At 44.6% G+C, this 461,373-nt stretch carries 452 protein-coding genes, 6 pseudogenes, 7 riboswitches and 1 other annotated feature (2 of these 466 cut by a window edge); of the genes and pseudogenes, 328 read left to right on the forward strand and 130 right to left on the reverse strand.

The window, feature by feature from the left end; genetic code table 11:
• The 3 genes from glmS to PO771_RS07330 all read left to right on the forward strand — a co-directional run.
• Positions 1-651, forward strand: the 3' end of a protein-coding gene (glmS, locus tag PO771_RS07320; RefSeq protein WP_272562607.1) for a glutamine--fructose-6-phosphate transaminase (isomerizing). Its footprint begins 1,191 nt before the window's first position; 651 of the gene's 1,842 nt are visible here — the last part of the coding sequence; its start codon lies off the left edge, out of view; it ends in the stop codon at positions 649-651.
• Between the two features lie 636 nt (positions 652-1,287).
• Positions 1,288-1,563 carry a hypothetical protein gene (locus PO771_RS07325; protein ID WP_272562608.1) on the forward strand — a complete coding sequence of 92 codons (276 nt, stop codon included), beginning with the start codon at positions 1,288-1,290 and terminating at the stop codon, positions 1,561-1,563.
• Positions 1,564-1,943: 380 nt separating this feature from the next.
• Positions 1,944-3,140, forward strand: a complete 1,197-nt coding sequence (locus PO771_RS07330; RefSeq protein WP_272562609.1) for a glycosyltransferase family protein — start codon at positions 1,944-1,946, stop codon at positions 3,138-3,140.
• Positions 3,141-4,278: 1,138 nt separating this feature from the next.
• Here the strand turns inward: PO771_RS07330 and PO771_RS07335 are convergent.
• On the reverse strand, positions 4,279-4,785 hold the full coding sequence (locus tag PO771_RS07335; protein WP_272562610.1) for an RDD family protein: 507 nt from the start codon (positions 4,783-4,785) through the stop codon (positions 4,279-4,281).
• A 166-nt stretch (positions 4,786-4,951) separates the two neighbouring features.
• On the opposite strand from PO771_RS07335, the gene PO771_RS07340 reads away from it, so the two are divergent.
• On the forward strand, positions 4,952-5,293 hold the full coding sequence (locus PO771_RS07340) for a zinc ribbon domain-containing protein YjdM (RefSeq protein ID WP_272562611.1): 342 nt from the start codon (positions 4,952-4,954) through the stop codon (positions 5,291-5,293).
• A 72-nt stretch (positions 5,294-5,365) separates the two neighbouring features.
• Here the strand turns inward: PO771_RS07340 and PO771_RS07345 are convergent, their stop codons facing one another.
• Complete coding sequence (locus tag PO771_RS07345) at positions 5,366-5,974, reverse strand: undecaprenyl-diphosphatase (RefSeq protein ID WP_272562612.1); 609 nt, start codon at positions 5,972-5,974, stop codon at positions 5,366-5,368.
• Between the two features lie 279 nt (positions 5,975-6,253).
• Here PO771_RS07345 and PO771_RS07350 point away from each other — a divergent pair.
• The 4 genes and pseudogenes from PO771_RS07350 to PO771_RS07365 form a co-directional block, all read left to right on the forward strand.
• Positions 6,254-8,371, forward strand: a pseudogene (locus PO771_RS07350) (heavy metal translocating P-type ATPase); the annotation flags it as partial.
• 40 nt (positions 8,372-8,411) lie between these two features.
• Positions 8,412-8,738: an ArsR/SmtB family transcription factor gene (locus PO771_RS07355; RefSeq protein WP_272562613.1), complete on the forward strand. Its 327-nt coding sequence runs from the start codon at positions 8,412-8,414 to the stop codon at positions 8,736-8,738.
• A 160-nt stretch (positions 8,739-8,898) separates the two neighbouring features.
• On the forward strand, positions 8,899-9,618 hold the full coding sequence (locus PO771_RS07360; RefSeq protein ID WP_272562614.1) for a YebC/PmpR family DNA-binding transcriptional regulator: 720 nt from the start codon (positions 8,899-8,901) through the stop codon (positions 9,616-9,618).
• 220 nt (positions 9,619-9,838) lie between these two features.
• On the forward strand, positions 9,839-10,624 hold the full coding sequence (locus PO771_RS07365; protein WP_272562615.1) for a sulfite exporter TauE/SafE family protein: 786 nt from the start codon (positions 9,839-9,841) through the stop codon (positions 10,622-10,624).
• 43 nt (positions 10,625-10,667) lie between these two features.
• Here PO771_RS07365 and PO771_RS07370 read toward each other — a convergent pair.
• Both PO771_RS07370 and PO771_RS07375 read right to left on the reverse strand, forming a co-directional pair.
• A pseudogene (locus tag PO771_RS07370) lies at positions 10,668-11,708 on the reverse strand (alkene reductase); the annotation flags it as partial.
• 17 nt (positions 11,709-11,725) lie between these two features.
• Positions 11,726-12,229 carry an RrF2 family transcriptional regulator gene (locus PO771_RS07375; protein WP_272562616.1) on the reverse strand — a complete coding sequence of 168 codons (504 nt, stop codon included), beginning with the start codon at positions 12,227-12,229 and terminating at the stop codon, positions 11,726-11,728.
• A gap of 335 nt (positions 12,230-12,564) precedes the next feature.
• Between PO771_RS07375 and PO771_RS07380 the strand changes: the two genes are divergently transcribed.
• Positions 12,565-13,404 carry an MBL fold metallo-hydrolase gene (locus PO771_RS07380; protein WP_272562617.1) on the forward strand — a complete coding sequence of 280 codons (840 nt, stop codon included), beginning with the start codon at positions 12,565-12,567 and terminating at the stop codon, positions 13,402-13,404.
• Positions 13,405-14,148: 744 nt separating this feature from the next.
• Here the strand turns inward: PO771_RS07380 and PO771_RS07385 are convergent.
• Positions 14,149-14,889: an MBL fold metallo-hydrolase gene (locus PO771_RS07385; protein ID WP_272562618.1), complete on the reverse strand. Its 741-nt coding sequence runs from the start codon at positions 14,887-14,889 to the stop codon at positions 14,149-14,151.
• A gap of 326 nt (positions 14,890-15,215) precedes the next feature.
• Positions 15,216-15,447 (forward strand) — a binding site (T-box leader).
• Between the two features lie 97 nt (positions 15,448-15,544).
• On the opposite strand from PO771_RS07385, the gene PO771_RS07390 reads away from it, so the two are divergent.
• Positions 15,545-17,305 (forward strand): aromatic amino acid hydroxylase, encoded by a 1,761-nt coding sequence (locus PO771_RS07390; RefSeq protein ID WP_272562619.1) that lies wholly within the window; start codon positions 15,545-15,547, stop codon positions 17,303-17,305.
• Between the two features lie 101 nt (positions 17,306-17,406).
• On the opposite strand, the gene PO771_RS07395 is transcribed toward PO771_RS07390, so the two are convergent.
• A complete protein-coding gene (locus tag PO771_RS07395) occupies positions 17,407-18,057 on the reverse strand; it encodes a DsbA family oxidoreductase (RefSeq protein WP_272562620.1) in 651 nt (216 codons plus the stop codon).
• A gap of 236 nt (positions 18,058-18,293) precedes the next feature.
• Here PO771_RS07395 and htpX point away from each other — a divergent pair, with 236 nt between their 5' ends.
• The 18 genes from htpX to PO771_RS07485 all read left to right on the forward strand — a co-directional run bounded on the left by htpX (position 18,294) and on the right by PO771_RS07485 (position 39,592).
• Positions 18,294-19,178 carry a protease HtpX gene (htpX, locus tag PO771_RS07400; protein WP_272562621.1) on the forward strand — a complete coding sequence of 295 codons (885 nt, stop codon included), beginning with the start codon at positions 18,294-18,296 and terminating at the stop codon, positions 19,176-19,178.
• Positions 19,179-19,377: 199 nt separating this feature from the next.
• A complete protein-coding gene (locus tag PO771_RS07405) occupies positions 19,378-20,721 on the forward strand; it encodes a cytochrome ubiquinol oxidase subunit I (RefSeq protein WP_272562622.1) in 1,344 nt (447 codons plus the stop codon).
• The gene (cydB, locus tag PO771_RS07410) at positions 20,711-21,739 is read left to right on the forward strand and encodes a cytochrome d ubiquinol oxidase subunit II (protein WP_272562623.1); all 1,029 of its coding nucleotides are present in this window, start codon (positions 20,711-20,713) and stop codon (positions 21,737-21,739) included. Before PO771_RS07405 ends, cydB begins: the two co-directional genes overlap by 11 nt.
• A 54-nt stretch (positions 21,740-21,793) precedes the next feature.
• Positions 21,794-21,986, forward strand: a riboswitch (cobalamin riboswitch).
• 150 nt (positions 21,987-22,136) lie between these two features.
• Positions 22,137-24,395: a ribonucleoside-diphosphate reductase subunit alpha gene (locus tag PO771_RS07415; RefSeq protein WP_272562624.1), complete on the forward strand. Its 2,259-nt coding sequence runs from the start codon at positions 22,137-22,139 to the stop codon at positions 24,393-24,395.
• An 18-nt stretch (positions 24,396-24,413) separates the two neighbouring features.
• Positions 24,414-25,445: a ribonucleotide-diphosphate reductase subunit beta gene (locus PO771_RS07420; protein WP_272562625.1), complete on the forward strand. Its 1,032-nt coding sequence runs from the start codon at positions 24,414-24,416 to the stop codon at positions 25,443-25,445.
• A 162-nt stretch (positions 25,446-25,607) separates the two neighbouring features.
• Complete coding sequence (locus PO771_RS07425; RefSeq protein WP_272562626.1) at positions 25,608-26,273, forward strand: PspA/IM30 family protein; 666 nt, start codon at positions 25,608-25,610, stop codon at positions 26,271-26,273.
• A 101-nt stretch (positions 26,274-26,374) separates the two neighbouring features.
• Positions 26,375-26,881 carry a DUF4178 domain-containing protein gene (locus tag PO771_RS07430; RefSeq protein ID WP_272562627.1) on the forward strand — a complete coding sequence of 169 codons (507 nt, stop codon included), beginning with the start codon at positions 26,375-26,377 and terminating at the stop codon, positions 26,879-26,881.
• A 12-nt stretch (positions 26,882-26,893) separates the two neighbouring features.
• Complete coding sequence (locus tag PO771_RS07435; protein WP_272562628.1) at positions 26,894-27,667, forward strand: DUF4247 domain-containing protein; 774 nt, start codon at positions 26,894-26,896, stop codon at positions 27,665-27,667.
• A gap of 202 nt (positions 27,668-27,869) precedes the next feature.
• Positions 27,870-29,384: a class I adenylate-forming enzyme family protein gene (locus PO771_RS07440; protein WP_272562629.1), complete on the forward strand. Its 1,515-nt coding sequence runs from the start codon at positions 27,870-27,872 to the stop codon at positions 29,382-29,384.
• 231 nt (positions 29,385-29,615) lie between these two features.
• Entirely contained in the window at positions 29,616-30,371 is a 756-nt protein-coding gene (locus PO771_RS07445) for an IclR family transcriptional regulator (protein WP_272562630.1), read from the forward strand.
• 21 nt (positions 30,372-30,392) lie between these two features.
• On the forward strand, positions 30,393-31,088 hold the full coding sequence (gene pxpB, locus PO771_RS07450) for a 5-oxoprolinase subunit PxpB (protein ID WP_272562631.1): 696 nt from the start codon (positions 30,393-30,395) through the stop codon (positions 31,086-31,088).
• On the forward strand, positions 31,073-32,050 hold the full coding sequence (locus PO771_RS07455) for a 5-oxoprolinase subunit C family protein (protein WP_272562632.1): 978 nt from the start codon (positions 31,073-31,075) through the stop codon (positions 32,048-32,050). Before pxpB ends, PO771_RS07455 begins: the two co-directional genes overlap by 16 nt.
• A gap of 11 nt (positions 32,051-32,061) precedes the next feature.
• Entirely contained in the window at positions 32,062-32,820 is a 759-nt protein-coding gene (gene pxpA / locus PO771_RS07460; RefSeq protein WP_272562633.1) for a 5-oxoprolinase subunit PxpA, read from the forward strand.
• Positions 32,821-32,848: 28 nt separating this feature from the next.
• The gene (locus PO771_RS07465) at positions 32,849-34,039 is read left to right on the forward strand and encodes an NRAMP family divalent metal transporter (protein ID WP_272562634.1); all 1,191 of its coding nucleotides are present in this window, start codon (positions 32,849-32,851) and stop codon (positions 34,037-34,039) included.
• 25 nt (positions 34,040-34,064) lie between these two features.
• Entirely contained in the window at positions 34,065-34,856 is a 792-nt protein-coding gene (locus tag PO771_RS07470) for a putative hydro-lyase (RefSeq protein ID WP_272562635.1), read from the forward strand.
• Positions 34,857-34,966: 110 nt separating this feature from the next.
• On the forward strand, positions 34,967-37,081 hold the full coding sequence (locus tag PO771_RS07475; RefSeq protein ID WP_272562636.1) for a sigma 54-interacting transcriptional regulator: 2,115 nt from the start codon (positions 34,967-34,969) through the stop codon (positions 37,079-37,081).
• 159 nt (positions 37,082-37,240) lie between these two features.
• Positions 37,241-38,386, forward strand: coding sequence for an acyl-CoA dehydrogenase family protein (locus tag PO771_RS07480; RefSeq protein ID WP_272562637.1), 1,146 nt, complete (start codon positions 37,241-37,243; stop codon positions 38,384-38,386).
• A gap of 24 nt (positions 38,387-38,410) precedes the next feature.
• Complete coding sequence (locus PO771_RS07485; RefSeq protein ID WP_272562638.1) at positions 38,411-39,592, forward strand: thiolase family protein; 1,182 nt, start codon at positions 38,411-38,413, stop codon at positions 39,590-39,592.
• 322 nt (positions 39,593-39,914) lie between these two features.
• On the opposite strand, the gene PO771_RS07490 is transcribed toward PO771_RS07485, so the two are convergent.
• Positions 39,915-40,769: a fumarylacetoacetate hydrolase family protein gene (locus PO771_RS07490; RefSeq protein ID WP_272562639.1), complete on the reverse strand. Its 855-nt coding sequence runs from the start codon at positions 40,767-40,769 to the stop codon at positions 39,915-39,917.
• A 139-nt stretch (positions 40,770-40,908) separates the two neighbouring features.
• Positions 40,909-42,051, reverse strand: a complete 1,143-nt coding sequence (locus tag PO771_RS07495; RefSeq protein ID WP_272562640.1) for an SLC13 family permease — start codon at positions 42,049-42,051, stop codon at positions 40,909-40,911.
• A 484-nt stretch (positions 42,052-42,535) separates the two neighbouring features.
• On the opposite strand from PO771_RS07495, the gene map reads away from it, so the two are divergent.
• Positions 42,536-43,285, forward strand: coding sequence for a type I methionyl aminopeptidase (gene map, locus PO771_RS07500; RefSeq protein ID WP_272562641.1), 750 nt, complete (start codon positions 42,536-42,538; stop codon positions 43,283-43,285).
• Between the two features lie 356 nt (positions 43,286-43,641).
• Positions 43,642-46,530 (forward strand): hybrid sensor histidine kinase/response regulator, encoded by a 2,889-nt coding sequence (locus PO771_RS07505; RefSeq protein WP_272562642.1) that lies wholly within the window; start codon positions 43,642-43,644, stop codon positions 46,528-46,530.
• Between the two features lie 77 nt (positions 46,531-46,607).
• Here PO771_RS07505 and PO771_RS07510 read toward each other — a convergent pair whose 3' ends face one another.
• Positions 46,608-49,667, reverse strand: coding sequence for an ATP-binding protein (locus PO771_RS07510; RefSeq protein ID WP_272562643.1), 3,060 nt, complete (start codon positions 49,665-49,667; stop codon positions 46,608-46,610).
• A 313-nt stretch (positions 49,668-49,980) separates the two neighbouring features.
• On the opposite strand from PO771_RS07510, the gene PO771_RS07515 reads away from it, so the two are divergent.
• The 12 genes from PO771_RS07515 to PO771_RS07570 all read left to right on the forward strand — a co-directional run bounded on the left by PO771_RS07515 (position 49,981) and on the right by PO771_RS07570 (position 63,352).
• Positions 49,981-51,447: a 4-hydroxyphenylacetate 3-hydroxylase family protein gene (locus PO771_RS07515; RefSeq protein WP_272562644.1), complete on the forward strand. Its 1,467-nt coding sequence runs from the start codon at positions 49,981-49,983 to the stop codon at positions 51,445-51,447.
• A 117-nt stretch (positions 51,448-51,564) separates the two neighbouring features.
• Positions 51,565-52,953 carry an APC family permease gene (locus PO771_RS07520; RefSeq protein WP_272562645.1) on the forward strand — a complete coding sequence of 463 codons (1,389 nt, stop codon included), beginning with the start codon at positions 51,565-51,567 and terminating at the stop codon, positions 52,951-52,953.
• 641 nt (positions 52,954-53,594) lie between these two features.
• On the forward strand, positions 53,595-54,092 hold the full coding sequence (locus PO771_RS07525; RefSeq protein WP_272562646.1) for a MarR family transcriptional regulator: 498 nt from the start codon (positions 53,595-53,597) through the stop codon (positions 54,090-54,092).
• 183 nt (positions 54,093-54,275) lie between these two features.
• Positions 54,276-55,751 (forward strand): aldehyde dehydrogenase, encoded by a 1,476-nt coding sequence (locus PO771_RS07530; protein WP_272562647.1) that lies wholly within the window; start codon positions 54,276-54,278, stop codon positions 55,749-55,751.
• A 32-nt stretch (positions 55,752-55,783) separates the two neighbouring features.
• A complete protein-coding gene (locus PO771_RS07535; protein WP_272562648.1) occupies positions 55,784-56,665 on the forward strand; it encodes a DODA-type extradiol aromatic ring-opening family dioxygenase in 882 nt (293 codons plus the stop codon).
• Between the two features lie 25 nt (positions 56,666-56,690).
• A complete protein-coding gene (locus PO771_RS07540; RefSeq protein ID WP_272562649.1) occupies positions 56,691-58,046 on the forward strand; it encodes a glutamine synthetase family protein in 1,356 nt (451 codons plus the stop codon).
• Entirely contained in the window at positions 58,030-58,782 is a 753-nt protein-coding gene (locus PO771_RS07545) for a gamma-glutamyl-gamma-aminobutyrate hydrolase family protein (RefSeq protein WP_272562650.1), read from the forward strand. Before PO771_RS07540 ends, PO771_RS07545 begins: the two co-directional genes overlap by 17 nt.
• 113 nt (positions 58,783-58,895) lie before the next feature.
• Complete coding sequence (locus PO771_RS07550; protein ID WP_272562651.1) at positions 58,896-59,690, forward strand: acetoacetate decarboxylase family protein; 795 nt, start codon at positions 58,896-58,898, stop codon at positions 59,688-59,690.
• A 34-nt stretch (positions 59,691-59,724) separates the two neighbouring features.
• Entirely contained in the window at positions 59,725-60,537 is an 813-nt protein-coding gene (locus PO771_RS07555; protein ID WP_272562652.1) for a fumarylacetoacetate hydrolase family protein, read from the forward strand.
• 185 nt (positions 60,538-60,722) lie between these two features.
• Complete coding sequence (locus PO771_RS07560) at positions 60,723-61,355, forward strand: TetR/AcrR family transcriptional regulator (protein WP_272562653.1); 633 nt, start codon at positions 60,723-60,725, stop codon at positions 61,353-61,355.
• A gap of 90 nt (positions 61,356-61,445) precedes the next feature.
• Positions 61,446-62,951 (forward strand): 4-hydroxyphenylacetate 3-hydroxylase family protein, encoded by a 1,506-nt coding sequence (locus PO771_RS07565; protein ID WP_272562654.1) that lies wholly within the window; start codon positions 61,446-61,448, stop codon positions 62,949-62,951.
• A gap of 26 nt (positions 62,952-62,977) precedes the next feature.
• Positions 62,978-63,352 carry a hotdog family protein gene (locus PO771_RS07570; protein ID WP_272562655.1) on the forward strand — a complete coding sequence of 125 codons (375 nt, stop codon included), beginning with the start codon at positions 62,978-62,980 and terminating at the stop codon, positions 63,350-63,352.
• Positions 63,353-63,527: 175 nt separating this feature from the next.
• Here the strand turns inward: PO771_RS07570 and PO771_RS07575 are convergent, their stop codons facing one another.
• Entirely contained in the window at positions 63,528-63,854 is a 327-nt protein-coding gene (locus tag PO771_RS07575; protein ID WP_272562656.1) for a YnfA family protein, read from the reverse strand.
• A 309-nt stretch (positions 63,855-64,163) separates the two neighbouring features.
• Entirely contained in the window at positions 64,164-65,471 is a 1,308-nt protein-coding gene (locus PO771_RS07580) for a glycosyltransferase family 2 protein (protein ID WP_272562657.1), read from the reverse strand.
• Positions 65,472-65,683: 212 nt separating this feature from the next.
• Between PO771_RS07580 and PO771_RS07585 the strand changes: the two genes are divergently transcribed.
• The 24 genes and pseudogenes from PO771_RS07585 to PO771_RS07700 all read left to right on the forward strand — a co-directional run bounded on the left by PO771_RS07585 (position 65,684) and on the right by PO771_RS07700 (position 87,086).
• The gene (locus PO771_RS07585) at positions 65,684-66,574 is read left to right on the forward strand and encodes a hypothetical protein (protein WP_272562658.1); all 891 of its coding nucleotides are present in this window, start codon (positions 65,684-65,686) and stop codon (positions 66,572-66,574) included.
• Positions 66,575-66,745: 171 nt separating this feature from the next.
• Positions 66,746-67,621: a polysaccharide deacetylase family protein gene (locus PO771_RS07590; RefSeq protein ID WP_272562659.1), complete on the forward strand. Its 876-nt coding sequence runs from the start codon at positions 66,746-66,748 to the stop codon at positions 67,619-67,621.
• A 131-nt stretch (positions 67,622-67,752) separates the two neighbouring features.
• A complete protein-coding gene (locus PO771_RS07595) occupies positions 67,753-68,073 on the forward strand; it encodes a metal-sensitive transcriptional regulator (RefSeq protein ID WP_422664986.1) in 321 nt (106 codons plus the stop codon).
• 21 nt (positions 68,074-68,094) lie between these two features.
• The gene (locus PO771_RS07600) at positions 68,095-68,295 is read left to right on the forward strand and encodes a copper ion binding protein (RefSeq protein WP_272562661.1); all 201 of its coding nucleotides are present in this window, start codon (positions 68,095-68,097) and stop codon (positions 68,293-68,295) included.
• Positions 68,296-68,368: 73 nt separating this feature from the next.
• Positions 68,369-70,783, forward strand: coding sequence for a heavy metal translocating P-type ATPase (locus PO771_RS07605; RefSeq protein WP_272562662.1), 2,415 nt, complete (start codon positions 68,369-68,371; stop codon positions 70,781-70,783).
• 188 nt (positions 70,784-70,971) lie between these two features.
• Positions 70,972-71,535 carry an NAD(P)H-dependent oxidoreductase gene (locus PO771_RS07610; RefSeq protein ID WP_272562663.1) on the forward strand — a complete coding sequence of 188 codons (564 nt, stop codon included), beginning with the start codon at positions 70,972-70,974 and terminating at the stop codon, positions 71,533-71,535.
• Between the two features lie 7 nt (positions 71,536-71,542).
• Entirely contained in the window at positions 71,543-71,923 is a 381-nt protein-coding gene (locus tag PO771_RS07615) for a hypothetical protein (RefSeq protein WP_272562664.1), read from the forward strand.
• 147 nt (positions 71,924-72,070) lie between these two features.
• On the forward strand, positions 72,071-72,508 hold the full coding sequence (locus PO771_RS07620; protein ID WP_272562665.1) for a GNAT family N-acetyltransferase: 438 nt from the start codon (positions 72,071-72,073) through the stop codon (positions 72,506-72,508).
• A gap of 129 nt (positions 72,509-72,637) precedes the next feature.
• Positions 72,638-73,576, forward strand: a complete 939-nt coding sequence (locus PO771_RS07625; RefSeq protein WP_272562666.1) for a DMT family transporter — start codon at positions 72,638-72,640, stop codon at positions 73,574-73,576.
• Between the two features lie 80 nt (positions 73,577-73,656).
• On the forward strand, positions 73,657-74,103 hold the full coding sequence (locus tag PO771_RS07630; protein WP_272562667.1) for a MarR family winged helix-turn-helix transcriptional regulator: 447 nt from the start codon (positions 73,657-73,659) through the stop codon (positions 74,101-74,103).
• Positions 74,104-74,164: 61 nt separating this feature from the next.
• Positions 74,165-74,244, forward strand: a riboswitch (ZMP/ZTP riboswitch).
• Between the two features lie 68 nt (positions 74,245-74,312).
• Positions 74,313-75,518 carry a benzoate/H(+) symporter BenE family transporter gene (locus PO771_RS07635; RefSeq protein WP_272562668.1) on the forward strand — a complete coding sequence of 402 codons (1,206 nt, stop codon included), beginning with the start codon at positions 74,313-74,315 and terminating at the stop codon, positions 75,516-75,518.
• Positions 75,519-75,714: 196 nt separating this feature from the next.
• Positions 75,715-76,395: a response regulator transcription factor gene (locus tag PO771_RS07640; RefSeq protein ID WP_272563124.1), complete on the forward strand. Its 681-nt coding sequence runs from the start codon at positions 75,715-75,717 to the stop codon at positions 76,393-76,395.
• Positions 76,392-77,744, forward strand: a complete 1,353-nt coding sequence (locus PO771_RS07645; protein ID WP_272562669.1) for a HAMP domain-containing sensor histidine kinase — start codon at positions 76,392-76,394, stop codon at positions 77,742-77,744. Before PO771_RS07640 ends, PO771_RS07645 begins: the two co-directional genes overlap by 4 nt.
• Positions 77,745-77,914: 170 nt before the next feature.
• Positions 77,915-78,454 (forward strand): hypothetical protein, encoded by a 540-nt coding sequence (locus PO771_RS07650; protein ID WP_272562670.1) that lies wholly within the window; start codon positions 77,915-77,917, stop codon positions 78,452-78,454.
• Positions 78,455-78,657: 203 nt separating this feature from the next.
• Positions 78,658-78,882 (forward strand): annotated as a pseudogene (locus PO771_RS07655) (IS5/IS1182 family transposase); the annotation flags it as partial.
• 38 nt (positions 78,883-78,920) lie between these two features.
• Positions 78,921-79,883 carry a helix-turn-helix transcriptional regulator gene (locus tag PO771_RS07660; RefSeq protein WP_272563125.1) on the forward strand — a complete coding sequence of 321 codons (963 nt, stop codon included), beginning with the start codon at positions 78,921-78,923 and terminating at the stop codon, positions 79,881-79,883.
• 86 nt (positions 79,884-79,969) lie between these two features.
• On the forward strand, positions 79,970-80,596 hold the full coding sequence (locus tag PO771_RS07665) for a type 1 glutamine amidotransferase family protein (protein ID WP_272562672.1): 627 nt from the start codon (positions 79,970-79,972) through the stop codon (positions 80,594-80,596).
• 47 nt (positions 80,597-80,643) lie between these two features.
• Entirely contained in the window at positions 80,644-81,168 is a 525-nt protein-coding gene (locus tag PO771_RS07670; protein WP_272562673.1) for a VOC family protein, read from the forward strand.
• Between the two features lie 95 nt (positions 81,169-81,263).
• Positions 81,264-81,680 (forward strand): RidA family protein, encoded by a 417-nt coding sequence (locus PO771_RS07675; protein ID WP_272562674.1) that lies wholly within the window; start codon positions 81,264-81,266, stop codon positions 81,678-81,680.
• 564 nt (positions 81,681-82,244) lie between these two features.
• Positions 82,245-83,291, forward strand: a complete 1,047-nt coding sequence (locus tag PO771_RS07680) for an acyltransferase family protein (RefSeq protein WP_272562675.1) — start codon at positions 82,245-82,247, stop codon at positions 83,289-83,291.
• Positions 83,292-83,295: 4 nt separating this feature from the next.
• Positions 83,296-84,675 carry an efflux RND transporter periplasmic adaptor subunit gene (locus tag PO771_RS07685; RefSeq protein WP_272562676.1) on the forward strand — a complete coding sequence of 460 codons (1,380 nt, stop codon included), beginning with the start codon at positions 83,296-83,298 and terminating at the stop codon, positions 84,673-84,675.
• Positions 84,672-85,868, forward strand: coding sequence for an ABC transporter permease (locus tag PO771_RS07690; RefSeq protein WP_272562677.1), 1,197 nt, complete (start codon positions 84,672-84,674; stop codon positions 85,866-85,868). The genes PO771_RS07685 and PO771_RS07690 overlap by 4 nt, the downstream gene beginning before the upstream one ends.
• A 19-nt stretch (positions 85,869-85,887) precedes the next feature.
• Positions 85,888-86,412: a hypothetical protein gene (locus PO771_RS07695; protein WP_272562678.1), complete on the forward strand. Its 525-nt coding sequence runs from the start codon at positions 85,888-85,890 to the stop codon at positions 86,410-86,412.
• A 2-nt stretch (positions 86,413-86,414) separates the two neighbouring features.
• A complete protein-coding gene (locus PO771_RS07700; protein ID WP_272562679.1) occupies positions 86,415-87,086 on the forward strand; it encodes an ABC transporter ATP-binding protein in 672 nt (223 codons plus the stop codon).
• A gap of 58 nt (positions 87,087-87,144) precedes the next feature.
• Here the strand turns inward: PO771_RS07700 and PO771_RS07705 are convergent, their stop codons facing one another.
• Positions 87,145-87,534 (reverse strand): DUF2512 family protein, encoded by a 390-nt coding sequence (locus PO771_RS07705; protein ID WP_272562680.1) that lies wholly within the window; start codon positions 87,532-87,534, stop codon positions 87,145-87,147.
• Between the two features lie 166 nt (positions 87,535-87,700).
• Between PO771_RS07705 and PO771_RS07710 the strand changes: the two genes are divergently transcribed.
• Positions 87,701-88,120 carry a hypothetical protein gene (locus tag PO771_RS07710; protein WP_272562681.1) on the forward strand — a complete coding sequence of 140 codons (420 nt, stop codon included), beginning with the start codon at positions 87,701-87,703 and terminating at the stop codon, positions 88,118-88,120.
• A gap of 121 nt (positions 88,121-88,241) precedes the next feature.
• Positions 88,242-89,633: an aldehyde dehydrogenase gene (locus tag PO771_RS07715; RefSeq protein WP_422665002.1), complete on the forward strand. Its 1,392-nt coding sequence runs from the start codon at positions 88,242-88,244 to the stop codon at positions 89,631-89,633.
• A gap of 99 nt (positions 89,634-89,732) precedes the next feature.
• Here the strand turns inward: PO771_RS07715 and PO771_RS07720 are convergent, their stop codons facing one another.
• Positions 89,733-90,311, reverse strand: coding sequence for a cation efflux transmembrane domain-containing protein (locus PO771_RS07720; RefSeq protein ID WP_272562683.1), 579 nt, complete (start codon positions 90,309-90,311; stop codon positions 89,733-89,735).
• Positions 90,312-90,490: 179 nt separating this feature from the next.
• On the opposite strand from PO771_RS07720, the gene PO771_RS07725 reads away from it, so the two are divergent.
• Complete coding sequence (locus PO771_RS07725; protein ID WP_272562684.1) at positions 90,491-90,805, forward strand: rhodanese-like domain-containing protein; 315 nt, start codon at positions 90,491-90,493, stop codon at positions 90,803-90,805.
• Positions 90,806-90,983: 178 nt separating this feature from the next.
• On the forward strand, positions 90,984-91,676 hold the full coding sequence (locus PO771_RS07730; RefSeq protein WP_272562685.1) for a protein kinase family protein: 693 nt from the start codon (positions 90,984-90,986) through the stop codon (positions 91,674-91,676).
• A gap of 59 nt (positions 91,677-91,735) precedes the next feature.
• Here the strand turns inward: PO771_RS07730 and PO771_RS07735 are convergent, their stop codons facing one another.
• Positions 91,736-92,548 (reverse strand): cytochrome d ubiquinol oxidase subunit II, encoded by an 813-nt coding sequence (locus PO771_RS07735; RefSeq protein WP_272562686.1) that lies wholly within the window; start codon positions 92,546-92,548, stop codon positions 91,736-91,738.
• 282 nt (positions 92,549-92,830) lie between these two features.
• Here PO771_RS07735 and PO771_RS07740 point away from each other — a divergent pair, with 282 nt between their 5' ends.
• The 15 genes from PO771_RS07740 to PO771_RS07810 all read left to right on the forward strand — a co-directional run bounded on the left by PO771_RS07740 (position 92,831) and on the right by PO771_RS07810 (position 107,591).
• Positions 92,831-93,943: an ABC transporter substrate-binding protein gene (locus PO771_RS07740; RefSeq protein ID WP_272562687.1), complete on the forward strand. Its 1,113-nt coding sequence runs from the start codon at positions 92,831-92,833 to the stop codon at positions 93,941-93,943.
• Positions 93,933-94,766, forward strand: a complete 834-nt coding sequence (locus tag PO771_RS07745; RefSeq protein ID WP_272562688.1) for an alkaline phosphatase family protein — start codon at positions 93,933-93,935, stop codon at positions 94,764-94,766. The genes PO771_RS07740 and PO771_RS07745 overlap by 11 nt, the downstream gene beginning before the upstream one ends.
• A gap of 110 nt (positions 94,767-94,876) precedes the next feature.
• The gene (locus PO771_RS07750) at positions 94,877-95,722 is read left to right on the forward strand and encodes an ABC transporter permease (protein ID WP_272563126.1); all 846 of its coding nucleotides are present in this window, start codon (positions 94,877-94,879) and stop codon (positions 95,720-95,722) included.
• Positions 95,719-96,591, forward strand: a complete 873-nt coding sequence (locus PO771_RS07755) for an ABC transporter permease (protein ID WP_272562689.1) — start codon at positions 95,719-95,721, stop codon at positions 96,589-96,591. Before PO771_RS07750 ends, PO771_RS07755 begins: the two co-directional genes overlap by 4 nt.
• Entirely contained in the window at positions 96,591-97,604 is a 1,014-nt protein-coding gene (locus tag PO771_RS07760) for an ABC transporter ATP-binding protein (protein WP_272562690.1), read from the forward strand. Before PO771_RS07755 ends, PO771_RS07760 begins: the two co-directional genes overlap by 1 nt.
• A 27-nt stretch (positions 97,605-97,631) precedes the next feature.
• On the forward strand, positions 97,632-98,414 hold the full coding sequence (locus tag PO771_RS07765; RefSeq protein ID WP_272562691.1) for a DeoR/GlpR family DNA-binding transcription regulator: 783 nt from the start codon (positions 97,632-97,634) through the stop codon (positions 98,412-98,414).
• Between the two features lie 25 nt (positions 98,415-98,439).
• A complete protein-coding gene (locus PO771_RS07770; RefSeq protein ID WP_272562692.1) occupies positions 98,440-99,324 on the forward strand; it encodes a Cof-type HAD-IIB family hydrolase in 885 nt (294 codons plus the stop codon).
• Entirely contained in the window at positions 99,325-99,669 is a 345-nt protein-coding gene (locus PO771_RS07775; RefSeq protein ID WP_272562693.1) for a DMT family transporter, read from the forward strand.
• 26 nt (positions 99,670-99,695) lie between these two features.
• Complete coding sequence (locus PO771_RS07780; RefSeq protein WP_272562694.1) at positions 99,696-100,016, forward strand: DMT family transporter; 321 nt, start codon at positions 99,696-99,698, stop codon at positions 100,014-100,016.
• A gap of 46 nt (positions 100,017-100,062) precedes the next feature.
• Positions 100,063-101,433: a D-serine ammonia-lyase gene (gene dsdA / locus PO771_RS07785; RefSeq protein WP_272562695.1), complete on the forward strand. Its 1,371-nt coding sequence runs from the start codon at positions 100,063-100,065 to the stop codon at positions 101,431-101,433.
• A gap of 243 nt (positions 101,434-101,676) precedes the next feature.
• Positions 101,677-103,017, forward strand: a complete 1,341-nt coding sequence (locus tag PO771_RS07790) for a sodium-dependent transporter (RefSeq protein WP_272562696.1) — start codon at positions 101,677-101,679, stop codon at positions 103,015-103,017.
• Positions 103,018-103,471: 454 nt separating this feature from the next.
• The gene (locus tag PO771_RS07795) at positions 103,472-104,020 is read left to right on the forward strand and encodes a helix-turn-helix transcriptional regulator (RefSeq protein ID WP_272562697.1); all 549 of its coding nucleotides are present in this window, start codon (positions 103,472-103,474) and stop codon (positions 104,018-104,020) included.
• A 2-nt stretch (positions 104,021-104,022) separates the two neighbouring features.
• Positions 104,023-105,786, forward strand: coding sequence for a DUF8725 domain-containing protein (locus tag PO771_RS07800; protein WP_272562698.1), 1,764 nt, complete (start codon positions 104,023-104,025; stop codon positions 105,784-105,786).
• A complete protein-coding gene (locus PO771_RS07805) occupies positions 105,787-106,713 on the forward strand; it encodes an ABC transporter ATP-binding protein (protein ID WP_272562699.1) in 927 nt (308 codons plus the stop codon).
• A complete protein-coding gene (locus tag PO771_RS07810) occupies positions 106,710-107,591 on the forward strand; it encodes an ABC transporter permease (RefSeq protein WP_272562700.1) in 882 nt (293 codons plus the stop codon). Before PO771_RS07805 ends, PO771_RS07810 begins: the two co-directional genes overlap by 4 nt.
• Before the next feature lie 82 nt (positions 107,592-107,673).
• Here the strand turns inward: PO771_RS07810 and PO771_RS07815 are convergent, their stop codons facing one another.
• The 3 genes from PO771_RS07815 to yidD form a co-directional block, all read right to left on the reverse strand.
• A complete protein-coding gene (locus PO771_RS07815) occupies positions 107,674-108,753 on the reverse strand; it encodes a hypothetical protein (RefSeq protein ID WP_272562701.1) in 1,080 nt (359 codons plus the stop codon).
• A 12-nt stretch (positions 108,754-108,765) separates the two neighbouring features.
• Positions 108,766-110,235 (reverse strand): S-layer homology domain-containing protein, encoded by a 1,470-nt coding sequence (locus PO771_RS07820; RefSeq protein WP_272562702.1) that lies wholly within the window; start codon positions 110,233-110,235, stop codon positions 108,766-108,768.
• A gap of 125 nt (positions 110,236-110,360) precedes the next feature.
• Positions 110,361-110,585, reverse strand: a complete 225-nt coding sequence (gene yidD / locus PO771_RS07825) for a membrane protein insertion efficiency factor YidD (protein WP_272562703.1) — start codon at positions 110,583-110,585, stop codon at positions 110,361-110,363.
• A gap of 113 nt (positions 110,586-110,698) precedes the next feature.
• Here yidD and PO771_RS07830 point away from each other — a divergent pair, with 113 nt between their 5' ends.
• Entirely contained in the window at positions 110,699-111,655 is a 957-nt protein-coding gene (locus PO771_RS07830; protein ID WP_272562704.1) for a CobW family GTP-binding protein, read from the forward strand.
• Here PO771_RS07830 and PO771_RS07835 read toward each other — a convergent pair whose 3' ends face one another.
• Positions 111,656-111,994 (reverse strand): DUF1516 family protein, encoded by a 339-nt coding sequence (locus PO771_RS07835; RefSeq protein WP_272562705.1) that lies wholly within the window; start codon positions 111,992-111,994, stop codon positions 111,656-111,658.
• A gap of 185 nt (positions 111,995-112,179) precedes the next feature.
• Between PO771_RS07835 and PO771_RS07840 the strand changes: the two genes are divergently transcribed.
• The gene (locus PO771_RS07840) at positions 112,180-112,515 is read left to right on the forward strand and encodes a phage holin family protein (RefSeq protein ID WP_272562706.1); all 336 of its coding nucleotides are present in this window, start codon (positions 112,180-112,182) and stop codon (positions 112,513-112,515) included.
• Between the two features lie 57 nt (positions 112,516-112,572).
• Here PO771_RS07840 and PO771_RS07845 read toward each other — a convergent pair whose 3' ends face one another.
• Both PO771_RS07845 and tlp read right to left on the reverse strand, forming a co-directional pair.
• Positions 112,573-112,767 (reverse strand): hypothetical protein, encoded by a 195-nt coding sequence (locus tag PO771_RS07845; RefSeq protein WP_272562707.1) that lies wholly within the window; start codon positions 112,765-112,767, stop codon positions 112,573-112,575.
• Positions 112,768-112,928: 161 nt separating this feature from the next.
• Positions 112,929-113,138 carry a small acid-soluble spore protein Tlp gene (gene tlp, locus PO771_RS07850; protein ID WP_272562708.1) on the reverse strand — a complete coding sequence of 70 codons (210 nt, stop codon included), beginning with the start codon at positions 113,136-113,138 and terminating at the stop codon, positions 112,929-112,931.
• A 196-nt stretch (positions 113,139-113,334) separates the two neighbouring features.
• Here tlp and PO771_RS07855 point away from each other — a divergent pair, with 196 nt between their 5' ends.
• A complete protein-coding gene (locus tag PO771_RS07855) occupies positions 113,335-113,556 on the forward strand; it encodes a hypothetical protein (protein WP_272562709.1) in 222 nt (73 codons plus the stop codon).
• An 81-nt stretch (positions 113,557-113,637) separates the two neighbouring features.
• Here PO771_RS07855 and uptA read toward each other — a convergent pair whose 3' ends face one another.
• Positions 113,638-114,234: an undecaprenyl phosphate transporter UptA gene (uptA, locus tag PO771_RS07860; protein ID WP_272562710.1), complete on the reverse strand. Its 597-nt coding sequence runs from the start codon at positions 114,232-114,234 to the stop codon at positions 113,638-113,640.
• Between the two features lie 220 nt (positions 114,235-114,454).
• Here uptA and PO771_RS07865 point away from each other — a divergent pair, with 220 nt between their 5' ends.
• The 3 genes from PO771_RS07865 to PO771_RS07875 all read left to right on the forward strand — a co-directional run bounded on the left by PO771_RS07865 (position 114,455) and on the right by PO771_RS07875 (position 115,784).
• Positions 114,455-114,676, forward strand: coding sequence for a hypothetical protein (locus PO771_RS07865; RefSeq protein WP_272562711.1), 222 nt, complete (start codon positions 114,455-114,457; stop codon positions 114,674-114,676).
• Between the two features lie 125 nt (positions 114,677-114,801).
• The gene (locus tag PO771_RS07870; RefSeq protein ID WP_272562712.1) at positions 114,802-115,563 is read left to right on the forward strand and encodes a ClpP family protease; all 762 of its coding nucleotides are present in this window, start codon (positions 114,802-114,804) and stop codon (positions 115,561-115,563) included.
• Positions 115,560-115,784, forward strand: a complete 225-nt coding sequence (locus PO771_RS07875; RefSeq protein WP_272562713.1) for a YlzJ-like family protein — start codon at positions 115,560-115,562, stop codon at positions 115,782-115,784. The genes PO771_RS07870 and PO771_RS07875 overlap by 4 nt, the downstream gene beginning before the upstream one ends.
• Positions 115,785-115,835: 51 nt before the next feature.
• Here PO771_RS07875 and PO771_RS07880 read toward each other — a convergent pair whose 3' ends face one another.
• From PO771_RS07880 to PO771_RS07895, 4 genes are all read right to left on the reverse strand, one after another.
• Positions 115,836-117,107: a hypothetical protein gene (locus PO771_RS07880; RefSeq protein WP_272562715.1), complete on the reverse strand. Its 1,272-nt coding sequence runs from the start codon at positions 117,105-117,107 to the stop codon at positions 115,836-115,838.
• 657 nt (positions 117,108-117,764) lie between these two features.
• Entirely contained in the window at positions 117,765-118,169 is a 405-nt protein-coding gene (locus PO771_RS07885) for a DUF5367 family protein (RefSeq protein WP_272562716.1), read from the reverse strand.
• On the reverse strand, positions 118,166-118,753 hold the full coding sequence (locus PO771_RS07890) for a TetR/AcrR family transcriptional regulator (RefSeq protein ID WP_272562717.1): 588 nt from the start codon (positions 118,751-118,753) through the stop codon (positions 118,166-118,168). The genes PO771_RS07885 and PO771_RS07890 overlap by 4 nt, the downstream gene beginning before the upstream one ends.
• 390 nt (positions 118,754-119,143) lie before the next feature.
• Positions 119,144-120,379 carry an MFS transporter gene (locus PO771_RS07895; RefSeq protein ID WP_272562718.1) on the reverse strand — a complete coding sequence of 412 codons (1,236 nt, stop codon included), beginning with the start codon at positions 120,377-120,379 and terminating at the stop codon, positions 119,144-119,146.
• Positions 120,380-120,683: 304 nt separating this feature from the next.
• On the opposite strand from PO771_RS07895, the gene PO771_RS07900 reads away from it, so the two are divergent.
• From PO771_RS07900 to PO771_RS07930, 7 genes are all read left to right on the forward strand, one after another.
• On the forward strand, positions 120,684-121,238 hold the full coding sequence (locus PO771_RS07900; protein WP_272562719.1) for a cysteine hydrolase family protein: 555 nt from the start codon (positions 120,684-120,686) through the stop codon (positions 121,236-121,238).
• A gap of 87 nt (positions 121,239-121,325) precedes the next feature.
• The gene (locus tag PO771_RS07905) at positions 121,326-122,258 is read left to right on the forward strand and encodes a transglutaminase domain-containing protein (RefSeq protein WP_272562720.1); all 933 of its coding nucleotides are present in this window, start codon (positions 121,326-121,328) and stop codon (positions 122,256-122,258) included.
• A 137-nt stretch (positions 122,259-122,395) separates the two neighbouring features.
• On the forward strand, positions 122,396-124,975 hold the full coding sequence (locus tag PO771_RS07910) for an FtsK/SpoIIIE family DNA translocase (RefSeq protein ID WP_272562721.1): 2,580 nt from the start codon (positions 122,396-122,398) through the stop codon (positions 124,973-124,975).
• A 10-nt stretch (positions 124,976-124,985) separates the two neighbouring features.
• Positions 124,986-125,459, forward strand: a complete 474-nt coding sequence (gene mscL, locus PO771_RS07915; RefSeq protein ID WP_272562722.1) for a large conductance mechanosensitive channel protein MscL — start codon at positions 124,986-124,988, stop codon at positions 125,457-125,459.
• Positions 125,460-125,486: 27 nt separating this feature from the next.
• Positions 125,487-125,933: a cyclic-di-AMP-binding protein CbpB gene (gene cbpB, locus PO771_RS07920; protein WP_272562723.1), complete on the forward strand. Its 447-nt coding sequence runs from the start codon at positions 125,487-125,489 to the stop codon at positions 125,931-125,933.
• Positions 125,934-126,439: 506 nt separating this feature from the next.
• A complete protein-coding gene (gene pepF / locus PO771_RS07925; RefSeq protein WP_272562724.1) occupies positions 126,440-128,347 on the forward strand; it encodes an oligoendopeptidase F in 1,908 nt (635 codons plus the stop codon).
• Between the two features lie 83 nt (positions 128,348-128,430).
• Positions 128,431-128,613 (forward strand): hypothetical protein, encoded by a 183-nt coding sequence (locus PO771_RS07930; protein ID WP_272562725.1) that lies wholly within the window; start codon positions 128,431-128,433, stop codon positions 128,611-128,613.
• Between the two features lie 59 nt (positions 128,614-128,672).
• Here PO771_RS07930 and PO771_RS07935 read toward each other — a convergent pair whose 3' ends face one another.
• On the reverse strand, positions 128,673-129,272 hold the full coding sequence (locus PO771_RS07935) for an ECF transporter S component (protein WP_272562726.1): 600 nt from the start codon (positions 129,270-129,272) through the stop codon (positions 128,673-128,675).
• A gap of 7 nt (positions 129,273-129,279) precedes the next feature.
• A riboswitch (FMN riboswitch) is annotated at positions 129,280-129,434 on the reverse strand.
• Positions 129,435-129,566: 132 nt separating this feature from the next.
• On the opposite strand from PO771_RS07935, the gene PO771_RS07940 reads away from it, so the two are divergent.
• The 6 genes from PO771_RS07940 (at position 129,567) to PO771_RS07965 (ending at position 134,714) form a co-directional block, all read left to right on the forward strand.
• On the forward strand, positions 129,567-130,565 hold the full coding sequence (locus PO771_RS07940) for a YncE family protein (protein WP_272562727.1): 999 nt from the start codon (positions 129,567-129,569) through the stop codon (positions 130,563-130,565).
• 38 nt (positions 130,566-130,603) lie between these two features.
• Positions 130,604-131,230: a response regulator transcription factor gene (locus PO771_RS07945; protein WP_422665003.1), complete on the forward strand. Its 627-nt coding sequence runs from the start codon at positions 130,604-130,606 to the stop codon at positions 131,228-131,230.
• Positions 131,231-131,233: 3 nt separating this feature from the next.
• The gene (locus tag PO771_RS07950) at positions 131,234-132,655 is read left to right on the forward strand and encodes a sensor histidine kinase (protein WP_272562729.1); all 1,422 of its coding nucleotides are present in this window, start codon (positions 131,234-131,236) and stop codon (positions 132,653-132,655) included.
• Between the two features lie 12 nt (positions 132,656-132,667).
• Complete coding sequence (locus PO771_RS07955) at positions 132,668-133,081, forward strand: FixH family protein (RefSeq protein WP_272562730.1); 414 nt, start codon at positions 132,668-132,670, stop codon at positions 133,079-133,081.
• A gap of 23 nt (positions 133,082-133,104) precedes the next feature.
• Positions 133,105-133,509, forward strand: a complete 405-nt coding sequence (locus tag PO771_RS07960) for a hypothetical protein (protein WP_272562731.1) — start codon at positions 133,105-133,107, stop codon at positions 133,507-133,509.
• A 113-nt stretch (positions 133,510-133,622) separates the two neighbouring features.
• Positions 133,623-134,714, forward strand: coding sequence for a YheC/YheD family endospore coat-associated protein (locus tag PO771_RS07965; RefSeq protein WP_272562732.1), 1,092 nt, complete (start codon positions 133,623-133,625; stop codon positions 134,712-134,714).
• An 80-nt stretch (positions 134,715-134,794) separates the two neighbouring features.
• On the opposite strand, the gene PO771_RS07970 is transcribed toward PO771_RS07965, so the two are convergent.
• Positions 134,795-135,427, reverse strand: a complete 633-nt coding sequence (locus tag PO771_RS07970) for a GerMN domain-containing protein (RefSeq protein ID WP_272562733.1) — start codon at positions 135,425-135,427, stop codon at positions 134,795-134,797.
• 227 nt (positions 135,428-135,654) lie between these two features.
• Between PO771_RS07970 and PO771_RS07975 the strand changes: the two genes are divergently transcribed.
• The 5 genes from PO771_RS07975 to PO771_RS07995 all read left to right on the forward strand — a co-directional run bounded on the left by PO771_RS07975 (position 135,655) and on the right by PO771_RS07995 (position 141,698).
• Positions 135,655-136,326 carry a LytTR family DNA-binding domain-containing protein gene (locus tag PO771_RS07975; protein WP_272562734.1) on the forward strand — a complete coding sequence of 224 codons (672 nt, stop codon included), beginning with the start codon at positions 135,655-135,657 and terminating at the stop codon, positions 136,324-136,326.
• A gap of 206 nt (positions 136,327-136,532) precedes the next feature.
• Positions 136,533-138,056, forward strand: coding sequence for a succinyl-CoA:acetate CoA-transferase ScpC (locus tag PO771_RS07980; protein WP_272562735.1), 1,524 nt, complete (start codon positions 136,533-136,535; stop codon positions 138,054-138,056).
• Positions 138,057-138,228: 172 nt separating this feature from the next.
• Positions 138,229-140,361 carry an ATP-dependent helicase gene (locus PO771_RS07985; protein ID WP_272562736.1) on the forward strand — a complete coding sequence of 711 codons (2,133 nt, stop codon included), beginning with the start codon at positions 138,229-138,231 and terminating at the stop codon, positions 140,359-140,361.
• Positions 140,358-141,227: a CvfB family protein gene (locus PO771_RS07990; protein WP_272562737.1), complete on the forward strand. Its 870-nt coding sequence runs from the start codon at positions 140,358-140,360 to the stop codon at positions 141,225-141,227. Before PO771_RS07985 ends, PO771_RS07990 begins: the two co-directional genes overlap by 4 nt.
• A 201-nt stretch (positions 141,228-141,428) precedes the next feature.
• Positions 141,429-141,698 (forward strand): hypothetical protein, encoded by a 270-nt coding sequence (locus PO771_RS07995; RefSeq protein WP_272562738.1) that lies wholly within the window; start codon positions 141,429-141,431, stop codon positions 141,696-141,698.
• A 77-nt stretch (positions 141,699-141,775) separates the two neighbouring features.
• On the opposite strand, the gene PO771_RS08000 is transcribed toward PO771_RS07995, so the two are convergent.
• Positions 141,776-143,077, reverse strand: coding sequence for a stalk domain-containing protein (locus PO771_RS08000; protein ID WP_272562739.1), 1,302 nt, complete (start codon positions 143,075-143,077; stop codon positions 141,776-141,778).
• Positions 143,078-143,219: 142 nt separating this feature from the next.
• A complete protein-coding gene (locus PO771_RS08005) occupies positions 143,220-143,969 on the reverse strand; it encodes a LysM peptidoglycan-binding domain-containing protein (protein WP_272562740.1) in 750 nt (249 codons plus the stop codon).
• A gap of 269 nt (positions 143,970-144,238) precedes the next feature.
• Between PO771_RS08005 and PO771_RS08010 the strand changes: the two genes are divergently transcribed.
• Positions 144,239-144,823 (forward strand): SEC-C metal-binding domain-containing protein, encoded by a 585-nt coding sequence (locus tag PO771_RS08010; RefSeq protein WP_272562742.1) that lies wholly within the window; start codon positions 144,239-144,241, stop codon positions 144,821-144,823.
• Positions 144,824-144,890: 67 nt separating this feature from the next.
• Here the strand turns inward: PO771_RS08010 and PO771_RS08015 are convergent, their stop codons facing one another.
• Complete coding sequence (locus PO771_RS08015) at positions 144,891-145,103, reverse strand: hypothetical protein (protein WP_272562743.1); 213 nt, start codon at positions 145,101-145,103, stop codon at positions 144,891-144,893.
• A 252-nt stretch (positions 145,104-145,355) separates the two neighbouring features.
• Here PO771_RS08015 and PO771_RS08020 point away from each other — a divergent pair, with 252 nt between their 5' ends.
• The 6 genes from PO771_RS08020 (at position 145,356) to PO771_RS08045 (ending at position 155,155) form a co-directional block, all read left to right on the forward strand.
• Positions 145,356-146,828 (forward strand): APC family permease, encoded by a 1,473-nt coding sequence (locus tag PO771_RS08020; RefSeq protein ID WP_272562744.1) that lies wholly within the window; start codon positions 145,356-145,358, stop codon positions 146,826-146,828.
• Positions 146,829-147,002: 174 nt separating this feature from the next.
• Positions 147,003-147,785 carry an N-acetylmuramoyl-L-alanine amidase family protein gene (locus PO771_RS08025; protein ID WP_272562745.1) on the forward strand — a complete coding sequence of 261 codons (783 nt, stop codon included), beginning with the start codon at positions 147,003-147,005 and terminating at the stop codon, positions 147,783-147,785.
• A gap of 335 nt (positions 147,786-148,120) precedes the next feature.
• Complete coding sequence (locus PO771_RS08030) at positions 148,121-150,526, forward strand: 3-hydroxyacyl-CoA dehydrogenase/enoyl-CoA hydratase family protein (protein ID WP_272562746.1); 2,406 nt, start codon at positions 148,121-148,123, stop codon at positions 150,524-150,526.
• A 15-nt stretch (positions 150,527-150,541) separates the two neighbouring features.
• Entirely contained in the window at positions 150,542-151,723 is a 1,182-nt protein-coding gene (locus tag PO771_RS08035; RefSeq protein ID WP_272562747.1) for an acetyl-CoA C-acyltransferase, read from the forward strand.
• A 28-nt stretch (positions 151,724-151,751) separates the two neighbouring features.
• Positions 151,752-153,548: an acyl-CoA dehydrogenase FadE gene (locus PO771_RS08040; protein ID WP_272562748.1), complete on the forward strand. Its 1,797-nt coding sequence runs from the start codon at positions 151,752-151,754 to the stop codon at positions 153,546-153,548.
• A gap of 89 nt (positions 153,549-153,637) precedes the next feature.
• Positions 153,638-155,155 (forward strand): long-chain-fatty-acid--CoA ligase, encoded by a 1,518-nt coding sequence (locus tag PO771_RS08045; RefSeq protein WP_272562749.1) that lies wholly within the window; start codon positions 153,638-153,640, stop codon positions 155,153-155,155.
• Positions 155,156-155,667: 512 nt separating this feature from the next.
• Here the strand turns inward: PO771_RS08045 and PO771_RS08050 are convergent.
• Positions 155,668-155,889: a hypothetical protein gene (locus tag PO771_RS08050; RefSeq protein ID WP_272562750.1), complete on the reverse strand. Its 222-nt coding sequence runs from the start codon at positions 155,887-155,889 to the stop codon at positions 155,668-155,670.
• 116 nt (positions 155,890-156,005) lie between these two features.
• On the opposite strand from PO771_RS08050, the gene nth reads away from it, so the two are divergent.
• The 5 genes from nth (at position 156,006) to PO771_RS08075 (ending at position 162,923) form a co-directional block, all read left to right on the forward strand.
• On the forward strand, positions 156,006-156,662 hold the full coding sequence (gene nth, locus PO771_RS08055; protein ID WP_272562751.1) for an endonuclease III: 657 nt from the start codon (positions 156,006-156,008) through the stop codon (positions 156,660-156,662).
• 272 nt (positions 156,663-156,934) lie between these two features.
• Positions 156,935-157,090: a hypothetical protein gene (locus PO771_RS08060; RefSeq protein WP_272562752.1), complete on the forward strand. Its 156-nt coding sequence runs from the start codon at positions 156,935-156,937 to the stop codon at positions 157,088-157,090.
• 841 nt (positions 157,091-157,931) lie between these two features.
• Entirely contained in the window at positions 157,932-159,752 is a 1,821-nt protein-coding gene (pepF, locus tag PO771_RS08065) for an oligoendopeptidase F (protein ID WP_272562753.1), read from the forward strand.
• 550 nt (positions 159,753-160,302) lie between these two features.
• Positions 160,303-161,949, forward strand: coding sequence for an N-acetylmuramoyl-L-alanine amidase (locus tag PO771_RS08070; protein ID WP_272562754.1), 1,647 nt, complete (start codon positions 160,303-160,305; stop codon positions 161,947-161,949).
• A 107-nt stretch (positions 161,950-162,056) separates the two neighbouring features.
• Complete coding sequence (locus PO771_RS08075; RefSeq protein WP_272562755.1) at positions 162,057-162,923, forward strand: YitT family protein; 867 nt, start codon at positions 162,057-162,059, stop codon at positions 162,921-162,923.
• Between the two features lie 720 nt (positions 162,924-163,643).
• Here PO771_RS08075 and PO771_RS08080 read toward each other — a convergent pair.
• Positions 163,644-164,300, reverse strand: a complete 657-nt coding sequence (locus PO771_RS08080) for a phosphatase PAP2 family protein (RefSeq protein WP_272562756.1) — start codon at positions 164,298-164,300, stop codon at positions 163,644-163,646.
• Between the two features lie 146 nt (positions 164,301-164,446).
• On the opposite strand from PO771_RS08080, the gene PO771_RS08085 reads away from it, so the two are divergent.
• A complete protein-coding gene (locus tag PO771_RS08085) occupies positions 164,447-165,592 on the forward strand; it encodes a phosphodiester glycosidase family protein (protein WP_272562757.1) in 1,146 nt (381 codons plus the stop codon).
• Positions 165,593-165,642: 50 nt separating this feature from the next.
• Here the strand turns inward: PO771_RS08085 and PO771_RS08090 are convergent, their stop codons facing one another.
• Positions 165,643-165,819, reverse strand: coding sequence for a YjfB family protein (locus PO771_RS08090; protein WP_272562758.1), 177 nt, complete (start codon positions 165,817-165,819; stop codon positions 165,643-165,645).
• A gap of 90 nt (positions 165,820-165,909) precedes the next feature.
• Here PO771_RS08090 and rarD point away from each other — a divergent pair, with 90 nt between their 5' ends.
• The gene (gene rarD, locus PO771_RS08095; protein WP_272562759.1) at positions 165,910-166,860 is read left to right on the forward strand and encodes an EamA family transporter RarD; all 951 of its coding nucleotides are present in this window, start codon (positions 165,910-165,912) and stop codon (positions 166,858-166,860) included.
• A 61-nt stretch (positions 166,861-166,921) separates the two neighbouring features.
• Here rarD and PO771_RS08100 read toward each other — a convergent pair.
• Positions 166,922-167,350, reverse strand: a pseudogene (locus tag PO771_RS08100) (glycosyl hydrolase family 18 protein); the annotation flags it as partial.
• A 221-nt stretch (positions 167,351-167,571) separates the two neighbouring features.
• On the opposite strand from PO771_RS08100, the gene PO771_RS08105 reads away from it, so the two are divergent.
• The gene (locus PO771_RS08105) at positions 167,572-167,772 is read left to right on the forward strand and encodes a cold-shock protein (protein ID WP_096465689.1); all 201 of its coding nucleotides are present in this window, start codon (positions 167,572-167,574) and stop codon (positions 167,770-167,772) included.
• Positions 167,773-167,883: 111 nt separating this feature from the next.
• On the opposite strand, the gene PO771_RS08110 is transcribed toward PO771_RS08105, so the two are convergent.
• Both PO771_RS08110 and PO771_RS08115 read right to left on the reverse strand, forming a co-directional pair.
• A complete protein-coding gene (locus PO771_RS08110) occupies positions 167,884-168,378 on the reverse strand; it encodes a CarD family transcriptional regulator (protein ID WP_272563127.1) in 495 nt (164 codons plus the stop codon).
• A gap of 103 nt (positions 168,379-168,481) precedes the next feature.
• The gene (locus PO771_RS08115; RefSeq protein WP_272562760.1) at positions 168,482-169,951 is read right to left on the reverse strand and encodes a recombinase family protein; all 1,470 of its coding nucleotides are present in this window, start codon (positions 169,949-169,951) and stop codon (positions 168,482-168,484) included.
• Between the two features lie 301 nt (positions 169,952-170,252).
• Here PO771_RS08115 and PO771_RS08120 point away from each other — a divergent pair, with 301 nt between their 5' ends.
• Positions 170,253-170,438: a hypothetical protein gene (locus tag PO771_RS08120; protein ID WP_272562761.1), complete on the forward strand. Its 186-nt coding sequence runs from the start codon at positions 170,253-170,255 to the stop codon at positions 170,436-170,438.
• Between the two features lie 337 nt (positions 170,439-170,775).
• The gene (locus tag PO771_RS08125; protein WP_272562762.1) at positions 170,776-170,949 is read left to right on the forward strand and encodes a hypothetical protein; all 174 of its coding nucleotides are present in this window, start codon (positions 170,776-170,778) and stop codon (positions 170,947-170,949) included.
• Here the strand turns inward: PO771_RS08125 and lepB (PO771_RS08130) are convergent.
• Complete coding sequence (gene lepB / locus PO771_RS08130; protein WP_272562763.1) at positions 170,936-171,424, reverse strand: signal peptidase I; 489 nt, start codon at positions 171,422-171,424, stop codon at positions 170,936-170,938. The genes PO771_RS08125 and lepB (PO771_RS08130) overlap by 14 nt on opposite strands.
• Before the next feature lie 509 nt (positions 171,425-171,933).
• On the opposite strand from lepB (PO771_RS08130), the gene PO771_RS08135 reads away from it, so the two are divergent.
• The 10 genes from PO771_RS08135 to PO771_RS08180 all read left to right on the forward strand — a co-directional run bounded on the left by PO771_RS08135 (position 171,934) and on the right by PO771_RS08180 (position 178,108).
• The gene (locus PO771_RS08135; RefSeq protein ID WP_272562764.1) at positions 171,934-172,230 is read left to right on the forward strand and encodes a YopX family protein; all 297 of its coding nucleotides are present in this window, start codon (positions 171,934-171,936) and stop codon (positions 172,228-172,230) included.
• 728 nt (positions 172,231-172,958) lie between these two features.
• Positions 172,959-173,498 (forward strand): signal peptidase I, encoded by a 540-nt coding sequence (gene lepB / locus PO771_RS08140; RefSeq protein ID WP_272562765.1) that lies wholly within the window; start codon positions 172,959-172,961, stop codon positions 173,496-173,498.
• A gap of 152 nt (positions 173,499-173,650) precedes the next feature.
• Positions 173,651-173,779: a hypothetical protein gene (locus tag PO771_RS08145; protein ID WP_272562766.1), complete on the forward strand. Its 129-nt coding sequence runs from the start codon at positions 173,651-173,653 to the stop codon at positions 173,777-173,779.
• Between the two features lie 26 nt (positions 173,780-173,805).
• Entirely contained in the window at positions 173,806-173,994 is a 189-nt protein-coding gene (locus PO771_RS08150; protein ID WP_272562767.1) for a hypothetical protein, read from the forward strand.
• 120 nt (positions 173,995-174,114) lie between these two features.
• Entirely contained in the window at positions 174,115-174,813 is a 699-nt protein-coding gene (locus tag PO771_RS08155) for a hypothetical protein (RefSeq protein WP_272562768.1), read from the forward strand.
• A 274-nt stretch (positions 174,814-175,087) separates the two neighbouring features.
• Positions 175,088-175,738, forward strand: a complete 651-nt coding sequence (locus PO771_RS08160; protein ID WP_272562770.1) for a hypothetical protein — start codon at positions 175,088-175,090, stop codon at positions 175,736-175,738.
• A 104-nt stretch (positions 175,739-175,842) separates the two neighbouring features.
• The gene (locus tag PO771_RS19430) at positions 175,843-176,310 is read left to right on the forward strand and encodes an IS3 family transposase (RefSeq protein WP_422664987.1); all 468 of its coding nucleotides are present in this window, start codon (positions 175,843-175,845) and stop codon (positions 176,308-176,310) included.
• On the forward strand, positions 176,289-176,405 hold the full coding sequence (locus PO771_RS19435) for an IS3 family transposase (protein ID WP_422664988.1): 117 nt from the start codon (positions 176,289-176,291) through the stop codon (positions 176,403-176,405). Before PO771_RS19430 ends, PO771_RS19435 begins: the two co-directional genes overlap by 22 nt.
• Before the next feature lie 211 nt (positions 176,406-176,616).
• Positions 176,617-177,261, forward strand: a complete 645-nt coding sequence (locus tag PO771_RS08175) for a hypothetical protein (protein ID WP_272562771.1) — start codon at positions 176,617-176,619, stop codon at positions 177,259-177,261.
• A 253-nt stretch (positions 177,262-177,514) separates the two neighbouring features.
• Complete coding sequence (locus PO771_RS08180) at positions 177,515-178,108, forward strand: stalk domain-containing protein (RefSeq protein WP_272562772.1); 594 nt, start codon at positions 177,515-177,517, stop codon at positions 178,106-178,108.
• A gap of 408 nt (positions 178,109-178,516) precedes the next feature.
• On the opposite strand, the gene PO771_RS08185 is transcribed toward PO771_RS08180, so the two are convergent.
• Both PO771_RS08185 and PO771_RS08190 read right to left on the reverse strand, forming a co-directional pair.
• Positions 178,517-178,984, reverse strand: a complete 468-nt coding sequence (locus tag PO771_RS08185; RefSeq protein WP_272562773.1) for a DinB family protein — start codon at positions 178,982-178,984, stop codon at positions 178,517-178,519.
• A gap of 162 nt (positions 178,985-179,146) precedes the next feature.
• The gene (locus tag PO771_RS08190) at positions 179,147-179,692 is read right to left on the reverse strand and encodes a hypothetical protein (protein WP_272562774.1); all 546 of its coding nucleotides are present in this window, start codon (positions 179,690-179,692) and stop codon (positions 179,147-179,149) included.
• Positions 179,693-179,890: 198 nt separating this feature from the next.
• Between PO771_RS08190 and PO771_RS08195 the strand changes: the two genes are divergently transcribed.
• Positions 179,891-180,034, forward strand: a complete 144-nt coding sequence (locus tag PO771_RS08195; protein ID WP_272562776.1) for a hypothetical protein — start codon at positions 179,891-179,893, stop codon at positions 180,032-180,034.
• A gap of 67 nt (positions 180,035-180,101) precedes the next feature.
• Here PO771_RS08195 and PO771_RS08200 read toward each other — a convergent pair whose 3' ends face one another.
• Positions 180,102-181,019, reverse strand: coding sequence for a LysM peptidoglycan-binding domain-containing protein (locus PO771_RS08200; RefSeq protein ID WP_272562777.1), 918 nt, complete (start codon positions 181,017-181,019; stop codon positions 180,102-180,104).
• Between the two features lie 188 nt (positions 181,020-181,207).
• Between PO771_RS08200 and PO771_RS08205 the strand changes: the two genes are divergently transcribed.
• Positions 181,208-181,468, forward strand: a complete 261-nt coding sequence (locus PO771_RS08205) for a GlsB/YeaQ/YmgE family stress response membrane protein (protein ID WP_272562779.1) — start codon at positions 181,208-181,210, stop codon at positions 181,466-181,468.
• 68 nt (positions 181,469-181,536) lie between these two features.
• On the opposite strand, the gene PO771_RS08210 is transcribed toward PO771_RS08205, so the two are convergent.
• On the reverse strand, positions 181,537-182,490 hold the full coding sequence (locus PO771_RS08210) for an MBL fold metallo-hydrolase (RefSeq protein ID WP_272562781.1): 954 nt from the start codon (positions 182,488-182,490) through the stop codon (positions 181,537-181,539).
• A gap of 86 nt (positions 182,491-182,576) precedes the next feature.
• Between PO771_RS08210 and PO771_RS08215 the strand changes: the two genes are divergently transcribed.
• From PO771_RS08215 to PO771_RS08225, 3 genes are all read left to right on the forward strand, one after another.
• Positions 182,577-183,710, forward strand: a complete 1,134-nt coding sequence (locus PO771_RS08215; RefSeq protein WP_272562782.1) for a THUMP domain-containing class I SAM-dependent RNA methyltransferase — start codon at positions 182,577-182,579, stop codon at positions 183,708-183,710.
• Positions 183,711-184,299: 589 nt separating this feature from the next.
• On the forward strand, positions 184,300-184,611 hold the full coding sequence (locus tag PO771_RS08220; protein ID WP_272562783.1) for a hypothetical protein: 312 nt from the start codon (positions 184,300-184,302) through the stop codon (positions 184,609-184,611).
• 62 nt (positions 184,612-184,673) lie between these two features.
• Complete coding sequence (locus PO771_RS08225) at positions 184,674-186,812, forward strand: bifunctional diguanylate cyclase/phosphodiesterase (protein ID WP_272562784.1); 2,139 nt, start codon at positions 184,674-184,676, stop codon at positions 186,810-186,812.
• Positions 186,813-186,848: 36 nt separating this feature from the next.
• Here PO771_RS08225 and PO771_RS08230 read toward each other — a convergent pair whose 3' ends face one another.
• Complete coding sequence (locus PO771_RS08230; RefSeq protein WP_272562785.1) at positions 186,849-187,040, reverse strand: hypothetical protein; 192 nt, start codon at positions 187,038-187,040, stop codon at positions 186,849-186,851.
• Positions 187,041-187,244: 204 nt separating this feature from the next.
• Between PO771_RS08230 and PO771_RS08235 the strand changes: the two genes are divergently transcribed.
• Positions 187,245-187,700, forward strand: coding sequence for a DUF6884 domain-containing protein (locus tag PO771_RS08235; RefSeq protein WP_272562786.1), 456 nt, complete (start codon positions 187,245-187,247; stop codon positions 187,698-187,700).
• A 106-nt stretch (positions 187,701-187,806) separates the two neighbouring features.
• Here the strand turns inward: PO771_RS08235 and PO771_RS08240 are convergent, their stop codons facing one another.
• Positions 187,807-188,406, reverse strand: coding sequence for a TetR/AcrR family transcriptional regulator (locus PO771_RS08240; RefSeq protein WP_272562787.1), 600 nt, complete (start codon positions 188,404-188,406; stop codon positions 187,807-187,809).
• Positions 188,407-188,543: 137 nt separating this feature from the next.
• Here PO771_RS08240 and PO771_RS08245 point away from each other — a divergent pair, with 137 nt between their 5' ends.
• Positions 188,544-190,664 carry a phytoene desaturase family protein gene (locus PO771_RS08245; protein WP_272562788.1) on the forward strand — a complete coding sequence of 707 codons (2,121 nt, stop codon included), beginning with the start codon at positions 188,544-188,546 and terminating at the stop codon, positions 190,662-190,664.
• A 24-nt stretch (positions 190,665-190,688) separates the two neighbouring features.
• Here PO771_RS08245 and PO771_RS08250 read toward each other — a convergent pair whose 3' ends face one another.
• Genes PO771_RS08250 through PO771_RS08260 form a run of 3 tightly spaced genes read right to left on the reverse strand, consistent with a single transcriptional unit; the run spans position 190,689 to position 194,997 of the window.
• Complete coding sequence (locus PO771_RS08250; RefSeq protein ID WP_272562789.1) at positions 190,689-192,140, reverse strand: sigma-54-dependent transcriptional regulator; 1,452 nt, start codon at positions 192,138-192,140, stop codon at positions 190,689-190,691.
• The gene (locus PO771_RS08255; RefSeq protein WP_272562790.1) at positions 192,118-193,815 is read right to left on the reverse strand and encodes a GAF domain-containing sensor histidine kinase; all 1,698 of its coding nucleotides are present in this window, start codon (positions 193,813-193,815) and stop codon (positions 192,118-192,120) included. Before PO771_RS08255 ends, PO771_RS08250 begins: the two co-directional genes overlap by 23 nt.
• Before the next feature lie 33 nt (positions 193,816-193,848).
• Positions 193,849-194,997: an iron-containing alcohol dehydrogenase gene (locus tag PO771_RS08260; RefSeq protein ID WP_272563128.1), complete on the reverse strand. Its 1,149-nt coding sequence runs from the start codon at positions 194,995-194,997 to the stop codon at positions 193,849-193,851.
• A gap of 256 nt (positions 194,998-195,253) precedes the next feature.
• On the opposite strand from PO771_RS08260, the gene PO771_RS08265 reads away from it, so the two are divergent.
• The 3 genes from PO771_RS08265 to PO771_RS08275 all read left to right on the forward strand — a co-directional run bounded on the left by PO771_RS08265 (position 195,254) and on the right by PO771_RS08275 (position 198,130).
• Positions 195,254-196,411 carry an iron-containing alcohol dehydrogenase gene (locus PO771_RS08265; protein WP_272562791.1) on the forward strand — a complete coding sequence of 386 codons (1,158 nt, stop codon included), beginning with the start codon at positions 195,254-195,256 and terminating at the stop codon, positions 196,409-196,411.
• A 10-nt stretch (positions 196,412-196,421) separates the two neighbouring features.
• The gene (locus tag PO771_RS08270) at positions 196,422-197,072 is read left to right on the forward strand and encodes a carboxymuconolactone decarboxylase family protein (RefSeq protein WP_272562792.1); all 651 of its coding nucleotides are present in this window, start codon (positions 196,422-196,424) and stop codon (positions 197,070-197,072) included.
• Positions 197,073-197,215: 143 nt separating this feature from the next.
• Positions 197,216-198,130 (forward strand): proline dehydrogenase, encoded by a 915-nt coding sequence (locus tag PO771_RS08275; RefSeq protein WP_272562793.1) that lies wholly within the window; start codon positions 197,216-197,218, stop codon positions 198,128-198,130.
• A 63-nt stretch (positions 198,131-198,193) separates the two neighbouring features.
• On the opposite strand, the gene PO771_RS08280 is transcribed toward PO771_RS08275, so the two are convergent.
• On the reverse strand, positions 198,194-198,637 hold the full coding sequence (locus PO771_RS08280; protein ID WP_272562794.1) for a CBS domain-containing protein: 444 nt from the start codon (positions 198,635-198,637) through the stop codon (positions 198,194-198,196).
• Positions 198,638-198,988: 351 nt separating this feature from the next.
• Between PO771_RS08280 and PO771_RS08285 the strand changes: the two genes are divergently transcribed.
• Positions 198,989-199,531 (forward strand): hypothetical protein, encoded by a 543-nt coding sequence (locus PO771_RS08285; protein ID WP_272562795.1) that lies wholly within the window; start codon positions 198,989-198,991, stop codon positions 199,529-199,531.
• Positions 199,532-199,598: 67 nt separating this feature from the next.
• Here the strand turns inward: PO771_RS08285 and PO771_RS08290 are convergent, their stop codons facing one another.
• A complete protein-coding gene (locus tag PO771_RS08290; RefSeq protein ID WP_272562796.1) occupies positions 199,599-199,901 on the reverse strand; it encodes a HesB/IscA family protein in 303 nt (100 codons plus the stop codon).
• A gap of 303 nt (positions 199,902-200,204) precedes the next feature.
• Between PO771_RS08290 and thiM the strand changes: the two genes are divergently transcribed.
• The 13 genes from thiM (at position 200,205) to PO771_RS08360 (ending at position 217,817) form a co-directional block, all read left to right on the forward strand.
• Positions 200,205-201,005 (forward strand): hydroxyethylthiazole kinase, encoded by an 801-nt coding sequence (gene thiM, locus PO771_RS08295; RefSeq protein WP_272562797.1) that lies wholly within the window; start codon positions 200,205-200,207, stop codon positions 201,003-201,005.
• 9 nt (positions 201,006-201,014) lie between these two features.
• A complete protein-coding gene (gene thiE, locus PO771_RS08300) occupies positions 201,015-201,659 on the forward strand; it encodes a thiamine phosphate synthase (RefSeq protein WP_272562798.1) in 645 nt (214 codons plus the stop codon).
• Between the two features lie 28 nt (positions 201,660-201,687).
• On the forward strand, positions 201,688-203,778 hold the full coding sequence (locus PO771_RS08305; protein ID WP_422664989.1) for a DNA gyrase/topoisomerase IV subunit B: 2,091 nt from the start codon (positions 201,688-201,690) through the stop codon (positions 203,776-203,778).
• 7 nt (positions 203,779-203,785) lie between these two features.
• Entirely contained in the window at positions 203,786-206,269 is a 2,484-nt protein-coding gene (gene parC / locus PO771_RS08310; protein ID WP_272562800.1) for a DNA topoisomerase IV subunit A, read from the forward strand.
• A gap of 144 nt (positions 206,270-206,413) precedes the next feature.
• A complete protein-coding gene (locus tag PO771_RS08315) occupies positions 206,414-206,815 on the forward strand; it encodes a S1 RNA-binding domain-containing protein (RefSeq protein ID WP_272562801.1) in 402 nt (133 codons plus the stop codon).
• A 93-nt stretch (positions 206,816-206,908) separates the two neighbouring features.
• On the forward strand, positions 206,909-207,832 hold the full coding sequence (pyrB, locus tag PO771_RS08320) for an aspartate carbamoyltransferase (protein WP_272562802.1): 924 nt from the start codon (positions 206,909-206,911) through the stop codon (positions 207,830-207,832).
• Positions 207,833-208,134: 302 nt separating this feature from the next.
• Entirely contained in the window at positions 208,135-208,716 is a 582-nt protein-coding gene (locus PO771_RS08325; protein ID WP_272562803.1) for a TetR/AcrR family transcriptional regulator, read from the forward strand.
• A gap of 37 nt (positions 208,717-208,753) precedes the next feature.
• Entirely contained in the window at positions 208,754-211,936 is a 3,183-nt protein-coding gene (locus tag PO771_RS08330; protein WP_272562804.1) for a bifunctional cytochrome P450/NADPH--P450 reductase, read from the forward strand.
• Positions 211,937-212,725: 789 nt separating this feature from the next.
• Complete coding sequence (locus tag PO771_RS08335) at positions 212,726-213,322, forward strand: MORN repeat-containing protein (RefSeq protein ID WP_272562805.1); 597 nt, start codon at positions 212,726-212,728, stop codon at positions 213,320-213,322.
• A 506-nt stretch (positions 213,323-213,828) separates the two neighbouring features.
• Complete coding sequence (locus PO771_RS08345; protein ID WP_336297952.1) at positions 213,829-215,157, forward strand: DUF4261 domain-containing protein; 1,329 nt, start codon at positions 213,829-213,831, stop codon at positions 215,155-215,157.
• Positions 215,158-215,248: 91 nt separating this feature from the next.
• The gene (locus PO771_RS08350) at positions 215,249-216,304 is read left to right on the forward strand and encodes an ankyrin repeat domain-containing protein (RefSeq protein WP_272562806.1); all 1,056 of its coding nucleotides are present in this window, start codon (positions 215,249-215,251) and stop codon (positions 216,302-216,304) included.
• Positions 216,305-216,545: 241 nt separating this feature from the next.
• A complete protein-coding gene (locus PO771_RS08355) occupies positions 216,546-217,058 on the forward strand; it encodes a leucine-rich repeat domain-containing protein (RefSeq protein WP_272562807.1) in 513 nt (170 codons plus the stop codon).
• Positions 217,059-217,082: 24 nt separating this feature from the next.
• Complete coding sequence (locus tag PO771_RS08360) at positions 217,083-217,817, forward strand: hypothetical protein (protein ID WP_272562808.1); 735 nt, start codon at positions 217,083-217,085, stop codon at positions 217,815-217,817.
• 366 nt (positions 217,818-218,183) lie between these two features.
• On the opposite strand, the gene PO771_RS08365 is transcribed toward PO771_RS08360, so the two are convergent.
• Positions 218,184-219,014, reverse strand: coding sequence for a 1,4-dihydroxy-6-naphtoate synthase (locus tag PO771_RS08365; RefSeq protein WP_272562809.1), 831 nt, complete (start codon positions 219,012-219,014; stop codon positions 218,184-218,186).
• On the reverse strand, positions 219,014-219,682 hold the full coding sequence (locus tag PO771_RS08370; protein ID WP_272562810.1) for a futalosine hydrolase: 669 nt from the start codon (positions 219,680-219,682) through the stop codon (positions 219,014-219,016). Before PO771_RS08370 ends, PO771_RS08365 begins: the two co-directional genes overlap by 1 nt.
• A gap of 190 nt (positions 219,683-219,872) precedes the next feature.
• Between PO771_RS08370 and PO771_RS08375 the strand changes: the two genes are divergently transcribed.
• Both PO771_RS08375 and PO771_RS08380 read left to right on the forward strand, forming a co-directional pair.
• A complete protein-coding gene (locus tag PO771_RS08375; RefSeq protein WP_272562811.1) occupies positions 219,873-220,244 on the forward strand; it encodes a hypothetical protein in 372 nt (123 codons plus the stop codon).
• A gap of 82 nt (positions 220,245-220,326) precedes the next feature.
• On the forward strand, positions 220,327-220,773 hold the full coding sequence (locus PO771_RS08380; protein WP_272562812.1) for a universal stress protein: 447 nt from the start codon (positions 220,327-220,329) through the stop codon (positions 220,771-220,773).
• Positions 220,774-220,821: 48 nt separating this feature from the next.
• Here PO771_RS08380 and PO771_RS08385 read toward each other — a convergent pair whose 3' ends face one another.
• Positions 220,822-221,886 carry an acetate/propionate family kinase gene (locus PO771_RS08385; protein WP_272563130.1) on the reverse strand — a complete coding sequence of 355 codons (1,065 nt, stop codon included), beginning with the start codon at positions 221,884-221,886 and terminating at the stop codon, positions 220,822-220,824.
• A 108-nt stretch (positions 221,887-221,994) separates the two neighbouring features.
• Positions 221,995-222,543: pseudogene (locus PO771_RS08390) on the reverse strand (phosphate propanoyltransferase); the annotation flags it as partial.
• Between the two features lie 204 nt (positions 222,544-222,747).
• On the opposite strand from PO771_RS08390, the gene PO771_RS08395 reads away from it, so the two are divergent.
• Complete coding sequence (locus PO771_RS08395) at positions 222,748-223,068, forward strand: hypothetical protein (RefSeq protein ID WP_272562813.1); 321 nt, start codon at positions 222,748-222,750, stop codon at positions 223,066-223,068.
• Positions 223,069-223,349: 281 nt separating this feature from the next.
• Here PO771_RS08395 and leuD read toward each other — a convergent pair whose 3' ends face one another.
• Complete coding sequence (leuD, locus tag PO771_RS08400) at positions 223,350-223,955, reverse strand: 3-isopropylmalate dehydratase small subunit (RefSeq protein WP_272562814.1); 606 nt, start codon at positions 223,953-223,955, stop codon at positions 223,350-223,352.
• On the reverse strand, positions 223,942-225,381 hold the full coding sequence (gene leuC / locus PO771_RS08405; RefSeq protein ID WP_272562815.1) for a 3-isopropylmalate dehydratase large subunit: 1,440 nt from the start codon (positions 225,379-225,381) through the stop codon (positions 223,942-223,944). Before leuC ends, leuD begins: the two co-directional genes overlap by 14 nt.
• A 144-nt stretch (positions 225,382-225,525) precedes the next feature.
• On the opposite strand from leuC, the gene PO771_RS08410 reads away from it, so the two are divergent.
• The 3 genes from PO771_RS08410 to PO771_RS08420 are packed head-to-tail and all read left to right on the forward strand — an operon-like array spanning position 225,526 to position 227,163.
• A complete protein-coding gene (locus PO771_RS08410) occupies positions 225,526-226,434 on the forward strand; it encodes a LysR family transcriptional regulator (protein ID WP_272562816.1) in 909 nt (302 codons plus the stop codon).
• 60 nt (positions 226,435-226,494) lie between these two features.
• Positions 226,495-226,911 (forward strand): hypothetical protein, encoded by a 417-nt coding sequence (locus tag PO771_RS08415; RefSeq protein ID WP_272562817.1) that lies wholly within the window; start codon positions 226,495-226,497, stop codon positions 226,909-226,911.
• A gap of 36 nt (positions 226,912-226,947) precedes the next feature.
• On the forward strand, positions 226,948-227,163 hold the full coding sequence (locus PO771_RS08420) for a hypothetical protein (protein ID WP_272562818.1): 216 nt from the start codon (positions 226,948-226,950) through the stop codon (positions 227,161-227,163).
• Positions 227,164-227,626: 463 nt separating this feature from the next.
• On the opposite strand, the gene PO771_RS08425 is transcribed toward PO771_RS08420, so the two are convergent.
• The 3 genes from PO771_RS08425 to PO771_RS08435 form a co-directional block, all read right to left on the reverse strand.
• Positions 227,627-228,508 carry a DMT family transporter gene (locus tag PO771_RS08425; RefSeq protein WP_272562819.1) on the reverse strand — a complete coding sequence of 294 codons (882 nt, stop codon included), beginning with the start codon at positions 228,506-228,508 and terminating at the stop codon, positions 227,627-227,629.
• A gap of 198 nt (positions 228,509-228,706) precedes the next feature.
• The gene (locus tag PO771_RS08430; RefSeq protein ID WP_272562820.1) at positions 228,707-228,925 is read right to left on the reverse strand and encodes a hypothetical protein; all 219 of its coding nucleotides are present in this window, start codon (positions 228,923-228,925) and stop codon (positions 228,707-228,709) included.
• A 157-nt stretch (positions 228,926-229,082) separates the two neighbouring features.
• Complete coding sequence (locus PO771_RS08435) at positions 229,083-230,240, reverse strand: RNA-guided endonuclease InsQ/TnpB family protein (RefSeq protein WP_272562821.1); 1,158 nt, start codon at positions 230,238-230,240, stop codon at positions 229,083-229,085.
• A gap of 88 nt (positions 230,241-230,328) precedes the next feature.
• On the opposite strand from PO771_RS08435, the gene PO771_RS08440 reads away from it, so the two are divergent.
• Positions 230,329-230,475, forward strand: a complete 147-nt coding sequence (locus PO771_RS08440) for a ribbon-helix-helix domain-containing protein (protein WP_272562822.1) — start codon at positions 230,329-230,331, stop codon at positions 230,473-230,475.
• Between the two features lie 297 nt (positions 230,476-230,772).
• Positions 230,773-231,024: an AbrB/MazE/SpoVT family DNA-binding domain-containing protein gene (locus tag PO771_RS08445; RefSeq protein WP_272562823.1), complete on the forward strand. Its 252-nt coding sequence runs from the start codon at positions 230,773-230,775 to the stop codon at positions 231,022-231,024.
• Positions 231,025-231,391: 367 nt separating this feature from the next.
• On the opposite strand, the gene PO771_RS08450 is transcribed toward PO771_RS08445, so the two are convergent.
• The 5 genes from PO771_RS08450 to PO771_RS08470 form a co-directional block, all read right to left on the reverse strand.
• The gene (locus PO771_RS08450; RefSeq protein ID WP_272562824.1) at positions 231,392-231,655 is read right to left on the reverse strand and encodes a hypothetical protein; all 264 of its coding nucleotides are present in this window, start codon (positions 231,653-231,655) and stop codon (positions 231,392-231,394) included.
• An 88-nt stretch (positions 231,656-231,743) separates the two neighbouring features.
• Positions 231,744-232,082, reverse strand: coding sequence for a DUF1360 domain-containing protein (locus tag PO771_RS08455; protein ID WP_272562825.1), 339 nt, complete (start codon positions 232,080-232,082; stop codon positions 231,744-231,746).
• A 96-nt stretch (positions 232,083-232,178) separates the two neighbouring features.
• The gene (locus PO771_RS08460; protein WP_272562826.1) at positions 232,179-232,466 is read right to left on the reverse strand and encodes a hypothetical protein; all 288 of its coding nucleotides are present in this window, start codon (positions 232,464-232,466) and stop codon (positions 232,179-232,181) included.
• 97 nt (positions 232,467-232,563) lie between these two features.
• Positions 232,564-233,688, reverse strand: a complete 1,125-nt coding sequence (locus tag PO771_RS08465) for an HD domain-containing phosphohydrolase (protein WP_272562827.1) — start codon at positions 233,686-233,688, stop codon at positions 232,564-232,566.
• Between the two features lie 31 nt (positions 233,689-233,719).
• Positions 233,720-235,771: an ATP-dependent DNA helicase gene (locus PO771_RS08470; protein WP_272562828.1), complete on the reverse strand. Its 2,052-nt coding sequence runs from the start codon at positions 235,769-235,771 to the stop codon at positions 233,720-233,722.
• Between the two features lie 106 nt (positions 235,772-235,877).
• Here PO771_RS08470 and PO771_RS08475 point away from each other — a divergent pair, with 106 nt between their 5' ends.
• The 8 genes from PO771_RS08475 (at position 235,878) to PO771_RS08510 (ending at position 243,498) form a co-directional block, all read left to right on the forward strand.
• Complete coding sequence (locus tag PO771_RS08475; protein WP_272562829.1) at positions 235,878-236,216, forward strand: DsrE family protein; 339 nt, start codon at positions 235,878-235,880, stop codon at positions 236,214-236,216.
• A 19-nt stretch (positions 236,217-236,235) separates the two neighbouring features.
• On the forward strand, positions 236,236-236,931 hold the full coding sequence (locus PO771_RS08480; protein WP_272562830.1) for a hypothetical protein: 696 nt from the start codon (positions 236,236-236,238) through the stop codon (positions 236,929-236,931).
• A 107-nt stretch (positions 236,932-237,038) separates the two neighbouring features.
• The gene (gene nadE, locus PO771_RS08485) at positions 237,039-237,869 is read left to right on the forward strand and encodes an NAD(+) synthase (protein ID WP_272562831.1); all 831 of its coding nucleotides are present in this window, start codon (positions 237,039-237,041) and stop codon (positions 237,867-237,869) included.
• A gap of 203 nt (positions 237,870-238,072) precedes the next feature.
• Entirely contained in the window at positions 238,073-238,621 is a 549-nt protein-coding gene (locus PO771_RS08490) for a nitrous oxide reductase accessory protein NosL (protein WP_272562832.1), read from the forward strand.
• A gap of 728 nt (positions 238,622-239,349) precedes the next feature.
• Positions 239,350-240,255: a TIGR01777 family oxidoreductase gene (locus PO771_RS08495; protein ID WP_272562833.1), complete on the forward strand. Its 906-nt coding sequence runs from the start codon at positions 239,350-239,352 to the stop codon at positions 240,253-240,255.
• Positions 240,256-240,902: 647 nt separating this feature from the next.
• Positions 240,903-241,346 (forward strand): MaoC family dehydratase N-terminal domain-containing protein, encoded by a 444-nt coding sequence (locus tag PO771_RS08500; RefSeq protein ID WP_272562834.1) that lies wholly within the window; start codon positions 240,903-240,905, stop codon positions 241,344-241,346.
• A 20-nt stretch (positions 241,347-241,366) separates the two neighbouring features.
• Positions 241,367-241,798 (forward strand): MaoC/PaaZ C-terminal domain-containing protein, encoded by a 432-nt coding sequence (locus PO771_RS08505; protein ID WP_272562835.1) that lies wholly within the window; start codon positions 241,367-241,369, stop codon positions 241,796-241,798.
• Between the two features lie 140 nt (positions 241,799-241,938).
• Entirely contained in the window at positions 241,939-243,498 is a 1,560-nt protein-coding gene (locus tag PO771_RS08510) for an S-layer homology domain-containing protein (RefSeq protein ID WP_272562836.1), read from the forward strand.
• An 84-nt stretch (positions 243,499-243,582) separates the two neighbouring features.
• Here the strand turns inward: PO771_RS08510 and PO771_RS08515 are convergent, their stop codons facing one another.
• On the reverse strand, positions 243,583-243,885 hold the full coding sequence (locus PO771_RS08515; RefSeq protein WP_272562837.1) for a hypothetical protein: 303 nt from the start codon (positions 243,883-243,885) through the stop codon (positions 243,583-243,585).
• A 254-nt stretch (positions 243,886-244,139) separates the two neighbouring features.
• Here PO771_RS08515 and PO771_RS08520 point away from each other — a divergent pair, with 254 nt between their 5' ends.
• The 3 genes from PO771_RS08520 (at position 244,140) to PO771_RS08530 (ending at position 246,930) form a co-directional block, all read left to right on the forward strand.
• Entirely contained in the window at positions 244,140-244,697 is a 558-nt protein-coding gene (locus tag PO771_RS08520) for a peroxiredoxin family protein (protein WP_272562838.1), read from the forward strand.
• Positions 244,698-244,773: 76 nt separating this feature from the next.
• Entirely contained in the window at positions 244,774-245,682 is a 909-nt protein-coding gene (locus tag PO771_RS08525; RefSeq protein WP_422664991.1) for a DMT family transporter, read from the forward strand.
• Positions 245,683-245,718: 36 nt separating this feature from the next.
• The gene (locus PO771_RS08530; RefSeq protein ID WP_272562839.1) at positions 245,719-246,930 is read left to right on the forward strand and encodes an MFS transporter; all 1,212 of its coding nucleotides are present in this window, start codon (positions 245,719-245,721) and stop codon (positions 246,928-246,930) included.
• A gap of 117 nt (positions 246,931-247,047) precedes the next feature.
• Here PO771_RS08530 and yedF read toward each other — a convergent pair whose 3' ends face one another.
• The 5 genes from yedF to PO771_RS08555 form a co-directional block, all read right to left on the reverse strand.
• Positions 247,048-247,293 (reverse strand): sulfurtransferase-like selenium metabolism protein YedF, encoded by a 246-nt coding sequence (gene yedF, locus PO771_RS08535; protein WP_096465823.1) that lies wholly within the window; start codon positions 247,291-247,293, stop codon positions 247,048-247,050.
• Positions 247,293-248,540: a selenium metabolism membrane protein YedE/FdhT gene (yedE, locus tag PO771_RS08540; RefSeq protein ID WP_272562840.1), complete on the reverse strand. Its 1,248-nt coding sequence runs from the start codon at positions 248,538-248,540 to the stop codon at positions 247,293-247,295. Before yedE ends, yedF begins: the two co-directional genes overlap by 1 nt.
• A 175-nt stretch (positions 248,541-248,715) precedes the next feature.
• Positions 248,716-248,904, reverse strand: a complete 189-nt coding sequence (locus PO771_RS08545) for a hypothetical protein (protein ID WP_272562841.1) — start codon at positions 248,902-248,904, stop codon at positions 248,716-248,718.
• 800 nt (positions 248,905-249,704) lie between these two features.
• Entirely contained in the window at positions 249,705-250,193 is a 489-nt protein-coding gene (locus PO771_RS08550; protein WP_272562842.1) for a GNAT family N-acetyltransferase, read from the reverse strand.
• A gap of 458 nt (positions 250,194-250,651) precedes the next feature.
• Positions 250,652-250,969 carry a hypothetical protein gene (locus PO771_RS08555; protein ID WP_272562843.1) on the reverse strand — a complete coding sequence of 106 codons (318 nt, stop codon included), beginning with the start codon at positions 250,967-250,969 and terminating at the stop codon, positions 250,652-250,654.
• A 566-nt stretch (positions 250,970-251,535) separates the two neighbouring features.
• On the opposite strand from PO771_RS08555, the gene PO771_RS08560 reads away from it, so the two are divergent.
• Complete coding sequence (locus PO771_RS08560) at positions 251,536-251,691, forward strand: hypothetical protein (RefSeq protein ID WP_272562844.1); 156 nt, start codon at positions 251,536-251,538, stop codon at positions 251,689-251,691.
• 118 nt (positions 251,692-251,809) lie between these two features.
• On the opposite strand, the gene PO771_RS08565 is transcribed toward PO771_RS08560, so the two are convergent.
• The 3 genes from PO771_RS08565 to PO771_RS08575 all read right to left on the reverse strand — a co-directional run bounded on the left by PO771_RS08565 (position 251,810) and on the right by PO771_RS08575 (position 256,288).
• Positions 251,810-253,768, reverse strand: a complete 1,959-nt coding sequence (locus PO771_RS08565; RefSeq protein ID WP_272562845.1) for a methyl-accepting chemotaxis protein — start codon at positions 253,766-253,768, stop codon at positions 251,810-251,812.
• Positions 253,769-253,840: 72 nt separating this feature from the next.
• The gene (locus tag PO771_RS08570) at positions 253,841-255,268 is read right to left on the reverse strand and encodes an alanine/glycine:cation symporter family protein (protein ID WP_272562846.1); all 1,428 of its coding nucleotides are present in this window, start codon (positions 255,266-255,268) and stop codon (positions 253,841-253,843) included.
• Between the two features lie 24 nt (positions 255,269-255,292).
• On the reverse strand, positions 255,293-256,288 hold the full coding sequence (locus tag PO771_RS08575; RefSeq protein ID WP_272562847.1) for a glutaminase: 996 nt from the start codon (positions 256,286-256,288) through the stop codon (positions 255,293-255,295).
• 295 nt (positions 256,289-256,583) lie between these two features.
• Between PO771_RS08575 and PO771_RS08580 the strand changes: the two genes are divergently transcribed.
• Both PO771_RS08580 and PO771_RS08585 read left to right on the forward strand, forming a co-directional pair.
• The gene (locus tag PO771_RS08580; protein WP_272562848.1) at positions 256,584-257,900 is read left to right on the forward strand and encodes a sensor histidine kinase; all 1,317 of its coding nucleotides are present in this window, start codon (positions 256,584-256,586) and stop codon (positions 257,898-257,900) included.
• Between the two features lie 5 nt (positions 257,901-257,905).
• Positions 257,906-258,838 carry a DNA-binding domain-containing protein gene (locus PO771_RS08585; protein ID WP_272562849.1) on the forward strand — a complete coding sequence of 311 codons (933 nt, stop codon included), beginning with the start codon at positions 257,906-257,908 and terminating at the stop codon, positions 258,836-258,838.
• A 58-nt stretch (positions 258,839-258,896) separates the two neighbouring features.
• Here PO771_RS08585 and PO771_RS08590 read toward each other — a convergent pair whose 3' ends face one another.
• Positions 258,897-259,409 carry a DUF2867 domain-containing protein gene (locus PO771_RS08590; RefSeq protein ID WP_272562850.1) on the reverse strand — a complete coding sequence of 171 codons (513 nt, stop codon included), beginning with the start codon at positions 259,407-259,409 and terminating at the stop codon, positions 258,897-258,899.
• A 209-nt stretch (positions 259,410-259,618) separates the two neighbouring features.
• Here PO771_RS08590 and PO771_RS08595 point away from each other — a divergent pair, with 209 nt between their 5' ends.
• The 4 genes from PO771_RS08595 to PO771_RS08610 all read left to right on the forward strand — a co-directional run bounded on the left by PO771_RS08595 (position 259,619) and on the right by PO771_RS08610 (position 262,452).
• Entirely contained in the window at positions 259,619-260,197 is a 579-nt protein-coding gene (locus PO771_RS08595) for a pyridoxamine 5'-phosphate oxidase family protein (RefSeq protein WP_272562851.1), read from the forward strand.
• A 15-nt stretch (positions 260,198-260,212) separates the two neighbouring features.
• Entirely contained in the window at positions 260,213-261,079 is an 867-nt protein-coding gene (locus tag PO771_RS08600) for a polysaccharide deacetylase family protein (RefSeq protein ID WP_272562852.1), read from the forward strand.
• 43 nt (positions 261,080-261,122) lie between these two features.
• Entirely contained in the window at positions 261,123-261,581 is a 459-nt protein-coding gene (locus tag PO771_RS08605) for a hypothetical protein (RefSeq protein WP_272562853.1), read from the forward strand.
• Between the two features lie 154 nt (positions 261,582-261,735).
• A complete protein-coding gene (locus PO771_RS08610; protein ID WP_272562854.1) occupies positions 261,736-262,452 on the forward strand; it encodes a class I SAM-dependent methyltransferase in 717 nt (238 codons plus the stop codon).
• A 16-nt stretch (positions 262,453-262,468) separates the two neighbouring features.
• Here PO771_RS08610 and PO771_RS08615 read toward each other — a convergent pair whose 3' ends face one another.
• Together PO771_RS08615 and PO771_RS08620 are read right to left on the reverse strand one after the other, a co-directional pair.
• A complete protein-coding gene (locus PO771_RS08615) occupies positions 262,469-263,155 on the reverse strand; it encodes an LrgB family protein (RefSeq protein ID WP_272562855.1) in 687 nt (228 codons plus the stop codon).
• Positions 263,130-263,516: a CidA/LrgA family protein gene (locus PO771_RS08620; protein ID WP_272562856.1), complete on the reverse strand. Its 387-nt coding sequence runs from the start codon at positions 263,514-263,516 to the stop codon at positions 263,130-263,132. Before PO771_RS08620 ends, PO771_RS08615 begins: the two co-directional genes overlap by 26 nt.
• 187 nt (positions 263,517-263,703) lie before the next feature.
• Here PO771_RS08620 and PO771_RS08625 point away from each other — a divergent pair, with 187 nt between their 5' ends.
• On the forward strand, positions 263,704-264,282 hold the full coding sequence (locus tag PO771_RS08625; protein WP_272562857.1) for a thermonuclease family protein: 579 nt from the start codon (positions 263,704-263,706) through the stop codon (positions 264,280-264,282).
• A gap of 46 nt (positions 264,283-264,328) precedes the next feature.
• On the opposite strand, the gene PO771_RS08630 is transcribed toward PO771_RS08625, so the two are convergent.
• Positions 264,329-264,898, reverse strand: coding sequence for a hypothetical protein (locus tag PO771_RS08630; RefSeq protein WP_272562858.1), 570 nt, complete (start codon positions 264,896-264,898; stop codon positions 264,329-264,331).
• A gap of 441 nt (positions 264,899-265,339) precedes the next feature.
• Between PO771_RS08630 and PO771_RS08635 the strand changes: the two genes are divergently transcribed.
• The 8 genes from PO771_RS08635 (at position 265,340) to PO771_RS08670 (ending at position 271,933) form a co-directional block, all read left to right on the forward strand.
• On the forward strand, positions 265,340-265,684 hold the full coding sequence (locus PO771_RS08635) for a lmo0954 family membrane protein (protein ID WP_272562859.1): 345 nt from the start codon (positions 265,340-265,342) through the stop codon (positions 265,682-265,684).
• A gap of 22 nt (positions 265,685-265,706) precedes the next feature.
• Entirely contained in the window at positions 265,707-266,354 is a 648-nt protein-coding gene (locus tag PO771_RS08640) for a PspA/IM30 family protein (protein WP_272562860.1), read from the forward strand.
• A 92-nt stretch (positions 266,355-266,446) separates the two neighbouring features.
• Positions 266,447-267,181: a cell wall-active antibiotics response protein LiaF gene (gene liaF, locus PO771_RS08645; RefSeq protein WP_272562861.1), complete on the forward strand. Its 735-nt coding sequence runs from the start codon at positions 266,447-266,449 to the stop codon at positions 267,179-267,181.
• Positions 267,178-268,224: a sensor histidine kinase gene (locus PO771_RS08650; protein ID WP_272562862.1), complete on the forward strand. Its 1,047-nt coding sequence runs from the start codon at positions 267,178-267,180 to the stop codon at positions 268,222-268,224. Before liaF ends, PO771_RS08650 begins: the two co-directional genes overlap by 4 nt.
• Positions 268,217-268,849: a response regulator gene (locus PO771_RS08655; RefSeq protein WP_272562863.1), complete on the forward strand. Its 633-nt coding sequence runs from the start codon at positions 268,217-268,219 to the stop codon at positions 268,847-268,849. The genes PO771_RS08650 and PO771_RS08655 overlap by 8 nt, the downstream gene beginning before the upstream one ends.
• Before the next feature lie 141 nt (positions 268,850-268,990).
• Entirely contained in the window at positions 268,991-270,448 is a 1,458-nt protein-coding gene (locus PO771_RS08660) for a PAS domain-containing sensor histidine kinase (protein ID WP_272562864.1), read from the forward strand.
• A 64-nt stretch (positions 270,449-270,512) separates the two neighbouring features.
• Complete coding sequence (locus tag PO771_RS08665; protein ID WP_272562865.1) at positions 270,513-271,250, forward strand: VCBS repeat-containing protein; 738 nt, start codon at positions 270,513-270,515, stop codon at positions 271,248-271,250.
• Positions 271,251-271,411: 161 nt separating this feature from the next.
• Positions 271,412-271,933 carry a PadR family transcriptional regulator gene (locus PO771_RS08670; RefSeq protein ID WP_272562866.1) on the forward strand — a complete coding sequence of 174 codons (522 nt, stop codon included), beginning with the start codon at positions 271,412-271,414 and terminating at the stop codon, positions 271,931-271,933.
• A gap of 53 nt (positions 271,934-271,986) precedes the next feature.
• Here PO771_RS08670 and PO771_RS08675 read toward each other — a convergent pair whose 3' ends face one another.
• The gene (locus tag PO771_RS08675) at positions 271,987-273,642 is read right to left on the reverse strand and encodes an outer membrane protein assembly factor BamB family protein (RefSeq protein ID WP_272562867.1); all 1,656 of its coding nucleotides are present in this window, start codon (positions 273,640-273,642) and stop codon (positions 271,987-271,989) included.
• Between the two features lie 403 nt (positions 273,643-274,045).
• Between PO771_RS08675 and pdxR the strand changes: the two genes are divergently transcribed.
• Positions 274,046-275,491 (forward strand): MocR-like pyridoxine biosynthesis transcription factor PdxR, encoded by a 1,446-nt coding sequence (gene pdxR / locus PO771_RS08680; RefSeq protein WP_272562868.1) that lies wholly within the window; start codon positions 274,046-274,048, stop codon positions 275,489-275,491.
• Between the two features lie 129 nt (positions 275,492-275,620).
• Here the strand turns inward: pdxR and PO771_RS08685 are convergent, their stop codons facing one another.
• The 3 genes from PO771_RS08685 to PO771_RS08695 form a co-directional block, all read right to left on the reverse strand.
• Complete coding sequence (locus PO771_RS08685) at positions 275,621-276,916, reverse strand: ABC transporter ATP-binding protein (RefSeq protein WP_272562869.1); 1,296 nt, start codon at positions 276,914-276,916, stop codon at positions 275,621-275,623.
• Positions 276,917-276,926: 10 nt separating this feature from the next.
• The gene (locus PO771_RS08690; protein ID WP_272562870.1) at positions 276,927-278,654 is read right to left on the reverse strand and encodes an ABC transporter permease; all 1,728 of its coding nucleotides are present in this window, start codon (positions 278,652-278,654) and stop codon (positions 276,927-276,929) included.
• Between the two features lie 331 nt (positions 278,655-278,985).
• A riboswitch (M-box (ykoK) riboswitch) is annotated at positions 278,986-279,156 on the reverse strand.
• A gap of 54 nt (positions 279,157-279,210) precedes the next feature.
• On the reverse strand, positions 279,211-280,410 hold the full coding sequence (locus tag PO771_RS08695; RefSeq protein WP_272562871.1) for an iron-containing alcohol dehydrogenase: 1,200 nt from the start codon (positions 280,408-280,410) through the stop codon (positions 279,211-279,213).
• A 139-nt stretch (positions 280,411-280,549) separates the two neighbouring features.
• Here PO771_RS08695 and PO771_RS08700 point away from each other — a divergent pair, with 139 nt between their 5' ends.
• Positions 280,550-281,008 carry a hypothetical protein gene (locus tag PO771_RS08700; protein ID WP_272562872.1) on the forward strand — a complete coding sequence of 153 codons (459 nt, stop codon included), beginning with the start codon at positions 280,550-280,552 and terminating at the stop codon, positions 281,006-281,008.
• Here the strand turns inward: PO771_RS08700 and ilvA are convergent.
• The 3 genes from ilvA to PO771_RS08715 all read right to left on the reverse strand — a co-directional run bounded on the left by ilvA (position 281,001) and on the right by PO771_RS08715 (position 283,615).
• A complete protein-coding gene (ilvA, locus tag PO771_RS08705; protein WP_272562873.1) occupies positions 281,001-282,209 on the reverse strand; it encodes a threonine ammonia-lyase in 1,209 nt (402 codons plus the stop codon). The genes PO771_RS08700 and ilvA overlap by 8 nt on opposite strands.
• An 11-nt stretch (positions 282,210-282,220) precedes the next feature.
• Positions 282,221-283,195, reverse strand: coding sequence for an aromatic acid exporter family protein (locus PO771_RS08710; RefSeq protein ID WP_272562874.1), 975 nt, complete (start codon positions 283,193-283,195; stop codon positions 282,221-282,223).
• A gap of 120 nt (positions 283,196-283,315) precedes the next feature.
• The gene (locus tag PO771_RS08715; protein ID WP_272562875.1) at positions 283,316-283,615 is read right to left on the reverse strand and encodes a hypothetical protein; all 300 of its coding nucleotides are present in this window, start codon (positions 283,613-283,615) and stop codon (positions 283,316-283,318) included.
• Between the two features lie 277 nt (positions 283,616-283,892).
• On the opposite strand from PO771_RS08715, the gene PO771_RS08720 reads away from it, so the two are divergent.
• From PO771_RS08720 to PO771_RS08795, 16 genes are all read left to right on the forward strand, one after another.
• Positions 283,893-285,026, forward strand: coding sequence for an MBL fold metallo-hydrolase (locus PO771_RS08720; protein ID WP_272562876.1), 1,134 nt, complete (start codon positions 283,893-283,895; stop codon positions 285,024-285,026).
• 109 nt (positions 285,027-285,135) lie between these two features.
• Positions 285,136-285,531 carry a DsrE/DsrF/DrsH-like family protein gene (locus PO771_RS08725; protein ID WP_272562877.1) on the forward strand — a complete coding sequence of 132 codons (396 nt, stop codon included), beginning with the start codon at positions 285,136-285,138 and terminating at the stop codon, positions 285,529-285,531.
• A gap of 24 nt (positions 285,532-285,555) precedes the next feature.
• Positions 285,556-286,125, forward strand: a complete 570-nt coding sequence (locus PO771_RS08730; RefSeq protein WP_272562878.1) for a sulfurtransferase TusA family protein — start codon at positions 285,556-285,558, stop codon at positions 286,123-286,125.
• 13 nt (positions 286,126-286,138) lie between these two features.
• Complete coding sequence (locus PO771_RS08735; protein ID WP_272562879.1) at positions 286,139-286,366, forward strand: sulfurtransferase TusA family protein; 228 nt, start codon at positions 286,139-286,141, stop codon at positions 286,364-286,366.
• 150 nt (positions 286,367-286,516) lie between these two features.
• Positions 286,517-288,736, forward strand: a complete 2,220-nt coding sequence (locus PO771_RS08740) for a DNA topoisomerase III (protein ID WP_272562880.1) — start codon at positions 286,517-286,519, stop codon at positions 288,734-288,736.
• Positions 288,737-288,778: 42 nt separating this feature from the next.
• Complete coding sequence (locus PO771_RS08745; RefSeq protein ID WP_272562881.1) at positions 288,779-289,843, forward strand: NAD(P)/FAD-dependent oxidoreductase; 1,065 nt, start codon at positions 288,779-288,781, stop codon at positions 289,841-289,843.
• A gap of 176 nt (positions 289,844-290,019) precedes the next feature.
• Positions 290,020-291,714, forward strand: coding sequence for a putative bifunctional diguanylate cyclase/phosphodiesterase (locus PO771_RS08750; RefSeq protein ID WP_272562882.1), 1,695 nt, complete (start codon positions 290,020-290,022; stop codon positions 291,712-291,714).
• A gap of 159 nt (positions 291,715-291,873) precedes the next feature.
• Positions 291,874-292,992 carry a PepSY-associated TM helix domain-containing protein gene (locus PO771_RS08755; protein ID WP_272562884.1) on the forward strand — a complete coding sequence of 373 codons (1,119 nt, stop codon included), beginning with the start codon at positions 291,874-291,876 and terminating at the stop codon, positions 292,990-292,992.
• Between the two features lie 130 nt (positions 292,993-293,122).
• Entirely contained in the window at positions 293,123-294,676 is a 1,554-nt protein-coding gene (locus PO771_RS08760; RefSeq protein WP_272562885.1) for an ABC-F family ATP-binding cassette domain-containing protein, read from the forward strand.
• Between the two features lie 59 nt (positions 294,677-294,735).
• The gene (locus PO771_RS08765; protein WP_272562886.1) at positions 294,736-294,954 is read left to right on the forward strand and encodes a hypothetical protein; all 219 of its coding nucleotides are present in this window, start codon (positions 294,736-294,738) and stop codon (positions 294,952-294,954) included.
• Positions 294,955-295,039: 85 nt separating this feature from the next.
• On the forward strand, positions 295,040-295,678 hold the full coding sequence (locus PO771_RS08770) for a hypothetical protein (RefSeq protein WP_272562887.1): 639 nt from the start codon (positions 295,040-295,042) through the stop codon (positions 295,676-295,678).
• A 75-nt stretch (positions 295,679-295,753) separates the two neighbouring features.
• Positions 295,754-296,425 carry a reverse transcriptase-like protein gene (locus tag PO771_RS08775; RefSeq protein ID WP_272562888.1) on the forward strand — a complete coding sequence of 224 codons (672 nt, stop codon included), beginning with the start codon at positions 295,754-295,756 and terminating at the stop codon, positions 296,423-296,425.
• Positions 296,426-296,486: 61 nt separating this feature from the next.
• Entirely contained in the window at positions 296,487-297,881 is a 1,395-nt protein-coding gene (locus PO771_RS08780; RefSeq protein ID WP_272562889.1) for an aspartate kinase, read from the forward strand.
• A gap of 69 nt (positions 297,882-297,950) precedes the next feature.
• Positions 297,951-298,172, forward strand: a complete 222-nt coding sequence (locus PO771_RS08785) for a hypothetical protein (protein ID WP_272562890.1) — start codon at positions 297,951-297,953, stop codon at positions 298,170-298,172.
• 172 nt (positions 298,173-298,344) lie between these two features.
• The gene (locus PO771_RS08790) at positions 298,345-298,674 is read left to right on the forward strand and encodes a hypothetical protein (protein ID WP_272562891.1); all 330 of its coding nucleotides are present in this window, start codon (positions 298,345-298,347) and stop codon (positions 298,672-298,674) included.
• Positions 298,675-298,754: 80 nt separating this feature from the next.
• Positions 298,755-299,525 (forward strand): DUF3050 domain-containing protein, encoded by a 771-nt coding sequence (locus PO771_RS08795; RefSeq protein WP_272562892.1) that lies wholly within the window; start codon positions 298,755-298,757, stop codon positions 299,523-299,525.
• Between the two features lie 58 nt (positions 299,526-299,583).
• Here the strand turns inward: PO771_RS08795 and PO771_RS08800 are convergent, their stop codons facing one another.
• Positions 299,584-300,357 carry a DUF4931 domain-containing protein gene (locus tag PO771_RS08800; RefSeq protein WP_272562893.1) on the reverse strand — a complete coding sequence of 258 codons (774 nt, stop codon included), beginning with the start codon at positions 300,355-300,357 and terminating at the stop codon, positions 299,584-299,586.
• A gap of 127 nt (positions 300,358-300,484) precedes the next feature.
• Here PO771_RS08800 and PO771_RS08805 point away from each other — a divergent pair, with 127 nt between their 5' ends.
• On the forward strand, positions 300,485-301,600 hold the full coding sequence (locus PO771_RS08805; protein ID WP_272562894.1) for a DUF3900 domain-containing protein: 1,116 nt from the start codon (positions 300,485-300,487) through the stop codon (positions 301,598-301,600).
• Between the two features lie 69 nt (positions 301,601-301,669).
• The gene (locus PO771_RS08810) at positions 301,670-302,605 is read left to right on the forward strand and encodes a beta-ketoacyl-ACP synthase III (RefSeq protein ID WP_272562895.1); all 936 of its coding nucleotides are present in this window, start codon (positions 301,670-301,672) and stop codon (positions 302,603-302,605) included.
• Positions 302,606-303,005: 400 nt separating this feature from the next.
• Here the strand turns inward: PO771_RS08810 and PO771_RS08815 are convergent, their stop codons facing one another.
• Together PO771_RS08815 and PO771_RS08820 are read right to left on the reverse strand one after the other, a co-directional pair.
• Positions 303,006-303,596, reverse strand: a complete 591-nt coding sequence (locus tag PO771_RS08815) for a hypothetical protein (protein ID WP_272562896.1) — start codon at positions 303,594-303,596, stop codon at positions 303,006-303,008.
• 384 nt (positions 303,597-303,980) lie between these two features.
• Positions 303,981-304,847, reverse strand: a complete 867-nt coding sequence (locus PO771_RS08820; protein WP_272562897.1) for a hypothetical protein — start codon at positions 304,845-304,847, stop codon at positions 303,981-303,983.
• 554 nt (positions 304,848-305,401) lie between these two features.
• Here PO771_RS08820 and PO771_RS08825 point away from each other — a divergent pair.
• The 3 genes from PO771_RS08825 to PO771_RS08835 are packed head-to-tail and all read left to right on the forward strand — an operon-like array spanning position 305,402 to position 307,436.
• Entirely contained in the window at positions 305,402-305,542 is a 141-nt protein-coding gene (locus PO771_RS08825) for a hypothetical protein (protein ID WP_272562898.1), read from the forward strand.
• 53 nt (positions 305,543-305,595) lie between these two features.
• On the forward strand, positions 305,596-307,149 hold the full coding sequence (locus PO771_RS08830; protein WP_272562899.1) for a recombinase family protein: 1,554 nt from the start codon (positions 305,596-305,598) through the stop codon (positions 307,147-307,149).
• Positions 307,150-307,181: 32 nt separating this feature from the next.
• The gene (locus tag PO771_RS08835) at positions 307,182-307,436 is read left to right on the forward strand and encodes an IDEAL domain-containing protein (protein WP_272562900.1); all 255 of its coding nucleotides are present in this window, start codon (positions 307,182-307,184) and stop codon (positions 307,434-307,436) included.
• Between the two features lie 22 nt (positions 307,437-307,458).
• Here PO771_RS08835 and PO771_RS08840 read toward each other — a convergent pair whose 3' ends face one another.
• Entirely contained in the window at positions 307,459-307,686 is a 228-nt protein-coding gene (locus tag PO771_RS08840) for a hypothetical protein (protein ID WP_272562901.1), read from the reverse strand.
• 132 nt (positions 307,687-307,818) lie between these two features.
• Positions 307,819-308,025 carry a YrzA family protein gene (locus PO771_RS08845; protein WP_272562902.1) on the reverse strand — a complete coding sequence of 69 codons (207 nt, stop codon included), beginning with the start codon at positions 308,023-308,025 and terminating at the stop codon, positions 307,819-307,821.
• Between the two features lie 126 nt (positions 308,026-308,151).
• Between PO771_RS08845 and PO771_RS08850 the strand changes: the two genes are divergently transcribed.
• A complete protein-coding gene (locus tag PO771_RS08850) occupies positions 308,152-308,580 on the forward strand; it encodes a hypothetical protein (RefSeq protein WP_272562903.1) in 429 nt (142 codons plus the stop codon).
• Positions 308,568-308,867 carry a YxcD family protein gene (locus PO771_RS08855; RefSeq protein WP_272562905.1) on the forward strand — a complete coding sequence of 100 codons (300 nt, stop codon included), beginning with the start codon at positions 308,568-308,570 and terminating at the stop codon, positions 308,865-308,867. The genes PO771_RS08850 and PO771_RS08855 overlap by 13 nt, the downstream gene beginning before the upstream one ends.
• Positions 308,868-308,941: 74 nt before the next feature.
• Here PO771_RS08855 and PO771_RS08860 read toward each other — a convergent pair whose 3' ends face one another.
• Positions 308,942-310,111, reverse strand: coding sequence for an MFS transporter (locus PO771_RS08860; RefSeq protein ID WP_272562906.1), 1,170 nt, complete (start codon positions 310,109-310,111; stop codon positions 308,942-308,944).
• Between the two features lie 180 nt (positions 310,112-310,291).
• On the opposite strand from PO771_RS08860, the gene PO771_RS08865 reads away from it, so the two are divergent.
• Positions 310,292-311,482: a CapA family protein gene (locus tag PO771_RS08865; RefSeq protein WP_272562907.1), complete on the forward strand. Its 1,191-nt coding sequence runs from the start codon at positions 310,292-310,294 to the stop codon at positions 311,480-311,482.
• A gap of 151 nt (positions 311,483-311,633) precedes the next feature.
• Positions 311,634-313,373 (forward strand): DUF4855 domain-containing protein, encoded by a 1,740-nt coding sequence (locus PO771_RS08870; RefSeq protein WP_272562908.1) that lies wholly within the window; start codon positions 311,634-311,636, stop codon positions 313,371-313,373.
• Positions 313,374-313,426: 53 nt separating this feature from the next.
• Here the strand turns inward: PO771_RS08870 and PO771_RS08875 are convergent, their stop codons facing one another.
• Entirely contained in the window at positions 313,427-314,419 is a 993-nt protein-coding gene (locus PO771_RS08875; RefSeq protein WP_272562909.1) for a hypothetical protein, read from the reverse strand.
• 125 nt (positions 314,420-314,544) lie between these two features.
• Here PO771_RS08875 and PO771_RS08880 point away from each other — a divergent pair, with 125 nt between their 5' ends.
• The 4 genes from PO771_RS08880 (at position 314,545) to PO771_RS08895 (ending at position 321,008) form a co-directional block, all read left to right on the forward strand.
• Positions 314,545-315,960 (forward strand): methyl-accepting chemotaxis protein, encoded by a 1,416-nt coding sequence (locus tag PO771_RS08880; protein WP_272562910.1) that lies wholly within the window; start codon positions 314,545-314,547, stop codon positions 315,958-315,960.
• A gap of 109 nt (positions 315,961-316,069) precedes the next feature.
• Positions 316,070-317,410: an amino acid permease gene (locus PO771_RS08885; RefSeq protein WP_272562911.1), complete on the forward strand. Its 1,341-nt coding sequence runs from the start codon at positions 316,070-316,072 to the stop codon at positions 317,408-317,410.
• A gap of 125 nt (positions 317,411-317,535) precedes the next feature.
• A riboswitch (Lysine riboswitch) is annotated at positions 317,536-317,726 on the forward strand.
• A gap of 112 nt (positions 317,727-317,838) precedes the next feature.
• Positions 317,839-319,284, forward strand: coding sequence for an amino acid permease (locus PO771_RS08890; protein ID WP_272562912.1), 1,446 nt, complete (start codon positions 317,839-317,841; stop codon positions 319,282-319,284).
• A gap of 338 nt (positions 319,285-319,622) precedes the next feature.
• Positions 319,623-321,008, forward strand: coding sequence for an amino acid permease (locus tag PO771_RS08895; RefSeq protein ID WP_272562913.1), 1,386 nt, complete (start codon positions 319,623-319,625; stop codon positions 321,006-321,008).
• 74 nt (positions 321,009-321,082) lie between these two features.
• On the opposite strand, the gene PO771_RS08900 is transcribed toward PO771_RS08895, so the two are convergent.
• Both PO771_RS08900 and PO771_RS08905 read right to left on the reverse strand, forming a co-directional pair.
• A complete protein-coding gene (locus PO771_RS08900) occupies positions 321,083-322,474 on the reverse strand; it encodes an alpha/beta hydrolase (protein ID WP_272562914.1) in 1,392 nt (463 codons plus the stop codon).
• A gap of 190 nt (positions 322,475-322,664) precedes the next feature.
• Entirely contained in the window at positions 322,665-323,357 is a 693-nt protein-coding gene (locus tag PO771_RS08905) for a DUF2711 family protein (RefSeq protein ID WP_272562916.1), read from the reverse strand.
• Between the two features lie 200 nt (positions 323,358-323,557).
• On the opposite strand from PO771_RS08905, the pseudogene PO771_RS08910 reads away from it, so the two are divergent.
• Positions 323,558-324,588: pseudogene (locus PO771_RS08910) on the forward strand (IS1595 family transposase).
• 56 nt (positions 324,589-324,644) lie between these two features.
• Positions 324,645-325,214 (forward strand): dihydrofolate reductase family protein, encoded by a 570-nt coding sequence (locus PO771_RS08915; RefSeq protein ID WP_272562917.1) that lies wholly within the window; start codon positions 324,645-324,647, stop codon positions 325,212-325,214.
• 454 nt (positions 325,215-325,668) lie between these two features.
• Here the strand turns inward: PO771_RS08915 and PO771_RS08920 are convergent, their stop codons facing one another.
• Positions 325,669-325,842 carry a hypothetical protein gene (locus tag PO771_RS08920; RefSeq protein ID WP_272562918.1) on the reverse strand — a complete coding sequence of 58 codons (174 nt, stop codon included), beginning with the start codon at positions 325,840-325,842 and terminating at the stop codon, positions 325,669-325,671.
• A 308-nt stretch (positions 325,843-326,150) separates the two neighbouring features.
• Here PO771_RS08920 and PO771_RS08925 point away from each other — a divergent pair, with 308 nt between their 5' ends.
• Entirely contained in the window at positions 326,151-326,756 is a 606-nt protein-coding gene (locus PO771_RS08925) for a helical membrane plugin domain-containing protein (protein WP_272562919.1), read from the forward strand.
• 51 nt (positions 326,757-326,807) lie between these two features.
• On the opposite strand, the gene PO771_RS08930 is transcribed toward PO771_RS08925, so the two are convergent.
• Positions 326,808-327,134 (reverse strand): hypothetical protein, encoded by a 327-nt coding sequence (locus PO771_RS08930; RefSeq protein ID WP_272562920.1) that lies wholly within the window; start codon positions 327,132-327,134, stop codon positions 326,808-326,810.
• A gap of 104 nt (positions 327,135-327,238) precedes the next feature.
• Here PO771_RS08930 and PO771_RS08935 point away from each other — a divergent pair, with 104 nt between their 5' ends.
• The 7 genes from PO771_RS08935 (at position 327,239) to PO771_RS08965 (ending at position 334,545) form a co-directional block, all read left to right on the forward strand.
• The gene (locus PO771_RS08935) at positions 327,239-329,221 is read left to right on the forward strand and encodes a XylR N-terminal domain-containing protein (protein ID WP_272562921.1); all 1,983 of its coding nucleotides are present in this window, start codon (positions 327,239-327,241) and stop codon (positions 329,219-329,221) included.
• A gap of 963 nt (positions 329,222-330,184) precedes the next feature.
• Positions 330,185-331,237, forward strand: coding sequence for a ferritin family protein (locus PO771_RS08940; RefSeq protein ID WP_272562922.1), 1,053 nt, complete (start codon positions 330,185-330,187; stop codon positions 331,235-331,237).
• A gap of 16 nt (positions 331,238-331,253) precedes the next feature.
• Entirely contained in the window at positions 331,254-331,550 is a 297-nt protein-coding gene (locus PO771_RS08945; protein ID WP_272562923.1) for an MmoB/DmpM family protein, read from the forward strand.
• Between the two features lie 12 nt (positions 331,551-331,562).
• Positions 331,563-333,062: a YHS domain-containing protein gene (locus PO771_RS08950; protein WP_272562924.1), complete on the forward strand. Its 1,500-nt coding sequence runs from the start codon at positions 331,563-331,565 to the stop codon at positions 333,060-333,062.
• Between the two features lie 14 nt (positions 333,063-333,076).
• A complete protein-coding gene (locus PO771_RS08955) occupies positions 333,077-333,301 on the forward strand; it encodes a phenol hydroxylase subunit P4 (protein WP_272562925.1) in 225 nt (74 codons plus the stop codon).
• A gap of 17 nt (positions 333,302-333,318) precedes the next feature.
• Complete coding sequence (locus tag PO771_RS08960; RefSeq protein WP_272562926.1) at positions 333,319-334,230, forward strand: catechol 2,3-dioxygenase; 912 nt, start codon at positions 333,319-333,321, stop codon at positions 334,228-334,230.
• A 30-nt stretch (positions 334,231-334,260) separates the two neighbouring features.
• A complete protein-coding gene (locus PO771_RS08965) occupies positions 334,261-334,545 on the forward strand; it encodes a 2Fe-2S iron-sulfur cluster-binding protein (RefSeq protein WP_272562927.1) in 285 nt (94 codons plus the stop codon).
• Between the two features lie 299 nt (positions 334,546-334,844).
• Here PO771_RS08965 and PO771_RS08970 read toward each other — a convergent pair whose 3' ends face one another.
• From PO771_RS08970 to PO771_RS08980, 3 genes are all read right to left on the reverse strand, one after another.
• Complete coding sequence (locus tag PO771_RS08970) at positions 334,845-335,657, reverse strand: metallophosphoesterase (RefSeq protein ID WP_272562928.1); 813 nt, start codon at positions 335,655-335,657, stop codon at positions 334,845-334,847.
• A gap of 21 nt (positions 335,658-335,678) precedes the next feature.
• On the reverse strand, positions 335,679-335,855 hold the full coding sequence (locus PO771_RS08975; RefSeq protein ID WP_272562929.1) for a hypothetical protein: 177 nt from the start codon (positions 335,853-335,855) through the stop codon (positions 335,679-335,681).
• 321 nt (positions 335,856-336,176) lie between these two features.
• Positions 336,177-336,611, reverse strand: a complete 435-nt coding sequence (locus tag PO771_RS08980; RefSeq protein WP_272562930.1) for a GlcG/HbpS family heme-binding protein — start codon at positions 336,609-336,611, stop codon at positions 336,177-336,179.
• Positions 336,612-336,944: 333 nt separating this feature from the next.
• Between PO771_RS08980 and PO771_RS08985 the strand changes: the two genes are divergently transcribed.
• From PO771_RS08985 to PO771_RS09020, 8 genes are all read left to right on the forward strand, one after another.
• The gene (locus PO771_RS08985; RefSeq protein ID WP_272562931.1) at positions 336,945-337,856 is read left to right on the forward strand and encodes a catechol 2,3-dioxygenase; all 912 of its coding nucleotides are present in this window, start codon (positions 336,945-336,947) and stop codon (positions 337,854-337,856) included.
• 101 nt (positions 337,857-337,957) lie between these two features.
• Positions 337,958-338,236 carry a 2Fe-2S iron-sulfur cluster-binding protein gene (locus tag PO771_RS08990; RefSeq protein ID WP_272562932.1) on the forward strand — a complete coding sequence of 93 codons (279 nt, stop codon included), beginning with the start codon at positions 337,958-337,960 and terminating at the stop codon, positions 338,234-338,236.
• 31 nt (positions 338,237-338,267) lie between these two features.
• Positions 338,268-339,053 carry a 2-keto-4-pentenoate hydratase gene (locus PO771_RS08995; protein ID WP_272562933.1) on the forward strand — a complete coding sequence of 262 codons (786 nt, stop codon included), beginning with the start codon at positions 338,268-338,270 and terminating at the stop codon, positions 339,051-339,053.
• A 24-nt stretch (positions 339,054-339,077) separates the two neighbouring features.
• Entirely contained in the window at positions 339,078-339,977 is a 900-nt protein-coding gene (locus PO771_RS09000) for an acetaldehyde dehydrogenase (acetylating) (protein ID WP_272562934.1), read from the forward strand.
• The gene (gene dmpG / locus PO771_RS09005) at positions 339,958-340,992 is read left to right on the forward strand and encodes a 4-hydroxy-2-oxovalerate aldolase (protein WP_272562935.1); all 1,035 of its coding nucleotides are present in this window, start codon (positions 339,958-339,960) and stop codon (positions 340,990-340,992) included. Before PO771_RS09000 ends, dmpG begins: the two co-directional genes overlap by 20 nt.
• Positions 340,992-341,783: a 2-keto-4-pentenoate hydratase gene (locus PO771_RS09010; RefSeq protein WP_272562936.1), complete on the forward strand. Its 792-nt coding sequence runs from the start codon at positions 340,992-340,994 to the stop codon at positions 341,781-341,783. Before dmpG ends, PO771_RS09010 begins: the two co-directional genes overlap by 1 nt.
• 10 nt (positions 341,784-341,793) lie before the next feature.
• Positions 341,794-341,985 (forward strand): 4-oxalocrotonate tautomerase, encoded by a 192-nt coding sequence (locus PO771_RS09015; RefSeq protein ID WP_272562937.1) that lies wholly within the window; start codon positions 341,794-341,796, stop codon positions 341,983-341,985.
• 19 nt (positions 341,986-342,004) lie between these two features.
• Positions 342,005-343,483 (forward strand): aldehyde dehydrogenase, encoded by a 1,479-nt coding sequence (locus tag PO771_RS09020; protein ID WP_272562938.1) that lies wholly within the window; start codon positions 342,005-342,007, stop codon positions 343,481-343,483.
• 65 nt (positions 343,484-343,548) lie between these two features.
• On the opposite strand, the gene PO771_RS09025 is transcribed toward PO771_RS09020, so the two are convergent.
• From PO771_RS09025 to PO771_RS09035, 3 genes are read right to left on the reverse strand one after another with little or no spacing between them, the layout of a single operon-like run.
• Positions 343,549-344,685: a Ger(x)C family spore germination protein gene (locus tag PO771_RS09025; protein ID WP_272562939.1), complete on the reverse strand. Its 1,137-nt coding sequence runs from the start codon at positions 344,683-344,685 to the stop codon at positions 343,549-343,551.
• Positions 344,669-345,772, reverse strand: a complete 1,104-nt coding sequence (locus tag PO771_RS09030; RefSeq protein ID WP_272562940.1) for a GerAB/ArcD/ProY family transporter — start codon at positions 345,770-345,772, stop codon at positions 344,669-344,671. Before PO771_RS09030 ends, PO771_RS09025 begins: the two co-directional genes overlap by 17 nt.
• Positions 345,769-347,307: a spore germination protein gene (locus tag PO771_RS09035; RefSeq protein ID WP_272562941.1), complete on the reverse strand. Its 1,539-nt coding sequence runs from the start codon at positions 347,305-347,307 to the stop codon at positions 345,769-345,771. Before PO771_RS09035 ends, PO771_RS09030 begins: the two co-directional genes overlap by 4 nt.
• A gap of 194 nt (positions 347,308-347,501) precedes the next feature.
• Here PO771_RS09035 and PO771_RS09040 point away from each other — a divergent pair, with 194 nt between their 5' ends.
• Complete coding sequence (locus tag PO771_RS09040) at positions 347,502-348,062, forward strand: FAD-dependent oxidoreductase (RefSeq protein ID WP_272562942.1); 561 nt, start codon at positions 347,502-347,504, stop codon at positions 348,060-348,062.
• Positions 348,063-348,120: 58 nt separating this feature from the next.
• Positions 348,121-349,143, forward strand: coding sequence for an NADH:flavin oxidoreductase/NADH oxidase (locus PO771_RS09045; RefSeq protein ID WP_272562943.1), 1,023 nt, complete (start codon positions 348,121-348,123; stop codon positions 349,141-349,143).
• Between the two features lie 61 nt (positions 349,144-349,204).
• Here PO771_RS09045 and PO771_RS09050 read toward each other — a convergent pair whose 3' ends face one another.
• Both PO771_RS09050 and PO771_RS09055 read right to left on the reverse strand, forming a co-directional pair.
• A complete protein-coding gene (locus PO771_RS09050) occupies positions 349,205-349,549 on the reverse strand; it encodes a rhodanese-like domain-containing protein (RefSeq protein WP_272562944.1) in 345 nt (114 codons plus the stop codon).
• 23 nt (positions 349,550-349,572) lie between these two features.
• Positions 349,573-350,487, reverse strand: coding sequence for a LysR family transcriptional regulator (locus tag PO771_RS09055; RefSeq protein ID WP_272562946.1), 915 nt, complete (start codon positions 350,485-350,487; stop codon positions 349,573-349,575).
• A 145-nt stretch (positions 350,488-350,632) separates the two neighbouring features.
• Between PO771_RS09055 and hpaB the strand changes: the two genes are divergently transcribed.
• From hpaB to PO771_RS09075, 4 genes are all read left to right on the forward strand, one after another.
• The gene (gene hpaB, locus PO771_RS09060) at positions 350,633-352,108 is read left to right on the forward strand and encodes a 4-hydroxyphenylacetate 3-monooxygenase, oxygenase component (RefSeq protein WP_272562947.1); all 1,476 of its coding nucleotides are present in this window, start codon (positions 350,633-350,635) and stop codon (positions 352,106-352,108) included.
• Positions 352,109-352,190: 82 nt separating this feature from the next.
• On the forward strand, positions 352,191-352,982 hold the full coding sequence (locus tag PO771_RS09065) for a fumarylacetoacetate hydrolase family protein (protein WP_272562948.1): 792 nt from the start codon (positions 352,191-352,193) through the stop codon (positions 352,980-352,982).
• On the forward strand, positions 352,979-353,737 hold the full coding sequence (locus PO771_RS09070) for a fumarylacetoacetate hydrolase family protein (RefSeq protein WP_272562949.1): 759 nt from the start codon (positions 352,979-352,981) through the stop codon (positions 353,735-353,737). The genes PO771_RS09065 and PO771_RS09070 overlap by 4 nt, the downstream gene beginning before the upstream one ends.
• A gap of 34 nt (positions 353,738-353,771) precedes the next feature.
• On the forward strand, positions 353,772-354,158 hold the full coding sequence (locus tag PO771_RS09075) for a 5-carboxymethyl-2-hydroxymuconate Delta-isomerase (RefSeq protein WP_272562950.1): 387 nt from the start codon (positions 353,772-353,774) through the stop codon (positions 354,156-354,158).
• A 25-nt stretch (positions 354,159-354,183) separates the two neighbouring features.
• On the opposite strand, the gene PO771_RS09080 is transcribed toward PO771_RS09075, so the two are convergent.
• A complete protein-coding gene (locus tag PO771_RS09080; protein WP_272562951.1) occupies positions 354,184-354,792 on the reverse strand; it encodes a trimeric intracellular cation channel family protein in 609 nt (202 codons plus the stop codon).
• Between the two features lie 209 nt (positions 354,793-355,001).
• On the opposite strand from PO771_RS09080, the gene PO771_RS09085 reads away from it, so the two are divergent.
• The 9 genes from PO771_RS09085 (at position 355,002) to PO771_RS09125 (ending at position 365,378) form a co-directional block, all read left to right on the forward strand.
• Positions 355,002-356,420: a hypothetical protein gene (locus tag PO771_RS09085; RefSeq protein ID WP_272562952.1), complete on the forward strand. Its 1,419-nt coding sequence runs from the start codon at positions 355,002-355,004 to the stop codon at positions 356,418-356,420.
• A gap of 120 nt (positions 356,421-356,540) precedes the next feature.
• On the forward strand, positions 356,541-357,368 hold the full coding sequence (locus PO771_RS09090) for a C40 family peptidase (protein ID WP_272562953.1): 828 nt from the start codon (positions 356,541-356,543) through the stop codon (positions 357,366-357,368).
• A 244-nt stretch (positions 357,369-357,612) separates the two neighbouring features.
• Complete coding sequence (locus tag PO771_RS09095; protein ID WP_272562954.1) at positions 357,613-358,161, forward strand: hypothetical protein; 549 nt, start codon at positions 357,613-357,615, stop codon at positions 358,159-358,161.
• Positions 358,162-358,311: 150 nt separating this feature from the next.
• A complete protein-coding gene (locus tag PO771_RS09100) occupies positions 358,312-358,968 on the forward strand; it encodes a PIG-L deacetylase family protein (RefSeq protein ID WP_272562955.1) in 657 nt (218 codons plus the stop codon).
• On the forward strand, positions 358,965-360,287 hold the full coding sequence (locus PO771_RS09105) for a glycosyltransferase family 4 protein (protein WP_272562956.1): 1,323 nt from the start codon (positions 358,965-358,967) through the stop codon (positions 360,285-360,287). Before PO771_RS09100 ends, PO771_RS09105 begins: the two co-directional genes overlap by 4 nt.
• A gap of 15 nt (positions 360,288-360,302) precedes the next feature.
• The gene (locus tag PO771_RS09110; protein WP_272562957.1) at positions 360,303-361,484 is read left to right on the forward strand and encodes a carboxylate--amine ligase; all 1,182 of its coding nucleotides are present in this window, start codon (positions 360,303-360,305) and stop codon (positions 361,482-361,484) included.
• A 57-nt stretch (positions 361,485-361,541) separates the two neighbouring features.
• Complete coding sequence (locus PO771_RS09115) at positions 361,542-362,609, forward strand: phosphotransferase (protein ID WP_272562958.1); 1,068 nt, start codon at positions 361,542-361,544, stop codon at positions 362,607-362,609.
• Between the two features lie 27 nt (positions 362,610-362,636).
• A complete protein-coding gene (locus tag PO771_RS09120) occupies positions 362,637-363,200 on the forward strand; it encodes an AarF/UbiB family protein (protein WP_272562959.1) in 564 nt (187 codons plus the stop codon).
• A gap of 207 nt (positions 363,201-363,407) precedes the next feature.
• The gene (locus PO771_RS09125) at positions 363,408-365,378 is read left to right on the forward strand and encodes a methyl-accepting chemotaxis protein (protein WP_272562960.1); all 1,971 of its coding nucleotides are present in this window, start codon (positions 363,408-363,410) and stop codon (positions 365,376-365,378) included.
• 66 nt (positions 365,379-365,444) lie between these two features.
• Here the strand turns inward: PO771_RS09125 and PO771_RS09130 are convergent, their stop codons facing one another.
• Positions 365,445-367,421 carry an acetoacetate--CoA ligase gene (locus PO771_RS09130; protein ID WP_272562961.1) on the reverse strand — a complete coding sequence of 659 codons (1,977 nt, stop codon included), beginning with the start codon at positions 367,419-367,421 and terminating at the stop codon, positions 365,445-365,447.
• A 94-nt stretch (positions 367,422-367,515) separates the two neighbouring features.
• Positions 367,516-367,612: riboswitch (guanidine-I (ykkC/yxkD leader) on the forward strand.
• 78 nt (positions 367,613-367,690) lie between these two features.
• Here PO771_RS09130 and PO771_RS09135 point away from each other — a divergent pair.
• The 3 genes from PO771_RS09135 (at position 367,691) to PO771_RS09145 (ending at position 368,734) form a co-directional block, all read left to right on the forward strand.
• A complete protein-coding gene (locus tag PO771_RS09135; protein ID WP_272562962.1) occupies positions 367,691-368,038 on the forward strand; it encodes a DMT family transporter in 348 nt (115 codons plus the stop codon).
• Positions 368,038-368,352, forward strand: coding sequence for a DMT family transporter (locus PO771_RS09140; RefSeq protein WP_272562963.1), 315 nt, complete (start codon positions 368,038-368,040; stop codon positions 368,350-368,352). The genes PO771_RS09135 and PO771_RS09140 overlap by 1 nt, the downstream gene beginning before the upstream one ends.
• A 118-nt stretch (positions 368,353-368,470) precedes the next feature.
• Positions 368,471-368,734, forward strand: a complete 264-nt coding sequence (locus PO771_RS09145) for a hypothetical protein (protein WP_272562964.1) — start codon at positions 368,471-368,473, stop codon at positions 368,732-368,734.
• A gap of 281 nt (positions 368,735-369,015) precedes the next feature.
• On the opposite strand, the gene PO771_RS09150 is transcribed toward PO771_RS09145, so the two are convergent.
• Positions 369,016-369,453 carry a DUF2935 domain-containing protein gene (locus tag PO771_RS09150; protein WP_272562965.1) on the reverse strand — a complete coding sequence of 146 codons (438 nt, stop codon included), beginning with the start codon at positions 369,451-369,453 and terminating at the stop codon, positions 369,016-369,018.
• 263 nt (positions 369,454-369,716) lie between these two features.
• Here PO771_RS09150 and PO771_RS09155 point away from each other — a divergent pair, with 263 nt between their 5' ends.
• Both PO771_RS09155 and PO771_RS09160 read left to right on the forward strand, forming a co-directional pair.
• Positions 369,717-371,006, forward strand: coding sequence for an ATP-binding protein (locus PO771_RS09155; RefSeq protein WP_272562966.1), 1,290 nt, complete (start codon positions 369,717-369,719; stop codon positions 371,004-371,006).
• A 128-nt stretch (positions 371,007-371,134) separates the two neighbouring features.
• Positions 371,135-371,395, forward strand: coding sequence for a phage holin family protein (locus PO771_RS09160; RefSeq protein ID WP_272562967.1), 261 nt, complete (start codon positions 371,135-371,137; stop codon positions 371,393-371,395).
• Between the two features lie 73 nt (positions 371,396-371,468).
• Here PO771_RS09160 and PO771_RS09165 read toward each other — a convergent pair whose 3' ends face one another.
• From PO771_RS09165 to PO771_RS09175, 3 genes are all read right to left on the reverse strand, one after another.
• Positions 371,469-372,272: a PhzF family phenazine biosynthesis protein gene (locus PO771_RS09165; RefSeq protein WP_272562968.1), complete on the reverse strand. Its 804-nt coding sequence runs from the start codon at positions 372,270-372,272 to the stop codon at positions 371,469-371,471.
• 194 nt (positions 372,273-372,466) lie between these two features.
• The gene (locus PO771_RS09170; RefSeq protein ID WP_272562969.1) at positions 372,467-372,661 is read right to left on the reverse strand and encodes a YozQ family protein; all 195 of its coding nucleotides are present in this window, start codon (positions 372,659-372,661) and stop codon (positions 372,467-372,469) included.
• Between the two features lie 128 nt (positions 372,662-372,789).
• Entirely contained in the window at positions 372,790-374,061 is a 1,272-nt protein-coding gene (locus PO771_RS09175; RefSeq protein WP_272562970.1) for a bacillibactin exporter BcbE, read from the reverse strand.
• Between the two features lie 444 nt (positions 374,062-374,505).
• Here PO771_RS09175 and PO771_RS09180 point away from each other — a divergent pair, with 444 nt between their 5' ends.
• From PO771_RS09180 to PO771_RS09195, 4 genes are read left to right on the forward strand one after another with little or no spacing between them, the layout of a single operon-like run.
• On the forward strand, positions 374,506-375,309 hold the full coding sequence (locus PO771_RS09180) for an ABC transporter permease (RefSeq protein WP_272562971.1): 804 nt from the start codon (positions 374,506-374,508) through the stop codon (positions 375,307-375,309).
• A 4-nt stretch (positions 375,310-375,313) separates the two neighbouring features.
• Complete coding sequence (locus PO771_RS09185; protein ID WP_272562972.1) at positions 375,314-376,126, forward strand: ABC transporter permease; 813 nt, start codon at positions 375,314-375,316, stop codon at positions 376,124-376,126.
• A gap of 41 nt (positions 376,127-376,167) precedes the next feature.
• Positions 376,168-377,151 carry an ABC transporter ATP-binding protein gene (locus PO771_RS09190; protein WP_272562973.1) on the forward strand — a complete coding sequence of 328 codons (984 nt, stop codon included), beginning with the start codon at positions 376,168-376,170 and terminating at the stop codon, positions 377,149-377,151.
• On the forward strand, positions 377,148-377,849 hold the full coding sequence (locus PO771_RS09195; protein WP_272562974.1) for a 3'-5' exonuclease: 702 nt from the start codon (positions 377,148-377,150) through the stop codon (positions 377,847-377,849). Before PO771_RS09190 ends, PO771_RS09195 begins: the two co-directional genes overlap by 4 nt.
• 68 nt (positions 377,850-377,917) lie before the next feature.
• Here PO771_RS09195 and PO771_RS09200 read toward each other — a convergent pair whose 3' ends face one another.
• Positions 377,918-378,343, reverse strand: a complete 426-nt coding sequence (locus PO771_RS09200) for an SPOCS domain-containing protein (protein WP_272562975.1) — start codon at positions 378,341-378,343, stop codon at positions 377,918-377,920.
• 23 nt (positions 378,344-378,366) lie between these two features.
• Here PO771_RS09200 and PO771_RS09205 point away from each other — a divergent pair, with 23 nt between their 5' ends.
• Positions 378,367-378,915, forward strand: a complete 549-nt coding sequence (locus PO771_RS09205) for a hypothetical protein (RefSeq protein WP_272562976.1) — start codon at positions 378,367-378,369, stop codon at positions 378,913-378,915.
• Between the two features lie 571 nt (positions 378,916-379,486).
• Here the strand turns inward: PO771_RS09205 and PO771_RS09210 are convergent.
• Positions 379,487-380,197 (reverse strand): hypothetical protein, encoded by a 711-nt coding sequence (locus PO771_RS09210; protein WP_272562977.1) that lies wholly within the window; start codon positions 380,195-380,197, stop codon positions 379,487-379,489.
• Between the two features lie 51 nt (positions 380,198-380,248).
• On the opposite strand from PO771_RS09210, the gene PO771_RS09215 reads away from it, so the two are divergent.
• Positions 380,249-380,710: a hypothetical protein gene (locus PO771_RS09215; RefSeq protein ID WP_272562978.1), complete on the forward strand. Its 462-nt coding sequence runs from the start codon at positions 380,249-380,251 to the stop codon at positions 380,708-380,710.
• Positions 380,711-380,795: 85 nt separating this feature from the next.
• Here the strand turns inward: PO771_RS09215 and PO771_RS09220 are convergent, their stop codons facing one another.
• Positions 380,796-382,091: a glycosyltransferase gene (locus PO771_RS09220; RefSeq protein ID WP_272562980.1), complete on the reverse strand. Its 1,296-nt coding sequence runs from the start codon at positions 382,089-382,091 to the stop codon at positions 380,796-380,798.
• 339 nt (positions 382,092-382,430) lie between these two features.
• On the opposite strand from PO771_RS09220, the gene PO771_RS09225 reads away from it, so the two are divergent.
• From PO771_RS09225 to PO771_RS09290, 14 genes are all read left to right on the forward strand, one after another.
• Positions 382,431-383,906 carry a protein adenylyltransferase SelO gene (locus PO771_RS09225; protein WP_272562981.1) on the forward strand — a complete coding sequence of 492 codons (1,476 nt, stop codon included), beginning with the start codon at positions 382,431-382,433 and terminating at the stop codon, positions 383,904-383,906.
• A gap of 230 nt (positions 383,907-384,136) precedes the next feature.
• The gene (locus tag PO771_RS09230; RefSeq protein WP_272562982.1) at positions 384,137-386,461 is read left to right on the forward strand and encodes a PEP/pyruvate-binding domain-containing protein; all 2,325 of its coding nucleotides are present in this window, start codon (positions 384,137-384,139) and stop codon (positions 386,459-386,461) included.
• 21 nt (positions 386,462-386,482) lie between these two features.
• Positions 386,483-386,695, forward strand: a complete 213-nt coding sequence (locus tag PO771_RS09235; protein ID WP_272562983.1) for a hypothetical protein — start codon at positions 386,483-386,485, stop codon at positions 386,693-386,695.
• Positions 386,696-386,798: 103 nt separating this feature from the next.
• Entirely contained in the window at positions 386,799-387,647 is an 849-nt protein-coding gene (locus tag PO771_RS09240) for a MerR family transcriptional regulator (RefSeq protein ID WP_272562984.1), read from the forward strand.
• 55 nt (positions 387,648-387,702) lie between these two features.
• The gene (locus PO771_RS09245; protein ID WP_272562985.1) at positions 387,703-388,911 is read left to right on the forward strand and encodes a multidrug effflux MFS transporter; all 1,209 of its coding nucleotides are present in this window, start codon (positions 387,703-387,705) and stop codon (positions 388,909-388,911) included.
• 125 nt (positions 388,912-389,036) lie between these two features.
• The gene (locus tag PO771_RS09250) at positions 389,037-390,503 is read left to right on the forward strand and encodes a spore germination protein (protein ID WP_272562986.1); all 1,467 of its coding nucleotides are present in this window, start codon (positions 389,037-389,039) and stop codon (positions 390,501-390,503) included.
• 15 nt (positions 390,504-390,518) lie between these two features.
• Positions 390,519-391,616 (forward strand): GerAB/ArcD/ProY family transporter, encoded by a 1,098-nt coding sequence (locus tag PO771_RS09255; RefSeq protein ID WP_272562987.1) that lies wholly within the window; start codon positions 390,519-390,521, stop codon positions 391,614-391,616.
• Complete coding sequence (locus tag PO771_RS09260; protein WP_272562988.1) at positions 391,600-392,772, forward strand: Ger(x)C family spore germination protein; 1,173 nt, start codon at positions 391,600-391,602, stop codon at positions 392,770-392,772. The genes PO771_RS09255 and PO771_RS09260 overlap by 17 nt, the downstream gene beginning before the upstream one ends.
• 104 nt (positions 392,773-392,876) lie before the next feature.
• Entirely contained in the window at positions 392,877-393,944 is a 1,068-nt protein-coding gene (locus tag PO771_RS09265) for a branched-chain amino acid aminotransferase (RefSeq protein WP_272562989.1), read from the forward strand.
• Positions 393,945-394,209: 265 nt separating this feature from the next.
• Entirely contained in the window at positions 394,210-395,076 is an 867-nt protein-coding gene (locus PO771_RS09270) for a DUF1002 domain-containing protein (protein ID WP_272562990.1), read from the forward strand.
• Between the two features lie 73 nt (positions 395,077-395,149).
• Positions 395,150-395,263: riboswitch (SAM riboswitch) on the forward strand.
• A gap of 69 nt (positions 395,264-395,332) precedes the next feature.
• Positions 395,333-396,616: a homoserine dehydrogenase gene (locus PO771_RS09275; RefSeq protein WP_272562991.1), complete on the forward strand. Its 1,284-nt coding sequence runs from the start codon at positions 395,333-395,335 to the stop codon at positions 396,614-396,616.
• Between the two features lie 195 nt (positions 396,617-396,811).
• Entirely contained in the window at positions 396,812-397,402 is a 591-nt protein-coding gene (locus PO771_RS09280; RefSeq protein WP_272562992.1) for a non-ribosomal peptide synthetase module, read from the forward strand.
• Between the two features lie 175 nt (positions 397,403-397,577).
• Entirely contained in the window at positions 397,578-397,979 is a 402-nt protein-coding gene (speD, locus tag PO771_RS09285) for an adenosylmethionine decarboxylase (protein WP_096466099.1), read from the forward strand.
• A 171-nt stretch (positions 397,980-398,150) separates the two neighbouring features.
• Positions 398,151-399,437: an acetyl-CoA hydrolase/transferase family protein gene (locus PO771_RS09290; protein ID WP_272562993.1), complete on the forward strand. Its 1,287-nt coding sequence runs from the start codon at positions 398,151-398,153 to the stop codon at positions 399,435-399,437.
• Positions 399,438-399,539: 102 nt separating this feature from the next.
• Here the strand turns inward: PO771_RS09290 and PO771_RS09295 are convergent, their stop codons facing one another.
• Positions 399,540-399,788, reverse strand: coding sequence for a hypothetical protein (locus PO771_RS09295; protein ID WP_272562994.1), 249 nt, complete (start codon positions 399,786-399,788; stop codon positions 399,540-399,542).
• Between the two features lie 156 nt (positions 399,789-399,944).
• Between PO771_RS09295 and PO771_RS09300 the strand changes: the two genes are divergently transcribed.
• The 9 genes from PO771_RS09300 (at position 399,945) to PO771_RS09340 (ending at position 410,389) form a co-directional block, all read left to right on the forward strand.
• Positions 399,945-400,481 carry a D-glycero-alpha-D-manno-heptose-1,7-bisphosphate 7-phosphatase gene (locus PO771_RS09300; RefSeq protein ID WP_272562995.1) on the forward strand — a complete coding sequence of 179 codons (537 nt, stop codon included), beginning with the start codon at positions 399,945-399,947 and terminating at the stop codon, positions 400,479-400,481.
• Positions 400,482-400,547: 66 nt separating this feature from the next.
• Complete coding sequence (locus PO771_RS09305) at positions 400,548-400,739, forward strand: hypothetical protein (RefSeq protein ID WP_272562996.1); 192 nt, start codon at positions 400,548-400,550, stop codon at positions 400,737-400,739.
• 110 nt (positions 400,740-400,849) lie between these two features.
• Entirely contained in the window at positions 400,850-401,956 is a 1,107-nt protein-coding gene (gene ispG / locus PO771_RS09310) for a flavodoxin-dependent (E)-4-hydroxy-3-methylbut-2-enyl-diphosphate synthase (protein ID WP_272563132.1), read from the forward strand.
• A 634-nt stretch (positions 401,957-402,590) separates the two neighbouring features.
• Positions 402,591-403,865: a cation:dicarboxylate symporter family transporter gene (locus PO771_RS09315; RefSeq protein ID WP_272562997.1), complete on the forward strand. Its 1,275-nt coding sequence runs from the start codon at positions 402,591-402,593 to the stop codon at positions 403,863-403,865.
• A gap of 139 nt (positions 403,866-404,004) precedes the next feature.
• Positions 404,005-404,694, forward strand: coding sequence for a TrkA C-terminal domain-containing protein (locus tag PO771_RS09320; protein WP_272562998.1), 690 nt, complete (start codon positions 404,005-404,007; stop codon positions 404,692-404,694).
• A 25-nt stretch (positions 404,695-404,719) separates the two neighbouring features.
• Positions 404,720-405,871 (forward strand): PASTA domain-containing protein, encoded by a 1,152-nt coding sequence (locus tag PO771_RS09325; RefSeq protein ID WP_272562999.1) that lies wholly within the window; start codon positions 404,720-404,722, stop codon positions 405,869-405,871.
• 195 nt (positions 405,872-406,066) lie between these two features.
• Entirely contained in the window at positions 406,067-408,172 is a 2,106-nt protein-coding gene (locus PO771_RS09330) for an S-layer homology domain-containing protein (RefSeq protein ID WP_272563000.1), read from the forward strand.
• Positions 408,162-409,055, forward strand: coding sequence for a GNAT family N-acetyltransferase (locus PO771_RS09335; RefSeq protein ID WP_272563001.1), 894 nt, complete (start codon positions 408,162-408,164; stop codon positions 409,053-409,055). The genes PO771_RS09330 and PO771_RS09335 overlap by 11 nt, the downstream gene beginning before the upstream one ends.
• Before the next feature lie 164 nt (positions 409,056-409,219).
• Positions 409,220-410,389, forward strand: a complete 1,170-nt coding sequence (locus tag PO771_RS09340; protein WP_272563002.1) for a CaiB/BaiF CoA transferase family protein — start codon at positions 409,220-409,222, stop codon at positions 410,387-410,389.
• Between the two features lie 7 nt (positions 410,390-410,396).
• Here the strand turns inward: PO771_RS09340 and PO771_RS09345 are convergent, their stop codons facing one another.
• On the reverse strand, positions 410,397-411,206 hold the full coding sequence (locus PO771_RS09345; RefSeq protein ID WP_272563003.1) for a DUF2935 domain-containing protein: 810 nt from the start codon (positions 411,204-411,206) through the stop codon (positions 410,397-410,399).
• Positions 411,207-411,372: 166 nt separating this feature from the next.
• Here PO771_RS09345 and PO771_RS09350 point away from each other — a divergent pair, with 166 nt between their 5' ends.
• Complete coding sequence (locus PO771_RS09350) at positions 411,373-411,717, forward strand: thioredoxin family protein (protein WP_272563004.1); 345 nt, start codon at positions 411,373-411,375, stop codon at positions 411,715-411,717.
• 3 nt (positions 411,718-411,720) lie between these two features.
• On the opposite strand, the gene PO771_RS09355 is transcribed toward PO771_RS09350, so the two are convergent.
• Positions 411,721-412,719 carry a GIY-YIG nuclease family protein gene (locus PO771_RS09355; RefSeq protein ID WP_272563005.1) on the reverse strand — a complete coding sequence of 333 codons (999 nt, stop codon included), beginning with the start codon at positions 412,717-412,719 and terminating at the stop codon, positions 411,721-411,723.
• A gap of 87 nt (positions 412,720-412,806) precedes the next feature.
• Between PO771_RS09355 and PO771_RS09360 the strand changes: the two genes are divergently transcribed.
• A complete protein-coding gene (locus tag PO771_RS09360; protein ID WP_272563006.1) occupies positions 412,807-413,316 on the forward strand; it encodes a MogA/MoaB family molybdenum cofactor biosynthesis protein in 510 nt (169 codons plus the stop codon).
• Positions 413,317-414,102: 786 nt separating this feature from the next.
• On the opposite strand, the gene PO771_RS09365 is transcribed toward PO771_RS09360, so the two are convergent.
• Both PO771_RS09365 and PO771_RS09370 read right to left on the reverse strand, forming a co-directional pair.
• On the reverse strand, positions 414,103-414,507 hold the full coding sequence (locus PO771_RS09365; RefSeq protein WP_272563007.1) for a hypothetical protein: 405 nt from the start codon (positions 414,505-414,507) through the stop codon (positions 414,103-414,105).
• Positions 414,508-414,582: 75 nt separating this feature from the next.
• Positions 414,583-415,581, reverse strand: coding sequence for a hypothetical protein (locus PO771_RS09370; protein WP_272563008.1), 999 nt, complete (start codon positions 415,579-415,581; stop codon positions 414,583-414,585).
• 440 nt (positions 415,582-416,021) lie between these two features.
• Here PO771_RS09370 and PO771_RS09375 point away from each other — a divergent pair, with 440 nt between their 5' ends.
• The 3 genes from PO771_RS09375 to PO771_RS09385 all read left to right on the forward strand — a co-directional run bounded on the left by PO771_RS09375 (position 416,022) and on the right by PO771_RS09385 (position 418,959).
• On the forward strand, positions 416,022-416,468 hold the full coding sequence (locus PO771_RS09375; protein ID WP_272563009.1) for a MarR family winged helix-turn-helix transcriptional regulator: 447 nt from the start codon (positions 416,022-416,024) through the stop codon (positions 416,466-416,468).
• 40 nt (positions 416,469-416,508) lie between these two features.
• Positions 416,509-418,092: an MDR family MFS transporter gene (locus tag PO771_RS09380; RefSeq protein WP_272563010.1), complete on the forward strand. Its 1,584-nt coding sequence runs from the start codon at positions 416,509-416,511 to the stop codon at positions 418,090-418,092.
• Between the two features lie 168 nt (positions 418,093-418,260).
• A complete protein-coding gene (locus PO771_RS09385; protein WP_272563011.1) occupies positions 418,261-418,959 on the forward strand; it encodes a DUF421 domain-containing protein in 699 nt (232 codons plus the stop codon).
• 269 nt (positions 418,960-419,228) lie between these two features.
• Here the strand turns inward: PO771_RS09385 and PO771_RS09390 are convergent, their stop codons facing one another.
• The 3 genes from PO771_RS09390 to PO771_RS09400 form a co-directional block, all read right to left on the reverse strand.
• On the reverse strand, positions 419,229-420,485 hold the full coding sequence (locus PO771_RS09390) for a transposase (protein WP_272563012.1): 1,257 nt from the start codon (positions 420,483-420,485) through the stop codon (positions 419,229-419,231).
• A 193-nt stretch (positions 420,486-420,678) separates the two neighbouring features.
• Positions 420,679-421,080, reverse strand: a complete 402-nt coding sequence (gene tnpA / locus PO771_RS09395) for an IS200/IS605 family transposase (protein ID WP_272563013.1) — start codon at positions 421,078-421,080, stop codon at positions 420,679-420,681.
• A gap of 176 nt (positions 421,081-421,256) precedes the next feature.
• A complete protein-coding gene (locus tag PO771_RS09400; RefSeq protein ID WP_272563014.1) occupies positions 421,257-421,475 on the reverse strand; it encodes a hypothetical protein in 219 nt (72 codons plus the stop codon).
• Between the two features lie 194 nt (positions 421,476-421,669).
• Here PO771_RS09400 and PO771_RS09405 point away from each other — a divergent pair, with 194 nt between their 5' ends.
• The 3 genes from PO771_RS09405 (at position 421,670) to PO771_RS09415 (ending at position 425,079) form a co-directional block, all read left to right on the forward strand.
• Positions 421,670-422,362, forward strand: coding sequence for a response regulator transcription factor (locus tag PO771_RS09405; RefSeq protein WP_272563015.1), 693 nt, complete (start codon positions 421,670-421,672; stop codon positions 422,360-422,362).
• Positions 422,359-423,438 carry a sensor histidine kinase gene (locus tag PO771_RS09410; RefSeq protein WP_272563016.1) on the forward strand — a complete coding sequence of 360 codons (1,080 nt, stop codon included), beginning with the start codon at positions 422,359-422,361 and terminating at the stop codon, positions 423,436-423,438. The genes PO771_RS09405 and PO771_RS09410 overlap by 4 nt, the downstream gene beginning before the upstream one ends.
• A gap of 75 nt (positions 423,439-423,513) precedes the next feature.
• Positions 423,514-425,079 (forward strand): multicopper oxidase family protein, encoded by a 1,566-nt coding sequence (locus tag PO771_RS09415; protein ID WP_272563017.1) that lies wholly within the window; start codon positions 423,514-423,516, stop codon positions 425,077-425,079.
• Between the two features lie 51 nt (positions 425,080-425,130).
• On the opposite strand, the gene PO771_RS09420 is transcribed toward PO771_RS09415, so the two are convergent.
• The 4 genes from PO771_RS09420 to PO771_RS09435 all read right to left on the reverse strand — a co-directional run bounded on the left by PO771_RS09420 (position 425,131) and on the right by PO771_RS09435 (position 429,061).
• Positions 425,131-425,832, reverse strand: coding sequence for an ABC transporter ATP-binding protein (locus PO771_RS09420; protein WP_422664992.1), 702 nt, complete (start codon positions 425,830-425,832; stop codon positions 425,131-425,133).
• Positions 425,832-426,929, reverse strand: coding sequence for an ABC transporter permease (locus PO771_RS09425; protein ID WP_272563018.1), 1,098 nt, complete (start codon positions 426,927-426,929; stop codon positions 425,832-425,834). The genes PO771_RS09420 and PO771_RS09425 overlap by 1 nt, the downstream gene beginning before the upstream one ends.
• A 75-nt stretch (positions 426,930-427,004) precedes the next feature.
• On the reverse strand, positions 427,005-428,387 hold the full coding sequence (locus PO771_RS09430; protein WP_272563019.1) for a HAMP domain-containing sensor histidine kinase: 1,383 nt from the start codon (positions 428,385-428,387) through the stop codon (positions 427,005-427,007).
• On the reverse strand, positions 428,384-429,061 hold the full coding sequence (locus PO771_RS09435; protein ID WP_272563020.1) for a response regulator transcription factor: 678 nt from the start codon (positions 429,059-429,061) through the stop codon (positions 428,384-428,386). Before PO771_RS09435 ends, PO771_RS09430 begins: the two co-directional genes overlap by 4 nt.
• A 338-nt stretch (positions 429,062-429,399) precedes the next feature.
• On the opposite strand from PO771_RS09435, the gene PO771_RS09440 reads away from it, so the two are divergent.
• The gene (locus PO771_RS09440) at positions 429,400-430,554 is read left to right on the forward strand and encodes a D-alanyl-D-alanine carboxypeptidase family protein (protein ID WP_272563021.1); all 1,155 of its coding nucleotides are present in this window, start codon (positions 429,400-429,402) and stop codon (positions 430,552-430,554) included.
• A gap of 150 nt (positions 430,555-430,704) precedes the next feature.
• Here PO771_RS09440 and PO771_RS09445 read toward each other — a convergent pair whose 3' ends face one another.
• Entirely contained in the window at positions 430,705-431,295 is a 591-nt protein-coding gene (locus PO771_RS09445) for a guanylate kinase (RefSeq protein WP_272563022.1), read from the reverse strand.
• 359 nt (positions 431,296-431,654) lie between these two features.
• Here PO771_RS09445 and PO771_RS09450 point away from each other — a divergent pair, with 359 nt between their 5' ends.
• From PO771_RS09450 to PO771_RS09510, 13 genes are all read left to right on the forward strand, one after another.
• Complete coding sequence (locus tag PO771_RS09450; RefSeq protein WP_272563023.1) at positions 431,655-432,521, forward strand: tyrosine-type recombinase/integrase; 867 nt, start codon at positions 431,655-431,657, stop codon at positions 432,519-432,521.
• 63 nt (positions 432,522-432,584) lie between these two features.
• A complete protein-coding gene (locus PO771_RS09455; protein WP_272563024.1) occupies positions 432,585-433,649 on the forward strand; it encodes a type III polyketide synthase in 1,065 nt (354 codons plus the stop codon).
• A complete protein-coding gene (locus PO771_RS09460) occupies positions 433,646-434,206 on the forward strand; it encodes an isoprenylcysteine carboxyl methyltransferase family protein (protein ID WP_272563025.1) in 561 nt (186 codons plus the stop codon). The genes PO771_RS09455 and PO771_RS09460 overlap by 4 nt, the downstream gene beginning before the upstream one ends.
• An 85-nt stretch (positions 434,207-434,291) precedes the next feature.
• Positions 434,292-435,485, forward strand: a complete 1,194-nt coding sequence (locus PO771_RS09465; protein ID WP_272563026.1) for an aminotransferase-like domain-containing protein — start codon at positions 434,292-434,294, stop codon at positions 435,483-435,485.
• 81 nt (positions 435,486-435,566) lie between these two features.
• Positions 435,567-436,163 carry a molybdenum cofactor guanylyltransferase gene (gene mobA / locus PO771_RS09470; RefSeq protein ID WP_272563027.1) on the forward strand — a complete coding sequence of 199 codons (597 nt, stop codon included), beginning with the start codon at positions 435,567-435,569 and terminating at the stop codon, positions 436,161-436,163.
• Positions 436,160-437,413 (forward strand): molybdopterin molybdotransferase MoeA, encoded by a 1,254-nt coding sequence (locus PO771_RS09475; protein WP_272563028.1) that lies wholly within the window; start codon positions 436,160-436,162, stop codon positions 437,411-437,413. Before mobA ends, PO771_RS09475 begins: the two co-directional genes overlap by 4 nt.
• A gap of 12 nt (positions 437,414-437,425) precedes the next feature.
• Entirely contained in the window at positions 437,426-437,932 is a 507-nt protein-coding gene (gene mobB / locus PO771_RS09480) for a molybdopterin-guanine dinucleotide biosynthesis protein B (RefSeq protein ID WP_272563029.1), read from the forward strand.
• Positions 437,929-438,396: a molybdenum cofactor biosynthesis protein MoaE gene (locus PO771_RS09485; protein ID WP_272563030.1), complete on the forward strand. Its 468-nt coding sequence runs from the start codon at positions 437,929-437,931 to the stop codon at positions 438,394-438,396. Before mobB ends, PO771_RS09485 begins: the two co-directional genes overlap by 4 nt.
• 3 nt (positions 438,397-438,399) lie before the next feature.
• Entirely contained in the window at positions 438,400-438,642 is a 243-nt protein-coding gene (gene moaD / locus PO771_RS09490; RefSeq protein ID WP_272563031.1) for a molybdopterin converting factor subunit 1, read from the forward strand.
• A gap of 50 nt (positions 438,643-438,692) precedes the next feature.
• Entirely contained in the window at positions 438,693-440,189 is a 1,497-nt protein-coding gene (locus PO771_RS09495) for a diguanylate cyclase domain-containing protein (RefSeq protein ID WP_272563032.1), read from the forward strand.
• Positions 440,190-440,281: 92 nt separating this feature from the next.
• Positions 440,282-440,806: a hypothetical protein gene (locus PO771_RS09500; protein ID WP_272563033.1), complete on the forward strand. Its 525-nt coding sequence runs from the start codon at positions 440,282-440,284 to the stop codon at positions 440,804-440,806.
• 20 nt (positions 440,807-440,826) lie between these two features.
• The gene (locus PO771_RS09505) at positions 440,827-442,986 is read left to right on the forward strand and encodes an ATP-binding cassette domain-containing protein (protein WP_272563034.1); all 2,160 of its coding nucleotides are present in this window, start codon (positions 440,827-440,829) and stop codon (positions 442,984-442,986) included.
• Positions 442,987-442,994: 8 nt separating this feature from the next.
• A complete protein-coding gene (locus tag PO771_RS09510; protein ID WP_272563035.1) occupies positions 442,995-443,519 on the forward strand; it encodes a GNAT family N-acetyltransferase in 525 nt (174 codons plus the stop codon).
• Positions 443,520-443,799: 280 nt separating this feature from the next.
• Here the strand turns inward: PO771_RS09510 and PO771_RS09515 are convergent, their stop codons facing one another.
• The 3 genes from PO771_RS09515 to PO771_RS09525 form a co-directional block, all read right to left on the reverse strand.
• On the reverse strand, positions 443,800-444,081 hold the full coding sequence (locus tag PO771_RS09515) for a DUF3817 domain-containing protein (RefSeq protein ID WP_272563036.1): 282 nt from the start codon (positions 444,079-444,081) through the stop codon (positions 443,800-443,802).
• Positions 444,082-444,269: 188 nt separating this feature from the next.
• Complete coding sequence (locus PO771_RS09520; protein WP_272563037.1) at positions 444,270-444,596, reverse strand: ArsR/SmtB family transcription factor; 327 nt, start codon at positions 444,594-444,596, stop codon at positions 444,270-444,272.
• 1 nt (position 444,597) lies between these two features.
• A complete protein-coding gene (locus tag PO771_RS09525; protein ID WP_272563038.1) occupies positions 444,598-445,023 on the reverse strand; it encodes an SRPBCC family protein in 426 nt (141 codons plus the stop codon).
• Positions 445,024-445,324: 301 nt separating this feature from the next.
• Between PO771_RS09525 and PO771_RS09530 the strand changes: the two genes are divergently transcribed.
• Genes PO771_RS09530 through PO771_RS09540 form a run of 3 tightly spaced genes read left to right on the forward strand, consistent with a single transcriptional unit; the run spans position 445,325 to position 446,997 of the window.
• Positions 445,325-445,648 (forward strand): PadR family transcriptional regulator, encoded by a 324-nt coding sequence (locus PO771_RS09530; RefSeq protein ID WP_272563039.1) that lies wholly within the window; start codon positions 445,325-445,327, stop codon positions 445,646-445,648.
• Positions 445,641-446,201, forward strand: coding sequence for a DUF1700 domain-containing protein (locus tag PO771_RS09535; RefSeq protein WP_272563040.1), 561 nt, complete (start codon positions 445,641-445,643; stop codon positions 446,199-446,201). The genes PO771_RS09530 and PO771_RS09535 overlap by 8 nt, the downstream gene beginning before the upstream one ends.
• Positions 446,194-446,997, forward strand: coding sequence for a DUF4097 family beta strand repeat-containing protein (locus tag PO771_RS09540; RefSeq protein WP_272563041.1), 804 nt, complete (start codon positions 446,194-446,196; stop codon positions 446,995-446,997). The genes PO771_RS09535 and PO771_RS09540 overlap by 8 nt, the downstream gene beginning before the upstream one ends.
• A gap of 64 nt (positions 446,998-447,061) precedes the next feature.
• Here PO771_RS09540 and PO771_RS09545 read toward each other — a convergent pair whose 3' ends face one another.
• Complete coding sequence (locus PO771_RS09545) at positions 447,062-447,664, reverse strand: LysE/ArgO family amino acid transporter (protein WP_272563042.1); 603 nt, start codon at positions 447,662-447,664, stop codon at positions 447,062-447,064.
• A 100-nt stretch (positions 447,665-447,764) separates the two neighbouring features.
• Here PO771_RS09545 and PO771_RS09550 point away from each other — a divergent pair, with 100 nt between their 5' ends.
• Entirely contained in the window at positions 447,765-449,186 is a 1,422-nt protein-coding gene (locus PO771_RS09550; protein WP_272563043.1) for an aminotransferase-like domain-containing protein, read from the forward strand.
• 37 nt (positions 449,187-449,223) lie between these two features.
• On the opposite strand, the gene PO771_RS09555 is transcribed toward PO771_RS09550, so the two are convergent.
• Positions 449,224-450,093: an alpha/beta fold hydrolase gene (locus tag PO771_RS09555; protein ID WP_272563044.1), complete on the reverse strand. Its 870-nt coding sequence runs from the start codon at positions 450,091-450,093 to the stop codon at positions 449,224-449,226.
• A 228-nt stretch (positions 450,094-450,321) separates the two neighbouring features.
• On the opposite strand from PO771_RS09555, the gene PO771_RS09560 reads away from it, so the two are divergent.
• The 4 genes from PO771_RS09560 (at position 450,322) to PO771_RS09575 (ending at position 453,276) form a co-directional block, all read left to right on the forward strand.
• Positions 450,322-451,056 carry a CPBP family intramembrane glutamic endopeptidase gene (locus PO771_RS09560; protein WP_272563045.1) on the forward strand — a complete coding sequence of 245 codons (735 nt, stop codon included), beginning with the start codon at positions 450,322-450,324 and terminating at the stop codon, positions 451,054-451,056.
• 14 nt (positions 451,057-451,070) lie between these two features.
• Entirely contained in the window at positions 451,071-451,664 is a 594-nt protein-coding gene (locus PO771_RS09565) for a TetR/AcrR family transcriptional regulator (protein WP_272563046.1), read from the forward strand.
• Positions 451,665-451,733: 69 nt separating this feature from the next.
• Positions 451,734-452,357 (forward strand): hypothetical protein, encoded by a 624-nt coding sequence (locus tag PO771_RS09570; RefSeq protein WP_272563047.1) that lies wholly within the window; start codon positions 451,734-451,736, stop codon positions 452,355-452,357.
• 238 nt (positions 452,358-452,595) lie between these two features.
• Positions 452,596-453,276, forward strand: coding sequence for a DUF4253 domain-containing protein (locus PO771_RS09575; RefSeq protein ID WP_272563048.1), 681 nt, complete (start codon positions 452,596-452,598; stop codon positions 453,274-453,276).
• Positions 453,277-453,570: 294 nt separating this feature from the next.
• On the opposite strand, the gene PO771_RS09580 is transcribed toward PO771_RS09575, so the two are convergent.
• Entirely contained in the window at positions 453,571-456,693 is a 3,123-nt protein-coding gene (locus PO771_RS09580) for an efflux RND transporter permease subunit (protein WP_272563049.1), read from the reverse strand.
• On the opposite strand from PO771_RS09580, the gene PO771_RS09585 reads away from it, so the two are divergent.
• The 5 genes from PO771_RS09585 to PO771_RS09605 all read left to right on the forward strand — a co-directional run bounded on the left by PO771_RS09585 (position 456,668) and on the right by PO771_RS09605 (position 460,558).
• On the forward strand, positions 456,668-457,057 hold the full coding sequence (locus PO771_RS09585; RefSeq protein WP_272563050.1) for a FlxA-like family protein: 390 nt from the start codon (positions 456,668-456,670) through the stop codon (positions 457,055-457,057). The two genes, PO771_RS09580 and PO771_RS09585, sit on opposite strands and share 26 nt — an antisense overlap.
• Before the next feature lie 216 nt (positions 457,058-457,273).
• Positions 457,274-457,747: a GNAT family N-acetyltransferase gene (locus PO771_RS09590; protein ID WP_272563051.1), complete on the forward strand. Its 474-nt coding sequence runs from the start codon at positions 457,274-457,276 to the stop codon at positions 457,745-457,747.
• 431 nt (positions 457,748-458,178) lie between these two features.
• On the forward strand, positions 458,179-459,825 hold the full coding sequence (locus tag PO771_RS09595) for a YcdB/YcdC domain-containing protein (RefSeq protein WP_272563052.1): 1,647 nt from the start codon (positions 458,179-458,181) through the stop codon (positions 459,823-459,825).
• Positions 459,826-459,943: 118 nt separating this feature from the next.
• Positions 459,944-460,078, forward strand: coding sequence for a hypothetical protein (locus tag PO771_RS09600; RefSeq protein ID WP_272563053.1), 135 nt, complete (start codon positions 459,944-459,946; stop codon positions 460,076-460,078).
• Between the two features lie 108 nt (positions 460,079-460,186).
• On the forward strand, positions 460,187-460,558 hold the full coding sequence (locus PO771_RS09605; RefSeq protein ID WP_272563054.1) for a hypothetical protein: 372 nt from the start codon (positions 460,187-460,189) through the stop codon (positions 460,556-460,558).
• Positions 460,559-460,824: 266 nt separating this feature from the next.
• Here PO771_RS09605 and PO771_RS09610 read toward each other — a convergent pair whose 3' ends face one another.
• On the reverse strand, positions 460,825-461,373 hold the 3' portion of the coding sequence (locus PO771_RS09610) for a YcxB family protein (RefSeq protein ID WP_272563055.1). 21 nt of this gene lie beyond the right edge of the window; only the last 549 of its 570 coding nucleotides appear in the window; the start codon falls outside the window, past its right edge; the stop codon is at positions 460,825-460,827.

A 461,373-nucleotide genomic window follows, 5' to 3' on the forward strand; every position in this document is an offset into this window, starting at 1 on the left:
GAGCTAGCGGTTGCATCGACAAAAGCGTACACCACACAAATTGCAGCGATGCTGTTGCTCGCGGTCTGGACCGCGCAGCGCATGAGCAGTCTCCAGCCAACACAGGTAGCTGATTTATTAGCTGCTCTTCGTCAGTTGCCGACAGATGTAGAATCTACGCTTATTATGATTGACGAGGCGATTGATCAGTTCGCACAGATGACGTATGATCAGGAAAGTTTGTTCTTGATCGGACGCGGGCTGGATTATGTGCTGGCGCTGGAAGGAGCGCTTAAGCTGCAGGAAATCGCGTACATTCATGCGGATGCGTACGCAGCGGGTGAGATGAAGCACGGAACGATGGCACTTATTACGCCAGGGATGCCGGTTATCGCGCTGGCCACTCAGATGGGATCTGTGTTTGATAAGACGGTCAGCAATATTAAGGAAGTGAAAGCACGGGATGCGTTCGTGGTCGGGATTACGACGGTGAGTGATGATGTGTTGGCGGATGAAGTGGATGAGGTTATGTATATTCCGGAGACACACCCGTTCTTGATGCCGGTGCTAGCGGCGATTCCGCTGCAGTTGCTGGCTTATTATGCGGGAACGGTGCGCGGGCATGATGTGGATAGACCGAGGAATTTGGCGAAGAGTTTGACGGTGGAATAGGTGTTTGAAGGTTTTACAAATGTTTGTCAAAAGAAAATAAAGTCGTGTACTGAAAAATAAAGTTGTATACCAGGAGTGTATTTCACACAGTATTTATTCGTTAGAGCATTCTGAGTGTACGGCTTTATTTTCTAACATGATACTGAATATTTGACTATTCTCTTATCACAAAAAGGAGCAGAGTATACAGATTTATTTTCTTTGAACAATGTTGTGTAGATTTACAATAAAGTCGTGAAAAATAAAGTCATGAAGCATGGGTAAAAGAAGGTGTAAGAGCTTAATTTTATCCATGCTTTTTCTTTTATTTAAAAAGTTACAAATACCTTCCCGTGTTTCGTCTTGTTACATTGTATAAGTCAAAATCATCAAGATTGCAATTTTCTAAAGTTCTCTCTACATGATAATTTAATTGAATTCACTCCATCTTCTTCAAACTAGGGATGAAGTCCCCATAACACTTTAAAAATGTGCCATTATTTTCATATTACAATTAGGCTCATTTCTAAAAGAAAGTAATGATTAGTGGTTATCCTCTGCCAATACGCATAACAGGGTCTTGGTCATGAAAAGCAATACAGATAGAAACCTTACTGTCCACTTTTTTACAAGCATTAGCAAAATATATAACGAGTTATGTGGGGGATAGAAGATAATCAAGATATTGCTGAACACCATTCGTTTAAAGAATTTTTAAATGTGAAATGGGGTCCATTTTTGTTCAATATGCATGATGGTCATTTTAGTCGAACTTTAACAATACATGAAGCAATATTAACTGTTACAACAGATACAAACAATTTAAGGAATTATGGTGCTGGGGTATTTGCCTTAGCAACTTCTGGTTTGGCTTCTTTAGTATTTGAGGACAGAGTTTTAATAGCTTTCTATCAACTAGCCGCTTTACTTTAATTAGGGCAGAATAAATCAACTTATTTGAATTGTGTAAAAAAATTACATTTATGCGAACATCCATATTTATTGGAAATTTCCTTATGGAATTATGCTAAAATTTTCATGCTTGTGAACTTTTAATAGAGTTTTTAGACTGAATAATAATTGAAAATGAATAGATCTACCTAGAGGTAGTTTTAAAAAGACACTAGTAATAGATTGGATATATAATAAAATAGGAAAATAAGGAGATATATATAAGAAATGTAAAATGGGGGATGTTAGTGAAAGTAAAAGTGGTTTTTTTGAATGATAGACATGTTAATTATTAATTAAAGAGGGAATACTATGAAGTTTTATAAGGGTTAAAATAGTAAGAATAATATTAGGAGGTAGTAATGAGAGTATTAGTTTTTACGGCAACAAAAGGGTTTCAGTATGAAGTAGTACATGTTTTTGCACAAGAAATAGTTGATGGATTTAAAGAATTAGGATGGGAAACAGAGTTAATAGGGGTTAATCAGCCGAAAGAAATATTAATTAAAGAGACAATTAACGCTATTCATAGAGGTATAGATTTCGTACTGCATTTTAATGGTTATTTATGTAATAATATAAATGGAACGAATATAGTATATGAGTGTCTAAAAGCTTGTAATATACCAGTAGGTGTTATTTTAGTAGATCACCCATTTTATCATATTAATAGAATTCGTGCATTTGATAAAAGTAAGACATTTATATGTATGTATGATGAAGGTTTTTTGTATTCATTTGAAAAGTATATAGACAATTTGATGCCAATTGCACAACTTATGCACGGTGGGAGTTATGCAGAAAATGTAGACCCTGAAAAAATATATGATGTAGTAATTGCAGGTACAATAAATAAACCTACAGATTTTCTTGAACAAATAGATATGGAAGAGGGCATTTTAAAAGATACATTAGTAACGATTTATAAAAGAGCAAAGAATAATTATACAGTACCAGTTTATGATTATTTTGAAGAAGAGTTAAAAAAAATAGGTGTAAGCTGTAATATGATTAAGGAAGATGCAAATATTAATAGCTTTTTAACAAAAATGTATTTATTAATAGATAAAAATTTAAGACAAAGTTTTCGATATAATGTACTTAAAGCCCTTTTAGAAGCGGGAATAGATGTACAGCTATATGGTAACTGCAATGTTAAAGAATTGGAAGTATATGATAATTTACATATACATGGAGCTATAGACTATAAAGAACTTCTTGAAGAAATGGCTAAAAGCAAGATTGTAGTACAAGATTTACCTGCATTCTTAAACGGTTCCCATGAAAGAGTTTTAAGTGCTATGCTAAATAAAGCTTTAGTATTAAGTAACATTAATAATTATTGTAATGGCGAAATTCAAGATAGAGATAGTATTGTATACTATGATGTAAATAATTTAGATGACCTTGTACAACAAGTAGAATTTTATTTGAAAAATGATATAGAAAGACAAAAAATAGTTAATAGAGCATACGAGATTGTAAATGGAAAACATACCTGGAAAAATAGAGCAGAGGAACTAATAGGTATTTATGAGAGTTTTAAAAATATAAACTGATGTATACAGGAATGGCTTTTGTAGAACATCCTTTAGGATTAAATCCCAAAGGATGTTCTTTTTTGAAAGGAACATAGAAGCTAATATTTAAAAAGACATAATTAAAATGTGTGGCTTTCAGTAGACTTTAAAAGTAATTTAAAAAATTGAAAAAACAAATTGTTCTTCTTTCTACAGATATAAGAGCTTTATTTATCTTTTAGTTAATTTCTTTATTGAGATATCTGAAAATCGTTGAAGTTGTAGGGTTCAAGCATATTCTAGGCTTGTCCAAAATAAACATTCATGGCTTTTCAGCCGCAACTCCGACATGAAAACCAGAGATCTTCACAGAAAAAAATTACCATATAAAATAAACCGAGGGTTCACCTATGCAGCCTATAACTGTTTTTGAATAAAAGTTAGGGATTTTCCTGCTTTGGCTGCATCATATACAAATTGAATCCAACCCTTGTTTTTCTTGGCTCGCTAGTGTTTCAGTCCCTCCGTAATCGTTGAATATCCAGTAAGGGTACAGAACGAGGCGGTAAAAGAAAGCAGTGCCCAGAAGCGATCAATCCTTATTCCTTTTCGTAATCATATTTGTAATAGTAACTTTACTATTTATTCTGTTATTTCATATTAAAGATGATAGTAAGAAATGGAGCAATCCAAAAGAATACAGATATTATTGGGTATACAGGATTAGATACATAGGATTTATCGTTGTAGCTTTTATGTGTTTTGGTGCGTTTTATAAATTTTTATTTAATTTTCAAAATGTTATTTCCGTAATTTATATGAACGGTTGTTGAGGATCAGGTGCGATCACTGCTCCTCTTTTCGTTATAGAGATAAACCGTTATCTAGTTACATGCAGAGAGAGGTATGGCTGACTAGCTCCCAAGAAAACTCAACCCCCGTTCCTTTTGGACTAACGAGGACGCTATCGCGGACTTGTACTGGAGCACCCATAGTAGTTCGGTAGAGAACATCTACACAGTTCCCGGCTTTAATAATAGCTATTTACCGATCATTCCTTTTTTGTTTATCTTATGAAAGACAAGGGACGATGCTATAAGCATTTGTCACGTAGTTTTTCTGCCCAAAAAAGAGACACCTGGAGGCACTTGTGCCTTCGGGTGTTCAAGTACGTTTTCTAGCTATTTTTTTTAGATGAAGATCCAACACCAAGAGTGGCATTGTTTTGTGAATCGTAAGCATCACTATTTACTACTAAACATCCTGACATCATATCGTGAAGCCCTTGTTTTTTTCCAGTGAATGCAATCATGATATAACCAATGCAAAAGATGCTAGAAAAAATTTTTCCAAAGTATCTCCCGGTAGCCTTGCCGAATGAAATACGTTCTCCATTCAGAGCTACCACTTTGATACCAAGTGCCCTTTTGCCAAAAGTGGCCTGCTTTTTCGAACTTTCCATTAAGGCGAAGTACAACCAGGTCACAACAGTAGTGAAAATGAATACAACGAATTGAAATAGTGCCATAATGCCATTCGCTACGCCTTCACCATAAGGATCTGCTGAATAAGCAGCAAAGCCCAAAAGAAACGATATAGGAATGACAATGATATTAATCGGAATCCCAACAATAAGTCCGTCAATAAATGACGCCAAGAACCGTTTCCAGAAGCCAGCGTACATAGCTCACTCTCCCCTCATATAGTCTTTACGTGACTCACTTATACATATGAAGGTCTACCTGGAATAATTACATGGATGCGATCGAGTGTTTGAACAATCGTGGTAAACATGGTAGACTTTTGGCTTGATATTAGAATGAGCAATAACGAATGGAGGAAATGAAAGTATGGTTAATTTGCCAAATTGCCCGAAATGTAATTCAGAGTACACGTACGAAGATGGAAGCCTTTTGGTTTGCCCGGAATGTGCGCATGAGTGGAGTGTAGAATCAGAAGGCGAAAATAGTGAAGATCAAAAGGTTATCAAAGATGCGAACGGAAATGTCTTACAAGATGGTGATTCTGTAACCGTAATCAAAGACCTTAAAGTAAAAGGAACCTCATCAGTCGTAAAAATAGGTACAAAAGTGAAAAATATACGATTGGTTGAGGGAGACCATGATATTGACTGTAAAATTGATGGTTTTGGAGCGATGAAATTAAAATCTGAATTTGTTAAAAAGGTATGATGATAGCTATTATATAAAAATAAGCAAGCAGCTTCCTGATCGGAAAGCTGCTTGCTTATTTTTGCTCCTTGTTTACGAAGACTTATTTTTGCTGTTCATCGTTAAAATACCATTTTCAACTTTAGTAGCAAAAGAAAGAATCTCATTCATAGTTTGGTACATAAATTTTACTTTTGGTAACAAATAATGAACGGTAAGAGCTGTCAATGTTCCGAGAATACTACCGACTAATACATCACCTGGATAATGTACCCCGACCCAAACACGCGAAAATGCAATGCCAAGTGCTAACAGCAGCCAGGCCCAGCTCATCTTTTTGCGGAACAGCCAAAAAGAAACAGCGATGACAAGCGCTCCTGTAGCATGATTGCTAGGAAAAGAGGCATTATTGGCGTGATCAATTAATTGAATGACATCATGTGTGGCAAACGGACGTGGACGATAAAAGAAATGTCCGATTACCCCGCTTATTCCTAAAGCTACACAAGCGGATAATAAAGCCTGGAGAACCATCTGGCGATTTTTCTTCGTACCAGAAAACCAATACACAACAATACCGAGATAAAGAATGTACGCTCCGTATAAAGAAAGAAATTTCATAACCAGGCTAAGTATAGGATGAGAAGGGCAAAGCTGATTAATCGTTTGAAATAGAGAAAAGTCAATTTGTGAAAGTTTCATATTCGGTTTGTACTCCTGATTAAAATGTAAATGTATATTGTAACGTTTTACGTTCGTCTCGATGCTAGCACCATTAAACTATAATCATATCATACTAGCTGTTACTCGCATAGATCATGCTCGGCCAACTTTGCTTGGACAACAGCTGTATATGATGATTGTATCAATTGACAAACAAGTAGCATACCGTATAATCAAGTATATGAATTAGTGCTCATATACTCAATATACGCACATGGGAAATCAGGAGGGGAGACTGTGGCAACACGAACGGAATTGTTACTAGAGGGATTAGACTGCGCCGGTTGTGCGAGCAAAATACAGGAAAAAGTAAACCGGTTGGATGGTGTGGAAGAAGCAAATGTTGATTTTGTTTCACGCCGCTTGATTATACATGTAGAAGACGAAAATAATGCACAAAAAATAGTGGGGCAGGCAAAAGTAATCGTAAATGAGTTGGAACCCCACATAGAAATCATCGAAGCAAGCAAGCATGCTCCTAAAGAACGCGCGGAACATGACCATCATCATGCAAACTCTACCAAAAAAATGATGATTCGACTGGCTGCTGGCGGTTGCATTGCCTTATTTGCAGGGTTAACAAAGCTACCCTTGCCGATTGAACTTGCTTTATTCTTGCTTAGTTATGTCATTGTCGGTGGAGATGTAGTGCTTCGTGCCGTTAAAAATATGGCAAGAGGGCGAGTGTTTGATGAACACTTCCTGATGACCATTGCGACAGTCGGTGCGTTTGCTGTGCAACAATTCCCGGAAGCGATTGGCGTTATGCTTTTCTACCAAGTAGGGGAATGGCTGCAAGGAATTGCGGTGAATCGCTCACGTAAATCGATTGGTGCGTTGATGGATATTCGACCGGATTACGCAAATGTAAAAGTAGGAACTGAAATAAAAACGCTCTCTCCCGAAGAGGTAAAAATCGGAGACATCATTGTCGTCAAACCCGGCGAAAAAATTCCACTGGACGGGAACGTTATCGAGGGAAGTGCATTGGTAGATACTTCTGCGTTAACAGGTGAATCCATGCCGAGGGACGTAGAACCGGGAAGTGAAGTATTAAGTGGGTTCATTAACAAAAATGGTGTCATCACGATAAGCGTCACAAAAGAATATGGCGAATCGACCGTTTCAAAAATCTTGGACCTTGTCCAGCATGCAAGCAGTCGAAAAGCACCGACGGAAAACTTCATTACAAAATTCGCGCGCTATTATACACCAGCCGTCGTAATCGGTGCATTGTTACTGGCGACCATTCCGCCGTTATTCATTTCAGGGGCGCATTTTTCTGATTGGGTGTACCGTGCATTAATATTCCTTGTCATTTCTTGCCCATGTGCGCTCGTCATTTCCATTCCGTTAGGGTTTTTCGGTGGGATTGGTGCAGCGTCCAAAAAAGGGATTCTTGCAAAAGGCAGCAACTATCTAGAGGCACTTAACGACGTAAAATATGTAGTCTTTGATAAAACAGGCACCTTAACCAAAGGGGTATTTACGGTAACGGATATTCAGTCAAAAGGAAAACTGAAACAAGCTGAGTTGTTAGAATACGCTGCGTATGCAGAAGCATATTCTAACCATCCGATCGCGCAATCCATTCGTCAGGCGTATGGAAAAGAGATTGATAACAGCCGTATAGAAGCGTATGAAGAAATTTCAGGACATGGCATTCGCGTAAACATTCATGGCAAAAAGATTATTGCAGGGAATGCTAACTTGATGAAGAAAGAGGGAATTGACTTTATTACTCCAGAAACGGTCGGTACGGTTGTTCATATTGCCGCAGATGGTGTATATGAAGGGTATATCGTCATTTCTGACGAACCAAAAGAAGATGCCAAACGAGCCATCCAACAATTAAAGCAGCTCGGAATTAAAAAAATTGTAATGCTTACAGGTGATGCACAAAACGTAGCCGAAAAGGTTGGCCGTCAATTAGGACTGGATGAAGTGTATGCGGAATTACTTCCACAAGATAAAGTCAAAAAGCTAGAAGAGTTAGAGACGCAAAAAACTACGAAAGAAAAATTGATCTTTGTTGGAGATGGAATTAATGATACCCCTGTTTTAGCAAGAGCGGATGTTGGGGTTGCGATGGGGGGGCTTGGTTCGGATGCGGCTATCGAGGCAGCTGATGTTGTGATTATGACAGATGAGCCAGCAAAAGTGGCAACAGCGATTGCCATCGCCAAACGTACGCGGAGAATCGTATGGCAAAATATCGGATTCGCGCTCTTGATCAAAGGATTTTTCCTGCTGCTTGGCGCATGTGGGATTGCGACAATGTGGGAAGCTGTATTTTCTGATGTTGGTGTCACGATCCTTGCGGTACTAAATTCGATGCGAGTGTTACGAGTAAGCAGCATAGACGAAACGATGTAGCGCATGATTCATTCTTTATGGGACAGAAAGGAGAATGAGGATGGAGCATAAGGGGCATCGTAGCCCAGCAACGTGCGACAGTTTGGATGAGGAAACGTTATTTATGGTTTCGCAAACCTTTAAAGCACTATCTGATCCTACACGTATTCGAATTTTATACTTATTATCACAAAAGGAATGTGCGGTTAGTGAAATTGCAGAGGAGCTTGGGCTATTGCAGTCCACTGTTTCACACCAGCTTCGGTTTCTAAAAAATTTACGGTTGGTAAAGTTTAGGCGAGCAGGGACTACCTTGTATTATTCGCATGATGATGATCATGTTATGGATTTGTTACGTGAGGCGATTCATCATGCATGCCATGATTAGCTTGACAAATCCATCACACAGGAATACCGCTCCCGTAGGTATCCGACGAAAAAGCCTTGTTTTCTAGTGTACAGCTTTATTTTACCGATACAATTGAGGTATAATATACCCGGATAAATAAATGCAGTGTAGATTCAAAGTTGAAAGAGAGTGGAACAGTATGGGGCGTAAGTGGAACAATATTAAGGAAAAAAAAGCGTCAAAAGACGCAAATACGAGTCGGATATATGCGAAGTTCGGAAAAGAAATTTATGTAGCAGCCAAACAGGGTGAACCAAATCCAGAATCAAATCGCGCTTTAAAAGTCGTACTCGAGCGTGCGAAAACGTACAGTGTACCGAGAGCAATTATTGATCGTGCGCTGGAAAAAGCAAAAGGCGGTTCTGAAGAAAGCTATGACGAGCTTCGTTATGAAGGCTTCGGACCAAGTGGATCGATGGTAATCGTAGATGCACTGACAAATAACGTGAACCGTACGGCATCTGATGTGCGTGCTGCTTTTAGTAAAAACGGTGGCAACATGGGTGTAAGCGGTTCGGTAGCGTATATGTTTGATGCTACAGCGGTCTTTGGTTTTGAAGGAAAAACAGCAGATGAAGTGCTTGAAATTTTAATGGAAGCAGATGTAGATGCACGTGATATTTTAGAAGAGGATGATGCGGTTGTCGTATATGCGGAACCGGATCAATTCCATGCCGTACAAGAGGCGCTCAAAAATGCTGGTATAACGGAATTTAACGTTGCAGAGCTGACAATGCTTGCACAAAATGATGTAACACTTCCGGAAGATGCACAAGCACAGTTTGAAAAAATGATTGATGCATTAGAAGATCTGGAAGATGTGCAGCAAGTGTACCATAATGTAGATTTGGGTGAATAATAGTAAGAAAGAGGCTGTCCAGAAGTTACTTCGGGACAGCCTCTTTACTATTTTTTCAGGACATCCATTACATTTTCTACTCTTCTATATATAAAAAAGAGTTGACAAAAAATATTTTCAGGTTGATACTGTACATATCTCCACATACCCATAGGGGTAATGAAGAGAGCGTAATGAAATGGATATAAGTATAGTTTTAACAAGAAAGGGGGATGAACCTATGACAGTTGGCCTTGTGATCACTTTACTCCTGATCGGCTTTATCGGTTCGTTTCTTTCTGGCATGTTGGGGATTGGTGGGGCCATCATTAATTATCCGATGCTGCTCTTCTTACCTGCCTTGCTAGGTGTAGCACACTATTCAGCACATGAAGTTTCCGGGATGATTGCCATACAAGTGTTTTTTGCGAGTTTGAGCGGCGTATTGGCGCTCCGCAAAGAAAATGTGATGAATTATCGACTGATTGGTTATATGGGAACCGCTATTATTATCGGCAGTTTGGCGGGAGGATATGGTGGACGGTATTTACCAGAAGAGATTGTAAATATGATTTATGCAATTCTTGCAACGATTGCTGCTGTTATGATGTTGATTCCGCGTAAAGGGAACGATGATAAGCGTGAAATGGAAAAGATAGAATTCAATCGCGTAATTGCGGTGATTTCTGCTTTTATTGTCGGGATTTCCTCGGGAGTTGTCGGGGCAGGTGGCGCTTTTATTCTGGTGCCGATTATGCTGACGGTTTTAAAGATTCCGGCTCGTATTACGATTGCCTCTTCGCTCGCTATTACTTTTATTTCATCGATCGGGTCAAGTGTTGGTAAGTTAATGGCAGGACATATTTTGCTCTGGCCAACAGTTGTTATTGTACTAGCTAGTGTTCTTGCGGCACCTTTAGGAACAAAGGTAAGCAAGCGAATGAATGCAAAGGTGCTACAGTTGATTCTTGCTATTCTCATCGTTGGAACCGCAATAAAAATCTGGTTCGATTTGCTAAGTAAATAAAAAACGGGAAAACAGTGATGTCTTCCCGTTTTTTTTTGTTGCATTAACGTAGAGTTACGAGATGCTGTTTGGCGTCATATGTGACAAGGGATTCATCATGTTGAACCCGATGTAGAAAATCAGGATTTGCGATAAGCGGACGACCAACCGCAGCTACGTCAATCGTACCTTCCTCTAATGCTTTTTCCGCAGTTTCTACATCCAAACTACCTACCCCGACAATGATGCCCTTCCAATGCTTGCGTACGAGTTGGTGCAGCGTTTTATTGTCTGCGATTACTTGTGTAAAATTCATCGTAGAAGGATGAATCATCGTTACGCCGACTTCGTTAAAGGCTGCAATAAATGTTTGAATCGCAGCTTCCGGGTCTTCCCACATGTAGTTCGGGTTATCCATTTTCAACGCGGAGAAACGGATGAGTGTGCGGTCTGTTCCGATGGCATCGATAACGGCACGCAGAACTTCTTTCATAAAGGTAAGGCGCTCGGCAAGGTCTCCACCGTATTTGTCAGTCCGATGATTCGAAATATCGGAATTAAATTGGTCGATGAGATAGCCGTGTGCCCCGTGGATTTCCACACCGTCAAAGCCTGCTTCGATCGCATTTTTTGCAGCCTGCGCGTATTGAGCAATTACTTCCTGAATGTCGCCCGTGGTCATCTCTTCCGGGACATCATACGGTTTGCGGAAACGCGGTACGACTCCTTCGGCTTGAATCGCGGACGGAGCTTGCGGTGGAAGACCGCCGGCTAGTTCATGGTGAGTAACGCGACCTACATGCCAGATTTGTGCAATAATAGTGCCGCCTTCGCTGTGAACAGCGTCGGTTACTTTTTTCCAGGATTCAATTTGTGCGGGAGAATATATACCGGGAACACCAGGATTTCCTTTCCCGCGCGGGCTGATAACGACCCCTTCGGTAATAATCAGGCCAATCCCATCTGCTGCTCGCTTGCGATAATATTCTACGACATCCTCGCCGACTACCCCGGTTTGATCATCAGCAAAGCAGCGCGTCATCGGAGCCATCGCTGTGCGGGTTTTTAGATTCCAGGCACCGATTGTAACAGGTTCAAATAATTTGTCATATGTTTTGTTTGTCATTGTGCAGTCCCTCCATTTATTTGTTCATGTATCCACGTTTCAAGTGCGAGGAGTTTATGCTGTGGATACGTGTTTGTAACTTTTTCCTGCAAGCTGGCCAGCGTTTCGGTTTTTAGTACGTCTGTCCAGGCGTTTTCTGCGTCCTTCATCAGGATCTCAAGGGCGCATGATTCGTGGGAAGAGCAGGTCTTCTCATCTGCGAACAGATGGGAGGATACACCTTGATTCAGATACAACGATTGGCAGCCTTCCACAGCGACATAGATGTCGTACACGGTAACATCCTCTGGCTGTTTCGCGAGAGAAAATCCGCCGCGAATACCTGGTGTAGAGTGTACGAGCCCGGCATGAACTAACTTTTGCATTAATTTTTTTAGATAGGAAGGGGAAACGCCCAGCCGTTCGCTAAGTGGTTCTGCCGGAAGGCTTGTGCGCTTTGGAAGCCGAACGAGAATAAGCAGTGTGTAGACGGCTTGTTCCATTCCTGTTTTCATTCGCATTTTTTATTCACCTATTCAAAATATAATATTAAGGATAAACATTATCCTTAATGAGGATGATAAATTGAAAAAAGAAAAAAAGCAAGCCTTTAGAGCCTGCTTTTTTTCATATAGTTGTTTATACTTTGAATGTGCTCAGTTCACGGTGAAGTTCATCAGCCAATTGGCTGAGCGAGTGGGCGGAGGGTCAGTACCCAGAATAGCAGTGCTGAAGCGCTTAGCGTGATGATGAAATCTCATCCGGAACGCTCATTTGTTGATAATTCTATGGCGGCAATACTCTTATTGCTTAAATAGCATGTCGTGTATCTGTACATTATAGGGGGAGATAAAATATGAAGGTGTCTGTTCTGCTTGACAATAACACATTGATTGACCGCTATTTTTTTGGGGAGCCAGGGGTGTCATTTTACATAGAAGATAACGGAAAGAAAATTTTGTTTGATACGGGATACTCTGATGCTTTTGTACGAAATGCAGAGAAAATGTGCATTGACTTGCGCCAGCTTGATCATATTGTTTTATCACACGGACATGTCGATCACAGCTGGGGGCTGACGTATCTGGCTCGAATGTATATGGAAGCCAAAATTGAGGATGTGCCGCATACACAGCCATCTATTATCGCCCATCCTGCTGTATGGGAAAGTAAAAAGTTTGGTGACATGGGGGAGATCGGAAGTTTATTTAGCGAGCAAAAGATTCAAATGCACTTTGCTACTCATACGTCTATAGAACCTGTTTGGTTGACTGAAAATTTGGTGTTTCTTGGTGAGATTCCAAGGCATTTTGAGTTTGAAGGAAAAGAAGTTATTGGAACCGTTAGTAGAAATGGAGAAGAGACCGATGATTTCGTAATCGATGATACTGCCTTAGCGTACCGCTCACCTAACGGATTAGTGATTATAGTAGGTTGTGCTCATTCCGGAATTTGCAATATTGTCGAGTATGCAAAGCAGGTGTGTGGAGATGAGCGGATTATAGATATTATCGGGGGGTTCCACCTTCAGCATCCGTCCAAGGAACAAATGGAGCAGACTGTGGAATACATGAAAGGACTGCGCTTGCCTGTTATGCATCCGTGCCATTGTACAGACTTTTCGTCTAAAGTAGCACTGACTAGGGCAGCGTCTATTCAGGAAGTGGGGGTAGGGCTCCGGCTTCAATATGAGTAAATGACCGAGGTTGTCTCAAAAGCCAGAACGTGGTGGGTGGGACAGCCTCTTTTTTTGTAGAATCGACAACGTGTGGTGGGGAGGGAGTGGGAGAAGGAAGGAGCCGTTCGCTTCGGTACGCTGGCAGGGAAGTGGGGGCTGTCCGCTCCGGGAGCCCGACAAACTCGCCCGCAAAGAAAATCTATGATGTTGATTCATAGAAGGATTGCGGGCAAAGGTCCGTTCGTTGTTCTCCCTCCGCTGAGTAGGCGCGTACAGGCGCTCTTGCTCCTCCCTTCTCCCACTCCCCGCACAACGTTTTGTTTTACAAAAAACATGCGGCGCCAGAATGGATTTACTCGATAGACATTGGCTTTTTGAAAGCATGCTTTCTTTATTTTTTACCCGCATAGCAAAGCTTAGCATCTTAATATTGCTTGATGGTGTTTAACCAAAGTGTGCTAGGAGTGGGATTGGGCGGGGAAGCGGAACGCCTGTACGCGACTTCCTAGCGGAAGGGGCCGGGCGAACGGGCCTTTGCCCACAATGCTTCGATGCATATACATCGCGGTCATCTTTTGTGGGCGAGTTCGTCTGGAACCTGAAGCGGGCAGTCCCCACTTCTCTGTAAGCGTACCTAAGTGACGAGGCCCCGCCCGATCCTGCTCCTCCACCACACATTGGAAAAAATCGCCCACCAAGAAAAGAAAGAGGCTGTCTCAGCCGCTATGCTACAGCTTTTGAGACAACCTCGGTTATCGCCAATCAATGGTCTTTGATAATAGCTCGGAGTTGATCTTTAATGTTCCCGGTACATACGCCCCCGTGATAGCAAATCACGGTTTCGATATCGAGCGGTAAGAATTTTTCGAGAGAGCGAAGAGCGGTATCCATATCAAGTGTAGTTCTTTGTACGGGTCCATGTAAGATGCCGTCCACACTAACCATAGCATCTCCGACAATAAGTGTTTTACTTTGCTTCAAATATAAACTAATATGACCGGGAGTATGTCCGGGTGTAAACAGAACGAGAATTCCTCCGCAGTACGGAAGTTCTTGACCGTCCACCAATGTTTTGTCTACTTTCGCTGTCGGTGGATTTTCGCATAATGCCAGCAATTTTTGGCGTTCGTTTTCGGGGAGGGAGGCTGCGACTTTAGCAATGCTGCTTGGGTTTGTTTTGATCAAGGGCAGTGTGCCTTCGATATATGGCTTGTCTAGTTCGTGGGCATATACTTCAATACGCCCATTGGACTCGTGCACGATGTCAGCAGTACTACCGATATGGTCAATATCCTGATGTGAGAGAATAATGGCTTTTACTTTGTCAAATGATACACCAGACTCAATCATGGCTGCGCGTAATTTTTCCATATCCCCAGGCATGCCTGTATCAATCAAGATGGCTGTTTCATCATCCCAAATGAGTGTGGGATTCAAGAACATACGACCGCCGAATCCCTCCGCTTGTAATTCGAGCATTTCTACTCCGTTCGCAATTCTCATTGGCTATCCCCCTTGTGGATTGTTTTTGTACAGATGAATCGTACATAGTATATTGTATCACATTCTTTTTATTATTTTTAGTTTAAATAATTTATCATACCATATAAAATTTATTTTGTCAAGAACAAAAGAGGTTTAGACATACACAAAAAGAGTAGTTCGAAGCATTTCTGGAATTTTATGTCGTGGGTTCACGATACGTGTCCTCTCTTGCAAGGCGAGATCATTGTGATTTCTCTGTTAAAATAATGAAAATCTGTTGACAATTATGTTCAGGCCCCTTTATAATTCAACGTATTCAAAAAAACGTACCTGTTACAGGTGTATATAGAGCATTGAAAGGAATACAGTAGTGCCTGGAATTTTTGTCTCAGAGAGCTGATGGTCGGTGCGAATCAGTACATATCCAAGCATGAATTACACTCCCCGAGCTTCTTTTTCGTAGTAAAGATCTGGTCTTTATGAAGGGAAAGACGGCAATAAAGCCGTTATCAAAATAAGAGTGGTGAGCACTTGCTCGCAACTAGGGTGGTACCGCGATGTTTATTCGTCCCTACTGGTTTTCCAGTAGGGATTTTTTGTGTTTATCAAATAACGAATGGAGACAAGCATTATGCTCCCTGAGCTTCTTAATGCAGAAAGGAAGGAATCTAGTATGAAACAATTAGTAAAATCTACAGCACAAATTCCGGCACACTTGAGACAATTTGTCTCTCAACAGCATTATGAAGACTATACCCCTGTTGATCACGCTGTATGGCGCTACGTTATGAGACAAAATCATCATTTTCTTAAAGACACAGCACATCCTGCATATGTCGAAGGGCTTTTAGCATCAGGGATTGATATCGAAGCGATTCCAAAGGTATCGGACATGAACGAGCGCCTTGCGAAAATCGGCTGGGGGGCTGTGATTATCGATGGACTAATCCCTGGCGTTGCCTTCTTTGATTTTCAAGCTCACGGTATTTTACCGATTGCCGTAGACATTCGAAAAGTGGAAAACATTGAATACACACCGGCTCCAGATATTATTCATGAATCTGCGGGACATGCGCCTATTTTGTTTGACGCTAAATATGCATCATATGTAAAACGGTTTGGAGAAATTGGAGCGAAAGCATTTGCAACAAAAGAGGAACATGAGGTTTTCGAAGCGGTAAGACACTTATCGATTGTAATGGAAGACCGCGATTCTACACCTGAACAAGTTGCAGAAGCAAAACAAATGCTAAGTGAAAAACAGAAAGCTGTAAAAGGGATGTCCGAAGCAGAGCAAATCTCACGCATCTTTTGGTGGACAGTAGAGTACGGACTAATCGGAACGGTAGAAAATCCGCAAATTTATGGTGCTGGACTCTTATCATCGGTAGGAGAAAGCAAGCACTGCTTATCCGAAGAGGTAGTGAAGCTACCGTTCTCCGTAGAGGCTTGTATTCAAACAAGTTACGATGTGACAACGATGCAGCCGCAATTATTTGTATGCGAGAGCTTTGACCAATTGATAGAAGGAATTGAAGAGTTTTCAAGAACAATGGCATTTCAAACAGGTGGAACGGAGAGCTTGGATAAAGCGTTACGATCAGGCAGCACGGCTACATTTGTGCTAAATTCCGGATTGCAAATTACAGGGTCTATTACAAACATTCATAAAGATTCAAACGGAGAAGCCATTTACGTAAATACAATGGGGCCTACAGCTTTAGCTATCGATAACAAGGAACTTCCAGAACATTCAAAAGATGTTCATAGAGATGGCTTTGGAACACCGATTGGTTTATTGGACGGCAACATTTTACTCGAAGAATGTACAGACGAACAACTTGCTGCGTTAGGAATTGTAAAAGGCCAACTAACGACGCTATCGTTTAAAAGCGGTGTTCAAGTAACTGGGACAGTCTCAAATATTATCCGAAATAAAGAAAAAGTAGCGCTGATCTCTTTTGAAAGCTGTAATGTTGTAGTAGGGGATACCGTATTATTTGCAGAGCAGTGGGGAACATTCGACATGGCGGTAGGATCTGCAGTCATCTCTGCTTTTCCGGGGGCTGCGGATACAGAAGCCTTTTTCGATACAGTGGAAATGGAAGAAGATAGTTTAACAACACCAAAACAATTAACAGAGTTAGAAAGTATGTACCAGACAATCAGAGATACTCGTGAAAAAGCAATATGGGATGAACAGAGTATAGCTGCTGTTCAAGAAGTTCTTCAAACATTGAGAAGTTTTTACCCGAAAGAATGGCTGTTACGCTTAGAAATTCTCGAGTTATTTGTCATTCATCATGTACAAACTTCAAACAAAGAACAGGTTCTTGAGGAATTACTCAATCTTAGTAAAACAAAAGAGCTTCAGCGTCTCATCAAAAATGGCCTAGAGTTACTTCCGCTTCGAGTTGGGAATCACGGGTGCTAAACAGATTTTAAAAAAAGGTTTTTACTCCGTCAAGAGTAAAAACCTTTTTTGTGTAGTGGTGGCTTGATGTGTCGTTAACGTGCTATGAAGCATTTCTAAGATTAGCAATGTCCATTCATGTCACAGTGCATTCCATCAAATTCGGTTGTTTTATTTTTCTCTAATTCCTGATCAATAATTTGGGCTAATCTTTCTTTGCTAGCCAGTCCTTGAACGACTTCTTTACCAATCACAAACGTTGGCACCGCCATAATTTGAGCCTCTTCATAGGCATGTTTCAGTGCTTCTTGATGCACTTCACGATACTTTCGTGATACTAATGCTTCTTTAAATGCATCCTTAGAGAGACCGACTTCATCCGCTAATTTTGTTAACACCTCAATGTCTTCAATGTTTTGTTCTTCTTGGAAGAAGGCAGTAAACACTCTGTGGTGATACTCGTTTCCTTTCCCATGTTCCTTTGCGAAATGGTACCCTTCAAAAGCCAAATGCGTATATGGATGTGGAGAGACACGTGGTAAACGCATGTCAATTCCTAACTTTTTCGCAGCAGGGAGAATAAAGGAATCCCATGAACTTAATTTTGCAGGATCTTGCCATGGGTCAATTTTTTCATGAGGGCTAGGACGTAATTCAAATGGCATCCATTCTACTTCTACATCTTTTTCCTTGATGATTTCATCTAATGGGCCTGTACCTAAAAAACAAAATGGACAAATAAAATCAGAGTAAGCTTTAATTTTTATCGTCATGTATGACCGCACCTTTCCTTTTTAATTCTTTTGTTGTAACTATAATAGTTACAACTAGGATGAAAGTCAATTCATTTATGATAAAAACTTTAACGGATACTTTATTCAAAAAAATGAAACTATGAATAAATTTTTTCGTATAAAAACTATAGCTTGTTGGATGCAGAAGGAAGCAGAGTTGTCTAAACTGCTTTCTTTATTTGTTAGCAGGGCAAAAGTAAAGAAGGAGTGGAAATGTGTTTAAAAGAATTGGTTTATTCATGCTTGTGAACATCCTCGTAATGGTCACAATCGGGGTCATTACAAGTTTACTAGGGGTGCAGTATTACGTTACATCTCGAGGAATTAACTTTGGAGCGTTACTCGTATTCAGCGGCGTGGTCGGCTTTTCTGGCGCATTGATTTCGCTTTCGCTTTCACGTATCATAGCGAAATGGTCGATGGGTGTGCAAGTTATTGATCCGAATGGTCCGCTTCGATCACACGAAAAAGCGTTGCTTGAAGAAGTATATAGTTTAGCTCGCAAAGCAGGATTGCGTGTTATGCCGGAAGTTGGGGTGTATGATTCACCGGAAGTAAATGCTTTTGCGACAGGTCCGAGCAAAAGTCGTTCCCTTGTAGCGGTGTCGAGTGGTTTGCTAGAAGAGATGGACGAGGATGCGGTGAAGGGCGTATTAGCGCATGAGATCGCACATATTGCCAATGGGGATATGGTGACGATGACATTATTGCAAGGTGTCATTAATACATTCGTCGTATTCTTATCGCGCATATGTGCCTATGTAGCGTCTCGCTTTGTTCGAGAAGATATGGCTCCGATCGTGCAGTTTATTGCGTCGATTATCTTTGATATTTTGTTCTCGATTTTAGGTAGCATTGTGGTGATGGCGTTCTCTCGTTATCGTGAATATCAGGCAGATGCCGGGGCGGCTCGCCTGACAGGTAAGGACCGAATGATTCATGCACTGCAATCACTAAAGCATACGGTAGAGTTGGTAGATACGGAACAGAAATCGGTGGCGGCTTTTAAAATCAGCAGCGGTAGAAACGGATTTCTTAGCTTGTTTGCGAGCCATCCGGATTTGGATGATCGCATTCAGCGTTTGCAATCTATGAAGTAGTATACAAAAAATAAAGGCCCGAGCTTTGCCGGAAAATGGCAGGCTCAGGCCTTTTTCATGACAATCTAATGAACAGGAGATTATTTCATCCTGTTATCACGAATGATTCACTATGTCTACACGATTTCAACACACTTTATAGGTATATTGCGCTTGTAGCACCAATACAGCAACGCGTAAGCCAAGGAGGAGTGTTGGTATGACAAGTGTTATCATGTTGAGTCGGATTCAGTTTGCGGTCACGGTGTTTTATCATTTCCTGTTCGTCCCTCTTACGATTGGTCTGGTTATTTTAGTAGCGTATATGGAAACGCAGTACGCTCGCACACGTCAGCCTTTGTATCGCCAGATGGCTGATTTCTGGGGTAAGTTATTTTCGATTAACTTCGTGCTTGGAGTGGTCACAGGGATTACGATGGAGTTTCAATTCGGAACGAACTGGTCGGAGTATTCGAAGTATATGGGGGATATTTTTGGCTCACCTCTTGCGATTGAAGCGCTCGTTGCCTTCTTTTTAGAATCAACCTTCATGGGGCTCTGGTTATTTGGGCGCGATAAAATTTCGCCGAAGATGCGTGCTTTCTCGATCTGGATGGTTGCCATTGGTACGAATATTTCGGCCTTATGGATTATTACGGCTAATGGATTTATGCAGCATCCGGTTGGTTACGTGATCCGCAACGGTCGCGCGGAGCTGAATAGCTTTTATGAATTGGTGACGAACTCGTATGCATGGTATATGTTTTTCCACACGGTTGTAGCCAGCTACATTGTCGGTTCCTTCTTTGTGATGGGTATTAGCGCGTATCATCTGATTCGCAAGCAAAATGTTCCATTTTTTGAAAAATCATTTTCGATTGCACTCGCTCTTGGATTGTTGGCCGCTACGGCTACTCCATTTATTGGTCATGAGCATGGGGTGCATACAGCAGAGAAGCAGCCAGCGAAAGCCGCCGCGATGGAGGCAGTATGGGAAACGCAACAATCAATGCCGTTCTCGATTATTTCGATTCCTGATCCGAAGAATGAACGGAATATTGAGGCGTTATCAATTCCGTATATGGGCAGTTTCTTTTATACGAATAACTTTACCGGAAAAGTGACAGGTTTAAAGGATATTCCGGCTGATGAGCGTCCGAATGTAAATCTCGTATTTTATAGCTTCCGATCGATGGTGGCACTTGGGATGTATTTCCTGGCACTTGTCTGGTACGGATTTTATCTCGTGCGGAAAAATCAGCTTGTGTCCTCATCTCGTTATTTAAAAGTAGTGTTATACAGTATGCTGCTTCCATATGTGGCGATTAATCTCGGTTGGGTCGTGGCAGAAGCGGGTCGTCAGCCATGGGTTGTATATGGCTTAATGAAAACGGTCAACGCTATCTCACCGATTTCAGTATCACAAGTTATATTCTCGCTCTTAGGTCTCGTATTGTTCTATAGCATTCTGATTATCGCAGATGTCATCCTTCTTGTGAAATACGCCAAGTCTGGTCCGAAGGCTTACAAGGAAGGAAAGGGGGAATTGCAGCATGTCTCATGATATGTTAGCCATGATCTGGTTTGGACTGTGGGGAGTAATCTGGACGGTATATTTCGTGCTTGATGCATATGGACTCGGAACCGGAATGCTGTTTCCGTTTCTTGCAAAAGATGAGCGAGAGCAGCGCCAGCTTCAGGAGTCAATCGGACCGTTCTGGGGCGGAAATGAAGTCTGGCTGATTACAGCAGGTGGGGCGACGTTTGCGGCGTTTCCCCTGACGTATGCGTTGATGTTTAGCTATTTGTATACACCGCTGATGTTGATTTTGTTCAGCTTGTTTTTTCGTGCGGCGGGACTTGAGTTCATGCACAAAATGGATCATCCGCGCTGGAAATCGTTTTGGAAGTGGAGTTTTTTCACAGGCAGTTTTGCCATTGCGCTGTTGTTTGGGGTAGCGTTTGCCAATTTGTTTTATGGATTGAGAATTGATGAGACGGGCTATCACGGTACGCTATTGTCCTTGCTGCATCCGTATGGCATAGCTGGCGGACTCGTATTCGTGACACTGTTTCTGCTATCTGGAAGTTCGTGGATTGCGTTTAAAACAGTCGGGGAGATTCGGACGCGTGCGCTGAATGTAGCAAAGAAAGTATGGTTTTTTGCGATGGCGCTGCTTGCCATTTTTATGGTAGCAACAAACAATCTAACGCCGTTGTTCGACAAGTTCGTCCAGTATCCCGCGCTCTGGCTTCTGCCTTTGCTGTCTATGACATTCCTCTTGTTTGTCATGATTGCACTGAATCAAGATCGTCCGGGAATCGCCTTCGGTGGTGTGTGTGCTTCGATTGCGTTGCTGATGGCGGGAGGATTTGCGGGAATGTTTCCGAATATGCTTCCATCTGCTTTGGACCCTGCGTCGAGTGTTACGTTATTTGAAGCGGCGGCAAGTAAGTTGAACTTGACGATTATGCTCGGTGTCGCACTTGTCATGGTTCCGATCGTCCTGACGTATCAGCTCTGGTTGTACCGCATTTTTCGGGAGAAGATCTCACCTGAGAATGCAAAAGGATATGAATAAAGAATACAACTCTTGTTTATTTGGATATGTTGTTGTATCGTATAACTCATACAACTACATATAGTGCTTTGTGGTGTGCCTGTGAGAACGCTCCAGGTACTTAAAAGGGAAGTTCGGTGCAAGTCCGACACGGTCCCGCCACTGTAAAGGGGAGTATGCTTCTACGATGCCACTGTTTGAAAAAAATGGGAAGGCGAAGCATGCAATGAACCTGAGTCAGGAGACCTGCCGCAGAGTAAGACACAGGAAGTAGCCACGGGAGATGGTGAAGTGTCAGTGAAGAGTAGTTTTCAACATCATAAGGCTCTTTACTTTGACATGAACAAGCATCTTTCTTGGACGACGGGAAAGATGCTTTTTTGCGTGGTTCTATCCTGATGAACAGGAGGAGAAATAAATGATCGTATATAAGCCTGACAACCGTGCTCTGCAATTTGATAAAGAAAGGCTATTGCGCTCGATTGATCGTTTGACAACAGGGATAGCCGGTGTAAAGTCGGATGTACTAGGGAAATATGTATTGGCTAAGCTTGCGGAGGGCGAGCTTCATGCAGAGGCGATTACCCGCACGATTTATATGACAGCACTGGAGCTTGTATCGAAGGAAGAAGCGAACTGGACGTATGTAGCGGCCCGTGCTTATTTGAACGGGTTATATAAACAGGCCGCGCGCAATCGTGGCTATAAGGCGTATCCAGATCGTCCGTATGGTTCCTTCTCTCGTCTAGTAGCGCAGCTTGTGGAACAAGGGATTTATCAGGAGCAGCTGCTGACTACATACAGCTCAAGAGAGTTAGAGGAATTAGGAGACATGATCGACCATGAGCGAGATCATTTGTTTACCTATATTGGCGTTGTGACGTTGACGGAGCGATATTTGGCATGTGACTTTGCGGGACGAATCTATGAATTGCCGCAGGAACGCTTTTTAATGATTGCGATGCAGCTGATGATGCAGGAACAGCCGGAGAAGCGACTTGCGCTCGTAAAAGAAGCGTACTGGGCGCTTAGCAATCATTATATGACGGTCGCGACACCGACGATGGCAAATGCAGGCAAGGCAAGGGGCGGGCAATTGTCGAGCTGCTTCATTGATACAGTAGATGATTCTCTTCAGGGGATTTATGATTCCAATACGGATGCGGCGCGCTTGTCCAAGATGGGCGGCGGAATTGGTGTGTATATGGGGAAGGTAAGAGCGCGAGGGTCGTCCATTCGTGGCTATGAAAATAAATCAAGCGGCGTAATCCCATGGATTCGCCAGCTGAATAATACGGCGGTGAGCGTCGATCAGTTAGGGACACGCAAGGGAAGTATTGCGGTGTATTTGGACGTCTGGCATAAAGATATTTTGGCGTTCCTCGATATTAAGCTGAATAACGGAGATGAACGCATGCGGGCGCATGACATATTCCCTGGGGTGTGCATTCCTGATTTGTTTATGGAAGCAGTGGAACAGCGGGCGGAGTTCCATTTGTTTGATCCGCATGAAGTCCGGCAGGTGATGGGTTTCTCGCTAGAGGACTATTATGATGAAGAGCCGGGGCAGGGAAGTTTTCGTGAGCGATACGAAGCGTGCGTGCGCCATGCTAAGCTCAGCCGCATTACAGTCCCGGCGATTGAGATTATGAAGCGGGTAATGATTTCCCAGCTAGAGACCGGCACACCGTTCATGTTTTATCGTGATACGGTGAATCGGGCGAATCCGAACAAGCATGCTGGAATGATCTATGCGAGCAACTTATGTACAGAAATTATGCAAAATATGTCGGCGACAACGGTTGTGGAAGAGACGATGGAAGATGGCGAGATCGTCATTCGCAAGAAGCCAGGGGATTTTGTCGTGTGTAACTTGTCAAGCGTTCATCTTGGACGAGCCGTGCCAGATGGTGTGCTGGAGCGTCTGATCCCCATTCAAGTTCGTATGCTGGATAATGTAATTGATAATAACAAAATCGACGTCCTGCAGGCGCAGCATACGAATCGGCGCTATCGTGCGGTCGGTCTTGGGACGTTCGGCTGGCATCATCTGCTAGCGAAGAAGAGAATTTCCTGGGAAAGTGAAGCGGCTGTGCAATTTGCGGATGAGTTGTATGAGCGCATTGCTTATTTAACCATTCAGGCATCGTGTGAGCTAGCGCAGGAAAAAGGCGCATATCCGCTCATCCACGGAAGCGAATGGGAGAGTGGTACATATTTTACCCGTCGGGAATATGAATCAGCGGCATGGCAGGAACTTGCGGCAAGAGTTGCTCAGCATGGGGTGCGGAACGGATACATGATGGCGGTGGCACCGACTGGCTCGACATCGATTATCGCTGGTTCGACCGCTTCGATTGATCCGGTATATGAGCTAATCTCATATGAAGAGAAGACGACGTATAAAATTGCCAATCCAGCACCGGATTTATCGCCAGAGACGATCTGGTACTATAAAACAGCCTTTCATCTGGACCCACATGCAGGCATTCAGCAGGCGGCGGCCCGACAGCGCCACATCGATCAGGGACAGAGCGTGAATTTGTACGTACGCCCGGACATTCATGCTCGTGATTTTCTCGGGCTGCATCTTGCGGTGTGGAAGCAAGGGGTTAAAACAACGTATTATGTGCGCAGTCGAGCGGTCGAAATCGATGTGTGCGAGGCGTGTGTATAAAGAAAGTAGGGAGAAAATATGTTACAGACACAACAAGTTTTTAATACAGAGGCACCAAATAAATCAAACCGAATTATTAACGGGCAGTGCTCCGGTGTTCTGAATTGGGATGACATTCGGCGCCCTGAGATGTACAAGCTGTATCGCGTACTGATCGCCAACCACTGGATTCCGTCTGAGATTGCGATGAATAAAGATAAGCAGCAGTTTGCGGAATTGAGCGCTGTCGAGCAGGAAGCGTACAAAAAAATCATCGGATTATTAGCGGTACTTGACAGTATGCAGACAAACTTTGTTACAGATGTAGGGCAGTATTTGACAGATTCATCGCTTGTTGCGATTGCGGCGATTATTAATCAGCAGGAAGTGATTCATAACCAATCGTACTCGTATGTGTTATCAAGTATTGCGGACTACCAGACGCAGAAAGAAGTGTTTGAATACTGGAAGCATGATGAGGTGCTACAGCGGCGCAATTTGTTCATTGCCCGCATGTACCAGCACTTCCGGGAGGAGAAAACGCCGCAGACATTTCTTGAAGCGCTTGTAGCGGATATGATTCTGGAGGGAATTTTCTTTTATAGCGGGTTTGCTTTCTTTTATAACCTTGCTCGCCATCAAAAAATGCTTGGCACAAGCCAGATGATTAGTTACATTCAGCGGGATGAGGCACAGCATGCGTACTTTTTCGGGGAAGTGTTCAAGATGCTGTTGGAGGATTTCCCGGAGCTGAATACAGACGCGAACCGTGCTTTCGTCTATGAAAGAGTCGAGGAAGCGGTTCAGCTAGAGACGGAGTGGGCGCATGAAGTGCTTAGTGGTATAGAGGGCATTGATCTGGTAGAGTTCCAGGATTATATTCGTTACATTGCGAATAAACGATTGCAGACGATGGGATTGGATAAGGCGTACGGCGGGGTGGATAACTGCATGCCGTGGATTCGCCCGTTTTCAGACGAGGCGCTCAATCAGACGAAGACGGACTTTTTCGAAGGAAAGTCGCGCACGTATGCAAAAGTGACGACGATAAATGGATTCGACGATTTATAAAAAAATTTAAATATAGCCCTTCCTATCTTTTTATAAGGATAGGAAGGGTTATTTGGTATTTAACTAGAATTTTTTATGATGAAAAAAGAAACCAAAAAAATTGTATCTCGTATATACTGGTGAGCATAAAAATTTGGCCTGAATTCGAGGAGGAACTATACGATGTCACTATTTAAACGATTGCGTGATCTTACTCTTTCAAATGTGTATGCTTTAATTGAAAAAGCGGAAGACCCGGTAAAAATGCTGGATCAATACATTCGAGATATGGTAGAAGACTTAGAAGAAGCAGAAAAAGCAGTTGCGGCGCAAATCGCGATTGAGAAAAAGTTTAAAGTTTTGTATGAAGAGCAGGAAGCACTCGTACAAAAACGAGCTGAGCAGGCAGAGAAAGCGGTACAGGTAGAAAATCTTGATCTAGCACGCCGTGCGCTGGAAGAGAAGAAAAGCGCATCGCAAAAAATGGATGAATATAAAGCTGCATACGAGCAAAATAAAGCGGCAGCTGAGCAGCTGCGCGAAAAACTGCGCGAGATGCAAAAGCAAGTAACCGAGATGAAAAATAAACGGGAGACACTCGTTGCTCGTGCGAATGCAGCGAAAGCCCAAACAGAAATTAACAAAGCGATGGCAGGCTTCGGCTCTGATACGGCACAGGCTGGATTAAAACGTATGGAAGAAAAAGTGCTCCAGATGGAATCGCAAGCGGAAGCATCAAACGAACTGTCACGCAAAGAGAAGTCGCTTGATGATGAATTTGCGGCTTTGACAAAAGATGCGGATATTGAGAATGAATTAGCCGCTTTGATGAAAAAACATCAGAAGTAAGGCACAGCATGTTATAGCACCCCTTACCATAAACATGGCAGTATCCATGTTTAGGCAAGGGGTGTGTTTTGTAGGTAGCAAATAGGGGGAGGAAGATACAAATGAGTTTATTTGAGCGCATTGCGAACATCTTAAAAAAGCCTGAGCCACCGAAACCGGAGAAAAGTGTCCGGGATTTAGGACCGGGAGATATTGTAGAAGTATCCCTGGTCACATATGAAGTGGTTGGAAGTACACAAAGTCCAAAGCGCAAGGCGGTTTTTCTAACATTACAGGATGGTAGCACCGTGAATTACTTGAAAATCGAAGAGCGGGAACGTGTGTATTACGAGTTGTATACCGCTATCGATGGCCGCCTGGATTCGGTGGATGAGATTCCGACCACAATCGAAATGGAAGATACGGTTTATCATATGGAAGAACAATACTCAGGTAATGTGCTCAGCCAAGGAAAGACGCCTTTCTCAAGCGGTAGCGAACAATACGTCTGGGAATTCCAGTCAGACAATCGGAAATTACTTCGAATCGAATGGCAGGATGGACGCATGATGATGTATGAAGGGGAGTCAGTTATTCCTGGTGATGTAAAAGTCATACGGGCAACATAGGAGGGAAAAGCGATGGTAACAAGGCTCCTCACATCGGTCAAGGTTATTTTGATAGGTGCGTTACTCGCTTTAACACTAGCAGGATGCGGAGGTGAAGCGGCAGAGAATTCGTACCCGCTGGAGTCGATTACACAAAACGGTCAGCAGCAGTCTAAAGTATATCGCGCGGAAAATAAGACAGTTCCACAAGTAGCAGAAGAGCTTAGGCAGCAGGAAGAGCCAAAAGAAATCTCCAAAACAGATACCGAGCGAATGTTCCTTGTTTACCCGGATAAGTGGTACCATCTTCAAAAAGATCCCAAAAAGCCAGAAGATACATTAATTGAGGTCAGCAATAATGAATTTGTCCGTCAGAATTATAGTCCTTCCTTTTTAGAAGGATACATTTTAGCCAGCGTACTAGATAACTTATTTGATTCACATAAACGATATGATGGCAAGTACCGTGGATATACGGAGCGGGATATCTATAGGCCAAAAACTACGTATCATACACCTACAGCACAAGAGAAGAAAGTGACGCCACCGATTACAACACAGAGCAGTGGATCGATTATTAAGCGAAGTGATCGACCGTCATCTACCTCAAACAGTGGGAAAACATCGGTTGGCACAAATGAAAGTCCTACGAAAAAAGGGAAGATTGTAAAGTCATCTGATGAGGGTGCTTCGTACAATAAGAGGAAGGAAATTAGGCCGAGCAGTTCGAGTTTTTCCAGACCACAAAGCAATTCTCCACCTCGAGTTAATAGTGGAGGATCAGGGAAAATTACAAAACGAAGATAAGATCGTAAACAAGGCATCGCCCCGGTACAGTAGGCGATGCCTTGTTGTCTGATATCAGGACGCTTTTGTTTTGAAAGATGTCTATATTTCGTACATTACATTTATCATACAGGATGATTTGGACTGGCATAATCTTTGCTTGTTTAGAGTAAAGAAAGAAGTAGATGTTAAGCGCTTACAAAGTAGTGGGAGGAGAATGGACATGTTACTTTCAAATGTATTGCAGCAGCATGCTGTGAGGCAGCCGGATCGACTGATTACCGTTTTTCAAGGACGTGAAACAAGCTATGCGCATATGCAGGAGAATTGCCGCCGTCTAGGGGGATATTTTCATAGACAGGGGCTTGTTCAGGGTGATGTTGTTGCTCTGTTGCTCAATAACTCAGATTCGTTTGTAACATGCTATTTCGCTTGCCAGTTTGCCGGGCTTGTTGTACTTCCGATTAATACTCGCCTTGCTCCGCGGGAAATCGAATACATCCTGAATCATTCAGAAGCTCGCATGCTTGTGTATGATCATGATTTGTCAGGGATCGTTGAACAGGTGATTCCACAGGTGCCGCATTTGCAGCACTTCGTTCACGTAGGAGAAGGCGGAGGTGGATTTGAGCTGAACGAGGCGATCAAGCTAGGAGGCGAGATTCCGAAGCTTCAGCAGCAGGAAGATGATACCGCTGTCATTTTTTATACGTCTGGCACAACCGGGAAGCCAAAAGGGGTAATGCTCACCCATCGCAATTGTGTGGCGGTTGCATCTATGTGGAACGAGGCGCTTGGCATGCAGAAGGAAGATCGTGTCATGATTGTCGCACCGCTGTTCCATTGCGCAGCAGCGCACGTTTTTATGCTACCGCTGATTTATGGGGGCGGGACACTTGTGATTGAATCAGGGTTTCATCCGCAGGGGACGATTGAATCGCTGCAGAAGAATGAAGTGTCCATCTTCTTTGGTGTTCCAGCCATGTATATGATTTTGTTAAACACACCTGGCATTGAAAGCATGGAAGTTCCAAACCTGCGCAAATTTATGTACGGGGCAGCGCCAATGCCGTATGAATTAATTAGAAGAATTAAGCAGCTATTCCCGCAGACTGGAGTGCAAAATTTGTACGGTCAGACCGAAAATTCACCAGGTACGACCACATTAGGGGATGAGCATGCATTAAGTAAAGCTGGATCAGTAGGGAAACCACTTCCGCGCAGCGAGGTGCGCGTTGTGGACGAAGAGGGGAACGAAATGCCGATTGGACAAGTTGGAGAGATTGCGATTAAAGGCGATCATGTAATGAAAGGGTACTTGAAAAATCCGGAAGCGACAGCGCTTGCGATTCGAGGTGGCTGGCTGTTCAGTGGGGATCTGGGCAAGCTGGATGAAGAAGGATTTCTGTATATTGTTGACCGCAAAAAAGATATGCTGATTCGCGGCGGTGAAAATATTTATCCGATTGAGGTCGAAGAAGTATTGTATGAGATGCCGGAAGTGCTCGAAGCGGCTGTCGTCGGCGTACCGCACGAAGTATACGGTGAGATTCCCAAGGCATGCGTTGTTGTAAAGGATGGGTATTCGCTGACTGAGGAGCAGGTGGTATCGTTTTGTCAGGAGCGTCTAGCGAAGTATAAGGTGCCAACTCTCGTAGAATTTGTGAGTGAGCTGCCGCGCAATGCAAGTGGGAAAGTGTTGAAAACAGTTTTGCGTGGAGAGATCAAGTTTTCGTAAAACCGTAAGATGTAGGAAAGCCGTTGACTTGGAGTCGGCGGCTTTTTGCTTGTTATGGAACGTGTAAATAAGTGAGAGAGAGAAGGTAAATAATTAGCATTGTAAGCTTTTACAAAAAAATTCTAGATAAAATTTTATTTATACGCTTGTTTTTTTATTCGGATAATTCTATCATGATAGTATAATCCAAAAACGGAATCGATGTTCCGAAATTCGGAACGAAAGGATAGTATGAGCGCAAACAAAACAATTATTAAATCGCTAGATGTATTGCAATTATTTTATAGTCATAAAGAGCTTAGCTTGCAAGAAATGGTAGCGCTTTCAGGCATGCCTAAAACATCGCTTCATCGCTTGCTTGGATCATTGGAAGAAATGGGATTTTTGCAGCGGAATGAAAGCGGATTGTATGAGCTGGGACTAATCTTTTTACGATTGGGTCATCTTGTGGCGGAGCGGTTGGATATCAGGAATGTTGCTTTGCCAATTATGCGACGTGTACGTGATGAATTGGAGGAGGCTGTAAACCTTGTTGTTCGTGATGGGGACGATGTGATCTATATTGAAAAGGTTGATACAAGGCAGCCTGTTCGTGTTTATACCCGGATCGGACGACGAGCCCCACTGTATGGAGGCGCCTGCCCGAGAGCTTTGCTTGCCTTTTTAACCGATGATGAACGGAGTCGCTACATCGATCAGGTAGATCTGATCAAAGTTGCATCTGGAACGATTACGGATCGAAATCAGTTGAAGACGATAACGGAAGAAGCAAGAGAAAAGGGATACACAGTCAGTCACTCTGAACTGGAAGATTACTCATCTGCGGTAGGGGCTCCGATTTTCGATTATACGGGAGGTGTTGTCGCCAGTTTGAGTATTGCAGGATTGACAACACGGTTTAGTTCTGACCGCTTGCCGTTGCTGATCGAGAAGGTGCAGGAAGCAGCGACGGAAATCTCGGAGAAGCTAGGCTGGGTACAAAAATAGCACGGAAGGAGGAGAAGGAACATGCGATATTTTTCATTAGGAGACACCGCGGTTGTGGTGGAGTTTGATACGGTTATCGGGTCATCCTCTCATGAAAAAGTTCGGCTGCTGTCGTTGTATCTCGATCAGTACCCGTTTTTGGGAATGATTGAATATATCCCGGCTTTTACAACGGTGACCGTATTTTATGACCCGTTTGTTTTGCGATATGCAGAGGCGGAGGCGGAGTTGGAGCGGGCTGTATCACAGGTGGAACATCTATCATTGAAACAGAAAGCGCGTACAGTGGAAATACCGGTATGTTATGGAGGGGAATTCGGACCCGATCTGGAGGATGTTGCATCGCATAACGGGCTGACAGCAGAAGAAGTAGTACGCATCCACAGCGGCGGAGAGTATCTGGTCTATATGATCGGTTTTGCACCAGGATTTCCATATCTAGGCGGCATGTCTGAGCGGATTGCAGCACCGAGACGCTCATCCCCGCGCCTATCAATTCCAGCAGGAACGGTTGGAATTGCCGGGATGCAGACTGGGGTATACCCAATTGAGACACCGGGCGGCTGGCAGCTGATTGGTCGGACGCCGGTTCCGCTATTCCGTCCAGATCGGAACCCTCCGACATTGTTGATGGCGGGGGATGTGATTCGCTTCCGACCGATTACACAGGACGAATATGAAAATTGGGAGGGGGATATTGTATGTGTATCCGGGTAAAGAAGCCGGGGCTGCTTACAACCGTACAAGATACCGGGCGCTTCGGACTTCAGAAGTATGGTGTGCTGGCAAGTGGTGCCATGGATACGATGGCGCTTCGGCTGGCTAATCTTCTAGCAGGCAATGAGGAGCAAGCAGCAGCTCTTGAGATTACGCTCTTAGGGCCTGCGCTTGTCTTTGAGAAAGCGACGCTTGTTGCGCTTGCGGGTGGCAATCTTTCTCCTGCTGTTGACGGTATGCCCATACCACTCTGGCGACCTGTATACATACCTGCAGGAAGTACGCTGACATTCGGAGGCGCTGTGTCAGGATGCCGGACGTATCTCGCAGTCGCTGGCGGGATTTGTGTACCAGATGTGATGGAAAGCCGAAGCACGTATTTGCGAGCTGGAATCGGCGGATTTCATGGACGGGCACTTCAGGCGGGAGATGTGCTCAAGACAGGAGAGAGCACGGGCTGGTTGAAAGCGCCATCAGATGAGGCTGTCGTTTTGCCGTGGGGAGTTAGTCATGAGCTTCGTCCGGTATACGAGGAGAATCCGGTGCTTCGTGTTGTACGTGGACCAGAATTCGAGTGTTTTGCAGAAGAGAGTAAGCAGAAGTTCTGGAAGGAGCCATTCCGTGTCACACCCCAGTCTGACAGGATGGGGTATCGGCTGGCAGATGTGTCGCTAGAACTGACCGAGCCGCTTGAGATGGTATCGTCAGCTGTTAGTTTCGGAACGATTCAGGTGCCGCCGGAAGGAAATCCAATTGTGTTGCTGGCAGACCGGCAGACGGCTGGCGGATACCCGCGTATCGCTCAGATTATTAGTGTGGATCTGCCGTTGATTGCTCAGGTAAAGCCAGGCGGATACGTACGGTTTGAAGAAGTTTCACTTGAGGAAGCGCAGGCGCTGTATGTGAAGCGGGAATTCGACATGAAGCAATTCAAGCAGGGATTGACTCTGCAAGTTCGATAGGAGGGATTTGCATGTACAAGGTAGACATAAACTGTGACATGGGGGAGAGCTTTGGCGCATACCGGATGGGGACAGACGAAGAGATATTACCGTTCGTTACATCGGCGAATATCGCCTGTGGGTTTCATGCCGGTGATCCATCCATCATGAAGAAAACGGTGGCAGCGGCGCTTGCACACGGGGTTGCAATCGGGGCGCATCCTGGATTGCCTGATCTGGCAGGATTCGGACGCCGCAATCTCGATCTAACTCCGGAGGAAGCATATGACATTGTCGTCTATCAGGTTGGTGCCCTCTATGGATTCGTTAAGGCGGTAGGCGGGAAGATGCAGCATGTTAAGCCGCACGGCGCACTCTATAACATGGCCGCTAAAAATCGTGCGTTGTCAGATGCGATTGCGCAGGCGGTATATGATGTAAACTCGGAGCTGGTGCTGTTCGGCCTATCGGGCAGTGAATTAGTTAAAGCTGGTCAGGCAGTGGGGCTTCGAACTGCACATGAAGTGTTTGCGGATCGGACATATCAAGTGGATGGGTCACTGACTTCGCGCCGGGAAGTAAACGCACTCATTACAGATACAGAGGAAGCAGTCGAGCAGGTCATTCGCATGGTAAAAGAAGGTGCCGTTCGCTCCGTGCAGGGACAGGACGTAGCGATTCAGGCGGATACGGTATGTATTCATGGCGATGGTGCGCATGCGCTTGCATTTGCCCGAAGCATTCGGCAGCTGCTGGGGCAGGCGGACATCGCTGTCCAATCGATCATATAAAGAAGGCATCTTAGAAGGGGGAAGTAGTATGGGCAAAGAAAGTAGAACAAGTGTGTTGCTGGGCGCTGCATTTTTGATGGCGACTTCCGCAATTGGACCTGGATTTTTAACACAGACAACGGTATTTACCAGCAAGCTTGGTGCAAGTTTTGGTTTTGTCATTCTGATGTCGATTTTGCTTGATATCGGAGCTCAGATGAACATTTGGCGCATCATTGCGGTTTCTGAAAGACGGGCGCAGGATATTGCGAATATGGTATTGCCTGGCCTTGGTTATCTGCTTGCGTTTCTCGTTATAGTCGGCGGTCTTGCATTTAATATTGGGAACGTCGGTGGTGCTGGTCTTGGTACGAATGTAATGTTTGGCTTATCCCCTGAGAAGGGTGCGCTTTTGAGCGGGGCAATCGCGATTGGGATTTTCCTCATTCGAGAAGCCGGGAAAGCGATGGATCGTTTTGCACAGCTTGCGGGTGTTGTTATGATTCTTCTTATGATTTATGTGGCTGTGACATCTCATCCTCCGGTTGGAGAGGCTGTTGTTAAATCGTTTGTGCCAGATAAAATTGATATGCTGGCCATTGTGACACTAGTAGGTGGTACGGTAGGCGGTTACATTACATTTGCAGGTGGGCATCGTCTCATTGATGCCGGAATTAAAGGGCGTGATGCACTGCCAGAAGTAACGCGCAGTGCTGTATCAGCAATCGGTATTGCATCAATCATGCGGATTTTTCTGTTCCTAGCTGCGCTTGGTGTTGTTACGCAAGGATTGGCACTTGATCCAGGTAATCCACCAGCCTCTGTGTTCCAGCATGCTGCAGGGAATATCGGATATAAACTATTTGGGATCGTAATGTGGGCTGCTTCGATTACATCCGTAATTGGCTCTGCTTATACGTCAGTATCTTTCATTCGGACGCTTAGCCCGGTGATTGAAAAATATGAACGAGCTATTATTGTAGCGTTTATTGTGATTTCTACAGCTGTATTTGTTATGATTGGCAAGCCGGTTAAAGTCCTCATTCTCGTTGGTGCGCTTAACGGTCTGATTCTTCCGCTTGCACTTGGCGTGATGCTGGTGGCGGCACACCGTAAAAATATTGTCGGAGATTACAAGCATCCGATGTGGATGACTGTATTTGGTCTTTTCGTTGTGATTGCGATGTCCTATATGGGCTTTAAGACATTAACGACAGAACTTCCGAAATTGTTCTTATAATAGGCAGCAGGGGGGAGCAACGAATATGCATCATGCTTCATTGTTTACACCGGAAGAAGCGCGCGCGCTGATTCGCACAGGGGAATGGACGCGTCCTACATCGGGTATGGCGGCTGGCTACACGCAGGCAAATATGGCGATTTTGAAAAAAGAGCTGGCGTTTGATTTTCTACTGTTTTGCCAGCGAAATCCGAAGCCGTGTCCGGTGCTGGATGTGACGGAAGTCGGTTCACCGGTGCCGAAGTTGATCGCTCCGAACTCTGACCTGCGTACAGACCTGCCAGGTTACCGGATTTACCGGAACGGGGAACTGACTGAAGAAGTGACGGACATTACACCGTACTGGGAAGACGATATGGTAGCATTTCTAATTGGATGCAGCTTTACGTTTGAGCGGGCGATGCTCCAGAATGGTCTTCCGGTTCGCCATATTGAGGAGAACTGTAATGTAGCGATGTATAAAACAAACATTCCGTGCGTGAAGACCGGTCATTTCGAAGGTCCGATGGTTGTAAGTATGCGTCCACTTCCAGTGCGTGATGTTGTACGAGCGGTGCAGATTACAAGTCGTTTTCCAGCAGTACATGGAGCACCGGTGCATATCGGTGACCCGTCCGCGATAGGGATTGCCGATATTAATCGCCCTGATTTTGGAGATCGGGTTACGATTAAGGATGGGGAAGTACCTGTGTTCTGGGCTTGCGGTGTGACACCACAAGCAGTGGCAATGCATGTGAAGCCGGAAATTATGATTACGCACGCGCCGGGTCATATGTTTATCACGGATATGAAAGAAGAGCATTATAGCGTTTTATAAAGGATACGTAAAAACGTGCAGCCCTTATTTACGAGGAGAGGGCTGTACGTTTTTTGTTTTCCAAAAAACCTGTATATGTGTGGTTTCTACCGTATAATAAGAGCATACATATGATTCATAGAATAGGTGTGATAGCTGTGATTCAATTACGAGAGATTATGACGCCTGTGACCGACTATTTGAGTCAGGCAAGCACGCTAGAGCAGGCGATCACTATTATGAAGCGAAAAAAATGGAACATTGTCCCGGTAACCGATCAGGATGGACGCTTACGTGGTGTATTTACACGCAGCATTCTCTATCAAATGGTACTTGCAGGACACCCCTTGCATACGCCGATTCATCCGTTTATGAAAAAAGATGTGGTAGCGTTTTCAGTCGATACGCCGTATGACATCATCGAAAAGGTTGTAGAGAATAGTAATGTCGGCTCCGGGGTTGTGCTTGACAGTGAGCAGCGTCCTATCGGTTTGATTACATCGATTGATATTGCCCGGACATTGCTTCTTACAAGCTACTCGCTGCGGGAACAGCTTGAAGCGATACTAGCTACGTCACAGCTAGGGGCGGTTATGACCGATGAACAAAACCGGGTTATTTTTGTGAATGCACGGTTTTGTGACATGCTCGGCTGTGTAGAGAAACAGATCATTGGGTGCAACATAAAGGATGTAATCCCGGATATCCATACAACTGAAGTACAAGAGATGGAACAAGAAGTTCACCAGCGAATTGCAGTAGGAAATTATCGTACGATTGTTCGTCTGTCCAAATATAAGACGGTCAAAGGACAGGAAGGGTTTATCGCTCTGTTTCAGAATATTTCGGAAGTAGAGCGAATGGCAGAAGAACTTGAATCGGTCAAGCGTTGGAAATCGATGCTTCAGACCGTAATCGATAAAGCGTACGATGGCATTGTGATGATTAACCAACAGGGCCGTATCTCATTCGTAAGCCCGTCTCTTATTGAATTGTTTGAGCTTGACGAATCCAGGACGATTCATCAAGCGATTGATGGCGTATTGCCGCAGCTTGGATTAACACGAGTTATCAAAAGTGGACTTGCGGATATAAGCGATTTTATGGAAGTAAACGGCATTCAGTATATCGTACATCGGATTCCGGTTTTGCAAGATCAGCATGTGGTAGGTGCGATCGGAAAAATTATGTTTCGCCAGCTACAGGAGGTGCGAGAGCGCTTCAAACGATTTGATCGTCATGAAGGGAAAGACAGCATGACGAGACAGCAGCGACGGCAGACGGAATCATCCCGTTTTACGTTTGATGAGATCATCACGGGCGATTATCAGATGGAGAAGCTTGTGCACAGCGTAAGCAAGGCGGCAAAAGGGCGTTCGACGATTTTAATCCGGGGGGAAAGTGGGACTGGCAAAGAGTTGTTTGCCCATGCGATTCATAGTATCAGTCCGCGTGAGGAAAAGCCGTTTGTAACGGTGAATTGTGCTGCGATCCCAGAGCACCTGCTGGAATCAGAATTTTTCGGCTATGAGGAAGGGGCGTTTACTGGGGCGAAGCATAAAGGGAAAGTCGGCAAATTTGATCTTGCACATGGTGGGACGCTGTTTCTTGATGAGGTGGGGGATATGTCACTTCCACTACAGGCGAAGCTGCTGCGGGTATTGCAAGAAGGAGAGTTCTATCGGGTAGGGGGAACGGATCGCATTCATGTCGATGTGCGGATTATTTCTGCGACGAATCGCCCGCTTGAGGATATGGTAGAGAAGGGGACATTTCGTGAAGATTTGTTTTACCGCCTGAATGTCATTTCGTTCGAGATTCCTCCTTTACGTCTGCGAAAAGGCGATATTCTTTTATTATGTGAGTTGTTCATTAAGGATTTAAATAAGAGTAACGGAACGAGTGTGACGAGCATTGATGCGGAGGCACAGCGAGTGATGCTCGAATATGAATGGCCAGGGAATGTGCGGGAATTGCGCAATGTGTTAGAGCGGGCCATGGTATTTGCTGAATCGGGAAAAATCCAGCTTGCTGATCTGCCGGATTATGTGTTGAAGAAAGCATCGCTGCCGAGTAGCCAGCTCCCTGTTTTGCAGCATAATTTGTTAAACAAGGCCGAGCAAGATACGATTCAGATGGCTTTGCAGAAAACAAACGGCAATAAATCGCAAGCAGCTCGCTTGCTGGGCATCAGTCGCTCTGTTCTGTACGAAAAATTAAAGAAGTATCAGATAAACTGTCTGTAATCGAGTCATCTCCTGTTTTGTATGTGTCCGGATTTAAAACATATTGTCCGAAAAACTACCGCTAGGATAGGAGAGTACGAGGGTTTTCCTGCTGGCATGGAAGTTGCTTTTGTATGTAGGTACAGGCAAATAGCAATGATCATGTTTGGAGGGAGACACATGGCAGGCAGATACATGCAGGAAGAACATAAAATATTTCGAGATGCGTTTCGTAAATTTTTGGAGAAGGAAGCGTATCCACACTATGACACGTGGGAAAAAGACGGTATCATTCCCCGCGAATTCTGGACGAAGCTGGGGGAGAACGGATTTTTATGCCCGTGGCTGGATGAACGGTATGGTGGGCTAAATGCGGATTTTGTGTATGAAGTGATTATTAACGAAGAATTAGAGCGTGTTGGATCGAGCTTGATCGGAGTGGGGCTGCATAATGATATTGTCGTTCCGTATCTTGATACATTCGGAACCGAAGAGCAGAAAGAGCGCTGGCTTCCTGGCTGCATTAGCGGGGAGCTAATTACGGCGATTGCGATGACGGAACCAGGGGCGGGATCAGATCTGGCCGGAATCCGGACAACAGCGGTGCGCGATGGTGACCACTACATTCTAAACGGAGAGAAGACGTTCATTACAAACGGCATTCACGCTGATCTGGTCGTTGTCGTATGCAAAACAGATCCAGCGGCTAAACCGGCGTATAAAGGTATTAGCCTGCTCGTCGTAGATCGCAACACGCTGGGCTTTTCACGCGGCAAAAAGCTGGATAAAGTCGGGTTGCACAGTCAGGATACGGCGGAGCTTATTTTTGAGGATGCACGTGTTCCGGTACAGAACTTGCTGGGGGAAGAAGGCCAAGGCTTCTATTATTTGATGGATAAGCTGCAGCAGGAGCGGTTGGTTGTAGCTATCGCTGCACAAGTTGCTGCCGAGGAAATGCTGAAGCTGACAATGGAATACGTCCAAAATCGCAAAGCGTTTGGCCAGTCGATTGGTAGCTTCCAGAATACCCGCTTTAAAATTGCAGAAATGGCAACGCAGATCGAAATTGGACGTACATTCCTAGATGATCTTATCGTCAATCATATGGCAGGCAAAGATGTTGTTACACAAGTGTCGATGGCGAAATGGTGGGTCACTGACATGGCAAAGCAGGTCGCGTCTGAATGCATGCAGCTGCACGGTGGCTACGGGTATATGGAAGAATACGAAATCGCTCGCAGATACCGCGATATTCCGGTAGCGGCGATTTATGCCGGTACAACGGAAATTATGAAAACAATTATTGCGAAAAATCTGGGACTATAAAACATAATAATGGAGGGGTTTTGGATGCGCGATGTCGTAATTGTAAGCGGGATGCGAACACCAATTGGTGATTTTTCCGGGGCATTAAAAAGTTTGACTGCGGTAGAGTTAGGGATTATTGCACTGAGGGCAGCGATTGAGAAAGCAGGCATTGTCGCCGAGCAAATTGAAGAAGTGCTTGCAGGGCATGTCTACCAAGCTGGATGTAAAGGGAATCCAGCTCGTCAGGTCGCACTTGGAGCAGGATGCAATGTAGAAACCGTGGCGGCCACCATTAATCAGCAGTGTCCGTCCTCCATCCGGGCAGCGGAAATTCTCGTACAGGAGATTATGCTCGGCAAGGTTGAGATCGGGGCTGCCGTTGGCTTTGAAAGTATGACAAACGTGCCGCATTTGCTGCCGAAAGCACGGGACGGTTTCCGTATGGGTGGCGGAGAAATTGTTGATTCGCTGTTATATGATGCACTTATTGATCCATACAACAATTATCATATGGGCGTAACGGCCGAAAATCTTGCCGAGCAGTATGAGATTTCTCGTACGGAGCAGGATGCGCATGCGCTGCTCAGTCATCAGCGTGCCTGCCAGGCGATTAAAGAAGGAAGGTTTAAAGACGAGATCGTTCCGGTGGAAGTGAAGACGAGAAAAGGAACCGTTGTAATCGACACAGATGAGCATCCGAATCAGGATACTAGTCTCGAATCACTTGCAAAGTTGCGCCCGGTGTTCAAAAAAGACGGAACGGTGACAGCTGGCAATGCATCCAGTCTGAATGACGGAGCAGCCGCCCTTATTATTATGTCTGCGGATAAAGCAAAAGAACTTGGGCTCAAGCCTCTTGCCCGTATCGTGGCAACCGCATCTGCGGCGGTTGATCCGAAGGTGATGGGGATCGGTGTCGTTCCAGCGGTTGATCGTGCGCTCAAGTTTGCGAATCTGAGCGTAGGGGATATTGACTATTGGGAGGTTAATGAAGCATTTGCCGCCCAGTTCCTTGCGGTGAACAGGGAGCTGAAGATTGATATCGAGAATGTAAACGCAAATGGCTCCGGTGTATCACTTGGTCATCCGGTCGGTTCGACAGGTGTTCGGTTGCTGGTGACGTTACTTAATGAAATGAAGCGCCGTGGTGTTCGATACGGCTGTGCGTCTTTATGCGCAGGTGGGGGTCCTGCGGCAGCTATGATTGTGGAGGCGCTTGAGTAGCACAATAGATGCGGGGAGTCCACCTGTTTGATGGGTGGGCTTTTTTGCGATTCCAGACTTTGGTGGTGGGAGGGGGAGAAGAGAGAATCTGTTCGCTTCGGTACGCTTTGCGGGGAAGTGTAGACTGTCCGCTCCAGGAGCCCAATGAACTCGCCTGCAAAGAAAAGCCCCACGACGTTTTTTTCATGAGAGGATTGCAGGCAAAGGCCCGTTCATTGTTCTCCTTCCGCTGAGGAGAAAGCGTACAGGCGCTTTCTTGCTTCTCTCTTCTCCTCCTCCACTACACGTTGGATAATATCAACCATCAAGAACAAGCTTTTAGCTACACTAACACATTCGTCAACGTCCCAATTTTTTCGATGGAAACCGCAACCGTATCCCCTGGCTGGAGCCACTTCTGCTGACCTTCCGGATATCCAAGGATAACTCCCTCCGGCGTACCAGAGTAAATGATATCGCCAGGCTGCAGTGTCATATGGTGTGATACATAACTGATGATGGCGGCACAATTAAAAATCATGTCTTTCGTATTAGCAGACTGGCGCACTTCTCCATTTACTGTGCATTGAATATGCAAATTCCCGGCATCGCCTACCTCATCAGCGGTGACCAGATAAGGTCCGACGGGAGCGAATTGATCGCATGTCTTGCCGAGCAGCCACTGACCGGAGCGGAATTGGAAATCACGGGCGGAAAGATCGTTGCCTGCACTGTAGCCATATACGTACTGGAGTGCCTCTGCCTCTGACACATCTTTTGCTGTTTTTCCGATCACAATCACAAGCTCTGCTTCATAATCGATTTTTTCGGAGTCGCGAGGGATACGGATTGGTTCTTGATGAGCAGCTAATGCGTTTGCAAATTTGCTAAACAAAACAGGTGAGGCCGGAATCTGCATATTTGATTCTTTCGCATGGCTAATGTAGTTTAGACCTACACAAATAATTTTTTCTGGCTTTGATACAATCGGTGCGTAGCTAATGTTTGTTTCATCTATGTACGAAAGATTCTGGTAATTCAGTAGAGATTGTAGCTGGGCAAGCCCAGCATCTCCTTGTTCAATTAATTGTTCCATCGTAAGATTTTCCTTAAGAGCAGCACATACATCAATGATTCCGTATTCTGTTTTGATTCCGAGGTGAATTTGAGCGTTTCGTTTAAAGTTTAAAAGTTTCATTAGTTCTCTCCTTTTTCGTTGTTTTATATCCGGTTTTGGTAGTGGGAGGACATCGCCACCAAGTTGAAATTTTATCGTTTTGGGGTGACTTGTTTTTTTAGGTTGATGGTGATGTGACTGAACCACTTAGTGAATGTTTTTACATCAAAGCCAATATAAAGTAATGAACTATAGTTAAAAATCCTAAAACCGAAAAGTTGTATAGGCTAAACTTTATTAGGTAAATTTTACTTTCCTGTGGATTCTTTTTAATAAACAGCTTATATGAGATTACACTAGCTAGAGAGGCAATAATCGTACCAAGTCCACCTATATTGATTCCTAATAATAGAGGCTGCCAATTCATACAGAATTTCGATAAAAGGATTGCAGCTGGTACATTACTTATAAACTGACTTAAAAGTATTGAACTGAGGTATATGGAAGTTGGGCTTTTTAGGTTTTCGCTCGCATATGTGTGTACAACTGCTAGATTGGATATATTTCCTATAAATATAAAAAAACATATAAAGGTAATAAGTAATAGATAATCTATCTTTCTTAATAATTTTATGTCAAAAATACATGCTGTTACCAATGTGATGATGAACGTAAGTTTGTAGCTTATAACTCCAAGTATAGATGCAGTTATCATAAAAAAAACAATTCCCCATACAATTGTTTTTTTTCTATCTGCCATAGGAATAGAAGGGAGCTCCATTTCTAGCACTTCACTATTCAGCCTATGATTTAGAAGATATACAGAAATCATTCCTAGTATCACTAGTAAAAGGACAGTTGTAAAAAACTGCATCGGCTTAATTCCATAATAAGAAAATATAAACAGGTTTTGAGGGTTACCCATAGGAGTTAGACTGCTACCGATATTAGCAGCAATAGTCTGAAGTATAATGGTATCTAGCATCCGAATTTTTGTTTTTTTACTAATAATAAGAGTTAATGGTACAAAGGTTATTAATGCCACATCATTGGTTACTAACATAGAACTAAAAAAACATAATAATATCAGAATAGCCGAAACCCTTTTGCTATTAGTGCATTTATTCAGTATAGCAACTGCTAGCTTATCCAATATTTTAAGTTCTTCAAAGGCCTTTACTGCGAGCATAAGATTAAATAAACTAATTAATACATTAAAATTAATATACTGTAGTTTTGGAGCCTGTATGAAACAGCTCATAATTGCTAACACAAGTGATATAGTAAATACAATGTCTTTTTTTAAGATGCCAAATTTCAAGTACAGTTCTTTTCTATTTTGGGCATATGTATATTCTCTCATAATTCCTCACTTTTTTGTTGTTTTCATTTTCCCCGACTATTTTATATTATTAATCTGTTAAATTCATTATTATCTCATTTCCATCAGGTACAACCATCGTTTCTATTGTTGCTACCTTTTCTCCGGGATCGTAGAAAAATCCGAGCAAATTTTTCTATGCAAATCTTATTGGCATTGTGTGTATGGCTAAGCCAGAAAGTAGCGAGTACTTCCCTAGCACAGCTATGCAACTGTATCGTTTCTCCAGCATGTTTTGTCTGATCTTCTTACACAAAATAGGAATGTATCCGGTATGTTGCCTCATCATTATAAAACCTTTATTCAGCAATGTCATACGATTGTTTCGTTTCATATTCTTTATTGGTGGAGAGGAAAATAGCTGGCTTATTCCATGTATGCGGTATGTTGCTTGTTCACGATCGGAGTGCTACAGTTGATAGGAATAGTTTTTTGAACGTCACGGATAACAGAGGAGCGTTACGACATGATCATATTGAAGAATGAAAAAGAAATTGAACGGATGCATGAGGCAGGTAAACTCCTTGCTTCGTGCCACCAAAAAATCGCTGCGATGATCAAACCGGGAATTACCACATGGGAGATCGAAGCATTTGTGGAGAAGTTCTTAAAAGCGAATGGTGCAACACCGGAGCAAAAAGGCTATCAGGGTTATAAATACGCGACATGTGCATCCGTAAACGATGAGATTTGTCACGGGTTTCCGAATAAAAAACCGCTAAAAGACGGCGATATCGTTACAATTGACATGGTCGTGAATTTGGATGGAGCATTGGCTGATTCTGCCTGGACGTATGCGGTAGGAACGGTTTCACCCGAAGTGGAGCGATTGCTGGATGTAACGAAAGAATCATTGTATAAGGGAATTGAACAGGCGACAATCGGCAATCGACTCGGCGATATCGGGCACGCGATCCAGTCATATGTCGAGGCAGCCGGATTTTCGGTTGTGCGGGACTTTACCGGTCACGGCATTGGGAAAACGATTCACGAGGACCCGGCTGTACTTCATTACGGCAAACCAGGCAAAGGAATGCGCTTGAAAGAAGGAATGGTCATTACGATTGAGCCGATGGTCAACATAGGCTCATGGCATAGCAAGATGGATGCGAACGGCTGGACGGCGCGGACGACAGATGGCAAATTTTCGGCACAGTATGAACACACACTGGCGATTACCAAAGATGGCCCACGTATTCTGACGGAACAACAATAATAGGCAAGCGGTGAAAAAGTTAGGCGCTGCACATTATTTGTTCAGAAAATGTTTAGAAGCATTTGGTAAGATGAAAGTGGGTACGAGTAGAGCCGACTATAAGCAAAAAAGGTTGGAGCCTCAACGTTCCAGCCTTTTTTGTTGTGGCGATATTTTACTGTGAAAAAGTTGCGGTACAGGGGGCATGCATGAGAACAAGGCTACTGGCATTTGGAATATGTCTTTTATCTTTTGCTGTAATTTTTACTCTTTTTTGGGCAGTTATTGAAAAAAATAAGTCAAAAGAGATACCATCCGCCCACCATGGTATCCTTGATTTATCAACATGGGATATTGGGAAACAGGAGGCCATTCCTTTGAATGGGGAGTGGGCGTTTTACCCAGATCAATTGCTTGTACCAGAAGACTTTACAAGAGAAGAAAAAACGCCGACGTATGTCCAAGTCCCTTCTTTCTGGAATCATTATAGCATCAATGGCAAAAAGCGTTCTTCTTATGGTAGTGCAACGTATCGTCTGCAAATTAAGCTAAAAGGTCGTGAACAGATCGTTGGGATTAAAACATCGAACATTCGTATGGCAAATAAAATCTATGTGAATGGGCAGCTGGTAGGATCGAGTGGAGTGCCAGGAAGCCCCGAAACCTATTCGCCGAAAAACACGCCATACGTGCGCTATGTGAATGTATCAGGCGCTAAGCTGGATATTATTGTTCAAGTTTCTAATTATGTGTATGCACCTAACGGCGGAATTTCACATGCGATTTATTTTGGAAGCCAGGCGGCTATTTCCGCATTACGAGAAAAGGCACTTCTATTCGATTGGATTATGCTGACGAGCTTTTTTCTTATGGGTGTGTACTTTCTTGGATTATACATACAAAGAAGAAAAGATAGATCGGTATTATGCTTCGCTCTTTTTTGTTTTTTTTCAGCACTCTATACTGTTACACATGGGGAGAAGGTGTTGTATACGTTCTTTCCCCACATTGATTACTTTTTGTTTCAAAGACTGCAAGTTATTTCAGGTACGATTTCTGCTGTCAGTCTAGTTTTGTATACGTATTTCTCTTTTCCAAAACTATGTTTTTTGTGGTTTGTTCGGGTGATTGTCTTTATAGGCAGTGTGCTTATGATTATGTTTCTTATTTTTCCGATGACCGTTTATACACAGTTGGATTTCAGTTTCGCATTTTTGGGGAGTATCCCGTACTTTTATATGATTTATATCTCCGTATTGGCAGCTGTTAGAAGAGTGGAAGGAGCCGGCTACGTTACAATTGGAGCTCTTTCATTAATGATTGCAATGGTGGAGACAACGCTTAATGTAGATGGATATTCATCTATGAATCTCTTACCTCCTTTTGAGCCGCTCTTATTTATGGTTATGCATTCTTTTTGGATATCACTTCGGTTTTATAATGTGTTTAAAAAGAATGAAGAGTTGTCCATGAAATTAGTAACGGCTGATAAGGTAAAGGATGAATTTCTCGCCAAAACCTCGCATGAGTTACGAACGCCGCTGCATGGAATTATTAACCTGACGCAGCTATTGTTAGACGACATCGGGAAAGAGATACATCCTAGACAAAAAGAGAGCTTATACTTGATTCATTCAACAGGAAAGCGCCTCTCTAACCTTATTCATGATATTATCGACGTTTCGAAAATGAAGCAGGGTGAATTATCTATTTATCCATCTTGTATTGATGTAAGAACGAGTGCTCAGACGGTGCTGGCTATTTTCTCTACGTTACAGCACGAAAAAGGAATCAGGATTCTTAACCATATTCCTCAAGACTTACCCCCTGCTTATGTAGATGAGAATCGTCTGCATCAGATTTTTTATAATTTAGTTGATAATGCTCTGAAATATACGTTACATGGAAAGGTTGAACTTTTGGCTTACGTACAGGGTGAGTGGCTGGAGATTGTTGTGGAAGATACGGGAACAGGAATTCCGGAAGATAAATATGATGAAATTTTTCAGTCGTTTCATCAATTAGAGGCACATATGACCCGGGAGAATAGCGGAATTGGCCTTGGCTTAAACATTACCAAGCAATTAGTCGAATTACACGGGGGGACAATTACGGTAGCGTCAAATATAGGAGAAGGAACGCGCTTTACATTTACGCTACCAATCGCAAAAGAAGAAAGGGAGAAAGAAATACATGAAGAAAACGTGTATTCCCTAAAAAATATAGGAGGACGAGACGTCTCTTTTTCCACTCCGCACAAAATGATCAAGAACGGCGCCTATACAGTATTAGCCGTAGATGATGAGTATTCGAATTTAACAATTGTGATGAATGCCATGAACTCGATGGGGTATTCGGTGATTGCGGTAAAAAATGGAGAGGAAGCGATTGAGGTACTGCAAAGTCATCCGAATATTGATTTGGTTATTCTGGATCTTATGATGCCGCGCTTGTCTGGGTTAGAGGTGTGTAGGCACATTCGACAAACGTCTAGCTTAAGTGAACTGCCTATTCTTATGCTTACAGCAACCGGACAAGTCGGGGATATTCTTGCTTCGTTTGAAGCGGGGGCCAATGACTTTTTGCAAAAACCTGTAGAGCTTGCGGAATTGAAGGCTAGAGTCGATTCTTTGCTGCTTATGAAAAAATCAGCGCAACATGCGATTCAGAACGAACTGGATTTTTTACAAGCGCAAATTACCCCGCATTTTTTATACAATACGCTGAATACCATCGTATCGCTCTCGTATAAGGACAGTGAAAAAATGCGCGAGATCATTCATGATTTAGCGTACTATTTACGTGCCAAGTTTGATTTTAATCGTACAGAGCGATTCGTCCCGATCCAGCGAGAAATTGAACTCGTACGAGCCTACCTGGAGATTGAACAGGTACGGTACTCGCAGCGGCTTCAGATTGTATTTGATATTGACGAGGCTGTTGCATGCTTTATTCCTCCGCTAACCATTCAACCGCTTGTAGAAAATGCAATTCAACATGGAATTGCCCCACAAGTTTCCGGGGGAACGGTGAAAGTTTCCATTCAACAAATGAGAGACGAGGTTTGTATTACGGTAGAAGATGACGGAGTTGGAATGCCGCAAGAACGCATTCGTCAAATTCTTGACGGGCAATACGATGGAGTTGGATTTAGGAATGTCAATAAACGCCTGCAAACGATGTATAATTGTCAGCTGCAAATCGAAAGTGCAAGTGGAGAAGGGACAAAAGTAGTCATGTTAATAAAGGAAGGGGGAATGCGATAATAAGTAGTACAGAAAGGAAAATAACAGGGCTAGCCTCAAGAGGACATGAAACATGACTTCTCAAGGCTAGCCCTTCTTTATAGTAGTTTTTCCTTTGGTAATGCTATTGTAATTGTTGTCCCTGTCTGATCAGAACTTTCGATTTGCAGGCGACAGTGATAGAAGCTTTGTAAACGCCTATCCACATTTCGGAGACCGACCCCTTTGTACTGACCCACAACAATTTCTTTCAGGCGGGATTCCGCAATTCCCACCCCGTCATCAGCAACAGTAATATAAATCATATCTACCGTTTGAGAGATCGAGAGTGTAATCGTTCCACCCGAAAGTTTCGGAGCAATCCCATGGCGGACTGCGTTTTCGACGAGTGGTTGAATCGTGAGAGGAGGTAATAAACATTGAACCGTCTCATCGATCTCAAAAATAACACGTAGTCGTGTTCCATAACGTACTTGCTCAATGCCAAAGTAAGCCCGTACTAGTTCAAGCTCCTGGGCAAGTGGGATAAGTCGTTCCTGGTTATGGAAGTCAAACTTGGCTCGCAAATAATACGTGAGATCATTAATAATATCGCGCATTTTCTCTACATCTTTGTAGGAGAGAGAGATAACCGTATTGAGCGCATTATACAGAAAATGCGGGGTAATCTGCGCTTGTAAAAAGTCCAGCTCATGCTGCAGGGCTTCTTGAACAGATTTTTTCAGTAAGAGCAATGACTCTACTCGTGCTTTTAACTCAGGAAGTTCTACAGGCTTTTGTAAGAAATCATTAGCCCCTGCCTCAAAAGAAGCGATGATGTCACCAATTTGTCCCGCTGCTGTTAGGATAAGAACCGGGATCTCTGTTAGTTTATGAGTAGCCCGGATTGTACGGCATACGTCTAAGCCGGACATGCGCGGCATCATGAGATCTAGAATCACCAAATCAATCGTCGGATGGCTGTGAAGCATATCCAGTGCCTCTTGCCCATTTTTGGTTGCAATGACGGAATGGCCCATCGAATCGAGCGCGTCGAGCAACACTTTTAAGTTCGAGTATTCATCATCGACGACAAGTACGGTATAAGTCGATTCTTTCAATAACTTATATGGCGTAGAAAATGATAGAGTAGCAGTAGCCGCAGCCGCAGGCTCGGCATTGGTGAACAAAGTGTGTTCCTGTATGTCTTTATCCCCTTCATTTACTACTGGTAATGTAAAAGTAAAGCATGAACCTTCTCCTACTGTAGACTGAACGCGAATCGTCCCACCATGTAATTCAATGAGCTGTTTCGTAATGTTTAACCCAAGACCGATTCCCGGATTCTCACTTGTCATATGATCTTCAAGTTGATGGAAGGAGTCGAAAATTTCCTCGAATTTTTCTGCTGGAATTCCTGTCCCGGTATCTTTTACGGAAATCGTTACAAAATTTCCTTCTACATAGCCCAAGAGCTCCATTTTTCCGCTACCTGTATATTTTATTGCATTATCCACTAGATTATAAAAAATTTGCTTCAAGCGATTTTCGTCCGCATAGGCAAGAGGAAGATCGTTTGGAATTTGGTTGAGGAGGAGAAGCTGCTTTTCTTTTTGCATCATTTCGAAGAAAGATATAATCATCTGTGCTACGGCTCTCGTATCAACCGGAACGGGATAAATGCGCAGTTCACCGTGTTTGATTTTCGATATATCAACAATATCATTAATAAGTGTGGCAAGCCGCTTTCCGATCAAGTGAATAGCGACGAGGCCTTCTCTTTGCTTTGGCTCTAGTTCTTCTTTTTTGTCTTGCAGCAATAGTTCGGCAATGTTAATAATTCCATGTAACGGCGTTCGCAGTTCATGAGAAGTTTTAGCGAGAAATTCATCTTTACGTTTGTCAAATGTTAATAGTTTTACAGATAGCTCCTCCACTTTTTTGAATGCGTTGGAAAAGCGTAGCGACATCCAGAGCGAATGCAGCAAGATAAATAGAACAGGCCAAAAGGGTGGCACAATGTTCAAAGGTAAATATCCCATAATATTAAGCGCGATCATGATCGTATACACAATTAAGAAAAGCGAGCTAAAAATCAGATAGAAAGCCCCTTCTACCTGACGAATGGACGCTAGTATTGATATGTATGTGAGATACATCCATATGTAAAGAACAAACATAATTTGCAAAATCTCAAAACGACTATGAACGGATAACGGGCAAGCAACTACAGCTACCAGGAAGATTCCGACTGCCAGACAGATTCGAATCACCCATTTGGAGCATAGCTCTCGGAAGGAATAATACGTGTACATTGTTAGGCCAATCCCGCTGAGCGAGGTAGAGAGAAATTGTAGTTTGGCAAATACATAATAATTGATGGATGGGACGAACATGTACAATATTTTCTCGCCGTGTGTAGCCTCATAAAAGATCGCAGCCAAGCAATACAGTGCGAAATATAGTAAAAATAAATCGCTTCTTCTTTGTGTGTACAGACCAAACAAATACAGCCCCATTATGATGAAGCTCGTCATGACAATGGAATCGAACAGCAAGGCCTTATTTTGCAAAGACGAGATGGATGCCTGTTCCCCGAAATAAATCGGATCGATGATTCCTCCGCCAGGAGTGTAGTCATAGTTTGCGACATGAACGAGTATCTCCACGATCCCACCCGATAGTTGCGTATAGCGGGCATACGGTGTATTTTCGGGAGAATAGGTAGCATCGGTTTTCGGAATGCCGCTTGCTCCGAGCTGTTTGCCATTGATATAGATACGATTTGACATACGGATGATCGATGTTTTAAGGCCGAATACTTTTTCTGCATGCGGCAGCTTTATCTGTAAGCGATAGGTGGCACTTCCAAAGGGCGAAAGCGACTTTCCGTTACGGATATAACGATTCCAGGGAGATGGAACAGGCACGTACTCTGGTGTAGGCTGTGAAACTACAAAGTCATGATGGGTCAGCAGTTGGTTCGGATAAAACTCCCATTCCCCTGTAAGAGGAACAGCGCCATTTTTCGTGAAATCCCATGTGGATAAATCGAGGAGACCATGCTGTGCTCGTGGGGATGCCTGATGGTTGAATTTATTCGTCATCCACCATATCCCATAAAAAATCCCGATGAAAGCAAGGATACAGAGAAAAAAAGCGAGTAGTCGTGTTTTCATGTATACACCTCAACTAGATATAAACAAATAGCCTTTGTAGGATTATTGTATCATAAAATGATGGATAAATAATGAGTATAGTCCTTATTACCTCTCAATAGTTATAGTTTTGAAAATGTTTAGATAATTAAAAATATTATATTGACATGGGAGAACACCCATATTATTATTTTGGTATCAAACGTTAAGTATTTAACGATTTAATAAATTCTAACAATGGCAAGGAGGAACGTGGAAAAGGTAGAGTGTGCGGTATATTTCCACTAAAAATGTAAGCGTTATTATTTCATCTTTATTATAGGGAGGGTTTAGTATGGCAGTACGGACAGGGCAGCAATTTCTTGAGGGTTTGAAAAACGATGGACGTGAGATTTGGTTAGACGGAGAGTTAATACAAGATGTAACGACTCACCCGGCGTTTAAAGGAGCAGCCGAGCATATCGCAAAATTGTTCGATTTGCAGCATAAATATCCGGAAGTTATGACAGCTACTTGCCCGGAAACAGGTGAAAAATTTGGAATTACTCACTTGATCCCGAGAAGCAAAGAAGATATTAAACGAATTCGCAAAGCGATGAAAGTATGGGCGGAAGCGTCTGTTGGCTTAATGGGAAGAAGCCCGGATTATATGAATACAACATTTGCTTGTTTTGCAGGTCATGCGGACGTATGGGCTCGTCGTGGGAATGAGCAAGGTGCACAAAATATGATCAAGTATCAAAAGTACGTTCGGGATAACGATTTAATTATGACCCACTCTATTATTAATCCACAGGTAGACCGTTCCGTATCGGAAGCCGAGCAGGGTGGCGGAGAAGTGTCCCTACACAAAGTTGGGGAAACAGAAGACGCCATTATCGTACGCGGCGCGCGAATGCTGGCGACATTAGCACCGTTTGCGGATGAATTAACAGTATATCCGGGAAGCGATATTCGCCTGCAGGATAAGAAATATGCGATTTGCTTCGCGGTTCCGATGAATACGCCAGGACTTAAATTTATCTGTCGTGATTCTTACAGCAAAGAGAGAAATAAATTTGACTATCCGCTGTCCGCTCGCTTTGATGAAATGGATGCGGTTGTTATTTTCGATGATGTACACGTACCAAAAGATCGCGTGTTTATGGACGGGGATACAGTAGGTTATTCGGAAGTTATTGGAGATGGATACTGGAGAAACTATATCATCTTCCAGGCGATGAACCGCGCCTTAACAAAACTTGAGTTTGCATTTGGCCTTGGCCATATGATTGCTGATACGACAGGGGTAAATACATTCGATCATGTGCAAGAAAAACTCGGGGAAATTTGGAACATGATGGAGATGACACGCGCAGGTGTAGTGGCTGCCGAGGAAGGGGCGTTTGAAGTTGATGGCAAAGGAATCTGGGCACCGAATGATAAGCCGCTGATTGCGCTGCGCGGTTTGATGCCGAAATGGATTCCACGTGCTACTGAACTGCTGAAAGTGATCGGCGGCGGTGGATATATGCTTACGCCATCTTTGAAAGACATGAACGGACCGCTGGCGAAAGATATTACAAAATATTATCAGGCACGAAATTCTGATGCCGAACAGCGCATTCGCTTATTCCGTCTCGGCTGGGACTTTATCGGCTCAGAGCTTGCTGGACGCGGTGATTTGTACGAGCGGTTCTATCTCAGTGACGCTTATCGGATGACAGCTCTAAACTACAAAATTGCAGAAAAAGAACATGCCAAAATGCTAGTTGAGCAGTTTTTGAATGAGCCGGTAGCCGAATTACAGACCACAAAGTAAAATAGCTTGGGATCGCTTCTTCCTGATATAACCAGATACAAGGAAGAAGCTTTTCTCGTATGTAGCTGCTAGAATAGCCAGAATAGATAATCCTAGCAAAAGAGGGGGAGCTTTTCTATGGAAACAGAAACGACTTCTATTAATGGGTCGGTTACGGTTGGAGCATCTGGTCACAAGGCAGAATTAAAACGGGTATTAAAGACGCGTGACTTGGTTATATTTGGAATGGTTTTTATGGCACCTGTTTCCGCTCAGACTCTTTTTGGTTCGCTTGCACAAGTATCACAGGGGCATGCTGTTTTGTCGTATATTGTTGGACTGGTCGCGATGATATTCACAGCGTATTCGTATGGTAAAATGGCAGAGGCCTTTCCGATTGCAGGGTCTACGTATAGTTATACATCACGGGCGATTCATCCGTATGTAGGTTTTATTGCGGGCTGGTGTATGCTGCTCGATTATGTGCTCATTCCTATTTTGTTATATAAACTGAGCGCAATCTATGCGATGGAATTGCTGCCATCTATTCCACTTTGGTTAATGCTGCTTTTGTTTGTCGTTCCAGTAACGGTGTTTAATTGTATCGGAACGCAGATTGCTTCAAGGGTAAATACCTTTATGACTGCAATTATGGTCATAAGTATTGTTTTGTTTGTCGGTTTTGCGATAAAAGCATTGCTTCATGGAGTAGGTGTCGGAAGTGTTTTTTCGATGCAAGGGATTTACAATGCACAAACCTTTACGTGGCCTTCTCTGATCGGGGGAGCATCGATTGCGGTTCTTTCTTTCCTTGGCTTTGATGCAGTAACAACGATGGCAGAAGATTCAAGTGTTTCAGGGAAAATGGTGGGAAAAGCTGCGGTACTAGCCTGTATTGTAAGTGCGGTGTTGTATGTGGCCCAAGTTTATTTTGCTACGTTAACATTCCCGAATTTCACCGCTTTTCAGTCCCCAGATACAGCCTTTTTCGAGATTGCAACGCTTGTGGGAGGGAGCGGGCTGGCTACGCTTTTGGCGTTAATTATTTCGCTTTCCGGTATTTCAACAGCTCTGGCAGGGCAGGCAGCCGCTTCTCGCTTGTTATACGGAATGGGGCGTGAACGTGTACTGCCCAAGTTTTTCGCACATATTCATCCGAAATACAAAACACCAGCCTACAGTATTTTATTTATGGCAGCTGCCGGGTATATCGGTGCCGTTTTGATTGATTTAAGCGTGCTGTTTTTGATCATTGTGTTCGGTGCGTTAATCGGATTTCTCTGTGTGAATTTATCTGTATTCATCGAGTACTACATCAAGAGAAAAGAGCGTTCGTTTACGGCATTTGTTCCGTACGTAGTATTTCCACTGGCTGGATTGGTTGTATGCGCTTACATCATGTGGGGGATGGATCGTATTGGGCATATTGTAGGGGGAAGCTGGCTTGCGCTCGGGATTATTTATCTGGCTATTATGAGTAAGGGCTTCACGAAAAAAGTCGAGATGTTTAAAGAGGATTCGTTTTAGCTGCGTTACAATAGTGGGCTGTCTCGGAAGCCAGAACATGGCGGCGGGGCAGCTCTTTTTTTGTAATGTCGACAACGTTTGGTGAGAGGGAGTTGGAGAAGAGAGGAGCCGTTCGCTTCGGTATGCTTGCAGGGAAGTGGGAACTGTCCGCTCCGAGAGCTCGACGAACTCGCCCGCAAAGAAAGGCATGTGATGTTGATTCATAGAAGGATTGCGGGCAAAGGCCCATTCGTCGTTCTCCCTCCGCTGAGTAGGCGCATACAGGCACTTGAGCTCCTCCCTTCTCCCACTCCCCGCACAACGTTTCGTTTTACAAAAAACACGCGATGTCAGAATAGATTTGCTCGATAGACACTGGCTTTTTGAAAACATGCTTCTTTTATTTTTTTACCTGCATAGCAAAGCTTAGCATCTTGATCTTGCTTGATGATGTTTAACCAAAGCGTGCTAGGAGCGGGAGCGGACAGTCCCCACTTCTTCGTAAGCGTACCAAAGTGACGAGGCCCCGCCCGATCCCGCTCCTCCATTACACTTTGGATAAACCATCCACCAAGAAAGAATAGTTTTATCAACTATCAAATGATATAATGAGTTCATTGTATGGAATCATTTTACATCGCAGATGGTAGGAGGATATACATATGTTTGAAGACGATTTTCTGCCTGAGGAAAAAGATATTATAGACCGACTCAATGGTCAGCCATATAATTTTGAAGCGATGACCGTTGTAACGAATTTATACCGGGCTGCCCAGCGCATGCGAGTAAAAATGGAGCGGGAAGTTCTCTCTGCTTATAATCTTTCTTGGACTGCATTTGACTTGTTACATAACCTTTGGATATGGGAGCCGCTTGAGATGAGAAAGGCAGCCAAGCTGATGGGAGTAACGGTAGCGACTGTCAGCAGCATTACAAACACATTAGAGCGGAAAGAGTTATGTATGCGGCTAGTAGATCAGCGTGATCGTCGACTGGTCCAACTAAAGCTGACGGATCAGGGGAGAGAAGTCATTGAAGATTTATACCCTAAGTTTAATAAGGGAGAAGTTGAAATTATTGAAGGGTTAACGGAACTCGAACAAAAAATTATTACAAATTTGCTTAGAAGAATCATTCGAAATATGGATGACCCTGAATGAAAAGCCAGTCTCAATCGTCATGTACGACTTTTGAGACCGGCTTTTTTTTACAAAAAAACAGAAATATATTCATAGATATCGTTAGATAACAAATGACTTGACAGTGGAATATTCCTGTAATAATCTTAAAGTATCAAAAGGTTCTAATAATTTAAAATTTTCAAGAAGATAGGGGTGCTTGTGTTGGTAACAAAAGCGAGAGAGAAAATCATCGTTGCGAATGTGCCTGTATCACCAGACCATTATATTGGGGGACAGCGTATTTCCTCGACAAAATCGTTTACAGTTATTAGCCCGATAGATGAATCTGTGTTAGGAGAAGTGGCAGCGGGGGGAGCGGAAGAAGTAGATGCCGCAGTACGCGCAGCTTTGAAAGCGTATCCAGAATGGGCGGCATTAGGCCCAAAAGGGCGCGGTGTCTACCTGCGCCGCTTTGCTGATGTTCTTGAAAGTCGGGTTGAAGAGCTAGCAGCAGTAGAGACGATGAGCAACGGATCACTGCTAGAATCGGGCCGCAAGCGTGTCATGAAACGCGCTGCGCTTAATATTCGTTTTTTTGCCGAATGGGCGGAAAATCTAAAGGGAAAAACGTGGGAGTCGAATGGGACCCAGTATAGTGTTCATTATCAACCATCGGGGGTGTCGGCTCTAATTACGCCGTGGAACGCACCGCTCATGTTAACAACCTGGAAAGTAGGTCCGGCATTAGCCGCGGGAAATACCGTCGTTGTGAAGCCGCCGGAATGGGCACCTTTCACCTGTTCTCTGCTTGCTGATTGCGCAGAAGAAGCAGGCCTTCCTGCTGGTGTATTAAATATTGTGCAGGGAATTGGCGAAGAAGCGGGAGCGGCGTTGACCGGACATCCAGGGATTAGCCGTATTTCGTTTACGGGCTCTGTTGAGACCGGACGCATCATCGGAAAAGTAGCAGCGGACCGCATCGTTCCTGCCAGCATGGAACTAGGTGGGAAATCTCCGCTCATTGTCTTCGCGGATAGTGACTTTGAGGCGGCCGTTCGGACCACGATCGGACAGTACGATAATGCGGGGCAAGTATGCTTGGCAGGTACCCGGATTCTTGTTGAACAGTCCATTGCCGATCGCTTTTTAGCGGCGATGACAGAAGCGGCGAAAAAGATTGTACTCGGTGATCCGCGTAACGAAGAGACGGATGTAGGGCCGTTAATCACACGCGAACATATGAACAAAGTAGAAGGCTTTGTCGAGCGTGCGAAAGCGCAAGGAGCACGACTTTTGTACGGTGGTAACGTATCTGAACAACTGGGCGGGCTGTATTTTGAACCGACATTGTTTACAGACGTTCCAGAACATGCGGAGATTTTAAAAGAGGAAGTATTCGGCCCTGTGCTGACGTTCCAGACTTTTAGCACAGAAGAAGAAGCCATTCAAATGGCAAACAATACGGAGTACGGATTAGCTGCTACGATCTTTACGGGAAATGAAGCACGAGCGAAAAGAGTTGGAAGCGCAATCACAGCCGGAACCGTATGGATTAATACATTTTTTGCCCGTGACTTATCGGCTCCGTTTGGCGGAAGCAAGAAGTCAGGGATCGGACGCGAAGGTGGGGATTGGAGCTTTGATTTCTTCTGTGACATTGTCACGCTAGCTCATAAGACAGATTCATTCAATTCATAAAAAATCCTAGTAAAAAATAAGGAGTGATATAAATGGGTGAAATTATTGGGGCTGCTATTTTGTCGCATGTTCCGACGATTATGTTACCGGAGCGGGTTCGACTGGAAATGAACAAAGGAAAAGGCGATACAACGCTGATCGAAGGATTGAAACGACTGCGTTCTGAAGTGCTTGATCAACTAAATGCGGATACATTCATTATTTTCGATTCACACTGGCATACGACATTTGAAATGGTCGTAGACGGGCGTGAGCATTATGAAGGGCTTCACACATCAGATGAAATGCCGCGCAGTTTGCAGGATATTCCGTACAACTATGACGGCGACCCTGAACTGGCGACGATTATTGAAGAAACAGCGAAAAACTATGATGATGTGTGGGTTCATGTAAGCCGGAATGCAAACCTTCCGATCCATTATGGCACGGTCAATCTGGTACACCATCTGCATCGTGGGGAACGAGTGCTTTCTATTGGGACATCACAAACAGGAGAACCGGAAGATTTCCTGCGATTCGGAGAAATGCTGCGGGAAGCGATTGAAAAAAGCAACCGGCGCGTTGTGTTGCTAGGCTCTGGCGGACTTTCACACAAGTTTTATTCGCTGCGTGATATCAGGGTGTATGAAGAATATGATCCGAAATACCTCATTTCTCCAGAAGCGCGTGAAATTGATGAAAAAATCATCAGTTTATTCCTGGAAGGGAAACATGGTGACGTGATTGATCTTGTGCCTGAATTCCGCACATTCAGCCCAGAGGGGCGCTTCGGACATTATCTCATGATGGCAGGCGCACTCGGGCAAAAAGCATGGACGGCTCCGGGGCAGAAGTTCTCTGAGTATGAGGCGTCAGCAGGAACAGGCCAGGTGAACATCTGGTTTCCAAGACCAGCAGCAGGATGGGAAGGATAATCTATACGGATAGGGAGGCGAATCCATGGCAATCGGTGCAAATTTCATAGGCAATAACAAAGGGCGCCAGTCCGCTATCGAGCAATCGATGCAGGAATTGGAGCAAAAAGGGGTTAAGTTTGTCCGTCTGCTGTATAGTGATATTCACGGATTTCCGCGTGGAAAGGATATTCCGTTAGAATTCTTCCCTTCTGTTGTGGAAGAAGGGCAGGCATTTTGCTACTGGAATATTGTAGATGGCCTTGATGGAAGTCCGCTGCATGCTCCCGAAATGCCGGATCGTGGCTACCCGGATATGAAAGCGATTCCGGACTTATCGACTCTAGCGATGATCCCGTGGGAGAAGGATACAGTACAGTGTCTGGCTGATCTGGTTGATCATGAGGGACGGAAAATCGATATTTCGCCCAGGCAATTTTTAAAAAGGGTAACGAAGCTATTTAAGGAGAATCTTGCGGTCACGCCTATTCTTGCACACGAATTAGAGTTTTATCTGTTACAAAAGTCGGGGAATAGCTGGGAGCGATATAGCGACAAGCAGGGCTTGATTTATACAGTAGGATACCGTTCGGATGAGCGGGGGCTAATGCAAAAATTTATGGAAGCGGGTAAAAGTTTGCATTTGCAGGCGACCGCTGCGAATCATGAGCATGGTGGCGGTCAATTTGAAGTGAATATGCTGCACGGAGAAAGTGTTGCTGCGGCTGACCGGGCATTCAGTTTTAAAAACATGATCAAAGAAGTGGCAGCTTGTAACGGCTTGATGGCCACATTTATGGGCAAACCGTTTACGGATCAGCCAGGATCGGGCTTTCATCTTCATCTTAGTTTGGTAGATGAGCATCATCATCACAATGTTTTCTCCGACCCATCTGCACGAGATGGAATAAGCAAAAATATGAAACATTTTATGGCAGGTATATTGCATCATGCGCCGGCTCTTACTGCCTTCCTGGCTCCGACCATTAATGCGTATAAGCGGCTCATTCCGAATAATATTGCGCCGGTAGCGGCCGATTGGGGCTATGACAATCGCCATCGCTTCATTCGGATTCCTCCAGAACGTGGTTCTAGCAGCCGGATGGAAATACGGGGTGGCGATGGGGCGGCGAATCCGTATTTGATTTCTGCGGTATGTCTGTTAGCCGGTTATAACGGAATCATAAAGGAAATGGAATTACAGCCAGAGACGGAACCAGGGAAATCACTGCCGCGAACATTGACAGAAAGTCTAGAAAAATTACATGCAGATAAAGACTTGTGTGATTTAATCGGGAATGCGATGGTTACGGCATATACGGCTGTAAAAAGAACGGAAATTGAACGGTATCAAACATATGTAACAGACTGGGAGCTTAACGAATATGTCTACCACTTATAAACATGCAAAGAAGCCGTTAATCGGCATTACTACATGGAGACGAGATTTACCTACTTTTTTAGGTGAGAAGACGGATTTATATACGATTGGACCAGAATACGTGGAAGCCATTGAAGAGGCAGGAGGAATGCCTATTCTTCTGCCTCATGCCAAACCTGAGGCTGCCCCCTTGTATTTGGATTTGCTAGATGGGTTGCTTGTGTCTGGCGGGGGAGATGTCGATCCTGCTAGTTACGGTCAGACAAATGAGGGCAAGTCTTACGATGTAAAGTCTGGTGCCGACGCTTTTGAGATTGCTTTATTGCACGAGGCGTATAAAAGGAGATTACCGACACTTGGAATTTGCCGGGGCTTTCAAATTATGCAGGTCGCTTTTGGGGGGAAGATGCTGCAAGATCTGCATGAAGTATTTCCGCTTCATCCGAAAAACGAGGGGAAGCCGGAGTATATCTTAAGTCAGAATCATATCGTGTCGTTTGCAGAAGATTCGATTCTAGCCGATGTATACGGAAGTGTAACCCGGACAGTAAACACCATTCATCACCAATGTGTACAAACAGTAGGAGATGGCTGGACTCCGATCGGCTGGAGTGAAGACGGAATTATTGAGGCAGTGCAAGCAAGTGGCGACTGGCTGGCATTAGGTGTGCAGTGGCATCCGGAAAAGTTGAAGGATGAAGTGGAGCATAAGCTGTTTGCGTATTTCATTCAAGCGGCGGGGAAGGTAGAAAAGTAAAGAAACGAAAACCATCTTAATAAGACTAAATATTTAAAATTATTTGATATAAAACGTTAGATATGATAAATTCATTGTAAACGATTACCTTGCATGGAAAGGAAGATGAACGTATGTCAAAGTTAAATGGCTTCTCCTTGCCGCTTTCTCCTGAAGGAAAAGCAAATCTGTTACCGGCTCCTCCCTGGCATTATTCGGGTGATATGCTGCTGGTTGAATATCGCACAGATCCAGATGCGGTAATCGCCCTTCTGCCCGACGAATTGGAACCGGCAGATGATCCGGGGGCTGTCTCGGTTATTTTTGCAGACTGGCAGTCGTGCACGGATAACGGACAGGAATGGCTTGATCCATACCACGCTCAGTACAAAGAAGCGATGGTGTATGTAGGGGCGAAATACAAAGGACAGCCGATTTGTCGTTGCGTCTACATATGGGTGGACAAAGACTTTGCCATGCTGCGCGGCTGGGTTCAAGGATTCCCGAAAAAACACGGAGATGTATGGATGTCCCGTCCGGTTACAGTAGGCAAAGCAGGCCCGCGTCTTGCTCCAGGTGGCAAGTTTGGCGCTACGCTTTCGGTGGGAGGCAGACGCCTTATCGAAGCGCAAGTAAACTTGACTGGTCTGTCTGAAAAAGGCCCGCAGGTGAATAATCCGCCGCAGTACAACAGCCGTCATTTCCCGAGATGGGATAGCCTGGAGCCTGCTCTTTATGAAATGGTAACGGTAAAAGGGGTCGATAAAGAATGCAGTCCGATCTGGGAAGGAACGGCAGACATTAAAGTATTTGATTCGCCATTTGAAGAATTGAAAGCGCTTGAACCAAAAGAAATCATCGGTGGTTTCTATCATTCGTTTGGCTACACGATGATTGGTGGCGAAGTAGTGGAGCAACATAAACGCTAAAAAAGGTTCATCTGTGATAGAAGGAGGAAAATGAATGCAATTCGTTCGTGTAAAGCGTGGGGAGCAGATTGTAAAAGGATATAAAGAAGGCGAGATTCTCTTTTTAGAGAATGGGGAAAAAGTTCATGAATCGGAGGCGCATTTTCTAACACCGATCGAGCCGACAAAAATCATTGCGATGCACTTGAATTTTCCAAGTCGTATTGAAGCGTTTGGGATCAAGGACCCGCGCTGGCCGTCTTACTTTATGAAGCCTCTTTCCTCTCTTGCTGGACACCGTGCAGAAGTGGCCCGACCTCGTAACACCCAGTATTTGAACTACGAGGGAGAGATTGCGCTTGTCATCGGTAAAAAAGCAAAAGGGGTATCGCGCGAGGAGGCGTGGGATTATATTGCCGGATACAGCCCGGTGATTGATTACGGCCTGCATGACTTCCGCACTTCGGATGCTGGATCGATGCTGCGGGTAAAAGGACAGGACGGGTTCTGTCCGATGGGGCCGACGCTTATTCCAGCGCATGAAGTAGACCCGCATAATATGACGGTTCGGACGTATGTGAACGGCAAAGTGGCGCAGGAAGGGAATACAGGCACATTTAAATTTGCATTCGACTATATTATCGCAGACTTGTCTCGTTTGATTACACTGGAGCCAGGCGATGTGATTTTGACCGGGACTCCGGCTAACTCTCGTCCGGTTCAACCAGGTGACGTAGTAGAAGTGGAAATTGAAGGCTATCCACGCTTGACTACGACAGTTGTGGAGAGTGAAGTGGATTTTGCTGATTTCGGTGCGCAGCCGGAAGACTCGGATAATGCGCGGAATACAGCGTTTGAAATTGAATAGCAGCCCGAATCCCTTTCTGCTTTGTGTAGAAAGGGATTTTATTTATGCTCTCCGGCTGGTACTAGTTTGACAGATACTGCTGCGCAACATTGCAAACTGTAAATAATCATTGACAAATACAAAAATAAAAAAGTAAAATTATTTTAAAAAACTGACTAATCAGTTAATTTTGCAGAGGGAATAAAATGAGTGAAGTATACACAGAAGAATACATTGTAGAAACCTCAGTCAAAGATATAGAGCGAGTCAAGAAAAGAAGAGCGGAAATCATTGATGCAGCAGTAAAGATTTTTTCGGAAAAAGGATATCATGCAACTACCACCAAGGAAATAGCAGATGCAGCAGGAATGAATGTGGGGACTATGTTTCAATATGTAAAAAATAAGCAGGATATTTTGTATTTGGTCTGTTGTCATATTCATTCATTGATTGAGCAAGCTTTGTATGCAGCTACTCCAGAGACTGCCGATCCTATGAATGTAATCGCACAAGATGTGACTGCGCTTTATCAAATTATCGATCAAGTGTCCGATTATGTTCTCATTATGTACCAGGAAACTGCTTCGTTAGATAAAGCAGCTCGTAGATCATTCCTCAGCAGGGAACAAAGGTTATGCAGCTATCTTGAGAATCAGATTAAAAAAGGAATAGAGGTTGGTATTTTCAACGTTGAGCCCGAATCAGTACCTCTTATAGCAGAAGATATTCTTGTTCAAGCTCAAATGTGGGCTTTTCGGAGGTGGTCTTTATCGAAGAAATTTACCTTGGAGAGCTATATTGCCGCGCGAATTGAATTATTAAAAACGCTGCTTCAGTAACCAATACGTTTTTGGTAGGCAAATTTCCAACTAACTAGTCAGTATTCTTAAGAGGAATATTTTGATTAGTAAGTAACGGGGGGATCGAGTATGAAACGTATGACAGGTAAAGAGTATGTGTTAAGCCTAAGAGAGTACAAACCTGATATTCAAGTAAAGGGGAAGAAAGTGGAGAGCGTTGCAGACGAACCACTATTTAAACCTGGAATCAATGCAATCGCTGTAACATATGAATTAGCCCAACAGAAGAAGCATCAGGATATTATGCTAGCTACCTTAGAAGATGGAACGAAGGTAAATCGACTAAATGCGCTTGATTTTACGAGAGATGACTTATTGAAAAAGTTAGAAATGACTCGTCTGATTTGCAAATGGACCGGATGTGGACAGCGTTACCTTATGCACGATGCGCTTGCTGCACTTGCCGAGGTAACTGCTATGATGGATGCGGATAAAAACACGGACTATTTTGCTGTGTTTACTGAGTATCTTCACCATGTTCAAAAGCATGACTTGACATGTGGAACGGCTGTGACAGATGCCAAAGGAGACAGGAGCAAACGGCCCCATGAACAATCCGATCCGAATTTTTATGTGCATGTAGTTGAAAAAAATCAGAAGGGGATTATTGTAAGTGGGGCAAAAGCGAATATAACAGGTGCTCCGTACGTCCATGAATTTATCGTTCTGCCTACTCGTGCAATGAATAAGGAAGATGTGGACTATGCTGTGTCTTTTGCCGTTCCGATCGATGCCCCTGGTTTGAAAATCATCGCAAAACCGGCAGGTCGACCAGAAGATACTGAAGCACCTTTTAGCTCTAATTTTGGGCAATCGACTGCACTTGTAATATTCAACGATGTATTTATTCCATGGGAGCGAGTTTTCCTGTGTGGTGAATGGGAATATACGGGGACGTTAGCTGAGGCATTCGCGAATCACCACCGACATTCTTGTATTGGTGCCCGTGCTGGATTGGGCGATATGATTATTGGGGCCTCAGCTCTTATGGCAGAATATAACGGTCTTCCACATACGGACGTTTCTCACATTCGCAGAAGTATGAGTGAACTGATCCGGATTACCGAAGGGTTTTATGCAACAGGGGTTGCAGCCTCTGTTTATGGACGTAAAACGGTAGCCGGAAATTTCGTCCCGGATTCCGTGCAATCCAATATTGGAAAACTGATGCTAGCGGAACAAGTATATGATATTTTTCGTATTGCCCATGAAATCAGCGGAGGAATCGTGGCAACTGCTCCTACTCCAGAAGATATTGGTGATCCAGAATCTGGAGAGTTGATTGATCGCTACCTGACTGGCAGGAATGGGGTAACAGCGGCTGAGCGTATAACGATGGCGCGGTTTATTGAAGATTTGACCGCCTCGAAGGAAGGTGGATTTTACGCCCTTATCAGCCTGCATGGTGGAGGATCACCAGAAGCAATGCGAATGTCAGCGGTACGAAATTATGATTTTGAAAGCCAAAAGAAACATGTTTTACACAAACTGGCGTGTTTTGCTAAGCTGGATGGAACGTGTAAGGATTGTGAAACATGTGTTAACGATGAGCTTTGTGAAGATAAATGTGAGTAAATAATAGTTTTAGGTGGAGGGAAATTATGAGTTTGCAGGTTGGGGATGTTATCAGATTCGAGAGATCGTTTACAGTAGAGGATGTTGAATTATTTACTAAGGTGTCAGGTGATGAAGGTGCTCATCATGTTGCCCCTGATGAACAGGGAAGATTAATCATTCAAGGACTACTGACGGCTACGCTGCCAACCAAAATAGGAGGCGACTATAATGTGCTAGCTCGTAAGATGACGTTTGAGTTTTTAAGACCCGTATTTACGCAGGATACTATTATTTGTGAAGTGGAAATTGAGCAATTCGAAAAACAAGGGGAGAGAATCCTTATTACTGCAGCTTTTTTATGCTGGAATCAGAATGAGAAAGAAGTATTGAAAGGGTATTTTTCAGGAGTGATTGTTTGAATTTCTCGTAGCTAAAGTTAAGAGTATTCTCGGCTATTTATATCAACAGATATACAAAAAAAGCGTCTGCTTACTAGAATCCGTTCGGGCAAGCAGACGCTGATCGGTGATGTACTTCGTATACCGGATACTTTGCGCTAAATAAAGATCGGTCGAAGTGTTGAAAGTTGTTGAATTATGTTCTCGGTGCCCAGAGCATAATGGAAACACCGAGCAGGCAAATGAGTGATCCGATCCAATCATAAAGGTCAGGTGTTTTCTTATCGATTCCCCATCCCCATAGTACAGCAAGAATAATAAATACGCCTCCGTATGCAGCATACACTCTCCCGAAAGACGGAAAGGACTGGAGAGTTGGAATCACGCCATATAAAACAAGAACCAGGCTTCCAATTATACCATACCAATAAGAGGTCCCTTCACGTAGCCACAGCCATACGAGATAGCCTCCGCCAATTTCTGCAAGACCGGCCAGTATAAAAAGAATGATCGCTTTTGTCATACTATTTCCCTTCTTCGCTAGTACTGGTTTGATAGATAGTGATACGATCTACTATATCTTTTATTATGTTTTAACGCTAGAAAAAGTGGAAAGTTGGTGAGGAAAATATGCAACGTGACTATCATTGCTGTGCCACATGTCAGCATTTTCGTGTAAGGAAGGAGGCTGGACAGAAAACGCAGTATATGTGCCAGCGCCTTGGTTATGCGACACATCCAACCTATACATTCAACTGCTGGGCACCAAACGAAACGGTCACCCGTCGATTAAAAAATGAGAGATAGTCTGTTTGTCGAGGTATCGCAAGCATTATTTCCATACACGTTTAAAGTGAAGAAGCTCTTGAATATATCCGTACACGGAGATAGGTGCCATAATCATTTGATAGATGAGCACATACGCGATGAAACCGACGATGTTTTTTCTGACAGCTAAATGTAAGGCTTTAAATACCCGGCGTTGATAGACGTAGAGTATATAATAACTAATTAATGTAAGGGGAAGAACGAGCAGGGTAGTCAGCCCGATGATCCAGAAGTAGCCAAAAAAAGCGAGTATCAAGCCGGGTATCCAGAAACATGTATACGAAAAGTCAATATACGGAATAAGCAAGTCAATGCCGGTCAAAAACTTCGAAAATAACCGGGGCTGCTTCCATGGTCGCACTTGCTTGAGCGCTTCAATCATGCCGCGTGCCCAGCGATTACGCTGTCGGACAAAATGGGTAAACTTTACAGGTGCATTAGTAAAAGCAACGGCTAATGGTTCAAAATAAACACGGTAATGCTGCTCGAAAAATTTCCACGTTAGCACAATATCTTCTCCGATCGCATCTGGCCATCCCCCTGCTTTTACGATCGCTTCTGTTTTGTATAAACTAAACGCGCCTTGGGCCACTAATGTTCCTTGATACAGTCCTTGCAATCGTTTAATGGAAGCGATCCCGAGAAAGTAATCCCATTCTTGCAACCGCGTCCAGAATGTTTGTCGGCTATTGCGGACTAAGATGGAACCTGCAACGGCGCACACGTCGTCCGGTGCGCTGCGCAAGCGGGATACTACATACCGGACGGCCGCTGGATGCAGAAGCGTATCCGCATCTAATGTAATGACGAGATCCGTCTGTACACGGTCTAGACCTGTGTTTAGCGCTATATGCTTGCCGGGTCTTTCTTCATCTAGAATCGTTAGCTGCATATTTAAGTGTCTCGCTGTTTCACTAGTGATCTGAACTGTATCGTCTGTAGAGCCATTGTTCACGAGGATGACGTGAATCGTTCCTGCGTAATCCTGTCGGGAGATGTAGTGCAGCGTGTCTTGAATGTTGGTGGCTTCATTGCGTGCTGCAATCAGAACCGATACGGCTTCCTGCGAATTATTTATTTTAAAATCCGGTTGCCTGTCAAAAAGTAGACTTATAACTAAAAATGCATTTAAATAGCCCGGTACATAGGCAAGCCCCCCAACAATAAAGAAGGCCCAAAAATGTCCAACGATTTGTTCCAGATCATATACCCACGGAATGGAGAACCAGAGAGAAAGTGCGGTCCAACTGATAGCGACTGCCTGACTAATCCAGAATTTCCATAGTACAGGTATGTATATATTTTTCCGCATACTACACGCTCCTAAAAGTGTATTACTGTAGCATATGTATTTCTGTTTGTTGGGTGCAATAATCTGACTTGATACGTAAAAGAGGAGTAAATCTGAGACTTTATCATTAATATGCTCAATAAAAAAGGGGTTTTATTGATTTTATCGAATACTATCATAGTTGACTGAGCGTTCGCTCATGAACATCATCGTATAACAGAGGAGGATTAGGTATGTCCCATCCATGGTACATTTTATCGTATCCACTTGCTAGCGAGAAAATCGCGCTGGCTAATGTAGTTGAACAGCTTTCTTCTATAGAAGAGGGAGCTATTGTCGTCCTTCCCGAATATTTAGCTTATACTCGTGATAATTCCGAGTTGGCACTTGAATATCTGGTGGACGTATGTCGAAAGAGAAAAATCAGTGTAATGACGACATTAAATCTTGTACCAGATCATCTTCCATACGCTGAACCAGGCCGTAACTACAATGTGTTAACGATTGTAAACCGACAAGGAGACGTATATACACCACAGGCGAAGATCACACCGCAGTCGTTTGAACGTGTTCAATTCGAAGAAAAATTTCCAGCGATGAATGTAGGCGATTATACGCATCTGAACCGAGTGACCCTTGATATTCATGGACAGGAGCATACAGCCTTCTTTGTGATCTGTTCCGATATGTATTCGCTTCTGCTTGGCGTTCAGCACATTGAAGATCTTAAAGCCGATTATGCGATTGTGCCGGGGAACTTTGGAAACAAAGCGGAGCGGGCGGTAGATCGCATCTTGCACCGTTTCCGAGAGGGCGGTGTGTTTGGCACGACGATTTTCTCCAATCCGTATCAGGTAATAAAAGATCCGTCAAAAGCACCGCTTGTACAGCGGGCAACGGAGTATACGGAACGAAGTGAGGATGCACCGATTATACCGCTTACGGACTGGGATCGTATTCAGTTATTTAAAGAAAATGTCGCGGTGTATCCAGACGAATTCGTTCCGAGTTTCGTTCATATGGCGGGCCTTACGGTAAAAGATGAGGGCCGTTTGACGGTTGGTTTGAATCGTTTTGCCGCAAATGTAACCATCGGGACATACTCTCCAATTATATCTTTGTAATAAATAATGGATGCCTTTCAATAGAAGGGCATCCATTATTTGTTTATTTATCCAGTATGTCTGATTTTATGTAAGAAAGTCGACATAAAAAACATATTTCCACGATACTTTAGTGAAAAAATACTTTATGATAGAAAGGAGTGATTTTTAGTAGAGAGGATGAAAATAGGAGTGAAAGGTGTAAATAAGAGGGTCGTTTTGACTTGGTCTGCCATCACATGTCTTGGAGTTATTATTCTAGTAAATATAGTTTTCCATCCATTAACGAAATCGTTAGCTCAAAGCGATTCATCTCAGGCTTCATTACCAGGTGACACGAACAAACAACAACAGCAGCAGCAAGCGCAGGAGAAAACACAGGAGGAAATTGTACCGCCTAAGGATATTCCGCATCAGGAAGAGAGCTATCCGTTACCTCTTGGAAAATTAATTGATAATATCCCGACCAAAGATAATAAAACAGTTTACATAACGTTTGATGATGGTCCTGGTGAGTATACGAAGGAGATTGCGGCGATTCTGCAAAAACATAACGCCCACGCCTCGTTCTTCTGGATTGGCAAACAGGTCACAGATGAGCTGGGACAATTCGGTCATCAAATGATCGAGCAGGGAAATATTATTGGTTCTCATACCATGCGTCATGATGCACTTGGTAAGGAAAATGGAGCCAAGCAAAAAAGTGATTTAACACAGACAGCTAAACTTATTTCAAATAAAGTTCAGCATCCGATTGTGTATATGCGTCCCCCGTATGGATCGGTAAATAAGGAGACAAGAGTAGTAGCGAAAGAATTGGGTGAGTACATTATGTTTTGGCAGGTTGATAGTTTAGACTGGAGCTTAGCTCATCATCCAGAAAAGATTCTGGCAAATATCAAAAATGGAGGCGTAAAGCCTGGTTCGATTATTTTGATGCATGAGCGTAAGCAGACCGTTGAAATGCTGCCTAAAGTGATTGAATATTTACAAGGCCAGGGCTATACTCTTGCAGCGTTGCCGTCTTCTCCTGTACCAAAAGAGACAAAGCCAAAACCAAAACAATAGAATTCTGTTCCAAGTAGTTTTGGAGTAACGATTCAGCCTATGGATTGTTACTCTTTTTTTTACAGAAAAAATGATAATTTAAAACTTTGACATAGGGTGGTGGGGTATGGTATATTCAGATTGAGGAGGTGATGGAAATGGAGAACCAGAACCACTGTTGTGAGGGAGAGGGCCGCAAAAGCCATCACTCCGATAAAGTAAAAAGTAATCTTGTCACTCGGTTGAACCGTATTGAAGGGCAAATTCGCGGGGTAAAGGGCATGATTGAGAAAGACACCTATTGTGATGATGTTCTGAACCAGATCGCAGCCATTCAGTCCGCATTAAACGGTGTCGGCAGAATGCTGCTTGAAGGTCATATGAAAAGCTGTGTCATTGAACGCATTCAGGAAGGCGATCATGAAGTGATTGATGAGCTACTCATTACAATGAACAAGTTAATGAAAAAATAATCAATCGAAAGGAGAATTACGATGACAACTGTAACATTACAAGTAGAAGGCATGTCCTGCGGTCACTGTGTGAAAGCGGTGGAAGAAGCGCTTAAGGAAGTAGGGGCGACAGGGAAGGTAGATCTTGCGAGCAAGTCGGTAGCGGTTTCGTTTGAAGAAGGCAGTGTAACGCTGGATGCGATTAAAGCCGCGATTGAAGATCAAGGGTATGATGTGAAATAACAACGGGCTGCCAGTGGCAGCTTCCTTTTTTATGAATAATATACCCTACATAGGTATAGTAAGGAGTGCGGGTATGAGTGAGAAACAAATCACGATGCAGATTACGGGGATGACATGTGCCGCCTGTGCGAACCGAGTTGAAAAAGGGTTAAACCGAATGGAGGGCGTAACACACGCAGCAGTAAACTTTGCCTTAGAGCAAGCGACTGTTACGTATGATCCAGCGAAAGTAGATGCAGCCCAGCTTGAAGAAAAAGTAGAAGCGCTCGGATACGGAACGGTTAAACAGTCTGTCGAGCTGCAAATTACGGGGATGACATGCGCTGCCTGCTCGGCACGGATTGAGAAAGGACTATCTCGCATGCCGGGGATTTCGCAGGCAAATGTGAATTTGGCACTGGAAACTGCTCACATCGAATATTCTCCGGCTGATGTAAGTGTAGAGGAAGTCATCCAGAAAGTGGAGAAGCTCGGATACGGGGCGATCATAAAGCAGGAGACACAAGAATCGGGGGATCATCGGCAAAAAGAAATAATGAAGCAGAAACGCAAATTATGGATTTCGGCACTGCTGTCACTGCCGTTGCTCTGGTCGATGGTCGGTCACTTCTCATTTACGTCTTTTATCTGGGTACCCGACTTGTTTATGAATCCGTGGTTTCAGCTTTTGTTGGCGACTCCGGTGCAGTTTATAATCGGACGTCAGTTTTATGTGGGGGCCTATAAGGCACTCCGCAATGGCAGTGCGAATATGGATGTGCTCGTCGCACTTGGAACATCTGCTGCGTATTTTTATAGTTTGTACGTAACACTTGAATGGAACCGAATGGGTGGGCAGCATCAGCCTGAGATGTATTATGAAACGAGTGCGGTTCTTATCACGCTCATTCTTCTCGGTAAGTTGTTCGAAGCGCTTGCGAAAGGCCGCTCCTCAGAAGCGATTAAAACACTAATGGGGTTACAGGCAAAAACCGCTCTTGTGATTCGAGATGGTCAGGAAAGTATGATTCCGATTGAGCAAGTTATGCCGGGAGATATTCTACTTGTCAAACCAGGTGAGAAAATTCCGGTAGATGGTGACGTAGTAGAAGGACATTCGACTGTAGATGAATCGATGCTTACAGGTGAAAGTATCCCGGTGGAAAAACAGGCGGGAGATGCAGTGATTGGCGCGACATTAAATAAGAGTGGTGCCCTTAAAATAAAGGCAACTCGCGTCGGTCGTAATACAGCGCTTGCACAAATCATTAAAGTTGTCGAAGAAGCACAAGGCTCAAAAGCTCCGATTCAGCGAGTAGCCGATGTAATCTCAGGTATTTTCGTGCCGGTTGTTGTCGGGATTGCAGTTGTAACGTTTTTTATCTGGTATATCTGGCTTGCACCGGGTAGCTTTGCGGATGCTTTGAAGTGTGCCATTGCAGTACTTGTGATTGCATGTCCGTGTGCGCTAGGATTGGCTACACCAACTTCGATTATGGCTGGGTCCGGTCGGGCGGCAGAGTTCGGGATTTTGTTTAAAGGTGGAGAACATCTGGAAGCGACACAGCAGACTAACACGGTCATTCTAGATAAGACGGGAACGATCACGAAGGGTAAGCCAGAATTGACGGACGTCGCTATGGAATCGGGCATTACGGAAGAGCGGTTCCTCACATTAGTAGGCGCTGCCGAGCGAAATTCCGGCCATCCACTTGCGGAGGCGATTGTAGCAGGTATTCGCGAAAAAGGAATCGACTTACCGGAAGCGCAGGAATTCATCGATATTCCAGGCTTCGGCATTCGTGCGGTAGTCGAAGGCAGTGAGGTTCTCGTTGGAACGCGCCGCCTGATGGAGCGGTATGAAGTAGACGCAAGCGCTGCTTACAGTAATATGGAAGAACTGGAGGCAGCGGGCAAAACCGCGATGCTTGCTGCGGTAGACGGTACGTATCAAGGAATCATTGCCGTGGCGGACGCAATCAAAGAAACATCGAAAGAAGCGATATCCAGGCTGAAAGCGCTTGGGATTGAAGTCGTTATGATTACCGGTGACAATGAGCGGACAGCAAGCGCAATTGCCCGGGAAACTGGCATTGATCGTGTGCTAGCAGAAGTGCTTCCAGAGGGGAAGGCAGAGGAAGTGAAGAAGTATAAGCAGATTGGCAGAAAAGTTGCCATGGTCGGGGACGGCATTAACGATGCACCGGCGCTTGCGACAGCCGACATCGGGATGGCGATTGGTACTGGTACCGATGTGGCGATGGAGGCGGCGGATATAACGCTGATGCGTGGGGATTTAAACAGCATCCCGGACGCGATTGCGATGAGCAAGAAAACAATGCGTAACATCCGGCAGAATTTGTTCTGGGCGTTAGCGTACAACGTGATCGGTATTCCAGTTGCGGCAGCAGGGTTTCTGGAGCCGTGGCTTGCAGGTGCGGCGATGGCGCTCAGTTCGGTGTCTGTTGTGTTGAATGCCCTGCGGCTGCAGCGGATCAAACATTTATGAGAGTAACAAAAAGATGAGAAGAGAAAATATAAGAGCGATCAAAGGAAGGGAAAGGTGTTCGCCACCTCCTACTGTACAATCGTTCTTGTATGTTCTCTTCTTTCTTTTTTCCGAACCCGGCAGCAGATCATGATTGTTTTATTTGGCATTGGGTATCTTATGAACAGGAATAAAACGGGAGGGTTACGATGAAAATTTATGTGGTGTATGACAGTGACAACGGACATACAGAAGCGCTGGCCCGCTCTATCACGGATGGGGCTGGCACAGTTGCTGGAGCAGATGTGTACATGGATCATGTACGAGAGGCGGATGTGAATCGGCTGCCTGACATGGATGCGCTTATTTGGGGTTGCCCAGGCCATTTTGGTACGATCAGTGCCGGAATGAAAACGTGGATTGATAAACTTGGGTATTTATGGGCGCGTGGCGAATTAATCGGGAAAGTTGGCGGAGTATTTTGTACAACGGCAACGGTTCATGGTGGTGTAGAGGCAACGATGCTTAACCTGATTACTCCGATGCTGCATCAGGGGATGATTATCGTTGGGTTGCCAGCTAGCATTCCGGAAAATGCATTATATGGCTCATATTACGGAGTAGGAGTCACCTGTCCGGTTGAAACATCCGCGAATGATCCGATTAACCTGCCAACCGAAAATGATCTGGCTCTCGGCAGAGCGCTTGGACAGCGGGTAGCTGTAGTAACGGGCAGGATGATTGGACAATCGCATCCAATAACAAAAAGGTAGTAATGATATGATCATACCTACTATTCTCGGTATATTGGCTGTAGTTATCTTAATCTTGATCATATTTTTCAATACGAAGGCAATGTCGAATCAGCCAGAAAACAAACCGGATAAAACGAAACCGCACAAGGATGAAACAAAGCAGCAGGAGACGGTCATCATAAAAGATGAAAAACCTATGGAGAAAAATCCTACCAATATGTTAGATGAGGATTACAGGGATGCTCTCCGGCAGTTCCAAACACAAGGTAACAAGAGCAGTCAGGTAACGGCTGCAGCAGAGCCAACCACAGAACGGATACAGGACGAGGAATATCGGAATGCTCTGCGTTCTATGACGAACCAGAAGCAGCCAAATCATTCCGATGACAGAGAAAGTGAGCGCTAGCAGGAAAGAAAGTGATGCGGAAACGGTAAACATCTAGAGCGAATCTAGGTGTCTACCGTTTTTTATGTGGGAAAAGTCAAGCTGTCGGACATGAAAAAATATGGTAGTATGAAAAGCATACAAACATCAAGTAAGGGTGGGAGCAGCGTGGAAGTAATGGTTGTCACAACAGAAGAGCAGCAAAAAGCAGCATTTGATATTCGCATTCGTGTGTTTGTGGAAGAACAAAATGTACCATTGGAAGAAGAGTTAGATGAATTCGAGAGCGAGTCAACGCACTTTCTTCTATATAAAGACGGGATACCAGTCGGTGCGGGCCGATTCCGCGTTGTAGACGGCATGGGAAAAGTAGAACGGATTTGTGTTCTGCCTGATCACCGTAGCGGGGGCAGTGGTGGAGTGATCATGCGATCGATTGAGAAATACGCAGGGGAACAAGGCATTCGCAAACTCAAGCTGCACGGACAAACGCATGCGGAAGGTTTCTATAAGAAGCTTGGATATGAAACAGTTTCCGAGGTTTTTATGGAGGCAGGAATTCCGCATGTTGTGATGACGAAAAATCTTGTAAAGAATACAGACTAGGTGAGTAACCTTGGTCTGTATTTTTCTTTATAGAGTGGTACTGTCAAATTGGTCGACTAATGGAACTACAACCAACCAGCTGCTCTTTGCTACAGTATACATGACCAAAAAGTAGAGGAGTTGCTGAATTTGATTACCCTTCGTATGAGCGCGTATTTCGAGTTAGCGATTGCGGCTGTTCTTGTCGGAAGTTCCGTTGTGGTTGGCAAAATAACAACGATGCAGATGCCAGTTTTTTTATCACAAGCTGTTAGCCTTGCAATTGCCTTAATGCTATTAATTCCTATTGTAGTAATGAACCGGAATGAGTCGATTTTAGTAGGAAAGAGAGATTTTCTTTTCCTATTTTTACAATCATTTCTCGGGATGTTTCTGTTCCGTGTATTTCTGCTTTATGGCTTACGATCCGCACCGGCTGCAGAAGCTGGTATCGTAACCAGTTTGACTCCAGCGGTTGTGGCCTTGCTCTCATTTGTTTTCTTAAGAGAAAAAATAACAACAAGGCTTGTGATTGGTATTTTTTGTTCATTACTAGGGGTTGTCAGTATTCAGGTACCTAGTTGGTTTTTTCCAGATCCTTCAATCCAATCGTATGCCTCATACGGTGGACTTTTTCTCATTCTAATGGCCGTCATCGGGGAGGCCATGCTCACCATATTGCGTAAGATGACAACAAGTAACGTTTCCTCTTTGTTAGGAACAACGTACGTAACGTTGTTTTCCTTCCTGATGTTTCTGCCCTTTGCTCTTGCTGAAGCAAGACAATTTGAATTCGTCCATATAAGTTTTGGGGATATCGGTCTGTTGCTTTACTATGGAATTTTCGTCACAGCATTAGCATACCTCTTATGGTTCCGTGGGGTTTCGAAAGTATCTGCCGGGACTGCTGCCGTCTATACAAGCTGCATCCCTGTCAGTACCTTACTGCTTTCTTATGTCGTATTACATGAGCCGTTTTCTTTGGCTCATATCGTGGGGGTGTTATTCGTGTTCGTAGGGATTTGGCAGGTATCTAGGAATCCCGCGCCAGAAACGTGTTCTGTTTTGGGGAATGAATTAGATTGCTGACCCTTCTCTCTTCCTTGACCAATTAGGAGAAGGAGAACTATTATGGGTATAACATGCATATGAGAGGGGTTTTTTGTTCGGTGTCTTATAAAATTGATGAGTCGCTCGGGTTTATTCTGAGTAACACTCAGCGGAAATTAAGTCATTTTTTGTTATCCAAATTCAAACCGTATGACATTACGACAGAACAATGGGTTTTAGTCGCCAAACTAGGAGAAGAGAACGGAATTACGCAGAAGGATTTAGCCGAGCGAACGGAGAAAGACCAAGCAAACGTGACCCGGATTATTGATCTGTTAGAAAAAAAGGGACTGGTTAGACGGGAAAAAAACAGTACCGATAGAAGATCGATGCTCGTACATCTGACTGATGAAGGAGAAAAATTACGAGAAATGCTGGCGCCAATCGAAGAGTCAGTCGTGAATGTATCGCTATCGGGCATGTCTGAGGAAGAAAAGGCGTTATTGAAAGATTTTCTTGCCCGCATCGCGGCTGCTATACAGAATGAGTGTCAAGATCAGGATTAGATGTTTATTATATAAAATATTGAATTTTCTCTATTTTTGTTTTATCATTTACATAATGAAGGTTGTTGTACGTAACTGGCGAAGCGTGGATTACCACGAGGAAGCGTACAGATTATATAGCCGTACGCCTGGGCGAAAGTATTTGATTAGTTTACAATCAAATACTTTTTTTGTTTGTAACATACATAGTGAAGCGGGAGGAGAGAGGAATGGAGAAGACAAGTATAATGCGAGATGTTTCGATGTCGGCTGTGGTAGCCGGGTTCATTGCTACGATTGTATCGTATGCGGGACCTTTGTTAATCGTATTTCAAGCAGCGAAGGTAGCAAATCTAGGTGATGCATACGTATCTTCCTGGATATGGGCGATTTCGCTTGGGAGCGGTCTGACATGTCTGCTGCTTAGCATCTGGTTTCGTTCACCTGTTATTACGGCCTGGTCAACACCGGGGCTTGTGCTGCTCGTGTCTAGCTGGTCAGCGTATAGCTATTCAGATGCGATTGGTGCATTTGTTTTTTCTGCCGTTATGGTTACGATTTTAGGTGTAACTGGTGTTTTTTCTGCTGTGATGAATCGGATTCCGTATGCGATTACAACGGCCATGCTGGCGGGAATTTTGCTGAAGTTTGGAATTGAGGTGTTCGTGTCGCTACAGAAACTGCCCACACTTGTTCTGCCGATGATTGTGTGCTATTTAGTGGCAAAGCGTTTTTTGCCGCGGTATGCCGTAGCGCTCACGCTATGTGTAGGGTTGCTGCTAGCGTATGGTCTTACGGAGTTCACGTTTAGCACGATACATGCAGCGATGGTTAAGCCAGTTTTTACAAAACCGACCTTTTCATTTGATGCGATAATAGGGCTGGGTATTCCGTTGTGTGTAGTGGCGATGGCTTCTCAAAATGCGCCGGGGATTGGGGTGCTGCGAGCTGATGGATACAATACGCCGATCAACCCGCTTATTACAACGACAGGGATTGCTTCGCTGCTTTTCGCTCCGTTCGGTTCGCACGGAATAAATCTGGCTGCCATCACAGCGGCGATCTGTACAGGAAAAGAAGCGCATCATGATAGTAGAAAACGCTATATTGCTGGAATTTCCTGCGGCGTGTTTTATATCATATTCGGTACGTTTGGTGCCACGATCTCATCGCTCGTCTCTTCCTTGCCAGGAGAATTAATTGCTGTACTTGCCGGATTAGCTTTATTTGCTTCCTTAAGTGCAAGTCTTGCATCTGCAATGAAGGAAGAAGCACAGCGAGAAAGTGCGCTTATTACATTCCTAGTTACCATATCGGGTATCTCAATCGCGGGGATTGGCTCCGCGTTCTGGGGATTGATCGCAGGAGTGGTAACCAGCTTTATTCTAACAGGGGATGTACGTACGGCTTTACGGAAAAAAAGCCGGGCAGCATAATGTTTTACAATTTCCCATGATTTATTGATAATTTCTCCGCAATGTCACCGTATGCTAAGAAACATCAAAGGTGTGTCAACAGGGAGAAGCGCACGGTCACAGTGGAGAAGGTGAAAGGTGACCAGAGGGGTCTGTTGCATAAACAGGCCTTTTTCTTTACTCTTAAGAAATAATAGAAAACAGTGGGGTGAGACGATTGCCATACCGCATCTATTTAGTAGAAGACGAACAGAACTTAAATCAACTTTTGGCAACGTATTTACAAAACGAGGGGTGGGACGTTACCTCTTTTTTGAATGGTGGCGATGCCCGGCAGGCGATTGCTCGGCAGCCTGATTTGTGGGTTCTTGATATTATGCTCCCGGATGTGGATGGATACCAGCTTATCCGGGAGATTAAAGCACAGGCGCCAGATGTTCCGGTTATTTTTATCTCCGCGCGAGATGCAGAACTTGACCGTGTGATCGGGCTTGAGATGGGAAGTGACGACTACCTGCCGAAGCCTTTCCTGCCGCGTGAGCTGGTCATTCGGGTTAAGCGGCTGCTTAATCGGGTATACAATGTGGTTTCGAATGCAGTGGAGGCGGGGAATGTACTTCATATTGCGCCGTATACAATCGATGAAACGAAGCGGATTGTGACGCGGGACGGTCAAGAAATTGAGCTGACATCGAAAGAGTTCGATTTACTTTTGCTGTATGCCAAAAACCAGGGGCAGGCGTTTGCGCGGGAACAAATCTTGCGCCGCGTCTGGGGGGAAGACTACTTCGGTACGGATCGGGTAGTGGATGATCTGGTGCGTCGGGTACGAAAGAAAATGCCAGAGCTGCGTATTGAGACGATATATGGATATGGCTATCGGATGGTACAGATATGAAAAATCAGCCGCTTGCCATTCAAATCTGGACAGCGTTCGCTGCCTTTATGCTCGGGATTGCGGTCCTTGTTGTGCTGCTTGTACCGTGGATGCTGCGGCCATTTTTTGTGGACGATATGTATGCCCGTATTTCGGATGCGCAGAACATTCTTTGGGAACACCGGGTTGTGAACGGAGAAAATCCGGAAAAACGACCATCACCACCTGATCGTGAAAAGCGGGATGTGAAGCATCTTATTTTCGTTGATAATGAACTTGTGATGCTGACACCGCATCGCCTGCCACCAGAAGTGCTCACGAAGATTACGGACCAAATTGTCAAGCAGAAGACAGGTACGAAGAAGTATCAGCAAAATATACAGGATCAACAGTTTTACTATATGATTCGGAGCGAGAAGGTCGGTGGACATTCTGTCTCGCTCGTTTCGTATATAACAGGTGCGTATGAGACAGAGATGAATCGTTCCTTGCTGCGCCAGCTCGTTAGCATTATGGGGCTCGTCCTTCTTGTCGGTGTTCCGTTCGCACTCTGGCTTGCCCGCTATTTATCCCGCCCGCTGCGCACGATGGAGAGGCATGTGAAGCAGATCGCAGATCGGAAATGGCACGAACCGCTTGATGTGAACCGTAAAGACGAGATTGGAAGACTGGGTCAGTCGATTGAGCGGATGCGCAGGCGGTTGATCAAGCAGGATGAAGCCCAGCAGTCCTTTCTCCAGCATATTTCTCATGAATTAAAAACGCCGGTCATGGTGATTCGCAGCTATGCGCAGGCGATTCGGGATGGAATTTTTCCGAAAGGTGACCTGGATGGCTCGGTTGGTGTGATTGAAGAGGAATCAGAACGGCTTGAGAAGCGTATTCGCAGCTTGCTGTACTTAACGAAGCTCGATTATCTGGCCAGCCGCGAACATGAGATGGAAACGGTAGATTTAAGTTTGCTCGTCGAAGATGCCATCACTCGTCTACGTGTGCGCAGGCTTGACATTGAATGGGAGATTGATATAGTCCCGGCCTGTGTACGGGGGGACGACGAACAAGTAAGTATTGCGATTGAGAACTTGCTTGATAATCAGATTCGCCACGCTGCCCAGAAAGCATCCGTGACGTTGAAAAAGGTACAGGAAGAAGGGAAGTCGTATGTCTTGCTTCGGTTCTGGAATGATGGTGGTTCGATTGAGGCAGATGTGAAGGATACGTTGTTTATGCCGTTTTATAAAGGAAAGAAAGGACAGTTCGGTCTCGGCCTGACGATTGTGCGGCAGATTGCCGAGCTGCATGGTGCAGATGTGTGTGTCGAGAATGAGGATGAGGGAGTGGCGTTTTATTTGCGGATGATAGTTGAGTAGGGTGATCTTTGTATCGAAGAGATAATAGTTTTGGAACTTACTATTTACAAACTAATTAGTAGACCGTATACTAAAAATTATTTAAAATGAAAAGTCTATCTGTTTACTTTGTTTTATGATTGCATCATATCGTTTCCTAATTATTTCTCTAAGTCAAAGGATACTCTACCATGCTTATCAAATCTGTCATCATTTGTATTTATCTTTTATTCACGTATTGGCTTTCCTTTCGTGCGCCTGAGCTGCATATGGTTTTTTATCCTACTTTAGCTGCCTTCAGCTTTCTGTTCATGTCCCGTTCAACTGATAAAAAAAACGTATACAAGATTGTTGGTGGGGCCATATTGGCATCAGCAATTGGCAGTTCGTTATATTTTGTGAATGCTGGTTTCGTCTCATTTTTTCTGACATCGTTTGTTATCATTTGGATGATCCAAAAGTTTAATTGGAATGCTGCGCCTATTTTAGCAGTATCCTTAGTTCCCTATTTTTCGAAGCCGCCATCTGTTTGGATTTTTCCATTATCGGTATCGTGTTCTTTACTCGGTCTTTTAGTAACATTGTGCGTGATTCAACAAGTTGAAAAAACAAAAGATGCCGTGAATGTAATCCCTATTTTAGCGCATAAACAACCACAATATCACTGGTATGGAATTTTTGGAGAAGGAAGCATCAATCTTATTGTTGGAGCGCTATACTCGTTACTATAGGAATTTGTAAAAGAAAGCAACTGGCTTAGGTAAATTAGTCAGTTGCTTTCTTTGTTTTAACAAAATGCCCACTTATTTGAATCAATTTCATAAATCCGGGACCAGTAACTATAAGGGTTTCTAGGCATAGGAAAAGGAGTACCTCCCCAAATCTCGAATAAGTTAAGCACGACCAAAACTTTATAGATAGGATGGTGACCCCCTATGTCCATTATGACAAGAAGTATAAAACAATCAAATTTGTACGGCCCAAAGCGTGCATAGATTGCCCATTGGCTTACGATTCGTTGTACCAAAAAGTATACAAGGTACGAATCGAAACAGATTTACGTCGCTATACAGCACCGGCTTGTGGAAGTCAGAAGTGGAAGATCTCTATGACCAACGCACAGCCGTAGAACGAGTCATCGCCTATTTGGAGGTATTTGGAAGGGTAAACGTAAGATTAAGAAAGGAGGGGAGTGCTGTGTCAAAAAACGATAATATGCTGGCAATTCTTTGGATGCTGAATTCAGGAGCAAAAATAACTGCGAAACAAATTGCGGAAAAGTTAGAGATAAACGTGCGAACCGTATACCGTTATATTGATTCGCTTTGCGCTAGTGGAGTACCGATCGTATCTGATGCAGGACAGAATGGCGGGTATAGCTTGCTGAACAATTTCATCAGTGCGCCTTTGTTCTTTGATGTTGAAGAACAAAAAGCAATTATTCATGCTGCCGTATTTGCAAAAGAAGCAGGGTACCCTTTCAGTGAGGTATTAAGCAAAGCTACAGAAAAATTGAAAATGTATTCAAATCGGGAACAGGAAAGCATTCTCAAGCGCCATTTAACTGGCTTTGAAGTGATAAGCCGTAACATGGCCCCTTCTGTTAAGCCAATATTAGTAGAACTGGAGCGGGCTGTAGCAAACGAGTATTCTGTAGAAATTGAATATCGCACAAGCCATGAAGAACAACCCAAGCAAAGGGTGATTGATCCTTATGGTGTGATTTATTGGAATAATAAATGGTATACGATTGGGTTTTGTCATCTGCGGAATGAAATCAGAAGTTTCCGGGCTGAACGGGTTTTACAGATAAAACAAACGCAAAGGGTGTTTAAACGGCCTGAATTTTTTTCTGCCAAGGAGTTTTTTTTACAAAGTCTATTGCCGGACCTGACGGATAAGGATGGAGTGATTTCATTAATTATAAAGGGTAGGGCAGAGGCTTTGGACGACTTGTGCATTCATTGGTTTTTAGGTCATCATCTGAAAGAGAGGACAACAAATCAAGCTGTCTTTTTACTTGACGAAAGAGCAATTCATGCATATGTGCCGTATTTTCTTTTATCCTATGGGAAGGCTATTCAGGTAATCGAACCACAGAGTTTGAAGATAAAACTTGTTGCTGTCGCATCAGAGTTAATGGAATACTATAAGATTTAAAAGCTTCACTGACAGCCGTTGTCAGTGAAGCTTTTTTATAATGAGAAAAAGGCATCAATGAACTGTAAAAGATGGAGGACATGCAAATGAATAATACTGTATATCTCTATGTATTTGATACGATGGCAGACTGGGAAATAGGTTACTTATCTGCCGAACTGAATTCGGGAAGATATTATAAGAAAGGGCTGACACCATCAAAAATAGTTACTATGGGAATTGAAAAGACCCCTGTTATTACAAAGGGGGGATTGAAAATATTACCTGATAGTAAGCTGGATGAGTGCAGTATTAAAAACGCAGATGCTTTGATTCTACCGGGTGGAGATACGTGGGCGGAAACAATTCACGAACCTATAATAAAAATAGTAGAGCAGTGTTTAAAGGAGAATATTGTTGTAGCGGCGATTTGTGGTGCTACAGTAGGACTGGCTAAGAAAGGATTGTTGGATTCACGATGGCATACGAGCAACGACTTGGACTACCTTAAAATGATATGTCCTACCTATACCGGAGAAAAGTACTACAAGAAGGAGTCCGTCGTAACTGATGGAAAACTGATAACTGCTTCCGGAATAGCTCCATTGGAATTTGCTTTACATGTCTTGAAGTCCTTAGATGTATTTACACCACAGACATTAGACGCTTGGTATAATCTTAATAAAACTCATGAACCGAAATATTTCTACGAGATGATGAATTCAATTCAATGAAGGCATACTTCACAATTTTTAGGTCTTATTTTAAAGGAGAGATAAAAATGGCTGATAACATAAAATATTTAGGAGTGTCGGGTAAATATACAAAGAATGGGATACCCAACGGATTTACAACGATAACACCATTCATAGTAGTGAAGAATCCTTCTGAAGCAATAGAGTTCTATAAGTCTGTTTTCAATGCAAGGGTTAAGGATGTTACTGAATTTTCCGATGAAAAAGGTAATAAAATAGTTGTTCACGCGGAATTGGATTTTGGAAATGGCTTTTTGCAGTTGGGCGCAGCGAATCCGTCTTATAAACTGGTTTTACCGCCAACTGGGGATAATGCATGTTATTCTTTAGCAATTTATGTTACTGATGTTGATCAGGTGTTTGAAAATGCAGTGGCAGGAGGAGCAAAAGTTAGGGAACCGATTGGTAACTTTGTTTCAGGTGATCGATTCGGCAGCATTTTGGATCCATTTGGAGTAAGATGGTCCATTATGACTAGGATCGAGGATTTACCAGAAGAAGAAAGCAGTCGGAGAGTGAAGGAATGGGCTAAAAGTTTAAGTGGGAATTAAATCATGTAAGATAACCTTCTCTATAGGTCAACTTGTAGCCAAAAATGAATGTAGCTATATTTAAGGCAGATTTTTATTTGAAAGGAGTCAAAATCATGACTGATTTTAAAGTAGAACATAAGAATCCAGACTTTTTATTTTCATCAAAAATATTCAGTCAAATGATTACTGTCAGCGGTAATGCTAAAACAATCTATATCGGCGGGCAAAATGCAACAAATGCAGAGGGAGAACTGGTTGGACAGGATGATCTTGAATTGCAGACCAAACAAATCCTGAAGAATATCGAAATCATCCTGGCTTCTGAACAAGCAAGCTTTAAGGATCTTATTAAGCTTAATATCTATTTGTTAAATGGATGTAATCCGCAAATTGGTCTTAAAGCATTTCAAGAATCCATTGGAGTAATGGAGAATCCGCCGTTAATTACAGTACTGTTCGTTTCTGGTTTTGCACGTCCGGGATGTTTAATTGAAATAGACGGAATTGCAGCAGTAGAAAGCAAGAAATGAGGTGGTATCGTATGGATTAACAAAGCTAAAATGCAAACGACGAGAGAAAAGTGAATCCAGCAAATGATAGAGGAACTTCGCAATGTCAACAAATATATGAGCATGGGCTATCGAATAAGATAAACGCTTCTAGAAACTTAAAACAATGATGGGAAACAAGTAGCCTGTGTTTCCGCATATGGTGCATGTAGAGTATTTTTTATACCACTAAAAATCACGTAAAGTATTTGAAAAAGAGCGGCCACCAGTGTCGCTCTTTTTCATTGTGTTGTGGAGTAGCGGTACCAACTATAAGTCTAAAGCTCTGAGCAATGCAGACGGTAGTAGTCATTGATATCTAATGAAAACAAATCATAAGACTAAATCTGAAGAGAGCCAGCGAAAAACAAGAACGTAATTCCCATAGAAATCAAGCCAATTTGCGCTTGGCAGTTGCCCACCCAACATTGCCTCCCCACTTTTCATAATTTCCCATAATATTTCGATAATTGTCCCACACTTCCTCCGTACACTACTAACATCTAACCCATTATACCAGTAGCAGAACAGTACGGGAGGACTACCATGCAAGAAGACAGACAACCACTCGCAGCCCTTTACCTCATCCAGCTCATCTCCGCATTCCTCGTTCTTGCCGGACATTATACAGCCGATGTCGACGACTTCATCATCTGGACCACATGGGAAGAAAAACTTAACCAGTTCAGCCGCTATGGCACTGTTATACTAGCCATTCTGACCGGCTACTTTACAGCCTACAGTCTAGAACGGAAGCAAGTTACCATGCACACATTTTTTCGTGGGAAGCTCGTGCATATTTTCCTACCATTTATCGTCTCCGGGATTGTATACACACTTGTTTTAAAAAGAACGATTCCATACACAGCGCAATATTGGACGCGCATTTTATCCGGTGATGCGGCGGGACACTTGTATTTTGTGTTCATGCTTGCTCAATATTATGTGTTTGCCTACGTGTTTCAGCGCTGGATTAAACGTTCGAATATTCTGGTCGTTTGTGCCGTGTTCGCAGCCTTCCAGTATGGATTCATCAACAACACACCAGCAGGCTGGTTGGCGCTTGGTGTCCGCCACTTTCTTCCTGCCTGGATTTTCACCTTTTATACCGGGGATATTCTATACCGATATCGCAGCATGATTTTTACTTTTTTTCGAAAGCATTCATTCGTTTGGTTCGGGCTCGCTGTTGCCGCTACGTCCAGTACGATCTATGTGCTCATGTCGCCTAAACTGTATACAGCTAATCATCTTTCATTCGTACTTGGCACGTGGGTATGGCTTGTAGTCGTACTGTATGTACTCGCTCGCTGCGAGGAGTGGCTTCGCATCATCCCGTTCCGCAAAGGTTTGACTTTCCAGATTTATTTATGGCATCCGCTGTTCATTATTGTAGGCAATAAGCTGTTTCAGCGAGTAGGAAGGCTGGAATGGGTATTGGCTCACAAATGGGCATCTGCTATATATCTCGGCAGCCTGTTTATCGCGACGTATAGTATGTCTGCGTTATATATAGAAGGACTAAAATGGATTCACAGGCGGACAGCAGAGAAGAAAGAAGAGAAAGAACAAACTGTTGCATGGGGGAGTTAGACAAATGAAGACAAAATGGATGTACATGACTGCCGGACTGCTTGTTGTGGTAGCGCTTACCGGATATTCCACACGAACGCTGTGGATGAAGCCTACACAGGAGGCTTCGGCACAGATGAAAGAACAGCGGGTCATGCAGGGCGATTTAAAAATTGACCAGGTCGCCGATGGCAATATTACGCTGCCGCTTTACAATGTGGACTTTGAGGTAAATGGAACACTAGCCCGTATTGCCGTGAAGTCCGGACAGATGGTGAAAAAAGGAGACATTCTCGCAGAGCTAGATAGTGACGCGTATACCCAGGCGATCAGTAAGGCCGAACTTAGTCGCAAAAAGGCAGAAACCAGTCTTGCGAATGTCCAGCAGCAAACATCAGTAGACAACGTAACCGGAAAGCAAAAGATAGAAGAGTTACAGCTTGACTACGAAAAAAGCAAAACCGACCAAAATGCACAAATTGCGACGGAAGAACAAAAGGTTCATGATCTACAGACACAGTTTAAAAAGCTAGAGCAGGAATATACGGCAATGACCAAGCTTGCGGATGCGTATCCGAAAAACGACATTGAAAGTAAGCGCCTCGATTATGAAAACGCGAAAAAAGCATATGAATCGGGACTTGCCCATTACAAAATGGTGAAAGTACAAGCCGAAGAGGCAATTAACAAGGCAAAAGTAAGCTATGAGAATCAGAAGAAGCAATACGCAATGACATCTGGTACGGCCGGTCAGGTAGCAACCGCTCGCGTTGAAGTGGAGAGTGCGCAAAACGACCTTGTAACAGCTCAAACGAACCTGAATAAAACAGTGCTGCGTGCGCCGATTGATGGAAAAGTCGTATACATATCGAAAAAAGTAGGCGAGCAGACAGGACCTGTACAGGATGATGGCAGTACAACAACGGTAGATACGAAGCATTTCATTGTTCTAGCTGATTCTGGAACGGTCCAGGTGAAGGCTGATGTGGCCGAGTCGGATATTAAGAACATTACGCTCGGTCAGCCAGTAGAAGTGACAGTTGACGCAAATGAGGGTGAGGCAATACGAGGAAAAGTGACGGCGATTAATAGTCTGCCAAAAGTGGATTCGAATGGTGTCGTAACGTATGAAGTGACAGCCGATCTTACGGGCGCGGGCGATACGTTGAAAGAAGGCATGACGGCTGTAGTTTCTTTTATTCTCAAGGAGAAGAAAAACGTGCTGTATGTTCCGAATAAGGCAGTGAAGGCGGAAAACGGAAAGCAGTATGTGCAAGTGAAACAGCCGGACGGAACGGTAGCGAAGAAGTACGTACAGGGTGGAATGACGGATGGTGAGAATATGGAAGTCGTGAGCGGTCTAAGCCGGAATGACATTGTTCTGGTGAAGGAGGACAAAAAGTGAGTCTGATTGAAACCATCCGCTCGGTTCTGTTAAACATTCAGGCGAACAAGTTCCGGGTGTTTCTCACTTCGCTTGGAATTATCATCGGGACGCTTACGATTGTGCTGGTGGTAGCCATCGGCAAGGGGAGCGAGCAGGCAGTATCTGAGCAGTTCAAACGGCTAAGTGTCGAAACAATTGTCATTCGTCCGGGCCGGGATGCACCCCCTAACAGTGAACTAACCAAGGAGCAGGCATTTAAAATGAAAGAACTTGAACATGTTCGCGATGTGAGTGCCGCGATCCGTTCCCAAAGTCAGGTGAATTACCGATCAACGTCAGAGAGTGCTTCTATTATGGGGATTAGTGAATCGTACGCTTTGATGAATAATCTTGCGCTTGAGACTGGCTCCATGTTTAGTGATCGGGATGGTGAGAAGCGAAACAAGGTGGCGTTGCTTGGCTATACTTTGGCCCAGACACTGTTCGGGGAAGATGTATCCGAGGCGATTGGAAAACAGATTACGATCAAGGGCCGCAAGTATGAAGTGAAAGGGGTGCTCAAGCGAGTGGGTGACACCGGACCAGGGGGTGGACCTGGTGGTGGCAGTACGGATGATAGTGTGTTTGTGCCCTATGATGTAGCGGTCAAATACACGGCGGGCAAACAGTCCAAACCAAATTATACTGCGCAGGCAACGGACATTAACTCAGTTGCCGCCGCGATGCAGGAGATGCAGACGTATATCGAAAACACGACTGGCAAGACGGATGCGTATACGTTGATGGATGCAGGGAGTCGGCTGAATTCGGCTAAGGAAACAGCCCGTACGATGTCTGCATTATTAATTGGGGTTGCAGGGATTGTTCTGCTAGTTGGTGGGATCGGTATTATGAATGTATTATTTGTATCCGTCAAGGAACGCACAAGAGAGATTGGGATTCTGAAGAGTATTGGAGCCAAACGGCGGGATATTCTACTAGAGTTTTTGCTCGAATCAATTTTGATTAGCTTTGGTGGCGGGATAGTCGGTATTGTGCTTAGTATGATTGTGATGCCACTTATGGCGTATACCAGTATCCGCGTACTTTCCTCGGCACAAGGCATGCTGCTTGGTCTTGCCTTTGCGGTGTTGACCGGCACGTTTTTCGGCTACTATCCAGCATTGAAAGCATCGAAGCTAACGCCGATTGAAGCGTTGAACCATGAATAAAAATAATGGGGGAATACAAATGAAGAAACAGGTGAGAACGATGGGGATATTATTAATGTTTGCCCTTGCGGCGACAGGTTGTGGCAATGCAGCGGAACAAGCAACGGCTACTTCGGATCAGGCGCAAGGAGCAGCAAGCATGAATGGGGACAAAAAACCACAAGGAAAATTTAGTCGTCCTGACCTAATGGGAGAAGTGGAATCGATTGTCGGCAATGAAGTGAAGCTAAAGCTAATTGAAATACCGGAGCGAACGGGAGCGCAACGGCAGTATTCGGGTTCCGGGCAAGGTCAGGGAGGAGGAAATACGAGCGGTTCCGGACAAGCACGTACAGTGAAATATACCGGACAAACAGAGACAGTTACCATTCCGGTAGGGGTTCCGCTGATTACGATGTCACGTGGCAACAATGGATTGGAAGAGACGGAAGTCGAGTTAAAAAGCATTAAGAAAGGCTCGATCCTTAGCATTACGTATGCCGATAAGACAGCTAAAACCATTTCGCGCGTTACCATTCGAACACCAAGACAGAGTGGGCAGTAAGTATGAGTGCGATTATTGAGCTTATCGATATCAAAAAATCGTTCGGCTCGGGTGAGGGCCGGGTAGACATATTGAAAGGCGTATCGCTTATGGTAGAAGAGGGCGATTTCCTGGCGATTCTCGGTCCATCCGGCTCGGGAAAGACAACGCTGATGAACATTATTGGCTTGATTGATACGGCTGATGCAGGAGAGTATTTGCTAGAAGGTGAGTCAGTTAGCCAGAAAAGTGAAAACGAATACGCGACGATTCGTAATCAAAAGATCGGGTTTATTTTTCAACGGTTTAATTTGATTGCAAAGTACTCTGCGCTGTATAATGTCGCGCTGCCTTTGCTGCTGCGCGGGGAAAAGCGAGATGTGGCGATGCAGCGGGCAGAAGAGATGTTGACGCGCGTTGGGCTTGGAGAACGATTAAAGTATCGGCCCGTCCAGTTATCCGGTGGGCAGCAGCAGCGCGTCGCCATCGCACGGGCACTGGTCGGCGAGGCGAATATCTTTCTTGCCGATGAACCAACCGGCGCACTTGATTCCCGCACGGGCCAGGATGTGATGAATATGCTCAAAGAACTGAATCAGGCAGGCAAAACGATCATCATTATTACGCATGATACAGGCATTGCTGCTCAAACGAAGCGTGTCATTCATGTGCGCGACGGATTAATCTACGCATAAATTACACAGAGGCTGTCCTAAAAGCCAAAACATGGCGACTGAGGCAGCCTCTGTTTTTTCACATGTTATTAATCATATCCATAAGGCTAGGACGATTACGACCAAACACCTTCCGCTCGACATAAATGTGATACGCGAATTCCTCCACGCAAAGGGCAACGGTGACCAGGGTGAACAGAAAGGCTTGACGATAGCCAACAGGAAAGCCAAGAAGTACATGCAGGCTCCATAGTCCACCTACTACAAGCAGCGCATCTGACAGCAGGCCGACTGTATTACCGAATTTCCGTAAAATTACCAGATCCCCCAGCAGGAATGTTACCGTACCAATAACAAGTATAAGCGTAGCTACGAGATGGAAGGGCTCGTGGTAAACAAGACCGATAAACAAAGAAAAGTTAGCTGTAACGCGGAGAAGTTTAATGAGATAAGCTTTTATGTAGTTCATCGAAAACAATCGCTCCTTTCCTTTTCCTCATCTGAATTATACCATAGCACGTTTGGTATGCTTCAATGATATGCTGGGGGAACTCCCCTAATTTTACTGTCATTGCCCGAATTCTTTTTTTATGGTAAAATTTTCAGAAAATAATAAAAACTGAAGAGGGGAATGTATGGTTAAAACAAGAGTAGAAGGGAATGTCATTTATGTAACATGGGAAAATGCATGGCGCACGCTCGGAATTGGTCTGTGCATTCTGTCTCTTATGCTAGTAGGGGTTCATGTATCAGGTGCGTACGGCAATCCATTCACCAAGGAAGAATTGAGAGATGAGGTGCGTAATCGCCTACTCGCAAGTGGAAAGTACAAAGAGAGCGACATTGTAGAACTGACTTGCACATATAGCAGCAGCGGCGCGTATACAGTCCACGTAACATTCACAGATGAAACCATTCATTCGTATCAATATGATTTGGACGAAAATGGAACCGCTTTCGTTTTAGCAGATGAAGCAAAAAAGACAGAGCAAAAAGAGAAGGATAGGTCGCAAGATACGATTACAGTAGAAGACATGAGCCCGTATCAAGATTGAAGTGTTCTAAAATGTAAGCGGTAACAAATTACAAGCGAATAGCATCGTCTCATCTTGCTGAATCGGGGAAGATATCGATACAATAGGCTATACGACTATCATGCAGAAAGATGGGACAATGATGCACACTACTTACATAAACCAGGTAAACATTTCGGAAATGGTGGCACGCCAGCGCGAGTATTACCAGAGTGGACGGACATATGCCGCTTCTGAACGTCGCACACATCTTAAGGCTTTGCTTGATGCGATCAAGCGATATGAGCCGAAGATTATGGAAGCGTTGCGATATGATTTGAACAAAGGCGAATTCGAAGCGTATACGACAGAGATCGGAATTCTGTACGAAGAGATTCGGTTTAGTATAAAGCGAATTGGCAGATGGATGCGGCCGAAGCGAGCGAGAACATCCCGTATTCATCTCGGAGCAAAAAGCTGGATTGTACCGGAGCCATACGGTACTGTGCTTATTGTTGCACCGTGGAATTATCCGTTTCAACTGGCGATTTCACCTTTGATCGGCGCGATTGTGGCAGGCAACACGGCCATTTTGAAGCCGTCTGAGTTGACACCACATGTGTCAGCGCTGCTTGCCCAGCTAATCCGTGAGACATTTGCCCCGGAACATATTAGCGTAATCGAAGGTGGTGTAGAGACAAGCACAGAGCTGCTCCAACAGAAGTTTGACTACATTTTCTTTACAGGAAGTGTTGCGGTTGGCAAAGTTGTCATGGAGGCAGCCGCTAAGCAGCTTATCCCAGTCACGCTTGAACTCGGAGGGAAAAGCCCGTGCATTGTTCATCACGATGCAAATGTAGAACTTGCGGCGAAGCGTATTGCATTCGGTAAATTTACGAATGTAGGGCAGACGTGTGTCGCGCCTGATTATTTGTTCGTTCATACGAGTGTAAAAGATAAGCTGCTTGCTGCTCTCAAACAGACCATTGAAGCATTTTATGGTGGTGAACCTCTGCATCATCCAGATTACGGTCGTATCGTTAGCCGACGACATTTTGATCGACTGGCCGGGTTCTTACGTGACGGAACGATTGTGACAGGCGGGCAGACTGATGCGGAAAAACTACAGATTGCCCCGACGATTCTTGAGGATGTGCAGTGGGAGTCGGCGGTTATGCAGGAAGAGATTTTCGGTCCGGTGCTTCCCGTATTGACGTATGACACGATCGAGGAAGTGATTGCAGCGGTAAACGCCAGGCCGAAGCCGCTTGCGCTTTATTTGTTCACGCGGGATAGCAATGTGGAGGGACAAATTGTCAAGCGTATTTCGTATGGTGGCGGCTGCATTAACGATACGCTTATGCATGTGGCAAGTCCGTATTTGCCATTTGGCGGTGTGGGCGAAAGCGGTGTGGGGAGCTATCACGGCAAGAGAAGCTTCGATACATTTACACATTATAAAAGCATACTGAAACAGACAAACTTGTTTGACTTTTCATTTCGCTACCCGTCTTCGAAAATCGGGCTTAGCCTTATCCGGAAACTGTTAAAGTAAAAATCGTGTAACTTGTAGATAGGGTGAGGGGCTGTTTCGCATGTAGGCGGGAGAGCTCCTTTTCCGCTCCCCCACCACGCATCGGAAGATCAAAACTTATCAAGCAGAAGTTCGGGTCACTTTCCACGCCTGCCAACTGGTAAACAGCACAATGGCGAGCGCGACGACAGCGTCAAGCCGATACAGCTGCGTATTATTGATAAGGAGCAACGCAATTGCTGCGGCGATTGATACATAGCCTGCCGTCAAAAGTCGAGCAGCGTTTGCGACGAGTAGGGGAGGAGTTTGCGCATCACTCATGTTCTGCATGGTTTTGCCGAAGCTCCCATTAATCAGTGCACCGATACCGGCTACGACAGCACCAACTACAGGCAAAAGCACAGGGCTAGGGTGTAAAATGTTTTGCACAGACGCGAAGGCGATCCAAAGTCCGCCGCCCACTACAAATACGAGTGCGGCAAGAAGTATTTTTTTAGACGGCTCGGTATAGTGGGAATCGCCGCTGCGCAGGGTAAGAAAAACAGCGGCAGAAGCTGCTGCACACAGGAGTGAATACAGTCCGGCAGCAGCTACAGAAAGTGAGCCAGTTAGTAGTGTAATAAATCCTGTCATACAGAAGACGAATAAATTACAGGCAATCGATAAACCCGCAAAGCGGATAGCAGTAGCAATGTTCATTTTCTTAGGACGTCCTTTCCTGAAATCTTTAGTAGCTAATTGAGCTTATTTGTAGTTCCATTCTCTATTGAACCACAGTCGCGCTGGATTTGGAATCATAATCCCGGTTGACAGAAACATAAGTTGCGAGCATAATCTAAATATATCATATACCCCATAGGGTAAAAGGAGAGAGACAAATGTCACGTATTGTCAATATTTTGTCACAGCAGGTACAAGAGAGACAACAGCAAGGAGAAAAACTGCGAATTATTGATGTACGAGAACCGGAAGAAGTCGCACAAGGAATCATTCCAGGTGCTGTTCATATCCGACTGTCTGAGTTGCCGAACCGGCTTAGTGAAATTGATAAAAGTGCAGAAACGATTTTCGTCTGTCGGGGTGGCAATCGTAGCAGCATGGCTTGTGAGTATTTGTTGGACCTTGGTTATACGAATGTTAAGAACTTAATGGGTGGAATGATCGGCTGGGATGGGCCGATTGAAAAACGCTAATTATGATACACAATGTAGAAAAAAGCTAGTCTGATTTTATTCAGGCTAGCTTTTTTTGGAAATATATAAAACAAGTATGAAACTTCATTGCTTTTGTACCGTATAAGCATACAAAATACATAAAATATGAAGAGCGCATCGTAGGAACTGGTGAGGAAATGGGGGAAAGAGGTGACAAATGGACTGGAAAAAGCCGATTCAACTTTTTCAGGAGATAAATATTCAAGAAGAAGAGGGAAACCAACTTGTTCGGATCGGAGGTGTTCCACAAGGCATTGTGTGTGTAGGGCGCGGGACAGATGCAGCTGTGTTTGTGCATGAGGACCATCCAGGATACGCCTATAAAGTATATGCAGCCACAACGGATGCAAAACGTAAAAATGAAGAAGAGGCTTACCGAAAGCTTGGGAATAATCCATATTTTCCGACATATTACGGATCAGCCGAGCGATGCCTGGTGTTAAGTTACGAACAGGGAAAGAGTTTGTATGATTGCCTGATCGAAGGGGTTGAAATTCCGGCTCATGTGATTACACAGGTGGATGAAGCAATTGCATATGCACGCAGTGTCGGACTAAATCCGCGTGACGTTCATGTGAAAAATATTTTGTTACAGGGTGAGGTATGCCGAGTAGTCGATGTATCTGAGTATGTAAAGGAGGGGAATGATAGACGCTGGGAACATCTTAAGGAAGGCTATCGCCTGTATTATCCACTTATTGCAGCCCGTAAAATTCCTCCTGCTTTGCTCGAGTTTGTAAAGAAACAGTATTGGAAAAAAGCATCTTGTACGTTTTCGGTGCAGGCATTCGGACGCTTTTTGCTTCCGTTGCTTGGAATCGACAAGCAGCGAAAAGCTTTTTTCCTCTGATAAGAAGCTTATAAAAAACGTATGCAGCCTTATGTGGCTTGCATACGTTTTTTTGTTGGTTAGTGTTGGCTTCGTGTGCATTTATGATGAAGCAAAAAGAGTTGTCTGGCAGCGTATAGTACCGGAAGCAGTAAAAACAGTGCTCCCACACAAAGCGTAGTAAGGATAAAGGACGGGCTGATTTTTCCATCATATACAGTAACGTATGGATACAATACGTACGGATAATGAGATACAGCATAGCCAAAAAACGCGAGCCCGTACTGTATGGTAATCAGAAAAAAGGAGACACCATACGCTTTTTTCTTGTAAACAAGATACACAGCTACAAGAAATGCCAGAAATGAAAGTGGGAATACCCACATCACCGTTAGCATGTCGATGAAGTGCAGGCGATTGTGCAGCTTGAGCATAAAGAACACAATGACAGAAGCAAGAATAGCAGGAAGACTCCACATCAGTGTATATACGCGGAGCATCGCTTCTGCCCCCACATCTTTGATCCGTCTGGCATAGTAGGTCAGAAAACTAGCAGAAATAAATAGAATGCTTACAACGGCGAGGAGAATCACACTCCAGGAAAACGGACTAGTAAGCAAATCATTCAGCAGTAGTGTAAGACGACCGTTTTGAATCGTAAAGAAGTCTCCTTCAGAAATAGCAAGCAAAACGGGAATGACCAGACCGATCATGCCGTAAATGATCCAGAATGGAGACGAATAGCGCTGAATGGCAGCATAAAGCGGAGGCACCTCGCCGGACCAATCGCTGTACAGACGAAAAAATCCCGCACCGGAATGAATCGCTCCTACAATTACATAGCCGAACAGCATAAACCAGAGCACCGAAATAATGAACAGATCAAGCGGCATATTTTTCCCTCCGCACGATAAAATAAATCTCTATTTAGCATTGTACTGAAAAAATGTGCGCAAATGATGAAAAGGATATGACAAATTTTAAAAAACTTATGTTTCCATTGTGAAAACCTCATTTGTGAAATGAGAGCATTAGTAATAAAGAAGCAGGTATGTAAGACAACTTACAAAGCTTTAACATTGGCTTAATGTGTGGTTTATATTACCGAAGTATGATGAAACAGTAAACAATCAACATAAAAACAAATGAAACAAGAACAATGGGAGGTTTTTTTGATGAAACGTCAATGGAGTAAGAAATCTTTTAAAGCAATTCAAGCTGGAATACTAGGAATGAGCTTACTAGGTTTAACGGCTTGCGGAACAAAAGAAGAATCTGCTGCTCCTGTTGTTAAAGATCCTAGTTCATTAAGCGTTGGAGAAATCGAAGCAAAAGCAAAGACAGAAGGAGAAGTCAACAGTGCTGGTATGCCTGATACATGGGCGAATTGGGGAGAAACATGGGCTGACGTGACCAAAAAATATAATTTGAAGCATACAGATACAGATATATCGAGCGCTGAGGAGATTGCTAAATTCGAAGCTGAAAAAGAGAATGCAACCGCTGATATCGGTGACATGGGAATTTCTTTTGCTCCAATTGCTGAAAAGAAAGGATTAACTCTTCCATATAAAACTTCTCATTGGAATGAAATACCTCAATGGGCGAAAGACGACAATGGGGATTGGGTTGTTGGATACCAAGGAACGATTGCATTCCTTACGAATAAAAAATTGGTGAAAAACCCGCCGAAATCCTGGGACGACATTTTGAAGGGGAATTACAAAGTGACAATTGGGGATGTGCAGCGCGGAGCGCAAAATCAGATGGGCGTTCTTGCTGCGGCGATGGCTTACGGCGGTAGTGAATCGAATATTAAGCCAGGACTTGACTTTTTTGCTAAACTTGCGAAGCAAGGCCGCCTTAGTCTAACGGACGCAAAGCCAGCCAATATTGAAAAAGGCGAAGTAGAAGTTGCGATTGTGTGGGATTTCAACGCACTTAATTATGCTACTCAAATAAACCGTGACCAATTTGATATATGCATTCCAAAAGAAGGTTCGGTAGTCAGCGGCTATACAACGATTATTAACAAATATGCAAAACATCCATATGCAGCGATGGCAACTCGAGAATATATCTTGAGTGACCAAGGACAAATTAACCTGGCTAAAGGATTTGCTCGTCCAATTCGTGATGTAAAACTTCCAAAAGAAGTAGCTGACAAAATGCTTCCAAAAGAGCAATACAACAATGCAAAACCAATCAAAGATCCACAAGCTTGGGAAAAAACAGCCAGTACTTTACCACAACTCTGGCAAGAAGAGGTGTTAGTCAATGTCAAATAAAGTGATCGCGATTGTTGTTGATGGCATGCGATACGATAAAGCCTGTGAGACGCTCGGATTTATTCAACATCTGGTTGAAACGAATCAGGCGGCACTGTACAAGGTAAAGTCAGAGCTTCCAAGTCTGTCCCGTCCATTATATGAAGTATTATTGACAGGTACGCCTGTATTCATGAATGAAATTACGTCAAACCAAACCGTTCGTCTATCTACGGAAAAAAGTCTCTTTCATCTTACGAAAGAAAACGGCTTAAGAAATGCAACAGCATCGTATTACTGGGTAAGTGAACTTTATAATCGTGCGCCATTCGACTTTATTGAAGATCGTGAGCAAGAAGATGAGTCTAAGCCGATTCAATATGGCAAGTTCTATTGGGACGAAGACTATCCGGACAGTCATTTGATAATGGATGCCGAGGTTTTGCGCAGAAAGTATGATCCGGACTTTTTATACATTCATCCTATGGGTGTTGACGTAAAAGGAGAAAATTATGGTTCGGAATCGAAAGAATATCGTGAGCAAATTTTGAAAATGGGCAGCTTATTAGCACAACTTCTACCGATTTGGATGAAAGCTGGTTACCACATTTTAATTACGTCTGATCATGGCATGAGTGAATATGGCAACCATGGCGGCATAACGGATGGTGAACGCGACGTACCGCTGTTCATCATCAGCCCAAGAGTGGAAGCTGGAATTCACGAAGAAGTCGTTCCACAATTGGCTTTTGCACCACTCGTTTGTGAACTCTTAGGGATTGAGCGGACCGATAAAATGATTTCTTATCGATTGCCTGGATTGAAGGAAACAGTCGCTCATTAGAAAGGACAGATGAGAAGTCTACTTTTATCATGTGAATCGATCTGGTGATAGAGCCAGATCGATTCAAAAAATTGTGAGCACATATAGAGGAGCGAAAACTCTTGCAAAAAATGAAAAAACCAAAATGGTATGCTTTAGCTCTTTTACTGCCCTTTATCATTCTTGTGATTGGCTTTGAAATTGGACCGTTAGTTTCCATGATTAAAAATAGCTTTTATGCAGACGATGGAATCAAGCTTACAATCGACCAATACGTAACGATATTCAAAAGTAAATTTTACTTACAAGCCATTTATAACAGCGTGCTTATTTCACTGTTTTCTGCCATAACTTCGATCATTGTGGCTGTTGTTGTCGCTTTTTCGTTTACAAAGTTCTCGCAACAAGTACAAAACCGTTTACTTATGATTGCCAACATGACTTCGAATTTTGAAGGGATTCCCCTTTCTTTTTCATACATTATTTTACTCGGAAACAATGGTCTGTTTACGCTGCTTTTTGCCAAGCTTGGCTGGGATGTGTTTGCAAAGTTTAATCTCTACTCCTGGACCGGATTAATTCTCGTTTACGTTTACTTCCAAATTCCTCTGGCTGTTATGCTTCTTTATCCTTCTTATCAGGGGATTAAACAACAATGGAAAGAAGCAGCAGCATTATTAGGAGCTTCAAAACGACAGTTTTGGTTCCATATTGGGCTGCCGGTTCTGTTACCTAGTATTGCAGGGATATTCAGCATTTTGTTTGCGAATGCCATGGGTGCTTATGCTACCGCTTATGCCTTAGTCGGCAGTAACTATAATTTATTGTCGCTGCAAATTGCGTCTCTAGTTGCCAGCGATGTTACATTAAAGCCACAGCTAGGTAGTGCATTAGGTGTTTTGCTAGCTTCCACTATGATTGTCGCGATGTGGTTTAATCAACGAATGATGCGCCGCATTAGGAGGGATTTACGATGAAGTCTTCATTGACCGTTCATAAAATAATTGTTGGATTACTTATCATCTATTTGGTAATTCCGCTTCTCGGAACATTTTTATTTTCCATTGCGGGTAAGTGGGATCATACGATTTTACCTGAGTCTTTTACGATGAAGTGGTACATTCAATTGTTCCAGGATGAAAGATTTTTTACTGCCTTTGAACACACATTGTTTTTGATTGTTATGTCTGTAGGGCTTAGCACTCTGATTATGCTTCCAACAATCTTTATCATCAGCGTATATTTTCGTAAATGGGAAGGGCTGCTTCAAGCAACGGCTATGCTTCCTTATGGAATCCCGCCAATTGTTGGAGCGGTAGGATTAATCAAGTTATATTCGGATGGACCGATTCAAATTTCTGGAACACCTTGGATTTTGATCGGCGCCTATTTTGTTACGATTCTACCATTTATGTATCAGGGGATTCGGAACAGTCTTCGTACAATTAATGCAGTAGAACTTGTTGATGCAGCTGAGTTATTGGGAGCATCAAAGCTCCAGGCTTTTCGAACGGTAGTGTTTCCAAATATTCTATCAGGTATCTTAGTATCAACTCTATTATCCGTTGCCCTTTTGTTTAGTGAGTTTTCTTTCGCTAATTTACTCGTTGGAGGTCGATTTGAAACCTTGCAAATTTATCTTTCCAACAAATTAAATACGAGCGGTCACTTAACAAGTGCCATTGTGATTACGTATTATTCCGTGATTTTAGTAGTAACCGGTGCCGTCTTAAAACTCACGTTTAGAGACCAAAAAAGTCCGATGCTGTTAAATAAGAAGCGAGTGTTTTCGATTTTCAAGAAGAAATCTTCTCAAAAAATTACGGTCTTGGAAGGTGAAAATTAATGAACTATGTAAGCATTGACCAAGTAACGAAGCGATATGAAAATCAGGTCGTTTTAAATAATATTTCTTTAACCTTGCAAAAAGGAGAATTCGCTACGCTTCTTGGACAAAGTGGATGCGGAAAAAGTACGTTATTACGTTCTATTGCAGGACTTGAAGAAGTTGATACGGGGAGCATCCTGGTAGATCAAAAAAACATTACCCATTTATCACCACGTCAGCGTGATGTCGGGATGGTGTTTCAATCGTATGCGCTTTTCCCAAATATGACGGTTTTTGATAATATTGCATATGGCCTCAAAATGAAAAAAGAGAAAAATATCAAATCAAGAGTGCAGAATATGATTGATATGGTCGATTTAACTGGAAAAGAAGGATCTTATCCGCATCAATTATCTGGCGGGCAGCAGCAGCGGGTTGCTCTTGCACGAGCACTTGTAATGGAACCGAAAGTGTTGCTTTTGGATGAACCGTTAAGTGCATTGGATGCAAAGATCAGAAAAAATCTACAAAAAGAATTAAAGAGAATCCAAAGAGAATTAGAGATTACAACGATTTTTGTTACGCATGATCAGGAAGAAGCGATGACTCTGTCTGATAAGATTTTTATTATGAATGAAGGGAACATCGTACAATATGGTTCGCCATCAGAAATTTATACGTCCCCGATCAATACATTTGTGGCAAAATTCATTGGAAATTATAATGTTCTAGATATAGAGGTCTTTAATAAGCTTGTTCACAGTACAGAATTAACAGGCTATGAGGTAGCGATTCGTCCTGAAGTTTTACAATTGATTCCTGATGGGCAAGACATCCAGTCTTTACAAGATAATTGGACAGTACAAGGTTTGATTCGGGATATTTCAATGACAGGGAATGTTTTACGATACGAAGTAGAAACAGATGGTTCGATTTTTTATGTGGATTCTCTTCACCATCAAGGTGGAATGCTAGAGCAAGGTTCACGCGCTCATATACTTATCCCTAAGAAAGAATGCATTGCTTTATAAATTATAAAGAAATAATAAGGTGATGAAATGTTGATTTTACCGGAGGAAAGAAAGCATGAAATTTTAAATGAACTTAAAAGTATTGGAAAGGTAAAAGTCGTTGATTTAGCTAAGCAATTCAATGTTTCAGAAGAAACCATCCGCCGTGATTTAACAATGCTAGAGGAAAGTGGGCTACTGAAAAAAGTTTATGGTGGGGCGATTAAAACGACCTTTCAATCTGGAGAGCCTCCGTTTACACAGCGTACTACTGTAAACCAAGCAGAGAAAATCAAAATCGGCCAAAAAGCAGCCGAGCTTATTTCCGATGGAGATGTAATTGTCATTGATGTAGGGACAACTACGGTTGAGTTTGCTCGTTCTATCCAGAACAAAGATAATATTACGATCTTAACAAACTCGATCCCTGTCTCAGCTGTATTAACAGAATCTCTTAACCAAAAAAAGTTTACAGGAGAGATTTTATTGTTGGGAGGACAAATTGATCCGAAACAACAATCTGTAAGCGGTCGTCTCACAGAGCAAATGTTAAATCAATTCAATATCGATAAGGCATTCATTTCAGCGGGCGGTGTTTCGATTAAAAATGGTGTGAGTAATTATCATTTAAATGAGGCATTAGTTTCCCGTACCATGGTCGATGTATCAAAACAAATTATTATGGTAGCTGACCATTCAAAATTGGGTGTTGATACATTCTGTAAGGTTTGTCCTTTAGAAAAGGTTGATGTAATTGTCTGCGATCAGTCACTTCCAAAGACATGGGAGAGCCATTCAAAATTAAACGAAATCGATTGGATTGAAGCGTAGTAGTCTATAAAAGGAGCCGGACAACATGAGTTTAATTGCAATAGACATGGATGGAACACTATTAAACCATCAAAATGAAATTAGTGAAGAAAATATAAAAGCAATTCGAGATGCCCAGGAGAAGGGCATTGAAGTAGTCATTTCGACAGGTCGGGCTTATTTTGATGTGCGAAAAATTTGTGAAAAGGCAGGGCTTTCTACCATTGTAATTGGCACAAACGGTGCGACTATTCATGCGAAGGATGAAAAGCGTATTTCTGCTACTACAATAGAGAGAGATCATGTCCAATCGATTCTCCAATGGCTGGACGAACGGGCTTATTATTATGAAGTGTTTACAGACACGGCCATTTATACCCCTAGACAAGTACGAGAACATTTCTATCATGAGATTCAAAAGATGAAAAGCGCAGATTTAGATGCAGATATGAAAGAAGTAGTGGAAGAGGCAGAACGACAATTCGATCAGTTCGGGTATGTTTTCGTTGAAAACTATCAAGATATTTTAAAACAAGAGGAAGACGTTTATAATATTTTGGTTTGTTCGTTTGATAAAGGGAAATTAGCTGAAGGATGGAAACAATTCGCAGCCTTTGATGCGCTAACAGTCGCTTCATCTGCCCATCATAACATTGAAATTACGAGTAAGAACACATCTAAAGGAATTGCTCTTGAAAAATTGGCTACTTTGATCAATCGTTCCTTAGATCAGGCGATGGCAATCGGAGACAGCAACAATGATTTATCGATGCTTCAGAAGGTAAAATACAGTGTGGCGATGGGGAATGCGAAGGATGAGGTAAAAGAGGTCTGTACAATGACAACGCTAAAAAATAATGAGCATGGTGTGGCCCATGCCATTTATCAATATCTTGAAAACCTTATGATTACAACAGGAGAGAATCTTTAAATGGCCTGGATCTACATTATGATTGCAGGTCTTTTAGAAATCGTCTGGGTTATAGGTCTTAAATATTCACACGGGTTTACCGAGCTCATCCCTAGTATACTCACGGTGGGAATTATCATTTTTAGCTTTTTTTTATTGTCAAAGGCGTTACATTCAATTCCGGTGGGAACAGGGTATGCTATTTTTACGGGGATGGGTACGGTAGGAACGGTAGCGATTGGTGCGATCTTTTGGGGAGAGACAATCAATTGGCTCAAAATTTTTTTTGTTGTCTTAATGATTGTTGGAATCATTGGACTGAAAATCATTTCAAACGATGACCACGTGCAACAAGAAGTGAAATGATGCGTACAAGGTTAGGTGATGTGTAGATGGCGTGGTTTTTCCTGCTTATTGCTGGTTTTGCCGAGATTGGCAGTGTCATAAGCCTTAAACTTGCTGATGGCTTTACAAAATTTTTCCCTTCTGTAGCCTGTCTTTTGTTTGGAAGTCTCAGCTTTTATTTCCTTTCTCTATCATTAACGGTTCTTCCAGTCGGGACGGCCTACGCAATCTGGACCGGTATCGGCTCGATTGGGAGTGTTTTAGTAGGAATGCTTTTCTTTAATGAACCGAAAGATCGTAAAAGAATAGTTTTGATTGCTTGTATTACAATAGGAGCTGTTGGTGTTAAAATAACTTCTGGCCAGTGAGAAAAACCGGGCAAAACAGCACCGTTGCTATGAAAAGAGGAAAAAGATGAGAACCACTAAGATCGAAGGAAAATGTGTACAAGATTGGATAACAGAATATCCCTTACTACATGAGCTAATTGCAACAAAAGAAGTGTTTTGGTCAAACCCTAACTATGAGTTGTTTCAGGCAGGAATTAAAAAAATTCTACTTAATGAAAACGGTGTAAAAGATGCAGAAGAAAGATTGACGCGTTTTGCTCCATATATCGCCAAAGTGTTTCCTGAAACAAGAGAATTGAATGGGATTATTGAATCTCCTATCGTTCAAATTCCTTCGATGCAAAAACATGTAGAGGAAATCCATGAGCTGGAATTACCAGGTAGATTCTTGTTGAAATGCGACAGTCATCTTCCTATTTCAGGTTCGATTAAAGCAAGAGGCGGGATTTATGAGGTTCTCAAACATGCGGAGGATCTAGCGCTTCAACACCAGCTAGTAACACTGCAAGATGACTATTCCATAATGGATAGTGAGAAATTCAGAAACTTCTTCTCACAATATTCAATTGCAGTAGGATCAACGGGGAATTTAGGACTTAGCATTGGAATTATGAGTGCGAAAATGGGCTTTAAGGTAACGGTTCATATGTCAGCAGATGCGAAGAAATGGAAAAAAGATCTTCTGAGAAGCAAAGGGGTAACCGTTGTTGAATATAAAGAAGATTATAGTAAAGCTGTAGAAGAAGGCCGCAAACATGCGAATAGCGAACCAAATTGTTATTTCGTTGATGATGAAAATTCCAGCGACCTATTTTTAGGATATGCAGTAGCAGCTTCCCGGGTAAAAAAACAACTAGAGGATATGAATATAACGGTAGATGAAGATCATCCCCTGTTTGTGTATCTTCCATGTGGAGTAGGCGGTGGTCCTGGGGGAGTTGCCTTCGGATTGAAATTACTATATCAAGATCATGTACATTGTTTCTTCGCAGAACCTACGCATTCACCGTGTATGCTACTTGGTTTAGCAACGGGATTGCATGATAAAGTTTCTGTACAAGATTTTGGTATTGACAATATGACAGCAGCAGACGGCCTTGCAGTTGGAAGACCATCTGGGTTTGTTGGTAAAACAATCGAGCCTTTATTAAGTGGATGTTATACTGTGAGTGATGATGAGTTGTATAAGCTATTATATGCATTGATTGAGACAGAAAATATTTATTTGGAGCCTTCTGCCTTGGCAGGTGTATTTGGTCCTGTTCAGTTGATGAAGGAGAAAGAGGGACAGGAATATTTACAGAACCATCAACTAACAGATCGAATCAAAAACGCTACGCACATCATGTGGGCTACCGGCGGCAGTATGGTTCCTGCTGAAACGATGGAAGAATATCGACAAAAGGGCTTGAAATTATCACGTAAGAAAAATTGAACAAACGCGCGTAGTTGAGTTGTACAAAACTTACGCTTGAGCGTTGACTGCTTTTCTACAGCGATGGTTATTTACGGAAAATAGCCATCGCTTTTTGTTGTTCTTACATACTTTCACCATTAACTTTCTGCCCTTATACATGAGATAAAAAATGTGATTTGTAAAAAACAAAATATTTATACATAACATATGGTAGAATGAGTACGGACTTTCTAACATACAAACAGAGGAATGGAGAAAAATATGCAACAGTCAGAGCAATGGACATCAAGACTTGGCTTTATTCTTGCTGCTGCCGGGTCGGCGATTGGACTCGGGGCAATTTGGAAGTTTCCGTATGTAGCGGGAACGGGTGGGGGAGGAGCTTTCTTCCTAATTTTTATTTTATTTACGGTATTGATTGGTTTACCGCTTCTGCTTGGTGAGTTCGTAATTGGCCGCAATACGCAGAAAGAAGCGGTTAGTGCCTATGCAGCGATTGCACCGCACACGGCCTGGCCCTGGATTGGGCGCCTTGGCGTTATCACTTGTTTTATTTTGCTTTCGTTTTATAGTGTCGTGGGTGGATGGATTCTGCTATATTTATTCCGCAGTGCGACTGGACAGCTATTTAAAGTGGGCGGCGGATACGAGGCGCTGTTCGGTCAGGTGATTTCGAATTCATGGCTTACGGTTGGAGCTCAGCTTGTTTTTATGCTGCTTACGGTTATCGTAGTCGCACGCGGCGTGCAAAATGGGATTGAAAAAGCGAATAAATATATGATGCCTGGCCTGTTTATTTTGTTTATCGCAATTATTATTCGTTCCGTAACGTTAGATGGAGCATGGGCAGGGGTCACGTTTTTTCTGAAACCGGATTTTACGAAGCTGACATCGGAAACGGTGTTGTATGCGATGGGACAATCGTTCTTCTCGCTTAGTGTCGGTGTGTCGGTTATGGTGACATACAGTTCGTATTTATCGAAAAAAGAAAGCTTGCCGCGCTCGGCCGTATCGATTGTTGTGATGAATTTGCTCATCTCTTTACTGGCGGGGCTGGCAATTTTTCCAGCAACATTCTCACTTGGTATGAAGCCGGAAGCGGGTCCGGGGTTGTTGTTTATGGTACTGCCTGCCGTGTTTGAGCATATTCCGTTTGGTCAGTTGTTTCTCACGGCATTTCTAGTTTTATTCCTATTCGCAACACTGACGTCGGCGTTTTCGATGCTTGAGATTATTGTTGCTTCTTTAACGAAAGGCGTGCAGGAGAAGCGGGTGCGGGCGAGTTGGATAGCTGGTCTGCTTATTTTTGCAGCGGGCGTTCCATCTGCGCTGTCTTTTGGTATATTGAGCGATGTGAAGCTATTTGATAAGTCAATTTTTGACGCGGCAGATTTTTTAGTGAGTAACATTTTGATGCCGCTTGGCGCACTGTTAATTGCCGTATTTGTTCCGCTTAAAATGAAGCGTGCTGTACTGCTTGAAGAGATGAGCGCAGGATCTAGTACCGGCGCGCGTCTATTTGCAGGCTGGTTGTTTCTGCTTCGGTATATAACGCCAGTCGCGATTGTGATTGTGTTTCTTAATGTATTGCATATTATTTAAAAGACGAAGAAAGTATGGCAAAAAGGCCGTCTCAAGAGCTAGAACATAGCGATTGAGACGGCCTTTTTTTGAGAAAACTACGGAGCTTAGGCATATAAAATTTGTGTTTGAGTTATCTCCCAACTGTCGGCAGGAGCGGAGAAGGAAGGCGCTGTGGAACGCTTTTACGCTCTACCCAGCGGAAGGGGGCAGGCATACGGGCCTTTGCCCATAACTCTTCTGCGCCCAAACATCTCGTTCTTTTATGGGCGAGTGTGCCTGAACCCTGAGGCGGACAGTTTCCGCTTCCCCGCAGAGCGTAACCAAGTGACAAAGCGCCTTCCTTCTCCGCTTCTCCACTACACGTTGGGCAGATTCAACCCATCAAACCCATTTTTTGTATTGACTTATACTCTCTAAAAGTGTAATTTTACACTATAAGAATAAATTTCAACACAAAAGAAAGGAGAATGTTATGAACGGATACGAGCCTGTGCAGTTTACGCAAGACATGCTTGATCGGATGATTTCCGAAAAAGTGCGGTTGATCCGCACCGAAGCGAAGCTGACACAGGAACAGATGGCGGATGTGCTCGGCCTGTCTAAAAAAACGCTCGTCCAGGTAGAAAAAGAGCGAAAAACGCTCGGCTTCACAGCGGCGGCCCTCGTTGGCGCCTTGTTCCGCGACAGTGAGATTATGCAAGGCATGTTTGGAGAGTCAGCGCTTGAAGTGATACGACTGACTGCTTTTAATGGGATCGAACACGGTGACGAGAGCGGAGCGGACTGGATTTCCCGCGCCCGCACACAGGCACGCTACAAGTCGATGGGACGACGTGTCTGGTGGAAAGATGAGCAAGAAGGGGATATGTATATCTTGCAATCACATATTTTGACCGGGCACTGCCGTATCATTGACCGAGAAGATGCGTTGCAGTATTACGGGGCTGATCTAGAAGAGGCGCAAGTGCGCTTGCGTGAGCTCGAAGAGATGGCACGGGATCATAGAGAGAAGGGGATATGAAAATGAGAGGACGAAAACGGAGCAGGCAGCTTGCCTGGGTCGGTGTGCTTATGCTGCTGTTCGTATGGAGCAGTTGGTATGTTCCGGTACAGGCAGCTTCCGAACCGGTTGAACTAAAAGTAAGCGTTGGGTTTGATGGTACGTTTAACGGTTCCAGTATCGTACCGATTACTGTAACCGTAAAAAATATAACGGATCAGGCAGCAGAGGGCGACGTCATGCTGCATATGCAGAATTCGAATCAGCTTGGTGGTACATATATTCAGCATGTGCAACTGCAAAAAGGCGAGAGTAAGCGGCTTACGTTCCGTATGTACGGTCAAGAGATTGGTCAGGGAGTTAACCCAGGACGTGACTCATATGTCCAATGGGTGCAGGGGGATGTACCCGGCGTGAAGTATCCGCTTGAAGGACACGGGATATCAGGAAGGGGGGAGCATGATCGTATTGTTGTTGTACTCGGAAACGATACCGATACGAAAGCCATCCTCAAAGCGAAACCGCTACAGCCAAAAGAGGATAATACGGTGCCGATGGAGTTGTCTACGGCAGCTGTATCGCTTGAGATGATGCCGACCGATCAGATTTTGGACAGCGGAATTGATGTGTTGATGGTGACGAAAGAGACGGCGGCTCGGCTTCCTGTATCCTTTCGGAAAGAAATTGATCTCTGGACAAAAGCAGGCGGTCAGTATTTGATCGTAGAGCCGGGGAGTGAATCTGCTGCCTGGGCAGCGGTTGTGAAGCGGGCCAACCAGCCGGCTTTTGGCTGGGGTGATCCGGTTGGTAACTTCTATGGATTAAGTGAAGCGTCATCAACGCTTCGTTCGCTTACACTTCCTGATGTTCCGCTTGCAGCACTTTTGTTTACCGGGTATATCGTACTGATCGGGCCGCTCGTCTTTTATGTGATGAAAAAACGGAACGCTCGCGAGTGGAATTGGCTGCTCATTCCGGTGTTGGCACTTAGTGTTACCGGTGCGGTGTACATGTATGGAAGATGGCAGCACGGAGATCAGGTAAAAATGCAGAGTGCATCACTTGTGAATTTGCTGGGAAACGGGGATGCGAGTGTCGAGCAAGCTACGACATTTTTTGTGCCGCATGGCGGGGATTATACACTTTCGTATCCGGTGCAGGCAGATGTATTTGCTGTTGGAGAACGAAACAATACACCGCGTAAACCTGAAGAAAGCAATGTGATCATTGGTGTACAGCCAGAGCGAAAAGATGTTTGGTTCCGGAAGGCTGATTTCTGGTCGATGCATACGGTATATGCACGGCAGCGGGAGCAGGCTGCAGGAACGATAACCGGGCAGTTAGAAGCACGTGGTAATCAAATTATCGGAACGGTGCGCAACAACACGAAATATACGCTAAAAGATGTGCGCATCGCGAGCGGCAAGGGCATACAGGAAGTGACGAAGCTTGCGCCAGGTGAAACAGTACAAGTGAAGCTTGTGGCTGAGCCAGCGGTAGGGGATCGACCATTCTTGCAGACCGATGCAGGAAAGCGCATGTTGCCAGTACATGTGCGAACAGCAGAGCAGGATGTGACACGTTCACCGGAAATACGACTGCTTGAGATGGCATATAACCCATCTTTCAATCCGGATGTAGCACCTGATGTATATGTGCTTGGTTGGGTCGAAGAACCTGTCTTGAAACCGAGTATGTCAGCATCTCATGAGTCAACGAACCTTACGTTAGTAAACGCAAAACTTACTACTGTGAAGCAAGCAGATGTGAAAGGAGGTACGAAGTAGATGATTGAGATGATAGACGTAACCAAGCAGTTTGGTCGTACGATGGCGCTTAAGGGCATCACGATGACCATTGAGAAAGGGCAAATTTATGGCTTTGTTGGCCCGAATGGCGCGGGCAAAACGACGGCGATGTCAATCCTTGCTACGCTGACAGCTCCGACAAGCGGTACTGCTCGGGTTGGCGGTTATGACTGCGTAAAACATCCAAAAGATGTGCGCCGCCTGATTGGCTATATGCCGGATTTTTTTGGCGTGTATGATAATTTGACTGCTTATGAATATCTTGATTTTTACGCAGCAAGTCACGGGTTATCTGTTACTGAGCGCGAGCGCGTCATTCCCCAGATGCTTGAACTTGTCAATTTGACGCACAAAACGAATGACTATGTAGATATGCTCTCACGCGGCATGAAGCAGCGCCTTGGCTTAGCTCGTAGCCTTGTCCACAATCCGGAGGTGCTTATTCTCGACGAACCAGCATCTGGACTTGATCCACGGGCGCGTATTGAGATGCGCGAGATCGTCAAGGCTCTGCGTGATACAGGCAAAACCATTTTAATTAGTTCTCATATTCTCCCGGAATTAGCAGAGATGTGTGATACGATCGGCATTATTGAAGCAGGTCAGCTTGTAGCGGCTGGTACGGTTGCGGATATTGATCGCCACATGCGCGGTCATCGCCTGCTGAAAATTCGTCTGCTTGATCGCCAGGCAGAGCTGCTTACTCGGCTTCGTACTGTATCTTCTGTTTCGAATGTAGTGGCAGAAGACGATCATGTTATCGCCGGATTTACCGGAACGGACGTTGAACAGGCGGGATTGCTTGCTAGTCTGCTTGCTGAAGGGTATCCGATCGTCGCATTTGGTGAGACGGAAGGCAACCTTGAAGACATCTTCCTGGAGATTACGAAAGGAGTGGGATCATGAACATGCGTCAACTGCTTGTCAATCCGGTGCTTAGCAAGGAATTCCGGGTACGGATGCGCTCCAAAAAGACACCGGGGATTATTAGCTTTTATTTAGCTGCGCTTGCGATTGTCGTGTTTACCGTTATGTATTTTGCAATAAAAGATCGTCCAGGTTATCAGGCATCCAGTGCACAAGGATTTTTTATATTGTTGTCGGCCTTGCAGTATGGTCTGATTATTTTTGCTACACCAGGCTTGACTGCCGGTGTCATTAGTGGGGAGCGTGAACGGCAGACGTTATCACTTCTTTTGACGACGAATTTGTCGGCTTGGCAGATTATTGTCGGCAAGTGGATGTCATCACTTAGCTTTATGATTTTGCTCGTACTTGCCTCGATGCCGTTGTACAGTCTTGTATTGTTGTTTGGCAGTGTGTCTCCACTGCAAATGATGCAGACATTCGGCGTGTATTTCGTTACAATGATTTCAATTGGCGCAATGGGAGTGCTTATGTCGACGCTTATTAAGCGAACCGGAGCAGCAGCGGTTGCGACGTATTCGGTGGTGTTTGCTTATACGACATTGCTATCGATTGTTACATGGATCATGGTGAAGTCGATAGATGATGATTTGCGAGCAGCTGCCCAGACAACAGGTCATATGGCGAGTATCATAACACACCCATTGTTTGACTGGCTGAATTTTTTGGTAGCGATCAATCCGGTGAATGCAGTGGTATATGTATTTCTTAACGATAAGTGGATGATTAACGATGTGACAGTGCAAGAGATGATGTTTCATCCGTATACAACATTTATTGTGTTCTATGTGATTCTTACGGTGCTCATTCTTGCACTTGCTTCGTTTCTGATTCGTCGTATTCAGATTCGCCCGTAGAATGATTATCATAACAGAGAACCCCCCGACCACTAAGGTAGTCGGGGGGTTCTCTGTTTAGTAACTCTTTTCAGATTTAAATCTAAGGGGTATATACAATGCTGTCACCTGTTGTCGTATCAGTGTCTAACCCTGCACCAGTAAATGTGCGTGTTTCTGTTGTAGGCATTCGGTTGCCCAGTACATCTTGAATAGCGGTCGTACTTGAACCAGAAGCAAGAACGGTGACTTTGCTATCATTACTTTTATTTGTCATTATACCTGCTGTAGTGAGAATAACTGTTTTCCCATCAGGTTGGAGTATAGCAGAAACCGGTGTCACAGAGGTAGCACCTGAAAGCGGTGAGCCATCTGCTTTACTGAGTTCATAATTGGTCTTGGTTTCAGCAGATGCTTTTGTTACTTTTTCACTGAAAGTGACAAGCATACGCTTTTGGTCGATCCCTACGGCACTTATTACAGAAGGGCCTTTAAAGTCATAACCAAAATCAGAACCTGGGATAGATGCGGCTCTACTATTTACACTAAGTGAACCCTCTTTCCCGGCAAGTGAAGAGATGGTTAGGTTATATTTTTTCTTATCGCTTCCCACTTGAGTCACTTTTGAAATTGTTGTCAAAGAGCCATCTACCTTTACACTAAAACGAGCTGCATCAGGAACAGAAGAAAGTACATCAGATAAATCCACTTGTACAGTCGTCTCATTTAGTACGGTAACATTGGTGATCGTGATATTCCAAGTGGATCCGGTTTGACGATCTACTTCTATAATCTGACCATTAGAAGAAAGGGTTGCTGTCTTAATTGTTTCAGGAAGTGCACTGTATAGTAGAGCATTGTTTTCTGTGTATTCTTTTAGGTTACGTGAAGAAGAATAGGCGCTTAGAACATCTTTGTAATCCACATAGCCCCGTTTTGAGTCATAAAGAGCAACGGCTTGACCAGAGATGAAGTGCTGCCATAGTTTACTGCCGGTTGACTTTGGATCAATGATGTAGTCTGTTCCAGACCTAACTAAATCATCGACTGAATAGTAGTAAAGTGTATTGTTTGATTTTGCTACGTATCCTTCAATTTCGGCTGATGTAATGCCGGTACTGCCTGACCATAACAGTGTAGTGGCACCCAGCAGTGCTAAGAAGGTTTTTTTTTGTTTTTTCACGTTGTAGCCTCCTTACTTATTTTCTTCGACTGAAACATATAGGTCGTCAGCATTTAATGTTGTTTTAACAAGCCCGAAAAACTTCTTTTTATCAGGTGAGTAGATTAAGTAGCTACCTTCTACTTTGACACGGAAGTCACGCGGTGATTGTGTGCCGCTTAGTGTAACGGTAATTTCTTTATAACCAAGTAGCTTGGAATCTTTCACTTGCGCTTTAGCTGTCGGTAGTCCGGCTCCCATGTTAGGTAACACTTTGCTTGTACCTTCGACTTTAATACCGGATTTGACTTGTTTGAATCCCTTTGCCGTATCTTTAGGGTCAAGTAGGCGAAGCGAATACGTTTGATTTGGTAGAACGGTAATAGCATAATCTCCGTCAGAATCGGTTTTGCCGGTAAACGTTATATTGTTAGCTGTGAACGCAATTTTTGCGTTTTTTACCGGGTACGCATACTGACTGAGGAGTTTTCCTGAAAGCTGGACTCCTTGCTTCATACGGAGATTGACTTCTTTCGTAGTATTCGCTGTAACTTTTACATTCGTTTCATACGCGACGTATCGGTCTTTGATTGCAACTACTGTATAAGTGCCAGGAGCTGGGCTAAGCGTATAATTACCACTAGGATCCCCTGAAACTTCTTGTTCCGGTTCAAAGGCACCGGATTTGATAACCTTAACGGTAAAAGGTGTAGCAGATTTGTCGTCAAGCGTCACCTTGCCCCGCACGGTTCCGGAAGTCGTTTGTGTTTTGGTCGACTGTGAACTTTGACTTGAACTAGTAGTCTGATTTGATTTCGTAGTTTGACCTGAACTAGTAGTTTGACCTGAACTAGTAGTCTGACCTGGTTTCGTAGTTTGAGTCGGTTGCTGCCCGGAAGAAACTGGCTTGAATGCGCGTGCTTTGTTCAGCATGACAGCCGCCTCTGCTCGCGTCATATATTTAGTGGGACCGAATGTACGATTTGCATAGCCGTTCATAATTCCTTTAGCAGTCAGTCCATTTACGCTTGTACGCGACCAGTCAGGTACAGTCACTGCGTCTGTAAAGGACTTGCTTGAGTTCTCTTCTGTAATCCCAAGTAAATTCCCTAACATAGCGGCTGCTTCTGCGCGCGTGACAAGCTTACTTGGCTGGAACGTGTTATCTGGATAGCCGGACACATACCCGGCTTTTTTAGCGATTGCAATCTGAGAGTGAGACCAGAGAGAAGAAGGAACGTCTGTAAAGTCTGCGTTTCCATCAGTCGCTGTCAATTTAAAAGTTTTATTTACCATCGTCACGAATTCCGCACGAGATATGCGAAGATCCGGTCGGAATTTCCCATCTGGATAGCCTGTGACTGCCCCGATACTAACCATGCTATCGATTGATGACTTCATCCATGGAATATTCGTATCGCTAAAGCGTGCAGCTGACACAGGAGCAGCCAAGCTGGTAGCCAGGCATGCAGAAAGAAGGATGGCTGCAGATTTTTTTCTCATGATAGCTAAAAAACCCCCGTTTTTCTAAAATATGTTCTCCTTCATTATATATCGGATTGGAAAGGGGTGGTAGAAAAATAAATAGAAAAAAACAGGACATACGTCCTGTTATACGCCTTATGAGCTTATGATTCTTTTTTCTTTGGAACCGGGTCGATGCCGCCGGGGTGGAAGGGATGACACTTCAGAATTCGCTTTATTGTGAGCCAGCCGCCTTTGAACGCTCCGAATCGCTGAATGGCTTCTAATCCATAGTGGGAGCAGGACGGATAGAAGCGGCAGGAAGGAGGCAGGAGAGGAGAGAGAATTCGTTGATAGGCGCGAATTAAAAATAGTAGAATGGTTTTCATCGTATCGTTATTCCTCCGCTGCAACATATATGGCTCATTATACAGGATACATGGTGAATGATCACGCCAAAGAGGTATAATTGTACTACATCGGCAAGAAAGGAACGACACATATGGCACAAGGACAAATTGAATTGTATATACTCACGGGATTTCTCGGCAGCGGGAAAAGTACACTGCTCGCTCGCTTGTTGGAAGCAGAACACAAGCAAGAGCGGCGAGTTGGTGTCATTATGAACGAAGTGGGCGAGATTAGCATTGATTCGGCATACATACCAGACGGCATGCCGCTTGCAGAATTGCTCAATGGCTGTGTGTGCTGCAGCATACAGGGAGAGCTGACGATGCAGTTATATCAGATGGCTCAGACGTATGAGCTAGACGCAGTATATATCGAGGCGACAGGAGCTGCACACCCGCTTGAAGTGCTCGAAGCTTGCACACATCCATCGCTTGCGCCACTGTATGAGATGCGTGCGATCGTAGGCGTGATTGATATGAAGCAGTGGCAAAATCGCCAGGAACTAAAAAAGCCTGTGCAGCAGTTGCTAGAAGCACAGGCAAAATATGTGGATATTATCATTGGTACGAAGCAGGATCGGCTTACGGAAGCGGAACGAGTAACGGTAGCTGAGACCATAACATCATGTCAGCCAGAAGCGATACATACTTTTACAACGTATGCACGGATTGATCCTGATATCATAACTAGATCGCGACCACGCTACCGGACAGATCAGCCGCATGAGAAGACGCACGTTCATCACCATTTGCATCTGCGTACGTATACTCGGTTTTTGTCGGGGGCGCTGCCGCGTATGGCGTTTGAAAACTGGCTGCGCAGCTTGCCGCCTACGGTGTATCGAGCCAAAGGCTTTATTCATGTGACGGATACGTCGCGCCTGTTTTTATTCCAGTACGCATATGGCGAACCGATGCTCATTCCGTACAACAGCGACCGTCCGTGTGAGGATGTGCTTGTGTTTATTGGAGATAATCTGGATACGGATCGGATTGAACAGGCGTTGAATGAGCTTGAGAATGCGGCGAGACGAGAGGGAACTTTGTAGTTATCCGATCATTTTATACCCGATATACATGACCACGAGCAGGTCAATGATAAATAGCACCCATAGTATAGGTCTGCGCTCGCCTTTATACGCATCGAGCAGGATCATCTCCATTAACCCGATCAAGAAAAGTGCCAGTGAGCCTTTTACAAGCGTAATCGGGATGAAATTGTAGGCTGAAACGAGCATAAAACCGCTGACGATGACAAGCAACATGACGAGGCGGGTGAGCATATGAAGAATTTTATACCCTTGTTCATTTCCTAAGCGCAGGATAATAAAGCTGAGAACGAATAAAATGAGAAGCAGAGACCATAATCCGGTATGTATGTGTACCATAAGTAATCACGTCCTTTTTATAACATTTCTTTTACTATACCATGCCGTATTAGCCTTGCAAGTGAGAGGGCCGATTGAATGTGTTGAAGCGTTGTGGAGAGCAGCTAGGCGGATAGAAAAAGTATGAAACGAAAATTAGTCGTCTACGTATAAGTAGCAAAGAGGAAAAGAGAGGGGGAGACGAGATGAAATGGATCTGGCACTGGGTATTGTCGGCTGTCGCTTTATTGATCGTTGCCTGGTTATTTAACGGAATCTGGTTTGATACAGTTGGTGCTGCATTTATGGCTGCTCTTGTATTAGGGGTTATCAATACCATTCTACGTCCGATTTTGAAGCTGCTCGCTTTACCAATCACCATTTTGACCTTTGGAATTTTTTCGCTCGTTATTAATGCGGCGATGCTTACTCTAGCCGGGCATCTAGTCAGTGGGTTTCATGTCAGCGGCTTTTTCACAGCCTTTTTTGCCTCCATTGTGCTGTCTATTGTGAGCAGTGTGTTGTATGCGGCGCTGGAATAGCACAAAACAGGAGCTATCCCACCATTTGGGACAGCTCCTGTTTTTGTATGAAGAAGACTACGCCATCAGCTTCAGGCTTTGCGTAATCACACGAGTTTCTTCTTTTGTCAGTTGTTTTCCATTGTAGTGAACTTCATGCTGGTCGAGAAAATCAGCCAGGTTCATCGCAATATTCCATTCAAATCGGTCATCAAAAATATCCGTCAGTTCTACAGGTTCACCAGAGCACAGAACGTCACGAATTGTTTTCATACGTAATAAAACACCTTTCTTTAGGCAAAGTCATTGTTATGCACGCGTTCTATCGTACGTCATCCTTCACATAAAGTCCATAGGCATGAAAGTGTTGGTTTCGCTTTCAAATATGTATAAATTGTGAACCGGGATAAACCCGGCTCATGGAAACAAAAAAGTTATTTGCGTGCTTCATCCTTAATCTCACTACGCATCGATTCGATGCTGTTGCGGCGGCGTTCGTTTTTCTCTTCAACTTTATGACGCTGCTCTTCGCTCATATGCGTATTGCTCATCGTCTCTTCTGCGGCTTCGATGTTTCCGATCGTGTTTTGAATCATTTCCTGTAGTTTTTGCACGTTGTCCTGACGGTTATCTGGTTTCGCCATCGAAATTGCCCCCTTACAGAGAATGTAGATGCAGACTGCATCCGAAACTATTGTGCAACAACGAAACAAAACATATGCAGCACTAACAAAATATAATGATAAATATGCAAAATTTGCATTTTTTAACAAGTGTATTCATCGTTATAATAAACTTACATAAGTTATGAAATATTCAGAAGACTGAGGAGGAGCGGGGATGCACGATCCGCGGAAGTGTGAGAATTGCTGGTGGATATGTGGAAATACAAATCAATGTCTGTTTTTAGAGGAACTGCAACAGTTACAGAAAACGCCCAAACAAACCGTATGCTGGGGATGGCGCCCGATTGAAACAGAAGAACGCCATGCTTATCTGGCTTCACACGGGCGAGAAGTGGACCGAATCGGACGCTTGCCTGTCTGGACAGAATGTTTGTAGCTGCATCCAGCCTCAGTCATACAAAACAAGGCCCCTGTTGTCCAAAATGGACAGAGGGGCCTTGCTTTGTAAGGAAAGTAATTAGGCATTTTTCCGTTTTTTACGAAGAATGTTAAGTATGTATAACACGGTAGCGATGATTGCAATCCAGACTAGCGGCTGTACATAAGGGGCAGCTTTCTCATTGATATGTTCCCACTGTGCACCGAGCTCTCTGCCTAATGTTACGAACAGAATGGACCACGGGATAACCGCAAGCGTTGTATACAACGTAAACTTAGTAAATGACATACGGGCAATACCAGCGGGAATCGAAATTGCATGGCGCACAACGGGAATGAAACGAGCGGTAAAAATTACGCCGACACCGTATCGATTAAACCAGTATTCCGCGAGGTCGATTTGCTTGCTGTGAATAAACAAATATTTCCCGTATTTTTCAAGGAACGGGCGTCCGCCATAATAGCCGATCCAGTACAAAAATAACTGGGCGATTGTGCCCCCGATCGTGCCCGCGATGATGGCACCGACGAACGTGATAGAACCTTGGGAGACAAGAAACCCTCCATAAGCGAGTACAATTTCACTCGGAATTATTTCAATCATTAATCCGATCGCAATGCCGAAATAGCCGAGATCGCTTAAAAACATAAGCACGGAATGAACAAATTGTTGCATGACTCCTCCTCCTTGTTTGCTACTTTACATTGTACTGCGCAACGAAATTCCCGACAAGGATAAGATTGGAACTAGGACCATTCAGGAGTTATGCAAGTCTATTCTCCTCTTTTAGATAGCGAAAAAAGTAACAAGGCATGGTGTCTATCGCTCTATTTTATACCAAAAATTTAACAGGTATAATGAAACTAACGATAATGAAAGCAGGAGGCGAGTGTTCATGAAAAAGCAGCGGACAGCCGTGCTAGAAAAGCCTAGCTCCGGAACGAGATCAGCTGTGTTGTATGGGATGCAGTCGGATGCTGAAGTAGATATGTACCGCAAAGTACGCGCATACCTGCTTCAAAATCCACGGGCCAATGCGATGCAGGTAGCCAATGCGACGAATGTATCTGTCTATAAGATTACACAGTTTGTACGCGAAGGACTTCTTCGCCATTAGAAGCTATACGTACTAAAAGCCGGATGATTGCTCCCGGCTTTTTTTTGTGCTGTATGTGCATGTATGATTTACCGAAGCTGTTTCATACTAGAAAGAGCCAACGTATAGAGGAGGGTCTTTCTAGTATGCGAGAGCAAATGAATGAATTCGAACCGCAGCCGATGCCGCAGGACCCGGAGAAAGCTCCGGTGCAAGAACCACGCAAGGCTGTTACTGAGATGATTCAGCAGTTCGGTCAGACCAATGTGCCAACGATGTCAGAGAACAATATTTTCTGTTTGCCGATCATTGGTCAGATTGAAGGTCACCTGCAGCTGCCGCCCCAAAACAAAACGACAAAATACGAACACCTTATTCCACAGCTTGTCGCAGCCGAGCAAAATCCGCAGGTGGAAGGTGTACTTTTGATTTTAAATACAGTCGGCGGTGATGTGGAAGCAGGATTGGCGATTGCGGAGATGATGGCTTCGATCTCGAAGCCTACCGTATCGCTCGTATTAGGCGGTGGTCATAGTATTGGTGTACCGATTGCTGTATCGACAGATTACTCGTTTATTGCCGAAACCGCGACGATGACGATCCATCCTGTGCGCTTGACTGGACTTGTCATAGGAGTGGCCGAAAGCTTTGAGTATATGGAAAAAATGCAGGATCGCGTTGTGAAATTTGTGGTTAATCATTCGAAGATAGGGGAAGAGCAGTTCCGTTCGCTTATGCTGAAAGTCGGTGAACTTAGCCGTGATGTTGGCACAAATGTAGTCGGTACGAAAGCAGTAGAGTACGGACTAATTGATGAAGTGGGTGGACTTGGTCAGGCTATTGCAGAGTTGCGCAAACGCATTGAGGCGAATCGTCCAATCAAGGAGCAGGAGCAGGTGGTTCAATGATCATCTATTCTGCGATGCCACTGGAATTGATTTTTCAAAATGACCATCAGGAAGCATATGAGCATACGGAAGTGCAGCTAAATGGTGTGACGATGCTTGTCCAACCATGCGGCGTGAATGAAGCAAGGATTGTCCGGCTAATTAGCCCAAATCCGTACGATTATATGAATCCGAATTATGCACCAGGACAGAAGATTTATTTTAGACCGCAGTTTGAGTAAAATGCAAAAAGGGGCTAACTCAAAAGGTTATGAGTTCACCCCTTTTCATTTCTATACTTCATCTAATTCAATTACATCTCCACTAGTCGCAAGTACGCCGTATTGGCAATCAAGTTTCCCGCACAATATATATCGTTTTTGTTCAAAATCATATACATATACCGGGGTTAGTTCGAGTTTTGATTGTATTTTTTCAAAAGCATCTTCTTTGCTGGTTGTAACAACATCAGATGCAGTATACTGTTCGAACATTTTTAAAAACAGTTGGTTATCAAAATAGTTCACAGCCTCATAATGCATAGAATCAATAAAAACTTTCAATTTTCGTTGAGGTACCCGTATATTCTCGATTTGTTTTAACTCTGCAATGATATATCGTTTATCACGGTGTAAGCTGATTAACATCCAATTAGCAGTATCGTTAGGAAACTCTTTTCGTAAAAAAGCTAAAACTCCTGCGATCGCCATTTCCTGATCATGCTTTGTTAAAGGAAGCGTGTCGGGGTGAGGCATGAATGAGAAAGCTTGATCCGATGTTACGCAATCGTTTGTTACATTCAATGGTCGTTCTTCAAATTTTTCATGAATCGGGGTATCCCATTCCATCATTTTTTCTATTTTTAAGTACGATCGTCTGTCTACCATGACCTCAAAAGGAATGGTTGTTTTTTTGTCATTGGAAACGTATAGTTCCTCCATCGCATAGATGGGGAGCCACTTTTCTTGTTTTTTTGAAGGGAATTCAAAAAGTTTCCATTGTTCATACGCGACTTGTTTTATATCAGAATCTAATGTAAGCGTGTAATTGACTTTTTCTACGGGGTCATTTGAGGGGAAATCTCCAAAAATAGAAAACGAAAGCAACTTCCCGGTATCATCAAGTTGTATTTCTATATGTCCCGGTGGTGAAACAGGAATTCCGTGAAGGCATGACTGAAATAGCATTTTCGTTTCTTCTTCTTTTTTAATTTGAAATTGATGATGATACGTTAAACCTGTTTCCTTCTCAATCCAATGTATTATGTCATGAGAGTCATGTTTATCGAACGCTAACGTAGTTGCTCCTGCTTTTCCACCTACAAAAATAATACTTTTCAAACGGCGGCTTCTCAGGTCCAGATCTACAACAGCGGTACCTGTTGGATTAAGCCCATCTTCTGTTCGCTCCGTGATATGTTCTGGAAACCATTCCATCGATAACGTATAATCCGTACCATTAAAAATATTTTTGTGGGAATATATGTTTGCTGTATGTAGACCATAAGAGTGTAAACCGATTTTTTCCTTTGTAAGGTCGACTAATTTTTTTAGTTGTAGGTCCATGGTATCTCTCCTGCATTGGTGTCTTAGTGGTGTTCGGCTGCAAAGGTAGAGTGATTGACTTAAACAAGCCAGGTACACAATCATAGCCTGTCTTGTACTAAGAACAGAAGATAATTACGTTGTGCATATCTTTTTTCAAAATATATACGTCTTCGCCAACGACTTTATATGTAATATGGTTTTTCTCAAGACATTGGGTGAATGTTTGTCTGGATTCATCATTTGCGTATGAAGCTATTTTTATATATGTGTTGGAATCGGATTCGCTCTTTTCATACCACAAGATACATCCGCCTAGTAATAGTAACAGAGCCACTAGCGTGTATATTTTCTTCAAGTGACCATCTCCTTGCAGTTCAAAAAATCCCCTCATTTAACCATTTTATAAATATTATACCTATTATGTATATTATTAATTTTGAAAGGGGATTGCAATGAAAAAACATATATTCAAAATTATAAGTGGAAGAGCTTTCGGTATGCTGCTGACGTTTCCGAGGCATAGAGACTTCTGTCCATTCATTATTCTGCTTTATCCAAAAAAAATGAGTCAGCTACCCTGGCGAAACAGGGTAGCTGACTTGATTTACATAGACATGATTATCGAACGTAGTATGGTTCCATCTTTGTTTTACTTCACGTAAGTATTAACCTAATTTAACAGCACTTTGTTTTCTTTATTTTGTTAATCATTATAGGTATCACTAAATACAAAACGTAAGCAAAAGACATCCAAGCAGTAAAAGCGATAACTTGTGAATCGTCCAGCTTTGGAAAAATAAATTGGTGATTAGATAAAGAAAATGTATCTAATGTTAACCCAACAGACGTACCGATTACTCCAAATTTAAGTGGCGCGTTCTCTGATCTATCAAATAGTAAATATAAGTATGTAACACCGAATAATAAAATACCTGTCCCAACTATTAGCAAGGAGATACTAACTGTGAATGCATTGGTGCCAGGACTAAAGAGGACATATTCTCCAAAAACCACAAAAAACAGTGTAGCAAAGAACCATACTAAAACACCCCATAATGCTGTATATAAGTATTTTTTCATTTGCTATCCCCTTGATTTGCTAGGTTATTTAACCCTATAAATAATTGTTCAAGTTCCGCATACGTTTTTTCTACTGAGAAGTCTTTTGACAGTAAGGCCTGTAATGCTAGTCCGTCTACAATTGCGTTTAGAAGTATTCCCCATGTTTCTAATGAAACTCCCTTTACTGGTGATGCAGGCCATAGTTTTGATAAATTATCAGATAGAGTTCTGTTTTCTTTCATAATAATATCCCCAAGTTGTTCCTTTATTTTTTCATTAGTAAAGCCTGACACAACTAACAGTAAAAACAGTTTATGAAAAAAGGAATCGTGAGAACAACGACTTTTTGCTGACTCCACTGCCAGTCTTATGACATTCTCATTGCTCTGGGACAATTCATTCCATGTACGATCGCAGGTATCTTTTACAATCTCTAATAACAATTGTTCTTTTGTTCGAAAGTGATAATAGACAGTCCCTTGTGTCACTCCCGCCATCTCTGCAACGGCTCTTAAAGTGAATTTTTCAATTCCGTTAACAACTAGGCAATTCTTTGCATACGTAATTAACTCTTGCTTACTAATAATATTTGGCTTTGCCATATGTTCACCACCGCATAAGTTATTCAAATGACTAACTCCGTTTAAGGAGATTTTACCATTTGTTGTTTGTGATTTCAATGCAGATGCAGGATAATCTTTGCCTAGTTAAAGTGTCAAATAGAGGGCGTGTAAGTGTGGTGAGAAAAGAGAATGTGACAGTATATTTTCCTTTATAACAAAGGCAAAAGATTTATTTGTGCCCGTAGTTTGGGAGGGGAGCAGAAAACCTTTGATAGCAAATTTTTGGGGGAACATGCGAGTATGTTCCAAGTGTGATTGAAATGTTACGATGACTTAATCGTTTGAAGTGAATTTTCGATATCTCAACATACTCGCATGATTTTTATCGTTTCTTATGGACTTACAGAATAGAGAAATAAACCTCGTTTTTTACATCGTTTGCTCCAGTTCACCAGGTTTTTTTAGCTTAAACAGTGGAACGACAAATAGAAGACCAATAATGAACATAGCTGCCGCCCCTTCAAATACGATAAGAAGTGAAAACTTGTCTTTAAGCCATCCTGCTGTGCTCATCGAAATGACCATCATTCCTAAGAAAAACGGGTTTAGCACCCCATTGACGCGGCCGATGAACGACTGCTCTGTATTTTGCAAAATCAGCGTACTGATACCGACCATAAAGCATGGGAAGAAAAAGCCGACCATGAACTGTGCGACAACCGTCAGTGCAATTGAGGTTGAGAATCCCATCGTCGCCATCGCAATCGAGTCTGCCAGCATGCCGATAGCCAGCAACTTTTGCGGTGCGATTTTCTTCGACAAGACAGCGATCAGACCGCCACCAATCAGCATTGCAGCGCCATGTACCATCATGAACCACTGCAGATTCTCCTTCGGTAGGTTGAGACGCTCCGTCAGCAAAAATACGCCGAGCGGCTGCGTAACACCACTTGCGAGTCCAATAGCAGCAAAAGTTCCTGCTAAAGCGGTCAATACGTATTTGGATTTCACATATTGAATACCGTCACCGAGATCCTGCCAAAATCCAGTAGAAGCTTTCTCTTGAACATTGCTAGGATCATTCGGCAGTCGGGTTAGTACGGCAGCGGATAAGAGGAACGTGATGCCTGTCACAACAATTGACGTTTGAATGCCGAATGACTGAAAAATGAGTGAGCCGAGTACTGGACCTACTATCATGAAAACCGCTATGTTTGTCTGGAGTAGCGCCATTCCTTGTTGAACCTGCTCGGTTGGCACATGCTGCTTGAACAGCTTCATGCTTGAAGGTTGAGAAAACTGAGATAATATCGCCGATACGAGCGTCGCGAAGAATATAGTCTTCCATGATCCGAACAAGAGTGTGACGAAGACAGCAAACACAGAAGCAGCGCTTAGCATGTCGCACCAAACCATCGTTCGCTTAGGGCGCCATCGGTCTGCGAAAGTACCACCAATGAAAGAAAACAAAAAGATCGGGGCGTATTCCGCTACGGAAATGAGCGAGACCGCGTAAGGGTTATTACCTGTCTGCTCCATTACAAACAGTAAAATCGAAAAATTTCGTACCCAAATGCCGATTTGTAGCAATACGTTGGACAACAAAATTGTCCGGACAAATCGGTTTTGGAAAAGGCTTAATTTTGCAGGCTGATTGCTATTCATTATTCCACACCTTTCTTTATATCCATTTCTTTTCCTTCTACGTTATCGCCACAAACAAATCCTAATTCCACATCATCAAATTAAGTGTCTATAATATAAAAAAATGTAGACTTTAATGATTTTTGTTTGTTCTTTTATAGATATAATATAATTATGTTTGTTTTTAGTCAATGAATAAAACTAGATGTTTGTATGTTTTGTCTAGTATACAAAAACGAATTTTATCCATGAAACATGAAATTTTCTCATCGTTACTAACGTACTAATAACAAAGCGAAAAAAATGAGAGGGAGGAATTTCAAATATGAAAGCTTTCATTAATATTGACTATACTGTAGACTTCGTGGCAGATAACGGGGCGCTGACATGTGGAGAGGCGGGGCAGGCTATTGGAGATCGGCTCGCCGAGCTGACCAAACAGTTTGTTCAAGCCGGGGATTTTACTGTTATGGCGATTGATCTTCATTTCGCAGACGATGTACATCATCCTGAATATCGGCTATACCCGCCGCATAACATCAAAGGAGCGCCGGGACGAGAGTTATATGGTGCAGTACGAGAAGTATACGAAACACATCGTAGTTCAATTATGTGGCTGGACAAAACACGATACAGCGCATTTTGTAATACTGGATTAGCAGACGAACTCCGAAAACGCAGCATCACAGAAGTTCACCTAGGAGGAGTTTGTACGGACATCTGTGTTTTACACACTGCTGTGGATGCATACAATCTCGGTTTTACGGTTGTCATTCATGAAGATGCTGTAGCAAGCTTTGATCCGGTCGGTCATACGTGGGCATTGAATCATTTCAAAAATGCACTTGGGTTTACTGTTGTGCATTCATCAAACAGATAGAAAATAAGAAAAGGAGTTTACTATCTTCTTGTAGAATCTAAAATTTGGGAACTTCATTTCTCGGAGGGAGAAAATAGGGAGGAAAAAGTGGGGATAAAAAAAGCAGCGGTACTGTTTCTTAGCCTGGTTCTGTTATTTGGAAGTGCACCGACTGCATCAGCGGCCGTAGAAGCAAAAAACCAAAAGGCGTACGAACAGCTCAAAACGGCAATCCACGGGCATCTTACCAATCGGGACACGAGTTTCAAACTCGTTTTTCAAGGGCCGGGGGTGTATAAAATAAAAGGACTTGTCGAACAGGCTCTTGAAGAGATTTATAATCAAGATCAATATTTATATCATTCGATGGAGAGCAGCCAGATAGGAGCGAAAGTAGGGTCTAATAATAAGGTTACGCTTTATTTTACGATGGAATATCAGACAACAGCCCAGCAGGAAGCATATGTAACAGAGCAGGTGAAGAAAATTACAGCTTCAATTATCAAGCCGAGAATGAATGCACACGAAAAAGTGCGGGCCATTCACGATTATATCGTTTCTACGGTGTCCTATGATGAAAGCTTGAACCGATATTCAGCGTATGATGCTCTTGCATCAGGCACAACGGTGTGCAATGGCTATGCACAGCTAGCGAACAGGCTTTTGACCCAGGCGGGTGTTGAGAACCAGATCATTAGTGGTGAGGCGTCAAGTGGGACAGGCGAGGCGGAACCACATGCGTGGAATCTCGTCAAATTAGACGGAAAATGGTATCACCTCGATTGTACATGGGATGATCCGGTGCCGGATAGGAAAGGATCTATAGAATACATGTACTACAATCTGTCTGATAACCAGATAAAAGCAGATCACACATGGAAGACAGACAAGTTTCCACGCGCCTCCACTTCATATATGCAGACACTAGCATCACTTCGTATAAAGGATGCGAATCGGAGTGAGTTTTATAAAGATATGGAAGCAGAAATTCGGGAGGGTGAGGCTCTGCGCCAGTACAGCCGTAATAGAGGGAATAAGTAGCCATGACGGTCGCGTTCTGCTGTGATATACTAGGCGTACGCATGTGCGTATAAATCGGTAAAAAAGGCAACTGTGCCCATTGGAGCACCGGCTGCCTTTTTGTCCGTGATGAATATATACAGTAAGGTGGTGGAGCAATGGCAGGGAAACGATCGGCGAAGAAGAGTCAGGGGCAGGCGAAGCGTAGCTTTGGAGAGACGATGCGGTACGAATTGTACGGCCTAAGTGTCATTACGGTGTCGCTTCTTGTTCTGCTTACCTTTTCGAATCCGAGTTGGTTTGGCCGATATGTGTCCTGGATGTTCCGCATTGCTGCCGGATCATGGGATTTTCTCATTCCGCTTGTTGGGATTGGGACAGGCATATATGTAATGGTGCAGCGCAAATGGCCAAATTTTCTCAGCCAGCGCTGGATTGGTATTTTTCTGTTGTTTTTTGCCGTGTTGATCTGGAATCATATGCTGCTGTTTGAGCAGGTGACGGCAGGCGGACGGTTTGCAGACCAGTCGGTGATTAGCGTGACGTGGGAGCAGCTGCTCAAGGAAAATGCACAGATTAGCGCAGGTAAGCCGTCGACAACGGATGTCGGGGGCGGGATGCTTGGAGCGCTTGGCTACGGACTATTTTCATCCGGGGTCGGTAATGCCGGAACAACGCTTGTTGTGGTGTTTCTCGTACTTATTGGATTGATGCTGACGTTTAACATTTCGTATGTACGCATTCTTGCAGCGGTGCGTCGCCTGCTCGGTGCAGGTGGGGTGCGGATGAAGGAAGCGGGAGAAGATGCGCTGGCATTGCTAAGTGAGCGCCGAGAACGACGCCAGCAGGAGAAGGAGGCACAAGCAGCTATCGAAGCGGAGTTCGCAGAGGAAGAGGAGAATGACGGTTCAGCAGATGAAGCGAAGCCAGGTCTATTCACACGCTGGATGGATAAGCGTCGGGCACAGGAAGAAGAACCTGCACAACCGAGCAGACAGGGGCGTACCCGTACAGAGCGTAAGAAAGTGAGCGAACCGGCTGTTCTGCCGGATATGGATGACTTTATAGAACCGCAGGAAGAGATTATCGTCGACCATTTTGCAGATCGTGCATATGGAGAAAATCATGTGCCGCCGTTTATGCCAGAGACGGAAGAGAAGCCGGAAGCGCTGTACACACCACCTAGCGAGCCGACGGTGCAAATGGCAGGGTCGCAGATGAAGGTTATGCTTCGGGAACGCACAAAGCTAGAAACGAAAGAACCACCGATGCAGCAGGCGCCTGTGTCCGATGTGTCGCTCGCGTTTGACGAAGTGGAGCAGATGAATCAGCGGTATATGATGCCGAAACTTGATCTGCTTGACCGAGGCAAAGGTATGAAGCCGAATGCATCAGCGAAGGATGCGCAGCATAACGCACAGAAGCTGGTCGCAACATTAGAAAGCTTTGGCGTGCAGGCAAAGGTAAGTCGCGTGCAGCAGGGCCCAACGGTTACGCGCTACGAGATTCAGCCAGCGATTGGCGTCAAGGTTAGTAAGATTGTGAATTTGACCGATGACATTGCGCTGGCACTCGCAGCGCGCGGCATCCGGATGGAAGCTCCTATTCCGGGCAAATCTGCGATTGGCATCGAGGTGCCAAATGATGAAGTGGCACTTGTGACGTTACGTGAAGTGCTAGAAAGCCTTGAATATCAGAAATCAGAAGATAAGCTTGGCATTGCGCTCGGTCGGGATATTTCCGGGCAGCCGATCATTGCAAATCTAGCTCGCATGCCGCATTTGCTTGTTGCAGGAGCGACGGGCAGCGGGAAATCTGTGTGCATTAACGGCATTATTATGAGCATTTTGTTTAAGGCTAAGCCATCAGAAGTAAAGCTGATGATGATTGATCCAAAAATGGTTGAATTGAACGTGTATAACGGTGTGCCGCATTTGTTATCGCCCGTTGTAACCGATCCGCGCCGAGCTTCGATGGCGCTCAAAAAAGTGGTGCAGGAAATGGAGCGCCGCTATGAACTGTTCGCGAAAGCGGGGACACGTGATCTGGAGCGGTATAATGAACAGGCGCACCGCGAAGGGATTCAACCGCTGCCGCTTATTGTGGTCATCGTGGACGAGCTGGCAGATTTGATGATGGTAGCACCGGGGGATGTGGAAGATGCGATCTGCCGTCTTGCACAGATGGCGCGTGCCGCAGGCATCCACCTCATTATCGCTACACAGCGTCCGTCTGTTGATGTCATTACGGGTGTGATCAAAGCTAATATTCCGTCACGTATTGCGTTCGGTGTATCATCAATGGCGGATTCACGTACGATTCTTGATATGGGTGGTGCTGAGAAGCTGCTCGGCCGGGGAGATATGCTGTTTTTGCCGATGGGTGCATCGAAGCCCGTGCGTATTCAAGGCGCTTTTATTAGCGATAGCGAAGTAGAGCGTGTGGTAGAATACGTGAAAGGACAGCAGGAAGCGCATTATAGTCCGGAGATGGTGCCAGGTGAAGAAGCGGAAGCGGCCTATGATGAACCGGAGGATGATATGTATGAATCCGCAGTCGAGCTGGTACGTGAGGCGCAGACTGCATCGGTGTCACTGATTCAGCGCCGCCTGCGCGTCGGTTATACACGGGCAGCTCGCTTGATTGATATGATGGAAGCGCGTGGTGTTGTGGGCCCGTACGAGGGCAGTAAGCCGCGTGAAGTACTCATTCCGCGCCACGACCCGCAAATTTCGTAGCAGGAGGTTTATGGTGAAGTTTGTTGAGGAGTTTCGTAAGTTTATTAGCAAAGGAAATATTATTGATCTCGCGGTGGGGGTCGCACTCGGAACTGCGTTTAATAAAATTGTGACTTCGCTTGTCGAAGATATTTTGATGCCACCGATTGGAAAAGTGCTGGGTGGCGTAGATTTTTCGGCTCTTTATATTAATCTGTCCGGTACGAACTATGCTTCGCTCAACGCTGCCAAAAATGCGGGAGCTGCGACGATTAATTACGGGGTTTTCTTGAACAACGTGCTTCACTTTTTTATTATTGCGCTGACACTTTTTATAGTGGTGCGTGTATATAGTAGAATCGGAGTGCTGCGCAAACAGGAGGAAGCGGTGCAGGCACCGAAGAAAAAGGAATGCCCGTACTGTTTGTCTGATATTCCAGTGGCGGCGGTACGTTGTTCGGCCTGCACGTCTCATCTGGAGCCAGTAGCTGAGAAAAGTATGTAACCTACGACAAAAGGGATGGATCGATATATGGGGAAACTAGAAAAAGCAGTCCGACCGGAAGAAAGTATTGCGGATCTTGTTATTCCAGGAAGCAAAGTAGCGATTGTCCAGGAAGGCAATACGCTTGAACACGCCTTGCTTGTACTTATTAAATCGGGTTATACTGCGATTCCAGTCTTAGATCGGGATTATAAGCTTAAAGGGTTAATCAGCATGCCGCTTATTTTGGATACAGCGCTTGGCATTGAGCGAATCGAGTTTGAGCAACTTGGAACGCGTCGCGTAGAAGAAGTGATGAATACGAAAGTAGGCTGGATGCGGGAGAGCGGAACATTTTTCCGTGGGCTGGAGCTTTCGATTAATCATCCGTTTTTATGCGTAGTAGATGAAGAAGGTGTGTTCAAAGGTATATTGACACGCAAATCGATTCTAGCCACGCTCCATAAACAGATGAAAAACGCGCCAAAAGAATAAAAGTGTGAAACCGGGGAATGCTATATAGGCATTTCCCGGTTTTTTTTGTAATCACATAACTTTGTGTGGTGGGAGGGAGAGAAGAGAGAAGCCGTTCGCTCAGGTATGTTTGGCAGGGGGGGATAAACTGCCCGCTCCAGGAGCCCGGCGAACTCGCCCGCAAAGAAAAGCCCCACGATGTTTCTTCATAGAAGAATTGCAGGTAAAGGCCCGTTCACCGTTCTTCTTCCGCTGGGGAACAAGCGTACAGACGCTCTCTTGCTTCCCTCTTCTCTCCCTCCCAAACAAAGTTTGGATTCAAAAAATAAAAATATAAAAACATGTGGAGCGAAGCCGTACAAAATTTGCGCTTGAGTGGAACTGCCCAACTGTCGGCAGGAGCGGACAGTCTTTGCTTCTTCGCAGAGCGTAACCAAGTGACAAAGCGACTTCCTTCTCCGCTCCTCCACTACATGTTGGGCTACTCCTCATCTCCCAAGCCAAAATTGAAAGGAGAACTACTTACTGTGAAACAACGAACCATGCAAACAATCAGCGCCATTATGTTAGCGCTTACTTCTGTTTCTGTACCGTCCTCAATTCCGATCCGGGTCGTTTATGCGGCAGAAACTACAGTTCCGTCATATCAGACACGGGACGAGATTCCTGACATGTATAAGTGGAAGCTTGCACAAATATATGCGAGCCACAGAGCTTTTGAAGCAGATGTGAAAAAGGCAGAGAAGATGGCAGGCGTGATCGCATCGTATCAGGGCCAGCTGGCTTCGTCTCCACAGAAGATGAAGCAGGTGCTAGATCAGTATGTAGTGATGGCGCGGATACGAGACAAAGCATCACTATATGCGGGTGCTGGACTTGATGTACATACATCTGATTCGTCCTTGCAGGCGCTCTCAGATCGGGCAAGCAATATGAACCGATTCATAGGAGAAAAGACAGCTTGGATGACCCCGGAGATTGTAGCGATTTCTGATGAACGTATGAAAGCATTACTTGCCTCATCTGATCTTGCTCCATACCGCCTTTTTCTTGAAGACGTGCGTCGGAGCAAATCGCATATTTTATCACGCGACATGGAACGGCTGCTCGCTCAGACGTCTCCGCTTGCCGGAACTGCCGAGTCTGTATATAACATGCTGGTCAAAGATATCAAATTCCCGTCCATCAAAAACGAAGCAGGTCAGGATGTTCCGTTAACTCGTTCTAACTATGTGTCGTATCTCGAAAGTTCCAATCAATCTGTTCGTCGCGATGCGTTCCAGACATACTACAGAACGCTCCAAGGATTTCAAGACACATTTGCCCAGACACTAGCTGGCCAGGTGAAGGTGCATAATGCGTATGCGAAGGCGCGTCACTATAATAGTGCGCTTGCTGCAAGTTTGGAAGCGAATAACATCCCTGTACAAGTATACGATGAACTCATTGCAACCGTTCATGAGAATTTACCGCTCTTGCATCGGTATGTAGCTTTGAAGAAAAAAATGCTTGGTGTGCAGGAGCTGCATATGTATGACATGTATACGTCAACCGTGCCGCACAAGGAACGCTATATCCCGTACGAGGAAGCGAAACAGATTGTGCTAGACGGTTTGAGCGTTCTCGGGGAGGATTACACGACTGTACTGACGCAGGCGTTTGGGGACGGATGGATCGATGTGTATTCAACCGCTGACAAGCGCTCTGGAGCTTATCAGACCGGGGCGTATGATACGCATCCGTATGTGCTGCTTAATTACCAGGGAACAGCCGATGACGTGTCGACCATTGCTCATGAGCTCGGTCACGCGATGCAGACCTATTACTCCAACAAAAAGCAGCCATATATTACGGCAGGCTACCCAATTTTTACTGCGGAAGTTGCCTCTACATTGAATGAGCAGCTACTGTTTAAAAGTCGCTATGCCAAGGCAAAGACAAAAGAAGAAAAAATGGTATTGTTGAACGGCTATCTTGATAATTTCCGCAATACTTTGTTCCGTCAGGCACAGTTTGCAGAATTTGAGAAGCTTCTGCATGAGAAGGAACAGGCTGGTGAGTCACTAAACGCGGAAGCGATTAAAAAGCTGTATGTCGATCTTAACCAGAAGTATTATGGAAAAGCAGTTGTCAATGACCCAGAGATTGCGATGGAATGGGCGCGTATTCCGCATTTGTACTACAATTTTTATGTATATCAATATGCGACGAGTTTTGCTGCTTCCGCTGCACTTGCTGGACAAATTGAAACAGAAGGAAAAGTGGCTGTTGAGCGCATTCGCACGAAATTCCTGGAGGCCGGAAGCTCAGCGCCGCCGCTTGAGGTGCTAAAAGCAGCCGGTGTTGACATGTCTACTGCCAGACCTGTACAGGAAGCGATGAAGCAGTTCGAGCGAGCCCTTACGGAAATGGAAGAACTGGCAGCACAAAAATAATAAAAAATTTCACTTTCCCCCCACAAATGGGAAAAGAAACACGAATTATATGGTACAAAAAACATACGGACAGGGTGAATGAGATGAATCATGTAGACATGTATAATGCAGGGCGCATAGAGCTGCACGTAAGCTCCGCTGATGAAATGTACGAGACGATGACACGATTTCACATGACATACCCGAATGCGGTATTTGAGGATCTTGAATACATAGGCGTGGAGAATGGCAGTCTCGCCATTAAACTTTCCTACTCTGTAATATAAAGCAACATTACAAAAAAGGAGCCTCCTGTTAACGGAAGCTCCTTTTTGTATTGGATATCTCATTGTGAGACTGTCTTAATCGTAGGGCGAAGTCGCTGATAGATCGGGTACGTAATAATGGCTTCGATGATCCCTTTCATCAGGTTAAATGGGAACACCGCATACAGAATCAGCGCCCACAGGCTAGTAATGCTAGAATTAGCTGACTGTGACCAGGCCACAATCTCGGGTACGGACTTGCCAAGCAGTACTCCATAAGCCGGGATAAAAATAAAGTAGTTCGCAATCCCCATCACGCAAGCCATAACGATCGTGCCTGTAATCGTACCGACCCAGTAGCTAAGCTTGCTCTCGCGCATGAGCTTCATGAACCAGACCGAGACGACGACGAACGTACTACCAGCAATAAAATTCGACAATTCCCCGACGCCCATACTGTCCTGACTATATAAAATTGCATGAAGGACGTTCTTAAGTAATTCTACGATGACACCCGCCAGCGGCCCAAACAGTGTGGCTCCGACTAAAGCTGGAATCTCGCTAATCCCAAGTTTAAGAAACATGGGGAAAATCGGTAGCGGAATTTCTATGAACATCAATAGAAACCCGATTGCAGACAGCAGTGAAAGCACTGCCATTCGGCGTGTTTTTCCTCTCATTATGAAGTTCTCCCTTCTTCCATCCAGACTATACTGTCGGTCCCGGAATTACACCGGGTCAGCCGGACGCATACGATTTGCATCCGGGTCGCGGACTGCGGAACGAGTAAGAGGTGTTCCATCACCGCCGGTCGGGAATTACACCCTGCCCTGAAAGGAGTTGTGTTTTTGTTCACAACCTATGTAGAACTATGCCACGAAAATAGAAAATCGTCAATACTTCACATATTTCACACAATTTTTTTTTATAATGAATGTATTATGTAATGGAAGTGATCATAAGGAGAGAAAATCATGAAGGGAATACAGATGGCATGTCTGATCGGTATCATGTTCTTTCTGGCCATCGGTGTTACAGGCTGTGGATTTCGTTCGTTTGCAGCGGTTCCACTCGAAGACGATGTGCTCATTGTAGCGGGCACACAGTCTCGTACTGTTTCATTTTTGCAGGCGAATACGGGAGAGGTCATAACCGAGTGGAAGCCTCAATTTGCATTTAATCGGATGCTTCTTCTGCCCGATCACCACAATATTCTGCTCTATCATAAAAATGAAGGACAAGCACATGTCATTGATATGCGTGATGGAAAGGAAAAGGCGGTCTGGAAGATAGGGACTGGCATTGTAAACGCGGTTGCGTCAACGGATGGACAGACGATTTATCTGGCAGATCGGGATCATGGCTTACTGCGGTTCTACGGACTCGATGGTCAGGAGCGGATGAAAGTAAAGGTTGGTTCGTACCCGCTTACGATTATTCCGGACCCGAGTGGAAAATGGGTATACGTATACGATTTGCATGAAGCGAAGGGATATACGGTTGATGCGAAAGTCGGGCATGTAACGCGTACATTTGCTACGAATGAATCACCAATGGGTGGTCTGTTTATTCCGAAGCAGCAGGAGCTGTGGGTAGGTGGACATGGTGAGGGAGACGTGCCGGAAGAATCTATTACAGTGCTGAATGCTATGACCGGCCAGAAGCAGGGGAAAATACAAGCACCCTCAATGCCGGTTGATTTTGTACCATATAATGAAGATACAGTATTTGTGCTCAGTCATGGATCGAGTACATTGCGGCGCATTCGAGTCACAGACCATGCCATAACCGGAACGCTGCCGCTCGGTACGAGTCCGTTCGGAATGGCGATGGGGCGAGAGAAACTGTATATTTCCAGCTTTGAGGGCGGTCAGGTGTATGTTGTCGATCCGAAGCAGATGAAAGTGAGCAAGACAGTGCGGGTCGGTGGCGGGCCGATGCAGATAGTTGTACGGGAAGGTGGGCAATCGTGAGTCAGTTTTCAATATTGGTGGTAGATGATGAAGCACCGATGCGTGAGTTAATCGCCATGTATTTGATAAAAGAAGGCTATGAATGCGTGGAAGCAGAAGATGGAGAGGAAGCACTCGCACGACTTGTGGAACGCAGGTTTGATCTGCTTGTGCTTGATGTCATGATGCCGAATATGGATGGGCTTTCTGTATGTATGAAAGTGCGGGAAAAATCGGATGTGCCGATTATTTTTGTGACGGCACGAGGGGATGAATGGGATAAAGTAAACGGCCTTAAGATTGGGGCGGATGATTATATTGTCAAGCCGTTCAGCCCGCGTGAGCTCGTAGCCCGAATTGAAGCGCTACTGCGTCGTACGCATCGTCAGGTGGATGACATTGCAAGCATCGGTCCGCTTGAGATGGACATTAAGGGGCACAAAGTGCGAATTAATGGCATTGATTTGTTCCTGACATTAAAGGAGTTTGATTTGCTTGCCTGCTTTACTCGCCATATTGGACAAGTATTAAGTCGCGACCAGCTTCTCGAGATGGTCTGGGGCTATGAATATTACGGCAATGCCCGTACAGTCGATACGCATGTTAAAACGCTCCGCATGAAGCTTGGAGAGTATGCAAGTCTCATCCAAACCGTCTGGGGAATCGGCTATAAGTTTGAGGTGTAAGCAGTGAGAGGATTTACGTTAAAGCTGAATCAGCGGCTGTGGCTGCTCATTACATCCGGCATTGTGTTCACCGTACTGATGTCGTATGGGCTAACAGAATATTTATATGAAAAGTTGTATGTCCAGCAGGTTGAATCATCTCTGCGCTATCAGGGAGAACAAGTGGCCGGGATGTATAAGGGAGGACCGTTGACGGCTGCGTTTCGCCAGCAGGCGGAAAAGTTTAACACCGTATCGGGAGCAGAAATTTATGTAACGGAAAATCAACGTGAGCTGGGAGCCTGTCTGCCGTTTGAAGTGGAGTACAATGCCCTTATTACCGAAGAGGAGCGGAGCCGACTGTTAGCGGGGCAAACGGTAAGGAAGATCGGGTACGAAGAGAAGTTTGGTCGGAAGATTATGGCGGTAATTGTGCCGCTTTTAGATGGTAAGCGTCTGGCTGGGATTGTGTATTTGTATGTACCGCTTGCGACGATTACAGAGGCGTTCAGTGAAGCGCGTTATATTGTGCTGGCGACAGGCGGTCTGTTTATTCTTGTTTCCATGTATGCAGGTTTGCAAATCGTTACCCGTCTGACAAAGCCGTTGCGGGCGATGGAGGCGGCGGCAGGGGAGATGGCACGGGGCAATTTTGCCGCCCGTGTCGATGTCGGGATAACAGATGAAGTCGGCAGGCTCGGTCATGCGCTCAATCATATGGCGTCTGAACTTGCGGAAGTGGAGCAGCAGCGCAAAGAATTTCTCGCCAATGTGTCACATGAACTTCGCACACCACTTAGCTACATCAAAGGATACAGTGAGGCGATGATTGAAGGGGTTGTACAGACAGAAGCCGATAAGCAGCGATATGTCACGCTCATTTATCGAGAAGCAGGTCGTATGCAGCGGCTTGTGCATGATCTGCTTGATCTCGCACGCCTTGAAGGAGAGGCGTACCCGCTTGCGTTGATGCCGCTCCCGCTTGCCCAGCTGGTAGAAGATACACTGGCAAAGTTTTGTCCGTTTCTTGAAGAAAAAGGAGTACGGTTGACGATGGAGCTTGATCCCGATATGATCGTTAAGGGAGATCAGGATCGACTTGAACAGGTGATTCACAACTTGTGTGATAATGCGCTGCGGTACCTACCGGAAAATGGTCAGCTTACGGTAACCCTTATGAAGGCGGAAGGTGGACGTTGTCGACTCACGGTAGAAGATAACGGACCGGGCATTCCGCAAAATGAGCTGGCTCGCATCGGCGAGCGGTTCTACCGTGTAGATAAAGCACGTAATCGTCGAAATGGCGGAAGTGGTCTTGGATTATCGATTGTGCGGCAGATTGTTCATCTGCATGGTGGAACGTGGACGATCGAAAGCACCGTTGGAGTTGGCACAGTTGTGTCGATTTACTTGCCGTTGTATGAATATGAGGAGCAACAATCGTAAGGAGTGGGACGTATGATGAAACAACATGTATGGATTAGACGAGTATTGCTACTTGTCTTTCTGCTGGTAGCGCTCGTTGGCTGCTCAGCAAACAATACGCAAAAGCCAAGTGCGAATGCGGAACCTGCACCGATTGAAGTGGAATTCCAGACGAAGACATGGGCGCCAAAAGTTGGGGACACGCTGACATTCAAGTTGGTTGTCACACAAAATGGTCAGCCTTTGGACAAGCCGGACGACGTGTATATCGAACTTTGGAAAGACAAGCAGCGCGAAAACCATGAGACTGTTAAGCCGAAAAAAATTGGAGCAGGTCTATATGAATTGACACAAACGTATAAGGAGCCAGGCACTTATTATTTGATGTATCATGTCGAAGCAGGCGAAGTACATGAGATGTCAAAACGAAAAGTTGTCGTGGAGTAAAGAAGCTGTCCCGAAGCCAGAACATGGCAAACGGGACAGCTTTTTTTGTTGTGAAATCGAAAGTGTGGGGGGCGGGAGCGGGAGAAGGAAGGAGCCGTTCGCTTCGATACGCTTGCGGGCGCAAAGGTTCGTTCGTCGTTCTCCCTTCGCTGAGTAGGCGCGTACAGGCGCTCTTACTTCTCCCACTCCCCGCACAACGTTTCGATTTACAAAAAACATGTGATGCCGGATTGATGGTTTTCGTTCAAAAAGCGGGATCGGGTGGGGCAGCGGAACGCCTGTATGCGACTTCCCAGCGGAAGGGGGCAGGTGAACGGGTTTTTGCCCACAATGCTTCGATGCAAATACATCGCGGGCTCTTTTGTGGGCGAGTTCGCCTGACACCTGGAGCGGACAGTCCCGACTTCATAGCAAGCATACCTAAGTGACGAGGCCCCATCTGATCCCCCTTCGCCCATCCTTGCATTCAGCTTTCGCATACAAGCACCCGCCCTTTTGCTATCTCATACTGTATAGAGGAAAGCAGACAAGGAGGCGTGTGATGAAAGTTCCGTATGTAGGCGTCCTGCTGAATCGGGCAATGTATAAAGGGATTCCAGCAGGAAAGACACAGACCGAAGTCCTTGCGTTTTATGAAGAAGGAGGCAAGCTGCATGGTCTAAAACCGTGTTATTTCCGGCTGGAGGACGTACAGCCTGGCAAATCGACGTTGTGGGCATACGTTAAGAAAGGCGAGAAATATCGGCGGATGATTGTGCCTGTGCCGAAGGTGATTCATAATCGGGCGCTGTATTTTTCAAATACAGAGAAAGGGAAGCTAAACAGTTTGACGAAAGACAACATTATTGTGTTTAATCGCTGGAACCGTTACAGCAAACCGTATGTTCAGGACTTATTGTGGAGCGATGCTCTTCTGCGTCCGCATCTCGCTTATACAGTGCGAGGGACCGTAGAGAATTTGCAGATGATGATGAAGAAATATCGTCAGTTATTTATTAAGCCGAACAGCGGGAGCATTGGATTTGGCATCATGCGTCTGGCGCGTCAAAAGGATGGCTGGCGGCTTTCGTATGCTGTATATGAAAACAAAAAGCGAATCTGGCGCAATCTAGATTTTAAAGGTCAGATCCCTGCTTTGCTTCGGACGAAGCTGCGTAGTGGAAAGTATCATATTCAGCAGCAGCTTCCGCTTGCCACATATAAGGGAAGACCGTTTGACCTGCGGGTATCTGTGCAGAAAGATGCGACTGGGCACTGGCAGGTAACGGGGATGGTAGGGAAGGCAGCACCGCAGGGTCGATTTTTAAGCAATGTTGGGCAGGGGGGACGGGTATATCCGTTGTCTGTTTTGCTAACCGATCATCCGAAATTAGAACGTAAAGCGGTCGAGAAAGCAGTAGAGATGTTTGCGTTACGTGTAGTGTATAAATTGGAACGTTCGATTGAAGGTCTGGCAGATGTGGGGCTTGATATTGGGCTGACAGAGGGAGGGACTCCACTTTTCATTGAATGCAATGGACGGGATCAGAGGTACAGCTTCCGCAATGGAAAAATGACCCGGGAGTGGAAGGCAACGTATGCCAACCCGATAGGATATGCACGCTATTTGCTTAGCCGTGCGCGTGAGGAGTAATCATGAATACCTCTCTAAAAGAAGAGGCTGCCCCGTTGCCATCTTTCGGCTATGGGGACAGCTTCTGTTCTTTTACATCATTATTTTATTTGCGGTACATTAGATAGAGTAAGCGGATCGATTGGAGTGGAAGCATCCATGTGTCCAAGGATCGTGTCTGTTTCCTTACCATCGAGGACAATTTTTGCATTCTTGAATCCAAACTGGCTCATGATCGTAGCGATTTGCTCCATAAGGAATTGTTCGCCCGTAGACCCAAGATTGGCAGCTTGCTTAACATTGGACGATAAGCTAACGATCGCTGTATGACCATCCTTTTTCACGGATTGAATCTCAACACTAGCTGGGAGCAGGCTGACAAGTTTTTTGCTTTTTGGACCGTTTTGCCATGCTTTTAGCGCGAGCAATGGAAGGTCGTCTTTCTTCTCATAAGAGATGGTATGTGTTTCTTTATATTCGGTCATCAAATTATCATCGCTGAATACAAGCTCGACAGTTTTTTTCTGAACAGTTGGTTTATCGGATTGTACAGGCTCAGTTGCTTTAGGGGTTGGCTGATTTACGGCTCCCTCTGTCTGTGTCTGAGTTCCGTTGGCCGGTACATTTGTAGTCGTTGGTGCTGGCGCATTTGTTGGTGTACTGGACGTATTTGTGCAGCCAGCCAGTCCGATTGTTACAGTCGCAGCGGCGAGTAAAGCATAAGGTAAACGCATAGCGTAATCCTTCCCTTCTGACATAATACTTGCTGTTTATATGATCTTATTGTTACATAATACTTTACCACAAAACACCTGCATAAGTCCTAACTGGTAAAAACAGTTTAGAGAATAAAAAGAATGCACAAAAATGTACGAAAATACTCGTTTTTTATGCCGAAGAGGGGCAAAATCAAGTATAGTGTAGATATAAAAAAGCAATACGATATACAGGAGTTGAATGTATGGATCAATCATCGGTGCATTCGATTGTTCAAGCAATTAGCCAGACACTTCCACAGGAAGCCTCGATTGCCATTGCAGACGAATCGAAATTTATTTATTACCAGCCGAGTCGGATGATCGATTTGAAGATCAAGCCGGGAGATATAGTGAAAGAAGGAACTCTTACACGCCGAGCCTTGTCGGACAAGCAAAAGCTTGCTCAATATCTTGAGGAGAGCGTATTTGGCGTGCCGTATTATGCGATGAGCACCCCAATCATTACACACGGGCAGGCAGAAGGATGTGTGACGACGATTTTTCCGTCTTCTATCCAGCAGATCGACCGCTCGCTGCCGCGTCATCATTTTTTGATTGGACGTGGAGAAGATCGGTGGATTCCGATTCCGCTGTTTGATATTCAGTTCATTGAGTCGGATAAGGGAAAAACATTTTTGCACACGGAGCGCGGCGTGTATTTAAATAAATACAGCCTGATTGAGCTTGAACGACTGCTGCCATCTGATCGATTTATACGGTGTCACCGTGCCTATATGGTAAATGTACATTCGATTATGGAGATTCACCCGGATTTTCATTCTACGTTTGTACTTATTATGAATGACCCGACACGGAGCCGCGTGCCAGTTAGTCAGAAATATGCCAGTATGTTCCGACGCATGCTCGGCTTTTAGAGAGGAGGACCATATTCCTTCTCTTTTTTTATTGGATTTTTTCTGGGATTTTGAAAGGGTTTTATCGTTATTTTTTCTGTTTTATCGTTAAAAATTCTGCTTTATATCGAATATAAGGAGCTTATTGTACGGGCATGCTATCGTTAATGTATAAATAATTTAAAAAAAATAGATAAAGAGAATCGTTTTAGTGGGAGGCTTTACTAATGTTTTCTCAACGAATTCGCAACGAAGAATTACTCAATCGTCTTGTTACAGCAGAAGAAGCTGCTACATGGATTCAAGATGGTATGACACTTGGATTAAGTGGATTTACCCGTGCCGGAGACGTTAAACAGGTTCCGCGTGCTCTTGTAGATCGTGCTAAAAAAAGTGGAGAATCATTCAAAGTTAACGTATATACAGGGGCATCAATGGGTTCTGAAATCGATGCAATCATGGCGGAAGCTGGCATCGTAAACATTCGCTTGCCATTCCAGGCAGATGGCCAGATGCGTGCGAAAATTAACGGTGGCGAGATTAACTACATCGATCAGCACTTATCGCACACATCAGAAGCTATTCGCTCCGGCTCCATTCCACCGATTGATATCGCAATTGTGGAAGCGGTTGCAGTTACCGAAGATGGAGGAATTGTTCCAAGTACATCAGTTGGGAACTCAGCTATTTTTGCTGAATATGCGAAAGAAATCATTATCGAGCTGAACTTGCGCCAATCTCCAGCGCTTGAAGGAATTCATGATATTTATACACCGGCTGAACAAGGGGAGCGTGGGCCGATCCCATTGACCCAGGTAGATCAGCGTATTGGAACAGCGGCTATTCATGTTGATCCGGCCAAGATTAAAGGTATTGTTGTGACGGATGAATCTGATTCACCATCAACAATCGTTCCACCGGATGAAGAAACAGCCCAAATCGCAGCACACCTGCTTGAACTACTGCGTGCCGAAGTAGCGGCAGGTCGTTTGCCGAACACACTTGCACCGATGCAGTCGGGAATTGGCTCAGTAGCGAACGCAGTATTCCATGGCTTCCTTGATTCAGAGTTCACAGATCTAGAAGTGTATTCAGAAGTACTGCAGGATGCGGTATTCGATCTGCTTGATGCCGGTAAAATCCGTTTTGCATCTGGTTGCTCAATTACACTTTCACCAGAGAAGAGTGAGCAGGTTATGAAGGATCTGGATAAATACAAAGACCGTCTGCTGCTTCGTCCACAGGAAATTTCGAATCATCCAGAAATCGTGCGTCGTCTCGGTTTGATTGCGATTAACACGGCACTTGAGTTCGATATTTACGGCAATGTGAACTCAACACATGTAATGGGTACGAATATGATGAACGGTATCGGTGGCTCTGGTGACTTTGCTCGTAACTCTCGTCTTGGTATTTTTGTTACGAAGTCAACCGCTAAAGGTGGAGCGATCTCAAGTGTCGTACCATTCGTATCGCATGTGGATCATACTGAGCATGATGTTGATATCGTAGTAACTGAGCAAGGGATTGCGGATCTGCGCGGTTTAGCTCCGCGTCAACGTGCACAAGTGATCATCGATAATTGTGCGCATCCGATGTATCGCCCGCAGCTGCAGGCATACTTCGACGAAGCATGTAAGCGTGGTGGGCAAACTCCGCACGTATTAGAGAAAGCATTCTCTTTCCATGATCGGTTCCGTGAGACACGCTCCATGCTTGAACAGGTAGAAGAAAAACAGCCTGTTTGCTAATCAATATAAACCTATAGAAAAAGATATAATGGTGGAGAGAACCAATATAGAGACCGTAACGATAGCAAAACCCTCGCTTGCATTCATGAGCGGGGTTTTTGTCATTGTTTTTCTTCCATATTTTTTGTATAGTTGCATGCGTAAGCTTTTCCGGAATGAGGCCTGATACAAAATGATGCAGCATGAGAACGGGATTGATCATATGGAGTCAGTACCGCGAGGAGCGGGCGGTGCCCGCGTGCCACAAGCGTATACAGCAGACGGACTGACATCCGAGCAGCTTGTTTGCTCTGATGAGGCGGATGCCCCCTTTTTTCGGGCGCTTGAGGACAGTGGGATCTATTTGAATGAAGCGCAGATTGCCGCTGTTCGTGCCGTAGATGGGCAAGTTTTGATCAATGCAGGAGCGGGAAGCGGTAAGACGACGGTGTTGACGTGCCGGGCCGCTTATTTGCTGCTTGTGCATCGTGTTCCGCCAGAAAACATTATGCTCGTTACGTTTACTCGCCAGGCGGCCCAGCAGATGCAAGAGCGGATGCGAGGCATTGCAGGTGTAACGGCGGGAATGGTTCGCCGAATGATTACGGGTACATTCCATTCACTGGCACGGACGATTTATTTTCATAAGCTAACCGAGCAGCCCCGAATCATGAGCCAGAAGCAGAAGGAGTTTGTACTTGGGCAATTGACGAAAGAGATGGCGACAGGTGAGCAGTATGAGGCGGAAACACTGCTTTCACTGCTCGCGTATTTAAAGAACAACCTGTATGTTGTCGGTAGTGAGTGGCATACGGAAGAAGTGGACGGGCTTAAAGAAGACGCGCGCCGTGTACTCATGCGATATGAAGCGTACAAGCGAGAGCACAATCTGATTGATTATGAAGACTTGATTACCGGTTGTATGGAAACACTTTCTGCATACCCGACGTATCGCGAAGCTTTGCAGCGGCGGATAGCGTATATGATGGTGGATGAATATCAGGATACGAATATCGCACAATATGAAATGATTCGTCAGCTTTCTGAGCAGGCCAATTTATGTGTCGTCGGTGACCCCGATCAAGCCATATATGGCTGGCGCGGTGCAGAACCGTCAATCATGTTACGTTTTCCACAAGAATATCCAGATTGTACATGCATTACGCTGGATATTAATTATCGTTCCCCGGCAGGTGTTGTGGGACTCGGAAATGCGGTCATTCGCCACAATGAGGATCGCCTAGAGAAAGAACTAAAAGTGTTACCAGGTGCGCCGGGGCTTCCGATGTATTTGACAGCACGTTCGGTGGAGCATGAAGCGGAATGTGTGGTAGCGCTGATTACCCGCCTGGTAGAGTCGGGAGAGTATACGTATTCCGACATTGCCGTACTATATCGGACGCATAGCACGGTGCGGACGTTATATGAGAAGCTTTTGCTCTCTGATGTACCATTTACGACGCACCGGGACGAACCGACATTTTATGAGCTTGGAACGATTCGTCCCGTGCTTGATTTTCTCAGGCTCTCGGTTGATCCGTATAATGAGCAGGCGCTTTCTTCGATTCTGCCCTGTCTCTACATTAGCCGGGCACGCTATGAGAAAGAAATTCACATCACAGCCATTCAGCGGGGCATCGCCTACCTAGAGGCAATTGGGCATCTGGAAGGGCTGCCTGCTTATCAGAAGCGTAAATTACAGGAGCGAGTCACATGGCTAGCCAGCATTGCACGCATTAGTCCTTTGCAGGCGATTAAAGAAGTACGCAACGATGCAGGCGGCGGCTATGACCGTTTTCTGGGCAGTGAGCAGGACGGAGCGGTTACCTATCATAAAGAACTCATTCGAGATGATTTGCTCGAACTGGAGGAGGCAGCACGCAACTTTGCGACTGTTCCGGAATTTCTGGCCTACATTGATACGATTTTGGCAGAGAAAGAATCGCATAAGAAGCGACAGCGGGAGCAGGCCGCACCAACAGGCATTACTTTGCAGACGATTCATGCGGCCAAAGGACTTGAATATCCGGTTGTCATTGTACTCGGGGCCATTGATGGCGTAATGCCGCATAGTATTGCGGTTGACCCGGATGAGAAGCCAGATTTTTGGCTTCATAAAAAAACAGAAGAGCGGTGGCGGGAAGCGGTGGAGGAGGAGCGCAGACTTGCGTACGTTGCGGTTACACGGGCGAAGCGAGATCTCTACATTAGTTCCCCATTGTATTTTCGGGGCCGTCCGACGTCACCGTCACCTTTTTTGCTTGAGGCGTTTACCGGTCGCTCGCACATTGCAGCGCCGGTCATAAAGGAGGAAACAAAACGATGAGATTAGAAGCGGGAACAAAAGAATGGGCACGAGTGGAGCGGAAGGCGCCGTTTGGCTACTTTGTGTCGATTGAAAATACCGATGTATTATTACACGAAAGCGATGTTGTAGAAGCGCCGGAGATTGGCGATGACATTATGGTGTATTTGTATCATGATCATCAGGACCGACTCGCGGCTACACAAATGGAGCCGCATGTGCTGCTAGGAGATTTCGGGTGGCTTGAGGTTGTCGACATTCACCCGCGCATGGGGGCGTTTCTTGATAACGGCATTCGTAAAGATGTCCTTCTGCCAGCCGATCAATTACCAGAACTGAAAAGCAAATGGCCAACGTCAGGGGATCGGGTATACATCCAGCTGGAGCATGATAAGCAGGGCCGCTTGCTTGCTGTGCTGGGCCGAGAAGAAGACTTTGAAGAGATTGCAGAGCCAGCCACACCTGATCTATTCAATCAGGACATTAGCGGTTATGTGTACAAAATCATTAAAATCGGTGCGTTCGTGATGACAGAGGGACAACACCTGGCATTCTTGCATCGGGATGAAACGAAAGAAGAATTACGTGTCGGGCAGTTGATTCAAGCGCGTGTGTCGAAAGTACGCGATGATGGTCGACTGAATCTGTCCACCAAACCGCGCAAGGAAGTGAGCTACAGTCAGGATGCTGAGATGATCTATGAGTATGTGAAGCAGCGTGGCGGACGCATCCCGTATACAGACAAGACGGCACCTGATGTTATTCTAGATAAGTTTGGCATTAGCAAAGCCGCTTTCAAACGTGCGCTTGGTAAGTTGATGAAAGAGCGCCGCATAAATCAGGAAGATGGTTGGACGTACATAACGACAGAAGATACAAAACAATAAATATTAGGAAAAAGCACGGACTGGCAAGGACAGTTCGTGCTTTTTTTGCATACAAAAGTAAGAGAGTAATATTTTTACTACTCAGAAAGTAAAAATAAAATAATAAAGCGTTTAATTATAGTAAAAACCGGACATAAAAAGAATAACGAATACGAAAGGTGTAACAAGCAGAGCGGATTAACAAGTGAGGAGGAAGCCAGCGTGAGAAAAGACTACTACAGCAACAATGATCCAGTACGGAAGTGGGAACGTCTTTCCCTCCTGCGGGCGCAGGTACGTTATATGGAACAAAGCGTACCGTACACACATTTTTCAGCAGAAGATGAGCAAAAAGCGTTAGATCTGTTTAGGCAGGATGAGGCAGCAGGAACAAACTGGATGCATACGGGTGTTTTGTGGCAGGGAGCAAGTGAATTAAACCGTGAGATTACAAAGCGACAGGGGCTAGACACATATCGGGGATTATATTAATACGAAATCGTAAAAATGGGGCTGTCCTAAACGCCAGAGCATGGCGAATAGAGCAGCCTCTTTGTGTATTCAAAAAATCAGTTCCATTTTACCGTAGACAGCGGTGTACTTGCGGTGAGATCGGTGGTGAGCAGCGTGCGTCCTTCGAATCGGACGAGTACACGGCAGGTGCTAGCACCTGTGACATCACTCCAATTTTTGAATGCCGCACTGTAAATCAGCTCTTTTTTGGCGTCATCTGACAGGGCGCGGAATTTATTCAATGCATTTTGGTCCGCAAGAGTGACATACATGACAGCTTGGCCTGTACTTAAGCCGATATCATTCGCTTTAATTCCATCGATAACAGTGCAGTCAAGGTTATTTCGCAGTTCATCAATCGCAGTCGCTTCCCGAAAGGACAGGGAGGAGAGCAGACGTGCTACATCGGTCGATCCTTGTCTATAGGCAAGAGAGAGGGCATTGTCTCCCAGTTTCGTTTGCGCGGACCGGTCAGCTTTATAAGATAGAAGCAGATTGATGGCTTCGATATTATTGCGTTCTACCGCATACATAAGGGCGGTCTGGCCTGTGTTATCTTGCATATTCGGGTCAGCTTTTTTCGTAAGCAGGACACGGGCGATTTGTAGTTTGTCCCCCGAAATCGCTGACATGAGCGGAGTTACACCCGTATCAGTAGAAGCAGCATTCGGGTTTGCGCCAGCATTAAGAGCAGTCTGGACGCTAGTGGCATTACCTGATGCGACTGCTTCCGCCAGTTGCATGGTCAATAGTTTTGAGGAGAGGTTCGCCTGCTCCTGCTCATCTGGTTCTGGGGTGGTCTCAGTCGGCTGTACAGGAGCTGGTTTTGGCTGCGTACTGGCCGATTTTTTCTCCTGAATAAAAATTGCTTTCTTTTTTGCATCCCATATTACAGCTAGATCGAATGACTCAGCGGCTAGTCGGACAGGTACCATGGTGGTACCGTTAATGATTTCGGGTGCGGTATCAAAGGTTATCGTTTTTCCGTTTTTGGTGCCTGATTTTTTTCCAATTTTTAAGATGACTTTATCATTTCCTTTTTGTGCGGTTATGGTTTGGGTTTTATCATCCCAGTAAACAGTAGCACCGAGTGAATTAAACATATCCCGCATCGGAACGAGTAGAACATCATTAACGGTAACAGGCGAGCGGGGAAAGGTAATCTTTTTATTGTTGCTGTACACGGTAACGGTCGACTTCGTATACGTTACAGGCTTGGTGTCTGCTTTAGAGGTTGTCTTCTCTTTTTTTGTGGTAGTAGATTTGGTTGATGTCTTTGGTTGCGCGAAGACGGCTGGGGAAGCAGTAAAAGCCAGGGCCAGTGATAATGCAATCGCAGACGGGACTATTTTCTTCATCGTTTCTCTCCTTTGATCGTATAAGTCGTTCCATGTGTATAGTTGATAAAAGGGTCTTATGTATTATAACACCTTCTGACCGATAGGAAAGATAAGATAAACAAAACTCCTCAGTATTATGTGCTGAGGAGTTTTATGTAGGTTATTCGGTGGCTGTTTCCACGGGAACATAAACGTTTGTGGATGCAGGCATGATCAGGGATTGTCCGATTTGCAAGGTAGTGTCCGCAGTTATCTTATTGGCATCACAGATCGCCTCGATTGTGGTTCCATACTGTTTGCTAAGTTTCCAGAGGGAATCGCCTGACTTAACCGTGTGGATTTTAGTGGTGCTTTGTTTCATCACAACCATGAGTTTTCCGTCTTTTAGCGTGAGTTTCAATGGTGTATTAGCTTCGTCTTGTGAGACGGGAGCAGTTGACGGTGGCGGCGGTGGTGGCGGTGGAGTTAAAGAAGTTGTAGCTGCTTTGAACAAAGATGCGTACTTTGTATTACTTCCTAATGCTGCCGGTTTTGCATAGCCTTTTCGAATCATGTCTGTATTAAATAGCTGCTTATTCAACCATACATAGGCATATAGGCGGCCATATTTATCCCGCTTTATTTTATCATATTCAAGTGTTACGGTTTTTCCAACTACTGTTTTTTTCGTATATGTACTTGTTGTAGCTTTGACCCCAATTAGCTGAACCGTATCTGGTTTTCCGTTAATCGTAACACGTACCGTATCCCCGTCTATAAGAGCGGTTACTTTAGCGGTTTGGTTGGCCGTTGTTGTGCTGGCTGTTTTAGCAGATACTTGTGTAGCGGCTAGAGCGTCTGATGCTGTACTAAGTGGGGACAGTAGGAAAGTACAGAGCAGGGTTGCTGCGACTTGTTTGTGTAGAATCATGATCTCCTCCTCTGAAATGTCGAATAATGTTGAAAAATGTTGTACTTTCCAAATTATTGCGTGAAATGAAAGGTACGACAATGCTACAAGGTAATCATTTATGAAATCACTCACATAGGAAGGAAGGTGGTATGATATACTAAAAATGATCTATCCTAGAATTGTCAGTCTATTCTGGATATATTTTTTTTCATTGTTTTTCTTTTCTTCTTGCGTACATATTTGTACAATTGAAAGATACGCATACTACTTGAAGGAAGTTTGTAGGGGTGATTGTTATTCGTACATATGAAGAAATGACAAGCGGAGAAAAGCGAAGCCTTACCCTTTCCATTAAAAAATACGCCGATATGTTTATAGACCGGCATGGAAATAATGGAGCCGGTTTTGCGAGTGAAGAGGCGCTTGTGGATGAGTTTTATAAAGGATGGCTGGAAGAATCGCTGGCTTCCCATTATGCCTGGTGCGCGGAGAAGAAGGCAGGGGGCGGTTATGAGATCAAAGGGTATCACGAACAGGATCAGTTTGTCACGGAAGCGAAAGTAAAAATTCGCAGTATTCTTGCGGAAAAAATGGAGCTGGACAAGCTGGGTACGAAAGCGGAGGCTCCTGCTGTGCAAGAAAAAACCGAGCAGCCGGCAGCTCGTAAGCAAGTAGACATGCTGCCAGCACGTTCAACAGATGCTGTGCCTGATGCGGAGCGTAACGCAAAAAAGGCGGCAAAGCGTAAAAAGGAAGGAAAGCTCGGACGTAATGATGCGTGTCCGTGCGGCAGCGGTGACAAGTACAAAAACTGCTGTGAGAAAAAGGGAATTCGCTATAAGCGGATTCGCAATAAGTTTCTTGCAATTTAACAAAAAAACCGGCAGCATGCCCTCTTCGGGATGCTGCCGGTTTTTTTGTGTCGTTCGCTAGATGATACTAGCAGCGAGGGAAACGACGGATGGCGCGGACGTTGGAGATGAGGATGCGGAATGTAGCAAATTGGTTGTGGTATAAGTATCGTAGGACAAAGATCGTATCTGTGGTAACACGGCAAATCTTCCCTACCTGTCCGGTACCATCTTTTAAATCGAATGCGACGATTTGCCCTTCAAGTCGGCGTGCACGTCGGCGAAGTTCTCGTTCGTTCATATATGATCCCCCCTGCTTCATACATACGGTATAGTGTATGGGGGAGGGGAGGCGAAAGTTTGGGCATTGAGAAAAATGGGTGGATGCCTGCTTTACTTACAGTAGAAAATATGCGTAATTGCATATTCTATGTAATTATGAATAAAAAATAAGAAAACAGGTAGGGAAAAGAAGGGATAAAAGTGGCATAAAATTTGCAGTTTTTTAAAAATTGCATATTGAATTTTTAAATTTAATAATAAGGAGGATTGTATGGATCGTCATGGATCACACATTGATCGCGATGCGGAAGATTTGGCCAGACTTGGTTATAAGCAGGAGTTAAAACGCAATCTTACGTTCTTTTCTAACTTTGCGATCGCTTTTTCATTTATTTCGGCTACAACAGGTATATTCGGCCTGTTTGGCAATGGTTTATCAACCGGTGGCCCAGCATTTATTTGGAGTTGGCCGGTTGTATTCATCGGGCAGCTGCTTGTAGCACTGACGATGGCAGAAGTTGCTTCCCATTATCCAATCGCGGGATCGATTTATCAATGGTGCAAGCATCTAGTGGGACCTTCATATGCATGGTTTGCTGGATGGATTTATTTGATTGCCCTGTTGGCTACGATTGCCGCTGTTGACTACGGGGGAGCACCGTATGTTGCCCAGATTATCGGGTGGGATGCGGGAAATACGGATATATTGTTTGGCATTACGGCTGTAATGGTTGTATTGCACACATTGATCAATGCTTTTGGCGTAAAATTAACCGCTCTTATTAATAACATTGGAATGGTAGCAGAAATTGCGGTGATGCTTGTGCTGGCCGCTGCTTTGTTTCTTGTCGGGGTCCATCATCCGATCACGTTTACACTTGAAACGGCGGGAACAGCCGGGGATGGCAGCTATTTACCTGTATTCCTCACCGCGATGCTTATGTCAACCTGGGTGCTGTTTGGATTTGATTCTGCTGGCAGCCTGGCAGAAGAAGTAATTGACCCGCGTCGTGTCGTTCCGAAGACAATCGTCTCTTCCCTTGTGCTTACGTTTTTTGTTGGCGGGCTTGCTCTGCTCGCATTTGTGCTGGCGATTCCAGATCTTAATACGGCGATGCAGTCTAAGGTAGCACTTTCATATGTGTTAGAAAGCAACCTGGGGCAGGGTGTGGCCAATGCGTTTATCGTTCTGGCTGTACTGGCGATCTTTGTTTGCGGAACGGCCGTACAGGCAAGTGTTTCCCGTCTGTTATATTCGTTCGGTCGCGATGGAAAAGTACCGTTTTCCTCCTTGTGGGTGAAGGTATCTACCAAGTATGAAACACCGATTCCGGCTATTTTGTTTAGTGGCGCCTTTACGATTATTCTAACGATGTCAGCATCTGCTCTGACATACATCGTAAACATTTGTACGATTGGCATTTATTTAGCCTACTTAAGTATTTCACTTGGAGCGCTCATCGCTCGTAAACGGGGCTGGGATGGTACGGCTGCCCCGTGGAATCTTGGGAAATGGGGAAGGTTTGTCAATGTGCTGTCTTCCATCTGGGGATTATTTGTTATAGGCAATCTTTGCTGGCCGCGTACACCGGATGCTCCGTGGTATGTCAATTATGCCATGCCATTGCTCGTTATCGTTGTGATGACACTGGGCGGATTGTATTATATGACGATGATTCGCCCAAAAGAGAAAGCAGCAATCTTTGAAGAACGCCTTTCTTCCGCAGAGCTTTCTGAATCGTAGTCGACCAAATAGGTATGTAAAAAGTAAGCGGGCGTCTTTTATAGATGCCTGCTTACTTTTTTGTAGGGAAAACATTCCTTATATTGTGCATCAAATGTATAATGGAGGAAGTTTTTGTAGAATTATAGTAGATTGGTAGTTTTGTGAATGTCATAATGGAAGAGAGGATAGAAGATGAAAAGAGCATTTTATCGGGTCGGTCTGCTGCTTTTTCTCCTGATGGGAATGATGTCTGCGGTGGCTCAGGCGGCACCTGTTCCTAGTGAAAAAGCGAAAGTGATTGTTAAAAAATTCAAAATGGTAGGGTTTCTACAAGCAGGGACGTCGGTCGCGACTCCTTCAGGCGAGGGAGAGTTTCCTGTGATTGAACCGGCGACCACACAGCCGGATACGCCAATCCCAGCAGTCCCTTTATCTACTAAAGAGAAGGTGAAAATTGTCGTTGATGCCGGGCATGGAGGAACCGATTCTGGAGCGGTTGGTAATGGACTGCGAGAAAAAGATTTAACCTTAAGTATTTCGCAAAAGGTAGCAGAAAATTTGCGAGCTGACCCCAAATTTGATGTGGTCATGACACGAGAAAGCGACACATATCCTACGCGGCCTGAGCGAGTCAAAATGGCCAATGAGGGAGGCGCGGACTTATTTATCTCTGTCCATATTAACGCGGCTACTGCTTCCGCAAAAGGAACTGAGACGTACTATAAAAGTGAAAAAAGTAAATCGTATGCGAATACCGTTCATAAATATCTCGTACAGGCAACCGGGTTTACGGATCGAAAAGTTAAACCAGCAGGGTTCGAGGTCATCCGAGATACAAAAATGCCTGCTATTCTAGTGGAAATAGGCTTTATTACAAACCCTTCAGAAGCGCAGCAGATGGCGGATGAAGAATTCCAGAAGCAAGTCGCGGATGCACTGTATAAAGGGATTCGTGAATTTGTCGATCAAAATTAATAAGGGAAAGCTTGTTCAGATTAAAAAGGTGAGGAGAGAGAAGATATGGCTCTCTCTTTTTATTTTCATAGAAAAAAAGCCAACGATAGACAACTCGTTGACTCTCAACCACTGCACAAGTATGTTGTGCTTGTTTTAAGTCTAGCAAATCTAACATGTAATGCCTACAGGAAAATGATACAAAGTTAGTGTGCCCCATAGATACTCTCTATATGCTCGTTAATTTTCAAAAAAAAATAATAGGCATCTAGAAATATCTGAAAATATATACTAGAATAACGATTAAGAATTTTTATTATGAATGAGTATTCATTCAATAGTGAGGAGGTTCACATATGGAGAGAACCATTCGGAAAGCCGTTGTACTCGGCTCTGGTGTAATGGGAGCGGCTATTGCTGCACATCTGGCGAATGCGGGGATTCGCACGCATTTGCTTGATATTGTGCCAGCTGCACTGACAGCACAGGAAGAAGCACGTGGATTATCACTGAACGATACTGCAGTGCGGAATCGTCTGGCGAACGAAGCGAAAAAAAGGTTACTTACAACAAAGCCAGCTCCTTTATTTGCAGCACGCAATGCTGAATTGATTACGCCGGGGAATCTCGAAGATGATCTGGCTCGAATTACTGAAGTGGATTGGGTTATTGAAGCGGTAGTGGAGAAGTTGGAAGTAAAGCAAGATTTATGGGCAAAAGTCGAAGCTTACTGGCACCCCGGCCTAATCATTAGTACGAATACGTCAGGTGTCTCCATTAATCGGATGATAGAAGGGCGAAGCGAAGCATTTCGTCGTACTTTTTTAGGCACGCACTTTTTTAATCCGCCGCGTTATATGAAGCTGCTTGAGATCATCCCAGGACGTGATACAGACCCTGATGTGATGGCTTTTATGAAGCGGGTGGGCGAACGGGTAGTAGGCAAAGGTGTTGTGCTAGCTAAGGACACGCCAAATTTTATTGCCAACCGGATCGGAACATATGGCCTTATGGTAACGTTTGCAGAGATGGTGCGGGGTGGCTGGACGGTAGAAGAAGTAGATGCGATGACAGGGACCGCAATTGGTCGCCCGAAAAGCGCTACGTTTCGCACGCTCGATATGGTCGGGCTTGATACATTCGTCCATGTAGCAGGTAACGTATACAGCTCGGTAGGTAATGAAACGGAAAAAGCAGTATTTCGGGTGCCAGAATTGCTACATACGATGCTAGCGAATGGCTGGCTCGGTGACAAAAGCGGGCAGGGTTTCTATAAAAAAACGAAAACAGCGACGGGAAAAGAAATTTTAGCGTTTGATTATACGACACAGACGTATGTGCCGCTCACGAAACGTAAGCTTGTAGGGGTAGAACAGGCAAAGGCAGCAGGTGGCTTAAAGAAACGAATCAAGGCGTTGGCTTATAGTCCGACAAAGGAAGGGCAGTTCGTCTGGAATGTCTTGAAAGCGGTGCTGCTCTATTCCGCTGCCAAACTGCCAGAGATCGCAGACGATATTGTCAGTGTGGATAACGCAATGAAATGGGGCTTTAACTGGGAGCTAGGCCCGTTTGAGACGTGGGATGTGCTAGGTGTGCCGCAGGCGGTAGCCCGGATGAAGCAAGAAGGGGAGATTATTCCGGCCTGGGTAGAAGAGATGCTTGCATCCGGGCAGACGTCCTTTTATACGAAAGAGCGGGCGCTACGGTACTACCAGACGCTTACCGGCGAGCGGCAGGAGGAAGAGCGGGAGCGTGAACAGATGCAGCTCGCTGCGTATAAGGAAAAGGCGAAACCGATTCTTGAAAACCCCGGCGCCAGTCTGATTGATATCGGCGATGGAGTGGCGTGTCTTGAATTCCATTCTCCGAACAACGCGATTGGGTATGACATTGTTGATATGATGTTTAAATCGATTGATGAGGTGGAGAGAAACTGGCGCGGACTTGTCATTCATAACGAAGCGAAGAACTTCTGCGTCGGTGCGAATTTGATGATGATTTTAAGTGAGGCGCAGGATGACAACTGGGATGACATTAATTATCTCGTGAATCGCTTCCAGCAGGCAGCGATGCGACTGAAATATGCGCAGCGCCCAATTGTGGCAGCGCCATTCGGTATGACGCTTGGAGGTGGAACGGAAGTATGCCTTCCTGCAGCTCGTATTCAGGCGGCGGCAGAGACGTATATGGGGCTTGTGGAAGTCGGTGTCGGTGTTATTCCAGGAGGTGGCGGCACGAAGGAAGTACTGCTGCGCATGACAAAAGCGGCAGATCAAATCGATCCTAAGGTTGATCTTCAGCCGTTTGTGAACCGGGCATTCGAGACCATTGCATTGGCCAAAGTGTCAACAAGCGGCGAGGAAGCACACGATATAGGGCTGCTGCGAGGGCAGGATGCGGTGTCGATCAATCGTGATCACTTGCTATATGACGTGAAGCAGGCGGTGCTTGCTCTTGATAGAGCAGGATATACGCCACCGCGCATGGAGAAAATCCGCGTTGTTGGTGCTGATGGCAAGGCGGTGCTCAAACTCGGTGCGTACGGCATGTATCAGAGTGGGTACATCAGTAAACATGATTTGAAGATTGCTGGAAAGCTTGCTCATGTACTGGCAGGTGGGGATGTAAACCGCAGTACGTATGTAAGTGAACAGTATTTGCTCGATCTGGAACGAGAAGCATTTTTAAGCCTATGCGGTGAACCGAAATCACAGGAGCGAATGATTCACATGCTGACAAAAGGTAAGCCACTGCGCAATTAGAAAGGAGTGGGCGTTATGAGAGAAGCAGTATTAGTAGCGGCTGCGCGTACAGCTGTAGGGAAGGCGCCTAAAGGTGCGCTGCGCAATACACGTCCGGAAGATATGGGTGCAGCAGTGATAAAAGAAGTAATCAAGCGAGTTCCGGGCCTTATGCCGGAGATGATTGATGATGTCATTATTGGCTGTGCGATGCCAGAGGGAGAGCAAGGGCTTAATATGGCACGTATTATCTCGGTGTACGCTGGCTTGCCGACTACAGTGCCAGGTTTTACGATTAATCGCTTCTGTTCATCTGGATTGCAGTCGATTGCGATTGCAGCTGAGAAAATTATGTGCGGATTTGCCGACGTTGTTATCGCTGGTGGCGTCGAAAGCATGAGTCACGTGCCGATGGTTGGGTATAAGCCATCTCCACATCCAGACATTGTGGACTTGTATCCAGACGTATATATCGCAATGGGGCATACTGCCGAAAATGTCGCGTCACGTTTTGAAGTCACCCGGGAGGAGCAGGACCGTTTTGCGTTTGAAAGTCATCGAAAAGCAGCGGCAGCTATCGCAGCAGGCAAATTCAAAGACGAAATCGTTCCGCTGACGATTAAAGAAAAATATTTGGATAATAAAGGCAAGCTCCATATCGAAGAAAAAGTATTTGATACAGATGAAGGGGTGCGCCCTGACACGACGATCGAAGGGCTTTCTCGTCTGAAATCACCATTCCGTGTCGGGGGAAGTGTTACAGCGGGCAACGCCTCTCAGACGAGCGATGGTGCGGCGGCAGTTATCGTCATGTCGCGAGAAAAGGCAGAGGAGCTTGGTCTTGTGCCCCTGGCGATTTTCCGCTCGTTCGTTGTTGGCGGAGTCGACCCGGATGTAATGGGAATTGGACCTGTAGTCGCCATTCCAAAAGCACTGCGACTTGCCGGCATTACTCAGGCCGAGGTCGATCTGTTCGAAATCAATGAAGCATTTGCTTCCCAGGCCGCATACGTCGTTCGTCATCTCGGCATTGACCCGGATAAGGTAAATGTAAACGGCGGTGCAATCGCGCTCGGACATCCGCTTGGCTGCTCAGGGGCGAAGCTGACGGTTACGTTGCTGCATGAAGCTGCAAGGCGCAGTGCACGTTATGGTGTCGTATCCATGTGCATTGGCGGCGGTCAGGGGGCAGCAGGTGTGTTTGAATTTGTGAAGTAACGTTACGATTACGATAAGGGGGATTAGGATGAGCGCACAACAAATAGTTCCAAAAGGCGGCCAGTTTATTCTCGAAGAAGTAGATTTTCAGTCTGTGTTTACACCGGAAGATGTAAGTGACGAGCAGAAAATGATTGCTCGCATGACGCGGGATTTTATTGAGGGAGAAGTAGAACCCCATGCGGAGGAAATCGAAAAGCTTAACTATGACCTGACAGTAAAGTTACTTCGGCAGGCAGGCGGGCTTGGTCTACTTGGAGCGGACGTCCCGGAAGCGTATGGGGGGGCAGCGCTTGATAAGATCAGCTCCAGTCTGATCGGAGAAAATATGGTACGGGGTGCAGCGTTTGCTTTAAGTCACGGCGCGCACGTTGGCATCGGTACGTTGCCGATCGTATTTTTTGGTACACCGGAGCAAAAGGCTGCCTATTTACCGACCCTGACAACAGGTGAAAAGATAGCAGCCTACTGCTTAACGGAGCCATCGTCTGGATCGGATGCACTCGGTGCCAAGACGACAGCTGTCCTAAATCAGGAAGGCACTCACTATATATTGAATGGTACGAAGCAGTATATTACGAATGCAGGTTTTGCGGATGTATTTGTCGTGTATGCAAAGGTGGATGGTGAGAAATTTACCGCCTTTATCGTAGAAAAAGAATTTTCGGGAGTGAGCACGGGCCCAGAAGAGAAGAAAATGGGAATCAAAGGCTCATCCACTCGACCGCTTATTCTCGAAGATGTAGCGGTTCCGATCGAGAATGTTCTCGGCGAGATTGGCAAGGGACATCAGATTGCGTTCAATATTTTGAATGTGGGACGATATAAGCTGGGCGTTGGTGCAGTTGGCACATCAAAATGGGCGATTGAGCTAGCGGTAAAATATGCGAAAGAGCGCAAGCAGTTCAACACGCCGATTATCAATTTTCCACTCATGCGTAATAAAGTAGCGAATATGGCGATTCGTACGTATGTAAGCGAAAGCTTAACGTACCGTACTGGAGGGTATCTGGATGGAGCTGCTGAACATCTGAATTTGGAGACGTATGCGGCGGCAGAAGCGGCAAAAGCAATCGAAGAGCATGTAATCGAACATTCGATTGTCAAAGTGTTCGCCTCGGAAGTACTCGATTTTGTAGCAGATGAAGGGGTGCAGATGCACGGTGGCTACGGTTATATTTCAGAATACAAGATTGAACAGATTTATCGTGATTCCCGGATTAATCGTATTTTTGAGGGGACGAATGAGATCAATCGCTTGCTGATTCCAGGTACCTTGTTAAAACGTGCGATGCAGGGGCGCCTGCCACTGATGCAGAAGCTGCAAGAGCTGCAGAAGGAACTGGTTGGCTATATGCCGCCGCTTGACATGAACGAGACGTTCGGGCTGCTCGAGGCGGAAACGAACATGCTTGCATCTGCTAAGAAAATCTTCCTCATGGTAGGAGGCGCTGCTGTACAAAAATATATGCAGAAACTGGAGAATGAACAGGAGATACTGAGCAATCTGTCTGATATGATCATAACGATTTATGCGATGGAATCGGCTTTGCTTCGTGCGAAAAAGACAGCTGCAAACCAGGGAGAAGCGGCTGCCCGCATGCAAGTTGAGATGACACAGGCGTACTTCCGCGATGTGTGGGGCAATCTCGAAGTATGGGCAAAAGAAACATTGCTTGCGGTAAGCGAAGGAGATCCATTACGCACTCAGCTTTCGATCCTCAAAAAATTACTGCGTGCGCCACAAGTAAATACGATTGCACTGAAACGTAGTATTGCGGCTCGTATTGTGAAAGCAGAGCAGTATACAACAGGAGTAAAGTAAGCAAATTGGGCGGGTGAGTAGGTATCTCGCCCTCCCGCTTTTTTGATAAAGGAAAAGAGAGGACTCAAAATAAAGAGGAGGGATGCACCGTGACGTTAATAGACAATCTTGTGCGCAGTACGACTGATTATCCAGGACGAGTTGCATATGTGTATAATGGCGTTGAAACGACGTATGAAGAGCTGTATGAACAAGTCCATCATACGGCTTCCTATCTGGCGACAGCAGGCATCGGATCGGGAGACCACGTAGCACTTTTACTCAGTAATTCGCCAGAATTTGTGATTGCCTATTATGGAATTTTGCTGTCCGGTGCGGCGGTTGTTCCGATTAATCCCTCGTATACGGCACACGAATTGCAGTTTATTCTACACAACAGTGGTGCGCGGATGGCAATTGCTATGTCTGTACTTCTACCGGCCTTTGAAACAATGCGTCCGCAGCTTCCTGAATTACAGACGGTTGTATTGGCGGGTGTAGAAGAAACATCAGCACCGTGGACGGTACCGTTTCACAAAATGATAGCGTATACAAATTCGAGATGGAAGGCTCCGGTTATCGACGGAGAGGATCGAGCGGTGATTTTGTATACGTCTGGTACGACCGGAACTCCGAAGGGAGCCATTCTTACGCATCGCAATATGGCATCGAATGCGGATGCGATTTCGCAATACTTAGGTGTTTATACGAAAGATACGTTTGTGGCAGTGCTGCCGATGTTTCATGTTTTTTGCATGACGGTTTGTTTGAATGCACCGATTGCCAATGGCGCAAAGATACTCATTTTGCCGCGTTTTGGTCCGAAGCAGCTAATTGAGCTCATCGAAGAGCGACAGGCTACTATCTTTGCAGGGGTGCCAGCGATGTACAATTTTATCATGCAGCAGCAGGATCTATCTCCGTCTGCACTGGCATCACTTCGTATTTGTGTGTCTGGCGGTGCCGCGATGCCGGTTGCGCTGCTTCATGAGTTTGAAAAGCGGTTTGATAAGGTAATATCGGAAGGGTATGGGTTGTCCGAAGCGGCTCCGGTTACCGCATTCAATCCCGTGGAAGGTGTGCGAAAACCGGGTTCCGTTGGTGTAGATATTCCGGGCGTTACAAATAAAGTGGTTGATGCAGAAGGAAGGGAGCTAGAACGGGGAGAAGTCGGAGAGTTGATCGTTAGGGGACCGAATGTGATGGTCGGATATCTGAATTTGCCAGAAGATACGGCGGTCGCTCTGCGTGATGGTTGGCTCTACACGGGTGATATGGCATATATGGATGAGGATGGCTATGTATTCATTGTGGATCGCAAAAAAGATATGATTCTCGTTGGCGGTTATAATGTGTATCCTCGTGAAGTGGAGGAAGTCTTGTATATGCATCCGCTCGTTGTGGAAGCAGCGGTAATTGGGGTGCCTGATGAGAATTTTGGAGAACGGGTGCAGGCGTATGTAGTACGCAAGGATGAATCGTTGACAGAGAACGAGCTGTACGAACATTGCAGCCACGACCTGGCCCGCTATAAAGTTCCTAAGGATATTATTTTCATAGAAGAGCTTCCGAAGAATACAACAGGCAAAATTTTGCGTCGTTCCCTGAAAGACCGGGTTGTAAAGTAAACAGAGGGAAGGCTGTCTCAAAAGCTGTAATATGGCGATTGAGGTAGCCTCTTTTTGTAGAATCGACAACGTTTCGGTTTACAAAAAGACTCTCATCGCCAAAATGATTTGCTCGGTACGCGGCTGGCTTTGCGCAAGCCATCTTCTTTATTTTTTACCTGCATAGCAACGCTCAGCCTCTTGATTTTGCTTGATGATGTTTACCAAGGTATGTTAGGAGCGGGATCGGGTGGGGCAACGGAACGCCTGTACGTGATTCCCCAGCGGAAGGGGCCGGACGAACGGGCTTTTGCCCACAATACTTCGATGCAAATACATCGTAGAAATCTTTTGTGGGCGAGTTCGGCTGGTACCTGGAGCGGACAGTCCCGACTTCTCTGTAAGCGTACCGAAGTGACGAGGTCCCACCCGATCCCGGCTCCTCTACCACACTTTGGAGAAAAACTTCATCAAGGAAAGAGGCTGTCCTGTTCGCCATGTTCTGACTTTTAGGACAGCCTCTTTCTTCTTTTTTATAATTCAGCAAAGCGAGCCAGGATTTCTTCATGTGCCGGATAGTTGTCGGCAGTGAAGTGTTTCTCTGCCCACGCCATCATTTCGTGGCGGCCAACAAACACAAATGTGTCTTCGCCCCACTCCGTCGAAATTTCACGTACGGTAATTTTAGAACCTTCCGTCTCAGCTGTAATCATGTTCCAGTTATCTTCTTTATAGATGATATGTTTTTTAGCCACCGTATTCAAACCCTTTCCATTCAAATAATCCGTCTTTAAGTCTAGCGATTGACGCGTTGTTTTGCAACTGATACGCTACTAATACTGACTATTTTGACGTAAAAAGGTGACAACATATGCTAACAAACGCTCAAATACGCCGGATTCTCGATACATTTGCCGAGATGTTTCCGGATGCGCATTGTGAATTAACTCATTCTAATCCGTTCGAACTGACGATTGCTGTGCTTTTATCTGCTCAATGTACGGATGCGCTTGTAAACAAAGTAACCCCGCATCTGTTTGCGAAATACAAAAAGCCACAAGATTATTTGAACGTTCCGCTTGAAGAGCTAGAGCAGGATATTCGAAGCATTGGCTTATACCGCAATAAAGCGAAAAACATTCAGAAGCTCGCTCGCTTGCTGTTGGATGAATACGATGGAGAAATCCCCAAGACGCATGCGGATCTCGTTCGTCTGCCGGGTGTCGGGCGCAAGACGGCGAATGTCGTCGTATCAACCGCATTCGGGGTTCCGGCAATCGCGGTCGATACACACGTGGAGCGTGTCTCAAAGCGTCTGGGCATCGCGCGCTGGAAGGATACGCCCATTCAAGTGGAGGAGACGCTTATGAAGCGGGTGCCGCAGGATGAATGGAGCCTGACACACCATCGGATGATCTTTTTCGGACGCTATCATTGCAAGGCGCAAAATCCCCAGTGCCAGGTATGTCCACTGCTGGACCTATGCCGGGAAGGGAAGAAAAGAATGAAAGGGAAAAGTGAAAAATAATTAAAAATAGATTGACAATTTAACAGTGGTGCTATAGTATAAACGTATAAACACGTACTGTTCCATGAAAGATCGCTCTTTCATCTCCAACATGTACGAGACTATTGATTAACAACGTTGTAACTCATCACAGCTAACTGAGGAATCGACTGACCCGGGTATGCCAGCCGGGAGAACGAAGCGAGACCGGCCAGTTATATCGTAGCATGATATATGCTCCTGATATAACTGGCCTTTTTGTTGTCCATGAGTTGAATTTTAAGGAGGAATGAATGATGGGCTACAAAGACGAATGCATTTCTTGTGGAAAAGAGTTGGCATCTTGGGAAAGAAATCGAGCAGAGTGTCTCGATTGTCGCGAGATTGCCTGTGAAACGTATAGCGATGATGCTGATCATGAGGGCATCACGGAAGATTACGCCTCGTAGTTACGAGAGGCTGTCTCGAACGCTGTAGCATAGCGAAGGAGGCAGCCTCTTCTTTTTGGTGTGGTTTCGCCAAAGTGTAGTGGAGGAGCCGGGATCGGGCGGGGCCTCGTCACTTCGGTACGCTTGCGAAGAAGTTTGGACTGTCCGCTCCAGGTACCAGATGAACTCGCCCACAAAAGAGAGCCCACGATGTATTCGCATCGAAGGATTGTGGGCAAAAGCCCGTTCACCTGCTCCCTTCCGCTAGGGATCGCGTACAGGCGTTCCGTTGCCCCGCCCGATCCCGCTCCTAGCACACTTTGGGTAAACATCATCAAGCAATATCAAGAGGCTGAGCGTTGCTATGCAGATAAAAAATAAAAAAGATGGCTTGCGCAAAGCCAGTCACGTCCCGAGCAAATCATTCTGGCGACGAGAGTCTTTCTGTAAACCGAAACGTTGTGCGGGGAGTGGGAGAAGGGAGGAGCACGAGCGCCTGTACGTGCCTACGCAGCGGAGGGAGAACGGCGAGCGAGATTTTGCCCGCAATTCTTCGGTGAACGAGCATCGTAGGCAGTTCTTTGCGGGCACGTTCGCCGGGCTCCCGGAGCGGACAGTTTCCACTTCCCTGCAAGCGTACCGAAACGAACGGCTCCTCCCTTCTCCCACTCCCTCTCACCAAACGTTGTCGATTCTACAAAGAAGACCGTCTCGCTCGCCATGTTCGGTTTTTTAGGACAGCTTCTGCATGTATGATCCAATACGCGCAGCATTTGGAACTTGACACAGGAATGTGTACAATAAAAGAGTATCCAAACTACAGGAAGTGGAAGGAGGGAGCGGCCTTGTGCCGCGCTCATAAATGGCTGAAACGACTCAAAAAACACTCCCAAAACGGTCAGAAGTCAAGCAGGAAAATAAATGGAAGCTTGAAGATATGTTTTCATCAGATGCGGCATGGGAAGACGAATACAAGCAGGTGCAGCAGCATATTGAGGAGATCGGTCACTACAAAGGCAAACTTGCTCAATCACCTGCTATATTGGCGGATTGCATGAAAACATACGCGAAGCTCGGCCTTGCGATGGAGCGAGTATATGTATATGCCCGCATGCGCCGGGATGAAGATAATACGAATACGAAATATCAAGGCATGACAGATCGTGCTGGTTCGTTAAACGTTAGCGTGTCCAGTGCGACATCGTTCCTTGTTCCCGAGATCCTGGCGATGCCGGAAGAAAAACTCGAAAGCTACATTGCAGATCCTGCACTTGCATCGCATACGTTCTACTTAAAAGAAATCAAGCGTCAGAAAGCGCATGTCCTAAGTGAGATTGAAGAAAAAATCATCGCCCAGGCAGGTGAGCTGGCGCAGGCACCGCAGACGATTTTTGGGATGATCAATAATGCGGATATGGCCTTTCCAACGATTAAGGATGAGCATGGGAACGATGTGCAAATTACGCATGGCCGCTACATTCAATTGATGGAAAGCCAGGATCGCCGCGTGCGCCAGGAAGCTTTCAAGGCGGTGTATGATACGTATGGTAAGCAGAAAAATACGATTGCGGCTACCCTGAATGCAAGCGTCAAAAAAGACGCATTTTACGCCCGCATTCGTAAATATCCATCGGCACTGGCGGCAGCGCTTGATGATGATAACATCTCAACTGATGTGTACACGAATCTGATTCAGGCTGTGCGCGATAACTTGCCAGCGATGCACCGATATGTGTCACTTCGTAAAAAACTGCTCAGTGTCGATGAGTTGCATATGTATGATTTGTATGTACCGATGGTCGGTGAAGTGAAAATGGACATTCCGTACGCAGAGGCGATCCGTCTTGTCAAAGAAGGGCTTAAGCCGCTTGGTAGTGAGTATGGGCATGTGCTCGATGAAGCATTCACATCTGGCTGGGTTGACGTATACGAGAACGAAGGAAAAACAAGCGGCGCGTATTCCTGGGGGGCATATGGCACTCATCCATATGTACTGATGAACTACCATGATAACGTGAATAACTTGTTCACACTGGCACATGAGATGGGCCATGCGATGCACAGCTATTACAGTGACAAAACACAGCCATACCTAGACGCACAGTACAAAATTTTCGTGGCGGAAGTAGCTTCCACGCTAAATGAATCGCTCCTTATGGATTACATGCTTAAAAATACGAAGGACCCACGTCAAAAAATGTACCTGCTCAATTATTACCTCGAACAGTTCCGCGGCACTGTGTATCGCCAGACGATGTTTGCGGAATTCGAGAAGCTGACACATGAGAAAGTGGAAGCAGGCCAGCCCCTTACGGCAGAGACACTGTGCAGCATGTACTATGATCTGAACAAAGACTACTATGGTCCAGACATGGTGATCGACGAAGACATTAAAATGGAATGGGCCCGCATTCCGCATTTCTATAACGAATTTTACGTCTATCAGTATGCGACCGGATTCTCCGCAGCTACAGCCCTATCCCAGCAAATCCTCAGCGAAGGCGAACCTGCGGTAAAACGCTACTTGAACTTCTTGTCAAGCGGCGGCTCCGACTATCCAATCGAGCTCCTACGCAAAGCAGGGGTCGACATGGCATCCCCTGAGCCAGTCGTCGAAGGACTAAAAGTATTCGCTCGTCTGCTCGATGAAATGGAGAAGCTTGCAGAAGAGGTCGGCAAGTAAAAAGTATCATGCTCCAAGGAGTTGCCCCGTATGTTAGTGGGGCAGCTCTTTTTTTGGAATTCAAAAATATAGAAAAACTTGTTGGGCGAAGCTGTACAAAACTTGTGCTTGAGCGCGGACTGCCCAACTGTCGGCAGGAGCGGAGAAGGAAGATGCTGTGGAACGCTTTTACGCGCTACCCAGCGGAAGGGAGCAGGCATACGGGCCTTTGCCCATGACTCTTCTGCGCACAAACATCTTGTCCTTTATGGGCGAGTATGCCTGAACCCTAGAGCGGACAGTCCCCGCTTCTCCGCAGAGCGTAACCAAGTGACAAAGCGCCTTCCTTCGCCGCTCCTCCACTACACGTTGGGTATCTCCATCCCTCTAGCGCATTTTCTACAGCCCTTGCCCCCAACTTTTTTCCTCCAAAACACCAATCTAGAAAAATAGTTCTAATGTCGGAAAACTATTCTCGAACTTGTGCGTCTAAGTATAATGTTCAGCTTGTCGTTCCATTGGAAGAAGAAGTCGGAAGCAACATAGACAAACAAGGGAGCGAGATAGACAGATGAAAAAACATAATTGGCTGTTTCTGGCATTGATTATGGTCATTGGCCTGATCATGCCGGGAGCAGTAAAAGCTGAGGTGCCAATGACGCTGGTTGTCAACGGAAGCGTTGTAACACCAGACGTACCACCACAGTTTGTTGAAGAACGTACATTTGTGCCATTGTATTTTGCGGGACAAGCGTACGGAGCAGATGTTACATGGGATGAGTCGAGCCATACGGTTACCGTTAATGACCGTAAAGGCAAGATCATTACGATGAATCCAGGTTTTCGCACGGCGTATATCAATGGTACGAAAGTGATACTGGATCAGGCGCCGCTTGTAATTAACAACCGGACCATGATACCGTTGCGCCAAATTGGCGAATGGCTGGGAGCGACAGTCGGTTGGGACCAGGCATCAAGCACCGTTATCGTTAACAGTAAGCAGTCGCTTGCTATTAATGGTCGTACTTTGACAGCACCTGTATACCAGCTGCCGTACGGTCGTTTCGTATCCATTAATGAAATGGCCAAGCCGCTTGGGTATACCGTAAGTACCGGGAACGGGAAAGTGGTTCTCGAACAAGGAACAGAGAAGTACACCATTGCACAGGCTGATGCCTCAAATACGAACGGATGGCGCTTGATTGATGGACAGTATGCGCTTACCCCAGAGTTTCTTGCACAAGTAATCGGAGCGAAGGCAAGCTGGAACGAAGCAGGAACGGCAGGCACATTGGACAAGCTGCAGCGCATTACCGGATTTTCTGTGACAGATAATGGGGTACGGGTAGAAACAGAAGGGAAGATGACATTCAGTCACTTCTATCTAGATAGCCCGGATCGGATCGTTATTGATTTTAACCACGCGCGTATAGATACATCGATGCCTGCTCCAGCGGTGAGCGGCAAGGTGAAGGCGGTGCGCTTTAGCCAGTACAGCACAGCTCCAGATCGAGTGCGTGTCGTAGTTGAGATGACGAAGCATTTTGGATACGAGGTATCGGCAGCGGACGGAGCAACGAATGTACGTATTACGGATAACGTTATCGCTCCTATAGTGCCAACACCAGTACCGACACCAACACCAACACCAAAGCCGACTCCGCCGACAACAAATAAGGGTACATTCACCATTGTTTTAGATGCGGGACACGGTGGAAAAGACACTGGTGCAATTGGAACGGCGAATAATGCGGAGAAATCGCTTGTTCTAGCTGTTGCGAAGCGGATGAAGCCGCTGCTTGAGCAGAATAAAAATTTCAAAGTGATTATGACACGGGAAGGCGATACATACCCAACGCTTGACGATCGAGTTAACCTGGCGAATAGCGTAAATGCGGATTTATTTATGGCGATTCATGCGAATTCTGGCCCGGCGAGTGCTCATGGTACAGAGACGTATTATACATCGGCTCGTAGTAAAGAGCTTGCCTCCATCGTACATCGCCACCTAATTGCAGCGACTGGCTTTACGGATCGGGGTGTAAAGACAGCTAACTACTACGTAACAAAAAACACAAAAATGCCGTCAACGTTGATCGAAATCGGATTTTTGACTAATACATCTGATAACAAGCAAATGCTGGACCCAGATTTCCAGCAGCGTGTTGCAGAAGCGATGGTAGCAGCGATTACCGAGTATTATAATTTGCACCACTAGTGTAAAAAAGAAAGGCTCTTCTGAAAATAACAAGGAGCCTTTCTTTTTTTTGCAAAGTTGTCTAAGATAAGTGGAAGCAAAACCATATCACGGAGGGATCTACATATATGACCTGGCAGCGTTTGCGCCCATTTGTATTTATTACAATTGGTGGATTTTTGTATTCGATTGCTGTAAATTTATTTTTTGTTAGCAATAAGCTTGCGCAAGGGGGCGTCACCGGGATTTCGCTTCTATTGCACTACAAATTCAATACCCCGGTCGGATTGTTTATTATCCTGTTAAATATTCCAATCTTTATTCTCGGATATATCATACTTGGTAAAGGATTTTTGTTGCGCAGCGCTTATGGGATGCTCGCGGTATCGGTTCTGATCGATGTGACAGCTTCCTGGAAAGTTCCTCCGCTTGAAAACGTCATCCTTGCTCCGCTATATGGCGGCATTATTGCCGGAATTGGGATGGGGTTTGTGTTCCGTGTGGGTGGTACATTAGGCGGTGGCGATATTATTGCACGCGTGTTGCAGCACAAGTTCCGCAACATTGATCTCGGGAAGTTTTTGTTTGGGATTGATTTTACGATTATTGCCGCTTCGGCGCTCGTTGTGACGGTAGAGAAAGCGATGCTTACAATTGTAGCGGTGTACGTTACCGCTCGGGTCGTCGATCTCATTTTGTCCGGCTCCCAGAAGCAGCGCAGTGTCATTATTATTTCTAGCAAACCGGATGAGATTACCGCGCAGATTCACAAGCATTTAGTGCGTGGTGTAACGATGCTGCACTCGATGGGAGGCTATTCACGTCGAGAAGGAGAAGTGCTGCTTGTCGTCGTTCAGCTGTACGAAATGGATCGGCTGCGCCGCATTGTCGGTGAGATAGACGAGCGTGCCTTTATTTTGGCGTTCGAGGCGAAAGAAGTACAGGGAGAAGGATTTAGCTTTCCGTCTCCTGCTAGACAGCATCTTGAACAATAGCCTTCACACAAAAAATGAGGCTGTCCCGAAGTCAGAACATGGCGAGTGGGGCAGCCTTGTTTTGTGAAATCGAAAGTGTGGGGGAGGGAGTGGGAGAAGGGAGGAGCCGTTTGCTTTGGTACGCTTGCAGGGAAGTGATGACTGTCCGCTCCGAGAGCTCGACGAACGTGCCCGCAAAGAAAAGCCTACGATGTTGATTCTATAGAAGGATTGCGGGCAAAGGCCCGTTCGTCGTTCTCCCTTCGCTGAGTAGGCGCGTACAGGCGCTCTCTTGTTCCTCCCTTCTCCCACTCCCCGCACAACGTTTCGGTTTACAAAAAAATATGCCATGCCAGAACGGATTGGCTTGATCACTACTGACTTCTCGAAAGATAGCTTCTTGATATTGTTTGATGGTGTTTAGCCAAAGAGTGCTAGGAGCGGGATCGGGCGAGGGAACGGAACGCCTGTACGTGACTTCCTAGCGGAAGGGGCCAGGCGAACGGGCTTTTGCCCACAATATTTCCATGTACATACATCGTAGGTACCTTTTGTGGGCGAGTTCGTCTGGCACCTGGAGCGGACAGCCTCTACTCCTTAGCGAGCGTACCGAAGTGACGAGGCCTCGCCCGATCCCGATCCTCCACCACCACACTTTGGTGAAACTCTCCATCAAGAAAAACAGGCTATCCTGTCCGCCATGTTCTGGCTTTTAGGATAGCCTTCTTATGTGGAAATCTTTTAATTCGTGCTTTTCTTTTCTTCCCCCTGTACCGATTGAGCTTGTCGAAGAGGTACAGGCGGGATATTGTCGGGAGCTGGGATTACAATGAAGCGCCGAACAATCGGGATATGCGGTGCAATCCGGTAGGCTAGTCTACGAATCGGCAGGCGCATGGTTATCATGCCGGCCATAATGCCGATCACCGCTCCTGCTAGTACATCAAGCGGATAATGAACGCCTACATAGATGCGTGAATATGACATGACAAGTGCACATGGCAGCGCCCACCAGATTGTGCGCGGGAATAGCCGGTATAGAACGTACATCGAAACAAAAGAAGAGACCGCATGACCGGATGGGAAGGAATGAGAGACTGGCAGCTCAACAAGCTGGCGAACTGTATCCTCCACAAGCGGTGGACGAGGTCTTGAAATAAGCGGTTTAAAAATATTTTCGAGCACGCCACCGATCCCGATCCCGACAAGCAAGGTCACACCTGGACGAAGGCCGAGTCTTTTGTGCTGCAAAAGCAGGACAAAGGCGACGAGGAACCAGAAAATTCCTTTGTCACTAATGCGAGTAGCGAGTATCATAAATGGGTCGAGAGCAGGACTATATAGTTTGGTGTTCAACCAGTGAAAAAGCCATCTATCAAACGAAAGTAATGAGTCCATTTGTATATTTCACCTCTTAAAGATCAGAAAAAATGTGCTGGTAGTTAAATAAAACGTTCTTGTTTTTCTTGATAAATGCGATAAGATAAAGGATGACAGATTTTGCTCGGAAAGTAAAGAAGACTAATGGGAGAGGAAGACGTCTGGTGTTATATCCTAATTCGAAACAATTGGAACGTGTACGCAGGGAGCGTTCGTTCTCACCTGTGAATCTCTGGCAGAGAGCTCTTGCGAAGCGTTGGATTCGTTTCATGGTATTTGCCACATATGGCTTTGTTGTACTACTGATGTGTGCGCTTGGATGGTTTTATTTTACCGAGCAAGGGACACGTGTACGCGGGATCGTAGCAGAAGCGGTCTATACATCGAAGCAAACAAAATATACCTGGCTTCTTGTTGGACAAAGCGGGGTAGAAAAAATCAAAGCGAGTTTCATGCGTCAGGCAGAAGAAAACCACCTTGCCAAACAGGACATGAGCCTTGTGAAAGTAGCGACGCCTCCAAGCTCGGAGCTTGTACCATCGCAGCTTGTACGCGTAGAAGATATTAAAGGGGAAAACTACGTCGGTAAGATTATGTACGTCAAAGATCCCCGCTACATTCATGTAGTGGCAAGCAACAACCCAGGTGGTGAGAAGCTAAGCAACATGGCGGTACGCCACAACTCGCTCGCTGCGATTAATGGCGGGGGGTTCTTCTTAGCGGATAAACAAGCGAGCATGAGTGGACCGGAGTATGAGAACATCGATTATATTATGGAGCCACTAGGCATCGTGATGAGTGAAGGGAAGCTAGTTGAAGGTACGAACCAGCCAACGAACGATATCGTTGGTTTTACTAATAGCGGTGTGCTAATTAGCGGTCGTTACACAGTGGAAGAGATGAATAAGCTTGGTGTGCGGGAAGCAGTTAGCTTCTTGCCGCGTTTAATTGTGAATGGCAAACGGATGATCACCGAGAATGATGGAGGATGGGGAGTAGGGCCGCGTACGGCAATTGCCCAGAAAGCCGATGGAACCGTAATGTTTCTTGTGATTGACGGTCGTGCAATTCATAGTTTTGGTGCTACTTTGCGTGATGTGCAGGAAGAGCTGCTTGCACGTGGTGCGGTGAATGCTGTAAATCTAGACGGTGGTTCTTCATCAGGTATGTACTATAAAGGTAAACTGATTACGACACCATCTGGTATACACGGAGAGAAACCGCTGCCGAATGCATTTGTGGTGTATAATCCGGAAGCAGAGCCGGACGGTATAGCTGCTGCGATGGAACAAGGTAAGCCGCGTTCATAAAAAAAACGGGTGGGCATTCGTGCTCCCACTCGTTTTTTTATTTCTGGTAGTTAAATCTTTAGATCAAGATTTTGACCGATATGAGGCGTAACGCTTTGCTCCATAAGCTGAATCATCTCTGTACTTTGGGCAGTTTGTATGTCCATCGCTTTTTTCAGAACTGATATACCGACCTGATTGGACAGAGAAGCTGACGATAGCTGAGTAGACAATGCAGCAATATCCATATGATCACCTCTTTTCGCTGAAATGGTTGGATATGTACGTACATTATACATATCGTCAGAAAGTCGGACAAAACAAAGGGGGAAATAAACATGAATACAGTAGGAGAGAAAAAAAGTACACATTCTGTCCGAACTGGGATCGCATATGCAGCCGCAGCATATGTTGCATGGGGGCTTCTCCCCTTGTACTGGAAGCTGCTAAAAAGCGTTCCACCCGGTCAGATTCTAGCACACCGGATTATCTGGTCGTTTTTGTTTACGCTTATACTACTTTTTATCTTAAAGCGGGGCACTGCATTGAGGCAGGCGCTAACAAGTGGGAAGACACTGTTTGTGATGCTTTTGTGCGGTGTGCTGATTAGTGGCAACTGGTTTATTTATATATGGGCCATCAATCATGATCATATTGTTGAAACAAGTCTCGGGTATTATATCAATCCGTTGTTTAGTGTATTACTGGGAATGCTTGTCTTAAAAGAGCGAATGAATATTTGGCAGCAAGTGGCACTGCTGTTGGCCGCCTGCGGTGTAACGATTCTCGCTGTACAGTATGGTAAAATCCCGTGGGTTGCGCTCGCCCTCACTTTTTCGTTCGGTCTGTACGGACTAGCCAAAAAGCTGCTTGCATCGCTTGATTCTACGGTTGGTTTAGCGCTGGAGACATTGGCGGTTACGCCGGTCGCACTCGGATACATTTGGTTAACCGAAGTAAGGGGAGACGGAGTATTGGGGCAGGCTTCGCTGTTTGAGACGCTGCTTTTGATCGGAGGCGGCGTGGTGACAGCGCTCCCGCTGCTCTGGTTTGCTCAAGGGTCGAAAACTGTGTCACTGTCTACGATGGGATTTGTGCAGTATATTTCTCCGACAATTACACTTGCGCTGGGCGTGTTTTTGTTTCATGAACCGTTTACGACTGTGCATTTGATTAGTTTCTCGTTTATTTGGAGTGGACTTGCGGTGTATTCGTTATCGTATACACCATGGCTTACGCGCCTTACTGCTTCACATTCGCCAAAGGAAGAGAAAAACGTTTCAGGATAAGGGAAAGAAAGCAGCAGATTTTGGGCAGATGCTCTGAAATCCGCTGCTTTTTTGGGGAGGACTATAATTTTTTGACGGTAAACATATCTTGCAGTACAAGCCAGTTCTGGGGAAATTCGTTGCCAAGGACCCAGTAGCTAAATCCGCGCAAGCCAAGGCGTGCCCCAAGTAAATAGCGGGCACGGACGCTGCGTGCATCCTCAAACCAGACAACGTGCTCTGCACCGTTTTTATCATAATAGTGGAAGTAGGGCGCTTGATCTTTTTGGTCATAGGAAATAGCCGCGTTATTCGCAAGTGCGATTTCTAGCGCCTGCTGTGGGCTTACGCTGCGTGCCCAGCGGCCTGGCTGATAGGGAAGCGTCCAGTCATAGCCATACAAGTTCATGCCCATCATAATTTTATGTGGCGGGATTTGTGAGACGGCGAAGCGAAGAACTTTCTCGACCTCGCCAATTGGAGATACAGCACGCGGCGGTCCTCCACTCCATAACATAGGCACTCCTGAAAATAAATTTATTCTCACCTGCTATTCTGGAACAAAGTGTGTTATACTACATATAGAAAATACTTACTATAAACATAGAATAATTCACGTGTTATCAGGGACTATGTTTCTCAGTGTATATGTGGTCCGTGATAATATGTGAATTTTTATTTTTATGATAAATATAAGAAGCATATTATATTATAAATTTTGGAGGTTTTCTCATGAACACAGGTACAGTAAAATGGTTTAATGCAGACAAAGGTTTCGGTTTCATCGAGCGTGAAGGCGGAGATGATGTATTCGTTCATTTCTCAGCGATCACTGGAGAAGGTTTCAAGTCCCTTGAAGAAGGTCAACGCGTAAGCTTTGACATCGTTCAAGGCAATCGTGGCGACCAAGCTGCAAACGTTACAAAGTTATAAGATCGAACTTTTATTGTAAAAGCAGATACAGAAACCACTGACATTATATGTTAGTGGTTTTTTTGCTTGTTTATAAAAAAATAGCCTATAGGCTATTTGGATTGTACTTCGTTATTCTGGTTTATCGTCTAACAAGTGCTCGGCCTCGGTTTCTGTTACCCCGTTAACAAGCACAAGCTCACTGATTAAAATTTGTTTTGCGCTATCAAGCATTTTCTTTTCACTTGAATTCAGTGCCTTTTCTTGTTTTCTTCGCATTAAATCACGAACAACTTCAGCACCGTCACACGTAGATCCTGTACGTATCTTATCCATGTTTAAGCGGTAGCGCTGGCTCCAGGGCAGTGAGGTGTCAGATTGACCATGATAAAACGTATCAAGTACATGTTCCATTGTTTGTCGGTCGACCACCAGACGGATTCCGAGAGCGGATACCTTGCCTACAGGCACAAGCAACTGCATATTGCCAATCGACATGTGTATGACATAGTAATTCTCTTTTTCTCCTAGGATTTCTTTTTCTTCTATCGCTTCGATTATGCCGGCACCATGCATCGGGTACACAACTTTATTACCAACCTGAAACAACAAATCCACCTCCCATATCGTATCTAATTTAAGAATAACATAGAAGATGATTATTGGCAAAAATAAAATAATATCATAAATAAATAATTTGAGTCAATAATTTTATAAAAAATAAGTGGAGTCAGTTGAAGGCGAGTTCAATAATCTCTACCTTCTTGTTCTTGCGATTTTTTCGCTGCTCGTCAGGAAGGTCCACGACCATTCGTTTCACCAACAAGTATGCCATGTGCTTCTTCTCCTCCGGGCTGGCATACGGCCATACACGTCTTGTGTTCATGATGATCTCAATTAAATCTTCTTTAGACAACGCTTTTTCCTGTACGTTGTACGATTCAAGTTTTTGCTTAATGCTCGTTTCTTTCTCTCGTAGCTCCCCGATCCTTTCACGCAATTCCTCCAGTTCAATCAGTCCTTCTGAGAAAGCAATTTGAAGTCGCTTACGCCGATCATTCATCTTCTGCAATTCAGCTTCCAGAAGCTCATGTTCCAAGCGTTCTTTTTTTTGCGGTGTCTTTCGTGTAGACTGGGCAACTGTTGAATAAGAGTCGGACATCTCATCCAACTTTTCTGTGAATGCTTCCTCGACAAAGTAATCAGTCAGCGCCGGACAGTCGCATTTTTTGAGCTTGACGTTCTGGCATAGATATTGCCGAATCACATATCCACTTTTTTTGCTGATGGTGTGACCTACCATGCTGCTCCCACATCGAGCGCAACGGAGAAGGCCGGAGAAAACATATGTAGACGTCACTTGTCGGGGATGCATAGGGCGCTTACGCTGCATGATCAGTTGTGCCTGTTCGAACGTTTCTTTCTCGATGATGGTTGGATATACACCTTCGAGTAGAATCCAATCCTCAGGGGCGTTGATCTTGGTTCCATTTCCATATTCTTTGTAGTTCCAACGCAGAGAGCCGTAATAAGCAGGGTTGTTGAGGATATCAAAAATCGCGGTGCGTTTGAACTCGTTACCTTTCTTAGTACGGTAGCCCAGTTGGTTGCATTCTACGGCGATGGAGACCATGCCAGCACCTTGTAGGTATCGGTCATATATATAACGTACAACAATAGCTTCTTTTTCATTTACGACAAGTTTTTGATCAACAAGTTCAAAACCGAATGGAGGGGGGGCACCAGGACGCTTCGCTTGGCGCACCATTTGCTCCATACCGAAGCGAACACGTTCCGCTAGATTCTCCCTTTCCCATTGTGCCAACGCGGCTACAAGGGTCAGGAACAGGCGTCCGATAGCACTGGTCGTATCGTATACCTCGGTTGCGGATTTGAACTTTACATCGTACTTCTCGAAGTCTTGCAGAAGCTGATACAAATCCAATACAGAACGGGTGAGGCGATCCAGGCGGTATACGAGTACGATGTCAACTTTTCTGCTGCTGATATCGTGCATCATGCGTTGCAGCTCTGGGCGGTTTGTATCCTTTGCTGATACACCTTCTTCGATGTAGTAGTCAAATATGTCCCAGTCCTGCGATTGAACATATTGGGTCAGCCGTTCCTTCTGGGCAGGTATCGAGAAACCTTCTTTCGCTTGTTCATCTGTAGATACACGAATGTACAGGGAGACTCTCATAAATAATCACTCCTAAAGGTAGAGAGAAGGTGGATTTTTCTTATTAAAGTTTCTGATTCCGCTTCTTGTAAGTAACCAGTAGTCATACATGTCATCGTAACTTTTGTATTTAATGTTATGTACATGCTGCATTTTCTTTCCTGTGTTTAATGCAGTGTACTCAATGAACTGCGTAAAACTTACTTTTATTTCACTCAAATTCGATACTGTATGCGATTGTGAAAGAAAGAAGAGATAGCAAAAAATCATAGGGCAGTCCTCATTGTCCTACACCATATCCTGTTACAGGGAGGGGGGGGATATGGATATGCAACCAGTTCACACCATGATTGTTTCCGGAACGCGTGTTATTTTTAACTCGCCGCCTGAGGAAACATTTGGGAGGTACTTTGATTATCTTGCAAATTCAGGCATCCCAGAGCGCGTTAAAGCCGCGGAAGAAAAAGAAAGAGCTGAGCAAGAGATTGCCAAGTCTGTTACCGGGTAACTAATTCCCGGGCTTTTTCTCAAGGACAAGCTTTGAAAATTGAATAGCAAGGAGGAAACTGCATGACCTCACAACATATGCTCGAAAAGCTGGAAGAAGAAACAGAGGAAATGCTAGGCAAGATTAAGCAAGCTCGACGCGCGCTGATCAATAGCCGGAAAGAGTCGAGCTGATGCAAAGATACGAGTGCTTCCGTTAGTGGATGGTTCCGAGAAATGATCGATGTGGCCCATGTGGTCCAGAATGAAAGTATGGCATTGGTTAGAGATAACAATGCTAGATCGGGTTATGGTATGGTCTATCGGTATGAGCGTACCTAGTGGAGTGAGTTGAAGCAGTGGAAAAAGCGTGGACGGAAAGTGATTGTATAGACGGTTGTCTGCCGGTGTTGAGTGTGCTGGCAGGTTCGCCAATCTGCGGTTTTGCGAAAAGCAAGGCGATGGATGAAACAAAAAGAGGAATAGGTGCACAGAAAAAACCAGTAAGCTTTACTGGGCTCACTGGTTACTAGAAATTTTCCTAACAACCTTACCGATGATGTGTTCCATCTTTATAGAACCTAAGAATCGACTATCTAGGCTATTTCGGCGATTATCACCTAGCACAAACACTTCTCCTTGAGGAATTGTGTATGGGCCAAAGTCTCCTGTAATTTGAAGTGTTTTATCTTGCTTTGCTTCTAGCTTGTATTCAGCTAAATAAGGTTCATCAATCGGATTGTTGTTTATGTACAGGATATCATTTTTATACTCAATGGTTTCACCGGGGAGGCTGATTACTCGCTTGACATATTTTTTAGTATCTTCAACCTTAAATAAAATTACATCACCGCGTGTAACGGGATGATCTTGGTAGTAATTCTTATCTACAACGAATTTTTCTCCATCCTGTAAAAAGGGTGCCATACCATTGCTTGTTGAAGTGAATGTACTTTCGCAGGCTACTAAGGAAAAAATGAGCATTAAAATAATAGCTAAAATTTTCATGTATCCCCCTGATTGATACCTATTTTTTCCTAATCATAGCATAAATACAAAAATGGATAAATATTACTTCCGACTTAGCTAATATAAGATTTCGCAAAACAGGCCATTTTGTAAATAAAAAGGGTCGGTATATATCAGCAACTATTTATGATTAATGAACCAACATAATAATTCGCTCGGTTTCGTTGAAAAACACGAGTTTCCAAACATTATTGTCATATATTTCTCTAACCACATTATACGTTTTCCCATAATAATCGACTGTTCCTAAGTTTACAGTTTTAATAATCATATATGGTCCTTTCTTAAAACCTAGAAACTTTTTTATGTTAGTGTTTGTGCCGTTTTGTATCAATCTGTAAATGATTCCAATCCGTTTAACACATAAGAAAGAACTGATGCAAACCGACTCAAGTAGGGGGAGTAAGTGAGATGATCAATCTTATACACTATAATATGCATAAAAACTGTATAAATGTTACGAGTGGCTTTGTGAAAGGAGCGGGAGAATGCGAGAGCTGAAGTTTCGAGTGTGGGATAAAGACTTAAATAAGATGCATGTATGTGGAGAAAACTCACACGATAGCATTGGTTTTACATGTGACGGGTCTGTTTATTACTGCAACTTGCAGAATGGTTGCGGAAGTATGCCGGACGGAAGTGGAACTTACGATTTAATGCAATACACTGGCTTGAGGGACAAGAACGGTCGGGAGATTTATGAGGGGGATATTCTCGAATACAAAGCGATCTTTTCTGATGACAATGAACGAGGTTTTGTGGGGTACAACGAGTACGCCGAATAGTCCGTAAATAATTGGTTGCTTAATAAGCTCTTCAGACGCGCTGAGATCATTGGAAACATACACGCTAACTCGGAGCTGCTGAAAGGGGAGAAGGTATGAGTTTTACTACATCAGCTTTGCTTTTTGACCATGCTCACAGCTATACAAATAAATTTGTAAATGGCATAAACACCTAAAATACCATGAATGATTGTCAGCACAGTAATACCAGGTGGTACTCTACCGGAACCACTTAACATTGAAATAAAAATCCATACATATAGTGTAGTGCTTATAATCACGTCAAAAATTGCTAATACCCACCTTTTTGAACCAAGTAGTAGTAGAGGTATTAAGAAGTAAGTAGGTAAGAGCCATTCATAAAGTAAGGAAATCATAACTTCACCCCTGTTTGTTATAGCTAAAAACCCTCTTATCTGGTAGCGTTAGGGTACTCTTTATAGTCGTAAACGATGGTTGTGCCATAACCGTTGTATTGTTGGTTGGCTTCAGATATAAGAATCACCTTCGGATTAGATTTAACTTCTATATCATAGCAGATGAAGATCGAGGGAAGTAGGTTCGGCCCCTAAAGTTTGCATCAGAAGATAAGCAAAGGGCTATGCCGAGAAGAGTATTCTTTTTTAATTGGAAAAAATAGAAACTTCCCCTTATCTTTTTCGTTTAAATAAATGGAAGGATAAAACTTATAAATGTACTAAGGAGTATAAAATAATGGAGGTATGTTTATGAAGTGGATCAAGGAGTTTTCAGAATGGATTATCATTCCTTTTATTCTTGTGGTATCAATTACTACCTTTGTGATTCAACCGACTGAAGTTTTAGGAAGCTCAATGGAACCAACTTTGCATAATGAAGATCGAGTCTACATATCGAAAATATCACATACATTAAATTATGAACCGGATTATGGAGATATCGTAATTATTGATAGTCACATTAATAGTGATCATACACTTAAGGAAGACATCATAGAAAACCCTATTATTTCGCTTATCTATCAAAATCAGGACCATAATGTTTGGATAAAAAGAGTAGTAGGAAAGTCGGGAGATACGTTGGAATTTAAAGATAATAAGGTTTATAGAAATGGCAAGCTTTTAGAAGAACCATACATAAAAGAAGCGATGCTGGATAATCCTGATAGAACAGTTGTTGTTCCAGAAAATCATGTTTTTGTTATGGGAGATAACAGAAACAATAGTAGCGATAGCAGGATTATAGGTTGTGTACCACTCGATCATATTCTAGGGAAAAGGTTATTTTGAAAATTTTATAATACAGTAGACATTTGGCCACTTTCGGAAATGGATTTTTCTTTTACCCTAAAACGGAGATTTGTAATTCAAATTACATTTTCATCTTAATATATCCTGTTAGAATATATTTATCAATGGCGATATAGAAAGGAGGTTTTAACATGATTCCGATGATGCCTAGATTGAAAGACGGAGTAAAACGTCCTTTTAGCATTACAACAACTCCTTCTCAAGCTTTCGCACAATTGCTTAAAAAGAATGAGCAGTTGAGAGTTGTTGTTACGAAGTAAATGCCAACCGAAAAAGGCTTACCTTCATGATTCGTGAGGTAGGTCTTTTTCTTTTGCATAACGTTACAACCGAGCCAGCGCAACAGTGTAATGAAACAGTCACTTCATCTATACCGTTCGATGGTTGTGTCATAACCGTTGTATTCTTGATTGGTTTCGGTCAAGGCGATCACCCTTATATTGGATTTAGCTTCTATATCATAGAAGATCAGTAGTAAGGGAGGTAGATACTATGTAACGTTAAAATCCAGTATTATACTGTTGATTCCTCAAAAGGTAATAACAACCTAATATAGAATATATTTATATATTGGGTTGAGGGGGAATTAATTAAAATGGTTAAATTTTGGGCTAATCTTTTGGTCATTCTATTTATGCTAATATTCGTAATGGGGTGTACATCTACCAGAAGCTCACAGACATCTGGTGAAAGTCCCAAGATATCCACTAAGAGCCAGAAAAAGTCTGAAGAGTGGATCAAGGCAGAGGTGACGAATGGGCGCCACAAGTATAGTTATAAGGTCCCGGGGTGGAGTGAACCGGCTTCAAAAGAGTTTTTTGATGAAATGTCAAAGGTGTCTACCGGAATTGCAGAAGAAACAGGAGGATTGAAGTTTAACTCTGCATTTTTTTTGGACAAGAATCATTCTCCTAAACATAAAATACCTTGGGTAGCAGTTACAGTTTTTGATGATAGTAATAAAAATTTTGAAATGTACAGTACCATAGTAAAGGAATATGAATTTCTCAAAAAAAAAGCTGGTGCAGTTGTTTGTGAAAATAATGCAGAATTGATAGAAGCCATTCATAAGCAACCCCATAGAAGCATAATAATCTCCAAGGACAAAAAAGCGCTGTTTTATAAATTCGTGGATGTGGATGAACTAGAAAATGAGAAATATGTGAGCTTTACAATTATATATATAGGTGAGAACTCTGCGGTTTATTTTACCTTCTTAGAGAAAGAGAAAGAGTTCAAAAAACAATTACCAATGTTTTTGAAGATTGGAGATACAGTCACTCTAGTAAAGTGAAGTTATGACGTCCTAAGCATGACGTAAAAAGTTTTTTTATTTTGCACTCGTAGGCGCGAACTACGAGGTCACAAGGGTTAACGGGAATAAAACAAGATAAATCAAGTGGGTATAAAGCCATTTTTATGCCAGGTTTTTTAAGTGAATAGTCATGTGTAGTTATCGCCCTCCTCCTTCTTTTTGATCATATAAATTACATATATGTAAAAAAATACATTTTAAAGAAGGAGAAAATTTCACCGCATGTAATTTATATAAGGTGATTAAAAGGGGGATGTTTACTAAAATGGTTAAATTAAGGTTTTTATTTTGGGTGATTGCTTTTATGCTAATGTTTCTGGTGGGGTGTACCTCTACCGAAAGTTCACAGAAACCTGTAGAAAATTCTAAAGTACTTGTCGATCATCCGGAAAAATCTAAAGAAAGCCCGAAAGCAACTAATGAATCTTGGATAACATCTGAACTTCCAACCTATAAATTTCAGGTTCCTTCAAGTAGCAAGACGCTGACTCAAAAGTACGTGAAGGAAATAGAGTCTAACATGCAAGCAGGATTCCTTATTGGCGAGGCAATGTTATTAGTTGGTGAGTATAAGGAAGGCACACAATTCTTTGATGCATATAATACAGGTGCATTAGAGCAGAAAATTAATTTGCTGGATAAGGAACATAAATTAGCTGTTGCTAAAAATCAGAAGGAATTGAATACAGCGATACAAACTGCTAAAGCAGACAAGTGGATACTCTACAAAAATAAAAACACAAAATTTTTTGTTCAAGATCAGGGAACTTTAAGACAGCTATTTGTTGTTTATTTAAGAGATAATTCAATGGTTATTATGCTGTTTGCTGTTGAGAAAAAAGAGTTTAACAAGAATGTACCACTATTTTTAAAGATCACAGATACAATTTCCTTTAAAAAGTAGAGCGAGAGTATCTCTGTCCTATGATATTACCCCCTTTAGGTTGACAGTGTGAAAAAGCCCATTGTTATAATGGACCTTTCACAGTTAACTAGAGGGGATTTTTCATGGCTAAAAAAGGACAGATGTTTCAACGATATACGATCGAATTCAAAGCAGAAGCCGTTCAACTTTATGAAAAGGGAGGGATGAGTTATCAGGCTGTGGCTGATCAGTTGGGTATCAAAAGTAGTACACAAGTAAAGCAATGGGTTAAGAAGCATCGGAATGATGAAACATTTGAAGATAAAAGAGGAAAAGGAACGGCTTGGAGAAAAGATCTCAAAAAAGAGCGATTCCAAGTAATTCGCGAACTGAGTTCTGCTTATCGCTTATGTTGGTTGCTTACCATTGCTCAAGTGTCACGCCAACAGACAGAACAGAAATTGAAAGCACATATCCAGGCGATCCACAAACAGCACCCGTACTACGGCTATTTGCGTATGACGGTTGTTCTTCAAGAAGGAGGATATCGAGTCAATCATAAGCGTGTTTATCGCCTAAGTGTACGTCAATGGACGAACTTCATCAAGTAGTCGGGGAATATATTATCTTTTACAACAAAGAACGGTTCCAGAAAAAACTTGGCCACCTATCCCCGATTGAATATCGAGAAAAGATGGTCGCATAAAAAATATAGGCTTTTTTAGTACTGTCTACTTGACAGAGGTAAGACCACTGCCCGTTTGGGTGGTGGGGGTGTTTGGCATGGATTAAAAATGTGCGCTCAAGCTAAACTATGGGAAACTATGAAATGATATGAGGCTTATTTAACATATTTCTCACACAAAGTAGAAGTAGAATGAAATTCATTGAAATACTTTGTGTTTGGAGATGAGAAGGTGTTGGGTACTGAACGTGATAATGCGGGAGAGACTACAGTAAAGTTGTCCGTAAAACTTACGACAAAACTAGACCATTTTGTTGTAGTAAATGTTGACTTGAAAGGTGATATTGTCAGCGAATCAGTACGAGAGACTAGGAATATGGGGAAAGCAGAATTAATTGTTTTTAATGAAGACTGGATTTCCGGTTCGATGCTTGATTATCTCTCATATTGTCTCAATAAAAGTGATCCGGAGCACTTTGGTGCTTTAAATTGTTTGCAACAAACATTATCTTGGATGGATACAAACCAGCTAAGATTAAAAGGAAAAATAGCATATTTGCATCATTTTGAGATTTTTACAACGTATAGGGGAGTGGGATTCGCTAGGCCGTATATTTGGTTGTTGCTTCAAAAGTTAAAAAAGGAACTTGAAATAGATGGAGTTATACTTATAGCTTATCCCTTTAAAAGTGAGGGACCTAATGAGGTGGAGTTTCGAAGACAAAAACGTATATTGGAAAAGCTATATTTAAAATCAGGCTTCACCATATTAAATAAAGGCGGAGGGAAGCTTTATTCTAAGACCGGTGTAGAGCTTGAGCATCTATTTTGTGATATGAAGCATAAAACATTTTCAGAATTTATAGCATCTAGGTAACTAATCTCCTACTGCTTGTCTGTACATTTTACTTTCATACTACGGACGCTTAGACACTTGTGAGTGCTGGTTCCACTCTGGTAGCTGGCGTGACGGCCATTGCGCTGCATTGGAGACAGAAGAAAGCCAAGAAATAAGACAACCCCACTGCCCGTTCGGGCGGTGGGGATTTTTGTTTTTTAAGGTTATTGGAAATAAAAAGCAACCTTTATTCTTTACTTCCCGTCTAACTATTTTGGAAAGGAGAGGAAAAATGAAGGAATTTTTAATAGGTTTGGTATGCGGTGTTGTTTTATCGGCATCTGCAGTATACGCAAAGGATACAATGAAATTTGTCCAAGCATCGGTATCTTCTACTACAGTAATGATTAATGATGAGTATAAAAAAATGGATAGTAATTACGAGGTATTAAGTTATAAAGATCATCTGTATGTGCCGGTGCGCTTTATTACGGAGAATACAAGTATGTCCGTACAATATGATGGAAAGAAGAATGCTATTTCTCTTTTCGAGGCTCCTTTTTATCCGAATGCAACATTTAAGGATATCGTAAAAGGTGAAGCCGAAAAGATTGTTTTTGATGTGTATGGCGGTCCTGAGGTAATCACAGATAAGAAACTAGTTGCTGATCATTTAAAAAGATGGGAGGAATTCAAATACACACGAGTGAAAGAGCCTGACTATGCGCATATGAGAAGGGAAGATCTACGTATTTTAATAGGGGGAAGTACTATACATCTTTATGATAAAAATAATAATGAAATCGCAAATATGCATCTTGTAGAAGAGGAGCTTATGCGTATTAATAACAATTACTATAGGTTGGATAAATCGGCGCTTAATTGATATACATAAATCTTCTTCTCATATACTTCTTGTCTTTTCAGCATGTATAAAATGTATTTAATTTTTTATCCAAACCATTATTCGTATAGTTGTTCGAAAGAAGATGGTTAAGATGGGAATCGGTTGAAAGTTGATGAAAATGGTCGGGTCCCAATTCTACGTCTATTCAATAGGAAGAAGCCCGACGCTGACCGAACTTTTTGTATACCTAATATGATGCTTTCCTGATAGCATAGAGATCAGGAAAGAAAAGAGAATAATACAAAAGAAAACGATATTGTTTATTATCAAAACCGAGTCCTCCTCGATTTTTTGTAAGATTGTTTCCGAATAATACATGACCTGTTCTCTTGTATAGAAAAAGGACATTATTTGAAGCAAACAATGTCCTAAGATGATGTGTCATTATTATTTGGTACTGAGTTTTTTAAGCGCTTTAATGGTTTCGGCATGAGCTCCTTCGTGGTATAAACTCAGAGTAAGAATTTCGCCAACTGTATTCATCGCTAAGCCGGGAAACGTAAAAGGGGTAGTAAGGGTCTCGGTTAACCGGTTTTCTAGTTTTTCTTTAATTCGGACTGGTTGTTCTTGTAAGAGCTCGATGATCTCGGATAACGTCGGCGGTTGAATTGTCCAATCAGCTGGCTTGGTTCCTAATCCGAATAATTCTCTAAATCCATCCGGGATTAGCTTCGGCTCGTCAATAAAATGAAAAGCGAATTGTTCCTGAATCAAGTAAATGTGGCCGAGATTCCAGCGAATGTTGTTATTGAATCCTTCTGGTATGATATCTGCTTGTTCTTCCGTTACTTCTTGTGCGATGCGTAAGGTAACATTCCGTGCAAAATTCAAATGGTTAAATAAAAAGTTTTCCATTCTTCTCACCTCAGAATTGGATTAAGGATAGTATCTATCATTATTGTAAACGAGATGGCTTTACACAGCTATAATTACCGGGTAAATCAAGGGCTCTTTCCTCGGTACAAGCTCATAAAAAAGACAGCAGAAAAAGATAACCGCTGCCGTCGATTAATATGCTTACTTTGCAGAGTGTTTGCTAATTTCATTAATGAGGAAAGCACCTTTAGGATCTTTTACTAAAACAAAATTTTCATCGATACCAGAAGTCCCAATCGAACGATTTTCCTTTTTACTGTGATAGGTGATGACAGCTTTTCCTTCTACCAGGTATTGATCTTTTTGCTGTGAGATGAACTTTGCTTCAATTGAATCTACACTTGCTTTTACTTGATTTTCCTTAAATGCTTTTTGCTTTGTCTCTTCATTTTTTTGAATCGATTTTGCAAATGATGGTGTTACATATTTTTCAGGTGCTTTGTAAGCAGACGGATCAGTGTAATCGATACTTCCTTGTGCCTTCAGGTATTGTTTGACTGCCTCAGTAGCTGCTTGTTTTTCACTCTCGGGAGTGCTGGAATCTTTTGATGGATTTGATGCTTGATTTTGTAGTTGTTCCTTTTGAGGTGTAGACTTTGATGAGTCAGAAGCCTTTTCTCCACAACCGGCAACTAGTGAGCTAAGCAGTAGCAGGGCGATGGAGGAAGTAAGTATACTTTTTTTCACAATAATCTCTCCTCATTATGTTTATTTGACATAGTAATAATCTTAATGTTTTTATCAAAAAAATAAATGGATAAGTTTGCCGGGAATAAAGAACCTTAGATAGCTGGAGAGGTTAGATATAGTTCTTTCTTGACTTTATTATAGAGAGGGATAAATAACTAGTAATAGCACATCCTATCCGAACGGAGGTGGATAGTAATGTGGATACTATTGGGGATCATAGCTGCGATTATTTTGTGGAAGTTATTTAAACTGACGGTTATGGGCTTATTTTTACTCCTTGTTATTGGTGTAATCTTAGGAGCGATACCGATGTTCCGAAAAAGAACGAAGAATCGATAAGTAAAGATAAAACAATGATTTGGGGGCTAATACAGCTCCCTTTTATTTTGTCCTGGAAAGTTCGGCGCTAACCGGACTTTTTGTTTTCTAGAAAATCAAGAATGCTTATAATACAGTGTGGTCCTCCGCTCCATCCCCATTCATATGTCATGATCACCACAAAATCGACGATTCGCCCATGTGCTGCATAATCATGTGCCCCGTGCCATGCTCCGGTTTTAATATCAAACGACTTCGGTGCAAGGGCAGTTGAAATCAACAGTCCATGATCATGCATCACCTGCGTCATACGTGTAAGAAACGCATTGTACAACTGACGTTGCTGCGGATAAATGCGCTCAAAATCAACATTCACAGCACGATACCCTTTCTCCTGAGCGATCGCTAGTACGTTGGTGAATAGCTTATCCTGCAGCTCTTTGCTCGTTAAAATCGCGCTTGCTGTGTCTGGATTGAAGTTCCCTCCCTCAAAATTTGTAATAACCATCATCGGAGCAATCTTATTGGCGGTTGCCTCCTTGATAGCAGGCTCATCATTTATTGGAACAAGTGAAGCATCTGGCTGTACGTGATAGCTAAATACGGATAAATACGTAAGGTCTGGCCCTACACTACGGACGATAGGGATATCGCGGTCTGCACCGTGTGGCTCGATGTACCCGTTTGTTTCTACAACCCCGAATTGTTTTGTTGCCGCAGGAATAAGCAAAACTTGCCCAATTGTTAACACATAAGGTGCTGGTAGTGGGTTCAAAGTAAGGATTGCTTCTACCGTTGTACCGAAGCGGTGGGCAATCGTATACAGGGAATCCCCTGGTTTTACAACATAGCGGCGTACCGCAGTCGGAATGACGAGCGCTTGCCCGACAATAAGACGGTTCGGGGTTTTCCATTTGTTAACGGTAGCGATTTCTTCCGCGTCTACACCATACTTTTGGCCAATCGACCATAGTGAGTCCCCCGGCTTTACGACATAAATATCCACAAAGCATTCCTCCTCTATAAGAATCAGGATAGTGTATTCAACAGACGCCCATTCGGAAACAGCACAGAAAATTAATGAGGAATACAAAAATATAAGGCGGGAGAAAAAAATGTGTAAATAATAAAGCATCTGGGTAAATACTAAGCATATTACGATACACACTACACAGAATGAAGGAGGCATTACACATGTCATTTTTATGGTCTTTAATTGTAGGCGGTATAATTGGGTGGGCAGCAGGAGCTATGCTTGGTCGCGATGTTCCGGGTGGAGTTATCGGAAACATTATTGCCGGTTTTATTGGAGCGTGGATTGGTACGGCGCTGCTCGGTAGATGGGGCCCGGTAATTGGCGGGTTTGCGATTATTCCAGCTATTATCGGGGCAGTTGTACTCGTGCTTATCGTAAGTATGATTATGCGCAGCATGGGACGCAGTCGCCAATCTTGAATGAGCATACTAGCATAGCACAAGGAGCTGTTCCATTATGATGTAGGACAGCTCCTTGTTTTTGTGTTTTATTGTTTCGCTTTTGTCTGCATATAATGATACATACCTTTGGCATTCATATCGATATCGAACTCAAATGCTTCTAGAATTGGATCATCTGCTGTGACACCGAGAGCAGCCAGTTCTTCATGGAAGTACGCACGTAGCGCTGCAATCATCTCTTCGAGTGTTCCGCCGTCGCGATACGTTTGCTGGGCTACGCGTGCGTACCCTTCTGTGCGGCGAAGGTTATCGGCAATGACCTGCTGTGCGTTACTGTGCCGACCGTAGTGCGTTAAATAAATGTGCTCCAGATCAAGTTCTGCAAATCGGCGCAAGGTTGCACTCATAGCATCTGGATCGAACTGGGTTGGCGATGAAGTTGGGGCATAAAACTCCACGCCTTTGGCATCCGCGAAGCGTGGGAATGTGATGCCGATTGCATCTCCGCTGAAAATTCCCCGGCTTGCCGCATCATAGACTGCATAATGATGATATGCATGACCTGGACTATCATAAAACACGAGCGTTCGGTTTCCCCCAATCGGCAGCTCCATGCCATCGTCAGCAACGAGAATCCGCTCCTCAGCAATGGGCAGAATCGGTGCAAATAGCCGGTCAAATGAGTCACCGTACACCGCGCGAGCACCTGCAATTAATTTCGTTGGATCAACCATATGGCGCACACCGCGTGGATGGACGATTAGCTTCGCATTTGGGAGTTTTTCCAGCAGAAGCCCAGCTCCTCCAGCATGGTCAAGGTGAATATGAGTGACGATGACATACGAGATGTCTTCGGGTGAGACATGGAGTTGTTCGAGAGTGTCAAGCACACGCGGTACAGATACGCTAGCTCCCATCTCGACAATCGTTTTCTTTTCAGCATGAATGAAATAGCCAGCTGAGCGACCGTTCAGTTCGCGGTCAACAAGTTCAATCTGGAAAATATCGTGACCAAGGTCTACAATAGGAGTGGCAGTCACAAACATCCCTCGCTTTTTGAAGTAGTATAAAGAATTGCGAATTTTAAGAAATCGTTTTCATTATATCATACATAAGGAGTTAATAGATGAGTAAAGTGGAAATTATTGCGACCTCAACATTCGGTTTAGAAGCGGTGGTCGCCCGTGAAGTAAAAAATCTCGGCTATGAAAACGCAACGGTTGAGAATGGAAAAGTTACGTTTACTGCGGACAAGCTGGCGATTTGCCGCGCGAATCTCTGGCTGCGTACCGCTGAGCGCATTCGCCTTAAAATTGGCGAGTTCAAGGCGGTTACATTTGATGAGCTGTTTGAGAAAACAAAAGCGCTCCCGTGGGCAGAATGGCTACCGGTGGATGCCGAGTTCCCCGTTGAAGGAAAATCAGTCAAGTCAACATTGTTCAGTGTTTCGGACTGTCAGGCCATCGTGAAGAAAGCGGTTGTGGAAAGCATGAAAAAAAGCTACAACCGTCAGTGGTTCGATGAGACTGGCCCGCTGTTCAAAATCGAAGTCGCACTTCATAAGGACATTGCGACACTGACAATCGATACGTCCGGTGTGGCGCTGCACAAACGGGGCTACCGTCGCTTGATTAGCGAAGCACCGCTAAAGGAAACGATGGCGGCAGCGATGATCCAGCTATCGTATTGGAACCCGGATCGTCCCCTGCATGATCCATTCTGCGGCTCAGGGACGATTCCGATTGAAGCGGCACTCATCGGTCGTAACATTGCGCCGGGGATGAACCGCGAGTTTGCATCGGAGCAATGGCCATCGATTCCGAAAAAGCTGTGGCAGGAAGCGCGGCGGGAAACGCATGATCTTGCGAACTATGACCGCCCGCTTGAAATTACAGGCTCGGATCTGAACGGAGAAATTATTGAAGTGGCACGTGAGAATGCGGAAGAGGCGATGGTGGATGATGCGGTGCGATTTAAGCGTCTGCCGCTCGGCTCGTATCAGACTGATGCCAAATACGGCTGCATCATCACGAATCCACCATACGGGGAGCGGATCGGTCAGGAGAAAGAAGTGGCTCAGCTGTATAAAACGATGGGCAAAGTATTCAAAAGTCTCGATACGTGGTCGTTATACGCGATTACATCGCATCCAGAGTTTGAAGCATTGTTTGGGAAGAAAGCAGACCGGAATCGGAAGCTGTATAACGGGAACTTGAAGACGTACTACTATCAGTATTACGGACCAAGACCGCCCCGTTAGAAGTATAAAAGGCTGTACCCCTGTATTAGGAGTGCAGCCTTTTTTTCATGGAAGATAATGATCGATGAGGTCAGGATGTTTTACGTTAAACCGTAATGAGTTGACGCCCATTGCTACCATGCGTACATACTTGCTTTTCTCTGGAAGCCCCAGTCTTCTCCTCCAAAAGATAAGCCGGGAAGGAAGGGTATCCGAATTCGATAACATCTCCGCACGTTTTGCACACCTTGTTCCCCGCGTTTGTTTGTACGTTCTGTTCAGCATGACATAATGGACATTTCATTTTTATACACAACCTCCGTTTAGTCGTATGATTTGATAATCGGAATTACGCTTCCTATTATCACACTTCCGTGAAGAGAATTTTGTCAAACGATAGTAGTGTATTTAGGGAAAGCGCCTTCTATTTTTGTCGATTGTGACAAAGTTGTGAACAAAAAATCAAATGATCTCCTATGCTACGAGATGTGTGCTAGCTGAGCTCACATATTCGCCTTATTTTTGGTTGCAGTACATGGAGAATATAGATTCTTGTTTTTATTCTGAAATGGGAAAGTGTACAATGGAAATAACAAGAGGAGATGATTATGTGAACGAACAACTGCAGAAGCCATTCCGGCAAGTGCTGCAGCAGTGGCAGCGAAACCAGCAGGCTCATATTTTAGAGGGGGCGGAAGACGAGGCGACGCTTCTTGAGCATCATTTTTATAAGTTTATTGAAGCATTTAGCGCATGGTTTAAGACAATTGATAGGCCAGCTAGCTTAGAAGAAGCGCTTGCGCTGCCCGATGTTCAGGAGATTGCCCGGGAATTACCTGCGCCGCTCTACATTCCGTTCGAGAATGAACTCGATCTTTTGGTGGACGGGATTGAGCAGGAAAATGATGAGAAATATGACTGAAGCATCATAAATGAAAATATCCAGTATATTCCTGTGTATCTAACTTTGTATGAGGTGCAAGTATGATAGAGAAACTAGAAAGGAAGCAGCGAAAATCAGAACTTATTTCGTTCCTTGCGATTCTTATTTTTATCATTGTTCGGGTTTTTCATGAACAAATTTATCGTGTATACGATAAAGTGGAGTATCTAGGAATTCATACGCTGCTTGAGTTTTTTAGTATTGTTGTCGGGTTTTCGATTTCCCTGCAAGGATGGGTTTCCTTTCCGTATGCTTCATCTAAAAGACGTTTATTATTCGGTGGTTCTTTTTTTGCGGTAGCAACAATTGATTTGTTTCATACGTTATCTTATCAGGGCATGCCTTTTCTTGTTACCGAAAGCTCTATGCAAAAAGCTTCCTGGTTCTGGATTATCGCTCGCATAACAGAGGCGATGTCTTTTCTTTGTATATTGATGATCAAAGATGGAAAAGAAAATACATATTGGCGAAAGTGGATCTATCTTTTTTCTTTTGTATATACGAGTCTCATTATTTTTGTGGTGATTAAATACGTGAATTGGTTGCCCGTGTTAGTTAATGAGAAGGCAGGGACAACCCCACTAAAGACATATCTTGAATACTTTGTTGTTTTCCTTCATTTAACTACATTAGTAGTCATTCTTTTGGAATATAAGAAAATGAGAAATGCAGCCATTCTTTCTATGGCATCAGCGATAATTTTTTTAGTGGTAAGCGAATGGAACTTTGCATTTTACAAAAGTGTATATGATTTTGATAATTTATTCGGACATATCTACAAATTTTTGGGGTACTATTTTTTGTTGGAGGCCATTTATGTTACCTCGGTGAAAGAGCCGTATTTACGTCAAGTAGAAACAGAAAAAATGGTGAATCATTTAGCGTATCATGATCCGCTGACTGACTTGCCGAATCGGCTTTTATTTAATGAGCGGCTTCGTATAGCTTTGATGGAATATGAACAGCAAAATAAAAATTTTGCGGTGGCCTTTTTTGATCTGGACCGATTTAAACATGTGAATGATTCATTAGGACATGGTATTGGTGATTTATTGCTGCAAGCAGTAGCGGAACGTTTAAGAGAGTGCATACAGGAGCCTGATATCGCGTCTCGACTCGGTGGCGACGAATTTACGATTTTACTGGTAGATGTGGAAAGTAAGGAAGACCTTGAGAAAAAAGCGCGAGCCATTGTTGCTCGACTTGCCGAACCGTATCAATTAAATGGTCATGAGATTTATATTACTATTAGCATGGGAATTAGCTTATATCCAGAACATGGGCGGACGTATCATAGTTTAATCATGAATGCTGATACAGCTTTGTATTATACAAAACAAACAGGGCGGAACGGATATGCGTTTTACAACAATGAGATGAACGAAAAATCACGAGAGAAATTATCATTAGGAAACGATCTACATAAAGCGCTGCTACATAATCATTTTTTGTTGTATTACCAGCCGCAGGTTGATGTACAAAGTGGTCAGATCATTGGCGCAGAAGCATTAATTCGCTGGAAGCATCCCGAAAAGGGATTTATTTCTCCGGCGGATTTTATCCCGTTAGCGGAAGAGAATGGGTTGATTTTGCAGATGGGAGAGTGGGTGCTACGAACAGCCTGTCAGCAAAATAAAGCATGGCAAGAGGCGGGGTATGAACCGATTCGAATGTCTGTCAATTTGTCGATACATCAATTTCAGCAAAAAGATTTTATTGAAAGCATTTTACGTATACTTGAAGAAACTGGACTTAAGGCTAACTTCCTTGAGTTAGAGGTAACAGAAAGTATTGCGATGTATGATATTGAACATGTAATTGAAAAGCTAGATGTATTAGATAAAGCCGGAATCCATGTATCGGTGGATGACTTTGGTACAGGGTACTCATCCTTAAATTATTTAAGACGTTTGCCTGTGCACACATTAAAAATTGACCAGTCTTTTGTACGGGATATTAATATAGACTGGGATGATACCGCAATTGTTAGTTCTATTATTACGTTAGCTCATACATTACGTATGAATGTAGTGGCGGAGGGAGTAGAGACAAAAGAGCAACTTGACTTTCTTAAAGAGCATGAGTGCGATCGGATTCAAGGTTATTTGGTTAGTCCACCTGTTCCTGCAGCGCAGTTTGAACAATTGTTAAAGAAAAACGTACAGGGAGTGACTGTTTAAGTCGCTCCCTGTTTGTCATCAGACAGAGCTGTACAGCTAAAAAGCCACTCCATCCTTAATCGTTTTCATAATAGCTTGATCGATACAGTCTTCCGTGGAAAGAGAAGGGTCTGTTTCCTGGATACGCTGTGCATGGCGGACTGCGATGTCGACGACTTTATCTTTTACTTTCCGTCCGGCAAATTCTTCAAAAGCGACCTGTACTTGTTTTTTAAAGGCTTTGTCCATATGTATGACTCCTTTTTATGAAGTAAAGTGAGTAGCTTGATTCATGTTCATATTCGGTATGATTGTGCCTGTTCCTTCTTTTCGATACTAATCATGACATGAAGGGCTGGTGGTCGATTGGTATATGGCTCTGTTCGTTTTACTAGTATCGACCAAGTCGGATATATAAATAGATTTATCTGTACCTTGAGAGGAGAGCCACTTATGAAACGCTTATGCATTATTCCATGCGGAGCTAAAAAAATTTGGGACAAGCACCCGGAAATCGGAGCGGTAGAAGCGAAGAATGCTTACATAAGTCCGTTCGGGAAAGCATGTCAAGCATATGCAACCCGTTTTTTTACGGACTGGGTATTCCTGTCTGCCAAATACGGCTTTCTCGGGCCGACTGATCGTATACCGCAAAACTATGATCTCGCGTTCGATCATAAAAGCCCAGATATTATCACGCTTGAATCCTTGCAGCAGCAGGTCGAGAAACAGGCGCTTCATCATTTTGATGACATTATTGTGCTCGGTGGAAAAAAGCATCGCCGTGTTGTCGAGCAGTTGTTTGAGAAGGAGAAGTTACAATATCCCCTTGAAGGATGCCAAGGCATCGGGTACATGCTACAGCGACTTCAGCATGCTGTGCAAGAGGGGCAGGAGATCGGTTTTTGAGTCCTAACTTTGTTTGGGAGGAGAGAAGAGAGGAGCAAGAGAACGTCTGTATGTTTGTTCCCTGGTGGAAGGAGAGTACTTGCCCACAACTCTTCCGTGCCCCTCCTCACATAGCTGCCCGTAAAATCTGTCCAAACAACCGCTGTATATCTGCCTGGTTCGGTACCGGAGTGTCTGGTGCGATCATGCGCTGTACGAGCTGCCCATATGTCCACGCGAGCAGCTGGCGGGAGACGGCTTCCGCATCGATCTCCACAGGAATTGCTTCATACTTTTGACCAATTCGGATCCATTCCGCCCCGGTGGCCAGTGATCGGTCATAAATCTGGCGCAACAGCAGAGCAACATCTGGGTTATCTTGCTGGCTGAGTAAGTATAAAAAAATGTTATTTACGACATGGTCACGATCAACAAACTGCGACAGCAGCCCAGCGGTAATAGCACCGAGCGGCCCATCTAATTCTCCCAGTTTCGCACGGGATACCGCCTCGTCAAATGCTTGCCCAATGCCTTGCATTTTCGTTACGAGCAGTAGACCGAACAGTTCATCTTTACTTTTTACATAATGATAGATAGCTCCTTTGGAAAGACCGGAGCGCTTCATGATTTCTTGCAGGGTTGTTTTTTTGCATCCTAATTCTTGAATTAGGGTCGTAGTTGTCGCAAGTAAGTGCTGAAATGTGGGGGTAGCTGGTATTTCAATCATTGTCTATCGTCCTTTCTATTCCGTAGTTATGTAAGTTTTATCGTACAATCCGACTAGCGGTTTGTCAAACCTATTTACAAACCGTCAGTCGGTATGGTAAAGTCGGTTTATGGATACATGTGGAAGGAGAGATTGTGATGAAAACAATGGGATTAATTGCGAGGGATTTTATTCCGCTTTTGCTAGCGCTGTTTGTACAGCCGCAAGAGATGGGATTATTGCTTGCGGCATTGACAGCGCTTGGTCTGTTGATGATGCAGATACGTACGAAAAAAGTGAAAACACTGTCTGCTGTTAATGCACTATTTTTTGCGCTGGCGGCAGTAGGTTCTTGGGTTATGCCTGATATTACGATACTTGAATACAGTCAGCTGGCTGTGTATACCATTCTTGCCTGCACAACGCTTATTTCTCTTGTAATCGGTGAGCTGTTTACGATGCAGTATGCGAAAGAGACAACACCGGAAGCGATATGGAAGCATCCACTGTTTTATCGGATTAACTGGATATTGACTGGCATGTGGGCGGGTGTATTTTCGCTAGGTGCCCTGTTTGCTGCCCTCACAACGTTTGGGATACTGGATCATACAATCGGGATTTTGCTGGCGAATGTTTGGTGTGTGCCTGGTTTTATTGCCAATGTGAAGCTGCCATCGTATATGCAGCGTCGTTATGCAGAAAGTATGCGCGGTACGAAACACCCTGAATTGGACTGGGAACCTGTCGTATCGTCTGAAGCTTCCGTACAGGCAGGACAGTATGATGTCATCATTGTCGGTTCGGGTATCGGCGGACTGACAGCAGGAGCCGAACTTGCGGCGGCAGGAGCGCGTGTGCTTGTGCTTGAGCAGCACATGCTGGCCGGTGGAGCCTGCACGACGTATACACGCAGAGGTGGATTCCGGCTGGAAGCGGGAGTTGAATCGGTGAGTGGACTAGACGAAGGGGGGCCGCTGCGGCATTTATTGGCCAGGCATGGACTACTCGATCGGATCGAATGGCTGAAAAATACGTATGAATTCCATGATGGGGGAGAGTGTACGATTATTCCAGAAACGTTTGACGCATGGCGTGATCGACTTGCTGAGCGATTCCCGGAGGAAAAAGAAAAGATACAGGCGCTGTTTGCTGAGCTTGCCGTTTGTTTTGCACAGATGCGCACGGTATTTGCCCCGGATCGTATTTCGCCTCGTATTCCGCATACGATTGAAGAAATGAACCGCTTTGCCGAACAAAATCCGAATTACTTGCGGTGGCAGGGTCGAACATGGAAAGAGCTGCTTAGTACGTATACGTCCAATCGGGCGATTCATCGGGAACTGTCGTTTTTAGCTGGGTATATCGGAGATGCGGGCGAAGAGACGAAAGCAGATGCAATGATTCCACTCATGGGCTATTTCATATACGGCGGATTCCGTCCACGCGGAGGTTCACAAGTATTGGCCGATGCGTTCGTGGCACGCATTCGTGAATGCGGTGGGGATGTACTTGTTTCAACGGATGTACAGAAGATTATCATTGAGAATAACCAGGTACAGGGTGTACAGACGAAAAAGCAAACGTATGATGCGCCAATCGTCATTTCGAACGCGGATCCACGCCTGACGTATGAAACACTTGTTGGATTGGAAAAGCTGCCTTCTGCGTATCAGGATGAAGTGCAGAAATTAATCCCGTCGATGTCGCTCTTTGTCTGGAGTGCAGCGTTAAGCAGGCCATTTAGCACGAAGAACCTCATTCATTACAAGCTCCCTGAACCGATTACGTTACCGGGAACGAATCAGACAATTACGGGGATAGGCATACACTCACCATCTGCATGTGACGCTTCGCTGGCGCCAGAAGGATGCGGGACATTAACGGTTAACATCATCACAGATGCGTCCGCTAGCCGCTATAAGGCAATGACTTTAGAGGAGTACAATGCGGTGAAGCAGGAGGTTGACCGCTTATGTCGGGCAGCGATATGCGAGATCGATCCGGCTATAGCGGATGCAATTGTATGGACAGAAGTGGCGACACCGAAAACGATGGCACGTTACTTGCGGACATATGAAGGATCAGTTTACAGCAGCCGTCGTTCCGATGGAAATGCGCCAGACTTCCCACATCATAAAGCCCCGGTGCAAGGACTGTATCTTGCAGGTGCTGGTGTTGGATACGGACCGGGCATTGAGGCGGTTGTTATTAGCGGCGGGGCTGTAGCGGAAGAGCTTGCACCGTATTTTGCGAATCGCTCGCATATCCACACGGCATAGAAAAGACGGCAGATTGCTGCCGCCTCATTTTTCATGTAGTAAGTATCGAAGCGTTCGAACGCTGATATTCAGCTGTTCGGACGCTTTTTTGCGATTGCCGAGCGTTTCGCGGAGTGCTTTTTTCACGAAGGCTTCCCCAACGATGCGCTCTAGCTCTTTCACGTGCGTAAGCACTTCCGGCAGGCTGACTGTACCGTCTTGATTCCAGGCAGTGAGAATCATCTGCTTCCATGTATCAAGCTCTCGTTCGAGCTGGGGTACAGGAGAGCTGACAGTCGGTAGAGAAAGAGAACGATCTGAGCGTGTAGCGGCTGCTTCAGCTACGGGAAGCAGTGCCTGTGGTAAGTACTCGGATGTTAGCACAAACGTATCGCCGTCCGCCAGCGCAAGTGCACGTTTTACAACATTCGCCAGCTCTCGGATGTTGCCAGGCCAGTCATATGCCTGCATAAGTGTTAGGGCATCGGCAGAGAATGAGAAATTTTTACCGTCATTCTGGTCGAGCAGATGGCGTGCAAGTAGCGGGATATCCGCTCGTCTCTCGCGCAGTGGTGGAATGGATAGCTTGACGACATCAAGCCGATACAGCAGGTCTTCCCGGAATGTACCGGTTGCGACTGCATGCGGCAGATTTACATGAGAGGCAGCGATAATCCGGGCATCGGTGCGCAGCGTATGTTCGCCACCGACTCGCAGAAACGATTTCGTCTCGAGTACCCGCAACAGCTTGACCTGGATAGCTGGGGTAGCATCGCCAATCTCATCAAGAAACAGCGTGCCCCGACTGGCGACTTCGAACAGTCCGCGCTTGAGCGATAAGGCACCGGTAAAGGAGCCTTTTTCGTGGCCAAATAATTCTGACTCAAGTAGTGTTTCAGTTAGAGCACCACAGTTGACCTCGATAAACGGCTCATCTCGTCTCATGCTGGCTAGATGGAGAAAGCGGGCGAGCACCTCTTTGCCGCATCCGGTTTCCCCTTCAATCAGCACGGTCACATTTTTGCGCGCGATTTTCCAGGCGAGTGAGACAAGTTCACTCATCGCATGGCTCGTGCCGATGACAAGCCCAGATTCCTTCGCAATCCGCAGTCGATCATCATGGCCGCCGAGCGGTTGTGGAACAAGTAGGCTGTCGATCAGTCGTTCTAGCTCGTCTATATCAGAAAATGGTTTTTCGATGTAATCATCTGCTCCCAGGCGAATCGCTTCCAGTGCCGATTTAACGGTACTGTAACCGGTCATCAGTACAACGCGGCAGGCGGGATGAGTCTTTTTAAGTAAACGTAAAATATCCAATCCGGTTCCATCCGGCAGCTTCAGATCGAGTAGGGCTGCATCGTATGTGCCAGCCTGAATCAAGCGATTCGCTTCGGCAGCGTTGCTCGCAACAGTCAAATGAATCGGTTTATTCCGGAGCAGATAAGCAAAAAAATTCCGGACTTCCTGCTCATCATCAACAATCAGTAATTGACTCATACGTCTCCCCCTTCTCCATCGATAGCGGGGCGGCAGGCAGCAGCAGGGTAAAGCGGCTGCCTGCGCCCGGGTTGCTTGTCACTTCAATCCTCCCGTTATGCGCACGGGCAATGCCAAGGCTGACTGATAGCCCGAGTCCGGTTCCCCGGCGTGCTTCTTTCGTTGTAAAAAAGGGATGGAAAATTTCCTCTAACCGATCCGGTGCGATACCGCAGCCTGTATCTTCGATATGAAGACAGACAATAGTCTGTCCGTCGTGTTGTACAGCTTCGGTGCGCAGCACGATGCGTCGTATGCTGTCGATAGTGTCAAACACTGCATCTTTGGCATTAAGCAGTAGGTTCAGTACGATTTGTTCGATCTGTTGCAGGCTGCCTTCAAAAAGTGGCAGGTCGTCTGCGAGATTGATATGCAGCTCGATGTCGCTTTGTTCAATCTGGTAGCGAATCAGACTTAGTACTTGTTCAACCGCTTCGTTTAAGGAGCATGGTTCGAATGTGTATGCATCCTGACGAGAGAATGTGAGCAGGTTTTGAATGATGTTCTGGCATCGCTTGCCACATTCGAGAATGTCGTGCAGAAGTTTCCCTTCCGGTGTATCGGTCGCGAATTCACGCAGTAAAAGCTGCGTGTTGCCAAGAATGGCAGTGAGCGGGTTGTTTAATTCATGCGCCACGCCAGCGGCCATCTCTCCGATGGCGGCTAGTTTACCGGACTGGATGAGCTGGGCTTCGATATGAACTTTCTTCGTAACATCTTTCATATAAAGAATCGCACCGTACATCTGCCCGGTGTCATCGAGAACCGGATAAGCGAAAGCATCACACAGCCGCCCGCCCGAAAATGTCATTCGCGCATATGCGGTATGTTCAGTTGCAAAACATTCTGTAACTGGGCATGGATCTGTATGTAGCGCCTCGAACAGTTCGGTGCATGTACGACCCTGTATCTGGTCAGTATGCATCGCGAAGAAAGCGGTTACAGCTGGGTTGAAGCGGGTGATACGCTGGGAACTATCGAAATAGAACAGCATATCTGTGACGGCGCTGAACGTATTTTCCCAGTCATTTTTACTGCGCAGCACCTCATTATACAGGCGGGAATTCTCGATACAGACTGCGAGCTGGTCCGCGAGCTGCTGCAGAAAAGCAAGATCAGCCCCTGTATAGGAAGCAGCAGATGTACTGCAGAGGCTAAGTACACCGAGCGGGCGGTGACGACTGATAAGCGGCAGCAGAAACATTTGGGTCATGCCAAGTTGCTGTAGCATGTCATCTTCGATGTAAACCGAAGGACTGGCGATATGATACAGCACCGTTTCCCGGCGGCGTAATGCATCTGTATAGAGAGAACGGTCCGGGTCAAGCACGGTTCCTGGTGTTAGTACCGCCAGTTCGGGCGGATAACAGCCGTTTACGACAAGGGAGTTGTTTTCAACCGTACACAGAGAGAGATGGTCAAATGGAAACATCTGTCGCAGGCGGTGTAAGACATGCTGCAGCATATCGTCAAACGGCATGTCGATGTTGAAGCTTTTGACGACTTGATTAATCAGATCGAGCTGCATATTTTGCTTTTCGATTTTGCGGACATTTTTTTTCAATTCATGGTAGTAGTTACGTTTGGAAGATTTGACGCCGGTCAGGCGCTGGATCATGTCTTCTTTTTCTTGCATGGCGCGCAGCTCCTTTTCTATACAAACGTGCAACTAGAGTGCCCGATAAAATAGCGCTTCTAAATCTCGAACTGACATATCGCGTGGGTTTGTAATGAGACAGGCATCTTCTCGGGCGGCCCGACTTAACTCTGGAATGCGTGCATCATCGAGACCGATATCTGAGAGACGTGCCGGAATATCGATATCGGTGGCCAGCATTCGAACATGATGAATTGCTCGCTTGCCCGCTTCCGCTACTGTCATGCCGCTTACATTCTGACCCATCAGTTCAGCGATATGCATGAATTTCTCGGGGGCAGCGAGATAATTGTATTCCATTACATACGGGAGTAAAATCGCATTTAGCTTGCCATGTGGCAGGTCGAGGCAGCCACCAATTGCATGGGACATGGCGTGTACCGCACCGAGAATCGCGTTCGAGAACGCCAGACCTGCTTGCAGACTTGCCATTGCCATCGCTGTTTTGGCTTCTTCATTCGTTCGGGATGCTGTAGAAGCACGCAGATGTTTGGAGACGAGTGAGATCGCATTTTTAGCTTGCACGTCAGTCAGGGGGGTAGCCGCGACACTGACGAATGCTTCAATACCGTGCGTGAGTACATCCATGCCGGTCTCAGCTGTCAGTTCTGTATCTTTAGTTGCGAGTGTGCGCGGATCGATGATAGCGATATCCGGAACAAGTGATTTTGAGATGATTGTCATTTTGACCTGACGGGTTGAGTCCACAATTACGGAGAACTGGGAAACTTCCGAGCCAGAACCGGCGGTTGTTGCAATCATGACCATAGGAGGAAGCGGTGTGTGAATGTTATCGATGCCTTCATAATCATGAATAACGCCTTCATTCGTTGCAAGAATCGCGATCGCTTTGGCGGCATCAATCGCGCTGCCGCCTCCTACACCAATGACAGCATCACAATCGGTTTGCCTGTAGTGGAGAGCACCTGCCGTGACTTCATAATCTTTTGGATTCGATGTGATGGAATAGAACAGTTCGTACTCAAGTCCGCTGTTTCGACAAAAAGTAATGATATGCTCGACCCAGCCCGCTTCCAGCACACCTGCATCACTCACAATAAGCGCTTTGCGGGCTCCTAGTCTCCGGCAGCTTTCGCCTGCTTGTTCAAGTCCTCCGATGCCGAAAATAATCTCTGGCGCGACGAATTTTGAGATGTTCATCATGAACCTCCATACAGACGGCATAATGTGCCGAATTTTCGGCTAAATGTGCCGATAATTTGGTTGTTGGCTACGTACGAATACGAGAATTATGTAGAGAGAAGGCAGTAAAATAAGTGATTCGGAATAGTTAAATAATTTGGCATGTGGATTGCAGTAAGAAAATACTGAACGTATGGTGTACTAGCTTTAGTGTACCTGCGTACATAGCAAAAAGAAAGCGCTTTATTATTGATTGCGAAAAGGAGAGGGTACGATGGCGGAGCAAGTATTCGGGTTTTACATGCCGGCAGTGAATCTGATGGGGATTGGAGCAGCAAGAGAAATTGGGGGGCGCATGAAGTCATACGGCAAGAAGAAAGCGTTGATCGTAACAGATGCTGGTCTGCACCAGTTTGGTGTGGCGGATCAGATCGCAGCATATGTCGAGGAAGCAGGTCTGTCAGCCGCAATCTTCCCGGGTGCGGAGCCGAATCCAACCGATCATAATGTAGAAGCGGGACTTGCTGTATACGAGCAGGAACAGTGTGACTGTATCATCTCACTTGGCGGAGGCAGCTCGCATGACTGTGCCAAAGGAATTGGACTAGTAGCAGCGAATGGGGGACGTATTCATGATTATGAAGGTGTCGATCGCTCGGACAAACCGATGGTGACATTGCTTGCGATTAATACAACATCCGGTACGGCGAGTGAGATGACACGCTTCTGTATCATTACGGATTCCTCCCGTCATGTGAAGATGGCCATTGTTGATAAGCATGTAACCCCGACTGTGTCGATTAACGATCCGCTTCTGACCGTAAAGAAACCGGCTGGCCTGACTGCAGCAACTGGCATGGACGCGCTGACACATGCTGTTGAAGCGTATGTCTCCACAGGAGCAACTCCGATTACGGATGCCTGTGCGCTGCAGGCTATTCGCCTGATTAGTCGCAACTTGCGTCAAGCAGTGGCGAATGGGGAGGACCTGGTGGCACGGGAGAATATGTCCTACGCCCAATTCCTTGCTGGCATGGCGTTCAACAACGCGTCACTCGGCTATGTGCATGCGATCGCCCATCAATTTGGCGGTATTTACAATCTGCCGCACGGTGTATGTAACGCGATTCTGCTCCCGCACGTTGAGCGCTTCAACCTGATCGCGAAAGCGGATCGCTTTGCCGATATTGCAGAAGCACTCGGTGAAAACATTGAAGGACTGCCGCTTCGTGAAGCAGCGGAAAAAGCGCTCGACGCCATCGTCGCCCTCTCCGCAGATGTCGGCATCCCATCTGGATTCCGTGAACTCGGTGCGAAGGAAGAAGATATCGAGCTTCTCGCTGTAAATGCAATGAACGATGCATGCGCGCTGACCAACCCGCGTAAGGCATCGCTCGAAGAAATCAAAGATATCATTCGTGCTGCGTACTAGGAGGATCAAGATGAAGAGAGACGACAGCTTGTACAAGCGCTCCTACTTTTCTAACATTGTACAGATGGGCGAGCTTGTTCCAGATGCATTTCGTAGTTTTATGGCTTTTGACCGAGCAGCGTTGGCACCAGGAAGACTGTCTGCCAAAACAAAAGAGTTGATTGCGATTGCGATTGCACATATTACGGGCTGCCCATATTGCATTGAAGTACATGTGGAAGGTGGGCGCGAGAAGGGCGTAACGAAGGAAGAAATGGGCGAAGCCATTGTTGTTGCTACTGCTTTGAAAGCGGGCGCTGCCCTGGCTCACGGTGTTAACGCTTTGAATGCGTATGAAGGGAACGGGGATGACGAGCTGTACCGCAGTTCTTATTTCAAACGTCTTGCTGAATTCGACATCATTGCTCCAGATGGGTTTACTGCATTTGTAGCATTTGACAAAGCAGCACTGGATGCAGGTGTTATCGGACGACGGGAGAAGGAGTTAATTGCGGTAGCATGTGCACATGCTACCGGCTGTCCATACTGCATTGAGTTACACACTAAAGCAGCTAAGCGAGAAGGCATTGATGCGGCGGAGCTTGCAGAAGCGATCATGGTTGCAGCCGCACTAAAAGCGGGGGCAGCACTGGCACATAGTGTCAATGCGCTCCGAGTCTAGTAGAAGGAAAAAGGTCCGGGAAGTTTTCCGGACCTTTTTTTCATGCGACCCGGAAGTTATAGAAAGAAACGTCCATATTTTTTCGTTCGCTGTCATACATATAAGGATTCACAATCTAGCAAACGAGAAAGGATGGGTACAGCATGGTGGAAGAAGGACTGAAAAGCTTTTTCTTATTCTTGTCACAAAGCCGGATGCTGAACCGGGTCGCGAAAAAGTGGGGCTTACGTTTTGGAGCAAGTCGCTTCGTCGCCGGGAAAACGATTGCGGAAGCGGTAGCTAAAGTGAAGCAATTAAATGAAGCCGGACTCATCTGTACACTTGATCACCTTGGTGAATTCGTTACAAGCCGCACTGAAGCAGAAGAGGCGACCGATTATTGCATCAAGACGATTGAGGCGATTACAAAAGCTGGTGTGGTAAGTAACTTGTCGTTAAAACTCACACAGCTCGGGCTTGATCTCGATGAATCCCTTTGTGAGGCGAATATGCGCCGTATTCTACATGCGGCCAGGCGGCATCGTAACTTTGTTCGGATCGATATGGAAGATTACAGTCGCTGCCAGAAAACACTGGATTTGCTTGGCAAACTACGGCGGGACTACTCGAATGTAGGAACGGTTATTCAGGCATACTTATATCGTTCCGAGCAAGACGTAGCAAACTTACGGGGCGCTCCGCTTCGACTTGTGAAAGGGGCGTATAAAGAATCGCCTGACGTGGCCTATCCGCAAAAAACAGAGGTGGACCGTAATTTCAAACGTCTAATCGAAGCACATCTGCAAAGCGGAGCATACACGGCGATTGCAACGCACGATGATGCGATTATTGCGTTTGTGAAGCAGTTTGTCGCGGAGAAAAACATTACACATGACCGTTTCGAGTTTCAGATGTTATATGGCATTCGTACGGATACACAGCGGGCGCTTGCAGCGGAAGGATACACGATGCGTGTATATGTTCCATATGGGCGTGATTGGTATGGGTATTTTATGCGCCGGCTTGCTGAACGTCCAGCGAATGTTGCGTTTGTCGTAAAAGGAATGTTTTCGCGCTGAAAGGCAGACAAAAGGCAGCCGATCTACCAGGCTGCCTTTTTATGTGCGTATGTATGTGGTGGATTAATTCGGATCATTCTCTAGGCGGCGGGTTAGTTCGTGGAGCAAATCTACAACGGTAATAATTCCGACGAGCTTGTCCCCATCGATAACAGGAAGCGCATTGATTTTGTGACGTCGCAGTGTCTGGATGGCCTCTGCCACGCTTGTATCCGGTGAGGTCGTAATCAGCTTCCGCGTCATGACCCACTCAATCGGCGTTTCTTTCAAAATAGTAGGAGAATTCAGCGCACCAATCATGTCGCGGTACACAATAATTCCGACTGGCTTACTATTCTCAACAACAAGCAGGCGGCGGATATTTTTTTCTTGCATAATTTTTTCCGCTTCCTGAATCGGCGTGGATGGAGAGATGGTAATAACATCCCGAGTCATTAATTGTTCAACTATCATGGAATGATGCACACTCGCTTTCGTAGAATGACGTACATGAAATACTATGATCATGGGCATTATATCATACAATGGCAGGGTCTGCCATACAATATGGCACGCTTATACGAGATGAATGACGAATCTGTCCTCATTAAAATGTGTAATTTCGAGGTATTCTTGCGAAATGCATATAGGTGATATAGGATATTATATCTACTAAACGATGCTTATCTAGTTGAAATTATTCGATTCATCGCTTATAGTGAGAAGAAAGATATAGAAGCGGACGATATGAAATAAGTTATCTTGTATCATTTGTAATTTTTTTCATAGTACAATACGTATGACCTGATGCCGCTCTTTGTCTATTTATACAGCTTGTGTAAACATTGTAGCACGTCCTGTGAGAAGAGGTGTATGCACGTGCAAATAGAACACCGAGACTCTTTATATAGCAAAAATATAGATTCAGTCAGACGGGAAGATACCGGAGATGTGATTCCGGAGAGCCCGGATGAGCAGAAAGGAATCAGTAGCTCTGTGTTCAATCTCCTGTTCAAGGATTTAGTAGAGTCGGAAAAAATTAAACGCTATATGGATGACCTTCAGCATTCTGTCTATGCAGAAGGTGTGACACAAGCTGAGTTTAGCGCGTGTATGTCTGAGCTGACGGATCGTTATATAGTGAAAGGCATGAGTCGGAAGGATAAGGCAAGCGTTATTCGTTACATTAGCGCCTGTGCCAAAATTGAAAGCCATGTAAAAGCTAATTTGTGTGCGATACAGCAGACAGCCGCTGGAGAAGTGGTAACGGAAGATCATGCGCTCGTATATACGTATTATGAAACACAGAAAATGGTGAACGAGTGGGGAAGGGTGTATGCCGGTATACATCGTCTTCCAACAGAATGGACCGTAACTCCTGACCTTACGTGGGGACTCTGGCATGAATCAGAGTCAGAATGATTATGGAAGATGCGGCACCAAAAAAGGCGGAGATTCTTGCAGTAAGCGAGAATCTCCGCCTTTCCTTTTAGTGATCGCCGTGATTTCCTTTAGAAGGGTTCGTAATCACAAATCCTTCTTCCGGTAAATACAGATAGTCAATTTTCACACCGTCGAGTGCGTCTACGTTTTTATCGAGCAGCACATCAATTTCTTTATCCGTATGAACGATCTCATCGTTCTCGCTTGGTGTATCAAGATCTAAGCCGTAATGGACGTGATCGTCGTGTGCATGAGTGACAAGTACACGAAGCATTTGGCCTTGCGAATCTTCTTCGGCCAAAATTTCTTTAATCTTTTTAGCTGCATTGCGTGTGATTTTACATTTCATATAGATAGTCTCCTTTATTTGCAACGATTCGTAATAGCACTCTGTCATTATACGCCACTTTGTTTGGCATTTAAACGAAATTACGAAAAAAAAGAGCTTCCGTATGTGGAAGCCGATTGAAAGAGGTGTGCCCGTATTCCGGTGAGGAGGATAGGACAGGACTATGCTTGACTCTTATACTACCAGTTGATTGCAAATCCTGTATGTTCCTGTTGTAAAGATTATATGAAGAAACGTGGTGTTTCTTACACAAAATCAGTATGATAGAAGCAGATACGTAAAATTGCAAAGGAGATGGATTAGATGATTGAAAAACAAATCGCAGCGCTTCTGCCACAACTGCGCGAGAAGAAACCGCTCGTGCATAACATTACAAATGAAGTGGTGACTAACTTTACCGCTAACGGTTTGCTTGCGCTTGGAGCATCTCCTGTAATGGCATATGCACCGGAAGAAGTTGCGGATATGGCGAAAATCGCTGGTGCTCTCGTATTGAACATGGGTACTCTGACAACGGATATGATTGCTTCCATGATTATGGCGGGAAGATCTGCAAACGAGCACGGTGTTCCGATTATATTCGATCCGGTTGGTGCCGGGGCGACCCCGTTCCGTACGGATATGGCACGACGCATTGTTGAGGAACTGGAGCTGGCTGTGATTCGCGGGAATGCAGCCGAGATCGCTAATGTAGTCGGAGATTCCTGGCAGATCAAAGGTGTGGATGCTGGAGAAGCAGGCGGTGATACAGTTGAACTGGCACGCCGGGCAGCTAAAAAGTTAGGAACGGTTGTCGTTATTACCGGTGAAACGGACATTGTGACAGATGGAGAGACGACATACGCCATCCATAACGGGGATGAGATGTTAACGCGTATTACCGGAACAGGATGCTTGCTGACATCTGTAGTCGGTGCCTATGCGGCTATTGAAAAAGATTATGTTCTTGCCGCGACAGCAGCAGTGGCAAGCTATGGGGTAGCAGCAGAAATTGCCCGCGAGATTGTCAATGCGCCAGGTTCTTATCAGATCGCGCTGCTTGATACATTGTACAGTGTAGAGGAAGACCAGATTGCGGTAATTGCCCGCATTGAGCAGATGTAGGGGGATCATATGACGGTACAAGATTGGAACAAGCGACTCGGTGTCTATCTTGTCATGGGCATTGGGGATGTAAACGGGCAAAGTGCGCTTGCAATCGCTCGTGCTGCGATTGCAGGCGGAGTCGATGTCATTCAGTTGCGCGAGAAAAAAGCGCCCTTGGGCGACATAATAGAAACCGGACGGAAGTTGCGTGAGCTGTGCCGGGACCACGGGGTGCTTTTCATCGTGAATGACCGTGTTGATGTGGCGCTTCTGCTCGAAGCGGATGGTGTACATGTGGGGCAGGATGACCTTCCCGCAGATGAAACGCGCCGCCTTGTGGGGAGCGATATGTTTATCGGTGTATCGGCTTCTTCGATGGAGGAAGCACAGCGTGCGCTTGAACTAGGTGCTGATTATCTTGGAGTCGGTGCCATTTATGCCACAAACAGCAAGTCAGATGCGGGTGCGCCGGTTACACCGCAGCTCATTGCTGACATTCGTGCGATCACATCGGTGCCGCTTGTCGGCATCGGTGGGATTACTGCGGGTAACTGCGCAGAAGTCATGGAACATGGAGCAGATGGCGTAGCGGTCATCTCGGCAATTGTGGGGGCATCTGATCCACAAGCGGCAGCCGCCGAGCTAAAGCGCCGGATTGCGGCGCACATATAAGCATGTATACAGAGCGGGAGAGCTTACGATGGGCACCTCCCGCTTTTTATTTTTTGCGAACGAATATTCTTATCTATTGCTTTTCATGTCGAAAACCAGTACATTGTATGAAAGAAACAGGAGGGGAAGCAAAGTGAGTCGTCAACCAATTCAAGCGACGATCGAGCCTGCATACAGCGAAGATGATATTCGCGTACTGAAAGGGCTGACAGCTGTACGCGTCCGTCCCGGCATGTATATTGGCTCGACCGGAAGCCGTGGACTGCACCATCTGATCTGGGAGATCATCGATAATTCGAAAGACGAGGTGCTCGCAGGGTACTGCGATACGATTACCGTAACGATTCATAAAGATAAAAGCATCAGCATTGAAGACAACGGGCGCGGCATTCCGACCGGGATGAACAAGGATGAAGGGATTCCGACACCAACCGTTGTCTTTACTGTCCTTCATGCCGGTGGGAAGTTCGGCGGCGGAGATGGATATAAGAAATCCGGCGGCCTGCACGGGGTAGGCGCAAGTGTTGTGAATGCGCTCTCGGAATGGCTAGAAGTTGAAATTTACCGGGATGGTAACGTGTACCGTCAACGGTTTGAATATGTGGAAGAGGCAGACGGACAATTTACGGCCGGGCATCCGGTGACAGGTCTTGAGATTGTCGGACAGACACGCAAAACCGGTACGAAAGTTACGTTTATGCCGGATGCACGCATTTTCAGCGATACGAATGTGCAGTACAGCGTATTGCGGGAACGTCTGCGCGATAATGCGTTTCTGCTCAAGGGAGTCACGATTCACCTGCGCGATCAGCGCCCGGGTGCGCCAGAGCCAGAAGTGTTCAAGTTTGAAGAAGGTATTAAAGCGTTTGTCGAGTTTTTAAACGATGGTAAAAACACGCTGCATGACATTGTGTATTTTGAAGGCGAGCGGGACAATGTAGAGATGGAGCTTGCATTCCAATACAACGACAACACAACGGAGAATATGCTGTCGTACGTCAATACGATTCCAACGATTGACGAAGGTACACACGTATCCGGGTTCCGCAATGCGTTTACGAAAGTATGCAATGAGTACGCACGTAAAAACAATATGCTCAAGAAGAACGACAAAAACCTGACCGGAAACGATTATCGGGAAGGCTTGATGGCGGTCTTAAGCATCCGCATGGATGATCCGCAGTTTGAGAGCCAGACGAAAGACAAGCTGGGCAGTGAAGAAGCACGCTCGGCTGTAGAAGGCATCGTCGCGGAGAAAATGAGCTTTTTCCTTGAGGAAAATCCGGCAGTTGCCAAGCAGATCATCGAGCGGGCGATTGAATCGCGCCGCATTAAAGACGAGATCAAGAAGGCAGCAGAAGCGCTGCGCAATCCGAACAAGAAAGGCAAAAAGAAAGGCAAGCGTACAATTAGCGATAAGTACACCCCGCCAAGTAAAAAAGACGCTAGCCGTAACGAGCTGTTCATCGTCGAAGGGGATTCGGCAGGTGGGTCTGCGATTAACGGACGTGATCGCAACTTCCAGGCCGTGTTAAGCTTGCGCGGTAAGCCGATTAATGTTGAGAAGAAAAAGATTTACGAAGTAATTGGACCGAATGGCAACGAAGAGATTAATACGATTGTAGAAGTGATTGGCACGGGCATCGGTGATGATTTTAACGCTAACAACTGTACGTTCGACAAGATTATCATTATGACCGATGCGGATTATGACGGCGCACACATTCAAATTTTGCTGTTGACGCTGTTTTATCGCTATTTCTCCGAGCTGATTAAGCGCGGCAAAGTATTCATTGCCCAGCCGCCGCTGTATAAAGTGTACAAGCAGGCGAAGAAAGGGCAGGAAATCATTTATGCGTGGACGGAGCAAGAACGGGAAGAAGCGCAGAAGAAGCTTGGCCGTCAATCTGAAATTCAGCGCTATAAAGGACTAGGCGAGATGAATGCCGAACAGTTATGGGATACGACGATGAATCCGCAGACACGCAAGCTCATTCGCGTTGATCTCGAAGATATGGCGGAAGCGGAACGTACGGTAACCGTACTGATGGGGGATAAGGTACCGCCGCGCCGCGAATGGATTGAAAATACGGTGAAATTTGTGATGGAGGAGGAGTAACAGGCTAATGGGACTGCCTCATGAACAATATTTACAGATGAGTGTGCGGGACGTATATCGTTCCCGCTTTAGCGACTATGCTCGCTATATCATTCTCTCTCGCGCCATCCCGGATGTGCGCGATGGACTAAAGCCTGTACAGCGCCGCGTGCTGTACTCGATGTATAAAGAGAAAAATACGCCAGACCGTACATACCGCAAGTCGGCGAAAACGGTCGGGGATGTTATGGGTAACTACCACCCACACGGGGATTCGTCGATTTATGAGACGATGGTAAACCTCGTGCAATCGCACAAAATGCGTGAGCCGCTTATTGACGGTCATGGACACTGGGGAACCGTAGATGGAGACTCGGCGGCGGCGATGCGTTATACCGAGGCACGTTTGATGCCGATCGCACTGGAAATGGTGCGCGATATGGAGAAAGATACAGTCGAGTTCATCCCGAACTATGACAATACAACGAAAGAGCCTGTTGTACTTCCGGCGCGTTTTCCGAATCTGCTCGTCAATGGTGTAACCGGGATTTCGATCGGGTTTGCGACCGAGATTCCGACGCACAACTTGCGCGAAGTCATCGATGGTACGATTGCGCTCTTGAATAAACCAGATATGACGCTTGATGAACTGATGGCGTACATTCCAGGACCGGATCTGCCGGGTGGCGGTATCATTCAGGGCAAGGACGAGATTCGGAAAGCGTACGAGACCGGGAGTGGTCGCATTATCATCCGCTCCAAAACACATGTAGAAGCAGGCAAGCAAGGACGTCAGCTGCTCGTCATCGACGAGATTCCCTATACTGTGAAGAAAAAAGCACTTGTCACGCAAATCGAAGAAGAAATTCTTGAGAAAAACGTCGATGGCTTACTCGAAGTGCGCGATGAGACGGACCGGGAAGGAATGCGTATCGTACTCGAAGTGCGTAAAGATGCAGCGCTTGATGGAATTCTAAACTATTTGTTCAAAAAAACAGATTTGCAGATCTCCTATAGCTTTAACATGCTTGTGATCGCAGATGAGCGCCCGCAGCAGCTTGGTTTGAAAGGCATTCTTAGCGCGTACATTGCGCATCAAAAAGATGTCGTCACCCGCCGCACAACGTATGATCTCGAACGGGCGGAGAAGCGATTGCATATCGTAGATGGCATCATCCGGGCGATTTCGATTTTGCGTCAGGTTATTGATACCATCATGGAAGCGGAAGGCCGCGAAGATGCCCGCAATCGCCTGATGGCAAGCTTCGACTTTACATACGAACAGGCCGAAGCAATTCTTGATATTCGCCTGCATCAGCTCACGCGCCTTGACATTGTCAAATATGAGAAAGAAAAAGCAGAGCTGGAGAAAAATATTACGGTATACCGAGGCATTCTGGATAGCCCGAAAAAGCTGAACAGCGTGCTGGAAAAAGAGTTGACTGCTGTTCGCAAACAGTACGGCAGTGATCGCCGTACGCAATTAGAAGACGAGATTGCTAGCATTGAAGTCGATATCTCGATTACAGTGCCATCCGAAGACGTAATTGTGACCATTACGGAAGACGCGTACATTAAGCGTTCCTCGCTTCGTTCTTTCAATAGTTCGGGAGCCTCGCTTGAGACGACCGGGATGAAGGAAGGCGACACGGTCCGGTATGCGTTCCGTACGAATACGATTCACCAGCTTGTGTTATTTACGAGCGATGGCAATTTCTATTCCTTGCCGGTGCATGAGATTCCGGATGGACGCTGGAAAGACGTAGGGACAAGTTTGGTGAATGTGTTTGCGTTTGGCAAGGAACAAAAAATTGTTAGTGCATTTACGGTAGAGTCACTCGAATCAATCAAAGAAGAAACATTTGCGTTTGTGATGGAAAGTGGCATGGTGAAGCGCACCAAAATCGACGAGTACAATACGAACCAGAAGCGGCGTGGTCTTGTCGCCGTGAAGGTCAAAGAGGATGATCGGGTACAAGCGGTACATGTATGCAAGGAAGTTCAGGAGCTGTTGCTTGTCTCTTCCGATGGCATGGCGATTCGCTTCCCGGCTTCGGACGTGCCGATTACCGGACGGAATACAGCAGGAGTACGTGGCATGAAAGGCGAAGATGGGGAGAAGGTGATTGCCTCGTTTGTGCTGCAACCAGATGATGATCGCATTCTACAAATTATCACCAAGGAAGGTATCGTAAAGCGAACCATCGCAGCCGGATTCAGTGTGCAGGGCCGGGGTGGCAAGGGTCTGCTCATTATTCGTCGCCGCAAAGTACAGCCGCATGAGATAAAAGTAGCATTGCTCGAATCATCACAGATGTCCGGTTTGCTCGCGCATACAAATGCCGGGCGGACGGTAGCGATAGACTGGGAAGAGTATGCGCATAAGCTGTCAGTAAATGATCAAGGCTCTATCGGTCGCGGGCTTGTACCGCTTGAAGATGGGGAGGAGATTGGAAGTATTCGCTTACTGGCTCGTTTGAGTGAAGCAGATCAAGAGAATCTTCAAACATAAGCAGGAGACGAGTATCTTTTTGTCGAAAAGGGAATACTACTAAAGAAAATGGGCGTATAATATGCCCTGCAAAATTCTTTATTATTTGGTTTTTTTGATGTATAGTAAACGTATAGTATTTTATTTTTTTAGGGGGAACATTTTTTGAGTAACATCGCTGTCGGCAATATTCTAGAAGGTACCGTAGTAGGAGTTCAATCTTTTGGCGCTTTCGTTAATATCGGAGAGAATAAGCAGGGGCTTGTTCACATTTCTCAGATCGCCTCTTCCTATGTTGAGGATATTAATCAATTCGTCAAAGTAGGCGACAAAGTTACGGTGAAAGTACTGGAGATCAAAGATGACGGTAAGATTTCTCTCACCATGCGTATTCATGAGGAGAAGAAAGAAGAACGTCGCCCCTACAAAAAACGCGATGACCGCGGTAATCAGGGCGGGCGCGGTGGTGTTGGCGCCAAGGAAGACTTTGAATCCATGATGAAAAAATGGATGAAGACAAGCGAAGATAAAATGGGCGATCTGGGCAAGCGCGAGAAGCGCCGCTAAGATTAGCGCATCCAGTAACCATGGTTATGAAACCACTCCAAGTCTATCTCGGAGTGGTTTTCTATGCATATACATACATAAGGAGGCACGAACATGAGCTTGTATCATGTACTGGGAGCAAAACAATTTACTCGTCCGATGTTAGATCAGATTTTTGAAGTAACCGAAGAGATGGAGCGCATTGTCGCAGAGGGCGGCAGTGATACATATCGTAATAAAGTGATGACTACGCTGTTTTTTGAACCGAGTACGCGGACACGTCTATCATTTGAATCGGCAATGTCCCGCCTTGGCGGTAAAGTGATCGGCACCGAGAATGCTGCACAGTTCTCCTCTACCATTAAAGGAGAGACACTGGAAGATACGATTCGTGTCGTATCCGCTTATAGTGACGTTATCGTTATTCGTCATACTGACATTGGGGCAGCGGAACGTGCGGCGGCTGTTTCAACGGTTCCAGTACTAAATGCTGGAGATGGTGCAGGCGAGCACCCGACCCAATCACTTCTTGACCTGTATACAATCAAAAAAGAAATCGGCCGTCTGGATGATTTACACATCGTGATGATTGGCGACCTGGCTAACGGTCGGACGGTACATTCTTTATCCTATATGCTTGCGAACTACAAAAATATTCGCATCTCCTTTACTGCACCAGAGAACGTGCAAATTCCAAACTATGTGAAGAAATATCTCGATGAGAAGGGAATTGCCTACGAGGAAGAATACGATCTGGAAAAAGTAGCCCGCACAGCGGATGTGCTGTACCAGACGCGTATTCAGAAGGAGCGCTTCACTTCTTTGTCAGAGTATGAAAAAGCATGCGGTCAGTATATCATTGACAGTGAACTGTTGAAAGTGATGAAACAAGACAGCATCATCCTTCATCCACTGCCACGTGCAGGCGAGATCGCAGTTGAGGTTGACGAAGACCCACGTGCTGCGTATTTCCGTCAAGCGCAGAACGGATTGTTTGTGCGTATGGCCTTGTTAGATCAAGCGTTTCGAGCAAAGTAGATCGATGGAAAAACCCGGCCCCTCCTCTTAGGGGGCCGGGTTTTGTTTTGGAAGTGGCGAGATGCGCACCATTATAGAAACAAATTGTGGTGAGAACCCCTTATATAGTAAGGGGTTTTTCTGTGTGTACAGGTACTTCATTACTGGACCATGGCTGTAATTCAACCAGCATAAATTTATTTTGTCGATGTTGGGTAATATATACATAGGAGAGATATTTTGCGGTTTGATTTGAAAATATCATGAGGTGTATAACTAAGTTAGTTAGTATTCACTAACTTGATTGAAGGAGTGATGTTACGATGGAATACTTACGAGATACCAAAGAAAAAATAATAAAGGAAGCTCGTAGGTTATTTGCAGAACGGGGATATAGCGCAACCACTACCGCGGAAATTGCTCGTCGTGTCGGAGTAACGGACGCTGCCCTTTATAAGCATTTTAAAGGGAAAAAAGATATTTTCCTGGCCTGTGTAACTCCTTCCGCCACTGTCCGATTGGATATGGATGCTGCGTTGTCTCCTGAACTGTTGAGGGATCTGATCCGAGAAAGAGTGGAATTGGTTCGAGGCAATCTGGAAAACTTCAATATTCTTTTTAGGGAATCACCGTACCATCCTGAGCTTGCCCGGATGTTTTGGAGTCAGCTCTATACACAAGGCAAATATATGGAAGATTTGCTGAACAAGTTTTCAAACAAAGACGTGTCCCCTGATCGGATTCTCATGTATGAGCTTGCGATTACGAGTGCGATTTGGTTCATTCTCAACTATGAAAAGTTACAGGAGGACGTCATTCCGAAGAAAGTACCATTCGAAAATATTGAGGAAAAAATAGCTGATTTTGTTTTATACGGTATGTTAGGGAATAAAGAACATCGCTGAACCGGTTTTGAAATCATCTTGAAGAGGAGTTTTATGTATGGAAAACTTCATTCCTATCCCACAACCGAAAACCTTTGGTCCGCTTGGAAACTTACCCTTACTAGACAAAGATTCGCCGACTTTATCCATGAGTAAAATTTTTGATGAGTACGGTCCGATTTTTCGATTCGAAGCTTTGGGCAATTCTAGCATCATGATTTGCGGTTCTGAATTAGTAGCCGATGTTTGTGACGAGTCACGCTTTGACAAGAATATTGGTCATCTACAAAATGTACGTACCTTTACCGGGGATGGGTTATTCACAGCTCAGACGGAAGAACCCAATTGGAAAAAAGCGCATAACATTCTTCTTCCTTCTTTTAGTCAACAAGCTATGAAAGGGTACCATTCCATGATGGTGGACATCGCCATGCAATTGGTTCAAAAATGGGCACGTCTAAATCCGGATGAGAGTATTGATGTACCGGATGATATGACGCGGCTTACGCTGGACACCATTGGTTTATGTGGATTTAACTATCGTTTCAATAGCTACTACAGAGAAACGCCAAATCCTTTTATTGTAAGCATGGTCCGTGCTCTGGATGAAGCGATGCATAAAGCTACGCGTCTGTCGATTCAAGACCAACTCATGGTGTTAACAAAACGTCAATTCGAACGCGACATTCAAAGTATGTATTCCTTAGTTGATAAAATTATTGCAGAACGTAAAGCAAGTGGAGAGCAAGGTGCAACCGATCTGCTCGCCCGTATGTTGAGTGCAAAAGATCCTGAGACAGGAGAACAACTTGATGATACAAATATTCGTTATCAAATCATCACATTTTTAATCGCTGGACATGAAACGACGAGCGGTTTATTATCCTTTGCGATGTACTATTTAGTAAAACATCCGGATGTATTAAAAAAAGCTTACGAAGAAGTAGATAACGTATTGACAGGTTCGGTTCCAACCTATGAACAAGTTTTGCAGCTTAAATACATTCGAATGATTTTACATGAATCGTTACGCTTATGGCCGACAGCCCCGTCATTTGCTCTTGATGCGAAGGAAGACACGACAATTGGAGGAAAATATCAGATCAAAAAGGGAGAACGTGTCGCTGTTAATCTGCTTAAACTTCATCGGGACAAGGGGGCATGGGGAGAGGACGCGGAACAATTCCGTCCTGAACGATTTGCAGATCCAGGTAAGGTCCCGAATCATGCCTATAAACCATTTGGGAATGGACAACGCGCTTGTATCGGAATGCAGTTCGCACTTCACGAGGCCACGTTAGTTCTCGGTATGATCCTGCAGCATTTTCAGTTGATTGATCATATGAACTATCAATTGAAAGTAAAGCAAACACTGACGCTGAAGCCAGACGACTTTACGATTCGTGTTCAAGTACGAGATAAAAAAATAACGAATGCATTCACGATCAAATCTGAAGAAGACGTTACCCATGTTTCCAATCAGGACAAGCAAGCGCAGAAAGTTTCCATCATCGGAGCGAATGATAAGCCGCTACTCGTTCTTTACGGCTCAAATATGGGAACCGCAGAACGGATTGCCAAAGAGCTTGCGGACATCGCTCGTTTACACGGCATACGGAGTGAGGTAGCCACACTTAATGATCGGTTAGGCAGTTTGCCAAAAGAAGGTGCTGTATTGATCATCACTTCTTCTTATAACGGGAAACCGCCGAGCAATGCACGACAGTTTGTGCAATGGCTGGAACAGGTTGCACCAGGTGAGCTTGAAGGGGTTCACTATGCGGTATTTGGTTGTGGGGACCACAACTGGGCTACTACGTATCAAGAGGTACCGAGATTCATCGACGATCAGCTCACCCAAAAAGGAGCAACAAGGTTTTCCCTGCGCGGAGAAGCTGATGCGAGTGGAGACTTCGAGAGACAACTCGAAGAATGGAAAAAACAAATGTGGACAGATGCGATAAAGGCGTTCGACTTAAAACTGAATGAAAATGCGGAGAAAGAACGGAGTACGCTCAACATTCAATTTGTCAGTGAATTGGCGGATGCTCCTCTCGCTGAATCGTACGAAGCGGTTCACGCAACGGTGATAGAAAATCGTGAACTTCAACAGCCTGGTAGCGAACGAAGCATACGACATATCGAGATCGAGTTGCCGGAAGGAGTCACGTATCAGGAAGGCGATCACCTTGGGGTTTTTCCAAGTAACAGTAAAGAAAATGTCGACCGTATTCTACGACGGTTTGGTTTGCATGGAACAGATCAAGTCATTTTAACAGCAAGCGGAGTCAGTGCATCCCATCTACCTTTAGATCGGCCTGTATTACTTTCTCAGCTTCTAAGCCATAGTGTAGAAGTACAGGAAGCTGCTTCTCGTGCTCAAATACGTGAAGCTGCCGCTTTTACCGCTTGTCCTCCGCATAAACGTGAATTAGAAGCTTTGTTAGAGGAGGGAGTGTACGAGGAACAAGTATTGCAGAAACGGATTTCGATGCTTGACCTTGTTGAAAAGTATGAAGCCTGTGAAATGCCGTTTGAGCGATTTATGGAGCTTTTACCTCCGCTAAAACCTAGATATTATTCGATATCAAGTTCTCCTCGGATGAATGCAAAACGTGCCAGCATTACGGTGGGCACAATTCGCAATCCGGCTTGGAGTGGACGAGGAGAATATCGGGGAGTGGCCTCGAATTACCTGGCGGATCGTAAGTCAGGCGAAGATATCGTGATGTTCGTTCGTACACCAGAATCCGGATTCCAACTTCCGGAGGATTCCGAAACGCCAATGATTATGGTCGGTCCGGGAACGGGTGTGGCACCGTTCATCGGTTTCCTTCAAGCACGAGCGGCACGAAAACAGGAAGGGAAAAAGCTAGGAGAAGCACACCTGTATTTTGGCTGCCATAATGAACAGGATTTTATATACCGCAAGGAGCTAGAGCGCTATGAACAGGAAGGAATCGTCACGGTTTTCACGGCTTTTTCCCGTAAAGAAGGGGAGCCAAAAACCTATGTTCAACATTTGATTCAGCAGAATGCGAAGAAAGTGATTGAGATGTTGGATCATGGAGGACGGTTATACGTATGTGGAGATGGCAATAAAATGGCTCCAGATGTGGAGAGGACGTTACAAAAAGCTTATCAGTCTGTCCATGGAGTAGGGGAAAAAGAAGCAGAAAAGTGGTTGGAAAACCTTCAGGCAACTGGGATCTATGCAAAAGATGTTTGGGTAGGTATGTAAAGAACGAAAGGCTGTTTCAAAAGCTGTAATACGGCGATTGAGGCAGCCTCTTTTTGTAGAATCGACAACATATGGTGAGAGGGAGTGGGAGAAGGGAGGAGCCGTTCGCTTCGGTACGCTTGCAGGGAAGCTTATACTGTCCGCTCCGGGAGCTCGGCGAACGTGCCCGCAAAGAAAAGACTAGGATGCCCGTTCAATGAAGAGTTGCGGGCAAAGGCTCGTTCGCCGTTCTCCCTCCGCTGAGTAGGCGCGTACAGGCGCTTGTGCTCCTCCCTTCTCCCACTCCCCGCACAACGTTTTGGTTTACAAAAAACTCTCATCCCCAGAACGGATTTGCTCGGGTAGCCACTAGCTTTTGAAAGCCCGCTTCCTTTCATTTTGAACCTCTATATAACGAGAAGATCACCTTTCTGTATACAGTGAGTCAAATTTCAGCGATCCCCGGTTTTGTTCGGAGGCTTTCCACCGTTGGAGTCGTTCTCGATTCGACCCATCTGCCATCAGAAGTTGTGAAAATAGACGTCGAATTGAACGATTCTTCTATCCCAATAGGCCTGCTGCAGTTGCGAAAAGATGAATATATTTCGACATTAAGAGATTTATTGATGCAATTCGTAAAAGAGGAGATTAGGCAGTAATGATCCCCGTGCGGGAGTGAAAGTGGGTCTTATTATTCATAACTTTTTATCTATTTTTAGTAAGCTCCCTATATAAAGAAGGAAGATGTTAATAAATGGAGAAATTATTTATTTGTAGAAAAAAATTACATAATGAAAAGGAGAGTTTATTTTGAAGTACATTATTAGTCTTATTACATCGATGGCCATTGCTTGTGGTATCATTCTTTGTCCACTTCCGGGCAATGCTGATGCAGTATTCGCAAAGAAGAGCACAGCACAGAAGAAAGGGCCTACGACGATTACAATTAAGCAAAAAGACTTTACTTATACAGGTCAAGTTGTAAAAGGTGTACCAAATGGACAGGGAAAAATAGACGGAAAAATTAATGGAGTTACGTTCCACTTCACTGGAGAGTTTAAAAATGGAGCCCCTTATAACGGAAAAGGCTCTATGGTAGGTAAAGTAGATGGAGCGAACATTAACTTTTCTGGCGAGATAAAAAAGGGAGAACCCTTCGCTGGTACGCTTAAATTTCAAGGTATGATCGATGGCGATAATATGACTTTTGAGGGAAATATGCAAAACGGACAGTTTTATGAAGGGACTTTAAGCGGAAAAACAAAAGAAGGTCTTTCCATCAATTTTAAAGGGAAATTCAAAAATAATGAGCCATATAACGGACGTATGATTATGGATGACAAAGACGGTTTGCATTTTGAGACTGAAGTTGTAAACGGAGAAGCTAGTGTTTCCCTTGGGGAATGAGTAGACACCCGTTACATGTGGAGTACTGCTCACTGTTGGCCAGGAAAGACTAATAGTTGAGGTGTATTGGCGTATACAGCAACGGAGCGGGAGAAGTCCCGCTTCTTTTTTTGACCATAAGTTCAGTCAGGCGCGGTTATAGACAGTCGTCCTTTGTTGTACCCTCACCCCATTGCCTGATGAAGAGGCAATTGCTTCTGAGCCAAAGTTAAGGCTTATCTTACCCGCCTGAAATTTTACAAATATCCTGTTGTACGCACAAAGAAAGCCCCAACCATATCGGTTGGAGCAAAACAAGGAGCTGCTTATAGCTTCCATGATGCCGTTTGTTACTCTTGACATAAACCAGCGTAATATTCGTTTTTCATGCTGGCGTATCGGATTCCATTTATTAACTACACATTAAATGTCGTCCGTTGTTGGTTTCCTTTGGCCAAGTAGGGGGGGTTCCCAAATATAAATAGAAAAATATCTAAGAGGCTTTTTGAAACTAAGGAGGTAGTATTATGGAAAAAGACCTGTTGGAACAGCTAAACCTATGGCATGAAGATGATGAATTTGAAAAAATAGTAGGCAAGATTGCGGAATTTCCCGAACAGGACAGAGACTATGATTTAGTCGGCCATTTAGCGAGAGCATTAAATAACCTGGAACGTTACGATGAAGCATTGCAGCAGCTTCTGATGATCAAAACGCAAGGCGAACATGATCCTATTTGGCATTTCCGTGCAGGTTACGCTTACTACTACCTATCGCAATATGAGGACGCAGTAACAGCATTCGAAATGGCGAATAAACTTAATCCTGATGATGAAGATACTTTGATGCTTTTAGAATGGAGCCGTCACGAGGTTGGCCTAACAAACCGTGAAGAGAAATCAGTGACTGTGCAGCCAAACGCAATTGTTTCGGTGAAAGATGATATTGAGGCGAATGAGATGGTTGAACAGGAAAAGGACTTTGGTTTTGCCCGGGTGTACGCTGTGGAGCTAAAATACAAGCAGCCGCCGAAGCTGGACCGAAACATGCTTTACGAGAAGATGGAACTTTACACAGGTAAGGTTGATCGCGGAGAACATCATTCGGATGCCGTGGGACTTGCTGTGTGGGAAGCGAACAGTCAGGAAGATCAGAATTTGCTGCATTTTTTCCATTTGAATTATATGGTTGAATATTCGCAAGGCGAAATGCCGGCGCAAACCAGCCTGATGGATACAGAAAGCCGCCCGGTTACGGACTACGAGACGGCCATTCAGCAGTCCTGGCATTGGCAGGAAGCCGCTCAAGTCGTTAGTGATTGCGAGCACTCGCTACTGTTGATCGACATGATGGCATCGGGACTAGACCCCAAATCGCGGCTGCAGCTGTTCACCGGCTCGCTGCGGGCAGTGCTGGAAACGGCGCCTTGTGACGCCATCTATTTCCGGGAAAGCGACAAGCTCGTCGAACCTAGCGCTTATCTGGCGGCGATTGAAGAAGGAGAACTGTTATATGGTGCGCTGAACATTCGTTTTTATAATGTTGAAGGCACAGGCAGCGGCCGCCCTGAAGGTCTGATGGATTCATTGGGACTCGCCGCGCTTGGCATTCCGGATGTTCAGTGTCATTATTACGATCTGGAGCCTGATGAAGTAGCCGGAAATTTGCTTAATATCGCCTATTACTTATTCGACCGCGGGGACGTTATTGTCGACGGGGAAACAGTTGGGTTCACCGAAGAGATGCGCTGGCGCTGCGAACACCAATACGGGCTAGCCGTACCGCACCGGGTTGTCATCGATATAGATCCGGGAGAACCTTATTATGCCGGCAGACAAGGCGCAGAGCATTCCTAACCAGCAATTACCCAACAGAAATCTTGTTTTCTTGTTTTGAGAATGAACTTTTTTGCAATTTTATACCACAGACAGTTAGGAGGTACAATAAGTGAAATTGTTTAGTGAGAATACAGAATTAACCCCCATAGTTAATATGATATTAGATGAGGATATCGATGGATTAAGAAAAGAGTTGGAGAATGGGTGGAATATTAATAAAGAAATTCAAGCGGGCAAATACGTTAGGGAATTGCCGATTCTAATAGCCTTGGATTATAACAAGCTAAAGGTTGTTGATTTTTTAATTGAAAATGGAGCAGAGTTAAATATGAAGGGTAAAGCCGTCATTCCCGCCGCCGCTGATAGTTGTAGTCTAGAAACAATAAAAGTACTTCTTAAACATGGTGCAGACTTACATGCTGTTAATAACGTTGGGTCTAATGCTATCCACAGGGCACTAATTAATAAAAGATATGACTTGATGATTGAACTAATATCCCTCGGAATTGATGTAAAGAAGGATGGCACAATTTTACGTAGTGCTGTTTATAAAAGGGATTATCAAGCTATTAAAATACTACTAGATCAAAATATAGATGTGAATCATCACACTCCAGATATGGTCTTTCCATATAATTCTACGCCAGTTTGCGTAGCAACACAAAATAATGATTTCGATACGGTTAAGCTACTAGTTGAACATGGGGCGGATGTTACCATCAAAGATGCTTATGGGGAAAGACCTTTTTCGGCGGCACAAAAGAATAAGAATCATGAAATGATGGAATACATAAAAGCCTTAGAGCCTGAGGAATGGCATAATCAAGAGCAAAGGCTGATAGCATTAAAATCTTATAAACTTCCTCAAAAATTAGTAGAATTTCTTTGTGGTAATAACTTAAGACTCGACATTAATAACAAGTATGCTTCCTATGTTATTTTTAATTCTTTAGTCGATTGTAAGGAAGTAAAGTGGAATGGGTATAAGTTCTTAGATTTATTAAGTGACGTAGACAATTATTCGGCTGAAGGATTTTTAGTCTGGTATCCAAAAGGAAAGTGCTTAGCTATCGCAGATTATGAACATGAGGAATTTAAGATTCTAGATAAATGGGACGACTTTATCAAAAACCCATCAAACACGATAGATAAGATATTTGAATAGGTTTCCACATCGCAATAGTAAAAACGCAGGTGATATACTTGTGTTTTTGAGGATGCCGCCGTTTAAAGTTTAAGTAGATGTCTGTAGGAGTACTCAGGGCATGTGGAGTGCTGTTCACTGTTAGTGAAGAAAAATTAAAGCAAGGTACTCCAATGTTTAGGCCCTTCCTTAATGTGGAAGGGTTTTTGTTTAAATAGTGGAATTATGTATTAATCTAAAAAGATATCTGGGGAGGAACTGGATGAAGAAAATCGAACAAGCATTATTAAAATTCTTTGGTGAGAAATATGAGTCCTACATGTTAAATCCTCTTACTGTAAAAAATATTGACCTTGAAGATACTTTGTATGAAGAAGTAACAGATATAGGAGTGCTATCAATTTTTAGTGAATTGACGTATCTAAATATCTCTGGCACTGGTATAGGCAACATAACACCATTAAAGAAACTAAAAAAATTACAAATTTTATATGCTGACTTTTGTAAGATAACGGATATTGAACCTTTGGCAGAACTTTATGAACTTCGGGAGCTAGATCTCTCAGCCCCTCTTGATAGCATTACAACTATTGAGCCATTACGAGATTTAAAGAATCTTGAGAAGCTCTATATCCCCGACCACCAAATCCAAACGCTTAAACCGATTTTAAATTTGAATAAATTGCAGATACTAAGTGTTTCTAGAACGGACATTCCAATTGATGAGATAAAGGAATTTAAGTTATTGCATCCTAATTGCGAAGTATGGTACTAGTAACAAACTCACTGGGAGAATAAAGTGAACGAAGTAAAAAGTTTAGAACATTATAAATGGATTGCAGAAGAGACCGATAAACTTGAAGCCATGAGCAAAGATTGGAACGGAAATTTTGTTTCTTGTTGTATACCCAAACGCTACGAAGCTTACTGTAAACTATTACATCCTCTATATACTGACAAGTTGGTCATTGATAAAAGTATCATGTGGAACAGTGACAATGAGAATGAAGAGTTTATACAAGGTGGACGGATTTCGTACAAAGACCTTGCGAAAGAATATGGACTACAATACACAAAAGAAATAAGCATCAAAACTATTTGGCGTGCTTGTGGTCAGAAGTTTTCACGGTATTTGTCTGGTGCTGAAGAAGGTAATATTGATGTAGACACATGTAAACGTATTATAGAGTTGCTTTTACCTTTTACTAAGAATCAACAATGTTACTTCTATTATTATTTTCTTAAGACAAATGATTGGACTGAGGATATAAATACGGATGGTAAACTATTCAAAGGGAATCTTGAGGATGTTTTGCGATTCTACCAATATGAAAATGTAAACGGTTCTCCAACATACTGGTGGGCCGAAGACAAGAGTTGGTGTGTTTGTACGGATTATGACCTTACCTTTACATTAATTGGAGGAACAAAAGCCATGATTGATTCATTTCTAGTTGACAATTTTCTAGAATGCATTGAGGTTAACGCTAATACTCGTATTGACTACAAAGCAGACGAACAAAATCTACAGTAGTACAGTATTATGGTGTTTATGCATGTCCTTATTTTTCTTGTTGGTCAGATCGCTTTTCAATACCAAAACTTACGCTTAATGGGTCTGGAATAAAACTTGTTGGAAGCGGAGAAGGGAGGAGTAAGGAACGCCTTTACGCGCCACCCAGCGGAAGGGGGCAGGTGAACGGGCTTTTGCCCACAACATCTCATTGAGAAACATCCCTGCTTCCTCTTTTGTGGGCGAGTTCGCAGGCTCCCTGGAGCGGCCAGTCCTCACATCCCTGCCAAGCGTAACAAAGTGACTGGCTCTTCCCTTCTCCGCTTCCACCACCAAGCTTAGTCAATTCCACCAACCATAAAGCCTATCTTTTGGCATATAGCTAGATTAGCGCAACAACCCCAAATCAAACGCCGGAACCAGCCCTTCCTTCGCAGCCCGCCCAAGCAAAGCCTCCACAGCCGCATACCCATCTTCCCCTAGATCTCCGGTAAACGAATTCACATACAAATCAATATGCGCCCGAGCCACCTCAGGCGACAACTCCTGCGCATGCCCCATCACATACTCCAAAGACGCCTTCGGATGTGCCCATGCATACTGCACCGAAGCACGAATCCAATTTGCAAGTGACTCCAGATCCATCGAACGACGAGCAATAATCGCACCGAGCGGGATCGGTAAACCAGTGTCTGCCTCCCACCAATTCCCCAAATCAACAAGCAAATTCAGCCCATATTCAGGATACGTAAAACGGGCTTCATGAATAACCAGCCCAGCATCAATCAAACCATCCCGTACAGCAGGCATAATTTCATTAAACGGCATCACGACAATCTCGCCCACACCGCCAGGCACATTTTGCGCAGCCCACAATCGGAAAAGCAGATAGGCAGTTGATCGATCACTCGGTACAGCAACCCGCAGCCCGGAGAGAGCCGCCGGATCATGGCGATCTTCTTTTGTCAGCACGAGCGGCCCACAGCCCCGCCCAAGCGCTCCACCGCACGGAAGCAGTGCGTACTCCGACAGCACCCACGGAAGAGCCGCATACGAAATTTTAAGCACGTCCGGTCCGGTAGAACTGGTAGCTAAACGGTTCGTAATATCAATATCTGCGTATGTAACGTCAAGCTCTGGCGCACCGGGCACAAGTCCGTGTACCCAGGCGTGAAACACAAAGGTGTCATTTGGACAAGGTGAAAAAGCAATTTTCATTATAAAACCTCCATTAAGACTGAACTAGCTGCTTCGAGTGTTTGTAAGGCTTCTTTAATCCGCCATGCATCCCGGTCACGTGGACCGACTGGATTTGAGATAGCGCGAATTTCTAAGACAGGTACACCGTGCTGCTGTGCTGCGGTTGCGACGCCGTATCCTTCCATTCCTTCGGCGGCAGCACCGGGCACGCGTGCGGCGAGCTCCTGAGCAGTTGCTGCGGTTCCGGTTGTAGTTGATACCGTAAGCACCGGACCGATTGTAGTCGACAGACCCGCCGCCTGCAACGCTTCCGCCACTTGGTTGACCACACCGACATCCACCGGAACACGGGCTGAGCCGAAGCCTAGCTCATCAATGCTTATGAAGCCGTCGGGTGTTTGTGATCCCAGATCGGCAGCGATAATCTCATTCGCTACAACGAGCGATCCGATCTCAGCTTGTCCGACGAATCCACCTGCGATGCCCATGTTTATAACTAAGCTGTAGGATGCGGTTGCGAGTGCGGTTGCTGTGCTGGCTGCGGCCGATGCCGGGCCAACGCCGCCGACTCGGACGTCGAATAGGCTGTTTCCATGAAGTCCGCGCAATACCGCATCTCTCTCTGCTGCGACAGAGGTCATAATCAGGATTCGTTGTGCGGATTTTGTTCGTTCATCTACATTCATTATGATAATCCTTTCAGAGTTACTCCGATCTGTCCTGGCTGTATCAAACACGCCCTTATTCAAACTTACCGCAATAGAGGAAGAAAGTCTATGGGAGAACGCTGCGTACGTATGTACATGCAAGAGGTTGCTTTTGTATAAAAAAACAAGCACTCATGGAAAATAAAGAAATAACGAAGGAGGGATCAGGATGAGTGAAAAAAACATACTGGCGTATTTTAAAAGCCCGGAAGAAGCGGAGAAAGCGAAGGCAGAACTAGAGACACTTGGAACGATTGCGATGCAGATCGATCGCATTTCCCCGTTTCCGGGAGATGGTGTTGAGCGTGTCATGAACCCGATTACCGGAAACATGTCGTCTCTGGCTGATGTAACACTGGGGGCAGATGTGACGAATCGGAATGCAGGTGTTCTGTTAGCGGCAGATGTTGGAGCAAGCGGGATGAGTGACGGGGGACAGGATGATACAATAGGCCGGGATATTTTACTTACAGTAGTGGTAGAAGAAAGTAAGCATCATGCAGCCTTGCAGATTGTCGAAAAAAATGGCGGGATACAATAAAGAAAATTCGGTCATAAGCAGATCAAAATTATGGTGTACAATAGAAGCGTACTAAAAATTTGCCAGTTAGGGAGAGAGAAGTATGTTTCAAAAAATTGTAGTAGCCATTGACGGATCTGAAATGGGCGAAAAAGCATTAGCAGCTGCACTCACAATTGGGAAAGAGCAAAAAGCAGAAGTAAACGTGCTGCACATCGGTAAAGATGTACTCGTATCCTCGTACGCGTTTGTAGGAGCGGGATATATTGCTCAGCAAGCATATGATGAAATCAGTGAAGTGGTCAAAAAAGAAGGAGAAGCCTTACTAGGCAAGGCAAAAGTGACAGCTGAGTCGCAGGGAGTGGTGGCAATCACTCATTACGTAACAGGCGATCCAGCGCATCAAATCGTGACGTTTGCGCAAGAAAATAACGTGGATTTGATCGTGATTGGGAACCGGGGCCTGAGCGGATTAAAAGAAGTAATGCTCGGTAGTGTTAGCCATAAGGTATCGCAACTAGCAGAATGTCCAGTACTGATTGTAAAATAGTTGGATGAATAAAGCGGGAGTCCTCTTAGTAGGGGACTCCCGCTTATGTTAGACGCTCACCGTCTCAGTTACAAGCTGATAAGCATCACGGGCCATGATTAATTCTTCGTTCGTCGGAATGACCATTACTTTGATCGGAGAGAACTTCGTACTAATAAAACGTTCCCCTTTAGCATGGTAGTTCGCGTCCTGATCAATGACAACACCGGCATACTCAAAGCCGCTGCAAATGCGCTCGCGAATTTCCGCACTGTTCTCACCAATCCCAGCGGTGAAAATAATCCCATCCACTCCGTGCAACCGGGCTAAATACTGACCAATATACGAATGAATGTTTTTGGTGAAATTATCAATGGCCAGCTTGCAGCGTTCGTCTCCTTCTCTGACCCCCTGGAGAATATCTCGAATGTCATTGGACTTGCCAGAGAGTCCTAACAATCCGCTCTTCTTATTCAAAATCCCACCGACTACCCCGGATATATCGGTCTGTTCAATCTCAGCGAGGTACGGAATAATGCCTGGATCAATATTTCCGCTGCGTGTGCCCATGCTTACCCCGGAAATTGGTGTGAAGCCCATCGTAGTGTCATAGGACACCCCGTATCGGATCGCAGTCAAGGAGACGCCGTTTCCAATGTGGCAGCTAATGAGGCGCAGCTTTTCTTTAGGCAGTTCCATTAACACTTCCGCCCGTTCCATTACATAACGGTGGCTGGATCCATGGAAGCCGTATTTACGAATTTTATAGTTCTCATAATATTCATACGGGATCGGATAAATAAACGAGGCAGGAGGCATCGTCTGGTGAAAGGCGGTATCAAAAATCGCCACCTGCGGTATGCCAGGAAACAGCTTTTCTGACCATTCAATGCCTGCTAGATTCACCGGATTGTGCAGGGGAGCAAATGGGGTTAGTTTTTTTATGGTAGCTTTTACATTTTCGTCAATCCGGATTGATTTCGCAAAGTCTTCTCCACCGTGTACAACGCGATGCGCAATCACGTCAATCGAATACTTCTGCATGTTTTGGGCAATGGTAGATAAGGCGTGTTCATAGTCTTCTTGTTTAATATTTTCGATCACACCAGAATCAAGTAATTGCTTATTCGGCATGATATATAGCTTGTACTTAATCGAAGAACTGCCGCAATTAAAGAGCAGAATCGTTTTTTCTTCGACGACTTCGACTTCATGATAGGAATCGATCTTAATAATCTCGACAACATCGTCATTTTTCACACCGGATGCGTTTCCTTCATCGGTATCGACGTGAAATTCGAGTACGAAATTTTTGTTAACGCGACATAGCACGTTCTCAAGAATTAAGGAACGTTCTCCAGCTACGCGCACGCTGACGAGTTCTTTATCTTTTACCCCGATTTTAGCAGCATCTGTTTCACTCATATGAATGTGACGAGCTGCGAGAATTAATCCTTCCTGAAGGGTAACCTCACCTTTTGGTCCGATAATGGTCACGCCGGGTGTTTCTACTAAATCACCTGAATCGCGAATCGGAGGATTGACACCTAATACATAGCCGTCTGTTTTTGAAATCTCTACCTGCGTCTGTTTTCGCTCTGGACCGAGAATGCGGACATGATGAATTTTTCCTTTTGGTCCTTTAATACTAACGGTTTCTTCTGCTGCGAATTGCCCGGTTTGTTTTAAATCTTTTGTTTTTGTGAGTTGATAGCCTTCTCCGAATAAAACATCAAGATGCTCACGTGACAGGTGGACATGTCGATTCGAAATCCCTACTGGAACTTTCATGATGCCTTCACTCCTTTTATCTCTTTGTCTGTACTCATGGTCTATGATATGTAAAAATCATACAGGATTCAATGAATTTCCTGTTAATCTTTTATTTCCCTTGTTAAAGATGCCCATTTTCTTCGCGTATGGGGACACTTGCCCGCCCGTAACATAATGTGGTAGGGAAGCATTACACTACATGGGAAAGTGGGGAGAATCATAATGGAAGAAAACGAGCTGACGACAGAGCTAGTGAAAGAGAGAGTGGAGGAGTCAGTGAACGCAGGGGAAGAGATAAGTGGGCAAGCAGCGCCATATGCGGTGCAGCCAGTCGCATACAATTATTACGGTCATTATGGTTACTATGACGAACGAGGTGGATTTTGGCCGATTCTGCCGTTTTTGTTCTTAATACCGTTCCTGTTCAACAATAAACAGTCGCAGTCGCAGTACGTGCTATATCCACAACCATATCAACAACCATACCCGCAGCCATATCCACAACCATATCCATATCAAGGCTCAGGCTATCCGGGGCGATAATTCCACTAAAAAAGCCAGAGCATAAGGAGTTGCTCTGACTTTTTTAAATGCTTTCATCACAGTTATGAAGGGGTGTATCCAAGAACGATGGCCAGTAGTATGGATAGATGCCGGGGCAGGCTAATGAGGAAAAGGCCGATCTCGTTCTCGTTGGTAGTTCTTATTGTAGTATAAAACATAGGTCATACGTAGTGACGACTGTCATATGACTGGTCATAATTTTAATGAGGAATCTAAAAAGGCGTTCTACCTCTGAGAAGTAGAACGCCCTACATAACGTATTATGCTTGTGTTTGATAGTAGCTTGGATAGTTCGCTTCGTACGCTGCGATTTTGTCTTCTTGCTGAAGGGTGATCCCGATATCGTCAAGACCGTTCAGCAGGCAATGACGACGGTATTCGTTCACCTGGAACGGAATTACGAGACCGTTTTTGTCACTAATCGTGTTCGCTTCCAGATCAACAGTCAGTTCATAGCCTTCTGTTGCCGTGTTTTTGAACAGCTGGTCTACGGTTTCTTCCGGTAATACGATTGGCAGGATGCCATTTTTGAAGCAGTTGTTGTGGAAGATGTCCGCAAACGACGGCGCGATGACGACTTTGAAGCCGTAGTCGAGCAGTGCCCACGGTGCGTGCTCACGAGAGGAGCCGCAGCCGAAGTTGTTGCGTGCGATCAAAATTTGCGATCCGGAATAGCGCGGCTTGTTCAGCTCGAAATCCGGGTTCACATTTTCTTGCTCATCAAAACGCCATTCATAAAACAGGAACTGGCCGAATCCAGTGCGTTCAATACGTTTTAAGAATTGTTTTGGAATGATTGCATCTGTATCTACGTTTACGCGGTCGAGTGGAGAAACCACGCTTGTGACTGATTTAAATGGTTCCATGTGCGTTTACCTCCGTTTCTTTTACTTCCCAGTTGCGGACATCAACGAAACGTCCAGCGATTGCCGCAGCCACAGCCATCTCAGGGCTAACAAGGTGTGTGCGTCCGCCGCGTCCTTGACGTCCTTCAAAGTTGCGGTTCGATGTAGAAGCACAGCGCTCGCCTGGTGAGAGAACGTCTGGATTCATTGCCAGACACATGCTGCATCCTGGTTCGCGCCATTCAAAACCTGCGGCAGTAAAGATGTGGTGCAGACCTTCTGCTTCTGCTTGTTCTTTTACCATACCGGAGCCTGGTACGACGATTGCATTTACGGTTGATGCTACTTTATAGCCATTCGCGATTTTAGCAGCGGCACGCAAGTCTTCGATGCGGCCATTCGTACAGGAGCCGATGAATACACGGTCGATTTCAATTTCCGTGATTGGAGTGTGTGGTGCGATACCCATGTATGCAATCGCATTTTCTGTTGCTTTGCGGTCATTGATATTCTCGAAATCTTCTGGAGCTGGAACAACACCCGTTACGCCAGTTCCCATGCCTGGGCTTGTGCCCCATGTTACTTGTGGCTCGATGGAAGCGGCTTCAATGACAACGCGTCGGTCGTATTCAGCGCCTTCATCTGTGCGAAGGTCTTTCCATGCATCCAGTGCTTTGTCCCATTCAGCGCCTTGTGGTGCATAGCGGCGGCCTTCAAGGTAGGCAAATGTTGTTTCATCCGGTGCGATCAGGCCAGCGCGAGCGCCTGCTTCGATCGACATGTTACAAACAGTCATACGTTCTTCCATTGTCAGGTTGCGAATCGCTTCGCCCGTGTATTCAATGACATAGCCAGTTGCAAAGTCTGTACCCCATTTAGCGATGATCGCAAGAATAAGGTCTTTTGCTGTTACGCCAAGCGGCAGTGGACCGTCTACGTGAACTTCGAGTGTTTTTGGTTTTTGCTGCTGCAGACATTGGGTAGCGAGTACGTGTTCCACTTCGCTTGTACCGATGCCGAATGCGAGTGCGCCGAATGCGCCGTGTGTTGATGTATGGCTGTCGCCGCATACAATTGTTTTACCTGGATGAGTCAAGCCGAGCTCAGGTCCCATAACGTGAACAACACCTTGTTCTTTGCTGTCGAGACCGAACAGCGTAACGCCGAATTCCGCACAGTTCTGGTTGAGTGTCTCGATTTGCTGCTTGGAGATCGGATCAGCGATTGGCAGCGAGCGGTCAGTAGTTGGTACGTTATGGTCAATCGTTGCAAATGTACGGTCCGGGCGACGGACTTTACGACCTGTCAGGCGAAGTCCTTCAAACGCCTGCGGTGAAGTTACTTCGTGTACGAGCTGGAGATCAATATATAACAAGCTTGGCTTATTTTCTTCTGCGGAGATAACGTGGTTATCCCAGATTTTTTGAAACAAAGTGCGAGGTTGCATTCATCTCTCCCCTTTTTTGTTTGTTTATCACAACTTTTTTGAATCTTTATATAAGTTTTAACATAGAAAAATAAAATGTTCAAAGATATAATATTTATATATCTCATAGGTGATACCTATAAAGGAGAGGGGAGGAATGTAGAAGTGGAATTGCGTCAATTGTTGTATGCCGTTACGATTGCGGAGGAAAAAAGCTTTTCAAAGGCGGCTGAGAAGCTGCACTTAGCCCAGCCTTCCCTTAGCCAGCAGATTGCGAAACTGGAAAAGGAATTGGATGTCATATTGTTTGAGCGATCAACGAGTTCGGTTCGGTTAACGGATGCGGGGGAGCGTTTTTTTACTTCGGCGCTAAACATCTTAGATGGGGTGGAGCAGCTGCGCAAGGAAATGCAGGATGTAGCTGCCCTTACGAAAGGTGGGCTTACGCTTGGCAGTCTGCCGATGACCGGAGCGCATATTTTACCGCTTTTGCTGCCGGAGTTCGCAAAGCGGTATCCAGGGATTGATGTGCGCCTGGTCGAGGAGGCCACACGTTCGCTTGAACAGTTAACCGCACGCGGCACGGCAGAGATGAGTTTGCTGACGCTACCGGTACAGGATGCAAACCTGGAATGGGAAGAACTGCTCGATGAGGAGATTTGTCTCGCGGTTCCGCCTGCACACGAGTTGGCGGGTAGGCGAGAGGTGAAGATGCGGGAGCTTGATGAGGAGCCATTCATTATGTTGAAAAAAGGACAGGGCTTCCGGCAGGTCGTGGAGCGCTGGTGTATGGAAGCTGGATTTGCGCCCCGGATCGTGTTCGAGAGCAGTAACATTGAGACAGTGCAGTCGCTTGTGGCTGCCGGAATGGGGATCGCATTCGTGCCGCGTCTGCTTGCACACAAGTACCCACGCAATCATACTGGACCTGCGTATGTGCGGCTGACAGAGCCGCGCCCGTACCGCACGCTCGTACTGGCTTTTCGGCGCGGACGTTATCGTTCGCGGGCAGCGCAAGCATTTTTGGATACGGCACGGGATGTACTCCAAGCTGTGCGTATGGAAGAAGTTTAGGTAGAAGTAAGGTACGTACTCATAGTAGAATAGAAGAAAAGTTAGGAGAGGTGACCAGCTTTGTTTTACGCTGTACTTACGCTTCATCTCGTTGCGGTAGTGTCCAAGCTTGCCATTCTGTTCTTCATACCGCGTCTCAAAACTGTGGAACAGGTGCGCCGCCTGTATGCCGCCTATCGCAAGTGGGACATTGTCGCTGATGTTCTGCTCTGGGCAACTGGACTGGCGTTTTTCTTTGTCACATCATTCGCATTTTTATTGCAATGGTGGCTTATTATTTCCATGCTCTTATATACATTTGTATTTTACCTGCTTAAGCGCTTTCTTATGCGCGGCCTGGCCGAAGTGGCAGAAAGCCGCAAAGTATTTGCGGAGAAGGAGCTTAAATCGCTACGTTTTCAAAACGTGTGTGTCGGGATTTTTTCCGTGTTTCTCATTGGGTGTATCGGGGTTATGATGATGACCAAGCCTTTCTAGTACGAGCAAGAAGGAAGCTGTTCCAAAAGCCAGAACATGGCGAACGGAGCAGCTTTTTTTGTAGAATCGACAACGTGTGGTGGGAGGGAGTGGGAGAAGGGAGGAGCCGTTCGCTTCGGTACGCTTACAGGGAAGCTTATGCTGTCCGCTCTGGGAGCTCGTCGAACGTGCCCGCAAAGAAAAGCCCGTGATGTTGATTCACCGAAGAATTGCGGGCAAAAGCTCGTTCGCCGATCTCCCTCCGCTGAGTAGGCGCGTACAGGTGCTCTCTTGTTCCTCCCTTCTCCCACTCCCCGCACAACGTTTCGGTTTACAAAAAACATGCACGCCAAAATGGATTTGCCCAGGTAGCCACTGGCTTTTCGCAAGACCGCTTCCTTATTTTTTACCTGCATAGCAAAGCTCAGGCCCTTGATTTTTCTTAATGATGTTTTTACCAAAGTATGCTAGGAGCGGGATCGGGTGGGCCAACGGAACGCCTGTACGCGACTCTCAGCGGAAGGGGCTGGTTTTGCCCACAACGCTTCGATGCATATACATCGTGGGAATCTTTTGTGGGCGAGTTCGTCTGGCCCCTGAAGCGGACAGCCTCTACTTCGTAGCGAGCGTACCAAGTGACGAGGCCTCGTCCGATCCCGCTCCTCAACCACACTTTGGTGAAAACCTCCACCAAGAAAGAAAAGGCTGCCTCAGTCTTTGAGACAGCCTCTTTCGTTTACTCGCTACTTTCCTCCCGCGCGGCAATCAGGATGCCTGCGGCAATGCAAATTCCACCTGCAAGAAACGCTAGACTGAGGTGTTCGTTCAGCAGAAGCCAGCCGAGTAAGGCACCGACAACCGGCTGAAAGAAGAAAAACAGAGATGCATATCCAGCGCTCACCAGTTCCAAGCCTTTGTTCCATAAGAAGAACGCACCTGCTGTGGAGACGATACCGAGATACAAGATACCTGCAAGTACAAGCGGATCACTTACGTCCGGGCGACTGCCCGATAACCATTCTCCTACCATGAAAGGCGTGGTAAACAACCAGCCGAACAAAATGCTGTACGTAGTAATCGCAAGAGAAGAATGGCGGGTAGACGCTTTGCGGACGTATACCGACATAAGGGCCCATGTGACTGCTGCCCCAAGCAGAGTCGCATTGCCTGTGAAACTTCCACCCGTCTCTCCCTGACCAACAATAACGAGTACACCTGCTGTAGATAGCAGGAGCGCGATCATCTTGCGTACTGTGACCGTTTCACCAAGCACGAAACGTGCAAATAAAATCATAAAAGCCGGCGAAGCAGATGTCAGCAGCGCTCCCATGTGAGCATTGGACAGCTTCGTGCCAACAAACTGCAGCGAAATGGAAACGAAATACCCGATAAAGCCAATCCAGGCAAATAGCAGCCAGTCACGTCCGGTTAACACAGGGCGTGAGCGTTCTTTCATGCGCAGCAAGGCCAGTAGAATAAAAAACGCAATGGCATATCGCAACCACACAAGCGTTAGGGGTGACACAAAAGTAAGGACAACTTTGCTTACTACATACATTCCGCCCCAGATGCTTGCAGCGAGTGATAGGCAAATCGCACCGATCCATGATGAATTCATATACAATATCCTCCGTCCGTAGTATGGAATCACTGTGAATCCACAGACGGGGAATGTAAGAGTCGCTCCCCGTCTGTTTAGAAACGGAGAACAGGCTGATCGTTTTCAAAAAGTGAAGAAAACAGCATAGGAACACCTCACTTGTTTTTCTTTTAGTCTAGCAAACAAGGAGAGGATAGGAAATAGAGAAAGTTGCTGTTAGTTTACCCAGGTTGCGACGATGTGTTTGGCTTCATCCACCTGATCCGGGTGGACGTATAAAGCTGTTTGCTTTACGCATGTCACATGGATCCCGTGTTCTTCTAAACGCTGCTGCATAGCATGCAGACGAAAATCATTTCGGTCAAGAAAAATAGCAATTGAGTCCGTATTGGGTCTCGCTGAAGGTTTGAATAAGTTTCGTAATGTTTTAAACATACTATCCCTGCCACTTAAAACATAGACAAATATCCATGTTAAGAGTTTTCCTGCTTCATCCTGTCCCGCCTCGCCACTTGCTCGCTATTACGGTTTGTTTGACAGTCCACAAGGCGTAAATTCCCGACTGGCCATCGGTACATATACACCGCTTTGTTTAAAGTAAAACGGTATACTCTGTTGCCTGTTTCAGATTCAAGGATGCATTCAGGTCACGATCTAAGCTGCTTCCGCAGTTCTCACAGGTGAAGGTACGCTCACTTAGAGAAAGTTTTACCTTCTTATGCCCACAACCACTGCACATCTTAGACGATGGATAAAACACATCGACTTCTCGTACTTCAATCCCATACTTTCTACATGCGGATAGAAGTTTCAACTTGAAATCGTAGAACCCTTGATTGGAAACCGCTCTTGCTATCTGGCGATTCCTGACCATTCCTTTTATATTCAATTTCTCTAACGTGATAAATGCTGGCTTGGTTTTTACCAACATACTCACGACATAGGAACGATAAGCAGAACGCATGGTAGCCAGTCTCATTTGCAACGTTTGAACTCTCAACACACCTTTGTGTATGTTACTTCCGCGATAAGTGGCAGATGTTTCACCCCTCTTTCGTTGTTCATATTTTCTTGATAACGCACGCTGCGCTCGTTTCAGTCGCTTTTCCGTGCGCTTGATTGCGGAAGTTTTGTTAATATTTCCGAATACTTGCCCATCACTTGCGATCACAAAATCTTTTACTCCAACATCAATTCCGATTCCGTCTCCCAGCTCTACTTGCTCGTAACTCCCCTGTATTTCAATCAGTACACTGACAAAGTATCTGCCTGCTTTTTGTGATACAGTGCCACTTCTCACCTTTGCGTTGATAGGGACATATCCTTTTTCTTTCAAACGTATCCAACCGAGTGTAGGAACTTTGATTCTATGCCGTTCTACTGTCCAGTCGGTTTTGTTGTTCTTAGGGAAATACGCCTTTACATCCTGATCCTTTTTCTTCTTGAAGCACGGATACTTTGCTAGTCCCTTAAAGAACTTTTTGAACGCTTTTTCCCCATTCACCATTGCCTGTTTAACAGCTTTGGATGACACTTCTTTCATCCACTTGTATTCTTCCTGAACGGATATTTCATGATTTACCAGTTTAGAGAAGTCGTTAGCTGTAATGAATGTCTGATCTTTCTCGTACTGCTCTTTGTTCTTAGCAAGATACAAATTGTAGATGAAGCGACACGTCCCGATGGTTCGATTGATCTTGTCCGCTTGTTCTAGTGTAGGGTAGATTTCTGTCTTAAACCCACGTAACATCTACTTTCACCTCCTACCATCATTATACATAAGTGATTCACTTTTTTGTAAATAAATGTATAATGATATGAAAAAGGAGAGTTTCACTATGGCAATAGCAAACGAAAATGCACGAATCATCGTTACGGTTCCAAAAGAATTGAAAGAACAATTACAAGAAGAAGAAAAAAAGGAAAGCAGGTCTTTATCCAACTACATCATGATGTTACTTCAAAACCATACCACCTTAAAATAACGGGGTGGTTTTTCTATACTTATGGAGGGTTGTCTATGTTTTTGATAACTATTCTCCATCTTCTGTAGGAACGACCACGAGCAAATTCCTGTAAGTTATATAACACAAAACTATCATTACACACGTGGAAACTGTGTGCAATGCGAGAAAAGGGCTAAATAACAAAAAGGTAAATGTGCAAGTAAAAGGGGTAATTTCCAATTACATGCAATATTTGCACTGTTAAATAATTGTAGACTTGATAGAATTTAAAGTAAGAAAACAGTTCGTATCAGAACATAATAAGGAGGAAGAAAAATGGCAATGAAAGCGACAGGTGTAGTACGCAAAGTAGATGAGCTTGGACGTGTGGTGATTCCGATTGAATTACGTCGTAATCTCGGGATTGCAGAAAAAGATGGTCTGGAAATTTTTGTAGATGACGAAAAGATCATTCTAAAGCGGTATGCACCGGCGTGCATTTTTTGCGACTCTGCAGAAGAGATTAACCATTACCGCGGGCGTAATATTTGCAGCAAATGCCTCGATAATTTAAAAGCAATGGAATAGTTGCACAGTGATAAGGAGCTCTCCGGATGATAGGAGGGCTCCTTCTTTAGATATAGGGAGATATAGGGGCTTTATAGCTGACAAGCTATGAACATTTTTGATCGTTCTCGCATATTCTACTACATACTAGTAAATCAGAAAGGTGGAATGACGAGAATGCAAGATCGTGTCCACTACGATTCGTATTCGGCTGGAAACAAAAATGGTGTGGGTAAACCTTTTTATCCCGGCATGAAAAGCTATTCTCCGGCGGGAGAACCGTATCAGAAGAAAGGGGATAGTCCCCCGCGTCCGGGAGGCTGTGGCTGCGGGAAACGAAAAAGCAGGTAGCACGACCGGATCATAAAAGACTCAAAGGGAAGCAGAACTATCTCCGCTTCCCTTTGAATTCGAGTGCCCGTCGAAGTTCTCGTTCTTTCTCTACTTGCTGCTGTAGGCGGGTACAGCGGTCGCGGTACTCTGTAAGTAGTACCCGGGATGTAATACATAAGTCAAATAATTCATGGCACTGCTGCTGGTAATCAAGCAGTAAGTTTACAAGATCATTTTTGGGAGGGATGGATATTTTTGGGGAGGTTCGTCGCTTTAAGCTTTCAAACGGGATGATCTTACCAGGGGTTTCGTCGCCCACCTTTCATCACCTCAGGATTATCTTTCGTTCATTGTATTCACTGGGTGTACGTGCTGTCTCCGCAGAAGCGGAAGGTGAGGACATATTTTTACACGCGAGTTTCGAGAATAGCGGCGGCTCCAGCAATGGCGAATACGAGCAGCAGAGGGAAGGCGGCAGGTACGAGTGCATATAGGGCAACGACCCCGGCTGATACCCAGACACCCGTGCACCAGAAGCAGCGCAGCAGGGAACCGATAAAATGGCGGATGCCCGTCCCCTTTGGTGTAGCGAAGTGTGTCGTTTGGCCATTTTCATCTGTTTCTTCATGAATCGTAAGAAAAGGGCGGCGGATGAAAGCGGTGATTTCATCAAATACAAGCAGGTGAGTCAGGCGGAAGGCCGCGAGGATGAGCACAATGAGATGAAGCCATGATAATGTGAACATGAAGGTCCCCCTTTCTGTTACAAAGAAAAGTCTTGCTGTATTGTATGCATGAAGGGAGGGGGAAAGTGCAAGAACCTGTCAGGCTTTATGAGGTAATTAGGACTCGTTTGGTGTATCCGGCGGATCCTTTTTTTTGCGTTCCTGGAACTTGCGATACTCGTCCATGAGTTGTTGGAGCACATCTTCTGATACTTCTACAAAATGGTCAAGTTCTCGCATCGTAATCAGGCACTGGCTCCTGCCGTCAATCGTTGTGAACCGAAACATAATATTGCCGCCTGGAAGGACGTCTGCCACTTCCCAGATGAATCGTGTACCAGCCTTATAACGTTTTCCCCGTCCGTATATCGGATGGAAGGGGCGGAAATTTTCGACTACCCACATAACAGGCCCCTCCTATCAACTGGATGTTCCTCCGAAGAGGAATCGGTTGTTGATAGTATATGCAGGGAGTGAGGGAGGGGAGACGGTGGGTTCATGCTTATTGCAGATTTGTATCCTGATAGCGATCACGAATGACGAGAAATTCATCAAGATGATGGAGAAACACATCGACAAGGGTTGGATCAAAATGACGACCACTCTCCTCGCGGAACAAGTCGCAAATGCGTTCGATTGGCCAGGCTTTTTTGTACACGCGGTCACTGCCAAGTGCATCAAATACGTCAGCTAGTGCCGTAATACGGCCATAGATGTGAATGTTCTCGCCACGAAGTCCTCTCGGGTAGCCAGTACCGTCCCATTTTTCATGATGCTCATGGGCAATGATCGCAGCAGCCCGCACTAATCTGCGGCTTGAATTATTCAGCAGGTTATATCCGATCTCGGTGTGGGATTTCATCGTCTCATATTCTTCGTCTGTCAGTTTGCTTGGCTTGTGCAGGATCGAGTCGGGAATGGCAACTTTGCCGATGTCGTGCATAGGGGACGCCATTTGAATTAGTTCGGCCTCCTGCTCGGGGAGTCCATAGCGCAGGGCGAGTAGGCGGGAGTATTCGGCCACGCGCTTAACATGCTGCCCTGTTTCTTTGGAGCGGGATTCCCCAATTTCCCCCATGCGAAATAAGATTTCACGCTGTGTGTCTTCAATTTCTTTAAGCAGCATTGCTGCTTCGAGTGATTTGCCGCTATAGGAAGCAGCTAGTGTAAGGTATGACAGATCAGTAGAGGTAAATACAGCCTGGCTGTTTAGTTTATTGATAGCTTGATAGGCACCGATGACGAGATCGTCACTGTTTTTGATCGGAATGATAAGCATTGCTTTCGTGCGATAGCCGGTCTGCCGGTCAATACTCGGGTTGAAATGCGGGCTATCGTATGCATCGTCAATGATCAAAGCTTCTCCAGCCTGAATCGCATAACCGACCAGACCGCTTTCAGCAGGAATACGAATTTCACGGACGCCATGTGCGACCGTTGTCCACAATTCCTGCTTCTCCTGGTCGAAGAGCCAGATGGTGCATCGGTCGGCAGTGATCATATCTTTGCCCATATCGGCCATCAGCGTAAGTAGGCGATGCAGACTTTTTTCATTTGCAATGCGTGCTGCATACCCAAAAATCGTATGCAGCAGTTGCTCCGGGGTAGGCGTGGCTGAATTATTCATCGTGTCTCTCCTCTCTATCATAACAATACAATCATCGCGCGAAGAAAGTGTGCATATCATCCATGCTACGCGTCAACTTCGCAGGTGGTAAGCTATCAAGGACCCGGGCGCCGTACGGTTTGGTCAGCAGGCGTGTATCGAGAATAATGACCATGCCAGTATCGCGGCGCGTTCGGATGAGGCGACCAAAGCCCTGTTTTAGCCGAAGAATGGAGAACGGCAGCATATACTCGTGGAAGCTGTTTTTGTTCATTGTCTCAAGCCGCTTCGTCCGTGCCTGCGTAAGCGGGTCGCTTGGCACAGGAAAAGGCAGCTTGGCGATCACGACACAGACGAGATCATCACCCGGTACATCCACCCCTTCCCAGAATGACTCGCAGCCAAATAGCACATGATTCTTGCCGGAGCGAAATTGCGCAAGCATCGCATCACGGGATAGTTCTGGGCGGTGGAGAATGCCGGTGAGCTTGTATTTGGCAAGCCAAGGTTTCATATCTTCATATACCCGATTCATTTGACTATACGAAGTAAATAATAGAAACGTTCGCCCTCTAGTAGCGGAGACGATTTCTTTCATCGCAGCGGTAAGAAACGACTCAAATGCCACATCGGTCGGAGCTGGAACATTCTCAGGTACGAGCAGCATCGCCTGTTTCTCGTAATTGAACGGACTTGGTGTCTCCATTGTTTTATAGTCATCTATGCCCATGCGATTGGCGACAAATGAAAAATCACCTTGCGTTGTCAGCGTAGCAGAAGTCATAATCACGGTTTTTTCATTGAATAGTTCTTGTCGTAAAATCTCACTTACATCGATCGGGGCAGAATACAGATGCAGTGTCGTAGCCCAGGCGAAATCATCCTGCACAAGAAGATCGGGTGTCTCTTTCGGTTCTTCATACGAAACCCAGGTTGCCCATTCTGTCGGGAAGGCATTCGCGAAGATGTGCCATACCATTTGTTCCATCTGCTCGATCTGCGTAATATAGCGCCTAAGCCCGATAATTGTCTCACTTTCCCCTTCAGCAAGCTCCAGCTCTTTGCGCTTATCGATAAACGCATGTTTCCATTCTTTAAATAATGGTTTCAGTTCATCCGGGTCTGAAATCCGGCGTTTGAGCAAATATTCATTCTGGGGACGTTCGGCGAGCGCACGGGCAAGCGGGGCGAAAATCTCAGTCAATCGCACGATGATTCGGGCGCGGAGCGCTTCCATCTGCTGGTGTAATTCCGGTGCATCGAGTTCGCGTGCCCACGGGGTGCGTCGACGTAAGAAGCGGTAGAATAGCTGGTTAATCTCCTCGAGGCTAATATGGTAGGTGAACTGGTTTGTTACCTGATCTTCTACCCGATGAGCCTCATCCATAATGACCGCGTCATAGTTTGGCAGGATGCTTGCTCCTTGCCGTCTGAGCAGCAAATCTGTAAAAAATAGCGCATGGTTAACGACAATCACTTGTGCATCTTGCAGTTTTTTGCGTGCATTTTGAATGAAGCATTCTTTAAAAAATGGGCTGTTCTTGCCCATACAGTCTTCCCCGTCTCCTTGAATGGCTGCGAACAGCGCGGATGGAAGCGGGAAGGGCACATCGTCTCTGTCCCCTTTTGTCAGGTCGGGCAGCACATCGGCAAGCTTGCGCAGCGCAGGGCCGTCTGTCATCTCGGCGGAGAGTGAAGCTTGCAGCGTTTCTTGAAGCCGTCGTTTGCATATGTAGTTGCCGCGTCCTTTGGCCAGCTCAAAGCGGAAGTCGTCTGCAAGCTCACGATCGAGCGTAGCGAGCACTTTTTTGACCATTGGCAGTTCTTTCTCAAGCAGTTGCTGCTGGAGTGTGATGGTATTTGTGGAAATAATGACGCGCTTCTCGCGCTTTAGCGCCCACCAGGCAGCAGGAAGTGCATAGCCGAACGATTTGCCGGTTCCCGTTCCTGCTTCGATGAGTCCGTGCGTATCGTGCAGCAGGCAATCGAGTACGGTATTTGCCATATCGAACTGAGCGCGTCGTGGTTGATAGTGAGGAAGATGTCGGGATAGAATACCGTCCCGCTTGAAAATCCGGTGTAATGTTTTTGAGTATCTAGCCATGAAAGAATATCCTTGCGTTTTCTTTTAAGGGTATCATATTTACTAGGAAGCAGGGAATGGCATGTTTATGGTGAACTTATGCTAAGATGAGGAAAAGGAGGAAGTCATGAACAACAAAGTGATTTTACTTACAGCGGATACGTTCGGCAAAGGGGAGGCCGAATTAGGTGAGACCGTGTTAGAGACGTTTGTTACGCTTTTGAAGCAGAGGGATGAAAAACCGATTGCAATCTTCTGTATGAATCGGGGTGTATTAACGCTAACACCGCGTTCGCTCGTATCGGTTCACATGAAGGAATTGGAAGAAGCGGGTGTTCGGGTGTTGGCCTGCAAAACATGTGTCGATTATTACGGCGTGGCGGACGAACTTTTGGCTGGAGAAATTTCTGGGATGCCGATTTTTCTTGAGCTGGCCGATAAATATGAAGTAATTACTATTTCGTAGAGGGTAAGGGGAGAGGTAGATGCCACATTATGGATATGCATGTAAAAAAATAGAACAATACATAACCGCTAAAGTGGTGGAGGGTGCAGCTGGAATAAGGGGTGTAGGTGATGACCGTGTGACTAATGTGTTTGCGGCTACACGAGAGGAATTGTCAGTATCCTCCTGGTGCGAGCGGCTTGCCTGTCTGGCAGATAGCAGTGCGCCTTCGGTATCACCAGACCGGCGTGCTCTTATTTTGCTCACAGAGTTGGAAGAGATGTTTGGGGAATTGGATTTAAGCCAGATTGAGACAGACGTATACCGGGAATGGCGCAGTGCAGAAGAGGGGGGACGTCATTATGAAGAGCGGATTTTTGCCGCCTCTGATCATGCGTTTCCAGTTCTATTGCGGACGTTCCTAGAGCTTGCGGATCGCATGCTGCATGAGAATGGCCACTGGGAGTATACCCTTGCTGAGACAACACAACTGCTTCACTATATGTGTCCCGGACTGTTTCCGATCTGGACCCCGGCGATTGGTCGCTTGCTGTATGGAACGGAGCAGCCCGGCTATCATAAATACCATGGGTATGTATTTGCATTACGTGATTTTTTTCACGATTCTTCGGTCGGGCAGCAGCTGGTACAACGTGCGCATGAATGGGAGATAACCCCGGTGCAGCTCGCGTATTCCTTGCTTGCACAAGTGGCACAGCAGGACAGCAGCGAATAGGCCGCAAATAATCGGTGGGTACGTTTGGTTTTTAGCAGATTGCAGCAGGAAGAAAGGTTATACTGAAACTGGGTATAGCTGATAGGAAGAAAGGATGCGACAGCACGATGGCTCATGCATTACAGCAGCAAATTATCGATGAATTATGTGTTCGTCCGGAGATAAATCCGGCAGAAGAGATTCGGAAGCGGATTGATTTTTTGAAGCAGTATGTTGTAAAAGGTGGTATGAAGGGATATGTATTGGGGATTTCTGGCGGACAGGATTCCTCACTGGCTGGTCGACTGGCCCAGCTTGCTATGGAAGAATTGCGCACAGAAACAGGGGATGAGTCGTATACGTTTATGGCGGTGCGTCTGCCGTACGGTGTACAGAAGGATGAAGAGGATGCACAGCGGGCGCTTGATTTTATTCAGCCGGACCGTTCGGTGTCTGTTAATATTAAGGAGGCGGTCGATGCGTCTGTGCAGGCGTTTGTGAACGCGACAGGCGAATCTTTGTCGGACTTCCTTAAAGGAAATGTGAAGGCACGTGAGCGGATGAAAGTGCAGTATGATCTAGGGGCGCATTATAAGCTGCTTGTGATCGGAACGGATCATGCTGCAGAAGCGTTGACGGGCTTTTTTACGAAGCATGGAGACGGTGCGTGTGATGTTGTGCCGCTGACCGGGCTGAATAAGCGCCAGGGTCGCCAATTGCTGCAAGAGCTCGGGGCAGACGAGCGTATTTATCTGAAGGTTCCGACGGCAGATCTTGAAGATAACAAGCCGCTTGTACCGGACGAAGCGGCACTTGGCTTCTCGTATGAGAATATCGATGATTATTTGGAAGGCAAGGAAGTTCCAGCGGAGATCGCGGAGAAAATCGAGCGTAGGTTCTTGATCACGCGTCATAAGCGTACGCTTCCGGTATCACCGTTTGATAACTGGTGGAAGTAGGAGAGAGGAAGAAAGAAGCTACTCTTTCTGAATGTAAATAAAACGTAAACCCGATTTTTCCGCTTAGTGTGAGAGAAATCGGGTTTTTTGTGATTTTATTTTCACAAAGAACTCAAATAATTCCCACAAATGGTCTAAAAATACTTCACAAATGTACAGTACGATGACAAGCGTACATAAATTGTTGTGAGGAGGACAAGTAAATGAAGGGATTACGTCAAATGGGTCGTGTGTTGTTAGTAGGGAGTGTATGTGCTTCGCTTGGTGTAGCAGCTGTACCTGTGCAGCAGGTAGATGCAGCACCAAAGTCGACAGTAGCGCCGAAGATTACATTGGCACCGCAGGAACCGGCAGCGGATGAGAAATGCGCGATGTGCAAAATGACTGTTTACCCGAAAGATCATAATATGGGCGCTTTCTCGTCGCAGCTTGTGACAGCGGATGGTAAGCGTGTGTTTTTTGATGATATGGGCTGTATGCTGAACTTCAAGCGTCTGCAAAGCAAGCCGACGAAGGCTGGCTGGGTGCGCGATCATGATACGAAAGAATGGGTGGGTTATTCGAAAGCCGTGCTGGTTGATGCCGATATCGAGACGCCGATGGGCTTTGGGGTGGCTACATTTGCTTCCAAAGCAAGAGCTCAGGCATTTATACAGAAAAATCCACAGCTTCATGGGAAGTTGATGACATGGGAAGAGGCAACAGCAATCGCCAAGAAAAAATATGAAATGAAAAAGAAAATGAACATGTAACACTGCAGAGTGATCGGCTCTGCTGGGGCTGCTTGTAAGCAAAGCAGCCTCTTTTTTTCTTGAAGGAGTTTTTTTCCAAAGTGTGGTGGAGGGGCGGGATCGGGCGTGACCTCGTCACTTCGGTACGCTTGCTACGAAGTGGGGGCTGTACGATCCAGGTACCAGGCGAACTCGCCCACAAAAGGGGCCTCGATGTATTTGCAGCGAAGCATTGTGGGCAAAGGCCCGTTCGCCCGATCCCGCTCCTAGCATACTTTGATAAAACATCATTAAGCAAAACCAAGAGACTGAGCTTTGCTATGCAGGTAAAAAATTAAAGAAACCGTCTTTCGAAAGTCCAGTAGCTACCCGGGCAAATCCGTTCTGACGGCGAGAATTTTTAGTAAATCAAAACGTTGTGCGGGGAGTGGGAGAAGGGAGGAGCAAGAGAGCACCTGTACGTGCCTACTTAGCGGAGGGAGATCTGCGAACGAGCTTTTGCCCGCAATCCTTCGGCGAATCAACATCACGGGCTTTTCTTTGCGGGCCCGTTCGACGAGCTCCCGGAGCGGACAGTATAAGCTTCTCTGCAAGCGTACCGAAGCGAACGGCTCCTCCCTCCACCCACACGTTGTCGATTCTACAAAAAAGCTGCCCCGTTTGCCATGCCCTTACACTAGAGCAGCTAGGGGAAGAATATAGTATAGTAGAGAAGGAAGAATGAGGGGTTCGGTTAGGAGGAATGGGCTATGCGTATTGCAATTGCCGGAGGAAGCGGCTTTATTGGGACGCATCTCGTAAGAAATTGGCGGAAGCAGGGACATCAGGTAACTGTCATTTCTCGCAGTTGTGCAAAAGTGCATGGTGGACTGCCGCTGACAGACTGTGTTACATGGGACGAGCTTGCGGCACAGCCGAATCGTCTGGACGGTGTCGATGCGATCGTGAACATGGCGGGGGAGTCGATTAGCAGCGGGCGCTGGACGAATGAGCGCAAGCAGCGCATTTTGTTATCGCGTGTGGATACGACACAAAAAATCGCGGCGCTTGTGGAAGGGATGAATCGGAAGCCATCGGTTGTGATCAACGGATCCGCGATTGGTGTGTATGGGATGTCAAATGAAGCACGGTTTGATGAAGACAGTCTGGCTGCGGGCAGTGATTTTCTGGCGCATGTGAGCGGACAGTGGGAAGCGGAGGCAGATCGCATTCTCGTCAACCGTCTTGTGAAAATCCGCACAGGAGTGGTGCTTGGTGTGGATGGAGGAGCGTTTCCGAAGATGGCAGAGCCATATAAGCTGTTTGCAGGTGGAAGGATTGGGAGCGGCCATCAGTGGCTATCATGGATTCATATTGATGATTATGTGCGGCTGCTTGATTTTTGTTTACATACGCCAACTATGAGCGGAGTTGTGAATGCGACTGCGCCGCATCCGGTTACGAATGACGAGTTTGGTCGGACGCTCGGGCAGGCGATGCGGCGCCCTCATTTGCTTCCGGTGCCAGCATTTATGCTCAAATTGCTGTTTGGCGAAATGGGCGAGCTGTTGCTGTATGGTCAGCATGTGACACCTGCGCGGGCGCTTGCCGCTGGATTTACGTTCAAGTATCCATCGATTAAGCTGGCGTTGCAGGATCTTGTGAGCAAAATGTAGCTTGGTGGGAGTGGTGCTGTCCAACGTGTAGTGAAGGAGCGGAGAAGGAAGTCGCCTTTCACTTCGGTACGCTTTGCTGGGGAGCGTATCAGGGCCGCTCCAGATGACCGCCAAACTCGCCCACAAAAGACCGGTACGTTTTTTCGCTGAAGAGTTGTGGGCAAAGGCCCGTTTGTCTGCCCTCTTCCGCTGGGGAGCCGCGTACAGGCGTTCTGTGGCGACTTCCTTCTCCGCTCCTGCAGCCAGTTGGGTAGTCCACGCCCAAGCGCTATTTTGTACAGTTTCGCCTAACAGGTTTTTTAATATTTTTTGAATCCCAACTTTGTTTGGGAGGAGAGAAGAGAGAAGTAAGAGAGCGTCTGTACGCACCACCTAGCGGAAGGAGAACAGCGAACGGGCCTTTGCCTGCAATCCTTCTGCGAAAAAACATCGTGGACTTTTCTTTGCAGGCGAGTTCGTCGGGCTCCTGGAGCGGACAGCCTAGACTTCCTTGCAAAGCGTACCTGAGCGAACGGCTTCTCTCTTCTCTTCCTCCCACCACAAAGCCGTAGCTTTTTGTTGTCGCACACCATATAACTTATGGTATGCTTTTGCAAGTAACGATCTTTTGATCCTAACTCTATAAACAGTACGAGAGGAGAATGTACGTGTCTACTCCAGAAGACAAAAAAGGTTTTACATTTGAGCCGTTTAGCGGCACTGTTGAAGCAGGCAAAATCCGTGAGCTTATGCGGGCAATCGGAGATGAAAATCCACTCTACAAATATGAAGAAGTGGCGAAAGAAGAAGGGTTTGCTGGCATTCCGATCTCACCGACATTCATCGAAGCGGTCGATATGTGGAACGGCCCAAGCTTTGAGGACTTGATGGATCAGCTTGATATTGATCTGAAAAAGCTGCTGCACGGAGAGCAGGAATATGAATATCTCGCACCGGTGCATGCAGGCGATACGTTACGTGCTACGACGCGTGTCACTGATGTGAAGACAAAGCGGAATGGCATGGCACTATACAAGCTTGAGACTACATACCACAATCAGCGGGGCGAACATGTAATGAATGCAAACATGATGCTCGTGAAAACACCGTAGGAATAGAGGAGGAATAAACGATGAAGCCTTATTTACTTGCTCACCCGGAAACAGAAATCGGGACCGAACTTCCAGCGCTTGTAAAGCCAGAGGTTACTCGCATGCAGCTCATCAAATTCGCCGGTGCATCCGGTGATTTCAATCCGATCCATACCGTTGAATCTGTTGCTCAGGAAGCGGGTCTTGGCGGGGTGATTGCACACGGTATGCTCATTATGGGCTTTGCCGGTCAGGCGGTGGAAACATGGGTACCGCGTGCTGCCCTTAAAAAATTTGGCGTACGCTTCTCGGCTATTACTCGCCCGGGAGATTCAATTGAAGTGCGCGGTCAGCTTTCAGCGAAGGAAGAAACGGAAGCCGGCACACTGGTGAAAATTAAAGTGCAGGCGGTCGACCAGAAAGGCGAAGTGAAACTAAAAGGTACATGTGAGGCGCTACTTCCGCGTGCCTAACGGAATACGAATACATGCCAGCCCCTGTCCGCTGATACAGCCGACAGGGGCTGTTTTCAATTATCGCCCTTTTTTCCAGTAATCTACTATACATCTTCCCAGCCCTTTGCTATACAGTCAAATCTATGAGAAAAAAACTAATGGTAATTGCATTGATTGGTAGTTTGCTAGGGGGAAGTGTGTGGGCACAGAGTCAGAAGGAGGTACAGCCGTTCACAGACATAGCGGATAGCTACGCTCGTACATATATTATGGAATTGCATGATCGGGGCATCATAGACGGAGTTGGAAACGGAATGTATGCACCTCATAGTCCGGTAACACGGGCGGAGTTCGTGACGATGTTAATGCGGGTGATGAAGCATGAGGCTGCGCCGGGGGGCATTCCTGCTTTTACGGATGTACCGCCATCATCCTGGTCATACGGCTGGGTACAAGCGGCGGTTTACGCCAATACGGTAAGCGGGGTAGCACCTGGCCGGTTTGCACCTGATCAGCCTGTGACCCGGGAGGAAGCCGCTGCTTTATTGGCACGTGCGTTTATGCTCGTGCATGCTGGGGATGCAGCACCGGCATCTGTTCCGTTTACGGACGGATATGCCGTTGCCAACTGGGCCCGCGGGTCGGTTGCTGCGATGCAGAAGAAAGGAATCATGACAGGAGATAATGGATATTTCCGTCCGGCAGATACACTGACACGGGAAGAGCTTGCCGTGCTCATGCATCAGGTGCTTGAGAAGGGATTACCAGATCAGCCAGCAGCGCCTGGGATGCCGATTCACCTGGGCTGGCAGTATGATATTTCTGATGACGAATACAAAGCGCGTGTTACGGCAAGCGGAATGGTTAATACGCTGTCACCACGCTGGTTTTTCCTTGATGCGGCGGGAGTGGGAAGCTATGGAGTAGATGAATCGCTTAGTAGCTGGGCAAAAGCAAATGGTAAGCAGCTTTGGCCACTTGTAGGCAATCGTTTTAGCACAGAGAATACGCATAAGAATTTGTCAGATGCAGGGAGACGAGGGACGCTTGTTCACCAGCTGGCCGGGTATGCTAAGACGTATGGACTGGCTGGACTTAACATTGATTTTGAAAACATAGACCCAGCGGACCGTACCTATTTCACGGCGTTTATTCGGGAGTTAGGGGCAGAACTGCACCGGGACGGACGGAAGCTTTCTGTGGATGTGCCACCTGATCTCGGTACGGACTGGAGCGATCCGTATGACTTTGCGGAGCTGGCACACGCTGCCGACTATCTTGTTGTGATGGCCTACAATGAGCATTGGAGTGAAGGCAAACAAATCGGATCAAATGCTTCCCTTCCGTGGGTACGTGCCCAGGTGGAAAAGATGCTTACTATCGTGCCGCGTGATCATCTAATTGTCGCTCTTCCTTTGTATACGATGCAGTGGGAGCAGAACGGGAAACAGATAAGCTCCGAGGAGATTAGTCAGGCTGCTGCTTTAGAACAGGCACAAAAACCTGGTGTTCGCCCGGTATGGGATGCATCAGCGGCACAGTATACGGTTCGCGTTGCACAGAATGGGACCGTCCGATCGATGTGGCTTGAGGAGTCCCGTTCCCTTTCGGCCAAGTATGAAGAGATGCGTAAGCTTGGTGTGGCAGGCGTTGCTTTCTGGTATATCGGCGGGGAAGAGAATAGTATTTGGCCTGCTTTGCGTAATGCCAAGAACTAAACATAAAAAGCCAGTTTGTGGGAGGAACTCTCCGCAGACTGGCTTTTTGTTTTCCAGATGTTACAATAAAAAAACAGGCAGCGGTTATACAACCATCTGACGACAGATAACTTGCTTGAGTTCTTTTTTTAGTTTTGGATCGATGGTTGTCTCCTGCATAATCTGCTCGTATGCACGGCGCATAGAATACCAGGAGGCAGCATGTAATATTTCGTGAGTGGATTTTATATGAGTAATATAGTGGCGCACAGCTTGATTGGTCAGCGGATGGCGGAGCATTTCATTCGTAATGTAGACGACCCGGTGCTTTTGTTGATCGCGGTAAACAAGGTAGGAGAATCCGAGGACAATGGAGAACAGCATAGACAGGCAGAGAAACGCCATCATGAGGCACCTTCTTTCATGAAATTGGGTCTATATGATAGCAATGCCACCGTACGGCAAAAAATATACGCGTTTGCTCAGGGGAGATCAATCATAAACATATTTTATAGACTACATAATTATAATTATGTAAACAAACGGACCGTTGTCGGAAGAGACTGCTTTGATGATAAGGCCGTACCTATTATGGGAGAACGACGAAAAGCGTGTCCGGTACTGCATGTCGGTTGTAGGATGAAACAGAGAGGGGGGTGTAGATGCCGCCAGTAGGACTATTTTTTTTAGTGCTGTTTATCATTGGAGGAGTGGGGTATAGTCTGACAAGGAGTGAAGAGCGATCGGCTGCGGAGCAGTCATCTGCTGTAAAAAAAGCGGATCACCCGACTGCCGATAAAAAGATTCGGGAAGGGATGCAAGCACCTGATTTTGAATTGTACAAATTAGATGGGCAGCAAGTCAGGTTATCCGCACTGCGTGGTCGCCCAGTGCTGGTCATGTTCTGGAGCACACAGTCTCCTACATGTACAGACGAGATGCCTGGGCTGGTGTCTTTCTATGAGAGTCATCAGCTTCCAGGGCTTGAGGTGCTGGCTGTAAATGTAACGAAAACAGAGAGCTCAGTTGAGGATGTGAAGGAGTTCGCCACGAAATACAAGCTTCCATTTCCCGTGCTGCTTGATCCAGACATGAAGGCACAGGAAGCATATCAGGCTGCTATTATTCCGACGAGCTTTTTACTGGATGAAAAAGGTGTGATCCGTAAAATATTTCAGGAGCCGCTCACAGTCGAATCCCTTGAGAAAGCAGGGTACTAACAAAAAGATAGTAACCAATTCTCAAACCTGTTATGCTTAAGAAGACACACAATTTTCACAGGAAGAAGGGAACGCAGTGCAGTGGATGTTTTATGCGCTTCTGTTATGCACAAGTCTGTTGTGGGGCGGGAATTTTGTCGCAGGCAAGTTCCTTGTGGGCCACGCCGGACCGCTTGTGCTAACGGAGATGCGCTGGGTAGTGGCGCTTGTTTGTCTAGTGCCGCTCGTCTGGTTTCGGGAGCGGAAGCTTTTGCCGCCGCGTGCGGCGTTATGGCCGCTGTTCTGGATGGGAGTGACAGGAGTTGTCCTGTTTAACTGGTTTATGTTTATGGCGCTTGAGCGCACATCAGCGGGAAATGTAGGGCTTTTGTCTGCACTTAATCCCGTATCGATTGCGATTGTTTCATTTTTCGTGTTACGAGAAAAAATGAGTCGTCGACAGTTAACTGGGATGCTTATTTCGCTTACAGGCGTACTTGTCGTGATTTCGCGTGGGCATCTTGCGAGTCTTTTGCAGTTGAAATTTAATGTGGGAGATTTATTTATGCTTGGTGCGGTCGCAAGCTGGGGTTTTTATTCGGTTTTCGGGAAAAAAGCGATGCAGTATGTTTCGCCTTATATGTCTACGTTATGGGCGGGGGTGTTCGGTTCGCTTATACTGGTGCCGTTCATCTTACCATCTCCGACGATCACAGCACCTGATACGGCATTTTGGATTGCGACTGCTTATGTAAGCATCGGGGCGACGGTCATTGCGATGTTATTCTGGAACATCGGTGTCCAGAAAGTTGGGGGAACGAAATCCGGTATTTTTCTTAATTTTAATCCTATTTTTACAGCCATTCTTTCGTTTTTATTTCTAGGCGAGCGGATGACCGCAGTGCAATTGATTGGGACGATGCTTGTTATAAGTGGCGTCTATTTGTTTACGACACTTTCGGCGCAGACGCGTGCTGTGCTGCGGACAAACGCAGGAGAGAGGTAAGGACTTCTAAATTAAGACTTGATAAGGAGAATGTCTATGTCTACCGTTCAGCTGCAACATTCGCAGCCAGAGCCCATAATTCAGCCTAGTAGAATGAAAAAGAGATATGTTTATACAATGGGCGCTTCACATCTTCTCAATGATATGATGACCGTAGGAATTGTACCTGCTTTACTGCCGCTTTATAAAGAGGCATTTCATCTTACTTACACACAAGCAGGGATCATTGTACTTGTGTCGTATCTAACATCTTCGGTCATGCAGCCTGTTTTTGGATATATTACGGATAAGAATCCTAAGCCGCTCGCATTATTATTTGGTGTGTTTCTAACAGGTTTAGGGTTATCTCTTACTGGATATATTCATAATTATTATGTACTTCTTTTGTGTGTCGCTATTTCAGGATTAGGTTCGGGTATATTCCATCCTGAATCAAATCGAGCTGTGTTCCTAGCTTCTAATGGGGACCGTGGAAGGGCTCAAGCAATTTATCAAGTTGGGGGAAATAGTGGGCAGGCATTAGGGGCATTAATTATCCCCTTGTTGTTACTATCGACGGGATTAAAGGGGATGTGGCTATTTGCCATTATAGGTGTATGCTCAATCTTTATGGTTTATTGGATGATGGGCTGGTATAAAGAGCAAATCGTCCATAATAGTAGAACGAAAAAGCAAATCGCAGGTCAAGATCGACCTCTCGGAATGTTTTTGTTACTACTGACGGTGATTTTACGTTCATGGGTACAAATCGGGGTCGCTGGATTCCTACCTTTCTATCTTCTCCAGAAACAAGGGATGCCTCTTCATAAAGCAGATATGTATGTGTTTTTATTTCTTGGAGCAGGAGCTTTAGCGACTTACATTGGCGGAAAAGTATCAGACCGTGTATCTAGAAAATCAGTTGTCGTATATTCTTTGATCGCCTCGATCCCGTTTGCACTTTTACTCCCACATGTAACAGGGTTAGCTTTGATTGCTACTTTGTTTCTTTTTGGTTTTACGATTCTATCTTCATTTGCTGTTACTGTCGTATATGGTCAAATGCTAATCCCTAGCAAAATATCAATGGCATCTGGATTGATGATTGGGTTTGGCGTGGGAGCAGGTGGAGTAGGTGCAACGTTATTTGGTAAGATATCGGATTTGTATGGTGTAAATACAGTGATGAACATATTTGTGTTTTTGATTATAATCGCAGCTATTATTTCTGTTTTTGTTCCTAGTGATAAACGGTTAAGCGTGAAGTAAAACAAAGAGCCAGCTAATCTCCTGCTGGCTCTTTGTTATTGTATGTATTTTTACCAGAATAAGCACATCCATGCACCCAAAACCCCCGTGATTAGCACGGGGGTTTTGGGTATATAGCTATGGCTTCAGAATGTAAAAACGAATAATCGGCCCTTCTTGTACAGGCTCGCATAACAAAACGTAGCCCATCCGTTTCGCTTCCTCTGGCACTGCCTGAAATGACTGTGGACAATCTGCGATGATCTCTAGTATTTCGCCTGATGCAAGCTTTTCTAGGACATCCAAGCTGTATACAACCGGATAGGGACAAGGTTCTCCTTCTAGATTCAATGTATATGTGGGAATAATTTGATTTCCATTCATTATGATATCTCCTTCATTTCTACGTTTGCTTGCATAAGTACAGCTTGACCTTTTTGATTTGCTTTATATCGGACATGCTTTTCCCAATAAGAAGCGAAGGCATACCAGAGAAGCATTAGACCTACCGTACTAAGAATCGCGCCGCTCCAGCCTAATTCGGAGACAAGATTAATTTTTGGATATGGCTTTACGAGAGAGGCAAATAATCCCCAATGATCCCAGCCCCAGGCAAGAATTCCGGCTCCTATAATATTGCCGATGCCGACAATAACGAACTGAATCTGTCCTTCCATCGCCCGATACATCCAACCGGTTTCACATCCTCCGGCAATCACGATACCAAAGCCGAACAGTAAACCACCGATGAGTGCTCCCGGACCGGCCCATGCAATTTTTTGCGGAACCCCGAGATAAATAATGACAGCTGTACAAAGAGTAGCGGCAATAATGCCGAGTGCCAGTGCTTTGGCCATCGTGCCTCTGCCGGTAACCCACAAATCACGGAACGCAGACGTAAAACAAATTTGTCCCCGCTGAATGAGTAGACCAAACGCGACACCGAATAGACCGGCCAGCCCTAATTTGGAATGCCCACCGGAAATTTCCCATACAATAAGGCCGATAGAAATGCAAAAAACAAGTAAGCCGATAATGGGCTGTACTCGCGATCTGCTTGACTGCATGTTTCTTGCACCTGGGGAGGCTTTCTCCAGGCGCGGTTTTCCACGCAAAAGCGGATGAAGTGCCGCTTTTACCCCTACATAGCTCCCTGTTGCCATCCCGAGCATGAACAGCCATGCGTGGAACGAAAATTGGGGAATTCCTGTAAAGAAAGAAGCCAAATTACACCCCATAGCCAGACGTGCACCGAATCCGGCAATCATGCCGCCGACGAGACCTTGTACGATCCGTCTTTTCTGATGCGGAAATCGCAGCTTAAAGTTTCCACCTAGCAGTGCACTCATTAAGGCACCGAGAAGCATCCCACTTACGACCCAGCCATCGACCCGGTCAAGTGGACTGCCCTGGAATTTTATAATTTTCATGTAGCTCAACTGGTGCGGATCAAAGCCAAACCAGGACATAATATGCCCGGCAAGGCGGGTAAACTCACCTGTAACGGCCCAGTATGTCTGGGTGACCCCGAAGTAAAGCGCACTGAGTACCCCCGCAATAACTGTGACAAGAACTGGATTCCAGAACTTATCGAAAAGCTTGTGGTAAAGCGATGTAATAGATGAAAGCATGTGTACCTGTGAACCTCCTGTATAAATCCCCTTTATGTCTCAAGTTTATTATATCATAGCAAGTCCAATGCCCTACTTATTCGACCCTTTTTCCTTGCTTTAGTCCCTTCTGCTGCGGATCTTTGATAATGGCGACGATGATTTCTGTCTTTATTCCTAATGATAAAGCTTTGTCTTACTTCTTCATTTGCTTTTCAATAAGGTAAGAAGCTACGGCCATCAGGATAATAAAAATAAGAATGAAAAGGGGAAGAATAAAGACAAGGTCAAGACTTTCTTTCATTCCTCTTGTAAATACAAACGCAAGATAGCTAGAAAGCGGAAAAAGTATCAAAACAGCTAACACGTATAAAAATAATTTCACTACCAGTCCCCCTTGATCTGTAAAAATAAGTCGTTTGATGCAATAGAAGACTATTCACCATTGCTAACATTCGGCATGTAATAATCACTTCCTTTGGGAAGCAGTTGCTTCGCTGATTCACCAGGTGGAATGTATAGTAGGAGCGTGCCTGTATACTCTGCATTTTTGCTTGGAAAACAATTAGTGATAAGCCTGCTGCACGTTACTTTGTCTTCTGGTTGGAAGTTCTCCTAGCCCACATAATCTACTTCAATTCTGATTTTTTGAGCTGTATAACGAATGTTACAAATAGCTCCCCTATTTTTTCGTCCATTTATCAATGAAATACGAGGCTATTGTCATTAAGATAACAAACAAGAAAATGAAAATAATTTGCATATAAAAATAATGCGCTCCATCTTTCATATCTAGTGTAAATACATATCCGAGGAAGTTAGAAAGTGGTACTATTACTAAAATGGATAATACATATAAAAGTAACCTCAATATAAATCCCCCTTTTTTAAACTCTAAGTAACTATCGGCTAACTGAGCATTTTTAATTTGTGATTTTCATACAGATCACACGCATCAAAGTTTTGTAAAATAGCCGAATTGCGAAAGGTAAGAGGAAGAAGATGATGAGCAATATCAAGACGCTGAGCTTTGCTATACAGGTGAAAAATAAGGAAGTTGTCTTTCAAAAAACCAGTTGCGACCCGAGCAACTCTGTTCTAGCGTTTTGAAGATTGTCTCAACTTCCGTTTGTACTTTTACTTCTTCATGCGACATCATATGAACTTTCATAGCAACGATACAGCTTATTTCAATTTTTTAATCATGTTGTACCAAATGACTCCGCCATGCCCGGAATTTGAAATGCCTTTGTTAAGGTATCCAAAGTTTTCATAGAAGCGAATTAAGTTCTCTTTACAAGTGAGTGTAACTGTTTCACGTTTTTTTACGCTTGCTTCTTTTTCAAAATGGTTAAGTAATTTTGATGCTAAGCCGCGTTTTTGAAAATGCGGGGACACCGCTAATCCTAAAATGCTTTGATGACCGCCAGACGCTGGATTTACTTTTATATCATTGAATAGGTCATCTGTGATGTACGCTGTTTCAATGACGGGTCCATTAATTAAACCTACAAGCACACCGTCTTCTTCAGCTACAAAAAAACTATCTGGAATGAATTGAATCCGCTTTTCAAACGCCTTTTTCGTCGCAGCCTCTTCTTTTGGAAAGCAAAGATGCTCAATGGCTACAAGTTCAGGTAAATCTTCCATTTTTACATTTCGTATTTTCAACATACATATCATCCTCCAAAATCGAACCATACCCTCATTTTGTTTAAGAATGAAGAACGTTATTATAGTAACAGGAATGGATCGTACAATAAAACGCAGATTTAACTGTCTATGTCTGATAACATCGCGTATGTTCCATTAAGTTTTTTTGTGATTTGATGGTCATGTGTGGGAAATCCTGATTTAGAGGAATTTACTAAAAAGGTATTTTAGCAAATAAAATAATTATAGTAAGAGCGATAAGATACCAAAATGCATATGCTAGTACGTATGTTATTGCTGTATTAATAATAAATTTAATACTAAATATGATTACACCATAAGAATATTTATATCCTGAGACTCCGGTAGAAGCTAAAGAGGTTAGAATAATAAAGTAAAATACAGTGCTGTCTGGTGGGTGTCCTTTAATACAAGCTACTATAGAGCTAAAGAAGCTGCCTATTAATATAATTAAGAATTCATACGAAATAAAAAATTTCATAGTCTTTATGTCTCTTTCTTAAAAATTCCGCTTTTCCCTTAAGATTTTTTATATTTCTAAAAATTATCTCTAGTACAACTCCGATTACGAATGCTGTTATTACTGTAAAGATTGATAGGAAACCAGTGCCCTCTGCTTCTGTTGGGCCGCTATAAGAAACAAAAAAGATTAAATAAATAGCTAGTGCATACCCTCCGACAAGAGAAAGACATAAAAACCAGCATTTTAAAAGTAGGGCAATAAACAATGGGATAAGAAATTGTAACCATGGTAAAATTTGTTGGATACTATTCAATTCTATTCCTCGTCTCAGATTGGATTATCATCCTAATATAAACCATTTACCAGCTCATGGAAATATGTATTGTATCCTCATTTATCACAATATTATCGAAAAAGTAAAGCCTTGCTATCCAAATGGATGGCAAGGCTTTTTGTGGTTTATGGTTTGAGCTACATATTTTCACTTTTCTTCATTCGTTTGGCTTCGATTATCATATACTCCAGGACTCGATACTGGTGGATTAATCGTATGAACTTCTGAAGTAGTGCGTGTCTCATGTAAATTCGTTATCCCTGCTGCGTGAGTTCCTAAGTCCTTTAGTTCAGGATTCTTTTCATTTTCCATAAAGTAAGACCGACTCCTTTTTTATTAAATTATTTCTTAGAATGCCGAAAAAACAAAAGAATATACTTGTTACGTTTAGAGATAAACGAGAGAGCGTTTGTACGGTTTTTATTTCCTTCGTACAGTAAATTGTTTTATGCATGTCTCGTGAAAAAGCAGAGCGTATAAAAAAACGATGAGCGGAAAAAGGTAAGGGTGAACATCAGAAGCCAGAAGGGGGGAGATGATGCGATATGGAGAAAGAAAATAATAAAACAGGTATGATTTTGGATATACCGGCAATGGTAAATGAACTGGAACGAACTACAACGGCAGATGAGCTTGTTAACCCAAGAGACAAAATTACCGGAGTAGAACCAGATCAGATGAAAAAAAGGGATAGGGGATAAGGCGTATAGCATTTGATTACATTCACCGCCCAGAAGGCTATCAAACCACAAATTTTCGATTCTACAAAAAAGCTGTCCCTGAAGCCAGAACATGGCGAATGGGACAGCTTTTAGTCATTTATACTTTAAACCTGCTCACAATCTCTTGTAATCGTTCCGCCATGTGTGCCAATGCGGCAGAAGAGGAGATGATTTCTTCCATCGAAGCAAGCTGCTCCTGAGCGGCAACCGATACGTGCTGTACATTGGCATCGGTTGTCTCTGTAATAGTAGCAATTTTCTCGATGGCTTGTGTGAATTGTGAGGCATTCGTAGATAACTGTGTCGCAGCAGCTGACACTTCTTGAATTTGGGCTGTTACCCCATCAATAGAAGAGTGAATGTTTTCAAATGCAGTTCCGGCAATGGATACCGTATGCATTCCGTTTGCGACTTCGATTGTTCCATGCTCCATCGCGTGAACGATCTGCTCTGTCTCCTGTTGAATAGTGATAATCTCACGTTCAATTTTTCCAGAAGCTTGTACGGTCTGCTCGGCAAGCTTACGTACCTCGTCAGCCACAACCGCAAATCCGCGTCCAGCGTCACCAGCCCGTGCCGCTTCAATGGATGCATTAAGGGCAAGCAAATTTGTCTGTTCAGCAATTTGTTTAATAAAGGTCAGAATGCTGCCGATCTGATGCGAATGCTGATCCAGATTTTTCACCATACCATCCAATCGCTGCACGGTTCCGTGAATGGCTTCCATTTGCTCCGCCGCATTTTGAATCGCCTGTTTTCCTTCCTCGGATATCGTAGACGTCTGCAGGGCGGATTGGGATACTTGTGATGCGTTAGTAGCAATTTGCTGCACGGCTGCGGTCATTTGTTGTACCGTTTGCGCTGTCTCAGTTGTCTGCTGTGTTTGCTGCTCTGATCCAGCGGCGATGCTTTGCATGCGTTCGGTAATATGTTCGGTAGCTTGTCCGGTGTGTTCGGAGCTGGCGCTAAGTTGCTCCGATGACGCCGCTACTTGTTCGGCTGTTTCGCGTACCTGCATAATCAATAAACGAAGCGCAGCTGCCATTTGATTAAAAGAATGCGCCACTGCTCCTAATTCATCATCACGGATCACAAGTACTTCTTGCGTTACGTCACCTTCACTCATTTTTTGTGATGCTTGTACAAGGCTGGTCAATGGCCGTGTAATCGAACGAATTATAAAATATACAAAAATGGAGCCGATGACGATATTCAGCAAAATTGTGAGTATGGTTTTGTAGAATATCGGATTGGCTGCATCCGCCACTTCTTGTTTGTAAAACGTTCCACCAATTTTCCAGCCCGTCGCAGCATTTGTCGTATAGGCCATCTTTCTTTCTGCCCCGTCGTACGTATAACTAAACGTACCGGAAGGAGAGGAAAACATTTGATCCGTTAGCCCGCTAGGTGGTTCCGCACCTGCTTGTAGCGTAGGGTGTACGATGGCTTTTCGTGTTTGGTCAAGAATAAACGCATAGCCTTTCTTGCCGATCTTTGTTTTACTTACGATTTCTGCAAGTTTTTCTAAGTTAACATCAAATCCAATAACCCCTTGCTGATCGCTTGCGGCTTTCGCAATTGTAACAACGATATTGCCCGTAGCTTTATCCACATAGGGGGCTGTTACAATCGCCTGATTTTTTTGTTCCATCGCCTGTATGTACCAATCACGCTTACGCGGATCGTAGCCAGCTGGCATGGTATGATGGGGGAAGTTAATGTGTTTCCCTGTTGCCATACCAATGTACACACTCAGGAGGAGCGGCTGGCTTGTTTGATAGTTATCAAAGAGATGATAAAGATCTGCCTGGCGTACGCCGTCTAATTCACTTGCTTTCACATCACGAGCCAGGAAATTAATGTCTTTCTTTTTTCCGTCAATTACTTCCGTAACAAGTTGATTTAACAAATCTACATTGTTTTGAGCATTCTGCACCATTTGTTCTTCTACGCCTTGCTTAGTCGTTCCGTAAGATGTGTAGCTGATCCATATGCAAGGGATGAGTAGCACAGCGGCAAATAGTAAAATCAAGCGTGTTTTTACGGTCATCCTCATGATCTTTCTCCTCGTGTTTCATCCTCTTTATTTTTGTACGTGAGAAAAACCGGGTATACACCCGGTTTCATGTTACATACTATTTGCTTTAGTAGAGCTTGATGGAGATTCATCCCAGCATTCAACATTTTGCAGATTTTCAATGCTGTCTTTATAGAAAACAGGCTCTTTCCCCGCTTTTTTCTGTTCCATATAATCATGTAATGCAGCAAAAGCCACTTTTGATAACATAAGAATAGCAACCAGGTTTACTAAAACCATGAGGCCCATGAATAAATCAGCCATATCCCATACAACTTGAACTTTTGCAACGGAACCAAATATAATCATGGCTAACACACTGATTCGATATACAATCAACCATTTTTTACTTGTGTGTAAAAAGCGAATATTTGTTTCCCCATAATAATAGTTACCAATTAACGAACCGAATGCAAACAGGAAGACAAAGATAGCAAGAGCGCCTGATGCCCAGGAACCGATGTGTTGACTTAATGCTGCTTGTGTAAGTGCAATACCATTTAGCCCAGGTTGTTTATACGCATCAGAAAGTAAAATAATAAAGGCTGTGCTTGTACAAATAACTAATGTATCTGTCAGTACGCCAAATGCTTGAATAAGTCCTTGTTTTACCGGGTGGCTTGTTGTTGCAGTTGCGGCAACGTTTGGTGCACTACCCATACCTGCTTCATTCGAGAATAATCCCCGTTTAACGCCATTCATAAGCGCAGCACCGATTGAACCGCCTGCGAATTGTTGGAAGCCAAATGCATTTTTAACAATAAGAGAAAGAACCTCGGGCATTTTTGTAATGTTTGTCAGTACGACAAATAATGCAACACCAATGTATAACACAGCTAGAATTACAACTTTGTATTCAGCTGCTTGTGCAATACGCTTCACACCGCCGAAAATGATTGCAGCAAAGGCAGCAGTCATAATGAGCCCCACAGTTAAGCGGTCTGTACCGAATGAATTTTGGAAAGCAACGGTAATGGTGTTTGATTGTACAGAATTAAATACAAGACCGAAAGATAGCGTAATTAAAATGGCGAATAAGACACCCATCCAACGCTTGTTCAAGCCTTTTTCCATATAATAGGATGGCCCGCCCCGGAAACCATGTTCATCTTTTACTTTATAGACTTGCGCTAACGTACTTTCAACAAAGCTGGATGCTGAGCTAATAAGAGCAATAATCCACATCCAGAATACGGCTCCAGGACCGCCTAATGCAATGGCAATGGCAATTCCGGTAATATTACCTGTTCCAACGCGAGCTGCCATACCAATACAGAACGCTTGAAAAGGTGAAATGTGATCTTTAGACCCTTTTCTTCCTTCCATTAAAACACGAACCATTTCTTTCAACATTCTAAATTGTACAAAACGAGATTTAAATGTGAAATAAAGGCCAATAGTGATCAGCAGAACAATTAGTAATTTAGACCAAAGAAAATCATTTGTTACACTCACGAAATTTTGTAACAATTCTTGCATAGTACCACCTCGTATAAAATATTTTTAGAAAATATTTAAGTCCCAGCTGTTTGCAATTTGTTTCAATAGCATAACCCCTGCGACGCTATTTCCATACTCGTCAATAGACGGACCGTAAATTCCGATGCCACATCCACCTTGAAACGGGGAGTCGTCCGCTCTAACACGTGATGGAACAGCTGCCATAATCCCTCCAGAAACCCCGCTCTTAGCAGGCATCCCAACAAAAGCGGCAAATTTCCCCGAAGCGTTGTACATGCCGCACGTAAGCATTAATGCTTTTGTGATCCTAGCTATTTCTTTGGGGAAAACTTGTTTCTTGCAGATCGGATGGTAGCCATCATGAGAGAGGACTAATCCAAGTAGGGCGATGTCTTCGGTGTTGACTTCGATGGCACATTGTTTCAAATAAACTTCCAGCGCTTCTTCTACTTCTGATTCCAGGAACCCAATTTCCTTAAGATAGTGAGCCAGAGCCCGGTTTCGATGAGCGGTTTGCCACTCTGATTGAAACACTTCTTCATTGATCGTCGGACGCTTTCCTACTATTTCTTCAAATAACGTATAAAGAGAGTTCAGTTTTTCTGCTGGTGATCCGCCTGGAAGAAGGGAAGCGACTGTAATGGCTCCGGCATTGATCATCGGATTAAATGGCTTTCCAGGTTTATGCATTTCTAAACGAATAATCGAATCAAACGGATCGCCTGTCGGTTCGACATCGACCCGGTCTAACACATAAGAAATACCGCGATGCAAGCATGCAGCGACAAAGCTCATCACTTTTGAGATGCTTTGCATCGTAAAAGGGACGTCCCAATCGCCTGATTTTTGTACAGTCCCATCAGACCCAATCATACAAATGCCGAGCTGTGCTGGATTTGCCTTTCCTAGAGCAGGAATATAGGTGGCACAGTGTCCTTCAGTAGTAAAGGAGCGATAATGTGTGATCCATTTATCCAGACATTCTAAGCTTTGATGATGGTTTTGGCCTGTCTCCTCATTTTTTACGGCCTGAACCATAGTTTTCACCTCTCACCTTGCTGCTTACCTATGAAACGATAAAATTGCCAATACTTATCATTTCACGTCGGCTAGATTTAATACGTGACCCCTTTCTCTGGAAGATATTTCATTTGGAAAGCGCTTTCAAACATGTTACTCATAAAGATATAATGGATCGTACAGCACGGACTACAAAATAAAACAAGAGACGACAAAAAATCCCCTAAAAAAATTTTCAGAAGTGTATCACATTGTTTGGATATAAACAAAGTAAGCGTTGTGTTGTATACTGATTTGCAAATAACATGAGGAAGTGGCATCTTTGAACATCAGCCCTATAGTAAAAAAGGACATCTTTATTCTTGTTCTGATGATGGTTACTGTTCCATTAGCAGGTCAATTAAATTTTTATCCGATGAACGAAACGTTCCGTGTCAGTTTTGGGGCACCAACGTTTTTCTTCTTTTTATTACTGTTCCGCAAAATACCCGTTGTTTTGCCAGGATTTTTGACGGGAATACTGATGGTAGGATTTCGTATTTTCCTGGATTGGATGATGCAGGGGAATTTTAACTTGCTATCTTCTTTTGCCGAATACTACTCAAGTTTTTTCTATTATTTCACGTATGCGGTTATTTTTTATTTGGTAAAAGCCAAACGATTTTACAGTCAGCCGTTACTTCTCGGATGTATAGGCATTGTGATCGAAATATTGGCTGACCTGGTAGAGTTACTGACGCAGCATTTCGGATTAGGAACAACCATTACGTTAGCAGCCTTTAAAGAAATTACGATTATGGCGATTTCCCATAGCTTTCTTGTACTCAGCTTTTTCAATATGATGAAATTGTATGAATCACAATCGCGGGAGCGGCAGATTAGAAAGCAGAATGAACATATGCTAATGCTCATCTCCAACTTATATGAAGAATCCGTTCATTTAAAAAAAACATTGCAGAATGCTGAAAACATCACCAAAAAATCGTATGATCTATACAAACGTTTAACCAGCTTGAAAGGCGATCAGACCGTGTTTCCGGTTGAGGAGTTAGGAAAACAGGCATTAAAGATCGCTGGTGAGGTGCATGAGATTAAAAAAGATAATCAACGTATTTTTGCCGGACTTTCTAAGCTTATTTCCGATGAAAGTCTTGCAGATTATATGGACATACATGAACTTGTCGACATCATTGTGCAAACAAACGAGAAGTATGCCCGCTTACTGGGAAAAAATATTCAGTTTTTACAAATAATTGAGGGAGTTCATCCGCATTACCATGTTTTCACGGTTCTGTCGATCATCAATAATATTGTGGCAAACGCAGTAGAAGCTATTACGGATACAGGAATCATTACCATCACCCTGAAAAGGGAACATGATTCGGTTGAATTTCAGATCGGGGATAACGGTCCCGGTATTACCCCGAAGCATAAACAGTTAATTTTCAAACCGGGGTTTACTTCTAAATATGATCATTCTGGAAATCCTTCCACAGGGATTGGACTATCTTATGTAAAAGAAGTGGTGGAACAACTTGAGGGGAAGATTACAGTTCAGGATGGACCTGACGGAAAAGGCTCGATGTTCATCATTTGCTTGCCGGTTGATCATTTGATTATGAAAGGGTGATTTCGATGCTTTTTTTTATCACAGATGATGATGAAGCGGTGCGCTCCATGCTGGCACAAATCATCGAAGACGAGGATTTAGGAGAGGTAGCAGGGGAAGCAGAAGATGGTTCCTTGATAGATGGCCATATGCTAACCTTGAAAAACATAGACATTTTACTGATTGATTTATTAATGCCGGATCAGGATGGGATTGAAACCGTTCGACGGATAAAGCCATCATTCAACGGAAAAATTATTATGATTTCGCAAGTAGAGTCAAAAGAAATGATCGGGGAAGCGTATTCGCTCGGCATCGAATACTACATCACCAAACCGATCAACCGGATCGAAGTGTCGACGATCATTCGGAAAGTCATCGAACAAACGCGGGTCGAAAAATCCATACAAGACATTTACCGATCATTTAATACCATGCTGAAATTGGATAATTCCCAGGATCAGCCGAAAAAAACGTTCAACGAACAACAAATTCGAACGTCCGGTCAGTTTCTGCTGGCGGAGTTAGGGATAGCGGGTGAAAAAGGGAGTAAAGATTTACTGGACATGCTAGATTATTTATACCAATACGAGCAAGAACAAACGTTAAAAAATGGAATCCCGGCCCTTAAAGAAATTTTTTTGAAGGTCGTTCAAAAAAGACTTGGAAAGAGAGCGGCAGAGTCAGAAATAAAAAAAGAGGTCAAGGCTTCGGAACAGCGCGTTCGCCGCGCTATTTATCAGTCATTAAATCATTTCGCCTCCCTTGGGCTTACTGATTTTTCGAATTGGAAGTTTGAAAATTACGCATCGAAGTTTTTTGATTTTGCAAGCGTACGGAAAAAGATGACAGAATTAGAGGAGGATTCAGCATCATCAACCACTCTTGCTGGCATCAATACAAAAAAATTCATTCAGGTTCTTTATTTTGAAGCAAAACGGGTACATTTGGAGTCGTAATCAAAAAAGCACCACCGCTGCCTTACTCCGGATAGCGATGGTGCTTTTTGGTGTTCCTTTACACATTACGCATCATGCTTTTCAACATGGAAGGTACGATTAGCTTATGAACTCTTCCGACAATAAAAAAATACAGTCGCCCAAGCCAATTGTGGTAATAAACCGTCGTGGATACAGTGGCACATTTCATTCCGTTCCTGTCCTCTAACAAGATGGACACACGAAAGTCTAAGTGACGATCATCTTCTCCCATTACGATCTCGTTAGCTGAGCGATTGATTACACGGAATATGCCGACCTGACTTCCCGGTTCAAATGTTATATGCTGCAAATCTGCTGGCTTAGATGTCTTTAGCCCAATCAAATTTACTAGTTTGTCTCGTATTTTCATTAAGCGGGCGACCCAGGAAGGGGAAGAAGCTAAAAACAGGCGCGAAATAGAATCTACATCGCAAACTAACTCGTTTGGCAACGTAACTTTGTAGGCATCTGCATAATGTATGTGCGAAAAAGCTTGTTCTACTAAGGATCTTTCGGGAAGGGCAACTTCTTCAATCGTGTATTTCTCCATTAGTATGCTCCTTTGGCTTAGAACTTGAACTAACTCTAAATAATCAATAATTTTCTACGATTCACTCTCAGCGCTTTCTAATTTTTGTATCGGTGATATATGAAAATGTTTATAGAACAAACCTATTCGTATGATAGAGAATATATATTTTCTTTATAGTGGTTGGAGTGATAAAAAGATAATAAAAGATACTGGAAGGAGAAGGTAATATGGGAAAGCTTTTTTCAACGATACTCCCTGAGCATGAAGAATTTATTAGGAAGCAGCGAATATTTTTTGTTGGATCGGCTCCTTTAGGGGAAGAAGGTCACATCAATATTTCACCAAAGGGTTATGATGTGCTGCGTATATTTTCGCCGACAGAAGTGGCTTATCTGGATTTAACAGGCAGTGCGAATGAAACGAGTGCTCATGTAGAGGAAAATGGTCGAATTACCTTGATGTTCCTCTCTTTTGAAGAATCGCCGATGATTTTACGTCTATATGGTAAGGGGCGTGTGATCCTGCCAGGTACACCTGAATGGGATGAACTACTTCCGCATTTTGAGCTTCTTCCAGGTGCGCGACAGGTGATTCACGTTACGATACATACGATAAAAACCTCGTGTGGTTTTAGTGTCCCGCTCTTTTCCTACTCGGGTGAACGTAACACTCTGCAGCAATGGGCAATGAAGACCGGCGAGCAGGGGATTAAAGAGTATCATGAGAAGAAAAACTATGTAAGTATGGATGGACTGATTACTTCATTAGGTCAGCAAGAAATGAAACCGATTCTTCCTGAAGAATAAAAGGAGCTAATCCAGATGATGAGATGGAGACTATTAAACATAACAACCCCGTTACTTTTATCCCTTCTTTTAACGTCTTGTGCAGCGAATAAAGATCAAGTACAGCAACAAGGTGTGACTCCTGTATCACACAATACGCAAAAAGTTGAGGAACAAGGCGCTTCGCATGATCAAGCGGTAAAATCGTATCTGATCAAAAAATATAGCAATCAAGCACCTACAGCATGGGGCGAATTTATTCCGGGTATCCATCGTCGATTACACACAAACGAAAAGGTGATTGCGTTAACTTTTGATGCATGTGGAGGTCCCCACGGCAGTGGGTATGATGTAGATATTATCAACTATTTACGGCAAATGAACATACCCGCGACTTTATTCATCAACAGTCGCTGGATTGATGCTAATCATGAGACCTTTATGACGCTGGCTAAGACGCCGCAATTTGAAATTGAAAACCATGGGTATCTTCATAAACCTCTTTCCGTAAATGGGCGCTCGGCATGGGGGATTAAAGGAACGGTAGGTGTAAGTCAGATTGTGGATGAAGTAGCCATGAATCATCGGAAAATTGAACAACTTACAGGGAGAGCTCCACAGTTTTTCCGTACAGGTACAGCGTTTTATGACGATATAGGCGTGAAGATTGTAGGGGAACTTGGAGAAAAGGCTGTAAACTATGATGTTTTAGGAGATGCCGGAGCTACGTTTACCGCAACGCAAGTTAAGCATGCGTTATTATCTGCTAAACCAGGCTCTATCGTGATTTTACATATGAATCAACCGAAAGGAGAGACGGCAGAAGGTCTTAAACTTGCCGTTCCACAATTGATTCGGGAAGGCTATCACTTTTGTAGACTGAAGGATTTTCCACTCCAATAATAGTCCGTCAAGTACTTATAGACAATGAGTAGGAGGGCAATTTATGAAAAAAATAAGTATAAAATATGTTGTAATTTTGGGGCTGTTACTGGCGGTATTAGCAGGTTCATCTACCCCTGGACTTGCCGCGATAAACATATCACAATATTCGTCAGCCTCCAATAAATATGCGATTGCGGGTATCGAGCAACCGAAAAAGTTTGAAGCGTTTTTCGTGAAATTTCAAACCTTGGTGGCAGAAGGAGATAAAAAGGAGGTGGCTAACTATATGAAATACCCGGTCGTTGTTAATGGCAAGGAAACTGCGAATCAGACAAAAAAACAGTTCATAAAAAATTACGATAAAATTTTTACCCCCAAAGTAAAAAAAGCGTTAGCGAATCAAAAGGTGGAGAATTTGTTTGTGAATGCTCAAGGTGTTATGGTCGGAGACGGTGAAATTTGGTTTGGTGTTTCGACGCAGAAACCAGAACGGTATCAGGTAATCGACATCAACAAATAAGTGCAAACGGATAAATTCATCATGTAAGAAGCTATCAAGGGGCTGGTTGAAACACCTGCCCTTAAATTAGAAATAATATGGTCTGAATTTACAAAATAGTTTAATTTTTGTGTTATAATGTATGAGAATACTGCGCATAAGGAGGAGAAACAAAATGAAAAGCTGGAAAGAAGAACAGGTTGTTCAGGCGTTTATGGATGTCCGTCCGGGCATTCCATACGGGGCGGATCAGATGAAGATTATGGTACAGCTTGTAGCAGAGTTACATGATAAACCAGCATCTATTCTTGACCTTGGATGCGGAGATGGAATTACCGGTGAAGTACTGTTGCAGCTGTATCCGGAAGCGTCCGGTGATTTCATCGACCAGTCAGAGCCGATGCTTGCCAAAGCAGAAGAGCGGCTGGCTGCGTATCCAAGCATTCGAATCATACAGGCAGACCTGGAGACAGAGAAGCTGTCAGATATAACAAACCGGACATATGACTGTATTGTATCCTCATATGCGCTGCATCACCTGACACATCCACGTAAGCGCAGTATATATGAAGAAATCTATCAGGCGTTGAATCCCGGTGGAGTGTTCCTGAATGTGGAACATGTAGCCTCACGGAGTGAACGAATGGAGGCGATCTGGGATCGTACGCTTGTCAATCATATTTATGAGCATCGCCGCACTGTTGAGCCAGCTGTAACGGAGCGGGATGTATGGAATGCTTATATAAACCGAGCAGATCGATTTGATAACATTTTGGCTCCAGCAGAAGACCAATGTAACTGGCTTCGAGAGTGTGGATTTGCAGATGTTGATATTTATTTCAAATATTTTGAGCTCGCTGTATTTGGTGGACGAAAAAATGGCGTCCGTTAACGAACGCCATTTCTGATTATAGGATATGAGGTATAAGGGTCGGCAAAATAATAGAAGTAACAATAGCTGTCAGCCCCATGGCTACTCCGGCAACGGCTCCGGCCAGCTCGTTTTCTGTGGCGGCCTGGGCCGTTCCTTGTCCGTGTGAGACAACTCCCATAGCGAGTCCATAGGCGAATGAACTTGTGATGCCTGAACGCTTCAACAGCCACGGTCCGATCATTGTGCCGAGTGTTCCGGTTAGTACAACGAACGCCGCGCTTAGCGTAGGATTGCCTCCGATCAAAGCGGTAATCTCCAGAGCAATCGGCACCGTGACTGACTTCACGCCAAGGGATGCGACTACATCATGGGGTAGACGGAATAAGAGACCGATCAGCACGGCTGATAATGTTGTAGCCAGTGCACCTATTACGATGCCTGCGGCTGCAGGGATACTGTATGTGACGACAAGCTGGCGATTTTTGTACAGAGGTACGGCAAGTGCTACCGTAGCAGGGCCGAGGAAAAAGGTCATAATCTCTTTCCCAGGTTTGTATTGTTCAAATGACAGACCGAGTATCAATAAGACAGTGATAATAAGTGCGGTGCTGAAAAATACAGGAGTCGTAAAGGGTGACGGATATTTCCGGGCTACGAGGCGACTGAGCATGTAAGCACCGACCGTAAGCAGAATGCTACATAGTGTTACGAATGTGCTCATTTGCTCGCTCCTTTCTGCGTTCAAGCAGCTGGGATAGTCCACTAGTGACGAGTAAACCGACCACAGCGCTTACAACGAGTGACGTCATAATCGCAACACCATTCATCACCAGAAGTCCACCAACTTCCATTAGTCCCACTGCGACGGGAATAAAGAAAAATGCGAGGTGTCGAATGAGAAAGGAAGCGGCGCTCTCGATCCAGGCAAGCTTAATGACACCGGTTACAAGCAGAATAAATAGCAGCAAAAGTCCCATTACATTGCCGGGAAACGGGAGATGGAGCCGTTCGGTAATAAAGTAGCCGAGCTCGTTAAGCACCCATAACCCGACTAGCTGACATACAAAAAATAACACTTTCATAGTTATGTGTCCTTTCTTCGATTTGGAATCATCTGATGATTGCTAATTTTATTTTACGGGAGATTGTTTAAAATATCTATACCATTATGGGACTGAGCATTCGTCAGCGCACAGTAAGATACAGAAGCTTGTGTATCCGTCGACCGTTCTGTACAATAAATAAGTTACAGAACGGAGGGTATGACAGATGAGAGTAATGCGTATGAGATTTTTACTACTACTATGCAGTGCTGTGCTTCTGCTTGCAGCTTGTAATGGTCCGGCACCGAAGAGCGCTTCAGATGAGTGGAAGGCAATTGTTTCGACATCGGACAAAAAGCTGGAAAAAGCGACAGTGAAGCGGGTAGTAGACGGCGATACATTTGCGGTAGATGTGAATGGTAAGGAGAAGAAAGTACGCATGATTTTGATGGATACGCCAGAGTCAAAAGCGCCGAATCGTCCGCAAGGTTATCTCGGAGAAGAAGCGAAGCAATATACGACGAAGCGACTCACAGGGCAGACCGTATGGCTGGAGCGTGATGTGAAAGCAACTGACCAGTATGGACGCTGGCTGCGGTATGTGTATCTGGATGTGGCAGGCGGAAAAGGTGAATTTTTCAATGGAACACTTGTCCGCAGTGGATATGCGCGGCTCGCAACGTTCCCGCCGAATGTGAAGTATGTAGATGATATCCGAAAATGGCAGACTGAAGCACGAGAAGCAGGACGCGGCGTCTGGAAAAATATTAAAGACGCGTTTCCTGATCGAAAGGTTGAGCAATAAGAAAAAATCCCCTCTGCTACTAATGAGAGGGGATTTTTTGTGTCTGCTATGATCCGAAGAATGTTTTAAGAAAGTCAGTATCCATTGTAGAGATTTTCCAACCGGATTCGGTTTTGGTCAACTTGATTGTTTGAGTAGTTGTGATCGTAGGAGCAGAAGGGTCTTTTATGCTGGCTTCTATTTTTTCTAATACCTTATGTTCCGCTTGCGTATCGTCATTCATTTGGCCTGACATCGCTTCAGATACGATGCCTTTGGCTGCTGCTCCAGAAATCTTTAGCATATTAGGGACGGTAATTTTCACAGAGATCGTGGCCTCATCTCCCTTGATATCATACGAACCGGTTTCATATGTTAGCTTCTGCAAGAATAGTTTGGCTACCTTTTCGCCTTCTGGATCAGCTGAAAGCTCACGCAAATCTTGATCGTCTTTCTTCAGGAAAGAAGCAGCTTGCTGGAATTCTCCCCTTTGCAATGAACCAAAGAAATTCTTCACAATGATATCAGGAGAATCGTTATTTGCTGGTGCAGCAGTTTTTTCACTTGAACAACCTGTAGCCAGTATCAATCCACCTAATAGCATGATAGCAACGAGTAAATACTTGTGTAGATTCATCTATAAACCTCCAGTATTATTTTGATATACTAAAAATGTAACATAATCCCATTACATTTGTTACCACCTGGAGGATGAACACATCTACTTCCTAGGACTGATTTTTTTCTTCATAAGTATGAGCTAGGGAATGGCTCACCATTTATTTCGGCATATAAATAAGGAAGGGGCTGTCTCAAAGGCTGTAATACAGTGATTGAGGTAGCCCCTTTTTGTAGAATCGACAATGTTTGGTGAGAGGGAGTGGGCGCGTACAGGAGCTCCTCCACCACACGGCCGTGAAAAATCGCTTATTCGTGTTAGGTGGCTATGCTAGCTGTTTATATTCGAAGGTCTGATGCTCTCTACGTCTGAGGTCGTAGATGAAATTCAAGCGGAGGTTCGTTATGAGAACCGTAGAAATTCGGTACCATGAATAACAAGAAGGGAGGAACAAATCATATGAAAAAATTTGGTCTGTTACTAGCAGGAGGGGTTGCAGCAATCGTAGCTATTGCTAACTTCGGCCCGATGATCGGTCTTGCGATTAGTGCCGCTATTTTATACTACGCGGTAAAAGGATTCCTGCTTGCGGATTCCACATGCAAAAAAATCCTCTGGGTGTTGATCGGGCTTGCGGCATTAAGTGCAACTCTATCCAACATGCCAGCACTGTTCGGTGTAGTTGCCATCGGAATCCTGTACCTTGTGTACAAAAAGTGGAACGAACAGCCGTCGCATACAAAAACGCCAGAAGATCCATTCACGAATTTTGAGAAACAATGGGACGCACTGCGCCAATCTTAATCAACCATAAGGAGAGAATACGATGAAAAACTTATTTGCTCGCATTAAACATTCCATTGCCGCTGATTTTCATGAAGCACTTGATAAGAAAGAACAGAAAAATCCAATCGCGCTCCTAAATCAGTACTTGCGCGAATGTGAGCAGGAAGTAGAAAAAGTTCGGATGCTAGTTGAGCGTCAATACCGTCTTAACGAAGAGTTCACACGGGAATACAGCCACGCGCACAGTATGGCAGAGAAGCGCAAGCATCAGGCAGAAGTAGCGCTTGGGGCTGGGGAAACGGAATTGTATGATTTTGCGCTCCAAGAGCAAGCGCAGTACGAAGAACGGGCTATTCGATTGCAGGAATCACAGCAGCAGGCGGCTCACCAGCTTGCCGAGCTTGAACGTCGTTATGAGGAAATGAGACATAAGTTAAAAGACATGTATATTAAGCGAATGGAACTGATGGGTCGAGAAAATGTGGCGCGTGCCCAGCACCGCATCAGCCGTGTGCTCGAACCAGGCGGACACATGGGGACGCCATTTACACGCTTTGAAGAAATGGAACACTACTTAGATCGCATCGAACGTCAGGTGAACATGTCCTATAACCACCATACGATTGATGCGAGAATTGCACAGTTAGAAAAACTGGCAAAAAAAGATGAGGTTTCGTCCGTTTCGTAATATAATCAGGGTAGCTTAAAAAAAGGCGCAGGAAGTTGCGCCTTTTTTCTCATCATGATAGATGCTTCTGCCCGAGAAAGGAAGGGACCGCTATGCCGCATCGCAGTAAGACGGATTTTATAAACTGGGCGATTTTTATCAGCCTGATTATGCTGTTGCTGGAACTTTCATTTTCTGGAGGCGGTGCGATTTTCTTTGTAGGTAGTATGATTGGGTGTATATACATTGGACATAAACGTTTGCCGCGCCTGACAGGGAAGCTATTTTTCTGGTTTGGTGTCGTAAACCTTGGGATTGCGGTGCTCAATACGGTCGCGTTTCGCTTCTGGGCGTTTATTCTGATTGCTTATATAGTCGTACAGTTCGCACAGTCCAAAAAAAACCCGCATCTCATTCACCCGATACTAGGTCGGTCGCAGCCGATCATAAACGAGGAGACACTCGTTGTTCGGACTCCTATGTTTCGCAACATATGGCTCGGCCCGAGACAGACACCGGAACACGCTTATGAGTGGAATGATATCATTGTGCAGACTGGCATCGGAGACACGGTGATTGATCTAAGCTCAACAGTGCTTCCCAAACAGGAAAATGTCATTGTCATTCGCAACCTGGTCGGGAATGTGCAGGTGTTAATTCCGTATGATGTAGGCGTAAGCGTGCATCATTCTGCTGTCGCGGGAGCGGCTACAGTATTCGAATATCAGGAGCCAACTGCGTTTAACCGTGTGCTCCATATCGAGACGCCAGGCTATGGACAGGCCGGTCAAAAGGTGAAAATTATGACAGTCATGCTGGTGGGCGATCTGGAGGTGAAGCGCATATGAATGCACTTCAGCGCCAGCTTGCCCTTAGTATCGGTCTGGCTTGTCTGTCGGCGGTTATTACGGGTCTGCTGACTTTTCTTGTCTATCCTCTTCCCGATTGGTCTCATCTGTGGACGACAGAACTATTCGGATTTCCGTTTGTTCTCGCTGCATTAGGGATTATCATGGGGATTGGCATTGGTTTTGGACTGGTATACGGTCTATTCTGGCAGCGGCAGTTCCAGACAATAGAGGGCGTGCTGCATGAGCTTGAACAAGGTCGGCGTATCGAAGCGCAGCCAGGCAGTGGTGTGCAGGAAGTAGATCGGATTGGAATACGGATTGAGAAGCTTCAGCAGCAGATGGGAGAGCAGGTGAAGTTGTCCCGTAAGCTGGCGATGGAAAAAGCGGAAGATCAGGAGAAGCGGATGCAGGAAATCATATCGCAAGAGCGTCATCGGCTCGCCCGTGAACTGCACGATTCAGTTAGCCAGCAGTTGTTTGCTGCTTCCATGCTTATGTCAGCGATTGCCGAAACCCCGTCAACACGTAATGAACGGGAAACGAAGCAGTTACGTATGGTAGAGACGATGATTCATCAGTCACAATTGGAGATGCGTGCGCTTTTGCTTCATCTTCGTCCGTTTGCGCTTGCAGGGAAATCGCTTCAGGAAGGAATGGAAGAACTGCTGGTCGAGTTGTCGCAAAAAGTTCCGCTTGCGATTGAATGGAAAATCGAGCCGATGCAGCTCGATAAAGGTGTGGAAGATCACCTGTTTCGTATTTTACAGGAGGCGATCTCAAACACACTGCGTCATGCCAAGGCCTCTCGCTTGGATGTGCTGCTCATTGAGCGTGACAACTTGATTATCATGCGAATTGTCGATGATGGCGTTGGATTTGATGTGGAGTCTGCGAAGGCAGGCTCATACGGGCTGCAGAATATGCGGGAGAGAGCGATGGAGTTGGGTGGATATAGTAAAATTATTAGTCTGCCGGGGCAGGGAACGAGTCTGGAAGTACGAATACCAAGGATGATGACAGGAGGGGAATCAGATGATTAGCGTACTGTTTGTCGACGATCATGAAATGGTGCGAATTGGTGTCACGTCCTATTTGTCCGCTCAGCCTGATATGGAAGTGGTTGGGGAAGCCGAAAATGGAAAACAGGCGGTAGAGCTTGCGCTCCGCTTACGTCCAGATATTATTCTAATGGATCTCGTCATGCAGGAGATGGACGGCATCGAGGCAACAAAGCAAATTATGGAGCAGTGGCCGGATGCAAGGATTATCATTGTAACGAGTTTCCTAGATGACGAGAAAGTATACCCTGCGCTCGAAGCCGGAGCGACGAGCTATCTTTTGAAGACATCAAGGGCGAGCGACATCGCAGACGCAGTCCGGGCCACTTATCATGGGCAGTCCGTGCTAGAGCCAGAAGTGACAGGAAAAGTCATGACTCGTATGCGTCAGAGGCAGGAACGTCTGCCGCACGAAGAGTTAACCGGACGAGAGATGGAAATTCTGCTGCAGATCGCGCAGGGCAAGTCCAATCAAGAAATTGCTGATGAATTATTTATTGCGTTGAAAACGGTCAAAACGCATGTCAGCAGCATCCTGAGCAAGCTTGGCGTGCAAGACCGTACTCAGGCCGTTATTTATGCATTTAAACATGGATTGACTACATAATGAGTAGCTAGCATCCTTATTTGAGGGTGCTTTTTTACTTGGGATTCGAAAGGAGGGTTTTATTTTCTTTTGTCGAAATTTTTATTTCATAATATAGGAAGTGCGCACAGTAAAGGCGGATCGGTTGTAGGAGGAGCGGTTTTGGCAAATAAAATCGAAGAAATGTGCAGGGATGAACAACTACTTGAACCGGTAGTAGTTGGAGTCGGGATTTTTTATGAAGATGAGTATGTATATGTAAACCCTAGTTTTGCTTCTATATTTGGCTATGCAAGAGAAGAAATCATACATAAAGCTAGATTAGTTGATCTCGTACATCCAAATGATCGTGATTTTGTAGCAGATCAGATCAGACAGCGGTTGTCTGGTGAGGCGGCGAGTGCGCGGTATCGGGCACGTGGTGTTCGGAAAGATGGAGTTGTGATTGACCTTGAATTATGTGGAGCCAGAACCGTGTATCAGGGAAAATCAGCGGTTATCACAATGATACTCGATATGACAGAACAGGTTCAGATCGCACAGGCATTACGGGAAAGTGATGAACGGTTCCGCAAGGCATTTGATTATTCTTCAATTGGTATGGCGCTCATATCAATTGAAGGTCAGTTTCTTAAGGTAAATGCGGCGCTATGCACAATGACAGGTTACATAGAAGAGGAACTGCTTACGAAGACGTATCGGATGATTACGCATGTGGATGATAGAATGGAAGACAGGGAAGTGGTTGAGCAGTTAGTAGACGGGAAAATCAATCACGTATCGTATGAAAAACGATATATCCATAAATACGGTCGGATTATCTGGATTCTGATTAATGTGTCAATTATTCGGGATGAGTGTAATGTTCCCCTTTATTTCATTGCACAGATTCAAGATATTACGGAGCGTAAGCAAACGGAGGAAATGCTCCGCAAGTCAGAAAGGTTGAATGCAGTCGGACAGCTTGCAGCAGGTGTAGCCCATGAAGTTCGGAACCCGCTGACGGTACTCAAAGGCTTTATTCAGCTTATGCAGGCACAGCGTGCAGATGAACAACAGGAGCACCTAGCGCTGATGCTGTCAGAGGTGGAGCGTATTGAAGCGATTATTACGGAATTCCTTGTGTTGGCCAAGCCACAAACCATTCGTTTTCGCACGAACAATCTTGCGGCGATCATTTCACATGTAGCTGCGCTGATTAGCACAAAAGCGGTAATGAACAACATTCAGATTAGCACAAGAATCGCTGCAGACCTTCCACACATTGAATGTGATGAAAATCAGATTAAACAAGTATTTGTCAATATGCTGCAAAATGCAGTCGAATCAATGCCAGAAGGCGGGTTGATTATGGTTACAGCAGCTCGGCTTGGCACTGATCGCGTGATGATTCGTTTTATCGATGAAGGGTGTGGGATTGCCAAAGAACGCATTCCACATCTTGGTGAGCCATTTTACAGCAACAAGGAGAAAGGAACCGGGCTTGGCCTGATGATCAGTTATAAAATCATCGAGAATCATAAAGGAACAATAAAAGTGGAGAGCAGAGTAGGTAAGGGAAGCGTATTTACGATTATTTTGCCATTATCGCAGTGTGTTGAAAAACCTTACGAATCATAGTATCGTATGCTTTTCTCCGCGCATACCATGAGGGAGCGAGCCATTCAGGAGGAGAGAAAAGCATATGTATGATTTGGATATGTGGATAAACCGTATGCCCGAGCCAGCAAGGCCGTTCATTGTACTGGATACGGCGATTGGGGATGTGAATGGGGATCGCGTGCCAGATCGTGTCTTTTTGGTCGGAACAAAACCATATGGAGCAAGCAGTCCACTGGTCGCTGATATTACGGTTGTCGTGGAGGACGGGCGAACGAAACAACGCTATCGCATTCCACTCGAACAAAATCAAGGCTATGGCCCGACGCTTTTTCTCGGTGACTTTACCGGGGATAAGGTGGCGGATATTATGGTCAATATGAGCTCTGGCGGCTCTGGCGGGATCACCTATAACTATGTGTATTCGTTTCTGAATAACCAGCCGCGCAAGCTGTTTGACTCCGAGCAGTTCAACCGCACGCATACAGGTACAGTAACGTATGAGGATTATTATAAAGTGCGCGTCGTAACGGAAAATCCGCACAATGTGTACATCCTCGATATACGCTATAAAGGTACGGATTATCTGAATGAAATCTATGATCCAAACGGAAAGTTGAAAGCTCCGTTAAGTGGTGACATTAATGGATTGGGTGGATTATATCCGGTTGATTTTGATTATGATGGAGTGTATGAATTGATGGCGTTCCAGCGCATTATTGGTCGCTATAATGCAGATGGTCTTGGTCTAGTTATGAACGTACAAAAATGGAAAGGTGACCGGTTTACCCCATTTAATCAATGGATTGCGATCAATGGATAAGCTGCCGCGAGAAAATAAGCGTTGCCGAGATGGGATCAGGCAGCGCTATTTGCTTTGGATTGTGCGATTAGTTGACGTTTTATGGGATCCGTTGTATTCTCCTTACAGATAGATGAAGAAACTTGAATTGATTTACATGCAAAAAAGAGGCGATTTTACGAATGGAAGAGCGAATTTTACTATTGCTTGGATTATTAAAAGTGCAGAGCCAGCACGGCTATCAAATTAATGAATTTATTGAGCGTAATTTAAGTCGCATTACGGATATGAAGAAAGCGACCGCTTATGCCACATTGAATCGGCTGCATCAGGACGGCTATATTTCGGTACAAACAGAACAGGAAGAAAATCGGCCACCACGCAAGGTATACTCGATCACAGAAAAAGGCGAGGGACGATTTTGGGAGCTGCTTCGGACAAGTCTAGCAGAAGCGGGACAGATGACGCTTCCAGGGGATATTGGCCTTATGTTTCTCGATCACCTACCATGTGAGGAAGCACTGTCGTATTTAAAGATCCGGCTTGTAAAGCTAGAGGAACAAATCGAGATGTATGCTAACATACCGCATCATGGCCAGCAATCGAGCATTGACCTAACTGTGGACCGTCGTCTGCGCTTACTGCAGAGCGATCGCGATTGGCTTATGGAAACGATCGAGAGACTATCGCAATCTAAAACATAAAAAACAGCCTGGTAGCCATGACGGCACAGGCTGTTTTTTATGTGAATCATGCATTACTGAATGTGAATGCCGTATATGTACGGCTCACGGGTGGCGATTACCGCCGTGCCATTAAACACAGCAGGTGTTGCTTCGATATTTGCATTAAGTGACAGACGGGTACGTTCCGTACCGTTTGCTCCGTCCAGCAGGCGCAGCATACCCGCAGAATCTCCTTGAAGAATGTACATGTTTCCCGCTGCATCATAGAGGTCGACAGGAGAGGACCAGGCGTACGCGGGTGTTAGCTGCCGCCATATCTCATGTCCATCTTTTTTATCGAGTGCTACGATTAATCCACTGTTGAATTCATGGTAGCGAGCAAGCGTGAAGATGACACGATCGGCTGCTTTTTGTTTGCCGACAATATTGGTGGCTAGTACACCGCCGTTTACTGGACGTGAACCTTTCAGAGAGAAACACGGGTACGTTTTTTCCCAGAGCACTTTTCCAGTGAGGCCGTCGAGCTTACGGATGAAAGCTGTGCCGGTTGTTCCCTGTTTATCTACCTCGCAGCCTGTATAAACCACCGGACGTCCCTGTTCTTCTTCGACGGTTAAGGTTGCATCCGTATCATCCCGCCCAGGTGCCATCCAGACAGGCTTCATCGTGGTAATATCGAGGCATTGAATGGTCCCACTATTATCTGCGAAATATACGTAGTTTTTGTAGGCAGAAAGTGAATTTTCTGTCCCGATTTCTTTTTGATCGGCCACCTTGTAGCGATAACGGGTTATCGTTGGCTTCACGGTAATCGATGGAGTAGTCCGGTTGAAAGTAGTATTGAGCTTAATGTTGTAGATAAGGCCATTTTCTCCACCGAGAATCATCGTATCCGTATCGCCGTGAATAAGCGGGGCTCCATCGAATGCACCCCATTTTCGTGTGGCAAGCTGGTCTTTCCCGTCAAGAAAATACAGGAGGGACTGGTCGATGAGGCTAAAAATACGATAGCCGATTTTCCCGGTCTCCGGAATCCCTTGTCCGACATATAGCAATGGGTACCCACGTGGATCAAGTGTCACACTTCCTTTGATCGGATTGCGAATGAGAATAGGTGGTCGAGATGGCTTGCCGGTAGCCAGATCAAGAAAATAGATGCGTCCGTCAAGCGAGGCGTAGATCACCTCGGTAAAATTCGGACGGTTTTTGAATTCTGCATACAGATTCATCATATCTCGCGTCCGATCTGGCCAACGGACAATGGCCGGTTGCCCGGTCCAGCCGGCACCACCGCCCCAGCTGCTGCGAGACGTTTGTGCCTGCCAGAGTTGGGTGAGGGAGGTAGCTGATTCGATGGTACCAAAAGAAGGCATCGTCCGCTGCGCGTTTCCGCGAAACGTGAGGATACCCTCTATAGTAGGTACATCTTGTGGGGCAAAGACAGGCAGTGGATCGGCATGAAAAGCTGCCAGTGGGTGACTGCCGGAAAACAGTGCATAAGATAGCCCGGGTATGGGAGCGGTAGCACCCGCAAGTGGGGCAGGTGGACGCCCGTCCGGCGACTGCGCAGCAGCGGGCTTTGCGACTGCTTCTACAGCCTGTGTAGCCGATTCTGGCATAGGAACTTGCAGATGTGCCAGATAAAGCAGGGTGGCGACTCCTCCGATCACCAGCGTACTGGTGCCAAGGAGCGCAAACATAAGGCGAAACATGCGTCTACGATTCACAACGTAACTCCCTTTTTCTTAGTTCAAATGGGTTACTTTTTATCGTAGCACCTTTTTTGACCGCACAAAAGAGGGAAGTATACGTATGTGAAGCGGATTACAGAACATCTTTGTTTTTTTTATAAAAAATCCATATTGCGCCGAAAAAAACGATAAAGCCGAGGTGGGGAATTACAATCAATAACATTGTGCCGTTCATAATGGTCAGTTCATTCCTTTGATAAGAGATTTTTAGCCTGTATATAGAATACATGCTTGTGAGGCGGATGAACCCATCCACTTTATATTTTTATAGGCCATCCACCAGGTTTTTAGCAGATATTGAGTAGGATAAAACCAACCAGTCAGGTTATTTTTTGGATGAAGTGATTTATAATAGAGCGTAAAGAGAAGGAGGGGCAGCATGGAGTGGAAGCTGGATCGTTCAAGCCATACACCGATGTATCGACAAATTATCAAGTATGTAGAGTACCGGATTTCAAACGGTGAATATCCACCGGGGAGTTTATTGCCGTCTGAACGTGCGTTGGCTAAGGAATTAGGAGTTAATCGAAGTACGGTTGTGACGGCTTATGAGGAATTGCGTGCGTCAGGACTTGTTACGAGTAAGAAGGGGAGCGGAACGAGGGTCGGTTTGTTTGGGCAGGAGGCAGGATACAATCAGCTTCCTGACTGGGATCAGTATGTAATCGGGGGCTCACTTTTGCCGAATGTACCACTCATGCGCCGCATTTTTAAAGAAGCCCGAAATGAAAAAGTAATGGATTTAGCTACCGGGGAACTATCGCCCGATTTATTTCCCCGAGCGCAGGTTGAAGAGAGGATGAGGACGGCGCATTTTACGTTTCAATCCGGATATGAACATCAGCAGGGAAATTTACAGCTGCGTGAAACGATTGCCAGCCAGTTAAAACGAGATCGGAATATTGATACCGCTTCTTCCTCGGTTTTGATTACGTCCGGTGCTCAGCAGGCGCTCTATCTTATTATTCAATGTCTGCTTAAACCCGGTGATACGGTTGTTATTGAGGACCCGTCCTATTGCTATTCGCTGCCTTTGTTTAAATCGATGGGCATTAAAACATGCTTGCTTACAGCGGATAAGCATGGGATTAATCCGGATGATATTGTGATGTTCCATCAGAAAAATAAAATTCGGATGATATTTTTAAACCCGACGTTTCAAAATCCAACCGGAATCAGCCTGCATCCAAAACGAAGAAAAAAGCTGCTTGAAATCGCAGTTGAATACGGGATCCCCATCATTGAGGACGATCCGTATACGTTAACGGCGTTTGATACAGAAGCGCCTCCGACGTTGAAATCAATGGATGACTATGGTGTTGTTCTCTATATTAGTTCGTTGTCTAAAATCGTGTCGTCTGGCTTGCGCATTGGGTGGATGGTCGGTCCACAGCCGGTCATTAGCCGATTGGCCGATGTAAAGCAGCAAATTGATTTCGGGCAGAGTATTTTCTCACAGTGGATGGCGAATGAAGTTTTGACTTCTCCTAATTTTGATGAACACATTCAGGAGCTTGGCTTAACGCTGCATAGGCGAAGAGATGTGATGATACAGGCTTTAGCTAAGTATCTTCCGAATGAAGTGGAATTCTCGGTGCCGAAAGGGGGCATCCATCTATGGTGCAAACTAAAAAAACATGTGAGTGAAGGGAGATTGCTGGAGCAGGCAATTGAGAATGGGATGATTTTTATGCCAGGAAGTGCGCTTGGGTCAACAGAGGGATATGTCAGATTTACGTTCGGTCGCACGGACGAGATGTACATAGAAGAGGCGATTGCCCGATTTGCACGTGCGCTGCTTTGTAATGGGATCGACAACGTGTAGGAGTGAGGAGTGGAAAAGGGGAGGGGGCTGTAACTGACCGCTTCTTAGCGAGCGTACTGAAGTGACGATGTCTCTCGCCCGATCCCACTCCTTCACAACATGTTGACATAACACCCATGCCGATGCAATTTATTCTTCTTGTGATTCCTCAGGTTCAAGGAACAGTAGCTTTGTCGCTTCTTCATAAGCAAATAATTCTGCATAACGTCCCCAATCAATCGTGATATCTAATTGATGTTCAGCTTCTTCTGTACCAAAGTGCTGTTTATAAATCTCATTGAAAAATTCTCTCGGCATTTTATTGTTAGACTTTGATTGGAGGGTCCATAAAATCTTTTCCATCATAGGTACATGTTCAAGTACCTGCCGTTTAAAAATATCTTTCCGTTCTAATACGTTTGCCTCTGCAAACTGATGACCGATAGGGGTCAAATCAATATCCCCCTGCTGCACATTTGCCAACCCCAGTAACCTTGTCGCTTCAACAATATGTAAAAAGTCTTCTAGGTTTAAACTGAATTGATCGGCCAATTTATACAGATCAGCTGTATTTCCTAAGTCATCCAATAACTCGATAAATCCGGTAAGCGCGCCAGAGGGAGCTTCAGGGATCGGCTGCAGTTTCTTTTTCTGCGTGTCAGAAACAATGACGGGCTTAGTCTCTCTGTGTGTTAAGATCGAATAAATTTTATCAACTAATTCGGTAAAGTGTGGATCTTGCTTTTCTCGCCAATGACTTAATGTAATTGGGATATCCGCAATGATTCGTGCAGGATCACGAGATAGTACGACAGCTCGATCGGACATATATACAGCTTCCTCAATACTATGAGTCACCATGATAATGGATTTGGTTGGAATTTTTTTCTCCATCCAAAGTTCGAGCAAATCCCGTTTCAAATTTTCCGCCGTCAATACATCCAGAGCTGAGAAAGGTTCATCCATGAGTAAAATATCTGGTTCCATCGCCAAAGCGCGCCCGATCCCAACCCTCTGTCTCATCCCACCGGACAACTCCTTCGGATAAGCACCCTTAAAGCCATCTAGTCCCACCATATCAATGATTTCTAGCGCCCTTCGTTCTTTTTCTTCGTCAAGTAGAGATTTATGTTCGAGCCCTACTTTTACATTCTCTAATACAGTCAACCACGGAAAAAGAGCAAATGACTGGAATACCATGCTAACGCCTGGATTTGTTCCTTGAATTGGTACACCATTGTAAGAAACAGAGCCTTGTGTCGGAGCAATCAATCCAGCAATGATTCGAAGTAAGGTTGACTTTCCTGAACCAGACGGTCCAAGAATGGATACAAATTCACCTTCAGCAATTTTAAGATTGATATTTTCTAAGATCGTTACATTTGCTGTGTTAGATACATCATATTTTTTTGTCACTTGATTTACATCAACCAATATATTTTTCATGTGCTTCACCCTATCCAATGTGATATTTCTTTTCGGCTAGCGTATAAAGTTTTCTCCAGAAAAGACGGTTTATCACTACAACCAAAATGGCCATCACCATAATTCCCCAGATGATTTGTGGCCAATTTCCGTTCGTTGTAGCCTGAGTGATAAAGGAGCCTAAACCGGTTGCTTGTAAAGTGTGATCTTTCCATGAAACCATTTCTGAAACAATACTTGCATTCCATGCTCCACCGCTTGCTGTAATTCCTCCTGTAATTAAATAAGGGAATACGCCGGGAAGAATCAGTTTTTTCCATGTTTGCAGTCGTGTTAGTCGTAAAACTTTCCCAGCTTCACGTAGATCGGATGGAATTGCCATAGCCCCTGCAATAACATTAAACAAAATGTACCATTGGGTTCCGAGCATCATCAGCGGAATCGCGCCTATTTCCATATTGATTCCATATTTGATATAGAGAATTGTCAAAAATGGAAATGTCATATTGGCCGGGAAAGAAGCTAAAATCTGCACAATGGGTTGGGCGATCCGTGCGAGCTTCGGATGAAAGCCAATCATGACACCTACAGGCAAGGTCCATAAGATTCCTAACAGAGTTGCAACGAACACACGGCCTGCTGTTAATAGTCCGAACCATATAACTTTTAGAAGCTCCGATACAGATAGCTTACTGATTTCCAAGATTCCTTCGTACACGTACTTTGCAATAAAAATGCCCACTACGATTCCAATTAGCCATTTGATCATTGGTGTAAGCTTTGAAAATTGTTTTTGCTGCTGCTTTACTTTGTTTGTTTTTGCTGTAATTCGGACAATCCAGTTATGAATATACGATTTACACGTACGCATGATATATTGTAAAAATCGCGCACGGCGGATGATGTTATATAACCAGGAAGTTGTAATGTCATTTGCTTCTGTTTGTTCGTTTTTAAATTTTTGCGACCAGGCTACGAGCGGACGCCAGAATAGTTGATCAACTACGAGAATCATGATGACCATGGTGAGGATCGCATAAAAAATTGCAAAAATATTCCCCTGATCGACCGCAGTTGCCATATAGGATCCGATTCCTGGGAGATGAATATCTTGATTCAGGACGGTGATCGATTCGCTAGCAGCGAGGAAAAACCATCCTCCTCCAAATGACATCATGCTGTTCCAAACAAGTCCAATCATCGAATAAGGAACTTCCAGCTTGGTGAAGCGAGCCCAGCTCCCCAATTTATTTATTTTGGCTGCTTCTTGCAGATCATGAGGAATCGTAGATAATGAATGATAAAAGCTAAACGTCATATTCCAAACTTGCCCAGTAAATATCGCAAAGATAGAAGCGCATTCTACACCTAATAAACTGCCGGGAAAGAGCGACATAAACCCGATCACGGTCACAGATAAGAAACCAAGTACCGGTACGGACTGCAAAATATCAATCGCAGGAATCATAATTTTTTCAGCCGTTCGGTTGAATGCTGCAATCCGTCCATAAATGAACGTAAACAATAAAGAAGCTGCAAAGGCGATAAACATGCGAAGCAATGATCTGCCTGCATAATAGGGCAGATAACTCGGGTCTAAATTAATTTTAGGATGTTGTATGGTTGAGAAAGGGACACGCATTCCGGCCCCCAATTTTAAAATAGAAAACAGAACAGAAAAAATAGAAATAATAACAAATAAATCCGCCCAACCGAACTTTTTATTTTCTTCAAATGAAGAGAATAAATTTATTTTCATAATAACTCCCTCCTGTCTATACACAGCATAAAAAAGCTCTCCTGATGATAGGAGAGCTTGAATAAAACAGACTTCTGATTTTTACCTTTTCACACGAATGTAGCCACTACCATATCCCGCCCTACAGGTGAACATGGAAATAGTGGCAAAAAACAGAAGCGTGAAGAGAGGATAGAAATCTTGCTTTCCCATTACATAAGATATGTATACTAGGCTTTACTTGTTCAAATACAAGTCGACTACTACTATCCATTTCCAGTATCCCCCCTTAAAAAATAAAAAACCCTGCTCAGTATGAGAGGGTAGCATAAATAACAATACATATACGTATTGTTGCTCCCCCTAGTAAAGCTTTGGCACTATACAACGTAGAGAAATGTGGTTCTCAGCCACCTTAAAGAACGCCTTAAGCCGACGATCCCTGTTCTACCGATTGGCATCTTTCGATGTTTCCCGGCAGTGGCCTATGTTTGTATAGGAACCTCACCTAACGAGGACATTATATCCATTCACAAATATACTCCTAAAACAGAATGCTGTAAAGAATCTCTTTACATTAGTATGCTGCTTTGAAAATATGTAGTACATCCTCAGTCGTAAGGTCACGCGTGCCCGGAATGAATGAACGTCCGCGGCCGTTTATACGAACCGTTTCGTCGGCCATCATCGCCAGATCGCTTTCCTTAATCTTCATATCAGCGAGCGTACCGTATACCCCAAGTTCTTTATACCAGGCAATGAGTGCCTCGATTCCAAGCTGGGCGGCACATTCATCATTTTGTTCGGTGATGCGGAATACGTTGCGTGCCAGACGGGCCAGGCGATGCGGCCGGTCTTTTTTGATGACATGCTCAAAATAGGCAGGAGTAATAATCGCCAGCCCGCGTCCATGGGAAATATCGTAGTGAGCCGAAAGGGTATGCTCCATGGCATGCACCGGGAAAGAACCACCGCGCCCCGCATTAGCAATGCCAATGAGCGCTAGTGTGCTCGTCCAGAGCAGATGGGAGCGAGCTTCATAGTCGGTTGGCTCATCAATCGCTTTTTTCGCATACATGATTGTATTGCGCAGTAAACCTTCTGTAATTTCATCCTGTACGTTGGCATGCTCATCTCCGGTGAGATACGCTTCATACAGATGAGTGAAGATATCCGCCGCACCGTCTGCTGTATAGGAGGCAGGCACTGTGTAGGTTAGCTCCGGGTCAAGAATGGCCGCTTTTGGGAACAGACCAGGTCCGCCGATGCCGGACTTTTCTTTTGTATCCCAGTGGGTGAGAACGGCGCTAGAATTTGCTTCCGATCCGGTAGCGGCCAGTGTTGGGATGGTAATGAGCGGCAGCGCTTCTTTGATAGGCAAAAGCTCGCTTGCTGTGCCAGCAGGATTGCCGCGCATGTAATCATAAATGGGACGGTTAGAAAGTGCTGTTGTTGCAATGGCTTTAGCCGCATCCATTGTAGAGCCGCCGCCTAACGCCACAATCAGGTCGCAGTTTTCTTCACGAGCAATGCGAGCACCCTCATCGACTGTCGTCGTGCGTGGATTTGGTTCAATGCGATCAAATAGCACATATGCAAGCTTTGCTTGTGTGAACGACGCGATTACTCGATCAAGTGCGCCGGTTTTTTTCGTGGAAGAGCGACCTGTGACGAGCAATGCTTTTGTGCCATGCTGACACGCTACTTCTCCTGCTTTTTCGACTTCTCCTTTGCCAAAGTGAATACGCGTTGGCATATGAACAGTAAAATTTAACAAGATACGTTCCTCCTTTTGGGATGCATATATTCTCTATACTACCTAACAGTCCTTTTTATAAGCAAGTAAGCATGTATGATCTAATAGTTGTCTGAAAATTCTGCGCGTGATACGATAGAAAGAAAAGGGGAAAGGCACCATGAGATGGACAATGCCCATTCACGTAAGCGGAATCCTGCTATCCGTCTTTATCGGACTGGTCGTAGGGCTTTTTATGTATGATAAACCAGTCGAGAATACGATGCACCTCGGAACACCAAGCGGTAGCTTTCTGATTGAATCAGATCAGCTCGTACGTGGCCCGCAGATGGAGATTGAAGCAGCGCTGCGCACGTACATGCTGTCTAACTTCGGGATGCCGCGCATGCGAGCCTCATGGTTTGAGAAGATTGAGGAATATCGCGCCGAAATTCATGAGAAGTCTGTTACCCTTAAAGTCATGATGCTTGATTCTGCTTCACGGGAAGACGTACAGGCGGTATATAATGCTGTGCAGGGCTTTGCCAAAACACGCTTGCCAGAGTCGCTGCAGCCAGCCTATGTCGTTGTGACCGATACATACAAAAAGGAGCGGCGTGATGCCACTCCACTTAGATAAAAGGATTCACCTCATAGCCTTCCCGGGCAAGCCGCTGCTCAATGCGGGTAATGTGTGCCTGATTGTTCGTCTCAAGGGACAGTTCTACTTCCGCTTGCCCCGGTACAATACGTGGGCTGATCCGGTTATGATTGATTGCAATCACATTGGCACGTTCCTCGGCGAGAATGCTGAGCAGCCGATTCAGATAGCCCGGCTTATCCCGAATGGTGGTAAAGAAGCGAACATAGCGGCCGGATTCGATGAGACCGTGCTCAATAATACGGGACATGAAAGTTACGTCCACATTGCCGCCGCTTAAAAGTACGGCAATTTTTTTCCCGGTGATCGGAATCCGCTTATAAAGCAGAGGAGCAAGTGAGGACGCTCCTGAACCTTCAACAAGCAGCTTGCTTCGTTCCAGCAAGTACAGCATCGTACGGGAAATCTCAATATCTTCTACGAGAAAAAGATCGTCAACGTACTGCTGTACGAGGTCAAAGGTGAGCGCTCCCGGCTTTTTAACTGCGATGCCGTCTGCAATTGTTCCAGTACTTGCTACAGCTGTGACGGCACCCGCACTGCGTGAGGCATGCATGCCTGCGCAGGCTGCTGCCTGCACACCGTATATTTTCACATCGGGGCGGACGGCTTTTACGGCTGCTGCGACCCCGGCAATGAGACCACCGCCGCCAATCGGACAGAAAATGGCATCCACATCGGGCAGCTGTTCGAGAATTTCAAGGCCGATGGTTCCCTGACCTTCGATGATGCGTTCATCATCAAACGGATGGATAAACGTAGCCCCGGTTTCCTGCTGTACCACATAGGCATGTGCCAGCGCTTCATCGAAGGACTGTCCGTGAAAAATAATGTTTGCACCGTATGACTCTGTTGCCTGTGCCTTGCTGAGTGCTGCTCCTTCTGGCATCACAATCGTACAGGCAATGCCAGCCTGTGCGCTGCTGAAGGCTACACCCTGTGCATGATTGCCAGCGGAAGCAGCCACGACCCCGTTTGCTTTTTCTTCTGGTGTAAGTGAGGTGATTTTATTATAAGCACCTCGCACTTTGAAGGAACCGGTTTTTTGCAGGTTCTCAAGCTTTAAATACAAGTCATTGCCTGCGATGCGGCTGAACGTAGTGGAATAATCAAGCGGTGTACAGTGGACAACCCCACTGAGCCGAGCTCGGGCCGCCCGAATACTATCAATCGTAACCATACAATCCCTCCTTATGGTATAGATTTCCCCTGTGCTTTAGAATCAGCCACGATATATTCATCTTTAATCAGCAAGTAGCGCTCCATTTCCTGTAGAAAATAAAACAGGTTGGCTCGGATTTCGAATTCTTCCCGACTTTTTGGTAGCTCCGTTTGTTCAAACTCGCGCTTTAACTGCTGGATCTGAGCGAGAAATATATAAGCAGTATTGCCTGAATGAATATGGTCGCTTACATCATCGAGGAAGTCTGCTATTTTTTCCCCCTGTGATACAGAATATAGCAGGGTTGAGATAAGAGGAACCATTCGTTCGAGCAAGTAAAACTGTTGTTCCCGCATATGAAAATAATGGTAATAATGATCCTGTTTACGGAAAAGATGATTTTCGACATTTCGAATGGCTAGGCTTTTGGCGGTGTTTATGAGTTCTGGTGTTTCGAGCAGCTCATGTCCATCCCAGGAACTTTCATGATTACGTAAATAAACGACCAGTTCCTTCATGATTACCCGAAAGTTCGCTTCTATTTTTTGCTGATACTTTTTCAACTCGATTTCCATGCTTGGCATGTAAATATTCATGAGAAGTCCAATCCCAAGCCCAATGCTCATAATAGCTAGCTCATTTGTAAAAAAGGCAACGGATACTTTTTGGGTGGTGTATAGATGAAATAAAATAACGCAGGCCGTTACGAATCCCTCTTGAATGCGCAACCGGACTAGCAGCGGTATGAGACATAACAATAAAATAAAAATGGTAACGGGATGATAGCCAAGAAGAGAAAACAGCACCAAGCCAAATAGCAATCCGAGTACGCAGGAAAAAAAGCGGGCAAACGCATTTTTGATGGAGCGTTTTTTCGTCACTTGTACGCTCAGGATGGTTAGAATACCGGCAGAAGCGGCAAATTGCAGACCGAGCCATTGGGCGAGAAAAATGGAAAGGGATGTTCCGACTGCGGTTTTAAGTGTGCGATAGCCAATTTTCATAAAATCCTCCTTGTGCACATGTACGCAAAAAAAAGGAGGAAGTACTCCTCCTTTTTACAAAGTTGTTCCTGATACAGTACTACATTTTAGTGTGAGAAAAAAGGTCTATCTTTATTTTTATTATATTTGGCCAACATCATGCTGACCGATGATGAGTGTGACTGGCTCTAAATGAACAGAAGCAGGGCGATCTGGTTCTGTTAAATCCATACTAACCTGAACTACCTGGAACTGCACTTTTTCATTCTGCCTGCGATCGTATACGACGACGAATTCTTTTAAGCCGAGGGCATGCGTTGTAACGACACAAGATGGCGTTACGACAGGAAGATCAAACTCTCCATGATAAAAATCTGCTTCACTCAGCAATTCGTTGTTGAAATCCACAATTTTAACCGTCTGATAAATGTCATATTTCATAAATAATCCCCTCCTATACATAACATTGTAAACAAAAGGGATAAATGGTTCTAGAAGGAATTATGTAAGTGGAGAAAATGGAGTTATAGCTACATACAACATGACGTACCTTAATTAAATAGTAGCCACGAGCCAGAGGACGTATTTGTACCTCATCCGGTTTGACGCGCTGCTTTTTATTTTTTATGGGGGATTGACGAGTTAAAGTATCGGATGTAATATACCTATAATGGTATATACCTTACCGGGTATAAAATAATTAGAGGAGGAATCAATCGTGGCGGTGTCAGCAATACGTGCGAAAGAACTTCATGACAAAATGAATAGTGGAAAACCAGTATTTATTTTGGATGTGCGAAATTCAGATGATTACAATGACTGGAAGATTGAGCATCGTAATCTGGTGGATGTTAACATTCCGTATTTCGACTTTCTGGATGACAATGAAGACATTTATCAGCCGCTTCCGAAAGATACAGAGATTGTGGTCGTGTGTGCTAAAGGTGGAAGCGCCAAAATGGTGGCCGAGATGGCAGATGAGCGTGGCTATATCACGAGCTATCTCGAAGAAGGGATGCTGGAGTGGAGTCAGTTTTACCACGCCGCTACAGTAGTGGATGAACCGGATGTGAAAATTATCCAGATCAACAGACTTGCCAAAGGGTGCCTTTCGTACATGGTGATGTCTAATGGAAGGGCGATGATCGTTGATCCGGGACGTCACTATGAAGAGTATGTGAAGCTAGCGGAGCAGGAGCATGTTCAAATCACGCATATTATGGATACACACCTGCATGCTGATCACATCTCAGGTGCACCGGAACTAGCGAAGCAAACAGGAGCGAGCTATCATATTTCGCGCAGTGAGATGCAAGGATCAAATATCATTCCGTATCAGGCACTCGAATACGAACAAGTATTTCGGGTTGGAGATGTCGAAGTAAAAGTAATGGCCATTCCAACACCGGGACATACCCCTGGGAGTGTGTCGTTCCTTGTACAGGATCGTTATCTGTTATCAGGTGACACCATTTTTGTCGGTGGACTCGGGCGCCCGGACTTAGGTGGGAAGGCGCGTGAATGGGCGCAATCCCTGTATGATACTGTATTTACGCATATTGCGAACATGAATGACGACACGCTTGTGCTTCCAACGCACTATGCAGATCTCCGCGAAGTGAATGAGCAAGGGCTCGTTTGTGCGAAGCTCGGGGAGATTCGGGCGAAAAATGAAGTGATGCGCACGAAAGACCGGGAACTGTTTACCGAGATAGTTGCAGGTACATCGGGTGCGACACCACCAAACTATGGCGAAATCCTTAAAATTAACCGTGGTGATGTACAGGTTCCGCTTGATGTAGCAACGGAACTTGAGATTGGTCCAAACCGCTGCGCGATTCATCATTCATAAGCGAAGAGATTAGCAAAAACTTATTAACAGAAAGAGAATCACGCATAATAATATACCTACAAGGGTATATGCCTATTGGGGTAAAAGATTAAGAAAGGTGAGATACAAAATGACAAAACGTGTAGCTATTATCGCAAGTAACGGAGGTATGTTTGACGCATACAAGGTGTTTAACATCGCAACCGCATCCGCAGCAACAGATGCAGAAGTGGCAGTCTTCTTCACATTTGAAGGATTGAACTTGATTCATAAGCAAGGTCACCAGCAGCTTCCGATGCCAGCAGGCAAAGAGCATTTTGCGGAAGGATTCAAGGAGGCGAATGTGCCAAGTATCCCGGAACTTGTAAGTATGGCACAGGAGATGGGTGTGAAGTTTATTGCCTGTCAAATGACAATGGATGTCATGAACTTGAAAAAAGAAGATTTTGTAGATGGGGTTGAGGTAGGCGGTGCGGTAACGTTCCTTGATTTTGCCTACGATGCAGATATATCGCTGACATTCTAAGCGACGGTAGAGGAGGAGACACAGATGGGTGCATATACCGTTGATAAGTCAATTGATTGTAAAGGATTATCCTGCCCGATGCCAATCGTTCGCACAAAAAAAGCGGTTGAAGACATTCAGGCAGGAGAAGTGCTAGAAGTAGTTGCTACTGACCCAGGATCGGTCGCAGATGTGAAAAGCTGGGCGACGCGTACCGGCCATCAGTTTCTTGGAACAATAGAAGAGGAAGGCACATTCAAGCATTACATCCGAAAGTCTGGAGTAAATGAAGTGAAGGTGGAAACAAGCTACCCACATGTTATGACAAATGAAGAGCTGGTGGAGAAGCTTGCAGAAAAGCCGATCATTCTTGATGTGCGTGAGCCAATGGAATATGCATTTGGTCACATTCCGGGTGCCGTGCTTGTACCGTTTGGTCAACTGGAAGAATGCCTTACTGAACTCGAATCTCATAAGGATCAAGATGTATACGTTGTATGTCGCATGGGTAATCGCAGCGATATGGCCTGCCAGCTTCTGGCGGATAAAGGGTTTACCCGCGTGAAAAATGTTGTACCGGGCATGTCCGGCTGGAGCGGCCCGGTAGAAAAATAGGAGGAAATAAACGATGAATGCAGATGTTAAAGTAGACGCAAAAGGCCTTTCTTGCCCGATGCCGATTGTGCGGGCGAAAAAAGCAATGGATATGCTGGAAAGTGGCCAAATCTTGGAATTGGAGACAACTGATAAAGGATCAATGAATGATTTCCGAGGCTGGGTGAAACAGACCAATCATGAGTTGATTAGCACTGAAGAAGAGAACGGGATCTATCGCTTTTTTGTAAAAAAAGTATAAGGGAATAAAAAGAGAGAAGCTGCCTGAATGTGGGCAGCTTCTCTCTTTTTAGCGCAAAGAAATTTCAATTGGAACCGCTCACCACGATTCAAACGTTTTTGTTATAATCAAGGCAGATAGCGTGTTTAGAAAAGACAGGGAGATACATACGTGAAAGTAATACTTGCGGAAAAACCGGATCAGGGAGCAAAACTAGCTGCTCCATTTACTACAAAAAAAGGGCAGGGGTATATCGAAATCAAGCCGCACCCGCTGTTTCCAGACGGTGCGATCGTCACTTGGGCAGTCGGGCATTTGTGTGAGCTGGTACCACCAGAAGAATACGATCCGTCGTATAAAAAGTGGTCGCTGTCAACGCTGCCGATCTTACCGAATCAGTTCCGTCATAAGGTAACGCCGTCCAAATATAAGCAGTTTACGATTGTCAAATCACTTCTCAAACGTCCCGATGTAACCGAGATTATTATGGCAGGTGATGCCGGGCGAGAGGGAGAATATATTACACGCATCATCATTCAACTGGCTGGGGTACGCAAGCCGCTTAAGCGGTTGTGGATTTCATCATTAACGGAAAAAGCGGTGCTGAATGGGTTTGCGGCCCTAAAGGATGAGAGTGCTACACGACCGTTGTACGATGAAGCGCTTAGCCGCTCTTGTGCGGACTGGTTGATTGGCATGAATGGCTCGCGTGTTTACTCGCTGTTATTTCAGAAGCGAGGCATTCGGGAAGTGTTCTCGACCGGGCGCGTTCAGACACCAACATTGTCGCTGATCGTTAAGCGAGAGAAAGAAATTGAATCATTCGTCTCGGAGCCGTTCTGGGAAGTGCTGGCTACTTTTGATATGAGCGGCATGCAGTATGTGGGAAAATGGTTCAAAGATGAGGAAACACGTCTTACAAATCCGGAGATGGCGCATAAAATCGCGGCGTTTTGTCATGGGAAGTCCGCGCGTGTCGAAGATGTACAGACGGAACGGAAAGAAACGCCGCCGCCGCTTTTGTTCAACTTATCAGCCCTTCAGTCAGCGGCGAATAAGGCGTTCAAGTTTTCTCCGAAAAAGACATTGGATGTGACCCAGCAGCTGTATGTAAAAGGCTTCGTCTCGTATCCACGATCAGATTCGCAGCATGTTACAGCAGAAGAAGCGGCGTTATTTCCGGACATTCTCACGAAGCTTGGGCAGCAGTCTTTGTACCAGGCGTACATACCGACCCCAGTGTCGTCACTTTTGCATAATCGGCGTTACGTCGATCCGAAAAAAGTAACCGATCATTACGCGATCATTCCTACCGAACAAGTGCCAGACATGGAGAAATTGTCTGCAGATGAGCGGAAAATGTATGAGTTGATTGCGAAGCGCTTGATCGCTGCCCATTATGAAGCGGCGATTTTTGACCATACGACGATTGTGACAAAAGTGGATGGGCGAGCCACCTTCCGTACGAAAGGAAAGCGTGAAGTACAGGAAGGTTGGCGACGTGTGCTGTTTGACGGTAAAAAGAAGAAGCAGAAAGCGGAGAAAAACGATGAGGAAGACGTGCTGCTGCCAGATGTACATATGGGAGCAGATGGGACGGTTGTATCTGCTGACGTAAAAGAAAGTAAAACCCAGCCGCCTAAACGGTATACGGAAGGTGATCTGATTACGGTTATGAAAACAGCCGGTAAGCATATGGATGATGCTGAACTGGAAAAAGTCATGCACCGTGTGGAAGGGCTAGGTACAGAAGCGACGCGAGCCGGGATTATCACAGTGCTAAAAGACCGGGGTTACATCGAAGTGTCCAAAAATCTTGTGTATGCGACAGATAAAGGTCGCATGTTAGTAGAAGCGGTGGGGGCGAGCATTTTGTCGTCTGCGGAGATGACGGCGAAGTGGGAACAGCGTCTGCATGAGATCGGGCAGGGAAAGGCCGCATCCACTCCGTTCATGGAGCAGGCACGTAAGCTGGCGACTCATCTTGTAGACGAAGCGATCAAGCAAGCTGAAACATGGAATTTCACCGGGATTGATGAGGAAGCACTCAAGGCAGCTTCTGCCGAGAAGCGCGGCCGGGGCAAGCAGAAGGGAGCGCCCGTAAAAGTAGGAGTGTGTAAAAAATGCGGTGGCGATATGCTGGATCGCAGCACATTTTACGGATGCGCCCGTTATCAGGAGACGAAGTGCGATTTTACGCTGCCGAAAAAAATGCTCAGCAAAACGATTTCACAGACCAATGTCCGCAAGCTGCTTGCAGGTCAGGAAACGGATACAATTAAAGGATTTAAAAAGGGAGAGAAAACATTTGATGCCCGTTTGAAATGGGATGAAGTAGCCGGAAAGATTGCCTTTATTTTTCCACCACGTCAGGCGGAAAATGGAGGATAGAAGATATCAAACGAGTATGGAATCAGTAGGGGAGAGGATACGATGCGTAAACCGATACAGCCGATCGTAATCATTGGTGGGGGCGTAGCTGGATTAATGGCAGCCCGTGTATTGATGGAGGCGGGGGAAGAAGTTGTTGTACTGGATAAGGGTCGCAGTGGAGGAGGACGCATGGCAACGCGTCGCATTGGGGAAGCGACGCTTGATCACGGAGCGCAATATTTTACCGTGCGCTCACCAGAGTTTGCAAAAGAAGTAGCCAAATGGGAAGAAGAAGGATGGGTTACGCCATGGTTTGGTACCCAACATGTACGTTATCGTGCCTGCGGTGGGATGAATCGTTTGACGAAGCACCTGGCGGAGCCGCTTGATATTGGTGTGCGTGTTCGGGTAACCGCTGTACATCCAGACCCGGCCGGCTGGAAGCTTGACTGGGTGTCTGAAGAGCAAGATTTTGTGCCGCAAATGTATGATGAAGTGATGCCAGAAGACGTGTATGACCCAGGTGCGAAAGCAAGTGTCAAAGCGCGTGCTGTCATTTTGACAGCACCTGTCAAGCAGGCGCTCTACATTTTACGTGCGGGTGAAACAGAATTACCCGCACCACTGCTTGATGAGCTGCAGGCAGTAGACTATTTGCCGTGTCTCGCGGCGCTTGTTGTGCTAGACGGTCCATCAGCAGTACCGGAACCTGGCCTGTGGCGGGCGGATCATCCGGACTCGCCGGTCCAACTCGTAGTGGATAACAGTATGAAAGGGGTATCGGCTCGCACGGCGCTTACGGTATATGCATGTGGACGCTGGTCGAAAGAGCACTTTAATGAACCGGACGAGGAAATTATGCGCCGTCTGCTTGCGGATGCAGCCCCGTGGTTCAATAAGGTAAATATTGTAGAAGCGCAGCTGAAGCGCTGGCGTTTCTCACTTGTGGATAAACCGTATCCAGGGTTGTTTGCGGATGCGGGGCTGCAGGCGCCGCTTATATTAGCTGGGGATGCGTTTATTTCTCCTGATGATTCCGCACAGAGTGGGCGAGTGGAAAGTGCGGCGTTATCTGGAATGGCAGCTGCCCATCATTTGCTGCAGGTGCTCCCAGCGGTAGAGTAAGTGAATAAAAGCAGGACAAAAGCAGGCATTCTGTTCGCACAGAAGCCTGTTTTTTTATAGGGGGAGAAAGCTACAGGTAGACGAAAAAAGAAATTTTCAGTAAAATAATTTATGACAATATAACTAAAAATTACAAAAAAGTCGTTATGAAACAGCCGGAAAAGGTGGTAAAGCCCGTGCAGAAAGATCGAAATGGAGCGGAAGAACAGCAAGATTTGCACCGAAAAATAGAAGAGTGTCGTACCTTGCTAGAGAGTCTTCACAACGTGGTTTATAAAGTTCAGCGTAAACCGGACGGCAGATATGTGTATACGTTTTTTTCGGGCAGACTGGCAAAGCACTGGGGACTGACCACTGAAACTACACAGGGAAAAACCCCTCATGAAATTTTTTCATCGGAAGTGGCGGATTATTTGGTGAAGCAGTATGATCAGGCTGCCTGTGGTCAGTCAACGGTGCACAAGCTTGTACATGAGCGGGAAACCGTTTATGTATCGTTGGTGGATGGACAGTGTGAAGAGGAATTGATCGGATGTTCACTTGATATGATGTTGTGCAGACAGGCATGGAAAAAAATAAATGATCTGCAGTATTATGATGCTTTGACGGGGCTTCCGAACCGGGTGAAATTTGATATGGTTTTGCAGAAAGCTGTGGAGGAAGCAGAGCAGAATGGAACCGAATTTGCGATTATACTAATTGACCTTGACAAATTTAAGATGATGCATGCTTCTGTGGGACGGACGATTAGCGAGACTGTATTGTCGCGTATCGCGCGGGACTTGGCAAATACGCTTCCGGAAAACGATGTACTGGCTCGCGTTAATAAAGATGATTTTGTCATGCTTATACGCGACATCAAGCGAGTGGAGGATGTGCACAGACGGGCGAATGAGATGTTAGCGATGCTTATGCTTCCGTTTGATGTGAACGGCAATGAGATGAATGTCACCGCCAGTCTGGGGATCAGTATGTACCCAACAGATGGTGTAAAGGGCGAGGAGATCATCAAAAAAGCGGAAACAGCCATGTACCGTGCCAAGGAGTGCGGCGGCAACTGTTATTTTATTTACTCGGAAGACTTAACCCGCATTCATAAGCAGTGGACACTGCGCAGTGAGCTGCGCCATGTTGTGCCGCGTAAGCAGCTGCTTTTGCACTATCAGCCACGGTTTAATGTGCGGACGAATCGTATGGTTGGTATGGAAGCGCTTGTTCGCTGGCGCCATCCAGAGAATGGACTACTATCGCCGGGGCGCTTTATTGATCTAGCGGAAAAGACGGGCGTAATTGTCGACATTGATCGCTGGGTGTTGGAGGAAGCATGTCGTCAGGTTCGGGCCTGGCAGCTTGCCGGTTATCCGAATGTGTCGGTTTCCGTGAATTTATCGTCTCTTCACTTTAAAGATATACGTTGTGTCGAGATGATTCAGGAGGCGCTAGCGGCAACTGAACTCCCACCGGCTTGTCTGGAAATTGAGTTGACAGAAAGTGGTTTTATTGAAGAAGCAGATGCAGCTGTAGAAATTATGCATCAGCTCAAGGAGCTTGGTGTAAGCATTGCCGTTGATGATTTTGGCACCGGGTATTCTGCTTTGCATTATTTAAAAAAATTCCCGCTCGATACTTTAAAAATTGACCGTTCTTTTATTCAGAATGTAACGTGCTCACAAGCAGACGAAGTCATTCTTCAGGCGATGATTGATATGGCCAAGAAACTTCAGTTAAAAGTTGTGGTCGAAGGTGTGGAGACGGAAGCGCAGCTTGCATATTTGCGTGAGCAGGAATGTGATGAGGTACAAGGATACCTGTTAAGTCGTCCGATTCCGGTACAGGAGCTTGAAACATTTTTAAGTGAACGTTCGACATGAGAATAAGTAACCTAAAAGAGCAGATCTATTATAGGTCAGCTCTTTTTTAGTTTCAGTAAAAAATTTATCGCAAAGCTTATCATTGACAATGATTATCAATCATACTAATATAAATAAATATGAAAATCATTATCAATTAAAAATAAAAGGGGTTATTTTATGCGGAAAGCAATAGGAAAGATTCATTTGGCTCTAAGCTTGCTAGCGGGAATATTTATTGTCCTAATTTCGCTCACTGGTAGCTTGCTTGTATTCGAGAACGAAATAAAACGGTTGTTTCAGCCAGAGCTTTATCACGTAAGCGCTGGTCCAGTTGTTTCGTATGAAAAAGCACTGATAGCCGTAAAAGAAGCACATCCGAAGGCAGATGTACAACGTGTGTACACACCGGATGAGGCGAGTACGGAAGGCGTGTATATTTTTCGGATAAAGGATGGGAAGTCAAGTTTTAGTGTGTATGTTGATCCAGGCACAGGTCAGCTTAACGGAGAAGAGGGAGACAAATCATTTTTTAACTGGGTTTTAGAGCTGCACCGCTATTTGCTGCTTAAAGATTTTAATGGTGCGGAGATTACGGGCATCATCGGCTTTTTGTTATTTTTTATTGCGGTATCAGGCATTTACTTATGGTGGCCGGGCATTCGGAACTGGATGCGTGGTTTTACATTTCGTCGTTCGCCCAACACGTTTGCGAAGCATTACAATTGGCATAAGGTGCTGGGGATCTGGTCTGTTCCGTTTTTACTCGTGGTCTCCCTGACAGGAGCCCTGTTTGAGTATGACGAAGCGATCTTTGGCTGGTTCGGGACAAAACCGTCTAAAAGTCCAGCGAAACAGATACTCGTATCGGTCCCGCTACCAGAAGGAAAAAAGCCGCTTGATGCGTTAATGCGCAGTGCGGAGCAGGCTGTGCCGGATGCGAAGGTGATTCAGGTTCGCATGCCAGCGAAGCCGAAAAAAGACCAGCCGGAAGGAGCGGTTGAAGTTCGGATGACACACGGGTATGATCCGGGTAACGGAAATGTGCGTGTCTGGCTTGATGCATACAGCGGACGAGTAATTGCGAAGCTTGATGAGAAGGTGGATAGTGGACTTACATACCAGACCTGGCATTTTCCTCTTCATACAGGTACATTTGGTGGTATCGTAACAAAAGTACTCTATGCAAGCGGTGGACTGATTTTGCCAGTGCTTGCGGTAACAGGTACATATATGTGGTGGTTTAAGCGCCGCAAGCGCAAGCAGAAACGAGAAAAAACAGAGCCGCAGGCAGCCTAGCCGTGAGAGATGGGAAGCGTTAAAAAGTTTCCCATCTCTTTACGATTTGTCTGCTGGAATTCCCCTTGTTGATCAGGTATGATGAAGGGATGAACAACGAACTAGAAAAACAGGGGGAGACCGTAAGAACATGAGTGTACTAACCGTTGAAGGATTAAGTCATACGTTCGGAGATCGAACGTTATTTAAAGATGTATCATTCCGTCTGCTGCCAGGCGAGCATGTAGGGCTTGTCGGTGCGAATGGCGTGGGGAAATCGACGTTGATGAATATTTTGACCGGGCAGATCGTGCGCGATGGCGGGAAGGTAGAATGGATGCCAAAAGTGCGCTATGGATATCTCGACCAGCACACCGTGCTGACGCCGGGCAAAACAATTCGTGACGTGTTAAAAGATGCATTCCTGCCGTTGTTAGAGCTTGAGCAAGAGTTGATGGTGATCTCCGAGAAGATGGCGGATGCGTCGCCGGAAGAACTTGAGAAGCTGCTTGAAGACATGGGAGACATTCAGGATCAGCTGGATGCGAGTGGATTTTATACGCTTGATGTAAAAGTGGACGAGATGGCGAATGGTCTAGGCTTAAACGCAATCGGACTGGATCGGGACGTTGCGGCACTTTCTGGTGGACAGCGGACGAAAGTGTTACTCGCAAAGCTTCTGCTTGAGAAGCCGACCGTACTTTTGCTGGATGAGCCGACGAACTATCTCGACGAAGAGCATATTGATTGGTTGAAAGGGTACCTTAAAGAATATCCGTTTGCGTTCATGTTAATCTCGCATGATACGGAATTTATGAATGATGTAGTCAATGTAATCTACCATCTTGAATTCTCGAAGCTGACGCGCTACAGCGCAACGTATGAGAAGTTTCTCGATATGGCTGATATGGCGAAGTCGCAGCATTTGAATGCGTATGAGAAGCAGCAGGAATACATTAAGAAAACAGAAGACTTTATTCAGCGCAATAAGGCACGCTATTCGACATCGGGACGTGCGAAAAGTCGTCAGAAGCAGCTTGAGCGACTCGATGTAATCGATCGCCCGGAAACAGCAATGAAGCCGACGTTTGCCTTCAAGGAATCGCGGGCGAGCGGCAAAGTTGTGTTTGAAGGCAAGGATCTTCAGATCGGGTATTCTCATGCTCTTCTACCGAGCCCGCTGAATATGACGATTGAGCGCGGGGAGAAAATTGCGATTGTCGGCTGCAACGGCGTCGGTAAATCCACGCTTTTAAAAACAATTCTCGGTAAGATAAAGCCATATAGTGGAACTGCGTATCAAGGTGACTTCCTGCACCCATCCTATTTTGAACAGGAAGTCAAGGCGGGCAATGTAACCGCGCTTGATGATGTGTGGAATTCCTTCCCAAGCATGAATCAGCATGAAGTGCGGGGGGCGCTTGCTCGCTGTGGACTGAAAAACGAACATATCAATCGTCCACTTAACATGTTGAGTGGGGGCGAGCAGGCAAAGGTCCGTCTGTGCAAGCTTTTGATGGATGAAAGCAACTGGCTTTTGTTTGACGAGCCGACGAATCACCTTGATGTGGTGGCGAAGGAAGAATTGAAGCGTGCACTTACTGAATACAAAGGCACGGTGCTGCTTGTTTGTCACGAGCCAGAGTTTTATAACGACTGGGTTACGAGAGTATGGAATGTGGAAGAATGGGCGCATCAAGCCTAGTAAATCAGCCGGGGGAAATCTCCCGGCTTTTGTAACAGGGCAAGAAAGGGAGATGGGTAATGGTGGATACGTGCCTTGCATGCGGCAGACCACTTGATACGGATCGATTCGCTGTGTATCATGGCGAGGGAAATAAGACAGCCAGAGCAGAGAACGAAGAGATTGCTGGTCATTTATGCACTACCTGCGCGAAAAAGCACAAAATGAAGCCAGTGCGCAACGAGCATCCATTTTCAAAGCTGGCGCAATTTATGGCTAAAAGTGAAGGAAACGTTTGAAAGAAGCGGTGTGAAAATGGTAAAATGCACTGTAAGCTAATTTAGGGCGTGTTCGACAATGCCGTGTTCTTTAGGAGGTCTTGTGGTGGAAATCACAGTAAAAGTAAACCGATACGTAGATTCCTTGAAAGAAGTGACATATTATCTTGTATCCGTGAATGCACGGGAAGGATTATTACGGAATGATGCAATTGAAAAGGTTCTTGGCACAAGCTATCGTGATGTAGCGCTTGCACATGGCGGCTTTATCGAGAATGGAAATGAAGTATATTTCAACACCCGCGAGGAAGCGGAAGTCGTGCGCGATATTCTTAAAGATATGCTGCGTGAGAAATACAGTCAGGAGATTGCTGTACAACTGTTCGAGCAGTTTGAAGATTGGAACGTCCTAGAAGCAAAAGAAGGCGTCGCAGTTATGGCGAAAGACATGCCTAACGAGGATGAACAGCCGATCATGACGGTTATCTCACTTGATGGCGTGTATCTGCTACAAGTTCCAGGAACAGAAGGCGAGTATGTAACCCTTACTAGCTTCAAGGAGAATCCGGAGCAGTACGGGGATGTGTCATTGAAACATGGCATCATGCATCTGTCCAATAAAGGTATTGTGACAGTGGCAGATGATGCTGATGAGATCATGACGTGGGATACGATCGAGGATCTTTCGGATATTTACAAGCAGTTCCATAAGGTATGTAAAGAACATCTCCGTGTCATTGTATAATGAGACCAAATATACAACAAAATCCCGCCGTACCAGGCGGGATTTTTGTACATTTATATGGAAGGGGCAGTAAATATGAACGTGCGAATTCAATGGAACTATCGATCTCTTGTAGGTAAAAAGCGGACGCTGTTTACATCTGATCCTGTTTCTGCGCAAGATGCGCTTATTTTCGCAGCAGACATTGAGAAAACAGGCCGGGCTGTACAGCCACCTGAATTTGTTGCAGATAATGGGGATATATGGACACGCAAGGAATTAGAAAAGCTTTTGAAGAAAGTAGAAACCGAACCGCACGACATTATAGCCTATTTCGATGGGGGATATGATCGGGCACGTCGCATGGCCGGACTCGGGGTCGTGATTTATTTTGAGCAAGATGGGAGTAAGTACCGCATTCGCAAAAATGAGGCGGTGCCTTCGATTGACTCGAACAATGAAGCGGAATATGCGGCGCTTTGGCTTTTATTGCGGGAGCTTGAGCTGCTTGGCGCACATCATACCTCGGTCATCATTCGGGGAGATTCTCAAGTTGTATTTAACCAGTTAACGGGCGACTGGCCGGTGTATGAGGAAGAAGAAAATCGCTGGCTTGATCGAATTGAAGCGAAGCTCTCTGAACTGGATCTAACACCTAAATACGAACCGCTGCCGCGTACAGAAAATAAGGAAGCGGATATGCTTGCGGGGCAGGCGCTTGCCGGGGAGTGTATTCAAAGCCGAAAGCGGCTTGATATACATGAATGATCAGGTATAATAGTGAGTATTCCGAAAATAGATACGACACATGTGGATGGGGGATCAAGAGATGAAGGTAGCAAAATTTGGTGGGACATCATTGGCGAGTGCCGAACAGATTAAGAAAGTATGCAGCATTGTGCTTGCGGACGATACGCGTAAGCTGATTGTGGCATCGGCACCCGGAAAGCGCCATAAAGAAGATACAAAAGTAACAGATTTGTTAATTGCGCTTGCTGAGCGCTGCCTCGCCGGTGAAGCAGTAGAAGCCGCACTGGGAGCAGTTGTAGCCCGTTATCGCGAAATTGCAGATGGACTCGGTCTCGATGACGAAATTGTCAATATAATTGAACAAGACTTGCGTGCGCGTATGGCGCTTGATACCGGGAACCCTGAGATGTTTATGGATGCATTGAAAGCAAGCGGAGAAGATAATAATGCCAAAATTATTGCCCGCTATTTACAGAGCCAAGGTGTGAATGCAAGCTATGTGAATCCGAAAGACGCTGGTCTTCTCGTGAGTGATGAACATGGCAACGCTCAGGTGCTGCCGGAATCATACAACAATTTGTTGGCATTGCGTGACCGCGATGACGTTATGATTTTCCCAGGATTTTTTGGTTATGCGCCATCCGGTGAGATCGTAACATTTTCACGCGGTGGATCTGACATTACAGGTTCCATTTTGGCAGCTGCTGTAAAAGCGGATTTGTACGAGAACTTTACAGATGTCGATTCGGTATTTGCGGCAAATCCAAATCTAGTCGAGAACCCGGAAGCGATTCAAGACCTGACCTATCGAGAAATGCGTGAATTATCATACGCAGGTTTTTCCGTGTTCCATGATGAGGCTTTGATTCCGGCATTCCGTGCTGGCATTCCTGTTTGCATCAAAAATACAAATAATCCGTCTGCACCAGGCACGATGATTGTGTTTGAGCGTAAAGGAAATGGCAATCCGGTTGTTGGGATTGCAAGTGCGGATGGATTTTGCAGCATTTATGTAAGCAAATATTTAATGAACCGGGAGATTGGCTTTGGGCGCCGTCTGCTGCACATTCTTGAAGATGAAGGGCTGTCTTATGAGCATATCCCGTCAGGTATTGATGACATTACCGTTATCCTGAAAGACGCAGGTTTTGAAGGGGAGAAAGAAGCGCGGATTGTGAAGCGCATTAAAGAGGAATTGGTCGTGGATGATATTGTAATCGAACACGATCTGTCGATGATTATGATTGTTGGTGAAGGAATGCGCCATAATGTTGGGACGACAGCGCGTGCAGCGGGAGCACTTGCTCGTGCTCATGTCAACATTGAGATGATTAACCAAGGTTCTTCTGAAGTAAGCATGATGTTCGGAGTGAAAGCAGTTGAGGAACAAAAAGCTGTACAGGCAATTTATGATGAATTTTTCAAAAACGATAAAGTTGTGCCAAAAGAAGTAGTAAGCCACGCACGCGTGTAATAGAGAATATGTCCCCCTTCGCATATCTGTCAATTGGATGGGTACAATACAGAGCAAGGAGGGGGACGTATGATCGAGGTTACACTTCAATCGGGATGTTCGAATAGCTTGTATTTTGATGCCGTGCCCCGGGGGCTTGCTGCGTTTTCTGTGCAAGAAGATCGTTTAATTGGGCAAATGTCGCCGGATCAATTCGCTGACTTCTTGAAGGATAATAACTTAATTACGTATCGTGATTCCTTGAAAAGTTATGAAAGCGGCGAGAAAATTGGTGAGTTTACACCATTATAGACGTCATGCCAGAGTCCTTATTATGGGGCTCTTTTTTTATGTAAAAAGTAGTGGATCAATATAGCCGATACCATGTAATATAGTCTTATAGTTATGGTTGAAGAATGAGAATAAATGGGAACAAAGATAGAGGAATGTGTATTTTGAGAGGAAGAACAGAAACGGAGTGGGCATGATGGCATCGTCGTATGTTGATTTTTTCAAGGACAAACGTGGCAAGGTCGTGTCCTGTATCGTGAATACATACACGAATAGTGGAGTAACGCGATCCGTAACGATTGAGCTCGGGCGTAAATATGTAATTGATCCAATTAATTTGCTAAAGAAGAAGCACCGAGGCCGTACTTGTATGGTCATTGGCTTTATCACGGATGAGCAGGGTACACCTTCTGATGTGCGGGTTAAATTTTTGGATACAAGTCGAACGGGGCGGATTAGTATTCGGGATATTGTGCCGGTGGATGTTGCGAAAAACAGATCTGATCGATTTTTTAATCCGTAGAAACTTGATGTATGACAGAAGAAGTCATAAGATAAGAGTCGGGTGTGAAACGTTGGCAAAGATAAGCAGGAGGGAATGAAATGCAGCAAACAGAAGCTATTAGACAGTTGCATGCCGTACGGGATGAACTTCTCGCACACGAGGTGTATGGACAGATGACTACACCAGATCGGGTGCGGATTATGATGAAGCATCATGTATTTGCGGTATGGGACTTCATGAGTCTACTGAAGCGACTACAGCAGGGAGTCACATCAGTAACGGTGCCTTGGATGCCATATCCGAACCCGGAATATACGCGGTTTGTTAATGAAATCGTACTGGGGGAAGAATCGGATGAGGATGGACAAGGCGGCTATATTAGCCACTTTGAACTGTACTTGCAGGCGATGGAAGAGGCAGGAGCAGATCAAGGACCTATTCAAGCGTTTCTAGAAGAGCTTACAGCTGGAAAGCCGTATGAAGAGGCACTGCGCCATCCGTCTGTTCCGAAGACGGCACGTGAGTTTGTTGCATTCAACCTACGCGTGGCGCTGACTGGAGAGCTGCATGAAGTGGCGGCTGTATTCTTCTATGGACGTGAAGGGCTAATTCCTGATATGTTCCGCTTGCTTCTTGCGTCATTAGAGAAAAAAGGTGCTTCTTCTAAATGGCTGGATTATTACTTACGTCGTCACATTGAGCTTGACGAAGATGAACACGGCCCACTCGCGGAGCGTTTGCTTGTGAGTCTATGTGGAAACGATCCGAAAAAGCTGGAAGAAGCGTATACAATCGCTCAGACGGCCCTGCAGATGCGTGGGCGGCTGTGGGATGGCGTAGTAGAGGAAATCGAAAAACAAGGCTTGTGAAGGTAAAAGCAAGAAAAGAAAGCCGTTCCGGCAGAAGGGAACGGCTTTTGTTATGCAATTATTTGGAGAAGTACAGACCTTGTACTTTCTCGACTACATCTGCAAGTGTGTTGGGAACTTGCACGATGGAATAGCCCATGAGGTAAGGGGAGCCCGGCGCTCGTAAAATAATTTTGGCAATGAGTCTGTCCTCGAATTGATAGAAAAAAATATTGAAGCTTTTATACGTAGTATTCATGACATTGAGGATAAAATGAACGGCAATCTGGATATAGTTCGAAAACTCATCTAGTTTTGTCCGGTCTGTCAATATGACATTAAACTCCGTAAATCCAGCGCGTGGGAATGTGGAAAGATTCAGTTCTACACCAGGCTGCTGATCGACGATGAGCCCCATAAACTGCCTGGCTTCTACGTGCTCCCGGTAATCGACATCTGTAAGCCCTACAAATTGCATATGCGGATGGTAAATCGAGCCTCCAGAATGCACCCCATGATTTTTGAAAAAAATAACGGATCGGAATTTTCCACTCGCTTCAAATGCCTCCCAGTTTGCGAGAGCGAAGCGGAACAGCCGATATAAATAGTCCGGTGCGTACATAGATAAATCGCCGTGATTGCAAGCTTCTGTCTCAATCAGAACCATCTGATAGGCGCGGTCAAGTGTTTGGAACTTGTTTTCCACAATCAAAAACGGGTCCTCTTTTGCCAGGATAACGCCTTCCTTATAAAGGGTGTCCCGGTCACAAAATGGACAGGCCGTCTCACTGTTGTGCAAAGTAGACGGCTTTTGGCGGGCCACATTTGTAATAAATGTCATATATGTATTCATTATACGCATCCTCTTTTTTAACGCTTTCTCTAATTATACAATATACGCACGTGTCCGACAAAACGAAAACGTTTTTGTGGTACAATAGATGAACTGAGCCATAAAGAGGAAACAAAGGGAGAACGAGATGGAATTCAGTGTACAGTATGTTTCATTTTTTGTTGTGCGCGGCGAAGGGGAGTCGTCGGATCGTTCGTATAAACATTTTCAGACGCTTGACGCAGAAGTGTATACGCACAGTCCGCTCGCTGCGTTTCTTGATGGGGAATTCGTTCGCATCGCCAAACGAAAAGTCGAGCGCCATCCAAAAAGCGATCAGGTGCCAACAAAGCTGGGATATTTTATCGTAGAGCCAGGGCATGATCTAACGAGTAATCCGAATTATAATTTGTTCGCAAGGCTTCGAAAAGCAGATACGGTAGAACAGTTCCGCTCCTATAGCGATGAACTTGTGCAGATGTATATGAACACGAGCGCTGTACGTGGCGGGGCCCTCATTGTGGCGCGTGCCGGACTTCCCAAATATTTTGATGACCCGTTTGTATTTGTGCTCAAGTGTGATTTTGAGCCAAAGGTCGCTTCGATTACGGATGAGCGCAGTCTGATCCGCAATGTAGAGATGGCGATTACGGCGAAAAATATGAAGTCGATTCAGTATCCGCATATGCCGGAGACGGGAATGGTAGAAGAAAGTGAAATAAAAATTCACCAATCGTCACATGCCCGCTATTTTGAAGACTTTCTTAAATTTGTTGCTTATGAGCAGTCGCTGCCGGAAGTGATGAATACGCAGATGATGGGGCTTGTGCAGCAATATATTGAGACAGTGTATGACGAGGAGAGTGAGGAACGGCAGCGCGAGGAAGAAGCAATGGAAATCTGGGCGGCTAGTGAGAAGCGGGAACTGCAAGAAAAGTGGGCCCCGGAGCAGGTGGTCGAAGCCGCTGCGTATTTGGTAGAGCAGAAGCCAGATCTGGAACTGCGGCTAAAGCTCGATCATATGACGGTCAAAGCGATGTTGTCTGACTTTGGTCATTCGGTACATATCGCGCGGTTCGGTGGACGTTATGTGGTTGTGCTTGAAGGGGATGCCTTTGAATTTGAGAAGGGTGTGTCGCCGATTGAATTGCTGCGCCCGGATGAATTAGAAGATGTGCTGGAGCGTATTCGGGAAAAACAGCCTGGAGTTTCCGAGGCTGACTTATCAGCCGACGTAGAAGAAGATGACGCCCCGCCGTTTTAGACGAGCAGGCTGATATTATAATGATTAAATGAGGAGGGGCACATAGTGGTGTGCCGTATAACGACATAGATGAGACAAGTAGGAATTACGGGAGTCGGCTGTTTTGTGCCGTCCCAAATTGTAACGAATTATGATTTGGAGAAAAAACTGGATACGTCACATGAGTGGATTTTTACCCGGACCGGGATTGAAGAGCGGCGTATTGCACCGGAAGGAATGACTACGGCCGATATGGCAGTTGCAGCTGCGCGCAAGGCGCTTGAATCGGCGAATCTTGTGCCGCATGATATTGATCTGATTCTGGTAGCGACATCAACGCCGGATCAAGTATTTCCATCTGTGGCCTGTGCGGTACAGCAAGAGCTGGGCTGCCGCCCTGTAGGCGCAATGGATATTAGTGCGGCTTGTTCAGGGTTTTTATATGGCTTGGTAACTGCTAAGCAGTTTATTGAGACAGGCGCCTGCAAGCATGTACTGGTGATTGGAGCTGAAATATTCTCCCGTATTGTCGACTGGAAAGATCGGGGAACGGCCGTATTGTTTGGTGACGGGGCAGGTGCGGTTGTGCTGAGTCCGGTATCGGAAGGACGCGGGATTTTGTCGTATGAGCTTGGATCAAACGGAGCGGGCGGCCAGCATTTGTATGTGGATGGAACGGTTGCGATGAATGGCCGGGAAGTGTTCAAGTTTGCCGTGCGCCAAATTAATGAATCGGTGCGCAATGTCATGGAGCGTGCCGGCCTTGGGGTTGCTGATATTGATCGCATTGTACCTCATCAGGCGAATGTGCGCATTTTGGAGAAAGCGGGCGATTTGCTGGGGATTCCACACGAGAAAATATCGGTTAGTGTGAACAAATATGGCAATACGTCGGCAGCATCTGTGCCACTTTCTTTGCTGCAGGAGCTTGAAGCCGGTCAGGTACGCGATGGAGATGTCGTTGTATTTGTCGGATTTGGCGGCGGTCTTACATGGGGAGCGCTTGCGGTTAAGTGGGGCAAGTAATCAAATAAACTGCGGATTTTTTGCGGTACAGACTATTTTGTGGCAACAAAACCAGCCCATCTGCTTACGATAGCTAATAAGCGTTCATGCAGGCAAGGAGTTGGTAGGTATGGAGCATTTCAGTATCGGGGACTGGGTTACTTTTCCTTATAATGATAAAGGTAAGCTATCGTGTTCATAACTGATAAGCGAAAGGAATGGGGATGAACTCTTTCCTTCGCCTATCAGGAGGGAATACAAGTGTTTATCTTGGCGAAGAAATTTCCAAATAGAACCGAATGATTTGTACCAGCTAGGAGCACTACTACCCATTTATTCAGATGAATTCAGAAATAACTTAGATGAGAAGTTTAGTCACTAGAATAGAAGAAGGACTCCGTTTGGGAGTCCTTCGTTTTACTTATCGTGTCTTAGTTGCACTTCCACTATTAATGATAACATATGCACTGTGCTTCCCATTTTTCAATTGGTATCCAGTTACTTTTAGTACCAAATCCATGTATTTTCCGTTATAAGAAATCGTTACCGGATATTCCCCATTTTTGGTAGCTGTGATGATGCCTTTTTTATCTACAGAGATAGGCGTTCCTTTTTTGATTTCCCATGTTACTTTGTCGGTGATGTCAACAGAATGACCACCTATAATTTGAGATTTGCCACTAGTTATATAATCAGCATAAACAGTGATCTTATTTTGCACGACATTATCTTTCCCAAAACTTCTTTCAATTGGAGCAGGATACAATTTAAAATCAGCATTTTCCGTTTTCGTATCATCTTTCGGCGGAGTAGTCGGAGTCGATGGTGTAGATGGAGTAGTAGGAACGGCCGACTCTGTGATAACAAGTTGTCCTCTCGTCTCCTGAACTGTGTATCCAGATTCTTGTGCCAGAGCCTTTAATTCTGCGAGTGAGTATGACTTTGCAAAAGCAGCAACGGGAAATGCTAATAGAGTAGCGGCTACTGTAGTAACAGCAATAAACTTTTTCATTTTTTCCTCTCCCTTTTATATGTTTGTATTAGGGGTGATATAAACTATCGACTTTCGTTTCTCAAGAATTCGATCATGTCGTTTGCAACTTTATCAATTGAGACTTTATGAGCATATCTGTTGTAAATTATTATATCAAAGAACTTATTTGTTTAAAGAAAAATTTTACAGTTTTACGTTGTGTTAGGGATCATTTTCCATATATTCATAGATTGAAATACATTAAAATCAGAGCAGTTGTATCAGCAAGTAGCGGACAGAGGATGCATACTTGCTGTGTTTAATATTGAAATAAGAGAAGATCGAAAATTACAGATAAATATAATAAAACCCCAATATAAGGAATGTGTACAATTCCTTATATTGGGGTATCTTTTGGATTTTTTATTTAAGAACAACTGTACAACTAGGAACGCCGTTTATTTTTTGAAAATCTTTTATCTCAATAACATATGAGCGCTTTAAATATTTATATTGTACGAAAACCGATGATTGACCATTTTTTGTAGGAATAATCTTATTTCCTTTTCCTAAGGTAAAAGGAGCATCAGAGTCCACTTCCCAGGTCGCTTCATCAGTTACAGTATATGTGTTTTTCCCGTCTTTACTCGTTGAATAGGTAGCGTCGAGTAAAAGTTTATACTCTTTAACCCCTGTTTTACTTTCAGTTTTTTCAAGCTGTGGATGGAGCTCGAAACTCTCAAAGTAATCTCTATTATCGTTAAACCATCTTTGCGTATCAGATGCTTTAACGGAGTAAGTAGGTTGTTTATTTACCACTTCATAATTTGTTACAGTAAGAGTCACGCGTATTTTTTTTCCATCGTATTCGATAAATACGTTACCAGCCCCATTTTTTGTAGCGATAATTGTTCCGTCTCTTTGGATGGTAAAGGGTGCTCCCTTTTCAATAGTCCATTTTGCATTTTGAGTAATATTAAAAGTATCTTTTGAGTTTTGGTTTGAAGAAAAAACCCCGATAATTGCAAGTTTATTTTTTGTTATATTGTTAACTGTGTAATCCTGTACTTCGGCATATATCCGTGATGCTTTGCCTTGAGGTTTTTGCGCGGTATTTGGTTTCGTAGGAGTAGTTGGCTTCGTAATGGTAATCTGCGTACTTGTTTCTGTAACTTTCAAGCCTTCTTTCGCCGCTAATGCTTTAATCTCAGCGATGCTATCAGCAAATACGGAAACAGGAGCTAATACTAGGGTGGATGCGGCAATTGTGGTACCAATAAACTTTTTCACTTTCCTCTCCCCTTTTTCCAAGATATGTTTTTATTGGTACTATTGTATCCCTTGATTGAGAGGTTTGTCATTTGTTTTTTATACAGTTTTTACCTTGGCCTGGATGTTCTAGGCTTTTTTATATGTCCTAAAAGTCGGTTGCCTGGGCATTTTGATCAATCGCTCGTACGACCATTAGGATACGTCATATCGTGTTTGCGCTCGGTAGTTTATCGTGATCAGCGCACAGATAGCTGATCGTATTGTGCTATACACTCCTGGCTTTTATATGGGGGAAGGGAAGAGGCTAAGAATAGAAATACTGCGTAATAGGATAGCATACAGGTAGGAATTAATGTAAAATGTAGGGGAAATAAAGAGGGGCAAGCTATGGATATAGCAGCGATTGTTGTAACTATTTTAGTAATTAAATATGAATATATGGAATAGCTACTCGTTTTGGGTGGCTTTTTTCTTTTCTTGAATAAATTTGTCTTTCGGCTGAAATTTAAGCAAAGCGTAGTAAATAGTACAATCCCGCTACCACATAAGGTAGTAATGAGGTGATGCTAACGATGATCGTGCTCAAAGAAGAGTTTGGAGAAAAAAGCATTTACGACTGGCTGGCCTATCGTCTTGTCCAGTTGCACAAAGAAACATATGGGGATGATAACGTACAGATTATCTGGAAGGAGAAAGAAGAGGTACAGATATAGAAACTTTAGCCATCCGCTTTGGGTGGCTCTCTTTTTACTGGGGGTGAGAACGGATGGAGAAGATACCGGTTGCCATGTATGCGCGTGTATCAACGGGGAAAATCGAGCAAAGTGAATCGACAGAACATCAAATTAGCCAGCTTATGGCGCATTTAAAGAGTATGGGGGAACAATATTACACCGCTTCTGAACTTCACTACATAGATGAAGCGTTTAGCGGATACTATACGAAAATGGAAGAACGCCCTGCCTTTAAGCAGATGATTGAAGACGCAAAGGTAGGGAAGTTTAACATGCTTTTGCTCCGTGAAATCTCGCGGGTTGGCAGGGACGATGAAGAAAATTTACGGTTCGTCAATCGCTTCCGAGCGCTTGGTGTTCGTATCAAGTCGCTACATGACGGGTTTGATTCAGATGTTCCAGGATCAGAGCTTGGTTTTAAAGTGAAGAATATGATTGCTCAGATTGAAAGTGAGCGGATTAGCGCACGGGTAAGTGCCGGAATGCGTGAAAAAGCTAAAAAAGGAACATGGATGGGGTCAATGGTTCCGATCGGGTATGTCCGGGACAAAAATACGCAAAAGCTTGTCATTGATGAATCGTATGCTCCTATCATACGCGACATTTTCCACATGTATGTGTTCGAAAGACTCGGTACAACAAAAATTTGCGATATTTTAAATGAGCGAGGGGATCGGACAAAGAGCGGTAAGCTGTTCCTTCGCTCTCATCTTCGCCAGATCATCCAAAATCCTGTTTACATCGGGCAAGTCACGTACGGGAGAACAAGGGCGCAGCTTAACAGAGAATATGATGACAGCGGCAATTTGTCACAAAAAAATATGAAGCTGATCAAAACGAATGATCCTGTCGTTGTAGAAGATGCTCACCAGGCTATTATCGATAAACTCACCTTCTGTAAAGCACAAGAAATTATGAAGGAACGTGGTGGAATCATCGACAGGCGGACACCACGACATGCTAAGTATCCGCTGGTAGGCATTGCAAAATGTGGACTTTGCGGGGCCGGGATGCTTACATCAAAAGCATTGAAGTCAAAGAAGAGTAGGATTTATTTGCGTTATTATCGATGCGGTAATTGGCATAAGGGAGGGAAAGTGGCGTGTTCTGGTATCTCGATTCGTGCAGATAAGCTGGAAGGTGAAATTTTTAATCGGTTGTTTAAACATTTACAAAAACTCGATATGCAGCGTATTGCATCGAAGGGAGCTGCTGAAACAAAAAGGTTAGAAGATAAACTTATGAAAATGGGGCAGGAGAAAAAAAAGCTGATAAATAAGCAAACAGAAATTGCTTTACGTTCTGATTTATTTTCTAGCGATGCTTTTGCAAACACGATGAATATCATCAAACGCCAGATCGAAAATGTTACAGAGCAGAGTGACATCATTGAACGTCAGCTCACCGAGATTCGGGGTAAGGACGCGAATGTGCTTATAATGTCCCAACTTCTTGAAAGAATGAAGAAAACCAGTCTAAACGACATGTTGGAATTACGAGCGATTTTTCAGGAATTGATCGAGAAGGTAATTGTAGAGGATGCTAATACAGTAAGTTTGATCTTATATAAGTACACATTCAAATAAAAACCTTTTATTATGCACATAAAGGTAAAACATTGCTTCTTACCGGCTATGTCAAAGAAATGAACAAAGCGCAGTTGATGATGACGGTATTCGTGCCCACAGTACGGGACTCAGCAGCGGCTGCCGCCGTACGCAGCGGTCATTTCCGTGTTCCGTTGGATGTCGCAGAATGCATAAGTGACATGCAGTTGAAGCGGGAAGATTTTGATACGCTTATCGATATGGCACTCGATAGTAGGGATCAGAACTGGTTTGAAGAGCTGGCGAATAGACGGACACAAGTGTAGCGGTCGAGAGGCCGCTACACTTTTATTTTATCGTTCGAACGAACAATCGCTCAAGTTGGGAGGTATACGCAATGAAAGCCGTGTGAGACAGCATACCGAGCTGGTAGTAGCGGCATAACTCCTCAAACTCAGGACTATGGTACATTCGCCGCCATGACAGGCGCGGGATATGCCCACGAACAAGCCGGGCCAGATGGCGTTTTAAAAGGGGAAGTGGGATATTGGCATGAGGGAAGGAATCGTGCAGCATGGGAAAACCTCCGTAGCTATGTAAGATGTTTCCCAGTTTGTCCGATTTGGTACTTGTTCATACGATTGGGTCCACTACATAAAACCCGCAAGACCGGAAGGTGGCTTGCGGGCAGGCTGAGAGACACATCAGCTACTTTGCTTTGAAATGAACAACTGCAGTGTACAGCGGGCGGCCAGTTTCCGGTTGGAACGCAACCTGATGGGTAACAGAATGTACGCCAAGCAGAAGTACTTTGTTATTTTCGATTTGCTCTTCGATTTTTCTCTCAAGCGTGCGCAGGTCACCTGCTTCGAAAAATTCGATTTTATCTTCAATACGTTCAAGAGTAAGCTTCATATGGATGGGACTCCTTCTATCTACCAAGTTTCTTTTCGTTTATTATAAAAAACATGAAACTTTTGTACAACCTGTCCGTATTGAATAGTATAACTCATCAAGAATAGTAGAGAGGGGAACAAAGACATGAAGAAAGTAATGACAATGCTGCTGGCTGTTGCAGTAATGTTTGGAGCAGGCGGCTTTGTGACGGTTGATCATGCCTACGCGAAAGGGTATAAGTCAGGCAAAAGTTCGTTCCAGCCAAGCAAGAGTTCGACGCCGCAGACGAATCAATCACAGTTCAAAAATTCTACTAATACAAGCACACCAACAAAAAATACAGCCCCAGCAGCAACACCGAGTAAGGGTGGCTTTATGAAAGGTCTCATTGCGGGTGGCCTGGCAGGAATGCTTTTTGGTAGCCTGCTTGGAAACATGGGCGCACTTGGTTCTATTCTCGGTCTACTGGTGAATGTTCTGGCGATTATGCTGATTGTTGGGATTGTACGTAAGCTGTATATGGCATACAAAGAACGTAAACGCGAGAAGGAAGCGAACGTATGGAGACAATAACTTTGTACGAGCAAGATTTAGTTAATGCGCTCTGCTTGCTAGAAGCAGAAAAAAAGCAAAAAGATCCATCCTCATTTGAAGTGGAGTTAATGTGGGATGAAGAGTATGGATTTTCGGCGGAAGTTACAGAAGGCGACCGCAGTCGTATCTTAATTGAGGCCAATCTGATTGAAGCGGTACGTTTTTGGCTTCGCTATCAGCATGGACGTGATCCATTTTCGGCCCGTCTGGAATTGAAGCTTGAAGAAGAGCACGGCATTGTCGCCTATGCCACATACGGTGCGTAAATAAAGAAGAGGCTGTCTCGCTAGTCATTTGACTTTGAGACAGCCTCTTTCTGTTTTTATCAGGTTATTGATAGTTAAGCCTGTGTTTGTGTCTGTGTATCGCGTCCAGCGTATACACGGTACAAAATAAACGCCACAATTGTCAGCAGTGCACCAGACATATACGGCAGGCCGATCTGAATGGAGTACAAGGCACCACCGATAGGCGGGCCAGCAATACGGCCTAATGAATCGACAGATGACAGCAGACCGGACGCACTGCCCTGACCGACTGTTGTCCGTTTCGTAACAAGTGCAGATACGCTCGGACGAATAACGCCGTTACCGAGTGCAAAGATTGTCAAATACAGTGCTGCTGTTGCAAAGCTGTGCGTAAGCAAAATAAGACCGAAGCCAATCGCGGATACGACAAGCCCCATCTGAATGACGGTACCTTCTCCGTATTTCTTCGTTAGTCTACCAATAAGCCCGCCCTGCACAAGTGCTCCGGCGAAGCCCATAATCATAAAAATGTAGCCGAGATGTTTCGAATCAATGCCTGCCTGCTTCGCTGCGAAATACGCAAACGTTGTTTCCAAACCCGCCATGGAAAATGTGATAAAAAACTGTAGCGCATACAGCATTGTAAGCGGACCGCTAAACGCTTTCCAAACGGATTCTTTTTTGGCGGCCTGATTGGTGCGTTTCTCCGGTGGAAGCGACTCTTTGAGAGCGACTCCTACAAAGAGCATCGTAGCGGCAGACACGCAGCCTGCGATGAGAAACGGCATGCTTAGGCTGTGGCTTGAGAAGATGCCGCCGATTGCCGGACCGAAAATAAAGCCAAGTCCGACAGCCGCCCCTACTACGCCCATGCCCTTGCTTCGGTTCTCAGGCGTCGTTACATCTGCAACGTAGGCTGTAACTGTTGGCATGTTCGCAGACGAGAGCATACCGGCCAGAATACGTGCGGCAAACAGCATCCATAATTGAGACGAGAATGCGAACAGAAAGAACGATAGAGAGAGTCCAGCAATCCCGACCAGCATAACCGGCTTACGTCCAATTCGGTCGGATAGGCGTCCCCACATCGGAGCAAATAAAAACTGCATGATGGAGTATACCGCCATGAGCCAGCCAAGCTGTCCTGGTGTGGCCCCAAGTTTTTCCGCATAAAACGGAAGAACCGGAATAATGATGCCGAAGCCGACCATGACAAGAAACATGACGGCAAATAAAATCGGCAGAGCTTTTTTATTTTCCATACGTACACCTCATTTATGAAAACATTAATCCATGTTGAGTAGTCTGTGACTGATTATAGTTCTGTGAAAACATCGAGTCAAGCGAGAAAGTGTCTAAAGACGGCTAACAAAAAAGGAATGACCAGGATTTCCCCGAATACATTCTTGTGAGAGAACAAGAGAAGACAGGAGCAGGGGAAAATGGGGGAACTTCGGAAAAAAATGGTGATCAGTCTTGGTGTGATGTTGCTGATCGCTTTTAACATTGGCATGTGGAGTTATCTGGCTCGGGAATACCGTACGTATGATACCATGCAGGATTCTGGCGTTGTAATGGCGGCAGAGACTGAATCGTCCGCTGCGGCAGACAGTTATGTCACTGTGCCAAAGCCAGCCACGGCAGAGACGAAGAAAGGTGAACAGACATCACCTGTGCGCTCTGATGATGTTCGCATTGTCGTCAGTGCGGCTGGAGATGTGACGCTTGGCACAGATGAATCGTTTTCGTATGCCGGAAGCTTTCCACAGGAAGTGCAGCGAAGCGGCTATGATCATTTTGTGAAGAACATCCGCCCGATTTTTACGAAAGATGACCTAACCATGGTCAATCTTGAAGGAACGCTTACGAATGCGACAGCCAAAGCGCAAAAAACATTTCGATTTAAAGGGAGTCCTGACTATGCCGCGATTCTCGTCCGAGGTGGGATAGATGCGGTCAATGTTGCAAATAACCATAGTCATGATTATTTGCAGCGTGGATTCAATGATACGCTTGCTGCCTTGCAAAAGTCCGGGGTTGGCTATTTTGGTTACACAAAAGCGTACACCAAAACAATCAAAGGCGTTACAGTGGGCGTACTTGGCTATGAAGGATGGAAAAGTGACCAAGGGCTACGTGACCAGATTAAGCGCGATATTATTGCGCTGCGCAAACAAGGTGTGAAAATCGTTGTTGTTAACTTCCATTGGGGGATAGAGCGGAGTTATGCTCCTAATGTGACACAGCAAGCACTTGGCAAGTGGGCGATTGATGCAGGCGCTGATTTAGTCGTAGGTCATCACCCGCATGTCGTGCAGGGCATTCAGGAATACAAAGGAAAGTACATTGTATACAGCCTGGGTAATTTTATCTTTGGTGGTAACCGAAATCCATCAGATAAAGATACCTTTATTTTTCAGCAGGCGTTTCATCTGATAGATGGAAATCTTACTACGCAAAAAGAAATCGCGATCATTCCGATGTCTACGTCATCGGTGGCGGTGCGCAATAATTATCAGCCAACACGTTTGTCTGGTAAAGAAGCTATGCGCGTATGGAATAAAATACAGACATCAAGTAAGCCGTTCGGTTCGCTTGACTGGAAACAGATTCAGCAAGCACAGCTTCCTTAGTAAGATACGATAAACGAATACAAAAGCCGCCTTTCTTCATAGAAAGTGCGGCTTTTGTATTCCATTTTTGGCGGGCAGTGCTATACTACAGATTGGAACCAACTGGAACTAAGCGTTCCGTACATAACTACATAGACAGGAGGAGAGAAAAGTGGGGATCGGGAATTGTTTATCTCGCCTGAACCAGCTGGCGTGGAGTTTATGCTTATTGGTTGTGCTGCTGGCTGTCGGCAGCGGTGACGCGCGAGCTGCATCGTCCGAGTCGTATGAAGCATACATATGGAAAGATATACCATATTATGCTGCACCGCTTCCATCTGGGCCCGCGGTGCAGCCAGCTAAGGCACAACCTGCCGCATTACCCGTACAGCCGCTCGGGATTGTCAAACAAAAACCGGGAGCGTATCCGATACTAGATCGGCAAGGCGAATGGCTCAAACTGCAGATCCGTGAAGGAACGGAAGAGAAGGAAGGCTGGGTGCGAATCCAGCAAGATGCTCTTTATATTCGTACCCTTCCAGCTAAGTCCGGGGACGATCAGACACCTCTGCAAGTATACAAGTTTCTTCAGCATCCAGTTACGGTATACAAGGAAGCCGATTCGCGTCTGGGGAAATTGATGGAGATTTTGCCACAGCGTATTCAGGTGCTAAAGCAAAATAATGGCTGGTATCAAATTCGGACTGATGTAGGCCCAGGCTGGCTGTATGCCGGATCGGACTATGTAACAGACAAGCTTGGTGTCCATAAAATTACTGTTGTGAAACCAGCTGCGCTGTATCCGTATGCGGCTACATTTTGGCCGTCGACTGGAAAGGTAACAGAAGTTCCATTTGAGACGGTGGCTTATGCGAGTTTTGGAAAATGGTATTTAATTGATTACAAAGGTGTGAATCAGTGGCTGTACGCACCGAATGGGGAAGTAACATCTGCCCAGGCCGAGTTTACGAATCGGAAAACAGAGGCGAATGGCTATGTGGGGAATACGACGTTTATGACGGACCCAAAAACGACGCGTCCGGCTGATTTGCTGCACCGGATGACGGTTGAGTTTGAAGGAAAGCAACAGCCATTTCTTGAAACGTTCATTGTGCGTCCGGCTGGGCAGGCAGAACGTGGATTTACATTCGAGACGTATAATGCAGCTGACCCTGATGGACAGGCTAAGCTGACTGCGTATGCTGCCGATTTATTTGCTCCGGGAGACCAGATGGATCAACTGGAGAAGGCGGCGATGAAAGCACGTATCTTACTGAATGATCCTAACTATAAAGTGAATGTGATTATCGGTCTGCCAAATCCGGTTGGCAATGGCGTTGATACAGCCGCTCGGTTACGCATGGTCCGAGTATTTGAAGATACGCTTCTAAAGCAGTGGAATAAAGCGAATCCACAGGCACTTCACTTTGTCGGATTTTACTGGACACATGAGATGGTAGCCGATGCGGACCGCAAGTTTGTGCAGGAAGTGGCTGCTTCTATTCATGAGAAGGGATATAAGTTTTACTGGGCGCCGTATTATCAGGCGGCCAATGCGGAGCAGTGGAAGTCCCTTGGCTTTGACTTTGCCTGGCTGCAGCCGAATCATTATTTTGCCAGCGAAAAGCATCCGGGTGAAGACTTACTCGGTGAAACATACAATCTGTCGCGTCAGACTGGAGCGGGCACAATGCTTGAGTGGAACTGGGCGTTTTTGAGTACTCCGGAAAATGTAAGCTCGCTGAATGCGTATCTTGATCGAGGACGGCTCATTGGTGCGCATCGGACAAGTTTGCTTTTGTATGATGGAGAAGGAGCGATTGATGCGTTTTTTAGCAGCTATAACAAATCGCTTGATGGAATTCGGAAGAAGTTTTTCACCTATATGTTAAATCCGAACGCTCCATACTAAATAAAGCTAGCAAAAAAGCAGAGATGCACAGGCATCTCTGCTTTTTTATACGGTTATTTTGTTTTCTCGATCAATGTGCTATTAATTTCAATCGCATGATTGGCTGAGTTCAGTGACAGATCGCCAAGAATGCGATTGCCTTGTGATACGATCATTGTGACGCTCCAATTTCCGGATGCCGGGAATGTCAGTGTATCTGCACCAGATGTGTATGTACCACTGTGCCAGTTATCGGCTATCACATGGTAGGTGATCGTTTCATCTTTGCCTAGAGTCGGCAGTGGGATCGTAAGCGTATGATCGCGCACGGTTGTCTGTTTGGCGATGCGGTATAACGTATCGGTCCAGTAGCCGGAATCACTTGTCGAATAGGCTGTTTTAGCCCGACGTAAGTTGTCCTGAATCGTCCCGATCTGGGTGCGGCGGTAACTATCAAGAGCTGGATGCGTGCCTTCGGTTTGTGGGCATGTACTGATCGTTCCGTCAAGCTTACGGTCCGCCATTCCTTTGAGCAGCTGGACGAATTCGACCCGACTGATTACGCTTCCTGCATCAAATCCTTCAATAGTTTTTTCTGTTTTACCCTGGGACAAGCCTTTTTCATAGAGAAAGGCAATGGCACTGTCTGTCTGATAGTTATATCCTTTGACAGCAGCAAGCAGACGAGCAGCCTGTCCACGTGTTAGCGATTTGGTATGGTCATTTGGACTGACTGCGACTGGAAGATTGTAGCGTTTGGCCAGCTCGTATAGATGCTCTCCGGTTAGATCTTCGTTTTGTGTGTCGGTAAAGAAGTGGAACAACATATCGAGTGCTTCAGCTTCCGTAACGGCAGCAGCAGGGCGGATGGGCGTATCATCTGTGGCAGAACCAATAATATGAGCATCCAAAGCCCATGGAAGGGTGCCGTTTTTCCAGGCCCAGTGCTCAGCCGGCACATCAGATGGCCGAGTCGCTGCTAGTGTAGTAGAAGGAATGATACTGGCTGCTCCAATACTTAGACATGCAGCGAGCCAGATTGGTTTCCAGTTAAAAGGTATATTCATTGTTTATTCTCTCCTAAATAGTTTGCTAGTTTAATTGTACCGTTTCGTTAAAATTTTGTAAAAACATTCATGTAGATAAGTAAAAAGACTTATAATATGAAAAAAAAGAAAAAGGTGAGGCTTGTATGCTGTCTGCTTTTTTAAAAAGGGATCGTCATCTAAATAATTATACGAATAGTCATACTATGCAAATAAAGGAGATGGCCGAGAAAATTGACCAAGCTGTCGCCGGGAATTTAACCATTCGTCTATCGTTATCTGAACAGGATGAATGGTATGAGATGGGGCAGGCTGTAGATCGACTTTTAGCAGCCTATGAAAAAACGATCATTGATCTTGCGCTCTCTCTTACAGATGTTGTGTCCACTAGCATTGAAGAGAATAGCTTTGTAAATAAGATTTCGGGTGTGACCCGCGTGCTCCATGATGATATTACAAATGTGGTTGCTTCATCAGAAGAACTTGCTGCGTCAGTTACACATATCTCGGAATCTGCCGCGAGTGCGACCTCATTGCTTGAGGGAGCGGGGCAGAACATGACAGGTGGGCAGACACTGCTGAAGCGATCGCATACGGAAATGGAAGCGGTTGAATGTGGCTTTGAGTCCCTCCACAATCAGGTGGTTGCGTTACATGATCAAGTAGACGCAATTGGAGGCATGGTTGGGCTAATTAGGGAAATCGCTGACCAGACGAACTTGCTAGCATTGAATGCTGCCATTGAGGCGGCACGTGCGGGAGAAAGTGGGCGTGGCTTTGGTGTGGTGGCTGATGAGGTGCGCAAGTTGGCAGACCGTACCCAGCAGTCTGTACAAGGCATTACCGATAAGGTACAGGGCATCCAGCAGGAAACAAGGGCGACAGCAGCTCATATTGAAACATTGTCACGTTCCTCCGGAAGCGGCGTTCGATTGTCAGCAGAAGCGAACGAGATGCTCGAATGTATCATGGGCAGCATGACGAAAACAATTGATGATATTACGGGCATTGTACCGGTCCTTGAAGAACAGTCCGCTACATTTGAGGAAGTAACAGCAACGATGGCACATATGAATCAGATTACGGCAGATACAGCAAAAGGTGTCGAACAAAGTGCGGATAACTTGTACCATCTCGGTACTATCACCGAACAAATTCGGCAAAAGGTTGGCCAGTTTACGGCTGGATTTTTGCCAGGGCAATTGATTGAACTAGCCAAAACAGACCATCTATTATGGAAGTGGCGGCTGGAAAGCATGCTTGCTGGACGACTTACACTTGATAGTGAAACAGTTCGCAATCATCACATCTGCCGCCTTGGCAAATGGTATTTCGGTTCGGGGAGCGAAATGTTTGCTAACAATATAAACTTCCAACAGATTGATCGCCCGCATGCGGCGTTTCATCAGGCGTGCAGCGAAGCGATCAAGAAGTTTAATAGTGGGGATATAAAGGGATCAGAGGAGTCATATCGACAAGTAGGAGCGCTGTCACGTGAGGTGCTGCATGCGCTTGATAAGCTGCGGGACAGTGTGGATACACAGGTAAATGTTGTACGGTAAGAATAGTAAATTGAATTATCTATAAATTAAAACAACGCTGATTTGTCTTCCTTTTTTACGGTTTTACTGCTATGCTTTTGTGTAATAAAGAGTAAAGGGGAAGCGTTTCATGCAGCAAGATTCGTTACAAAAAGGATTGCTTCCGCGCCATCTGCGGATGATGGCAATTGGCGGTATGATTGGGGCCGGGATGTTTAAGGGAAGTGCAGAAACGGTTGCACTTGCAGGCCCAGGCGTGGTGCTTGCGTATTTGTTCGGCGGGGCACTCATGCTAATTGTTATGGCTGCGCTGGCTGAGATGGCCGGAGTATTTCCAAAATCAGATATTCGTGACTTGATCGCACGTGCATTCGGTACGCGTGCCGCATTTATTGCCGGTTGGCTGTACTGGATCAACTGGGTGTTAGTCATGGCGGTTGAGATCGTGGCGGCAGGCGCATTTTTGCAGTTCTGGTTTACATCGACTCCACTTTGGGTACTCAGTTTGCTCGTTGCGCTCGTCATTATTTTTATTAATTTGCTACACGTAAAATATTATGGGGAAATGGAATTCTGGCTGGCTAGCATGAAGGTTGCAACGCTGCTTGTTTTTATCGCATTAGGTGGCGCGATGATGTTTGGCGCTTTTTCAGCGGAACCAGCTCCGTACTTCACACACTATACGGCACACGGTGGATTTTTCCCGCGGGGGATAAGCGGTGTATTTGCTTCGCTACTTGTCGTTATATTTTCGTATGGTGGGGCTGAATTGCTCGGTCTTACGATTGCGGAGACAAAAGATGCAGATAAGGTGCTTCCAAGAGTGATCAAAGGAATCGTCGGGCGAGTGGTTGTTTTTTATACATTGCCGCTGCTTGTTATTTGTGGTTTGATGCCATGGAATGAGATTGCCCAAAAGGGAAGTCCGTTCGTGCAGGTGTTATCGAGTGTTGGCCTTTCAAGTGCTGCACACATTATGAATTTCATTATGCTCACGGCTGTATTTTCAGCGGCTAATTCGGGTATGTATGCAACGTCACGGATGCTGTACTCGCTTGCAAAAGGGAAAGTGGCCCCGCAAGCGTTTCTTACATTATCCAAAAATGGGGTACCGATTTTAGGGCTGATTGTAAGCGCATGTTCGCTTTTTATTGGTGTATTTGTTGCGTATGCGGCACCGGAAAATGTGTTCAACTATTTGATGGGGATTCCAGGCTTTACCGTTATGCTTATCTGGATTAGTATTTGTGTGGCCCAGTTGAAACTACGTCCTTTATATCCGACACAGCCCAGTTTTAAAGTGGCACTGTTTCCATACACAACGTGGTTTGCGGTGCTGACGCTAGGTAGCATTTTTATAAGCATTGTATGTAATCCAGATAATTTTATCAGTACACTTATTTGTATCAGCATAGTAGTTATTTTATTTATTGGCGCTCGGTTTGGCGTGGTGAATACCCCGTCACGCTAAGTGTAGGATCGAAGGCAGCGTGATCATTGCAATTGGTATAAAAATAATATTGTTTCAGATTGTTTATTTATGTATAATACAAAATATCTATAAAATAACTGAATTATAATAAATCCTCATCATCATGGTGGGGTAGAGGTCGCGGCTTTTATGAGTAGGACAGACGAGATGGGAGAACATCGAAGACGCTGTGTGAAAGGAGAAGCTGCCGAAGTTTGCACGTGTATTCTCCAACGTGCGGATTGGGGCTGTTTCCGAATAGGGGCAGAACTGTCACCTTTTGCTGTCCGGCAAAAGGTGGGGTGCTATCTTCATGGAAGGTATGATGCGGGGAATAACGGATGCCGTAGGATATTTTCCTGCGGTATTTTTTATATCTCGTCCTTCTCGGCACATGGTAAACAATAGAGACACAAAAGGTGGGGTGCATGATGCAAGAAAGTGGACAACAGAAAGAAGGCTTGCGCCGGGGACTAAAAGCGCGTCACATGACGATGATCTCACTTGGTGGATCAATCGGAACCGGTCTGTTCCTAGCGAGTGGTGGGGCGATTCATAGTGCTGGGCCAGGGGGAGCGCTTGCTGCGTATATCGCAATTGGAATCATGGTATATTTCCTGATGACAAGCCTTGGAGAGATGGCGGCTTTTATGCCGGTATCTGGCTCGTTTAGCACGTACGCGACAAAGTTTGTGGACCCGGCACTTGGCTTTGCGCTTGGGTGGAACTACTGGTATAACTGGGCTATTACGATTGCGGCCGAGCTGTCAGCGGCTACGCTGATCGTGAAATTCTGGCTTCCGGAAACGTCATCTTTGATGTGGAGTGCGTTATTTCTTCTTCTTATGTTTGGCTTTAACTACTTATCGGTTAAAGGGTATGGGGAATCTGAATACTGGTTTGCCATTATTAAAGTCATAACGGTTATTGTCTTTATTATTATTGGTCTTCTGATGATTGTCGGAATTATCGGTGGAGAAGCGGTTGGGTTCCGCAATCTTACCATTGGCAATGCACCGTTTAACGGGGGCTTTATGGCGATGCTTGGCGTATTCATGGCCGCAGGTTTCTCGTTCCAGGGTACAGAGTTGTTAGGGATTGCAGCCGGTGAGAGCGAGGAGCCGGAGAAAAATGTACCGCTGGCGATTCGTCAAGTGTTCTGGCGTATTTTGCTGTTTTATGTATTTGCGATTATTGTCATTGGTTTATTGATTCCATACACAACAGAGAGTCTGGCAAGTGATAGTGTTATGACTAGTCCATTTACGCTCGTATTTGAGAAAGCGGGCCTGGCATTTGCTGCGTCTGTAATGAATGCTGTTATCTTGTCATCTGTGCTATCAGCAGGTAACTCCGGGATGTATGCGTCAACCCGGATGCTATGGGTGCTGGCGAAGGAAGGAAAAGCACCGAAGTTTCTGGCAAAGCTGGACAGTCGTGGCGTCCCGGTTGCGGCGCTGTGCGTAACAGCTGCTATTGGGATCGTGGCGTTCTTTGCCTCCCTGTTTGGCGATGGGGTTGTATATGTATGGCTGTTGAATGCGTCCGGTATGTCTGGTTTTATTGCCTGGCTGGGTATTGCGATTAGTCATTATCGCTTCCGTCGTGCCTATATTGCGCAGGGCAGGAATCTGGCAGATTTGCCGTACCGGGCAAAATGGTTCCCGTTTGGACCGCTGTTTGCTTTTGTGATTTGTATGATTGTGATCATCGGTCAAAACTATGGAGCGGTGCTAGGCGATAAAATTGACTGGAACGGCATTATTGTAGCCTACATTGGGATTCCGTTGTTCCTTGCTCTGTGGTTTGGGTACAAACGGAAATATCGTACTAAAGTTGTTCCGCTTAAAGAGTGTGATTTTGAACGTGAATAAATAAAAAATAAGGGGGAGCCCTCTCCATCATTCGTAGGATGATGGAGAGGGCTCCTTTTTGCTTTGTGTATTATATTCGTAATTTTTCTGTAAAAACGATGCAAAAATGCATTTGTAGATGTTTGTCCGCATTGTAGTATCGGATAGACTTTTCAGTGTTTTACGCTTTCATGTAAAAAAATGTACATGTCATTTTGCATTTTTATATTCTAAATTACATTGTAAATACATTGTTTTTATTATAAAAATAATTTGGCAAACAAATTGCAAGAAGATTATAATGTTTAGAAAATAGACAAAACAGAAAAAAAGCAATTCGATTAGATTGGAGTGGTGGTATGGCACAGCAAAATGGACTGCATGGAGGATTGAAAGCGCGTCACCTGAAAATGATTTCACTTGGTGGCGTTATTGGGGCAGGACTTTTCGTAGGAAGTGGAGCGGTTATCGGTTCGACCGGACCGGGGGCAATTGTATCGTATTCCCTGGCTGGCCTGATTGTTATTCTCGTTATGCGTATGCTAGGTGAGATGGCAACAGTTAAACAAGACAGCGGTTCTTTCGCAGCGTATGCACGTGATATGCTTGGACCGTGGGCTGGATTTACAATTGGTTGGTTGTACTGGTTTTTCTGGGTGATTGTTATTGCGATTGAGGCTATTGCCGGAGCGGCGATTGTTCATCAGTGGATTCCATCCATTCCGGTATGGGCGTTGAGTTTGATTCTCACAACTTTGTTAACGCTCACAAACTTATATTCGGTAAAATCATTTGGTGAATTTGAATACTGGTTCTCTTTAATTAAAGTAGTAACAATTGTTGTGTTCCTTGCAGTTGGTGCAGTTATTATCGCAGGTTTCTTCCCAGGAATCGAAGCACCGGGGATGAAAAACTTGACGCAAAACGGTGGTTTTATGCCGTTCGGTATTCAATCGATTCTTCTTGGTATCGTTATTGTTATTTTCTCTTTCTTTGGAACAGAGATTGCAGCGATCGCAGCAGGTGAGTCCGATAATCCTGAAAAAGGTGTTATGACGGCTATTAATAGTGTAGTATGGCGAATTCTTATGTTCTTTATCGGTTCCGTTGCGATTCTAGTAACACTTCTTCCGTGGAATTCAGCGAACTTATTGAAAAGCCCGTTTGTTACGGTGTTTGACATGATCGGTATCCCGGCAGCTGCACAAATTATGAATGTTGTTGTACTGACATCTGTTCTGTCTTGCTTGAATTCAGCGCTGTACACAAACTCTCGTATGTTGTATGCGCTCGCACAAAAAGGTGATGCACCGAAGTCTTTATTGAAGGTAAGCGCACGAGGAATTCCGGCTCGTGCTGTATGGGCAAGTACAGCGTTTGCATTTTTGGTTTCGTTCTTTAACTTTGTATCGCCGGACAAGCTGTTCCTGTTCCTTGTAAACGCATCCGGTGCGATTGCGCTGCTTGTTTACATTGTTATTGCATTCTCGCACATTAGTTTCCGTAAGCAGATGGAACGTGAAAATCCGAGCGGTTTGAAAATTAAAATGTGGCTCTTCCCGTATCTGTCTTATGCAACGATTGTTGTTCTGTTTGGCATTTTGATTTCAATGGCATTCATTGAATCGATGCGTTCACAGTTTTATCTTACGATGCTCATTACAGGTTGTACATTAGTGTATTACTTCTTCTTTCATCGTAAAAAAGCACAGGCTGCTGATAAAGCTGCATCTGCGAAAATCTAGCTAAGACTAAAGAAGTTACTAAAAGAGGCTGACTCTCTTGCTATTTCATAGTGAGGAGACAGCCTCTTCTTTGTTTAATACGGTTCTATTTCTTGTCCGGTTTTTATGTCTCGTACATGTGTCCGTATCTGAGGGGTACCAATCGTGCCGCTTGCAGGTGGTTCCACCCCTTGTTCGATCCATTCCACCAGCAGATCAAATGCTTGATGTGCATAGGGGAGCAGGGGCTGAAGCTCGTCGTTCACATCAATTCCCGGCGCCTGTACAAGACCGTCAATATGGTTCCCTTTTTCGATGAGATACATCCGATGCTGCTCGCTTTTTCCTGCCTTGCGAACAAGTTCGGCGTATGGCACAGCGTGAATGGATGGGAAGATCAAGGTATCAAGTGATCCGGTCAAACTGATTAATGGAGCATGCAATTTGCCCGTATTTTCAATGCGCTGTACTTGATTTCGTACACTGGCTGGACGGGTAAAATAATCATAGTCGGCAAAGATAGCATCGTGCGTCCGATCGCGTGTTAGGCCATTTAGTCGTAAATAATCCGACCAGTGCAAACGATGCGGGGCGTGAGGATCAAATACATCCCGGTATATGTTCAGTGTGATAAACCAATAGTAGTCGTCATGAAACGGCCAGAGCATGTCTGAATGATGCGGCACTCCCGCTTGATAAAGTGCGGCTTGTGCCGCTTTTTGTGTTTCTCCTGTTGCAAAAATAGCATGTGTAGCGTGATTGATGACCGTGCTCAGCGAAGAGATCAAATTCGGTTCATCAGCCCGCCAAAGTACACCTTCCCAGTCAACACCCCCGTCAAAGAGCGCAGGTTCCCCGGTTTGCTCCGGGTGGTCATGTTCTAATGCGTAGCGCACGACGTAGCCTCCATTTGAGAGGCCAATCGCGTATGTGGGAATGCGGGTACGACGAGATTTCGTATCATTTGTGCACAAATAATGCTGGGCTGCTTTCGTTATCTCTCGAAAGCGCAGATGCCATTCCGCCAGGCCGTTGTCGCTTGTTATGAGTGCGTTTTTGGCGGAAGCGAATGGGTCGAGGGGATCGGGAGTCCCCGGCGTGCCTTTATCGGTTGCGGCGAATGCATAGCCTTTTTCTAGTACATAATCGCTGAATAATAGGTCGGTTGATGTTTCCCCGCGTGTTGCTGGTATGCCTGCCACCACGAGTTTTCCATTCCAGTCATCGGGAATGCGAATGACAAAATGTGCATTTGCAAATCGACCATTTATCTGGGTACCTGTTATCGCTGCCGGTCGGTACATATGATGCCACCCTGTTTTTTGGGTTGCATCTCCCCATAGGTGAGGGGTAAGTCCGAGGTTGCCGTTTACAATCGCTGCGTTGTATTGGAGGGGATTCCGTGTCGTGAGCCAGCCAGTGTTCTGTCCGTCAAATACAGTTACTTGTACGTCCTCGGCGCCTGGGATAAGTGTGTATTCGCTCATATTTTCCTCCCTGTATAAATAACTCACTTTCACTGAAATTCTGGGTTGTTATCTACCGTTTCTCTAAATGATTAGGATATTCCTTTTTTATAGACCCTGCTAAACATTCGGGTTGATAATTTGAGCAAAAGAAAAAGGACCAAGCTCTGGTCCTGTTGTGTGTCTTATTGAACTAAAGATTCCCGGTAGCTTAATAAATTCCTCTTGAAAGATACCAATTAATATAAGTTTCATTATTACAAATTATAGCTTCCCAATTCCTTGACTGAACAATCTGAGTTATGTTTTCATCTTTGGTAAAAAATAATGTGAAAAAGGAGTCGTACACACTCATAAAAGCAAACTTCATGTTTTCATCCATCAAAATTAATTCTTTATCTGTTAATTCACTTATTTCTAAAAGGGTTATATTATCTATTTCCAAAATCCCACTTTTATCGAAAATTGGTTCGGAGAAGAAAAATTTATTAGCACCGTTTGAACCGAGAACTTTCAGCAATCCACTAATCAAGAACACTGACGTAGAATCTTCAGTCGGGTAATAGAGGTCTGTTTTGAAATTCAGATTTAATTTATCAGCTAAATCTGTCCTAGCATATTCTTGCCTTAATGCACCAATAGATGTTTTTAGTGCTAGTGCAAGCTCTTCGTGTGTTTTTAAACCACTATCTTTCAGTACCTGTTCCCAAGATACTGGTTCTCCCAAATTTAATATCTCTTCATTACTTGGATATATAGGCTCACATTCGTTTTTCTGCTTCGATTGCGCCCAACCCAAAGGCATTTGAACGAAAGGGTGGAGCAAAATTGCTGCTGTTTTAAAACCTTGTGGTAATTGTTTTAAAATAGAGGACTTATCATTAAGCCATATATAATTCAACATATAAACCACCCCTTTGAAAAAGTATATCAAAAGAATGGCTCATTGCGTTAAACTGCTCGTTAATTGAATAAGAAAATCAATAACAAACGATAACAGAGCCTTTTTATAAAGGCTCTGTTAAAGGTAAATGTTGATATTTGTTACCTATCCGAATTCTTGATATAATCAACGCAAGAACAAATGTTCGAGTGGTTATCAAGGTGAGCAAAGCGTTTAGCAACTTGTTAAAGTATATTGACAAATTACCACATATACAAAAAGAACAAGTTTACCAATGGGCTAAACGCTATGTTGAGCCTTCTTCCTCTGCTGGTGGTAGATTAATCAATGAATTGAGAGAAACTCGATTCAAGGATGGATTTGAGTGTCCCCATTGTTCATCAGAACACGTTGTTCGGTTTGGAAAATATAATGGTCGAAAACGGTATCGCTGTAAATGCTGTGTCAAAACCTTCACTGACACAACGAATAACGTCTTGTACCCGTACAAGAAAAGGCAACGAATGGATTACATTTGTTGATTGTATGTTCAAAGGATATTCCCTGCGAAAATCTGCTGAAATCGTAGGAGTTACTTGGGTTACGCTTTTTTATTGGAGGCACAAACTGCTAAATGCCCTAAAACAAATAGATTTTGAGCATTTTGATGGTATCGTTGAAATTGACGAGACCTATTTCCTGTATTCTCAAAAAGGTCAACGGGGCATTACTGAACGAAAACCAAGAAAACGTGGTGGAAAGTCCAAACATAGAGGCATAAGTCACGAACAGGTCTGTGTTCTGGTTGCCAGAGACCGAACCAAGGCAACCGTCTCAAAAGTTGCTTGTATGGGGCGTATTGTAAAATTAAAAGTTGATACTTTAATTGGTTCTAAACTTTCCAACGAAAACGTGCTTGTCACAGATGCTTGGAGAGCCTATAAAACCTATGCAAAAGAAAAGGGTTTAGAGCATTTTTAAATTAAATCAGACAGTGGCAAACACGTTACAAAGGGTTTGTATCACATCCAAAATGTTAAACGGTCTCCATTCTCGCTTGAAACAATGGATAGACCGCTTTAAAGGCGTGGCTACAAAGTATCTTGATAATTACCTTGCTTGGTTTTTATTTGTCGATAGTCGTAGTAATGAAAGCACGAAACAGCACATTAAAGAATTTCTACTAACTTCTTTTGTATTTGAAATGAAAGATACATATAATAGTCTACGTTTATCTAAATTCGTTGTGTAATCCTTATTCAATGGGACAGAAGAATCAAAATCTGAATGATAAAAGGATGGGAAATTATGACAAATAACGTGAAACAGAGAAGAATAATTTTAGATTTAGCAGTTACTTTAGATGGTTTTATTGAAGGGAAAAATGGAGAAGTTGATTGGTGCATTATGGACCCTGATATGGGGTTCACTGATTTCTTAAATCATATTGATACTATTTTATATGGTAGAAAAAGCTACGATTTATGGGGACAATATATTCCGAAAAATGAAGACTCTGATACCGAAAAGGAAATTTGGAAATTGGTTCATAGTAAAAAGAAATATGTTTTTTCCAGAACACAAAAAGAGACTGGTAATCAAGCAATATTTATAAATGATAATATTCTTGAAGAAGTAAATAAATTGAAGAAAAAGTCTGGTAAAGACATCTGGCTATATGGTGGAGCAAGTCTCATTACAACTTTTATAAATTTGGGGCTTGTTGATGAATTTAGATTATCTATTCACCCTGTTGTTTTGGGAGAAGGAAAACCGTTGTTTATTGATTTAAAACAGAGGATAAATTTAAAAATGGTTAATACAAGAACATTCTCCTCTGGCGTTGTGCAAATAAACTATCATTGGAATGGTAACTAAAAATATCTTTCACTCCAAAGATATATTGTAATAAATATTATTAAGGTAATACTCGACAGTGGTTCCCCCTTAATATTATGGAATTATCAACATTAAATTTTAACAGAGCCTTTATAAAAAACAACCGTGGCTTTCCAACTGAAACTCCTGCATGAAAATGGAAGGAGGAGACGGCGAGAGTTTTTGTAAATCGAAACGTTGTGCGGGGAGTGGGAGAAGGGGGGAGCAAGAGAGTGCTTGTATGCGTCTACTCAGTGGAGGGAGAACGGCGAACGAGCCTTTGCCCGCAACTCTTCAGTGAACGGGCATCACAGGCTTTTCTTTGCGGGCCAGCTCGCCGGGCTCCTCCCTTCTCCCACTCCCTTACCACCAAACGTTGTCAATATCACAAAAAAAGCTGTCCCGTCCACCATGTTCTGGCTTTTGGGACAGCTTTGTCTATAGATCGGTCTTATTACGCTCGTTCTTTACGACGCGAGCGGACAAAATATTGGACGACAGCTAACACGACTGTCCAGACGGCTGTCGCTTCAATCGTAACAAGCAGCCAGTGTGTGGTGCCAAGCAATAAATACAGGGCAGCGTGTGCGACGAAAATGATCGCAACCCAGATTAATAAGTTCATCATTTCCACCTTCCTGATGGGGAGTTACTTTGTAGTGTAAACAAACAGCCGGAAGAGTATACATACGGATGTTGAGCAGACAATAGAAAAGGGTGCTGAACTTGCGGCTGTGCCTGAGAATGCATGGTGGATGTGTAACCTGTCTTTTTTAATGTTTAGGTAAAAAGTAAGCACACTTTTTCACAAAGATGTCGTGACTTTGTTGGCTATCGGGAGTAAAATGATAAGGGAGTGTAATTTGTAATATATACATTATTCTAATATATGTGGAACCAATGTATGAGAATTGCTGGTAGAAAGGAAGAGAACAAATGGAAGCTGAAACAAAACAACAAGACGTACAGGCAGTCCCACAGTGGATGGAAGAACTGGAAAAGCCGGAAGTGCAGCAGGCACTTAGCATGCTTGTTCAAAAACTGCCACAAATTAGCAACGCAGTAGCAAAAGCTGAGCAGGGCATTGATCTAGCTGCTGCTTTTGCAAGCGATACAGAATCGCTTAATTATCTCGCAGATCGGGCGAGCAGTGTTTCGAAGTTCGCCTTGAATAAAGAGAATCTTGAAGCGCTTAGCACGCTCATGGAGAGCCTGCCGCGTCTGGCGAAAATGGTTGGAGCACTTGACCGTCTGTACACAACACTTGAGCCAGTTCTTACTGATAAGGACATTCTGGTTGACATGGCAAGTATGGTTCAGGTGGTAGCAGCACCGGTGACAGAACGCGTTCGAGAAGGTGTATCGATGGCGAAAGAAGGCATGTCCATGGTACAAGAAGCAAAAGAACGTGCTTCTCGTAACCATGATACGCTGTCGATCTTTGGTGTTCTAAGAATGCTGAAAGAACCAGCTGTTCAGGAAGGCCTGAAATTCGCGCAAGCACTGTTTGCTGTAATGGCTGAGCGCAAAGTATTGAAATAGTACGAATCAGAAAAGAGCCGATTCCCAGTAAGGGAAATATCGGCTCTTTTTTTATACAGCAAGTGCAGCCTGATTAAAATAATCAAGGCGTTTTTGGAGGAGCTTACGCTGAAAATCATCAATGACAAGCCATTCAAAATCAGCAAAAGCCCAAATAAACGTATCAATGTCATTTGCTTCCCGGCGATCCAGTGCAATAAATTCACGATTGTCACGCTGTTTCCAGTACACTTCTAGCATGGTACCGCTTGCACCAAGCTCGTACAAAGTAGCGACAATTTCTTTTGTTTCATACAGAGGAAACACCTTCTCAGCCTGCTGAAGTAGCCCTTCTCGTACGAGGGAACTAAAAAATTCATTCATTTCGATACGTTCCATGTGTAAGATCATCTCCTTGCATAATAAATTACAAAAGATTATAGTCAGAATATATACAATAAGTCAAATATTATAATAGTTAAAAGGTGAAGGGGAGCAAACAGATGACAAGTAGGGAGCGGATGGACACAACGAAAGCGAATGAATTATCACTGCGAAACTTGCTTCGTTTCTATCCCAAGCAGGGCGAAATTTTCTTGAAAGATCGCCGGATGGTCATCTCGAGTGCCGATGCATGGGGTGTGCTGCGTCATGATTTGATCGCTGCGCTCGGTACGGAGCGGGCAAAGCGATTTTTACTCCGATATGGCTGGCACTGTGGGCGCAATGATGCCCGCAATTTGAAGGAAATGTTTGAGTGGGAGAGTGACATTGAATGGCTTTTGGCCGGGCCACAGATGCACACTATTTCAGGGAACGTATTCTCGCGTGCGACACGTGTCGAGGTAAATCGCGAGCAAGGCACCTTTTATTTGGAGGGCACCTGGGAAAATTCGTACGAGGCTGAGCAGCATTTGCTGCACTTTCCGAAGCATCATGAATCGGTATGTTATATGCTATCTGGGTATGCAGGCGGATATTCGACAGAATATTTCGGAAAAAAAGTGGTGTACAAGGAAGTGGAATGTGTCGGGAAAGGGGATACAACCTGTCGCTTCATTGGGAAAACGGTGGAAGAGTGGGGTGACGAGATTCTAGAGGAGTTGGCTGATTACGAGGATGAGAATTTGGCAGATGAACTCGATCTGGCCTATCAGCGCATCGAAAAGCAGCAGCATATCATGAGCATCGGGATGAGACTTAGTCAAAAACTGACACAAGTTGTACTGCAAGGGAAGGGACTGAGTACGATTGCTCAGGTGCTGGGGGAAAGTCTTTCGTGTTCCGTTGTCGTAGAAAGTCCTGAATTCGAAACGATTGCTAGTTATGGTCGAGTGCCGCATGGGGCGGTTCGGGCGCTGCGATGTGGAGAAATCGGGAGCGAAAGTGAGCGGACTGTGATCAAGAAGCTATTTGATGAGCAGCAAACGGTACAAGTGGACATGCCCGCTGGAGGCGGATTGTACGCCCATAAACGTGTGATTGCGCCGATTCTGGTAAAAAGCCAGGTGCGCGGCTTTATTTCTTTACTGAAGGAAGAAGGTAGCTTCGGTCAGATCGAGCTGATGTCATTGGAGCGAGCTGCTAGTGTATGTGCCCTGCAAAAGTTAAACGAGCAAACGGTCATTGAAACCGAGCAGCGAATTAAAGGCGAATTGTTAGCGGAGCTTTTAAACAAGGACGCGGATATGTCGGTAATCATGAAGCGATTTCAGTATCTTGGTTATCAAGCCGATACTCCGCATTATGTATTCGTGTTTCAGATGGATTCCTGTGAAAAAGAAGGTACGTATGAAAACATCGCGTATATGGAGCGGCGTCCCCAACTCATTGATTTTCTGTCGGGTAAGCTGGAGCGGGCCGGATATCGGGCGCTCGTTTCTACCCAGTTGAATCGCGTATATGGACTTATTCCGGTGGCGTATATCGAACAACAAAAATTAAGCGTCGAAGCGTATGGAACGTATCTGCTTACCCAGTTGAATGAGCTGATGGATAGTAAGGATGTTGTCCTTGGAATTAGTAACGTATGCTACACGTTATCCGTGTTTGCACGTGGGTATCAGGAGGCGATTCAGGCGATTGAGATTGCCCGTCTCAAAAAACAAACGTGTCCGGTCGTACGCTTCGCAGAACTGGGACATTTGACATTGCTGCTTAATGCTCGTCATCCAGAAGAACTGGAAGCGTTTGCGTACGAGAAGCTCGGAATGCTGCACACGTATGACGAGAAAAATGAAAGCGAATTAGTAAAAACACTGTATTACTACATTGAGAATGAATGCAACCTGCACAAAACAGCCAGGGTCATGAATGTATCGATTAGCGGTATGCGGTATCGGCTCCGTCGGATTCAGGAACTAACAGGTACAGATCTAACGGTTTCCTGTAATCGATTTGAAACGCAGCTAGCGCTTGAAATTATGCTGGTTCTTGGCAAAATTTCACTCAATCCGGTTGTGCCGACTTCCGTATCTAATTCGTAATGTATCATGTAAAAGAGGTTGTCTCAAAAGCTGTAACACAGCGATTGAGGCAGCCTCTTTCTTTTCTTGGGGGATGGTTTCTCCAAGGTGTGGTGGAGGAGTCGGGATCGGGTGGGACCTCGTCACTTCGGTACGCTTGCTATGAAGTAGAGGCTGTCCGCTCCAGGTGCCCGACGAACTCGCCCACAAAAGATGACAGTGATGTATATGCATCGAAGTATTGTGGGCAAAAGCCCGTTCGTCTGTCCCCTTCCGCTGGGGAGTCACGTACAGGCGTTCCGTTGCCCCACCCGATCCCGCTCCTAGCACACTTTGGGTAAACACCATCAAGCAAGATCAAGAAGCTGAGCTTTGCTATGCAGGTAAAAAAATTAAAAAAGTCGTCTTTCTAAAAGCCAGTAGCTACCGAGCAAATCCATTCTGGCGTCGCATGTTTTTTTGTAAACCGAAACGTTGTGCGGGGAGTGGGAGAAGGGAGGAGCACAAGCGCCTGTACGTGCCTCCCCAGCGGAGGGAGAACGACGAACGGGCCTTTGCCCGCAACCCTTCAGTGAAAGAGCATCTGGGCTTTTCTTTGCGGGCGAGTTCGTCGGGCTCCCGGAGCGGACAGCTACTACTTCTCTGTAAACGTACCGAAGCGAACGGCTCCTCCCTTCTCCCACACCCTCTCACCACACGTTATCGATTCTATAACAAAAAGCTGTCCCGTCCGCCATGTCCTGGGGCTTTTGGGACAGCCTGCTTGTTGTTTAGAACCGAATCGTACCAAGTGAATCGGTTCGATTTGTACGAATCGGTTGCGATGATTTGGACACCACGTAAAATAATTTAGAACATTTTGAGTTATATGAAAACATTGAGAAATATTTTATCCTGTATCATAGTACAGCGAGTTGTATACGGCTTTTTTATATAACATTGAAAGCGTATACGTACTTGTATTTTCTGCAAGGGGGGATATGAATGACGTATCAATTTCAACCAGGCTCAGAAATGATTAAGCCGCTGCGCCAGACGTACAAATATATGTCGGGGCTTAAGGTGAAGCGGCCAACCACATATGACGAGGCTACATATAATCTGCAGCCGTATGAGAATTTTCACTATCGTCCGATCTGGAATCCGGACATTCAAATTTATGATGAGAACATTACAAAGCTTGTCTGCACAGACTGGGAACAGTTCCGCGATCCGGCACGCTTGTATTATGCAACGTACTGCTACGATCGTGCTGAATTACAGACACGGATCAAAGGACAGTTCAATGCATGTGAACGACTCGGCGTATTTCGCACGATGGATGATTCGTTTGTTCGTACAGTAAGTGAGTTCTTCCCGGTATTGCGCCATCTGTTCTTCGGTGAATCGGTTGTATACATGTATGTAGGCCGGTTCTCCGTTGGTACTGCAATTGAACAGTGTGCGACGTATCAATCATTTGATTTGCTTGGCTCGGCTCAGTTGATTACAAAAATCTGTGCGGAGCTGGAAAGCAGGAATCCGGCGATTCTGTCGGCCGGCAAGCAGAAGTGGCTAGAAGATGAGAAGTTCCAACCATTGCGTGCCTTGACTGAAAAACTGATGGTGACATGGGATTGGGGCGAAGCTGTTGTTGCGGTTAATTTGCTGCTGAACCTGATTGTCTATCCACTTTTCTTTGAGGAAATGTCCGAGAGTGCGCTGGAAAATGGCGGCGCAGGGTATGCGATGTTCAGTGAGTTTTTCTGGCATATGTTTGACTACGAGCGCAACTGGGCTGCTGCGTTGATGAAAATGTTGATCGCAGATACGCCAGCGAACCAGGCTGTGATTCAGTCATTTGTCGATGAATGGCTGCCGCAAGTGATCGCAGCGATAAAACCGATATTGCCGATATTTGCGATGCCTGGACAAGCGAAGGATGGGGAAGTTGTCCTGCAAAACGTACTGGATAAACATGTGCGCCCGGTACTGGAAACAGAATTGGGACTGATTATGCCGCCGTTGTCTGGTGAATTGCATGTGACAGAGGTATAGAAGGGAAGGGATATGGATGACAGTGGCAGGAGAGCGTAGTCGGTATGTTGGCGTTGATCTGACGAACGGACATGTAACAGATGCAGTGATCGAATCAGTCGAGCAGGACAATCCAAGCGCAAAAATCACCCGGTTTCCAGGGTATGCGAAGGTCGAGGCGATTGAGAAGCTTGTGATTAATCGCGAGACCGTAGAAGAAGCGCTTGGAGAAGAATGGAATACAGAAGATTTGCAGCTGATTGTAACGTCGTATTACGGATTTATTGGCGAATGGGACGACGATCAAATTATTATTCAATGGGACAACGTGTAAGGGGGGAGAAATATGAGTAAAAAGAAAAAGCGTGGATTGAAAGAAGAATACAATCTGTTCACTCGCGATCTGGATTGGGAACCAGGCTATGTATCCTGGGATGAGATGTATCCATATGCCAAGATGGAAGGTATCAAAATTCATGATTGGTCGCGCTGGGAAGATCCGTTCCGTGTAACAATCGAGAACTATGTTCGCATTCAGGCAGAAAAGGAGCGGAAATTCCAGGCAATTCGCGAAAACATTGACCTGATGCAAAGCCAGCTTGATATTAGTGATGCCCGCTGGCTGGAAGCGATGAAATTGTTTATGGGTGCTGCTGCACCGTCTGAATACAATGCACACCGCCTGTTCCAATTCGTGGCTCGTCATGTGCCAAGCCCGGCGATTCGCTTCGCGGCTCTGACGCAATCGGTTGACGAACTGCGCCACGTGCAGGATCAAGTGCTGATGTTTAATAATTACAATAAATACTACCAGGGATTCCACAGCTGGCGTCAGATTGCAAGTCGTCATTGGCTGATGTCCGTACCGAAGTCATTCTTTGAAGATGCCCTGACTGCCGGGCCGTTTGAAGCGCTGGCTGCGATTTCATTTGGATTCGAAGTTGTGTTCACGAATATTTTATTCGTTACAGTTGGTTCGATGGCGGTGAAAAATAGCGACCATACGTATACCGGGGTTGGCTTTACCTCACAGTCTGACGAGTCCCGCCATATGACGCTTGGCATGATGGCTATCCGCGCGATGCTTGAGGAAGACCCGGATAATGTGCCGATCGTGCAGCGCTGGCTTGATAAGTGGTACTGGCGTGCCTATAAAGGATTTGCGGTTGTGCCGTACATGCTCGATTATATCGCGCCACGCAAGCTGATGTCATGGAAAGAAGCGTTTGAGATGTACATTGAGGATCAGGTGTTTAACGGTCTGTTTAAAGATCTGGAGCCGTACGGCATTCGCCTGCCGCTTCATGCTAAGGACAGCATTAAGGAGAAAGATCATTTGACCCATCAGGTTGCGCTGTTGCTGCATCGTCTGCCGCACGTAACGTTCTTCCACCCGTTTGCGCCAAATGAGCAGGATAAAGCATTTCTTGCTGAAAAGTATGGCAGTACATGGACGGATTTATGGGCGAAGAAGTGGGAGCAGCAGACTGACCCGAATCACGATCATATTTATCCGGGTCTGCCACAGCTGTGCCAGACGTGTCAAATTCCGATGATTTTCAGCGAGCCGGATAACCCGGAAGAGACATGTTTCCGTCACTCGGTGCATGAAGGGGAAACGTATCACTTCTGTTCGGATGGATGTAAATGGATTTTTGATCAGGAACCAGACAAATACAAGCAGGCATGGCTGCCGGTGCATGAAATCCTTCAGGGGAACTGTGGACCAGCAGAAAAGCTGCCGGAGTACTGGGGCCTTGAACCGGAAGACACTGGCGATTACTATGAGTCTCTTAACTATAAAAACTTTACAAAATGGAAGGAAATGCGTGCCCAAAGCATATAAGGAGGGGAGAGGACATGATATTTGTTTATTTGTTCGAACATGGGAATCCACCTGCACTATGTCTGCCGGTTGATCCGGCTGCGACCTGGGCGGAATTCAAGGAAGTGATTCGTCAGATGTATAAGCGTGATCCGGATGCTGCGCAGTTAACATACTTTGACGACCCGTTCACACCGGATGATAGCAAGACGCTCACAGAACTTGGCATTGCTCATAAGGGGCTGCTTAAAATTAAATAAAACGAGGAGGAAGTCGTATGGCAATTATGCGTCTCGGTCGCGTACAAATTCGTGTACCAAATTGGGAGAAGTCAATCTTTTATTATAAAAATGTACTCGGATTAATTGAAACCGCTCGCGATGACAATCATGTGTATTTAAAAGCATGGGATGAGCACGATCACCATAGTGTAATTCTGCAAAAAGCAGATACGGCAGGCTTAGACCACTTAGCGTTCAAGTGTGAATTTGCCCAGGACCTTGATCTATACGAGCAGAAGCTAAGCGACTACGGCATTGCTGTGCAGCGAGTTCCGAAAGGCACGCGTATCGCAGAAGGCGAAGCGATTCGCTTCCAGCTTCCAACGGAACATTGGGTGGAACTCTATCATGAAATTGAAGTGGTAGGCAACGGGATGTCGCTTGTGAATCCAGATCCGTGGCCGGACCATCTGGTTGGAATCGCACCGCCACGCCTCGATCACCTGCTGGTGACAGGCGATGATATTGAAGGAGTAAGCCGCTTATTTATGGATGTGTTTGATTTCAAAATGAGCGAGCAGCTTGTGGACCATAGTGGAGAGGGACAGCTGGCAACGTGGCTGTTCAAAACGAATACGGCGCATGACATCGCATTTGTGAAAGGACCAAATGGACGTCTGCATCACATCGCTTTCTGGCTGGATGAATGGGTCGAACTGCGTAAAGCGGCAGATATCATGGCGAAAAACGATGTAGCGATTGATATCGGGCCGACTCGCCATGGCATTACGCGGGGGACGACGATCTACTTCTTTGATCCGTCTGGTAACCGCAATGAAGTGTTCTGCGGCGGTTATATCACGTATCCGGATTCTCCAACGATTACATGGACGGAAGATACGATTGGCAAAGCGATTTTCTATTTCGAGCGCGAGCTGAATGATCGGTTCATGAATGTAAATTCGTAGACTTCACGATAGAACAGGAGCAGAAGCGTAATGGCATATGATATTGTAATTGAACCGCTTGGTGTGACGGTTGCCTGTGAAGAAGAACAGACGATTATGGATGCCCTCGTGTCCAATGGGGTAAAAGTAAAAAGTTTATGCCGTACAGGCCGATGTGGCATGTGCAAATCGCACATTCATGAAGGGGAAGTGGACTACGGAGAAGCAAACCCTCATACGCTGTTTGAGTCAGAGCGGGAAGAAGGAAAAGTGCTGCTCTGTACAGCCACACCGCTGAGCGACCTAGTTATTGAAATTGAAGATAGTGTTTTATAGTGGATGAATAAATAAGTAATAAAAACACCTGTATCTCTTTATAAACAAAGAAATACAGGTGTTTGCTGTGGAAATGGATGGGGAGAGGAAAGATGAAAGGGGGAGAAAACATAAGACCTCTTCCTGCCTAGCTGCCGCTGCCAGACCATATGCATCATTAACTTCAACAATCGGTTCAAAAGCGTTATAGACTACTTTTTTTCATTCATTTTCTACCAATGTTTTAATTTTTCATCGAGTGATTCTAATACTTCCAATAATTCTTTACCGTTCACAACAGGAAGCCATGATTCCCTATGTTAGATCGAGATTGTTTTGATTTTTACATCCGGATTATCACGTGGATATCCGATAGCGTTATTCACAAAACGGCATCCATTTTTGATATAGTCAAAATGGTCATGAATGTGACCAAAACACCAAACCTTTCCCTGTAATTGATCCATCCACTTGCTTCCATCAAAGAAATAAAAACTGGGGGTTAATCCTTGAACATATTTAGAGTTAGGTGACAGCATAGACCAATCTCCGCCTACATGCGTTATGATTACTTCGCTGTCGTTAATTATGTTGCTGAGTTTAGCAGATTCCTCAATAAAATCAGGTAATCCTCTAATCAGCCCAGCATCATTCATTTCTTTTTTCCAAAGACGAACCAATTCTTCTTCTGTTTTATCATGCCCAAGCATACCGTATGAAAAATCGTACCACATGCCCGTCCCACCAAAGGTAATACCCTTTAAGGTGATAACATCTCCTTCAAGGATATATACACCTTCAATCTGCCCTGCAATTTCTTTCATCTCATTCCATCGCTTTGAAGAATTACGCCCGTATTTCTTTTCTTGTTGTCCCGAAACAAGATATAAATCATGATTACCACGAACAATGAGAATGTACTCGTAATACCGCTTGAAACTATTCAACATCAACTCATTTTGGCGATTGTAATGTCCCATGTCTCCTGCAATTACAAGTATCATAGAATGGTCTGGATGGATAATTGAATCAATAAACCCATCTGTCTTTTGTTTCATTTTGATCGGATTAGAATCGAACTTTACCCAAAAATCCACATGTAAGTCAGAAGCCAGATCAAAACGCCTATTCATTCTATCTCCTCCTACTCATACTCATACAGCCAACCCTTCATACTCCTCGTTTTCACAAAAAATTTCATGAAAGTATTCATGGAGAGAACCAGAGAGAATAGAGCCGGTGTGTATAAAACCAGAGAGGTCTTTTTCGATCAAAATTCCGTTTTTATAAATAACCGCAATAGGCTTCAATCCGATAATGTTAAAACTCATTCCAGCGACTCCATCCAATAAAACGCACAATGACCAAGCGATTCCTTCTAGCTGTTCTTTCGTGTAATGAGCTACTTGAAGGCAGTAATCAATAAATTGGCTAAGATGCTGCTCGATAGCTGTGTGTGTTTCTTCTGAAACAACATATCCAGAAGAAGATGTAAAGGAACAGAGAACAGCAAAGCGACCAATTACCTCATGTTCGATCTAGGGACAGGAAAAGGCGCTCGCCTTTTCCTACATTGAAGTCATACTCGTTTTTTCTCTCTTGTTTTCTTCCCTCTTACCACTTCAGTTTGACGAAGTAACGAACTCTCATTTTCATGCTGGGGCTTGTGTTTCCACGAATTCTAGAGCAGCTAGACAGCATGCCATATCCTGTTCCGTACTTCCCCCGCTGACCCCGATCGCACCGATGAGATCGCCCTCTACGGTAATCGGATAGCCACCGCCAAATGTAACGAGCCGTGGTGTGTGGACGATGCCTTCGCGTAGCGCAGGTTCTTCCCTAATCAATGGATGCCATTCATGAGTTGGAAGACCGAAAGCAGCCCCTGTGTAAGCTTTATTGATCGCAATCTCAATGCTTAGAAGAGGGGCACCATCCATGCGGGAAAAATGGACCAGATGGCCGCTTTCATCCACGATGGCGATATTGACTTGTATGCCTAACTCGTTTGCTTTTCTAACAGAACGCTCTACCATATAGGCAGCCAGTTCACTCGTGATTGATTTTTTTATCCGGTACTGGTTCATCATCATCACCCTTTTTTATTAATGTATAAATTTTCTGAATAATTACAGAGGATATTGTAATTTATCCCCTATTCAGATGTCAATGTACGATAATAAAGCGGGCTATTTTCTTTCACCAATTTGCAATATAGGTGTGTTTGTAGCCGAATCGTACGAATTGGCGCGAAGGAATTTGTACGATTCATTGCAACCGGTTTCATTTAGAAATCACAGGAATTTTCAACCTTCACTGTTGTATTCAGAAAAGACAGAATTAACTATCATTTTACTAACAGCTGTACAGGCTGGGTGATGAGAATATTTATAAGATAGCTTATCAAAGGAGGAAGTTGAATGGCTATTATGCGTCTCGGTCGCGTACAAATTCGTGTACCAAATTGGGAGAAGTCAATCTTTTATTATAAAAATGTACTTGGGTTAATTGAAACCGCTCGCGATGAAAATCACGTGTATTTAAAAGCATGGGATGAGCATGATCACCATAGCGTAATTCTGCAAAAAGCAGATACGGCAGGCTTAGATCACCTGGCGTTCAAGTGTGAATTTGCCCAAGACCTCGACATGTACGAACAGAAGCTAAGTGACTACGGCATTGCTGTGCAGCGAGTTCCAAAAGGCACGCGTATCGCAGAAGGCGAAGCGATTCGCTTCCAGCTTCCGACGGAGCATTGGGTGGAACTCTATCATGAAATTGAAGTGGTAGGCAACGGGATGTCGCTTGTGAATCCAGATCCGTGGCCGGACCATCTGGTTGGAATCGCACCGCCACGCCTCGATCACCTGCTGGTGACAGGCGATGATATTGAAGGAGTAAGCCGCTTGTTTATGGACGTATTTGATTTCAAAATGAGCGAGCAGCTTGTGGACCATAGCGGAGAAGGGCAGCTTGCAACGTGGCTATTCAAAACGAATACGGCGCATGACATCGCATTTGTGAAAGGACCGAATGGGCGTCTGCATCACATCGCTTTCTGGCTGGATGAATGGGTCGAACTGCGCAAGGCGGCAGATATCATGGCGAAAAACGATGTAGCGATTGATATCGGACCGACTCGCCATGGCATTACGCGAGGGACGACAATCTACTTCTTTGATCCGTCTGGCAACCGTAATGAAGTGTTCTGCGGTGGCTATATCACGTATCCGGATTCTCCAACGATTACATGGACGGAAGATACGATTGGCAAAGCGATTTTCTATTTCGAGCGCGAGCTGAATGATCGATTCATGAATGTGAATTCGTAAAGCTCAAAACCGTTAAGACGGGGGAAAGAGGAGAGCGAATTCTCCTCTTTTTCTCTTCATTATATTAAGTGATCTATTTTGAGAGAAGCGGAGGTTGAGTCATGAATACATATAACATGTATGTACGTGGTCAGGACAAGGAAATCAAAGCTTCTGCACAGCGGACGCTGCTCGACGCTGCTGCCGCTGCCCGGTTGCCGCTGCTTGTCGGTTGCAAAGGTGGCGGATGCGGGGTATGTAAAGTCCGAGTTGTCGATGGCACAATCGAACATGGTTTTTATTCGAAATCCGTACTTACCGATGAAGAAAGATCTGTCGGATACGTGCTCGCATGCCAGGCAAAACCGTTATCAGATGTGACAATTGACTTGTGCAAATAAAGCAATGGACAGATAAGGAGGAAGAAGCAGCATGATAGCGACAGAAAAACATAGGGAGCTTGCATCCCAACTGTATCGCGCTGATCAGGAGCGTACCCCGATTTCCCCGCTGACAGAAGCGTACCCGGATTTAAGCGCGGAAGATGCGTACTTGATTCAATTGGAGTGGGTACGCTTGCAGCAGCAGGCAGGCCATCGCATTGTCGGCAAGAAAATCGGCCTCACATCAAAGCCGATGCAGCAGATGATGGGGGTGAACGAACCGGATTACGGACACTTGTTTGATCACATGGTGTTGTCGGATCAGGATGTAATGCAAGCGGCAGAATTACTTCAACCGAGAATTGAGGCGGAAGTAGCCTTTATTTTAAAGCATGATTTGAAGGGGCCGGGTGTTACCGTAGCGGATGTCCTCAGTGCTACAGACTACGTCGTCCCTTCAATTGAAATTATCGACAGCCGCATTAGTGATTGGAAAATCAAGCTTCCAGATACGATTGCGGATAATGGCTCATCGGCACGCGTCGTACTTGGCAGCAAGCCTATGCCAGTGGACGGTCTTGATCTGCAGCTGATGGGGATGGTGCTGGAGAAAAACGGTCAGCAGATCAGCACAGGGGCAGGTGCCGCAGCGCTTGGTCATCCAGCCTATGCGATTGCGTGGTTGGCCAATAAACTGGCTGCATATGATATCGGTCTGCATGCCGGAGAAATTATTTTGCCAGGGGCCGTTGCCAAAGCTGTGCCCGTCGAAAAAGGGGATCACATTACGGTGCGCTTTAGTGAGATTGGCTCCGTATCGGTTACATTCGGATAAGTGGAAGAGAAGGAGAGATACACAGTGGCAAAATTAAAAGCAGCGATTATTGGTTCAGGTAATATCGGGACCGATCTGATGTATAAACTGGAGCGCAGTGACGTACTTGAACTGACAGCCGTGATCGGGATTGACCCGGAATCGGATGGACTGACGCGTGCGGCAGAACGTGGGTATTTGACATTTGCGAATGGGATTACGGCTCTCGAGGAAAATCCGGATCTGGCTGATGTTGTATTTGATGCGACATCGGCGAAAGCGCATGTACGCCACGCCAAAACATTGCGAGAGCTAGGCAAGCTGGCGATTGACTTAACACCAGCTGCTCGCGGACCGTTTCTCTGCCCGGTTGTGAATCTTGGCAGCAATCTTGATGCGGATAACGTGAACTTGATTACGTGCGGAGGGCAGGCGACCATTCCGATGGTGCATGCCATTAATCGCGTGGCAGACGTTTCATACGGAGAGATTGTTGCAACTGTGTCGAGCAAAAGCGCTGGTCCTGGTACGCGGGCCAATATTGATGAGTTTACGATTACAACGCGCCGTGGCATTGAGGAAGTAGGCGGCGCCGATCAAGGTAAGGCGATTATTATTTTAAATCCGGCTGAGCCGCCGATTTTGATGCGGGATACGGTGCATTGTGAAGTGAAAAACATGGACGAGGAGAAAATTCGCGCCTCGATTCATGACATGGTCGCCGATGTTCAATCGTACGTGCCAGGCTATCGCTTGAAGCAGGAACCGTTATTTGATGGAAACCGTGTTACGGTATTTCTGGAAGTGGAAGGCGCAGGCGACTATTTCCCGCCGTATGCCGGTAACCTTGATATTATGACAGCGGCAGCGGTGCGTGTGGCAGAAGACTTTGCACGTCACAAGCTTGCGACGGAAGGAGAACGTTATGAAGCGAAACAGCAATAAACCGATTCGGATTACAGAAGTGTGCCTGCGTGATGGCAGTCATAGCGTTGCCCATCAGTTCACCGAAGAGCAAGTGCGCTCGGTCGTGCGTGCTTTAGATGACGCAGGGATGCATTATATTGAAGTCTCACACGGAGATGGCCTGGGCGGCTCCACGCTGCAATATGGGCGCTCGCTTGTCGATGAGATGAAGCTGATTGAAGCGGCTGTATCAGAATGTACAACCTCTAAAATTGCCGTGCTGCAATTGCCGGGCATTGGAACCGTACACGAATTAAAGCAAGCGAATGCACTTGGTGCGAAGCTTGTACGTGTCGCCACACATGTGACGGAGGCAGATGTATCAGCGCAGCATATTAACATCGCCCGCGAACTTGGCATGGAGACACTCGGCTTTTTGATGATGGTACATACCGCCACACCGGAAAAGCTGCTTGAACAGGCGAAGCTCATGGAGAGCTACGGGGCGGAAGCGGTGTATGTGACTGATTCTGCCGGTGCCTTATTGCCAGATGATGTACGGGAGCGAGTACGTTTGCTGCGGCAGGAATTATCATGTGAAATCGGCTTCCACGCCCATAATAATTTATCACTTGCGGTTGCGAATACGCTTGCTGCTATTGAAGAAGGAGCAACACGCATTGATGGCAGTGTGCGCTGTCTCGGTGCGGGAGCGGGCAATACGCAGACAGAAGTATTAATCGCGGTACTGGCGCGTCTGGGATTGGATACAGGCATTGATTTGTATAAAATGATGGATTTGGCGGAAGATGTAGTTGGCCCGATCTTACCGCGCTCGCAAGAAATTCGCAAAGGCAGTCTTGTGATGGGATATGCCGGTGTGTATTCAAGTTTCTTGCTTCATGCCGAGCGTGCTGCGCAGCGCTTTGGCCTGGATGCACGTGATATTCTTGTCGAGCTTGGTCGTCGCAAAACGATCGGGGGACAGGAAGATATGATTATTGATGTGGCAGCAGAGATGGCGAAACAGCGGAAACAGGAGGTCGTTCAATAATGAGTTTGACACCGGAGCAGCTTGAACATTGTGTCGATATTGTCGAAGGTGGAGAAGCAGAGCGGAAAGAAATTGAGCGTCTGACAGCACAATATCCTGATTTGACGATGGAAGAAGCGTATGACATTCAACAGCGCCTCATCGCCCGGAAACAGGAACGGGGCCAGCGCGTGCTAGGCCGCAAGCTCGGCTTAACAAGTCGTGCGAAGCAGCAAATGATGGGGGTTCATGAGCCAACATACGGCACACTTGTAGATTATATGCTGATTAACGAGGGCGAGGCGGTTCGTTATTCGGAACTGATTCATCCGAAAGCAGAGCCGGAAATCGCATTTTATTTAAAAGAAGACCTAGAAGGACCAGCGGTGACAGGGGCACAAGTGCTTGCTGCAACTGAATACGTGTTCCCTGCGCTTGAAGTGATTGACAGCCGGTACTTGAATTTTAAATTTACACTGGTTGATGTAATCGCAGACAACTCATCGTCTGCCCGCTATGTGCTCGGGGGTAAGCCGAGCCGCGTGACGGATCTGGATCTGAGCTTGATGGGGATGGTGCTGTATAAGAACGGAGAAATTGTCGACACAGCAGCAGGTGCAGCTGTCCTTGGCCATCCGGCAACAGCGGTTGCCTGGCTCGTTCGTAAGCTGCATGAACGAGGGGAAAAGCTGCATAAAGGCGATGTTGTCCTGAGCGGTGCATTAACCGGAGCGATTGATTTTCATCCGGGGGATATCGTACAGGCGCATTTTGAAAAGCTTGGCAGCGTAACGCTGACGTGCAAGGAGTAGGAGGAAACGTATGCCACTGATTCAAATTCATATTGTAGAAGGGCGCTCTGATGAGATGAAGCGCGCGTTAATGAAAAATGTAGCAGAGGTTGTGTCTGAAACGCTCGGCTCTCCGAAAGAAGCGATTCGGATTATGATTAATGAAATGCCGAAAAACCACTGGGGCATTGGTGGGGTACCAATGTCTGATCTCAAAAAATAAAAATAGCGGAGGAGAACATATGCCACAGACAAAAGTAGACGTGCGTGAAGTGAAGCTGTATATTAACGGACAGTATGTGGATGCGACATCGAACCGTTTGTTCGATGTGCATGACCCATCGACAGGGGAGTTGGTTGCCCGTGTTCATGAAGCGAGCGAAGCAGACGTACATGATGCGGTCATGGCAGCACGCCGCGCATTTGAAGAGAGTGAATGGCGGACAATGTCGGTTAAGCAGCGCTGTGCACTTGTGCGCCGCATGGGCGATATTATGATCGAACGCAAGGAAGAATTAGCTCGTCTTGAAGCGCTCGATGTAGGCAAACCATATCGGGATGCGCTTGAACACGAAATTCCACGTGCGGCGAATAATATGAAGTTTTTTGCTGATTTTATTGAACAGCACGGTTCAGAAGCGTTTCCAGTAGATGATCAATTTCTGAACTATACACTGTATGAGCCAGTCGGGGTAGCCGGATTGATCACGCCGTGGAATCTGCCGTTTATGCTGACAACATGGAAGCTTGGTCCATGTCTGGCGACAGGGAATACAGCCGTTATTAAACCAGCGGAATTAACGCCGCTTACGGTAAGTTTGCTTGGCGAAATTGCCAAAGAAGCCGGGATTCCAGACGGGGTTGTGAATGTCGTGCAAGGGTTCGGTCCAAAGTCAGCGGGCGAGTTCATGACGACGCACCCGGAGATTGATCTGATTACGTTCACAGGTGAGACAGCGACGGGTAAAGCGATCATGAAAGCGGGATCGGATACGTTGAAGCGTGTATCTTTTGAGATGGGCGGCAAAGCAGCGAATATCGTATTTGCGGATGCCGATCTTGATCAAGCTGTATCGACCTCCATTCGTGCGGCATTTATGAATGCAGGGCAAGTATGTCTGGCAGGTTCGCGCTTGCTTGTACAGCGCGAGATTTATAATACATTCGTTGATAAGCTCGTAGAAGCAGCCAGTCGTCTGAAAATCGGTGATCCGCAAGATCCGACGACAAATTTGGGACCGCTAATTGGGGAAGAGCATTATCGCAAAGTAACCGGATATTTGGAAGTGGCCGCACAGGACGGGGCAGTGCTTGCATATGGTGGCAGACGTCCTGAACTGCCGGAACACTTACAGAACGGCTACTATTTGGAGCCGACAATTTATACGCATGTAAACAATCAAATGCGTGTCTGCCGGGAAGAAATTTTCGGGCCGGTCGTTGTAGTTGTGCCGTTCGATACGGAAGAAGAAGCGATTCAAATCGCGAATGATACGGAATACGGACTGAATGGCATGGTATGGACACGCGATGTGAAGCGAGCACACCGTGTAGCGGCGAAAATTCGGGCCGGTACGATCTGGGTGAATTGCTGGTTCGTGCGCGACTTACGTGCTCCATTCGGCGGCTTCAAAAAGAGCGGCATTGGTCGAGAAGGCGGCAAGTTCAGCCTTGAATTTTTCACAGAAGCAAAAAATGTGTGTGTAAGTCTGGTTGAATAGCGTTTCACGTATAGAAGTGGCAGGCTGTCGAGAAGATCTCGACAGCTTTTTACGTTTTATAGTTTCTACTCGATTACGCCATTTTTTTGGATTTTTACTACGGGTATGATCGATACGTTTGCCTTTGAGAACTCCAGGGGCCAGTGCTCCTCAACCTTTTTCCATTCTGGATATAAGTAAGCGCGTACATGCCATCCGAATCCAAAGGGATCAAGTTGTTTTTTTTGTATTTTTCTAACTAGACTATTCAGCTCCTTTGTGAATTGCTTGGTAAGGATCGCTTCAAGCTGCTCCTTATTTTTGTCTAAATTCATATCGAATGTACGTTCCGTTAAATCAACATTCATCTCTAGCTGTACCATAAAAGAAAAATGATTATGCTCATGAGTAACCGAAATCTTACGCTTGACTTTATAAACATCAACGGATATAAAATCTGTCCCTTTTTTGTTTTGCAGCGGGTTTGGAGTTTTAAAAGAAAAAGAGGGCATACGCATCGTAAAAGATACCGGCGGATGTTCACTTTTTTGCAGCATGAGAAGGAGTGCGCTTTCATGACGATTGAGTGACAGCTTATAAATTCCTCCATTATCTAAAAGAGCGGAGCCGGTTATTGTAAGTGCCTTTGGTCCCGTCTTGATTTCGGTGATGAAGGGAGTAATCCCTTTATCGAACGCTAGTTTATGGAAGTGTTGTGCGGTAACAAAAACTCCTTGGTTGGAATCTCTTCCTACATCGATTACGTTTTTTATGTACATAGGCAGGATTGGCTTATCGTTAAATTTACTGTTCATTAGCGGAGCGATGGGTCCTTTTACAACAACCAGGCACGTATTCCCGGAGTTTTTTGGATCCCGATAGATACTGTCAATCAAAGCCATAATCCCTTGTTTTCTCAATAAGTGCTCGCTAAACATAATGACTTGTACTTTTCCAGTCGTGATCGTTCCGTTCATCATACTATCAAATACTTGTCTAGCTTGTCTGTTGGTAGTTACTTTTGCGCTGTGGACTTCATATTTGTTCTTTGCCTCTTTATTGAAAACAGGGTTCAGCTGGTAGACCGTTAATTTCCCTTTTTCATCTATATCCAACGCGTATACTAACGATAAGGTTGTTTCCTCCACACTAAGTCGGTCTCCGCAACCTGAGAGAAATAGTAAGCAAAAACAGAGTAGAATAAACTTAGCTTGTTTTTTCACGAGATTTTCCTCTCCTCCAGTATGTATACACCGTCACATATAAAAAGAATAGAACAGGAAATGTATACCCAACAATGTAATCTGCGATACCCCACCATTGCTTTAGGATTCCAAGTTCTTCATAAGAAAGCGTGAATACAGCAGATAAAATTACAATAAATGGTAATATGAGATAAGGGATTTTCCACTTTGGTTTATTGAAAAGCTGGCGAAGACTATCTATGGCAAAAAAGAAGTAAGATATAAATGCAGCAGAGAAAAGAAAAATATAAAACGATAAAAAGATAATTTCCAATCGTTCAAGGAATGGAAATTTGATGGGCTTTACAAGTGTAAGTGTCGGCCATAAAAATTGTGTGATTTCATCGGGGCTAAAATAAACAAAGCAGCTTAGTGTAATTTGCAAATAGATGATTAATGTAAGCGTATTAGCAATCACCATTCCTTTAACGGCAGCTTGTTTGTTTTTTAGATAGGGATAAAAGAGAACGGCCATCTCAAATCCCAAAAAACCTACAGCTGTTTCTTTTATCCCATAAAAGATTGGAATCCATCCATCTTTTAAAATAGGGAGGATATAAAGCAACTGACTGTCCTTAAGGGGGATCAGCAACAAGGCGGGCAAAAAAAGTGTGAAGAAAAAAACAAAGACAGCATAGCGTGCTAAAACGTTTACACCTCCGCGAAAAAGAGGAAAAGCACTACACATAAAGAGTGCTGCTATAACATAGCGAGGCATATGGGGTAAAATCCATTCCTGAAGGAGAAATAATGTGATGAATAGAATGGAGATGCCAGAAAACATAGCGTAGAATATCCATACGATCATGATCGCTTTCCCTAGTATCTTTCCTGTGTAACGGATTAAGATTTCCTGAAAAGTTTCCCCAGGGTATTTGGACATGAAGGAAACCACACATAGGCCAACGATAATGGACAAAATCCATCCAAGGACAATCGAAATCCACCCGTCTGTTCCTGCGATTTTCGCTAAGGATGAAGGAAGGGTTAATATACTGGTAGCTACCTCGACTCCATGGATGGCGAGGACATACTGCATAAAGCTTATTTCTTTGAATGTATTCATGGGTCCTCCTTATGGTTTTGCGCGCGTCCTTGCCGGTTTGTTTGTTTAGGACGAATGGATAGAGGGCGCTTTTTCATCATCCAGATCGGTACGCGAAGAAACGTATCTTTTATGTCTGATAGGCTCGAAAATGAAAGGAAGTTCATGTAGGGACTTCCTAATGACTTTAAAGACAGCAAATGTCCGATCAGTAACATCATTCCTGAAATGATGCCGATCATCCCGAATATAGAAGCGAGAACCATCATAGGGAAGCGAAGAATTCGGATTCCAGCTGACATATCTAGATTCGGAATGATAAAAGAAGCGATGGCAGTCACAGCTACTACGATTACCATGATATTACTGACAAGCCCGGCTTGCACGGCAGCTTGTCCAATTACGATACCCCCAACCACACCGATCGTTTGTCCGATAGGTGCAGGGAGGCGAATGCCGGCTTCACGAAGCATCTCTAGAGTTAGTTCCATCAGCAGCGCTTCAATAAGGGGCGGGAAAGGAACCCTTTCGCGTGATTCTGCAATGGATAAGAGCAGCTTAAGCGGAATAATTTCATAATGAAAAGAAACCATAGCGATATAAAATGCAGGCGCAAAAATCGCAATGAAAGCTCCAATAAAACGGAGCAGGCGAATAAAGGAGGCGACAATCCACCGGATGTTATAATCGTCAACCGTTTGAAAGAAAGCAGAAAAAGACATAGGTCCAATCAGAACCCCTGGCGAGCGATCTACAATAGTGGCGATTCGTCCCTGTAGAATATGCGAGGCTGCTGTATCAGGGCGTTCTGTAACGAAAAATTGAGGAAAAGGTGTATAGGCATGATCTTCAATAAATCCTTCTAGCTCACCCGTGTTAAGAATCGTATCGACCTTGATTTGGGCAATTCGCTTTTGCATTTCTTGAAGAAAATCTTGATTTACAACATCCTGGAGATAAAGGAGTGAGACGGTTGACTTGCCCCGTTCACCGACTGTACATTTGATAACTTTTAATTCTCGAGTAGGGATATAACGACGAATCATCGAGATATTTTGACTGGCTGTTTCGGTGAAACCTTGATGCGAACTTTTAATCGATGATTCTACTTGCGGTTCCTGGATGGCACGCTGCGGCCAATTTTGTGTTTCGAAACCGAATGCAAAAGAACATCCGTCAATAAACAGGATACTTTTTCCACCGAGAAGGTTCTGTTCAATCTCAGACCACTGCTCCATTTTTTTGATGGGGCTCATAGAGAGTGTTAATTCTAGGGGACCTTCTTGTTCCCACTTTTTATAGAGGAGTGGCGGAAGGATGTCTTTATTAATCATGTTCCGATCTACTAAGCCATCTATATAAAAAAGGGCGGCCTTTTTTTGTGTTTGTAATAAGAATGTATGGGAAGTAAGATCCGGCATATTACTAAAAAACCTAGTTAGGTCCTGCATATTAACAGAGAGTGAAGAATCAATCTTGCTGTGTAAGAGAGCAGTCGCTTCATTTTGTGTAGAAATTGAGTTCTTTCCTCTGATCCAATTGGTGAAAAAAGTCATGTTGTTTCTCTTGCTCCCTTTTTATTTTTATTTAGTATGTGTAGCGTAGATAAGAAGATACACTTTAACTTTTCGAATCTATATAAAGTGTGGCGTAAAAATAAAAAGGAAAGTCGGCAGGAAATAGCGAATGATTTATAATAGATAATAACCAAGTATGCCGATTTGTATTTTATTTTGAGGAGGACGTAAGTATGTATGATATTCTCGTAATCGGAGCCGGACCAGCCGGTGCAAGCGCTGCTCTTATCGCGGCAAAGTCAGGCAAGAAAACGCTACTTCTGGACAGCAATCAAAGTATTACTAAAAAAGCGTGGATCGAAAATCATTACGGTGTAAAAGAGATTACAGGACCTGCTCTTGTTGAACTCGGACAGGAACAGGCGAAAAAGTTTGGTGCTGAGCTTGTGCAAACAAAAGTAGAGAACATCGAAAAATCGAGTGAAGGACTGCGGATCGACACCGAAAACGGTTCATTTGAAGCTCGCCATGTCATTCTTGCAACCGGTCTTTTCACTGATTTGGCAGAAAAAATCGGTGTTCAAACAAAAGCGGGTACCGAACCGCGTGTTAAAACAATTGTTGATGTCGATGCTTCTGGAAAGACAAGTGTAGAAGGGATCTGGGCTGCGGGAGGTATTGCGGGGAAAAGTTTGCATACGATTATTGTCGCAGGCGATGGTGCGAATGTTGCCATTAATATTATTAGTGAGTTGAATGGCGAGCGATATGTCGACCATGATGTGTTGAAATAATTCGAGGTGATCCTTCGTATTATTGGGGAAGCAATGTCTAAAAAGGGGTAGAGAGCAGATGACAACCTTATTTTCTCCATTCGCAAGTAAAGATTTACACGTGAAAAATCGTATCGTTCTACCACCGATGTGCCAGTATGAAGTACATAAAAAAGACGGGGTTCCGACAGACTGGCATTTTGTGCATTATGTCAGCCGGGCTGTTGGTGGCTTTGGCCTGATTATTTTGGAGATGACGGCAGTCGAGCCGGATGGTCGGATCACAAATCGCGATCTTGGCTTGTGGTCGGATGAGCACATTCCAGCATATAAAAGAATCGTGAATAAGCTGCATGAATACGGTGCAAAAGCGGCGATTCAGCTTGGACATGCCGGAAGAAAAGCGACCGATGCTGCGATTCCGGTTGCTCCGTCGGCGATTCCGTTCGATCAGGCATCAAAAGTGCCGCATGCATTAACAATGGAAGAAATCGAGCAGCAGATTGCCTATTTCCAACAAGCAGCGCTGCGTGCTGTGCAGGCGGGCTTCGACACGATTGAGATTCATGGTGCACATGGCTACTTGCTGCACCAATTTCACTCTCCACTCACTAATCAGCGGTCGGATGAGTACGGCCGCGATTTGACCCGATTCGGTGTAAAAGTTGTTGAGGCTGTTAAGAAAGTTATTCCAGAATCGATGCCGCTGATTATGCGTGTGTCGGCACAGGAGTATGTCGAGGGTGGATACGACGTTTCGTATGCGATTGACATTTGCCGTGCTTACAAAGAAGCGGGCATTGATATTTTTCACATTACATCTGGCGGGGAAGGCCCGATCGGTTCTGGTGGTAGACCGGGAGTGGAAGCAGGGTATCAAGTTCCACTCGCCCAGGCGGTGAAAGAGGCGCTTGCAGTACCTGTAATTGCCGTCGGAAAGCTGGAAAATCCGACAGATGCGGCCCGTGTTGTGGAGAGTGGGCAGGCAGATTTTGTGGCAATTGGTCGCGGGGCGCTGCGCAATCCTTTCTGGGCGCTTCATGTAGCACAGGCCGAAGGGAATAAAGAAGTCATTCCGGCTGCGTATCAACGAGCATTTTAAAAAGAAAAAACATCCCGTATCCACCCTGATGCATAGCGATCGGATACGGGATGTTTTTTGTTTATTTTTTACTTTCGACACACTCGTTCCAGGCGGTCATTCCGCCTTCAAGTGAGATCGCGTTTCGTCCACGTTCCTGCAGTAGCTGCGCAGCTTTTCCAGCTTTATTGCCGGTTGTACAGACAGTAATAATCTGTACGTCCTGCGGCAGACGATCAACTCGATCAAGGGCTTCCTTATCGTTGTCTCGCATGGCGACATAGGCAATATTATGAGTTTCTCGCCCCTCTACGTGCAGACTGCCTGCCTCGTATTTTTCCACATCCCGCACATCGAGAAACAGAACAGGCTTTCCTTCCGTGAGCATGCTCTGTACTTGTTGTGGTGATAGCTTCTCTTGATTCATTATGTATACCCTCCTTTTTTTGTTCATTGTAGCATAGTTTTTTCTACACACCCATTCTTTACATACGAAAACGTATCAAGAAACCGGCGAGCGCTCTGTGACACATATCGGTCACGGAGCCAGATGACCGCTGATTCGGACTGAATGCTAGCATCAATAAGATTCAGAATAGCAAACTCTTGTGCAGACTGTCTGGTCAGTGCGGAAGTGGGAAGTAAGGTGGCACCTACGCCTTCCCGAACGAGCGAGAGCAGCATACTGGCGTTCGGGCATTCGCATACGACATTCGGTTTACACCCGTGCCGTCGGAATTCTTCGATTGTAACCTCATACGTTCCCGTTCCATTAATACGGTGCAAGAGCAGCAGGGGAACTTTCGCTAGGTCGGTTACATGAATGCTCCCATCTGGAAAATCAGCTTCCCATTCTTTGGGCATAACGGCAACGAACGGCTCGGGCGGCAGCGGAATCGAGGCGAACGTTGTCATGTCTACTGGGAGACGTACAAGTGCCAGCTCAATTTTTCGGCCGTGCAAATCTTCGGATAAGCGGAAGGAATCACCTTCCCGTAATTGAAAACGAAGCAGCGGATACTGTTCGCGGAAGTGACGAATGCGCTCGGGCAGGTAGGAAAAACAAGATTGCACACACCCGATTGATAGCACGCCGCTGATTCCTTTACCGACTTGCTGTACTTCGGTTACAGTTTCAGTAAGCTGGTGCAATAGTTGCTCCGCTTTTTCATATAAGACGACTCCCGCCTGTGTAAGCTCCATTTGTCTGCCATTTCGTTCTATCAATTGTACACCAAGCTTCTGTTCGAGAAGCTTGAGCTGCAAGCTTAATGGCGGCTGAGCCATGTGCAGTCTCTTCGCTGCTCGTGTGATTTGTCCTTCCTCTGCGATTGTTACAAAATACCGCAGTTGCTTGATATCCATTTAATCGCTCCCGTCTGCTGATTTCTATACTTTTTTCATATACATAATTAATAAAATCGGTATTTTTCATATAGAGTAGCACATGCTAGTATAATAAATAAAGAAAATTATGTAATTTCAGATAATATATGAGGGGGAATTGTACATGGCGGCACGTACGGGACAGCAGTATTTGGAAGCGCTTACTAAAGCGAATAATGAAGTATGGATTCACGGAGAGCGGGTAGAGAACGTTGCGGAACATCCGGCGTTCCGCAACATTGTGCAGAGCCTGGTGAATCTGTATGATCTTCAGCATGAAAAAGCAGACAAAATGCTTTATACATCACCGACAACGGGCAATCAAGTAGGTCTGTCGTTCATTGAACCAAAGACAAAAGAAGATTTGTTCGCCCGCCGTGAGATGATTACAGAATGGGCTCGCTACTCGGGCGGCATGATGGGGCGTTCCCCGGACTATTTGAATACGAGTGTCATGTCGTTTGGAACAGCTGGTTCTTTCTTTGCCCAGGGTGATCCGCGGTTCGCAGAAAATGCACGCAACTACTATGAATACTGTCGGGAGAATGACATTAGCCTAACGCATACGCTCATTCATCCACAGGTGAATCGCTCGAAAATGCAGTCTGAACAAAAAGACCCGTATCTCTCAGCTCGTATCGTCGAGAAAAACGAGGACGGCATTGTCGTAAATGGCTGCCGCCTTCTAGCAACACTCGGTGGGGTAACAGACGAAATCGTGGTGTTCCCTTCTACATTGAATAAGGCGACATCGCAGGATGATCCGTATGCGTTTGCGTTTGCGATTCCAAACAATACGCCAGGCTTAAAATTCATGTGCCGTGAATCGTTCGATTATGGTCGCAATCAGTGGGATCACCCACTTGGCGCACGCTTCGATGAAAGTGATGCGATTGTCGTATTTGATAATGTATTAGTACCTTGGGATCGTGTGTTTGTGTGTGAAAGCACAGACATTTGTAACCGTACGTACGTCGAGACGAATGCCGTTGTTCATATGACGCATCAAGTTGTCGCGAAAAACATCGCTAAAACAGAATTTACGCTCGGTGTCATCTTGAGCATTATTGATGCAATCGGGATTGAGCAGTTCCAGCACGTGAAAGAAAAAGCATCAGAAGTAATGATCGCGCTTGAGGTGATGCGCTCGCATATGTACCGTGCGGAACATAATGCGGCAATTGATAAATATGGCAATATGACACCGGACTTCGCACCGCTTAATGCGGCACGTAACTGGTATCCGAAAATGTATCAGCGCATTGTAGAAATCATTCGTATCTTAGGTTCCTCCGGTCTGATGGCGATTCCGACAGAGGCTGACTTTGATCATGCCGAGATTGGTCCGCTTATGCACCGTTTCAACCAGGGGGCAAATATTGATGGCTATGATCGCGTACAGTTGTACCGTCTCGCATGGGACATTGCGATTAGCGCATTCGGCAATCGGCAGGCGCTGTATGAGTACTATTTCTTCGGTGATCCGGTTCGCATGTCGAATGTGTATTATGACATGTACAATAAACAGCCGTACAAAGATCTCGTAACAGAGTTCTTGAGCCGTGCCAAAAATCCAAATCATAAATACGCAGGGGTATAACGTGTGAGTGAACGGCAGGCGGACCGGTGAAAGAGCTTTCTTTTCCCGGTCTGTTTGTGCATTTGAAAAAAGGAGGAACGAGATGAGTAGAGCGGTAATCAAGCAAGCAGGACGGCCCCAGACAGAAGAAGCGACGGTACATTTGGCCGAACGTACAGTAGAAGTGAACGGAACCCAGTACGATAGTAATTATCTGACCTTTGAAGCTCCAGTAGCAGGCACGATTTATGGTGCACAGTTAAACTACAAAGGGGCACTTGCTGCACTCGGTGAGGCAGTGAACGAAGCGCCATATATGGCAGCGCCTAATGCACCAATTTTGTACATGAAACCCGCTAATACCATTGCAGCGCATAAGGCTGCTATTCCACTGCCGGATGATGTGCCAGAGCTTGCGATGGGAGCAGCACTTGGCGTTGTTATCGGTCGCACCGCGACCCGTGTGTGTGAGTCGGAGGCACTCGATTACGTAGCTGGCTATACCGTAGTGAATGATGTAAGCATTCCCCACATAAATGTGTACCGTCCGGCGATTCGCCAGCAAGCACGGGATGGGTTTTGTCCGATTGGACCGTGGGTAATCGAGCGAGATGCTGTTGCGAATCCGGATGTACTCGGAGTGCGGGTGTTTATTAATGGTGAGCTGCGTCAAGAAAATACGACCGCGAATCTGATTCGTTCGGTCGCTCGTCTCCTGGTAGACGTGACGGATTTTATGACGCTCAATCCCGGGGATGTGCTGCTTGTCGGCGTGCCGGAAGATGCTCCACTCGCTGGAGCAGGCGATCAGGTGCGGATCGAGATTGATGAAGTGGGCTGGTTGGAGAATACAGTTGTACCGGAACGTGACTGGATGGAGGGGAGAGCGGTATGAAACGAGCACGTGTAGCCTATATGGGAGCCATTCATAGCGCAGTCGAAATAGAAGGGAACGTGAAGCTGGAAGATGGACGTGTTGTGGCCGAAGAAGAGGTGATCTGGCTGCCGCCGATTGAGCCGCGCACCGTGTTTGCCCTCGGCCTAAACTATGCGGATCATGCGGCGGAGCTGGCGTTTACGGCACCGACCGAACCGCTTGTGTTTCTCAAAGGGCCAAATACGTTTATTGGTCATCGCGGACAAACGCGCCGTCCCGCAGATGTGACATACATGCATTATGAATGTGAACTTGGTGTCGTGATTGGGCGTCCGGCACGCAACGTAAAGAAGGAAGACGCATATGACTATGTTGCTGGCTATACGGTTGCGAATGATTATGCGATCCGTGACTATTTAGAGAACTATTATCGCCCGAATTTGCGAGTTAAAAATCGGGATACGTGTACACCGATTGGGCCGTGGTTAGTGGATGCTGCGGACGTAGCCGATCCGATGAATCTAACACTGCGCACGTATGTAAATGGCAAGGTTGTGCAAGAAGGAAATACAGCTGACATGATTTTCAGCATCCCTGTGTTGATTGAATACTTGAGTAGTTTTATGACGTTAAGTCCAGGGGATATCATTTTGACCGGTACGCCAAAGGGCTCGGTTGACACAAAAGTGGGGGATGAAGTCGTAACGGAAGTCGAGGGAATTGGACGCTTGTGCAATACGATTGTCGGAGATGAGACATTTACGTGTACATAGTCAGCAGCACTTGTAAACAGGGGGGAGAAAAAGCATGCCGCATATTATTGTCGAATATACGGATAACGTAAAGGCAGAAGGGGACATTTCCGGACTTCTCCAAAAAATCAACGATGTTTTGATCGGGCGTGCGCCGCTATTTCCGATTGGGGGCATTCGTTCGCGGGCGATTGAATTGCAGGATTACTGCGTGGCGGACGGAACAGCGGACGATGCGTTCGTCCATGTGACGCTAAAAATTGGGGCAGGGCGGTCTGAAGCAGATAAGAAGGCTGTATGTGATGAACTGTTTGCGACGGTAAAAGATCATTTTGCCGAGCTGTTTGCGACACGTTATCTGGCGCTGTCTATGGAATTAGTAGAATTCAGTGAAGCGGGGACATATAAGCATAACAATATTCATGTGCGTTACAAGAAATAGGGTAGGGAGCTGCCTGCAATGGTAGCTAGTTCGGCAGCTCGCGTAATCGTAAATGCCATTTGTATACAATAGAAAGCATACGCAGTATCGTTACAACTACGAACAACGAATACAATTCGACTACATTGTTTGGATCTACCCACCGTAAGCCAATCACGACCCCGACTAGAATGGCCCATACGGCATAAATCTCCTGTTGGAGAATCATCGGTTTTCGGCGGGCCAGTACATCGCGCAGCATTCCCCCGCCGATGCCGGTTACAATCGAAGACAGAATAACGGCCCCAAGCGGCAAATGGAAGCTAAGCGCAAAAATCGCTCCTTGTATCGCAAATGCCGATAGTCCGACGGCATCAAAAAAGTCATTCCAGCGATTCCAGGAATCCAACCATTTTTTCGGCAGCATATAAATGATCGTAATAGCCACTAACGCAATGTAAAGCAGTGAGCCTTGCTCCCAGATTGGTTTAACAGGTAGACCCATTAATACACAGCGAATATAGCCGCCTCCAAATGATGCGGCCAAACCGAGAACGTATACGCCGAATATATCATATTTTTCCTGGAGGGCAACAATTGCGCCACTAAAAGCAAAAGCGATAATCGCCATACTATTAAAAAAGTCCCATTCCATGCTGATCGCCTCAAGTCAAGAAGTCATTTTACAAAATGCTGATTCAAAGTATAAAGTTGTAAGCGTTTTTCGTTCAATGTGGAAGTAACCAAAAAAAGCATATGTAATTTGTGGATTTCCACAAACCCGCTGAAAAATAATCATCCATTTGTCACACTTCATAAACTCAGATAAAATAAACCTACATATAAAATATAGGCGGGGATTGCATGCATGCTCAGACTTCCTCTTCTTCGATCCAGACAGCGGAGCCCACTCTGCGAATTCAGGAGAAACTACAAGGTATTTTTATCGGACTATTAGCTTGCGGCTACATTCTGCTTCAGTTTTTTCATGAGCATTGGCTGGAAACAGGACTCAGCATCATAATCGGACTGATCATTGTCGCCATTCTGCCAATACTTCGGGGCAGTACGATGATCGTGAGCGTCGTGCTTCTCGTAAGTGGCATCCTCTTGTTTAGTTTGAATCGGGCTCCTGTTCAACAATGGCTCGATGGGTTTCGAATTAACTTAACGCTGGTGGCATTATTTATTTTTTCTCCGCTGCTCGGGATTCCGATCAAGATAGGCGGGTACGTGCAGGCACTGAAAGTCGTGTGTAAGAATAAGATGGATCACCCATACTTTTTCTTTCTCGGGTCGTCGATGCTAACGCACCTATTAGGTACGGTGTTAAATATCGGGTCTACGGCGATTGTGTATCATCTGTCAACCGCTTCTAAAATTCGGGTTCCCCGCTTGCTTGCAGATGGGATTAGTCGAGGGTTTGGGAGCGCGATCTTTTGGTCGCCTTACTTCGCGGCTATGGCGCTTGTGCTCAGTCAGCTGCCGATTACCTGGTCGTCCATTGTTTTACCGTCAATCGGTCTTGTTCTAATTAGTTTTATCGTGAGTCTGCTTATTGATTTGCCTATTATCAGGCAAGTTACGGTTGAGAATGCCCTCGATGATGAAGATGAGAATATACATAGTACGACAAGAACAAGCGGTATCAAAAAAGTAGTCGAGTTATTTACGATCCTGTTTGCGATTATGGCGCTGATTTTAGTAATTGAGAAACTATTTGCTTTTGGGATGGTTCTCATTATTTGTCTTGTCTCGCTCGTTTTTTCGTTTGTATGGTGTATGCTAGCAGGAAAAACAGGTGAGTACGCAAGAGAGCTTCGTGATCATACCTTTCTTGCGATTCCCCGGATGAAAAAAGAAGTTGTGTTATTTTTAGTGGCCGGCTTTTTTAGCAGTGCGTTAAGTCATGTGAACCTGGGGAATTTTTTGGTTGAGCAGCTCAATTACGGATTTGGATCTTTTGTCATCGGGAAGGCATGTTGTCTCTCGCTCATCGTTGTACTTTCCGCGATGATCGGCCTGCATCCCATTATTATGATTAGCATTTTTGTGACAACGATCCATCCGGAGTTGATCGGAATGAGCACTGCTTATTTTGCCGTGCTACTTCTGGGGAGTTTTGGGATCGCCAATGTGATTTCACCTGCATCCGGTGCGAATAACCTGCTTGCAAATGTGTTACAGGTAGACATACTTGATGTCTCGATTCGCTGGAATCGCAAATATGTGTTCATTATGGCGCTTATTTTGCCGCTTTATTTACAACTGATTCATTTGTAAGATCGAAAAACCAGGTGTGGAGGAACGTCTCTGCACCTGGTTTTTCTGTGTATTGGCGAATAGTAGAACGAGAATGCGGACAAGGTAAGAAAGGAAAAATGAAGCAGGAGGCATTTACTTATGAAGCGAAAACTTTTGCTCGGGATTTTTTTAGCACTTTTATGTTTTCCAGAAACAAGTTTTGCGGTTCCGTATGATCAATACACATCGACGGGAAAGGATACATTTTGGTCGCTTGCACAGCGGGCAGGAGTACGTGCGTCTGACTTACAAGCGATCAATCCACTCGTTGATCCGAAAAACATTTGGAAGGGATTGATGATTAATCTTCCAAACGGGCATAAACCAATGCCTGGATTAATTCCTGCGAGTGAAGTATCGAGGAGAACGTATACAGTTCAGAGCCAGGATACGTTTTGGACGATTGCCAAGAAATTTGGCATCAGCTTTTCGTACTTGATACAGGCAAACCCGCAAGTCAAAGATAAGCATAACATTGAGCCGGGATTGGTCATTACTATCCCAACCGTTCCCCCGTCCATTTCACCTACTGCTAATTGGGAAACAAAAGCGGATTACGTCATCGGGCTGTCAAAAGACCAGTTCGATGTCCCGTATGTGTGGGGAGACACCACCCCGTGGGTGGGGTTGGACTGTTCGAGCTTGGTGCAATACGTATTCGGTAAAATCGGAGTTAAACTTCCCCGTACTTCAAATTGGCAATTTCAATATGGAACTCCTGTAGCGAAAGATCAATTGCGCAAAGGTGATCTCGTATTTTTTAAGGAACACGGTTCTTCTATCATTACACATGTTGGCATCTATATGGGAAATGATCAAATGATTAATGCGGATACAGGCCCGAAAAACGGTGTGCAAATTGAGTACATCTTTGGGGATGAGTATTATAATGCCTGTTATGCAGGAGCAAGGCGCTATATTAAATAACAGTATCAGTTCAACCCCTTCTCAATGAAGTTCATTGAGGAGGGGTTATTTTTGTGGAGATGAGAACAATTCATATAAACTAAAGGACTATATGAGGAATAATAACGATACTAAATACCTACAGACTATAAGCCTTATTTTTATACTTGATAGTGTAAGAAAGGATGTATTTCTTGTTTGCGGAAAAACATCCTTTATAATACTAGTTAGTATTTTACAATTATTTAAAATCGTAGGAGGAATTATGAAAAAAATCGTTAAGACAACACTCGCATGTTTGCTCGCACTCACAGTTTCCGCTCCTGTTGCGTTACTACCTGCTCAGGCAGAAGCAGCAACAAAAAAAGCTGCTGCCAAAAAAGCAGCGTATACGACGGCAGAACGTACATATATCAAATATCAAAGTGATATTTTGTATAAACTACGCACACAGTCAAGTGACATCGTCCAATTTGCACTAAAGGCCGATCAATATGAGAACAAAGAGGAAGAGTTTTATACGATTATGGTAAATAAGCTGACCGCCTGGGAGAAAACATATAAGCAAGCTAGTAAATATCAGCCAAAAGATGTACCAGCTAAGCTGAAACAAGCACACGCATCGTATACGCAGGCAGTACAGCAGCAAGGAATCGCGATCCAGTCAATGAAAAAAACGCTTCTTGAAGATACGCTAACAGATGAGCAAATGGATACTTACGCGGAAAAGTTCTTTACAGCTACCGACGCATTTGGAAAGCCTGCGGCTGCATTTGATGCAGAGATTAAACGGTTAAATAAGATATACCAATAAAACAACGCCAGCGTGTTTGTTTTATAGTTACCAAAACCTGAATCAAAAACATGATTCAGGTTTTTCTTTTCTCCACTCATGTCCGTTTCCCCAATGGGTTCGCTTCCATATACATAAAAAAAGAATTTGTAATGAGGGTGAGGTGGATAAATGGGTGGAAATGTGTTAGTCATTGCTGCGCATCCCGATGATGAACTCCTCGGCACCGGTGGAACGATAAAGAAACTAATGAATCACGGATGTAAAGTCACCACCGTTATTGTCGCAAACGGACGTGAGGAAGAGAAAGATCATATTCGGCCGTTTATGGTAAAAGCAAACAAACAGGTAGGAGTAGAAGAGACTATTTTTTTGGAATATCCCAATCTATTATTGGAAACCCTTCCGCTGCATGTCATCAATAAAGAGATTGAAGTCTTACTGAACAAATACGAACCCTCTATGATTTTTACGCATCATTATGGTGACCTTAATCGTGACCATCAAATTCTCTTTCAAGCCGTTCTAACGGCAGCCCGTCCCCTACCTGGCAAACAACCCGTTGAAATTCTTTGCTTCGAAACGGTTTCTTCTAGCGAATGGACCCAGCATACGAATGATAAAGCATTTAAACCGAATTATTTTGTGGACATTACAGACACCATAGACGAAAAACTGAAGGCTCTTCAGTATTATGATATGGAGATGAGACCGTTTCCTCATCCACGTTCTTATAAAGGGGTAAAATATTTAGCTCATGTACGAGGAATGACGGTAGGAGTTAAGTATGCAGAAGCATTTGAAATCATAAGGAGGGTATGGAAATGACAGATAAGAAGAACCATTCGAATCAAGATGAACGAATGAGTGAGATTTCCTCTCAGTTAATTCCATACCCTTATTTGATCTCTGCAATGGATCAATATTATGGCACAATTCCCTCCCATAAAAAACAATCAGGGACAAAGGAAGCTCAGACAAAGCCCCGCAAAAAGATGCGCATATTACTTACAACATTTTGGAAGTATCCCGCCATTGGAGGATTGCAGAATTATTTAACAATGCTTAAGTCCGGTTTGGAAGAACGAGGACATCATGTTGATATTATGGCTTCCACCCAATTTGACAGGGATAAACTTATCGGTTTACGCAAGGAAATAGGGAAAGATAATAAACGATTTTATAGTGACCGATACGGGTGCTATAGTGAAAAAATACTAGATAATGACCAACATCTCTACAGTTATGAAATGATGCTGCGAGATATGAATTTAGAGAGATATGATATTTTCCACGCTCAGGATCGGTTTACCGCCAATATATTAGGCGTATTAAACGAACACTACAAAAAACCGCTGCTTTTCACTCCCCATGGATTTATGACGCATAGCAAATTAAAGTTCAATCTAATGGAAAAGGATTCAATAGAAGCAGCATACTTTTTGGCATTGGATAGGAAAGCGATTGAAAGTTCAAGCCAGGTAATCATGCTCTGTGAAGCCTTTCGCCCCATTCTAAAAAATTTAGGTGCCGAAGATAGCAAAATGACAACGGTTTATACCGGTATTAATTTTAGGGCGGAGAACATCAAGAAGAAAGCAAAAACGGTAGAAGACAAAATGATCATTACTTGTATCTCCCGTCTTCGCCCTCGTAAAGGACATAAATATTTGTTTGAAGCTATCGCTTTACTTAAAAATCAATTGAACAATGTTGATGTATGGATTGTAGGAGATGGGGTCATGAGAGAAGAGCTGGAGAATCAAGTTCGTGCTCTCCAATTAGACAACGTCTTCTTTTTAGGAAGCAGAACCGATATTCCTGAATTGTTAGGTCAATCCGATATTGTCGTGCTGCCAACCACGAGTGATACGCTGCCGATTTCGATCATTGAGACGATGTTCGCACAGCGAGCGATTGTTACGACGAATTGCGGTGGTATACCGGAACTGATTCAAGATTATCATACTGGATTACTTGTTGAACCGGGAAACGTTCAACAGCTAGCTGCAAAATTATTGCTTCTTTTACACGACTCAACCTTAAGAGAAAGAATAGCTCAAAATGCCAGAGAGTTTGCGGAAAAACATTTAACCGTTGCGAACATGGCAAAAAAAATAGAAGAGGTGTATCGATCGTTACTCTAACAGGAGGAAGAAGAAATGCGACATGATATTCCGGCAGTTGTCCTTGATTTAAGTGCAACTGGGATCGGTATTATTCGGAGTTTGAAAAAAAAAGGAATTCGAGTGTATGCGTATGATACGAAAGGAAAATATGAAATCGGCAAAACCCGGTATGCGACCTGCGGGATTTGCCCTAATCCCGCTTCTGAGGGAGAGGAACTGCTTCGATTTTTAACGAGTGTCGGAAAAAACTTTGTAGAGAAAGCGGTACTTTATGCCGGTTCTGATGACTTTGTGCAGTTTATTTCCAAATACAGAACGGAATTATCCGGGTACTATCGTTTCCTGCTTCCAGAACACGCACTCGTTGAAGCGGTATTAGATAAAAGATTAACGTATGAACTGGCCCGCAAGCATAACATTCCATGTCCTAAAACATTTGTGATTCACGATGAGCATCAGCTTGAACAAATCATTCATGAAGTTACCTTCCCTTGTATTTTAAAACCAGTCTATTCTTCTGATTTCCGTAAACGAATCGATTACCGGCTGTATAAAAAAGCAATTATGGTAGAGCAGGCATCCGAATTACGAGAAGAGTACCTTTTTTATCGCCAATTTGGCGAACTCATGATTCAAGAAGTGATTCCCGGAAATGAGGCGTGCATTTATTCCGTTAAAACATTTTTTGATGAACAGATGAACGTAATCGGTGTATGGATGAACCAAAAAATCCATCAATTCCCCCCTCACTTTGGCTCTACGGCTCTTGCCCTAAGTATAAGAGATGAAAAAGTGGTGGAAGCGTGTGTATCATTCTTGAATGAACTGCAGTTCAAAGGATTAGCAATCACAGAATTCAAAAAAGATCCACGAGATGGAACGTTAAAATTTATTGAAATCAATCCAAGAGTTGGGTTAACACAAAGATTATCGATTGCTTGTGGTGTTGATTTAGCCTACTTGTACTACTTGTCGCTAACAGGTCAGAATCCATCGCCTGTAAGTAGACAAAAAGAAGGGATCAAGTGGGTGTATTTGGTGCGTGATTTTCTTTCCTTCCGCCAAAAGCAAAAAAATGGGGAGATGACGTTCACTGAATGGATAAAGTGTTTATTAGGAGGAGAGAAGGTAGAAGCTTTGTTTGCCTGGGATGATCCTTTGCCGTTTGTGAGGAGCTTTATCTCGCACTTGCGTAATTTATGGGGAAGGAAATAGGATGATACCCTTGAAGGTGGAACGTTCAGAATGTATAGAAGCGAGGGGATTGTTCCGTTGAGCAGTAAAGAAGAAATTTTAAGCAATTGGCAAAAATTTCGTTGGGGAAATAAATTTACATCTGTTTCCGGTAATACAGTTACGCTAGTCGATCATCAAATAGAGTCTCTTAAAAACTCACGCAAAAAAACGAGTATTTGGAAACTAGTTGTTACGGATGGGATCGAATCGATTCCGGTTGTTCTTAAAATTTTCAAACTGCCACTGAAAGAAAATCAAATGGTTGAAATTAATATGTATCAGAGGGCTTATACACTTTTGCATGAATTTATGCCGCAGATGTATTGGATCGATAATGTAAACAAGGAAGAAATCTGGCTATTCACCCAGTATGTAAAGCCATTACGCGGACAAATTAAATTAGTTCCAAAACATTTGGACCAAATCATTCCCACCGTAGCAAATTTTCATGCGCTCACATTTGAAAACCGTTTTTTGCAGCATGCAGACGTGTTCGATTCCTGGCTCCCCCGTTATGATTCAAACTTGATCGCTTTGGAGAGAAGCAACCATATCGAGAAAACAAAGGAGTATCTCGATCGGGCCATGAAAGAACCGGGTCTAAGAGAAATGGTGGCACCTAGCTATAACGTCATCCATAACATATTGCAAAAAGGTCCTGTCTTTTTCCCTGAAATCATGGAAGCGGGGCAGAGTCTCATACACGGCGATCTCCATATTCACAATGTTTGCTGTACAAACGTACATGAACAGCAAGCCTGGCCCATTCAATTGATTGATTGGGAGTCTGTGAAATATGCTCCGATCTGGTATGACCTAGTAGTTCTTGTTGAATTATTAATTGATTTCCGTAAAGATTGGCATGCGAAAGCCGAAGACATTCGCAGTCATTGTGTTCATTTATATAGTAAAGAAATGCAAAAGAAGGGAATTATCTTCCGTGAGGATCCACTGAACTTGTTGAAAATGACCTATTTACAGAGAGTTTTAGAAAAAAGGCTGCTTAATCATTTGCGCAGGGTGTTGAACGGAGAACAGAGCGCACTTCTAGGAAGATACCTGGAGAAAATCGTACTCTGGGGAAAAGAGCTTGGACTTCTATAGAATAGAAATGGGGGAGAAGGATTAGGAATGGAAGATTTCCGGAAGATCATCACTAAGAATAACGGTACAGTCAGCGTTCAACATCTAGCCGGATACAGACTGATAGGCCAAGGAGGGGATGGAGCGGTCTATCAATTGACTGCTGAGCGGTGCGTCAAAATTTTTTATAAGGAAGAAACTCAACAAAGGGAGCTGGAGGCACTACAGGTGGGACAATTGACGCCCATAATTCCCCGGCTTTATGAGTATGGCTCAAACTATATAGTCATGGAGTATGTGAACGGAATCTCTCTTAAGGGGCACATAAAAAAAGAGCGACAATTGTCTGAATCAATCGTAAGAAAAATTTTATTCATGCTGGAAGAAATGAAAAGAGTGGGATTTGTGAGATATGATACGGAGGTGCGTCACATTTTATTTAATGAGCAGGGGGCAATAAAAGTAATCGATCACAAGCGGGCGCTGACTTCGGCTCGATCTATTCCTACTAAATTAATAGCTGGATTAAGAAAGATGGGGGTTTTAAACGAGTTTTTGGAACATGTGAATAAGCTTTACCCATCCCTTTATGAGGAATGGAAAAACATTTGATGCAGGGAGTAAACGATTAAATAAGACATATCAATAAGAAGCCCGCGTATATGGACATACTTCATACGCTGGCTTCTTATTGTTTTCCAAATATTACTCAATTATATTGTGCAAAATTTGCTATTATCCTAAAATTCATACATTTATATGGTATGATAGTCATGTTAATTATGTTGCTATAGGATGATGCACGGAGGGGGCGCCAGGATGAAAAGTATAAAATCAAAGTTATTGATAGTTATAATTCCAATCATGTGTCTGGCTCTAATTGGAGTAGCGTGGTTAAACCATAACAAAGCAAAAGAGTTTCTCGAACAAAACTTTCGTGAAAAGTCGATGGTTGAACTAGAGTTGCTAAGCACCAAATTAAATGATCAATTACAAATGCATGTGGAGCGTCTGTCTAACATTGCAACAGGTGAAGAGATGACAAGTATGAATCCGGTTGCACAAATGACCTATTTGAAGCAAAAGCTAAAGGAATACCCGGAATATACGATGTTATTTGTAGCGAACAGTAACGGAGATGCGCTTACAACAGAGGACAAACGAGCGAATGTTGCAGACCGTCCGTACTTTCAACAAATTATGAAGGGAAGCCAGCATGTTATTTCGGAGCCGGTTGCAAGTAAAACAACGGGAAAGCTGAGCATTGTAGTAGCCAATCGAATTCAAAATAAGGAAGGAAAGACGATTGGAGTAGTAGGAACGACATTTCCAATTGATACACTGACTAAAGTTGCCAGCGAAGTGAAAATCGGACAAACTGGCTATGCATTCATAGCGCAAAAAGATGGGCTTATTATTAGCCATGCAAAGAAAGAATTAGTGATGAAAAGCAATGTGACAAAGCTAAATATACCAAAACTTACCGAAGCGCATGAAGCTGCGCAGCGCGGTGAAATCGGTGAGGTACGCTATGTATTTGATGGTGTGGACAAGTATACCTTCTATAAGAAACTCCCGATTACCGGATGGAGTATTTTTTTAACAGCACCTGTGGCAGAAGCATCGGTACAATTAACATATTTAGCCAAGCTATCACTTGTCACCGCTTCCGTTGTCTTGATTTTCGCTATTATCGCTGTGGTTATCTTCTCTACTCGTTTAGTTCGCCCGATTCAAAAAATGAGTGAGTTAACCTCACATGTGGCGAATGGAGACCTGACCCTTAAGGTAGAGCATGCTGCAAACGATGAAGTCGGCCGATTGGGAGAGAATTTCAATGTGATGGTGAGAAAAATTCAGGATCTATTGGGTCAGATTGGAAAAGTGTCGACCCATATTAAAGCGTCATCTGATACACTCGCGATTACAAGTCAGGAAACGAAAATGTCGGCCGAACAGGTCGCGATTACGATTTCAGAATTAGCTTCTGGCACCGTAGATATCGCGTCATCAGTTACGCATGCGGCAAGTCAAATGAATGACATGGTGCAGACAGTCAACCGGATTGCCAATCATACAGGTGAAGTATTATCCGCCTCCAATCAAAGTAAAGAATCAGCAGAGAATGGCTTAGGATACGCTAATGAAGCGATTCAAAAAATGACCGAAGTAAATGAAACGGTAAAGCATACATCCGAGATGATTCAAAAGCTGGATGAACGTTCAAAAGAAATTGGAAACATTGTTGGAATGATCACGAATATCGCGGAACAGACCAACCTCCTGGCGTTAAATGCCTCCATTGAAGCGGCGCGAGCAGGTGAGCATGGGAAAGGATTTGCGGTAGTAGCGGAGGAAGTGAGAAAGTTAGCCAATGAGACAAGCAGCTCGGCTTCTCAAATCGCGGCGCTCATTAAGGAAACACAACATGACAGTCAACGTGCTGTACAGTCCGCACAAAGCGGTACGCGTGTGGTGGAAGAAGGCTCGAGAACGGTCTATCAGGCAGGACAAGTGTTCGAGGAAATTGTCCAGCATATTGACAATGTGCTGCATAAAAATAAGGAAATCTATACCGCCATTAAAAGCTTAGAGGGGGTAGGGCAGCAAATCGGGGAAAGTATGGAGCGCATTTCTGCTGTTACGGAGGAAGCATCGGCGGGAGCTGAAGAAGTGAGTGCAGCCAGTCAACAGCAGGCAGCAGGAGCGAATCAGATTTCCGGTGATGCGAACAGCTTAGCTTCCCTTGGTGATGAGCTGCAGCAAGTAATGAATCAGTTCAAAATCTAGTAGGGATAGAATCGTGTAAAAACCAGGTGTAGAGGGACAAGATCGTTCGCTACACCTGGTTTTGTTTTATACGTTGAGCGTGTTCGCTAGCTCAACAAAGAAAGGAAGTGAATCAGGATTGCTCATGGAATCAGGGCTTACACAGTTCGCAAGTGGGAAACCAAGTAGAATTTTACGAATCGGAACTTCCATCTTCTTGCCGTTTATCGTTCGTGGAATTTGCTGAACCTGATAGATTTCATCGGGAATATGGCGGGGAGACGCCAGCTTGCTAATTCTTGCTTGAATCTGCTGCTTGTGTTCATCCGTAAGCGAGACACCATCCTTGAGAACCACAAAGCAGAGCATCAATGATTTTCTGCCTACGTATTCCAGGTCGACAATCAAGCTGTCGAGCACGTTATCCAGCCCTTCCACTGCCTGATACAGTTCACTTGTTCCCATGCGAACGCCATGGCGGTTAATCGTAGAGTCTGAGCGTCCATAAATCACACAACTCCCCGTTGCTTTAATTTTGATCCAATCGCCATGCCGCCACAAACCGGGGAACATCTCAAAGTAACTTTCGCGGTAGCGGCTTCCATCTGGATCATTCCAGAAGTAAACAGGCATCGTAGGCATCGGAAGGGTAATGACGAGTTCGCCTACCTCATCTAAAGCAGGATGCCCTGCGTCATGAAGGGCCTCTACCTTCACCCCTAATAACCGACATTGTATTTCGCCTGCTCGTACCGGCAGGATGGGAGTTCCTCCCACAAAGCCCGTACATACATCTGTTCCTCCGCTCGTACAGTTTACCCATATATCTTTTTTGACAGCCGTATATAACCAGTTGTATCCGTCCGTGGTCAGCGGTGCTCCGGTTACACCAATGTCTTGGAGTTTGTCTAGATTAAACTGTGTTCCCGGATGAAGACCTGATTTCATACAGACCCCGATAAGTGCAGGACTAATGCCCAGCGAGGTAATCTGTGCTTTTTCTGCTAACTCCCACAGAACATGAGGCCCTGGGTAGGTCGGGCTTCCATCATACTGCACAATCGTTGCGCCAACGAGAAGCGACCCGACTACGTAATTCCACATCATCCAACCGGTCGTCGTAAACCAGAATAAACGCTCTTCTGAAGTAAGCCCCTGCTGGATGGCGAAGGTAGTCAGCTGCTGCAAGATCATCCCGCCTTGTGGATGAACGATTGCTTTCGGAATGCCCGTTGTGCCGGAGGAATACAAAATCCATAACGGATGGTCAAACGGCAGGTGTTCATAGGTGAGTTCGGTTTCATTTCGTACAAGGTGTGCGAACTTTAATATTTCTGTACGGTCTTCCGTATCTGGCTCATCATAAACATAAGAGACGATAATTGTTTTTTCTACACTCGGAAGTGCTGCCTGTAATTCTTTGTTGACAGCTCTCCTATCATGTAGTGTTCCGTTATACCAATATCCATCGACTGTGAGGAGTACTTTTGGTTCGATTTGCTTGAAGCGGTCAATCACGCTTGGTGTCCCGAAATCAGGCGAGCAGCTTGACCAGATGGCACCGATACTAGCGCAAGCTAAAAAGGCGATAGTCGCTTGCGGAATATTTGGCAGATAAGCGGCTACACGATCCCCCGGTGTTACGCCTATGTCTTGTAAGGTTTTGGCGAGTGAAGCGGTTTGTTTCTTGAGTTCACACCAGGAAATCTCGGTTAATGGCACATGTTCGGATTGAAACACAATGGCAGGATTGGTATCGGAAGCATGCCTGAATATATGCTCCGCATAATTTAACTTAGCTCCTGTAAACCATTTGGCTCCTGGCATGATCCGTTTTTCCAGTACAGTTGTATACGGAGCTGTTGACCGAATTCTATGATACTGCCAGGCGCTTTCCCAGAAATCTTCTAGTGACTCCACTGACCATGTCCACAGGGAGTTATAATCTGAAAATGATAAGCCTTTATTATTTTTCAACCAGGCCATAAACTTGTAAATACCGGAATTCTGTATTCGTTCTTGATCGGGCTGCCAGAGAAGAGTCCCTTCTGTAATCGGTGTCATCGTCTCACCTCATAAGTTATATTGCTAATTTCTTTATATGTATGATGATCTTGAAAAATCAGACTGAACTAGCTATAGTAAAAAGAATGATATACGTCATGTTTTCTAGGGTTCCGCGAGCATACATCGGTCTGGTCCGAGAGAAAACGCACAGCACCGCTGTGGCACGGAGGGATAAAAGCCCGGGAGATATCTGTCAAACACAGAATATCTCTCTTTTTTTTGGTTAAATACGCCAAAGAAACGTGAGAAAAGAGAGGAGAAAGAAAATGAATAAGGAATGGATGAAAGTGTTGATTGCGGCATGTTTCGAGGTGTTCTGGGTAATCGGTCTCAAGCATGCTTACGATGGATGGACGTGGCTTGGAACGGCGATTTCGATTGGGATTAGCTTTTATTTACTCATTATGGCAGGTGAAAAATTGCCGGTCGGCACCGTGTATGCTGTTTTCGTCGGAATGGGTACAGCCGGAACTGTGCTTTCCGAGATGATCTTGTTTGGTGAGCCGTTCAATCTCGTGAAAGTGCTGCTCATTTTGCTGCTTCTGATTGGCGTGATTGGCTTGAAAATGGTGACAAAAGATGAAAAGGCAAAAACAGAAGGAGCTGAATCATAATGGCATGGATGTATTTGGTGATAGCTGGATTGTGTGAAATGTTTGGCGTTGCCATGATTAATCAATGGCATCAAGATCGAAAAGGGCGCTCTTTTTTACTCTTGCTTGCTGGTTTTGGTGCCAGTTTTCTTTTTCTTGAACTGGCGATGGAAACATTGCCGATGGGAACCGCGTATGCGGTTTGGACCGGAATCGGAGCATCTGGCGGAGCGATCTTAGGTATGGTGTTATATGGAGAATCGAAAGACTGGCGCCGGATTTCGTTTATCTTGCTGGTGCTTGGTGCAGCCATTGGACTTAAGGTAGTTTCATAGAGAAGAAAAGGAAGCGATCCCCTGAACGTTGGATGTAACTTGTGCGATCGCCCCGTTACCCTTGTATCCTGTCAAAAATAGAATAATAGTATCTATTTTAGAAGGAGAGGGAACATGTATGGACATAAACCGTATTATCAATATTGTAAAGGCGATTCCCAAGAATAAGCTGCATGATGATAAGACAATTCGCAAAGCCATTCAAGAGGCAGGCAAGGCAGCAGGAAAGACGTTTTCAGACGCTGAACTTAACAAATATGTTCGACAATTTAGAGGGTTTGCTAAAGGTGGATCGTCTTTGTCCTTACTATCCATGCTGTTAAAGTCCGGGGTTACGAAAAGTCAAATTGACGACATCAAGAAAAAAATGGGACGTAAATAAGTAAAACAAAGCCATTCCTATGAAAGGAGTGGCTTTGTTTTATAGAAAGCTACGTAGACAGAAAGTCGATTAATCGCATGCACAAGCGATAATCACAAGAAGAATAAAGAGAACCAGAATTACACCGATCGCCTCATCATTATTGAAGAACCCCATGAAATTCACCTCCATATTTACCGAGAGATGATAATACTCTATGTGTATGGGGCAGGACGAGTGTTAGGCAAATGTCATCAGACACAAGCCTAATTTTGAATCTCATGCTTGAATGGGCGAATTGACTAAATAGCTTGCCTGCTTTTTTGGAGTAATGCTTCTGCAACGCCAATAAAATATTCAGATTCACGTCTGATATGATTTAACACAGTAATCGCAGTTGGATTACTTTTTAATGCGGTGCTTTCTGCTGCAAGCTGATTTAAAAACTGAACAAATTGCTGGCTTTGCTGTAAGGCAAAGTAGACCAGCTGCATCATTTGATTGTAGATCATAGGAGAAATATGGTACCCTGCTCCCACTACAATCTCGATATATCGGATAAAAAGCGCATGTGTTTGTGAAAAAGCCTGTTCCCATGCTTGCAAAGCCTGCACGAAAACTGGTTCTAGATTAGGGACTAACGCACGAATTACCTGGGTATGTTCCGCTTCTTGCATTTTCCAAAACTCACCCTCATCTAATATGCGAAGGGGCATTTTTTCCCCATAATAAAATTGCATAGTGTATTCCTCCTGGCTTCTAGCCTTGTGTAGTATTCAATACACAGCCTATGTAGGAAGAAAGAAAAAGGCTACATACTGGATAACCAGATCACCTATTTTAACAAATTTATCAAGTTAAAAAGGATTACCGTGGTTTTAGTAGAATTTCTATACAAGTATACCGAGGAGCGAGAATGTTGGTGAGCAAATCTAGGATTATTTCAAAAATGTAGAAGAACTAAAACAATGTTGAACATAAAAAAGAAAAGAAAGTAGCAGCTATGAATGTAACTAGCGGAATCAATCATATTTTATTACAGATTTTATTAATCCTGTTTCCCATTTTGCTTTATCACTTATATTGGGGGGATAAGGATTTACTTGAAGATAAGAGGAAACATAAGCTTGCATACGGTTTGATATCGACAGTATCAATTATATTGTGTATGGGTTTTGCTTTTCCGTTCCACAATGGATATCTATTAGATTTAAGAGCAGTTCCTTTGCTTATCGCATTTTTATATGGAGGATATTATTCTGGACTTTTTGTTACTGTAGTTTTTTTAGCGTACAGATATTATCTAGGTGGCGAAGGGGCTTGTATACCGTTGTTAGTTTCCTCCGTTTTAGTCCCGTCTATGCTAGTAATTACTCCAACTTATATAAGGCATTCTTCCCGGTATAAAATTCTTCTCGCAACAGTTATAACGATTTGTACATCATTTTTAATTGCGATTATAACGTATATAAAATTGAGTTGGACACACATGCAGATTAAAGAAGGGACTTTAGAGTTTTTTATTGGATACGGTATTATTCAGGTATTTACGATGTGGATTACTGTTTCTTTAATAGAAAGTTTACGAGAAAAAGCCATGATTACGTATCAATTACGTCAATCCGATCAGTTGAATACGATGAGCGAACTGGCTGCTTCTGTAGCTCACGAAATTAGAAATCCTTTAACTGTTGTAAGAGGCTTCATGCAATTGTTTACTGAAAATAAGCAAATTCCCGAGGATGTTAAGCCGTATATAGGATTAATGATAAGTGAGGTAGATCGAACGCAAGAAATTATTATAAACTTTTTATCCTTGGCTAAACCGAAGTTGGAGAGAATTGAAAAGATTTCTGTCGCTGAGCATATTCAACATATAAAAAGTTTGATGTACTCTTACGCGATCCTACAAAATGTGGATGTACAAGTTGTCACTGCTGATCTTCCTTATATAGAAACAGATCCTGATAAATTTAGCCAAGTCTTAATTAATATTATAAAAAATGGAATTGAGGCCATGCCGAGCGGAGGAGAGTTAAAAATAAGTGTAAAAGAAAGCAAGGATATGGCTGAAATATGTATTAAAGACCAGGGAGTTGGAATGACTGAGGAAGAGGTCAAACGTCTTGGAACCCTGTTTTATTCAACTAAAACGAAAGGAACGGGTGTAGGATTGATGGTTAGTTATCGACTTATAGAAAAAATGAATGGTCAAATCGAGGTTAAAAGCCAAAAAGAAGTCGGTACACAGTTCACTCTTAAATTTCCAAGGATAGCAGGCAAACAAAATTAAATAGTAGCACTTTCTAGGCGCGAGCTATCGCGTCTGTTTCTATTTTCCAGAAAACGAGGACAAATAAACAAGCAGATATGAATGAACAAGCATACTATGCAATACAGTGAAGGTCGGGGGGTAACATCATGGACGTAGGGTCAGTGATTTCTCAGATTCAGTTAGCACCAGGTATGCTAGTGATTCCAGCAGTACTAATGGTTATTGGATATGTGGCAAAGCAGAGTTCGATTATACCGGATAAGCATATTCCACTGCTGATTTTAGCGGCGGGAATTGGATTTGGATTATGGGTGGTGGGGCTCAATGTATCCGGAGTTGTACAAGGGATTGGAGCAGCTGGGATAACGGTATTAGGGCATCAGACTATAAAGCAACAAATGAAGTAACGAAAAAATGGATGTGAGTCAAATAGCTACCCTTGGCTAGAACTAGGGTAGCTATTTGACTATATTGTGAAAATTAACATGAAGGTAAGATGAGTTTTCCTTGAAAAATTGTGAGCGCTTGTCCGGTAAGTAACACACGGTTTTCTACTAACTCTACGTTAACTTTTCCCCCGCGATAGGAAGCTTGATAGCCTATTAACCTTTTCTTTTGAAGCTTTTCGCTCCAATACGGTCCAAGTCCACAATGAGCAGAACCCGTTACGGGATCTTCATTAATTCCGATTCGAGGAGCAAAGTAACGTGAAATAAAATCAAAATCTGGGGAAGATGAAAGACTCGTCACAATAATTCCGGTAACGGGGATTAAAGACAATAAGTCAAGGTTAGGCTCTAGTTTTTTGACTACTTCCTCTGTTTCGACTTCAACAATGTAGCCCAGCATATTTTTTACAACGTTTCTAAAAGGAACCTGTATTGCTTGTTCTAGTTCAGCAGGTACTTCTGTTTTTTGTACTGGATTGGCTGGAAAATCAAGTTGAATACCTTCGTTTACTTGTTTAACAGGAAGAAGACCACTCTTTGTATGAAACTGAATACACTCATCAGGGTTAACATGTTTTTGCTCCCACAAAATATGAGCGCTTCCTAGTGTACCATGGCCACATAAGTTTAGCTCTGTTGTTGGGGTGAACCAATACAGTTCGTACTTATTATTTTTTCTTGGAGATACAAAAGCTGTAACAGGTTGATTCATTTCTTGTGCCATGCGCTGCATCCACGATGTATCTTTAGGTGTATCTAGTATACAAACAGCAGCTGGGTTTCCAGAAAAAGGGGTAGTGGTAAATGCATTGATTTGAAAAATATTTTGGTTCATTATTTTTCATCTCTTTTCTTATGTAAGATAATAACTGTCCTTATAAATTATCTCAAAAATCTTTCCTATTTGGTATATAAAGAGAGAAACAAGACACCCCCACTGCCCGTTTGGGGGGTGGGGGTGTCTTGTTAACAGTATCTTAATATCTTAATCTTATCCGGGATTAGTGGAAAATTAGCAGTCAGCGGCTCCTATTTTCCCTCGGATTCTGAGCTCTCAATCACAGCTTCCAGCGTACCTTCTGTGTAAGTATCGCTAACTTGTTCATGTGTAGCAGCTAATCCTTTAGAGACAAATGTATTAGATTGATAATCACGGACATCATACTGCTTGTCACCAATCGTACGAGCGTCATTCATTACGTTTGTGTTGTTTTTCTTGTTCATTAGATGTCTCCCTTTTTATTTTGATGGTTTCTTCATACAGTGTGCGTCTTTTTACGAAGGATATTCATAACAATTTAAACGTCGATCAGTCGTTTGCTGTGGAATGAAAATAAGCCCTTTTGGTATCGCTACCGAGAGGGCTTTTGTGTGGCTTTCTGTTTTCTTCGTACAGGAAGCGTAGGAGAATAGGAAGTAGGAGAAGCAGTTTTGGATTCGGATGGTCGAACAGCAAACAAGGAAAGAAGAGCAGCTAGTATGCCTACTCCTGTTGCGGTAAAAAATACTGCTTTTTGTGAAACAGTAAGTAAAATCGCGAACAAGGGAGGGCCCAGCGCGACCCCGATAAAGCGCATACTGCTGTAAATAGAGGTAATAGTACCCCGTTCCTGCTTTTCGAATCCTTCTGTGATCAGGGCATCCAGACTTGGCAGAGCTGCCCCAATGCCAATCCCGCATAACGACAGGGCGATTAGAAGGACATACAGACCTTGCAGAAAACCCATCCACAATACACTTCCCGTTACGAGCATCAATCCGGTAAAGGTGATCCACTTCATCCGGACTTTATTTTGTCCAATGTATTTACCGGTCAGATACGAAGTAAGACAGAGGGCGATCAGAGGAATCGCCAGAATGAATCCCTTTGTAATCCCTTCAATTTTATAAGTACGCTCTAGCAGGGACGATAAATAAAACTGGACCCCAAACAGGATGTACATGCAGATAATTCCGATCGCAAAGATCGCGTACAACCACCGACCATTTGTCACAAAAATATGAACGATTGAGTTTTTAAATTCAGTAACAGAAGGTGGTTGTTCTTGTCTTTTCGGAACCTTAACGAGAAAAAGTACGAGGAGAAGAGAAACCAAACAAAAAACCGGCGTAGCGAAAAATGGTAGGTACCAAAAGAAGGTAGCTAAAAATGCCCCGAGTATTGGGCTGAGCACCTTGCCGAACGTATTCGAAGTTTCGATGAGGCCAAGACTGCTGCTTACCTCACTTTCCTTTTTAAACATATCCCCTACAAGCGGCATGACAATGGGGGCTGCCCCCGCTGCCCCGATTCCTTGTAGGAAGCGGCCAACCAGGATCATGATGTACGGGCTTGAACTTTTCCATGCAGCCCATCCTGAAATAAGACCACCAATTCCGGCGATCACTAAACCGGGAATAATCACCATCTTGCGGCCGAATCGATCCGATAAAAAGCCGGCGATTGGAATGAGAAGAATGGCAATAACGGAATATACCGTGATAATCAGGCTGGACTGCAGAGAAGAGATGGTAAGTTTCTTTTCCATCAAAGGCAGGATGGGAATGAGCATGGAGTTGCCCAGCGTCATGATTAAAGGAATCGAGCTGAGGGCAAGTAGATCCCACTTTTTCCTTTGTTCCATATTAGTCTCCTTAAAAAAATATTTTAAGAAAGAAGCCTATCACGAAGATAGGCTTCTTGGATATGATGGCTTTACTATAGGGTTGTCACTCCGCTTTGATAGCTCTGTTTTTCAATGTTAGTATGACAAGAAGGATAAAAATTTATCCGTACATCGTTAGCCTTTTATCGATTCCAGCCATTCGGCGTAGCATTCATGGCATAGAAGTTAACCTCCTTACTTTAAGTGAAGAATACTGTTTATTTATCACGTCAACTATGGTGTGTAGGACTGAGTATTGCATACGTTTTTTAACAAAGGAGAATTGTTACAACTTAGTGAATACATTAGTAATCATGTGTTAGCGTTTAATTACAAAGGCTAACTTCTTACCCCAAAAAACAGGAAATACTCTTACAATAGACAGGACTTCAAATTAAACGAGTACATACCTAGGAGGAGACGATGAAGCAGATCCGCGTTTATCTTGCGTTTTCCCATAAGGCTTTTCAGCGTTCGGCCGCGTATCGGTTTGATGCGTGGACCCGGCTCTTTTCCAATGTCATTTTTTTATGTATGTGGGGCTTTATCTGGTATGGTTTATACAATGGAAAACAATCGGTCGCAGGGGTTTCGTTTGAAGCGATGCTAAGCTATATCGTGATTAGTCAGATGCTGCAAGGGATTCACGGTGCAGGTACGCCACTGTGGGAAATCCAGGAGCGGGTACGAACTGGCGACATTGCGATGGAGATGATGCGGCCATACGATTATCCGACGCGAACATTGTTTTCCGATTTCGGTAGCATCGCATTTTATTTCCTGACGGCGGTTCTACCGCTGTACGTTGTATTATTCTGGGCATTCGATCTTTACCTGCCGTCCTCAGCGGCTCAATGGGGGCTGTTTCTGTTTTCCGCTGTGATCGGATATTTCATTCGCTACAGTATTGAATTGACCTTTGGGCTGTTTACGTTTTGGCTCATTGAGACCGGTGGCGTGGAAGATATTTTTTATTTTTCGATTTCGTTATTTTCTGGATCAGTCATTCCGCTATGGTTTTTTCCGGATTGGCTGAAGGGAGTTGCTCAATATTTACCGTTTCAGGGCATCTTTTTTATTCCAAGTTCGATTTTCACGGGAAAACTGCATGGGCAGGCGCTGATAGAAGCGCTCGTTGTCCAGCTTGTCTGGCTTATTATCTCATTTGCGATTCTTCGCTTGGTGTGGGCAAAAGCATCGCGTAAGATCGTGGTGCAAGGGGGATAAGGATATGATTCAATCGTGGCTGCAAGGCTCACGTTTGTATTTTCGGATGGTGGGAGCGAGTGTGCGGGCACAGATGCAGTACCGCTATGCATTTTTTATGAACATCCTTGGCTGGGCGATGAGTTATGCGGGAACGACGGTGACAATGTGGGTCATGCTGTCCTCTTTTCACGCCTTGGAAGGCTGGACGTTGTGGGAGCTGATCTTTCTATTTGCTCTGGCGGTTTTATCATGGGGTGTATGTGTTCTGTTTTTTGTTCATTTTCGCAGTATGGATCAATATATCGTAAACGGCACATTTGATCGCTTTCTTGTGCGCCCGATTCATCCGTTCTTTCATTTTATGGCGATGAAATTTGACATTGGGGCGTTTGGTCAGATTTTGTTCAGTCTTGTGGCTATTGCGATTACGTATGGGCAGCTTCAACTTGATTGGCCGTTATGGAAATGGGGCGTATTTCTCGGAACTGTGGGCGGAGGGGTGTTGATTCAAGGCGGGATTCTTGTGCTTATCTCGGCAATTGCTTTCTGGACATCCCGCTCGGAGCGGTTTTACTGGGTGGTGATGTTTCCGGCAAAAAGCATGATGAACTATCCGCTGACGCTGTACCCACATCTTCTGCAGTGGATCGTCATTTTTATCCTGCCGTTTGCGTTTGTGAATTACTTGCCGGCGCTGCTTTTGCTGGATAAGACGTATCCGCTGTATTCCTCACAGTGGGGGTTCTTTAGTTTTCCGGTAGGCATCCTCTTTTTCTGGATGTGCTATCGGATTTGGATGATGGGGCTTAATCGGTATAAAAGTGCAGGATCGTAAGGGAATTTTAGGAAAATGAAGAAAGGAGGCGGGGAAGAATAGTGAAGACAATCGAAGTGAAAAATCTATCTAAACAGTATTTGATTGCAAAGCGGCAGGAAGGCATGTGGGGAGCGGTCCGCAGTTTATTTCACCGTGAATACATCACCAAGACAGCGGTCGAGGATGTGTCCTTTTCGATTGAAGAGGGAGAGGTGGTTGGATACATTGGTCCGAACGGGGCAGGGAAGTCGACTACCATTAAAATGCTGACGGGCATTCTCGTGCCAACGTCTGGAGAGGTGCACGTGGGTGGGCTTGTTCCGTATCAGGAGCGGCAGAAAAATGCTCGTCAGATCGGCGTAGTATTTGGACAGCGATCGCAGCTGTGGTGGGATTTGCCGACGATTGAATCGTTTGAGCTGCTGAAGCAGGTGTACCATGTATCGGATCAGCAGTACCGTAAAAATATGAATATGTTTACGGAAATACTCGGGTTGGATGAGTTTTTTCAAACACCAGTCCGACAGTTATCTCTCGGGCAGCGGATGCGCGCCGATATTGCCGCTTCTCTTCTGCACGATCCGTCGATTTTATTTCTAGATGAGCCGACGATTGGGCTCGATGTCGTGGCGAAGGAACGAATGCGGACATTCATTCAGGAAATGAACAATGAGCGAGGGATTACGGTCATTTTGACCACGCATGACATGTCGGATATTGAGAAGCTGTGCAAACGGATGATTCTGATTGATCGTGGTCGGGTGATGTATGATGGAGCATTGGAAACAATTAAAGAACATTTTGGCACATCCCGTATTCTCATTGTCGATGTAGAACAGAATACGTCCTTACACATCGAAGGGGTGGAATTGATTCGGGAGGAAGGTAAGCGAAAGTGGCTGCGGTTTAATCGTCAGGAATATACGGCAGCGCAGCTCATCCAGCGCATTTCGGAGCGGACAGAAATCGTGGATATATCCCTTCAGGAGCCAGAGATTGATTCGATTATTCGCCAGATGTATGAGCGGGGGGAATACCTATGAATTATATTGTACTGGATACGGAAATAAACGGGCGTGTATGGAAAAGCACAGACCCGATGGAGATTATATCGATCGGGGCAGTGAAAATAAAGGAAGAACATATCCGACACCAACCGGACACGTACGAAATGTTTTATGAATATGTTAAACCGCTTTACACTTATACCGATTATGCCCGGAAGTTCACGCAAATACCGAGGCAAGCGATCGCAAAGGCAGAATCATTCGGGCGTGTTATCGAAATGTTCAAGCGGTGGATTGGAGAAGAAGAGTATGTGTTTATCGGGTGGAGCGAATCGGACAAACTCGCTTTGATTCGTGACTGTAAAATGCATAAGCTTGAGGAAGAGTGGGTAGATCGGTATATCGATCTGCAGGCGTACATAAAAAGGTATCGTCCCGAGGCGGACCATCAGCAGCTTTCCCTGCGAAAGGCGGTGGAGTTGTTTGGCCTGCCGTGGATCGGCGAGGAGCACAATGCTCTTGATGATGCGATAAATACGGCTAGAATTTTTACGCTGCTTTGTAAAGATAAACCGGGAAATCTCGTTCAGGAATTTATGCGGGGCAGCATATGCAAGGTTTATCGAAAATGCCAAAAGTGCGGAGGTTTTTATTATCCGAAATCGAATCGCATTAGACGGGCGAAAATGTGCGGGAAGTGCTTTAAGGAGATGACAAAAGCACGAATGGAGTAGAAACAGTTAGGCAGTCTGCTTGTCCAATTTTCTTTACTGTTTAAATGAAGTATGAAAATTCGATGGCATCAGAAACGGACACCATCGAAGGAATTTTGTTCTTTTTCTTTTTGTATACAAATCCTAATTATTTCTTTTTCCAGTAATCTAAAAGCTAGCGAATGCTTGTGAGTCTGTGGATTGATCGGCCCACCGAAATTTGCCTCGCGTCTATCCACATTGCATATGATTTTCGCTTCTTTGATTGTGTAATGCTCTCCCTCTTTTATGTCTTCGTTTTCGATGATTCCATGAAAAGGAATTTCGTCTACTATCTGTTGATTAGGAACTTCTTCTTTATTTATAACAGCTGTATAGGTAATCGTTTTACGAACCATTCCACTGATAAAAACAATCCCATCACAAATTTTTTTAACCTGGGCAAAGAGTTCTCTCTCAACACGAGTAGAATTACGTTTGGCTGGAGGAATAAGCTGTGTTCTGTGATCGGTCAATATGATGCAACAAGTGGGCTTTTGTGGAGGTCCCGGAGGTCCCGGAGGTCCCGGAGGTCCCGGAGGTCCCGGAGGTCCCGGAGGTCCTGGAGGTCCTGGAGATCCCGAAGGTCCCGGAGGTCCCGGAGGTCCTGGAGGTCCTGGAGGTCCTGGAGATCCCGAAGGTCCCGGAGGTCCTGAAGGTCCTGGAGATCCCGGAGGTCCTGAAGGTCCCGGAGGTCCTGAAGGTCCTGGAGATCCCGGAGGTCCTGAAGGTCCTGAAGGTCCCGAAGGTCCTGAAGGTCCCGAAGGTCCTGGAGATCCCGGAGGTCCCGAAGGTCCTGAAGATCCTGAAGGTCCTGGGGGTCCTGGAAGTCCCGGAGGACATTGGAAACGTATCCGGCATATGTGACATTTGTTTTTTCGCCGGGGCTTTGCAAGACATGAGAGATAATGTGGCTTTGGCCGCTTTCTTTTCTTACAACTCTTACAACATAAAGAATTGCTTATTTTACAGGTTTTATATGGTATTTTTCGCCGATTTTTCTGACCTGTTTTTTTCCTCCTTTTATTCATCAATAGCACTCCCTTGACATTCCTCTATTGGACTATATGCGTAAGAGAAAGTAAAGGTGAAAGGAAAGCATTCTGCATTGTTACTTGCTGCGGTTTAAAAAGGGGCTTTTTATCATGATAATTACCAGAACTTTCATACAAGAGATACATAAAATTAAGTATTGTTGATTTTATAAAATATAGAGAGGAGCAACTGAGCGTATGGCTGTTATCGCCAGTATAAAGGGGACTGGGCCTAAGGGAGAGGTATTAGCAGGAACAATTACAGTAGAAATTCCTGCACAAGGCGGGTCTGCTCAAATAACGGTTTGTAATGATAGTGCTGTTGGATTCATAGGATCAGCTTGTTTTGATGTACAGAACTCCGGAACAATTACAGCATCCGTTGGAGTAAACTTAAATGCGAGCTGTGGTGGAGGTTCAGGCTGTAATAGTTTTAAGGTAAAATTGAATATTTCAAGTGCGAAAGATAGAGTATTGGCTGGGCAATGTAAAACATATACTCTTTCTTCGACTCAACCGCTTACGGAAGCACAGTTTCTTAATCAAAGGGCAGGATTTAATTTACAGGGATCTGTAAACATGTGTTTAGAGGGAACTTTTAAGGATACGCACACGGAAACGGATACACACACGGACACGCACACAGACACGCACACAGATACGCACACGGATACGCACACGGAAACGGACACGCACACAGATACGCACACGGATACGCACACGGATACGCACACGGATACGCACACGGATACGCACACGGAAACGGATACGCACACGGAAACAGATACGCACACGGATACGCACACGGAAACGGACACGGACACGGACACGCACACGGACACGCACACAGATACGCACACGGACACGCACACAGATACGCACACGGATACGCACACGGAAACGGATACGCACACGGAAACGGATACGCACACGGAAACAGATACGCACACGGATACGCACACGGAAACGGACACGCACACAGATACGCACACGGACACGCACACGGACACGGATACGCACACGGATACGCACACGGAAACGGATACGCACACGGATACACACACGGATACGGATACGCACACGGAAACGGACACGGATACGCAAACAGATACACACACGGATACGCAAACAGATACACACACGGATACGGAAACGGATACGCACACGGAAACGGACACGGATACGCAAACAGATACACACACGGATACGCAAACAGATACACACACGGATACGGATACGGATACGCACACGGATACACACACAGATACGCACACGGATACGCACACGGACACGCATACAGAAACGCATACGGAAACAGTCACAGAGACAACTTCAATAACGACGACAATGACTACTACACAATGCCCAATTCCGAATCCACAAACGTGCTGTATTTACCCTGTAGAGTTTAAGACTCAGCTTGTGCCTCCAGCTTTAGAAGGCAGTTTTGAAGTCTACGATGTATCTGTAGATGCTGTCATTGAAGCAGTTTGTCCAGAGAAAGTAATCATCTGTGGTAAGGTGACCAAAAAATATAAGTATACGAGCGTTAAACAGGATGGGACGAGAAATCCAGAGTGGAGAACCGACGAAAGGGCATTCCAGTGTATAATCGACCGGGATGATGCTGATGAAGGCGATCCAAACGATTATGTTATTACGGGAATGGCTGTTCTAAGTAAAGGGTATGCATCCTTGCACAATATAAGTAAAATGCCGGATATTAATCATCCAGGCAAAACCGTTAATGTATTCTGGAGTTTCCGGGAAACGGATCTAATTAAGGTATGTATTAGAAAAAGAACATGATCATTAATCACACAAAGTAATAGATTTATGGTATAAAAGGGCAGGTTCGTGGTTGAACCTGCCCTTTTTTGATCGGGAAAAAGATCTAACTAAAAGAATGGATAATAGGCTCCAATTGATTTTTCCAAATCCAATGAGGTGTATAACGCTGTCTTGCCATTGTTTTCGCATAAACAATGGGATTACTGTAGATTCTATTCATAATGATTTGTGCGTGCTCTTCCAGATAGGCTTTCTCAGAAGGATGGTATGTTTCCCGTGTATCGAATCCGAAATTTCGCGCATCCCATTTCATAAAATAAGCCTGCAAATGTTTACCTAATTCTTCTAAGGCAGGAACGCGTTCATTCAAGACGAGGAAGTTCCCTTTACTAGCAGCTTCAAGAACCGTTAAACCAAATGATTCGGAATAAGAGGGACATATGAACAAGTTCGATAGGGAGAATAGTTCTAAAATTCCTTTTCGAGGGAAGCCTTTGTGGAACTCTTTTATATCCGAGGTAAATAACATATCTCCGTTTTCCAAACCAAACGAAACACCACATGCACGAACGAAATCTTTATAAGTCTGAGGTGAAATATCACTTCCGGGGAAACAATCACAGAAGACGACTTTGACGTTTTTATCGCATTTCTTTTTGATTGCCCCGCATATAGCGGCTACTTTATCAAATTTTTTCGCAGTCGTTAATCGTCCGGGATAAACAACAAGTATATCTGCGTTCATAATAGTAAGATGTTCCGCGACCAATTTAACATCATCACTTGCAAAGTTTAGCAGATCAAGACTATTGTTAACGACTCTGCATCTTTCCACAGGCACGTTATATTGTTTTGCCAGGGCAGAGATTCCAGATTGTGTAGGGTATACATATATGGTGTTTGGCATGGGAGTATAACGTGCGGAAAATGGCCATTTAGGGCTTGCCGGACGATTTACTGGTGCAGAATGCGTAAAGGCAATAAATTTTAGATGGGGTAAGCGTTCCTGAGCTTTTCTTACTGCTATGTTATGCAATAAATGCCATCCTTGATAATGAATATCATGCATAAAACAAACGTCGGTGTCGCCTAGCTTTTGCACTAAGTCGTCGGCAATAGCATTTGCTTCTTCGAAAAATGTATCATGAACCTGTCCTTCAGACTGATTGTAATTCTGCCAATGGATTTGTTTTCCGTTGAGATGATTACAAACTTTCACCCAGTTGATTCGTTTATCCAGAAAAATTCCATATCGTTTATCCAATGGACAAATATCACTAACTAACACGCTTGTCTCAATGCCCGCATCCAATAACATGCGAACTTGTTCAGCTACCACATTAACTAGAGAGTACGAACTATCCAAGCCGTTAAACATCGTTAGAAGTGCCACTTTCATCCGTTTCGGTTCCTCCTTTTTCACGTATGATCTCACAGGGAGAAAAAGAAGGGACAACGCCCCATAAGTAGTGACCATTGCTAAGGGTTTGTCCTGATTGTTTTCTTCTTTTTTCAACACTGCACAGGTAGTAATGGACGATTTATTATATGATGCTGTTTTGCAGTATGTGAAAACAGCTCTTTTCGCATAACTATTTGAGGGGCGCTATCTATGTGTAGAAAGAGTATAATAAATTGGCAGAAGTAGACACTAAAAGAGGTTATTTTGTATTGGCTATAGAAAACAGAAAAATATTATGGAATGCCTCTGATTTTTGTTTTATGTAAAGGAGATACGATGACAAAGGGAAAAGAAATAATCGAAACAGGATGGAACGTAGACAACAGTTATGCACGTCTGCCGAAATCATTTTTTACCCGCCTCAACCCAACCCCTGTACGCTCACCGAAGTTAATGGTGCTCAATGATTCGCTGGCAGCATCCCTCGGGTTAAATGCCCAGGCACTGCAAAGCGAAGATGGGGTAGAAGTGCTTGCTGGCAATCGGATTCCTGAAGGCGCCCTGCCTCTTGCTCAAGCTTATGCAGGGCATCAATTTGGGCATTTTACGATGCTAGGGGACGGTCGGGCTGTACTGCTTAGCGAACAAATTACCCCTTTAGGCGAACGGTTTGATATTCAGCTTAAAGGTTCGGGCCGAACACCCTATTCCCGCGGGGGAGATGGGCGAGCGGCACTTGGACCGATGCTGCGCGAATACATCATTAGTGAAGCCATGCATGCGCTTGGGATTCCTACCACCCGTAGTCTAGCGGTGGTGACAACCGGTGAGTCCGTCATCCGTGAAACCGATTTGCCTGGGGCAGTTTTGACCCGCGTGGCTGCGAGTCACCTGCGCGTTGGCACCTTCCAATACGCTGCAAACTGGGGCACAGATGAGGAACTACGGGTCTTGGCTGACTACACACTACAGCGTCATTATCCAGACGTGGAAGTAGATGAGCATCGCTATCTTTCGTTACTTCAGGAAGTGATTAAGCGTCAGGCTGGGCTGATTGCCAAATGGCAGCTGGTTGGCTTTATCCACGGGGTGATGAACACTGATAACATGACCATTAGCGGAGAAACCATCGATTACGGTCCTTGCGCCTTTATGGATGCTTATGATCCGGCAACGGTATTCAGTTCCATTGACCGTCATGGTCGCTATGCTTATGGCAATCAGCCGCATATTGGTGTTTGGAATCTTGCACGATTTGCGGAAACCTTATTGCCATTGCTGCATGCTGATCAGGATGAGGCTATCAAACTGGCCGAGGATGCCCTTTCAAATTTTGCTGAGTTGTATCAGCGTAATTGGCTTTCAGGAATGAGAGCAAAGCTGGGGATATTTAATGAAGAGACGCAGGATGAATCCTTGATTGAAGACCTGCTTAGTATGATGCAGAAGTATCGTGCGGACTATACGAATACCTTCCGTGCTTTAACTTTTGATAAGCTGGAGGATGCGGTCTTGTTTGGTACTCCGGAATTTGTTCAGTGGCATGAGAAGTGGCAGGCGCGACTAGGCAGGCAGGAGGAATCAAAAGCTTCTTCGCATGAGCTGATGCGGAACAGCAATCCGGCACTTATTCCGCGGAACCATCGCGTAGAAGCTGCATTAGAGGCGGCAGTGAAACAAGGGGACTACAGTGTAATGGAGCGGCTTCTTGCGGTTCTGTCTAACCCCTACGCGCATTCTCCTGAACAGGCTGAGTACGCTACACTGCCTGAGCCATCAGATCGTCCGTACCGAACCTTTTGCGGTACCTGATATAGAAGTAGGAGATCAACTACATGGTTACAGAAAAGGGCATGCTAATTGGCCCTTTTTCTATTGCGGATATTTTTCAAAGGGTTATAGTAAAATGTTCAGATGACTGGGTTTCCCTTGGTCTGGATCTCTGTCAATAGATTGGACACATTTAAAGGCTATAGCGAATCGCAAATGTCTCCGCAAATGAAGGTCGCGGATTACACGAGCTATGGAAAGGAGGTTTCAAAATGAAATTTGCATACAGCTTTCGTGAAGCCACAGAAAATGAACGTACCATTGCCGGCGGAAAAGGCGCATCCCTATGCCGGATGTATCAGGCGGGAATCAGGGTTCCTGACGGATTTGTAATTTTGGCTACAGCATTTGAGGATGGTAATGTGAAACAGGAGGCAAAGGCTGATATCCTTAAATGTCTGGATTCACTGCCTGACGTTTTATTCGCAGTCCGCTCCTCCGCGCTTTCTGAGGACAGTACAAAAACTTCCTTCGCAGGCGAATTTGAGTCGGTTCTTGACGTAAAAAAGGTCGATGTGTTCAGCGCAGTATCACAGGTTGCCGCCTCAGCAAAGTCTCGGCGTGTGAGCGAATACAGCAGAGCGCACGGCGTTGACGAAGACCATAAAATCGCAGTTGTGGTACAGATCATGATAAAAGCAAAGATTTCGGGCGTACTATTTTCTGCCGACCCGATCACTGGCAGTCATGTCAACATGGTGGGCAATCAGGTTTTTGGCGCAGGCGAACAGCTGGTATCAGGCGAAAACAACGCATACCCTTTTACCATTTCAAGAGTAGGAGCAAAATATCAAGGCGACAAGAGCTTTGCCGTCTTTGCAAAAGCCATGCATCGTACGGTGGAAAAGCTGGAGAGTATTTTTGGCTGTATGCTGGACATTGAATGGGTTGTTGATGATAAGCTGTACATTGTTCAGGCGAGACCGATTACTACATTGCAGACCATTGATTACGATACTTACGAAATTAATCAAAGCCTTGACACCGATGCGCTTTGGACCAGCAATAATGTTGGTGAGGCGGTGCCGGACGTGATGAGTCCGTTTACATGGAGTATGCTGCACGAAATGGACATGGAGTGTCAAAAGGTGCCGGGGTATTATATGTTCGGGAACATTTGTGGGCGGACATATACCAATATCAGCATTGTAATCTCTATGCTTAAAGCGATAGGCTACAGTTCTGCTAAATCACAAGAACTAATTGCAGATATATTTGGGCATATTCCAAGCGGTCTGGAGGTGCCCATCTACCCCTTTGGGCGGTTTGAGATTATTATGGAGACTGTAGCGAGGTCAAAAAAGAGTCTAAAACGTATGAGGGACTCAAAAAAGCAAAAAGCGTACTATTTAGAACGCACGCCGGTATGGTATGTGGAAACACTTGAATCCATAGAAAAAGCCGCCACAAAAGAGGAGCTTTTTAACTTGTGGGTGTCGGATGTACGTCCATTTCTGTCCGCCCTGTGGAATATTTGGTTTGGGGGCGCAGGAAGTTTAACCTTGTCAACCTTGCGGAATAGGCTTGTAAAAATGGTCGGCGAGGAACAGGCAAACCTGCTTTGTTCCAACTTCAGCGGGGGAAATCCGCTGGTAAGTATGCAGCCCCTGCTGGGTATAGAACAAGTAGTTAGCGGAAAGCTTGACCGGGAAAAATATTTGGAACTGTATGGGCATCGTAGCCCTCATGAGTTTGAAGTCTATTACCCTTATCCTGCCGATGACCCGGATTATGTGGACAAGCAAATAAGAGAGTACAAGAAAACCGGTATCAATCCGGCGGAGCTTTTGAAAAAACAAACTGAAGTGTTCGAGAAGGCTAAGAAGGAATTTATTAGAGAATATCCCGCCAAACAAAAATGGCTGGAGAAAAAGCTTGCAAAGGTCTCACAGGACGCAAACACCCGTGAGTCGCTGAGAAATGAATTTGTTAAGGTGTTCAGGGTAATGCGGCATCTGCTTCTGAAAATCGGCGCGGTTACAGGAGTAGGCGACGATATCTTTATGATGTACTGCTTTGAAGTGCCGAAATTTTTGCAGGGTGATTGCGGCATGCTGGATCAGCTGCCCGTCAGACGAACCAACTTTGAAAAGTATCAAGAACTGCCGCCATTTCCAATGTTTATCAGGGGCAGGTTTAATCCAGAAGAATGGCTGGCTTCCAATGACAGACGGCAGGATTACTATGATAGTAATGCTCAAAAGCTTGTCTCAGGCGAAAACTCAATAAAAGGTTTTGCTGGAGCGCCTGGAACAGTTGAAGGCAAGGTTCATATCCTGCGTAATTTTGATGAAGCCGATGAGTTCCAAAAGGGAGAAATACTTGTTACTACTGTAACGAATATTGGTTGGACGCCCATGTTCCCAAAGGCGGCGGCAATAGTCACCGACATCGGAGCACCTTTATCACACGCAGCAATCGTTGCCCGCGAGCTTGGTATTCCGGCTGTTGTTGGCTGTGGAAATGCCACAACTGTGCTGGAAAACGGTGATTTGGTTTTGGTAAATGGAAGTCTGGGTACAGTTACTAAGAAATGAACAAGGAGGAAAACTTATCCTATGAATGGTGGAGCTGGAATGAATCGTAACAACCCACATAGCCATGCTAACAATCGTAAACCAGAGGAAACGAAAGAGAAAATACATAGACCCGCCCCTGTTCTTACGGATAAGGTCGTTCAGGATGGGCAAGCAACAGCTTACATCTGTGAGAATTTTGCGTGCCAGGCGCCTGTGACAAATTGTGAAGAATTTGGACGGCAGTTGAAATAGTCGGGTCATTCAATAATGAAAAGCGGAGAACATTCACCAGGGAACGGTTCTCCGCTTTTGATGAAGGGGAAGGAATGATCAAATAAACGTCAGGATGATAAGAATGAAAAATCGGTTTTCCATCGGGCAGATGTCGCAGCTACATAACATTCCGATTAAAACGCTTCGTTACTACGATGAGATCGGATTATTTACACCGGCAGAAATTGATCCAAACAGTCGATACCGCTACTATTCCACAGAGCAGTTCGAGCAATTAAACACGATAAACTATTTAAAAACGCTCGGAGTTTCATTAAAAGAAATCAAAACCCTACTAGATCGACGAGAAATCGATCACTTCCTTCAGCTATTAAAACAGCAGAAGGAAATAACAGAAAACAAAATCAGAGAATTGGAACGCGTACGAGATCGATTTGAAAATAGAATTGCAGAAATAGAGAAAGCAAGAACGATCAGTGAGCGAGGAATTGTCCAGATACGAGAGCTTCCGGAAAGAAAGATTGTACGTTTGCAGGAAAAAATCTGCTCGGAACATCAGCTCGAGTTATCGCTGCGGAAGCTAGAGAACATGACCGGGCAGAATTCCTCGATATTCATAGGAAAAGTAGGGCTTACCGTATCCAGTCATCATCTCAAAAAAGGAGAGTTTACGAAATACAATTCGATCTTTCTTGTAGTAGAAGAAGAAGGAACGCATGATGAATTCGTAAGCACGCTGCCAGAAGGGGAATACGCCTGTGTATATTATAACGGGGATCACAGTGCTTCTCCTGCGTATTATGCGAGGATGCTTGATTATATCGGGGAACAGGGGTATGACATAAGCGGAGACTCTGTGGAAAGAACGATTATTGATCAGTTTATCTCCCGACATAAAGAGGACTATCTCACAGAGATACAAATTCCGGTAAAGAAGTTGACTCTCCAGCAACTGGAGGGTTCAAGATAAGCATAGAAACTGTTTCTATGCTTATTTTTTTATGGAGAAAAGGAGAGACATATATATGAATTATGGAGAATCGACGCTTTCAACCCCTGCCAGGTCACGCAGGCTATGGATGGCGATTATACTTGGGGCGTTATCAGCATTTGGTCCGCTGTCCCTTGATATGTATTTACCGGCCTTACCTGTATTGGCTGAAGATTTGCACACCAGTGCCTCGCTTACGCAGCTTAGTCTGACATTTTGTTTGCTCGGTCTGGCACTTGGGCAGCTGCTTGCAGGCCCCATCAGCGATGTACGCGGGCGGCGTGGGCCGCTGCTGATCGGGGTGATGGTCTATGCCGTTTCGTCGTTGTTGTGCGCCTTTGCCCCTTCCATCTGGGCGCTTATTGCGCTCCGGTTTATTCAGGGATTAGCGGGAGCGGCTGGCATTGTCATATCCCGTGCCATGGTACGGGATATGTACTCAGGAACTGAGCTGACGAAATTCTTTTCCCTGTTGATGCTTGTGAACGGAGCAGCCCCTATTCTTGCGCCGATTGTAGGCGGACAGCTCTTGCGGATGACCTCATGGACAGGTGTATTTATTGTGCTCAGTATAATCGGCATCGCCCTGCTGCTTGCCGTTTACGTGAGTGTACCGGAAACATTGGCCGTTTCACATCGCTCGAGGGGTGGGCTGATGAATACGCTATCTACCTTCCGGAATCTGCTGCGTGACCGTATGTTTATGGGCTACGCATTATCACAGGGGCTTGTCGTCGCTGCGATGTTTGCCTATATATCCGGCTCACCGTTTGTTTTGCAAAACATTTATGGTGCCTCCCCGCAGCTATTCAGCCTGTTTTTTGCGATCAATGGTCTTGGGATTATTATCGCTACGCAAATTACCGGAAAGCTTGCAGGCCGTATAAGCGAAACGAAGCTGTTTGTTAGCGGGCTCTGGCTCGCCTGCCTTGGGGGCACGATTCTGCTAAGTATGATTCTCATTGGAGCAGGGCTGCTCGCGATTTTGCTGCCGTTGTTTGTCGTTGTCTCAAGCGTCGGGATTGTAACGACAGTCGGCTTTTCATTGGCTATGCAAAATCAACAGCAGGCAGCAGGCAGCGCCTCGGCATTACTCGGTGTTCTTTCCTTTATCTTCGGTGGGCTGGTCGCTCCACTTGTCGGGATCGGTGGAAGTCACACCGCGATTCCAATGGGGATGGTCATTGCCATCACTGATATCGGTGCAATTGTATGTTATGCGATTCTTATTTGGCGAAGGTAAATACGAACCGTTTCTACGTGTATGTAGGAACGGTTTTTTTATATATGGGTGTAAATCACTGTATTGGTTCATACTAACAGCATATATGAATGGATAAATGGAGCGGAATGGCAGGTGAGATACCGGTGTTGACAGAGGATTTGCAGACGAATACGCAAACCTTACAAAATATGCTGGGCAAAAACCCGGACGTTGTGCTGCGTCGGCTGATCATTCATGATGCAGCCAAAGAAGCGGCGATGATCTACATTGAAGGATTAGTGGATAAGCGAGAAATCCATGAACAAATTCTCATGCCTCTGATGAAACCAGGTACGGAAAACACGGAAGGAAACATGGAGAATAAGCAGGTCAAACAGTGGCTCATAACCGAGGCCATTCCGGTATCGACCGTTCAGCCTGTACAGCGGGTAGAAGAGTGTATGCAGGCGATTTTTGTCGGGAATACGGTTTTACTTGTTCAGGGAATTGCAGAAGCCTTTGTGATAGGAACAAGCAACTGGGAAACCAGGCCGAGTGAAGAGCCGATAACAGAAGCGTTAATACGTGGTCCGAGAGAAGGGTTCGTAGAGTCTATTCATAAAAATACGGCCATTATTCGTCGGAAAATTAAAGACCAGAATCTTGTTTTTCTCCCTTATAAAGTGGGACGGCGTTCGCAAAAAGATCTGTATGTTGTCTACATAAAGGAAATTGCGAATCAAGCATTAGTAGACGATGTGAAAAGTCGAGTCGAACGCATTGATATCGATGCGGTGGAGGAATCAGGGTATGTAGAACAATTAATTGAAGAGAATTATTTATCCCCTTTCCCCCAAACACAAAATACGGAGCGGCCGGATCGAGTTGTACAGGCTTTGCTGGAGGGGCGTGTTGCCATTTTGCTGGATGGAACACCGTTCGTTCTGCTGGCCCCTGTCACCTTCCCGATGCTGATGAGTTCACCGGAAGATTATTATGAACGGTGGATTCCCGGCTCGCTCATTCGTCTGTTACGTTATATAGCTGTTTTTATTTCTTTATTTCTGCCTGCTCTGTATATTTCCTTTATCTCATACAATCACGGAATGATTCCAACGAAGCTGGCGATTTCGATTTCGGCATCGAGAGAGGGTGTTCCGTTCCCTTCGATTGTGGAAGCGTTCATCATGGAAGTGACCGTAGAGATCCTGCGCGAAGCAGGGATTCGTCTTCCTAAAACGATAGGTCAGGCGGTTGGAATTGTAGGGGCGCTCGTTATCGGACAAGCGGCGGTAGAAGCTGGAATTGTCAGCCCGATCACGGTCATCGTTGTATCCTTAACGGCCATTTCCTCCTTTTCGTTTCCACAGTATGGTGCGGCGATTGCCATTCGAATCATGCGATTTAGCATGATGATAGCCGCTTCATTTTTAGGGTTGTTTGGGGTGATTTTGATGTCGATCTTTCTCATCGCACATCTTGTAAAACTAAAAAGCTTTGGTGTTTCATATCTGGCGCCGTTTGCCCCTATCTATCTTCGTGATTGGAAAGACGGACTGTTACGGCTACCGTTTTTCACATTACGAAAACGCACCCGGATTACAAAACCAAAAGATTCAACCAGACGGTAGAGGTAGGAGATATGTATGAACCCGAGAGAACAAATTACGTCAAAACAGGTAACGCTGAGCATCTTTCAGTATTTAGTTGGTTCCGGGATTCTGTCCCTTCCCCGGGCTGCAACGGAAGCGACTCGTAATCATGATGCCTGGATCAGTGTACTTGTTGCGGGGATTTTGATAATGGGAATTGTGTATGTTGTAACGAAAGTGAGCATGATGTTCCCGGAACGAACGTTCTTTCAGTACAGCCAGGAGATATTCGGAAAGTGGATCGGCAGACTGTTGAGTCTGGTGTTGTCAGGCTATTTTTTAGTTCAGGCCGCATACCAGTCACGAATTATGGCAGAGGTAATTCATATGCATTTGCTGACCAGGACACCCAAGATTGTGCTTATGATTTTATTTATGGCGGTTGGCACGTATCTCGTAGTCGGGGGAGTCAATGCTCTTGCCCGTTTTTGTGAGTTTGTATCTCCGATTACACTTTTGCTTGTTTTGGTCATACTTCTGCTTGCTTTAAGTAACGTCGAGATCGACAATTTACGTCCTGTGCTAGTCGATGGAGTGATGCCAGTTGTCAAAGGGATAATGTCTGTAGCTTTGCCATATACAGGTGCAGAAAGCGTGTTCATTTTATATGCATTTATGAAGAAATCGGATCATGCGGTTCGATCGACGGTATCAGGGATTGGGATTGCAACCGTGATGTATACACTAGTTACCATGGTTACCATAAGTACACTTACGGCGGCAGAAACGCAGACACTGCTTCTTCCTGTAATGGATATGGCAAAAGAGATTTCATTTCCGGGCGGTTTTTTCGAGAGATTTGAACTGTTTCTGCTCGTATTCTGGGTTTTGTTTATGTACACCACGTACACATATAGTCAATATTTTGCCAGCCTTGGGTTGAGTCAATTGTTCAATAAGAAGCTTACGCCGTTTGTTTATGCAGTGCTTCCCTTGATTTATGGAATAGCCGTGTACCCACCAGATATAAATGCAGCATATGAGATGGGGCGGGGAATGGCTTTGTTCGGCATAGGACTTGCTATACTATTGCCACTCCTTGTATGGATATGTGCAAAAATAAGGAAGGTAAAATATGCGCCACAGACATGAAAAACGTTGGGCTTTTCTTTTTGTATGGGTACTCGTGATTACAGGGTGCTGGGATCGGACTGAAATTGAAGACATCGGAATTGTAACCGGAATTGCCATTGACCAGCCGGAGAAAAAGGATAAACAGGGGAAGGACAGTAAAAAATTTGATCTTACCCATAACATTGTCATTCCGCAGGCGTCCGCAGGAAAATCCGCCGGTTCGAAAAAGGCGTATGCAAACGTTACAACGAAAACAGAAAGTGTATTCGAGGGCATCAGGCACGTATCTACCATTACAGGGAATTCTCCATCGTATGAATACTTGAAGGTGCTGGCAATTAGTGAGGAAATAGCTCGTACCTATAACTTGCAGGAACTGTTGAATTTCTTTTTGCGCAATACAGAAGCGCGCCGGACGGTTAAGGTAGTCATTGTACAAGGAAAAGCAAAAAATGTATTAAACAAGCGCCCCATTATTGAAAATAATCCTGCCGTGAATTTATCCGATATTGTGGAAAATAGTAAAAAAGTGATACAGATTACACCTGAAGTAACTCTGGGAGACGTTTCTAAGCAATTAACAAGCAAGAGAAACCTGGTCATTCCAAGAGTAATGGTCGTAAAAGACAAAGCACAAATGAGCGGCGCTGCTGTTATAAAGGGAAAAAATGCCAAAATGATCGGGACATTGACCCCGGAAGAGGTAGGGGGATTAAATTTGTTGCGAGGAGAAGTGAAAAATGGAGTCGTTAAGGGCAAAATGGCAAAGGGGAAGTTCATTGTATTTGAAGTCGATCGTATTCAACATCAAATAAAATCAGAAGTAAAGAAAGAAAAGGTTGGCTTTACGTTACAGATTAACGTAAAGGGAAAGCTGCGTGAAGATAATGTGATGGCAGAGGATGACTTTGACGAAAAGTTTTTGCACGAGGCAGAACGAGTCATACAGAATCAACTAGAAAAGCTGACGCAACGAACATTACGTAAAACTCAGAAGGAATTAAAAGTGGATGTAATCGGATGTGGAAAAAAGCTTGGGATCCAGGACCATCAAGTATGGAAAGAATATGAGCAAAACTGGGACGAAGCATTCAGCCGTATGCCTGTAAAAGTCAACATTCAAGTAACCATTACCGAATTCGGCACAAAAGGCAGAGAACGAATCAAAAAGTAAACGGAAAATATATTTCACGTATTATCAGAAAAATGGTATAACTATAAATGAAAAACAATTCGTACATTTGATGTTGAAATCGAATAGCAGAGGAGAATGGTAGCATGAGTAGTCAGTTTACGGTTGAAAAAACACAACATCCAAAAACAAAGCCTGACCAGCAACATTTAGGCTTCGGAAAATATTTTACCGATCATATGTTTTTGCTGAACTATACAGCAGGTAAGGGCTGGCATGATGCTCGCATTGTTCCCTATGCGCCGCTATGTCTTGATCCGGCTGCCATGGTATTTCATTATGGACAGGCTGTATTCGAAGGTCTTAAAGCATATAAAACAGAAGACGGTCGGGTGCTGTTATTTAGACCGGATCAAAATCTGGAGCGTTTAAATATCTCGAATGAGCGGTTGAGCATTCCGCAAATCGATGAAGCGCTTGTACTCGAAGGAATTAAGGAGTTAGTCCGAACAGACGCGGATTGGATTCCAACAGCGGAAGGCACATCTCTTTACATCCGTCCATTTATTATTGCAACGGATGCTGCATTAGGTGTACATCCTTCCCCGCAGTATTTGCTGGCTGTAATTTTATCTCCAGTTGGAGCGTACTATCCGGAAGGGCTTAAGCCGGTCAAAATTAACGTCGAAAGTGAATATGTTCGTGCGGTACGTGGGGGAACAGGTGTGGCTAAAACAGCTGGAAACTATGCGGCAAGTCTGCGTGCGCAGGAAGAAGCAGAAAAACAGGGCTATGCGCAAGTATTATGGCTCGATGGTGTCGAGAAAAAGTATGTCGAAGAAGTCGGCAGTATGAACGTATTCTTCAAAATCAATGGGGAAGTTGTAACACCTGCGTTGAACGGAAGTATTTTGAGCGGGGTTACAAGACGATCTATTATCCAGATTTTACAGGACAAAAACATTCCAATCGTGGAACGAAGAGTTTCGATCGAAGAACTGTATGAGGCATCTATGAATGGAACCCTGGAAGAAGCATTCGGAACGGGGACGGCAGCGGTTATTTCGCCAGTCGGAGAATTAAACTGGGAAGATAAAAAGATCATCATTAACAAAGGTGAGATTGGTCCGGTGTCCCAGGAATTGTATGATACATTAACAGGGATTCAGAACGGAAAAGTAAAGGATACATTCGGCTGGACATTTGAAGTATAAAAAGTAAATAGGTTTGATTGTGACAGGAGTGTATGAGGCGTCAGAGAGACGACTTCATGCACTCTTTTCTTTTTGGTGAACTTCAACACATGTTTCGGAACTAGCCGGATTTTCTCGAAAACTGGAAGGGCAGGTTCAAAATTTTACGGTGTAACGAAACTCTGCCATAAGACGAACGTAAAATTAATCATCCCGTCTGAAATGCCTGTGGTATAATCAGGTGGGAAAACCAATCTATATTTGACATGGGGAGGAGTGGATAGAAGTGCGAAAGTTGGCTTTAACAGTGCTTTTCTTTCTTCTATCAACCGCAACCGCCTTTGCGGATGCCGCACCAGGCGACACAATTGTAACATACGGACAGAACTTGTCGTCAGCGCAAAAACAACAGATCAAAGGACGCTTCAATCCACCGAAGGAAGCGCAAGAAATTACCGTTACGAATGCTGAAGAGCATAAATATCTCGATGGACTATTGCCGAAGAACGTAATTGGCACCCGGGCCATTTCGTCTACGATGATTCAACTGGCAGAACCGGGTCAGGGGATTAAAGTTGAGACGAATAACATTACGGGCATCAGCAAAGCGATGTATGAGAATGCACTGGCAACAGCGGGTGTGAAAGATGCCAATGTAAAAGTCGATGCACCGTTCCCGGTATCAGGTACAGCAGGCTTAACCGGCGTCATGAAGGCGTATGAACAAGTAACGGGTACAAAAATCGACGAAAATCAGAAAAAAGTTGCCAGTGAAGAAATGGTAACGACATCGAAAATTGCCGAGCAGATTGGTGATAAGGAAAAAGCAGCCGAGCTTCTGACGCGTCTGAAAGCAGAGTTAGCCAAACAGACCGGCAAAATGAGCGACGATCAGCTGCGCCAGATGATCAACAATGTGGCACAGCAGATGGGGCTTACACTAAGTGATCAGGAAATTGATTCGCTTGTGAGTATTTTGCGCAAAATCCAGAATTTAAACATCGACTGGAGCAAGACGCTTGACCAGATCTCAAGCTATAAAGGACAAGTGCAGGATTTTCTGAATAGCAATCCGGAAGCGAAGTCGTTTGTTCAGGAGATTTTGCAGTTCCTTAAGCACTTAATTGATAAGATGCTGAGCTGGTTTGCATAATTACAGGTTGACAGGGGAGAAATATCCAAGTAAGATATGTGATAATTAAATGAATAGTACAAAAGAACAACAACTCTTATCGAGAGAGACGGAGGGACATGGCCCGATGAAGTCTCAGCAACCACAGGTTTTCCTGTACGGTGCTAATTCCATCAAAGCTTTGTACATAAGCTTTGGAAGATGAGAGGAGGATATTCGGATACCCGACCCTCTTCTTAGGAAGAGGGTCTTTTTTATAGAAACTGGAGGGGGAAATATGAAAAACATACGCATTGCTTTACTTGGACTTGGAACAGTAGGATCGGGAGTGGTGACGATTTTACAAACGCACGCCGAGCGGCTTCGCAAGCAGACCGGTGTAGCATTTGAGATAGCAAGCATTTTGGTGCGTGATACTGCGCGCCCGCGTAAGGTGGAAGTGGAACGCAGTTTGCTTACAGATAATATCGCTCGCGTTTGGGCGAGTGAGCCGGATGTTGTCGTTGATGCGATGGGGGGCCTTGTGCCAACGCTTAGTTACATGGAAGAGGCAATTGCACGTGGCTGTCATGTCATATCTGCAAATAAAGAACTGCTGGCGATACACGGGGCCTGGCTGCATACGCTGGCACAAGAGCAAGGGGTCGGCTTGTTATACGAAGCAAGTGTAGGTGGAGGGATTCCGATTCTGAATACATTAGCCCAGCTATTGAATGTAAATCGGATTACGCGTGTGGCGGGTATTTTGAACGGTACGACGAATTATATTCTGACGCGTATGGAAGAAGAAGGATTGCCATATGAAGCGGTGCTTGCTGAGGCACAGGAGCTTGGTTTTGCAGAAGCGGACCCGACCGCCGATGTAGAAGGATATGATGCATTTCATAAAATCCGGATTGTAGCTCGTCTCTGTTTTGGTGAAGAGATAGACGAGAAAGCAAGTTTGCGGGATGGGATCACTAGTGTTACAGCGGAAGAGATTGAGTTATTTGGTCATCTGGGCTTACGGGTAAAGCTGCTCGCCACAGCCGAGCGGGTCGGTGCGAGCTTGCGTGTACAGGTAGCACCAACGCTTGTGCCGCATTCGCATGCATTAGCGCAAGTGAAAAATGAATACAACGGTGTGTTTGTTACAGGGGATGTGGTAGGAGATTTATTCTTTACAGGTAAAGGAGCAGGCATGCTGCCGACAGGAAGTGCGATTGTGGAAGATATTGTACATGCGGTGCGCGGTACGACATTTATTCCAGAAACAGCGGCTGTTGCGCTTGCAGCGGAAGAAATCGTAGAAAAAACAGGGGTGGAAGCAGCCTTTTTTACTTTGAAGCCGAAAGATGAGCGGGGGGAATTTAGCCTGCTGTCGTTTTTGTCGGGTGAGGCCGGTGTGCTGCATCGGGTAGAGACGGTGAAACGAAATGGACAGACACATGTAGCAGCGCTTCTTAGCTCGCATGATCGAGCTGTAATTAACGCATTTGCATACCACATAGGGGCAGTCGTTCGCTTTCGGGAACTGCTAGCAGAGCCAGAAGTCGTGCTGAGTCCAGTGACCATTAATTAGAAGCAAATTGGACAAGAAAAATGTAATTTTTCATCATATAATGGATGGAGGTAGGAATCAACAGCGTTTTAATGAGATTAAATAAGGTTCTCTCTCAAATCCTCCTTTTTTCTATATCATAGACGATTGGAGAATAGATCTAACATTTCGTTATAATAATAAAAAGGCAGGAAAAAACGAATGGGAGAGATTTGTATGGCTCAACGTGTAGCCACTGAATACAAGAAGCTTGTTCTCGAACTGAGTGCACTGCAATTACAATTGTTTATCGAAATGTTTGACCGCGCGGAGTTCAGTACGCAAGTTCGCGTCTTCGATAATGGAGAAACGGAAGTTGTGCTACTGGATAAAGGGATGGAGCTTCCGCTGTCGTTTAAGCGGATGGGGCATGATACGTATACATGCGAAGGTCAGTGTAAAATTTACGATGCGAAGCTGGCCAATCAGATGCGAATGGCAGTACGCAAGTTTAAAGGATGCGGGATTGTTCACCGGCTGTATCCGACATATACGATGGTATATGAATATGCGGGCGGCCATGTGATGAAAATTGTGGAACAAAAGGATGGACAGGAAAGGCTTGTTTTTGAATATAAAGATACGCTTGGTGACATGCAGCGTTTATTTGAAGCGTGCGGCGTAGAGGATGCGATTGACTGGACTAAGCTGCACATTGACCAGTTGCTAGATTTGCGTAATCAGCGTATTACGCAGGGGCTTTCAACAAAAGGTGTTGACCGCCAGCTGGCAGAGCTGTCCAAACAGTTGTTTATGATGGAAGCATAGGCGGTTTTTTCCGAGAAAATAGTTGCAAAATAGAGGGAATCGTGGTATCTTCATCTTTGTGATTACATTAGGAACCAGGATTCACTCAAGGAAGTTTCTCCTCGATATATAGTGAATGACGTAGGTCCTAGCGAGAATGTATACAAATATATTTGCTAGGAGGGGGGACCGGAAGATGGAATATTCTACTTTCGGAAGACATGTAGCGATTGATACTTGGGGTGTCGATTTTGAGAAATTAAACAGTGCTGAATTTCTGCAGCGTCATATGGTAGAGGCGGCAGAAGCATGCGGTGCAACAGTGCTGTCCGTTCAGGCTCAGCAGTTTGAACCGCAGGGAGCAACTGTACTGGTTATGTTATCAGAGAGTCACATCTCGATTCATACATACCCGGAGAAAGGGTTTGCTGCACTTGACTGCTATACATGTGGTGAGACAGTTGATCCGGAACTTGCAATTGAGTACATGGTGAACATTCTCCAGCCGGAGAAGATGTATGCTCGTAAGCTCATTCGCGGTATGGGTGAGATGGACGTTGTACAATCTGACGTGATGAAAGTAAAACAAAACGCGTAACTGCGCATAGAAACAAAGTAGGATCATCCACCCTTTTACAAATAAAGGGTGGATTTTTCATTTATTTTTAACGGAATAACCCTTGCTCAACGACTGATACACATATATGATGAGATGGAGATATTACATTAGCTTCATATAAATGGAAAGACACATGCTTGGAGGGTTAGGATGAGTATCCAGATGGAAACAAAATGTAAGGTACCAGAGGATGTATTGGGCTACATTCACGATGGGGATGATGTGATTGTACCGCTTGCCAATGGTGAACCAGTTGTTCTGCTTGACACATTAGAGAAATACGCAGACCGTTTTCAAGGCGTTCGTATTCACCAAATGCATGCGTTAAAAGAGCGAGACTATATTTATGGTAAGTATCGCCCGCATTTGAGTCATGTCGCTTATTTTTTGAGCGGAGCATCGCGCAAGGCGTTTTTAGCAGGTGGATGTGATCTCGTACCGAACCATTTCCACGAAGTACCGCGTTTGCTGCGTGAGACGACGAAAACATCGATCGTGCTCGCTGCCGCTTCTCCGATGGATGAACACGGTTATTTCTCACTTGGTACAGGTGCTGATTATGCTGCTTCTTTCATCGGAAAGGTGCCATTTTTTCTCGAAGTAAATCCAAACATGCCGCGGACATTTGGGGAGAATCAAGTACATATTAGCCAGATTCTTGGTTATATCGAGGTTGACTATCCGTTAGCGGAAGCGCGTGAGCCAGAGATTACCGAGACGGACCGCAAGATCGCTTCTTATGTCGCAGAACGTATTCCGAATGGCGCAACGCTGCAAGCTGGAATTGGCGCGATGCCGAATGCGATTATTAATTTCCTTGGCGATCATAAAGACATGGGCATTCATACTGAACTTCTTACAGACGGTGTTGTCGAGCTTGTACATAAAGGGGTTGTAACAGGCACGAAGAAAAAAACACGTCCTGGAAAAATTGTCGGTACGTTTGCTCTCGGTTCAAAAAAATTGTATGACTTTATGAATAATAATACAGCAGTCGAGATGCTGCCGGTTGAATACGTAAATGACCCACGCATCATCGCCCGTGAAGATAATATGATTTCGATTAACGCAACAACAGAAGTTGATTTTCTCGGTCAATGCGCATCGGAGACGATAGCCGGACGCTATTACAGTTCGAGCGGTGGGCAAGCAGATTTCGCTCGCGGGGCACTGTTCGCAAAAAATGGTCAAGGTTTCATTTGCTTACATTCGACCACAAAGAACGGTGCAATCTCCCGCATTCGCCCGCAATTGACGATCGGATCGGCTGTTACAACATCGAAGAACGATGTCGATCACATCGTAACAGAGTATGGGGTAGCGAGTCTGCGCGGCAAAAGCATTGCGGAGCGAACGAAAGCATTGCTGGCGATTTCGCATCCGAAATTCCGGGAACAGTTGGAGTTCGAAGCGAAGAAATTCGGCTTGCTTTACTAGCGTACAAACGCAGCTGCTCCTTAGAGAGCAGCTGCGTTTTTTATTTTGTGGATATACTAGAAATAAAAAATCGCCCGGCATAGCGCCGGGCGGGAGTTTGAATTAGACAGGTGCTGGGGTAGCGATATGAGCCGTGTAGTAGCCATTGTTGAGCGGGGCGATAATAAGACGAGTCTCATCTGTCGGTAGCATGCGAAGCACGACAGGTAATTCTTCTGCGCCTAGTACAACGTCCGCTTTATCACGAAGACGGTGTATCAATTCATTGTAATGTGTTGTTTGATTTTCAGGAACGCATTCGCAGTGATAAGTATACATTCCGCATTTGCAAAGATAGTTGTTGGTTTCCATGATAGATTGCCCCTTTCCTATGTGTCATAGTTTGTGGCATCTTCTGGTGTTGGTTTCATTATATCATGTTATACGCCAATATGGGCCATTCACATGAAATTTTTGTAATTTAAATTCTGTATGTGTATCATTACACCTATCTGAAAGGAGACTTGTATGAAAAAAGCCTTTTTTCTAGATCGGGATGGGGTCATTAATGACAATCCGCATCCGATTAATCGTGTGGAACAGTTCCGCTTTTTGCCGGGGGCGCTTGAAGCGATTCGCATGATTCATGAGGCCGGATATGAGGTATTTGTTGTGACCAATCAGGGTGGCGTGGGGCTTGGATTTATGAAGCAGGCTGAACTTGATGAAATTCATGTATATATGACAGAACAAATCGAGGCAGCGGGCGGCCGAATTCGAGAAGTCCGTGCCTGCACGCATAAGCCAAAGGCAGGCTGTGTATGCCGCAAGCCAGGTCCTGGCATGATGGTCGAGCTGATCAAACGCTACCATATTGATCCAGGTGCAAGTTATATGGTGGGGGATTTTTACACAGATATTCAGGCAGGAGAGGCGGCTGGCTTACAAACGGTGTACATTGGCAAAGAGAATCTGGAAGGGAAGTCACCGCATCCGGACTATGTGTATTCCTCGCTTCATGAAGCATGCATGGCACTTGTCCAGGTCAGTGGTGAACGTCACTAATTGTGTGTGAATAAGATAAATAAAGGAAAATAATCATAACAATGAGGAGAAAGGGAGGAACGAAACGTGAGTGATTTGACTGCTTTATACGAACGCTACCGCGGACTGCCGACAAATGAGCTAGAAGATACTTTATACGACATTGAAATGTCGGCTTCATTGACACTCGGAATGAATACCGCTACCGAGCGCGATCATAAGGAAGTATTGCGCCGTATTTTGCGCGAGCGTGGGGTAGATCTAAACAGTTTATTTTAACGGGAGGCCAAGCTGCATTTGCGAGAAGGCGTATGTACTCGTGTTATGCGATTTGTGATAAGATAGAAGCGAAGATCACAAATCCGTTCGGTAAAGGAGAACGAAAAACGATGTATCATCGCACACAGACAAGACCGGTACGCGTGGGGAATCTGACGATTGGTGGTAATGACCAGGTTATCGTCCAGAGCATGACAACGACGAAGACAGCGGATGTCAAAGCGACGGTCGAACAAATTCACCGTCTTGAAGAGGCGGGCTGCCAGATCGTCCGCGTGACGGTTAACAACATGGAAGCGGCGGAAGCCATTAAGGAGATTAAGCAGAATATCTCCATTCCGCTCGTATCCGACATTCATTTTGATTATAAGCTGGCACTCAAGGCGATTGAGAACGGCATTGATAAAGTTCGGATCAACCCGGGCAACATCGGCAAGCGGGAGAAAGTGGAGGAAGTTGTCCGCGCCTGCAAAGCAAACGGAGTTCCGATTCGTATCGGTGTAAACGCAGGTTCACTGGAGAAGCATCTGCTTGATAAATACGGATATCCAACCGCAGAGGCGATGGTCGAAAGTGCGCTGCATCATATCGGCATCTTAGAAGAGCTTGACTTCCACGATATTATCGTGTCGCTGAAAGCATCCAATGCACCGCTTGCGATTGAAGCGTACCAGAAGGCTGCGGCCGCGTTCAATTATCCGCTTCACCTGGGGATCACAGAAGCGGGCACCTTGTTTGCAGGTACAGTAAAAAGTGCTGCTGGACTCGGTACACTTCTTGCGCAGGGCATCGGCTCCACTATGCGCGTGTCATTAAGTGCCGATCCGGTTGAGGAAATTAAGGTAGCACGGGAGCTGTTAAAATCATTCGGACTATTGTCCGATGCAGCTACGCTCATTTCCTGCCCGACATGTGGACGCATTGAGATTGATCTTTTCTCCATCGCTAATGAGATTGAAGACTATATCGCAAAAATTAAAGCGCCGATTAAAGTAGCTGTATTAGGCTGCGCTGTTAATGGGCCGGGGGAAGCACGGGAAGCAGACATCGGCATTGCAGGCGCACGTGGCGAAGGCCTGCTGTTTAAACACGGCGAGATGGTGCGCAAGATTCCAGAAGAAAGTATGGTTGACGAGCTAAAACAAGAAATCGACAAGCTCGCCGACATTTATTATCGCACAGGTGAGCTACCGCGTCCCGGTCATCAAACCGTGTAGTAAGGTAGAAATTCCATACGTATAGTATGAAGCAAGAGGCTGTCTCAAAGCCGTAACATGGCGACTGAGACAGTCTCTTTTTCTTATTGTAGTTTATTTTCCCGGCGTGTTGTGGAGAAGCGAGATTGGACAGACATACGATTAAGCATAATCAAGATGCATGTAGGTAAAAAATAAGGAAGCGATCTTTTGTAAAGCCAGTGACTACCTGAGCAAATCCGTTCTGGTGTCGAGCATTTTTTGTAAACCAAAACGTTGTGCGGGGAGTGGGAGAAGGGCGGAGTAAGAGAGCGCTTGTACGCGCCTACTCAGCGGAGGGAGAACGGCGGACGAGTTTTTGCCCGCAATCCTTCGGTGAATTAACCTCGCAGGTTTTTCTTTGCGGGCACGTTCGCCGGGCTCCCGGAGCGGACAGTTGCTGCTTTCCTGCAAGCGTACCGAAGCGAACGGCTCCGCCCTTCTCCCACTCCCTTTCACTATGTTCCGGCTTTCAACAGTCTTTTTTGAATTTTATTTTAAATTTTTATGAAGATTTATGTAGAATTTTGTCGGACGATTTTACAATAAAAACATCAGAACAACGCCTGAGCTTACATATAAGGTGTTGCAAACTACGAATGAAAGCGGTGACAATATGAAGAAATTAGGGTTAGTCTGGCAAATCCTGATCGGTCTTGTCCTAGGTATTGCTGTCGGCGCCATCTTCTATGGCAACCCGAAAGTGGCAGATATCCTAAAGCCAATCGGAGACATCTTTATTCATCTGATTAAAATGATCGTTGTACCGATCGTGCTCTCAACGCTTATTGTCGGGGTAGCCGGAGTCGGCGATATGAAAAAGCTCGGGAAACTGGGCGGGAAAACGCTTCTATATTTTGAGGCTGTTACGACAATTGCGATCATCATCGGTCTGCTTGTAGCAAACATTGTGAAGCCGGGTGTTGGTGTCGATATGTCACACCTGTCACAAACCGATATTAGTAAATACGTAGCAACTACACATGAAACACAATCACATGGTTTTGCTGATACACTTGTTAACATCGTTCCGACGAATATCGTGCAATCAATGGCAAAAGGCGACATGCTTGCGATCATTTTCTTCGCGGTTATGTTTGGTCTCGGTCTGGCGAAACTTGGTGAGCGTGGTAAACCGCTCCTTAATTTCTTTGAACTTGTTGCAGAGACAATGTTTAATTTAACAAACTCGATTATGCGTTTTGCTCCATTCGGTGTATTTGCACTTATCGGTGTAACTGTTTCAAAGTTCGGCGTAAGCTCGCTTATTCCGCTGGGTAAATTAATGGTTACAGTTTATGGAGCAATGGCTTTCTTCATTATTGTTATACTCGGTCTGCTGTCCAAATGGGCAGGAGTTAGCATCTTCAAACTGATGGGCGTATTGAAAGAAGAGCTGCTGTTGGCGTATTCAACAGCAAGTAGTGAAACGGTTCTGCCGCGCATCATGGAAAAGCTTGAAAAAATGGGCTGTCCGAAATCAATCACATCGTTTGTTATTCCAACAGGATATTCCTTTAACCTGGACGGAAGTACGCTGTATCAGGCACTGGCTGCGATCTTTATTGCACAAATGTACGGCATCCATCTTTCCATTAGTCAACAGATTACTCTGATGCTCGTATTGATGCTTACGTCAAAAGGGATTGCTGGTGTACCGGGTGTATCGTTTGTTGTATTGCTGGCGACACTTGGCTCTGTTGGAATCCCAGTTGAAGGTCTTGCGTTTATCGCTGGTATTGACCGTCTGCTCGACATGGCGCGTACTGTCGTAAACGTAGTAGGTAACAGTGTGGCGACGATCGTAGTGTCCAAGTGGGAAGGACAGTTTAACAAAGAAGAAGCGGATGACTACATTCGCAACCACAATCTTGACACACAGGTTTCATAACGATAGCACAATACAAGAAGGCAGTTGCTCAAATGGGCAGCTGCTTTTTTTATGTGTTGATTTGGATTTTCACTTGCATGCTCGCCGGTTTCTTCTTTAATATTAGGGTACACTAGAAAAATCAGTAGGGGGTTCGGGGTTGAACGTTGTTTTTTTTGCCCTATATATTATTTTAATCATCCTGATCATCGAAATCTCAACAATGCTTTTGCAGATGACTGGACTTAGACGGGAAGTGGCACGTTTTCAGGCGATTTCACTCCTAACGAATACGGGTTACACTACATCGGAGTCCGAGATGATCATTGGTCATCCAGCGCGCCGCCGGATTGCCTCATTTTTGATCATATTTGGTACGATTTCGTTAACCATTATCATATCTTTTATGATTAGCTTCCTCGTGAGCAGCGCGGTGCATTTAAGCGACCTTGGAATCGGACTCGCCATTCTGGTTGGGGCGCTTTTCTTACTGCGGAGCAGCTTCTTCCATGGTTTGCTGCATCGGCATGTAGGAGGGCGATTTGATCGTTATTATGTACACCATAAGTCAATTGAAGAAGTGTTTCATGTAGACAGCGAGTATGTGATGCGTCAGTTCGACATTACAGAAGGGCACGATCATATGACGAATGTTCCGCTTAAGGAGTTGAACCTTGCTCAACAGGATGTCAAAATTATGAACATTAAACGGAATCATCATATCATTAAAAATCCGACAGGCAGCACAGTGCTGCTGCCAGGGGATAAAGTTTTGGTGTATGGTTCAGCAGACACGATCCGAAAGTTTTTCATATTGAGCTCAGCACGATTACCTGAAGACGAACGATGAATGGTACTGGAGGACAAACGGAAAGATGAATCACGACTTACATGATCGATACGTGCCGGATACAAAGTTGTATGAAGGGGTAGGCGGACAGCTATATCGAGGACATGATAGTTTGCTAAAGCGGGATGTGCTCATTTATTTGGTACCGGAAAAAGCAGCCCCGTCTGAATGGGTTATGCATGGAGAGGCTGCCCTTGAAATTCTCAGTCGTGGTGAAACGACAGACGGGATTTTTTATGTGTTAGAATACATTCCAGGGCTTTTACTCAGCCAGGCAGGGGCGAAGCTTTCTCTCAAAGAGGCGTTGGGAATGAGTCGACAATTTGTCAGTATTCTTTTAGAAGCATGTGCGGTTCGCGGTCGTGGCTTGCGACTTACGGCTGATAATCTGTGGCTTACGGAAACAGGAGAAGTCAAAGTGATCGACAGCTGGTCGGCGGACGAAGCTGCCATTGGACACGAGGTTGAACAAGTGTTTCGCTTGATCCATTATATAATGTTTGGTGATGTGAAGCTTATACTTCCACCCGCCCAGATCATTGAGGAGTTGGCCCTTTCGTATGCGGGTGATCCGTTCATCGTCCGCAAGTCGCTGCGCGGTATGGCACGACAGGCAGAGAAAAAATCTGCCGATCGATATGAAGAGATGCTGGCGCAAACATTTGAAGATATAACCGCGTTGTATCAGTACATTAAAAATACACAGCTTGCAACGGGGAGAAAAGCAGTAGATACCTCGGTAAAAAAAGAGCGGATTGTCGAATCGGCAGAACCGAATCAAACTCGCCTGCGGGATACAAGACGTGCACGTGCAGCAATGCGTGCGCAGACTAAACGCTTGAACTGGTCCATGCCGCGTATTCCAGCCCGCGCGATTACAATAGTCGCGATTGGACTTGTTCTATTGCTCGGAGGTGTCGCTGTATTTTCTGGAAGTGGTACTGACAGCAAGGCACAAACACCAGCTGCGGATAAGCAGGCTGCTGGTGTGGAAGTTCCGGATGTGGGAGGTATGACGCTCGCAGAAGCCGGACAGAAGCTTGATGCAGCAGGTATTCGCTATAAATACTATTTGGAATCCTCCTTCTCGAAAACAGGAACGGTGTTCAAGCAGAAGCCGCAGGCAGGCGAGCGCATTAGCAGGGTTGATTCGATGGAGCTGTGGGTTAGTCAGTAAAATTTTGATTTATGTATGTTCAGGTAGCACAGAAATGTGCTGCCTTTTTTAGTTATGAATTTATGACTAAGTCATACAGTGATATAGGAATAAAGAATCTTACGAATACAGGCTTATCAGTATACGATTAACAGGCTATATGATTCATTTATATGAGTAAAGTATCAAATACTTTTTAGTCAGGGGGAGATGAGATTGAATAAGAAAAAAATTTTGAAGGTTCTGGCTACTGGTGCGTTACTCAGCTCTTGCGCATTTCCTGTATACGCGGTCCCTTCTCTCCAGGATATTGGTAATTCTTATGCAAAGGAAGCTATTCAGAAGCTAGTAAGCGAAGGGATTATAAATGGAAAAGGCGACGGAACATTCGATCCTACCGGGAAAATTTCAAGACAAGATTTTGCAATTATATTGGCGAGAGCTTTAGCGTTAGATACGTCTAAACCTCCTGCTACACCAACATTTTCAGATGTTCCGGCTGACCATTATTCTTACGCTTATATTGAGGCTGCTGTAAAAGCGGGTTTAGTAGCAGGGGTAGGCGATGGAAAATTTGGTAATGGACAGAGTTTATCACGACAAGATATGGCAGTTATTTTTGTGCGGGCGTTAGGGGTAGATGCAACTGGGAAGGCAGCTAGCCTTTCATTTAAAGACGCAGGCTCCATTGCTGATTATGCAAAAGATGCGGTCGCAGCAGCACTGGAATTAGGGTTGATTAAAGGTAACCAGGATGGAACCTTTAATCCTCAGGGCAATGCAGAGCGGCAGGCCGTTGCTTTAGTAGCGAGTAAGTTCCTCCAGGTAGCTGAAAAGCAAAAAAATCAAACTCCAGCTCCTACCACTCCAACTCAACCAACACAACCGAAAACACCGATACCTACGCCCGTTACGAATAGCAATACAGGCGGAAGCGGTGGAGGAGGGGGTGGTGGGAGTAGTAGAGATGTGACCGCACCTACAGTTACCCTCGTATCATCTTCCTCCATTGATATAGGAAATCCAATTTTGATTAGAAGTAATGAAGTGGGAACGGTATACCTTGTTCTAGCTTCCGTAAATACAAGGAATAAGGCAGATTTAGAAAGAGAAGTTTCAGAAAATCGGGCGAAAAAAGCACCTGTCGTAGCTGTAAATGCAGATACAAGGATGAACACGGAGGGACTAGAGGGAGCAGACTACCATATTTATGCGGTAGATAATGAAGGGAATGTATCCGCTCCGACAGGTGTAGTTAAATTGAGAGCTCCTTTGCCTGGTAATCAGATTCCTGTAGTCACAAATAAAATCCAGAATCAAGTAGCGACTATGGGGGACCCTGGGGTACAAATAAATCTAAGGGAACACTTTGCAGATCCGGATGGAGACCCATTGGATTTTACTGCTGTATCGGATAACGCAGGGATAGCTTCTGTATATGTGACTGGTGATACAGTAGTGATCAGTCCGGTGGCGGTTGGAAAAGCATCGATTACTGGGACAGCGAGTGATAGAAAAGGTGATACGGTAAGCGAAACATTCAACGTAACCGTGAGAGCGCTCAAGATTTTTCCGCAACCAAGGGCTATATTGTATGTTCATTCAGGAAAGAAAGACAGTAGTAATAATATTACGTTAGTGGATGATAGCACCAATCTTCCAAGTGGATATCAGTACAATAAGCATAATCTGAAAAATTATGTGCAGGTTGGTAATGGTCAGGGCATTATGTCTCTACAATATAACGCTGACCTTCTTGGATTTAAGGTTATCGACAATTATAGTCAGCAACAGGGGACGTTGACACTTAAATCGAGTGATCCTTCACTACTTACAGTCGCCCCAGGAGAAGTTAATGATGTAAAAGGCGTAAAGTTAGAGCCTCAAGATAACTTGTCCGAATCATCTCAAGTTACCCTTACTGCCTATCTTTGGGATCAAGACGGAAAAGAGATCGATGCACATAATATCCCTCTGGTGTTTGACCAGACAGCTCCAACTTTTGGGACACCATCTTATAACAGTCAATGCATTACGATTCCATTTAGCGAACCGGTAGTGGCTAACCCGCTGTCTACCCCTCTCGTCGAATATTCTCCGTCGGGAACACTTAGTACTGCTGATACCATAACATTGGCTATGCCGTTAAATAGCTATGAGTGGTCGGGGAATCGTCTAGAGATCAACATACAGGACTACATCGCAGCGAACCAGATCGTAATATCGGGTGGTAAATTCCGCATCACCATCAAAGATGGCGCGTTCGATTATGCAAATAACCCGCTGCAGGGCTCTGTGGAGTGTGAGGTCAATGCCCCCTAATCTGATGTTGCTGCGTGTTACGCAAGAGAACGCCGCGGCCTTTCTGTCGCTGACACCGCCTGACTTTCAGCCTCGTCTGCGTCAGGCGTCAGCGGAGCTGATTGCCATCGGAGCTGTACAGAACAATCGTCCGATCGGAGTAGTGATCGCGGAACGAAGGATATCTACACAGTTGGCTAATCTGCTCTCTATCTTTGTCACTCCTGCATGTCGCCGCGATCATATAGGATCTCACTTGATGAGAGCGTTAGAGGGAGAACTGGTGAAACATGGTTGTGAGCGGTTGTACGTCGAATTCATGGCGGCGGCCAAAGAGACGTCACCGTTCGAAATGTTTTTCCAGTCGTGCGGCTATGCTCCGTCACACCCAGGCATCCATTTATTCCGTGGCACGCCACAACACCTGCTGAAAAGTAGTTGGTACGTACGCTGTCGGCAGCTCCCACCACGATTTTCTATCACGACCTGGTTGTCAACTGACACTCTGGAACGGGCTGTAATCCGCCAGGGGGAAGGTGTCTGGTATCCATCGTTGCTCTCACCGTTTGTGGAGGAGAGCGCGATCGACCCAGAGCTTTCCCTTATCTTGCGTGATCAGAACGAGTTGGTCGGCTGGCTTATCACAGAGCGGATGGGGGAGAGCGCTCTCTTGTACAAAACGATGTTTGTGAAAAAGCAGTACCAGCGCATGGGCCGGGGCCTGGCATTGTTCGCCGAGGGAATTCACCGCATGATGCAAATACCTGACCTGACCGAGGCGCTCTGTTTTGTGGAGGGAGCGAACAAACCGATGCTTCAAGCCATGCGTCGTCGCATTATGGGTCCCGATTCGCAAGAACACATCCTGCGTCGAACATACAAGAATATAGATTCGAAGAGCTAATCTTATTGTGAGATTGGCTCTTTTTTTCTACCATGAAAAAAGATTAACAAGAAGAACAAGTTAATATATGATAAAGTTAAAAAATACTGAATATTAACATTAAAAAAACAAAACGGGGAGGTGAACCTGCTTCGAATGGGAATACTTTTTCGGAGTAGGTGCAGATGAGAGAAGCGCTCAAAGGAATTCGTGTACTTGATTTTACTAGACTTTTGCCAGGGCCGCTTTGTTCGATGTATCTAGCGGATTATGGCGCTGATGTCGTGAAGGTAGAAGATCCACAGATGGGAGATTATGCGCGGGATATGGAGCCGATGCTGTCTGGTGTCGGGGCATTATACCAGCTATTAAACCGGGACAAGCGCAGCATGACATTAAACCTTGGACACGAAGAAGCACGTGCAGCAGCACGCAAATTGATTGCAGACGCAGATGTTGTGCTTGAGAGCTTCCGTCCAGGTGTTATGCGCAAATTCGGTCTTGATTATGAAACAATGCGGGAGTTGAATCCTCGTCTAATCTATGTTTCGTTGACTGGTTACGGACAAACAGGGCCGTACGCGAAAAAAGCGGGGCATGATTTGAATTTTATCGGATTTACCGGATTGCTGCATGAGACGATTCATGCCAGAGGGAAGGCCCATGCAGCACTTCCAGCTGTACAAATTGCTGATATCGGCGGTGGAGCGCTGCATGCGGTGAACGCGGTGCTGCTTGCACTTGTGAAGCGAGGAGTCAGCGGCGAGGGAGCGTATCTTGATGTCGCGATGACAGATGGTGTGCTGCCGTTCATGATTCCGCCGCTTGGTTATCATCTAGCTGGACAGGAAAGTGGTGTTGCGACATTCAATCCGCTGACCGGATCCCTTGCTTGCTATGACGTATATGAGACGAGAGATGGGCAATGGATGGCGCTTGGTGCATTAGAGGAGAAGTTTTGGAAGCGCTTTTGTGAAGTGGCAGAGATTGTACCACGTTTACCTGACCACTGGGCAGCAGACAAGCAGGCGGCGATTCGGGAGGATGTCAGCGCGTATTTTCAGGCGCATACACGCGCTGAGCTGGTGGATCGATTCGCGGCAGAAGACGTCTGTCTGACTCCTGTTCTTTCGATAGCGGAAGCGATGGCTGATCCGCATATGACAGAACGTGCTGCATTCTGGACGCGGCCAGACGCAGATGCTGTGACCGAAATTAAAAATCCGCTGCTCGACCGCGCAGCGGCAGACGCATCATTCCCACCTGCGCGTGGTCTGCATACGGATGAAGTATTGCGTGCATACGGGTATGAGGATGACGTACTGCGTGACTTTCGGGAGCGCGGCATTATATAGAAATGCCTTACAAAGTAGGAAAGCTAGGCTGCATGTCAGAGACATGCTTGCTGAATCCGTCTAGCACATCACGAAAATATTCTGCTTCCCTCAGCATATGATCGGCAAGCAGAAATGGCAGCGCGTGACGCACCTGGCTATCTTCGATCATGCTGCACACACTTTGCTTGAATTCACATAGTGAGGTGATGGGTGTCTGGTTGCGGGAGAGAAAGGACTCTAGCAGTGCTTTATTTTGTGAGGCCGGGCGCATGGATTCCATATCGATTGCCTGAAACAGCAGCTGGTCGAACTGATAGCTAAAATCGGCTGTTTCCGCTAGCAGGTCACGCTCGCTCGGATCAATCCGTATGCTGAGCAGACGAGTATGATCGCTCATTACGCGAAGATAAAAAATTGTTTCGTTTATAATGGCATCACCAGGTGGCTCGATCGTTCCTTTGTTTAAATATTCGAGTCGTCGCATGAAATAAGCCGCTTCCCGGGCGAGATGATCAAAAAATAGTGGGGGATGGTGGCAGACCATTTGGCCAGTAAGTACATATTCCAGCATGCGCCGTTTAAACGTCCACAGGTGCGCAGTTGCATGATATACTTCCATATTAAACCGGGCCATTTTTTCAGGCTCGGTTTTTTCATCGAAGGCCATGCTTTTTTGTTCAATCTCCTCAAACAGTTGACGAAAGCGGTCCGCTTCCTCGGCGTACTGCGTTTGATCAATGGTAAAGCCGAAGCGTAAAAAGATCGTGTGTTCTTTCATCATCCGGCTCCAGAACCGGATGTCGGCAAGTGAACGGCTGACAAACAGACTGGACATGTTTTCCCCTCCGTCATCTCATAATGGTATAAGCGTATGACAGGGAAGGCCGGAAAAGTCGTCGCCCGCGAACATTTTGCATACAGATGCGACATGTTCGCCAATTGTGTTCAGCAGCAGAAAGCCGTAAAATGAGGAACGTATCCGATTTGAGGAGGGAATTACGATGAAAGAAATTCAAACAGAAGCACAGTTCAATGAAAAGATTCAGTCTGGTCGTCTTATTGTGGCGAAGTTTTATACAGACTGGTGTCCAGATTGCCATAGGATCGATCCGTTCATGCCAGAGCTTGAAGATACATATCGTGAGCAGATGACGATGATTAGTGTGAATCGGGATCGTCTGCCGCAGCTTTCAGAGCAGCTGAACATTTTTGGGATTCCGAGCTTTGTCGTGTTTTATAAGGGAGAAGAGCTTATCCGGTTTGTTAGCCGCGCTGGAAAAACGCGGACGGAGATTGAACATTTTCTAGACCGTGCTGTACAGGTAGCAGGTGCGCTTGGCCAGTAGAGATTACGGACCAAGCGGGTACATGTCCAGCTCCTGCGCCCGGCATTCAAGCCAGGACGCGATGATAAGCATTTCGTCTACTTCTTCGACAGATGGTGCGGCTAGTGTTCCAACTGTCTTTTTGTATAATTCGTTTGCTTCCTGCTGCATCGTGCGCAGAATATCAACTGTCCGCTCAGAGGCATGTAGTGTATGAAGCAGGCGACCGTGGACGATAATGAGTCCGGTGCAGCCGACATCCGCATCATACGAGACGACGAGTGCGTGATGGTGGGCGATAGAGCGGGTAATTCGACTGTTATAGGTAGCGAGATTGAGAAGGGTTTGGATACGTGCGGCTTCCTCGAAGCGTAGATCAGCCGCCGCTTCGTCACGCAGCACTTCCAGCCGCTGCTGCATGTTTGGATTACCATCAAGAATTGCGCGAGCTTGTTTGACTTGGTCGTCATATATGTCGTTCTTGTCTGCTGTGATGCACGGGGCGAGACATTGACCAAGATCGGCATACAGGCAGGATGAGGACGGGAGTGGACCCGGACAGCGTCTGAGTTTCAGCCAGCTATGTAGCGCATCCACTGCATTGTCCAACCAGCCTGTCTTGTGATAGGGACCGAAATACATAGCACCTTCATGCACCATATCACGTGACACTTCGACATATGGAGCCGGAAGATCGGTGCGAAGCACGAGGAACGGGTAGGCCTTGTAATTGCGCAGCGCCCGATTATAAAGAGGAAGATGACGGCGAATCAGCCGTGCTTCAAGCAGGAGTGCTTCAAGTTCAGAGCCGGTATAGCGTACTTCTACTGTATGTGCTGCATGCACCATTCGCTTTGTTTTGGCTGTGTGCTGTTTATTTTGATAGAAGTAGGTGGAGATTCGTTTTTTTAGATTTTTTGCTTTTCCGATATAAATGATGTTTTCATCTTTGTCGCGATAGATGTACACGCCGCATTTTTCGGGCAATGTGAGATGAAAACCGGGGGTAATGGTATAGAGCATACAAGCTTCCTCGTTCTGTAAATGTACACAAATATTTTACCATAGTATTGTTATGTAACGTAGCGGTTTTTATAGGAGGATGTAGGGATGTCAGTAACCGAGCATAAAAAAGAAGCGCCGAAATCGATCGGCTGTATGATTATTACCGTAAGCGACACACGGAATAAGGAGACGGATAAAAGCGGGCAGCTTATTCGACAGTTCCTTGAAGAAGCAGGGCATGCAGTGACCCGCTATGAGATTGTGAAAGATGAGCGCGCTATGATTCATGAAGCGATCGAAGCAGGGGTCACAGACGATGCTGTACAGGCAATTCTCTTACATGGTGGGACAGGCATTGCGAAGCGGGATGTGACGGTAGAAGTGGTCGCTTCGAAGCTGCATAAGGAGCTGCCGGGATTTGGAGAGATTTTTCGGATGTTGAGCTATACAGAGGATATCGGGTCAGCGGCTATTCTTAGCCGAGCGATTGCCGGAGTGTATGAAGATCGCGCAGTGTTTTCGATGCCAGGTTCATCCGGTGCGGTGCGGCTGGCGATGAGTAAGCTCATCATTCCAGAGCTTGGGCATGTGATACGAGAGATTTATAAGCAGTGAGTAGAAGAGGCTGTCCCAAAAGCCAGAACGTGGCGGACTGGACAGTCTCTTTTTTGTAGAATCGACAACGTGTGGTGGTGAGGGAGTGGGAGAAGGGAAGAGCTGTTCGCTTCGGTACGCTTGCAGGGAAGTGGTGATTGTCCGCTCCGGGAGCCCGACGAACGTGCCCGCAAAGAAAAGCACAGGATGCTCGTTCGCTGAAGGGTTGCGGGCAAAGGATCGTTCGTCGTTCTCCCTCCGCTGAGTAGGCGCGTACAGGCGCTCGTGCTCCTCCCTTCTCCCACTCCCCGCACAACGTTTTGGTTTACAAAAAGACTCTCGCCGCCAGAATGGATGTGCTCGGTAGCCACTGGCTTTTCGCAAGATCGCTTCCTTATTTTTTATCTGCATAGCAAAGCTCAGCATTTTGATTATTCTTGATGATTTTCATCCAAAGTATGCTAGGAGCGGGATCGGGCGGGGCAGCGGAACGCCTGTACGCGCCTACTTAGCGGAAGGGGACAGGAGAACGGGTCTTTGCCCACAATGCTTCGATGTGAATTCATCACGGAAATCTTTTGTGGGCGAGTTCACCTGGCACCTGGAGCGGACAGTCCCTACTTCATAGCAAGCGTACCGAAGTGACGAGGCCCCGCCCGATCCCGCTCCTCCACCATACATTGGATAAAACCGTCCCCCAAGAAAAGAAAGAGGCTGCCTCAACTGCTATGTTACAGCTTTTGAGACAACCTCTTCTTACATGACTGGGGAGACAAGAACGGAAACGACCATTACCTTTTCCGTTCTTTAGGTTTCATATATAGTACGCACAATATACGCCGCTAGCATACTGAGTACAACAGTCGGTGTCAAAAGACAAATCCAATCTATCCAGACGAGAATGGATGCTTCCGGTCCATAGCTGTTTCCGGGTGGAATATGAAGCCAGAATACGAAGACGGGAACGGTCATAGCTGCAAAGCAAAAAAGTGTGCGTATAGAGGAAATGCGGTACTGCCAACGAATATACGCCCGACAAATGAACAGATACAATAGACTAAGCAGAGCAAGCCACCAGGCAGCAGCAGGGCCTGGTGGCTCATCAAATCCACAAAGTATCCGCCACAAGAGCTGGAAGGGAAAAAACGAAAAAAGAACAACTATAGGAAATGCCTGTGAGCAAAAGTGCGTACATTTTTGGACGAATGTCATCGTTACGAATCGCTCCTTCTTTTCACTCTTTCTCCCTATATATTACCATTTCCCTCCAGTGAAGTGTCTGAAATTCTATTTTACCAGATCGGCTTTTTGTGAGCTGACCCCATCCCATAAAACGATGTCGGCACCGCTGTGGACAGATTCTCCTACTTTCCAATCATGTCCTTGTTCACCTTTAAGCAGGATAAGGGGAGATGAGATATCTTTGCTTTTCGTCCATTTTCCTTTGATCACTTTTCCATCTACTGCGCTGTTCCAAATGTAGGTGCCATCGCTTTTAATCGTAACGCTGCCGTTACGTGCTCCGGCACTTGTTTTGGTAATGTACGAATCATATGTCTCCACTGTAGTGTACGAACTCGGTACGAATATTTTGTACGTATGCAGCAAATGGGACACATCATTCGGGTTAATCGTAAATTTTATCGTTCCTGTAGTTGTTGTGCCCGGTATACTCCACGTGCCGCTCAGGTGGTTGCTATCTGTTACTCGTACGGTAATGATGCTTTTTACGCGATTAGCGTTTATTTGGCTGAATACTAATGTATCGCCTTTGACCTTGCCTTTGATTGTGTCTACAATCCCATATTGCTTCCAGTCAATGGTTCCGCCGAATTCACCGGTCTGCCGGTTATAGTCTGTAAATGTGATATAAAAGTAATCGCCTAATACTTTTCCTGTTTGGATTGATCTTCCATAATTCGTCACTCCAGATTCCAAAACCGTCAATACGGTTACTTTCCCTGTAGATGGAGCAGGTGTTTGTGTAGGTTGAGTTGGTGTTGTTGGGTTTACCGTTGGTGTAGGAGAAGGTTGAGGTTCAGGGGGGAGTTGCGGTTGGACTGGATCAGCAACCCGAGGTTCGATCGGGTCAGCAAATCTCGGTTCTACCGGATCAGCAACCCGAGGTTCGATTGGGTCAGCAAATCTCGGTTCTACCGGATCAGCAAATCTCGGTTGGACTGGATCAGCGAACCTGGGCTCGATACCCGCATAAACCGAGCTGCTTCCACCGACTAGTACACAGCTAAGTAATAAGAGACGATAAGCAGTACGTTTCAGTTTCATCACTTCCTTTGATTGTATAGGATTTTATAACCTGTTTCTTTAGCATTATTTTATATCGCTATAAGAAAATGTTCAGGCATAAAATACTATATGATATGTAGTGAAATGTGGCAAGTGCAATGTTTTCATATTAAATTCCTGATAATTTTGTGAAGGAAGGGCTGTTGTACCCGCTTCTGCATGCGCTGGAAGCAGACGGACTGGGGGAGGGGGGATGATAGAACATTAGGTGTACGCGGTTTATACAAAACGAGAACGTTACACAGAATTAAAAAAGTCCTTTACATTGGATCTGGACAGGCCTACCTGTGTTTTCCAAATGTAAAGGACTTTTTAATAATGAGCATTGCGATTTGCTTTTTTATTTAACATGCATTATATTTAAACACGTTAAATATTTGGTTATCTAAATAGTAGGCGGCAAAGGGTGAATATGTCATATGAGCAAATTTGAGAAAAGCATCGAAAGATTAGAAAGTGCTTACGTCTCGTTTATGCGTCATTTAGGACCGAAACTTTCAGGGGATGCAGAATTAGGGTTAACAGGACCACAATTTTATATTCTCCATCTCCTTTCGAAAAAGGAAAAATTTATGGTCACAGAAATGGCATCCAAAATGGGTGTAAAGCCAAGTGCAATCACAGTCATGATTGAACGGTTGTATAAAAACAGGTTAGTGAGTAGAGACCGGGATGAAAATGATCGTAGAGTTGTTTTTATCCATTTAACGGAGGAAGGAAAAGAGGTTTTACAAAAAGCCAAGCAAAGACGATTCGAAATCATTTCTCAATATTTCAAGCATTTAGAGGCAGATGAGTTGGAAAGCTTGATTGCTATTTATGAGAAATTGGCCCGGATTGCCGCTACAGAGGAAGATATTCATTAAGTGAATGGGGAATCTTACAACAAGAATGGAGTGATACACCATGATAGAAGAAACACCATCGAAACCGCTTGAACAAGACAATGAAAGTACAAGGCACCGGGGGATTTTAATCGCAGGTCTTTTAGTCGCGATGCTTTTTGCATCGCTGGACAATACGATTGTCGGAACCGCAATGCCGCGAATCGTCGGTGAACTCGGTGGACTTAGCTTGATGACCTGGCTCACAACAGCCTATATGCTTTCATCTACGTCCGTTGTTCCAATCGCCGGTAAATTAGCAGACTTAATTGGTCGGAAATCTGTTTATGTAACCGGGATTATTATCTTTATGATCGGCTCCGCGCTTTGCGGCATGGCGAATTCCATGACCCAGCTCATCATTTTCCGTGGTCTGCAAGGAATCGGCGGCGGTGTAATGATGCCGATGGCAATGGTGATTATTGGGGATATTTTCACAGGTGCCCAGAGAGCGAAATGGCAGGGAGTTTTTGGGGCTGTATTTGGACTTTCATCCATTGTCGGTCCGCAAATAGGGGGCTGGATTGTCGATGCAGCCAACTGGAGATGGATATTTTATATTAATATGCCTGTAGGAATTCTTGCTGTCATTCTCATTAGTATGGGATTGAAAAATAAAAAACTTGAAGGACCTGTTACATTCGATATCGCGGGTATGTTCACGATGATTGTCGGTGTCGTCAGTTTGCTTCTTGCCTTGACCTTTGGGGGAAAAGACTATCCGTGGGCTTCCTGGCAAATCATTTCTTTGTTCGCTCTTGCTGTTGTGTTTCTCATTAGTTTTGGTGTAATTGAATCCAAAACAAGTGAACCGATTCTTCCGATGCATCTGTTTAAAAACAAAACGTTCTCGGTTTTAAACGGAATCGGGTTCCTCATGTCAGTTGGGATGTTTGGTGCCATTATGTTTGTTCCTTTATTTATGCAAGGGATTATCGGGATGAGTGCATCCCAATCGGGAACGATGATGGTACCTATGATGCTGTCAATGATGTTGATGAGTATTCTTGGTGGTCGATTGGTTCGAAAAATCGGCGTGAAAACGCAAGTTATGGTTGGGATGGTTGTGATGGCGCTAGGTTTCTGGCTGCTATCCACAATGGGGATCGACACAACGAAAGTAGTTGCGATGAGCTTTATGGCTGTTCTAGGTTTAGGAATGGGGCTTGTGATGCCAGTTCTTACGTTGGCTCTTCAAGAAAGTTTTCCTAAGTCTCAACTAGGCGTCGTGACTTCATCCAGTCAATTTTTCCGTCAAATCGGAGGGACGTTTGGGATGACCATTTTAGGCTCTGTCATGAACCATCGTTCGTCCTATTTATTAACGGAGCAGTTAGTTCCTACTTTGGAAAAACTTCCACCGCAAGCTCATGGTATGGTGGAGCAATTTGAAGGTATGATTCAGCAATCACCACAAGGACTGTATTCGATGCTGCTTAGTCCTGAAACGCTGGCAAAAATTCCACAGGACATCCAGCATATGATGATACCTGTTCTAAAATCTACATTAGTTGATGCCCTGCACAGCGTTTTCCAGTATGGATTAATTTTTGTTGTATTAGGGGCTTTGATGACCTTGTTCCTTAAGCCAATCAAACTTAAGTAAATCTTCGTTTTAAATTAAGAACCTCGTTGGATAGCTAACGAGGTTCTTGTTTTTTATTTGGTTACCGTATGATACGTGGGTTCTGTCAGGAGAATAAGGTGGATAAGATTACATAATCTACCTCTAACAAAACCATGCTAAAAACAAAATGATACGGGGGTAGCCGTGATGATACATGAGCTTTTGCAGGTGGATTTCTGGGAGATGATCCTGCGGACAACGCTTACTTTTTTTGTGCTGCTTACATTGGCTCGGATTTTAGGGAATAAACAACTAAGTCAGCTTACCTTTTTCGACTATATCACAGGAATTACCATTGGCTCCATTGCTGCAGATATTGCGGGTAGGAGTGAATCCGCGTTTTTAAACGGACTAACTAGCTTAATCTGGTGGTCCTGTTTAGCGATCTTGATTGCCTATATTGGGCTTACATCACCGTCTGCAAGAGTTTTATTTGATGGTCAACCGATCATTCTGATTAAGGAAGGAAAGATACGAAAACAATCATTGAAACATGCCAGGTTAAATCTAGATGATTTAAGTATGATGCTTAGAAAGCAAGGGGTTTTTAGCATGCAGGACGTTAACTATGCCATTTTAGAACCAGACGGTCAGGTAAGTATACTCAAAAAGGAAGAACACCAGCCCGTCACCAAAAAAGATCTGGCGATTCCTACCCCAAAATCGGTCTTTCTTCCATCTGAAATCATTTCCGATGGTAAAATCGTAAAAAAAAACCTTCAAGAATTACACGTAACGGAAGCGTGGGTACAGGCTCAACTGAAAAAACATGGAATTCAGTCTGTAGAAGAGGTGTTTTATGCAGAAATTCAAAAAGATGGCTCTCTTTTTGTTAGTAAGGACTAGTGTGCTGTCAAATGGTGAGGCTGTCCCCATCTATTTTCACAAAGAATGAGGTGTATATTGTGCTGAACCTCTCATGACTAAAGTCACGAGGTTCTAAGGTACTTTCATTCAGCCTTCGTCTGAATGACCGAAAACGAGTTTTCGGCTGACATCAGCCACTAAGCTATTTCCCTTAGACTTTCATGGACAAGGCAACGAGTGCTGCCATTATCGTCCTGTGGGCTCGGTTCAAAACCCTTTTGTATCGAGGTTTTACAAGCCGATACTGCTTAGTTGTTTCTTGTCAACTGTTTCATTCGTTCCATTTCTTGTTCGTGCTTACTAAAGAAGTTGTTCCATGTTTCATTGGCTCGTCCAACATCTACTTCACGTAGATTGTCTTTTGTATTCATGATGAGGAAGGCACTATACAAATCACGTTGCACATCCCCTTGCTCAAAGTGGTTCCAACGTTTTGAGAGTTTTTTCTTCACGCACGTTTGGGTGAAGTGTTCAAATTGACTGGCTTTCACTTTAGTGGTGTCAATCCGCTTTAACTGTAAGCCGAAATAGTTTAGTTTGTTGTCGATAATCGAAAGAAGCATAGATGGCGCACGGTTCGCTATTGACTTTCCAAACCGTTTTTTACGTTTGTATCGTCCTGTCTTTTCGCTACGTTCTGTTTTCTTTGCTTTTGCTTGAAGTCCTTTGAAATTCATGGTTTCAACTCGGACGTCCAACCCTAACGAAAGAATATGATTCGCCAGTTGATTGTGTGATTGCTTGCGCTTATCCGCAATTTTTCGACTCATTTCAGCGAACGCTTGCCGTGTTTTCTTGTAGTTTTCACTTTGAATCCATTTCTCTCGATTTGATTTGGTACTGGTGCCATCGGCATTGTACTTGTTTGGATTATTCGCTCGGCGCCTGCGGTCTAACGTACGTTGTAGCATACGTCTTTGACGTTCATCTACTGCCAAACCTTCCGCTAGCTCAAGTAGCTTCACTTCCTTTTCAGAAGCAATGGCGAGTGTGGATGTGCCAATATCTAATCCGACACGAGCATTTTCATCGTTGGAGTAGTTCTGATTGCGTTTTTTTGGTGGAAAACCTTCTAACGCAAATTGAACGAGGTAACGATTTTTCCCACGAATCACTTTCTTTACAAGTCGGCAATATTTGATTTTATCTTGAAGCGCACGATGTGCGTATTCATCATGATCGGTAAGAATGACAGGTAGGATAAGTCCAAGCCATTCCATGCGTTTGTTTTCGGGGAAGTATCGAAAACCGGTCTTGTTTGTCTTTTCTTCTAACGAAAAGAATTGACCGACTGAACAAAAATGTACTTTTTTACCGTTCCCATACATGACGTTCTCAACGGCTTGAAACGCACGTTCCGCGATATTCTGAGCCATTTGAGAACCGATATTTTGCTTAAACGTACGTCCCATTCCTTGAACGTACCGATTTAAGTCGAATTTACGCACACCATATTGTTCTTTGAATTGGTTTAAAAGTTGATTTCGTTCTTTGCTTTTTGACATGCGAATCGCTTCCCAATATCTGGGGTTACGTGTCATGTGTTTGTATCTACGCCACGCTTCACCTAGACAGGCATTGTAGATCGTTCGCCCAATGTGTAAGCGTTTTTCCAAGATGTGTTCTTGCCATGTTTCAACTTGTAAAGGCAACGTAAGCACATAGGTTGGCGTTGCCATCTAGGTTCAGCTCCTTTCGCTATTTCTTTTGTTGAGTACGAATATATTGTCGTATTTGCGCTTCCGTATGTTCACTTACGGTTGCCACAAAGTAAGAAGGATTCCAAGGATTCCCTCCCCATAACTTCTTTTTTAGCTGGGGAAACTCTTTAAATAGCAACCTTGCTGAAATGCCTTTTAACGCTTTGATGATATTCAGAATTGAATGTTGGGGATTACAGTCAACCAAGAGATGAACATGGTCACAATCACTTTCAATTTCTGAAATCGTGAGACCATTATCTGTAGCAATTCGATTGAGTATTTCCTTTAATCGTATATCTATACCGCCAAGTAACACGTTGTGGCGATATTTCACGCACCATACAATATGGTATTGGATAGCGTACACATATCCTCTACCATGTTTGACTTCTGCCATGCTATCCACCTCAATTACAGGATAACATATGGCAAAAGATTTTTTAGGCTGTTACTACTAAATCTCAGTATTTTTATCAGTATGTGAGTTAACATATATCGGACAATTGACGTGTCAAAAGACACGCCTTGTCCGAAGCCGAGAACACTCATGACTAAAATCACGAGTGTTCTCGGCTAATTCATAAAATTCCTTGCAATGGTAGCGGTTTGCAGAATAACAGGATAGACCACATGTGGTTGAAGCAGCTTATACCCACGTAATCGTTTTTCCTCATCCTCATAAAGTAAGAGAAGTCTTTTTAACATGCCATGTTCCCGCATCAAGTCTTCTGTAGGTGAAATTTCAATTTTAGATTGGGAAGGTTCAGATTGCCTGTCATTTTGAGACATCATATATTCTCCCCTCTTACTGTAGTCAATGTTCACCTGATCATTGTTTTTTCGTATCCACTATCAGCCTACTCTAAGTATATGGCACATGTTGTATGAGTACCTTCATCGTTTCTACATAAGTTTGAATTACAGTAAAGATAGGATAGAATTACTTCCAAGGTTTTTTGTCTGGTTGACTCAGGAGGTTGGGGAGCATGAAATCTATACTTATTGTGGATGACGAAGAAAAGATTCGTGAAGTAGTTGTTTCTTATTTAGAAAGAGAAGGGTTCCGAACAGTAGAAGCTCAAACGGGGCGCAGTGCTTTGCAAGTGGTCAAAGAAGAAGCAGTAGATCTTGTCGTCCTTGATTTGATGTTACCCGATATTTCTGGCGAGGAAGTCTGTCAGCAAATCCGGAAAATATCTTCTGTCCCTGTGCTAATGTTAACCGCAAAAGTCGCGGAGGAAGACCGCGTAATCGGACTTACATTAGGTGCCGATGATTATGTGATTAAACCATTTAGTCCGAGGGAACTTGTAGCTCGTATAAAGGCCATTTTGCGTCGTTCCAGCGAACAGAACTTATTGGCTGATCGCATTTCATTTTCTAACGGAGAGTTGGTCATTGATACGGTTCAACAAATGATCGTTAAACATGGGGATTCGATTAATTTGACACCGAATGAATATAAACTTCTTGTGGTCATGGCCCGCCATCCTCAACGATCTTTTACAAGAGAAGAATTAATTGAAAAAGTGTTTGGGTATAGTTACGAAGGGGATGCACGAACGATTGACCAACACATTAAGAATTTACGCCAAAAAATTGAGCCTGACCCGAAACAACCGAAATATGTTTGTACGGTGTATGGAACAGGTTATAAATTTGTAGGTGATCACGGATGACCAGGGGATTACGAGCTCGACTCGCTTTTATCTTTATTGGAATGGTAACAGGAATTCTAGTAATCGCTACGGTCATTCTCATTTTTGTCACGCACTATCACATTACGATGTTTTTGCAGCAAATACCTGAGGGAGTTCCTTTTCTTTCCCACTTGAATATTCATTTTGAACGAGCTATGATCCAATCCATTACCTTTACAGAAATCGGAGCTGTTTTAGTAGCCATTTTCGTAAGTCTTTCTGTAACAAAACGCATTATTACTCCTTTAGCAGACATGCGCCAAGCGGCTGAGCAGATGAGACAAGGAGACCTTGCCGCTCGCGTTGTTATTCAAGGGCACGATGAATTGGCTGATCTTGGACAATCGTTAAATCATCTAGCAGAGCAATTACAAAAGCAAGAGGAATTGCGTAAAACGATGACCGCTGATATTGCTCATGAACTTCGCACTCCGTTAAGCACATTAAAAAGTCATATGGAGGCTTTCGAGGATGGAATTTGGGAACCTACGCCTGAGCGTATTCACTCCTGTTACGAAGAGATTGAAAGACTCATTCATCTTGTTGGGGATTTAGAAGAACTGACTTATATGGAATCACCAGAATTTAGCCTTCATCTTCAGAGAGAGGATGTACGCCAGATTCTTCGTCAAGCCATTTCATCGGTGAAGGCCGCCTATCTTCAGAAAGATGTACAATTGAATCTAGGAGATGGAGAGCCCATTTTAGTAGACGTAGATCGACAGCGTATCGGGCAGATTTTCATTAATTTGTTAACAAATGCGTTAAAGTTCACCTCGCCTGGCGGGAGTGTTCAAGTCGAAGTATATGAAGAAAAAGAACAGGTGATAATGTCTGTCGTCGATACAGGAATCGGCATGGCAAAGAATGAAATTCCTTTTGTGTTCGAAAGATTTTATCGGGTAGATAAATCGCGAAATCGCAAATATGGCGGAGGAGGCATCGGATTAACCATTGTAAAACGGTTAGTGGAAGCTCATGGTGGACAAGTAGCAATAGAAAGTGAGCAAGGAAAGGGAACTACAGTTTCTATTCTTCTGCCAAAAAACCAGTAGGATCTTCATAAGATCTACATAAGTTCTTGCTATCCTTTACATATGAAATTCTTGAGGATAGAAAGGACGGTACGAATGAATAAAAAAACGATGACATTCATGGGGATTGTATTATCGACCGCGTTATTGAGTGCTTGCTCATCGATGAATGGAATGGATCACTCAAATATGAGCGGCATGAATCAATCTTCAACTAAGAGTCAGGCCATTCCAGCCGCTGTTACTCCTGTTGTAAGCAAAGTAGGCAACCAAACGATCAAAGAGTTTTCTTTGGTAGCCAAATCTACGGAACAAGAAATCAAAAATGGCGTGACGGTTCCTGTTTGGACGTACAATGGAACAGTACCTGGTAGTCAGATTCGTGTTACACAAGGGGATCGTGTAAAAGTTCATTTGAAAAATGAATTATCCGTTCCAATCACCATTCATTGGCATGGCTATCCTGTCCCAAATAGCATGGACGGGATTCCCGGAATGACACAAGCTTCTATCAAACCAGGCCAATCTTTTACGTATGATTTCGTGGCCACAACACCAGGTACTTATTGGTATCACTCTCATTACAATAGTGCAGCACAAGTGGATAAAGGTTTGTATGGCACATTCATTGTTGATCCAAAAGATGAGACGAACAAGCCAAATCGTGACTATACGCTTGTATTGGATGAATGGATGACCGACTCAAACATGAATGGTCATGATATGTCCAATATGAATGGTCAAATGAACATGGGGAATCACGATATGTCTACCATGCCCAACATGGATCATGATCAAATGATGAAACAAATGTATAACGTTTATACGGTTAATGGTAAGGCAGGAAATCTTATTGAACCGTTAACCGTGAAAAAGGGAGAGAAGGTGCGCCTTCGTTTTGTAAACGCAGGATATTTATCTCACACTATTCATCTGCCAAATCAACCATTTCAAGTGGTGGCCATCGACGGTAATCCTATTACGTCAACTCCGTTGATTAAAGATCAACTGTTACGTATCGGACCTGGAGAACGATATGATGTCGAGTTTACAGCGGATGGCGCTACGAACTGGATCATTGACAGTCACGATGATACGCCTTATGCGGCAGATATCCATATTCCCGTTATGTACGAAGGAAATAATACGACACCAAAATCGGATTCGGACAAAAATCTTCCGATCGTAGATATTACTAATTATGGAGATGTAGCAAACCAGACGTTTAACGAGCAAACGAAATTTAATAAAAACTATATGCTTCATTTAAACTCGAAAGTAGTGAATGGCAATCAGGAATACATGATCAACGATAAGGTCTATCCGAACACGGACCCATTAACGGTATCAAAAGGTGATAAAGTAAAAGTAACTCTTATCAATGATGGGAAGTCCGATCATCCAATGCACTTGCATGGGCACGTTTTTCAAATCCTGTCCAAGAACGGAAAGCCTGTGAAGGACCCGGTATGGAAAGATACAATTGTCGTTCGCCCGGGTGAAAGATATGACATCGCTTTTCAAGCAAATAACACAGGGAATTGGATGTTCCACTGTCATGATTTGCACCATGCAGCAATGGGGATGATGACGGAGGTCGAATATCAAGGCTATCATTCCTCGATTAAACCAGACCCAGAAGATATGAAGGCAAGTGAATAGCTTGAACGTATATAAGGCTGTCCCGAAAGTAACTTCGGGACAGCCTCTTTTTTACAAACCCATTGCTACACGTTTTGGCTGCTCAGAAAGCTTGCCGTCCTCGATATAGACAACCCGATCACACACATCTAGCATTCGCTTATCATGCGTAACCATAATCGCCGCTTTTCCTCGTGCCTTTACCTCATCCGCTAACATCTGCACGACAGCTCGACCTCGTTCTGAATCAAGACTTGCCGTCGGTTCATCGGCCAGAATCAGTTCCGGGTCATTCATCAAAGCCCGAGCGATTGCCACACGTTGACGTTCTCCACCTGATAAACTTTCCGGATAATGATCTCTGCGATGAGCTAATCCAAGGTGTGTAAGGAGATCATTTGCTCGTTTTTCAGCTTCTTTAGTGGGGTTGCCAGCTAATTCAGCGATTAGCAGCAGCTGGTCACGGACAGATAAATACGGGATTAGATTGGACGCTTGAAATACGAACCCGATTTTTTCAAGACGAAGTTGGTTCATTTTCTTTGGTGTCAGTTTGCTCACATCTTTGTCACTCAAAATAATCCGACCACTAGAAGGGGACAGCAATGCCCCGGCAATGGAAAGAAAGGTGCTTTTACCAGAGCCGGAAGGACCGACAACGGCTACAAACTCACCTGCTTTAACCTGTAATGACACACCATCCAGCACTTTAACAGATGTATCTCCATCACCGAATACTTTACTAATATTGTCAAGGATAAGTTTGTTACTCATTATGCAGCCCTCCCAATCGCTTCGATCGCATCAATTTTGATCACACGGTATAGTGATAACAATGACCCCAGTACGGCAACCGTTAAAAATAGTACGGAACAGCCTACAACCAACTGTGGATTGAGCGCAAACGGCATACTGCCCGGCAAAATCAAGGACATTCCATACGTAAGCGCAATACTAATCGCAAGGCTCACAATAGATAGGGTGAGTACTTGAGAAATGATGTTGCGGGCCAAATAGCTTGATTTTGCACCGATTGCTTTTAACACCCCGAATTGATTTATTTTTTGGATCGTAATCACGTAGAAGAATACAGCCAATACAAAAGCAGCAATGACAAACAGAAATACGATCATCATCAGTAAGGAGCCTTGTTCTTCTTTATAACCAGGGATGCCTTGTAAAGCCTGGTCTTTACTGATCACTTCAACACCTGATACTTTGTCAGCAAGTTGCTGAGCGCTGTTTTCATCTACGTGCAAGGCAACGGCGTTAAACGCTTGTTTAAATTGCGCATTTGATTCATGAATCGAAGCCCATTCCTGCTTATTCATATGGATGACCGGAGTATGACTAAAAGATTGACCTTCTGTAAATCCAACGATTGTAAACACTTTTCCAGATGCTTGATCTTTTATGTGATCGCCTAGTGCAAATCCGTCATCTTTTAACGAACGATCCGCTATGATTTCATCCGTTGTAGAATTCGTAATCCGTTTGCCTTCCACTACAGTAGGAGCTAGCCTATCATTCATGTCAATCGCGAAAAAGGTTGCATCTGTTTTCTTCGCGGTCTGATTTGGCGTAATTGTGGTCATTTGGACCCCTAGTGGAGTGGCGGCTTGCTTGGCATATTGTTGAATGTCCTTTACTTTTTCTTCTGATAGCATGGATCGGGTTAAACGGTTTTCTGAATCTGTCTGAAGCACCAGGTAATCTGCCTTCATGTTTTGAATCGAGGATGCATTAGCCGAGGATAATCCTTTGGCTAAACCCGACACAAATAGAACGAGCCAGGCAATTAAAACCATAATAAAACCTATTAATAAGTAACGCATTTTCGCATGTTTGATTTCGCGTAATGCAAGAAACATAAGTTGTTCATCTCCATTCTTGTTCGTCTTGATGACAGTATAGAGGGGAAATATGAATGGAAGATGAACACGACATTACAGAAGGGGAAGATAGACGTGGAAAGTTGTTCCTTTCCCTAGCTGGCTTTCTACATGAATTTTTCCATGATGCAGGTCGATAATTTTTTTTGTAATCGCAAGCCCTAAACCACTGCTGCCTTCTTTGCGGTTCCGCGATTTATCGGCGCGGTAAAAGCGGTTAAAAATATAGGGCAGATCCTGTTCGGAAATGCCAATCCCTGTATCTTTGATCTCGATGTGGCATTCTTTATGATCAGTTTGGGTAAGCAGAAGGGAAATCGATCCGCCATGTGGCGTGAATTTAATGCTGTTAGTAATGAGATTGATCCACACCTGCTGAAGCAATTTTTGGTCTGCAAAAATGAAAGTGGAAGAGAGCTTCATATCAATCGCCAGCTCTTTTTCCCGCCAGCTCCATTCGGTCATAAACAAGACTTGTTTAAGCTGAGCGGCCACATCAAATGTGCTTTTTTCGATAATATCCTCTTCTTTATCGAGCGAAGCAAGCATTAATAGCTGCTTACTTAGCAGTGACATCCGCCTGCTTTCGTCCTCAATAATCGATAAGTAATGGCTTCGTTGGCTTGCCGATAACGTGTCGGATTGCAACGTTTGGGCAAATCCCTGGATAGAAGCAAGGGGAGATTGAATTTCATGAGACACATTCGACACGAATTCTTGCCGCATCTCTTCCAGCTGTTCCAAGCTTTTGGCCATCTTAGAGAAGTGATTCGCCAGGTGCCCGATTTCATCCCGCCGATTTACATGCAGTTCAATATTGTACTTTCCTTGTGCCAGTTTTTTAGTCGCTTCTGTCAGTTTGGTAATGGGGTGGACAATATAACGGGTACTAATGATCACAAAACAAATACTTAGCAGTGTAGTGAGCGCCATAAGAAGAGCAAAAAAGACCCGCATTTCTCCAAACTGCAGTTCGATATTAGGGCGGATGAAAAGCGCATGAGGAGTTCCATCAATCATGATGGGCACACCAATTGTATTCGAGAGTACGTTATCAAAAAATCCGGTTATGAAGGCTGTCGAAGGGAACTGGGAAATCCCATGATAAATATGACCATGTAAAACATTTTGGATCACTGTAGGGTCCAGTTCTTTTTTGCGAAAGGCTCCACCATAAAACGATTGATCGCCTTGTTGATTCACCAAAAAAATCTGATAGCCCAGGTTTCCTGTGTTTTGTAAATAATCATGTAAATTACTACGAGGATTATTTTCATAAAAAGCGACGATATCTTGTGCCATATGCGTTATTTTTTCATCGTTGTACGGCTTCAACTTGTATTGATAGTAAACATTTGTGAAAACAAACCCCAGTAAACTACTGATTAGCATCACGAACAGGGTCGTAACAACGATTCGTAAATAAAGAGTCTTCACTTCTTGGCGACCTCCAGTTTATAGCCAACACCGCGCACCGTTTTAATGCTAAAATCGTTCGTGCGCTCAGCAAAGCGGTCACGCAATCGCTTAATATGAACATCCACCGTTCGATCATCCCCGGCAAAATCTGCTCCCCAAATTAATTGAATCAGTTCTTCCCGTGCAAATGTCCGGTCGGGATAGCTGGCGAGTTGTGATAACAGTTCAAATTCTTTCATGGGCAGCATGAGAAGTTGCCCATTACAATCAACCTCATAACTGCTCCGATCAATGATTGTGTCATGCAACTTAATTTTTTCGGCATTTATCATGTGATAACGTCGAAGCAGTGCTTTCATGCGAAATAATAATTCTTGCGGTTCAAATGGCTTTGTGACATAATCATCCGTTCCGACTGCAAACCCTTTTTCTTTATCAACTAATTGATCTTTTGCGGTTAATAAAATAACCGGAATATCGTAATCTTCCCGAATTTCTTGACAGAGTTGAAACCCATCTTTGTTTGGCATCATCACATCGACAATCGCTAAATGAATGGGATGCTCTGCAAGCAATACAGAAGCTTCTTCGCCATCCGTTGCTTGAAAGACGGTATAGCCTGCGAATTGCAGGTGATAGGTCACGAGTTCACGAATGTGAGGGTCATCATCAGCAATTAAAATATGAATCATCGTCACGTACAGCTCCTTATAAGTTACAAGATAAGTAGGATTGCTTTCATTTGGAGTATACATACAAATACGAAAATATGCATCGTTTAAATCGGCTGGCTAGGCATAGTATACACAGTTCATATCCGGTTCACATGCTGTCATCTAAAAGCCTAACGAGACAACGGCGAGCCCGCTCTTTTTTTGCCCGCTTTTTCAAGTACACAGAAGAAATGGATGAGGAGGTATTTTATAGTAACAAAATACTGCGTATAAAACAATTCACAAATAAACAGTTATATGTAAAATAGAACAGGAACATATTACACAATATACAGAATGCACAGGGGACTGAACGTATGAAAAAATGGATCTGTTCACTTTTGACTATATGCTTTTTAGGAACGGGGACGGCGTCTGCTAGCCCGCTTACAGTAAAACCTCAACCACTACCGGCGCTGCAAAGTGAAGCGGCTGTGCTGATGGACGCACGATCCGGTGATGTTTTGTATGAGAAAAACGGAGAGAAAATAATGTTTCCAGCCAGTATCACCAAAATTGTTACAAGTGCGCTGGCGATTGAACAAGGGAAGCTGTCGGATGTCGTGACGGTATCAAAAGATGCACATGATGTCACGGGGACACGTGTATATCTAGCAGTCGGTGAACAAAAGCCGTTAGAAGACCTTGTGTATGCAGCGATGCTAAATTCCGGAAATGATGCGGCTGTTGCCATCGCTGAACATATGGCTGGCAGTAGTGAAGCGTTTAGTAGTCGCATGAACGCATTTGCTAAAGCGGCGGGGGCGACACACACGAACTTTGTGAATCCAGATGGTCTGCCAGACCCGAAGCATGTAACGACAGCGCTTGATATGGCACGCATTATGCGTGTAGCGATGCAAAACCCGACGTTTCGTACGATTGCTTCTACACAGGAGCGAAAATGGGACGGAGCAGAGTGGAAATCGAATCTAGTGAACCATTCTCGCCAGTTCTTACAAAGCTATCCCGGAGCTATTGGGGCTAAGAATGGATTCACACAGCAGGCGGGATTTACGTTTGTCGCGGCAGCAGAGCGGAATGGACAAGAGTTGATTGCGGTTCTATTGAAAGCACCCACACGTAATGAGATTACGAAGGAAGCAGAGCAGCTTCTTACGTACGGATTTACTAATTTCCGTACGGTACAGGTAGCGCGAACTAGTCAGCATTTTACGTATAAAGGAGAAACACTCGTGGCGCGCCGGGATGTGTATACATCGATTCCGGCAAATGATAAATATACAGTGGATACAGATGAAGGGCGTAGTCTGCTTGTTCGATCTACGTCTGGAGCACAGCATCTATATGCTGATACGCTGGATGCACAGCCAGACGACCGTATAGCTGCTCCAGCGTCACAAAGTTTACGTAATGGGTTTATATCTAGAAAAGGTGTAATAGCGGCGGGAATGATCGCATTGGTTGTAGCGGGTGGAATCATGATCTACCGCCGACGTGTAAATCAATAGAAAGAGATCGGAATGCACAAGACGGCGAACAGACGGTATGTGAACTGCAAGCGGCCGGTTGGGAGTGTGATACAAACGGTAGGAGATAGCACATAAAAACGCAGGGAAAGTACTTTTAAAATGACTTTCCCTGCGTTTTATTTATCAATCTTACTGGATATCCGGCACCAGGTTACGGTTTAAATACTGTTCAAGTGTCTCGGCTACGGCAAAAGCAGTGTGGGCCGGAACCTTATTTGCGAAGGAATGTTCACACTTCTCGCGGTATGCCATTGCTTCCGGGTAATCACGCATATGACGGGCGATTACATCTTCCGCATAACCGCGTTTACGCTGGCGGGTGCGAATGGTATCTTCATCGGTATGGATGCAAATCCGAATCAAATTGGAACCGTATACATTTTTGAGCAAATCAGCACCCCGATGATTTAAGATTAAATAAATCGATCCGTTTTGCTGGAGATAGTGTTCAATGTCACGCTCCCTAATTCCGTGTTGAACGTTGTCAAGACGGAGTGTCTCAATGAATTCATTATTCTCCTGCATATGCTGGAACTCATTTTCCGAGATAAAGTGATAATCCTGTCCGTCTACCTCAGCTGAACGACGCGGTCGGGTCGTATATGGAATTACACGCTGCAGTCCAAGTGCCTCACCTACCATATCTGCAATCGTCTTTCGCCCTGCACCATACGGTCCTGTAAACACAAAAATGCGGTTATAATCTTGTAACTGATACATCGTACCCCTCCTTACGTCGATATACCTTTTTGAAAGGTGTTATATTTATAATATTGAAAATATTCTAATCTTGGAATAGGGCAATAGCAACATTTTTAGACAAAAAAAATATGCCGGAGGATGATCCGGCACCAAATGAAGTGAATATCCAGTGAATAACCAAGTTGTTGCAGTTGCAAGAATTAGTATAGGCTTTTTTGTACCAAATAACCTACAAAATTCGACAAAACAGAAGAAGAGCCGATAAAACAGAGAATAGCAAGATTAGGAAGAGAGAGGGACTGTTTTTTTCAAAGCAAGGTATTAAAATACTGCGTATCAATATATAATAAAAAATAACAAAAGGAGGTCACAAACACATGGAGTTCCGCTTCAGTTACCATACAGATTATGAAACCTATCTCATGGAACAAAACCGTGCTGACTTGACGATTGCTTCTTACATGATGGAGATGACGATTTTCTTTGCCTGGTTAGCACGTGTCCATCCCCATCTTGAATTGCATCAGATCAGCTACAAGATCGTAACCGCGTTCATTGATGAAGAATTGCAAGAAGGACGGCAAGTTTCAACCGTGAATAAAAAAATTTCGGCATTGAAATCGTATTTTCATTTCTTATGGCTAAAAGGCTATATCGGTCTTGATCCATGTGCCAAACTTAAACGTAGGCCAGACCTAAAAGAAGAGCAAGCCTTTGCCTTTACGGATGAAGAAATCGACGTACTGTTTCAAACGATTGAATACGATGCCGTAGCGAGACATAAAGAAGAGGCGTATTTGCGCAATATGGCGCTTGTAACGTTGTTCGTCTGGGGAGGACTGCGCATTCAGGAAGCAGCCAATCTCTTATGGCGTGAAATCGTCTGGGAGGGTGAAAGTGCGATTATTGGCATTTCACTTGGAAATATGCGCCGCATCATCATGACACCACAAGAATCCCGATTTTTGCGGCAGTATACCGAACACCCTGGCGTACACGATTCTCCGTTCGTTTTCACATCGCGTCAGGGCGAAAAAATTAGTCCGCGCAGTATTCAATTTATTTTGAATTCGCTTGGAACAAAAGCAGGGCTTCATGTTCATGCTCAGAAACTGCGCAATACGTATGTGATCCGCAAGCTACTCGCCGGATATTCACGTGACGATGTCGCGGATATGCTCGGGATTGAGCAGTTAATTCTACCTGATGCTGTATGGGATGAAGTACAGGAAATGCGCCGCTGATGGTTGTAAATGGGAGGGAATGGGTATAACTAACCGTATATCCAGTGAAGGAGAGCGATTCAGTTGTCTCATATTACAGCCGTAGGAACGGCCTTACCTCCATACATCCTGCAGCAGAATGACGTACGTGATTTTGCACGTCGCTTGTTCGCTGACTCTTTCCGTGATATCGACCGTTTTATGCCCGTATTTTCGAACGGGCAGGTGGAAACTCGTCATTTTTGCGTACCGCTTGACTGGTTTGGAACAGTGCATACATTTGCCGAGAAAAACGCATTGTTTCAAGAGTGGGCCGTACGCCTTGGAGCAGACGCCGCACGGAATTGTCTTACACACGCAGGTATAACTCCAACAGATATCGATCACATTTTTTTCGTGTCTACTACCGGTATTGCCACGCCTAGTATCGATGCGCGGATTATAAATGAACTAGGAATGAACATACACACGAAGCGAACGCCGATCTTCGGGCTCGGCTGCGCAGGGGGAGCGGTAGGATTATCGCGTGCTCAGGAATACGTCCGGACGTTTCCGAAAGAGCGGGTACTGCTTGTAGCCGTAGAATGCTGTGGACTTACATTCCAGCAGCAGGATCGCTCTAAAAGTAATCTAGTTGCCACCTCTTTATTCGCAGACGGAGCAGCGGCTGTGCTCATCGAAGGGGATCACGTCTGTCATTCGCGAGGACTTGAAGTGCTCGATACGATGAGCACGCTTTGGCCGAATACGCACGATGTGATGGGCTGGGATATAAACGAGCATGGCTTACAAGTCATTTTTTCTCGTGATATTCCGACACTTGTTCATACATTGGTACAGCCAAACGTCGATGAGTTTCTGCAAAAGCACAGCATGAGCAGCTCTGACCTGAAGCATTTTATCGCGCACCCCGGCGGAATCAAGGTCATTCAAGCATATGCAGATATACTGGGGCAGCCGCTTGCAAACTTCAACCATGCCCTTGACGTACTGCGCTGCTATGGCAATATGTCATCTGTAACTGTTCTGTTCGTGTTAGAGAAGTTTCTTGCGCAAGGAATCGCACCAGACGAATATGGACTGATCAGCGCTCTCGGGCCTGGATTCAGTTCAGAATTATTGCTTGTCAGAGGGGCTGGAATGAGATGATTTTTTTCTACACCGTATTCGTTTCTCTCATAATTCAGCGACTAGTCGAACTTTGGATCGCTCGCCGCAATCAACAGTGGATGATGGCACATGGCGGCATTGAGATCGGTGCGGAGCATTACCCATTGCTAGTCCTGATGCATATCAGCTTTTTTGCCGGGCTGTGGACCGAAGTCGCGCTCCGAGGGTATGCTATATCTTTTGCCTGGCCAATTTTGTTGGCTGCTCTTATCATCGTACAGGGAATTCGCTATTGGGCGATCACCTCACTCGGACGTTTCTGGAATACACGGATCATCATTATACCTGGGGCTGATGTTGTACGCCGAGGTCCGTATCAGTTCTTGCGTCACCCTAATTACACGGTCGTTATCCTTGAGCTAGCTCTCATTCCACTCTTATTTGATGCATATATCACATGCGTGGCGTTTTCGATCCTAAATGCCTTGATGCTTTCTTATCGTATTCGCGTTGAAGAAGAAGGCTTAGCTTCTTATACTGCCTATACAACCGTTATGCAAAATCGTCTGCGCTTCTTGCCCAAAAAGCCAGAGTGAAAATACGAAAGGTTGTCAGAATTCGCAAAAAGGTTTAATGTAGTAAGTACTATCCTACAAAAAGAAACAAGGTGGCTAGAGAGACATGAACTATACTTTTGCACAACGATGCGGCAGCTTCCAACCGTCTGCTGTACGAGACATCCTTAAAGTCATCAGCCAGGGAAATGTTATCTCATTCGCAGGCGGACTGCCGGATGACAACTTATTTCCACTTGATGCTGTACGAGACGCCTATGAACGCGTATTCGCGAGCGGAAAACATACGTTACAGTATGGATTAACGCAGGGATATGGCCCACTACGCGAAAAAATTGCTGAACGCATGACTCGCAAAAATGTACATATGAGCGCTGATCAGATTTTGCTGACGACGGGTTCGCAGCAAGTTATTGATCTTTTTTCTCGAATTATGCTGGATCCAGGTGATACGGTACTCGTCGAAAATCCAACCTATCTGGCAGCTTTGCAAGTTTTCCAATCATACCAGGGCAAAGGCATTGGAGTTGATTCAGATGCAGACGGCATGCTGCCGGATGATCTTGAAGAAAAACTAAAAACGTACAAGCCAAAATTCATCTATGTCGTTCCGACATTCTCAAATCCGGCTGGTAAAGCATGGTCGCTTGAACGTCGCAAAGAAGTACTGCGCCTCGCAAAAAAATACAATGTTGTCATTTTAGAAGATGATCCGTATGGTGAAATTCAATTTAACGAGAACGAGACGTATGCTCCGATCGCATCGCTCGATAATGGAGAAACTGTGCTGTACACAAGTACGTTCTCTAAAACGGTTGTTCCGGCGCTTCGCACAGGCTGGGTAATGGGACCAAAACCGCTTATCCAAATGATGAACCAGACGAAAGAAGCAGCCGATCTGCATTCAAGTTCGCTTGACCAGCAGGCGCTGTATCAGCTGATGGCTCACTTCGATCTGGATGCACACATTGCAAACTTGCGCACGGTATACAAAGAACGAATGAACGTGATGCTTGACCTCCTTGAGAAAACAAACCTGCCAGGACTGAAATACGTAGCACCGCGGGGCGGGATGTTCTTCTGGGTAGAGCTGCATGAGCAGATCAATACAACAGCACTGTTCAGCAAAGCAGTAGAAAACGGCGTCGCGTACGTACCAGGCGCACCATTTTATGTCGGGGAACCGAAGTATAATGCGTTCCGTCTAAACTATACGTATTCCGTACCAGAGAAAATTAACGAAGGTATGAGCAAGCTCGTACACGTATTAGAAGAAGCGTATAAACCGATCAATCAATAACGTAAGCAAAGAGAGCCTGCAATGGCTCTCTTTTTGTTGTACAATATAAAACGAAATTCATACAGAAGAGGAACGCGAAAAATGATTCAAGGTGTGATTCTCGCCGGAGGAAAAAGCTCACGCATGGGTGGTCAACCAAAAGAACTACTGTCCGTAAAGGGTGAACCGCTGATTGTTCGTACCTGTCGGCTACTTCAACAAACCGTACAATCCTGTCTCGTTATTAGCAATCATGCAGAACGTCTCACCATGCTGCCTCCCTCTATTTCCATTTACCCCGATGACATCAAAGAGCAGGGCCCACTTGGAGGAATGGCAACCGCGATGCGTGTCAGCGCACACGATCTTCTACTAGTAGTCGGCTGTGATATGCCTGAGCTCAATGAAGACATTCTCTATAAGCTAACGATGTACGCACCGCAACTAAAAAGTGGACAACTAGATGCAGTTGTGCCCGAGCAGGCTGACGGACGATTACAGCCACTCTGTGCCTTATACCATCGACGCATACGTCCTGTGATTCTTGACCAGCTGTCAACAGAAAACAAACGTATGCGAACGATGCTTGACACGATCAACGTGGCATATCTTCCTGTACAGCAGGATTCCACCAAGGTATTCTATAATCTCAATACACCAGCTGATTATGAGACACTTAGAAAGGAAGAGACAAAATGAGATTTCACCGTGATCCCATCACTGTGGCAGAAGCCCAGCAGCGCATTCTGGCACATATAACACCAGGAGATATTGAAAAAATCTCCCTGTTCGAAGGCGAAGGACGCCGTCTAGCAGAAGCGGTTATCGCGACCAGCGATGTGCCTCATTTTAGTAAATCACCGTATGACGGATTTGCCGTACGCTCCGCTGACACGATCGGAGCAAGCATACATAACCCAATCGAACTTGAAGTCATCGGCGCCATCGCGTGTGGAGATGCCCCTGACTTTTGTGTGGAAGCCGGCCAGGCCGCACGCATTATGACTGGAGCTGCCATCCCACAAGGGGCAGATTGTGTCATTATGTTCGAGATGACAAGTGAGAACGAAGCGCGTGTCGACCGAATTGTCGGGATCAAAAAAGAAATGAAGCCAGGCGAAAACATCATTTTTCAGGGAGAGGAAACAAAAGCAGGCACATGCCTGATCGAAGCCGGTACACGTATTGGACCGGGTGAGATGGCGATTCTTGCGACATTCGGTTACGCGCATGTTCCTGTCTATCGCCTGCCACGCGTCGGCATTCTTGCTACCGGATCAGAGCTTTTGCGTCCGGAAGATGAACTTACATACGGTAAAATTCGGAACAGTAACAGTTATATGACCGCAAGCCAGGTCCGTCAGGCAGGAGGGATTCCGATCCTGTATGGTAATCTGGAAGATGATCCTGATCTTGCGGTCGCCAAAGTGCAGCAGATTTTATCCGAGACAGACTTCCTTATTACATCCGGTGGCGTATCCGTTGGGGATTTTGATGTCATGGTTGACGTATTTACCCGACTTAATGCCGATCTACTATTCAATAAAATCAAAATGCGCCCAGGCAGTGTGACATCTGCGGCCCGGGTTGGCGAGCAGTTTATTTTTGGTCTATCTGGTAATCCGGGTGCCTGCTTCGTAGGATTCGAACTATTCGTTCGTCCAGCATTACAGGCTTTACAAGGTAAACCGCAGGCACTACCAAAAGAGATGCAGGCAAAGCTTGGCATCGATATGAAAAAACCGTCACCGTTTACCCGTTATGTGCGCAGCTTTTGGACAATCGAGCAGGGCGAGACGGTTGTGCGCCCGGTTGGCATGGATAAGTCAGGTGTGGTGACGAACATTACAGATGCGAACTGCCTTATGTGCATTCCAGCAGGTGGGGCGGGGGCAGCAGCGGGTGATCTCGTCACTATTCTGCCTCTTCCGTATCGTGCTGGAGAATAGGAGGAATACATCATGAGAATTCCCCCCATCTTGCAAGTTGTCGGCTACTCGAATAGTGGGAAAACAACCTTGCTATGCAAATTGATTGCTGACCTGTCGAGCCGGGGCATACGTGTTGGCACGATCAAGCATGATGCCCATACATTCGAAGTGGACAAGCCGGGTAAAGATACGTTCCGCCATCGGGAAGCAGGTGCGCATGTTGTCTCGATCACATCCGCTGATAAAACAGCGATCATGATCCAGGAACACCGCTCAATTGAACAGCTGCTTCCGTATTATAGCGAAGTCGACCTGGTGCTGATTGAAGGATATAAATTTGCCACCTATCCTAAATTTGTCGTGTTGCGTGAGTCATCTCACGCAGCACTGCTGGTAGATGTTACGGATATAGAAGCTGTGGTAGTATGGGATAACGTACGTGTTGAACATGATCCCTGCTACGATATTAATGACGTAGCCGGAATCATCTCACACATTATGACCTGGCTCAAACAAAAAGAGGAGGAAGTCCGTTGAGTTTATTTGAAATTATAGAAACACCGATTGCAGTAGAGTCGGTGATGAATAAAGTCGTACATCCGAACTGTGGCGCTATTAACTTGTTCGTCGGAACAGTTCGTGAGCTGACAAAAGGCAAAAAAACGCTGCATCTTGAATACGCCGCCTATAAGGAAATGGCTGAGAAGCAGCTCGCCCGAATCGGGGAGGAGATTAGCGAGCGCTGTCCCGAAGCAATTGTCGCAATCACTCATCGGATTGGCCGCCTTGAGATTAGTGACATCGCGGTTGTGATCGCTGTCGCGACTCCGCACCGTGCCGACTCATATGAATACTCACGGTATGCGATCGAACGCATTAAAGAAATTGTTCCGATTTGGAAGAAAGAACACTGGGAAACCGGCGAAGCATGGATTGGAGATCAGAAGGAAATAACCGCCTATCCGACAGGAAAACCGGAATGTGCGAACGGGGGGGAATAACAATTGATTACCATCAAACTATTTGCCGCAATGGCAGAAGAAGCTGGACTGGAGAATATACAGATTCCTTATCAGGAGGGATTGACAACAGAAGGTGTAAAACAATGGCTTACAGAAACTTACCCTACGCTGGCTGCTAGGGTTCCGGCTGCAATGGTCGCAGTCAATCAAACGTTTGTCTCAACTGAGCGTATGCTGATGGACGAAGATGAAGTTGCTTTCATCCCACCGGTAAGTGGAGGCTGATATCATTTTCTATTTAGAAAAAATATCGCTGTTTGAGGAAGGAGACTCATTTGTTACGTGGATTAATCATAAACATTGCTATTTTTACCTCCATTCTTTTTGTGTTTAGTCACCTATTTAAAAATAATATTCCCTCTTTACGTTCTCCTTTGAACGTAAAGTTACGTGTAGGGATCGGACAGGGACTTTTTGGGACTTCCCTTATGTTTTTTACCATCCCTATTACTTCAACTACTATTGCAGACCTTCGACATCTTTCTATCGTTACAGCTGCCTATTTTGGAGGGCTTCCGGCTGCTTTATTAACAGGAAGTATAATTAGTATATCTCGCATTTTACTGTTCGGAGGAATTACCAAGGCTTCTATCGTTGGGTGTGCGAATTCCCTTATTATGGGCCTGCTATGTGGTATCATAGCTCAAAGCGTACAAAACACCAGAAAAAAATGGATGCTCATGAACGTGATATGTATATTCGTTATTTTTGCATCCTTTGCTATTCTCATTCCGAATCAGCAACTTTTATATACTACTTTCCTATATTACGGATTTTCCTCGATACTAGGAGCTCTTTTTGCAGGGTTTTTACTTCGATATCTTCTACGAACAAACCGCATCGACCAAAAGTTAAAAGAGAGTGAAGAAAGAATCCGTCGTCTCATAGAATTACTTCCAGATGCCCTGATTGTTCATACGAATGGAATAATTGTATACGCTAATAAAGTGGCACAACAATTATTAGCAGGTTCAGAGGCATGTTCAATCATAGACAAAAAAGTTCTCGACTTTGTTCACCCAGATTCGATGGAGACCGTTACACAACGTATAAAAGGGTTACATACTACTGAACATGCATCTGTGGGTCTGATAGAAGAGAAATTAGTCGCACTTGATCAAAAAGTCTTTCATGCTGAAGTTGCTGCTTCCTCTATTTTCCACCAAGGGAGTCCTTCTGTCTTAACGGTATTCCGGGATATATCCGAGCGTAAACTGGCGGAGCAAAAGTTAAAAGAGGCAAACCAGCGGCTAGTATTTCTTTCATCCAAAGATGGTCTTACAGGTATCGCAAATCGACGCATTTTTGATGAGACACTCGAAAGAGAGTGGCGTACATGTCAACGGGAGCAAGTTCCTTTATCTCTTATTATGTTTGATATTGATCATTTCAAACTATACAATGACACATACGGGCACGGTGGAGGAGATGAATGTTTAAAACAAATAGCGGTAGCAGCCGAGAAAATTGTGCAACGTCCCGATGATTTAGTAGCCCGTTATGGAGGAGAAGAATTTGTCATTATTTTACCAAATACTGATGAAACAGGAGCTTTTCTTATAGCAGAACGTGTACGCTCCTGTATTGAATCACTGCAAATTCCCCATGCGAGTTCCCCAGTAAGCTCAGTCGTTACTAGTAGTGTAGGAGCAGCAACATGTACGCCTTCAGCTACTGAAAGTGCGGAGGCTTTATTGAAACGAGCCGATCAAGCTCTATATGCAGCTAAAAATAATGGACGAAATCAGGTTGTCCAAGGCCAAATTCCTTAGAGCAAAGGAATTTGGCCTGTTTCTTTTTCTGCTACTGCCTAATCGAATTCTCATGGTATAATTACCCTATACCGTTAGGAGGAGTCTTGTACATGGACTATTATTTTCAAATATGTGCGACTGAGCACTATCAGGAGAAGTACATTACTTTTTTGCTCCAACATCATAAGAAATTAAATCTCCCTTATCCATTTCCGGTTTTACTCAGTTTTCTGTCCAGTCCAGTTCTGATGCAGGGGGAAGCCATGCTTTGCTTTAATCCTGACTATGAGGTGATCGGGGCACTTAGCTATATATACGGAACCGGCGATCACAATTATCAAGATACTCATATCGTACAAATCCAAGCGGTATTTCTCGTAAACGAGCATCGTAAAACTCGTCTGTTTCTTGAAGGTCTACAATTTCTTACGCAATACATCGCCCAGCTGGATCGAAAAGTAACAGAATTCCGCTTCTGGGCGCCTGCCAAAAGAGATCTTCAGAGATTGTTTGCCAAGCTCGCGGAGCGAACAGCTACGAGGGAAACTGATTTTGGTCTGATTGATGAATATCGTGCACCGTTTTCACAATGGCATACGTATGGCATGCGCTTTCGTCATGAATCGTATTTCTGATCCTAGAGAGGGAACCCGACATGTTGCGTGTAATTAAAAATCTATTTAGCTATATGCGTCCGTACAAACTACTGGCATTTCTCTTTTTCGTTAGCTTGTTTCTCGATCTCGCCTTCATTTCTTTAGCTCCTTTAAGTTTTAAATTTATGGTAGACAATGCGATTGTGCCAAAGGACATCGACCGTTTCTATTTGATTCTCACAGTGCTTTGTGTTGCAGGCTTTATTGGCTGTAGCGCCGGTATTGCAAGTGACTATGCGTTAGCCAAACTGAGTGCACGCGTACAGAAGGACTTACGAACCCGCTTATTTACCCATCTCCAGCATGTAAACATTCGTTTCTTCCAGAAAAGCCACTCCGCTGATCTCGTTTCCTATTTTTCTGTCGACTTGCCGGCCATTGATAGAGCGATGCATGTCATTCTTACAATTGGAATCCAGTCATTGTCCGTCGTTATGATCACAATCGCCGTGTTGTTTTATTTACAATGGAGTATGGCCGTATGCATTCTAGTAGGCGCGGTTGTAATTTTTGTCGGACCTTATATGCTCGGTGGGCGAGCGCAAGCGATCAATGCTGATTATAAAGATCAGTTTTCCTTAATGACTGGCGCTGTGCAGGAAAATAGTAAAGCGCAAAAAGTTATCAAAGGTTTCAATTTACAACAGGCGATGATCGACAAGTTTACTGCAAGATTGCAATCTTTATTTGTAATTCAGTATAAGCAAAATGTGATCAGTGCTAATCTAGAACGCATCCCGATGATTAGTATGCTTCTGATCAACTTTACGATCATTGGGCTTGGTTCCTATTTGGCGCTTTACGGTCATATTACTGTAGGTGCACTCGTTGCTTTTTTTACGATGTATACATCAATGGGGAATTCAGTGTTCAACTTGACGTTCACCATCCCAACGTTTACAGATGCGTCGGTCAGCATGAATCGTATTCAACAGCTGCTAGACGAACAGCTAGAAGCGAATGGTAGCGTGCCACTTCGAGTACTGGAAAATCAGCAGCCCGATATTCACTTCGATCACGTTACGTTCAGCTATAACGAGGAGCAAACGGTGTTAAAGCAAATCGATCTGCACATTCCAAAAGGAACAACAGCAGCTTTCGTTGGTTCTAGCGGTTCCGGCAAAAGCACGATGGTCCAGCTCATTCTCGGTTTCTATGAGCCGAACGAGGGGCAGATCCGAATCAACGGTAGTAGCCTGCAAGATATGGACCGTCGTTCTGTACGAGAGCAAATTGGCATCGTGTTTCAAGACAACTTTCTATTTCGGGGAACGATTCTCGAAAACATTCGCATTAGTAAACCAGAAGCCGGATTGGGTGAAGTGATCGAAGCAGCCAAACGGGCAGAAATTGATGAATTTATCCAAAGCCTACCGAATGGATATCAAACCGAGGTTCTAGATGACGGGAGCAATTTTTCCGGCGGTCAACGCCAAAGGATCGCCATCGCTCGTGCCATACTGCGGAATCCTCCAATTTTGTTGCTAGATGAAGCAACCTCTGCGCTCGACCCGATCTCAGAAGCTTCAATTAACCAGACATTCGCTGAATTATCACGTAATCGGACGGTGGTTACTGTCACGCATCGCCTGTCCTCCATAACCAATGCGGACCAAATCTTCGTGTTCGACCAGGGAAAAGTAGTAGACAGCGGCAGTCACCAACAAATGCTGCAAAATGGAGGATTCTATAAAGAACTCTGGGAAAAGCAGAGCGGACTATTCGTATCGCAGGGCGGGCAAGAAGCAAGTATTGATGCGGAACGCTTGGCGAAGCTTCCTTTCTTCCGCGATATGGATATAGAAGTATTGCAGGAAATCAAGGATCTGTTCAATACGGAAACATTCGTCGCCGGACAAGCGATCATTCATGAAGGAGACATCGGGGAAAAGTTTTATTTGATTGCTCGCGGAAGAGTGGAAGTTACCAAATACTCTCCCGATACAGAAGAGGGGCAGATTCGCCTCGCTGTTCTGGAAGACGGTGATCACTTCGGAGAAATTGCGCTACTGGATAATGTTCCGCGCACCGCTACTGTAATCGCCTTGACATCTTGTACTGTTCTAACCCTGCAACGCAAAGTGCTCTATTATGTCTTGTCTCAATATCCCGAGATTGATTTCCGCATAAGGCAGACAGTAAAAGAACGAAAAAGTTAGGGGGAGTTTTGAAACCGATGGGAATCCATTACCGTGTTTGTAAAAATGACGAAGATTTTATCGAGTATGCTCTTTTTTTTATCCATCACCGAAAAGATTTCAGCCGTTTATTCTCCCTGTCCGACGCATTGATGCATGTGCTAGAAACAATCGGCACCTCTCATATTATTCTTGTGCTCGATCAAATGGACAACACAATTGCCTGGATGAACTACCGCTATGTAACACATGAGTATGAGTCGCACTCAGAAGGAGAGGTCGCTTTCGTCGATTCGGTCATTATGAAAGAATCACAGCGTAGCAGTCGCCTGTTTGTTAACGGCTTTCGTCATTTGGTGAATTATATAGACCAGGAAAATCATCATGTTCGAACGTTTCAATTTCATGCCCTGGCGGACAATGTCTATTTGACCCGACTCTATTCCAAATTCGCTGATATTATCGGGCAGCGAGAGGGATATCATGGGACGGAGAACATCTTTTCCGCTGACTTTTCCCGTCTGCTGCAATATTTAAATCGGACACAAAAGTAGGCTTGACGCATTATTTTCCAATTGATATTCTGGGAATGTAGGAATAAATTATCGATCTAGAGAGGAGGAATTGAAATGTTTCCAATAAGATCACCCTTTAATGGAAAAGGTGTAGGCGGAAAAGGACCTTTCTCCATCAAAAAAACCCCTTCGCATACATTCGCACAATTACTCAAGAACAATGAGCAATTGAGAGTTTCCACCGCGAAATAAATCATTTCCCACATGAAAAAGACCTGCCTCTATGGTCACTGAGGCAGGTCTTTTTGTTATGCGCTACTTATGGCAAGCGCTTATTCAAAATGATCGGTCCAAACGGTAGTATCCCGGCAACAATTGCGCCAAGCGCACGTCCGATTGACCAATTTTGTGATGCTTTTACATTAAGCACGGCAAGAATGTAGAGCATAAACAATACGCCGTGAATCATTCCGATTATGGCCACACCCTGCGGGATATTCATCACGTATTTCAGTGGCATGGCTACGAAAAGTAAAAGCAAGAACGAAATCCCTTCGATAAGCCCAATCGTGCGCAAACGGGCAATGGGATCATTCATCACGATAAATCAGCTCCTTTTGGTTATACACTATGTTTCTTCCCCGATTATAAACTGAAATGAGCATGAATAACATAAAAACATGTACTGTTCATAATACCGACACTTTATATCATGTAAAAAAACAGGGGATAAATCTAACGAAATAAAAAACCGAGAGAGCTAACCTGCCCATCTCGGTTTTATAACAACTAATCGTTATCAGTCTCTACAAAATCTTTAAGAGCAGACAGCTTTTCATCCCAATAGTGTTCAAAAAAAGAAAGCCATTGTTTTAGTTCGACAAGAGGTTCTGGCTGAAGCCTATACCGGGTTTCCCGTCCGACCTTCTGACTGCTGACAAGACCCGCATCAGAAAGAACATGCAGATGCTTGTTGACAGCAGTACGAGTTATGGGGAAGTATTCTGTAATTGCAGTAATCGGCATTTCCTTGTCAGCGAGCAATTTTAACAGCTTTCTACGAGTGGGGTCAGCGATTGCTTGAAATACATCGTGCTTGGACGGAGATACAAGCAATTTAAGCCCCAATATATGCGGGAAGTTTCTCTGTTACGATTTTTCCCCATCCGCCGTCCATAATGCCACGAACGATCGAGTGAGGTTGTCCAAACTCTGTGATTTTTTCCGCATCCCAGCCAGAATGGATCAGTGTAAACTCTGTTTTTCCATCTTCTAACTTTTTTAATTCAAAAACAAGATGCCAATCCTTACCCCAATCAAAACCGACACGGTTCGGAGGGTCAAGCTCAGTTACTTTACATGGTGAATCACCGAATTGACCTGTTTGGAGTATGAAGTCATGTCCTAAAATAGGTTCAAAAGTATTTGGCATCCACCATGCCGAAATCCCTTCTGATGTTGCAACTGCTTTCCAAACTTTTTCAATCGGAGCATTAAGTACAATCGTTTTGTGGATTTCTGGTAATGTTTCCTGTGTTTGCATAACTGTGCCTCCAAAATTAAATATAACACCAAAATGTGTCGCAAATAATTGTAACACCTTTTGGTGTTATATCAAATGTTTTTTCCTATTTGATTATTTCCTTAAGTCTTGTTTACAATTCACGGTAGTTTGTTTAGGCGTTATAACTTGATGGCGATGTATCAGGATTCCAATTAGTAAAAAATATTTTTCAGTACCTTGCAATAAACAGTACTGAGTAGTATATTATATTTACTAGTACATGACACTGATTGGTACCATACAATAAACAGTAGTCATAATGAAGAAAGGTGAGTCAATCTTGAATGTACAATTTAAAAAAGGAGTCTTAGAACTATGTGTGCTTGTGTTATTGGATAAGCAAGACCGATATGGATACGAGTTGGTGCAGAGAATTTCGGATCAAATCGAAATATCCGAAGGTTCGGTATATCCACTGTTACGGCGCTTAACAAAAGAAGAATACTTCACAACATACTTACAAGAGTCGTCTGAGGGCCCATCTCGTAAATATTATCAATTAACCGACAAAGGAAGAAAATATCTTCACGAGCTTATTGAAGAGTGGAACGAATTCTCTAGCGGTGTAAATCAATTAATAAAAGAAGGGATGAACAATGAATAAAGTACAGTTTTTAAACCAATTAGACTCATCATTAAAAAGACTTTCGCCAAATGAACGTAAGGACATTCTACAAGATTATGAAGAGCATTTCGCAGTGGGTTTAGAAGCAGGAAAAACAGAAGAAGAAATTGCTGCATCACTTGGTTTACCAAATCAAATTGCAAAAGAACTGCTTGCTTTGTATCATCTTGAAAAAGTGGAGACAGCGGCGACTACAGGGAACATTATGCGTGCAGCCTGGGCCACCATCGGATTAAGCTTTTTCAACTTGGTGATTGTCTTCGGGCCATTTATTGCACTAGTTGGAGTGATCTTTGCTGGCTGGACAGCAGGTATGGCGTTTGTTGCCTCCCCACTTCTCGTTCTCGTTAACACAGTAATAAATCCGGGAACATTCGAACTTGCTGACTTATTCTTATCAATGGCGCTTTGTGGAATTGGATTATTTATTGCCATTGGTATGTTCTTTACGACAAAAACAGTTATACATTTATTTGTACGTTATCTAAAATTCAATGCATCACTTGTGAAAGGCGGATTAAAACATGAGTAGTATAAAAAAAATATCTATGATTGCACTGGTACTTTTACTAGTTGGTGCAGCAGGAAGCCTTTTAACATTTCGCTCAGCAAATAAAGAAGTGTCTGTTTCAGAAGAAAAAGTTATCGACAATAAAAATATTACAGCAATCCAATTAGAAACCGGCAATGTACATGTAGAAGTCGCCCCTACAAAAGATACCGTAACAAAGATACAATTATCAGGAAAAGGAACAACTGAAACAAAACAAATCTTCACAGCAAATGTTGAAGGAACAACACTCTTCATCAAACTTAAAGAACAACAGTTGAAAATTTTTAATTTCTTTCCTCGCTCCGAATCCTTAACATTAAAAGTATCTTTACCTGAAAAGCAATACGCATCTATGCAAATTGATAATAATAACGGGGTTGTACAAATACAACAGCTCAACATAAAAGATGTAAAAGCTACAACAGACAACGGAAGTATTGAATTGAAAAATATTCCTTCCACTACAGTTAATGTAGAATCAGATAACGGAAAACTCTCACTTGATCATGTAGATGGAACCATTAACGGAAAAACAAACAATGGAAAGATTTCCGTGGTAACCAAACAATTGGATCGCCCCATGCAATTAACTTCTGATAACGGGAATATCATAATCCGCACAGAAGAAGAGCCTACAAATGTAACATTTAATGTACGTGTAGACAATGGCCACATCAATATCCTCGACAAGTACACGGGTAATGCTGTGATCGGTAAAGGAGATAACTTGATCAAATTAGCAACAGATAATGGGGAAATTACTGTAACAAAATAATCATGAATCGAAGGGAAACAGGCACAGCAACCTACTCATTTGTGGGTTGCTGTTTTCCTGTACGTTACAGTAATCCAATAAAAAGATAAATGGCAGTTCCCCAGATAAACAGGGCAGAGCATTTATTGAATATGTTCATCAACCCCCCTGTACCATCTAGCTTCTTCATGACTGTACCCGCAAGCGTTAATCCAAAGAACCAAATCCAGGATACTGCAATACATGCGATTGTAAAAAACACTTGTTTCGTTCCGACATACTTTAATGCACTTGTCCCAATAACACCAACTGTATCTAAGATGGCATGAGGATTTAATAAAGAAACGGATAAAGCGAAGAGGATTTGTTGACGGATTGGTAATGCTTGATTCGGTTCATTCGTTGTTGGTTCAGACCTCCAAATAACGTACCCCATGTAAAGTAAAAACAAAATTCCAGCAATCATAAGGCCAAGTCGTAACCAGTGGAATTGTAAAACAACAACAGATAACCCAAAGACAGCTAATAGGATTAAAAAGGTATCACACAGTGCAGCAGTAATCGTCGCCGGAAGCGCCCGAAGTAGCTTTGGCTGTGTGGCTCCTTGTGAAAATACAAATACATTCTGTACCCCTAAAGGTAAAATGAGTCCGAATGCTAAGATGATTCCATGAAAAATGGCTTCCATATAAGTCAACTCCCTTTCAATTGCTATCGTACTTGTGATACAACTAAAAGAAAACAACCAATTGGATGGTTTTTTATCCACCCAATTTAGGAGAGATTAGATGAAGTGGAAACCAAATCGTCAGTCTCATTTGACCGTTCAAGAGCAAATTGTAGATTGGATAAAATCTCAGATTGAACGAGGGGAGTGGACTGTTGGCACAAAGATTCCAACACAGCGCCAACTCGCAGCGCAATTTAATGTGAACCGGAGTACCGTGCAGCTTGCACTTGATGAAGTAAAAGCGGATGGTTTGCTCGAATCAAAAATGGGATCAGGAGTATTTGTGGCTAATAATTCGTGGAATGTACTTTTGAACAGAGCTCAACCGAATTGGCAGCAGCATATTGAATCAAGTATTCATAAACCAAACTACCATACGATTCAGCTCATCAACGAATATGAGCAAATGGATCATATCATCCGGCTTGGAACAGGTGAATTATCACCTGAATTACTCCCAACGAAACAAATTGAACAGTCGTTACAAAAGATTTCGCTTGAAGCAAAGGCAATAGGTTATTCATCACCACAAGGAAGTGAAAAGCTGAGAAGAATTTTATGTACCTATTTAAAAAAACGTGGGATTCAAACAGCGCCTGAGAACATTTTAATTGTTTCAGGTGCACTTCAAGCGCTTCAATTAATTGCAATGGGACTATTAGAAGAAGGATCAATCGTCTTCCAGGAACAACCTTCGTATTTAAATTCTGTGCATCCCTTTCAATCCGCTGGAATGCGGATGATTCCAGTTTTGCGGGATGAACATGTAACAGACAATTTACGGGCACTCAAAAGAAAAAGACAATCTTTATTTTACTGTGTACCAACCTTACACAATCCGACAGGGCATAATTGGTCGATGGAAGAAAAGAAAAGCCTGTACAATACGTGCAAGGAGCTGCAAATCCCAATTATTGAAGATGATGTGTATCACGAACTATTATTTGACTCATCTTCGCCTGCTATAAAGTCGTTTGATACATCAGGGCAGGTGCTTTATATCGGCAGTGTATCCAAAACGCTAAGTCCCGGATTACGAATTGGTTGGGTGGTTGCCCCTTCACCTGTAATTAGGCGATTAGCTGATATTAAAATGCAAACGGACTATGGTTCAAGTGCCTTTTCTCAAGAAATCGTTGCACACTGGATATCATCCGGTTTATACGAAAAGCACCTGATTAAGCTTCGTGAACAATTGAAAAGAAGGGCGACATTTGTAGAAGAAATAGTAGAACAGCAATTTCAAAAAATCGCTACCTGGAAAAAGTCTGAGGGTGGTTTTTATATATGGCTCAGATTTCATGAACCGATTGTAAACAAGGCATTATTTCTAAATTTACTTAATCAAAATGTTTTGATCAACCCAGGTTATATTTATGAATCGGGAGATTTACATCATATTCGTCTTTCCTATGCCTATGCGTCATTAGAAGAATTAAAAAAAGGACTAAACATTTTACTAGAACTAATCCGGAACTAATTCTATAATATCCGTGTTTTGTTGGCAGGCTTCCTTCTTATAGTGATTCCATAAAGGGAAGTATAGCGCTTATAACTGACTCTTTGTTTTGCATATGTAAAGCATGACCTACATTGTTAATTTTAATGTGGGTTGCTTTAGGTAAGAGATGCAATGCTTGTTTAGCATCTTCATCTCTTATTAAACCTCCAAATGTAGGATCGCCTTGAAGAAGTAAAACAGGGCATTGAATTTTAGGGAGCAATTCGTCTATTTTATATTCGGCATAAGTTTCGTCAAAGCGTCCAAGAACGGCTGTAAGTACCTCCGGATCATTTTGGCTTAGACTTGTTGCGATAAAATGAAATAAAGGATGATCTTCTCCCAATACTTTGAAAGCAGGGACCATGTCTTTTTGACCTGGAATTGAGAGAAAAAACTTTTGTTTTAGTTCCGAAAGGATATATTCGGTTGATTTAGTTTTTGCCAGGTCTCTCTGTAACATCAGCATTTCTCGATTGCCGTCTTTAGTACCTTCTTTCAGAACTTCTAATGAAATGGGGGAATCTCCAATGATCAATGCTTTCACAAGAGCTGGATGATGTGCTGCAGCTAAAATGCTAATCATTCCTCCAAGAGAATGACCAAATACAATTGTAGGTTCTTTAATACAGCCTTCGATGAAAGCAGATATATCTGGAACATAGTCGTCTATTTTATAATTTGAATGAACGTTATCTGATTTACCATGACCTCGTAAGTCTACTGCGTATAAATGCCAATTTTCCTCAAGCTCAGGAATTATGGATTGAAATGACTGCCACCTTGAAGTGGCTGCATGAAGCAATAGTAGGGGTGGGCTGGCTGGATTACCACCTTCTGCATAATTTAGCTTAACAAATCCCGTATTAAAAACTTTTTCAATCATTAGCGGCCTCCTTTTTTATTTCTTATCTTTTATTTTGTAAAATTGTACAATTGACTATGATTTTTGAAAAGAATATTTTATTCAATCGTTCATTCTAAAAAAATAATTCTCTAGTTTACGATGTAGTTATTTACATATAATGATAATTTTGTTACTTTATTTATAGACCGAACGTTCAGTTTATAGAATTACAATGAGGCCTCTGTATCTGTAAAGGGGAAAATGTATATGCTTTTTATCATGCTGCTTGCTTTTTTGCTTGTATATGACCCTATATTCGGAAAAATGATGTTTGAACGTTTTGTACGAAAGCTGATACGCAATCAAACAACACGAGTGAGCTACTATTATGAAACAATAGCTGTTTTGTGGGGGGCTGTCTTGCTTTTATTTTTGGCAGTGTGGCAATACAAGGTGCCTTTGACTGAGCTTGGCCTACAAAAGGTACCTACTTTCAATCTTTTAGATGGAAATCCGCTGAATGCATGGATTTCTGCTATTGTGCTTGGCTTGATACTTTTGTATGGGATTGTTTTTGTTGTAAATACCTTATTATTTGTATGGAAACCTCACTATTTCGAAAAAATTCAAAAGGAAATCGAAGAAGAAGGGTATACCACTTACTTACTTCCTACCAGTACAAAAGAAAAGTGCGTATGGGTTTTCGTTTCGATCACAGCAGGCGTATGTGAGGAATTGCTCTACCGTTCATTCTTGATGTATTATCTACCGTCACTACTAGACACCCAATCCGTATGGATATCTCTTATTCTCTCTTCTCTTATTTTCGGATTAGCCCATACGTATCAAGGCGTAAAAGGAGCAATGAAGGCTACGACATTAGGCATGTATTTTTGCTTGCTTTACCTCGTTACAGACTCTATCATTCCAGGTATGATTCTACATACACTGATTGACCTGGCCGGGGTTTTCATGATGAAATCAAGGAAAGAAAAATCGTAAGGAAGGTATTACAGATGGAAAAGCGAAAACGGGATAAAAACGAAACGAAAAAAAGAATTGCAGAAAAAGCAAAGGAACTCTTCTCGCAGAAAGGATATGCGGCGACTTCCATTGAGGATATTATTGCTGCTGCCGAGAGTAGCAAAGGGAACGTATATTATCATTTTAAAAGCAAAGAAAATTTATTTTTATACTTGCTCGAAGCTGGGATCGAAGAGTGGATTGATCAATGGAAGAAAAAAGAAAGCCAATATCACACAGCATCAGATAAGTTGTATGGGATCGCTTTGCATGTAGCGGAAGATTTTCAGAATCCGCTCATTAAAGCGGCGGAAGAGTTCAGCGGAAGTCAGACGGCTGATCCGGAAGTATTAAGTCGTGTGCTGGAGATTACACGTATCCCGCGTCGCCTGTACCATGAAGTGCTAGCAGAAGGAATAGCCTCCGGTGAATTTGCTTCTCGTGATGTAACGGAGTTAGCGTTTATTTTTTCTGGACTGCTGGGAGGGCTCGGTGCAGCATACTATGAAGTGGGAATAGACGAATTGAAACGTTTGTACAAAGAAGCGATAACTGTGTTTCTACATGGAATCAGCCTAGAAAAGTAAGACTAATTTTTTTTAGTTACTTAACAGACCGACCGTTCAGTTTATATATTTAGAAAGGATGGGGCGTACATGCTTAAGACTGAAGTACAGATGTGGTACTATGCTTTATTCGCATGGCGGGAGCGGAAAGAAACAAGAGGAGAAAACCAAACATTTTCATTTCATAAAAATAGTGTGTATTGGGGTCTATTCTTAATGTTTCTACACGAACAAATCTTAGAAGGGGCTGGACTTCACTTCGTTCTGCACCGTACTAGCCCGTTTTGGGCCTGGATCGTCACTGCCTTGCATGTGTATACCGTAATCTGGCTAATCGGAGATTATAAAGCGATTCGTCATTCACGGTTTTGTCTTATAGACGAAAAACTGGAACTGCGTGTGGGGTTCCGTAAATCGGTAACGGTGGAACTAAGTAATATCGCATATATCGGTTCGGTCAAAACAAGTCTAGAGCAGATGAGTATAGAGACAGATGCTTTCCATGCAGAAGCATGCCCGCGTCTCGCCCCTGATATGGGGTTAGCGGATGAGCCACAGTTTGAGATTGAGCTTCACGAACCTGTTCTGTCCGGTGGATTGTTCGGTAGAAAGCAATTAATTCGCAAGCTATATATACGGGTCGATGAACCTTCTGTTTTCTTGCAATCAATTAAAAAGCACATGTGCTACACGTCATACCGTAAATATACGTAAAAGTGTATGATCACGAACCTCGTTGACATCCAACGAGGTTTTATTTTTTCAAGTAATACATTTATTACTGTTTACTTTACAAGTTGCGTCAACTTTTCAAATAACACCTGCATTTATGTTTTATCAGGCGTTCTAGCTGCATTACAATTTTTGGTTTATAATTTTGGGAATATTGTCTGTATATGGGGGGATCATTATCAAGATAAGGACATCTGCAATTGTCTGTAGCGTAGTAAGTATGATAATTTCAGGAACGTTATTGCAAGGGACTACATCAGACACCTTAGATACTAACCAAAAACACGAATATACAAAGTCAGCAAATATATCAAAAGACAAAAATACTATAAGGAAAAAAGCTAGGAACCTTCAAGAAGCAAAAATGCTACTTCAAACCTTAACCAAGCGCTCGGTTCGTTCATATTCTACGTGGGATTTTGGACGGGAAAAAGATACAAGCTGTATTTCTGTTTTAGTAAAGGAAAAGGATGCTATTAACATTCTACATGCAATCAGAACTCAACTTGATCCGGGCATGATAGCATTCATTGGTACGAAAACAACACAATGGTTTGAAAATAAAGAAAAGGAAACAGAAGTTGAAATTGTCGTGGGTAAAGGAGATGATCCGTTCGATATTCTTCGTATAGCTAGAACAGATGCTATTAATTATGGAATGAAAACAGAAGATTTGATTAAAAAGCTAAGAAACTTGGTAAAAGACAATAAAATTGACATAATAGCTGCCGAAACCGATACAGTCGAATTAGAACTAGTAGACATGCCTTATGATCTCCATGCATTTTGCCAAGAATTATATTCTCTGTGTCCCGACATCGTTGACCAAGGAATAGGCTCTATAGAAGATTTAGAGGCTTCAATGCGTAAAGACAAAAAAATTTATTTATGGTGGGATTAGGGAGTAATAATCCTAAAAAAAGAAAAAGACACCCATAAAGGATGCCAGTGGGAAGTGGTGGTGATAACACATGGCTACATTATAATCCGGTAAGTAGAATAGATAAATGACTTGACCGGATTCTTCATGTAAACGATACGATTACTATATAAAATTAATATTTAGGTGGTGCAGCATAACGTTGTGCTCTTATGCAAGCGAATTACAGAGAAGTGAGGGTAATATGGGGTTGCCTATAATGAGATAGTAGAGTAGGAGGGGAGTAGTTACTCCCTCCTACTCACCATTCAATTTTTAGCATGTTTTATTATCTGTTACCTTTATAGATGACTGTTCTGTTCTTTTTATTGACTTACTTTGCAGCCATTCATAAATAATTGGAATCACCATAAAACTGTTAAGCGTTGATGTAATCATTCCCCCAATCACTACAATTCCAAGTGTTTGAGAAATAACCGTATCTGTGCTGTGTGTGAATGCTAATGGCAAAAGCGTTAAAATAGTTGTTCCAGCCGTCATGAAAATCGGGCGCACCCGGGACAAGCTGCCTTGAATAATGGCGCTCCTCATTTCCATGCCTTCCAATCGATTTCGCTCAATCTTATCAATCATAACGATACCATTGGTAACTACAATTCCAATAAGCATAAGTACACCGACTAAGGCAGCTAAGTTCCATTCTCCACCAAAAAGAATCAAACTTAATACAACCCCACTTACTGCCATTGGAATGCTTAACAAGACCGCCAATGGTGCTTTCCAGCCTTTAAATACAGCACTTGTAATAAGTAGGACCAACAGTACGGAGAAGGCTAATGCAATCGACATATCGACTATCATTTGTTTAACCTGCTCAGAAATCCCACCTAACGAAAACGACACACCTTTCGGTAAGGACGTATGATCAAGCGTCTGTTGTACTTTACTTGATACACCGCTCATATCGTTAGAGGTAATTTGCGCGGTCACAGCCGCATATGGTTGTCCATCACGTTCCTGGATAGAAGAAGGAGTGTGATCCTCTGAAATAACTGCCAGCTGATCCAGGCGGATTTTTTGTCCATTTTTTGCAGTAAAGGTCTCGGAAGCTAGTAAGGACATAAGTTTTGCTGGATCACTTTGCTTTGCAGCTACTTCGCTACCTTTTTCCTGCAACTGTTCAAGATACATATCACCAGGAATGGAGTAAGAGCTGGTCGTAATCGAAAAATCTTTTGGCTGCGTGAAATAACCAGATAGTACACGTGTGATATCATCCAGTTTTACGCCAGCCTGCTTAATTTTGTTTTGGTTCAGTATCACCGTATATTGCGGCGTTCCATTTGTGAGGTCTACTTTCCCATCTACGCTTAGCCCTGAAATATCAGCTAACGCAACCCGAACTTTTTGCGCTGCATCATCCACAGATTTTTGATCCGGGCCTGTAAGCATCACTTTTAATTGTGAATCATCCCCGGAAATGTTTTGGTTCGTAACGGTATATACAGCTTTATTTGAGAGTGACGAAAGGGACGTTTGCAGGCTTGGGATAAAAGAATTTAGCTGATTTTTATCCTTCAGCGCTACAGATAGATTCGCAACATTTGGCTGCTGAATAAATCCGCCACCCTCATCGAACACATCGTCACTTTGCGGTGCAAAGCTTGAGCCAAAGGAAGCCGAAAAGGCAGCCACATTTGGATTTGCTCGCAGAACACTCTCAACCTTTTTAACTTCCGTATCGACTTGAGACAGTGAACTTCCTTTCGGCAATTCAACCTTAACCGCCACCTGACCTGATTTTGCGCTTGGCAAGAAGTTAACAGGCAAGAAAGCAGAATAAATGCCAGCACCGACAAAGAGTACAATCGAAGTAAGAATAACCCACCGCTTGTTCGTAAAGGCGAACTGCAGAACCGGCTTCATTTTTGATTCAACTGTTACGGATTCGGTGTGTATTCCTTTCCATCCCATAAAGAAAAAGGATGGGATCACCAGCATCGCGACAAAGAAAGAAACGACTAATGCTGTTACAACAGACCAGGCAAAGCCGGAAAACGAAGCGCTGACAATGCCACCTACCATCGCGATTGGGACATACACAGCAATCGTGGTAGCGGTGGAAGCAAAAATAGCAGGCAGCATCTCAGATACAGCGGAAGCCGTAGTATGAAGCAAAGAGGCTCCCTTTGATTCCTGTATTCTTCGGTAAATGTTATCTAAAATGACAATCGAATCGTCCACAATGCGGCCCATGGCAACAATCAGACCGGACACAGTTAAAATGTTAAGGGTAATGCCCATCCATTTAAGAACCGCTGTTGTTGCTAGCAGAGAAATCGGCAGAGACACTGCAATCAACAGAGTAGAGCGTACGTTTCGGAAAAAGAAGAAAACACATAGCATGGAGAATAGACATCCAAGCAAGCCCTCACGCACAAGTCCCTTTAATGAAGCATTTAATTCATGTGCCCGATCCAGCATAAGCGTAAGAGATACGTCCCCTTTTTGAATAGCAGGGATTTGGGCGATTCTTTGTTGTACACGCTCCGAAACATCTGTAATGTTTGCGGAAGGTGTTTTCAACACATTAAGCAATACACTCGGTTTTCCGTTCGTTCTGGAAATGGTTTTTACATCAGTCAGGGAATGAGACACATCTGCAACGGCAGATAAAGGTACACTTTTTCCCTGTTTATTTTTAAGCGAGATATCTTTAACCTGCTGGTCGCTCCAGTTTAACCCCTCAATACGAATGGGGATGGAAACTTTCCCGTTCGGAATTTTACCAGATGACCAGGATGGCATAGCAAATGTGAGGGATTTGTTTACATCATCCACAGTCAGTCCATTTTTCTGTAAATCTTTCATACGCACCGTGATGACATAGCCATCGTTCGCTGCTCCTACAGCTTGTACATCCGCGACGCCAGGCACAGATTTTAACTGTTTTGTGATACTGGCCTGAACAGTGGAGCGTAGTGCGTTTCCATCCATATGGTCGCTAGATAGACTATAACTTAAAATGGGAAATGAGTTCGTCGTAACCCGTGTAACGGTAGGTGTTTGTTTAACATCGCTTGGTAAATCTACATTCGCCAACGACTGTTTGACCTCATTTTCCGCAAGCTTCATATCAAAATCCATCGGGAAATACAGGCTCATCAGCAAACCACCATCGTACGAAGTGGTTTCGATATTTGTAAGCCCATCTGCTGTGCGAACAGCATCTGCTACCTTATCTGTAACGGTTTGTTTGATTTGGTCAGCCTGATAAGATGGTACGCGTAGAGAAACAAGCAGCGTTGTATTATTGATGCTTGGCAAATAGTCACGCTGCATTTGGAATGCTGAAATCCCGCCCCATGCGACAATGAGCACAATGCAAACTAAGAGAAGTACGGCTCTTTGCATGGAGGCTTCAATTATTTTCTTCATGTTTTTCCTCCCCATTCTTGGTTTAACCATAGTGAAAAGACTAAGACGTTGGCTAAAAAGTTCAGGAGGATTAAAAAAATTTTCGGATGGTGGACTTAATGGGCAGATCGCTCAGTTAAATGAGCAACTAAAAGAGCTAAGAAATAATTTATCCAGCACAACAGATGAAAAACAAAGAGAAGAATTGCAGAAACAAATCGAAAAAGTGAAAAGTCAAATTGACTCGCTAAGCAGTACGCAACAAATGGATATGCTACGTCTTCAAAGTATGTCAAACAAGCGAAATGAAGCATTTGACGTGATGACGAATTTCATCAAAAAGATGCAGGATAGTAGGAGTTCAATCATTGGTAATATGCGATAAGAAAATAAAAAGTCACTCCCTGGAGTGGCTTTTTTCTGTGAAAAACTCTGATTTCCATGTTAGGATTTGCGGCTGAAAAACCATGATTGTTTATTTTGGAAAGGAGAGAGAAACATAGGTTGATATTTTAATAACAAAATCGTATTGTAAATTAAATGGAATAATAAATTTCACTTCGATACGTCACTATCTAATTTGTAAAAGGTGTTGGTATGTATGGATATTATGAGATTCAACAGCCAAGATACTGAAGAGATTGTTAACTTGTTCTATGACACAGTTCATTCAGTGAATGCAAGAGATTATTCAAAGATTCAATTAGATGCATGGGCCCCTATAGGAGAAAAGCACACTAAGGTAGAAGTTTGGAGAATTTCCTTAAACCAAAATATCACGTATGTCGCTAAAATAAATAATAAGATCGTTGGTTTTAGTGACCTAATGTACAGTGGGTATATCAATAGACTTTTTGTCCATAAAGATTATCAAGGAAAAGGAATCGCTTCAGCTTTAATTGATAAAATTGAGCTAGAAGCAAAAAAATTAAATCTTCAAGAAATCGATACACATGCAAGTATTACTGCCAGACCTTTTTTTGAGCGACATAGTTACAACGTAGTTTGCACACAAAATGTAGAACGTAAAGGTGTTACTTTAACCAACTATCATATGAAAAAAATCTTGAACTAACGGATTCTACTGTTTGGCAAAGTTTATTTTACACAAACAGTTGCGGCAGGTCAGACTTTTACTTTGAGAAGCATTAATGATTTTCCACAAGGTATGAGGTCTGGTTCATATACCATTAGCTATCACTCTACCTCTGCTAATGTAAATGTTGATTACTCTGGATTTGCTTCTAACGATATGGAAGAAACAAAAGACTAATCCGATTACGACAAGAAGCACTCTTATATTCAAGGGTGCTTTTTATTATGTGAAAAACGAATGAGTATCATCTGATGCAAAACTATACAGTTTGGAAAATACTGTTGAAATAATCCCTTTTATCTGTATTATGGTAATATATCTCATTTTTTACATAGTAGAGGAGAAATATAATGAAACGATCATTCACCACACTTCTTCTGACAGCCACGTTACTTCCGACAGGAACGGTTTTGGCTGCAGAGCAAGGGAATACACCAGCTACTGTCCAACAAGCAGCCGTTACTTCTGAAATAGCTCCGATTCCACCAGTGATTCAAAAAACGATGGACAAGCTTTTCGCACTGCAACCGACTTTTAAACAATTGCATATTCAGACGAGTAATGTAGATGAGACTGGCAAAATTTTTTACATCTCGCTTGCAGACAATTCTAGTGAGGGAATGATTGGCTCCAGCGGTCATCTGACTTTCGATATGGAAACAGGAGAGCTTCGTTCGTTTACTATGAAAATCAAAGAATGGGCTTCTGATAAAAAACCATCTACCACATTAGCGAAAGAGAAAGCAGAGCAGTTCATTACCAGCTGGCTAGGTGCTGAAGGGCGAAAACAATTTGGTGAACCTACTTCACATGGGAGCGGTTCATCTACAACGTATGACAAAGACCAAAAACCAACTACTTGGGCAGAACGTCAAGTTGAATTCCCGCTTCTGCTTAACAATATTCCTGTTTACAGTCAAGAATTACTTCGTATTGAAGTGGATGGTGCAGGACATATTGTAAGGTTTGATTACAACCCATACAATCTAAAAAATATAGCTGTTCCAACCACTGCTCATATTCGATCGGCTGAGGATATAAAAAACCAGCTGATTACAGCGGATAGTCTTGATCTCAAGTATGTGGAGAAACAGCCTGAAAAATATGACCGTTATCCGATAGAAATGAAAGAAACCAAGCCGGCACTACAATACAATTTACGAAATTACGGATTTTTCGACGCTCAAACTGGTAAAACAATTAACGTTATGACAGGGGAGGAAAGTAAAGAAACTTCTTTCTTTGCTGAGCCATGGAAAGTGGTGCAAATCCATCCACAAAAAAGTAAACTAATCGCCCATTCAGAAAAAGAAGCGGCGGAAGTATTGAGTAAAGCATTCAACTTCGACTTTAGCCAGATGAAATTGCAAAAGTGTGATGATATACCTTTGTCTAGAGAAGAACAAGATTTATTCGTTAATTATTCCTGGACCAATGAAAAAGGCATCAGCATTAATGCCAGCAGTGAAAAAGCAAGCGGATGGATTACTTCCGCCAGTCTTAATATAAGCAGCGAAAATAGTTCTTCAGCAGTGGTCAGTAAAGAAGAGGCATTTGCAACGGCGCTTGCATTCATGGAAAAGTATGCAGGTTCTACAGCTAAAGAGCTGCAGGTTCAATATGTTACATTTGAACCGGAACAACCTCCAGCATGGGTGGACAAAGAAAAAGTTCCTGCATATGTAAAAAACGAACGACCAGATCATTATTTCGTGTTCTTAGAACGCTATGAAGGCATACCCGTCATGGACCGTTTGCACACAGTGGCTGTTGATTCAACAACAGGAAAAATTAGTAGTTTTTCGCTTGATCCTCAAAAAGAGACTCTCTCTCTTCCCATGCCAAAAGGGATTGTGTCAAAAGAAAAAGCAGTCGAATCTTTCCTGCAAAACAAAAAGCTAAAACTACAATACATATGGCCGTCCTATTTTGATCAGCAGGGTCCTGCTCCCATTCTCACGTACACATGGGATGATTTCGGGAATGAAGCTGATTATGTCGATGCGTTTACCGGAAACTATGTTAAGGTACCGATTGAATGGAATGATGAAGAATAGCTATATATAAAATTAAATAAGCTAACGAACCAGTAAAGTAACGGGAGTGTTTTTTATATAAATTTTTCCAACTATAAGACAGAAATGTAGTGTAAAATATAGGAAAAAGGAGGGTGGCATGAAAAAATACATTCTCTTACTTAGCCTAACATTCATCGTTATTTTTACCGGCTACAATCAAAAGGAAAAAGAAGTTGCACATACACAAGAACCAGATAAACCAGTTGCAGTTAGTGAAGCTAAACTACATTAAGCAGGGTTTAAATACTCGGTAGACGAAGTCAAAGAAAGACTCTCAAACTCATCATCGTATTATAGAGGGGATAATAACTCTCCTGAGATAATATTGGGCGAATGGGTAATGGAAAAGATAAAAGGTGATAAGGAAGGTAAATTTGTTTCCTATGCTTATGTGACAAACAAAAAACAACAATTTATTATTATGCCCACTAAAAAAAATAAAGTAGCGGTCATAACAGTGGGTACATTCTTTTCAAATGAAATAACAGATGAAACAATCGAAACAGCTATTAAGGCATCAGAAATAGCGGCTTACTCCCTTGGAATAGAAGGGTACGAAATCAAGGGGAAAATCCGTGAGATACTTGCATCGGAATCTAAGTTTGATATAGTAGGTGCTGGAGAAATCTTTCTTACGAAAAAGGTAAATGAGAATAAAAAAGTGATTGAATTCGGCATCATAACAAATGGTGACTACGACGCCTACTTGTAGAGAGTTACTTCTTAGTGTTGCTTAAGAATTTAACCATATTCAGCAGAGGAACAACTAATATATCTCATGAAACGACAGCAAAAGACAAAGTATTTACTTACTGATTAAGTAAAGCACTCGTTATTATTGAGTGCTTTTTATTATGCCAAAAATCCTTAAAGAGGGTGATATACATGTAAATAAAACAAAAGCGCATTCCATATAGAATACGCAGCTTGAATGAAATCATCTTCTATACGACGACAACAACAGAACTATACTGATGTTCAAATAAATTTAAACAAAATAGTGATAAGCACAATTAATAAAGCAACTGGAATAACAGGCAATCTTATTCGTTTTTTTGGACCATATTTTTGTTGTAATGATCGTATTTCATTAAGTTCATCTTCCGTAAGGCATCTTTTAGAAATTAAAACGGCGTAAGAGTCCGCTATATATAACAAAATCAAGTTTTTAGTTTCTACCACTTGGCGAATATTATTCCACGTATATCTGTCTAAAGCTGATGAAATCTGTATCTTAATTTCGGTACTAGAAAAGGTAACTCGTTTCGGTTCTGATAACTCTCTTTTATTTTTATAATCTAATTTTGTAGAGACAATTGTGATAAGAGGAAGAATAACAAAAACGAACAAAGGAAAGAACATGGCAGCAGGGTTAACTTCAGATAAGTAAAAAGGAGAAAGTAATAGTACGATTGATATAAAGCTCATGAATTGTATCCGAGGGCTACGAAATAGAACGTTTAAACCACCTTCTAGAAAATCTTTTTCTTCCAACTCAATCCATACAATCAAACTTTTTTGCCCGTC

Source organism: Aneurinibacillus uraniidurans (assembly GCF_028471905.1).
GTDB lineage: Bacteria > Bacillota > Bacilli > Aneurinibacillales > Aneurinibacillaceae > Aneurinibacillus > Aneurinibacillus uraniidurans.

Excerpts from the sequence above, each read along its gene's own strand:
- PO771_RS07325 (WP_272562608.1), top strand. The coding sequence starts at position 1,288 with ATGTGGGGGATAGAAGATAATCAAGATATTGCTGAACACCATTCGTTT.
- PO771_RS07330 (WP_272562609.1), top strand. The coding sequence starts at position 1,944 with ATGAGAGTATTAGTTTTTACGGCAACAAAAGGGTTTCAGTATGAAGTA.
- PO771_RS07335 (WP_272562610.1), bottom strand. The coding sequence starts at position 4,785 with ATGTACGCTGGCTTCTGGAAACGGTTCTTGGCGTCATTTATTGACGGA.
- PO771_RS07340 (WP_272562611.1), top strand. The coding sequence starts at position 4,952 with ATGGTTAATTTGCCAAATTGCCCGAAATGTAATTCAGAGTACACGTAC.
- PO771_RS07345 (WP_272562612.1), bottom strand. The coding sequence starts at position 5,974 with ATGAAACTTTCACAAATTGACTTTTCTCTATTTCAAACGATTAATCAG.
- PO771_RS07355 (WP_272562613.1), top strand. The coding sequence starts at position 8,412 with ATGGAGCATAAGGGGCATCGTAGCCCAGCAACGTGCGACAGTTTGGAT.
- PO771_RS07360 (WP_272562614.1), top strand. The coding sequence starts at position 8,899 with ATGGGGCGTAAGTGGAACAATATTAAGGAAAAAAAAGCGTCAAAAGAC.
- PO771_RS07365 (WP_272562615.1), top strand. The coding sequence starts at position 9,839 with ATGACAGTTGGCCTTGTGATCACTTTACTCCTGATCGGCTTTATCGGT.
- PO771_RS07375 (WP_272562616.1), bottom strand. The coding sequence starts at position 12,229 with ATGCGAATGAAAACAGGAATGGAACAAGCCGTCTACACACTGCTTATT.
- PO771_RS07380 (WP_272562617.1), top strand. The coding sequence starts at position 12,565 with ATGAAGGTGTCTGTTCTGCTTGACAATAACACATTGATTGACCGCTAT.
- PO771_RS07385 (WP_272562618.1), bottom strand. The coding sequence starts at position 14,889 with ATGAGAATTGCGAACGGAGTAGAAATGCTCGAATTACAAGCGGAGGGA.
- PO771_RS07390 (WP_272562619.1), top strand. The coding sequence starts at position 15,545 with ATGAAACAATTAGTAAAATCTACAGCACAAATTCCGGCACACTTGAGA.
- PO771_RS07395 (WP_272562620.1), bottom strand. The coding sequence starts at position 18,057 with ATGACGATAAAAATTAAAGCTTACTCTGATTTTATTTGTCCATTTTGT.
- PO771_RS07405 (WP_272562622.1), top strand. The coding sequence starts at position 19,378 with ATGACAAGTGTTATCATGTTGAGTCGGATTCAGTTTGCGGTCACGGTG.
- cydB (WP_272562623.1), top strand. The coding sequence starts at position 20,711 with ATGTCTCATGATATGTTAGCCATGATCTGGTTTGGACTGTGGGGAGTA.
- PO771_RS07415 (WP_272562624.1), top strand. The coding sequence starts at position 22,137 with ATGATCGTATATAAGCCTGACAACCGTGCTCTGCAATTTGATAAAGAA.
- PO771_RS07420 (WP_272562625.1), top strand. The coding sequence starts at position 24,414 with ATGTTACAGACACAACAAGTTTTTAATACAGAGGCACCAAATAAATCA.
- PO771_RS07425 (WP_272562626.1), top strand. The coding sequence starts at position 25,608 with ATGTCACTATTTAAACGATTGCGTGATCTTACTCTTTCAAATGTGTAT.
- PO771_RS07430 (WP_272562627.1), top strand. The coding sequence starts at position 26,375 with ATGAGTTTATTTGAGCGCATTGCGAACATCTTAAAAAAGCCTGAGCCA.
- PO771_RS07435 (WP_272562628.1), top strand. The coding sequence starts at position 26,894 with ATGGTAACAAGGCTCCTCACATCGGTCAAGGTTATTTTGATAGGTGCG.
- PO771_RS07440 (WP_272562629.1), top strand. The coding sequence starts at position 27,870 with ATGTTACTTTCAAATGTATTGCAGCAGCATGCTGTGAGGCAGCCGGAT.
- PO771_RS07445 (WP_272562630.1), top strand. The coding sequence starts at position 29,616 with ATGAGCGCAAACAAAACAATTATTAAATCGCTAGATGTATTGCAATTA.
- pxpB (WP_272562631.1), top strand. The coding sequence starts at position 30,393 with ATGCGATATTTTTCATTAGGAGACACCGCGGTTGTGGTGGAGTTTGAT.
- PO771_RS07455 (WP_272562632.1), top strand. The coding sequence starts at position 31,073 with ATGTGTATCCGGGTAAAGAAGCCGGGGCTGCTTACAACCGTACAAGAT.
- pxpA (WP_272562633.1), top strand. The coding sequence starts at position 32,062 with ATGTACAAGGTAGACATAAACTGTGACATGGGGGAGAGCTTTGGCGCA.
- PO771_RS07465 (WP_272562634.1), top strand. The coding sequence starts at position 32,849 with ATGGGCAAAGAAAGTAGAACAAGTGTGTTGCTGGGCGCTGCATTTTTG.
- PO771_RS07470 (WP_272562635.1), top strand. The coding sequence starts at position 34,065 with ATGCATCATGCTTCATTGTTTACACCGGAAGAAGCGCGCGCGCTGATT.
- PO771_RS07475 (WP_272562636.1), top strand. The coding sequence starts at position 34,967 with ATGATTCATAGAATAGGTGTGATAGCTGTGATTCAATTACGAGAGATT.
- PO771_RS07480 (WP_272562637.1), top strand. The coding sequence starts at position 37,241 with ATGGCAGGCAGATACATGCAGGAAGAACATAAAATATTTCGAGATGCG.
- PO771_RS07485 (WP_272562638.1), top strand. The coding sequence starts at position 38,411 with ATGCGCGATGTCGTAATTGTAAGCGGGATGCGAACACCAATTGGTGAT.
- PO771_RS07490 (WP_272562639.1), bottom strand. The coding sequence starts at position 40,769 with ATGAAACTTTTAAACTTTAAACGAAACGCTCAAATTCACCTCGGAATC.
- PO771_RS07495 (WP_272562640.1), bottom strand. The coding sequence starts at position 42,051 with ATGAGAGAATATACATATGCCCAAAATAGAAAAGAACTGTACTTGAAA.
- map (WP_272562641.1), top strand. The coding sequence starts at position 42,536 with ATGATCATATTGAAGAATGAAAAAGAAATTGAACGGATGCATGAGGCA.
- PO771_RS07510 (WP_272562643.1), bottom strand. The coding sequence starts at position 49,667 with ATGAAAACACGACTACTCGCTTTTTTTCTCTGTATCCTTGCTTTCATC.
- PO771_RS07515 (WP_272562644.1), top strand. The coding sequence starts at position 49,981 with ATGGCAGTACGGACAGGGCAGCAATTTCTTGAGGGTTTGAAAAACGAT.
- PO771_RS07520 (WP_272562645.1), top strand. The coding sequence starts at position 51,565 with ATGGAAACAGAAACGACTTCTATTAATGGGTCGGTTACGGTTGGAGCA.
- PO771_RS07525 (WP_272562646.1), top strand. The coding sequence starts at position 53,595 with ATGTTTGAAGACGATTTTCTGCCTGAGGAAAAAGATATTATAGACCGA.
- PO771_RS07535 (WP_272562648.1), top strand. The coding sequence starts at position 55,784 with ATGGGTGAAATTATTGGGGCTGCTATTTTGTCGCATGTTCCGACGATT.
- PO771_RS07540 (WP_272562649.1), top strand. The coding sequence starts at position 56,691 with ATGGCAATCGGTGCAAATTTCATAGGCAATAACAAAGGGCGCCAGTCC.
- PO771_RS07545 (WP_272562650.1), top strand. The coding sequence starts at position 58,030 with ATGTCTACCACTTATAAACATGCAAAGAAGCCGTTAATCGGCATTACT.
- PO771_RS07550 (WP_272562651.1), top strand. The coding sequence starts at position 58,896 with ATGTCAAAGTTAAATGGCTTCTCCTTGCCGCTTTCTCCTGAAGGAAAA.
- PO771_RS07555 (WP_272562652.1), top strand. The coding sequence starts at position 59,725 with ATGCAATTCGTTCGTGTAAAGCGTGGGGAGCAGATTGTAAAAGGATAT.
- PO771_RS07560 (WP_272562653.1), top strand. The coding sequence starts at position 60,723 with ATGAGTGAAGTATACACAGAAGAATACATTGTAGAAACCTCAGTCAAA.
- PO771_RS07565 (WP_272562654.1), top strand. The coding sequence starts at position 61,446 with ATGAAACGTATGACAGGTAAAGAGTATGTGTTAAGCCTAAGAGAGTAC.
- PO771_RS07570 (WP_272562655.1), top strand. The coding sequence starts at position 62,978 with ATGAGTTTGCAGGTTGGGGATGTTATCAGATTCGAGAGATCGTTTACA.
- PO771_RS07575 (WP_272562656.1), bottom strand. The coding sequence starts at position 63,854 with ATGACAAAAGCGATCATTCTTTTTATACTGGCCGGTCTTGCAGAAATT.
- PO771_RS07580 (WP_272562657.1), bottom strand. The coding sequence starts at position 65,471 with ATGCGGAAAAATATATACATACCTGTACTATGGAAATTCTGGATTAGT.
- PO771_RS07585 (WP_272562658.1), top strand. The coding sequence starts at position 65,684 with ATGTCCCATCCATGGTACATTTTATCGTATCCACTTGCTAGCGAGAAA.
- PO771_RS07595 (WP_422664986.1), top strand. The coding sequence starts at position 67,753 with ATGGAAATGGAGAACCAGAACCACTGTTGTGAGGGAGAGGGCCGCAAA.
- PO771_RS07600 (WP_272562661.1), top strand. The coding sequence starts at position 68,095 with ATGACAACTGTAACATTACAAGTAGAAGGCATGTCCTGCGGTCACTGT.
- PO771_RS07605 (WP_272562662.1), top strand. The coding sequence starts at position 68,369 with ATGAGTGAGAAACAAATCACGATGCAGATTACGGGGATGACATGTGCC.
- PO771_RS07610 (WP_272562663.1), top strand. The coding sequence starts at position 70,972 with ATGAAAATTTATGTGGTGTATGACAGTGACAACGGACATACAGAAGCG.
- PO771_RS07615 (WP_272562664.1), top strand. The coding sequence starts at position 71,543 with ATGATCATACCTACTATTCTCGGTATATTGGCTGTAGTTATCTTAATC.
- PO771_RS07635 (WP_272562668.1), top strand. The coding sequence starts at position 74,313 with ATGGAGAAGACAAGTATAATGCGAGATGTTTCGATGTCGGCTGTGGTA.
- PO771_RS07645 (WP_272562669.1), top strand. The coding sequence starts at position 76,392 with ATGAAAAATCAGCCGCTTGCCATTCAAATCTGGACAGCGTTCGCTGCC.
- PO771_RS07650 (WP_272562670.1), top strand. The coding sequence starts at position 77,915 with ATGCTTATCAAATCTGTCATCATTTGTATTTATCTTTTATTCACGTAT.
- PO771_RS07665 (WP_272562672.1), top strand. The coding sequence starts at position 79,970 with ATGAATAATACTGTATATCTCTATGTATTTGATACGATGGCAGACTGG.
- PO771_RS07670 (WP_272562673.1), top strand. The coding sequence starts at position 80,644 with ATGGCTGATAACATAAAATATTTAGGAGTGTCGGGTAAATATACAAAG.
- PO771_RS07675 (WP_272562674.1), top strand. The coding sequence starts at position 81,264 with ATGACTGATTTTAAAGTAGAACATAAGAATCCAGACTTTTTATTTTCA.
- PO771_RS07680 (WP_272562675.1), top strand. The coding sequence starts at position 82,245 with ATGCAAGAAGACAGACAACCACTCGCAGCCCTTTACCTCATCCAGCTC.
- PO771_RS07685 (WP_272562676.1), top strand. The coding sequence starts at position 83,296 with ATGAAGACAAAATGGATGTACATGACTGCCGGACTGCTTGTTGTGGTA.
- PO771_RS07695 (WP_272562678.1), top strand. The coding sequence starts at position 85,888 with ATGAAGAAACAGGTGAGAACGATGGGGATATTATTAATGTTTGCCCTT.
- PO771_RS07700 (WP_272562679.1), top strand. The coding sequence starts at position 86,415 with ATGAGTGCGATTATTGAGCTTATCGATATCAAAAAATCGTTCGGCTCG.
- PO771_RS07705 (WP_272562680.1), bottom strand. The coding sequence starts at position 87,534 with ATGAACTACATAAAAGCTTATCTCATTAAACTTCTCCGCGTTACAGCT.
- PO771_RS07710 (WP_272562681.1), top strand. The coding sequence starts at position 87,701 with ATGGTTAAAACAAGAGTAGAAGGGAATGTCATTTATGTAACATGGGAA.
- PO771_RS07715 (WP_422665002.1), top strand. The coding sequence starts at position 88,242 with ATGCACACTACTTACATAAACCAGGTAAACATTTCGGAAATGGTGGCA.
- PO771_RS07720 (WP_272562683.1), bottom strand. The coding sequence starts at position 90,311 with ATGAACATTGCTACTGCTATCCGCTTTGCGGGTTTATCGATTGCCTGT.
- PO771_RS07725 (WP_272562684.1), top strand. The coding sequence starts at position 90,491 with ATGTCACGTATTGTCAATATTTTGTCACAGCAGGTACAAGAGAGACAA.
- PO771_RS07730 (WP_272562685.1), top strand. The coding sequence starts at position 90,984 with ATGGACTGGAAAAAGCCGATTCAACTTTTTCAGGAGATAAATATTCAA.
- PO771_RS07735 (WP_272562686.1), bottom strand. The coding sequence starts at position 92,548 with ATGCCGCTTGATCTGTTCATTATTTCGGTGCTCTGGTTTATGCTGTTC.
- PO771_RS07740 (WP_272562687.1), top strand. The coding sequence starts at position 92,831 with ATGAAACGTCAATGGAGTAAGAAATCTTTTAAAGCAATTCAAGCTGGA.
- PO771_RS07745 (WP_272562688.1), top strand. The coding sequence starts at position 93,933 with ATGTCAAATAAAGTGATCGCGATTGTTGTTGATGGCATGCGATACGAT.
- PO771_RS07750 (WP_272563126.1), top strand. The coding sequence starts at position 94,877 with ATGAAAAAACCAAAATGGTATGCTTTAGCTCTTTTACTGCCCTTTATC.
- PO771_RS07755 (WP_272562689.1), top strand. The coding sequence starts at position 95,719 with ATGAAGTCTTCATTGACCGTTCATAAAATAATTGTTGGATTACTTATC.
- PO771_RS07760 (WP_272562690.1), top strand. The coding sequence starts at position 96,591 with ATGAACTATGTAAGCATTGACCAAGTAACGAAGCGATATGAAAATCAG.
- PO771_RS07765 (WP_272562691.1), top strand. The coding sequence starts at position 97,632 with ATGTTGATTTTACCGGAGGAAAGAAAGCATGAAATTTTAAATGAACTT.
- PO771_RS07770 (WP_272562692.1), top strand. The coding sequence starts at position 98,440 with ATGAGTTTAATTGCAATAGACATGGATGGAACACTATTAAACCATCAA.
- PO771_RS07775 (WP_272562693.1), top strand. The coding sequence starts at position 99,325 with ATGGCCTGGATCTACATTATGATTGCAGGTCTTTTAGAAATCGTCTGG.
- PO771_RS07780 (WP_272562694.1), top strand. The coding sequence starts at position 99,696 with ATGGCGTGGTTTTTCCTGCTTATTGCTGGTTTTGCCGAGATTGGCAGT.
- dsdA (WP_272562695.1), top strand. The coding sequence starts at position 100,063 with ATGAGAACCACTAAGATCGAAGGAAAATGTGTACAAGATTGGATAACA.
- PO771_RS07790 (WP_272562696.1), top strand. The coding sequence starts at position 101,677 with ATGCAACAGTCAGAGCAATGGACATCAAGACTTGGCTTTATTCTTGCT.
- PO771_RS07795 (WP_272562697.1), top strand. The coding sequence starts at position 103,472 with ATGAACGGATACGAGCCTGTGCAGTTTACGCAAGACATGCTTGATCGG.
- PO771_RS07800 (WP_272562698.1), top strand. The coding sequence starts at position 104,023 with ATGAGAGGACGAAAACGGAGCAGGCAGCTTGCCTGGGTCGGTGTGCTT.
- PO771_RS07805 (WP_272562699.1), top strand. The coding sequence starts at position 105,787 with ATGATTGAGATGATAGACGTAACCAAGCAGTTTGGTCGTACGATGGCG.
- PO771_RS07810 (WP_272562700.1), top strand. The coding sequence starts at position 106,710 with ATGAACATGCGTCAACTGCTTGTCAATCCGGTGCTTAGCAAGGAATTC.
- PO771_RS07820 (WP_272562702.1), bottom strand. The coding sequence starts at position 110,235 with ATGAGAAAAAAATCTGCAGCCATCCTTCTTTCTGCATGCCTGGCTACC.
- yidD (WP_272562703.1), bottom strand. The coding sequence starts at position 110,585 with ATGAAAACCATTCTACTATTTTTAATTCGCGCCTATCAACGAATTCTC.
- PO771_RS07830 (WP_272562704.1), top strand. The coding sequence starts at position 110,699 with ATGGCACAAGGACAAATTGAATTGTATATACTCACGGGATTTCTCGGC.
- PO771_RS07835 (WP_272562705.1), bottom strand. The coding sequence starts at position 111,994 with ATGGTACACATACATACCGGATTATGGTCTCTGCTTCTCATTTTATTC.
- PO771_RS07840 (WP_272562706.1), top strand. The coding sequence starts at position 112,180 with ATGAAATGGATCTGGCACTGGGTATTGTCGGCTGTCGCTTTATTGATC.
- PO771_RS07845 (WP_272562707.1), bottom strand. The coding sequence starts at position 112,767 with ATGAAAACAATTCGTGACGTTCTGTGCTCTGGTGAACCTGTAGAACTG.
- tlp (WP_272562708.1), bottom strand. The coding sequence starts at position 113,138 with ATGGCGAAACCAGATAACCGTCAGGACAACGTGCAAAAACTACAGGAA.
- PO771_RS07855 (WP_272562709.1), top strand. The coding sequence starts at position 113,335 with ATGCACGATCCGCGGAAGTGTGAGAATTGCTGGTGGATATGTGGAAAT.
- uptA (WP_272562710.1), bottom strand. The coding sequence starts at position 114,234 with ATGCAACAATTTGTTCATTCCGTGCTTATGTTTTTAAGCGATCTCGGC.
- PO771_RS07865 (WP_272562711.1), top strand. The coding sequence starts at position 114,455 with ATGAAAAAGCAGCGGACAGCCGTGCTAGAAAAGCCTAGCTCCGGAACG.
- PO771_RS07870 (WP_272562712.1), top strand. The coding sequence starts at position 114,802 with ATGCGAGAGCAAATGAATGAATTCGAACCGCAGCCGATGCCGCAGGAC.
- PO771_RS07875 (WP_272562713.1), top strand. The coding sequence starts at position 115,560 with ATGATCATCTATTCTGCGATGCCACTGGAATTGATTTTTCAAAATGAC.
- PO771_RS07880 (WP_272562715.1), bottom strand. The coding sequence starts at position 117,107 with ATGGACCTACAACTAAAAAAATTAGTCGACCTTACAAAGGAAAAAATC.
- PO771_RS07885 (WP_272562716.1), bottom strand. The coding sequence starts at position 118,169 with ATGAAAAAATACTTATATACAGCATTATGGGGTGTTTTAGTATGGTTC.
- PO771_RS07890 (WP_272562717.1), bottom strand. The coding sequence starts at position 118,753 with ATGGCAAAGCCAAATATTATTAGTAAGCAAGAGTTAATTACGTATGCA.
- PO771_RS07895 (WP_272562718.1), bottom strand. The coding sequence starts at position 120,379 with ATGAATAGCAATCAGCCTGCAAAATTAAGCCTTTTCCAAAACCGATTT.
- PO771_RS07900 (WP_272562719.1), top strand. The coding sequence starts at position 120,684 with ATGAAAGCTTTCATTAATATTGACTATACTGTAGACTTCGTGGCAGAT.
- PO771_RS07910 (WP_272562721.1), top strand. The coding sequence starts at position 122,396 with ATGGCAGGGAAACGATCGGCGAAGAAGAGTCAGGGGCAGGCGAAGCGT.
- mscL (WP_272562722.1), top strand. The coding sequence starts at position 124,986 with ATGGTGAAGTTTGTTGAGGAGTTTCGTAAGTTTATTAGCAAAGGAAAT.
- cbpB (WP_272562723.1), top strand. The coding sequence starts at position 125,487 with ATGGGGAAACTAGAAAAAGCAGTCCGACCGGAAGAAAGTATTGCGGAT.
- PO771_RS07930 (WP_272562725.1), top strand. The coding sequence starts at position 128,431 with ATGAATCATGTAGACATGTATAATGCAGGGCGCATAGAGCTGCACGTA.
- PO771_RS07935 (WP_272562726.1), bottom strand. The coding sequence starts at position 129,272 with ATGAGAGGAAAAACACGCCGAATGGCAGTGCTTTCACTGCTGTCTGCA.
- PO771_RS07940 (WP_272562727.1), top strand. The coding sequence starts at position 129,567 with ATGAAGGGAATACAGATGGCATGTCTGATCGGTATCATGTTCTTTCTG.
- PO771_RS07945 (WP_422665003.1), top strand. The coding sequence starts at position 130,604 with ATGCGTGAGTTAATCGCCATGTATTTGATAAAAGAAGGCTATGAATGC.
- PO771_RS07955 (WP_272562730.1), top strand. The coding sequence starts at position 132,668 with ATGATGAAACAACATGTATGGATTAGACGAGTATTGCTACTTGTCTTT.
- PO771_RS07960 (WP_272562731.1), top strand. The coding sequence starts at position 133,105 with ATGGCAAACGGGACAGCTTTTTTTGTTGTGAAATCGAAAGTGTGGGGG.
- PO771_RS07965 (WP_272562732.1), top strand. The coding sequence starts at position 133,623 with ATGAAAGTTCCGTATGTAGGCGTCCTGCTGAATCGGGCAATGTATAAA.
- PO771_RS07970 (WP_272562733.1), bottom strand. The coding sequence starts at position 135,427 with ATGCGTTTACCTTATGCTTTACTCGCCGCTGCGACTGTAACAATCGGA.
- PO771_RS07975 (WP_272562734.1), top strand. The coding sequence starts at position 135,655 with ATGGATCAATCATCGGTGCATTCGATTGTTCAAGCAATTAGCCAGACA.
- PO771_RS07980 (WP_272562735.1), top strand. The coding sequence starts at position 136,533 with ATGTTTTCTCAACGAATTCGCAACGAAGAATTACTCAATCGTCTTGTT.
- PO771_RS07985 (WP_272562736.1), top strand. The coding sequence starts at position 138,229 with ATGATGCAGCATGAGAACGGGATTGATCATATGGAGTCAGTACCGCGA.
- PO771_RS07990 (WP_272562737.1), top strand. The coding sequence starts at position 140,358 with ATGAGATTAGAAGCGGGAACAAAAGAATGGGCACGAGTGGAGCGGAAG.
- PO771_RS08000 (WP_272562739.1), bottom strand. The coding sequence starts at position 143,077 with ATGAAGAAAATAGTCCCGTCTGCGATTGCATTATCACTGGCCCTGGCT.
- PO771_RS08005 (WP_272562740.1), bottom strand. The coding sequence starts at position 143,969 with ATGATTCTACACAAACAAGTCGCAGCAACCCTGCTCTGTACTTTCCTA.
- PO771_RS08015 (WP_272562743.1), bottom strand. The coding sequence starts at position 145,103 with ATGAACGAACGAGAACTTCGCCGACGTGCACGCCGACTTGAAGGGCAA.
- PO771_RS08020 (WP_272562744.1), top strand. The coding sequence starts at position 145,356 with ATGGATCGTCATGGATCACACATTGATCGCGATGCGGAAGATTTGGCC.
- PO771_RS08025 (WP_272562745.1), top strand. The coding sequence starts at position 147,003 with ATGAAAAGAGCATTTTATCGGGTCGGTCTGCTGCTTTTTCTCCTGATG.
- PO771_RS08030 (WP_272562746.1), top strand. The coding sequence starts at position 148,121 with ATGGAGAGAACCATTCGGAAAGCCGTTGTACTCGGCTCTGGTGTAATG.
- PO771_RS08035 (WP_272562747.1), top strand. The coding sequence starts at position 150,542 with ATGAGAGAAGCAGTATTAGTAGCGGCTGCGCGTACAGCTGTAGGGAAG.
- PO771_RS08040 (WP_272562748.1), top strand. The coding sequence starts at position 151,752 with ATGAGCGCACAACAAATAGTTCCAAAAGGCGGCCAGTTTATTCTCGAA.
- nth (WP_272562751.1), top strand. The coding sequence starts at position 156,006 with ATGCTAACAAACGCTCAAATACGCCGGATTCTCGATACATTTGCCGAG.
- PO771_RS08060 (WP_272562752.1), top strand. The coding sequence starts at position 156,935 with ATGATGGGCTACAAAGACGAATGCATTTCTTGTGGAAAAGAGTTGGCA.
- pepF (WP_272562753.1), top strand. The coding sequence starts at position 157,932 with ATGGCTGAAACGACTCAAAAAACACTCCCAAAACGGTCAGAAGTCAAG.
- PO771_RS08070 (WP_272562754.1), top strand. The coding sequence starts at position 160,303 with ATGAAAAAACATAATTGGCTGTTTCTGGCATTGATTATGGTCATTGGC.
- PO771_RS08075 (WP_272562755.1), top strand. The coding sequence starts at position 162,057 with ATGACCTGGCAGCGTTTGCGCCCATTTGTATTTATTACAATTGGTGGA.
- PO771_RS08080 (WP_272562756.1), bottom strand. The coding sequence starts at position 164,300 with ATGGACTCATTACTTTCGTTTGATAGATGGCTTTTTCACTGGTTGAAC.
- PO771_RS08090 (WP_272562758.1), bottom strand. The coding sequence starts at position 165,819 with ATGGATATTGCTGCATTGTCTACTCAGCTATCGTCAGCTTCTCTGTCC.
- rarD (WP_272562759.1), top strand. The coding sequence starts at position 165,910 with ATGAATACAGTAGGAGAGAAAAAAAGTACACATTCTGTCCGAACTGGG.
- PO771_RS08105 (WP_096465689.1), top strand. The coding sequence starts at position 167,572 with ATGAACACAGGTACAGTAAAATGGTTTAATGCAGACAAAGGTTTCGGT.
- PO771_RS08115 (WP_272562760.1), bottom strand. The coding sequence starts at position 169,951 with ATGAGAGTCTCCCTGTACATTCGTGTATCTACAGATGAACAAGCGAAA.
- PO771_RS08120 (WP_272562761.1), top strand. The coding sequence starts at position 170,253 with ATGGATATGCAACCAGTTCACACCATGATTGTTTCCGGAACGCGTGTT.
- lepB (WP_272562763.1), bottom strand. The coding sequence starts at position 171,424 with ATGAAAATTTTAGCTATTATTTTAATGCTCATTTTTTCCTTAGTAGCC.
- PO771_RS08135 (WP_272562764.1), top strand. The coding sequence starts at position 171,934 with ATGCGAGAGCTGAAGTTTCGAGTGTGGGATAAAGACTTAAATAAGATG.
- lepB (WP_272562765.1), top strand. The coding sequence starts at position 172,959 with ATGAAGTGGATCAAGGAGTTTTCAGAATGGATTATCATTCCTTTTATT.
- PO771_RS08145 (WP_272562766.1), top strand. The coding sequence starts at position 173,651 with ATGATTCCGATGATGCCTAGATTGAAAGACGGAGTAAAACGTCCTTTT.
- PO771_RS08150 (WP_272562767.1), top strand. The coding sequence starts at position 173,806 with ATGATTCGTGAGGTAGGTCTTTTTCTTTTGCATAACGTTACAACCGAG.
- PO771_RS08155 (WP_272562768.1), top strand. The coding sequence starts at position 174,115 with ATGGTTAAATTTTGGGCTAATCTTTTGGTCATTCTATTTATGCTAATA.
- PO771_RS08160 (WP_272562770.1), top strand. The coding sequence starts at position 175,088 with ATGTTTACTAAAATGGTTAAATTAAGGTTTTTATTTTGGGTGATTGCT.
- PO771_RS19430 (WP_422664987.1), top strand. The coding sequence starts at position 175,843 with ATGGCTAAAAAAGGACAGATGTTTCAACGATATACGATCGAATTCAAA.
- PO771_RS19435 (WP_422664988.1), top strand. The coding sequence starts at position 176,289 with ATGGACGAACTTCATCAAGTAGTCGGGGAATATATTATCTTTTACAAC.
- PO771_RS08180 (WP_272562772.1), top strand. The coding sequence starts at position 177,515 with ATGAAGGAATTTTTAATAGGTTTGGTATGCGGTGTTGTTTTATCGGCA.
- PO771_RS08185 (WP_272562773.1), bottom strand. The coding sequence starts at position 178,984 with ATGGAAAACTTTTTATTTAACCATTTGAATTTTGCACGGAATGTTACC.
- PO771_RS08195 (WP_272562776.1), top strand. The coding sequence starts at position 179,891 with ATGTGGATACTATTGGGGATCATAGCTGCGATTATTTTGTGGAAGTTA.
- PO771_RS08205 (WP_272562779.1), top strand. The coding sequence starts at position 181,208 with ATGTCATTTTTATGGTCTTTAATTGTAGGCGGTATAATTGGGTGGGCA.
- PO771_RS08215 (WP_272562782.1), top strand. The coding sequence starts at position 182,577 with ATGAGTAAAGTGGAAATTATTGCGACCTCAACATTCGGTTTAGAAGCG.
- PO771_RS08225 (WP_272562784.1), top strand. The coding sequence starts at position 184,674 with ATGATAGAGAAACTAGAAAGGAAGCAGCGAAAATCAGAACTTATTTCG.
- PO771_RS08230 (WP_272562785.1), bottom strand. The coding sequence starts at position 187,040 with ATGGACAAAGCCTTTAAAAAACAAGTACAGGTCGCTTTTGAAGAATTT.
- PO771_RS08235 (WP_272562786.1), top strand. The coding sequence starts at position 187,245 with ATGAAACGCTTATGCATTATTCCATGCGGAGCTAAAAAAATTTGGGAC.
- PO771_RS08240 (WP_272562787.1), bottom strand. The coding sequence starts at position 188,406 with ATGATTGAAATACCAGCTACCCCCACATTTCAGCACTTACTTGCGACA.
- PO771_RS08245 (WP_272562788.1), top strand. The coding sequence starts at position 188,544 with ATGAAAACAATGGGATTAATTGCGAGGGATTTTATTCCGCTTTTGCTA.
- PO771_RS08250 (WP_272562789.1), bottom strand. The coding sequence starts at position 192,140 with ATGAGTCAATTACTGATTGTTGATGATGAGCAGGAAGTCCGGAATTTT.
- PO771_RS08255 (WP_272562790.1), bottom strand. The coding sequence starts at position 193,815 with ATGCAAGAAAAAGAAGACATGATCCAGCGCCTGACCGGCGTCAAATCT.
- PO771_RS08260 (WP_272563128.1), bottom strand. The coding sequence starts at position 194,997 with ATGAACATCTCAAAATTCGTCGCGCCAGAGATTATTTTCGGCATCGGA.
- PO771_RS08265 (WP_272562791.1), top strand. The coding sequence starts at position 195,254 with ATGGCGGAGCAAGTATTCGGGTTTTACATGCCGGCAGTGAATCTGATG.
- PO771_RS08270 (WP_272562792.1), top strand. The coding sequence starts at position 196,422 with ATGAAGAGAGACGACAGCTTGTACAAGCGCTCCTACTTTTCTAACATT.
- PO771_RS08275 (WP_272562793.1), top strand. The coding sequence starts at position 197,216 with ATGGTGGAAGAAGGACTGAAAAGCTTTTTCTTATTCTTGTCACAAAGC.
- PO771_RS08280 (WP_272562794.1), bottom strand. The coding sequence starts at position 198,637 with ATGATCATAGTATTTCATGTACGTCATTCTACGAAAGCGAGTGTGCAT.
- PO771_RS08290 (WP_272562796.1), bottom strand. The coding sequence starts at position 199,901 with ATGAAATGTAAAATCACACGCAATGCAGCTAAAAAGATTAAAGAAATT.
- thiM (WP_272562797.1), top strand. The coding sequence starts at position 200,205 with ATGATTGAAAAACAAATCGCAGCGCTTCTGCCACAACTGCGCGAGAAG.
- thiE (WP_272562798.1), top strand. The coding sequence starts at position 201,015 with ATGACGGTACAAGATTGGAACAAGCGACTCGGTGTCTATCTTGTCATG.
- PO771_RS08305 (WP_422664989.1), top strand. The coding sequence starts at position 201,688 with ATGGGCACCTCCCGCTTTTTATTTTTTGCGAACGAATATTCTTATCTA.
- parC (WP_272562800.1), top strand. The coding sequence starts at position 203,786 with ATGGGACTGCCTCATGAACAATATTTACAGATGAGTGTGCGGGACGTA.
- pyrB (WP_272562802.1), top strand. The coding sequence starts at position 206,909 with ATGAGCTTGTATCATGTACTGGGAGCAAAACAATTTACTCGTCCGATG.
- PO771_RS08325 (WP_272562803.1), top strand. The coding sequence starts at position 208,135 with ATGGAATACTTACGAGATACCAAAGAAAAAATAATAAAGGAAGCTCGT.
- PO771_RS08330 (WP_272562804.1), top strand. The coding sequence starts at position 208,754 with ATGGAAAACTTCATTCCTATCCCACAACCGAAAACCTTTGGTCCGCTT.
- PO771_RS08345 (WP_336297952.1), top strand. The coding sequence starts at position 213,829 with ATGGAAAAAGACCTGTTGGAACAGCTAAACCTATGGCATGAAGATGAT.
- PO771_RS08355 (WP_272562807.1), top strand. The coding sequence starts at position 216,546 with ATGAAGAAAATCGAACAAGCATTATTAAAATTCTTTGGTGAGAAATAT.
- PO771_RS08365 (WP_272562809.1), bottom strand. The coding sequence starts at position 219,014 with ATGAAAATTGCTTTTTCACCTTGTCCAAATGACACCTTTGTGTTTCAC.
- PO771_RS08370 (WP_272562810.1), bottom strand. The coding sequence starts at position 219,682 with ATGAATGTAGATGAACGAACAAAATCCGCACAACGAATCCTGATTATG.
- PO771_RS08375 (WP_272562811.1), top strand. The coding sequence starts at position 219,873 with ATGAGTGAAAAAAACATACTGGCGTATTTTAAAAGCCCGGAAGAAGCG.
- PO771_RS08380 (WP_272562812.1), top strand. The coding sequence starts at position 220,327 with ATGTTTCAAAAAATTGTAGTAGCCATTGACGGATCTGAAATGGGCGAA.
- PO771_RS08385 (WP_272563130.1), bottom strand. The coding sequence starts at position 221,886 with ATGCCGAATAAGCAATTACTTGATTCTGGTGTGATCGAAAATATTAAA.
- PO771_RS08395 (WP_272562813.1), top strand. The coding sequence starts at position 222,748 with ATGGAAGAAAACGAGCTGACGACAGAGCTAGTGAAAGAGAGAGTGGAG.
- leuD (WP_272562814.1), bottom strand. The coding sequence starts at position 223,955 with ATGGAACCATTTAAATCAGTCACAAGCGTGGTTTCTCCACTCGACCGC.
- leuC (WP_272562815.1), bottom strand. The coding sequence starts at position 225,381 with ATGCAACCTCGCACTTTGTTTCAAAAAATCTGGGATAACCACGTTATC.
- PO771_RS08420 (WP_272562818.1), top strand. The coding sequence starts at position 226,948 with ATGGCGAACGGAGCAGCTTTTTTTGTAGAATCGACAACGTGTGGTGGG.
- PO771_RS08425 (WP_272562819.1), bottom strand. The coding sequence starts at position 228,508 with ATGAATTCATCATGGATCGGTGCGATTTGCCTATCACTCGCTGCAAGC.
- PO771_RS08430 (WP_272562820.1), bottom strand. The coding sequence starts at position 228,925 with ATGTTTAAAACATTACGAAACTTATTCAAACCTTCAGCGAGACCCAAT.
- PO771_RS08435 (WP_272562821.1), bottom strand. The coding sequence starts at position 230,240 with ATGTTACGTGGGTTTAAGACAGAAATCTACCCTACACTAGAACAAGCG.
- PO771_RS08440 (WP_272562822.1), top strand. The coding sequence starts at position 230,329 with ATGGCAATAGCAAACGAAAATGCACGAATCATCGTTACGGTTCCAAAA.
- PO771_RS08445 (WP_272562823.1), top strand. The coding sequence starts at position 230,773 with ATGGCAATGAAAGCGACAGGTGTAGTACGCAAAGTAGATGAGCTTGGA.
- PO771_RS08455 (WP_272562825.1), bottom strand. The coding sequence starts at position 232,082 with ATGTTCACATTATCATGGCTTCATCTCATTGTGCTCATCCTCGCGGCC.
- PO771_RS08460 (WP_272562826.1), bottom strand. The coding sequence starts at position 232,466 with ATGTGGGTAGTCGAAAATTTCCGCCCCTTCCATCCGATATACGGACGG.
- PO771_RS08465 (WP_272562827.1), bottom strand. The coding sequence starts at position 233,688 with ATGAATAATTCAGCCACGCCTACCCCGGAGCAACTGCTGCATACGATT.
- PO771_RS08470 (WP_272562828.1), bottom strand. The coding sequence starts at position 235,771 with ATGGCTAGATACTCAAAAACATTACACCGGATTTTCAAGCGGGACGGT.
- PO771_RS08475 (WP_272562829.1), top strand. The coding sequence starts at position 235,878 with ATGAACAACAAAGTGATTTTACTTACAGCGGATACGTTCGGCAAAGGG.
- PO771_RS08480 (WP_272562830.1), top strand. The coding sequence starts at position 236,236 with ATGCCACATTATGGATATGCATGTAAAAAAATAGAACAATACATAACC.
- nadE (WP_272562831.1), top strand. The coding sequence starts at position 237,039 with ATGGCTCATGCATTACAGCAGCAAATTATCGATGAATTATGTGTTCGT.
- PO771_RS08490 (WP_272562832.1), top strand. The coding sequence starts at position 238,073 with ATGAAGGGATTACGTCAAATGGGTCGTGTGTTGTTAGTAGGGAGTGTA.
- PO771_RS08495 (WP_272562833.1), top strand. The coding sequence starts at position 239,350 with ATGCGTATTGCAATTGCCGGAGGAAGCGGCTTTATTGGGACGCATCTC.
- PO771_RS08505 (WP_272562835.1), top strand. The coding sequence starts at position 241,367 with ATGAAGCCTTATTTACTTGCTCACCCGGAAACAGAAATCGGGACCGAA.
- PO771_RS08510 (WP_272562836.1), top strand. The coding sequence starts at position 241,939 with ATGGTAATTGCATTGATTGGTAGTTTGCTAGGGGGAAGTGTGTGGGCA.
- PO771_RS08515 (WP_272562837.1), bottom strand. The coding sequence starts at position 243,885 with ATGATGGCGTTTCTCTGCCTGTCTATGCTGTTCTCCATTGTCCTCGGA.
- PO771_RS08520 (WP_272562838.1), top strand. The coding sequence starts at position 244,140 with ATGCCGCCAGTAGGACTATTTTTTTTAGTGCTGTTTATCATTGGAGGA.
- PO771_RS08530 (WP_272562839.1), top strand. The coding sequence starts at position 245,719 with ATGTCTACCGTTCAGCTGCAACATTCGCAGCCAGAGCCCATAATTCAG.
- yedF (WP_096465823.1), bottom strand. The coding sequence starts at position 247,293 with ATGAATGGAAATCAAATTATTCCCACATATACATTGAATCTAGAAGGA.
- yedE (WP_272562840.1), bottom strand. The coding sequence starts at position 248,540 with ATGCTTTCATCTATTACATCGCTTTACCACAAGCTTTTCGATAAGTTC.
- PO771_RS08550 (WP_272562842.1), bottom strand. The coding sequence starts at position 250,193 with ATGTTGAAAATACGAAATGTAAAAATGGAAGATTTACCTGAACTTGTA.
- PO771_RS08560 (WP_272562844.1), top strand. The coding sequence starts at position 251,536 with ATGGAGAAAGAAAATAATAAAACAGGTATGATTTTGGATATACCGGCA.
- PO771_RS08565 (WP_272562845.1), bottom strand. The coding sequence starts at position 253,768 with ATGAGGATGACCGTAAAAACACGCTTGATTTTACTATTTGCCGCTGTG.
- PO771_RS08570 (WP_272562846.1), bottom strand. The coding sequence starts at position 255,268 with ATGCAAGAATTGTTACAAAATTTCGTGAGTGTAACAAATGATTTTCTT.
- PO771_RS08575 (WP_272562847.1), bottom strand. The coding sequence starts at position 256,288 with ATGGTTCAGGCCGTAAAAAATGAGGAGACAGGCCAAAACCATCATCAA.
- PO771_RS08585 (WP_272562849.1), top strand. The coding sequence starts at position 257,906 with ATGCTTTTTTTTATCACAGATGATGATGAAGCGGTGCGCTCCATGCTG.
- PO771_RS08590 (WP_272562850.1), bottom strand. The coding sequence starts at position 259,409 with ATGGAGAAATACACGATTGAAGAAGTTGCCCTTCCCGAAAGATCCTTA.
- PO771_RS08595 (WP_272562851.1), top strand. The coding sequence starts at position 259,619 with ATGGGAAAGCTTTTTTCAACGATACTCCCTGAGCATGAAGAATTTATT.
- PO771_RS08600 (WP_272562852.1), top strand. The coding sequence starts at position 260,213 with ATGATGAGATGGAGACTATTAAACATAACAACCCCGTTACTTTTATCC.
- PO771_RS08605 (WP_272562853.1), top strand. The coding sequence starts at position 261,123 with ATGAAAAAAATAAGTATAAAATATGTTGTAATTTTGGGGCTGTTACTG.
- PO771_RS08610 (WP_272562854.1), top strand. The coding sequence starts at position 261,736 with ATGAAAAGCTGGAAAGAAGAACAGGTTGTTCAGGCGTTTATGGATGTC.
- PO771_RS08615 (WP_272562855.1), bottom strand. The coding sequence starts at position 263,155 with ATGAGCACATTCGTAACACTATGTAGCATTCTGCTTACGGTCGGTGCT.
- PO771_RS08620 (WP_272562856.1), bottom strand. The coding sequence starts at position 263,516 with ATGAAAGTGTTATTTTTTGTATGTCAGCTAGTCGGGTTATGGGTGCTT.
- PO771_RS08625 (WP_272562857.1), top strand. The coding sequence starts at position 263,704 with ATGAGAGTAATGCGTATGAGATTTTTACTACTACTATGCAGTGCTGTG.
- PO771_RS08630 (WP_272562858.1), bottom strand. The coding sequence starts at position 264,898 with ATGAATCTACACAAGTATTTACTCGTTGCTATCATGCTATTAGGTGGA.
- PO771_RS08635 (WP_272562859.1), top strand. The coding sequence starts at position 265,340 with ATGAAAAAATTTGGTCTGTTACTAGCAGGAGGGGTTGCAGCAATCGTA.
- PO771_RS08640 (WP_272562860.1), top strand. The coding sequence starts at position 265,707 with ATGAAAAACTTATTTGCTCGCATTAAACATTCCATTGCCGCTGATTTT.
- liaF (WP_272562861.1), top strand. The coding sequence starts at position 266,447 with ATGCCGCATCGCAGTAAGACGGATTTTATAAACTGGGCGATTTTTATC.
- PO771_RS08650 (WP_272562862.1), top strand. The coding sequence starts at position 267,178 with ATGAATGCACTTCAGCGCCAGCTTGCCCTTAGTATCGGTCTGGCTTGT.
- PO771_RS08655 (WP_272562863.1), top strand. The coding sequence starts at position 268,217 with ATGATTAGCGTACTGTTTGTCGACGATCATGAAATGGTGCGAATTGGT.
- PO771_RS08665 (WP_272562865.1), top strand. The coding sequence starts at position 270,513 with ATGTATGATTTGGATATGTGGATAAACCGTATGCCCGAGCCAGCAAGG.
- PO771_RS08670 (WP_272562866.1), top strand. The coding sequence starts at position 271,412 with ATGGAAGAGCGAATTTTACTATTGCTTGGATTATTAAAAGTGCAGAGC.
- pdxR (WP_272562868.1), top strand. The coding sequence starts at position 274,046 with ATGGAGTGGAAGCTGGATCGTTCAAGCCATACACCGATGTATCGACAA.
- PO771_RS08685 (WP_272562869.1), bottom strand. The coding sequence starts at position 276,916 with ATGAAAAATATATTGGTTGATGTAAATCAAGTGACAAAAAAATATGAT.
- PO771_RS08690 (WP_272562870.1), bottom strand. The coding sequence starts at position 278,654 with ATGAAAATAAATTTATTCTCTTCATTTGAAGAAAATAAAAAGTTCGGT.
- PO771_RS08700 (WP_272562872.1), top strand. The coding sequence starts at position 280,550 with ATGAGATGGACAATGCCCATTCACGTAAGCGGAATCCTGCTATCCGTC.
- ilvA (WP_272562873.1), bottom strand. The coding sequence starts at position 282,209 with ATGGTTACGATTGATAGTATTCGGGCGGCCCGAGCTCGGCTCAGTGGG.
- PO771_RS08710 (WP_272562874.1), bottom strand. The coding sequence starts at position 283,195 with ATGAAAATTGGCTATCGCACACTTAAAACCGCAGTCGGAACATCCCTT.
- PO771_RS08715 (WP_272562875.1), bottom strand. The coding sequence starts at position 283,615 with ATGAAATATGACATTTATCAGACGGTTAAAATTGTGGATTTCAACAAC.
- PO771_RS08725 (WP_272562877.1), top strand. The coding sequence starts at position 285,136 with ATGACAAAACGTGTAGCTATTATCGCAAGTAACGGAGGTATGTTTGAC.
- PO771_RS08730 (WP_272562878.1), top strand. The coding sequence starts at position 285,556 with ATGGGTGCATATACCGTTGATAAGTCAATTGATTGTAAAGGATTATCC.
- PO771_RS08735 (WP_272562879.1), top strand. The coding sequence starts at position 286,139 with ATGAATGCAGATGTTAAAGTAGACGCAAAAGGCCTTTCTTGCCCGATG.
- PO771_RS08745 (WP_272562881.1), top strand. The coding sequence starts at position 288,779 with ATGCGTAAACCGATACAGCCGATCGTAATCATTGGTGGGGGCGTAGCT.
- PO771_RS08755 (WP_272562884.1), top strand. The coding sequence starts at position 291,874 with ATGCGGAAAGCAATAGGAAAGATTCATTTGGCTCTAAGCTTGCTAGCG.
- PO771_RS08760 (WP_272562885.1), top strand. The coding sequence starts at position 293,123 with ATGAGTGTACTAACCGTTGAAGGATTAAGTCATACGTTCGGAGATCGA.
- PO771_RS08765 (WP_272562886.1), top strand. The coding sequence starts at position 294,736 with ATGGTGGATACGTGCCTTGCATGCGGCAGACCACTTGATACGGATCGA.
- PO771_RS08775 (WP_272562888.1), top strand. The coding sequence starts at position 295,754 with ATGAACGTGCGAATTCAATGGAACTATCGATCTCTTGTAGGTAAAAAG.
- PO771_RS08780 (WP_272562889.1), top strand. The coding sequence starts at position 296,487 with ATGAAGGTAGCAAAATTTGGTGGGACATCATTGGCGAGTGCCGAACAG.
- PO771_RS08785 (WP_272562890.1), top strand. The coding sequence starts at position 297,951 with ATGATCGAGGTTACACTTCAATCGGGATGTTCGAATAGCTTGTATTTT.
- PO771_RS08790 (WP_272562891.1), top strand. The coding sequence starts at position 298,345 with ATGATGGCATCGTCGTATGTTGATTTTTTCAAGGACAAACGTGGCAAG.
- PO771_RS08795 (WP_272562892.1), top strand. The coding sequence starts at position 298,755 with ATGCAGCAAACAGAAGCTATTAGACAGTTGCATGCCGTACGGGATGAA.
- PO771_RS08800 (WP_272562893.1), bottom strand. The coding sequence starts at position 300,357 with ATGAATACATATATGACATTTATTACAAATGTGGCCCGCCAAAAGCCG.
- PO771_RS08805 (WP_272562894.1), top strand. The coding sequence starts at position 300,485 with ATGGAATTCAGTGTACAGTATGTTTCATTTTTTGTTGTGCGCGGCGAA.
- PO771_RS08810 (WP_272562895.1), top strand. The coding sequence starts at position 301,670 with ATGAGACAAGTAGGAATTACGGGAGTCGGCTGTTTTGTGCCGTCCCAA.
- PO771_RS08815 (WP_272562896.1), bottom strand. The coding sequence starts at position 303,596 with ATGAAAAAGTTTATTGCTGTTACTACAGTAGCCGCTACTCTATTAGCA.
- PO771_RS08825 (WP_272562898.1), top strand. The coding sequence starts at position 305,402 with ATGATCGTGCTCAAAGAAGAGTTTGGAGAAAAAAGCATTTACGACTGG.
- PO771_RS08830 (WP_272562899.1), top strand. The coding sequence starts at position 305,596 with ATGGAGAAGATACCGGTTGCCATGTATGCGCGTGTATCAACGGGGAAA.
- PO771_RS08840 (WP_272562901.1), bottom strand. The coding sequence starts at position 307,686 with ATGCTGCACGATTCCTTCCCTCATGCCAATATCCCACTTCCCCTTTTA.
- PO771_RS08845 (WP_272562902.1), bottom strand. The coding sequence starts at position 308,025 with ATGAAGCTTACTCTTGAACGTATTGAAGATAAAATCGAATTTTTCGAA.
- PO771_RS08850 (WP_272562903.1), top strand. The coding sequence starts at position 308,152 with ATGAAGAAAGTAATGACAATGCTGCTGGCTGTTGCAGTAATGTTTGGA.
- PO771_RS08855 (WP_272562905.1), top strand. The coding sequence starts at position 308,568 with ATGGAGACAATAACTTTGTACGAGCAAGATTTAGTTAATGCGCTCTGC.
- PO771_RS08860 (WP_272562906.1), bottom strand. The coding sequence starts at position 310,111 with ATGGAAAATAAAAAAGCTCTGCCGATTTTATTTGCCGTCATGTTTCTT.
- PO771_RS08865 (WP_272562907.1), top strand. The coding sequence starts at position 310,292 with ATGGGGGAACTTCGGAAAAAAATGGTGATCAGTCTTGGTGTGATGTTG.
- PO771_RS08875 (WP_272562909.1), bottom strand. The coding sequence starts at position 314,419 with ATGAATATACCTTTTAACTGGAAACCAATCTGGCTCGCTGCATGTCTA.
- PO771_RS08880 (WP_272562910.1), top strand. The coding sequence starts at position 314,545 with ATGCTGTCTGCTTTTTTAAAAAGGGATCGTCATCTAAATAATTATACG.
- PO771_RS08885 (WP_272562911.1), top strand. The coding sequence starts at position 316,070 with ATGCAGCAAGATTCGTTACAAAAAGGATTGCTTCCGCGCCATCTGCGG.
- PO771_RS08890 (WP_272562912.1), top strand. The coding sequence starts at position 317,839 with ATGATGCAAGAAAGTGGACAACAGAAAGAAGGCTTGCGCCGGGGACTA.
- PO771_RS08895 (WP_272562913.1), top strand. The coding sequence starts at position 319,623 with ATGGCACAGCAAAATGGACTGCATGGAGGATTGAAAGCGCGTCACCTG.
- PO771_RS08900 (WP_272562914.1), bottom strand. The coding sequence starts at position 322,474 with ATGAGCGAATACACACTTATCCCAGGCGCCGAGGACGTACAAGTAACT.
- PO771_RS08905 (WP_272562916.1), bottom strand. The coding sequence starts at position 323,357 with ATGTTGAATTATATATGGCTTAATGATAAGTCCTCTATTTTAAAACAA.
- PO771_RS08915 (WP_272562917.1), top strand. The coding sequence starts at position 324,645 with ATGACAAATAACGTGAAACAGAGAAGAATAATTTTAGATTTAGCAGTT.
- PO771_RS08920 (WP_272562918.1), bottom strand. The coding sequence starts at position 325,842 with ATGATGAACTTATTAATCTGGGTTGCGATCATTTTCGTCGCACACGCT.
- PO771_RS08925 (WP_272562919.1), top strand. The coding sequence starts at position 326,151 with ATGGAAGCTGAAACAAAACAACAAGACGTACAGGCAGTCCCACAGTGG.
- PO771_RS08930 (WP_272562920.1), bottom strand. The coding sequence starts at position 327,134 with ATGGAACGTATCGAAATGAATGAATTTTTTAGTTCCCTCGTACGAGAA.
- PO771_RS08935 (WP_272562921.1), top strand. The coding sequence starts at position 327,239 with ATGACAAGTAGGGAGCGGATGGACACAACGAAAGCGAATGAATTATCA.
- PO771_RS08940 (WP_272562922.1), top strand. The coding sequence starts at position 330,185 with ATGACGTATCAATTTCAACCAGGCTCAGAAATGATTAAGCCGCTGCGC.
- PO771_RS08945 (WP_272562923.1), top strand. The coding sequence starts at position 331,254 with ATGACAGTGGCAGGAGAGCGTAGTCGGTATGTTGGCGTTGATCTGACG.
- PO771_RS08950 (WP_272562924.1), top strand. The coding sequence starts at position 331,563 with ATGAGTAAAAAGAAAAAGCGTGGATTGAAAGAAGAATACAATCTGTTC.
- PO771_RS08955 (WP_272562925.1), top strand. The coding sequence starts at position 333,077 with ATGATATTTGTTTATTTGTTCGAACATGGGAATCCACCTGCACTATGT.
- PO771_RS08960 (WP_272562926.1), top strand. The coding sequence starts at position 333,319 with ATGGCAATTATGCGTCTCGGTCGCGTACAAATTCGTGTACCAAATTGG.
- PO771_RS08965 (WP_272562927.1), top strand. The coding sequence starts at position 334,261 with ATGGCATATGATATTGTAATTGAACCGCTTGGTGTGACGGTTGCCTGT.
- PO771_RS08970 (WP_272562928.1), bottom strand. The coding sequence starts at position 335,657 with ATGAATAGGCGTTTTGATCTGGCTTCTGACTTACATGTGGATTTTTGG.
- PO771_RS08975 (WP_272562929.1), bottom strand. The coding sequence starts at position 335,855 with ATGAGTTTTAACATTATCGGATTGAAGCCTATTGCGGTTATTTATAAA.
- PO771_RS08980 (WP_272562930.1), bottom strand. The coding sequence starts at position 336,611 with ATGAACCAGTACCGGATAAAAAAATCAATCACGAGTGAACTGGCTGCC.
- PO771_RS08985 (WP_272562931.1), top strand. The coding sequence starts at position 336,945 with ATGGCTATTATGCGTCTCGGTCGCGTACAAATTCGTGTACCAAATTGG.
- PO771_RS08990 (WP_272562932.1), top strand. The coding sequence starts at position 337,958 with ATGAATACATATAACATGTATGTACGTGGTCAGGACAAGGAAATCAAA.
- PO771_RS08995 (WP_272562933.1), top strand. The coding sequence starts at position 338,268 with ATGATAGCGACAGAAAAACATAGGGAGCTTGCATCCCAACTGTATCGC.
- dmpG (WP_272562935.1), top strand. The coding sequence starts at position 339,958 with ATGAAGCGAAACAGCAATAAACCGATTCGGATTACAGAAGTGTGCCTG.
- PO771_RS09010 (WP_272562936.1), top strand. The coding sequence starts at position 340,992 with ATGAGTTTGACACCGGAGCAGCTTGAACATTGTGTCGATATTGTCGAA.
- PO771_RS09015 (WP_272562937.1), top strand. The coding sequence starts at position 341,794 with ATGCCACTGATTCAAATTCATATTGTAGAAGGGCGCTCTGATGAGATG.
- PO771_RS09020 (WP_272562938.1), top strand. The coding sequence starts at position 342,005 with ATGCCACAGACAAAAGTAGACGTGCGTGAAGTGAAGCTGTATATTAAC.
- PO771_RS09030 (WP_272562940.1), bottom strand. The coding sequence starts at position 345,772 with ATGAATACATTCAAAGAAATAAGCTTTATGCAGTATGTCCTCGCCATC.
- PO771_RS09035 (WP_272562941.1), bottom strand. The coding sequence starts at position 347,307 with ATGACTTTTTTCACCAATTGGATCAGAGGAAAGAACTCAATTTCTACA.
- PO771_RS09040 (WP_272562942.1), top strand. The coding sequence starts at position 347,502 with ATGTATGATATTCTCGTAATCGGAGCCGGACCAGCCGGTGCAAGCGCT.
- PO771_RS09045 (WP_272562943.1), top strand. The coding sequence starts at position 348,121 with ATGACAACCTTATTTTCTCCATTCGCAAGTAAAGATTTACACGTGAAA.
- PO771_RS09050 (WP_272562944.1), bottom strand. The coding sequence starts at position 349,549 with ATGAATCAAGAGAAGCTATCACCACAACAAGTACAGAGCATGCTCACG.
- PO771_RS09055 (WP_272562946.1), bottom strand. The coding sequence starts at position 350,487 with ATGGATATCAAGCAACTGCGGTATTTTGTAACAATCGCAGAGGAAGGA.
- hpaB (WP_272562947.1), top strand. The coding sequence starts at position 350,633 with ATGGCGGCACGTACGGGACAGCAGTATTTGGAAGCGCTTACTAAAGCG.
- PO771_RS09065 (WP_272562948.1), top strand. The coding sequence starts at position 352,191 with ATGAGTAGAGCGGTAATCAAGCAAGCAGGACGGCCCCAGACAGAAGAA.
- PO771_RS09070 (WP_272562949.1), top strand. The coding sequence starts at position 352,979 with ATGAAACGAGCACGTGTAGCCTATATGGGAGCCATTCATAGCGCAGTC.
- PO771_RS09075 (WP_272562950.1), top strand. The coding sequence starts at position 353,772 with ATGCCGCATATTATTGTCGAATATACGGATAACGTAAAGGCAGAAGGG.
- PO771_RS09080 (WP_272562951.1), bottom strand. The coding sequence starts at position 354,792 with ATGGAATGGGACTTTTTTAATAGTATGGCGATTATCGCTTTTGCTTTT.
- PO771_RS09085 (WP_272562952.1), top strand. The coding sequence starts at position 355,002 with ATGCATGCTCAGACTTCCTCTTCTTCGATCCAGACAGCGGAGCCCACT.
- PO771_RS09090 (WP_272562953.1), top strand. The coding sequence starts at position 356,541 with ATGAAGCGAAAACTTTTGCTCGGGATTTTTTTAGCACTTTTATGTTTT.
- PO771_RS09095 (WP_272562954.1), top strand. The coding sequence starts at position 357,613 with ATGAAAAAAATCGTTAAGACAACACTCGCATGTTTGCTCGCACTCACA.
- PO771_RS09100 (WP_272562955.1), top strand. The coding sequence starts at position 358,312 with ATGGGTGGAAATGTGTTAGTCATTGCTGCGCATCCCGATGATGAACTC.
- PO771_RS09105 (WP_272562956.1), top strand. The coding sequence starts at position 358,965 with ATGACAGATAAGAAGAACCATTCGAATCAAGATGAACGAATGAGTGAG.
- PO771_RS09110 (WP_272562957.1), top strand. The coding sequence starts at position 360,303 with ATGCGACATGATATTCCGGCAGTTGTCCTTGATTTAAGTGCAACTGGG.
- PO771_RS09120 (WP_272562959.1), top strand. The coding sequence starts at position 362,637 with ATGGAAGATTTCCGGAAGATCATCACTAAGAATAACGGTACAGTCAGC.
- PO771_RS09125 (WP_272562960.1), top strand. The coding sequence starts at position 363,408 with ATGAAAAGTATAAAATCAAAGTTATTGATAGTTATAATTCCAATCATG.
- PO771_RS09130 (WP_272562961.1), bottom strand. The coding sequence starts at position 367,421 with ATGACACCGATTACAGAAGGGACTCTTCTCTGGCAGCCCGATCAAGAA.
- PO771_RS09135 (WP_272562962.1), top strand. The coding sequence starts at position 367,691 with ATGAATAAGGAATGGATGAAAGTGTTGATTGCGGCATGTTTCGAGGTG.
- PO771_RS09140 (WP_272562963.1), top strand. The coding sequence starts at position 368,038 with ATGGCATGGATGTATTTGGTGATAGCTGGATTGTGTGAAATGTTTGGC.
- PO771_RS09145 (WP_272562964.1), top strand. The coding sequence starts at position 368,471 with ATGGACATAAACCGTATTATCAATATTGTAAAGGCGATTCCCAAGAAT.
- PO771_RS09150 (WP_272562965.1), bottom strand. The coding sequence starts at position 369,453 with ATGCAATTTTATTATGGGGAAAAAATGCCCCTTCGCATATTAGATGAG.
- PO771_RS09155 (WP_272562966.1), top strand. The coding sequence starts at position 369,717 with ATGAATGTAACTAGCGGAATCAATCATATTTTATTACAGATTTTATTA.
- PO771_RS09160 (WP_272562967.1), top strand. The coding sequence starts at position 371,135 with ATGGACGTAGGGTCAGTGATTTCTCAGATTCAGTTAGCACCAGGTATG.
- PO771_RS09165 (WP_272562968.1), bottom strand. The coding sequence starts at position 372,272 with ATGAACCAAAATATTTTTCAAATCAATGCATTTACCACTACCCCTTTT.
- PO771_RS09170 (WP_272562969.1), bottom strand. The coding sequence starts at position 372,661 with ATGAACAAGAAAAACAACACAAACGTAATGAATGACGCTCGTACGATT.
- PO771_RS09175 (WP_272562970.1), bottom strand. The coding sequence starts at position 374,061 with ATGGAACAAAGGAAAAAGTGGGATCTACTTGCCCTCAGCTCGATTCCT.
- PO771_RS09180 (WP_272562971.1), top strand. The coding sequence starts at position 374,506 with ATGAAGCAGATCCGCGTTTATCTTGCGTTTTCCCATAAGGCTTTTCAG.
- PO771_RS09185 (WP_272562972.1), top strand. The coding sequence starts at position 375,314 with ATGATTCAATCGTGGCTGCAAGGCTCACGTTTGTATTTTCGGATGGTG.
- PO771_RS09195 (WP_272562974.1), top strand. The coding sequence starts at position 377,148 with ATGAATTATATTGTACTGGATACGGAAATAAACGGGCGTGTATGGAAA.
- PO771_RS09210 (WP_272562977.1), bottom strand. The coding sequence starts at position 380,197 with ATGCGTGTCCGTGTGCGTATCCGTGTGCGTATCTGTGTGTGTATCCGT.
- PO771_RS09215 (WP_272562978.1), top strand. The coding sequence starts at position 380,249 with ATGACTACTACACAATGCCCAATTCCGAATCCACAAACGTGCTGTATT.
- PO771_RS09220 (WP_272562980.1), bottom strand. The coding sequence starts at position 382,091 with ATGAAAGTGGCACTTCTAACGATGTTTAACGGCTTGGATAGTTCGTAC.
- PO771_RS09225 (WP_272562981.1), top strand. The coding sequence starts at position 382,431 with ATGACAAAGGGAAAAGAAATAATCGAAACAGGATGGAACGTAGACAAC.
- PO771_RS09230 (WP_272562982.1), top strand. The coding sequence starts at position 384,137 with ATGAAATTTGCATACAGCTTTCGTGAAGCCACAGAAAATGAACGTACC.
- PO771_RS09235 (WP_272562983.1), top strand. The coding sequence starts at position 386,483 with ATGAATGGTGGAGCTGGAATGAATCGTAACAACCCACATAGCCATGCT.
- PO771_RS09240 (WP_272562984.1), top strand. The coding sequence starts at position 386,799 with ATGAAAAATCGGTTTTCCATCGGGCAGATGTCGCAGCTACATAACATT.
- PO771_RS09245 (WP_272562985.1), top strand. The coding sequence starts at position 387,703 with ATGAATTATGGAGAATCGACGCTTTCAACCCCTGCCAGGTCACGCAGG.
- PO771_RS09255 (WP_272562987.1), top strand. The coding sequence starts at position 390,519 with ATGAACCCGAGAGAACAAATTACGTCAAAACAGGTAACGCTGAGCATC.
- PO771_RS09260 (WP_272562988.1), top strand. The coding sequence starts at position 391,600 with ATGCGCCACAGACATGAAAAACGTTGGGCTTTTCTTTTTGTATGGGTA.
- PO771_RS09265 (WP_272562989.1), top strand. The coding sequence starts at position 392,877 with ATGAGTAGTCAGTTTACGGTTGAAAAAACACAACATCCAAAAACAAAG.
- PO771_RS09275 (WP_272562991.1), top strand. The coding sequence starts at position 395,333 with ATGAAAAACATACGCATTGCTTTACTTGGACTTGGAACAGTAGGATCG.
- PO771_RS09280 (WP_272562992.1), top strand. The coding sequence starts at position 396,812 with ATGGCTCAACGTGTAGCCACTGAATACAAGAAGCTTGTTCTCGAACTG.
- speD (WP_096466099.1), top strand. The coding sequence starts at position 397,578 with ATGGAATATTCTACTTTCGGAAGACATGTAGCGATTGATACTTGGGGT.
- PO771_RS09290 (WP_272562993.1), top strand. The coding sequence starts at position 398,151 with ATGAGTATCCAGATGGAAACAAAATGTAAGGTACCAGAGGATGTATTG.
- PO771_RS09295 (WP_272562994.1), bottom strand. The coding sequence starts at position 399,788 with ATGGAAACCAACAACTATCTTTGCAAATGCGGAATGTATACTTATCAC.
- PO771_RS09300 (WP_272562995.1), top strand. The coding sequence starts at position 399,945 with ATGAAAAAAGCCTTTTTTCTAGATCGGGATGGGGTCATTAATGACAAT.
- ispG (WP_272563132.1), top strand. The coding sequence starts at position 400,850 with ATGTATCATCGCACACAGACAAGACCGGTACGCGTGGGGAATCTGACG.
- PO771_RS09315 (WP_272562997.1), top strand. The coding sequence starts at position 402,591 with ATGAAGAAATTAGGGTTAGTCTGGCAAATCCTGATCGGTCTTGTCCTA.
- PO771_RS09325 (WP_272562999.1), top strand. The coding sequence starts at position 404,720 with ATGAATCACGACTTACATGATCGATACGTGCCGGATACAAAGTTGTAT.
- PO771_RS09335 (WP_272563001.1), top strand. The coding sequence starts at position 408,162 with ATGCCCCCTAATCTGATGTTGCTGCGTGTTACGCAAGAGAACGCCGCG.
- PO771_RS09340 (WP_272563002.1), top strand. The coding sequence starts at position 409,220 with ATGAGAGAAGCGCTCAAAGGAATTCGTGTACTTGATTTTACTAGACTT.
- PO771_RS09345 (WP_272563003.1), bottom strand. The coding sequence starts at position 411,206 with ATGTCCAGTCTGTTTGTCAGCCGTTCACTTGCCGACATCCGGTTCTGG.
- PO771_RS09350 (WP_272563004.1), top strand. The coding sequence starts at position 411,373 with ATGAAAGAAATTCAAACAGAAGCACAGTTCAATGAAAAGATTCAGTCT.
- PO771_RS09355 (WP_272563005.1), bottom strand. The coding sequence starts at position 412,719 with ATGCTCTATACCATTACCCCCGGTTTTCATCTCACATTGCCCGAAAAA.
- PO771_RS09360 (WP_272563006.1), top strand. The coding sequence starts at position 412,807 with ATGTCAGTAACCGAGCATAAAAAAGAAGCGCCGAAATCGATCGGCTGT.
- PO771_RS09365 (WP_272563007.1), bottom strand. The coding sequence starts at position 414,507 with ATGACATTCGTCCAAAAATGTACGCACTTTTGCTCACAGGCATTTCCT.
- PO771_RS09370 (WP_272563008.1), bottom strand. The coding sequence starts at position 415,581 with ATGAAACTGAAACGTACTGCTTATCGTCTCTTATTACTTAGCTGTGTA.
- PO771_RS09375 (WP_272563009.1), top strand. The coding sequence starts at position 416,022 with ATGAGCAAATTTGAGAAAAGCATCGAAAGATTAGAAAGTGCTTACGTC.
- PO771_RS09380 (WP_272563010.1), top strand. The coding sequence starts at position 416,509 with ATGATAGAAGAAACACCATCGAAACCGCTTGAACAAGACAATGAAAGT.
- PO771_RS09385 (WP_272563011.1), top strand. The coding sequence starts at position 418,261 with ATGATACATGAGCTTTTGCAGGTGGATTTCTGGGAGATGATCCTGCGG.
- PO771_RS09390 (WP_272563012.1), bottom strand. The coding sequence starts at position 420,485 with ATGTCAAAAAGCAAAGAACGAAATCAACTTTTAAACCAATTCAAAGAA.
- tnpA (WP_272563013.1), bottom strand. The coding sequence starts at position 421,080 with ATGGCAGAAGTCAAACATGGTAGAGGATATGTGTACGCTATCCAATAC.
- PO771_RS09400 (WP_272563014.1), bottom strand. The coding sequence starts at position 421,475 with ATGATGTCTCAAAATGACAGGCAATCTGAACCTTCCCAATCTAAAATT.
- PO771_RS09405 (WP_272563015.1), top strand. The coding sequence starts at position 421,670 with ATGAAATCTATACTTATTGTGGATGACGAAGAAAAGATTCGTGAAGTA.
- PO771_RS09410 (WP_272563016.1), top strand. The coding sequence starts at position 422,359 with ATGACCAGGGGATTACGAGCTCGACTCGCTTTTATCTTTATTGGAATG.
- PO771_RS09415 (WP_272563017.1), top strand. The coding sequence starts at position 423,514 with ATGAATAAAAAAACGATGACATTCATGGGGATTGTATTATCGACCGCG.
- PO771_RS09420 (WP_422664992.1), bottom strand. The coding sequence starts at position 425,832 with ATGAGTAACAAACTTATCCTTGACAATATTAGTAAAGTATTCGGTGAT.
- PO771_RS09425 (WP_272563018.1), bottom strand. The coding sequence starts at position 426,929 with ATGTTTCTTGCATTACGCGAAATCAAACATGCGAAAATGCGTTACTTA.
- PO771_RS09435 (WP_272563020.1), bottom strand. The coding sequence starts at position 429,061 with ATGATTCATATTTTAATTGCTGATGATGACCCTCACATTCGTGAACTC.
- PO771_RS09440 (WP_272563021.1), top strand. The coding sequence starts at position 429,400 with ATGAAAAAATGGATCTGTTCACTTTTGACTATATGCTTTTTAGGAACG.
- PO771_RS09445 (WP_272563022.1), bottom strand. The coding sequence starts at position 431,295 with ATGTATCAGTTACAAGATTATAACCGCATTTTTGTGTTTACAGGACCG.
- PO771_RS09450 (WP_272563023.1), top strand. The coding sequence starts at position 431,655 with ATGGAGTTCCGCTTCAGTTACCATACAGATTATGAAACCTATCTCATG.
- PO771_RS09460 (WP_272563025.1), top strand. The coding sequence starts at position 433,646 with ATGATTTTTTTCTACACCGTATTCGTTTCTCTCATAATTCAGCGACTA.
- PO771_RS09465 (WP_272563026.1), top strand. The coding sequence starts at position 434,292 with ATGAACTATACTTTTGCACAACGATGCGGCAGCTTCCAACCGTCTGCT.
- mobA (WP_272563027.1), top strand. The coding sequence starts at position 435,567 with ATGATTCAAGGTGTGATTCTCGCCGGAGGAAAAAGCTCACGCATGGGT.
- PO771_RS09475 (WP_272563028.1), top strand. The coding sequence starts at position 436,160 with ATGAGATTTCACCGTGATCCCATCACTGTGGCAGAAGCCCAGCAGCGC.
- mobB (WP_272563029.1), top strand. The coding sequence starts at position 437,426 with ATGAGAATTCCCCCCATCTTGCAAGTTGTCGGCTACTCGAATAGTGGG.
- PO771_RS09500 (WP_272563033.1), top strand. The coding sequence starts at position 440,282 with ATGGACTATTATTTTCAAATATGTGCGACTGAGCACTATCAGGAGAAG.
- PO771_RS09505 (WP_272563034.1), top strand. The coding sequence starts at position 440,827 with ATGTTGCGTGTAATTAAAAATCTATTTAGCTATATGCGTCCGTACAAA.
- PO771_RS09525 (WP_272563038.1), bottom strand. The coding sequence starts at position 445,023 with ATGCAAACACAGGAAACATTACCAGAAATCCACAAAACGATTGTACTT.
- PO771_RS09535 (WP_272563040.1), top strand. The coding sequence starts at position 445,641 with ATGAATAAAGTACAGTTTTTAAACCAATTAGACTCATCATTAAAAAGA.
- PO771_RS09540 (WP_272563041.1), top strand. The coding sequence starts at position 446,194 with ATGAGTAGTATAAAAAAAATATCTATGATTGCACTGGTACTTTTACTA.
- PO771_RS09545 (WP_272563042.1), bottom strand. The coding sequence starts at position 447,664 with ATGGAAGCCATTTTTCATGGAATCATCTTAGCATTCGGACTCATTTTA.
- PO771_RS09550 (WP_272563043.1), top strand. The coding sequence starts at position 447,765 with ATGAAGTGGAAACCAAATCGTCAGTCTCATTTGACCGTTCAAGAGCAA.
- PO771_RS09555 (WP_272563044.1), bottom strand. The coding sequence starts at position 450,093 with ATGATTGAAAAAGTTTTTAATACGGGATTTGTTAAGCTAAATTATGCA.
- PO771_RS09560 (WP_272563045.1), top strand. The coding sequence starts at position 450,322 with ATGCTTTTTATCATGCTGCTTGCTTTTTTGCTTGTATATGACCCTATA.
- PO771_RS09565 (WP_272563046.1), top strand. The coding sequence starts at position 451,071 with ATGGAAAAGCGAAAACGGGATAAAAACGAAACGAAAAAAAGAATTGCA.
- PO771_RS09570 (WP_272563047.1), top strand. The coding sequence starts at position 451,734 with ATGCTTAAGACTGAAGTACAGATGTGGTACTATGCTTTATTCGCATGG.
- PO771_RS09575 (WP_272563048.1), top strand. The coding sequence starts at position 452,596 with ATGATAATTTCAGGAACGTTATTGCAAGGGACTACATCAGACACCTTA.
- PO771_RS09585 (WP_272563050.1), top strand. The coding sequence starts at position 456,668 with ATGGAGGCTTCAATTATTTTCTTCATGTTTTTCCTCCCCATTCTTGGT.
- PO771_RS09580 (WP_272563049.1), bottom strand. The coding sequence starts at position 456,693 with ATGAAGAAAATAATTGAAGCCTCCATGCAAAGAGCCGTACTTCTCTTA.
- PO771_RS09590 (WP_272563051.1), top strand. The coding sequence starts at position 457,274 with ATGGATATTATGAGATTCAACAGCCAAGATACTGAAGAGATTGTTAAC.
- PO771_RS09600 (WP_272563053.1), top strand. The coding sequence starts at position 459,944 with ATGAAAAAATACATTCTCTTACTTAGCCTAACATTCATCGTTATTTTT.
- PO771_RS09605 (WP_272563054.1), top strand. The coding sequence starts at position 460,187 with ATGGAAAAGATAAAAGGTGATAAGGAAGGTAAATTTGTTTCCTATGCT.